The 461,373-nt window shown below is 38.1% G+C and carries 443 protein-coding genes, 41 tRNA genes, 4 rRNA genes, 2 pseudogenes, 3 riboswitches and 5 other annotated features (1 of these 498 cut by a window edge); of the genes and pseudogenes, 118 read left to right on the top strand and 372 right to left on the bottom strand.

The annotated features are described in order from the left end of the window. Positions 1-398: the end of a polysaccharide deacetylase family protein gene (locus JTI58_RS01070; protein WP_205444638.1), read on the top strand. It extends 454 nt beyond the left edge of the window; the window shows 398 of its 852 coding nt (coding positions 455-852); the start codon falls outside the window, past its left edge; its stop codon occupies positions 396-398. 83 nt (positions 399-481) lie between these two features. On the opposite strand, the gene yajC is transcribed toward JTI58_RS01070, so the two are convergent. The 7 genes from yajC to JTI58_RS25005 form a co-directional block, all read right to left on the bottom strand. Next, the gene (gene yajC / locus JTI58_RS01075) at positions 482-748 is read right to left on the bottom strand and encodes a preprotein translocase subunit YajC (RefSeq protein ID WP_205444640.1); all 267 of its coding nucleotides are present in this window, start codon (positions 746-748) and stop codon (positions 482-484) included. A gap of 258 nt (positions 749-1,006) precedes the next feature. After that, positions 1,007-2,152: a tRNA guanosine(34) transglycosylase Tgt gene (tgt, locus tag JTI58_RS01080; protein WP_036075815.1), complete on the bottom strand. Its 1,146-nt coding sequence runs from the start codon at positions 2,150-2,152 to the stop codon at positions 1,007-1,009. A gap of 57 nt (positions 2,153-2,209) precedes the next feature. Continuing rightward, complete coding sequence (queA, locus tag JTI58_RS01085) at positions 2,210-3,250, bottom strand: tRNA preQ1(34) S-adenosylmethionine ribosyltransferase-isomerase QueA (RefSeq protein WP_205444642.1); 1,041 nt, start codon at positions 3,248-3,250, stop codon at positions 2,210-2,212. Between the two features lie 17 nt (positions 3,251-3,267). After that, positions 3,268-4,272 carry a Holliday junction branch migration DNA helicase RuvB gene (gene ruvB, locus JTI58_RS01090; RefSeq protein ID WP_205444644.1) on the bottom strand — a complete coding sequence of 335 codons (1,005 nt, stop codon included), beginning with the start codon at positions 4,270-4,272 and terminating at the stop codon, positions 3,268-3,270. A gap of 18 nt (positions 4,273-4,290) precedes the next feature. After that, entirely contained in the window at positions 4,291-4,911 is a 621-nt protein-coding gene (gene ruvA / locus JTI58_RS01095; RefSeq protein WP_205444646.1) for a Holliday junction branch migration protein RuvA, read from the bottom strand. 112 nt (positions 4,912-5,023) lie between these two features. After that, positions 5,024-5,902 carry a phosphotransferase gene (locus JTI58_RS01100; protein WP_347709116.1) on the bottom strand — a complete coding sequence of 293 codons (879 nt, stop codon included), beginning with the start codon at positions 5,900-5,902 and terminating at the stop codon, positions 5,024-5,026. Further along, positions 5,892-6,935, bottom strand: a complete 1,044-nt coding sequence (locus JTI58_RS25005; RefSeq protein ID WP_205444648.1) for a LysM peptidoglycan-binding domain-containing protein — start codon at positions 6,933-6,935, stop codon at positions 5,892-5,894. Before JTI58_RS25005 ends, JTI58_RS01100 begins: the two co-directional genes overlap by 11 nt. Before the next feature lie 141 nt (positions 6,936-7,076). On the opposite strand from JTI58_RS25005, the gene JTI58_RS01110 reads away from it, so the two are divergent. Next, the gene (locus JTI58_RS01110; protein ID WP_205444650.1) at positions 7,077-7,610 is read left to right on the top strand and encodes a transcription repressor NadR; all 534 of its coding nucleotides are present in this window, start codon (positions 7,077-7,079) and stop codon (positions 7,608-7,610) included. A gap of 203 nt (positions 7,611-7,813) precedes the next feature. Here JTI58_RS01110 and JTI58_RS01115 read toward each other — a convergent pair whose 3' ends face one another. The 22 genes from JTI58_RS01115 to JTI58_RS01220 all read right to left on the bottom strand — a co-directional run bounded on the left by JTI58_RS01115 (position 7,814) and on the right by JTI58_RS01220 (position 26,865). After that, a complete protein-coding gene (locus tag JTI58_RS01115; protein ID WP_205444651.1) occupies positions 7,814-8,206 on the bottom strand; it encodes a thiol-disulfide oxidoreductase DCC family protein in 393 nt (130 codons plus the stop codon). A gap of 21 nt (positions 8,207-8,227) precedes the next feature. Beyond that, positions 8,228-9,106, bottom strand: coding sequence for a prephenate dehydratase (gene pheA / locus JTI58_RS01120; protein ID WP_205444653.1), 879 nt, complete (start codon positions 9,104-9,106; stop codon positions 8,228-8,230). A gap of 167 nt (positions 9,107-9,273) precedes the next feature. Further along, a complete protein-coding gene (locus tag JTI58_RS01125) occupies positions 9,274-9,729 on the bottom strand; it encodes an ACT domain-containing protein (protein ID WP_004226679.1) in 456 nt (151 codons plus the stop codon). A gap of 24 nt (positions 9,730-9,753) precedes the next feature. After that, a complete protein-coding gene (obgE, locus tag JTI58_RS01130; RefSeq protein WP_205444655.1) occupies positions 9,754-11,043 on the bottom strand; it encodes a GTPase ObgE in 1,290 nt (429 codons plus the stop codon). Positions 11,044-11,048: 5 nt separating this feature from the next. Then, positions 11,049-11,576 (bottom strand): Spo0B domain-containing protein, encoded by a 528-nt coding sequence (locus JTI58_RS01135; protein WP_205444656.1) that lies wholly within the window; start codon positions 11,574-11,576, stop codon positions 11,049-11,051. A gap of 179 nt (positions 11,577-11,755) precedes the next feature. Further along, on the bottom strand, positions 11,756-12,055 hold the full coding sequence (rpmA, locus tag JTI58_RS01140; protein WP_205444658.1) for a 50S ribosomal protein L27: 300 nt from the start codon (positions 12,053-12,055) through the stop codon (positions 11,756-11,758). Then, positions 12,052-12,408, bottom strand: coding sequence for a ribosomal-processing cysteine protease Prp (locus JTI58_RS01145; protein ID WP_205444660.1), 357 nt, complete (start codon positions 12,406-12,408; stop codon positions 12,052-12,054). Before JTI58_RS01145 ends, rpmA begins: the two co-directional genes overlap by 4 nt. Positions 12,409-12,424: 16 nt before the next feature. Next, on the bottom strand, positions 12,425-12,733 hold the full coding sequence (gene rplU / locus JTI58_RS01150; RefSeq protein ID WP_205444661.1) for a 50S ribosomal protein L21: 309 nt from the start codon (positions 12,731-12,733) through the stop codon (positions 12,425-12,427). 14 nt (positions 12,734-12,747) lie between these two features. Beyond that, positions 12,748-12,825: a sequence feature (ribosomal protein L21 leader region), on the bottom strand. 45 nt (positions 12,826-12,870) lie between these two features. After that, positions 12,871-13,482: a zinc metalloprotease gene (locus tag JTI58_RS01155; protein ID WP_205444663.1), complete on the bottom strand. Its 612-nt coding sequence runs from the start codon at positions 13,480-13,482 to the stop codon at positions 12,871-12,873. Beyond that, complete coding sequence (locus tag JTI58_RS01160) at positions 13,472-14,026, bottom strand: peptidoglycan DD-metalloendopeptidase family protein (protein WP_205444665.1); 555 nt, start codon at positions 14,024-14,026, stop codon at positions 13,472-13,474. Before JTI58_RS01160 ends, JTI58_RS01155 begins: the two co-directional genes overlap by 11 nt. 93 nt (positions 14,027-14,119) lie before the next feature. Next, positions 14,120-14,917: a septum site-determining protein MinD gene (minD, locus tag JTI58_RS01165; RefSeq protein ID WP_205444666.1), complete on the bottom strand. Its 798-nt coding sequence runs from the start codon at positions 14,915-14,917 to the stop codon at positions 14,120-14,122. Between the two features lies 1 nt (position 14,918). Beyond that, complete coding sequence (gene minC / locus JTI58_RS01170; protein WP_205444667.1) at positions 14,919-15,587, bottom strand: septum site-determining protein MinC; 669 nt, start codon at positions 15,585-15,587, stop codon at positions 14,919-14,921. A 27-nt stretch (positions 15,588-15,614) separates the two neighbouring features. Next, positions 15,615-16,139 carry a rod shape-determining protein MreD gene (gene mreD / locus JTI58_RS01175; protein ID WP_004226656.1) on the bottom strand — a complete coding sequence of 175 codons (525 nt, stop codon included), beginning with the start codon at positions 16,137-16,139 and terminating at the stop codon, positions 15,615-15,617. Beyond that, positions 16,139-17,053, bottom strand: coding sequence for a rod shape-determining protein MreC (gene mreC, locus JTI58_RS01180; RefSeq protein ID WP_205444669.1), 915 nt, complete (start codon positions 17,051-17,053; stop codon positions 16,139-16,141). Before mreC ends, mreD begins: the two co-directional genes overlap by 1 nt. A 13-nt stretch (positions 17,054-17,066) precedes the next feature. Next, a complete protein-coding gene (locus JTI58_RS01185; RefSeq protein WP_205444671.1) occupies positions 17,067-18,086 on the bottom strand; it encodes a rod shape-determining protein in 1,020 nt (339 codons plus the stop codon). 580 nt (positions 18,087-18,666) lie between these two features. Beyond that, positions 18,667-19,338 (bottom strand): RadC family protein, encoded by a 672-nt coding sequence (gene radC / locus JTI58_RS01190; RefSeq protein WP_205447022.1) that lies wholly within the window; start codon positions 19,336-19,338, stop codon positions 18,667-18,669. Between the two features lie 33 nt (positions 19,339-19,371). Beyond that, positions 19,372-19,965 carry a Maf family protein gene (locus JTI58_RS01195; protein ID WP_205444672.1) on the bottom strand — a complete coding sequence of 198 codons (594 nt, stop codon included), beginning with the start codon at positions 19,963-19,965 and terminating at the stop codon, positions 19,372-19,374. A 98-nt stretch (positions 19,966-20,063) separates the two neighbouring features. Next, positions 20,064-20,708, bottom strand: coding sequence for a hypothetical protein (locus JTI58_RS01200; protein ID WP_205444674.1), 645 nt, complete (start codon positions 20,706-20,708; stop codon positions 20,064-20,066). Between the two features lie 184 nt (positions 20,709-20,892). Further along, positions 20,893-22,143: a bifunctional folylpolyglutamate synthase/dihydrofolate synthase gene (locus JTI58_RS01205; RefSeq protein ID WP_205444675.1), complete on the bottom strand. Its 1,251-nt coding sequence runs from the start codon at positions 22,141-22,143 to the stop codon at positions 20,893-20,895. After that, a complete protein-coding gene (locus JTI58_RS01210) occupies positions 22,140-23,420 on the bottom strand; it encodes a bifunctional folylpolyglutamate synthase/dihydrofolate synthase (protein WP_205447024.1) in 1,281 nt (426 codons plus the stop codon). Before JTI58_RS01210 ends, JTI58_RS01205 begins: the two co-directional genes overlap by 4 nt. Positions 23,421-23,554: 134 nt before the next feature. Next, complete coding sequence (locus JTI58_RS01215; RefSeq protein ID WP_205444677.1) at positions 23,555-23,953, bottom strand: hypothetical protein; 399 nt, start codon at positions 23,951-23,953, stop codon at positions 23,555-23,557. Between the two features lie 266 nt (positions 23,954-24,219). After that, on the bottom strand, positions 24,220-26,865 hold the full coding sequence (locus JTI58_RS01220) for a valine--tRNA ligase (RefSeq protein ID WP_205444678.1): 2,646 nt from the start codon (positions 26,863-26,865) through the stop codon (positions 24,220-24,222). Between the two features lie 81 nt (positions 26,866-26,946). Next, positions 26,947-27,205 (bottom strand) — a binding site (T-box leader). Between the two features lie 102 nt (positions 27,206-27,307). Between JTI58_RS01220 and JTI58_RS01225 the strand changes: the two genes are divergently transcribed. Further along, positions 27,308-27,502, top strand: coding sequence for a hypothetical protein (locus JTI58_RS01225; RefSeq protein WP_036124009.1), 195 nt, complete (start codon positions 27,308-27,310; stop codon positions 27,500-27,502). On the opposite strand, the gene JTI58_RS01230 is transcribed toward JTI58_RS01225, so the two are convergent. The 17 genes from JTI58_RS01230 to JTI58_RS01310 all read right to left on the bottom strand — a co-directional run bounded on the left by JTI58_RS01230 (position 27,479) and on the right by JTI58_RS01310 (position 49,764). Beyond that, positions 27,479-28,153 (bottom strand): valyl-tRNA synthetase, encoded by a 675-nt coding sequence (locus tag JTI58_RS01230; protein ID WP_205444680.1) that lies wholly within the window; start codon positions 28,151-28,153, stop codon positions 27,479-27,481. The genes JTI58_RS01225 and JTI58_RS01230 overlap by 24 nt on opposite strands. A 171-nt stretch (positions 28,154-28,324) precedes the next feature. Next, the gene (locus tag JTI58_RS01235) at positions 28,325-28,771 is read right to left on the bottom strand and encodes an SRPBCC family protein (RefSeq protein WP_205444681.1); all 447 of its coding nucleotides are present in this window, start codon (positions 28,769-28,771) and stop codon (positions 28,325-28,327) included. Positions 28,772-29,016: 245 nt separating this feature from the next. Next, a complete protein-coding gene (gene hemL, locus JTI58_RS01240; protein ID WP_205444683.1) occupies positions 29,017-30,309 on the bottom strand; it encodes a glutamate-1-semialdehyde 2,1-aminomutase in 1,293 nt (430 codons plus the stop codon). Next, positions 30,310-31,290 (bottom strand): porphobilinogen synthase, encoded by a 981-nt coding sequence (gene hemB, locus JTI58_RS01245; protein WP_205444685.1) that lies wholly within the window; start codon positions 31,288-31,290, stop codon positions 30,310-30,312. Continuing rightward, positions 31,287-32,048: a uroporphyrinogen-III synthase gene (locus tag JTI58_RS01250; RefSeq protein WP_205444686.1), complete on the bottom strand. Its 762-nt coding sequence runs from the start codon at positions 32,046-32,048 to the stop codon at positions 31,287-31,289. Before JTI58_RS01250 ends, hemB begins: the two co-directional genes overlap by 4 nt. Beyond that, positions 32,038-32,970 (bottom strand): hydroxymethylbilane synthase, encoded by a 933-nt coding sequence (gene hemC / locus JTI58_RS01255; protein WP_205444687.1) that lies wholly within the window; start codon positions 32,968-32,970, stop codon positions 32,038-32,040. Before hemC ends, JTI58_RS01250 begins: the two co-directional genes overlap by 11 nt. A gap of 18 nt (positions 32,971-32,988) precedes the next feature. Then, entirely contained in the window at positions 32,989-33,816 is an 828-nt protein-coding gene (locus JTI58_RS01260) for a cytochrome C assembly family protein (RefSeq protein ID WP_205444689.1), read from the bottom strand. A gap of 183 nt (positions 33,817-33,999) precedes the next feature. Continuing rightward, a complete protein-coding gene (gene hemA, locus JTI58_RS01265; protein ID WP_205444690.1) occupies positions 34,000-35,364 on the bottom strand; it encodes a glutamyl-tRNA reductase in 1,365 nt (454 codons plus the stop codon). A gap of 199 nt (positions 35,365-35,563) precedes the next feature. Further along, positions 35,564-38,491 carry a vWA domain-containing protein gene (locus tag JTI58_RS01270; RefSeq protein WP_205444692.1) on the bottom strand — a complete coding sequence of 976 codons (2,928 nt, stop codon included), beginning with the start codon at positions 38,489-38,491 and terminating at the stop codon, positions 35,564-35,566. A gap of 18 nt (positions 38,492-38,509) precedes the next feature. Continuing rightward, positions 38,510-39,958 carry an S-layer homology domain-containing protein gene (locus JTI58_RS01275; protein ID WP_205444693.1) on the bottom strand — a complete coding sequence of 483 codons (1,449 nt, stop codon included), beginning with the start codon at positions 39,956-39,958 and terminating at the stop codon, positions 38,510-38,512. Positions 39,959-40,157: 199 nt separating this feature from the next. Then, complete coding sequence (locus JTI58_RS01280; RefSeq protein WP_205444695.1) at positions 40,158-41,819, bottom strand: hypothetical protein; 1,662 nt, start codon at positions 41,817-41,819, stop codon at positions 40,158-40,160. Between the two features lie 143 nt (positions 41,820-41,962). Continuing rightward, a complete protein-coding gene (locus JTI58_RS01285; RefSeq protein ID WP_081011007.1) occupies positions 41,963-42,136 on the bottom strand; it encodes a YjfB family protein in 174 nt (57 codons plus the stop codon). A gap of 137 nt (positions 42,137-42,273) precedes the next feature. Beyond that, a complete protein-coding gene (gene yihA, locus JTI58_RS01290; RefSeq protein WP_205444696.1) occupies positions 42,274-42,855 on the bottom strand; it encodes a ribosome biogenesis GTP-binding protein YihA/YsxC in 582 nt (193 codons plus the stop codon). A gap of 4 nt (positions 42,856-42,859) precedes the next feature. Then, positions 42,860-45,184, bottom strand: a complete 2,325-nt coding sequence (gene lon, locus JTI58_RS01295) for an endopeptidase La (protein ID WP_205447026.1) — start codon at positions 45,182-45,184, stop codon at positions 42,860-42,862. A gap of 231 nt (positions 45,185-45,415) precedes the next feature. Continuing rightward, positions 45,416-46,687 carry an ATP-dependent protease ATP-binding subunit ClpX gene (clpX, locus tag JTI58_RS01300; protein ID WP_205444698.1) on the bottom strand — a complete coding sequence of 424 codons (1,272 nt, stop codon included), beginning with the start codon at positions 46,685-46,687 and terminating at the stop codon, positions 45,416-45,418. A 684-nt stretch (positions 46,688-47,371) separates the two neighbouring features. Further along, positions 47,372-48,661: a trigger factor gene (tig, locus tag JTI58_RS01305; RefSeq protein ID WP_205444700.1), complete on the bottom strand. Its 1,290-nt coding sequence runs from the start codon at positions 48,659-48,661 to the stop codon at positions 47,372-47,374. Positions 48,662-48,780: 119 nt separating this feature from the next. Next, on the bottom strand, positions 48,781-49,764 hold the full coding sequence (locus JTI58_RS01310; protein WP_205444702.1) for a tetratricopeptide repeat protein: 984 nt from the start codon (positions 49,762-49,764) through the stop codon (positions 48,781-48,783). A gap of 213 nt (positions 49,765-49,977) precedes the next feature. On the opposite strand from JTI58_RS01310, the gene JTI58_RS01315 reads away from it, so the two are divergent. From JTI58_RS01315 to JTI58_RS01345, 7 genes are all read left to right on the top strand, one after another. Next, positions 49,978-50,442, top strand: coding sequence for a hypothetical protein (locus JTI58_RS01315; protein WP_205444703.1), 465 nt, complete (start codon positions 49,978-49,980; stop codon positions 50,440-50,442). An 811-nt stretch (positions 50,443-51,253) separates the two neighbouring features. Continuing rightward, complete coding sequence (locus JTI58_RS01320) at positions 51,254-52,096, top strand: DUF2785 domain-containing protein (RefSeq protein ID WP_205444704.1); 843 nt, start codon at positions 51,254-51,256, stop codon at positions 52,094-52,096. Positions 52,097-52,924: 828 nt separating this feature from the next. Beyond that, complete coding sequence (gene qoxA / locus JTI58_RS01325; protein WP_205444706.1) at positions 52,925-53,830, top strand: cytochrome aa3 quinol oxidase subunit II; 906 nt, start codon at positions 52,925-52,927, stop codon at positions 53,828-53,830. A 60-nt stretch (positions 53,831-53,890) separates the two neighbouring features. After that, positions 53,891-55,834: a cytochrome aa3 quinol oxidase subunit I gene (qoxB, locus tag JTI58_RS01330; protein WP_205444708.1), complete on the top strand. Its 1,944-nt coding sequence runs from the start codon at positions 53,891-53,893 to the stop codon at positions 55,832-55,834. A 1-nt stretch (position 55,835) separates the two neighbouring features. After that, positions 55,836-56,435, top strand: coding sequence for a cytochrome aa3 quinol oxidase subunit III (gene qoxC / locus JTI58_RS01335; RefSeq protein WP_004226587.1), 600 nt, complete (start codon positions 55,836-55,838; stop codon positions 56,433-56,435). After that, on the top strand, positions 56,435-56,719 hold the full coding sequence (qoxD, locus tag JTI58_RS01340; protein WP_205444710.1) for a cytochrome aa3 quinol oxidase subunit IV: 285 nt from the start codon (positions 56,435-56,437) through the stop codon (positions 56,717-56,719). The genes qoxC and qoxD overlap by 1 nt, the downstream gene beginning before the upstream one ends. Before the next feature lie 247 nt (positions 56,720-56,966). Then, positions 56,967-57,824: a DUF6612 family protein gene (locus JTI58_RS01345; protein WP_243456274.1), complete on the top strand. Its 858-nt coding sequence runs from the start codon at positions 56,967-56,969 to the stop codon at positions 57,822-57,824. Positions 57,825-58,406: 582 nt separating this feature from the next. Here the strand turns inward: JTI58_RS01345 and JTI58_RS01350 are convergent. From JTI58_RS01350 to JTI58_RS01380, 7 genes are all read right to left on the bottom strand, one after another. Next, a complete protein-coding gene (locus JTI58_RS01350) occupies positions 58,407-58,826 on the bottom strand; it encodes a universal stress protein (RefSeq protein WP_205444713.1) in 420 nt (139 codons plus the stop codon). A 50-nt stretch (positions 58,827-58,876) separates the two neighbouring features. Next, positions 58,877-59,953, bottom strand: a complete 1,077-nt coding sequence (locus tag JTI58_RS01355) for a PQQ-dependent sugar dehydrogenase (RefSeq protein WP_205444715.1) — start codon at positions 59,951-59,953, stop codon at positions 58,877-58,879. A 44-nt stretch (positions 59,954-59,997) separates the two neighbouring features. Then, positions 59,998-60,159: a hypothetical protein gene (locus tag JTI58_RS01360; RefSeq protein WP_205444717.1), complete on the bottom strand. Its 162-nt coding sequence runs from the start codon at positions 60,157-60,159 to the stop codon at positions 59,998-60,000. 151 nt (positions 60,160-60,310) lie between these two features. Further along, positions 60,311-60,727 (bottom strand): YugN family protein, encoded by a 417-nt coding sequence (locus JTI58_RS01365; protein WP_016991855.1) that lies wholly within the window; start codon positions 60,725-60,727, stop codon positions 60,311-60,313. Between the two features lie 137 nt (positions 60,728-60,864). Then, positions 60,865-61,818, bottom strand: coding sequence for an alpha/beta hydrolase (locus tag JTI58_RS01370; protein ID WP_205444719.1), 954 nt, complete (start codon positions 61,816-61,818; stop codon positions 60,865-60,867). A gap of 32 nt (positions 61,819-61,850) precedes the next feature. Then, positions 61,851-62,582: an SDR family NAD(P)-dependent oxidoreductase gene (locus JTI58_RS01375; RefSeq protein ID WP_205447028.1), complete on the bottom strand. Its 732-nt coding sequence runs from the start codon at positions 62,580-62,582 to the stop codon at positions 61,851-61,853. Between the two features lie 20 nt (positions 62,583-62,602). Next, positions 62,603-64,228: a flavin-containing monooxygenase gene (locus tag JTI58_RS01380; protein WP_205444720.1), complete on the bottom strand. Its 1,626-nt coding sequence runs from the start codon at positions 64,226-64,228 to the stop codon at positions 62,603-62,605. Positions 64,229-64,354: 126 nt separating this feature from the next. Here JTI58_RS01380 and JTI58_RS01385 point away from each other — a divergent pair, with 126 nt between their 5' ends. Next, complete coding sequence (locus JTI58_RS01385) at positions 64,355-65,050, top strand: response regulator transcription factor (RefSeq protein WP_205444722.1); 696 nt, start codon at positions 64,355-64,357, stop codon at positions 65,048-65,050. Positions 65,051-65,116: 66 nt separating this feature from the next. Here JTI58_RS01385 and JTI58_RS01390 read toward each other — a convergent pair whose 3' ends face one another. The 4 genes from JTI58_RS01390 to JTI58_RS01405 form a co-directional block, all read right to left on the bottom strand. Continuing rightward, complete coding sequence (locus JTI58_RS01390; RefSeq protein WP_205444723.1) at positions 65,117-65,578, bottom strand: SAM-dependent methyltransferase; 462 nt, start codon at positions 65,576-65,578, stop codon at positions 65,117-65,119. A gap of 91 nt (positions 65,579-65,669) precedes the next feature. Then, positions 65,670-66,860: a Ger(x)C family spore germination protein gene (locus JTI58_RS01395; RefSeq protein ID WP_205444725.1), complete on the bottom strand. Its 1,191-nt coding sequence runs from the start codon at positions 66,858-66,860 to the stop codon at positions 65,670-65,672. Then, a complete protein-coding gene (locus JTI58_RS01400) occupies positions 66,857-67,954 on the bottom strand; it encodes a spore germination protein (RefSeq protein ID WP_205444727.1) in 1,098 nt (365 codons plus the stop codon). Before JTI58_RS01400 ends, JTI58_RS01395 begins: the two co-directional genes overlap by 4 nt. Positions 67,955-67,975: 21 nt before the next feature. After that, positions 67,976-69,643, bottom strand: a complete 1,668-nt coding sequence (locus JTI58_RS01405) for a spore germination protein (protein WP_205444728.1) — start codon at positions 69,641-69,643, stop codon at positions 67,976-67,978. Positions 69,644-69,869: 226 nt separating this feature from the next. On the opposite strand from JTI58_RS01405, the gene JTI58_RS01410 reads away from it, so the two are divergent. Beyond that, positions 69,870-70,874: a nucleoid-associated protein gene (locus tag JTI58_RS01410; RefSeq protein WP_205444730.1), complete on the top strand. Its 1,005-nt coding sequence runs from the start codon at positions 69,870-69,872 to the stop codon at positions 70,872-70,874. Positions 70,875-71,104: 230 nt separating this feature from the next. Here the strand turns inward: JTI58_RS01410 and JTI58_RS01415 are convergent, their stop codons facing one another. After that, complete coding sequence (locus JTI58_RS01415; protein WP_205444731.1) at positions 71,105-73,126, bottom strand: helix-turn-helix domain-containing protein; 2,022 nt, start codon at positions 73,124-73,126, stop codon at positions 71,105-71,107. Positions 73,127-73,264: 138 nt separating this feature from the next. Here JTI58_RS01415 and JTI58_RS01420 point away from each other — a divergent pair, with 138 nt between their 5' ends. Both JTI58_RS01420 and JTI58_RS01425 read left to right on the top strand, forming a co-directional pair. Beyond that, the gene (locus tag JTI58_RS01420) at positions 73,265-74,503 is read left to right on the top strand and encodes an MFS transporter (RefSeq protein ID WP_205444733.1); all 1,239 of its coding nucleotides are present in this window, start codon (positions 73,265-73,267) and stop codon (positions 74,501-74,503) included. A 13-nt stretch (positions 74,504-74,516) separates the two neighbouring features. After that, positions 74,517-75,962 (top strand): M20 family metallopeptidase, encoded by a 1,446-nt coding sequence (locus JTI58_RS01425; RefSeq protein WP_205444734.1) that lies wholly within the window; start codon positions 74,517-74,519, stop codon positions 75,960-75,962. 624 nt (positions 75,963-76,586) lie between these two features. Here the strand turns inward: JTI58_RS01425 and JTI58_RS24770 are convergent. Then, positions 76,587-78,128, bottom strand: a complete 1,542-nt coding sequence (locus JTI58_RS24770) for a xanthine permease (RefSeq protein WP_243456276.1) — start codon at positions 78,126-78,128, stop codon at positions 76,587-76,589. A 384-nt stretch (positions 78,129-78,512) separates the two neighbouring features. Between JTI58_RS24770 and JTI58_RS01435 the strand changes: the two genes are divergently transcribed. Then, positions 78,513-79,640 (top strand): hypothetical protein, encoded by a 1,128-nt coding sequence (locus JTI58_RS01435; protein ID WP_205444735.1) that lies wholly within the window; start codon positions 78,513-78,515, stop codon positions 79,638-79,640. A 94-nt stretch (positions 79,641-79,734) separates the two neighbouring features. Here the strand turns inward: JTI58_RS01435 and JTI58_RS01440 are convergent, their stop codons facing one another. Then, a complete protein-coding gene (locus JTI58_RS01440) occupies positions 79,735-80,730 on the bottom strand; it encodes a DUF4179 domain-containing protein (protein WP_205444736.1) in 996 nt (331 codons plus the stop codon). Next, on the bottom strand, positions 80,731-81,261 hold the full coding sequence (locus JTI58_RS01445; RefSeq protein ID WP_205444737.1) for a sigma-70 family RNA polymerase sigma factor: 531 nt from the start codon (positions 81,259-81,261) through the stop codon (positions 80,731-80,733). Between the two features lie 468 nt (positions 81,262-81,729). Here JTI58_RS01445 and JTI58_RS25175 point away from each other — a divergent pair, with 468 nt between their 5' ends. Together JTI58_RS25175 and JTI58_RS01455 are read left to right on the top strand one after the other, a co-directional pair. Beyond that, positions 81,730-81,924: a YjcZ family sporulation protein gene (locus tag JTI58_RS25175; RefSeq protein ID WP_016995024.1), complete on the top strand. Its 195-nt coding sequence runs from the start codon at positions 81,730-81,732 to the stop codon at positions 81,922-81,924. Between the two features lie 342 nt (positions 81,925-82,266). Continuing rightward, entirely contained in the window at positions 82,267-82,455 is a 189-nt protein-coding gene (locus JTI58_RS01455) for a hypothetical protein (protein ID WP_205444738.1), read from the top strand. Between the two features lie 198 nt (positions 82,456-82,653). On the opposite strand, the gene JTI58_RS01460 is transcribed toward JTI58_RS01455, so the two are convergent. The 6 genes from JTI58_RS01460 to JTI58_RS01485 form a co-directional block, all read right to left on the bottom strand. Next, the gene (locus tag JTI58_RS01460) at positions 82,654-83,457 is read right to left on the bottom strand and encodes a fumarylacetoacetate hydrolase family protein (RefSeq protein WP_205444739.1); all 804 of its coding nucleotides are present in this window, start codon (positions 83,455-83,457) and stop codon (positions 82,654-82,656) included. A 60-nt stretch (positions 83,458-83,517) separates the two neighbouring features. Next, a complete protein-coding gene (gene aspA, locus JTI58_RS01465; protein ID WP_205444740.1) occupies positions 83,518-84,954 on the bottom strand; it encodes an aspartate ammonia-lyase in 1,437 nt (478 codons plus the stop codon). Between the two features lie 242 nt (positions 84,955-85,196). Beyond that, a complete protein-coding gene (locus JTI58_RS01470; RefSeq protein WP_205444741.1) occupies positions 85,197-85,910 on the bottom strand; it encodes a cysteate racemase in 714 nt (237 codons plus the stop codon). A 219-nt stretch (positions 85,911-86,129) separates the two neighbouring features. After that, complete coding sequence (locus JTI58_RS01475) at positions 86,130-87,209, bottom strand: YkvI family membrane protein (RefSeq protein ID WP_205444743.1); 1,080 nt, start codon at positions 87,207-87,209, stop codon at positions 86,130-86,132. A gap of 466 nt (positions 87,210-87,675) precedes the next feature. Then, entirely contained in the window at positions 87,676-88,551 is an 876-nt protein-coding gene (locus JTI58_RS01480) for a LysR family transcriptional regulator (RefSeq protein WP_205444744.1), read from the bottom strand. A gap of 95 nt (positions 88,552-88,646) precedes the next feature. Continuing rightward, the gene (locus JTI58_RS01485) at positions 88,647-89,624 is read right to left on the bottom strand and encodes a carbon-nitrogen hydrolase family protein (protein WP_205444746.1); all 978 of its coding nucleotides are present in this window, start codon (positions 89,622-89,624) and stop codon (positions 88,647-88,649) included. Positions 89,625-89,958: 334 nt separating this feature from the next. Between JTI58_RS01485 and JTI58_RS01490 the strand changes: the two genes are divergently transcribed. After that, entirely contained in the window at positions 89,959-90,870 is a 912-nt protein-coding gene (locus JTI58_RS01490; protein ID WP_205444748.1) for a LysR family transcriptional regulator, read from the top strand. A 761-nt stretch (positions 90,871-91,631) separates the two neighbouring features. Here JTI58_RS01490 and JTI58_RS01495 read toward each other — a convergent pair. From JTI58_RS01495 to JTI58_RS01505, 3 genes are all read right to left on the bottom strand, one after another. Further along, entirely contained in the window at positions 91,632-93,584 is a 1,953-nt protein-coding gene (locus JTI58_RS01495; RefSeq protein WP_205444749.1) for a lipoteichoic acid synthase, read from the bottom strand. 434 nt (positions 93,585-94,018) lie between these two features. Continuing rightward, on the bottom strand, positions 94,019-94,540 hold the full coding sequence (locus JTI58_RS01500) for a DinB family protein (RefSeq protein ID WP_205444750.1): 522 nt from the start codon (positions 94,538-94,540) through the stop codon (positions 94,019-94,021). Positions 94,541-94,687: 147 nt separating this feature from the next. Then, positions 94,688-94,909 (bottom strand): hypothetical protein, encoded by a 222-nt coding sequence (locus tag JTI58_RS01505; RefSeq protein WP_205444751.1) that lies wholly within the window; start codon positions 94,907-94,909, stop codon positions 94,688-94,690. A gap of 273 nt (positions 94,910-95,182) precedes the next feature. Between JTI58_RS01505 and JTI58_RS01510 the strand changes: the two genes are divergently transcribed. From JTI58_RS01510 to JTI58_RS25010, 6 genes and pseudogenes are all read left to right on the top strand, one after another. Further along, the gene (locus tag JTI58_RS01510; protein WP_205444752.1) at positions 95,183-95,362 is read left to right on the top strand and encodes a hypothetical protein; all 180 of its coding nucleotides are present in this window, start codon (positions 95,183-95,185) and stop codon (positions 95,360-95,362) included. Between the two features lie 333 nt (positions 95,363-95,695). Next, the gene (locus JTI58_RS01515) at positions 95,696-96,250 is read left to right on the top strand and encodes a hypothetical protein (RefSeq protein ID WP_205444753.1); all 555 of its coding nucleotides are present in this window, start codon (positions 95,696-95,698) and stop codon (positions 96,248-96,250) included. Positions 96,251-97,077: 827 nt separating this feature from the next. Continuing rightward, positions 97,078-97,269, top strand: a pseudogene (locus JTI58_RS01520) (tyrosine-type recombinase/integrase); the annotation flags it as partial. 507 nt (positions 97,270-97,776) lie between these two features. After that, the gene (locus JTI58_RS01525) at positions 97,777-98,289 is read left to right on the top strand and encodes a hypothetical protein (RefSeq protein ID WP_205444755.1); all 513 of its coding nucleotides are present in this window, start codon (positions 97,777-97,779) and stop codon (positions 98,287-98,289) included. A 101-nt stretch (positions 98,290-98,390) separates the two neighbouring features. Then, positions 98,391-98,912 (top strand): PH domain-containing protein, encoded by a 522-nt coding sequence (locus tag JTI58_RS01530; RefSeq protein WP_205447032.1) that lies wholly within the window; start codon positions 98,391-98,393, stop codon positions 98,910-98,912. 58 nt (positions 98,913-98,970) lie between these two features. Next, positions 98,971-99,096: a hypothetical protein gene (locus tag JTI58_RS25010; RefSeq protein ID WP_279381300.1), complete on the top strand. Its 126-nt coding sequence runs from the start codon at positions 98,971-98,973 to the stop codon at positions 99,094-99,096. 110 nt (positions 99,097-99,206) lie between these two features. On the opposite strand, the gene JTI58_RS01535 is transcribed toward JTI58_RS25010, so the two are convergent. The 41 genes from JTI58_RS01535 to JTI58_RS01735 form a co-directional block, all read right to left on the bottom strand. Next, the gene (locus JTI58_RS01535) at positions 99,207-99,938 is read right to left on the bottom strand and encodes an N-acetylmuramoyl-L-alanine amidase (RefSeq protein ID WP_205444756.1); all 732 of its coding nucleotides are present in this window, start codon (positions 99,936-99,938) and stop codon (positions 99,207-99,209) included. Further along, positions 99,938-100,204 carry a holin gene (locus tag JTI58_RS01540; protein ID WP_205444757.1) on the bottom strand — a complete coding sequence of 89 codons (267 nt, stop codon included), beginning with the start codon at positions 100,202-100,204 and terminating at the stop codon, positions 99,938-99,940. The genes JTI58_RS01535 and JTI58_RS01540 overlap by 1 nt, the downstream gene beginning before the upstream one ends. Continuing rightward, a complete protein-coding gene (locus JTI58_RS01545; RefSeq protein WP_173477982.1) occupies positions 100,204-100,503 on the bottom strand; it encodes a hypothetical protein in 300 nt (99 codons plus the stop codon). Before JTI58_RS01545 ends, JTI58_RS01540 begins: the two co-directional genes overlap by 1 nt. 135 nt (positions 100,504-100,638) lie before the next feature. Further along, a complete protein-coding gene (locus JTI58_RS01550; RefSeq protein WP_173477983.1) occupies positions 100,639-100,848 on the bottom strand; it encodes a hypothetical protein in 210 nt (69 codons plus the stop codon). A 198-nt stretch (positions 100,849-101,046) separates the two neighbouring features. Beyond that, entirely contained in the window at positions 101,047-101,322 is a 276-nt protein-coding gene (locus tag JTI58_RS25180; protein WP_431844406.1) for a hemoblobin-interacting domain-containing protein, read from the bottom strand. Between the two features lie 301 nt (positions 101,323-101,623). Further along, the gene (locus JTI58_RS01560) at positions 101,624-101,821 is read right to left on the bottom strand and encodes a hypothetical protein (protein WP_205444758.1); all 198 of its coding nucleotides are present in this window, start codon (positions 101,819-101,821) and stop codon (positions 101,624-101,626) included. Positions 101,822-101,900: 79 nt separating this feature from the next. Continuing rightward, entirely contained in the window at positions 101,901-102,044 is a 144-nt protein-coding gene (locus JTI58_RS01565; RefSeq protein ID WP_205444759.1) for a hypothetical protein, read from the bottom strand. Further along, positions 102,037-102,288, bottom strand: coding sequence for a hypothetical protein (locus JTI58_RS01570; protein ID WP_205444760.1), 252 nt, complete (start codon positions 102,286-102,288; stop codon positions 102,037-102,039). Before JTI58_RS01570 ends, JTI58_RS01565 begins: the two co-directional genes overlap by 8 nt. Further along, the gene (locus JTI58_RS01575) at positions 102,289-103,611 is read right to left on the bottom strand and encodes a PKD/REJ-like domain-containing protein (RefSeq protein WP_205444761.1); all 1,323 of its coding nucleotides are present in this window, start codon (positions 103,609-103,611) and stop codon (positions 102,289-102,291) included. Continuing rightward, the gene (locus JTI58_RS01580) at positions 103,612-104,253 is read right to left on the bottom strand and encodes a hypothetical protein (RefSeq protein WP_205444762.1); all 642 of its coding nucleotides are present in this window, start codon (positions 104,251-104,253) and stop codon (positions 103,612-103,614) included. Continuing rightward, positions 104,250-104,549 (bottom strand): hypothetical protein, encoded by a 300-nt coding sequence (locus JTI58_RS01585; protein WP_205444764.1) that lies wholly within the window; start codon positions 104,547-104,549, stop codon positions 104,250-104,252. The genes JTI58_RS01580 and JTI58_RS01585 overlap by 4 nt, the downstream gene beginning before the upstream one ends. Continuing rightward, positions 104,543-105,178: a putative phage tail protein gene (locus JTI58_RS01590; RefSeq protein ID WP_205444765.1), complete on the bottom strand. Its 636-nt coding sequence runs from the start codon at positions 105,176-105,178 to the stop codon at positions 104,543-104,545. The genes JTI58_RS01585 and JTI58_RS01590 overlap by 7 nt, the downstream gene beginning before the upstream one ends. Continuing rightward, positions 105,171-106,235 carry a baseplate J/gp47 family protein gene (locus tag JTI58_RS01595; protein WP_243456277.1) on the bottom strand — a complete coding sequence of 355 codons (1,065 nt, stop codon included), beginning with the start codon at positions 106,233-106,235 and terminating at the stop codon, positions 105,171-105,173. Before JTI58_RS01595 ends, JTI58_RS01590 begins: the two co-directional genes overlap by 8 nt. Next, a complete protein-coding gene (locus tag JTI58_RS01600; RefSeq protein ID WP_205444767.1) occupies positions 106,232-106,684 on the bottom strand; it encodes a DUF2634 domain-containing protein in 453 nt (150 codons plus the stop codon). The genes JTI58_RS01595 and JTI58_RS01600 overlap by 4 nt, the downstream gene beginning before the upstream one ends. Then, a complete protein-coding gene (locus tag JTI58_RS01605) occupies positions 106,674-107,099 on the bottom strand; it encodes a DUF2577 family protein (protein ID WP_205444768.1) in 426 nt (141 codons plus the stop codon). Before JTI58_RS01605 ends, JTI58_RS01600 begins: the two co-directional genes overlap by 11 nt. Beyond that, on the bottom strand, positions 107,099-108,043 hold the full coding sequence (locus JTI58_RS01610) for an XkdQ/YqbQ family protein (RefSeq protein WP_205444769.1): 945 nt from the start codon (positions 108,041-108,043) through the stop codon (positions 107,099-107,101). The genes JTI58_RS01605 and JTI58_RS01610 overlap by 1 nt, the downstream gene beginning before the upstream one ends. After that, positions 108,040-108,453 (bottom strand): hypothetical protein, encoded by a 414-nt coding sequence (locus JTI58_RS01615; protein ID WP_205444770.1) that lies wholly within the window; start codon positions 108,451-108,453, stop codon positions 108,040-108,042. Before JTI58_RS01615 ends, JTI58_RS01610 begins: the two co-directional genes overlap by 4 nt. A gap of 12 nt (positions 108,454-108,465) precedes the next feature. Further along, positions 108,466-110,490: a phage tail tape measure protein gene (locus JTI58_RS01620; RefSeq protein WP_205444771.1), complete on the bottom strand. Its 2,025-nt coding sequence runs from the start codon at positions 110,488-110,490 to the stop codon at positions 108,466-108,468. A gap of 188 nt (positions 110,491-110,678) precedes the next feature. Next, positions 110,679-111,080, bottom strand: a complete 402-nt coding sequence (locus JTI58_RS01625; protein ID WP_205444772.1) for a phage tail assembly chaperone — start codon at positions 111,078-111,080, stop codon at positions 110,679-110,681. Between the two features lie 25 nt (positions 111,081-111,105). Continuing rightward, entirely contained in the window at positions 111,106-111,540 is a 435-nt protein-coding gene (locus tag JTI58_RS01630; RefSeq protein WP_205444773.1) for a phage tail tube protein, read from the bottom strand. Positions 111,541-111,553: 13 nt separating this feature from the next. Next, entirely contained in the window at positions 111,554-112,624 is a 1,071-nt protein-coding gene (locus JTI58_RS01635; protein WP_243456279.1) for a phage tail sheath C-terminal domain-containing protein, read from the bottom strand. 5 nt (positions 112,625-112,629) lie between these two features. Next, positions 112,630-113,073 carry a phage tail terminator family protein gene (locus tag JTI58_RS01640; RefSeq protein WP_205444774.1) on the bottom strand — a complete coding sequence of 148 codons (444 nt, stop codon included), beginning with the start codon at positions 113,071-113,073 and terminating at the stop codon, positions 112,630-112,632. Beyond that, positions 113,070-113,498 carry an HK97 gp10 family phage protein gene (locus JTI58_RS01645; protein WP_205444775.1) on the bottom strand — a complete coding sequence of 143 codons (429 nt, stop codon included), beginning with the start codon at positions 113,496-113,498 and terminating at the stop codon, positions 113,070-113,072. Before JTI58_RS01645 ends, JTI58_RS01640 begins: the two co-directional genes overlap by 4 nt. Beyond that, the gene (locus tag JTI58_RS01650) at positions 113,495-113,821 is read right to left on the bottom strand and encodes a phage head closure protein (protein WP_205444777.1); all 327 of its coding nucleotides are present in this window, start codon (positions 113,819-113,821) and stop codon (positions 113,495-113,497) included. Before JTI58_RS01650 ends, JTI58_RS01645 begins: the two co-directional genes overlap by 4 nt. Then, positions 113,811-114,110 carry a head-tail connector protein gene (locus tag JTI58_RS01655; RefSeq protein WP_205444778.1) on the bottom strand — a complete coding sequence of 100 codons (300 nt, stop codon included), beginning with the start codon at positions 114,108-114,110 and terminating at the stop codon, positions 113,811-113,813. The genes JTI58_RS01650 and JTI58_RS01655 overlap by 11 nt, the downstream gene beginning before the upstream one ends. Further along, positions 114,100-114,393: a hypothetical protein gene (locus JTI58_RS01660; RefSeq protein WP_205444780.1), complete on the bottom strand. Its 294-nt coding sequence runs from the start codon at positions 114,391-114,393 to the stop codon at positions 114,100-114,102. Before JTI58_RS01660 ends, JTI58_RS01655 begins: the two co-directional genes overlap by 11 nt. Positions 114,394-114,437: 44 nt before the next feature. Further along, positions 114,438-115,601: a phage major capsid protein gene (locus JTI58_RS01665; RefSeq protein ID WP_205444782.1), complete on the bottom strand. Its 1,164-nt coding sequence runs from the start codon at positions 115,599-115,601 to the stop codon at positions 114,438-114,440. A 27-nt stretch (positions 115,602-115,628) separates the two neighbouring features. Next, on the bottom strand, positions 115,629-116,207 hold the full coding sequence (locus tag JTI58_RS01670) for an HK97 family phage prohead protease (protein WP_205444784.1): 579 nt from the start codon (positions 116,205-116,207) through the stop codon (positions 115,629-115,631). Then, a complete protein-coding gene (locus tag JTI58_RS01675) occupies positions 116,194-117,393 on the bottom strand; it encodes a phage portal protein (RefSeq protein ID WP_205444786.1) in 1,200 nt (399 codons plus the stop codon). Before JTI58_RS01675 ends, JTI58_RS01670 begins: the two co-directional genes overlap by 14 nt. Positions 117,394-117,412: 19 nt before the next feature. Beyond that, positions 117,413-119,092: a terminase large subunit gene (locus JTI58_RS01680; RefSeq protein WP_205444788.1), complete on the bottom strand. Its 1,680-nt coding sequence runs from the start codon at positions 119,090-119,092 to the stop codon at positions 117,413-117,415. A 2-nt stretch (positions 119,093-119,094) separates the two neighbouring features. Next, positions 119,095-119,505 (bottom strand): hypothetical protein, encoded by a 411-nt coding sequence (locus JTI58_RS01685; protein ID WP_205444789.1) that lies wholly within the window; start codon positions 119,503-119,505, stop codon positions 119,095-119,097. A gap of 99 nt (positions 119,506-119,604) precedes the next feature. Continuing rightward, on the bottom strand, positions 119,605-119,928 hold the full coding sequence (locus tag JTI58_RS01690) for an HNH endonuclease (protein ID WP_347709110.1): 324 nt from the start codon (positions 119,926-119,928) through the stop codon (positions 119,605-119,607). A gap of 165 nt (positions 119,929-120,093) precedes the next feature. Beyond that, positions 120,094-120,729: a hypothetical protein gene (locus tag JTI58_RS01695; protein WP_205444793.1), complete on the bottom strand. Its 636-nt coding sequence runs from the start codon at positions 120,727-120,729 to the stop codon at positions 120,094-120,096. A 244-nt stretch (positions 120,730-120,973) separates the two neighbouring features. Then, positions 120,974-121,513, bottom strand: a complete 540-nt coding sequence (locus JTI58_RS01700) for a tyrosine-type recombinase/integrase (protein WP_205444795.1) — start codon at positions 121,511-121,513, stop codon at positions 120,974-120,976. Between the two features lie 3 nt (positions 121,514-121,516). Next, positions 121,517-121,963, bottom strand: a complete 447-nt coding sequence (locus tag JTI58_RS01705) for an ArpU family phage packaging/lysis transcriptional regulator (RefSeq protein ID WP_243456280.1) — start codon at positions 121,961-121,963, stop codon at positions 121,517-121,519. A 38-nt stretch (positions 121,964-122,001) separates the two neighbouring features. Then, on the bottom strand, positions 122,002-122,178 hold the full coding sequence (locus JTI58_RS01710; RefSeq protein WP_205444798.1) for a hypothetical protein: 177 nt from the start codon (positions 122,176-122,178) through the stop codon (positions 122,002-122,004). A gap of 117 nt (positions 122,179-122,295) precedes the next feature. Next, on the bottom strand, positions 122,296-123,147 hold the full coding sequence (locus JTI58_RS01715; RefSeq protein WP_205444800.1) for an HNH endonuclease: 852 nt from the start codon (positions 123,145-123,147) through the stop codon (positions 122,296-122,298). Positions 123,148-123,455: 308 nt separating this feature from the next. Beyond that, a complete protein-coding gene (locus tag JTI58_RS01720; protein ID WP_205444802.1) occupies positions 123,456-123,635 on the bottom strand; it encodes a hypothetical protein in 180 nt (59 codons plus the stop codon). 80 nt (positions 123,636-123,715) lie between these two features. Next, entirely contained in the window at positions 123,716-123,964 is a 249-nt protein-coding gene (locus tag JTI58_RS01725) for a hypothetical protein (RefSeq protein ID WP_205444803.1), read from the bottom strand. Next, entirely contained in the window at positions 123,952-124,359 is a 408-nt protein-coding gene (locus tag JTI58_RS01730; RefSeq protein WP_205444805.1) for a hypothetical protein, read from the bottom strand. The genes JTI58_RS01725 and JTI58_RS01730 overlap by 13 nt, the downstream gene beginning before the upstream one ends. A gap of 16 nt (positions 124,360-124,375) precedes the next feature. Continuing rightward, positions 124,376-124,603, bottom strand: coding sequence for a hypothetical protein (locus JTI58_RS01735; protein ID WP_205444806.1), 228 nt, complete (start codon positions 124,601-124,603; stop codon positions 124,376-124,378). 105 nt (positions 124,604-124,708) lie between these two features. Here JTI58_RS01735 and JTI58_RS01740 point away from each other — a divergent pair, with 105 nt between their 5' ends. Continuing rightward, positions 124,709-125,443 (top strand): hypothetical protein, encoded by a 735-nt coding sequence (locus JTI58_RS01740; RefSeq protein ID WP_205444808.1) that lies wholly within the window; start codon positions 124,709-124,711, stop codon positions 125,441-125,443. Between the two features lie 55 nt (positions 125,444-125,498). Here the strand turns inward: JTI58_RS01740 and JTI58_RS01745 are convergent, their stop codons facing one another. From JTI58_RS01745 to JTI58_RS01770, 6 genes are all read right to left on the bottom strand, one after another. Further along, on the bottom strand, positions 125,499-126,581 hold the full coding sequence (locus JTI58_RS01745) for a phage replication protein O (protein WP_205444810.1): 1,083 nt from the start codon (positions 126,579-126,581) through the stop codon (positions 125,499-125,501). A gap of 12 nt (positions 126,582-126,593) precedes the next feature. Next, complete coding sequence (locus JTI58_RS01750) at positions 126,594-127,232, bottom strand: ORF6N domain-containing protein (protein WP_205444812.1); 639 nt, start codon at positions 127,230-127,232, stop codon at positions 126,594-126,596. 72 nt (positions 127,233-127,304) lie between these two features. Further along, positions 127,305-127,442 (bottom strand): hypothetical protein, encoded by a 138-nt coding sequence (locus JTI58_RS01755; RefSeq protein WP_205444814.1) that lies wholly within the window; start codon positions 127,440-127,442, stop codon positions 127,305-127,307. Between the two features lie 16 nt (positions 127,443-127,458). Further along, a complete protein-coding gene (locus JTI58_RS01760) occupies positions 127,459-127,740 on the bottom strand; it encodes a helix-turn-helix domain-containing protein (protein ID WP_205444815.1) in 282 nt (93 codons plus the stop codon). A 160-nt stretch (positions 127,741-127,900) separates the two neighbouring features. Further along, positions 127,901-128,224, bottom strand: coding sequence for a DUF771 domain-containing protein (locus tag JTI58_RS01765; protein ID WP_205444817.1), 324 nt, complete (start codon positions 128,222-128,224; stop codon positions 127,901-127,903). A gap of 12 nt (positions 128,225-128,236) precedes the next feature. Continuing rightward, on the bottom strand, positions 128,237-128,467 hold the full coding sequence (locus JTI58_RS01770) for a helix-turn-helix transcriptional regulator (protein ID WP_205444818.1): 231 nt from the start codon (positions 128,465-128,467) through the stop codon (positions 128,237-128,239). Positions 128,468-128,636: 169 nt separating this feature from the next. On the opposite strand from JTI58_RS01770, the gene JTI58_RS01775 reads away from it, so the two are divergent. From JTI58_RS01775 to JTI58_RS01795, 5 genes are all read left to right on the top strand, one after another. Continuing rightward, complete coding sequence (locus tag JTI58_RS01775; protein WP_243456281.1) at positions 128,637-128,996, top strand: helix-turn-helix domain-containing protein; 360 nt, start codon at positions 128,637-128,639, stop codon at positions 128,994-128,996. 143 nt (positions 128,997-129,139) lie between these two features. Then, positions 129,140-130,315 carry a three-Cys-motif partner protein TcmP gene (gene tcmP / locus JTI58_RS01780; RefSeq protein ID WP_205444820.1) on the top strand — a complete coding sequence of 392 codons (1,176 nt, stop codon included), beginning with the start codon at positions 129,140-129,142 and terminating at the stop codon, positions 130,313-130,315. Between the two features lie 46 nt (positions 130,316-130,361). Next, positions 130,362-131,096 (top strand): DUF5131 family protein, encoded by a 735-nt coding sequence (locus JTI58_RS01785; protein WP_205444822.1) that lies wholly within the window; start codon positions 130,362-130,364, stop codon positions 131,094-131,096. Between the two features lie 65 nt (positions 131,097-131,161). Next, on the top strand, positions 131,162-131,647 hold the full coding sequence (locus tag JTI58_RS01790) for an ImmA/IrrE family metallo-endopeptidase (protein ID WP_205444823.1): 486 nt from the start codon (positions 131,162-131,164) through the stop codon (positions 131,645-131,647). 32 nt (positions 131,648-131,679) lie between these two features. Continuing rightward, positions 131,680-132,858, top strand: a complete 1,179-nt coding sequence (locus JTI58_RS01795; protein WP_205444825.1) for a tyrosine-type recombinase/integrase — start codon at positions 131,680-131,682, stop codon at positions 132,856-132,858. Between the two features lie 138 nt (positions 132,859-132,996). On the opposite strand, the gene JTI58_RS01800 is transcribed toward JTI58_RS01795, so the two are convergent. Next, a tRNA-Arg gene (locus JTI58_RS01800) sits at positions 132,997-133,070 on the bottom strand. Between the two features lie 220 nt (positions 133,071-133,290). On the opposite strand from JTI58_RS01800, the gene JTI58_RS01805 reads away from it, so the two are divergent. Then, positions 133,291-134,037 carry an SDR family NAD(P)-dependent oxidoreductase gene (locus JTI58_RS01805; protein ID WP_205444827.1) on the top strand — a complete coding sequence of 249 codons (747 nt, stop codon included), beginning with the start codon at positions 133,291-133,293 and terminating at the stop codon, positions 134,035-134,037. 93 nt (positions 134,038-134,130) lie between these two features. Next, entirely contained in the window at positions 134,131-134,781 is a 651-nt protein-coding gene (locus JTI58_RS01810) for a hypothetical protein (RefSeq protein ID WP_205444828.1), read from the top strand. Here the strand turns inward: JTI58_RS01810 and JTI58_RS01815 are convergent. The 14 genes from JTI58_RS01815 to JTI58_RS01880 form a co-directional block, all read right to left on the bottom strand. Further along, positions 134,778-135,476 carry a YqjF family protein gene (locus JTI58_RS01815; RefSeq protein ID WP_205444830.1) on the bottom strand — a complete coding sequence of 233 codons (699 nt, stop codon included), beginning with the start codon at positions 135,474-135,476 and terminating at the stop codon, positions 134,778-134,780. The two genes, JTI58_RS01810 and JTI58_RS01815, sit on opposite strands and share 4 nt — an antisense overlap. A 59-nt stretch (positions 135,477-135,535) precedes the next feature. Continuing rightward, positions 135,536-135,697, bottom strand: a complete 162-nt coding sequence (locus JTI58_RS01820; RefSeq protein ID WP_205444831.1) for a DUF2639 domain-containing protein — start codon at positions 135,695-135,697, stop codon at positions 135,536-135,538. Positions 135,698-135,809: 112 nt separating this feature from the next. Further along, the gene (locus tag JTI58_RS01825) at positions 135,810-137,270 is read right to left on the bottom strand and encodes a protein adenylyltransferase SelO (protein ID WP_205444833.1); all 1,461 of its coding nucleotides are present in this window, start codon (positions 137,268-137,270) and stop codon (positions 135,810-135,812) included. 129 nt (positions 137,271-137,399) lie between these two features. Beyond that, positions 137,400-137,903 carry a metallophosphoesterase gene (locus JTI58_RS01830; protein WP_205444834.1) on the bottom strand — a complete coding sequence of 168 codons (504 nt, stop codon included), beginning with the start codon at positions 137,901-137,903 and terminating at the stop codon, positions 137,400-137,402. Between the two features lie 12 nt (positions 137,904-137,915). Beyond that, positions 137,916-138,509, bottom strand: a complete 594-nt coding sequence (locus tag JTI58_RS01835) for an XTP/dITP diphosphatase (protein WP_205444836.1) — start codon at positions 138,507-138,509, stop codon at positions 137,916-137,918. A gap of 1 nt (position 138,510) precedes the next feature. Further along, entirely contained in the window at positions 138,511-139,260 is a 750-nt protein-coding gene (rph, locus tag JTI58_RS01840; protein WP_205444838.1) for a ribonuclease PH, read from the bottom strand. A gap of 135 nt (positions 139,261-139,395) precedes the next feature. Next, positions 139,396-140,193 (bottom strand): glutamate racemase, encoded by a 798-nt coding sequence (gene racE, locus JTI58_RS01845; protein ID WP_205444840.1) that lies wholly within the window; start codon positions 140,191-140,193, stop codon positions 139,396-139,398. Positions 140,194-140,203: 10 nt separating this feature from the next. Further along, on the bottom strand, positions 140,204-140,656 hold the full coding sequence (locus tag JTI58_RS01850; protein WP_016991542.1) for a MarR family winged helix-turn-helix transcriptional regulator: 453 nt from the start codon (positions 140,654-140,656) through the stop codon (positions 140,204-140,206). A gap of 74 nt (positions 140,657-140,730) precedes the next feature. Beyond that, positions 140,731-140,952, bottom strand: a complete 222-nt coding sequence (locus tag JTI58_RS01855) for a helix-turn-helix domain-containing protein (RefSeq protein ID WP_004226437.1) — start codon at positions 140,950-140,952, stop codon at positions 140,731-140,733. 187 nt (positions 140,953-141,139) lie between these two features. Further along, positions 141,140-141,601, bottom strand: a complete 462-nt coding sequence (locus JTI58_RS01860) for an acyl-CoA thioesterase (protein WP_205444842.1) — start codon at positions 141,599-141,601, stop codon at positions 141,140-141,142. Between the two features lie 60 nt (positions 141,602-141,661). Next, a complete protein-coding gene (locus tag JTI58_RS24780; protein WP_243456283.1) occupies positions 141,662-141,913 on the bottom strand; it encodes a hypothetical protein in 252 nt (83 codons plus the stop codon). Positions 141,914-142,359: 446 nt separating this feature from the next. Continuing rightward, entirely contained in the window at positions 142,360-143,139 is a 780-nt protein-coding gene (gene sdhB / locus JTI58_RS01870; RefSeq protein ID WP_205444844.1) for a succinate dehydrogenase iron-sulfur subunit, read from the bottom strand. A gap of 5 nt (positions 143,140-143,144) precedes the next feature. Continuing rightward, the gene (gene sdhA, locus JTI58_RS01875) at positions 143,145-144,899 is read right to left on the bottom strand and encodes a succinate dehydrogenase flavoprotein subunit (protein WP_205444846.1); all 1,755 of its coding nucleotides are present in this window, start codon (positions 144,897-144,899) and stop codon (positions 143,145-143,147) included. A gap of 66 nt (positions 144,900-144,965) precedes the next feature. After that, positions 144,966-145,574: a succinate dehydrogenase cytochrome b558 subunit gene (locus tag JTI58_RS01880; RefSeq protein ID WP_141904737.1), complete on the bottom strand. Its 609-nt coding sequence runs from the start codon at positions 145,572-145,574 to the stop codon at positions 144,966-144,968. A gap of 272 nt (positions 145,575-145,846) precedes the next feature. Between JTI58_RS01880 and JTI58_RS01885 the strand changes: the two genes are divergently transcribed. Continuing rightward, on the top strand, positions 145,847-146,281 hold the full coding sequence (locus JTI58_RS01885) for a YslB family protein (protein WP_205444847.1): 435 nt from the start codon (positions 145,847-145,849) through the stop codon (positions 146,279-146,281). 93 nt (positions 146,282-146,374) lie between these two features. Here the strand turns inward: JTI58_RS01885 and JTI58_RS01890 are convergent, their stop codons facing one another. The 14 genes from JTI58_RS01890 to zapA form a co-directional block, all read right to left on the bottom strand. After that, positions 146,375-147,601 carry an aspartate kinase gene (locus tag JTI58_RS01890; protein ID WP_205444849.1) on the bottom strand — a complete coding sequence of 409 codons (1,227 nt, stop codon included), beginning with the start codon at positions 147,599-147,601 and terminating at the stop codon, positions 146,375-146,377. Between the two features lie 134 nt (positions 147,602-147,735). Further along, positions 147,736-147,914, bottom strand: a riboswitch (Lysine riboswitch). Between the two features lie 108 nt (positions 147,915-148,022). After that, on the bottom strand, positions 148,023-149,813 hold the full coding sequence (uvrC, locus tag JTI58_RS01895; protein WP_205444851.1) for an excinuclease ABC subunit UvrC: 1,791 nt from the start codon (positions 149,811-149,813) through the stop codon (positions 148,023-148,025). A gap of 123 nt (positions 149,814-149,936) precedes the next feature. Further along, positions 149,937-150,248 (bottom strand): thioredoxin, encoded by a 312-nt coding sequence (gene trxA / locus JTI58_RS01900; RefSeq protein ID WP_004226420.1) that lies wholly within the window; start codon positions 150,246-150,248, stop codon positions 149,937-149,939. A gap of 121 nt (positions 150,249-150,369) precedes the next feature. Further along, positions 150,370-151,686 carry an amino acid permease gene (locus JTI58_RS01905; protein ID WP_393949075.1) on the bottom strand — a complete coding sequence of 439 codons (1,317 nt, stop codon included), beginning with the start codon at positions 151,684-151,686 and terminating at the stop codon, positions 150,370-150,372. Between the two features lie 91 nt (positions 151,687-151,777). Continuing rightward, positions 151,778-152,010, bottom strand: a binding site (T-box leader). 138 nt (positions 152,011-152,148) lie between these two features. Beyond that, the gene (locus JTI58_RS01910; RefSeq protein ID WP_205444854.1) at positions 152,149-153,126 is read right to left on the bottom strand and encodes an electron transfer flavoprotein subunit alpha/FixB family protein; all 978 of its coding nucleotides are present in this window, start codon (positions 153,124-153,126) and stop codon (positions 152,149-152,151) included. A gap of 47 nt (positions 153,127-153,173) precedes the next feature. Further along, the gene (locus JTI58_RS01915; RefSeq protein WP_131521384.1) at positions 153,174-153,947 is read right to left on the bottom strand and encodes an electron transfer flavoprotein subunit beta/FixA family protein; all 774 of its coding nucleotides are present in this window, start codon (positions 153,945-153,947) and stop codon (positions 153,174-153,176) included. A gap of 114 nt (positions 153,948-154,061) precedes the next feature. Beyond that, on the bottom strand, positions 154,062-154,835 hold the full coding sequence (locus JTI58_RS01920; protein WP_205444856.1) for an enoyl-CoA hydratase: 774 nt from the start codon (positions 154,833-154,835) through the stop codon (positions 154,062-154,064). 14 nt (positions 154,836-154,849) lie between these two features. Next, positions 154,850-155,431 (bottom strand): fatty acid metabolism transcriptional regulator FadR, encoded by a 582-nt coding sequence (locus tag JTI58_RS01925; protein ID WP_016991551.1) that lies wholly within the window; start codon positions 155,429-155,431, stop codon positions 154,850-154,852. Positions 155,432-155,578: 147 nt separating this feature from the next. After that, positions 155,579-157,273 (bottom strand): AMP-binding protein, encoded by a 1,695-nt coding sequence (locus JTI58_RS01930; RefSeq protein WP_205444858.1) that lies wholly within the window; start codon positions 157,271-157,273, stop codon positions 155,579-155,581. A gap of 447 nt (positions 157,274-157,720) precedes the next feature. Continuing rightward, positions 157,721-158,134, bottom strand: coding sequence for a DUF350 domain-containing protein (locus tag JTI58_RS01935; protein WP_008179180.1), 414 nt, complete (start codon positions 158,132-158,134; stop codon positions 157,721-157,723). A gap of 22 nt (positions 158,135-158,156) precedes the next feature. Then, on the bottom strand, positions 158,157-160,523 hold the full coding sequence (locus JTI58_RS01940; protein WP_205444860.1) for an endonuclease MutS2: 2,367 nt from the start codon (positions 160,521-160,523) through the stop codon (positions 158,157-158,159). A gap of 18 nt (positions 160,524-160,541) precedes the next feature. Then, positions 160,542-162,251 (bottom strand): DNA polymerase/3'-5' exonuclease PolX, encoded by a 1,710-nt coding sequence (gene polX, locus JTI58_RS01945; protein ID WP_205444861.1) that lies wholly within the window; start codon positions 162,249-162,251, stop codon positions 160,542-160,544. Positions 162,252-162,309: 58 nt separating this feature from the next. Further along, entirely contained in the window at positions 162,310-162,849 is a 540-nt protein-coding gene (locus JTI58_RS01950; RefSeq protein ID WP_205444863.1) for a CvpA family protein, read from the bottom strand. Between the two features lie 5 nt (positions 162,850-162,854). Further along, entirely contained in the window at positions 162,855-163,115 is a 261-nt protein-coding gene (zapA, locus tag JTI58_RS01955; RefSeq protein WP_036128254.1) for a cell division protein ZapA, read from the bottom strand. Between the two features lie 135 nt (positions 163,116-163,250). Here zapA and rnhC point away from each other — a divergent pair, with 135 nt between their 5' ends. Further along, a complete protein-coding gene (gene rnhC / locus JTI58_RS01960; RefSeq protein ID WP_205444865.1) occupies positions 163,251-164,177 on the top strand; it encodes a ribonuclease HIII in 927 nt (308 codons plus the stop codon). Positions 164,178-164,582: 405 nt separating this feature from the next. Here rnhC and JTI58_RS01965 read toward each other — a convergent pair whose 3' ends face one another. From JTI58_RS01965 to JTI58_RS01985, 5 genes are all read right to left on the bottom strand, one after another. Then, positions 164,583-165,521, bottom strand: coding sequence for a nuclease-related domain-containing protein (locus JTI58_RS01965; protein ID WP_205444867.1), 939 nt, complete (start codon positions 165,519-165,521; stop codon positions 164,583-164,585). Positions 165,522-165,611: 90 nt separating this feature from the next. Further along, positions 165,612-166,139 (bottom strand): hypothetical protein, encoded by a 528-nt coding sequence (locus JTI58_RS01970; protein WP_205444869.1) that lies wholly within the window; start codon positions 166,137-166,139, stop codon positions 165,612-165,614. Positions 166,140-166,207: 68 nt separating this feature from the next. Continuing rightward, on the bottom strand, positions 166,208-168,625 hold the full coding sequence (pheT, locus tag JTI58_RS01975) for a phenylalanine--tRNA ligase subunit beta (RefSeq protein ID WP_205444871.1): 2,418 nt from the start codon (positions 168,623-168,625) through the stop codon (positions 166,208-166,210). 12 nt (positions 168,626-168,637) lie between these two features. After that, positions 168,638-169,675 carry a phenylalanine--tRNA ligase subunit alpha gene (pheS, locus tag JTI58_RS01980; protein ID WP_205444872.1) on the bottom strand — a complete coding sequence of 346 codons (1,038 nt, stop codon included), beginning with the start codon at positions 169,673-169,675 and terminating at the stop codon, positions 168,638-168,640. Positions 169,676-170,067: 392 nt separating this feature from the next. Next, complete coding sequence (locus JTI58_RS01985; RefSeq protein WP_205444875.1) at positions 170,068-170,832, bottom strand: TrmH family RNA methyltransferase; 765 nt, start codon at positions 170,830-170,832, stop codon at positions 170,068-170,070. 172 nt (positions 170,833-171,004) lie between these two features. Between JTI58_RS01985 and JTI58_RS01990 the strand changes: the two genes are divergently transcribed. Continuing rightward, positions 171,005-171,400, top strand: coding sequence for a (deoxy)nucleoside triphosphate pyrophosphohydrolase (locus JTI58_RS01990; protein ID WP_205444877.1), 396 nt, complete (start codon positions 171,005-171,007; stop codon positions 171,398-171,400). Positions 171,401-171,407: 7 nt separating this feature from the next. Here JTI58_RS01990 and JTI58_RS01995 read toward each other — a convergent pair whose 3' ends face one another. From JTI58_RS01995 to JTI58_RS02005, 3 genes are all read right to left on the bottom strand, one after another. Then, a complete protein-coding gene (locus JTI58_RS01995; protein ID WP_205444879.1) occupies positions 171,408-172,385 on the bottom strand; it encodes a sensor domain-containing diguanylate cyclase in 978 nt (325 codons plus the stop codon). A gap of 24 nt (positions 172,386-172,409) precedes the next feature. Further along, complete coding sequence (locus tag JTI58_RS02000; protein WP_205444881.1) at positions 172,410-173,201, bottom strand: alpha/beta fold hydrolase; 792 nt, start codon at positions 173,199-173,201, stop codon at positions 172,410-172,412. Positions 173,202-173,327: 126 nt separating this feature from the next. Then, positions 173,328-174,677 carry an FAD-binding oxidoreductase gene (locus JTI58_RS02005; RefSeq protein ID WP_205444883.1) on the bottom strand — a complete coding sequence of 450 codons (1,350 nt, stop codon included), beginning with the start codon at positions 174,675-174,677 and terminating at the stop codon, positions 173,328-173,330. A gap of 152 nt (positions 174,678-174,829) precedes the next feature. On the opposite strand from JTI58_RS02005, the gene JTI58_RS02010 reads away from it, so the two are divergent. The 3 genes from JTI58_RS02010 to JTI58_RS02020 all read left to right on the top strand — a co-directional run bounded on the left by JTI58_RS02010 (position 174,830) and on the right by JTI58_RS02020 (position 176,737). After that, positions 174,830-176,239 carry a glycoside hydrolase family 18 protein gene (locus JTI58_RS02010; RefSeq protein ID WP_205444884.1) on the top strand — a complete coding sequence of 470 codons (1,410 nt, stop codon included), beginning with the start codon at positions 174,830-174,832 and terminating at the stop codon, positions 176,237-176,239. A 130-nt stretch (positions 176,240-176,369) separates the two neighbouring features. Further along, on the top strand, positions 176,370-176,534 hold the full coding sequence (locus tag JTI58_RS02015) for a YfhD family protein (RefSeq protein ID WP_004226371.1): 165 nt from the start codon (positions 176,370-176,372) through the stop codon (positions 176,532-176,534). A gap of 11 nt (positions 176,535-176,545) precedes the next feature. After that, positions 176,546-176,737 carry an H-type small acid-soluble spore protein gene (locus JTI58_RS02020; protein ID WP_004226369.1) on the top strand — a complete coding sequence of 64 codons (192 nt, stop codon included), beginning with the start codon at positions 176,546-176,548 and terminating at the stop codon, positions 176,735-176,737. 44 nt (positions 176,738-176,781) lie between these two features. On the opposite strand, the gene JTI58_RS02025 is transcribed toward JTI58_RS02020, so the two are convergent. Both JTI58_RS02025 and JTI58_RS02030 read right to left on the bottom strand, forming a co-directional pair. Continuing rightward, the gene (locus JTI58_RS02025; RefSeq protein WP_243456285.1) at positions 176,782-178,914 is read right to left on the bottom strand and encodes a bifunctional diguanylate cyclase/phosphodiesterase; all 2,133 of its coding nucleotides are present in this window, start codon (positions 178,912-178,914) and stop codon (positions 176,782-176,784) included. Positions 178,915-179,112: 198 nt separating this feature from the next. Continuing rightward, positions 179,113-179,640 (bottom strand): RNA polymerase sigma factor, encoded by a 528-nt coding sequence (locus JTI58_RS02030; protein WP_205444886.1) that lies wholly within the window; start codon positions 179,638-179,640, stop codon positions 179,113-179,115. 236 nt (positions 179,641-179,876) lie between these two features. Here JTI58_RS02030 and sspI point away from each other — a divergent pair, with 236 nt between their 5' ends. Both sspI and JTI58_RS02040 read left to right on the top strand, forming a co-directional pair. Then, a complete protein-coding gene (gene sspI, locus JTI58_RS02035; RefSeq protein WP_004226361.1) occupies positions 179,877-180,086 on the top strand; it encodes a small acid-soluble spore protein SspI in 210 nt (69 codons plus the stop codon). A 78-nt stretch (positions 180,087-180,164) separates the two neighbouring features. Further along, on the top strand, positions 180,165-181,544 hold the full coding sequence (locus JTI58_RS02040) for an FAD-binding oxidoreductase (protein ID WP_205444887.1): 1,380 nt from the start codon (positions 180,165-180,167) through the stop codon (positions 181,542-181,544). A 382-nt stretch (positions 181,545-181,926) separates the two neighbouring features. On the opposite strand, the gene JTI58_RS02045 is transcribed toward JTI58_RS02040, so the two are convergent. From JTI58_RS02045 to JTI58_RS02120, 16 genes are all read right to left on the bottom strand, one after another. Next, a complete protein-coding gene (locus tag JTI58_RS02045) occupies positions 181,927-182,439 on the bottom strand; it encodes a GNAT family N-acetyltransferase (RefSeq protein WP_205444888.1) in 513 nt (170 codons plus the stop codon). A gap of 46 nt (positions 182,440-182,485) precedes the next feature. Continuing rightward, the gene (locus tag JTI58_RS02050; protein ID WP_205444890.1) at positions 182,486-183,193 is read right to left on the bottom strand and encodes an amino acid ABC transporter permease; all 708 of its coding nucleotides are present in this window, start codon (positions 183,191-183,193) and stop codon (positions 182,486-182,488) included. A 12-nt stretch (positions 183,194-183,205) separates the two neighbouring features. After that, positions 183,206-183,910, bottom strand: a complete 705-nt coding sequence (locus JTI58_RS02055; RefSeq protein ID WP_205444892.1) for an amino acid ABC transporter permease — start codon at positions 183,908-183,910, stop codon at positions 183,206-183,208. A 24-nt stretch (positions 183,911-183,934) separates the two neighbouring features. Beyond that, the gene (locus tag JTI58_RS02060) at positions 183,935-184,759 is read right to left on the bottom strand and encodes a transporter substrate-binding domain-containing protein (protein WP_205444893.1); all 825 of its coding nucleotides are present in this window, start codon (positions 184,757-184,759) and stop codon (positions 183,935-183,937) included. 46 nt (positions 184,760-184,805) lie between these two features. Next, positions 184,806-185,864 carry an LLM class flavin-dependent oxidoreductase gene (locus JTI58_RS02065; protein ID WP_205444895.1) on the bottom strand — a complete coding sequence of 353 codons (1,059 nt, stop codon included), beginning with the start codon at positions 185,862-185,864 and terminating at the stop codon, positions 184,806-184,808. Between the two features lie 11 nt (positions 185,865-185,875). Continuing rightward, positions 185,876-187,537, bottom strand: coding sequence for an ABC transporter substrate-binding protein (locus tag JTI58_RS02070; protein ID WP_243456287.1), 1,662 nt, complete (start codon positions 187,535-187,537; stop codon positions 185,876-185,878). Positions 187,538-187,574: 37 nt separating this feature from the next. Continuing rightward, positions 187,575-189,572, bottom strand: coding sequence for an ABC transporter ATP-binding protein (locus tag JTI58_RS02075; RefSeq protein ID WP_243456289.1), 1,998 nt, complete (start codon positions 189,570-189,572; stop codon positions 187,575-187,577). Between the two features lie 13 nt (positions 189,573-189,585). Further along, positions 189,586-190,473: an ABC transporter permease gene (locus JTI58_RS02080; RefSeq protein ID WP_205444897.1), complete on the bottom strand. Its 888-nt coding sequence runs from the start codon at positions 190,471-190,473 to the stop codon at positions 189,586-189,588. A 2-nt stretch (positions 190,474-190,475) separates the two neighbouring features. Continuing rightward, positions 190,476-191,414, bottom strand: coding sequence for an ABC transporter permease (locus JTI58_RS02085; RefSeq protein WP_205444898.1), 939 nt, complete (start codon positions 191,412-191,414; stop codon positions 190,476-190,478). A 27-nt stretch (positions 191,415-191,441) separates the two neighbouring features. Continuing rightward, entirely contained in the window at positions 191,442-191,717 is a 276-nt protein-coding gene (locus JTI58_RS02090; RefSeq protein ID WP_205444900.1) for a glutaredoxin family protein, read from the bottom strand. Between the two features lie 13 nt (positions 191,718-191,730). Then, positions 191,731-192,738, bottom strand: coding sequence for an LLM class flavin-dependent oxidoreductase (locus JTI58_RS02095; protein ID WP_205444901.1), 1,008 nt, complete (start codon positions 192,736-192,738; stop codon positions 191,731-191,733). Positions 192,739-192,783: 45 nt separating this feature from the next. Further along, positions 192,784-194,112 carry an LLM class flavin-dependent oxidoreductase gene (locus tag JTI58_RS02100; protein WP_205444903.1) on the bottom strand — a complete coding sequence of 443 codons (1,329 nt, stop codon included), beginning with the start codon at positions 194,110-194,112 and terminating at the stop codon, positions 192,784-192,786. A gap of 142 nt (positions 194,113-194,254) precedes the next feature. Continuing rightward, positions 194,255-195,151 carry a LysR family transcriptional regulator gene (locus JTI58_RS02105; protein ID WP_205444905.1) on the bottom strand — a complete coding sequence of 299 codons (897 nt, stop codon included), beginning with the start codon at positions 195,149-195,151 and terminating at the stop codon, positions 194,255-194,257. Positions 195,152-195,444: 293 nt separating this feature from the next. Further along, positions 195,445-196,410 (bottom strand): ornithine carbamoyltransferase, encoded by a 966-nt coding sequence (gene argF / locus JTI58_RS02110; RefSeq protein WP_205444906.1) that lies wholly within the window; start codon positions 196,408-196,410, stop codon positions 195,445-195,447. Between the two features lie 337 nt (positions 196,411-196,747). Continuing rightward, a complete protein-coding gene (locus tag JTI58_RS02115; protein WP_205444908.1) occupies positions 196,748-197,836 on the bottom strand; it encodes a M42 family metallopeptidase in 1,089 nt (362 codons plus the stop codon). A 94-nt stretch (positions 197,837-197,930) separates the two neighbouring features. After that, on the bottom strand, positions 197,931-198,416 hold the full coding sequence (locus tag JTI58_RS02120) for a dUTP diphosphatase (protein WP_205444910.1): 486 nt from the start codon (positions 198,414-198,416) through the stop codon (positions 197,931-197,933). Between the two features lie 105 nt (positions 198,417-198,521). Here JTI58_RS02120 and JTI58_RS02125 point away from each other — a divergent pair, with 105 nt between their 5' ends. Further along, the gene (locus tag JTI58_RS02125) at positions 198,522-198,917 is read left to right on the top strand and encodes a hypothetical protein (protein ID WP_004226335.1); all 396 of its coding nucleotides are present in this window, start codon (positions 198,522-198,524) and stop codon (positions 198,915-198,917) included. A 24-nt stretch (positions 198,918-198,941) separates the two neighbouring features. On the opposite strand, the gene JTI58_RS02130 is transcribed toward JTI58_RS02125, so the two are convergent. After that, positions 198,942-199,205 (bottom strand): DUF1294 domain-containing protein, encoded by a 264-nt coding sequence (locus tag JTI58_RS02130; protein ID WP_205444911.1) that lies wholly within the window; start codon positions 199,203-199,205, stop codon positions 198,942-198,944. A 444-nt stretch (positions 199,206-199,649) separates the two neighbouring features. Here JTI58_RS02130 and JTI58_RS02135 point away from each other — a divergent pair, with 444 nt between their 5' ends. Then, the gene (locus tag JTI58_RS02135) at positions 199,650-199,835 is read left to right on the top strand and encodes a hypothetical protein (protein WP_205444913.1); all 186 of its coding nucleotides are present in this window, start codon (positions 199,650-199,652) and stop codon (positions 199,833-199,835) included. Between the two features lie 19 nt (positions 199,836-199,854). Here JTI58_RS02135 and rplT read toward each other — a convergent pair whose 3' ends face one another. From rplT to citZ, 23 genes are all read right to left on the bottom strand, one after another. Next, positions 199,855-200,214, bottom strand: a complete 360-nt coding sequence (gene rplT, locus JTI58_RS02140; protein WP_205444915.1) for a 50S ribosomal protein L20 — start codon at positions 200,212-200,214, stop codon at positions 199,855-199,857. A 57-nt stretch (positions 200,215-200,271) separates the two neighbouring features. Continuing rightward, entirely contained in the window at positions 200,272-200,472 is a 201-nt protein-coding gene (gene rpmI / locus JTI58_RS02145; protein WP_004226312.1) for a 50S ribosomal protein L35, read from the bottom strand. Positions 200,473-200,503: 31 nt separating this feature from the next. Then, complete coding sequence (infC, locus tag JTI58_RS02150; RefSeq protein ID WP_012295602.1) at positions 200,504-201,007, bottom strand: translation initiation factor IF-3; 504 nt, start codon at positions 201,005-201,007, stop codon at positions 200,504-200,506. Positions 201,008-201,422: 415 nt separating this feature from the next. Then, positions 201,423-203,354 (bottom strand): threonine--tRNA ligase, encoded by a 1,932-nt coding sequence (thrS, locus tag JTI58_RS02155; protein WP_205444916.1) that lies wholly within the window; start codon positions 203,352-203,354, stop codon positions 201,423-201,425. 565 nt (positions 203,355-203,919) lie between these two features. Beyond that, a complete protein-coding gene (dnaI, locus tag JTI58_RS02160) occupies positions 203,920-204,849 on the bottom strand; it encodes a primosomal protein DnaI (RefSeq protein WP_279381326.1) in 930 nt (309 codons plus the stop codon). Between the two features lie 27 nt (positions 204,850-204,876). Then, the gene (locus JTI58_RS02165) at positions 204,877-206,241 is read right to left on the bottom strand and encodes a replication initiation and membrane attachment family protein (RefSeq protein ID WP_243456291.1); all 1,365 of its coding nucleotides are present in this window, start codon (positions 206,239-206,241) and stop codon (positions 204,877-204,879) included. A gap of 16 nt (positions 206,242-206,257) precedes the next feature. Further along, a complete protein-coding gene (nrdR, locus tag JTI58_RS02170) occupies positions 206,258-206,728 on the bottom strand; it encodes a transcriptional regulator NrdR (protein WP_205444920.1) in 471 nt (156 codons plus the stop codon). Positions 206,729-206,916: 188 nt separating this feature from the next. Further along, on the bottom strand, positions 206,917-207,939 hold the full coding sequence (locus tag JTI58_RS02175; RefSeq protein ID WP_205444921.1) for a glyceraldehyde-3-phosphate dehydrogenase: 1,023 nt from the start codon (positions 207,937-207,939) through the stop codon (positions 206,917-206,919). A 206-nt stretch (positions 207,940-208,145) separates the two neighbouring features. Next, complete coding sequence (gene coaE / locus JTI58_RS02180; protein WP_205444923.1) at positions 208,146-208,739, bottom strand: dephospho-CoA kinase; 594 nt, start codon at positions 208,737-208,739, stop codon at positions 208,146-208,148. Positions 208,740-208,752: 13 nt separating this feature from the next. Beyond that, entirely contained in the window at positions 208,753-209,625 is an 873-nt protein-coding gene (mutM, locus tag JTI58_RS02185; RefSeq protein WP_205444925.1) for a bifunctional DNA-formamidopyrimidine glycosylase/DNA-(apurinic or apyrimidinic site) lyase, read from the bottom strand. Positions 209,626-209,637: 12 nt separating this feature from the next. Continuing rightward, a complete protein-coding gene (gene polA, locus JTI58_RS02190) occupies positions 209,638-212,265 on the bottom strand; it encodes a DNA polymerase I (protein WP_205444927.1) in 2,628 nt (875 codons plus the stop codon). Positions 212,266-212,499: 234 nt separating this feature from the next. Further along, entirely contained in the window at positions 212,500-212,973 is a 474-nt protein-coding gene (locus JTI58_RS02195; protein ID WP_205444929.1) for a hypothetical protein, read from the bottom strand. A 195-nt stretch (positions 212,974-213,168) separates the two neighbouring features. Next, a complete protein-coding gene (locus JTI58_RS02200) occupies positions 213,169-213,585 on the bottom strand; it encodes a DNA polymerase I (protein WP_205444930.1) in 417 nt (138 codons plus the stop codon). Positions 213,586-213,771: 186 nt separating this feature from the next. Beyond that, positions 213,772-214,782 carry a protease modulator HflC gene (gene hflC, locus JTI58_RS02205; protein WP_205444932.1) on the bottom strand — a complete coding sequence of 337 codons (1,011 nt, stop codon included), beginning with the start codon at positions 214,780-214,782 and terminating at the stop codon, positions 213,772-213,774. Beyond that, entirely contained in the window at positions 214,782-215,744 is a 963-nt protein-coding gene (gene hflK, locus JTI58_RS02210; protein WP_205444934.1) for an FtsH protease activity modulator HflK, read from the bottom strand. The genes hflC and hflK overlap by 1 nt, the downstream gene beginning before the upstream one ends. 157 nt (positions 215,745-215,901) lie before the next feature. Then, a complete protein-coding gene (locus JTI58_RS02215) occupies positions 215,902-216,615 on the bottom strand; it encodes an LrgB family protein (RefSeq protein ID WP_205444935.1) in 714 nt (237 codons plus the stop codon). Then, the gene (locus JTI58_RS02220) at positions 216,612-216,980 is read right to left on the bottom strand and encodes a CidA/LrgA family holin-like protein (protein ID WP_205444937.1); all 369 of its coding nucleotides are present in this window, start codon (positions 216,978-216,980) and stop codon (positions 216,612-216,614) included. Before JTI58_RS02220 ends, JTI58_RS02215 begins: the two co-directional genes overlap by 4 nt. Before the next feature lie 358 nt (positions 216,981-217,338). Next, positions 217,339-218,874 (bottom strand): two-component system histidine kinase PnpS, encoded by a 1,536-nt coding sequence (gene pnpS, locus JTI58_RS02225; RefSeq protein WP_205444938.1) that lies wholly within the window; start codon positions 218,872-218,874, stop codon positions 217,339-217,341. Next, positions 218,871-219,587, bottom strand: a complete 717-nt coding sequence (locus JTI58_RS02230) for a response regulator transcription factor (protein WP_205444940.1) — start codon at positions 219,585-219,587, stop codon at positions 218,871-218,873. Before JTI58_RS02230 ends, pnpS begins: the two co-directional genes overlap by 4 nt. Before the next feature lie 52 nt (positions 219,588-219,639). After that, positions 219,640-220,080: a MaoC/PaaZ C-terminal domain-containing protein gene (locus JTI58_RS02235; RefSeq protein ID WP_004226245.1), complete on the bottom strand. Its 441-nt coding sequence runs from the start codon at positions 220,078-220,080 to the stop codon at positions 219,640-219,642. A gap of 159 nt (positions 220,081-220,239) precedes the next feature. Then, positions 220,240-221,178: a malate dehydrogenase gene (mdh, locus tag JTI58_RS02240; RefSeq protein WP_205444942.1), complete on the bottom strand. Its 939-nt coding sequence runs from the start codon at positions 221,176-221,178 to the stop codon at positions 220,240-220,242. A 179-nt stretch (positions 221,179-221,357) separates the two neighbouring features. Beyond that, a complete protein-coding gene (icd, locus tag JTI58_RS02245; protein WP_205444944.1) occupies positions 221,358-222,620 on the bottom strand; it encodes an NADP-dependent isocitrate dehydrogenase in 1,263 nt (420 codons plus the stop codon). Positions 222,621-222,699: 79 nt separating this feature from the next. After that, complete coding sequence (gene citZ / locus JTI58_RS02250; protein ID WP_004226238.1) at positions 222,700-223,815, bottom strand: citrate synthase; 1,116 nt, start codon at positions 223,813-223,815, stop codon at positions 222,700-222,702. A 250-nt stretch (positions 223,816-224,065) separates the two neighbouring features. On the opposite strand from citZ, the gene JTI58_RS02255 reads away from it, so the two are divergent. After that, entirely contained in the window at positions 224,066-225,031 is a 966-nt protein-coding gene (locus tag JTI58_RS02255; protein WP_205444945.1) for an AI-2E family transporter, read from the top strand. Here JTI58_RS02255 and JTI58_RS02260 read toward each other — a convergent pair. From JTI58_RS02260 to JTI58_RS02295, 8 genes are all read right to left on the bottom strand, one after another. Continuing rightward, a complete protein-coding gene (locus JTI58_RS02260) occupies positions 225,015-225,404 on the bottom strand; it encodes an FxsA family protein (protein WP_205444946.1) in 390 nt (129 codons plus the stop codon). The two genes, JTI58_RS02255 and JTI58_RS02260, sit on opposite strands and share 17 nt — an antisense overlap. A 202-nt stretch (positions 225,405-225,606) precedes the next feature. Then, a complete protein-coding gene (gene pyk, locus JTI58_RS02265; protein ID WP_205444948.1) occupies positions 225,607-227,367 on the bottom strand; it encodes a pyruvate kinase in 1,761 nt (586 codons plus the stop codon). A 26-nt stretch (positions 227,368-227,393) separates the two neighbouring features. After that, positions 227,394-228,353 (bottom strand): 6-phosphofructokinase, encoded by a 960-nt coding sequence (gene pfkA, locus JTI58_RS02270; protein WP_205444950.1) that lies wholly within the window; start codon positions 228,351-228,353, stop codon positions 227,394-227,396. A 324-nt stretch (positions 228,354-228,677) separates the two neighbouring features. Then, the gene (locus JTI58_RS02275; protein WP_205444952.1) at positions 228,678-229,634 is read right to left on the bottom strand and encodes an acetyl-CoA carboxylase carboxyltransferase subunit alpha; all 957 of its coding nucleotides are present in this window, start codon (positions 229,632-229,634) and stop codon (positions 228,678-228,680) included. Continuing rightward, a complete protein-coding gene (accD, locus tag JTI58_RS02280) occupies positions 229,627-230,484 on the bottom strand; it encodes an acetyl-CoA carboxylase, carboxyltransferase subunit beta (protein ID WP_205444953.1) in 858 nt (285 codons plus the stop codon). Before accD ends, JTI58_RS02275 begins: the two co-directional genes overlap by 8 nt. A gap of 24 nt (positions 230,485-230,508) precedes the next feature. Then, positions 230,509-231,150, bottom strand: a complete 642-nt coding sequence (locus JTI58_RS02285; RefSeq protein ID WP_205444955.1) for a FadR/GntR family transcriptional regulator — start codon at positions 231,148-231,150, stop codon at positions 230,509-230,511. A gap of 133 nt (positions 231,151-231,283) precedes the next feature. Beyond that, on the bottom strand, positions 231,284-234,367 hold the full coding sequence (dnaE, locus tag JTI58_RS02290) for a DNA polymerase III subunit alpha (protein WP_205444957.1): 3,084 nt from the start codon (positions 234,365-234,367) through the stop codon (positions 231,284-231,286). 22 nt (positions 234,368-234,389) lie between these two features. Beyond that, entirely contained in the window at positions 234,390-235,334 is a 945-nt protein-coding gene (locus JTI58_RS02295) for a DHH family phosphoesterase (protein ID WP_207794398.1), read from the bottom strand. Between the two features lie 90 nt (positions 235,335-235,424). On the opposite strand from JTI58_RS02295, the gene JTI58_RS02300 reads away from it, so the two are divergent. After that, positions 235,425-235,730 (top strand): YtpI family protein, encoded by a 306-nt coding sequence (locus JTI58_RS02300; protein ID WP_205444960.1) that lies wholly within the window; start codon positions 235,425-235,427, stop codon positions 235,728-235,730. Positions 235,731-235,785: 55 nt separating this feature from the next. Here JTI58_RS02300 and JTI58_RS02305 read toward each other — a convergent pair whose 3' ends face one another. Continuing rightward, complete coding sequence (locus tag JTI58_RS02305; protein ID WP_205444962.1) at positions 235,786-237,093, bottom strand: DRTGG domain-containing protein; 1,308 nt, start codon at positions 237,091-237,093, stop codon at positions 235,786-235,788. Between the two features lie 152 nt (positions 237,094-237,245). Further along, a complete protein-coding gene (locus tag JTI58_RS02310; RefSeq protein ID WP_205444963.1) occupies positions 237,246-237,929 on the bottom strand; it encodes a metal-dependent hydrolase in 684 nt (227 codons plus the stop codon). A gap of 232 nt (positions 237,930-238,161) precedes the next feature. Between JTI58_RS02310 and JTI58_RS02315 the strand changes: the two genes are divergently transcribed. Next, positions 238,162-239,250 carry a M24 family metallopeptidase gene (locus JTI58_RS02315; protein WP_205444965.1) on the top strand — a complete coding sequence of 363 codons (1,089 nt, stop codon included), beginning with the start codon at positions 238,162-238,164 and terminating at the stop codon, positions 239,248-239,250. 51 nt (positions 239,251-239,301) lie between these two features. Here the strand turns inward: JTI58_RS02315 and ald are convergent, their stop codons facing one another. After that, entirely contained in the window at positions 239,302-240,417 is a 1,116-nt protein-coding gene (gene ald, locus JTI58_RS02320; RefSeq protein WP_205444967.1) for an alanine dehydrogenase, read from the bottom strand. 422 nt (positions 240,418-240,839) lie between these two features. Here ald and JTI58_RS02325 point away from each other — a divergent pair, with 422 nt between their 5' ends. Further along, positions 240,840-241,289, top strand: coding sequence for a universal stress protein (locus tag JTI58_RS02325; protein ID WP_205444968.1), 450 nt, complete (start codon positions 240,840-240,842; stop codon positions 241,287-241,289). A 66-nt stretch (positions 241,290-241,355) separates the two neighbouring features. Here JTI58_RS02325 and JTI58_RS02330 read toward each other — a convergent pair whose 3' ends face one another. From JTI58_RS02330 to mbcS, 5 genes are all read right to left on the bottom strand, one after another. After that, positions 241,356-242,285: a class I SAM-dependent methyltransferase gene (locus JTI58_RS02330; protein WP_205444970.1), complete on the bottom strand. Its 930-nt coding sequence runs from the start codon at positions 242,283-242,285 to the stop codon at positions 241,356-241,358. An 89-nt stretch (positions 242,286-242,374) separates the two neighbouring features. Then, entirely contained in the window at positions 242,375-242,878 is a 504-nt protein-coding gene (gene tpx, locus JTI58_RS02335) for a thiol peroxidase (protein ID WP_004226187.1), read from the bottom strand. Positions 242,879-243,002: 124 nt separating this feature from the next. Continuing rightward, complete coding sequence (locus tag JTI58_RS02340) at positions 243,003-243,629, bottom strand: RDD family protein (protein ID WP_205444972.1); 627 nt, start codon at positions 243,627-243,629, stop codon at positions 243,003-243,005. A gap of 12 nt (positions 243,630-243,641) precedes the next feature. Beyond that, entirely contained in the window at positions 243,642-244,655 is a 1,014-nt protein-coding gene (gene sppA / locus JTI58_RS02345; RefSeq protein WP_205444973.1) for a signal peptide peptidase SppA, read from the bottom strand. Positions 244,656-244,854: 199 nt separating this feature from the next. Continuing rightward, the gene (gene mbcS, locus JTI58_RS02350) at positions 244,855-246,426 is read right to left on the bottom strand and encodes an acyl-CoA synthetase MbcS (RefSeq protein ID WP_205444975.1); all 1,572 of its coding nucleotides are present in this window, start codon (positions 246,424-246,426) and stop codon (positions 244,855-244,857) included. 190 nt (positions 246,427-246,616) lie between these two features. Continuing rightward, a riboswitch (TPP riboswitch) is annotated at positions 246,617-246,714 on the top strand. An 87-nt stretch (positions 246,715-246,801) separates the two neighbouring features. Here mbcS and thiM point away from each other — a divergent pair. Genes thiM through thiE form a run of 3 tightly spaced genes read left to right on the top strand, consistent with a single transcriptional unit; the run spans position 246,802 to position 249,015 of the window. Continuing rightward, positions 246,802-247,569: a hydroxyethylthiazole kinase gene (gene thiM, locus JTI58_RS02355; RefSeq protein WP_205444976.1), complete on the top strand. Its 768-nt coding sequence runs from the start codon at positions 246,802-246,804 to the stop codon at positions 247,567-247,569. Then, positions 247,557-248,381 (top strand): bifunctional hydroxymethylpyrimidine kinase/phosphomethylpyrimidine kinase, encoded by an 825-nt coding sequence (thiD, locus tag JTI58_RS02360; protein WP_205444978.1) that lies wholly within the window; start codon positions 247,557-247,559, stop codon positions 248,379-248,381. Before thiM ends, thiD begins: the two co-directional genes overlap by 13 nt. Beyond that, positions 248,371-249,015, top strand: coding sequence for a thiamine phosphate synthase (gene thiE, locus JTI58_RS02365; RefSeq protein WP_205444980.1), 645 nt, complete (start codon positions 248,371-248,373; stop codon positions 249,013-249,015). The genes thiD and thiE overlap by 11 nt, the downstream gene beginning before the upstream one ends. Positions 249,016-249,085: 70 nt before the next feature. Here thiE and JTI58_RS02370 read toward each other — a convergent pair whose 3' ends face one another. From JTI58_RS02370 to ezrA, 5 genes are all read right to left on the bottom strand, one after another. Further along, the gene (locus tag JTI58_RS02370; RefSeq protein WP_036118875.1) at positions 249,086-249,301 is read right to left on the bottom strand and encodes an alpha/beta-type small acid-soluble spore protein; all 216 of its coding nucleotides are present in this window, start codon (positions 249,299-249,301) and stop codon (positions 249,086-249,088) included. Between the two features lie 145 nt (positions 249,302-249,446). After that, the gene (thiI, locus tag JTI58_RS02375; RefSeq protein ID WP_205444982.1) at positions 249,447-250,658 is read right to left on the bottom strand and encodes a tRNA uracil 4-sulfurtransferase ThiI; all 1,212 of its coding nucleotides are present in this window, start codon (positions 250,656-250,658) and stop codon (positions 249,447-249,449) included. After that, positions 250,659-251,810, bottom strand: coding sequence for a cysteine desulfurase family protein (locus JTI58_RS02380; protein ID WP_205444984.1), 1,152 nt, complete (start codon positions 251,808-251,810; stop codon positions 250,659-250,661). Positions 251,811-251,916: 106 nt separating this feature from the next. Next, positions 251,917-252,384: a GNAT family N-acetyltransferase gene (locus JTI58_RS02385; protein WP_205444986.1), complete on the bottom strand. Its 468-nt coding sequence runs from the start codon at positions 252,382-252,384 to the stop codon at positions 251,917-251,919. A 90-nt stretch (positions 252,385-252,474) separates the two neighbouring features. Beyond that, positions 252,475-254,175, bottom strand: a complete 1,701-nt coding sequence (gene ezrA, locus JTI58_RS02390; RefSeq protein WP_205444988.1) for a septation ring formation regulator EzrA — start codon at positions 254,173-254,175, stop codon at positions 252,475-252,477. Positions 254,176-254,338: 163 nt separating this feature from the next. Here ezrA and hisJ point away from each other — a divergent pair, with 163 nt between their 5' ends. Together hisJ and JTI58_RS02400 are read left to right on the top strand one after the other, a co-directional pair. After that, positions 254,339-255,133 (top strand): histidinol-phosphatase HisJ, encoded by a 795-nt coding sequence (gene hisJ, locus JTI58_RS02395; protein WP_205444989.1) that lies wholly within the window; start codon positions 254,339-254,341, stop codon positions 255,131-255,133. 24 nt (positions 255,134-255,157) lie between these two features. Next, entirely contained in the window at positions 255,158-255,637 is a 480-nt protein-coding gene (locus tag JTI58_RS02400) for a GAF domain-containing protein (RefSeq protein WP_205444991.1), read from the top strand. A gap of 92 nt (positions 255,638-255,729) precedes the next feature. Here the strand turns inward: JTI58_RS02400 and JTI58_RS02405 are convergent, their stop codons facing one another. Further along, positions 255,730-257,508 (bottom strand): sensor domain-containing diguanylate cyclase, encoded by a 1,779-nt coding sequence (locus JTI58_RS02405; RefSeq protein ID WP_243456293.1) that lies wholly within the window; start codon positions 257,506-257,508, stop codon positions 255,730-255,732. Positions 257,509-258,082: 574 nt separating this feature from the next. Between JTI58_RS02405 and rpsD the strand changes: the two genes are divergently transcribed. Beyond that, on the top strand, positions 258,083-258,685 hold the full coding sequence (gene rpsD, locus JTI58_RS02410) for a 30S ribosomal protein S4 (protein ID WP_205444994.1): 603 nt from the start codon (positions 258,083-258,085) through the stop codon (positions 258,683-258,685). An 89-nt stretch (positions 258,686-258,774) separates the two neighbouring features. On the opposite strand, the gene JTI58_RS02415 is transcribed toward rpsD, so the two are convergent. Further along, positions 258,775-259,971, bottom strand: a complete 1,197-nt coding sequence (locus JTI58_RS02415) for an MFS transporter (RefSeq protein WP_205444995.1) — start codon at positions 259,969-259,971, stop codon at positions 258,775-258,777. Positions 259,972-260,062: 91 nt separating this feature from the next. Further along, positions 260,063-260,611 (bottom strand): MarR family winged helix-turn-helix transcriptional regulator, encoded by a 549-nt coding sequence (locus JTI58_RS02420; protein WP_205444997.1) that lies wholly within the window; start codon positions 260,609-260,611, stop codon positions 260,063-260,065. Positions 260,612-261,155: 544 nt separating this feature from the next. Between JTI58_RS02420 and JTI58_RS02425 the strand changes: the two genes are divergently transcribed. Both JTI58_RS02425 and JTI58_RS02430 read left to right on the top strand, forming a co-directional pair. Continuing rightward, entirely contained in the window at positions 261,156-262,361 is a 1,206-nt protein-coding gene (locus JTI58_RS02425) for an iron-containing alcohol dehydrogenase (protein ID WP_036078383.1), read from the top strand. 130 nt (positions 262,362-262,491) lie between these two features. Then, on the top strand, positions 262,492-263,295 hold the full coding sequence (locus tag JTI58_RS02430; protein WP_205444999.1) for a cobalamin-binding protein: 804 nt from the start codon (positions 262,492-262,494) through the stop codon (positions 263,293-263,295). Positions 263,296-263,346: 51 nt separating this feature from the next. Here the strand turns inward: JTI58_RS02430 and tyrS are convergent, their stop codons facing one another. Further along, positions 263,347-264,615, bottom strand: a complete 1,269-nt coding sequence (gene tyrS / locus JTI58_RS02435; protein ID WP_205445000.1) for a tyrosine--tRNA ligase — start codon at positions 264,613-264,615, stop codon at positions 263,347-263,349. Positions 264,616-264,699: 84 nt separating this feature from the next. After that, positions 264,700-264,908, bottom strand: a binding site (T-box leader). Positions 264,909-265,010: 102 nt separating this feature from the next. Between tyrS and JTI58_RS02440 the strand changes: the two genes are divergently transcribed. Together JTI58_RS02440 and JTI58_RS02445 are read left to right on the top strand one after the other, a co-directional pair. Further along, on the top strand, positions 265,011-268,058 hold the full coding sequence (locus tag JTI58_RS02440) for a transglycosylase domain-containing protein (RefSeq protein ID WP_205445002.1): 3,048 nt from the start codon (positions 265,011-265,013) through the stop codon (positions 268,056-268,058). A gap of 135 nt (positions 268,059-268,193) precedes the next feature. Further along, entirely contained in the window at positions 268,194-269,075 is an 882-nt protein-coding gene (locus JTI58_RS02445; RefSeq protein ID WP_205445003.1) for an NAD-dependent epimerase/dehydratase family protein, read from the top strand. Positions 269,076-269,185: 110 nt separating this feature from the next. On the opposite strand, the gene JTI58_RS02450 is transcribed toward JTI58_RS02445, so the two are convergent. The 5 genes from JTI58_RS02450 to acsA form a co-directional block, all read right to left on the bottom strand. Next, complete coding sequence (locus tag JTI58_RS02450) at positions 269,186-270,316, bottom strand: acetylornithine transaminase (RefSeq protein WP_205447050.1); 1,131 nt, start codon at positions 270,314-270,316, stop codon at positions 269,186-269,188. Between the two features lie 72 nt (positions 270,317-270,388). Continuing rightward, positions 270,389-271,174, bottom strand: coding sequence for an acetylglutamate kinase (gene argB / locus JTI58_RS02455; RefSeq protein ID WP_205445005.1), 786 nt, complete (start codon positions 271,172-271,174; stop codon positions 270,389-270,391). Beyond that, on the bottom strand, positions 271,137-272,369 hold the full coding sequence (gene argJ, locus JTI58_RS02460) for a bifunctional glutamate N-acetyltransferase/amino-acid acetyltransferase ArgJ (protein WP_205445007.1): 1,233 nt from the start codon (positions 272,367-272,369) through the stop codon (positions 271,137-271,139). Before argJ ends, argB begins: the two co-directional genes overlap by 38 nt. Positions 272,370-272,425: 56 nt before the next feature. Next, the gene (argC, locus tag JTI58_RS02465) at positions 272,426-273,460 is read right to left on the bottom strand and encodes an N-acetyl-gamma-glutamyl-phosphate reductase (protein ID WP_205445009.1); all 1,035 of its coding nucleotides are present in this window, start codon (positions 273,458-273,460) and stop codon (positions 272,426-272,428) included. A gap of 228 nt (positions 273,461-273,688) precedes the next feature. Next, complete coding sequence (acsA, locus tag JTI58_RS02470; protein ID WP_431844391.1) at positions 273,689-275,416, bottom strand: acetate--CoA ligase; 1,728 nt, start codon at positions 275,414-275,416, stop codon at positions 273,689-273,691. Between the two features lie 321 nt (positions 275,417-275,737). Here acsA and JTI58_RS02475 point away from each other — a divergent pair, with 321 nt between their 5' ends. The 3 genes from JTI58_RS02475 to JTI58_RS02485 are packed head-to-tail and all read left to right on the top strand — an operon-like array spanning position 275,738 to position 278,202. After that, the gene (locus JTI58_RS02475; protein ID WP_036078398.1) at positions 275,738-276,370 is read left to right on the top strand and encodes a GNAT family N-acetyltransferase; all 633 of its coding nucleotides are present in this window, start codon (positions 275,738-275,740) and stop codon (positions 276,368-276,370) included. Positions 276,371-276,394: 24 nt separating this feature from the next. Continuing rightward, complete coding sequence (locus JTI58_RS02480) at positions 276,395-277,042, top strand: acetoin utilization AcuB family protein (RefSeq protein WP_205445010.1); 648 nt, start codon at positions 276,395-276,397, stop codon at positions 277,040-277,042. Continuing rightward, positions 277,042-278,202 (top strand): acetoin utilization protein AcuC, encoded by a 1,161-nt coding sequence (locus JTI58_RS02485; protein ID WP_205445012.1) that lies wholly within the window; start codon positions 277,042-277,044, stop codon positions 278,200-278,202. The genes JTI58_RS02480 and JTI58_RS02485 overlap by 1 nt, the downstream gene beginning before the upstream one ends. A 195-nt stretch (positions 278,203-278,397) precedes the next feature. On the opposite strand, the gene ccpA is transcribed toward JTI58_RS02485, so the two are convergent. Further along, positions 278,398-279,402 carry a catabolite control protein A gene (gene ccpA / locus JTI58_RS02490; protein ID WP_205445014.1) on the bottom strand — a complete coding sequence of 335 codons (1,005 nt, stop codon included), beginning with the start codon at positions 279,400-279,402 and terminating at the stop codon, positions 278,398-278,400. Between the two features lie 174 nt (positions 279,403-279,576). Further along, positions 279,577-280,662 (bottom strand): bifunctional 3-deoxy-7-phosphoheptulonate synthase/chorismate mutase, encoded by a 1,086-nt coding sequence (locus JTI58_RS02495; RefSeq protein ID WP_004226108.1) that lies wholly within the window; start codon positions 280,660-280,662, stop codon positions 279,577-279,579. A 173-nt stretch (positions 280,663-280,835) separates the two neighbouring features. On the opposite strand from JTI58_RS02495, the gene pilM reads away from it, so the two are divergent. After that, the gene (gene pilM, locus JTI58_RS02500) at positions 280,836-282,989 is read left to right on the top strand and encodes a pilus assembly protein PilM (RefSeq protein WP_205445015.1); all 2,154 of its coding nucleotides are present in this window, start codon (positions 280,836-280,838) and stop codon (positions 282,987-282,989) included. Positions 282,990-283,041: 52 nt separating this feature from the next. On the opposite strand, the gene JTI58_RS02505 is transcribed toward pilM, so the two are convergent. From JTI58_RS02505 to JTI58_RS02545, 9 genes are all read right to left on the bottom strand, one after another. Beyond that, positions 283,042-283,542, bottom strand: a complete 501-nt coding sequence (locus JTI58_RS02505) for a YtxH domain-containing protein (protein ID WP_205445017.1) — start codon at positions 283,540-283,542, stop codon at positions 283,042-283,044. A 133-nt stretch (positions 283,543-283,675) separates the two neighbouring features. Then, positions 283,676-284,179 (bottom strand): DUF948 domain-containing protein, encoded by a 504-nt coding sequence (locus JTI58_RS02510; protein ID WP_004226103.1) that lies wholly within the window; start codon positions 284,177-284,179, stop codon positions 283,676-283,678. A 110-nt stretch (positions 284,180-284,289) separates the two neighbouring features. Continuing rightward, entirely contained in the window at positions 284,290-285,603 is a 1,314-nt protein-coding gene (gene murC, locus JTI58_RS02515) for a UDP-N-acetylmuramate--L-alanine ligase (RefSeq protein ID WP_205445019.1), read from the bottom strand. A 229-nt stretch (positions 285,604-285,832) separates the two neighbouring features. Continuing rightward, the gene (locus JTI58_RS02520; protein WP_205445020.1) at positions 285,833-289,042 is read right to left on the bottom strand and encodes a DNA translocase FtsK; all 3,210 of its coding nucleotides are present in this window, start codon (positions 289,040-289,042) and stop codon (positions 285,833-285,835) included. Between the two features lie 262 nt (positions 289,043-289,304). Next, positions 289,305-289,919, bottom strand: coding sequence for a YtpR family tRNA-binding protein (gene ytpR, locus JTI58_RS02525; protein ID WP_205445022.1), 615 nt, complete (start codon positions 289,917-289,919; stop codon positions 289,305-289,307). A 2-nt stretch (positions 289,920-289,921) separates the two neighbouring features. Next, a complete protein-coding gene (locus JTI58_RS02530; protein WP_205445023.1) occupies positions 289,922-290,740 on the bottom strand; it encodes a DUF1444 domain-containing protein in 819 nt (272 codons plus the stop codon). A gap of 70 nt (positions 290,741-290,810) precedes the next feature. After that, a complete protein-coding gene (locus tag JTI58_RS02535) occupies positions 290,811-291,329 on the bottom strand; it encodes a hypothetical protein (protein WP_205445025.1) in 519 nt (172 codons plus the stop codon). A gap of 94 nt (positions 291,330-291,423) precedes the next feature. After that, positions 291,424-291,945, bottom strand: coding sequence for a DUF84 family protein (locus JTI58_RS02540; RefSeq protein WP_205445026.1), 522 nt, complete (start codon positions 291,943-291,945; stop codon positions 291,424-291,426). A 59-nt stretch (positions 291,946-292,004) separates the two neighbouring features. Next, complete coding sequence (locus tag JTI58_RS02545) at positions 292,005-293,081, bottom strand: M42 family metallopeptidase (RefSeq protein ID WP_205445028.1); 1,077 nt, start codon at positions 293,079-293,081, stop codon at positions 292,005-292,007. A 165-nt stretch (positions 293,082-293,246) separates the two neighbouring features. On the opposite strand from JTI58_RS02545, the gene JTI58_RS02550 reads away from it, so the two are divergent. Continuing rightward, positions 293,247-293,561, top strand: a complete 315-nt coding sequence (locus tag JTI58_RS02550; RefSeq protein ID WP_205445030.1) for a hypothetical protein — start codon at positions 293,247-293,249, stop codon at positions 293,559-293,561. Between the two features lie 246 nt (positions 293,562-293,807). Here JTI58_RS02550 and JTI58_RS02555 read toward each other — a convergent pair whose 3' ends face one another. The 7 genes from JTI58_RS02555 to pepV form a co-directional block, all read right to left on the bottom strand. Next, positions 293,808-295,034: a carboxylate--amine ligase gene (locus tag JTI58_RS02555; RefSeq protein ID WP_205445032.1), complete on the bottom strand. Its 1,227-nt coding sequence runs from the start codon at positions 295,032-295,034 to the stop codon at positions 293,808-293,810. 127 nt (positions 295,035-295,161) lie between these two features. Next, positions 295,162-296,025: a YtnP family quorum-quenching lactonase gene (locus JTI58_RS02560; RefSeq protein WP_205445033.1), complete on the bottom strand. Its 864-nt coding sequence runs from the start codon at positions 296,023-296,025 to the stop codon at positions 295,162-295,164. An 11-nt stretch (positions 296,026-296,036) separates the two neighbouring features. Then, entirely contained in the window at positions 296,037-296,687 is a 651-nt protein-coding gene (gene trmB / locus JTI58_RS02565) for a tRNA (guanosine(46)-N7)-methyltransferase TrmB (RefSeq protein ID WP_205445035.1), read from the bottom strand. A 97-nt stretch (positions 296,688-296,784) separates the two neighbouring features. Beyond that, a complete protein-coding gene (locus JTI58_RS02570) occupies positions 296,785-297,714 on the bottom strand; it encodes a diacylglycerol/lipid kinase family protein (protein ID WP_205445036.1) in 930 nt (309 codons plus the stop codon). Between the two features lie 3 nt (positions 297,715-297,717). Beyond that, a complete protein-coding gene (locus JTI58_RS02575) occupies positions 297,718-298,722 on the bottom strand; it encodes an NERD domain-containing protein (protein ID WP_205445038.1) in 1,005 nt (334 codons plus the stop codon). A 223-nt stretch (positions 298,723-298,945) separates the two neighbouring features. Next, positions 298,946-299,800 (bottom strand): D-amino-acid transaminase, encoded by an 855-nt coding sequence (gene dat, locus JTI58_RS02580; protein WP_205445041.1) that lies wholly within the window; start codon positions 299,798-299,800, stop codon positions 298,946-298,948. A 27-nt stretch (positions 299,801-299,827) separates the two neighbouring features. Beyond that, a complete protein-coding gene (gene pepV, locus JTI58_RS02585) occupies positions 299,828-301,234 on the bottom strand; it encodes a dipeptidase PepV (RefSeq protein ID WP_205445043.1) in 1,407 nt (468 codons plus the stop codon). Between the two features lie 357 nt (positions 301,235-301,591). Here pepV and JTI58_RS02590 point away from each other — a divergent pair, with 357 nt between their 5' ends. Beyond that, on the top strand, positions 301,592-301,813 hold the full coding sequence (locus JTI58_RS02590; protein ID WP_004226074.1) for a DeoR family transcriptional regulator: 222 nt from the start codon (positions 301,592-301,594) through the stop codon (positions 301,811-301,813). Positions 301,814-302,296: 483 nt separating this feature from the next. Beyond that, positions 302,297-303,466 carry an MDR family MFS transporter gene (locus JTI58_RS02595; protein WP_205445045.1) on the top strand — a complete coding sequence of 390 codons (1,170 nt, stop codon included), beginning with the start codon at positions 302,297-302,299 and terminating at the stop codon, positions 303,464-303,466. A gap of 38 nt (positions 303,467-303,504) precedes the next feature. Here the strand turns inward: JTI58_RS02595 and JTI58_RS02600 are convergent, their stop codons facing one another. From JTI58_RS02600 to asnB, 4 genes are all read right to left on the bottom strand, one after another. Further along, positions 303,505-305,022 carry a GGDEF domain-containing protein gene (locus JTI58_RS02600; RefSeq protein ID WP_205445047.1) on the bottom strand — a complete coding sequence of 506 codons (1,518 nt, stop codon included), beginning with the start codon at positions 305,020-305,022 and terminating at the stop codon, positions 303,505-303,507. Positions 305,023-305,187: 165 nt separating this feature from the next. Then, on the bottom strand, positions 305,188-305,901 hold the full coding sequence (locus JTI58_RS02605) for a pseudouridine synthase (RefSeq protein WP_205445048.1): 714 nt from the start codon (positions 305,899-305,901) through the stop codon (positions 305,188-305,190). A gap of 10 nt (positions 305,902-305,911) precedes the next feature. Next, positions 305,912-307,525 carry a putative polysaccharide biosynthesis protein gene (locus tag JTI58_RS02610; RefSeq protein ID WP_205445050.1) on the bottom strand — a complete coding sequence of 538 codons (1,614 nt, stop codon included), beginning with the start codon at positions 307,523-307,525 and terminating at the stop codon, positions 305,912-305,914. 265 nt (positions 307,526-307,790) lie between these two features. Continuing rightward, positions 307,791-309,641 carry an asparagine synthase (glutamine-hydrolyzing) gene (gene asnB / locus JTI58_RS02615; protein WP_205445051.1) on the bottom strand — a complete coding sequence of 617 codons (1,851 nt, stop codon included), beginning with the start codon at positions 309,639-309,641 and terminating at the stop codon, positions 307,791-307,793. A 287-nt stretch (positions 309,642-309,928) separates the two neighbouring features. Here asnB and JTI58_RS02620 point away from each other — a divergent pair, with 287 nt between their 5' ends. Further along, entirely contained in the window at positions 309,929-311,179 is a 1,251-nt protein-coding gene (locus tag JTI58_RS02620) for a BaiN/RdsA family NAD(P)/FAD-dependent oxidoreductase (protein ID WP_205445053.1), read from the top strand. A 40-nt stretch (positions 311,180-311,219) separates the two neighbouring features. Here the strand turns inward: JTI58_RS02620 and JTI58_RS02625 are convergent, their stop codons facing one another. Both JTI58_RS02625 and JTI58_RS02630 read right to left on the bottom strand, forming a co-directional pair. After that, positions 311,220-311,912: an AIM24 family protein gene (locus JTI58_RS02625; RefSeq protein WP_205445055.1), complete on the bottom strand. Its 693-nt coding sequence runs from the start codon at positions 311,910-311,912 to the stop codon at positions 311,220-311,222. Positions 311,913-312,171: 259 nt separating this feature from the next. Further along, positions 312,172-313,440, bottom strand: a complete 1,269-nt coding sequence (locus JTI58_RS02630) for an L-lactate MFS transporter (RefSeq protein WP_004226054.1) — start codon at positions 313,438-313,440, stop codon at positions 312,172-312,174. A gap of 915 nt (positions 313,441-314,355) precedes the next feature. On the opposite strand from JTI58_RS02630, the gene JTI58_RS02635 reads away from it, so the two are divergent. From JTI58_RS02635 to JTI58_RS02665, 7 genes are all read left to right on the top strand, one after another. Beyond that, positions 314,356-315,843, top strand: coding sequence for an ATP-binding protein (locus tag JTI58_RS02635; RefSeq protein ID WP_205445056.1), 1,488 nt, complete (start codon positions 314,356-314,358; stop codon positions 315,841-315,843). Next, complete coding sequence (locus JTI58_RS02640) at positions 315,840-316,508, top strand: response regulator (protein ID WP_205445058.1); 669 nt, start codon at positions 315,840-315,842, stop codon at positions 316,506-316,508. Before JTI58_RS02635 ends, JTI58_RS02640 begins: the two co-directional genes overlap by 4 nt. A 280-nt stretch (positions 316,509-316,788) precedes the next feature. Further along, on the top strand, positions 316,789-317,823 hold the full coding sequence (locus tag JTI58_RS02645) for a DctP family TRAP transporter solute-binding subunit (RefSeq protein WP_205445060.1): 1,035 nt from the start codon (positions 316,789-316,791) through the stop codon (positions 317,821-317,823). A gap of 57 nt (positions 317,824-317,880) precedes the next feature. Continuing rightward, a complete protein-coding gene (locus JTI58_RS02650) occupies positions 317,881-318,927 on the top strand; it encodes a DctP family TRAP transporter solute-binding subunit (RefSeq protein WP_205445061.1) in 1,047 nt (348 codons plus the stop codon). Between the two features lie 254 nt (positions 318,928-319,181). After that, positions 319,182-319,679 carry a TRAP transporter small permease gene (locus JTI58_RS02655; RefSeq protein ID WP_205445063.1) on the top strand — a complete coding sequence of 166 codons (498 nt, stop codon included), beginning with the start codon at positions 319,182-319,184 and terminating at the stop codon, positions 319,677-319,679. After that, a complete protein-coding gene (locus JTI58_RS02660; protein WP_205447054.1) occupies positions 319,660-320,928 on the top strand; it encodes a TRAP transporter large permease in 1,269 nt (422 codons plus the stop codon). Before JTI58_RS02655 ends, JTI58_RS02660 begins: the two co-directional genes overlap by 20 nt. Positions 320,929-320,937: 9 nt before the next feature. Then, on the top strand, positions 320,938-322,149 hold the full coding sequence (locus tag JTI58_RS02665; RefSeq protein ID WP_205445065.1) for an MFS transporter: 1,212 nt from the start codon (positions 320,938-320,940) through the stop codon (positions 322,147-322,149). Positions 322,150-322,168: 19 nt separating this feature from the next. Here JTI58_RS02665 and JTI58_RS02670 read toward each other — a convergent pair whose 3' ends face one another. The 4 genes from JTI58_RS02670 to JTI58_RS02685 form a co-directional block, all read right to left on the bottom strand. Further along, positions 322,169-323,068 carry a DMT family transporter gene (locus JTI58_RS02670; RefSeq protein ID WP_205445067.1) on the bottom strand — a complete coding sequence of 300 codons (900 nt, stop codon included), beginning with the start codon at positions 323,066-323,068 and terminating at the stop codon, positions 322,169-322,171. 168 nt (positions 323,069-323,236) lie between these two features. Then, on the bottom strand, positions 323,237-324,448 hold the full coding sequence (locus JTI58_RS02675; RefSeq protein ID WP_205445069.1) for an amidohydrolase: 1,212 nt from the start codon (positions 324,446-324,448) through the stop codon (positions 323,237-323,239). Continuing rightward, positions 324,445-325,695, bottom strand: coding sequence for an amidohydrolase family protein (locus JTI58_RS02680; RefSeq protein WP_205445071.1), 1,251 nt, complete (start codon positions 325,693-325,695; stop codon positions 324,445-324,447). The genes JTI58_RS02675 and JTI58_RS02680 overlap by 4 nt, the downstream gene beginning before the upstream one ends. Positions 325,696-325,738: 43 nt before the next feature. Then, positions 325,739-327,298 (bottom strand): glutathione ABC transporter substrate-binding protein, encoded by a 1,560-nt coding sequence (locus JTI58_RS02685; RefSeq protein ID WP_205445072.1) that lies wholly within the window; start codon positions 327,296-327,298, stop codon positions 325,739-325,741. A 182-nt stretch (positions 327,299-327,480) separates the two neighbouring features. Here JTI58_RS02685 and JTI58_RS02690 point away from each other — a divergent pair, with 182 nt between their 5' ends. Genes JTI58_RS02690 through JTI58_RS02720 form a run of 7 tightly spaced genes read left to right on the top strand, consistent with a single transcriptional unit; the run spans position 327,481 to position 334,124 of the window. Next, entirely contained in the window at positions 327,481-328,383 is a 903-nt protein-coding gene (locus JTI58_RS02690; protein WP_205445074.1) for an ABC transporter permease, read from the top strand. 14 nt (positions 328,384-328,397) lie between these two features. Further along, the gene (locus tag JTI58_RS02695; protein ID WP_205445076.1) at positions 328,398-329,318 is read left to right on the top strand and encodes an ABC transporter permease; all 921 of its coding nucleotides are present in this window, start codon (positions 328,398-328,400) and stop codon (positions 329,316-329,318) included. 15 nt (positions 329,319-329,333) lie between these two features. Further along, entirely contained in the window at positions 329,334-330,347 is a 1,014-nt protein-coding gene (locus JTI58_RS02700) for an ABC transporter ATP-binding protein (RefSeq protein WP_205445077.1), read from the top strand. After that, on the top strand, positions 330,344-331,336 hold the full coding sequence (locus JTI58_RS02705) for an ABC transporter ATP-binding protein (protein ID WP_205445079.1): 993 nt from the start codon (positions 330,344-330,346) through the stop codon (positions 331,334-331,336). Before JTI58_RS02700 ends, JTI58_RS02705 begins: the two co-directional genes overlap by 4 nt. Before the next feature lie 37 nt (positions 331,337-331,373). Beyond that, positions 331,374-332,126 carry a sensor histidine kinase gene (locus tag JTI58_RS02710; protein ID WP_205445081.1) on the top strand — a complete coding sequence of 251 codons (753 nt, stop codon included), beginning with the start codon at positions 331,374-331,376 and terminating at the stop codon, positions 332,124-332,126. Between the two features lie 38 nt (positions 332,127-332,164). After that, on the top strand, positions 332,165-332,863 hold the full coding sequence (locus JTI58_RS02715) for a response regulator transcription factor (protein WP_205445083.1): 699 nt from the start codon (positions 332,165-332,167) through the stop codon (positions 332,861-332,863). A gap of 4 nt (positions 332,864-332,867) precedes the next feature. Continuing rightward, a complete protein-coding gene (locus JTI58_RS02720; protein ID WP_205445085.1) occupies positions 332,868-334,124 on the top strand; it encodes a permease in 1,257 nt (418 codons plus the stop codon). Between the two features lie 36 nt (positions 334,125-334,160). On the opposite strand, the gene JTI58_RS02725 is transcribed toward JTI58_RS02720, so the two are convergent. Then, a complete protein-coding gene (locus JTI58_RS02725) occupies positions 334,161-335,096 on the bottom strand; it encodes a DUF4181 domain-containing protein (RefSeq protein ID WP_205445087.1) in 936 nt (311 codons plus the stop codon). Then, a complete protein-coding gene (locus JTI58_RS02730; protein ID WP_205445088.1) occupies positions 335,083-335,604 on the bottom strand; it encodes a sigma-70 family RNA polymerase sigma factor in 522 nt (173 codons plus the stop codon). The genes JTI58_RS02725 and JTI58_RS02730 overlap by 14 nt, the downstream gene beginning before the upstream one ends. A 376-nt stretch (positions 335,605-335,980) precedes the next feature. Between JTI58_RS02730 and JTI58_RS02735 the strand changes: the two genes are divergently transcribed. After that, positions 335,981-337,162 carry a NupC/NupG family nucleoside CNT transporter gene (locus JTI58_RS02735; RefSeq protein WP_279381303.1) on the top strand — a complete coding sequence of 394 codons (1,182 nt, stop codon included), beginning with the start codon at positions 335,981-335,983 and terminating at the stop codon, positions 337,160-337,162. A gap of 145 nt (positions 337,163-337,307) precedes the next feature. On the opposite strand, the gene leuS is transcribed toward JTI58_RS02735, so the two are convergent. The 4 genes from leuS to JTI58_RS02755 form a co-directional block, all read right to left on the bottom strand. Beyond that, positions 337,308-339,725, bottom strand: a complete 2,418-nt coding sequence (gene leuS, locus JTI58_RS02740; protein WP_205445092.1) for a leucine--tRNA ligase — start codon at positions 339,723-339,725, stop codon at positions 337,308-337,310. Between the two features lie 86 nt (positions 339,726-339,811). Next, positions 339,812-340,022: a binding site (T-box leader), on the bottom strand. Between the two features lie 65 nt (positions 340,023-340,087). Then, on the bottom strand, positions 340,088-341,830 hold the full coding sequence (locus tag JTI58_RS02745) for a SulP family inorganic anion transporter (RefSeq protein WP_205445094.1): 1,743 nt from the start codon (positions 341,828-341,830) through the stop codon (positions 340,088-340,090). A gap of 56 nt (positions 341,831-341,886) precedes the next feature. Further along, complete coding sequence (locus JTI58_RS02750) at positions 341,887-342,234, bottom strand: ArsR/SmtB family transcription factor (RefSeq protein WP_205445095.1); 348 nt, start codon at positions 342,232-342,234, stop codon at positions 341,887-341,889. Between the two features lie 146 nt (positions 342,235-342,380). Continuing rightward, positions 342,381-343,559, bottom strand: coding sequence for an MDR family MFS transporter (locus JTI58_RS02755; protein ID WP_205445097.1), 1,179 nt, complete (start codon positions 343,557-343,559; stop codon positions 342,381-342,383). A 236-nt stretch (positions 343,560-343,795) separates the two neighbouring features. Here JTI58_RS02755 and JTI58_RS02760 point away from each other — a divergent pair, with 236 nt between their 5' ends. Next, entirely contained in the window at positions 343,796-344,752 is a 957-nt protein-coding gene (locus JTI58_RS02760) for a tRNA modification radical SAM protein MnmL/YtqA (protein ID WP_205445098.1), read from the top strand. Beyond that, positions 344,749-345,324 (top strand): tRNA 5-(aminomethyl)-2-thiouridylate-methyltransferase MnmM, encoded by a 576-nt coding sequence (locus JTI58_RS02765; RefSeq protein WP_205445101.1) that lies wholly within the window; start codon positions 344,749-344,751, stop codon positions 345,322-345,324. Before JTI58_RS02760 ends, JTI58_RS02765 begins: the two co-directional genes overlap by 4 nt. A 64-nt stretch (positions 345,325-345,388) precedes the next feature. Here the strand turns inward: JTI58_RS02765 and JTI58_RS02770 are convergent, their stop codons facing one another. Together JTI58_RS02770 and JTI58_RS02775 are read right to left on the bottom strand one after the other, a co-directional pair. Continuing rightward, entirely contained in the window at positions 345,389-346,897 is a 1,509-nt protein-coding gene (locus tag JTI58_RS02770; RefSeq protein WP_205445102.1) for an alanine/glycine:cation symporter family protein, read from the bottom strand. 126 nt (positions 346,898-347,023) lie between these two features. Continuing rightward, positions 347,024-347,830: an alpha/beta hydrolase gene (locus JTI58_RS02775; protein ID WP_205445104.1), complete on the bottom strand. Its 807-nt coding sequence runs from the start codon at positions 347,828-347,830 to the stop codon at positions 347,024-347,026. A 134-nt stretch (positions 347,831-347,964) separates the two neighbouring features. Between JTI58_RS02775 and JTI58_RS02780 the strand changes: the two genes are divergently transcribed. Then, entirely contained in the window at positions 347,965-348,477 is a 513-nt protein-coding gene (locus JTI58_RS02780; protein WP_205445105.1) for a gamma carbonic anhydrase, read from the top strand. 179 nt (positions 348,478-348,656) lie between these two features. On the opposite strand, the gene metK is transcribed toward JTI58_RS02780, so the two are convergent. After that, positions 348,657-349,853 (bottom strand): methionine adenosyltransferase, encoded by a 1,197-nt coding sequence (gene metK / locus JTI58_RS02785; protein ID WP_205445107.1) that lies wholly within the window; start codon positions 349,851-349,853, stop codon positions 348,657-348,659. 258 nt (positions 349,854-350,111) lie between these two features. Further along, positions 350,112-350,230, bottom strand: a riboswitch (SAM riboswitch). A gap of 389 nt (positions 350,231-350,619) precedes the next feature. Here metK and pckA point away from each other — a divergent pair. Continuing rightward, a complete protein-coding gene (gene pckA / locus JTI58_RS02790; RefSeq protein WP_205445109.1) occupies positions 350,620-352,206 on the top strand; it encodes a phosphoenolpyruvate carboxykinase (ATP) in 1,587 nt (528 codons plus the stop codon). Between the two features lie 66 nt (positions 352,207-352,272). Here pckA and JTI58_RS02795 read toward each other — a convergent pair whose 3' ends face one another. From JTI58_RS02795 to JTI58_RS02840, 10 genes are all read right to left on the bottom strand, one after another. Continuing rightward, positions 352,273-353,049: an alpha/beta hydrolase family protein gene (locus tag JTI58_RS02795; protein ID WP_205445111.1), complete on the bottom strand. Its 777-nt coding sequence runs from the start codon at positions 353,047-353,049 to the stop codon at positions 352,273-352,275. Then, positions 353,033-353,500: an NUDIX domain-containing protein gene (locus JTI58_RS02800; RefSeq protein ID WP_205447056.1), complete on the bottom strand. Its 468-nt coding sequence runs from the start codon at positions 353,498-353,500 to the stop codon at positions 353,033-353,035. Before JTI58_RS02800 ends, JTI58_RS02795 begins: the two co-directional genes overlap by 17 nt. Before the next feature lie 726 nt (positions 353,501-354,226). Continuing rightward, positions 354,227-355,150 carry an aminopeptidase gene (locus JTI58_RS02805; RefSeq protein ID WP_205445112.1) on the bottom strand — a complete coding sequence of 308 codons (924 nt, stop codon included), beginning with the start codon at positions 355,148-355,150 and terminating at the stop codon, positions 354,227-354,229. Between the two features lie 11 nt (positions 355,151-355,161). Next, positions 355,162-355,923 carry an IclR family transcriptional regulator gene (locus JTI58_RS02810; RefSeq protein WP_205445114.1) on the bottom strand — a complete coding sequence of 254 codons (762 nt, stop codon included), beginning with the start codon at positions 355,921-355,923 and terminating at the stop codon, positions 355,162-355,164. Positions 355,924-356,057: 134 nt separating this feature from the next. Further along, on the bottom strand, positions 356,058-357,326 hold the full coding sequence (locus JTI58_RS02815) for a M20 family metallopeptidase (protein WP_205445116.1): 1,269 nt from the start codon (positions 357,324-357,326) through the stop codon (positions 356,058-356,060). After that, complete coding sequence (locus JTI58_RS02820; RefSeq protein ID WP_205445117.1) at positions 357,319-358,272, bottom strand: DUF1177 domain-containing protein; 954 nt, start codon at positions 358,270-358,272, stop codon at positions 357,319-357,321. Before JTI58_RS02820 ends, JTI58_RS02815 begins: the two co-directional genes overlap by 8 nt. Positions 358,273-358,316: 44 nt before the next feature. Continuing rightward, the gene (locus JTI58_RS02825; protein WP_205445118.1) at positions 358,317-359,324 is read right to left on the bottom strand and encodes an ABC transporter ATP-binding protein; all 1,008 of its coding nucleotides are present in this window, start codon (positions 359,322-359,324) and stop codon (positions 358,317-358,319) included. Then, entirely contained in the window at positions 359,308-360,330 is a 1,023-nt protein-coding gene (locus tag JTI58_RS02830) for an ABC transporter ATP-binding protein (protein ID WP_205445120.1), read from the bottom strand. The genes JTI58_RS02825 and JTI58_RS02830 overlap by 17 nt, the downstream gene beginning before the upstream one ends. 17 nt (positions 360,331-360,347) lie before the next feature. Then, a complete protein-coding gene (locus JTI58_RS02835; RefSeq protein WP_205445122.1) occupies positions 360,348-361,214 on the bottom strand; it encodes an ABC transporter permease in 867 nt (288 codons plus the stop codon). 2 nt (positions 361,215-361,216) lie between these two features. Continuing rightward, entirely contained in the window at positions 361,217-362,179 is a 963-nt protein-coding gene (locus JTI58_RS02840) for an ABC transporter permease (RefSeq protein ID WP_205445124.1), read from the bottom strand. A gap of 219 nt (positions 362,180-362,398) precedes the next feature. Here JTI58_RS02840 and JTI58_RS02845 point away from each other — a divergent pair, with 219 nt between their 5' ends. The 4 genes from JTI58_RS02845 (at position 362,399) to JTI58_RS02860 (ending at position 366,950) form a co-directional block, all read left to right on the top strand. After that, complete coding sequence (locus JTI58_RS02845; RefSeq protein ID WP_205445125.1) at positions 362,399-364,000, top strand: ABC transporter substrate-binding protein; 1,602 nt, start codon at positions 362,399-362,401, stop codon at positions 363,998-364,000. 63 nt (positions 364,001-364,063) lie between these two features. After that, positions 364,064-365,134 carry an amidohydrolase family protein gene (locus JTI58_RS02850; protein WP_205445127.1) on the top strand — a complete coding sequence of 357 codons (1,071 nt, stop codon included), beginning with the start codon at positions 364,064-364,066 and terminating at the stop codon, positions 365,132-365,134. Beyond that, the gene (locus JTI58_RS02855; protein ID WP_205445128.1) at positions 365,131-366,273 is read left to right on the top strand and encodes an amidohydrolase; all 1,143 of its coding nucleotides are present in this window, start codon (positions 365,131-365,133) and stop codon (positions 366,271-366,273) included. Before JTI58_RS02850 ends, JTI58_RS02855 begins: the two co-directional genes overlap by 4 nt. Positions 366,274-366,278: 5 nt before the next feature. Further along, on the top strand, positions 366,279-366,950 hold the full coding sequence (locus tag JTI58_RS02860) for an AroM family protein (protein ID WP_205445130.1): 672 nt from the start codon (positions 366,279-366,281) through the stop codon (positions 366,948-366,950). A 46-nt stretch (positions 366,951-366,996) separates the two neighbouring features. On the opposite strand, the gene JTI58_RS02865 is transcribed toward JTI58_RS02860, so the two are convergent. Beyond that, on the bottom strand, positions 366,997-367,314 hold the full coding sequence (locus JTI58_RS02865; protein ID WP_016992524.1) for a hypothetical protein: 318 nt from the start codon (positions 367,312-367,314) through the stop codon (positions 366,997-366,999). A gap of 137 nt (positions 367,315-367,451) precedes the next feature. Between JTI58_RS02865 and ytzI the strand changes: the two genes are divergently transcribed. From ytzI to JTI58_RS02885, 4 genes are all read left to right on the top strand, one after another. Further along, a complete protein-coding gene (ytzI, locus tag JTI58_RS02870; RefSeq protein WP_205445131.1) occupies positions 367,452-367,598 on the top strand; it encodes a YtzI protein in 147 nt (48 codons plus the stop codon). Positions 367,599-367,628: 30 nt separating this feature from the next. Continuing rightward, positions 367,629-367,790 carry a hypothetical protein gene (locus tag JTI58_RS02875; RefSeq protein ID WP_205445133.1) on the top strand — a complete coding sequence of 54 codons (162 nt, stop codon included), beginning with the start codon at positions 367,629-367,631 and terminating at the stop codon, positions 367,788-367,790. After that, the gene (gene yidD / locus JTI58_RS02880) at positions 367,787-368,020 is read left to right on the top strand and encodes a membrane protein insertion efficiency factor YidD (protein ID WP_205445135.1); all 234 of its coding nucleotides are present in this window, start codon (positions 367,787-367,789) and stop codon (positions 368,018-368,020) included. Before JTI58_RS02875 ends, yidD begins: the two co-directional genes overlap by 4 nt. 109 nt (positions 368,021-368,129) lie before the next feature. Next, positions 368,130-369,188 carry a metal ABC transporter solute-binding protein, Zn/Mn family gene (locus JTI58_RS02885; protein ID WP_205445136.1) on the top strand — a complete coding sequence of 353 codons (1,059 nt, stop codon included), beginning with the start codon at positions 368,130-368,132 and terminating at the stop codon, positions 369,186-369,188. On the opposite strand, the gene JTI58_RS02890 is transcribed toward JTI58_RS02885, so the two are convergent. Together JTI58_RS02890 and JTI58_RS02895 are read right to left on the bottom strand one after the other, a co-directional pair. Then, positions 369,174-370,364 carry a transglutaminase domain-containing protein gene (locus tag JTI58_RS02890; RefSeq protein ID WP_205445138.1) on the bottom strand — a complete coding sequence of 397 codons (1,191 nt, stop codon included), beginning with the start codon at positions 370,362-370,364 and terminating at the stop codon, positions 369,174-369,176. The genes JTI58_RS02885 and JTI58_RS02890 overlap by 15 nt on opposite strands. Before the next feature lie 131 nt (positions 370,365-370,495). Next, positions 370,496-371,920: an o-succinylbenzoate--CoA ligase gene (locus tag JTI58_RS02895; RefSeq protein WP_205447062.1), complete on the bottom strand. Its 1,425-nt coding sequence runs from the start codon at positions 371,918-371,920 to the stop codon at positions 370,496-370,498. A gap of 368 nt (positions 371,921-372,288) precedes the next feature. Between JTI58_RS02895 and JTI58_RS02900 the strand changes: the two genes are divergently transcribed. Then, positions 372,289-373,455, top strand: coding sequence for an IS256 family transposase (locus tag JTI58_RS02900; RefSeq protein WP_066037801.1), 1,167 nt, complete (start codon positions 372,289-372,291; stop codon positions 373,453-373,455). A 534-nt stretch (positions 373,456-373,989) separates the two neighbouring features. Here the strand turns inward: JTI58_RS02900 and menB are convergent. The 4 genes from menB to JTI58_RS02920 form a co-directional block, all read right to left on the bottom strand. Next, positions 373,990-374,808, bottom strand: coding sequence for a 1,4-dihydroxy-2-naphthoyl-CoA synthase (gene menB / locus JTI58_RS02905; protein ID WP_205445140.1), 819 nt, complete (start codon positions 374,806-374,808; stop codon positions 373,990-373,992). Between the two features lie 64 nt (positions 374,809-374,872). Then, positions 374,873-375,682 (bottom strand): 2-succinyl-6-hydroxy-2,4-cyclohexadiene-1-carboxylate synthase, encoded by an 810-nt coding sequence (menH, locus tag JTI58_RS02910; RefSeq protein WP_205445142.1) that lies wholly within the window; start codon positions 375,680-375,682, stop codon positions 374,873-374,875. After that, the gene (menD, locus tag JTI58_RS02915) at positions 375,679-377,394 is read right to left on the bottom strand and encodes a 2-succinyl-5-enolpyruvyl-6-hydroxy-3-cyclohexene-1-carboxylic-acid synthase (protein WP_205445144.1); all 1,716 of its coding nucleotides are present in this window, start codon (positions 377,392-377,394) and stop codon (positions 375,679-375,681) included. The genes menH and menD overlap by 4 nt, the downstream gene beginning before the upstream one ends. Then, complete coding sequence (locus JTI58_RS02920; RefSeq protein ID WP_205445145.1) at positions 377,387-378,772, bottom strand: isochorismate synthase; 1,386 nt, start codon at positions 378,770-378,772, stop codon at positions 377,387-377,389. The genes menD and JTI58_RS02920 overlap by 8 nt, the downstream gene beginning before the upstream one ends. A 247-nt stretch (positions 378,773-379,019) precedes the next feature. Here JTI58_RS02920 and JTI58_RS02925 point away from each other — a divergent pair, with 247 nt between their 5' ends. Beyond that, positions 379,020-379,940, top strand: coding sequence for a 1,4-dihydroxy-2-naphthoate polyprenyltransferase (locus JTI58_RS02925; RefSeq protein ID WP_205445146.1), 921 nt, complete (start codon positions 379,020-379,022; stop codon positions 379,938-379,940). 13 nt (positions 379,941-379,953) lie between these two features. Here JTI58_RS02925 and JTI58_RS02930 read toward each other — a convergent pair whose 3' ends face one another. From JTI58_RS02930 to JTI58_RS02940, 3 genes are all read right to left on the bottom strand, one after another. Then, positions 379,954-380,880, bottom strand: coding sequence for a dipeptidase (locus JTI58_RS02930; RefSeq protein WP_205445148.1), 927 nt, complete (start codon positions 380,878-380,880; stop codon positions 379,954-379,956). A gap of 47 nt (positions 380,881-380,927) precedes the next feature. Then, a complete protein-coding gene (locus JTI58_RS02935; protein WP_205445149.1) occupies positions 380,928-381,377 on the bottom strand; it encodes a TraR/DksA C4-type zinc finger protein in 450 nt (149 codons plus the stop codon). A gap of 75 nt (positions 381,378-381,452) precedes the next feature. Beyond that, positions 381,453-382,214 carry a MerR family transcriptional regulator gene (locus JTI58_RS02940; protein WP_205445151.1) on the bottom strand — a complete coding sequence of 254 codons (762 nt, stop codon included), beginning with the start codon at positions 382,212-382,214 and terminating at the stop codon, positions 381,453-381,455. 177 nt (positions 382,215-382,391) lie between these two features. Between JTI58_RS02940 and JTI58_RS02945 the strand changes: the two genes are divergently transcribed. Continuing rightward, positions 382,392-383,711 carry a trypsin-like peptidase domain-containing protein gene (locus JTI58_RS02945; RefSeq protein ID WP_205445153.1) on the top strand — a complete coding sequence of 440 codons (1,320 nt, stop codon included), beginning with the start codon at positions 382,392-382,394 and terminating at the stop codon, positions 383,709-383,711. 45 nt (positions 383,712-383,756) lie between these two features. Here JTI58_RS02945 and JTI58_RS02950 read toward each other — a convergent pair whose 3' ends face one another. From JTI58_RS02950 to JTI58_RS03060, 23 genes are all read right to left on the bottom strand, one after another. Next, entirely contained in the window at positions 383,757-384,959 is a 1,203-nt protein-coding gene (locus JTI58_RS02950; RefSeq protein WP_205445154.1) for a diaminopropionate ammonia-lyase, read from the bottom strand. A gap of 269 nt (positions 384,960-385,228) precedes the next feature. Beyond that, a tRNA-Glu gene (locus JTI58_RS02955) sits at positions 385,229-385,300 on the bottom strand. Between the two features lie 2 nt (positions 385,301-385,302). Beyond that, a tRNA-Ser gene (locus JTI58_RS02960) sits at positions 385,303-385,393 on the bottom strand. Between the two features lie 10 nt (positions 385,394-385,403). Further along, positions 385,404-385,480 (bottom strand) — tRNA-Asn (locus tag JTI58_RS02965). Positions 385,481-385,484: 4 nt separating this feature from the next. Then, positions 385,485-385,561 (bottom strand) — tRNA-Ile (locus JTI58_RS02970). A 1-nt stretch (position 385,562) separates the two neighbouring features. Next, positions 385,563-385,636, bottom strand: a tRNA-Gly gene (locus JTI58_RS02975). 5 nt (positions 385,637-385,641) lie between these two features. Then, positions 385,642-385,717 (bottom strand) — tRNA-Phe (locus JTI58_RS02980). Between the two features lie 58 nt (positions 385,718-385,775). Next, a tRNA-Asp gene (locus JTI58_RS02985) sits at positions 385,776-385,851 on the bottom strand. 3 nt (positions 385,852-385,854) lie between these two features. After that, a tRNA-Met gene (locus tag JTI58_RS02990) sits at positions 385,855-385,929 on the bottom strand. A 53-nt stretch (positions 385,930-385,982) separates the two neighbouring features. Then, positions 385,983-386,075, bottom strand: a tRNA-Ser gene (locus tag JTI58_RS02995). Between the two features lie 15 nt (positions 386,076-386,090). Continuing rightward, positions 386,091-386,167: transfer RNA gene (locus tag JTI58_RS03000), tRNA-Ile, on the bottom strand. Between the two features lie 6 nt (positions 386,168-386,173). Further along, positions 386,174-386,247, bottom strand: a tRNA-Met gene (locus tag JTI58_RS03005). A gap of 28 nt (positions 386,248-386,275) precedes the next feature. Then, positions 386,276-386,351: transfer RNA gene (locus JTI58_RS03010), tRNA-Ala, on the bottom strand. Positions 386,352-386,367: 16 nt separating this feature from the next. Next, positions 386,368-386,444, bottom strand: a tRNA-Pro gene (locus JTI58_RS03015). A 9-nt stretch (positions 386,445-386,453) separates the two neighbouring features. Beyond that, positions 386,454-386,530: transfer RNA gene (locus tag JTI58_RS03020), tRNA-Arg, on the bottom strand. 8 nt (positions 386,531-386,538) lie between these two features. Further along, positions 386,539-386,627, bottom strand: a tRNA-Leu gene (locus JTI58_RS03025). Between the two features lie 5 nt (positions 386,628-386,632). Further along, positions 386,633-386,707, bottom strand: a tRNA-Gly gene (locus JTI58_RS03030). A 35-nt stretch (positions 386,708-386,742) separates the two neighbouring features. Continuing rightward, a tRNA-Leu gene (locus JTI58_RS03035) sits at positions 386,743-386,827 on the bottom strand. Positions 386,828-386,845: 18 nt separating this feature from the next. Continuing rightward, positions 386,846-386,921, bottom strand: a tRNA-Lys gene (locus tag JTI58_RS03040). Between the two features lie 7 nt (positions 386,922-386,928). Next, positions 386,929-387,004, bottom strand: a tRNA-Thr gene (locus JTI58_RS03045). A gap of 3 nt (positions 387,005-387,007) precedes the next feature. After that, positions 387,008-387,083, bottom strand: a tRNA-Val gene (locus JTI58_RS03050). Positions 387,084-387,093: 10 nt separating this feature from the next. Further along, a 5S ribosomal RNA gene (gene rrf / locus JTI58_RS03055) occupies positions 387,094-387,209 on the bottom strand. Between the two features lie 278 nt (positions 387,210-387,487). Then, entirely contained in the window at positions 387,488-388,558 is a 1,071-nt protein-coding gene (locus JTI58_RS03060) for a cysteine desulfurase family protein (protein WP_205447077.1), read from the bottom strand. A gap of 100 nt (positions 388,559-388,658) precedes the next feature. On the opposite strand from JTI58_RS03060, the gene nadB reads away from it, so the two are divergent. The 4 genes from nadB to JTI58_RS03080 all read left to right on the top strand — a co-directional run bounded on the left by nadB (position 388,659) and on the right by JTI58_RS03080 (position 392,753). After that, positions 388,659-390,245 carry an L-aspartate oxidase gene (gene nadB, locus JTI58_RS03065; protein ID WP_205445156.1) on the top strand — a complete coding sequence of 529 codons (1,587 nt, stop codon included), beginning with the start codon at positions 388,659-388,661 and terminating at the stop codon, positions 390,243-390,245. After that, positions 390,202-391,062 carry a carboxylating nicotinate-nucleotide diphosphorylase gene (gene nadC / locus JTI58_RS03070; protein ID WP_205445158.1) on the top strand — a complete coding sequence of 287 codons (861 nt, stop codon included), beginning with the start codon at positions 390,202-390,204 and terminating at the stop codon, positions 391,060-391,062. Before nadB ends, nadC begins: the two co-directional genes overlap by 44 nt. Continuing rightward, complete coding sequence (gene nadA, locus JTI58_RS03075; RefSeq protein WP_205445159.1) at positions 391,049-392,152, top strand: quinolinate synthase NadA; 1,104 nt, start codon at positions 391,049-391,051, stop codon at positions 392,150-392,152. The genes nadC and nadA overlap by 14 nt, the downstream gene beginning before the upstream one ends. Before the next feature lie 166 nt (positions 392,153-392,318). Continuing rightward, entirely contained in the window at positions 392,319-392,753 is a 435-nt protein-coding gene (locus JTI58_RS03080) for a VOC family protein (RefSeq protein ID WP_205445161.1), read from the top strand. 27 nt (positions 392,754-392,780) lie between these two features. Here JTI58_RS03080 and JTI58_RS03085 read toward each other — a convergent pair. The 24 genes from JTI58_RS03085 to JTI58_RS03200 all read right to left on the bottom strand — a co-directional run bounded on the left by JTI58_RS03085 (position 392,781) and on the right by JTI58_RS03200 (position 400,753). After that, positions 392,781-392,852 (bottom strand) — tRNA-Glu (locus JTI58_RS03085). Positions 392,853-392,854: 2 nt separating this feature from the next. Continuing rightward, positions 392,855-392,945 (bottom strand) — tRNA-Ser (locus tag JTI58_RS03090). 10 nt (positions 392,946-392,955) lie between these two features. Beyond that, positions 392,956-393,032: transfer RNA gene (locus JTI58_RS03095), tRNA-Asn, on the bottom strand. A gap of 4 nt (positions 393,033-393,036) precedes the next feature. Beyond that, a tRNA-Ile gene (locus JTI58_RS03100) sits at positions 393,037-393,113 on the bottom strand. Between the two features lies 1 nt (position 393,114). After that, positions 393,115-393,188: transfer RNA gene (locus tag JTI58_RS03105), tRNA-Gly, on the bottom strand. A 5-nt stretch (positions 393,189-393,193) separates the two neighbouring features. Beyond that, positions 393,194-393,269: transfer RNA gene (locus JTI58_RS03110), tRNA-Phe, on the bottom strand. Positions 393,270-393,327: 58 nt separating this feature from the next. Then, positions 393,328-393,403: transfer RNA gene (locus JTI58_RS03115), tRNA-Asp, on the bottom strand. Positions 393,404-393,406: 3 nt separating this feature from the next. After that, a tRNA-Met gene (locus tag JTI58_RS03120) sits at positions 393,407-393,481 on the bottom strand. Between the two features lie 53 nt (positions 393,482-393,534). Beyond that, positions 393,535-393,627 (bottom strand) — tRNA-Ser (locus tag JTI58_RS03125). A 15-nt stretch (positions 393,628-393,642) separates the two neighbouring features. Further along, positions 393,643-393,719, bottom strand: a tRNA-Ile gene (locus tag JTI58_RS03130). Between the two features lie 6 nt (positions 393,720-393,725). Continuing rightward, a tRNA-Met gene (locus JTI58_RS03135) sits at positions 393,726-393,799 on the bottom strand. Positions 393,800-393,827: 28 nt separating this feature from the next. Next, positions 393,828-393,903, bottom strand: a tRNA-Ala gene (locus JTI58_RS03140). 16 nt (positions 393,904-393,919) lie between these two features. After that, a tRNA-Pro gene (locus JTI58_RS03145) sits at positions 393,920-393,996 on the bottom strand. A gap of 9 nt (positions 393,997-394,005) precedes the next feature. Next, positions 394,006-394,082 (bottom strand) — tRNA-Arg (locus tag JTI58_RS03150). Positions 394,083-394,090: 8 nt separating this feature from the next. Then, positions 394,091-394,179 (bottom strand) — tRNA-Leu (locus JTI58_RS03155). A 5-nt stretch (positions 394,180-394,184) separates the two neighbouring features. Then, positions 394,185-394,259 (bottom strand) — tRNA-Gly (locus tag JTI58_RS03160). A 35-nt stretch (positions 394,260-394,294) separates the two neighbouring features. Next, positions 394,295-394,379, bottom strand: a tRNA-Leu gene (locus JTI58_RS03165). A gap of 18 nt (positions 394,380-394,397) precedes the next feature. After that, a tRNA-Lys gene (locus JTI58_RS03170) sits at positions 394,398-394,473 on the bottom strand. 7 nt (positions 394,474-394,480) lie between these two features. Beyond that, positions 394,481-394,556, bottom strand: a tRNA-Thr gene (locus JTI58_RS03175). Between the two features lie 3 nt (positions 394,557-394,559). Continuing rightward, positions 394,560-394,635 (bottom strand) — tRNA-Val (locus JTI58_RS03180). 10 nt (positions 394,636-394,645) lie between these two features. Further along, a 5S ribosomal RNA gene (gene rrf, locus JTI58_RS03185) occupies positions 394,646-394,761 on the bottom strand. A 160-nt stretch (positions 394,762-394,921) separates the two neighbouring features. Continuing rightward, positions 394,922-397,849, bottom strand: a 23S ribosomal RNA gene (locus JTI58_RS03190). A gap of 181 nt (positions 397,850-398,030) precedes the next feature. Further along, a 16S ribosomal RNA gene (locus tag JTI58_RS03195) occupies positions 398,031-399,582 on the bottom strand. The 16S, 23S and 5S rRNA genes sit together here with 20 tRNA genes alongside, the layout of an rRNA operon. 271 nt (positions 399,583-399,853) lie before the next feature. Further along, positions 399,854-400,753, bottom strand: coding sequence for a DMT family transporter (locus tag JTI58_RS03200; RefSeq protein ID WP_205445163.1), 900 nt, complete (start codon positions 400,751-400,753; stop codon positions 399,854-399,856). Positions 400,754-400,885: 132 nt separating this feature from the next. Here JTI58_RS03200 and JTI58_RS03205 point away from each other — a divergent pair, with 132 nt between their 5' ends. Both JTI58_RS03205 and JTI58_RS03210 read left to right on the top strand, forming a co-directional pair. Continuing rightward, positions 400,886-401,608 (top strand): MgtC/SapB family protein, encoded by a 723-nt coding sequence (locus tag JTI58_RS03205; protein ID WP_205445165.1) that lies wholly within the window; start codon positions 400,886-400,888, stop codon positions 401,606-401,608. Between the two features lie 14 nt (positions 401,609-401,622). Continuing rightward, complete coding sequence (locus JTI58_RS03210) at positions 401,623-402,606, top strand: cation diffusion facilitator family transporter (RefSeq protein ID WP_205445167.1); 984 nt, start codon at positions 401,623-401,625, stop codon at positions 402,604-402,606. Positions 402,607-402,659: 53 nt separating this feature from the next. On the opposite strand, the gene JTI58_RS03215 is transcribed toward JTI58_RS03210, so the two are convergent. From JTI58_RS03215 to pruA, 5 genes are all read right to left on the bottom strand, one after another. After that, positions 402,660-403,397 carry a hypothetical protein gene (locus tag JTI58_RS03215; protein WP_205445169.1) on the bottom strand — a complete coding sequence of 246 codons (738 nt, stop codon included), beginning with the start codon at positions 403,395-403,397 and terminating at the stop codon, positions 402,660-402,662. A gap of 357 nt (positions 403,398-403,754) precedes the next feature. Then, complete coding sequence (locus JTI58_RS03220; protein ID WP_205445171.1) at positions 403,755-404,918, bottom strand: iron-containing alcohol dehydrogenase; 1,164 nt, start codon at positions 404,916-404,918, stop codon at positions 403,755-403,757. A 370-nt stretch (positions 404,919-405,288) separates the two neighbouring features. Next, the gene (locus JTI58_RS03225; RefSeq protein ID WP_004233781.1) at positions 405,289-406,533 is read right to left on the bottom strand and encodes a Glu/Leu/Phe/Val family dehydrogenase; all 1,245 of its coding nucleotides are present in this window, start codon (positions 406,531-406,533) and stop codon (positions 405,289-405,291) included. 83 nt (positions 406,534-406,616) lie between these two features. Further along, entirely contained in the window at positions 406,617-407,810 is a 1,194-nt protein-coding gene (locus tag JTI58_RS03230; RefSeq protein WP_205445172.1) for an ornithine--oxo-acid transaminase, read from the bottom strand. Between the two features lie 250 nt (positions 407,811-408,060). Next, positions 408,061-409,605 carry an L-glutamate gamma-semialdehyde dehydrogenase gene (gene pruA, locus JTI58_RS03235; RefSeq protein ID WP_205441196.1) on the bottom strand — a complete coding sequence of 515 codons (1,545 nt, stop codon included), beginning with the start codon at positions 409,603-409,605 and terminating at the stop codon, positions 408,061-408,063. A 145-nt stretch (positions 409,606-409,750) separates the two neighbouring features. Here pruA and JTI58_RS03240 point away from each other — a divergent pair, with 145 nt between their 5' ends. After that, the gene (locus tag JTI58_RS03240; protein ID WP_205445174.1) at positions 409,751-411,058 is read left to right on the top strand and encodes an AAA-type ATPase lid domain-containing protein; all 1,308 of its coding nucleotides are present in this window, start codon (positions 409,751-409,753) and stop codon (positions 411,056-411,058) included. 43 nt (positions 411,059-411,101) lie between these two features. On the opposite strand, the gene yugI is transcribed toward JTI58_RS03240, so the two are convergent. From yugI to JTI58_RS03255, 3 genes are all read right to left on the bottom strand, one after another. Further along, positions 411,102-411,479, bottom strand: a complete 378-nt coding sequence (gene yugI, locus JTI58_RS03245; RefSeq protein WP_004228409.1) for a S1 domain-containing post-transcriptional regulator GSP13 — start codon at positions 411,477-411,479, stop codon at positions 411,102-411,104. Positions 411,480-411,563: 84 nt separating this feature from the next. After that, positions 411,564-413,201, bottom strand: coding sequence for a hypothetical protein (locus tag JTI58_RS03250; protein WP_205445175.1), 1,638 nt, complete (start codon positions 413,199-413,201; stop codon positions 411,564-411,566). Continuing rightward, positions 413,194-413,742 (bottom strand): RNA polymerase sigma factor, encoded by a 549-nt coding sequence (locus tag JTI58_RS03255; protein ID WP_205445177.1) that lies wholly within the window; start codon positions 413,740-413,742, stop codon positions 413,194-413,196. Before JTI58_RS03255 ends, JTI58_RS03250 begins: the two co-directional genes overlap by 8 nt. A 200-nt stretch (positions 413,743-413,942) precedes the next feature. On the opposite strand from JTI58_RS03255, the gene JTI58_RS03260 reads away from it, so the two are divergent. Continuing rightward, a complete protein-coding gene (locus JTI58_RS03260; protein WP_205445179.1) occupies positions 413,943-415,283 on the top strand; it encodes a sodium-dependent transporter in 1,341 nt (446 codons plus the stop codon). Between the two features lie 79 nt (positions 415,284-415,362). Here JTI58_RS03260 and JTI58_RS03265 read toward each other — a convergent pair whose 3' ends face one another. Next, complete coding sequence (locus JTI58_RS03265; protein WP_004228396.1) at positions 415,363-415,623, bottom strand: DUF1871 family protein; 261 nt, start codon at positions 415,621-415,623, stop codon at positions 415,363-415,365. 72 nt (positions 415,624-415,695) lie between these two features. Between JTI58_RS03265 and JTI58_RS03270 the strand changes: the two genes are divergently transcribed. Continuing rightward, positions 415,696-416,868 (top strand): MalY/PatB family protein, encoded by a 1,173-nt coding sequence (locus JTI58_RS03270; protein WP_205445180.1) that lies wholly within the window; start codon positions 415,696-415,698, stop codon positions 416,866-416,868. Positions 416,869-416,976: 108 nt separating this feature from the next. Beyond that, on the top strand, positions 416,977-418,401 hold the full coding sequence (locus JTI58_RS03275; protein WP_205445182.1) for a magnesium transporter CorA family protein: 1,425 nt from the start codon (positions 416,977-416,979) through the stop codon (positions 418,399-418,401). Positions 418,402-418,451: 50 nt separating this feature from the next. On the opposite strand, the gene JTI58_RS03280 is transcribed toward JTI58_RS03275, so the two are convergent. Both JTI58_RS03280 and JTI58_RS03285 read right to left on the bottom strand, forming a co-directional pair. Continuing rightward, positions 418,452-418,664: a hypothetical protein gene (locus tag JTI58_RS03280; RefSeq protein ID WP_205445184.1), complete on the bottom strand. Its 213-nt coding sequence runs from the start codon at positions 418,662-418,664 to the stop codon at positions 418,452-418,454. A gap of 22 nt (positions 418,665-418,686) precedes the next feature. Continuing rightward, positions 418,687-419,274, bottom strand: coding sequence for a peptidylprolyl isomerase (locus tag JTI58_RS03285; protein ID WP_205445186.1), 588 nt, complete (start codon positions 419,272-419,274; stop codon positions 418,687-418,689). Between the two features lie 237 nt (positions 419,275-419,511). On the opposite strand from JTI58_RS03285, the gene JTI58_RS03290 reads away from it, so the two are divergent. Then, positions 419,512-421,362, top strand: coding sequence for a transglycosylase domain-containing protein (locus JTI58_RS03290; protein WP_205445187.1), 1,851 nt, complete (start codon positions 419,512-419,514; stop codon positions 421,360-421,362). Between the two features lie 483 nt (positions 421,363-421,845). Here JTI58_RS03290 and JTI58_RS03295 read toward each other — a convergent pair whose 3' ends face one another. After that, positions 421,846-422,409 (bottom strand): DUF5366 family protein, encoded by a 564-nt coding sequence (locus JTI58_RS03295; RefSeq protein WP_205445189.1) that lies wholly within the window; start codon positions 422,407-422,409, stop codon positions 421,846-421,848. A 155-nt stretch (positions 422,410-422,564) separates the two neighbouring features. On the opposite strand from JTI58_RS03295, the gene JTI58_RS03300 reads away from it, so the two are divergent. Genes JTI58_RS03300 through mnhG form a run of 7 tightly spaced genes read left to right on the top strand, consistent with a single transcriptional unit; the run spans position 422,565 to position 428,323 of the window. After that, positions 422,565-424,979 (top strand): Na+/H+ antiporter subunit A, encoded by a 2,415-nt coding sequence (locus JTI58_RS03300; protein WP_205445190.1) that lies wholly within the window; start codon positions 422,565-422,567, stop codon positions 424,977-424,979. Further along, positions 424,966-425,388: a Na(+)/H(+) antiporter subunit B gene (locus tag JTI58_RS03305; RefSeq protein WP_205445192.1), complete on the top strand. Its 423-nt coding sequence runs from the start codon at positions 424,966-424,968 to the stop codon at positions 425,386-425,388. The genes JTI58_RS03300 and JTI58_RS03305 overlap by 14 nt, the downstream gene beginning before the upstream one ends. After that, a complete protein-coding gene (locus JTI58_RS03310; RefSeq protein WP_004228379.1) occupies positions 425,388-425,729 on the top strand; it encodes a Na(+)/H(+) antiporter subunit C in 342 nt (113 codons plus the stop codon). The genes JTI58_RS03305 and JTI58_RS03310 overlap by 1 nt, the downstream gene beginning before the upstream one ends. Continuing rightward, positions 425,722-427,209: a Na+/H+ antiporter subunit D gene (locus tag JTI58_RS03315; protein WP_279381304.1), complete on the top strand. Its 1,488-nt coding sequence runs from the start codon at positions 425,722-425,724 to the stop codon at positions 427,207-427,209. The genes JTI58_RS03310 and JTI58_RS03315 overlap by 8 nt, the downstream gene beginning before the upstream one ends. Before the next feature lie 4 nt (positions 427,210-427,213). Next, positions 427,214-427,693, top strand: a complete 480-nt coding sequence (locus JTI58_RS03320; protein ID WP_205445195.1) for a Na+/H+ antiporter subunit E — start codon at positions 427,214-427,216, stop codon at positions 427,691-427,693. Beyond that, complete coding sequence (locus JTI58_RS03325; RefSeq protein ID WP_004228375.1) at positions 427,690-427,971, top strand: Na(+)/H(+) antiporter subunit F1; 282 nt, start codon at positions 427,690-427,692, stop codon at positions 427,969-427,971. Before JTI58_RS03320 ends, JTI58_RS03325 begins: the two co-directional genes overlap by 4 nt. Continuing rightward, positions 427,955-428,323, top strand: coding sequence for a monovalent cation/H(+) antiporter subunit G (mnhG, locus tag JTI58_RS03330; protein ID WP_205445197.1), 369 nt, complete (start codon positions 427,955-427,957; stop codon positions 428,321-428,323). The genes JTI58_RS03325 and mnhG overlap by 17 nt, the downstream gene beginning before the upstream one ends. Positions 428,324-428,367: 44 nt before the next feature. On the opposite strand, the gene cysC is transcribed toward mnhG, so the two are convergent. The 4 genes from cysC to JTI58_RS03350 form a co-directional block, all read right to left on the bottom strand. After that, positions 428,368-428,961: an adenylyl-sulfate kinase gene (cysC, locus tag JTI58_RS03335; RefSeq protein WP_205445198.1), complete on the bottom strand. Its 594-nt coding sequence runs from the start codon at positions 428,959-428,961 to the stop codon at positions 428,368-428,370. Further along, complete coding sequence (gene sat / locus JTI58_RS03340; protein WP_205445200.1) at positions 428,958-430,097, bottom strand: sulfate adenylyltransferase; 1,140 nt, start codon at positions 430,095-430,097, stop codon at positions 428,958-428,960. Before sat ends, cysC begins: the two co-directional genes overlap by 4 nt. A 70-nt stretch (positions 430,098-430,167) precedes the next feature. Then, the gene (locus JTI58_RS03345) at positions 430,168-431,232 is read right to left on the bottom strand and encodes a sulfate permease (RefSeq protein ID WP_205445202.1); all 1,065 of its coding nucleotides are present in this window, start codon (positions 431,230-431,232) and stop codon (positions 430,168-430,170) included. 12 nt (positions 431,233-431,244) lie between these two features. Beyond that, positions 431,245-431,946, bottom strand: a complete 702-nt coding sequence (locus JTI58_RS03350) for a phosphoadenylyl-sulfate reductase (protein WP_205445203.1) — start codon at positions 431,944-431,946, stop codon at positions 431,245-431,247. 464 nt (positions 431,947-432,410) lie between these two features. Here JTI58_RS03350 and JTI58_RS03355 point away from each other — a divergent pair, with 464 nt between their 5' ends. From JTI58_RS03355 to JTI58_RS03370, 4 genes are read left to right on the top strand one after another with little or no spacing between them, the layout of a single operon-like run. Beyond that, entirely contained in the window at positions 432,411-433,463 is a 1,053-nt protein-coding gene (locus JTI58_RS03355) for a sulfate ABC transporter substrate-binding protein (RefSeq protein WP_205445206.1), read from the top strand. Positions 433,464-433,474: 11 nt separating this feature from the next. After that, entirely contained in the window at positions 433,475-434,308 is an 834-nt protein-coding gene (cysT, locus tag JTI58_RS03360; protein WP_205445207.1) for a sulfate ABC transporter permease subunit CysT, read from the top strand. A gap of 10 nt (positions 434,309-434,318) precedes the next feature. After that, positions 434,319-435,194, top strand: a complete 876-nt coding sequence (cysW, locus tag JTI58_RS03365; RefSeq protein ID WP_205445209.1) for a sulfate ABC transporter permease subunit CysW — start codon at positions 434,319-434,321, stop codon at positions 435,192-435,194. 15 nt (positions 435,195-435,209) lie between these two features. Next, positions 435,210-436,280 (top strand): sulfate/molybdate ABC transporter ATP-binding protein, encoded by a 1,071-nt coding sequence (locus JTI58_RS03370; RefSeq protein WP_205445210.1) that lies wholly within the window; start codon positions 435,210-435,212, stop codon positions 436,278-436,280. A gap of 44 nt (positions 436,281-436,324) precedes the next feature. On the opposite strand, the gene cysI is transcribed toward JTI58_RS03370, so the two are convergent. The 7 genes from cysI to JTI58_RS03405 all read right to left on the bottom strand — a co-directional run bounded on the left by cysI (position 436,325) and on the right by JTI58_RS03405 (position 443,902). After that, the gene (gene cysI, locus JTI58_RS03375; protein WP_205445212.1) at positions 436,325-438,040 is read right to left on the bottom strand and encodes an assimilatory sulfite reductase (NADPH) hemoprotein subunit; all 1,716 of its coding nucleotides are present in this window, start codon (positions 438,038-438,040) and stop codon (positions 436,325-436,327) included. Positions 438,041-438,173: 133 nt separating this feature from the next. After that, a complete protein-coding gene (locus JTI58_RS03380) occupies positions 438,174-439,967 on the bottom strand; it encodes an assimilatory sulfite reductase (NADPH) flavoprotein subunit (protein WP_205445214.1) in 1,794 nt (597 codons plus the stop codon). A gap of 43 nt (positions 439,968-440,010) precedes the next feature. Further along, a complete protein-coding gene (locus tag JTI58_RS25015; protein WP_205445216.1) occupies positions 440,011-440,160 on the bottom strand; it encodes a YezD family protein in 150 nt (49 codons plus the stop codon). After that, positions 440,160-440,900: a sirohydrochlorin chelatase gene (locus JTI58_RS03390; RefSeq protein WP_205445218.1), complete on the bottom strand. Its 741-nt coding sequence runs from the start codon at positions 440,898-440,900 to the stop codon at positions 440,160-440,162. The genes JTI58_RS25015 and JTI58_RS03390 overlap by 1 nt, the downstream gene beginning before the upstream one ends. A 12-nt stretch (positions 440,901-440,912) precedes the next feature. Continuing rightward, positions 440,913-441,686 carry a uroporphyrinogen-III C-methyltransferase gene (cobA, locus tag JTI58_RS03395; RefSeq protein ID WP_205445220.1) on the bottom strand — a complete coding sequence of 258 codons (774 nt, stop codon included), beginning with the start codon at positions 441,684-441,686 and terminating at the stop codon, positions 440,913-440,915. A gap of 368 nt (positions 441,687-442,054) precedes the next feature. Then, positions 442,055-442,258 carry a uroporphyrin-III methyltransferase gene (locus JTI58_RS03400; RefSeq protein ID WP_205445221.1) on the bottom strand — a complete coding sequence of 68 codons (204 nt, stop codon included), beginning with the start codon at positions 442,256-442,258 and terminating at the stop codon, positions 442,055-442,057. A 135-nt stretch (positions 442,259-442,393) separates the two neighbouring features. After that, positions 442,394-443,902: a leucyl aminopeptidase gene (locus JTI58_RS03405; protein ID WP_205445223.1), complete on the bottom strand. Its 1,509-nt coding sequence runs from the start codon at positions 443,900-443,902 to the stop codon at positions 442,394-442,396. A gap of 123 nt (positions 443,903-444,025) precedes the next feature. Here JTI58_RS03405 and JTI58_RS03410 point away from each other — a divergent pair, with 123 nt between their 5' ends. Continuing rightward, a complete protein-coding gene (locus tag JTI58_RS03410; RefSeq protein ID WP_205445225.1) occupies positions 444,026-444,508 on the top strand; it encodes a divergent PAP2 family protein in 483 nt (160 codons plus the stop codon). Positions 444,509-444,598: 90 nt separating this feature from the next. On the opposite strand, the gene JTI58_RS03415 is transcribed toward JTI58_RS03410, so the two are convergent. The 18 genes and pseudogenes from JTI58_RS03415 to JTI58_RS03500 all read right to left on the bottom strand — a co-directional run bounded on the left by JTI58_RS03415 (position 444,599) and on the right by JTI58_RS03500 (position 459,736). Beyond that, positions 444,599-444,928 (bottom strand): YuiB family protein, encoded by a 330-nt coding sequence (locus JTI58_RS03415; protein ID WP_004228336.1) that lies wholly within the window; start codon positions 444,926-444,928, stop codon positions 444,599-444,601. Between the two features lie 445 nt (positions 444,929-445,373). Next, positions 445,374-445,829 carry a LytS/YhcK type 5TM receptor domain-containing protein gene (locus tag JTI58_RS03420; protein ID WP_243456296.1) on the bottom strand — a complete coding sequence of 152 codons (456 nt, stop codon included), beginning with the start codon at positions 445,827-445,829 and terminating at the stop codon, positions 445,374-445,376. 24 nt (positions 445,830-445,853) lie between these two features. After that, complete coding sequence (locus JTI58_RS03425; RefSeq protein WP_205445226.1) at positions 445,854-446,351, bottom strand: NUDIX hydrolase; 498 nt, start codon at positions 446,349-446,351, stop codon at positions 445,854-445,856. Positions 446,352-446,677: 326 nt separating this feature from the next. After that, positions 446,678-446,773, bottom strand: a pseudogene (locus tag JTI58_RS03430) (iron-sulfur cluster assembly accessory protein); the annotation flags it as partial. A 152-nt stretch (positions 446,774-446,925) separates the two neighbouring features. Then, complete coding sequence (locus JTI58_RS03435) at positions 446,926-447,291, bottom strand: helix-turn-helix transcriptional regulator (protein WP_205445228.1); 366 nt, start codon at positions 447,289-447,291, stop codon at positions 446,926-446,928. Positions 447,292-448,094: 803 nt separating this feature from the next. Beyond that, the gene (locus JTI58_RS03440) at positions 448,095-448,622 is read right to left on the bottom strand and encodes a phBC6A51 family helix-turn-helix protein (RefSeq protein ID WP_036124879.1); all 528 of its coding nucleotides are present in this window, start codon (positions 448,620-448,622) and stop codon (positions 448,095-448,097) included. 24 nt (positions 448,623-448,646) lie between these two features. After that, complete coding sequence (locus JTI58_RS03445; RefSeq protein ID WP_205445230.1) at positions 448,647-450,458, bottom strand: hypothetical protein; 1,812 nt, start codon at positions 450,456-450,458, stop codon at positions 448,647-448,649. After that, the gene (locus tag JTI58_RS03450) at positions 450,458-450,733 is read right to left on the bottom strand and encodes a hypothetical protein (RefSeq protein ID WP_205445231.1); all 276 of its coding nucleotides are present in this window, start codon (positions 450,731-450,733) and stop codon (positions 450,458-450,460) included. The genes JTI58_RS03445 and JTI58_RS03450 overlap by 1 nt, the downstream gene beginning before the upstream one ends. Positions 450,734-450,788: 55 nt before the next feature. After that, the gene (locus tag JTI58_RS03455) at positions 450,789-451,067 is read right to left on the bottom strand and encodes a DUF2577 family protein (RefSeq protein WP_205445233.1); all 279 of its coding nucleotides are present in this window, start codon (positions 451,065-451,067) and stop codon (positions 450,789-450,791) included. A 49-nt stretch (positions 451,068-451,116) separates the two neighbouring features. After that, on the bottom strand, positions 451,117-453,444 hold the full coding sequence (locus JTI58_RS03460; RefSeq protein ID WP_205445234.1) for a phage tail protein: 2,328 nt from the start codon (positions 453,442-453,444) through the stop codon (positions 451,117-451,119). 1 nt (position 453,445) lies between these two features. Continuing rightward, positions 453,446-453,766, bottom strand: a complete 321-nt coding sequence (locus tag JTI58_RS03465) for a hypothetical protein (protein WP_205445236.1) — start codon at positions 453,764-453,766, stop codon at positions 453,446-453,448. Positions 453,767-453,830: 64 nt separating this feature from the next. Beyond that, positions 453,831-454,598 (bottom strand): hypothetical protein, encoded by a 768-nt coding sequence (locus tag JTI58_RS03470; protein WP_205445238.1) that lies wholly within the window; start codon positions 454,596-454,598, stop codon positions 453,831-453,833. A gap of 143 nt (positions 454,599-454,741) precedes the next feature. Next, positions 454,742-454,942 (bottom strand): helix-turn-helix domain-containing protein, encoded by a 201-nt coding sequence (locus JTI58_RS03475; protein WP_205445240.1) that lies wholly within the window; start codon positions 454,940-454,942, stop codon positions 454,742-454,744. Between the two features lie 56 nt (positions 454,943-454,998). After that, complete coding sequence (locus JTI58_RS03480) at positions 454,999-455,973, bottom strand: hypothetical protein (RefSeq protein WP_205445242.1); 975 nt, start codon at positions 455,971-455,973, stop codon at positions 454,999-455,001. 82 nt (positions 455,974-456,055) lie between these two features. After that, positions 456,056-457,471: a TOTE conflict system archaeo-eukaryotic primase domain-containing protein gene (locus JTI58_RS03485; RefSeq protein WP_205445243.1), complete on the bottom strand. Its 1,416-nt coding sequence runs from the start codon at positions 457,469-457,471 to the stop codon at positions 456,056-456,058. A 296-nt stretch (positions 457,472-457,767) separates the two neighbouring features. After that, a complete protein-coding gene (locus JTI58_RS03490; protein WP_016995461.1) occupies positions 457,768-458,910 on the bottom strand; it encodes a DUF3102 domain-containing protein in 1,143 nt (380 codons plus the stop codon). A gap of 179 nt (positions 458,911-459,089) precedes the next feature. After that, positions 459,090-459,320 (bottom strand): hypothetical protein, encoded by a 231-nt coding sequence (locus JTI58_RS03495; RefSeq protein ID WP_016995460.1) that lies wholly within the window; start codon positions 459,318-459,320, stop codon positions 459,090-459,092. Further along, entirely contained in the window at positions 459,317-459,736 is a 420-nt protein-coding gene (locus JTI58_RS03500) for a hypothetical protein (protein ID WP_016995459.1), read from the bottom strand. The genes JTI58_RS03495 and JTI58_RS03500 overlap by 4 nt, the downstream gene beginning before the upstream one ends. 169 nt (positions 459,737-459,905) lie before the next feature. Here JTI58_RS03500 and JTI58_RS03505 point away from each other — a divergent pair, with 169 nt between their 5' ends. Next, positions 459,906-460,268, top strand: coding sequence for a helix-turn-helix domain-containing protein (locus tag JTI58_RS03505; RefSeq protein ID WP_016995458.1), 363 nt, complete (start codon positions 459,906-459,908; stop codon positions 460,266-460,268). 152 nt (positions 460,269-460,420) lie between these two features. Here JTI58_RS03505 and JTI58_RS03510 read toward each other — a convergent pair whose 3' ends face one another. After that, positions 460,421-461,224, bottom strand: coding sequence for a ParB/RepB/Spo0J family partition protein (locus tag JTI58_RS03510; RefSeq protein ID WP_243456298.1), 804 nt, complete (start codon positions 461,222-461,224; stop codon positions 460,421-460,423). Between the last annotated feature and the right edge of the window lie 149 nt (positions 461,225-461,373).

The following is a 461,373-nucleotide window of genomic DNA, read 5'->3' on the forward strand; positions in this document are numbered from 1 at the left end:
CAATCCAGAGTCATACTTGGGATTTACATTATAAATTACCTTCAGAAAACGGTAAACTAAATGGCGCTGTATTCGGCCCTAGTTTTGTGAATGGGCAGCTAGAAAGTCAGGATGCCTATGAAGAAAGAGTTAGAAATGATTTTATTCGCTCAAGAAAAATAATTAAAGAAAAATTAGGTTATGAGCCAATTGCTATAAGCTATCCTTATGGGATTTATTCACTCTCCACCATAAAAATAGCCAAAGAAGCTGGGTTTAAGATGGCCTTTGTTATACAAAATAAACATGTGAAAAAGGGCGATGCCATATTTACGTTAAGCAGAATCACTATTAATGGCAATGATACTGGTGAAGCCTTCATTCATAAATTAAAAGCTACACCTGCAAAAAACATATAAGCAGCATAGACGGCACTAACCATCAGTTATATAAAAAAGACTTACAATATAGCTATTGCCTATTGTAAGCCTTTTCTTCTTTGTTACTGATTGTCATTGACAATTCGTCCAATTGCTTGACGGTCAAATTTTACTCGTACATTGTCAGCGATTTTTAATGTCACTGCTGAGTCTTCAATTGCATCAATAACACCGTGTAAACCACCGATTGTAATGACTTTATCTCCACGTTGCAAACTAGTTTGCATATTTTGTGTTTCCTGCTGTCTTTTTTTAGCAGGACGGATTAAGATAAACCACATTGCAACGAACATTAATAATATTGGTGCTAATCCTAGTAATTGATCCATAATAGCATCTTGCCCCCTTTCCAAATCTCACTTTTTTAGTATAGACTATTCCACCATTAAAAAGCGATGGACAAGCCAAAAAATTTTCTCATTTACTAATATTTTTTCTATGATTGACAATATTTTGCTAGAAATATTCACTTTTTACAAAGTTTTGAATGGTTTGCAAAACTATTGCTATTGATTATGGACATTAGGGGATGCCTAATGTCCTTTTTTCATTTGATTTAGCGCATGGAATGATCATATCCGTCTAGCTTAAAAGTTTTTTGCGTCTGGCCCATTAAAGCCGTATTTTTCAAAGAACTCTTCACGGAAATCACCAAGGCGGTCTTGACGAATTGCCTCACGTACTTGCTCCATCAATTTCAATAGGAAGTGTAGATTATGATAAGATGTTAAACGAATACCGAACGTTTCTTCCGTGCGAATAAGGTGACGAACATAGGCACGAGAATAATTTTTACATGTATAGCAATCACAGTTAGGATCAATTGGACCAAAGTCACGTGCATATTTTGCATTTTTCACCACTAGGCGTCCTTCAGATGTCATCAGTGTTCCATTACGTGCAATACGTGTTGGCAATACACAGTCAAACATATCAATCCCACGAATGGCCCCATCAATTAAAGAATCTGGTGAGCCAACACCCATTAAATAACGTGGTTTATTTTCAGGCATCATTGGCGTAGTAAATTCTAAAACGCGGTTCATCACATCTTTCGGTTCACCAACAGATAATCCGCCAATCGCATAGCCAGGGAAATCTAGTTCCACTAACGCTTCAGCTGAGCGGCGGCGTAAATCTTCGTACTCTCCGCCTTGAATAATCCCAAATAAACCTTGCTCCTCTGGACGCTGATGTGCTTCCTTACAGCGTTTTGCCCAACGAGTTGTACGATCGACTGATTGCAGCATATAGTCATGTGTTGCAGGATATGGTGGACATTCATCAAAGGCCATCATAATATCAGAGCCTAAATCATTTTGAATTTCCATCGCCTTTTCTGGGCTCAAAAATAGTTTATCGCCATTGAGGTGATTACGGAAATGAACGCCTTCCTCCTCAATTTTTCGGAATTGACTAAGTGAAAATACTTGGAAACCACCTGAATCCGTTAAAATTGGACGATCCCAGTTCATAAATTTATGAAGCCCGCCTGCTTCTTTAACAATATCATTACCTGGACGAAGCCATAAATGGTAAGTATTGGACAGGATGATGCCGGCATTCATCTCTTTTAATTCCTCTGGTGACATGGTCTTAACCGTTGCTTGTGTGCCAACAGGCATAAATGCTGGTGTTTCAAAGGAGCCATGCGGTGTATGCACGATGCCAAGGCGTGCTCCTGTTTGTTTACATGTATGAAGTAGTTCATATCGAATTGCTGGTTGTGTCATAAAATAAATAATCCTCTCTTATCTGAAGTAAAAACAGTACTCCGATTTTATCCACTATTATTTTTTTGGACGTATAAACATAGCATCGCCAAAACTAAAGAAGCGATATTTTTCCTCTACAGCTTGCTGATAAGCACTTAAAATAGTCTCTCGTGTGGCTAGCGTACTGACAAGCATGACCAGTGTTGATTTTGGTAAATGGAAGTTTGTGATTAACCCATCTACCACCGTAAAGTTGTAGCCTGGATAAATGAAAATAGACGTCCAACCTTGTTCTGCTCGCACTTCTCCCTCATATTTCGAACCAATTGTCTCCAATGTACGAGTAGAGGTTGTCCCAACAGCTATAACCTTGCCGCCGTTACGCTTTACTCGATTAATCGTATCTGCTGCTTGTTCGGTAACACTATAGAATTCCGCATGCATTTCATGGTTCTCAATCGAATCTACACTAACGGGACGGAAAGTGCCCAGACCTACATGTAGCGTAATAAAGACAACCTCTACTCCTTTAGCCTTCACTTGTGCTAATAGCTCCTCTGTAAAATGCAGTCCTGCTGTAGGTGCTGCAGCCGAGCCACGCTCTTTGGCATAAACGGTTTGATAACGATCTTTGTCCTCTAGTTTTTCACGAATATATGGAGGTAACGGCATTTCACCAAGTTGCTCTAATATTTCATAAAAGATGCCATCATAATGAAATTCAAATGTACGTCCACCATGTTCAAGCTCACCTGTACAAGTAGCTGTTAATAAACCGTCACCAAATGTGATGACTGTTCCTACCTTTACACGCTTTGCTGGTTTTACAAGTGTTTCCCACTCATCTGTACCAGCCAATTGCTTTAATAGTAATACTTCTATATGTGCTCCGGTTTCCTCCTTCACACCCATTAAGCGAGCAGGTAAAACTCTTGTATCATTTAGTACAAGACAGTCTCCAGCATGTAGCTCCTCTAAAACATGAGCAAAATGGTGGTGCTCCACTTTATTTGAGCCTGGTGTCACGACCATTAATCGACTCGCTGTACGATCGACTAATGGCGTTTGGGCAATAAGCTCCTCTGGTAATTCAAAATCAAAATCTTCTACACGCATGAAAATAACTTCCTTCTTTATGTTTGTTGGGGATACTCATATCCAAAATGTTCGTAGGCTAAATGTGTGGCCACTCTTCCTCTTGGTGTACGTTGAATAAGGCCAATTTGCATCAAATAAGGCTCGTATACATCTTCTATTGTAACTCGTTCTTCACCAATCGATGCAGCAAGTGTATCTAAGCCTACTGGACCTCCTTGGAACCGCTCAATCATGTTGGTTACAAGTTTATGGTCAATATGATCAAGCCCTCTAGGATCTACTTGTAACAGCTCTAACGCTTGCTGTGCAAGACCCTCCGTTATCATACCATCTCCAAGCACTTGTGCATAATCTCGCACTCGTTTCAATAAACGATTGGCAATTCGAGGTGTTCCACGTGAGCGTCTCGCCATTTCCGTTGCTGCTATTTGCTCAATTTCGACCTCAAACAAATGAGCACTTCGCACAACAATTTCAGCAAGTGATTGATCATCGTAATATTCTAAGCGTAGTAACACTCCAAAACGATCCCTTAAAGGAGCTGATAATGCACCAGCTCTTGTTGTTGCACCTACAAGGGTAAAGGGAGGTAATTCAAGTCGTACAGAACGTGCTTCAGGACCCTTCCCCACCACAATATCTAAACAGAAGTCTTCCATTGCTGGATATAAAACTTCTTCAATAGCACGGGGGAGTCGATGGATTTCATCTATAAATAAAACGTCCCCAGGCTCTAGTGAACTTAAAATAGCTGCCAAATCTCCAGGACGCTCAATGGCGGGTCCACTTGTCATGCGTACATTGACATTCATCTCATTCGCAATAACAGCAGCTAATGTTGTTTTACCAAGTCCCGGAGGTCCATATAACAACACATGATCTAAACTTTCTTGGCGAAGCTTTGCCGCTTCAATGAATATTTGTAAGTTTTCCTTTACTTTATGTTGCCCAATATACTGCGCTAATTTTTGAGGGCGTAAAGATAATTCAAACTGCTCATCATAGCTACCTGCTTCACTTGCCATCATACGTTCAGACATGCACCTTCCCTCCTTTCCTTATTTTAATTTTAGCAGTAGTTGCAATGCTTGTTTCATAAAGGCATCTGTCGTTTCCAGTTTGTCGTTATCCTCTAGCTGTGGTTTAATTTTTTCGAGCTCTTTTTCAGAATAACCAAGTGCCATTAAAGCAAGTAAGGCTTCTTCTAGTTCATGTTTATAAGGATTCACACCAAACAATGGTAACTCATCTTCTGCACTAGGTAACTCCAATGTATCTAATAATGAGCCTAGCTTACCCTTCAAGTCGAGGATCATTTGACGTGCTGTTTTTTTTCCGACTCCAGGGAACTTCACTAAAAATGTTTCGTCCTCCCGTTCGATTGCACTAATAACCTGTTGTGGATTGCCCGTAGCTAAAATAGCTAGTGCTCCCTTTGGCCCTATTCCCGACACTAAAATAAGCTTACGGAATAGCTCGCGCTGATCTAGATTAGGGAAACCATATAAAACGTGTGCATCTTCTCGTACATGCAAATGAACATATATCTGTTGTTCAAGGGCAGATGTTCGAAAAGCAAACGGATTGGGCGTATTGAGTTGCCAGCCAATCCCTTGTTGTTCTAGCACAATAAATTCAGGTGTAATACGAGTAATTTGTCCTTTTAAATAATCATACATCTATAATCCCTCACAATCATCGTCTTCGATTATAGCATATAGCGAACGAATGCTCGACAAAAAGTAGCGTCAAAAACGCCGTTCCCAGACAAAAATGACCGCCAAATGACGGTCATTTCTTGACAAATCTATCAATATCGTACCACAGTTTTGGCCAATAGGTGAGGGCTCGTTTTGTAAATGGCACTAAATAATCTAAAAATACTAGCTGTTGCTCTAGTGGTAAATCTATAGCAAAAAGCCATTCTCGTAATAACTCATTCGGATATTTCAAACGATGAAGCTTTCTTTTATCCAGTCGTTTCAGCTCAGGTAACTCTGCAAAAATCTTTCCAAGATCATAATCTACAGCAGGCAACACACGATGTAACCATAAAATATACTCGTCATCCGCTTCACCAAGGTGCGCTAAATCAAAATCAATTAATCGCAATTGTCCATCAGAGCACCATAAGAAATTATGATGGACTACATCCCCGTGTAATAGCGTAATCTCTTTTTCAGGTGCATCTTCTAATGCAATCAATTGTAATGATTTATCACTATAATGCAGTATTTGATCGATTTCTTCTTTCGTTAAAAATGTTCGAAGCTCATTTCTTCTACTTTTAAAACGCATATGACGCATTTGCCATTTTAAAAGCTGTGAGTAGGTATGCAAGCCTGGCACGCGCTGCCAAGCAATTTTTTTATGTGTGTCATGTAAAGCTATTAATAATCTAAGAGATTCCTTACGATCTTTTTTATGCGCAAAGTTAGCACCATGGCTTCCTTCTTGCCACATTTGAACAATTAACTGCTCATCATCGCTCTGAACTAATGGTAAGATCAAAGAAGGGTCCATACGTCCTAACTGGCGATGAATGGTTCTTACCTTCTCCGCAATTTCTACTTGCTTTGCACGTTTGACAAAATAATTTTTCGATTGATACTTATATTTCCAAATATTTGGCTTTACCTCTTCTACAATATACGCTTTTTCACCATCGATAAGGCGTCATCCCGCCTGGGAAATAGTGCGGTGACATCCATGGTCCTGCTGCTGATGGACACGGTGGTGGACAATGTGTCGGACATGGGGGTGGCGGACAATGACAAGAGTCCATTTGCCAATTAGGCATCATCATTGGTTGTGTATTACAGCCACAGGAATGACCCATGTTCATATCAGGCATCATCATTGGTTGTGTACCACAACCACAGGGCTGCCCCATATTCATATCAGGCATCATATCCATTTGTGGCTGCATCTGGTGATTTTGTGTATGGAAGAATGGTGAAGTGGACTCTAAAAAGTCTTCCATCCCACCCACTTTATGATCTGGCATGTCACAGGACATTGGCTGCTGTGGCATCGTATAATGCTCCACCTGCGGCTGCATTGGCATCGGCCACCACATTTGATGATAGATTGGCTGATGGCAACTTGAACAATGTGGCACGGCAGGCATTTGTGGCATGATATGCATTGGTGGATGTGGTGCTGGTTGTGGCATTGGCATTGGCTTCGGTTTAGCTACAGGTGGTGGTTGCGGTGTAGGTGCTGGCGGTGGCTGTATTTGCACAGGTGGTATTGTAACAGTTTGCTCCATTTGTGGCATCACCAATTGTTGGTGCCAATTCATTTCCACAGGCTGCGGTACCCACATCGGTTGTTGTGGCATCTGCATTGGCATTGGCATCGGTATTGGTATCGGAATCATTTGTGGTTCTGGCATTGGCATAGGAGCTGGTGGCGGCGATACAACCGGCGGTGGTGGCGGCATCGGTCGCTGTACCTCTTTTTTAGGACTTTCCTTCGGTGTCTCCTTATGCACTTGTGTTTCCTTTTTCGGCATTTCTTTATGCGAATCTCTATGCGGCTCTTTGTTTATTTTTTCAGGCAGTATAATTTCCATGCCTGGAACAATATAATCTGGGTTGGCAAGATGGACATTGAGCCGCTTCAAATCTTCAAACGAAATGCCGTACTCTTTCGCAATCTTCCACAATGTGTCTCCCTTTTGAACAATATGAATACGCAATTTTTTCCTCCCTTCCTCTCTACGTATCATATGTTTAATGTTTCATTTGGATACAAAAATTTCAGCAAGTTAGAAATGCTTCATGGTACACTAATTCATAAGGAATACGGATTCCTTTATTACGAGCAGGGGTGATCTCTTATGAAAAAAATGTTAGGCGAAGAACGCCGACTGCAACTATTAGCGCAATTAAAAAAAAATAAAGCACCTATAACTGGGACAGACCTAGCTAAGTTCGCCAATGTTTCTAGACAAGTAATCGTCAATGATATGACTTTATTAAAGGCAAGAAATGAGCCCATTATTGCAACTAGCCAAGGCTATCTTTATATGCATCAGGAACAATTACAGCAAACCGTTGAACGCACATTCCCTTGTTTGCACACATCAGAGCAAACAGAGGATGAATTAATGACGATTGTCGATTGTGGCGGAACCGTCAAAAATGTCATTGTCGAACATCCGATTTATGGTGAACTTACAGCTTCTATTATGGTTTCGAACCGCCATGAGGTGAAACAATTTATCGAACGTGTGAATGCAACACAGGCCAATTATTTATCCGCTCTCACTGGTGGCATCCATCTACATGTCATCACAGCACCCTCTGTTGAAGTTTTAGCCTTAATCGAGCAAGCTTTACAAAAAAAGGGCTACTTAGTGACAGATCAATGAATAGCAAAAGCACCGTCTGAAAAATGCTTTCATACGGTGCTTTCTGTTCTTATTGCGGGTATTATGTTGTTGAGCGCGGGTATTTCACTTCATTCCGCGAGTATCATGTCCTTAATCGCGGGTATTTCACTTCTCTTCGCGAGTATCATGTCCTTAATCGCGGATATTTCACTTCATTCCGCGAGTATCGCGCCCTCCCCTTTTCAGGAAAGAAATCTTTGCCGTTGAGCAGGTGTAGGCAATAAGCATTCACTTTTTTGCCCAAATAAACGATAGCGATGCTTTGCAAATAAGCGATATAATGCATTGCGTAAAAATGGTGGCACAAGGATAAAGGCATAGAAGCAAGGCCAAAGTCCATCGAATTTCCTGCATATATTTAATGCTGCCGTAGATTCCACAGATACTTTCCCTTGTTCAATGAGAATCACACTATCTATATTCTTTGGTATATTGTACTGAGCGAGAAGTGCCTGACCAATCTCACTTTGAAGCGAGGCAAATTGAAAATAGCCAGCTTGATCATGTTTGATGATAAATTGAACAGTGCTATCACAAAAATTACAGACACCATCAAATAAAATAATCCCACCCATCATCACTCCTCCTTCCAGCTACTATGCTTCGTCTGATGTTACATAAGTAAAGTAGGTACCCAGTGACTTTACCTTACAGCCTAGAGCAGCTAGTTCTTCCATTGCCCCACGCATCATCGGTTCCTTTTCATCTGCTAATACATCAATCATGAAGAAATAATCACCAAGTCCTGTCTTTAGTGGCCGAGATTCGATTTTACTTAAATTCAACTGACGCCATGCAAAAACAGAAAGCACCTGATGTAAAGCCCCTGAACGATCTGTCGGTAAGGTAATCATAAATGTTGTTTTTGCTTGCCCCTCTGATAGCTCTTGTGGCAATCGTTTATTTTGCTTAGACAGTACAAAGAAACGTGTATGATTGAAATGAAAATCATGGATATTCTGCTCGACTATTTCAAGACCATACTTTTCTGCTGCTGCTGCATTGCCGACTGCCGCTATACACTCTTGTGGATTTTCTGATACATATTTCGCTGCAGCTGCTGTAGAAGTTGTTTGATGTAATGGCGCATGACTGAAACGATAAAATAAATATTTATGACATTGAGCTAGTGCATGTGGATGGGAATAAACGCCTTCGATTGCCTGCCAATGATTTTTTTGCGCTTTATTGACCATTAAATGTTGCTGGATTTTCAGCAATAATTCACCCGTCACATAAAGTGTTGCCTCATGGAATAAGTAATCTAATGTTAATGGCACAGAACCCTCTAACGCATTTTCGAGTGGTACGACAGCTAAATCGACCTTTCCCTCTGCAACAGCCTCTATACATTCTGGAATCGTTGCACACGGTACAAGCCACTCATTTGGAAATATAGCCTTTGTTGCTAAGTATGTAAATGATGCTTCTGGTCCTAAGTAGGCAATTCGATTTTCCCATTGTTGCTTTGTCATTGCAAATACCTCCTTTATGGCACAATAAGGAGCAGTCCCTCATGATCAATCACTTTTGGGACAGCTCCTTACTTGAGCTTCTTTATCGCATTTTTACCCTATTGGGCTTATTCAACACGATGCTTGTCATTTTGTCAAAAATTAAAGGATTGAACACTACACTGTGATTATAATGCTCCAGAACTAATCACTTCCGCTGATTCCACAAAATCTAAACGCTTTAATTGCTGGATAAGATCATCAAGATCACAGGTCATGCTTGTTACATCTAAAGACAATGTAACATTCGCACGCCCCTGAATAGGGATTGTTTGATGAATCGTCAATACATTACAATGTGTAATTGTCACAGTTTCTAAAAGCTTGGCAAGTGTTCCTTTTCTGTCTTGAAGCTGTAAAAAGACTGTTAAAATGCGTTCCTGCACAATTGAATGAAAAGGAAAAACCGCATCACGATATTTGTAAAACGCACTTCGCGATAAATCCACCTGCTTTACCGCATCCCAAATGGAAGATACTGAACCACTTGATAGTAAGTGTTTCGCCTCCAAAGTTTTTTGCATTGCATCCGTTAAAACATCCTCACGAACTAAATAATATCGCTGATTCGCAACATTCTTCATACGCTTCCCCCTAAAACTCATGTCTTAATCGACAAATTCAAATTCAAACTCTTGTAGGCGTACTGTATCGCCATCCTGTGCTCCACGCTCACGCAGAGCCTCATCCACACCCATTGCACGCAATTGACGAGCAAAACGACGAATACCATCTTCACGGCTGAAGTCTGTCATTTTAAATAAACGCTCAATGGCATAACCACTAATAATAAATGTACCGTCATCTTCACGAGTGATTTCGAAATCTTCACCTTTTGCCTCATGCTTGTACATAACCGTTGCATCTGATTGTTCCTCTTCTTCATCATATAGCGGGAATTCAGGCGTTACTTCTAGTAGATCTGCAATGGCAAACAGTAGCTCTTTTAACCCTTGACGTGAAACAGCAGAAATTGGGAAGATTTGAACGTCTTCTCCTACCTTCTGACGGAATGCTGTTAAGTTCTCTTCTGCATCTGGCATATCCATTTTATTGGCTACGATAATTTGTGGACGTTCTGTTAAACGAAGATTATATTGTTTTAGCTCTTCATTGATTGTTAAATAATCTTCATATGGATCGCGGCCTTCCATTCCTGACATATCAATAACATGGACAATAACGCGTGTACGTTCAATATGTCGTAAAAATTGGTGGCCTAATCCTACCCCTTCATGTGCTCCCTCAATAAGCCCAGGTAAATCTGCCATTGCAAAGCTTCGATGATCATCCGTTTCAATCATGCCTAAGTTCGGTACAATTGTTGTAAAATGATATGCACCAATTTTTGGCTTAGCAGCAGAAACCACTGATAAAAGCGTTGATTTACCAACACTTGGGAAACCAACTAACCCTACATCTGCTAAAACTTTTAACTCTAATATAACATTTAAATCTTGTCCTGGCTCACCTTTTTCAGAAAGTTCTGGCGCTGGGTTGGCAGGTGTAGCAAAGCGAGAATTACCACGTCCACCTCGGCCTGCTTTCGCAATAACAGCTCTTTGCCCATGCTCGACTAAGTCAGCAATAACGGCATTTGTTTCTTCATTCATAACCACTGTACCTGGTGGAACTTTAACAATTAAATCTTCCGCATTTTTACCGTGCATGCCTTTACTCATACCATGCTCGCCACGCGGTGCTTTGAAATGGCGTTTATAGCGGAAATCCATTAACGTTCGTAAGCCTTCTTCTACTTCAAATACGACATTACCGCCATGTCCACCATCTCCACCAGCTGGACCACCATTTGGTACAAATTTTTCTCGACGAAAAGCAACCATGCCATCTCCGCCATCGCCACCTTTAACATAAATCTTTACGTGATCGACAAACATTTAATTCACTCCCTATTTGCACTCAAGACATATTGCCAGCGTGTAGTTGTCTGCTCAATTGTTTGAATGTCGAATTGTTTCAAACCTTTTTCGGTGAATGCATCAGCACTCCATAACCCATTTAGCGTGAATGTCACGGCAAATGTATGATCGTCAACACGTACATCAAGCGTTAGGATCTGCTCTGTAAATGGATCTAATGTATCATAAACATGCATAACTGTTTTGTTTAAATAATCTACAACTTCCTGATCAATCTCATTGGTCACAGGCTTTTTTATCTCACCATTTAGCTTCCACGCTAATGATGGATAACGCCATCCTGCTGTTTGTAGCCACTCAATTGTTTGGGGTAATTGTAGTCGATTGAGGATAGAAAACACTCGTAATTGTTCTGAATAATGTTGAATAAGTTTCTTCGATTCATCGATTCTACCTAAATCTAAATTCATGCGAATCAGTTGCAGTTGATTCACATAATCATGATTTGCAAAACGTAATACTTCACTAATGGTTAGTGATTGATTGTTCATCCCATTCACTCCAATAAAGTTATCCTTACTAGTATAACAAGTTTTGCTGTATTTTTCCCTTAATTCTTTAATCAATTATACCTTGGCGTCATTGCGTCTGAAATCTGCTTTGTTGAAATTTAGCCAAAAAAAGGACTGCAATAAATGCAGTCCTCCGCTTTATGTTATCTTATAAAAGATTAAGCTTCTTGTGTTTCTGGGTATACAGATACTTGTTTGCGATCGCGACCTAAACGTTCGAATTTAACAACGCCGTCAACTTTAGCAAATAGTGTATCGTCACCACCACGACCTACGTTTGTACCTGGGTAAATTTTTGTACCGCGTTGACGGTAAAGAATTGAACCACCAGTTACGAATTGGCCATCAGCACGTTTAGCACCAAGTCGTTTAGACTCAGAGTCACGTCCGTTTTTAGTAGAACCTACCCCTTTTTTCGATGCGAAAAGTTGAAGATCTAATGCTAATAATAATTTCATCGAGTTCCACCTCCTACTTGGTTGTAGTTGATTTGGATGTATTGTCCGTAATTTTGCACCATAGAATACACTTGGGCAGTCATTACTTGAACAATTAACTGTAGTTTTGCATCTACTTCAGGTTCTAAATCTGATGGTAGATTTACCTTGAGATAGCCTCCACCTTCAGCAGCTTGTTCGATTTCGGGTTGAATTTGTAATAATGCGTAAATAGCATTTACTGTACCAATGGCAATAGTTGATGCTCCTGCACATACTAAATCTTTACCAGATTCATCGTAACCAGCATGTCCTGAAAATTCGAATGCTGACACATGTCTATTTTCATCGTGATGAATCGTAACTTGTATCATTCGCTACACCTCACAATTAAGCGTTGATTGCTTCAACAACTAATTTTGTGTAAGGTTGACGGTGACCTTGTTTACGACGGTAGTTCTTTTTAGCTTTCATTTTGAAAACAACGATTTTTTTCGCACGGCCTTCTTTAACAACTTTAGCTGTTACAGTAGCGCCTTCTACGAATGGAGCGCCAACTTTAACGTTTTCGCCACCTACGAATAAAACTTTATCAAAAGTTACAACCTCGTCAGCTTCTACGCCTAATTTCTCAACATAGATTTCTTGACCAGCTTCTACTTTGACTTGTTTACCACCAGTTTCAATAATTGCGTACATTTTACTGCACCTCCTCTTAGACTCAGACTCGCCTGTGTTTTAAGGTGATCTTATCAGATACTTAAACCTTTACAGAGCGGTTGTAGTAGCACGGGTGCTACAAACAATAACATTAAAATATTACCACACGATTTTTTTTAAGTCAATCTATTCATAACATATTTTTCAAAAGCAACTCGATATTTTCGATAACGCCATTCTTTCAATACTTGCAACCAAATGAATAAATTTATGATGGCTAAAAAAATAGATTGTGGCAAGAACTTGAAAGTGACTAGTAATAGTGTTGAAGCAATGATGAAGGATAACCAATAGTATAGCTCAACCACTTGGGCTTTTGGGTATTTTAAAAATAGCCAGGCTAACAAAATCCTTCCACCATCTAACGGTATGATGGGTACAAGATTTACAGCCAATAACACGAATTGTACATTTATAAGTTTCATAGCGAGTAAATCAGGCATAAAAAAAGCGAGGCCAATCCCAGTAATGGTAGCGATTGGTCCTCCTAATGCAATCCATAGGAGTGACGAAGCTTGCACAACCGCTGGATTTTCAAATTGAATTTCTCCCCCATATGGTGTAATAACGCAGGATTTCACCTTCACTCCACACAATACTGCCGCAACTAAGTGACCAGCCTCATGCCATAGCAATGAAAATAAAATAATAGCGTAATATGCTAATTGGCCACTAAAAATCATGACAAATACAAGAGGGATACACAGAAGATGTAATTTAATTCTCATTGGTCTCCGTCGTTTCAAGCCATTGTACAATTTGCTCTAAATCATAATGAGCATCTCCCTTTTCAATGGACACATAAAGTTGACCCGCTTCTTTCATACCAATTAAATCATTTGCTTGAATAGATGTATAGGGTAGTTGGGCTAAACTATCTAACATACCATAGGATACCGTTGTACCATCCTCATAGCTGATCGTCATGGTCTTGCCTGTGTATTTTGTATGGCCAGTAAAAACGACTAATCCATTCTGCCCAGCATAGATGGGTAAGCCTACATCATACTGCAATAGATAGCCTTCTTTGAATACTTGGGCATTCGCAAATGTTAAAAGATCTGCTTGCCCTACATCACTAGAAACCATGATGGTCTCTTTTTCTTTTTCAAACCAACTTTGTCCGAGCTCACTTAAATACGTTAAATCAGCAGAGGTTGTCACAAGTTTTCGAACAGGTGTATCTACGACGCCTTGATCCTCTAAACGAATTACAAGCATAATCGCCGCCACAAGAAGTATCGTGACGAACCATTTCCATTTTTTAAACAAGCCCTCATCCTTTTTTCCTCACTATATGAGATTGCATGTCCAAACATGCACAAGAAAAAACCTTCTCGTACGATTGCACGAAAAGGTTTTAATTTATTTTGAAAAAAGGGCTTTAAGTTTTGAAAACATCCCTCTTTGCTCATCGTGAATAGCCATCAATGGCACAGACTCACCAAGGATACGACGTGCAATATTTCGATAGCCTAATGACGCTTTATTTGAAGGGTCCATCACAATTGGTTCACCTTTATTAGAAGATGAGATGACACCCTCACTGTCTATAATAATACCCAATAGATCAATCGATAAATGAGTTGTAATTTCGTTGACATCCAATGTGTCACCATTCTTCATCATATGTTGTCGAATACGATTAATGATGAGTTTAGGTGCTGTGATCTCTTCCTGCTCCAGTAAACCAATAATACGATCTGCATCACGAACAGCAGAAATTTCAGGTGTTGTGACAACAATCGCATGATCTGCACCAGCAACAGCATTACGATAGCCTTGCTCAATTCCAGCAGGGCAATCGATTAAAACATAATCATAGTCTCTTTTCAATTCCTCTACTAAGCTCTTCATTTGCTCAGGGGTAACAGCATTTTTATCTGTTGTTTGAGCAGCAGGTAATAAAAATAGTTTCTCATCTACGCGCTTATCCTTAATCAATGCTTGATGAATTTTACAGCGTCCTTCCACCACATCAACCAGGTCATAAATAATACGATTTTCCAGACCTAAAATCACATCTAAATTACGTAGGCCAATATCTGTATCCACTAAACATATTTTTTTACCTTGTAGAGCCAATGCAGTCCCAAGGTTAGCCGCTGTCGTTGTTTTACCGACACCGCCTTTACCTGAAGTTATGACGATCGCTTCTCCCACACTAGCTTCCTCCCTTAGACACATTTAACAATGGTCGAATATTTTTTAAGGCATGAATTTGATCGTACGTAATGCGTCCATCGTAGCCAATAAATGCACAAGTCATTTCTACTTGATTTAACGCTTTTACATGTTCATCTGACATTGCCTGCACTTGATCGGCAATCATGATATGTGTGGCTTCAAATCGAGATGCTGCAATGATTGCTTCTTTATTGCCTTGCACACCAGCATGTGCAATCCCTTTTAGTCTACCTAGGACATATACATTACCTCCAGCCTCAACACGACCGTTTGGATTCACATTTCCTATGATGGTAATGTCCCCTGATGAACGCAGAACTTGTCCTGACCTGACCACTCCTATATATGTATCTTGTTGACTTTCAAACATCTTCTGGTTGCTTTCGTGGACAGTCAGTACTTCACTTTGCACCTTCGATACAATAAGCTGCTCTGTTTCTTCTATAATTTTTATAAGTTCTTTTAATTGTTCTTCAGTACAGTATCGATAGCCTAAGTATAATTGTACATCAACTTTACCATCGATACCGCCCTCTAAAACCTTATTCTTTAATTCTTCCACTAGCTCACCATACGCACATTGGTCGTCTAGGCGTAGTACAAAACCGTCCTTCGTTCCCTTCATATTAACTAACTGTTTTTTCATGAATGCCTCACCTCACGTTGTTCTTTGTTAAGAAACCTCACGTGCTCTCTGTAAGACACGCGCATTAATTAGATACTTGAAGGCCCACCCAAGAATCATTAAAAATAAAGCATTGGCAATGATTGTTGGTAGTAGTCGTGAACGTAAGAAATCCGCTAAAGGAATTGCTGTAAAATCGATTAGGAAAAAGAATTGATAGAGAATAAATTCTAAAATAGCTACTAGCACAACTGAAATTGTGGTTGTTACAACTAAGTGCTGATGTATAACTTTCACGATAGACCCTGCTAAAAAACAAATAAGTGGATAAAGTACTGAATATAATCCAATAATATCAATGTAAAACACATCATACAAGACACCAAAAAAAAGTCCATACATTACCGCTCGTTGACGGCTGTAATAGATGGATATAAAAATTAGGTATAAGATTAAAAAACGCGGTACCAGAAAATAGACTTCCCCTTTAATTTCAATCGGGGAAAGCATGGCAAATTCTGGTTCCAACAGGAATAGTAATACCGCCACAGAGGGGATGAGAAATCGAACCATCACTCCGCCTCCTCTTCACTCGCCTCTTGCGGATTCGATAAATCCTCATTCGTTGCGTTGCCATCTGATCCATCAATACTTGTGGATGTTCGCTGTGCAATCACAACATGCTCTAAAATTGAAGAATCAGCAGATGGTTTGACATAAGCCATTTTTGTTAAACCAAAATCATCTGTACTAACCTCCGTAATTACTCCAATCGGCACTCCCTTAGGGAAAATACCACCAAGACCTGAAGAAACTACTTGCTCGCCTACTTTAACCTTCATGCTAGAATCGATTCGCTTCATAATGAGTTCATTACGTTCTTCATCAAAGCCCTCGATTAAACCGTATGCTTCTTTTTCTCCAAGCACCATCGCAGAAACACGATAGTTTGGATTATTTGTATATAAAAGCTCTACCTCAGATGTGAAAGGTGTAACTAGTGTAATTTTCCCCACTAAGCCTTTCGCCGTCATAACTGCCATGTTTTTTTTGACGCCATGAGAAGACCCTTTATCTAAAATGATTTTCTCTTCCCACTGGTCAGGATTTCTAGCAATCACTGTTGCTTGAATTGGATTAAACGCCTTTAAGCTCTCGGTTTTATCCAAAAGCTCTCGAAGCTTGTTATTCTCTGATTTTAAATCCGTAGCCTCAGCTTGTACAACTGCAAAATCTTCTAAGCGTGCTTTTAAACGTTTATTTTCTTCGTACGTGTTTAAGAGGGAGTCAATACTATTAAAAATACCATTAATATAATTCGCCGGCTTCGCAACAAGCGATTGTGCGACGCCGACAGTATCTTTAATAATTTGCTCTGGTAAAGTTGCATTCGTCCGATCACGTAATGAGAAGCTAATCAATGCCACAAGAAAAACCATGCCTACGAGCAGCAAAATTACTTTCTTATTGAAAAAAAAGTGTGGCATTGCCTAAACCTCCTTACCCTTTAACTTGTTGTTGACGAATTAAGTCGATATGATCTAAGGCCTTACCTGTACCTATTGCTACACAGTCTAAAGGATCTTCTGCGATAAATACTGGCATATTTGTTTCTTGGCTAATTACTTTGTCTAAATTTGTTAATAGGGCACCACCGCCAGTTAACACGATACCACGCTCCATTACGTCAGCAGATAATTCAGGAGGTGTTTGTTCTAATGTTTTTCGAACACCATCAATAATAGAGGCAACCGCTTCACGCAATGATTCAGAAATTTCCTGTGAAGAAATTTCGATTGTTTTCGGTAAACCTGTTAACAGGTCACGACCTCTAATATCCATTCGTTCTTCTGGTCCTTCTGCTAATGCCGTACCAATTTCCATTTTTACGGCTTCCGCTGTACGTTCACCAATTGTTAAATTATACGTTTTACGAATATACGAAATGATGGATTGATCCATAGCATCTCCACCAACACGTACCGATTCACTCGTTACAATACCACCTAAAGAAATAACGGCTACTTCTGTTGTACCCCCACCGATATCAACAACCATTGACCCAGTAGGATCCCATACAGGAAGATTTGAACCGATTGCTGCTGCAAATGGCTCTTCGATTGTGAACGCCTCTTTTGCACCCGCTTGTCGTGCAGCATCAATAACCGCACGTTGCTCCACTGATGTAATACCATAAGGCACACAAATCATGACATTTGGTTTTTTCCAGTTACCTCCGGAGTTTTTACATGCTTCTTTTAAATAATACTCGATCATTGCTGTTGTAATATCAAAGTCAGCAATAACGCCATCTTTCATAGGACGAATCGCTACGATTGAGCCAGGTGTACGACCAATCATATTTTTCGCATCATTACCAACGGCAACGATATCCCCTGTTTTTGTATTTTTTGCTACAACTGAAGGTTCACGTAAAACGATTCCCTTTCCTTTAATAAACACTAATGTATTCGCTGTGCCGAGGTCAATCCCGACATCTTTGCTTCCTAGTCCAAACAAATTGTGTACTCCCTTTCTATATAAGCCATACTTTCGTTGACATCCAATATATTTGACATCAATGTATAGGAATTTGAATTGTGTAAATACACAATTGACTCCTTTCAAAGTCCATAACACCTGTCAAAATTTTTTATCTTCATCAGCTGGTGATATACACCTTGAAAAAAATACACACTCATTCACCTCACCACCATTTTCGATGGGAGTCTTTCCTGAATAAAGATAAAATTCATACCGTTCATTATAACGGAAAAACGCAAGAATTTATAGTATCACATACTTCATCTCACAGAAAAGATACTATTTTAATTCCCTCTTAAACTAAAAATAGTACGTATAGATTAGCATATAATTTTTATTCCCATAAGACAATGTGTATCAGGCTACCAATTTTTGTGAAGATAATTGCATTTCTATGAATACATTAACGATATGTAAGAAAAAAGGTTCGCCAATATACCACAAAAAAATACAAAAATTTTATGACAGTATAATTAATAATGCCATGATAGACAAATGAATCTTCTATACAACAAAACAGATTCATCATAAAAAACTCTGCATATTGTATGCAGAGTTAAAAATACCCTTTTTCTTTTAAACTAATATATTGATGATCACCGATGATGACATGATCAATTAACTCAATCCCTATAATATAACCAGCTTCAACAATTCGCTTTGTTACTTCAATATCCTCTGTGCTCGGTGTTGGCACCCCACTCGGATGATTGTGAGCGCATATAATAGAAGCCGCAGATCTTTTGACAGCTTCTCGATAAATTTCCCTAGGATGAACGATGGAGGCGTTTAAACTGCCAATAAAAATCGTCTGCTTATGAATAATTTGATTTTTAATATTTAAAAAAAGAACAACAAAATGCTCCTGGTTAAGCGAAGTCATATCAGGCATTAAGTAAGTTGCTGCATCTTGTGGAGAACGTATCGTAAATTTCTCATCATTATGTTTTTGAGCCAGTCTTCTACCAAGTTCAATGGCAGCTATTAATTGAATGGCTTTTACCTCACCTATTCCTTTAATAGCCATCATTTCTTCAATGGTTGCGTGCTTCAGATGATGAAGTCGTTCAAAAACATTTAAAACCCTATTTGCGAGAACAAGCACAGATTCTTCCTTTGTGCCTGTCCTCAATAAAATCGCGAGTAGCTCTTGATTGGATAAACTTTCAGCCCCTTGTCGTAATAATCGTTCACGGGGGCGATCCTCTCTATTGACATCACGTATCATCAAAGTTGGTAAAGCGTCTTCAAGCAAAAATATTCACTCCTTCGCAAATTGGACTAACTGTAGATCTACCAATTGCGAAAACAAAGCTGCAAGTGGTAGACCTACAACATTGTTATAATCTCCTTCAATTCGTTTAACTAATAGTGTACCGATCGTTTGAATGCCATAACCGCCCGCTTTATCAAAAGGATCTCCTGAATCTACATAAGCTTCTATTAGTTCCTGCGATAAACGGTGGAAAACAACTTGGGTCTCTTCCACAAAGGTCGTTTCCTTTCCATTCGGTTCAATTATAGCGACGGCTGTCATCACACTATGTTTGTTATTTGACAAACGTAATAAGTGAGAAATAGCCTCCTCACGCGTTTTTGGTTTATGTAGTAGCTCTTGATTGTAAACTACGATTGTATCTGCACCAATAATCGTCGCATTCGTTGCTTTTTTGGCTACATCACGCGTCTTCAATAAAGCTACTCCTTTTACATAATCCTGCATTGTATGAGCTTGTACACTTGTTTCTTCCACTTCACTTGTTAAGACTTCAAATGGAAGTGCTAACATGTTAAGCAATTCCTTGCGCCTAGGGGAAGCAGAAGCAAGGACAAGCTTATGATTTGTTTTCAACATTATCTGACCATTCCTCCTTATCCTTATGATACAAAAGAATGGACAATTTGAAAATTTTCAAAAAAACAAGATAATGATGATTCCGCTAACATCTATAGTTAAAATTTCACCTGAAGACACGTATTTTTAGATTGATAATGGGCAAAAACATGCAAACGAATGATGTTAACATCGTTGGAAATAGTAGAGGCAGCTGCCCCAATAGACTGCCAATCTTCAGGGAGCGTTGAATCCTTGCCATTTTCCTTAAAATTTAATTTTGAGGCATTTTTATCTGCTAAAGCAGCTGGTATTTCTGCAAGAGTCGGTTCTTTACAGCTTTCACCGCTGACACTAAACGCCTTTTTAAAGGTAGCAGGGTCCTGTAAAAATTGTAGCTGGCTTTCTTCCGTCACCATGCTTGTCCATACGTAAAACTTGTCATCAACTTGAACAATCGCGCTCTCTTTTAAGGCAGGATACTCAGCAACAAATGAACTAGCGCTCTCATAGTTTGAATACACACCAGCTTGGCTAGCATAAAACATCGGTGCATTAGATGTATTGGTTGTCTCACCGGCAGTTGGAATCGTTTCTGTTTGTGATTGATTATTTGCCACTTCACTACCATTTTTATTTAAAGGTAACTGTGTACTGGCTTGTAAAACGCCCAAAAAAATCGCTACACCTAATAGACCAACAAATCCACCAATAATCATTGCTCGAAATATTTGTTTTTTCATCACATGACTTACAATTTTCATTCAACTATCACCTCATCCTTCCACCTATCTATGCACTAGTAACGTTGCCAACATAATATGATATAAGTATATGTAGATTCCGAAGTGTAAATGCGAATTTATTATTTTTTGATACGGAACTCATTACAATCTAAATTTGCTACCATAAAAAAACTAGGACTCGCTATCAAGAGTCCTAGTCTTTTCATTCTTTTAATCTATTACGAACCTCTGTTAATAAATATAACGAGCCTGATACAATTGTTCTTTGCTGTCTATGTGATTGCGCCTGTATAAAGGATGCATAATCAACTAAGGTTGTTTTTGATGTTGCATGAGAAAGCTTGAGCATTTGTTGAGCTGTCATTGCACGAGAATTATCAAAATCCACGAAATAAAAATCATCACTCACCTGCTCTAAAAGTCGAAGAATCTGCTGAACATCTTTATCTGCTAGTATGCCAATAACAAATGTTATCTGCTCATTTGGATACTCACTTTGAATCGTTTCTACTAATTTTTCGGCACTCGCAGGATTATGTGCGCCATCCAAAATAACGAAAGGCATTATTTCTTCAAAGCGTCCTAAAATAGAGGCATTTTGCACAGCTTGACGAATGGCAGTTTTATCCGTAGACACACCTAATACTGATGCCACTTCCAAAAATGCAGTAATGGCGAGTGCCATATTATTCGCCTGATGCGCTCCCTTCATAGAACGTGTTAGTTTTGCTATTTGAAACTGCTGTACGTCATTCGTATAGCTTTCTCCATCAGTTGCTTGCTCAATAGCAAAATGATGATTTAATGCCAATATAGCGGCATTTTTTTGAGTGGCTACGTCATCAACAACACGCTTTGCTTCATCTGGCAAATCACCCATAATGACTGGCCGTTGTTGTTTAATAATACCTGCTTTATGGCGTGCAATGCTTTCAAGCGTATCCCCTAAAAACTTTGTGTGTTCTAAAGCTATGCTTGGGATAATAGAGACAATGGGTGTGACCACATTTGTGCTATCCAGTAAGCCACCCATTCCCGCTTCAATCAGTGCAATATCCACTTGGCCATTCACAAAATGTAAGAATGCTGCCACCGTCAGTAATTCAAAATCTGTTAGTTTGCCACTAAGCCCAGCTTCACGCATCTGTTGAAACACTCGATCCATTTCAGCTTCTGTTATAGGTTGACCAGCTATTTGAATTTGATCATGAACATCGACGATACATGGTGACATAAATTTGCCCACGCGTAGGCCATGTTCTTGCGCAATTGCCTCTAGAAACGTTAAAGTAGAGCCTTTCCCGTTTGTACCAGCTAAGTGGACGACACGCAAAGTTTGCTCAGGATTACCTACTAATGATAAAGCCTCTTCAATTGCTGCAAGACCTGGTTTAATCACATCATCACTTTTGACCTGCCATTTCTCTTTATAATGATCAAAGTTTGGAATCATTGTCCTTCCTCCTGTAGCCACTGTCGAGCTTCTGCTATAAAGTATAAAGAGCCTGTAATGACAACAATATCCTCTTCATGGCGTTCTTGTAATACGGTTTGAAGACTTTTTAGCCATTCTTTATGATGCGTTTTATTCGCATGCGTCGACAACATCGCTAAGCTTTCAGCAGGCATTGCATTCGGTAGGTTTATTTCTGTAAAAGCGATGGAGGTGGCAACAGCATCCATTAGTTCTATACTGTTGGCATGATCCTTATCTGCTAATGCAGCATAAATAAAACGATATTTATTAGTTGGGTAGACGTTTTTTAGTGTTTGGATAAGAGCAGCTGTTCCCTCGGAATTATGAGCACCATCTAGCACAATACGATTTGGCCTTTGCTCGAAGCGACCTGCCCATTGCGCACATTGTAGACCTCGATAAATTGAATCATCCGTGATTGCAATTGCCCCCTTCTCCCGTAACGTTAGCATTGCCGTGATAGCCAGACTTGCATTATTCATTTGATGCGGGCCAGCCATTTTTAAGGGCACATCCCTCATCAAGACATGGTCCTTTTCATATGTAAAGTGCTGATTGTCAATGCTTTGCCAACTATTTGTCACCGTAAAATCCTGCCCCAAAACAAAGCATGATGCATGTCGTTCCTCTGCAGTGGCTTTAATGACAGCCAATGCTTCCTCATTGTTAACGCCTACAACAACCGGGATGCCTTCTTTGATGATGCCAGCTTTTTCAGCGGCAACCTTTGCGAAGGTATCACCTAAAAAGGCTGTATGCTCTAGCGAAATCGTTGTAATAATAGCTACAATCGGCGTTACGACATTTGTCGCATCCAAACGTCCTCCAAGCCCTGTCTCAATAAGCGCTATATCTACTCCTTCATGTGCAAAATATTGAAACATAATCAGTGTAACTACCTCAAAAAAGCTTGGAAAATCGCCATTGTAGTGCTCTTCTATAATTTTTGCAAGTTTATTGAAGTAGTAAAGAAATTGCTCATCCGAGATTTGGTGGCCGTTAATGGTCATCCGTTCATTGACTCGCTCTAAATGTGGGGACGTAAATGCCCCTACAGTGTAGCCTGCATGTTGTAGCATTTCTCTTAATGCGTTCACCGTAGAGCCTTTACCATTTGAGCCTGCTACATGGATTACTCGTAGTTTGTTGTGAGGTTCATCTAAATGTCCTAGTACTTCTCGCATAAGGACAAGTGGCGCACGTTTATGATCAACTGCTTTTAATGTAAAAATAAATTTTGTACATTCGTTCATTGTGTTAAACAAAATAAACACTCCCTCTTACTGCAATATCTTTATTTTAGTACAAGTAACGTTTAATAACATAGCAAAATGACAAAATACAAAAAACACGCAGCTAGCGACTGCGTGTTCGTACTAATATTAGATTAGTGTACCTTGTGAGCACCTAATAAAGCACCCATATTGTTTAAAATAGTTTTTGCATCACTATTTAATAACGGATGAACATCTGGACGTTGCACTAATTCAAAAGCGTTTTTTAACGTTCTTTTTAACATAGATATATCAAAGTCTGAGCAATACTCATTTATTTTTTGGATCGTTAATAAATCGGTCCTTGATAATTTAGCGCTATCCTGTTGAGGATTACTATTTGCTAATATGTGCTTAATAAGGACGCGACCACTTGTATTTAATAAACGATAATACTTTGCTTCTGATAATTTCAAGAGATTCGTTTCGATCAATACTCTCGCGCTTACAAAGTCTAATTCATCACATGCTTTGTTGACTTTTGTAATAATGGTTGCAATATTTCCTGACATTCTCAACACCTCCATTGACTCTTATTTTCTTTCATTAAAAAGACTGTCTATTTAAAAAAATATCCATTCACACAATCTTAGCTTTGGTCTTTCATGGCTAAATAATATGAAATTAGGTTTTGTTTCCTACTAGTGCAGTGCCAATTATCATCTATTAGACTAATTTATTTTAAATAATACTATATATTTTTTCCTAAAACAATGCATATCTTTAGATCCATAAAAAAAAGCAACGGATGACTTTTTCGCCACCCATTGCTTTATCTTTACATATTTTTCAATTCATCTAAACGTTTTAAAACAACCGCATGCTTGCTTTCGTAATCTGCTAATTTTTCACGTTCTGCATTGACTAACGCTTCCGGTGCTTTCGATACGAACTTCTCATTCGATAGCTTACCTGTAACAAGCTTCACTTCTTTTGCCCATTTTTCTAATTCTTTTTCAAGGCGAGCAATTTCTTCCTCTAGATTGATCAGTCCAACAAGAGGTAGGAAAACCTGTGCTCCTGTAACAACAGCCGTCATCGATTGACCTGGAGCCTCTAAACCTTCACCAATTGTTAAAATGTCAGGATTACAGAATTTTTCTAAATATGCTTGATTCTCTTCGAGTACAGCTGCTGTTGCCGCATCTTTCGCTGAAATAAACAACGGTACTTTTTTGCTCATTGGCGTATTTACTTCCGCACGAATATTACGTACTGAACGTATAATATCCATTAGGAGCTTCATATTATCTGCTTCATCTGCAAAATGAAGATCTGTGCGTACTGTTGGCCATGCTGCCACTGTAATAGATTCACCCTCGTGTGGTAAGTGCTGCCAGATTTCTTCTGTAATGAAAGGCATAAATGGATGTAATAGACGCATTGTTTGATCTAGTACGTAAGCTAAAATAGAACGAGTTGTCTTTTTAGCTGCTTCATCCTCTCCGTAAAGTGGTAATTTTGCCATTTCAATATACCAAGAACAGAAATCATCCCAAATGAAATTGTACAATTCACGACCCACTTCACCGAATTCATAACGCTCTGCAAGAGAAGTTACTCGTTCAATTGTTTCATTTAAGCGTGTTAAAATCCATTTGTCAGCAACTGATTTTTCACCAGTTAAGTCGATCTCATCATATGTCATACCATCCATATTCATAAGCGCAAAACGTGATGCATTCCAAATCTTATTGGAGAAGTTCCATACTGCTTCTACTTTTTCAGTTGTATAGCGTAAATCTTGACCAGGTGATGAACCAGTAGCTAAGAAGTAGCGTAATGAATCTGCACCGTATTGTTCAATAACATCCATTGGATCAACACCATTGCCAAGTGATTTACTCATTTTACGTCCTTCACCGTCACGTACTAAACCATGAATAAGCACATCTTTAAATGGACGTTGCTCTGTAAACTCAAGGCCTTGGAAAATCATGCGAGATACCCAGAAGAAAATAATATCATAACCTGTTACTAAAGTACTGGTTGGATAGTAACGTTTAAATTCTTCATTTGCTTCATCCGGCCAGCCCATTGTAGAAAATGGCCATAGTGCTGAAGAGAACCATGTATCTAGTACATCTTCATCTTGCGTCCAGTTTTCTGCATCAGCTGGTGCTTCTTTACCTACGTATATTTCGCCTGTTTCATTATGGTACCAAGCTGGGATTTGATGGCCCCACCATAATTGACGAGAAATACACCAATCACGAATATTCTCCATCCAGCGAGAATATGTGTTTTCAAAACGAGCAGGAACAAAGTTTACTTTCCCTTCTTCATCCTTTTGTAGCTCTAGGGAAGCGTCAGCAAGTGGTTGCATTTTAACGAACCATTGTGCTGAAAGGTATGGCTCAACAACAGCACCAGAACGTTCAGAGTGTCCTACTGAATGCATATGCTCTTCAATACGAATTAACACGCCTGCTTCTTGTAAATCAGCAACGATTTGCTTGCGGCATTCAAAGCGATCCATTCCTTTATATTTACCAGCAAGATCATTCATTGTGCCGTCTTCATTCATTACTAGAATACGCTCTAGATTATGACGATTACCAACTTCAAAGTCGTTCGGATCATGGGCTGGTGTCATTTTTACAACCCCAGTACCAAATTCCATATCAACATAGTCATCAGCAACAATCGGGATTTCGCGACCTACAATCGGTAAAATAACGGTTTTACCAATTAAATGCTGGTAACGCTCATCGTTCGGGTGAACAGCTACCCCAGAGTCACCAAGCATTGTTTCGGGACGTGTAGTAGCAACTTCTACATAGCCTGAGCCATCAGCTAATGGATATTTCATATGATAGAAGGCACCTTGCACATCCTGATAAATTACTTCAATATCAGACAATGCTGTTTTCGCCGCTGGGTCCCAGTTGATGATACGCTCACCACGGTAAATTAAACCTTTTTCATATAACTGAACAAAAACTGTTTTTACCGCATCTGAAAGGCCTTTATCTAGTGTGAAACGTTCACGCGTATAGTCTAATCCAAGACCAAGCTTTGCCCATTGATCACGAATATGTCCAGCATATTCTTCTTTCCATTCCCATGTTTTTTCAAGGAATTTTTCACGTCCTAAATCATAACGTGTAATATTATCCTCACGCAGCTTTGCTTCTACTTTTGCCTGTGTTGCAATACCCGCATGGTCCATACCAGGCAACCAAAGGGCATCATAGCCTTGCATGCGTTTCATACGGATGAGGATATCTTGTAATGTTGTATCCCAAGCATGACCAAGGTGTAATTTACCTGTTACGTTTGGTGGTGGAATAACGATTGAATAGGGCTTTTTCCCACTTTCAGGCTGTGCCTCGAAAAACTTCCCTTGTAACCACCATTCATAGCGACCAGCTTCAATGGACTGTGGGTCATATTTAGTTGGCATTGAAATGTTTTCTGTCATATTGACTCCTCCTATTGTTTGAAAACTGTTGGTAAAGAAATGCTGTTCATTTTTTTACCCAATAAAAAAACTCCTCTCGTCTAAAAGGACGAAGGAGTTTTAGTTCGCGGTACCACCTTTAATTCCAGCAGTGGTTAAGATAAATGTTAAATGACACATTTTCTCAGCCTTCCCTACTGGCTCTCAATTCGGTAACGGTGTTTAACCGGCTTTAACTACTATTAGTTCACTAAAGCTGCTCAAGGGCTACCTTCAATTCAGTACAAATAGAAACTTCTCAGCTACCGTTTCCTCTCTGAAAATGTAGACAAAATTTACTCTTCCCTATCATAGCATCTGTATTTGATTTTCCTTATTGTACCGCAGGATCGTGTCATTTTTCAAGTGATTTAGTCATCTTTTAGTAAGAGGAAAGTAAATAGAAAAGGAAGTGACAATTCAAATGCGTCGACGCAAGTATAACCCTTGGCTTTTACCACCTTGGCTACGTCAAGTTCGTTTTTATTGCAGAACCATTATCGTGCCGATTTGTGCTTTTCAGTTTATCCGTGTCATTATTGTGCCAACATCAGGTGATTTAGTCTTCTTATTACTCCTGCTACTTCTCTGCTATTTACTTTTGAAAGACATCATTTGAAACACGAACTTTAAGCGGTGTATATTCTTCTGTTAGATCCCAAATCATAGAAGGCACTTCATGCCAAGTACTGGATTCACGTACAACAATATGGCTTGAGGATTCTCTCAATACAGCTTTTTGGTCAACTGTTGTAGAGTTCTCTTGGCGTGAAGCTGCTGCTACTGCGGCAGGTTGTTTCACTTGAACACTTTCTTCGATTACTGCCATTGTTTCCTCTTGTTCGAAAGCATGGGTTGATAAGTGTGGATTGTCTAACATATTTCTTTCAACAACAGGTTCATATTCATTGAAAGCACTTGTGACTGTCCACTCAAGCTGACACATCTGATTTGCCAGACTAGGGCGAATATCCTTGACCATTAAATCTTTGACATCCGATTCTTTTGGTAAATCAACATGTAAAGGTACGGCATACTCAAAATAACCAGTATCTCCTTGGATATCAAGGGCATCAATTGTAATTAAATCTTCATTATCTGTAAATGCTTGCATATCTTGAAAATCAAAGCGAACGTGTGCGGTGATATGATAGATGCCCATAAGTCGAAGTGAATCCTCTAACTGCATTGCCTGCCACTGAGGCTTAATTTGTACAGCTGCTATTTCTGTTGGGCAGCCGTATCCAGGAAAACAAAATGTTTCGCGCATATTCCAAGTTTTGTGTTCGATAATAATCCCTCCCTCTGCATCATATGACGCTTGGAAGGATAGTATGCTAGGGTGTTTCAAGTTGAACAGAGTTAAAAATAGATACTACTAGAAAAATGGCATGCTAGAAGTAGTATTCTAGCATGCCACTTTCATGGATGTTCGTCTTAATTAAACATTTACTAATTTAATTTTATTAGCTACACGATCTGTTAGCATTTTCGTTGCCTTTGGTACGATCGGTTTAAAAATCGGATTTAAAACAGGGCCAGCTAACCCACCAGCAACGACTTCTAAAAATCCTGTCATTTTTGTATTTTCAGCATCGATGCTTTCTGCAAGGAAATAACCATTTCCTGTGAAATTATCAGAAAGACCCTTTAATTCGAATGTAACTTTTGAAGGTGCCAACCATTCTAAGATTGTAATTTCTACTTCTACTGTTTTTTTCAATACGCCAACATTGCCTTTAAAAGTCCAAGTGGAGTGTTTGTCATCAATCATTTCGTGTGCATTATAACCTGGGACAAGCTTTGCCCATTTTTCCATATCACTAACGAAATCCCATACATGTTCAATCCCTACGGGTACTTCGACCGTGTGTGTGCCTGTTGCCATATCAATTCACTACTTTCTTTTATGAATAGCTATATTATAAACGAAATCGCCCACAATTTGGCTATGCTGAAAGATGTAATTTTGACAAAAGCAGGTCCTTCATCCAGTATAGAAGATCTTGTTTACTAGTAAATATATGCTATTCCCCCTTTTTGTCCATACATTTCTCTAGCACTATAATGCTTTCTGCTTTATCCATCAAAAAAGAGCATGCTAGAAATAATTCTAGCATGCTCTATCAAATTTTATTGCGCTAATTGTGCAAATACTTTATCGAATGCAGCCACCGTTTTCGCAATATGCTCTTCCGTATGAGCTGTTGAGATGAATAATCCTTCGAATTGAGAAGGCGGTAAGAAAATACCTTCTTCTGCCATCAAACGGAAGTATTCAGCAAACAATTGTAAATCAGACGTTTTAGCAGAAGCAAAATCAATGACATCTTCATTTGTAAAGAAGAAGCCAATCATAGAACCTGCACGATTAACAGTGTGCGGGATATTATATTTGGATGCTGCTTCACGGAAACCAGCTTCTAGCTGATCACCTAATTTTTTAAAGTAGTCATATGTGCCATGATCTAAACGTGATAACGTTTCGTAACCAGCTGTCATCGCTAATGGATTCCCTGATAATGTACCTGCTTGATAAATTGGTCCAGCTGGTGCAACTTGCTCCATAATTTCCTTTTTCCCAGCAAAAGCACCTACAGGAAGACCGCCACCAATTACTTTTCCTAAAGTCGTCATATCAGGTGTTACCCCAAAATACCCTTGTGCACAGCCATAATCTACGCGGAAACCTGTCATCACTTCGTCAAAGATTAATAATGCACCATGCTCTGCAGTAAGCGTACGTAATCCTTCAAGGAAACCTGGCTGTGGTGGTACAACACCCATATTTCCTGCAACTGGCTCCACAATGACTGCTGCTAGCTCTGCACCAAACTTGTCGAAAATCACTTTTGCCCCTTCTAAATCATTGTAGGCAACTGTCAACGTATTGCGTGCGATATCTGCAGGTACACCAGGGCTATCAGGTAAGCCTAGTGTGGCAACACCTGAACCAGCTTTAATCAATAATGAATCACCATGACCATGATAAGAGCCTTCAAACTTTAAAATCTTATCACGCCCTGTAACACCGCGTGCTACACGTAATGCAGACATAGTAGCCTCTGTTCCCGAAGAGACAAAACGAATCATTTCCATACCTGGTAGACGATCTAATACTAATTGAGCTAAACGATTTTCTGTATAGCTTGGAGCACCAAAGGAAGAACCCTTGGCTGCTGTGTCTGCAATTGCTTTCACTACCTCTGGATGTGTATGTCCTAGAATGAGTGGACCCCAAGACAATACATAATCAATATATTCGTTACCATCGATGTCTTTAATGATCGCACCATGGCCAGATTCCATGAAAATCGGGTCCATATTCACTGATTTGAATGCACGTACTGGGCTACTAACACCACCCGGCATTAATTGAACAGCTTCAGCATAGGCTTGTTTTGATTTTTCGTAAGAACGTGTCATTTATTTCTCCTCCAACCAACGTGCAACATCTTTTGCATGATACGTAATAATTAAATCAGAGCCTGCTCGTTTCATGCCTAATAATGTTTCAAGCACAACTTTTTTCTCTTCAATCCATCCATTCATAGCAGCCGCTTTAATCATTGCATATTCACCTGAAACATTATACGCAACAAGCGGTAATGGATAGTTATTTTTCATGTCTCGAATAATATCTAAATAGCTTAAGGCCGGCTTTACGATTAAGAAATCTGCGCCTTCTTCGATATCTGACTCTGCCTCACGGAATGCCTCTAGACGGTTCGATGGATCCATTTGGTAGGATTTACGATCACCAAATTGTGGAGCGCCATCTGCAGCGTCACGGAATGGTCCATAGTAGCTAGATGCATATTTGACTGCATAGGACATAATCGGAATATGTTCAAAACCAGCTTCATCTAGACCAGCACGAATTGCAGCTACAAAGCCATCCATCATATTAGATGGAGCAATAATATCTGCGCCAGCTTTTGCCTGTGATATTGCCGTGCGGGCTAAAACATCTAATGAAGGATCATTCAAAATTTGATCGCCCTCAATTAAGCCACAATGTCCATGATCTGTAAATTCACATAGGCATGTATCTGCAATGACTAGTAGCTCAGGATGACGTGTTTTAATGAGTCGCGTCGCTTCTTGAACAATGCCGTGATCATGAAATGCACCTGTTCCAACCGCATCCTTTTCAGCTGGCAAGCCAAATAAAATAACTGCAGGAATGCCTAATGCTACAACCTCATCAACCTCTGCTTCCAGTTTATCCAATGAAAATTGAAAAACGCCAGGCATTGAATGTACTTCATTTTTTATATTTTCGCCTTCCATTACAAAAATAGGATAGATCAGGTCCTCTTTATGTAAGTATGTTTCTTTTACCATTGATCGCATCGTTGCATTGGTACGCAAACGACGATGTCTTTGAAATTGTAGTTTTGTCATGATTTGTCCCCTACTTTCATAATTTCTTCGATGACTGCTTGCATTGTATATACACTTGGCATAATATCCACAGTAGCACCGTATTGTTCAAGAGCTGCTTCCGTAATATGGCCGATGGCTGCAATGCGCGTTGCTTGCCACCCAACATGCGGCACTACATCCATTGCGTACACATCAACAGCTGAAGGACTTGCAAAAATCACCGTGACATCTTGATGTTGCTGGATGCAACTGACAATAGCCGCAGTTTGATCATGTCGTTCTATCGTTTCATAGACTGTCCATTCTTTTAATTCAAAGGGCAGCCCATCCTTCAGTGTACTTTTCGCCTTTTCTCCTCGAATAAACAGACATCTCGGATGATTACCTGCTACACTTGGAAATTCTTTGACGAAAATATCAGCACTAAATACGGAAGGCATAAAGCTCACTTGAAATCCTAACTTTTCTAATGCTGTCGTTGTTTTAGTCCCAATGGAAGCAATCTTCCCTTGGAAGTGCTTAGCATTCAATTGATGCCGAAGCATTTTACAAGCAAAAGCATCGACAGCATTTTGACTAGTAAAAATAATCCAATCATATTGATGGGCGCAATTCAATTGTTCAGCATCATTACTGTCTAATCGTTCGCACGTTTCAATTAATGGGGCTATGATTGCTTGTCCACCTAAAGCTGTTATGTTATCGACAATGGTTGTTGTCTTAGATGTACCTGTTAAAAGTATCGTTTTACCCTTTAAAGGTAAATTACTTGGCATCTTGCTCTGCCTTTACACGCTGAATTAAATCAAAAGCACCCTGTTCTGTTAAAATAGCAGCTAGCGCTTCTCCAATTTTTTGTGCATCTGTACCAACAACTGTTTCCTTATACATAACAGATGCATCTGGAGCAGCAACAAGGCCTGTTAATGTAATTTCTTCCCCATTAGAAGTGGCATACCCAGCGATTGGTACTTGACAACCACCATCCATTGCTGCTAAAAATGCACGTTCTGCATGCGCCTCTTGCCATGTTAATGAATCAGTGAGCTTTCCTAATTCGGCTAATAGCTCCGCATCATCTGCGCGACATTCAATGCCTAGAGAGCCTTGCGCTACAGCTGGCAAACATTGTTCTACAGGTAAAAACTCAGTGACTACATCATCGCTCCAACCAAGACGTTTCAAACCAGCCGCAGCCAAAATAATGGCATCATATTCTTCTGTTTCGAGCTTAGCTAAACGTGTATCAACATTTCCACGAATCCATTTAATTTCGATATCAGGACGTACTGTTAAAAGCTGTGCACTACGACGTAAAGAACTTGTCCCAACAACTGCTCCCGCAGGAAGGTCAGCAAATTTAACATGACCTTTCGAGATAAATGCATCACGTGCATCTTCACGTGGTGGAATACAACCAATCACTAACCCATCTGGCAATACAGCAGGCATATCTTTCATAGAATGAACAGCAAAATCAATTTCTTTATCGTATAGGGCTTGTTCAATTTCTTTCACGAACAATCCTTTTCCACCTACTTTTGAAAGCTGTACATCTAAAATTTGATCACCTTTTGTTACAATCTCTTTTACTTCAAATTCAAATGGTACACCAGCCGCTTTTAATTCATTAATGAACCAATTTGTTTGAGTTAGCGCTAGCTTACTTCTCCTAGAACCTACAATAATTTTTCTCAACAGTCTCCAACCTTTCTTCTAATACCATAAATGAAATCGCGACAAACTACTTCCTAGGAAGAAATTTACAACAACTAACAGATAGGCATAAATATGTACCCACGCATAAGTTGTACCTATCAGCTTGCTTTTGCGATTCACATATAGGATAAAACAATACAAAATTAAAATAATGAAAGACCCTATGATTTTCGCATCGAAAATCGAAAGACTCTCTAATGTTAATAGTGCCCATTCAAACCCTAATATTAAACTTATAAATAACATTGGTATCCCAATAAAAAATGAAATATTCATCCAGCTACTCGTCTGCTGTAAGGAAGGCAACCTTGTCCATAAGTGTGACCACTTTTTCTTTTTCAGCAAACGATATAGAACGAGGTACAAAATGGCAAACACAAATGTTAAAGTGAACGCTGCATAGGACAATATTGCAAATGATATATGAATAAAAAGCATTTCCGAAATTAATGTATCCCCGACAGCTCCTGTAGGACGCTTCGGCATGAATGTAAATATACTAGCGAATAAAAATCCTAGTATATTAATAATAAACACAGGTAAATCCACCTTTGCTATGCAATGAAGGAAAATGGATAACGTCACGAGTAACCAGGAATAAAAAAGAATTCCCTCAGACAAGGATAAAATCGGAAAACGCTTCGTCTCCACAAACGTTAAAATGATAATGGCACTTTGAATCACCCATACAAATGAAACAAGCCAAAAAGCAATACGCCTTGCTCGTACTTGCTTATAAAAATAATCAGTAAAGTAAAAAACTAGACTGATCGCATACAAGACGATCATCACTTCATACAACCTCGTCATGGTCAAATCAGCCAATAGACATCCCTTCTTTGTCGTGAAATTAATTAAGCTATTCTAGCATAGAAAACAAAAAAACGTTTTCGTATCTTAAGTTTACCATACAGATACGAAAACGCCTCGTGTAATATCAGTAGAAAATCCAATTGCGCATAATACTCATGTACAACCACATTTGTCTACGCAAGCGCAATAGATATTTTAGAAAGAGTACTTTGGCTCAGTAGAAGTCTGAGATACCTGTGAGCGTTCTTTGCGCTCAAGCTCTTGCTTTGTCATCTCATGAACTTCAACTTCCACAGCATCCTCTATACCAAAAATTTGTTGGAATAAACGTAACTGTTCATTTGCTTTTGGAGAATTAGCCATTTCCTTAGCTTGTAAGATTGGCTCTTTTAACAATTGATTGATAATAGATTTTGTATGTTTGCTTAAAATTTTACGTTCACGTTCCGTTAAATCTGGCATTTTATTTTCGATACTCATCATTGTCTCTTCTTGAATACGACTCGCTTTTTTACGTAATGCTGAAATGACTGGAACTACCCCAAGCGTTGCTACCCAGTCTTTAAATTGCACAACTTCTTTGCCAATCATATCGGTAATATCAGCAGCAGCACGTTCACGCTCTGCTAAATTCGCCTCGACAATACCTTGTAAATCATCGATATCATAGAGGAAAACATTTGGTAGGTCGCCAACTCGTGGATCAATATCACGAGGAACCGCAATATCTACCATAAATAATGGTTTTCCTTTACGTAAACGTTCCACAAATTGCATCAGCTCGTAATCAATAACATAATCTGTTGCACCTGTTGAAGTAATTAAAATATCCGCTTCTAACAATGAACATTGTAATTCCTTCATTGATTTAGCTTCACCATGGAATTTAGCCGCTAAGCTTTCTGCTTTTTCAAATGTACGGTTAATGACAGTAACTTTCCCTACGCCACTACCATAAAGGTTCTCAATCGCAAGTTCCCCCATTTTTCCTGCACCTAAAATAGCTACATGCTTGCGTTGTAATGAGCCAAAAATTTTCTTTGCTAATTCTACGGCAGCATAGGAAACGGATACCGCATTTTCACCGATCGCTGTTTCATTATGTGCACGCTTTGCAAATGTTACTGCTTGTTTAAATAGTTGATTGTATACCGTTCCTGTTGTGCCAATCTCTTGTCCACTTAAAAAGCTTTTTTTTACTTGCCCTAAAATTTGTGTTTCACCTAGAACCATTGAATCGATTCCAGCTGTCACTTTAAATAAATGTTCGATTGCCTCATCTTCTTCACGAATTGTTAAATACGAAGAAAATGTCTCCACAGGCAAATCAAACCAGTTGGCTAAAAATTGTTTCACAAAATGACGTCCAGTATGCAATTGATCCACAACAGCATATATTTCTGTACGATTACATGTCGAAACAATTACGTTCTCTAATATACTTTTTTGCTTTTGCAGCGCTTCCATTGCTTGTGGCAGTTCACTCTCAATGAATGATAACTTCTCACGTATTTCAACAGGCGCTGTTTTATAATTCAAGCCTACTACGATGGCATGCATGAATAACACCTCACACGTTCTAATTCACAAATCTCATTATAGCACAGTTCGACAATAGTTCATCATTAATTTGTGAACATGTCATGAAGAACTGCAATTCGTCATCTAGATTAGAATTATTATAAACTAAGTGTAACAAATTATACGTGTTGTTTCAAATTAAAAAAACTGCCCCACAATCGGAGGCAGTTTTCTCTCATTAATTTGTTATTGAGACAGTCTTTAATGCAATCATATTTCCATCTTTATCATATGCTATAAACTCAATCTCATCATTCACTTTAAAATCCTGCATAGTTTGGACGGTTTTCGTTAACATATAAACATGATCACTACGCTTTTGCAAATCAAATTGGACATCTCCACTGATCGAATTAAAACGTACATTCATCTTGGCAACATTTTGACAGTTACCATCGACTCGTGCGCTCATTGTAATATAGCCTTTTCGTAGAGAAACGCTCGTTTCTTCAAATAAATCTTCTGGATTGATACAGCTTGAAGCTGGCGTTTTACATAAAATTGTATCAATTAACTTCTGGAATACTTGATGCAATTGTAAATTATCAATTGCATGGAAATACGTTCCACCCGTTTCTGAAGATAGTTGCATTAAAGTGGCATCATTTACTTGTGATTTCTTGCCCATACTTACTGTGTATACTTTGACACCTTGCTTTTTCGCTTCATTTATAACTTTTGTCATTTTTGATTTACTTGTTTTACCATCAGATACAACGACAATCGCTTTGGATGTTTTCGAATCATTCGAGAATTTTGTTAAAGCAATATCAATGCCTGCAAAAATATCAGTTGCACCCTTCTCTTTTGATGCTTTATAAAGATCTTTTTTTAGCACATTTTCTGTTGTACCTTCTCCAAGCACCGTTGCTTTTGTATTCGTTTCAATGACTATGTTATTTTTAGCCTTTAATTGATTGATTAGTTCAATCATTTTCTTTCCACGATAATTTGTTGGATCAACGGCCTTCATGGAAGAGGAATAATCCACTACATAGGCAATTTCTGTTGCTAAAGAACAAGAATTTTTACTGAAGTATGGATTAGCAAAAATGTCTTTCGTTACTGTTTTATCTTTTAAACCCTTCAAGGATGTTGCGTAGCGTGGGTCTATTGGATTGACAAGTATTGCTTCCACTTTAGATTTTCCATAAATAATTGAATCAAAGTAGGCTACGGCAGTACCTGGATTCCCTGTATTATTCAATGGGTCTGAAGTGTTCGTAATGAATGAAGCTGTTTTTTCCACTCCATCATACTTAATTTTGACTGTCCCTTGATAATCCGTAATAGGCTCTCCACCTGGGCGCACTAAAGTCACCATCACTTTTGTATAACGATCTTTTCCTGATGGTCTTGATGCCGCATCGGCACTTTCCTTTAATGCCTCTACTCGTTTTTTATAGGCCTCTACTTGCCCAAGTAATTTACCGCCTTGATATTTTAATAATACTGTACGGTCATAGTTACTTAAGTTTGTGAAGATCGTATAAATCTTCATAACACTATCATAATGCTCTAATGTTAAATCCTTTTCGTCTGGCATCTCTTTCATAAGTTGAATAATAGCGCCGACTGGATTAATGTTTTCTACCTGTGAGGCAATATCATCATCAATGCCTTGAACGCGATAAATAGGACGACCATCGTCAGCAATCATATACATGATTTCCGTTATAGCTGTATTATCTTTAGTTGTAACAGAGTTTTGGAAACGCGTCTTTAAAAGTTCCTCAAATAAGTGAACAGAAATATCATAGTTTTCAAATTGTAGAATAGCATTTTCATAACCTAATGCTGGATATTTAGGATCAGATCCACCGTAACGTAAATAGATGTTTTGCACATTTCCTAAAACATCTGTTACATTTGTTTGCTGTCCAATACTAAATAGCTTTCTATCCCCATCAAAGTCAAAAGGAACTGGGCTATACACATCAATTAGGTTTTGCGTAAAGAACTCTGGGATATCTTCACTTTTTGGAAATTCAGGTATCACGCTGCCATTATCATCCGTATTTCCTGGGTCGTATACTTGGTAATCAATACGCAATTCAGGCTGTGGTGCGTAACGCACTTCTGCATTTAATTTCTCTCCAACAAGACACTTCATTGCTGGGTCTGTATTATTAATTAGCTCAAAAGTGATGGTATCACGTACCGATTTAGTTAATTTTGGTGCTACAACGATAGCGGACACAGTTGAACCATCCGATTGGACAATATCAACTGCTTCACCTGAAGTATCAACAATATTTCCGTAGGATGCCTTCACGCGGAATGAATAGGATTTATCATCTGCGATAGGATCACCATTACAAGCCTTTAAAGACACCGTAACAAGTGTTGTATCCACATTATTTGCAATTAAATCAGGTTTTTCCACCACAATACTTTGCAGTGCATTATTGACATTGTTCGGTCCAGTAAAATCATTTGAATTATCCTTCGGTTCTTCAAAATCAGCACTACTAGATCCCATAAAACCTGGAGGTAACGTAATGCTATCATTATCACGACCCGCTGGACTACGTTTTAATCCTTGTACTGCAAAAGTGCTATTTTGAACAGCACGATATAAGAATTCAGCAACATCACCACGTGTTAATTTTGTAGATGGATTGAAGCTAGCAAATGTCTTTTTGCCTGTAGAACTTGTAGATAAATCATTTGAATATAAATATTGCACTGCCTGTGGCTCATCTAAATCTAAGCCTTTAAAAGCAGCATAAATTTGGGCAAATTGGCCGCGCGTTACGGCTTTTGTTCGATTCGTATTCACATGTGTGCCGTTAAATGGTAAATAAAAATCGCTATAGAAATTATAAGCAACACTATCTACATAAGATAACGCATAGTTACGATCTAGCTTGGCAAACATCAGGACAAGCTCACGATCTTTCACTTGCTCATTCGGTAAAAAGTTACTTGCACTATTTAAGGACATCAGGTCATTATCGACCGCCCAGGAAATAGCTTTATAATTATTGCTATTTGTTGGAACATCTCTAATGGTTGTAGCTGCTTGAGTGACAGTGGGTGTCGCTGTCATCAGTAGGAGCATGAAGCACAGCATAGCAAGCAATGCCTTTTTTACATATGTCATTTTTGTTCCATCCTTTCTTTAGTTAAAGAACAATATGTCATCACGATAGTTTTGTTTTAAGTCATCTTCCAAATATTTCAAGAATCGTTCTAGAACGACTGACGCCTCCGCACGAGTTAACGGTTTATTTGGATTAAAGCGACCAGCAGAATCACCAATCATTAAGCCAAGTTCATTCGCTATATAGATGCCATCTCTCGCATAATTTGGAATCTGTTTATCATCTGTAAATCTAGTTAAGTAGCCAGGATCGGGTGCTCTATTTTCAAGTCCTAAGGCACGAACAAAAATTGTTGCGGCCTGTGCTCGAGTAATCGCATTATCTGGCTTAAAGTAGTCAGCTGATACACCTTTAATGATCCCTTTATTTAATGCTGATTCAATATAGCCGTAATCTTTGATAGAACGCTTCAAATCTTTAAAAACACTTGTAGTAGGTGTCTTTTTTGATTTCTTTTCTTCAAACACACGTAAGTCAACTGCTTTCCCAATAGCCGTCGTAAAATCAATACGTTTCATTGGCGTATTAGGAGAGAAGAAATTACTTGAATCCGAGTAAATACCTAGAGAATAAAGTTTTTCAATTGCTTCTTTCGCGTAATGGGTTGTTAAATCTCTGAATTTAGGAATAATGAGACGTTCAATTGTTGGCATGTACTCTGTATCTAAATCTAGCGTCCCTTTTTGCCCTGAAGATAAGTCGTATGTATATTCAGAAATAACATCCTTTTCACTAACGACTGCATATCCCCCTTCAAAACTCCCTAAACTACCGAGATTTTCCTCATAATTTAAGACACGTGATTTACTTGTAGATAAACGATTTTTCACATGGCTTGTCTTGCCATCACTATAAGAATAAACAGACTCTGTGATTTGAGTTTCAGTCGCACCCCAGAAGTTCTCATAGCCTGCATGTCGACTATCTGTTTCAATTGTAACTGTGTTTTGAACAGCATTTTTCCCTTTTCCTGTTTCAAAAGCATAGGTTTTCCTAGAAATAATATTTCCTGAGTAATAATCTGAGGCTGCACGATTATCAGTAACTGTTCCTTGTGAAAATTGATAATCAACTAATGAATACGTAATAGCACCAATTGTAATTTTTTCAGTGTATTTCTTTACTTCACCATTGGATGTTTTTTGACCAAGAACTGCATAATCCACTACATCTGATTCGTAGGCAATATTTCTTGTCAATGTAGCACCATTGCTTGCTGTTAACTTCATACTATACGTTTCAGTTAATTTACCTTTTGATTCTTTTTGTGCAATTTTAATATCTTTACTTGTCCCTTTAAAAATAACAGGTGTCCCTGACAGGAACACGGCTTCTTCATATGTATACTCGTTTTTTACAGCACCCGTTGTTTCTAATGAAGCGGCTGATGCATTGAACGGAATAGTAGTTCCAATCAAAAAAATAGCAAGAACGATGAACATAATTTTAAATAATTTTTTTTGCATTCACTTTTCCTCTCTTTCACTGTGCATGGCGTGCAGAATGAAGCTTGTTCTAATACTACTAAAAAATCTGCTCGTCTAGCGAAAGTATGCACAATATAGCTTATGCGAAGTAACCTTCCTCTTTTTTAGATAAGAAACATCGCTCTTTTGCAAATACTATTCGCATTAGACTCGCAGATTTTTTAGTAAAATATTTTTGCTAATCTACCAAAATAAAATGAGCTTTCACAAATCGATCTGATAATACTACTAATCGATCAGATGGCTGTAAGTCAGAAGCTTGAATCACCTTACCTGCTTTTATCAGTGTCGCTTGGTCAATATTCATATTAACCATCTCACCTGCTTCATACCAACGACCATTCTGCCATTGGCTAACACTCTTGACATTAATCACAGCAGGATACGTAGATTTCACAGACTGTAGCTTCCCTGCAAGCATTAGAGGCGCAACAGGTTTAGCATTGTCTAAAATATGAAGAGCTTGTACATGGCCTTCCTTCACATAGAAATATCCATAGTCGCCCTCAGATAAGTAAAGTTCAATATCAGGCATGACACTATAGGTTTTATTGCCATCATCTACCATCGCTTTTGTGGAATTACTAACCGACAATACCGTACGATCTGCTTTTTTGAATACATTTGACTCAATCTTCATAGCATCGTCAATTTCAATTACATATCCATCAGCTTGAGATAAGCGTCCATAATATAATTCATGGCCAGCTAGATTAGGTGACATGAAGCTATCACTTGTTACTTGTATTACTTGTGCATAATGATCGCGCGTAGCACCATCAGCTACGACAAAAGCAGTACCATATGCCATTAGACCAGTAGGTTCAATTAAACGTCCATTTCGAATTAAAATAGTTCCATTATGGAAGTACATGGTACCTGCTGTTTTCAGTTTCAGTAGTTGGTAATCTGTATCTACAGACAGCATGGGTTCGTAATATGTTCGTTCGTTATTTTTCAATACGACGATTTTCTCGATTACTTCCTTACCGAATTGTTTAACGGTCGCATAGTATGCTTCGCTGCCTATATAATTTTTCAGCTGACCTTTCTCGACTTTCGTATTCCCCACATATATTGGTACTTTAGATGTAAAAGGCATTGTTGAAAGATCATTTGTTGCTTGTGAGCCAAATTGCCAGTTAACAAAGGCATGTTGATTTTTCACGGTTAGCTTATTGGCATTCGGATTGACCGCTTGTATCTCACCTTTATATAAGTTTTCTACTAGTGTACCTGTTTCACTGATAGCTACCTTTGATAGGACTGAGGAGGTTTTATTTTTAAAACTTAATTTAACTCGATCCCCAACATATAATGCACTAATATCCGTTGCAGAAGAACCTTTTTGATAATTGGTTTCTTTGTTTAAATAATAAGTCGTTTCTGCACCAACATCTGGTTTGACCATAATAAATAATCCATTTGGATCAATACTCGTTACAACACCAGCCATCGTTTTACCGTTGCTACTTCCAGTTGATGGTACATTTGTTTCTGTTGGTGTATTAGAGGTACCGCGAAGTTCAACAACACTTCTGAGAGAAATTTCAGCCTCAACTTCCATTCCCATCTTAAAGCCCTCAATAGTCGTTGACGTATTATTAATATATAATCGCGTGTTTTTATTAATATTGAATGTCACTGTTCGTCCACGATCATTTTCCAATGTTATTTTACTAAGCTGCTTTTCTATCGTGCCATCTGGCTTTGTATATTCTGAAAATGTTACATCGACAAAGGTCCCAGTCACTAATTGGGCTGCTTTAGCAGTTTGGTTAAAGGAAAAACCTACTATCATCAGTAACACGATCATAAGTATGTATGAATATTTTTTCAAAAAACCTGCCTCCTTACTAATTATTAGTATATCGTATTATTGGTAGTTTTTCTTATTCGAAAAGTTACATTTTAGGCCTTTTTGAATTTATTTCTAATGAAAAAAGTTGAGGTAGCTTTTAACTTCAAGCTACCTTGCCTGCTTCATACTTGAATATCAATTGTATGTCCGGCTGTTGGATGTGGAGCATCTAACATTTCAACTAACTGTTCTGTATTTTGCTGTTGCATCTCCATTGCCTGTTTCGTAACAGCTAAAGATACATTTTGCATAAGTGTTGCTTGATTCATTGCCATCGATAAAGCTGCGATATCCATTTAGTCCACCTCCTATCTAATTTATCGGACAAATAGTTTCATCATCAAGTATTTTCCCTAATTTTCTGCACATCCCCCTATTGAAAATACAAAAACATCTATTGTCCTAACGCCTTAGACACAATAGATGTTTATTATTACATTTTATTTTCGATTGTTTTCCAAACTTCCTCAAAGCCAAGACCCGTTTCGGAAGAGAAGACAATAAGTGGATCACTTTTTTCCATCTCCAATGTCTCTTTGACAATTTTCTTATGTTTATCCCATTTACCTTTTGGAATCTTATCTGCCTTCGTCGCAATAACAATGCAAGGAATATTGTAATGCTTTAAAAAATCATACATCATGCGATCATCAGCTGTTGGAGGATGACGCAAATCAATAATTTGTACGACTGCTTTTAACTCCTGGCGCCCTGTAAAATAGCGCTCAATCATTTTTCCCCATGCCTCACGCTCAGATTTAGAAACCTTTGCATAGCCATAACCCGGAACATCCACAAAAAATAACTGCTCTTCAATTTTATAAAAGTTAAGGGTTTGTGTTTTACCAGGCTTAGATGAAATACGTGCTAAAGCTTTACGTCCGATCATTCGATTAATGAAGGAAGACTTCCCTACATTCGAACGACCAGCTAATGCAAATTCTGGCAGTCCATCTTCTGGATATTGGTCTGGTCGTACCGCACTAATGACCATTTCGACATTATGGACTTTCATTTTTCTAAAAACCTCCGTCCAGTGCATAGGCTAATACTTCATCAGCCGATGTCACTAGTTTAAATGTTAGTTGCTCGCGTACACTGTCAGGAATATCCTCTATATCACGTTCATTATCCTTTGGACAAATAATCGTCGTTAAGCCTGCACGGTGAGCACTTAGTGTTTTTTCTTTTAAGCCTCCGATAGGTAATACACGGCCACGTAAGGTAATTTCACCTGTCATACCTACTTCGCGGCGAATCGGGCGATGTAAAATAGCAGAAACGATAGCTGTTGCCATTGTAATACCAGCTGATGGCCCATCTTTAGGCACAGCACCCTCTGGCACATGGATATGAATATCATGTGTATCAAAAAATTCGGCATCCACATTGAGGTGCTCCATCTTCGTGCGAACATAGGATAATGCTGTTTGAGCAGATTCCTTCATTACTTCACCAAGCTTACCAGTGAGCTGTAACTTCCCTTTACCTGGTGTTAATGATACTTCGATTTGTAATGTATCTCCACCAACTGTTGTATATGCAAGTCCAGTTGCTACACCTACTTGATTTTCCTTTTCAGCCTGACCATAACGGAAACGATGTTTACCCAGTAAATCTTGTAACGATTTTGAGTTAACCGTTACTCGTTTTTTCTCACCAGATACTATTATTTTGGCGATTTTACGGCAAAGCGTAGCGATTTGTCGTTCTAAACCGCGAACTCCTGCTTCCCGTGTATAATAACGAATAATATCAATGACAGCTTCATCTTTAATTACTACTTGTGTTTTTTTCAAACCATGTTCTTTAAGCTGCTTTGGTATCAGATGATTTTTCGTAATTTGAGATTTTTCAATTTCAGTATAACCTGCAATAGAAATTACTTCCATACGATCTAATAATGGTCCAGGGATACTACTTAAGTCATTGGCAGTGGCAATAAATAACACATTTGATAAATCATATGGTTCCTCAATATAATGATCACTAAATGTATTGTTTTGTGCAGGATCTAAGACTTCAAGCATGGCTGCTGCAGGGTCACCTCTAAAATCATTAGACATTTTATCGATTTCATCTAATAAAAATACTGGATTAACGGTACCTGCTTTTTTCATTCCTTGAATAATACGTCCTGGCATTGCACCAACATACGTACGTCGATGACCACGAATTTCCGATTCATCCCGCACACCACCTAACGAAATACGAATAAACTTACGATCTAAGCTTTCCGCAATGGAGCGAGCTAATGATGTTTTACCTACTCCTGGAGGTCCTGCTAAGCATAAAATAGGTCCTCGCAGTGAATTTTTCAGCTGACGTACTGCTAAATATTCCAAAACACGTTCTTTGACTTTTTCTAATCCATCATGATCTCGGTTTAAAATATTTTCAGCATGCGCAATATTCATGCGATCCTCTGTAGCAGTTGTCCATGGTAATGAGATAAGCCAATCAATATAATTGCGAATAACACCGCTCTCTGCACTAGCTCCAGGTATTTTTTCATAGCGATCTAATTCTTTCAGTGCCGCTTCTTTTGTTGATTCAGGCATACCCGCTTCGTCGATACGCTTACGTAATTCCGCAACTTCTCCAGTTTTCCCTTCGCGATCGCCCAGCTCCGTTTGGATAGCTTTCATTTGCTCACGTAAATAATATTCTTTTTGCGTGCGTTCCATTGATTGCTTTACTTTGGAATTAATTTTCTTTTCTAGATCCAATACTTCCTGTTCATCATGCAAGCGAATAATTAAATGATCTAGTCGTTTTTTAACGCTAAGCATTTCCAATACTTCTTGCTTGTCAGCCATTTTAAATGGCAAATGAGAAGCAATAATATCTGCTAAACGGCCAGGCTCTTCAATATCTGTTACAGTATTGATCGTCTCAGTCGTAATTTTATTGGAGGATTTTGCATATTTTTCAAAATACGTCAACAATGTACGCATCAATGCTTGCGTTTCTACATCTTTTTCTGTTGACTCCTCTTTAATATCAATATCCACAACTGTATACTTCTCTAATGCACGATAGTTTTCCCACGTTGCACGAGCAACTCCTTCTACAAGGATACGTAACGTGCCGTTTGGTAATTTTAGCATTTGTTTGACATAAGCAATTGTACCAACTGAATACAAATCTTGCTCTTCAGGCTGTTCATCGTGCATTTCTTTTTGTGTCACCAATAAAATCATTTGGTCCTCTAACATTGCCTGCTCAAGCGCCGCTACAGAACGATTTCTACCCACATCAATATGTAACACCATCGATGGGAATACTAAAAGTCCACGCAAAGGCAATAATGGTACATTTGTTGTTTTTTGTATTGTCACCATGCGGGCATTCACCTCCGTCAAAATTTTCATGTTAACATCCCGCGCTACTAGTATGTGTTTAAAAAGTTGATTCACACTAGTTATTGAAGCGAGCCAAAAATTTCTTCAAGTTACAGCTGGCTTTTATGTAGGAATGAATAAAAAGCTGACTGTCGATATGTGCGAACATTGCACAATCGAAGTCAGCTAATTACTCTCTATCTCACAACGGTAGACAGCCACGTCTATTCATTATGCTGAAGTTTTAGTGTCGCTACCTTCATCGAGTTCAGTGCCATCTTCAAGAAGCAATTTCGGTTTTTCTTTATCCGTAATTGTTTTTGCTGTAATGATACATTTTTTTACGTCTTCACGTGAAGGCAATTCGTACATTACATCAAGCATTGTTGACTCAATAATTGAACGAAGACCACGCGCACCTGTTTTACGTTCAATCGCTTCCTTAGCAATTTCCACAAGAGCACCTTCATCAAATTCAAGCTCAACACCATCTAATTCAAGCATTTTTTGATATTGCTTGGCTAGTGCATTTTTCGGCTCTGTTAAAATTTGTACTAGTGCAGCTTCGTTTAATTGCTCCAGACTCGCAAGTACAGGTAATCGACCAATGAACTCTGGTATTAAACCAAATTTCAATAAATCCTCAGGAATCAGCTTGGACATGATAGAACCTTCATCTACATCTACTATATTCGGATCTGAACCGAATCCTATTACTTTTTCACCCTGACGTCGTTTAATGATGGTTTCAATGCCATCAAATGCACCACCCACAATGAAAAGAATATTAGTTGTATCGATTTGTAAAAATTCTTGATGAGGATGTTTTCGTCCTCCTTGCGGTGGAACGCTTGCAACTGTTCCTTCCAGAATCTTTAGGAGTGCCTGCTGAACACCTTCGCCAGAAACATCTCGTGTAATAGATGGATTCTCTGACTTACGTGCAACTTTGTCAATTTCATCAATATAGATAATCCCTTTTTCAGCGCGTTCGATATCGTAATCAGCTGATTGGATTAACTTTAATAAAATATTTTCAACGTCCTCACCAACATAACCTGCTTCAGTTAAGGAGGTAGCATCCGCAATTGCGAATGGAACATTTAAAATACGTGCTAACGTTTGAGCTAATAAAGTTTTACCGCTACCAGTTGGGCCGATTAACACAATGTTCGATTTTGCTAATTCAATATCATCAATTTTACTATTCGTATTGATACGTTTATAGTGATTGTAAACTGCGACTGCCAATGCCTTTTTAGCACGCTCTTGTCCAATTACATACTCATCTAGAATCGTTAAGATTTCTTTAGGTTTCGGAATATCTTGGAATTCAATTTCCTCCTCTACACCTAGTTCCTCTACAACGATCTCTGAACAAAGCTCGATACATTCATCACAAATATAAACACCCGGACCTGCAACTAATTTACGCACTTGTTCTTGTGGCTTTCCACAAAATGAGCATTTTAAATTGCCTTTTTCATCATTAAATTTGAACAATATGTTTCACCCCTATTCAAGCAACAATCTTACAAGATTATTGAACCTTTATCAAATAAATTGTCTGCATCATTTACGCCTCAGCATTTATGCATGTATAGATTATAACGTATCGTCATGTACTTTACTTCATTTGCCTTACGAAGCATGCTATCGAAACCTGCTTACTTCGCCACCTTATACTGCTATAAAGTTACATTTATTTACTTCCGACACACTACAAACTACTGATCTCTATTTATAAATCTACTACATTCATCAACCAAGGGTATATATCACTCAAAAAATAAGTTTTATTTATTATGACCTCTCTGAATGAAGTTAAGTTTAGCATCGTATCAATTTCGCCTTGACTCAAATAGCGTCTGGACATCAATCCAAATCCTTGACACCTGCCAGCAGGCTCTATCTTCATTCAGTCGTGGTTTAAACACACACTAAAAAGGTTAAAAAGGCATACAGTTCACCATCTATGTGAGATGGGCGTCATTTGTACCTGACGTTATGCTTTGGATACAAAAACATCTGCTGAATGAAGATAAAAACTAAAACAATACTATGTATAAGTGAAGTATAAAGTGAAATAAACGTTAAGGGGACTGATTTTTAAGAGTTTATGTGATAAAACAAGGCACGGATTCATGCCGTACCTTGTTTTTTTGGGCTATCTAATTACACAAAATCTTATTCAGTAATTTTAGCGTTTTCTACTAAAAATTCAACTGTTTTTTGGATTTTGATGTCGTTTTCAAGTACTGCTGTACCACCTAAAGCACTTGTGATTTGATCATTTGTCATGTTGAATTGAGCAGCCATTTTTTCTAATTCTGCTTCAATATCAGCTTCAGATGCTTCAATTTTTTCAGCTTCAGCAATCGCTTCAAGTGTTAATGAAACACGTACACGGCTTTCTGCTTCTTCTTTCATTTGACCACGTAGGTCTTCTTCTGATTGACCAGAGAATTGGTAGTAAAGGTCTAAGTTCATACCTTGCATTTGTAAACGTTGACCAAATTCTTGTAACATACGATCAGTTTCAGAGTTAATCATACCTGCTGGCACTTCAAACTCAGCATTTTCAGCAGCTTTCTCTACTAGTTCATCACGAAGAGCAGCATCTGATTCTGTTGCCTTTTGAGCTGCAGTTTGTTCTTTAATTTTAGCGCGTAAAGCTTCAACGCCTTCAACTTCTGGATCTAATTCTTTTGCGAATTCATCATTTAACTCAGGAAGAACTTTTGTTTTTACTTCTTTCACTGTTACTTTGAAAGTAGCTTCTTTACCAGCTAATTCAGCTGCATGGTATTCTTCTGGGAATGTCACAACAACATCTTTAGATTCGCCAGTTTTAACACCAACAAGTTGCTCTTCAAAACCTGGAATGAATGAACCTGAACCGATTTCTAGTGGATAGTCTTCGCCTTTTCCACCTTCAAAAGCTTCTTCACCTACGAAACCTTCGAAGTCGATCACAGCTGTATCACCTTCTACGATTGCTTCGTCTTCTTTGATTTCAAGTTCTGCTTTGCGAGCTAATTGATCTTGAATTTGAGCATCTACTTCTTCATCCGTTACTTCTACTGGCAGTTTAGATACTTCTAAACCTTTGTAGTCACCTAGCTTTGGTTCTGGTTTCACTGTTACTTGTGCAGTGAATGTGAAATCTTGGCCGTGTACAAAGTTTTCTGTACCAGCGATTTCTGGGTAATCAACTGGCATAATTCCAGCTTCATCAATTGCTTTTGCATAAGATTCAGGAACGATGATTTCTAATGCATCTTGGTATAGAGATTCGATACCAAAACGTTGTTCAAACATTTTACGAGGCATTTTACCTTTACGGAAACCTGGTACGTTAATTTGTTTTACAACTTTTTTGAACGCTTGGTCCATTGCTGCATCGATTTCTGCAGCAGGTACTTCGATTGTAAGAGTACCGATATTACCTTCTTGTTTTTCCCATTTTGCTGACATGTATAAATACCTCCAAAATAAATAATCAAGTTTAGATGTTAGACAATTCATTCGTAACTACGATTTTGACAACCATTTTAGTATAACATAGATGTGTATAGTTTCAACTTATTTCATACCTAATGTAGTTCTGTTAGCTTTTCTAACATTTGTAAAAAGTCGATGATTTCATAGTCCATTTCTTGTACATTTCCTAGCATGGCTAAGACAAAATCAATATAACTATAGGCAACATCATCTGCTTCGAACGGTTGCCATTCAAAAGGATACGTTACAATGGCATGCTTTGCCATTAAATATTGTACCATTTCCAACGTAGATGGGTCTTGTTCTAGCTTCATTTCCAATATATTTTTTATTTCTCCATACTGCGGTAACTGGTTAGGCAATACTAGCTCAGTCGGATTAACGGTTTTTGTTTGGTTGAATTTGGCTATTGTAACATCAATAGCTACTTCTTGTTCCACTAATAATATTAATGCTAAGCTCTGGACAAAAGGATGAACCGTTGAACATTCAATGATCGCTTTTAATGCCTCTTTTAATTGTCTTACATTTGTATCCATAAGACGATGTAAGCGAATGGATTGTTCATTTGGAGTAAGTGCACAAAATTTCTCAAGATCATACTCCTGTTCCTCTATTAAACGTTGTGCATTTTCTTTTTTTTCTAGATTCTTAGACACTTCACTATTCAAATTTTTTAATCGCTCAAATTTTTCAATTTGATCCTGAGGCAAAACATTTTCTTCAAGTAGGGTTGTAATTAATGACTCTACTTGATGATATTCTTTTAACTGCATGCATACGGTAATGTACAATTCCATGACTTCTACATAAAGTGTTGTACCCACCGAAAATAATTGCTCACAAACATTTTTTGCCTTGCTATAGTCCTTTAATTCATACAAAGCAAAAGCATAGGCACTAAGAGCAAACTCATCTCCAGCTTCGTATGCAAATGCCTTTTCAAAACTTGCCACCGCTTTTTCATACTGAAAATTTTCAGCAAACATATGCCCTTCACGTATTAAAGTTTGGACAGCGCCTGGAAAAACAACAATATTGTCATGTTTAATGACATGACGCTTTCTTTTTGTCATTTTTCTCACCTCATTATTCTAATTTTCATTTCTGTTATTTACTAAAAAAATCCACAAGTTTCTTGTTTTTAACAAAAAATCATTGCTTTTGCATTCATATTTTGTAATAAATTGTATTATAATTAGAATAGTCTAAAATTTATCACAATTCGCAGACGTTCCCCATTATTGTCTGCATCAAGAAAATCAAGTTCTTAACAAGGAGTGGAATCCATGCAATTACTTGATACAATTACAGAATTTGATCATTGTATCTCATCTGCATTCGAGGCATTATCGATTAAAGTCATTTCAATTTCTACAACGAACGGCCCTCTTCAAGATATGCCGATAGAATTTGAACTTTTAACACGCACCAAAATCGACGTCTACACACAAGAAGCCAGCACCTATATTTTAAGAATTCAAGGGTGTATTCCTGGTTCTATTGCACTTGGTCATCAAAACGAGTCTCTTTCCATTATTCCTCAAAAAGTAAACATTGAATGCAACTACAAGCTGTTACATGTTGATAAAAAAGATATGCAGCAAATTTTACAACATCCTGAACCAAATCGTCATTATTGTGAATGGCTCATTGATGCAATCAAAAACGCCAATATTCTTGTCGAGTTAAAGACAAATCAACACACGCTTACTGAATGGCCAATTGGCATCAAATCAGCAGTCATTATTTAGCTAGACAAAGACATACTTTAATAGGTATGTCTTTTCTTGTTGTTGAAAAAAGATGTTGTCAACGGCAGAGAAAGCAATTTTGCAAGGTGAGGGGTTGATTTCCGTTCCGCCAGCGTCCTTTCCAGAGGGCGTCCGATGAGCCGCTTCACTCACTTACGTTCGCTCCAGGGTCTCCTCTGTGACGCTAAATCCCCAAGGAGTGACGCTGGCTCCACTCCAATCAACCATGCTGCAAAAGTGTCTTTACTTTTTTTCATAGTAGCATAGCGATCAAATCGCCCATTAACTGTATTCTTAGAGGGGATAAACTCTTATTTTCAATGTGGAGAAGTGATGCGTGACAACACCTCTTCATAAAGAGCAGTGAGCACCTTCCCTTTATTTGAAAACCTTTGCTAAAAAGTCAGTGGGTTGAAGTGGAAGGCTACGTGACTCCAGTGGGATAGCGAGATAGGCGAAGCCCTGCACGGAGCGGTAGCGGAGGAAGCGATTCGGCGCTCACCCACAGGAAAGCAAGTAGTCTGCAACGGAAATCCATTTCTACCTTTCAATTGACAGTTTTGTTTTTCAACACTAAGCAAAGACATACTTAAATAGGTATGTCTTTTTTTATTCACATTTAAGTTTTACCATTTTATTGCGTTTCTATCATAACAACTTTCTATAGGTTCTGGAAATAATATTGTAAAAGTTATGTTTTAAAGAGAGCATTCTAACAGTTCTTATTTAATGGGGGTTTCAAATTTATCCTTTCGAAATGAAATGGCGCTATAATAATAGTACAAAAATGATGATGGAGGCTTTCTTAAACATGGATATTAAAGAAACATTACAATCTTTTTTTACAATGACACTGTCTGATCGCCAAGCATTTATGTTGCAGCATAGTGATTGGCTATTACAGGAGATGTTAGCGCATATTGGCTCAGTTGATGCTGAATTACGAGACCACCTCATTTATCGTACCTTTGTTGATTTACTAAGTGATAATTTATTGAACCCTCAACAACTTCAATATTTGTTTGAAACAGTTACGGGTGATGATTTTTTATATTTACATATTGGAGAAAAAGCAACAGATAGTGTCTTTACTCGTTCGTTTTCTGCATTACTTGTTGCAGGGCTTCTTGCAAAGGATGCTGAATTACTCGTTTTAAGTGATGATGACTTGCAACTATTCTTTAAAAAAATTGGCCGCTATTTGTTATTAGAGCAAGATACGAGAGGATTTGTTCAGGATAAAGGATGGGCACACAGTATTGCACATGGTGCAGATTTAGCTGCAACGACAATAAAACATCCAAAATTCGATTTACAGTATGCACCATCCATCTTACATGCATTAAAACTTGTCACTTGGAAAGAAACCGTCTTTGTTAATGACGAAGAGGAACGCTTAGTCAATATCGTGGATGCGCTATTACTTCAACATTACTCAGAGGAAGCACTGATCGAATTTGTTGAACAGGCTTTTGATAAATTTGAAATGCATTTAATGACACAAGGTTATAATGAGCTCTTCTTTAGTGGACGCACTTGTACGTTGAACTTTATGAAAACATTATATTTTTCTTTAAAAATGAATAATAAAGCTCCACAACTACAAAATATGATTTATGGTCAAGTAGCCAAATGGCTGAAGCTTGGTGATTGACAAGCAATCTTAAAAATGCTGATTAACTCCACTTAATTCTTCATAACATAATTTTTTTCTAAAATACTAGCAAACTAAGACAGCTCTTAGTTTGCTTTTTACTTTTCAGATAAAACAAACAAAGTAAAAATTTGGATTCCGAAGAAAATTGATTATTATATTAACATAATTAATAATCCGCACCATTTATTCCCTCTTCACTCATTCCTTTCATTGAAAATTCAACCTATTGTTTCCATAAAACGTCATTATGTGTACTCCTTTTTTTAATAAAAGGCAAATAAAAAATCCCATTACGTCTGATATGGCCATGATTTTATTACAAAACAGCGTCTAAAATGTGAAATGCCATTTTTCACAATATAAATTATTTACTTAGGTAAACATCAGGAATGCAGTATTTTCAACGTTTCCACAGTGTTTAATGATTAAAACCTATAAATACCAATACTAAAATAACGATTTTTGTTCAAAAAATGTTCAAATTCAACACCGCTATACTATCATTTTCATAACAAAATTATGTTTTTTCTTAAAAACAGGGCGTATAATCCAATGTGCAAACAACGAGAGATTGTGACAATCGTAGTTAAGCAAGTACGTATTTAAAACGATTGCGCAAGTCATTGATTTTGCTAACGCTTGCATCAGATCAGTCAACACTAGATTTTATGTTTCATATTGAACCATGCCATTGTAATTTCTTATGTTGTTGATTGATACGCCAAGATAAAAGAGGTGACCTCAGTATCTACTATTTGTAAATGTGACACTGACAAAAAAACACATGAATTTTATGAATAGCCGTTCTATAGAAAGGAGTCAAACATGAAGAAAAAATTAAGTTTAATGTTAGTAGCATTGAGTGCGCTTGCTCTTCTTGCTGGTTGTGAACCATTAACAGTGTTCAATCCAAAAGGACCTAATGCTGAAACATTATCAAACACAATTATCTTATCCATTATTACAATGGCCTTTATATTACTAGTCGTGTATGTGCTTTTAGCCTTTATGCTTACAAAGTATCGTGCATCAAAAGCATCTGCTGATTATGAGCCTCCTCATGAAGAAGGAAGCCATCTTCTTGAAATTACATGGACAGTAATTCCAATTATTATCGTAGCATTCTTAGCTGTTGTGACTGTAAGAACAACATCTACAGTAGAAGCTCAACCAGCAGGTTATGACGATAAGGAACCTTTAGTTATTTATGCATCATCATCAAACTGGAAATGGCACTTTAGTTATCCTGAAGAAGGTGTTGAAACAGTCAACTATGTAAACATTCCGGTGGATCGTCCAATCGAGTTCAAACTTTACTCTTTTGGTCCAATTACAAGTTTCTGGATTCCTCAATTAGCAGGTCAAAAGTATGCCATGAGTGATATGTTAACAACAATTCACCTTGCGGCAGATGAAGTTGGTTCATTTATGGGACGTAACTCTAACTTTAATGGACGTGGCTTTGCTGAAATGGAATTTGAAGCACAGTCTATGACGCAAGAAGACTTCGATAAATGGGTTACTGATGTAAAAGCAAAAGAAGCACCATTAACAGAAGAAAAATTTGATGAGCTTCTAGAGGCAGAACATGTTGGTCGCCAAAGCTTCTCATCTACACACTTAGACTTCAGTCCAGCTCCAATGGAACATGGTAAAAACATGAATATGGATGATATGGATCATGGGGATATGTCTGAGGAAGACATGAATAATGAACATTCTGGTCATTAATTTGAATTTAACTTTGAACGAATCGAGACTTAATTTTTAAATTTGAAAGGAGCGCATCCAATGAGTATGGAAGAATTATTCCATCCAATGCAAGAACCGATGATTTTAGCGGCAGCTATTAGTATCGTAGTTGGTGCAGTGGTTATCGTAGCTGGCCTTACTTATTTCAAAAAATGGGGCTATTTCTACAAAAACTGGCTATCAACTGTTGACCATAAAAAAATCGGGATTATGTATATCGCAGTAGCGTTATTAATGCTATTCCGCGGTGGTATCGATGCACTATTAATGCGTGCACAAACAGCCGTTCCAGATAACGGACTTCTTGATGCACAACACTATAATGAGATTTTCACAACACATGGTTTATTAATGATTCTATTTATGGCGATGCCATTTGTCATCGGGTTAATGAACATTGTCATTCCACTTCAAATCGGTGCACGTGACGTTGCTTTCCCACGTTTAAATGCTGTCAGCTTCTGGCTATTTGCAGCAGGTGCTGGTTTATTAAACTTATCATTCATTATCGGTGGTTCACCAGACGCTGGTTGGACAGCCTACTTCCCTCTTGCAAGTACGGAATTTAGTCCGACTGTAGGGAATAACTATTATTCTTTAGCACTTCAATTATCAGGTATTGGTACTTTAATGACAGGTGTTAACTTTATCACGACGATCATTAAAATGCGTGCCCCTGGTATGACATTAATGAAAATGCCAATGTTTTCTTGGTCTATTTTAATTACAAACATTATTATCGTATTCGCGTTCCCAGTATTAACTGTAGCGCTTGCACTTATGATGTTTGACCGTCAATTCGGCACAAAATTCTTTGCGATGCAAGACGGTGGTATGGATATGCTTTGGGCCAACCTATTCTGGGTTTGGGGACATCCTGAAGTTTATATCGTTATCCTACCTGCTTTCGGTATTTTCTCAGAAATCATTGCAACATTTGCACGTAAAAACTTATACGGTTACAAATCAATGGTGATGAGTATGGTGGTCATTTCCCTACTATCATTCGTAGTTTGGGCCCACCACTTCTATACAATGGGTCACGGTGTAATGGTTAACAGTGTTTTCTCTATTACAACAATGGCAATCGCAGTTCCTACTGGTGTTAAAATATTTAACTGGCTACTCACAATGAGACACGGGAAAATTCAATTTACAACACCGATGCTTTATGCACTTGGCTTTATTCCTATCTTCACCATTGGTGGGGTTACAGGGGTTATGCTCGCGATGGCAAGTGCCGACTACCAATATCATAATACGATGTTCTTAGTTGCCCACTTCCACTATGTATTAATTCCAGGTACAGTATTTGGTGTGCTTGCAGGTTACCACTACTGGTGGCCAAAAATGTTCGGTTTCCGTCTAAATGAAAAATTAGGGAAAGCTGGTTTCTGGTTCATTGCCATCAGCTTCAACGTAACATTCTTCCCACTATTCATTTTAGGTTTAGATGGTTATGCTCGTCGTATGTACACTTATTCTGAGTCTACTGGTTATGGTCCATTGAACATGTTATCGTTCGTCGGTGCGCTAGGACTTGCAGTCGGCTTTGCATTAATTGTCTATAACATTTACTACAGCTGGAAACATATGCCTCGCAATGAAAAGGCAGATGTTTGGGATGGTCGTACACTTGAGTGGGCTACTCATTCTCCAGTACCAGAATATAACTTTGCCGTAGTGCCTACTGTTACTCGCTTAGATGAGTTTTGGTTCGCCAAAAAAGAAGGTCGCGATATTACTGCAGGTCCAATCGAAAAAATTCACATGCCAAATAATACAGGCACACCATTCTGGATGAGTGGATTCTTCTTCCTTGCAGCATTCTTCGCTGTATTCAATCTATGGATTCCGGCCATCATCAGTATGCTTGGTGTATTTGGCTTCATGATCCATCGTTCATTCGAAAAAGATCATGGTCGTTACATTTCAGTTGAGGAAGTAATGGCAACTGAGAAAAGCTTGAGAGGTGATAAATAATATGAAAATCGATTCTTCACTTCCATTAGAATATAGTACAGAGGAAAACCGTCTAAAAATCTTTGGTTTTTGGATTTTCCTTGGCGCCGAAATCGTGTTATTTGCCACATTATTTACAGTGTATTTCACGCTTCATACACGTACAGGTAGTGGACCAAATGGTGCTGAAATTTTCGAATTAACTCCAGTTCTATGGGAAACATTCTTATTATTAACAAGTAGTTTCACAATTGGCCTTGGTGTTCATGCAATGCGTATCGGACGTAAAAAAGCGATGATGACTTTCTTTATCATCACTCTTTTACTAGGTCTTGGCTTCTTAGCTATTGAGATTGATGAATTTGTCACTTATGTACACGAAGGTGCGACGATTCAAACAAGCGCATTCTTATCGTCATTAATGACTCTACTTGGAACGCACGGTGCCCACGTAACATTTGGTTTCTTCTGGGGCGTAGCTATTTTAATCCAAGTAGCTAAACGTGGTTTAAATCCACAAACAGCGAACAAAGCGTTTATCTTCTCATTGTACTGGCATTTCCTAGACGTTGTTTGGATTTTCATCTTCAGCTTCGTCTACTTGAAAGGACTGATTAGCTGATGAAGGAATTATTCCCAAAACAACATGTGATGGGCTTCGGCTTTTCACTATTACTAACAATTATAGCTTTAGCAGTTGTTAAATTCGATATGTCTCTTAATATGGCATTTGGAATTTTACTAGTAACTGCCCTTGCACAAGCAACTGTACAATTAGTATTATTCATGCACATCGGTGAATCTGAAGATAAGAAAACGTTATATACAACGATTTTATACTCAGTATTCGTAGGTGTTGTGACAATCATCGGTACATTATTTGCTATGATCTGGGGTTATAATTGATCCATTACGCCTCGGTGTAAACAAAAAGCTGTCCCAACTTATTGTCTTTGTACGATAAGTTCGTGACAGCTTTTTTGTTTTATCCCTATTCATTTGATAATTTTCACGTTTACCACTAAAAGAAGTAGGGAAAATGTTGTTTTTTTAATAAAAAATTAGTTCTTTTCTAACAATTTATGAAACTTTTCCTTTTCTAGTGCGTATAGTAGTAGATAGTGTTTTTTACCAAGAATAGGAGATGAAAGTAATGAAGAAAATTTTTAAAGTATTAGCAGTCGGAACACTAGCGTTGACACTTGCCGCTTGTAATTCAAGTGCTACGCCTACGAAAGACACAACGAATAAAAGCAAACTCACTTTAGAACAAGTGTATGACAAAGCAGTGGATCGTCAGGCTGATATTAAAAGTGCAAGTGCAAAAATGGATATGACACAGGTGACAAAGGTTGGATCTGGTGAAGAGGCAATGGAGTTTTCGATCGACTCTAAAATGAAGATGGATATCATCGTTGACCCACTTGCTATGCATTTATCAGGGTCTATGTCGATGCCAGATATGATGAGTGAAGGCGAAGAAACAATGGACATGCCAATAGAAATGTATATGAAAAAAGATGCTGGCCTATTTATGAAAGATATGACGACAGACAGCTGGTTAAAGCTTCCTGATGAGAACTTTGATGCTATTTTAGATCAAACGGCGGCTTCTGCTGACGCGAAGGAACAGCTAGAACAACTGAAAAAATTCATTAATGACTTTACATTTGAACAAACGGATGATGAATATGTCCTTACATTAGATGCAAAAGGCGATAAATTCAAAGAGCTTATCGATTCTGAAATTAATAAGTCTATGCAAGATATGGGTCTAGAAGAAAACCCTCTGGATCAACTAACAATTGAAAAAATCAATTATGTGCTGCACATCGATAAAGAGACTTTCGATACGAACAAAATGGATATGAATTTTGATTTAAAAATGGCCGTAGAAGGTGACGAATTGTTAATGAATACAAAATCAGTCGTTACGTATACTGAATTTAATCATCTAAAAACAATCGATATTCCCCAAAGCATTATTGATAACGCTCAAACAATCGAATAATTAAAAACCTGCTTGTGCTAGTTAGCGCAAGCAGGTTCTTTTTGTTGAAAAAAGATGATGTCAACGGCAGAAAAAGCAACTTTGCAAGTGAGAGGTTGATTTCCGTTCCGTCAGCGTCCTTTCCAGGGGGCGTCCGATGAGCCGCTTCACTCACTAGCGTTCGCTCCAGGGTCTCCTCTGTGACACTCAATCCCCTAGGAGTGACGCTGGCTCTACTCCAATCAACCATTCTGCAAAGTGTTTAGAGGGGATAAGCTCTTATTTTCAATGTGAAGAAGTGATGCGTGACAACACCCCTCTATAAAGAGTAGTAAACACTTTCACTTTATTTGAAAACCTTTGCTAAAAAGTCAGTGGGTTGGAGTGGAAGGCTACTTGACTCCCGTGGGATAGCGAGACAGGCGAGCCCCTGCACGGAGCGGTAGCAGAGGAAGCGGCTCGGCGCTCGCCCACAGGAAAGCAAGTAGCCTGCAACGGAAATCCATTTCTACCTTTCAATTGACTGTTTTGTATTTCAACACTAAAAACCTGCATGTGCTAACTAGCGCATGCAGGTTCTTTTATTCTAAACTATTAAAAAAACTAACGAACAATTAACACATCACATAGCGCATGTCGTACGACTTTCTCTGCAACAGAGCCTAACATCATTTTCTCCATACGATTTAATCCTGTTGCACCACAAACAATTAAATCAACCTGAGGTAATTGTGTTAAAATACCTTTTGGTGAACCTGTTTCTACCGTTGATTCTACCGCTTTGACCCCTGTTTGTAATGCCTCTTTTTCTAGCTTTTCCATTTTAAGAATGTTTTCCTTCTTCAATTCCTCCGCATATTTTAAGTCATATGCTGAAACTGCTCCAAACGATTTCGTATCAATTACATTCACTAATTGCAAAATAGCATTGTATTCTCTTGCTAATTGACTCGCTCTGTCCAATGCTTTTAATGATTGTTCTGAGAAATCAATTGCTACTGCGATTTTAAGATAATTAGCCATGTTCGTCCTCCCCATTCATCATACCATTCCATGTTTTCTCAAATATTATATCACAATGGCGTTCGATATAGTTTATCGTCCTGCGGTTGCGGGTTTCCACGGCCATCTGTATTATTGCTAATAAAATAAAGAAATTTTTCATCCACAAAGACATCACGAATTCTACCAAATTCTGATAGTAGTTCATTGTGTTTGTTCTTATTTATATCAAATGCTAGGACTGCCGTACCTCTTAGTGCGGCGACATATAATTGATCATTTACAATGGCAATGCCTGATGGTGCCCATGTGGTAGAAGCATCGGATGTAAAGAGAGGTGCTATCATACCTTGCTCTTTCTCCGTTCCTTCAATCAGTGGCCAACCATAATTCTTCCCCTTCTCAATGATATTAATTTCATCATTTGCTGCATTGCCATGCTCACTGGCATACATCGTACCATCAGTAGACCATGTTAAACCTTGTGGATTTCGATGCCCATAGCTGTATACATAGGATTGAGGAAAAGGATTATCATTCGGTACGGAGCCATCCAAATTGATGCGCAAAATTTTCCCTTCTAAAGCATCCACATCCTGTGCTAAAGAAGGTTGTGTCGCATCTCCTATCGTTGCATACAGCTTCTCATCAGGACCTATTTTCAAACGTCCACCATGATGATATGTACCACTCTTTATTCGATCAATAATAATATCCTGTTCTAGCCATTTATTATCGCTTAACGTTAACGTAACAATTCGATTAAATTGTTCCTCTTCCTCAACATACGTATAATACGCATAGGCAATCTGACTGGTAGGAAAATTAGGGGCTAGTACAAACCCTAATAAACCAGCTTCTGGCGCGGATGAAAGCTCCTTTTTCAGGATAATCTGTTGCCTATCAACGGTTTCTTCTGCAATCTTTACAATACTTCCTGGCCTTTCTGCTAGATAAAAGACATCACCACTTTTTTGAATCGACCAAGGTGTCTGCAATTGATCTGCTATTATTTCAATAGAGGAATTCATTGAATCTATAGGGTGATTTTCCTCACTTTCTAACCTTTTATTGTTCTTATCCTTCGTTGATGTGCAAGCAACACAAAAAATCATCGTTAGCAGTAATAAAGGCATGTAACGTCCCATGATTAATCATCCTCTCATTTATGAAAAATAGAAAGAGACGCCACCTAGACGCCTCTCTTACTTTTTATACTTTCAAACAGGATTATTTCACCAAATGTTCTTGTTTTCTCTAGCATCTCTAGATAGGCCTCTTTACGATGGATGAGTCGTTCTTGGTGCAATTTCTGATAGGAATGCTGAAAATCATCTATAGCTATTTTGTCCATAAACTCACCTCATATAGTAGTACATGCTAACACCATTATAATGTTGGAAAATTCTTACGACAATTCTATTTGTATTTTTGATTACAAGTTCCCAAAATAACAAGGATAAAAGACTTATGATTTCTTCCAGCAGCTATTTAAATTTATCTAACTAGTGAATGAAAAATGGTAGTACTTTTTCTTCCACAGCTTGTTCACCTGCTTGAATCCATCTACTTTTATCATGAATGTATCCGTCTTTATCAAGCGGGGTTTGAAATTGGCTAGCACCAGTTGCATCTAGTAAGGAGCCCTCATCATAATCTAGACCAATATTTTCAACATGCTTAATGACAAATGGCTTTTGAAAACGAATTTGAGCATCTTCATTATCAAGCTCCCCTGATGTAACGATAAAAGGGACGCGTAAATAAATCGTTTCTCCTGCCTCTTTCCATAATACCGAGTCGAAGCTACCTTTATAATACTCCCAATTCCCGCCGATCGTGAAACCTCGATTGGCAATTTTATCTCGTAAATAGCCAAACCCTATCTCTTTTCCAACAATTTTTGAATCAAATTGTAACAATTTATATTCTCCTCCTTTCACTCGATAAAAGTTTAACCTAAAAGAGGATATTACAAACTAGCTATAAGATCATTTTGCTTAACAAAAAAAATCCCGAAACCTGAGGAATTTATGGTTTCGGGATTTTCGTAAGTTTTTTATAAAGGCACTGAAATATTTCGATGCAACACATATTTAGCGGCTTCTACATACTCAGTGACAGCTCTTTGACTGACTGTGGCTGTGGGCACAATACTCTCAAAGCCATGATAGCAGCCCGGGTATAAATGGAATTCAACATCTACTCCAGCCTGGCATAGCTTGGTTACATATTGTAAAGTCTCATCACGAAACGGATCAAGTTGACCAACACATGTATACGTAAATGGTAAACCTGATAAATCATCCGCTCTAGCTGCTGCGGCATATGGTGGCACATTATCGCTACCGTTTTCTCCATTCAAATACATTTCCCACCCCTTTTGATTGAGTGAGTGGTTCCAGATCATGTGGCCTGTGATTTCTAATGATGATGGTGTATTATTGCGATCATCAATCATTGGATAGAGCGGCATTTGGAAACTAAGCTTCGGATAATTCCGATCACGAGCAAGGAATGCAAGTGCAGCTGTGAGCCCCCCACCAGCACTAGCTCCAGCAATTCCTATACGGGAAGGATCAATCCCTAATTCGTCTGCATGATCCGCTACCCATTTTAACGCTGCATAACAATCTTCAAGTGGGGCTGGATAAGGATGCTCAGGTGCAAGTCGATAGTCTACAGATACAACAACACATTTCGCTTCATTGACAAAACGCTGACAAAGCACATCATCTCCCTCGGGAGCTCCTAAGACATAGCCCCCACCATGAATCCATAGCAGACCTGGGTAAATTTCATTTTGCTCTTTTGACTTATAGATACGAATACGAAGAGAATCGTTGTCATCAGGCCCTTGAATCACTTTATTTTCTACTGTGATATGCTCTTCTATTGGAGCTGGTACAGCAACGGCTGCCATTCCTTCTCTTGTAGCTTGTACATTATCCAAATCTAATGGGGGAAAAATTGCTAACGTTTCTTTTAGTTCTGAATTAATACGATGTTCCATTAAAATTCTTCCTCTCTTATTTAAAATGTTTTTTACGATGTTAAACCGCCATCAATTGGAACGACAGCGCCATTCACATAAGAAGCTTCTTGCGAAATTAAGAAAGCGATTACATTTGCGATTTCAGTAGGGTCTGCTAATCTTCGTAATGGTCCATTTTCTTCTGGACTCGATGCCAATCCCTTCGTCATGTTTGTCATCACGCCACCAGGACAAATTGCATTCACTCGAATACCTTTAGGTCCATATTCAATGGCTGCCGTTTTAGTTAACCCAATTACACCATGCTTACTTGCCGCATAGCCACCTAGATAAGGTTGTCCCTGTATACCAGCTGCTGAGGATGTATTCACAATGACACCTGATTGCTGTTGCTCCATTTCTTTTAACACATATTTTAAGCCTAAAAATGCCCCTTTAAGATTGACCGAGATCACTCTATCAAACGTCTCCTCTTCTAAATCTCCCAGTAGTGCTGGCGAGCTTAAAACGCCTGCATTATTAATAAAAGCATCAATCCTGCCAAATGTTTCTTTTGCAGCGTCCACATATTTTTTGACATCTTGGCTTTGTGAAACATCAGCTTGGACAAAAATTGCTTGTTGTTGATGTTCCTTCACAGCATGTAGTGTGTCTTGTCCACTTTTTTCGTCAAAATCCACTAAAACTAATGCTTTGCCCTTGGTTGCAAGCAATTTTGCAGTCTCTCTTCCTATACCACTTCCCGCACCTGTAATAATGACTACTTGTTGCTCCATATTGATATATGCTCCTCTCTCACAAACTATGATATAGATTTTAATTTCATTAACTTAAAGCCTTCATAATTGTTTTGAGCCACCTCATTACAATGTTTTGTGTAATAATCAAATCCTCCTAGATAAATTAAAAAACTTCGAGGTTTGCCCTCAATATTAGCTCCCGTATACCAAGAATCACCTTTGACGTAGAGTGTTGCATTAGCAACCTCTCGGCAATGTTTGCTCCAAGCTTCCTCTGCTTCTCTAGTTGGTTCCACAAGGTCAATGTCATGCTCACGCAAGTATTGTATGCACTCGGTAATCCATTCGACATGCTGCTCAATAGCTATTGGCATATTCACGAGGACAGAAGGGCTTTCTGGTCCCGTAATCATAAATAAATTAGGAAAACCTGCTGTTGTGAGTCCAAGATAGGTTTGAACCGCTGCCCCATCCTCCCATTTCTCCTTTAATGACACGCCATTCCTTCCTTGGATATCAATCTTAAATAAAGGTCCTGTCATGCCATCATAGCCTGTCGCAAAAATGATGATATCTAAATCAAAATGGTTATCCGCCGTTTGAATACCTTCTCCTGTTATTTTTTGAATGGGTGATTCTTTGACATCAACCAGTAAAACATTCTCTCTATTATAGGTTTCAAAATAATCGCTATCTAAAACCTGTCTTTTCGTGCCATACATATACTTTGGACATAATTTCTCTGCTACCACAGGGTCTTTCACAATCTGTCGTATTTTGGAGCGAATAAATTCTGCCGCTTTTTCATTGGATTGTTCATTCGTTAACAAGTCATGATAAGTAGCTGAGAAGGCAAAGCCACCCTGTGCCCATGCTTTCTCAAAAACCGCCTGTCTCCTATCATCCCGTTCTTCCATTGCAGATTGCTGATTTTGTGCAAAAGGTGTACCTGAAACAGAATTTCTCATGGAATGCTTTATCGCTTCGAAATTTTGCTTGGTTTCTTTGATAAAGTCCTCATCATATGCATGGTTTCGAGCGGGAATCGTATATTGCGGTGTGCGTTGAAACACCGTTAGCTGCTCTGCTTCTTTTGCAATGACAGGTATTGCTTGAATACCACTGGAGCCTGTCCCGATAATTCCCACACGCTTCCCCGTAAAATCAATCTTTTCATGTGTCCAATGCCCCGTGTGATACCATTTTCCGTTAAACTGTTGTAATCCTTGGATGTTCGGAACATTTGCAGCAGACAGACAGCCGATTCCTGTAATAAAATATTTTGTTAAAATGCACTGTCCATCGTTTAAATGAATTATCCATTTATGTCGTTCTTCATCAAAATGAGCCGCAGTGACTCTTGTGTCAAATTGAATATCTGTTCGCAATTGAAAGCGATCTGCTACGTAATTTAAATAGCGTAATATTTCCGCTTGTTCCGGAAATCTAGATGTCCAAGTCCATTCTTCATATAATTCCTTTGAAAACGTGTAGTTATAATAGATGCTTTCAATATCACATCTAGCACCAGGATAACGATTCCAATACCAAACACCACCTACACCATCTCCAGCCTCGTATACAATGGTCGAAAAGCCTTTACTCCTCAACTGATGTAGCATATACAGACCTGCAAACCCAGCACCTAGAACAACTGCATCCACCTCTTTAATTGTTTGACTACTCATCTGCCGCTCCCCCTCACACCAAAATAGGAAAATATGGATTTACTTAACTTAAATACTACAACTTACAGAAAATATTGAAAATTCCTTATTTTAAGCGTAGTATATACTTAAAAAAGGGGATAGGTCATGTCCAATCTTTATACCATTCAAAAACGTTTCGACACCGTACAAAGCTATGTCAACCATGAAGAGTTGTTGATACACATTTTGCAGGTATATTTAGATTCTTTTCCTATCAAGGATGCCTATTTATTAAGGTATTCTCCAATAGGCTTTGTCGCTGAAGGAATCATTTTCTTGAATGAATCGGGTGGTAGTCATATCGGTGAAATTCGTGAGGAGATTCGCAGCTTCCCTATTATTTATGCTGCTATTGAAGATAAGAAGGCTAAATTTTGTACAGGAATGGACTATTTAAAAAATATCAGTATTAAATATTCTATTCCCTCGCAAAATAATTCTTTTTTAATTGTTCCTATTTTTATAGGGCAATATGTTTTTGGTTATATTTGTAGTACTCAATTGGAAGAGGAAATCGATGTAAATGAAAAGCTATTAGATGATATGACGACCTTTGGACATATGATTGGACAGCTTATCATGCAAGCTAGAAATAGTAAAAAAGAGGGTTTTCTTAGCAAACGTGAGCTCGAGGTAATGAGACAGGTAGCGCAGGGAGATAGTACAAAGGAAATAGCAGATGTTATGAATTTAAGTGAATTAACCATTACACAATATGTAAAATCGGCTATCAAAAAATTGCGTGCCAAAAATCGTTCCCATGCCATTAGCATTCTTTATCAAGAGGGAATTATTCTATAAAAAATTTGGGGAGCATGCCACTCCCCTTTGTTAAAATCCACAATTGTCTTCGCTTTAGCAACTTTATTACTCCCAGTAGGCCCTCATTAAATCTATTGACCATGCTGGCTGTTTAACATCCTTTTTAGGTAAAAATTCTTTCATCACAGGCTTTATATCTAGTATAGGTGTGCCATCTATGGCGTCTAGCCCTTGAACGATTAATGCTCTAGGTTTGACCTCTAACAACGCAACGATTGTACTTCCTAATTTATTGGGTCTATTCTTACCCCTTTGCGCGAAAATGCCCACTTCGGGATAATCTTGATTATTTCTAGGATGTCTAGCCTCATATTGGATTTGATCGTCTGTAACTTTATCAAAATAAAAAATAATTTCTAGATGAGAAAAATCTTCTATTCCTTTTAAGGATGCCTCCTGGATATGAGCAGCAAGTTCTATGGTTGAAACAACCTCTCCCCAATGATCATCTTTTATCATTTGCCGATTGTTACGAACTGTAGCGATTGATCGAACGGTATATTGCATACCTTTTATCCCCCATCTTTTCGAATGTCTACTATACGGTCTTTAATGCCAGTATATACTAAATAGACAGAAAAAAAGATGATTAACGATGTTAATCACCTGATGTGCCATAATCCTTGATGGATACATTCACTTCACATGTAATCGGAACCTCACTAAATGTTTGATCCCATTCTTTTTTTATTTTTTGCCATACTCTCGGATAGTTGATTCTGAGTTTATTGCCAAACCCTGAAACATCTGTTTGAAATTCATGTTGCGTTTTTTCTAAAACTTTCATCACCAATCGCTCAATCTCTTTTTCAAATACTTTCTCTGCTTTTTTCAAAAATTGATTGTCAAATGCTTTATCTGATAGAACCCAATGTTCAGCAATTCTTCCCTCTGATTGAATTTTTATCGTAAAGGAGATTTGATCTCCTTTCACATGTGGAATAATTTTACTTTTAGTTGAAATAATTTCATATACAATGGGTGCACCTGACTCCTCATCAAACCCTTTGACTAGGCCACCTTTCGCATCCCCTGACATCCAAGCAATTCCTTCTATGTCACTCTCATTTACAAACCCTCGTAACTTTTTGGTTTTCCCTTCAATGATAGCAGCGCCTGCAAATTTTACTTCTCCATTTTCCGCTATCACATTTTGCAATAAAAAGCTGGAATCTGAATATAGCTTCCCTTCTAGCTTTGCAACGGTCATCGGTGGTAAAATCTTAGTCGTCCTTTCATGCCCCTCCATCATTTCTACTAATTGAAAGGCTGGAATTTTCGTTGGTTCATTCGTTTCAAGTGCCTGACTTGCCTGATTTTGAGCAATAAGGAGAAGGCCACTAGGTCGTATTTCTAATTCTCTTAGAAAAAAATCTAGTGTTTGTTGCAGGTTGACGGTGCTGGCTAATTCTTCTCCAATGATAATCACTTTGGAATGTTCAGCAAAGGAATGTTTATCAACCTTTAAAAGCATATTTCGTAAAGTTGGTAAAACCGCATCACCTGTCTCAGAAACATTTTTATACGCTTTTTCTGGCAATGCTCCCTCTCTTGTTCCAGAAACCGTTGTCTCTGACGTAACAAATTGATTGGTAATCGTTAACAGCTCCCTATTTGCATATCTAGCATCTTGTTGCTCCTCAGAAGATACATCACCCGTTTCTAAATCCAATGATGTACCTACAATGAGACCTAAATCCTCAATCTCTTTACTACTCCAGCATCCAGTAAGAAAGAAGGGTACAGTCATTACTAGAAGGTATTGGCTATATCGATGTTTTCGCTTCATGCTTTCTTTCCTTTCCATTTCGATATAAGGAGTAAAATGATAGGTACGGCACCAAATAAAATCAATGCAGCATGACCAATCTTATCGCCAAATGTAAAAAGATCATTAATATTTTTTGGCGTCATCGCAATAATGTAGATAATTGGCAACAATCCGTATAAGAAAGGATGCATACTTTTTTTAAAAAGTTGGGCTAATCCTAAAGCAGCTGCATAATAAGTAATCGTAAAGGTAGCAAATATTTGCATAATCCAAATTACAAGAAGAAACGACTCAAAGCGTTCAAAAATTAATCCTGGAATTTCAAAACTTCGCATCAATTCAATCGTTGGCCATGTCCTTGTCATAACCCCTTCAATGGAGAGAGCACCGATGACCATCACAACCGTGATGACATAAAAAAGCAGAGGAATGGTGATGCCCACCAGCACAACCTTTACAGCTTTTGATCTATCTGATGGGTACATAAATGCCACGAGGAGCAACATAATTTCAGGTCCTAAAAAGGCTAGTGTCGCTGTTTTGATCCCCTTTAACATCGGTACAACGCCCAAGCCTAATACTGGTCTAAGATTATCGATTTCAAAAATCCCTAAGCTTAAAAAGGCCACAAGTAAAAAAATAACAAAGGTAATAGGAAAAATGATTTCAAATAGACGAGCGATTGTATTGATACCACCACTTATTAAGTAAAGCCCAACCCATAAAAAAGGAAGAATAATGGCCCATGTAGGGGTACCCTCTAATAAGAAGAGGGAGGTTACTTCAGCCATTATGCGAACCTCAAATGCAGAAATGGTAAAAAAGTAGACTATTACACACGTACTTAAGAACCAGCCTAACCACTTCCCTAGGATGTCTTGATTATATTGATAAAATGTTTTATCAGGGTATTGTTGGCTTAGCTTGACAATGATTACCCCTGCAATCATCGCAACGATTCCGCCTAAAAATACACTAATCCAAACATCCGGGGTCTTTACTTTTTCTACAGAGGCACGAGGTAAGGTAAGAATTCCAGTGGCAAGAATATAGTTAATAATAATAACAACTGCTTGTGAGGTCGTTATTTTATCTTTCAAACTGCTGTTCATGACTGTTTTTCTCCTTTCCTCTTATTCCCCTTTGCGGACAGAATCTTTTGGCTTTAACAATCTAGGACGATGTTTCATCATCCTGAACGGCATACGAACCATAAAGTCTTTCCAATCACCTGCTCGATACGGAACAGTAGGACTTAGATACGATACACCGAAGCTCTTTAGCTTCACTAAATGACTGCAAAGGAATAAGAAAAACAGGATGATGCCATATAGTCCAAATAAAGCTGCAGAAAACATGGCGACAAAACGCAGCATTCGTAGCGTGATTCCAGCATTGTATTGAGGGATAGCAAAAGAAGAAATCGCTGTTAGTGCAACAACAATGACCATAATCGGACTAACAATTCCTGCCTGTACTGCTGCTTCTCCAATGACAAGCCCTCCCACAATCCCCATTGTCGGACCGATTGGCTTCGGCAAGCGAAGTCCCGCTTCTCTTAATATTTCAATGGCAACCTCCATAATGAGGGCTTCAATTAATGCTGGGAACGGTACTCCCTGCCTTGTCGCCATCATAGACAAGGCTAGTTTAGTGGGAATTAATCCCTGATGAAATGATACAAAAGCAATGTACAGAGATGGTCCAAATAAGGAGATACCGGCAGCAAAGTAGCGAAGCAAGCGAATAAGTGAGCTTGACAACCAACGTTCATAATAATCTTCTGGTGATTGCAGTAACATATTAAACGTGACTGGCACAATTAGCGCAAATGGCGTTCCATCTAATAAAATTGCCACTCGTCCCTCCAGTAAAGCGGCAACAACACGATCAGGACGCTCGGTACTCTGTACTTGCGTAAACGGACTAAGATAATTATCCTCAATTAATTGCTCAATATATCCTGATTCAGCTACATCATCCAAATGGATTGTTTCAATTCGTTTTCTCACCTCTTTGACGAGATTAGGCTCCACAATCTCATCTATATAGGCTATAACCAACTCTTTTTTTGTACGCTCGCCCACTTCCATCTCAATTATGGATAAATTTCGATTTTCTCCATGTTGTCTTAATAAAGAAGTGTTCACACTTAATTTTTCCGTGAAGCCCACTCTTGGTCCACGTACCAATGCCTCAGAAACGGGCTCTTCAAGATTTCGAGTCTTTCCATGTGCAGTACCAATAATAAATACATTCTGTATCCCATCCACAATTAATACAGTGGATCCCGTTAATACTTTCCCAACAGCTTTCATAACTTTCGTTTCCTCTAGCAGATCACTCACTGGTAGGATTTCATTTACAATCAATTGCTGTAGCTCATAACCTCTTATCAAAGTGGATCTTTCTGAAAGTCCATTCATTAATGATTTCAAAATATGTTTGTCAATCAACTCTTTATCGCATAAACCTTTAAGAAAAACGATGGCTGCACGATTATCCGTATTCCCAATTTGAAATTCTCTAAAATGGATATCCCAATTATGACCAAGCTCTTTCTTCATTTGTAAAAAATCTTCACTGTAATCACCTGTAAATTGCTCTAACTTTTTTTGAACAGGTATTTGTATTGTCTCACTTTGTTCACTATTTTCTTTCATATCAATTTTGCCATTGCTCTTATTAACAAATAAAAAAACATGAAACAATTTATAAATTAAATATGGAATAAAAAATGCTAAAAAGCCTTGTAAAAAAACTTGCCAATGCGGCATGTAGGAAATTACCTTTTCCCACATATTGATCACCCTCTTTAGTACACTTGTACAGAGTATATCTACATGTTTTTATCATTATCTAAGCAACCGTATTTTAAACTTCTAATCCTCAACATTCTTTCATAACAAGATACTAATATTTGCTGGACATAAAAAAATCCAGCCTCATATTGAGTACTGGTACTTATAAAAGCAATCTTTAGGTTATGGTATACTAGCTACTATGAAAAATTAGAAGGTGAAATTTATGCTAGAAGTCAGTGAAAGTAAATTAGCACAATATAGTCTGCATTTTTTGAGCGAGACGCTTATTTTAGGAGAAGAAGTTTTTACACAACCTGAAGTTATGTTAGAAGCAGCCTTTACGCAGCTTGCTTTTAATAAAATCGATATGGAACAGCAATATGAATTTTTCCATGAAAGCAATATTGCACTCAATGAAGTTTTTACGTATTCCAAAGCCATTTTCGAACAGGAAAGTAATTTCCTCGAACAATCACAAAATATAGCCAAGCACTTACATAGTGTGTCACAGCACCCAAACATCAAAAGCGGAGAACTGTTTATTGGCCTATTTGAAAATTGTTTACTATTGAATGAGGCTAAAAAGGTTATCGCCATTGTCAAAATTGATGAAAAAGAAATGTTTTTAGATGTAAAAAATGAACACAATCAAATGATTGTTAATGGCGTGGATGGCATTAACGTCAAGAAAATTAATAATATGGCTATTATTATTGATATGGGACCAGATCAATTTCCTGCCGTGTATATCAAAACAAAACGGAAAGAAGATATTGTTTATTGGCAAGAACGATTTTTAAAAATACAAGCAGCAGATGCGCATTATTATAAAACCAATTTAGCACTAACAGAATGCAAAAAAATTATTTTAAAGGAAGAAAATTATACAAGCACAGAAAAGCTTGGGCTTTTGAATAAAACACTGGATTACTTTAGAAATGAAGAGGAATTTCAGGTAAATCATTATATCGAAACCGTTTTTGAGCAAGCGGACACTACCCAAAAAGATGTCATTATTAACTCGGTCAAACCCTATGAGACGGTCATTTCTGATAGTGCTTTAGAAAAGGCTGAAAAGAAATACAAACGTAAAATTAAACTCGATTCCAATATTGAAATCCAAGTAAATATTCAGCATATCGACCAAATAGATGAATTAATTGAAGTAGGCTATGATGAGGCAACGAATCGCAAATTCTATAAAATCTATTTTCAGGATGAACAGTAGAAAAGGTACTTCCTATTTTTATCAACGAATTTAAAAATAAGTAAATGATTTCCGTTCCAGGCTATATGCTTGCCATTGACGCCTCGCTTTCGTACAGAGTAAAGCTTCTTGTGAGAAACTCATTAAGCTTCACAGGGAAGCACTTGGTCGGAACGGAAAACAACTTCTCTTTGCACAATCATCTTTTGCTTAAAACACTAAAATTCATCTATTACTTTATCCTCTTCTTGTTAAGGCACCATCCCCCTTAAATAACAGGCAAGCTGAAGCTTTAGGACATCTTCAGCATTTTGAAAAGAGATGGTTAGCTTTTCTTCGATTTTTCTCAAACGCTGATACAACGTATTGACATGAATGTGTAGTTGTTTAGCTGTCTCCCCTACAGAGCCGTTTTGCTTAATATATACCAGCAAAGTTTCTTCCAGCAGCTGATGTTTTGTTTTTTCATTGCGCAATGGTTGGAACACTTCATTCACAAAACTCAGTAGTTCCTCCTGTGTTTGATGAATAAAGAGTCGATTCACCCCAATCTCCTGATAATGCATGATGCCCCAGCGTTGACGGGTGATCAAAAACGACAGTGCTTTATCCGCTTCATGATAACTTTTCGCTATATGGTCCATGCCCAGATACAATGAACCGATTCCAATTTTCAACTTATTGCTTTTTACTTTTTCCCAGTTCGCTTGCAATTGCTTTACAAGTTGCAGCACTTCATTACCGATTCGTTTAAATTGACAAAGAATCGTTATTTTATGACCAAAGCCAAATACTATTGGTGCATGCTCTTGAAAATGTTTTTTAATTTCCCCAATTAATAGATGAACTTGCCTATCCATCACTTGACTATCCATACTCGATGATAATTGAATTAAAACGACAGCATAATAGGTATTTGACTCAAGTCCGAGCTCTTCACCCTTTTTCATAAGCTGTCCAGGATCCTTACACATTAAAAAATCATGAAATAGATTATGTGTTTTTTTATAAAACGCATCCACAATTGTTTGTTTCCGTATCATTTCTAGAGCAATAACGGAGCTAGCTTGCTCGATAATTAATTTATGAATCGATTCTAGCTCCTGTTCACTTACTTCGATAAGTAGAAAGCCAAGGATTTGACCTACACCAACAATCGGTTGAATATAGTAATCCACCCATTCATTCTCGATTTCAATTGTATAAAATGCTGGAGATTCTTTTAAATGAATGGAAGATCGTAATATGTCTACATCATCATTGTCTATCCAATGACGTGGACTTGCATAAATGGAGTCATCCATTAAATCTCTAATGACGAGTCGCAAATTCAGCATATGTCTTATTTCATTGACAATGACTTGCATACCAGCATTTTGCAAAGAAAGCTTCATAAAAGTATGGTGAATTTGATCTCGTTGCAGTAGTAATTCATTTTGAAGCTTCAAATGCTGAAACAGTTTTGAATTCGTCAATGCAATAGATACCTGATCAGAAAAACTTTCTAAAAGCTGTTTATCTTCTGTTGTTAGCAATGCATGTTCCCCATTTTGATAAATAATGACCACACATAGTGTTTGCTCCTCAACCACAATCGGAACAGCAATAACCGATTGTAAATGCTCAAACGTATAGGCATTTAATAAATGACGTAGATTCTCTTCTGTTACAGATGAAGAAGCTTTTAGCACGTCTGTATACGAAGTCAAAATCATGGACTGGTTTTCTTTAAAGGTCTTTCCAATAATCCCTTCTCCGACCTTCATGCGCATATTTTTAATGTCCTCACCAGGTCCCCCTGCCCATGCTTTTGGTACAAGTGCTGCTTCGCTTTCCTCATACATCCACAGTACCCCAAAATCTGCAGCCGGTATAACAGATAGCGCATTCTCTAAAATCGTGGTCAGTAGAATATGAATATCGTTTAAAACGGAAATTTCCCGTATACTTTCCATCATTTTCTCCCGAATAAATTGTTCTTTCTCCAGCATTAATTCTAAGTAATATGCATGAAGTACTGTTTCGATAATTTGTTGCTCCGTTGCTAATAGCACTCTATTAATCCGAATGACCAAACGTCCCCTTTCATGGAATTCGAAGAAATAATCATGAAAACCTGCCACTTTCTTGTCATAAGAAGGTGGCAGATGATTTTCTACCCCTTGAGAAAGCACCAGAGAAAAACGATCCTCATTAATATTTTTCCATACTTGAAATTGTGTTAACTTGCAAAAATCAAAGAGGAATTGTTGTAGTCTATCTACTATCGTCATGCTGAAATACCTCACTTTATATGGATAAACATCTACATTTATTAGATTTATTATATGAAAACACACATTGTTAGAAAAGTCTAAATTTTTTATACTTTGCAATATAAACAAATCCACTATTGCTAGGAGGAAAAAACAATGACAACAACTGCTAAAAATGCTAGATATCTTGTAATTGCTATGTTGTTTCTAGGGTGGTCATTAGGGAACTTTGATCGTTTCATTATTAACTTCGCCATTCTCGATATTTCAAAGGAATTACAATTGACTGAATCATTAACGGGCATTGTTTTAAGTAGCTTTTTTGCTGGTTATGCCTTAATGCAAATTCCAGGTGGCTGGTTAGCTGATCGATTTGGCTATCGAAAGGTGCTCATATCAACGATCTTAGTTTGGTCCATCTTCACTGTCTTAACGGGTGCTGCCTGGTCGTTTCTATCAATCATTGTAATTCGATTCCTATTCGGTGTAGGTGAAGGAAGCTATTTCCCAGCTGCCTCTAAGGGCATTGCCAATTGGTTCCCGGTTGATGAACGTAGTAAAGCCATGTCTATTATGTTAACATCTGGCTCAATTATGGGCGTTGTGGCACCGATTGTAGGAACATACCTAATGCTAGCACTTGGTTGGCGAGATATTTTCTACATTGTAGGCGCACTAGGTATTGTTGTTGCACTTAGTTTCTTCTTCTTAGTGAAGGAAAAAAATACACCTGCGACAGAGCAAGTAAAGGCACAAACTTCAAAAGCTCCATTAAGAGACGTCTTAAAGACACCAATGATTTGGAAGCTGTTTATTGCCTATTTCAGTATTTATGCAGTGAACTGGGGCTTAACATCTTGGATGCCAACGTATTTATCTAAAGTAAAAGGGTTAGAATTGACTGCTGTTGGTATCTATTCAGCTATTCCTCCATTTATTGGAATCTTCGCTATGCTTTGTAGCGGTTATGTGCTAGATAAAATGCCTCAAGGACGAGATAAGCTGGTCGCTGGCATTTTTGCCATTATTGCAGGTATAGGGCTATTATTCATGGCGAATGCACCAAGCATGCTCATATTTACGGTATGTCAAAGTGTCGTGACGGTCATGCTGTCCTTTAATATTATTTTAATAACATCTGTTCCACTGAAAATTTTACCAGAGGCAGTAGTAGGAACAGCAAATGGCTTTATTAATACAGGCGCTCAATTCGCAGGGGTACTTACACCAATGCTGATTGGTTTTTTAGTGGAAGCTTTTGGTGGTTCTTATAGTGCTGCATTCACAATGCTGATTGGCTTTACAATTGTGTGTGCTGTGTCATTATTTATGATCCGCCCGAATAAAAATACGGTTGTGTTGAATTCCCCTTCTATAAATGAAATCATCGACTAAGGAGTGATAGTTTATGAGTTTAACAGACAAAATTGCACACTATATTGATCAAAAAAGCGGGCTATATAAAAATGTAAGCGATCGCATTTGGGACTATGCGGAAACAAGATTTGATGAGGTTCGCTCAGCCGATTTATTATGTAAAACGTTAGAGAATGAAGGGTTTCAAGTCGAAAGAGGCGTTACAAATCTTGAAACAGGCTTCATTGCAACCTTTGGAAATGGAAAGCCAGTGATCGCTATACTTGGTGAATATGATGCACTTGCAGAGTTAAGTCAACAGGCAGGGAGCGCGAACTATGAGCCAATCATCCAAAATGGCAATGGTCATGGCTGTGGTCATAACCTATTAGGTGTCGGGGCACTTGCAGGAGCCATTGCTACAAAACAGTACTTGGAGGACCATAACTTAGCCGGAACTGTAAAATATTTTGGCTGCCCTGCCGAAGAAAGTGGCTACGGCAAATCCTTTTTGGCTAGAGATGGGTATTTTAAAGATGTAGATGTTGCCTTTTCTTGGCATCCTGGCACAGTCAATGCCATTATGCATGCTAGAGCCAATGCGGTTATTAACGCTACATTTAAATTTAAAGGACGCAGTTCACACGCTGCTGCCACCCCTCATTTAGGAAGAAGTGCATTAGACGCAGTAGAGTTAATGAATGTTGGAGTAAATTATTTACGAGAACATATCGTAGATGAAGCAAGAATCCACTATGCCGTGACCAATACAGGTGGACTTGCGCCAAATGTTGTACAAGCTGAGGCTGAAGTGACTTACTTGATTCGCGCACCAAAACCAAATCAAGTAAAAGACTTATATCAACGTGTCCTCAATTGTGCAAAGGGTGCTGCTTTAATGACCGAAACAACGGTAGAAGAGCAAATTGTGGGATCTTGCCATAATTTAATTCCTAACAAAACATTGGAGAAGGTTATGCATCAGCATATGGAGGACTTAGGTAGCGCTAAAATCACAGAAGATGATATTCATTTTGCTAAGGAAATCTATCATACACTCTCCGACGAAGAAAAGAATGTAGCAGCTTTACAGGTTGGTAAAGAAGCGGCGCAAATTCTCATTGACAAGCCTATTGTTGATTTTCTTGCCCCTCTTCCAGAAGAACCATTTTTCATGGGTGGCTCAACCGATGTGGCGGATGTCAGCTGGAATGTTCCAACTGCCCAATGCACGACAGCCACATGGGCATTCGGAACACCATTCCATACATGGCAGGCTGTCGCACAAGGAAAATCAGCCTATGCTCATGAGGCAACACTGCTTGCTGGCAAGGCGATTGCTTGTACAGCGATCTCAGCTCTGGAAAATCCGTCATTAATCGAAGACGCAAAGGCCGAGTTAGTGGAGCGTCTTGATGGTGAAACGTATGAAGCCCTAATTCCTCAAGACTTAGTGCCCCCTAAAGCAATTCAAGCAACAGCTGTTATCATGGCATAACTGCCAATAAGACTTTCTATTGTTTGATAGAAAGTCTTATTCATGTTGTTGAAAAAAGATAATGTCAACGGCAGAAAAAGCAACTTGGCAAGGTGAGGGGTTGATTTCCGTTCCGCCAGCATCCTTTCCAGGGGGCGTCCGATGAGCCGCTTCACTCACTTCCGTTCGCTCCAGGGTCTCCTCTGTGACGCTAAATCCCCTTGGAGTGACGCTGGCTCCACTCCAATCAACCATTCTGCAAAGTGTCTTTACTTTTTTCATAGTAGCGATCAAATCGCCCATTATCTGTATTCTTAGCGGGGATAAGCTCTTATTTTCAGTGTGGAGAAGGATGCGTGACAACACCCTTCCATAAAGAGTAGTGAGCACCTTCACTTTATTTGAAAACCTTTGCTAAAAAGTTAGTGGGTTGAAGTGGAAGGCTACTTGACTCCCGTGGGATAGCGAGACAGGCGAGCCCCTGCACGGAGCGGGAGCGGAGGAAGCGGCTCGGCGCTCGCCCACAGGAAAGCAAGTAGCCTGCAACGGAAATCCATTTCTACCTTTCAATTGACTGTTTTGTTTTTCAACACTAAGAATAAGACTTTCTATTGTTTGATAGAAAGTCTTATTTTTATAGGCACTCTATTCACTTAAATTTTGTGCAGGGTCTTTCCGATCAACAAAATATTTGTAAAGGAATAAGCCTGTAACCATTAAGTATGCATAGACAAACTGCATCAGTTCAGGTTGAGCAATTCCTACTGTAGGTGCATGAATAATTCCAAAGAAGGATAGTATTGCGGCAATAAAGGCAAATATTGCAGCACGTAATGGCTTACCTAATATAGCAAAAATGGTGATTGAGCCCCAAATTAAACTACTAAGTGGTGCACCATTACCTAAATGAATTAGTCCATTATAATAGACGCCTTTCCCTAGCAGTGTATCTATACCGACAGAAGCCGCTGATGTTCCTGCAGCTGAAAAAATATTATTAGCCATTGTTAAGGCCCAGTTGGCAATCCAAGGGAATAATGTAATGAAAATAACAGGTACTTCTAAACTTGGTGTTTCGCGGACTACTTGGTTCGCTGTCACAATTCCTACATAAACAAGAATTGGTACAATGGCTACCACTGGTATTATCGCTAGTAGTAATTCTCCAACTCCAAACAAGCAAATAATGAGCATTGTAAAGCCTGAGGCAATTGTATAACCGATGCCAGCTCCCATTGCCTTCCATCCAGCATGTCCAATGTAGACTGTAACAGGAAATGGATTTCCAGAAAAAGCGCCAATGCTTGAAGCCACGCCATTCACTAACATCACATTGCGCGTATTATAGGGGTCCCCTGCCGCATGAGCACTTTCGATGTTTTCTAAATCAAAAATATAGTTTGCTAAACCTAAAGGAATGGCAGATGCTAAATAGGGTAAAGCATAGGGAATTGCTTGGAATAACCCGACAATATGTACCTCTGGCGGATTAAAGCCTAAATTTGAAAGGGCTGCTGTAATTGCCTCAGGACTCTGTAAACCAAACACCCACGCAAGAGCAGTCCCAGAAGCAAGCAGTAAAAACCCTGTTGGAATTTTCTTAAAGATCGGTGATTTCCCAAACCAGTTGATAAAAATAATCACTAATACAACAAATGCCACAATAGGTGTTTCAAATGACTGTAGCATGGGGTTCATAGCTAGCAATAATAAACCTAGTCCCGATAAACAGGACAACAGCACTGTTCTAGGAATTAGTTTACGCAGTAAGTCTCCTAGAAACGACCCAACAACCAAAATCATTGCTTCAAAGAAACACCAAACTAAGCCAATTTGAATAGCAAGATTAGCATCTTCAGTTTCTCTAAAGACGGGAATCAATACTAAAAACGTAACTGTAAAAATAGATGGAGCACTCGGCCCAGATGGTAAAGCCGTGACATCGGTTCTCCCCGTTTTCTTAGCCAGCTGCTGCGCAAACCAAGTGTAGGCAATGCTCGCAAGGAAAATGGCCAGGCCAAATGCAGGGACAACCCTTCCATAAACAAGATCATCTGGAAAACCTACAACAAATAAAAGTAGTGAAGCCATCGTCAACAAATTCGTTAAATTGTTAGCTAATAAACCAAAATATCCTGCCCAATCGCCTCGTTTCCAAAGCATTTCTTTAAATGACACTTGATTCATGTTTATCTCCCCTTTACTCGTGTATTGAGTAATTCAAATAAACCTATTTCCACTTTTAGCAAAAAAGGATGAATGTGCACATCTAGTAAACGCATTGTACTTCTTCATTTCATAGAAAGCGCTTTCTTGTCACTATTGTAAATTTTTCATTATATACCGTCATTAGCTATATAAACCAAAATAAGTTCCCCTCTGTTGTGCATTATGTACTGTAAATAATGACTATTTTCAACGAAATCGGGTAATAAAAAATGAAATACATGTAATCTATACTTTCTCGGAAAACAATCTTTTTAAAAATTTTTAAAAAAATTAAAACTTTTTCAATTGGTAAAACGTCTAATAATTGGTAACAGAAGTTAACCTAAAGGAGAATTGATAAATATGAAAAAACCTGCTAAAAAAACATGGATATTGGCTTCAGCACTAACACTTGGGATGGCCGTATTAACACCGCTTCAAGCTGGTGCAACATCTGTTGATACAACCAATAATGTAACGATTCAAATAGAACAAAAAATAACAGGTACCATTAAATATTTTGATGGTAGTAGCATTACCCTTAAAGGAACAGATGGAAAAAACTACTTCATTGGTTTGTATAAGTTCTCTGATAAGCAAATTGAGCAATTAAAGCTAAGGGAGGGGCAGGAAATTTCAGTTGAGGGTAGTATTTTGAAAGATTACTCAGACTTCTTTACCTTTGAAGTATATAAAAAAAGCTTACCTAAAGAAGTCACAAAAGAAGAATTAGTCCAACTAGAAAAGCTCTTTTCTGACATAAAAAAGGCTGAAAAAGAAGAGAATTATGAGGAAATGGAACGAATCTATGAGGCGATGGATAACATCACAAGACCTTATGAATTAGCAAATTGGCAACCTGAGCCATTTGAAGAATTTATCAATGAAGCGGCATTCGCTGAAAAAAATATCGTTATCAAAGCGCAAGATAAAGAACAGCTAAAAACACTTTATAGTAACTGGATTAAGTATGTAAAAGAAAATAAAACGGATGAGGCATCAGAAAACATTGATAAAATTTTCACTATTCTTGAACCTTATTACCAAGAATTATATCCTCCATTAACTTTTGAAGAGTACATGGCAGATATGAACGTCGATTTAACAAAAGAGGAACTTGCAAAACTTAAAACCCTCTATGAAGAGGCACAAAAAGCTGAAAAAGATAAAGACGATGAGTTGGCCATGAAGAAATGGGATCAATTCTATGAAATACTTCGCCCACACTTTAAGCCTGTTCCCTTCGAGGAATATATGACAGATATCGAATTCAGCATTAGTAATGCGGATTACGCAAAATTAAAACAACACTATGAAGAAGCAGTTGCCCTTGAACAAAAGGGTGAAGATGAAAAAGCTGGCGAGCAATGGGAAGCCTTCTACAAAATTTTAGACCCTTACTACGAAGCTAATAGAGAAATTCTCATCTCAGCATCTAAATTAACATTTAACGGGCAAGATTTACTTCCAGAGCCAGAACAAACTAAATAAAATTTCAAGGGCCCTCCTATTGGTTTAGGAGTGGCCCTTTTTGAAGTGACAATTTTGTCATGTTATCCGTGAAATAGTCATGTTAATCGATGGTTTACCCTAGAGAAATATTAATACTGGGGAGCGGAACTAGCTCTTTCCGCTCTAATGTTTTTTCATCTATAATTCTTATAGTGGGTGTGATGACTAGCGTTCGAATAGAAGGATCAGGTATAAAAACCTCAATATAGCCCTTTACTCGCCCTGAATCGCTTTTGATGGTTGTTGTTCCTACATTTTCATATATATTTCCAAGATTATCTTGTATGTCCACCATTAAAAATTCTGTATCCCAATCTAGATTGCCCTCAAAATAAAGAGTGGTTATATATTTTCCCGCTGTTATTTGATTACATAATAACTGGTATTGTTCATTACCAAATGGTATATTTACTTTTTTCGAATAGGCTCCGGTTGGTGTAAGTTCTAGTTGAAAGTTCCATAATCCTTCCACAAGGGTCGTATTCTCGATACCCTTAAAATCTTTAGGACGCCATTGAACATTTATCGTTTCATCAATCACTTTGTCTGAAATTCTCGCCGTAAACATACCAATCCAAGTATCATCATTCTTTTTAATGATTTGATGACTACGTACGTCTAAGTTGTTTCCGTTGACTTCTAAATCACCACTCCAAAATAGCGGGGGTTCATTTATCGGTTCTTCGTGCTTCACTTCATAACTAACCGATACAATCGTTCCATCGAAAAAAGCCTCAGCTAATTCAATGGAAGTGCCGTTACTTTCGTCTATTTGATTAATGATTGTTGCATAATCACTAAATACTTGTAATTGAGGATTATCATTGCTTTTTAATAGCTGCTGTACAATCGGTAAACGATTAGCCACGGCTGGTAGCCAAATGACACTACTAGTAAAAATGAATGTCAACATGGCGACCACACTAACCCATTTCCATTTTTTAAGTGCATCCTTCTTGCTTGAAGTTGATCGTAAAACACTTTTTTCAATATTACTCTTTTCCCAATCAGATAATTCAACTGCTTCAATCTCTTCAACATCTAATTTGATAAAGTCCTTTTCGTTCATTTAGATACCTCCCAGCTCTTCTGTTAACTTTAACTTCCCTCGATATAAACGATTTTCAACCGCTGATTTAGTTAGACCAAATATCTCTGCGATTTCTCTGTTCGAATATCCTAAGTAGTATTTCAAAAGAAAAATTTCCTGATCGTTTTTATTTAAATTTAAAATACTGATAAATAGCTGCTCTTTTTGTACTCTTCGTTCTACGATGCTTTCTGGAAGGTCCTTGTTATTTGAAATTGATGGGAGTAACTCGACTGTTTTTGGTTTATTTTGAAGGCTTCGGTATGTATCAATCGCTTTATATTTTGCAATAACACCAATCCATTTTTTAAAATCAATCTCATCACCAGTAAATTGCATACTCTTTTGCCAAATGGTTAGAAATACATCGTTGATACATTCTTCAATAGCTGTATGGTTAGGCTGTAACACTTTTAACACAATGGCTTTAACATACCCTCCATATCTGTTAATCACTTCTCTTAAAGCTTGTTCATCCTTTTTTTGTAGCTGATTAATTAATGAATACACGAAGTTAGAAAACCTCCTTTCTTCTCTACAAGTAATAACGAGCAAATGAAAGAAAACTCTCACTTTATTTTTAATTAAAAATATAAATGATTCCTTTCCACAGCGCCATGTAGTTAAAAATAGAAACGGAATAACATGAATTTTACTGTTTTAAACCTGTTCCACCGTTATTCATAAAAAAATTATTATCAAATCCTAATAAAAGCTACTGACAATAACGATGAGTGGATTGGCAATGACGTTCCCATTTCTCAATGATAGGCTAAACAAGAAGGCCACAATCATGGATTACAACTAATCTTCATGCTGTAACAAGCATCGTTGAGTTTTATTCATATCAAGTGTTTAGTGATACTCCTCATTCGCTCATGATCCTTTTTAAAATTACCGAAATACGATTCATTAGACGAATACCCTTTTCCCTTTCAACGGCATTCATACAATAAACTGAAGAAAGGAGAGATCTTGATGGGATACTTTGGAAACATGGGTAATTTCAATTGTTGTTATGGAGGCTATGGTAATGACTATAGCGGAGGTTATAGCATGAGTTGTGGTATGGACTATGGCGGCAAGAATAATAGTTCAACATTCGTTTTAATCGTTGTACTATTCATACTTCTCATTATTGTAGGCGCAGCATTCGTGCAAAAAGAATATTAATATTTTTTGATAGTACGTGAAAAAACATGAAAAAGGGATAATCTTCATTATTGGCAGCTAACAATAATGTCGATACATCCACACATTCAATAGCAAAAAGGGTCACTCCCAGCCTAGTGACCCTTTTTAAACCTGTATACCCTTCATCTTGTTCAATTTTAAATTCTCCATCTACCACATCTTCGGTTTTACAAAACGCTAGTGAAAATATAATAACCCAACACTTTCACTTCAAATTACGCCCCATTTTCGCTTTTGCTCCATAAAGTTCTTAAAATGAAACCAACTAAAACGTTGAATCGTATATTTATCAGAACTATTTTTGAAAAGGAGTAAAGTACTATGAAGGAATGGTGGCAAGGAAGGAAAAACAAAAAGAGAAGTGTTAAGAAAAGGAATGATCAATACTCATTATTTGATTTATTTCTTGACGTACTTGGTTGGATACCAGAATTGCTTTTCCTCCCATTTAGAATCATTTATTGGTTGTTTAGAGGGATTGGAAGATTTATTGGAGAAGGTTTTAATTAAAAAACTGCTCAAAAGGATATCATTTAATTTTTTTGTACCAATACGATTGAGGCAAGGGCAAGTTTTGTTGAGCATTCTACAAAAAGATTCTCTTTCAAGAATTGATTGTAAAATTTATCTTATTATACAAAAGGGATAAAGTCATTTACTTGAGGCCCTGACCCTATCCCTATTTCACTTAGATCATTTAAAATACGATTAAATTACATAATTACTTAACTTACCTATATTCTCTACTTCAACAGATACAATGTCACCTGACTTCATTGGGCAACTCCCAGATGGCGATCCTGTAGCCAAAACATCTCCTGGTTCTAAAGTCATAACTTGTGAAATCCAGCTAACAAGATAAGGGATAGAGAATGACATCTGACTAGTATTCCCTTCTTGAACAACTTTGCCATTCAAGGTTGTAACAATTCGTAAATTCGTAGGATCAATACCTTTTACAATCCACGGACCTAATGGACCAAACGTGTCGAAACCTTTAGCACGTGTAAATTGAGGATCAGTTTTTGTAAGATCTCTCGCTGTTACATCGTTGAAAATGGTACAGCCAAAAATATAATCCATTGCTTCTTCTTCTTTTATATTCTTTCCACGTTTCCCAATAATGAGAGCCAATTCTCCTTCCATTTCAACCTGTTTAGTTAATTTACTGGATGGAAGAATAATTTCGCCCTCATTTGGTATCAATGAAGATGTTGGTTTTAAAAATAGAAATGGTTCCTTAAGAAAAGGCTTACCTCCAGTTTCTTTTGCATGTTCAGCATATGTCCAGCCAAAGTTAATGATTTTTGAGGGTATTACAGGTTCCAAAATTTTAACATCTTTATACTTAAATTTTAAACCATCAAATTTCAATTCATCATTTATTAATTCAGTAAAATTACTAGTCAATTGTAAAACTTCTCCCCCTTCAACAATTCCATAATATATTTGATCGTCAGGATTCAGATAGCGAACAATTTTCTGCATTTTTGGTTGTACTTGTTTTATCATATAAACCTACTCTTTCTATAGTTAATGCTACTTATAACTTTTTTAGTCTTACTTGATTATTCAATGCTTATTCATTAAAGAAGCCCCTGAAATTCCAGGTTTAGTCATCTCAAAAGGATTTAAAATTAATTCCATCTCCTCTTCAGTTAATACACCCCTTTTTAAGCATAGCTCCCGTACGGATTGTTCATTCAAAATTGCCTCTCTTGCAATATTTGCTGCTACTTCATATCCAATATGTGGGTTTACAGCTGTAATAATGCCTACACTTTTTTCAACGTACTCTTTTAACCGTGTTTCATTTGCTTCAATTCCTTTTAAACAATGTTCTGTAAAAACATGAAATGCATTATTCATTATACTGATTGACTGTAATAAATTAAATACTAGAATAGGCTCCATAACATTTAATTCAAGCTGACCCGCTTCTGAAGCTAGACAAATAGTATGATCATTCCCGATTACTTGAAAAGCTACTTGATTAATCATTTCAGGCATTACTGGATTAACCTTTCCAGGCATAATAGATGAGCCAGGTTGACGTGCAGGTAAGATAAGTTCAGCTAATCCTGTACGAGGACCAGACGCCATTAATCGGATATCATTCGCTATCTTAGACATATTAATCATACAAATTTTTAATGTAGCTGAAACCTCTGTATAAGCATCGGTATTCTGAGTAGCATCAACAAGATGATCTGCGCCCTGCAATGGTAACCCACTCATATGTGCAAGGTTACTTACAACATTTTCAATGTAATCAGGATCTGCATTTAATCCTGTTCCTACAGCAGTTGCTCCCATATTTACCTCATATAAATTTTGTCTTGATTGTTTAATTCGTTTAATATCTCGGTCTATTACTCGACTATATGCTTCAAACTCTTGACCAAGTCTGATAGGGACAGCATCTTGTAAATGGGTACGTCCCATTTTTATTATATGGTCAAACTTATTGGATTTTTGTTTAAATATACTATGCATACTGGTCATAGTTTTTAATAGTCGATTTAATAAATTAAGTGTTGCAATATGGATAGCAGTAGGAAATACATCATTTGTTGATTGCGACATATTTACATGACTATTTGGACTTAGCGTTCTATATGACCCTTTTTCATACTCAAGCAATTCCAATGCACGGTTAGCAATAATTTCGTTTATATTCATATTCATGGATGTGCCTGCTCCACCTTGGATAGGATCCACAATGAACTGCTCATGCCAATCCCCTTCTATGATTTCATCTGCAGCCTGAACAATTGCTTTGCCAAGTTTTTGATTTAAACGTTTCACGCTCATATTAGCAAGAGCTGCAGCCTTTTTCACTATTGCTAAAGCTTTAATAAGGTCTTCATGAACCCTATATCCTGTTATTGGGAAGTTCTCCACAGCACGTAATGTCTGTATTCCATAATAAGCGTGCTTAGGAATTTCTTTTGACCCTAAAAAGTCATTCTCAGTTCGTACAGCTCGTTTTTCTTTTGGGTTTATCATGATGGTTCCTCCTTATTTAAAAATCAACTAACTTCATTACGCGATACCCATTGATTAGATTAGTTAAAGTTCAGTTTAGATTATTATAATTTTCTTTTAATCTCTTGAACTATAGAAGAAACCTATCATGTTATAGAAGTATTAAATTGGAATTAAATATAAAAAGAAACACTAAACCAAATAATTTTTGTGTGTTTAGTGTCGTTTGAACATATAATTTATTTAGATAAATGGAATCAATACTAATATTTATTTTCAGAATGGGCTTTCTTTCTTAAACCAGATGCCTTATTAATTATGGACTTCGCTAAAATTTCTGTTGGATCAATAACACGAATGCTTTGGGTTGACTTCAGCACCAGAGGAATCTCTGTACAACCTGCTATTATAGCTTCTGCCCCTCTAGTGATTAAATTATTTGCTACTTTCGAAAGATATAAGAGACCTTTCTCTAAATCCCCTCCTTTTATAGCATATATTCCTTCCATCACATCTTTTTGCATTTTCATATGAGGTTCAAAGACTTCAACCTCATAAGTTTTGCAGCTATGTTGATATAGTTTAGTATTGATTGTTCCATCAGTAGCTAATAAACCTACTTTTTTAATACTATTGTCTTGTAAATAGCTAGCTGTCTCTAAAGGCATATGTAGAATCGGGATATTGACAGAGTCTTTTATTGATTGAAAGTAAAAGTGTGCTGTATTGCATGCAATGGCAAGAAAATCTGCTCCCGCACTTTCTAATCGTTGCGCTGATTGAATAATGAATGGGGTAGGGTCTGTACCGTTACCTAAAATGGCAGTTGTTCGATCAGGTATTTGAGAATAATTGTCCACGATAATATGAAGATGATCCTGATCCTTCTTTGCTGGTGTATAAAGAATAATTTTATTCATTAAATCTACAGTTGCTAATGGGCCCATTCCACCAATAATTCCAACTACTTTTTTCATTTTCTTCATCTCTTTTTCATATATTTTTAAAACTTTACTTTATTATAATTTTTAAGCTAGGTGTTGAATTATAAAAACATTCTATACACTAATAGAAACTATAAATGGATTATTATTAATGAAAGTGCTATCTATATGCTTCATAATTTATTTTCTAGTAAGAGATATGGCACAAAAAAACCAGGATTAACAAATAAATTGTTATTCCTGGAGTAATAATTATATAGCCTTATTTTCTATTGTTTGAATATGTGAATTTTGTTTTCCTCGAACCCAAGCAATGATAATGGCTGCTATTAACGTAAATCCTAAATATCCAGTAATAGGATATAGCGTTCCTACAAGCTTTGTAAAACCAACAAAGCTTGCAGCAAAACCTGCTAGTCCAATTATCGGAACAAACACTTTAAATTTAAGGCTAGAAGGTTTTACAATTCGAACGGAGAATCCATAAAGCATACCTACAGCCGTGTTAAAAATCATTGCCAAAAGAACAATAGTCATGCCCACACCAATTATAGGTGATATTTCATTTGCAAGATAAAGCATTGGAATATCCAAACTTCCAACATCATTAATTCTAGTGAACATACCAACGTTAATTAAAATCAGCATTAACCCTAGACCTAAGCCCCCCAGAATACCGCCAAACCCTGCAACTTTGTCGTCTTTTGTTGTCCCTCCCATAACAGCCAGCATAGCAACTCCGCTAGTAATATTGAATGATACATATAATAAACCAGATATAAACCAGTTCGATGTTGAAGATTTTTGCATTTGAGCTATTTTATCAAGCTCTGTAAAGCTTGTATCCATTGTAAACAAAGCATACGCAGCAATGATTAATACAAAAGCAATAAGTACAGGCGTAATACTGCCGATAATATTTATTACCTTTTCAACATTAAATAAGCAAGTCGTAATTGTTAATGCCACCATGAATAAACTTCCGACAGCACTCGGGATTCCAAATTGTTGTTGGAATGTAGATCCCGCTCCAGCGAACATAATGACAGCTACGCCGAATAAGAAAAAAGTAATAATTATGTCCACGGCTATTCCTAAGTATCTTCCACAAATACTATAGACAACCTCTTTATGAGAATGTGTTTGTAACCTACTTCCTATTTGTGTAATATTCATTCCTAAAAATGCGAATAGTAGTGTCGCCACTATTACTCCGAAAAAACTAAGCCATCCGAAACTAGTGAAAAATTGCAAAACTTCTAACCCGGAAGCAAATCCTGCACCAACAATTGTACCAATATACGCTCCTGCAATTTGAATACTCTTTCTCATAAAAAAACCTCCATTTTATTTTGAATATTAAGATAATTAAATCAAGAAAATTCTTCTGAAATAGTTATGATGTCCCCCTTTAAATATCTAAAAGCTTTGGACTTCTATCATCTGATAACACTTAAATTTCTAATTTCTAATCTAGTCACCTCCTTTAAAGTAAAAAGTAGGGCTCATACGGTATTGCAGCCCCTTTCATTTTTTTATTCAATAAGTTCAACAAAACGACATCAAAGAGCCTCTCGGTTTAAACATGTCATCTTCATTTGAACATTCAAATGAAGAGATAAAATCATGTATAATAATTGAATTTTTCTTAAAGTTTCATTCATTATAAAATCCCCTCAGCAAGTTGAGTTATAGAAGTAAGTTATATGGTTATAGAAGATATCAATCGGAATTATATGGAACAATGAAATGCACATCAGAACAATAAAAAAACACTAAACCAACAAATTTTGATGGTTTAGTGCTGTTCAAACATTTTATCCTTTAAGAAATCCATAAACACAGATTCAGCCTTACCTTTTAAATGAATAAAATCAATACTAATATTTGTTTTCACAGGTGGCGTCATTTCAACTTGAAAAAGCTCTTCATTTTCCAATTCCTTTTTTACACAATGCTCAGGTAGAAAGCAGATGCCTCCTCCTTGGAGTACAAGTTTTTTTGCAGTTTCCATATTATCTACTTCTAAATATATATTTGGATTTAGATTATTATTTAAGAATAGTCGATGTATGGCAAGCCATTCTATAGAACCATAATCAAAAAAAATAAGTGGTTGTTTACTAACATCTTCAACTGTTACACTTTCTTCTTTTAAAAATAGATGATTTTTAGGAACAAAAAGACGAATTGGATCATTATAAAGACGAATAGATTCTACTTGAGGATGATTTTCCGTTCGCACAATACCAAAATCCACCTCTTTATTTATGACCTTGTTTAAAATGTCTTTAGAATGTCCTGTTAAAATCTTAATTCGGACATTCTCAAATTTTGAAATAAAGGCAGGCAAGATATCTGGAAGAACATTATTCGAAATTGATAAAGCACTTCCAATTACTAAATCATAAGGGATATTTACTTGCTGTAAGCCGTACTTCGCCTCCTTATACGATTGGAGTATTTTTTGTGCGTGTAAAAGAAAGTATTCGCCTTTATCAGTTAAAGAAATTTTATTTCCATTTCGATGAAAAAGTTTTAAATTAATATCTCGTTCAAGAGACTGAATTCGTGCAGTTATAGATGGTTGAGTTAAATAAAGAGCTTCAGCTGCTTTATTGAAACTACCTAGCTGACATACGTAGATGAATGCCTCAATATTCTCTATATTCATTTGAATAACCTCTTATCTTCCTATATATATATAGAAAGGAGAAAACAATCTTCCTAGAATCATTGCCTTCTCCTTTTCAGCCCCATTATATTTTCTTATTTACTGTTCGAATAGCCTTTATTTTCCCATTCTACGTTTTCCTTTTTTTCCTCATTTACCATTAACTTAAATACATCAGGTCTTGCATAATGCCCAACCACATCAAAATCAAATTGACTGTAGGCTATATCGCGTAAATCAAGATCAGCAATTAAAATGTCTTCCTTGCCGAATACAGGTTCCTTCACATAATCCCCTAATGGACCAACAATCGCACTCCCGCCCATACACATTTCATCTGGAAAAGTTTCTAACTCGTCATAACAGGCTAAGTCTGTAGGGTACATATCTTTTGTGAAATATTGATTGCATGATAAAACAAAGCATCTTCCTTCCAAAGCAATATGACGAATCGATAGCTGCCATGTATCCTTTGCATCTGCTGTAGGGGCAATATATAATTGAACACCCTTTGCATACATCGCTGCTCGAGCTAATGGCATGTAATTTTCCCAACAAATTAAAGCGCCTATTTTGCCATAGGGTGTATCAAATACAGGAAGTGTGCTTCCATCGCCTTCTCCCCAGATTAATCGTTCGGCGCCAGTAGGTTTTAATTTTCTATGTTTCCCAAGTAAAGTCCCATCTGGTCCGAAAAATAATACGGTGCAAAATACGGTGCCTCCACTTGATTCATTATCTCTTTCAATTACTCCAATAATGAGATATACACCTGCATCCCGTGCAGCTTCTCCTAATCTATCCGTTGTTTCACTTGGAACTAGAATTGAATTTTCCCAATAACGTAGCCAGTCTTTTCGCCCTTCAGGAGCACGACTTCCTACTTTTGTGCCGAAAGAGAATCCCCTTGGATAACCAGGGATAAAAGCTTCCGGGAATACAACAATTTTCGCTCCCTTTTCACCTGCTTGCATAGTTAATGAGACTGCCTTCTCAGTCGATGCTTCACTATCCATAAATATAGATGCTGCTTGGATCACCGCTACTCGTACATTGTTCTCTTTTTTAGTCATTTTATTTTCCTCCCATTAATATAAGAATATTCAGTCTTTTAAATTTACTATTGAAATTATGCTCCTTATATCAACATAGTAAACTGTCAAACTCTATTTACTCCATATGCTTTTTCAAAGAAGTCCTATCTAAGAATGAGTGCTCTTTAATTTATCTTATCCTTTCTTAAAGTACTTTTTTGAATAACCTAAGTTGGTCTTATTCACTCTTATATAGAAAGCGACTCAGGTGTATACAATTGCATTTTAATTTTACATTTGCCCTACTATTTAGTAAAATACATAATCATCATACAAACTATTCTAAAAAAGAATATTAAGAGAGTGATAATACATGCAAATTCAACTAAAAGACTTAGATATTTTTGTGAAAGTAGCTGAACACAACAGCTTCACAAAAGCATCAGAGGTATTATTTATTGCGCAGCCCTCATTAAGTAAATCTGTTCAAAAATTAGAAAAAGAACTAAATGTAACCTTATTTGATAGATCCAATAGAAAATTACGTCTCACTGAGGTTGGAATGATTGTTTATGAGAAAAGTAAAGCTATCCTTTCAACTTTAGAAAGTATCTCTACTTCCATTGCTGATTTATCGGAATTAGTAACTGGAAATTTAAAAGTGGGTGTATCCCATATAGTTGGAACTTTATTCTTTCCCAAAGTAGCCCAAGTATATGTAAATAATTTCCCAGGAGTAACATTAGAGATATTTGAGGAAGGTGGACTCGTAATTGAAAAACATATCGAAAGGGGACTGGTGGATATAGGATTTGTCGTATTGACAAAGAAGAACGAACATTTAAAACATACTTCAATCTACAATGATGAATTTGTATTATGTGTTTCGTCTAAACATCCTTTATCAAATTTAAAGATTGTATCATTAGTCGATCTAATAGATGAAAATTTTATTTTCTTTTCTAAGAAATGGGCATTACATGAACTGGTTATCAATGCATGTAAGGATGTAGGCTTTATTCCTAAAGTTGCGTTTGAAAGTGAGCAATGGGATTTGATCATCGAATTAGTTTCTGCCCAGTTAGGGATTACACTAATTCCCAAAATCTTAGCTAGTAAATTGAATGATGTTGATATTGTATCCATCCCACTCACTAACCCTACGATTGAATGGAATATTGGAGTCGTTACTAATGGGAAATCATATCAAACCTTCGCGTTAAAAGCGTTTCTTAAAATTGTTAATCAAGTATACAATGATATAGATTCAAGTTTTGAAGATTAATTTAGATTTTATAACAGTATTTTAAGATGCTAGAGTGTTTGTCGATCAAACCCTCTTTTTATCTGAATGTGCCTAAAAGATAAAGAACCACTCTCTTAAATGAAAATGGTTCTTTCAACGCCTCATCGTACTTACTTTAAAAAAGCTTTTTCTCTAGTTTTCCGCTTCATAATTCTAGATGTATTCAACACAACTTTTGTATAAAAAGTATATATTAGTGGTTCATATTATTTACTAAGTCTTTATTATATGCAACCCACTTTTCCATTTCTCTCTCCACAGCTCGGTTTTGCCACTCAAACCAAATACCTATACATTCACTGCAGTGACTATCGACACCCTTTTTTTCATGCGTATCTTTACATGTAAACACAGTCCTTTTACGACAACTGTAACAGTAAATGACAATATCCTTATAAAATTCCATCACAATCAACTCCTACAATTTACACCTATTTCTTTCCTTTTTTCATATAAATTATTCTTTAAAAAGAAATAAGTAAAGATGAAGGGTACTCTAATGGTTATTCTTGCCTCTCCTTAATAAAAGCGATTCAACCCCTTACTATTAAAGGATTTGAATCGCTTTTGCAGTTAGTCCAACTTTTCAATTTGAACCTCGATATGTCCCGAGGAGGAATATAAATTCTCGATATTTTCTCAAAATAACGTTAAAAAAGCTATCCAAGGTAATGGTAAGATATCATATACACGCTGATATCTTACACATTTCCTTGAACTGCCAAAGTAAATTGCTTAAATTATTTAGATTCTACATTCTCATCATGAGAGTAATTATATTGAGAAGGATCAACTGGCGTATAACCTGTTGGCGTATAGAATCTCAATAAGTCACCATTTACGACTCTATCAGATAACGCCAATTTATGATCTACTTCATTTTTAATCGTTTTCGCTTCCTCTAATTGACTCTCGTCTAATGGTAAGCCTGTTTTATTATCATAAAATTTTTCATTAATTGAATAAATCGTAGGACTGACAAAATCGCCATTTCTAAATGGTACAACTTCATCATGCTCTTCTGATAATAAATCTGAACCAAATTGAACAAATTGTTGTGAATCAATCCCTAGTAAATGTAATAGCGTAGGGAGTAAGTCTGTTTGACCACCATAGCTATGGTTAGTACCACCTTGTATGCCTGGAACATGTATAAATAATGGTACACGTTGTAAATTAGCACTTTCATATGGTGTAATTTCTTTTCCAACGACTTGTTCCATCGCTTTATTATGATTATCGGAAATACCGTAATGGTCACCATAAAGAACAATCATCGAATGATCATATAAACCTGATTCTTTTAATTGTTGGAAGACCTGTTGGATTGCTTCGTCTGCATAACGAGCTGTTTGGAAATAATTATCAACGCTTGCATCTCCCGTATTAGCTTTATCAATTGTCACTAAGTCTTGATTCATTTTATATGGATAGTGATTCCCTACCGTAATTAATTTTGTATAAAAAGGTTGTGGTAAGGAGCTTAAAAGACTTTGAGATTGTTCAAAGAATGGTTTATCTAACAAACCATATTCAGCCATGTCCTCTGAAGTACCTGTGTTATAGTAACTAGCATCAAAGAATTTGTCGAATCCAAATGATTTATAAATCACATTTCTGTTCCAGAAGCTTCCGTTATTACCATGGAATACAGCCGATGTATAACCATAATCTTTTAAAATACTCGGTGCTGCCTGATACGTATTTTGTGCTTTTGTAATATAAGCAGATCCTTGTGGTAATCCAAATAAAGAGTTTTCAAGCATAAATTCTGCATCAGACGTTTTACCTTGACCTGTTTGATGGAAGAAATTATCAAAATACAATGTATTCTTATCTTTTGCTAATGAATTTAAAAATGGTGTTACTTCTTCACCGTTTAATTTATAGTCGATTAAAAAGTTTTGGAATGATTCTAAATGTAAATAGATAACGTTCATTCCCTTTGCTGCACCAAAATATTGCGTATTCGGTTTGGCATAGTTTGATTTTGTATAGTTAATGACTTCTGTAATATCATTGCTGTCCGCCAAAGCTCTCTGAGAAGAAGCTTTCATCGTTTCAACTGAATCATAAATCGTATAGTTATACATTCCTAGATATTTCACAATATAGTTTCTATCAAAACCACGTGTTAAAAGTTGAGGACGATTAGATTCAGCTAGTCCTAAATTAAGGACTGATATCGCTAATGCAAAGGCAATGATTGCCATTCCTTTTTTATAGCCAAAACGCTTCGTATCTTTTTGGATTTTTTTAGAGAATCGTAGATAAAACATAACAAATACATCCACAAAGAATAAGATATCATAAGGTTTTAGTAAAGAAAGAACACTGCCGCCTAAATCCCCAAAGTTCTGCGTTTGGGAAAGTGTAGGTAATGTAATGAAATCACTAAAGAATCGGTAATAAACAATATTGGCATATAAAACAATGGACATCAAAGTGTAAACTACAACGAGTGATGTGTATTTTCTTTTTCCTTTAAATATAAATGAAAATCCTAGAAATAGCATTGCTGAGCCTAGTGGATTTATTAGTAAAAGGAATTGTTGAATGATTCCTTCTACACCTAAGTCAAATTGTGATAATTGAGAGATGTATGTTTTAATCCATAACATTAATACTGCTACTATATAAATTCCTAAAAAGTTGTGTAATAGGTTACCTTTTTTATTTACTAGATTTTTCATTATTGCACCTACCTTTTACTGATTAAATTAAAATCTAGATGTATATGAACTTAAATGATAAGGTCTGTATTGCACTTTAATAAATGTTACGTTACAATAGCTTTTTTCGCGACCAATGTATAGTACTCCCCATTTAAACTTCTGTCAAGTTGTTAGCTATTCTTCATATAAATAATTCTAATTAACCTAAATATTGTCCAAAAAATACCCAGTAAACATTAGTTTTTAACTAAAATTTACTGGGTATTACAAGCCATAATAGAGGTGGTTTGTTCTTTAAATGTCTGTATGAAATCTGCCTCGTAATTTCTCTTATTTGGGCATCAAAAAATCTTCCATATCAAATGAATTGGAAGATATTCTGATACGCTATTCACTTTAGGCTAAAAACAATGGATTCTATGACATCGTTTTCTAGCATTTATACATTTCTTCTATTTAGATGTTTCTATATTTATTTGAGCACCTACTGAATCTTTCAATGATGAAGAAAGACCTCGTCTGATTAAATTTGCAGAAACAGGTGCTCTCCCCATTTCCCTCGCCCAAATTGATAGTTGTCCTATATGGTGAATTTCATGTGCAATGGTATGACGAATGACTTCACCCCATGTATGCGTCTCCATACTACCATTTGCTAATGGAATATGAAGTATACGCTCTTCCATACTGTCCTCCCATTGATTTACAAAGCTTTCGACATCTAAATGAAATGCGGCTTGCAATTTACGAACCTTTTCCAAGCTATTATATTCATCAAAGCTCTCCTGAAAGTCTGTTTTCCCTTGTAATAGACGAATCCAACTCCATTCAACATCAATGATATGGAAAAGTGTGTGTAATATACTGCCCATTCCTCCAGTTCGGTTTTGCAAAAGTTCTTCTTCAGTCAACTCTTCACACCAACGAAACCAATCTTCCCGAACTAGCCAATTATATTTAAAAAATATTTGCAAAAAGCACCTCCATAGTTGTTGAAAAATATTATAACTCACTATTTCTTCATATAAAGTGAGGATCCCTTCTTTGCTCTTTTCAGATAACCAAATAAGCACTGCAAGTAACACAGGTATAGCAACATTTCTGAGGTCAAAGTCTAGTAATTACCACTTCTGGTTACTCTTATGAATTTTTCTATAAACATAATCTGCGTTATCTAAGTTTTTCCAGCTACTAATAAAATTTAGTATTAGCATAAAAATTCCAAATAAAATAAATGCCACCATATATTTACCTATGAAAAATAAAACAAACGTTGCAACCAAAAGTAATAGCATTAAAATTATTACGAGGATTTGTAATTTCCCCTTTTTCTTCTCATCCATCTGTTCAACCTCCAATCAAAGCGCCGATACTTTTCTAAAATGTTTTCTTTGGTTTATTTTACCATAATATATGTAAGCGCTCCATAATTAACCTTATTGAATTCATTTTTTTCTAAATAATCAATTATTTAATATAACATCCCAACATCAGAAATTTCCTATCTGATTTACCTTACATAATCTTGGGGTGATCTGAAATTTTAAGGATAAAATAGAAATAAACAAGGGATATTTTATAGGATAAGTTAAATAATATCTTTAGGAGGTGTCGACATGAAACGAAATAATAAAAATACAGAATTTGCAACAGACGAGCCAACAAAACAAGCATTTGCTAGTGGAGCAGACCCAAAAAAACCTAATGGGCGCAAAGAATATACGGAAGCCCCACGCCCACAACGTGAAGAAGACCTTATAATTGATGAGAAAAAAGGTAAGTCCACTTCATTATAAGATAAGACAATTTAGCGTTTTAACTATTTTGACCACTCTATTATGGGTGGTCTTTTTAATTATCTCCTCATCATGTATCACCATACAAAAAATTGAGACCACCCATAAGGTCCTACACCCCTAAAGTTAGAGTCAGAAATCTACTTTAAGGGGGTAGGACCTAACAGAGTGGTCTTTCATCTATCTATTAAATCCATACTATTTTATTAGCTCATATCATCGTCAATATATATATTAAGGTAAAAAAAGAAATTTATGTTTTTTAACCTAATTTTAACCTTTTATTGGTAATCTATATTTGTTTCAATATTAAAATTACTAGGAGGAATTATTATGACAGTAGCTGTAAAAAATTTTAGTAGTATTATGAACCAAATGAGAGATGCTTATACGGGAGAACAAACCAAAGAATTTTCTTTAGCAGAGTTCATTGGACTTCAAGCTCCTTCATTATCAGACACACCTGATGAATTGCACAAACTAACACAAGAATATCAAGAGAATGTTAATCATTTTTATGTACAAGAAGAAATAGACTTAAAAGAAAATGTTAAGCAATTAGAAAATGATAAAAACCAAACAGCTTTTTTTGAAAATATGCGTAAGAAAAAAGATGAAGCTTTAAAAAAGTCTGAAGACATGATCAATAAATACTACGATTCATTGATAGATTTTGGTGAAGAGCATCCAGCAGCCCAAACACTAATCCTTACTCTTGCTGATAAAGTCGGTGCCTTTATACAAGATATGATGAATAAAGTTTTAAATGTTTTTGTTAAAGTTGTGGAAACTGTAAAAAATGCAATAAGTGCTGCTATTAATTTCATCTCCTCTACTTTTAATTCAATTGTTAATACTACGAAAAATTTCTTTTCTAGTTTATTTTAAAAACATTCTTAGCAGGACTGTCTATGCTATGTATCATAAAGTATCATTTCAGCAGTACCTATGGTTTTCTAATAAAAAAGTAGTTATTTATTAGATTGCTTCTCTAAAGATAAAACAGGTGTGAAGGTGCTCCTCAGCACTTCACACCTGTTTATTCATTTTAATTCTTAATTATGCAATTCTCTATATTCTAATTCTAGCACCTCTTTTTATCTCGATAGCTCTGTATGATAGAGGAACAATAAATGCTCACCAATAATAAACTCGGGATTTTCCTTAATCCCTGAACATATGATATTTCTGGCTGACTCAAGCTTTAATAAAGCTAAATCAATTTCTACTTTCCACTCCCCATACTTTTTTGTCTTAAAAAATCCTCTATTCGAAATTTTGATTGGAAGATGATTTGGGAACTCCATAAATATTTGAGCAACGAAAAAAGGGATTCAATGCCCCGGACCGAAGCCCTGACCTAATCCCTAATTTTTCTCAAACCTTTATCCCTAAAGGCTTGAGACCTGTTTTATTGAGTCCCAGTAGGACATACTACATTAATGATATACCAATGGCTTACAAATTGTATGTTTACCTTGCTTTTTTAGACTACCCATCCCAGAGTGGTCTTTAACTACCTACACTTGTTCATTAGTTATTAATCAACTTTCAAGTAATGTATAGAATTTTTCAAAATTTGATTCGTATTCAGGGAATTTAACTTTTGCAAATTTAAAAGCTGTCGAAGTAAGAATAGCTCTTGTAGAAAGCATATTAAAATTCCCTTTATTGTCTACCCCTGAAAATCGAATAGGTTGAAGAATCTTCTCTCCGTCCTTTTTTACGATTTAAGACATACTTCGGCCACCCTATTACTTCATGCTGGTGAACATCCTAAAGTTATTCAATCGAGATTAGGCCATTCTAATATCACAACGACAATGAATACTTATGGGCACCTTTTACAAGAAACAGATCAACGGGCTAGTTCTCATTTTGATAAACTTTTCGATGAAAAAAAGTGATTTGGGCACCAGCAGGAGATTTATACATCAATGTATAAAAATAAAAAACCCTACAACCGTTGTGGCTGTAAGGCTTTGCTTGACGTCCCAGGAGGAAGTATCTAATACTCCCAAAACGTTGATATGTCTGACTTTATATAAACTATTGTGTAGAAAATGTGTAGAAAATAATTGTTATATGCATTATTAGTTAATAAGGTAATTCACTCAAAATGATGCCCTCGGAGGGCATAGTAAAAGTGCATAATATCAACGTTTTATAGGGTTATTGTGTAGCATTTGTGTTGCGACAATTAATCCTTGTTTTTTTTGCACTTAAATTACTTCTCTTACTCTACTAGGAATCGCACTCTTTATCAATAGGAAATTATCCATTTTGAAATAACAGATAATTGGCTTAATAGAGTATATACTTATTAATAGAAACTAGATAAGTTGTATGTTTTTTATATGTACATTTCTCCCATAATTTCCTACAATAGAATTATTGAGGGAGGATTTTAAACTATGAAAAAATTTTTTTATGTTGGTGTTTTATCAGCACTTTTACTAACTGCATGTGGAGAAGAAACTGCTCCTAAAGAGAATACTTCAACTACTGCACAAACTGATACGAATACTAAACAAGCTGATACAAATACTGAGGTGTTTAATTGGCAGGAGGAAATCTCAAAATTAGCTTCAAATTCTGATACTGCTGCTGATAAGTTTTATGCACTTGAAAAAATGCTAATGGAATATACTGCAACTGATTCAGAAGTTAAAGAATTTTCAACGTATATTGTTGACGACTATAAATCTGGTAACTACCTAAGTGAAATCGATAATCATGAACGTATGTTAACAAATATTTTTAAATCTTATTATGTTGAGAAAGATAGTGAAGGAGCAATAAAAGACTTCGCTTTTGATTACCTCCAAAACATGAAATATACATATCGTGGTGTCGATACTGTAGATAGTGAAGCTGTAAAATCTAATGAAGAACAAATGAATGAAGCTCTTAAACAAATTCAATAATTATCTCAAGCTACTCAAATCAAAGGAGTAGCTTTTTATGTGTACTATTTACAGGATTTTCTATAATATAAGATTACAAATATCTGTAAGGGGTGCATGACATGGATACAATCGCAGAAACTATTAAATTTGCTGGCTTTGGCAAGAAGAAAGCAATGGCAAAACAAATTCAAATGTTTGATGATCGTTTAACAGATCAAGGTGAAACACTACTCGCTGTTTGTGCATCTGTTAAAGGTACAAAACAGCTTTATGTAACTGACAAACGTATTTTATTACATGAAATCAAAGGCATTGTTTCAAACGATGAAAGAAGCATTCCTTTAGCTTCAATTAGCAGTATTAACATTTCTAATAAGCTTGTTTACTCTACTATTGAAATTGTATCTACTGGAAACAAAGCAATCATTGACGATGTGCCAGCACATATAGCACTTGAAATTAAGAGTGGGATTGAAAATCTAAAGGCAATGGCAAAAACATCTTCTGCTCCTGCAGGTAAAGTGGAAAAGGATATGTATGATGTCGCTGACGAGATCCGTGAATTAAAGGAACTATTAGAGGACGAATTAATAACTCAGGAAGAATTTGATGCGAAGAAAAAGCAGTTACTAGGGATTTAACATGAGATTTATAATAGGTGCATTTGGATTGGTATTCATTATTTTTGGAAGTCTATTAATGAATATAACAGTTGAAGATGCAATGGCTAAAAATATAACTTTAAGGATAGTTGGCGGTATCGTAATGCTTATTGGTATTCTTACTTTGAATAGGGCAATAAACAAAGGTAGAAATAAAAAATGACCAGGTACTCATATGATATGCTCCCTATTAGGTAGACAGATTAAAAAATAAAATCTGTTTATCTAAGGGGAGCAGTTCAATTAATTGAGTTCCTGGGCATTTTAAATAGATTATTTTACCTCATACAACTTTGTGGTTTTACTTTCGTTGTTATATACGAGTTTAAGACCTAACAAACCAGCAATCTCACGGACTTGCACGTAAGTCCTATTGTCTTTAATAATGGCAGGAATGGTTTTGCAATCATTGAATATAACTTTAGCTTCTGTAGTCTGTGCCACTGGTACTCCCTCCTTTTTTATGGTGTATCCAATATGTGCAGCTAACACTGTTGCTACAGCTTGGCAAATAGGCTCAAAGTGTTGGTCCATTAATTCAATATCTTTTTTACTGTTAACAAACCCGAATTCAATAAGTATGGCAGGTTCATAAGTTCTTACAAGCACACCTAAATCTGTACGTTTTTTAGCTCCTCGGTTCTTCAATCCACTAACACTACAAATGGCATCTACTATTTCTTTTGCTATAGCTACTTGGTCATAATATAGCACCTCAGCTCCAATGGCTTGATCTGTTACAGATCCACTAGCATTAAGATGGCCAGATACGATAAATCCATTTCGATCTGCATTATGATGAGCAATTAAATTATTGATATTTTGAATTTGATTCTTCGAAATTTTATCTTCGTAATAAGTCGCTGGTACACCATTCGCAATACAAATGTCGTAAATTCGTTTGATAAATTTACGAGCATATTGTACTTCATCAATTAAACTATTGGCACCCGTACCATCCCCATAATGCCCTACGTGGAATTCTATTTTTTGTGGCCTTGTCATTACTGCTCACCTTCTTTTTTAGCAGCCTTGAGCAAATCGAACGTTCCTGAAGCTGTTAGACCAGCCACAAAGCCAGCCATCAACATGACGTATGCTGGATACTCTGATAACGGCCAACAAACTATCCCAATAAAAATACCAATCACTACCGACGTGATTGGCATGTATTGTGTATTAATTTTAAATGTCTTTTTCAGTACCTCTGAAACGGCTAATACGATAGCCACCATCACCATTGCAATCATAAAAATGTTTGTTAAATCCATTATTCATCATCCTTTTCATTGTTTTTATGTTTGAGCGAGTGTTTTTCGATACGGTCCACTCGACCTTCTAATACGTTCAGCGATCGGTTCATACCTTCTAGTGCGATTGCTGTTCTTTCTTGTGATTCATTTGACCGTTCTAGATGGTCCATTAATTTGTTTTCTCGTTCTTCTGCTCGGTTCATTAGATTATCATTTTTGCTTATTAAATAGCGAAATGCCCCAAACGCTATAATTAAACAAGCTATCGCCCATACTGCTTGGCTTGTAGCAATTTCATTTACTGCAGCTACATCCATTCCATCACCAATCCTTTGCCCTATTCAATTAAAATTAAAAAGCTATGAGAAGCATCGAGATTCAGTAACATGTACTGTTGCCCGTCTCGATTGTTCTCATAGCGCATAATAAAAAGCACCCTCAGTTGAGAGTGCTTATAATTCAGAAATTCCGGTAACTTTTATACTGTAATAACCATATTGTCTCTTTAATTCTTTAATAATTAAATCAATCAATACACGCTCTTCCAAAGTACCATCTTCTAAATCTTCATAAGAGTAATCATCAAAATACATTATTTCGAAACCTTTTTCTATCGGAGAATTTATAGTAGCATTATAAATAAATTTTACCGATATATTCATTATCATCATCTCCCTTTTAATTACCAAATTCTACAAATGGTATGATTTTCCTTCTAATGATGAAAATAAAAAGACAAAAAAGTTTTTACTTAAGTATGGTCAGTTACTGAACAATATGGGACAAATGTTTATCATTATAGTAAAAGCACCCTCAATAGAGAGTGCAATAAAACTAATTAATACTAAATTAACTCACCATTATAGGCCTGAAATAACCGTGACAATTGTATCTGGGTACCCTGTAGCTTTAATAGTTATTATCCAAGTTCCATCTTGAAGGAACCTACGATTTAGAAACTCAAGTTGTCCGTTGGTAAATTTAGCCTCATTTGTGTAATCAAAGACATTAGATCCATACATATTATGAGTAAACGTGAAGCTCGTAAATGCAGCTCTCCAAGCCAAATCATCATTAAAACTAAATACAAAAGGTGTAGACCTTACTACCTGGTGGATACTAGAACTAGAACCTATAGTTAATGGAACCGCGTTTACATTTACGTTGCTATTCTCGTCTTATACCTTCTCTATATATCGGTTTTATAACGAGCCTTCACCGTACAGGCGACTTTCATCGCATACGGCGATCCGTCAGCAGTAGATCTTCAAAATTTATTTCCCCAATTCTAGTATATTCTATCAACATTAAATTTAGGTTAAATATTTTAGACAAAATGTTAATGTACCATGAGAAGCATTGAGATTAAGTAACATTGCCCATCTTGATTGGTCTCATAGCGCATAATAAAAGCACCCTCAGTTGAGAGTGCTTAGTTTATTGTCTGTAATGCCAACCTTTACGGATTTCAATTTGTTTTTGAATTGCTCCTACTTCCCTTTGCATTCCTGCCGCAATATAAGGAGAAATTCTTTCCATTTCCTCTCGATCAGAAATTACCTTTGCAACATTTTCAAAAAATGCTTTTTCTTCTTCTGAATACGTCATTCCACTTCTTTCTGTACTAACAGACATGTTATCCTCCCCTTTCACCTACTCTTTCGACAAAATGAAAGGATTCCCTTCTAAAAATGACAATAAAAATAACGCTAAGCTATGCTTGCGTTTCTCCTTCGTCTAGCTTCTTATAAACAACTTCACGTAAATTAGATAGATTAGGTACCTCCTCGCGCTTGTCAGGATTCGTTTTAACAAAATTGCACCAAATTCCGACTAAGCCACTGTTTTCATTAAACATCATTTTCACCTCCAGGTAGCGACATTGCAATTAATGTGGAAAGTTCCATAATAGCATTTTCTTGTCCTTCAAGACGTTGTTCTTGCATTGCCATATAAGATGACATTTCCATCATGCTACCAAGCAATAATTTATTTTCTTGCTCTAAACGAACAGCCTTTTCCTCTGCTGTTTCTTCAATCCCGAATTTTTTTATTCCACCAATAGTTCCGTCTGGATTACGTACTTTGTACTCAAATGGCATTTAGTCCACCGCCCCCGAAATAAGATGAATTTTATGATTGAACGATAAATCTGTACGTGATGGTGTGATTTTCAGAATAATGTTTTGCTTCTCTTCTGAAACTGTGTGTTCGAAAGTATCTTCTACAGTGCCACTATTTGTCGGTGCAGTATTAACTGGTGTGAGGGTGATGTATTGTTCCTGTTCTCCTGTCAAAGTCATTGACAACTCGACTTTTACTACCAAATCTGCGTCACGCTCAATAAATAATAAAACACCCTTTGCTGATCCTTTTGGTGGCTCAATTTTATAACGGGCTACGGATTGCAAAATAGGTGTTTTCACTGTGTTTTTATTAAGTTTTATCGTCTTACTAGTCTTTGCACCATAATTATCAACTACCTCAACAATAATTGTATTTTCGCCAACAACTAGCTGAGAAAGCGATATTTCGAACTCCCATGCCCCTCCTGAACCATCATAGATATCTACCGCATTACCTGTATTGATTCTATAAGACACTTTTACATTAGCGTTCGCGTCCGGATCGCCTGAAGTTCCACTGATTGTAAATTTATCTGTATCTATAATTCCACTAGGTATGATGGTGTCCACTGAAAGTAATGGTGCTCGGTTAGGTACAACATAAAATGTACGCTCTACAGTGGTAGATTGTCCACCTTCGCTATCAACTGCCCAAACTTTAAGTGAATGGGCTACTCCATCAGCTAAAACTCCTGTAATAGCGACCTCTCCGTCAAATAACTTGCTGCCTTTAAATATTAGTTGCTTTGACAGCGGGATTTGCATCTGGCTTAAATTTGTCGCTAATACCCGTTTGGGATTATCATCAATTTGATAATAAGCTGTAACTGACTGGTTAGGGTCAGTATCGTTTGTAGTGCCAGTAATATTCAAACTGTCATTTTCGTAAAGAGTTAAGTTATTTGATGGTGTACTTAATAAAACTGTCGGCAAAGCGTTTATGAGCATAGCATATAAGTTTAATTCTGTAGACCAGTTTGTTCTAACAGCTTTAAATGTCCCATACGATTTTCCTTTATCGAGTATTACTTCATCACCTGGTTTAAGAGTCAAGTTATCGCCTTGATAGTTTATCCGATATCTTATTTCATTCGAAATACTACCATATGCTTCATTCACAAGTTTATAAAAATATTTTTTGAAATCTAAATTTGTGATGATTTCTGTGCCACCACCACCTGCACGATACTGTTTTACAAATGCATTATTGACATCATTGCCACTAACATCTATAACTTGGTTGTCAGCACTGTTATCAACAGTTTTTACATACATAGATTTGACTTTAGCCCAAGCCAATTAAACCACCTCCACTAACTGAACATCATAAGTCTGCCAATCACCGACACCCATTTCAGCGTTGGTAATATCAATATTTACATTACTGCGAGCCACTTTAGCGCCCTTTTTGAACCCAAATGCAAGAGCCTGTACAGTGATAGTCTTAGCACTCGTATCGATTGCTGTAATTAATACATCTTCATTATTTACATCATCAAAAATAGTGACTTGTGTGAATGGTATAAAACCATCAACACTAGCCACTTTTAAGGTAGTTGTCCCAGCCGTAATAGCCTCAATAATGTCTGTCAAAGCTTTGTCTAATTTGATTTTATTTGTGCTGCCATCTAAAGGATCAGCAAAGGTTCCTGAATTACCAGGTACACGTCCATCCAGCTCTAGTTGAATTTGTAAACGTCTAATTAACGTTTTTAATTCATCAATCCCTTTGTGAGCGTATAAAATTCCTTCATCCATGTAATTCAACAAGGACGCTTTAATGCGTGTACCATCTGATAATGTTTCATATTTTGTATGGCCAGTAAGAGGATCAATTTCAATTTCTCCATTACTATCACGCTTTGGAATCAATTTCCCATCCGAACCAACTTTAAAAATAATGTCTTTCCAACGAATTAAAGAATAACTGTCGTTTATCATAGATTAGTCACCCCTTTTAGATTTATTGCCCATTCAAACACAACTACCAATCCGTTAGGGTTTGGTGAAATCTGCGATTCATAATTATCTAATTCAATGCCCTGAGCATCTATTAATATTGCTTTTGTAACTGCACCATGGCCATCTAAATACACATAAGCTTTAATAGTGTCATTTACTACTTCTATTGAATGTATTTCCTTTTCTACAGCAAGACCGTCTATTGTAATGATCGCTTTGTGCATCATTTTCTTTAAAAATTCAATTGTTCGGTCAACCACTATACGATTTACCATAATCCCACCTCATTTGCATAAATAGCACCACATACAGGTAACGGCACTTCGCCACTATATTTCTTCGACTCAATTTCTACTGTTGAAGAATGTCCTTTACCTGGCAACCCTTCACAATAAACCGCACCGCATATTGGTAATGGCATAGCGTAGTTATAATGCACAGTAGACAACTCAATAACAAAAGACATCAAACGAGCTTCTAATTGCATAGGCAAATGAGCCGGCTTAATGTCTTCTACTATTTCATAAAACGTACTAATATTTTTTATTTCTTTACTGCCATCAGGACGAAAACTAAAAATGATACGGCCATCAAAAGCAACTTCTACCACTGTCTGTAATATAGAAGAAGCAATTGCTTCAAGTATCGCTCTATCGATTTTACTATCAGCTTGCCAACGTGCTTTAATTACTGCTCTGCGTTGCTCATAATCTGCATTAGCTGCAGGTATTATTTTTAGTTCTTTTTCATAGATGGCAAGGCCCCATGTAGCTGTATCAATAAACATTTGATTTCTTACATCGAGTAGTGTTTCATCGATCTTGTTAAATTGTTTTTGTTCTGCATCAATTATATTTTGAAAGACTTTACTTTTACGCAAGTACAACGGTAAATAACTAATCAATAGTTACACCACCTAAAATTGCAATTTCTTCATCTGTTACTGGAATATTAGAGGTAGATCCATTCACGATTAGATTTTCATAATCAATAATGCCCTCGCTTTCTAATATTTCGTATCCAATACGACCATAAGAAATAACGCCTTGTTCAAAGGCAATTTCTTTTAAGTATCTTGTGATGCTTTTGCCTACATTCTCGGATACCACCTCTTTAGTGTATCCCTGTGCCAAAGTAGCTGTGAATGAAATATCAATAGCTTTAGTTGTTGCGCTCACCACTGTACAAAATGCGCCCAGGGATGATTGTCCATCACCTAACCCTCTACCACCTGGATCGATGTGTTCCTGAACCATTTCTATTAATTCTTGTGTTGCTGGCTGCATATTCGCATCAACAATTATTACTTTCACTGTGTTAGGGCCATCCCAAAGAGGAAACACTCTCGCATCACCCACACCGACTACTTCCTTTGCCCAATTTCGATAATGATACTTGTTGTTTGACGTTGCAGGTGTAAGGATTCTTTCGTAATATCGCTTTAATAAATCCTCGTCTGATTCTGCATCATATCCATTTGTGAACGGCACATGATTTACAACTGAAACAATACCTGACAAAGTAACAGGTAGTAGCCTAATAGCCCCAACAGGAACATTCCCTGCTGATCCATCAAGATCACACTCTACTAATACAGTTGCTTTTCCTTCGTCATTAAGTATGACCGATTCAACAGCACTGTAGAAAATAGTGTCTGCCGCAACCTTGTCACCTACATTAATCATTGAAGCTTTTTGGCCGATCACTTCTACATATTCTGTTGCCTTTGTAGCCTGTTTTCGTTCTATGCCTGTGCGCTGATAAACGCGCATTTCTAGCTCGTCACCTTTTAAATTATCGATGTTAAGCTTTGCTTTTACTTCGTCTACTTCTGAATATACTTTTTCTAATTGAATAGCTGCGGGCTTCGTTGCATCAAATGGGAATGAACCCTCTGATTTTTGATACTCATTCGAAATAGCGTCCATCATTTCTTTATGAATCGTTTCAGTATTTTTCAATCAAATTCCACCTCCTGTTGCAACGTATCACCGTTTAATAAATTTACAGTAAAGGAAATAGTCAATGTAGAACCTTCTCTTAAAAACTCCATATCTGCCAGGCTTTCAATTTCAGGGTGTTGAAGTAATGCCTCATGAATTTCACGTTTTAATTCTGACTCTACAAAAGATTGCGGTAGGCTTCGGCCAACAATTAAGTCTTCGATTGTAATACCATATTGTAGTTCAGTTCCATTATCATAGACTTTAAAGCGAAACTTTTCCGTTCTTAGTATTTTCTCGATCCATACTTTGATTGCTTCTTTACCTGTGACCTCTACAAATTTTCCGTTTTGCATTACAAAGTCCCCTTTTTTGAAGTCATATAAAAAAGACTTACCGTAATAGGCAGCCTTTTCGTCTGATTCTATATTCGTTTGAATTTGTTCTTCTGTAATATCAGGAAACATCAAAAGTCACCGCCTTATCAATCACAATGTACTTTTGGTGATCTGCATTCGGGACGAGAATAACTAAGTCAGTTTTTTTAATAGTATCAGTCCACTTAATTTTTCCTTTTGCCTTTAGTGTCTGACTATCCACGTTCAGAGATTGAATACTATGGGAATGTAAGCTAACAACATTGGTTTCACCACAATTTTCATCTGTAAACTGGATCTCTCCCTCTATCTCAAATTCTCGTTCATAATCCTTTAAGATATGAGCAGCAAACACCAAATGTTCTTTATATAAAATCCTTTGGGCATCCAATTTAATCGCTATTTCAGGGAAATCCTCAACAACTTCTCCTACAATATAACCCTCATACGGTTGGTTGTCTCTTTCCTTAAACATCTTTGCAAACTCAACCATTTGCTCGTCCATTAACTCGCCACCTCCAATGACAGTTTCATCATGTGAATGCCTTTATTAGAGGTGTGATTCACCGTTTTAATGAAATAGCGTCCTATTAAGCCAGTTATAGGCTCATTAATAACTAATACACGACCTGCGCGAGCTTCGTCATTTCCAATCAGCTCTATTTCACCTGTTTCAACAATTTTGTTTAATTCTTTCAACATTTTACTGGCGATATTTTTAGCCTGGGCAACATCTTTTTTCCCTACTGTATGCACCTTTTGCATGACACCAAACTTTGACTTATTCTTGGCATCCTCGGCTTTCGCCAATACTTTTGTTACCTTTTCATCGTCTGAAACAACAAGAATAACATTTTTCATTTCAACAGCTGAACGTGATCTACTTGGATTTATGATTGCATCCATATTAAATTTAGCTGAAATGATTAAATCAGAACCTTTGACAATATGAAGCTCTGAACCTCGCATTTCCATTCTATATTTAATGCCTGTTTCTTTTTCGACTTGATCCAATATATCTTTAATGATGTCACTAACCACTTCACCTTTATAGATTTTAGAAATCTTTGTAGCGATTTTTGGTACTGAACATTTTACATTAAATTGACTTAGCAACTTCTTAATGGCTTCACCTGCAGGTATTTTATTGAATTGTATAATGGCCTCATTTTTGTTTAAATAAAAGCCATAATCAAACGCAATATAAGCGCGTGGTGATCTCCCTTTGATTTGTTCATCTAAGACAATCCCCTGCATGATTTCGCCCTTTTTCCCTTTTAAAACAACAATGTCACCTATGGAAACAGTTTGCTTTGGTAGGCCTTGCGTGTCCGTTGAAGCTGCAGAAAAATTTAATTCCATGCCAAGTGAATCAACATTGCTTGCCCAGGATAAACCGCCAACGAGATTAGATATGTTTTTACCATTAACAAATAACTCATGTGTCATTTATTAACCACCTCAATAAACTCTTTTAAATCTAATTTGTATTTAATATCTCCGACTCGATCAGGGCCGTATATGAAGTTTTCAATTATCATTAATTTATTTAACAGCTCTAAGCCTTTTTTTGTACTTACAACCATTCGTAAAGGCTTTCTTACTGTTTTATTACTCATAAAAAACTCAATTGCTTCTTTGCCTTGTACTTCACTTTTACGGAAAGGATATTTTTTCATAGGGAAAAATGAATCTATGGATAAGGTTGTTAATCCTCTTAGACCTGGGATTAGGATCTCTCCCCCTTGTATCGTTTCCATAGTTTCATGCTTTTGTGGATTATCCCACTCTAAATCAGGGGGGACAATTGGCAATTTCAAAATTTTCTTCCTGTCTTTTGTAGCAAAAACAATGTCCAAATTATCCCCTCCTTAAATATTGCTCAAATGTAGTTTTAGTAATGGAACAAGTTCATTTATCACTTCGGCTACTGTTACGCCTTTAGCATGAATATTTTCAATTACAATGCTTATTGCCCCTTTACCTACTGTTTCCGTATTGTTAGTTGTCGTTGTTGTTACAGTATTTGTTGTCACAGCTGGTTGTTGGCCCATCATTTGATCCACGTTGTCAATTGTTCCACCTGCTTGACGTATTCTCTCCGACTGACGCTGTGGAATAATCATTTCGCCTTTGTGAAGTTCGGCAATATATCCATCATAGGGAACACTATTTAAACCTGTTGCGTGAGAACCTGCAACAAAGTTTTTAACTGCGCCTATTCCTTTTCCTATTGCTCCACCAATTTTTGATACCCATTCAGGCGGTTTAAAACTAGTAATTGCATTTTTAAAATCAATGAATTTATCATAAAGACTCTTAAAAAAGCTTGTTACTGGCTGAATCTTTTGAGCTGCCCAATCATAAATGCCCCCGAATACTTCGGTGGTTTTAGCCCACAATTCTCCTGCCTTTGCCTTGACAGTATCCCAATTTCGATATAACAAGACACCTGCAGCAACTACAGCGGCAATTCCAACAACTACCCAAGTCAAAGGACTCGCAAGCATTGCTGTATTCATGGCCCATTGTCCAGCCGTTGCGAGGCCCATTGCGGTTTTAAATCCCTGGACCATAGTAGTAACTGTGGTAATAACCTTTAGTGTTCCCATTCCTGCGGCTACAACCCCTACAGCTGTACCAACGCCAATAAGAGTTTCTTTAATAGGCCCCCAATTTTCCCTAACTGTGTTACCAAATTCAAAGGCTTTTGATACAACGCCTTGAATCTTAGGCACCAATTCATCAGCTTTTTGAGCAACACCTTGTAAAAACTCCTGCGCCCCAGCTCCGTTTACAACATCAGCTATTCCGACTTGAAGTTCTCGCCAGGATGAAATTAACCTGTTTTTAAGACTTCCTTCCACTTTGGCAGAAGCTGATTCAGTTGCTCCTTCAAAATCCTTCATGGCATCTTTAGAACCAAGCATTGCGTACATAGCTCCTGCTTCAAGGTCTTCCCATTTAGTACCGAATAATGCAACGGCTAATTGGTTGGCCGTTACCTGGTCATCCATGCCCTTTAACTCGGCTGTTACTGCACTTGCAACCTCTGCTACCGATGTCTCGCCACGGTTAAAACTTTCCCATAAATCAAAGGTAGATTTACTCATAGCTGAGAATGTTTCATCTGTGGATTTTGAACCGTCCTTAACGCGTATTTGGAACTCTTTCATTACATCATTTACATAGTCTAAGTTGTAAACACCTGCTTTGGCACCACGTTCCATAATGCCGAAGTATTCCTCGGCACTATATCCCATGTTGCCAAACAGGGATGAATACTCTGCAACATTATCAAACATTTCATTACTAAAGTTAAGCCCTCTCTGCCCACCTGCAGTGAACAAATCGAACGCTTTATCTGCAGATATACCGAACGCTTCCATCATATTGTTAGTACCACGAGTGACTTCATTCACATCAGAATCAAAGGTTTTACCTAATAACATTGCTTTGGAAGTAACATTACTAAGTTCCCCATTATCGATGTTATGCATATTTTGTTTTACTCTCGCTAAAGCATTGGTTACTTCATCGATGTTTTCACCATACCCTTTGCCGAATACTTCTTTTGCAGCACTTCCGTACACTTCCATTTGCGAAGCTGTAGCACCTGTTTGGACCTCTAACATATCCAATGAGCTTCCCATGTCCAAGATAGTTTTCCCAACACTAGCCCCAAACCCTGCAATACCTGCAGCACCTAAAGCAGCCACGCCAGCTCCAACAGTTTTAAATATCCTTGTTGCACCTTGTCCAAAGCGTTGAATTTGATTTCCAACTCTTGTGATACCTCGTCCAAAGTCATCAGCCCTGTCACTTGCGCGTCTTAAATTACTAGAAAAATCCCTATCTCGTAATGTTAGAACTGCAGAAATCACGCGTTGCCCCATACTCCCACCTCCTTAGCAACAAAAAAGCTATGAGTTTGCTCCACCCATAGCTTTCATTTCTTCTAATTCTCTATCTAAACTAGCCATCATGATCAATTTTTCGTCATACCTTAAATTCAATAGGTAATCGATAGTAAAGCCCTTTTTCAAATAGTGATGAAGAAAATAAAAATCATCATCACTTTCAATTAGTTTTTTGCTGTTTTAACTGCTACTACGCCTTTCTTGAAACCTGCCATTTCCATTGCGAACTCTGCAAGTTGAGCAACCTCGCCAGGTTCAAAAATCTTATCAACGATTTCTAAAGGCTCTCGAACACCAAATTCAGCTTGAAGTGCTGTATCCTTCAAATTAGGTTCAACCATTGTGTTATACACCATGTAGGCATCTGCTGAATCGGCTGTATCTTCATCACGATTCATTTGGAAAGTTTCCATACACAGTGATTTTTCAGGTTTACGAATTAAAACCTCCGCATTCAAACGTGAAATGGTTACATCTTTTGTTTCCTGTTTGTCCACCGAATACTTTTCCTTTTCTTTTAAAATATCCGTTATTGTTAATCGTTTAGTTTCTTTTTTTGTAGTCATTTGTTTATTCCTCCGATTAGTTAAATTAACCTGCAATTTTATCCAAGAAATCATAATCAGCAAAATTGAATGGTAATTCTTCTTCCATTTTTGTTTTCTTTTCGAATTTCATTAAAGTCATGGAATTGAACGTTACCTCTGAAATGGATACACGCTCTGAACCATAAGCGTCAGGATCAGCAAGTTTACCGATAAGCTCAATGTCAGGAATAATACCTGTTTTTGCTGCTTCACCCATCAATTGCGCTCCACGTGAATACACTTTTTTGACTGTAATAGTTCCTTCACCATTCCAACCCATTAATTTTTTATGAGTGGCCAAATCCTCACACATATTTGAGTCTTCAAAATCAAAATTGACTGTAGCCTCAAAAGATTCTACGTCCATCCATTTTTCCTTGTTCACCCAAAGCGTACCGAATGTACCGTTAATCTGTTTATTCGCTTTTAATTTACTCATTTGTTACCCTCCCTCAAATGGCAATGTTGAATTTCAAATCTTCCATAGCATCTACTGGCTTTGCTGCGCCACCTAAAAACACATTACTGCTGAAAGACATCTCTTTTACTTTTTGATCGTCCCAATCTGTTGTATCAGTACCTATGCTTTCCCAGGCTAGACGTTGCGTTTCAACATCAACTTCCGCAAAGTTTTGAGCGTTAGGATCTAATATTTCCTCACTTGCTAAACCTTTAAAATATGCCCCGATAGATGTGATAAACAACACTTGATTATCATAGATATTCGGCACTTTACCGACATAATGATTCTCAAATGTGCTGAAAATATCATCGTGAATCATGTCCATGATTTCAGTAATTTTGATCTTTTTATAGTCCTCTTTCATATCACTTGTAATAGTGACAAGACTATTCACACCACGGCCAATTTTAATTTTTTCCCCATCGTTAATTAAAATGAGTTGGCCAGCATTAATGTCCTCATTTGGCGTTTCTGTTTCTGTGATACTATCAACCTCTGACAACACAAAATAAGTAGAGGATTGAGTAAATGGTAAACCTGCTAAGATTCCAGCAATTCGTGCTGTATACTCTGCAGTAGTGTAAATTCTTTCGCCTACTTTAATATTGCCAGTAGTAAAATTGATAACTCCCGATGAATCAGCTGCTTGGTTAGGTAATACAGCTTTAAAAGTTTTGTGATCGTTTGTACGTTTAGACTTAATCCAAGAAGCAATATCCTCCGCCTCTTGCGCTGTTACCTCGGGCATGGCTAAATAGTTGAAACGTCTACTTCCCGCTAGTTTAAGTATGTTTGGCAGAGTATCGCTTTCGGATTCGGTCATTCGAATAGCTATTACCTTAGACGGTGTGCCTAATAAAGTTTTTTTAATGTAATCAATATTCTTTTCAGACCAATCGCCAGGCTTTAAATCCTCAATGCTTTTGTAAACTTGAACATTACTAGAAAGAACATTGTTTGTTGTGTCGCGTAATATTAAAGTAACAATTCCTAAAGCGCTTCGCTTCATAGCTGTTACAGCCTTGCTTTTAAATGCAATGATAATTTCAGGTAATCCCACAATTATCAGCTCCTTTTCATTTTCAACTCTAATTCTTGCATCAATCCTGGATTATCAATTTCTCCATATCCTATTTCTCGTTTATCCTCAAACGAAATATCAAATTCAAACTGCAGCACACCATCAATTTCGATGAAATTAGGTTCGCCTATGTCCAAATGTCGATCTCCTACAGAAAATTTAAGATCAAATAAATTCCCTAACGCTTCTTGAACATCTAACAATTCAATCACGTTATCATTTTCATCTGTAGGAAAATAAAAAATGCGAACCGTGCAAGACTTTTCAACTTGTGTCAAATAGCCCTCACGCTTCACATTATCAAGTTCTACTTTAAATGATGGCCGTGTAAATCCTTTGCTTGCTGATTTACTAGAAACATCAATATCAATAAAGTTTGACTGTAATTTCTCATTAATTGCCGCCTTGATTTGCTTAAAAGTAATCATAATTTATTCTTCCTCAACAATTCATCTAACCATTTTACAGTTTCACTTTCTACATCTCCCGATGTCTCAAATTCTCGTATACCCTTGTCCATTGGTTTTTTACCTGGCACAAAATCACCTGTTTTATTGCCCTCATGGTCTACCATCCAGTGGCCATCCTCAACCAAATGCGCGTGAGGTGATGAATTATAAACACGCACAACAATCTCACCACGATAACCGATAAAGACTTTTCCCCGTTTCCATTTTTTATGGTACATACCTGTTTTTTTCTTCACCAGACTTCGGGCTTTTTTAGCTACTGTTGTTCTTGCCTTTGAACCAATTTTCCGCATCAATTTTGGTGCTTCTTTAGGTAATTTCTTGGTGGCAACATCATATAAATCCTGCTGAAATTGTGTTAAACCATTCATTTGAATGCTCACTTCAACACCTCCTGAACAAAGATCTCAAGTGTCTCATTGCGAAAATAGGGATTGAGAATATATTTAATTTCAAACTCATGCCCTTTATACGAGATAGGCATATCTTTTGTGATGTCTTTGCCAGCGTTGTATCGCACGATGATTTTATGCGTGACATTTGTTAAAATCGTGTCAGCAACTTGCTTTTGCAACGAACCTGTTTGCGGAATGATCGCTGCCCATATTTTTTTATCAGGTAGATATTCATAAACAGTTTCGTTCAATTCATTTTTTGTCTTTTGATTAGTGAGGATTTCAATTCGCTTATCAAGATCATAGTTCATTGCTATCCCCCTTAAAAGAACTTAATAATGAGAGTTTTATAAGCATTTTTTCAAATGCACTGGCGAAACGTTCTTTGTTGTCGTCATAACCGAAATGAGCCTTACAATACAAGATACAAGCTCGTCGAATTAAATCGTCTTCATCCACAACTTTCTCTGAACTTGCACCAACTTCGATGATTTCCCTTTTAGCTGCTGCAATCAAATCGTTTAATTCATCATCATGTTCGTCCTCGTCTAATCGCATTGCAAATTTCACTTTTTCTAATAGAGTAAGTTTATTCTCCATCACTCTCACTCGCTTTCTTCGTCTTCACAACGTCGATAGCTTTACGAAGAGTTTCCTCTTCCATTTTTGTATAGCCCTTAATCTTTAGAACTTTTGCTTCTGCAATTAGTGCTTCATCGACTTTTGCGTTCCCTTGTAGCAATTGTTTAGATACCAGCAAATAGCCTTTTTTTGTTAAGAAAGAAACACGTTCAACATCATCTGATGCGAACGTGTCTCCTATGTTGTAACCCTCGTTGTTTGTCTTGTCGATAAAGGCTCTAATTACATGATATTTTTTCACATCACAGCCTCCTTTGTAAGTTGACTTAATTAATCACTATCTTATTAAATAGCTTCTGCTTTTTTCACACGTAAGAAACCATTTTGAGCAACAACATTACCACCGATAAAGACTGACCCTCTGTGTGCAATCATTCCTTGCTTGAATTTGTAGTCAGTAGAACGTTTGATTTCTGTAGGTGAGAAAGTTGCAAGTTCATAATTTGAGAGTGGACCATAAGCCATTGCGTAAACACCTGCTACCGTTGCTGATGAAGAAATTGATGCACATGCGCTATTTATGATAAATGGTACACCATCAATTGTCCCTGTATTACCAGACGGTTTAACTTCATACACTTTTTTACCATCAGTAGTGCGGAGTGTTGCAAATGCTTTTAAATCATGTTTGTTGAGAATTAAAACTGCTGCATCTTCAACATCTTCATCTCCACCATAAGCATAAATAATGTTGTCTAAAGTGCTTGCATCAATTTTAGCAATTTCGATGTCTGTATCTGCGGAAATTGCTGATGCCGCTTCTGAAAAAATACCTACTAACCTTCCAGCTGCACCAGTACCGATTAATATTTCACGAGTGATTTTTCTTCGTAATGCTTTATTAATGCCTCCCGTAATTACATTGCTATAATTAGCTGCTGGAAGCTTCGTAACTTCTTCTGTTTCCTCACTGTACGCTGTGATTTTTGTTTTAGAGATAGTAGCGTAGTCAAACTCGCTCTCTGCTGTATTGTATTCTGCATTCTCTGAAGAGTAGTCACCTGTGCCATGTCCTTTTTCATAAGGGCGCTCATATGACTCTCCACCTTCTAATGGAACATGCGTTACACGATCAATTAATGATGAAGTTTGATTAAATGTACCTTTGATGTCTTTAGCTGTGTGCTTTGGTAACACTAAATCACCACTGGCAACAGTAATAGCTCGATTTTCTAATAAATCTAAACCACGCTTTTCAGCCTCATGTGTATCTTGGTTTTCATTTTCATCAATCGTATTATTGAAAGTATCAATAGTTCGGTTTTCAGGATTGCCGTTTACAATGTCAGTAGCTTGTTGTTGCAATTGCGAGCGACGTTCATGTGCTTCGATTTTTTCATTGATTTCACGAAGTTCTTTTTCTAAATCATCAAGATTAAGATCGCGTGTTTCATCAGCTAGCATTTCACGAATTTCAGCTTTTCGTTTTAACAATTCTTGTAAATTCATTTTAGTAAAACCTCTTTTCTCAAGTTTTTATAGTAATGTTTTAAGAAGCAATCGTTGACGACGATTACTTTGTTGTTTTGATTTAAAATGTTCTTTGTAAGGATCATGGGATCGCGCTTGTACTTCAGAATCTGGATAAGCTGGAAAAGCAACTGGTGAAACTTCTATTAATTTTGCTTTCGAAATAGTACGAATGATATTATCAATATCATTTTCATCCCATTCTTCTTTCTGCATTTGGAATGCAAAGGAGACACCTTCAACATCACCACGTCTGATAGTTTCATATGCGTCATTTCCTAGCGTTGTATTAGGTAATTCAAGTTCGAATCGTAACCCTATTTCATCTTCGTATAAGCGTAATGTGCCATTTTTAGTACGCCCTAATACTTTTGATGTGTCATGTGACCACAAGGCCAGTTGGTCATCAATTGTTAATGAATCTGTAAAAGAGCCTCGCTTGAATTGCTCTTTGAATCTTCTCCAGTAACCCATTGCGTGAGATTTCATTTCCCACTTGACCGCATAGCCACTAATAGTGCGTTTACCTTCACTTTCTTCACGTAAATCTATTTCATTCGTCGTTAAATTCCTAGTTTCCTTCATTATCGTTATCACCTCCCTCTGATTTAGTAGTGACTTGAACTGTATCTAGGCGACGAATAGGTTTGTCTCCTCCTTCAACTGGTGGTAAGTTGAGAATTCGACACCAATCATTAGGCGTAAGCGCTCCACGGTCAACCATCTGTACAAGTGCCAATTTGGTTGACATACTAGCATATTGAAGGGATGATGCTTCATAAATAATGCAGTCGCCACGGTTTCTCTCATAATCAAGAAATAGCTTTTCTGTTGTCTCATCTGCAAATTGCATGGCTACAGGTTCAATATTCATCTCATAATAAGCATTCCATTCGTCTTCATTATATTTTGCTTGGACAATGTTATCGTTGGTATTAAAAAATGAATACACGCGTTGTACGGTATTCATTGCTTGCTTATCGTCAGGTACGAAAGCCTTATTATCTACTTGTTTCAATTCGTACTTACCATCTGCACCAGCTGCACCACCTGAGTTTTGTACGGTAAGAAATTGATCATTAAACTTATCAACAGCAGCCTTCACATCTTCGTCACGCATCACTGTTGCGAATTTTAATATCCATCGAATGATTGCACTATTTTTTATAGCCTTAATAATCCCTTGATCACTTGTAGTGATAACTTCCATTAACGATGTTAACGCTGCTCCTGGTGGATCAGAAAAGAAATCATTATCATTAAAATCCCTACGCAAATGGATAATATCACTGTATGCTATCAGCTGTTGACTACCGTTAGGGAAATAGAACTTCAAAAAAATATCTCCATACATTCCTTCTTTAACTTCAATAGTGGATGATGGTAAAGGATAAATAGCAACAGGTAAAAGCGTTTCAATGTCTCTCTTTATATAAGCAAATGCATTGTTATTCAAATACAATTGTGTAGCCATTTTTTCTTGTAATACTTGCATAGTCATTAATGGATTAGGACGCTTCAATAGTCGTTTGATATGATTTTCAGGAAATACCTTCATCCCTCTTGAATTATCTCGAATGTGCCTTGGTATTAATTTTCCAATAGCAATGACTGCTGGACGAATAGCAGCACGAATAATATCCGATTTATATAAATTGCCATTCCATGCATAAAAACCTTCACCATTATCGACTATCATTTCAAAACGTGTAGTAGATGTTTCACTTTGCGAGATTGGTTTTTTGCCAAACATTTTCTCGAATAAGCCCATATTTTTTCTATCACCACCTCTAAATCATGTTTAAATAATCATTTTTACGATCTAAATACACCGTATAAGAGTTTAAAAGAGCAATCGTGCCATCAATGCGTTTACGTGTATCTCTCGACTTTACAGGTGCAATATTACCGTTTGAATCTACTTTAATTTCCGTATTAGCTAAACACATTTTCAGAAGTTGATTATTGTTGTAATTGATAATATGATTCGATAAATCTGCTTCAAGTTCTTTCATTGGTGTGGATAATGTGACAGCACCCTGACGAACCTTAATCATACTGTTCTTACCAAAATGTGATTCAAAGTCCTCAAGTGTAGCATCATCAACATGCCAAGAATCATAGCCTATCCAAGGAATATAAATATCAAAGTCTTCTCTCAATTCAACGAACCATTTTAAAATATCTTTCATGTCAATTTTGTATTGTCCGCTTGGTCGTAGAATACCCAGACGCTCAAATAGATCATATGGAATTTGATCTTCATTTGCTCTCTGCATAATGGACTGTTCAGGTAGCCAAAACATGCAAGCAAAATAAATTTCATCATCGTCTCTTCTCCTTAATAGCACACCAGCAGAAGTTAAATCTGTTGTTTCTGATTTATCAAAACCGCCAATTCCATAGTTAAAGTCCATTTTTTCAATTTCAAATGTCGCTGTGTTTTCAAGCTGCTCCCAACGAAGCCAAGCTGTTGATGCCGTTTGTTTTAAGTTGAAGTCTTTAACAAGTACTGTTGGTTTAAATGCTGCGTCAACTTTGGCCTTATCAACAAATTTACGAAGTTCTTCTGTTTTTTTGATGGTACCCAGTCCAGGGTTCGATTTGATCCAGCAACTTTCATCAAGCCATTCATCACGATGATCTAACTCATATATAAATGCAAGAAAATGAATATCTTTAATTTTTCCATCAAGTACATTACAGGCATATTCGTACTGCGAGTCGTAAATAGAATCACGAACAAATCCATTTGTTGAAATAGAACTAATAAGCCCCTGCTCACGTGAAGACATTGACTGTTTCATTACATCATAAATATTGCGGTCTTTAATCGCTGCCAATTCATCAACCGTAATAAAATGACCATTTAAACCATCTAAGCTATTAGAATCACTTGCCAATGCTTCAATATGTGAAAATGTCGCTTCAAAATACAAGTCTGTTTTGCGCTTCCTAATATATTTAGAAAGGTCTGGACTTTGAGCAACCATCTTATGACACTCTTTAAAACCCTTTTTTGCTTGATCAAGTTTTGTTGCAATAAAGTAAACCTCGGCTGACCCTTCACCATCACCAACAAGCATGTAAAGCGACAAAGCTGAGTTCTCAGTCGTTTTTCCATTTTTACGGCCACGAATATCCATGATTTCAGTAATCTGTCTCATCCGTGTTTCTTTATGGACAAATCCGAATGTTGCTTGTAACTTTGCTTTTTGGAATAGATCGAGTTTTAAAGGTTGCCCCATTTTTGTACCTTGCGCTTGTCGACAAAGATTCTCAATAAATTCAATGGGCTTGGTTGCTAACCGAATATCAAACTCGTATCCTTCTTCTGGATTTCCTAACCAGTTATAAATAATTTGGTACTGTTGTTTTAGACGCTTACAAGCATTGATTTCGCCTGACATAATTTTGTCATAGTATTCAATGATGTAATTTCTATGCGTTTCGACACTATAATTCTGCATAGCTATTTACTGTGCTTGGATAAAAATTTTTGCAGCCCATCCATTTCACCCGTGACTTTCAACTTTTGTTCAGGCTTAGGATACATATCAAGCAGTTGCTTATAGATACCTGTATAAGTCTTTGCAGCGTCTAAGTAATTTTGGAAATAAGGGCTTCGTCTATTAATGGAGTAATCACCTTGTTGCATTTCTTCAACTGATCCATTTAACTTTACGTGTTGACGAAGTTCTTGAATTTCTACAATTAAAAAAGCCAGTTCATCAATAAGGCGCAATGCAACCTCTTTTTGATGACCGACTAGATCAGCAAATATTTTTTTTAACTTAGTTGTTTCTTTTTTGATAGTTTTTTCTTTCAGAATAATTTCAGTTTCTTGTTCTGGAACGGCGGTTTTCGAAACTTGCCTTGTCATCGCAAAACCTCCTAGTTTTTTTGATAGGTGGGGGTTATATAAAATCTCAAACGGAGGAAATCTAAGGTTGGCATTCGGTCTAGTGATTCCCCCATGATATTATTTTGAAGGGGGGCTATTAAAAATCAGCTCGCCCTCTTCATTAAATGAAAATCCTGTACGCAAACTTTCTTTTGGTGTTCCAAATGTTTTTTTATTGTGACACTCTAAACAAAGATACTGTAAGTTATCATGATTCAATGTAATCATTGATTCATTGATATTATAGATATTTATTTCTTCTTTATGGTCCACGATGTAACCGGGATTGAACTGACAATGTTCACACAATCTATCTGGCACCATTTGAATGTAAGACTCTCTACACTTCCTCCATGCCTTGCTGTTATAAAACTTCTTGGCTGCTGCTGTATGTTCTCTCATCATTTGCCTCCACAATAAAAAGAGCCACACCATTATGGTGAAGCTCCTTATCATCCGTTTTCTGTATTTAGTTATCAATGTGCATAATAATAAATTAGCACCGTTAAAACAAAAATGAGTTCGCAATTCGTTCGTTTTTCGTTCGTAAAACGTTCGCTTCATTACTTAACCTTCAATGATACTCAAAATATCAGCTACATCTTCTTTAGAAAGTTCTTGAATTGAAGATATTTTATTTCCTAATCCATTTAAAGAAGTCCCTATTAAAATTCCTTTTTCTCTATCTACAACCCAAAATCTATCGTGCCAATCATCACTATATTTAACGATTAGTTGAGCTTCTATATGGTTTTGTATGCGCCCCTTCAGACTAGGAGTTACATTTTTTTTATCCGTAATAATTGTTATTTTCTTTGATTTTACTTCATCCAAGATATTCTTAATTAATTCGAAATACTTTTCAGCTTTTTCAGCTCCATTCGGTTGCTTGAAAAAATATGGGTCAATAATCAATAAATCTTCAATAGTTTCACCCGGTCTTTTTAAATATGAAATTATTTTTAAAGCCTTCTCATCTTCGGTGAGATTTTTCCATAGTATTTCTTCTGTTACATACTGTAATTGGCCACTTTTCATTCCATAATACATTTCACAGTAATCATCTAAACTATTAATAGCTAATGTATTCAAAGAAATTCCATAACGCTTTATTAACTGGTTATTTACCTCTAACATAATATCTCCAATTGGTGGACAGCCGTCTTTTATTTCTTTTTCATCCAATTCATAATAAAGTGACATATATTTTTCTACCTACTTTCTATATTTTTCTAACGCTAATATTTACCTAATTATAACACTGAATGTGTCATTTAACATGTATTGTCCTTTTCGCTTATTCTCTTCCAGCCCTTTGCCTACCTACATTTTCTCCTTGTCCCTTTACTCAATGTGACAAAACATAAAAATGGCCTGTTTATAAAAAAATAGGTACCTACACATAGAAAATAAATAAAAAAACTACACCAATATATTATCAGTGCAGTTACCAATCTATTTTACCTTGCTGCTTATCTAATTCTTCTTGTTCTATGCCTAAATAAATCATTGTTTCACGTTGATTTGTATGATTGAGAGCTGTCATAATCGTTGCTACATTATTGAATTTTTTATAATGCATATAGCCGTATGTTTTGCGTAATGTGTGCGTACCAATCTGTTCAAGCTCAAAGTCGTCCGCTAACTCACGCAATATTTCATAGGCTCTTTTTCTCGATATTGGTTGGTTGATTCCCTTGCGTGATTTGAACAAATATTCTTCATCCGATTTCCCATGAATATAGTCTCGCATTTCTCGCTTCAATTCTTTAGTCATCCTTACAGAACGATATTTCTTCGTCTTTTCCTCAAATAATCGAATATCCCAACCCTTAACATGTTTTACTTGCAGTTTCAAAATATCACTAATACGAAATCCACAATGTATCCCTGTCAGAAACATCAAATGATTCCTTTTGTTTGTATCACTTAAATATCGTTTTATTCTTGCTAACAATTCACGATCTCTTATAGGTTCCACTTTCATAAGCTAGCTCACCTCATTTCTATCCTGCTGATAAACTTCTATTTTTAAGGCAAATGCAAGGCGTAGAACAGCTTGCCATTTCTTTTTATAATACTTTGTCTTACCAATGCTTAAATCCATCCAAATATCAATATCATATTCAGTTTCTAGTTGGAGATATCGACGTACAATTATTTGCCTTTCATCCTCTTTCAATGACATTAAACCTTTATGCATCCAATTAAAATATTTCTCACGTGCAAGTTCAAATTCTACACGCTTAATTGCCGCATTTTCTGTTTTACTATTAAATTGGTCTGAATTGGCTGGTGCTAATGAATAACTTGCTGTTATTTTAGATAAATAATCGGCCGGAACAGTGAGCAAATACATACGATACTTTTCTATCTTTTCTTCAACTGCTTTTCGTGTTAATTTTTCATCTACAAGTTGTATGTGCCTTATTTTCAATCTTTTCGCTCCTTCCCAGTTACGGTTTGAATCTCTTATCATCTTATTTGTCTAAATGCACCCTTAACTCGTTTGTAAGTACTTCGACTAATTCCCATTAGCTCTTCAATTTCTCTTTGACTCATCTGTTTTTTAGGTTGGCGTCTTTTTGACGTTCTCCCTTTATCTTCTTTACTTACCTCGTTTTGTACCACCTCTATTTGTAACGTTTTCATCTCCTAAACTCCTTTCAATAAAATTAAAAGAGGCACCAACAAAACAGGCCATTCACCTGTCTGTTAGTGCCTCCGGTATTTTCCGTAAAGGCTGTTTTTTTAGTAATCTCATGCTCGTTAGATATTCCAGAAAGGAACATTAATCAAATTGGTTGATGTACTTCCTGCTTGTTTAGAAGCATTACAACTTTTACATAACAACTGAAAATTAGTTGAATCATTGGTTCCGTATAAATCTAACGGAACTATATGATCGATCTCTAAATCACTAGCAATATGATATTGTGATGTTACATCTTTTCTACACAAAACACACGTTCCTTTATCACGATAAAGTAATGCTTGTTTTAACCAAATGGGCCAGTATGTTGCTCTTTTAATTCGTTTCTTCTTCAAACTTATATATTCTGGTTTTTTTTCTATTATATAGTCTATGTCCTTTTCAATAAGGTTAGCAACCATTACGTTGAAATCATGCATAAATCTTCGATTATTAAACATTATTTGAAACGTCGCATGAACAATTGACTTTTTTACATTACCTGCATTCATAAGGAAGTGATCTTCCCATCCACTAATTATTTCCCAACACTTACAAGTTAAATCTGAACATTGTTCTTTTTTGTCGCATTTTTCACCAAAAATAGGTTCTTTCAGACTTGGAAGTAAACCAGTGTCAATTAAGTAATCCTTTATCATTTCAAAATACTCTTCACTGCTGTTTGTGAATTTAAAAATTTCTTTAATTTCATCTTCAACATGAAAACTAGTATCAATCCAATAATGTAATAATGTCCATTTACTTGGTTTGTTCAATGGTACTGTATTTAATATATCTTCTTTATTTTCCTCCCATACATCCGAGAAACTATAATCGTTATATTCATTATAGTAAAATATCTGCATCAATAAATTAGCTTGATATAAACCATGGTTATAGCTTAATGTTTCATGATCTATTTTTGACACTTTTATCACCAACGTTTTTCTCTAATTATACTTTAGTGAACCATTTTCTTAAAACCTATTTCCTCAAATTGTTCTGTTAGTGTTTTGATAAATTGACTATTTTTCTTCCATACTCAGTTACTCGAAAAAATTCTTCTTCACAGTCATTACATCTAACGAGAAAGTCTACTGCATAACCACATGTACCTGTATCTAATTTCTTTCCAATAGTATTGGCTAATACAATTTCCTTATGTTCACAGTCCATTTCATCACTCCTTATTTATTGAACAATATCTTTCAAACTTTCATTTTCTCAATTTCATCTTTCACTTTTTCAATGCCCCTACACGTCTACGCTTGCTTTCGCTCACTTCGAACACCTTGCCATGCTGCCACTGGATTGAATCTTGTCCATACTCTTTAGGCTCTAGAACCTCTACAATTGTCCCTTGTTGAACGATATAAACTCCGTCACCTAATGCCACTAAATTAACTGTATTGCTCATATAAGCCCCTCCCTGCTATAATTGCTATAGTGTATAAAGCAAGAAGGTTTAAATGTAGGGCTACGGCTGCAACCGTAGCTCTACGCTATCCACTCCAATTCACAAGCCTCACATGGAATAATTTCTTCACTGATTAGCACCATTATTGTATTTCCTCTAACTTCAATTACGGTACCTATTTTCCCGATTAGATGATCATAGTAATATTTCCGATAGTTATAGATTTCAAAGTTGGTAGATTCGTCAACTAACTTTAGCTTCACTTTGTCATGTGTTTGAAAATGATGTTTTTCTGTTAATGGACAATCAAAGATGGTTAACTGCTGCATGCCAAATCATTCTTAGACATTGGACCACGTTTCCCAGTTAGTCCCTGCCATACTTTCCATTCATTAAGCTCCTGATCTGTAATACCGTAGTGCTCTGCTATTTCAGAATTTTTTAGGCCCATTTCTTGTAAGTCCAAGTACCGATCTATTGTAAGAATCATTCCGTATTCAGTCATTGATTCTAATAAAATATCATCTTTTGTCTTCTTCAGTGACGCTTGATCGTTAGGAGACTTATTTAGATTTAAAAGGCATCTACCGATTTCATTAAACTTGATGAAGATGTCACACTTTTTACAGCTTTTTGCGTTACGGTCTTTTCGATTTACACATGTTACACAGTACTGATGATGCAATGCGTTTTGTTGCTTTAATAATCCCATCCTGTTATACATAAATTTTCCCTCTCTTTCATTTAGCTGCTTGTATGTTGGAAACCAGCCAATTCACGCCTATACCTTTAATACTTGGATGTTGAAACTTGTCCCATATCACATGAACATACAAGCCATCATTTTTAATTTCTTTTACCGTCCCCTTAATAGTAGGTGCTTCAAGTAATTGCACTCTATCCCCTGCTTTGTATATAGGTAGTTCATATAACTTGCCATTGATAAAAAATTGTTGTGTTCTTCCCATCACCATTCCCCTTTCTTCTTTGATCACGTAACATTTATTTTTTGAATTATCTCAGCTTTAATTATGTTAAAATTTAACTATAAATTTACGTAAAGGAGTTTTTAAATGGATACATTAATATCCAAATTTCTTGGAGAAATTAGTATAATAACATTATTTTCCTTAGTAGTTATTGCAATAAAAAATATAATTGATAATAAGAATTTATTAGAAATTGAAAAACTATTAATGACTGATTGGAAAAAATTCAAAATAGACTTTTCAAACTACGGCGTTTATACATTTTTCATATTATCTATTGGTAGTTTTTATATAGCTGTATACAATCCCAGTTCTATTAGCAATATTTCGCCTTCTATAACTACTACTATTATTGCTTTTGGTATAGTGTGGTTAATCGTTACATTCGCATTTATCTTGCTTTTTAACGCAATCATTTGGGTAGATAGAAAAGTATCATTACATAATGAATTTTTTATCCTTTTAGACGATAACGAAAAATGGAAAATACTCAAAATGAAAAATGAATCTTCCTTATTGGTGGAAAGAGATTCAAACTATAGAATTGTAGACAACTGGAATAATAAAAACATAACTTATGAACTGATATATCATTTCCCCCTAAAAAAAATATATGATTTATGGCCTATTACCAAATTAAGAATTATATTTCGTATACTCATCATTGGCTTTATTGTGGCTTTTATTTATAGCTTTACTTTAAATAATTTGATTTCGTTTCCGTTAGCATTCTTTAGTGTTTTTTTCATACTAATCCTCTTAATAATTTGGGTAAATTATAGAGAATATGTTAAATTTATAAGTCAAAATAATGAATAAAGTATTTTCCCCTTCGGTAGAGGGGGATTTTTTTTACTCTATACAGCAAATCAACTTACTGTGCATTTTTGTCTATCCTACCTAAAGTTTCAAGTATTTTTTGACGCTCTGCTTCAAAGTCAATTTCTTGACTGACTTCTACAGTTTCGGCTCTGTCCTCATTTCGCTTATGGAACCACTCTGGTACAACTTCAGTACGTCCTTGTCGATGTTTAATTGGCGAAGGTGATTTGGCTTTGTTTTCTTTTGCATTCTCTGCTTTGATTTGACGTATTAACGTTGTAGCCTTTTCGCGCAATTTTTTGGTTGAAAGAATATTTGATTTCCAGAATGAATTCGCTTGTGACCAATCAATAAGATATTCGATTTGTTCAGCTGTTCTATCATCCTGCTCCATCATTAAGCGAATACAATCAGCCCAGGTATTCATATTCGGTTGTTTAAAGCTTGGATCATCAATCAGTATTTTTTGATAGAGTCTATAAGCCAATTGATAATGCACAGAGGATTCGTCGTAAACTCGTTTGCGACTACTATTCTTTTTATTAGTAATCTCTGTATTTGTAATCTCTGTAGTAATCTTTGTATATGTCCCCACCTGTGGGGCACCACCTCTTACCCTAGAAGGTTGGACCCTCCCAACCTCCAAGTCACCACCCTCCATACTTTGAGGGGAATACCCTCCTACCTTCTGCGGTAATACCCCATTACCAGAACTAAAGGTGAATCTCTCTAAAAGAGGTACATTTAGGTCGATAAAAAGAACATTCGATAATCGAGTTCTATTAGCATTTATTGTCCTAAAATCACGCTTAATAATGCCCCTATTCTCTAGTCGATCCATTGCTTCTTTGACTTGTTTTTTACTAAAACTGAATTGCTCAGCAAAGCGATCATACGAAAGTTGTAATAAATCTGATTTAAACTTCTTTTTAATGTTGATGAGGCGTCCAGTTACCTCATCTTTCTCATAACTTGGACGATACCAATAAACAATTTCAGCAAGAATGATTATGGCGTTTAGATCAGGTTTGCCACTATCTAGGCGAAAATTTTCATACCACATATGTGGTATAACGTTACCTTCTAAGTGCATTTGTCCCATTAAATCGACTGTATTATTACCTGTTGTAAACATTATATGTTCCTCCTATGCTCCCCAGCTTGAAACGAAGTTCAACGCGTCTTGCAACTCATGTTGTCTAACATCACGATAAGAACCTACTTGATACCGTTCTTTGATTGCAGAATACAAAGCTCGGAATAATACACGTCTCGCTCCTGTTTGTTCAGCTAATTGATAAACTCGCTCATTCACGGCTTTTCGTAATCGAAGTTGTTCTCCTGAGTGTAATGTCACTTCACGCATTTGATTTTCCAAAGTTACCAACCTACTTTCTAAGTTTTGAAAATCAGCTAGACTAATTGCTAAAGTTTGAGATTGCTCCATTGGTGGTTTGTCCAACATTGTGTAATAGCTATCTATTAACGCTCGATAAGCATCCTTAGCCTGCTTACTTTTAGAAAATTGAGCATGTAGAAAAGCTCCCTTTTCGGTCCAAAGATAAAGAACTGAAACATACTTAAGGGTTGCGTCATTTTGACGCGCACCTTTAAAAGCTTTTAAATCTTCACCTGTTAGCGCAAAGTAATGAACACCAAGTTCAAACTGATCCTGATTTCGTTGAAAATTACGATTGATAGTCTTGCTATCCGTTTTAAACGATTCAGCTAATTGAGCACTTGTTAAAACACGTACACTGTCATGTACAATAATTTCTGGAAGCATAAGATGCATCCCCTTTCTTGCCGATTCACTAAATTTTTGATATAGTTTCAGTAATATATTTTTCTTAACCGCTTACTTGCATGCCAGTGCTTGTAAGCCTTTTTTATGCTGATTTTTAAGGGTAGCGTCATTTTGACGTGCGGCTCTGTATATAGCCATGTACCGCTCCATTGGTTTCAACGATTTCCAATGTTTTACGTTAATCCTCAATTAGATCTCCTCCTTGTTATAAAAAGAGCCACCATCCAAAACCGCCAACGATTGGTAGTAATGATTGAACAACGGTTGCTAAGTCAATTCCACTCATCATTTGTTGTATAAAGATATTGCCGACCTCCTGAGTATTCGTTTGTTTAAACCATTCGATAAATGTATAAATGTCGGGTGTTTTCCGTTCATTCTCATACTTAGAAATACAAGTTTGACTTCTATTCATTTGAGCAGCCAAATCTTCTTGTGACATACCACTGCCTATTCGACATGCCTGTAAAAGTGCTCCTAATTTCACTATCTCACCACCTTCTTATGCCAATCTGGAATACTCAATTAAGCTATCAACTGTTAAAATTGCTAATAAGAAGATAGAAATATTTACATATTGCCTCTCGTATTTTTCCTATTTCCTCTCGACTTAAAACTCACCTGTTTAGGGTAGCGTCAAAGGGACGTTACCCTCCCCAAATCAAATGGAAATTATCATCCAGAAACTTAGCCATTTTAGTCGCTTGGAAAGCCCAAGGAGAACCCTTTCCTTTTGGATAGTAAACAAATCCTCCATTACGAGCATCTAACTTCTGTTTAAAACGTGGTACATAAAGAATCTTTTCTTGTAACCAATCAGATTTCCGACCTGTTTGTGCCTCTAAATCTTTCATTGACCAAGACTTCCCAGTCAATTTGTTTCTTTGCAATTCCTCCAACTCGACTTTGCTGATTAATACTTTATCTTCTGGAATTTGAATCGTTAACTGGACATTTAATTGCTGTTGCAACTAAAACACCTCCTACTTTCTTCTCTTTAAAATAGATAGTGGTAACATTTCGTTGCATTCAGAATCAAAAAAAATTTCTTCAATGGTGCTTTCATAGTATTTAGCAATTTTTCTAGCTAACTCTAATGAAGGAGTTCGAGACCCTCCCTCTATTGCACTTAACATTTGTCTTGTGATTCCAATATCTTTAGCAACTGCCGTTACAGTTTTTTCACCTCGGAAAATAATTAACTTTTGTCTCAATTTTCACCTCTCCTTAGCAACATTTAGTTACCTTAAATCTAATATAAAGCAACGAAAAGTTGCTGTCAACACCTTAAGTAACATTTTGTTGCACATGGAAACTTGACGTTGCGCTATAATAGAATTAATTATATAAATACATAAAACATTTAATCGAAAGGGGATTACAATGTTATCGACTAGACTTAAAATGCTTAGAACCCAACATCGTAAGACCCAACAAGATATGGCTGATGTTTTGGGTATTTCTAGACAAGGTTATGCCAAATACGAAAACAATTTAGGAGAACCAGATAATTCAACACTTAGTAAATTAGCTGATTATTTTAATGTAAGTACTGATTACCTTCTTGGCCGATCAGATATTCCTACATTGACACAGGAAGAAAAAGAGGAAGCCGAATTCCAAGCATTTGCTAACAATCCAAAATTAAATGTATTTTATAAAGAGCTACCTGAATCTCAAGAAGAAGCTGTTGAACGCCTACGTGAGATATGGGAAATCATCAAACACGACTATAAAAAATAGGACATGCTGTAATAGCATGTCCTTAAAAATACTTTTATATGTAAATTTTATACATACATGGTTTATATATGATGGTAATATAGCGTAATTTCCTACCTCCGCAAAAAATTAAAAAAAAAATATTAAAATGAGGGTGAAATTTTATGACAAAACAGTTTTTTAACACTCTACAGAAACACAGTGATGCAAAAATCGAAATATTAAATAATTACTATATTCCATGGTTGAGAAAGATTAACTTAGGGATTCATAATCAAAACCGTTGTTTAGTAATAGACGGGTTTGCAGGTCCAGGAATTTATGAAGAAGATCAGGCTGAAGGATCACCAATCAAACTTATTAAAGGTGCAATAGAATTCTGTGAACAATGTTCAGAACGTGGTTGGGATTTACCTAACATCAATATTATCCTAATTGAAGGGGATATAGATAACTATTCCAAACTTCAAACAAATATTTCTTCTCTATATCCTACAAGAATTGATGATAATGGAGAAATTGACTTAATTGATTATCCTACCATAAATATCATTACTATTAATGATACATTCGCTAATGCATTGGGGAGTATATTAGATTCCATAGATAAGGGGCAGACATTAATCCCATCATTTTGTTTTGTCGATCCATTTGGTTTTAGTCACACTCCTTTTGAACTATTTCAAAGATATTTACAAAATGAGAAGGCTGAACTTCTTTTTAATTTTATGTTTGAAGAAATCAATAGATTTATTATGTCAGATAAAAACAAAAAACTAATTGAAACCTATCAAGAATTATTTGGCATCGAGGACATAAAGCAAATACGAAAAGAGATTGGTGTTTTAACAGGTGCAGAGAGAAAAAAAATTGTTATTGATTTTTATTCAAGATCCTTACTTGAAATGACAGAAGCAAGATATGTATTAGATTTCGAATTCAAAAAGAATGGAAGAACTAAAATGTTTTTAATATATGCGACAAAAAGCATTAAAGGTTTAGAAGTTATGAAAGATGTGATGTGGAAGGTAGACGGCACAGGGATGTTTTTATTCAGTGATCAGATATCTGCGAATCAGTTAGAATTCGAATTTATTAATATTATGGAAAAGGAAACTCATCAGACAAACTTAGCTACTTTATTAGCTATTGTATTCAAAAGAAAAAGAAAATCTATGGCGATGATTGAATCATATGTATTAGAGAATACTATCTATCCTTTGAGTAATTATTTAAAACCAGCATTAAAAATTTTAGAAAAAAACGGTATGATAGAAGTAGAAAGGTTTCCTAAAGCTAAAGCATTTACTTACACAAAGGTACGACATATTAATTTCTAGAACATATATTCCTTTAATGTTATACTACTAGTAAAGGAGGGATAATATGGCTGGTAATAGTAGCATCGAATGGACGGAAGCGACTTGGAACCCTGTCACTGGATGCAGTAAAGTATCACAAGGTTGTAAAAACTGCTACGCTGAACGAATGGCTAAACGATTAGTAGCTATGGGTAATCCCCGTTACAATAATGGTTTTAAAGTTACCCTACATGAAGATTTAATCACTTTACCTTATAAATGGGCGAAGCCCCGCAAAGTATTTGTAAACTCAATGTCTGATTTATTTCATGAAGATGTACCACTGGAGTTTATCCAAAAAGTATTCGATACAATGAATGATACTCCAAAACACACATATCAAATATTAACAAAACGTGCAGAACGCTTAAGTGAACTTGCTCCTCAATTGACATGGGGGCCTAATATTTGGATGGGTGTTAGTGTAGAAAATGAGAGTGTCTTAAATAGAATCGATTATCTCAGAACCGTCCCTGCAAAAGTTAGATTTTTATCATGTGAGCCACTTTTAGGACCACTAAATAATATGGACATAAATGATATTCACTGGGTAATTGTGGGTGGAGAATCTGGTCCGCGTTCAAGGCCAATGCTTGAGGAATGGGTTTGGGATATAAAATTAAACTGTGAAAAAAATAAAGTCGCCTTTTTCTTTAAACAATGGGGAGGCGTTCAAAAATTCAGGACTGGTAGATTATTAAAAGATCAGATTTTTGATGAATACCCCCAAACTGAATTATTAAACCCTACTACAAAATAGTAGGGTTTTATTATATAATAAAAAGAACATACGTTCTATTTAAAATTCATTGTGAGGATGTTTAAATGAAAAATTATACACACACTGAAAATTTTATTAAAAATTTATATAACCAAATAAGTATAACAATACCTTCACAACTTCAATTTCAAAATATAGCAATTTCGTTGGATATAAAAGTATTTTATTGGAACAAAACAAGCCAAGCACTTTTTGATGAAAACCATGTTTATATTTTTCTCAATGAACAACTAACATCCGTACAGCTTTGGCAAGATTTTTGCCATGAGTTAGGGCATGTTTTATTACATACTGGACAGCAAGAGCGCATGTCCAAATCTTGGATAAAATATCTAGAGAACAAAGCAAATAATTTTATGTATCATGCCTGTGTCCCCTCTTTCATGCTGGATGAAATGGATTCTAATGCGCTCACTATTGAGAATGTTCAACAACTATTCAATGTTGAATACGACTTTGCTGAAAAACGACTTACTCAATATTTTAATAAAAAAATGAATATGCCAAATAGGAATAGAACTTTTCTATGACCTTAATAACAATGTAATTGGGGGTGTCTATTATGGCGAGTATAACAAAGCGTGGAAAGACGTGGCAGTATTGTGTTAGTAGAATGGTCGATGGAAAGTATAAACCTATACGGAAAGGTGGTTTCAGTACCAAAAAGGAAGCAACAATTGCAGCAGCAGCTATTGAATCTAACATTGGGAAGAATGGCATCCCACTAATTCAACAAGATATTCCTTTCACTAAGTATTTTATGGATTGGGTAAAAACATATAAAACCGATATCTCTGACATTACGATGAGAGCCTATACAGCTACTTACAATAAAATGTTTGAGTACTTTGGTGAAATGCCCATACAGCAGATTACAAAACGTAATTATCAAGAGTTTATGAATGATTTAGGAACAAAATTTGCGAGGGATACAAATCGTAAGTTAAATGGATACGTCCGAACATGTTTGTTAGAAGCAATTGACGAAGGACTAATAAAGAATGATTTCACTCGCAATATTACTATTACTGGGGCATCTTCAAAAAAAGGGTCTGAAAAATTTTTAAACCTTACTGATACTGAAAGGCTCTTATTTTACTTAAAAGATCATGTTGAGAAAAACATAAATAACTTACAAAACGTTGATAATGGTATCGAGAATTTATTACTACTTCTCGCCTTAACTTCTGGTATGCGTTATGGTGAATTAGTTGGCCTCATCGAGACAGATTTTAACTTTAAGGAGAGTTTCATTCGTGTAGAACGGCAATGGAAATACAAAGAAGGCGGTGGCTTTGGTGACTTAAAAAATGAAAGCTCTGAGCGTACGATAACTATTGATACAGAGACTATGCTATTATTTAAGAAATTTTTTAAATATCGTACATCACATTCAGATAATCAACATCAACTAGTGTTCTTTGAAGACACATCCGATATTTTAGTTGTCACAAATGATCGATTAAATGATGTACTACGGGCAGCATTGAAACATCTTAAAATAACACCACTCATTACTGCTCATGGATTACGCCACACACATGCGAGTATTTTACTTTTCGAAGAAGTAAATTTGATTTATGTGTCTGAACGTCTAGGTCATTCAAGTATTGAAATTACTTCTTCTACATATGCCCATGTGCTAAAAGAATTGCGTGAACGTGATTCCAGAAAAACAGCAGATGTATTTAAAAAGATGATGTTAATGCCTTCCACTAATATAGAGCGTGTAGATGTGTAGAAAATGTGTAGAAAACTTTTATTTTTTATCTCTTTTTAACGACTTCTAAAAAATACTAAAAACACCTTAAATCCTTGATATTAAAGGATTTAAGGTGTTTTTCACACTGTAGTTTCTCTTTCTAAAACTACCTATTGACGTCCCAGGAGGGATTCGAACCCCCGACCGACGGCTTAGAAGGCCGTTGCTCTATCCTGCTGAGCTACTGAGACATGATGTCGTTTCTTATGTATTCCATAGGAAGGACAATACTTATTATATGTAATTTATAGCATAATGTCAACATTAATTTTACTATGTAGGCAAGGTTTGCCTCATATTTTTTATCATATGTTGCCTCAGCATTCATTATACCATTTCTTCACCCTCTTAACAGGACGAATAGCAAATATTTGCTACACTATTGGCGATAAAAAAGTAGGAGGTATGCGGATGTTTAAAGATGTAGTCGTTATTGTCACAGGTGGTGCACAAGGAATTGGTAAGGGCATTACGCTTGCATATGCACAACAAGGTGCAAAAGTGGTGATTGGTGATTTGAACGCAGGCTTAGGACAACAGTTAGCACAGGATATGCTTGCTCAGGGCTACTTTGCATTATTTGTGCCAACGGATGTGACAAAGGAACAGGATATCATTCATTTGATGCAGCGAGCTGTTGAGCAATATGGGACCATTCATATTTTAATTAATAATGCTGGGAAGTTTAAGCATCAATCTCCTTACGAGGTGACGTTTGATGAGTGGCATGATTTGTTGCAGACGAATTTAACGAGTACCTTTTTCTGTGCCAGAGAGGCTGCAAAAGTGATGCGACATAATGCTAAGGGTGGTTCAATTGTTTCGCTGGCCTCAACGCGAGCTGAAATGTCAGAGCCTCATACAGAAGCTTATGCGGCTACAAAGGGTGGGATTGTGGCGTTAACACATGCTTTAGCGCGATCTTTAGGACCAGATCAAATTACAGTGAATTGTATTTCACCTGGGTGGATTGAAACAGGTGATTACGAGGCACTACGGCCAATCGATCATGCGCAGCATTTGTCAGGAAGGGTGGGTCTGCCTGAAGATATTGCACAGGCTTGTCTCTATCTAACAAACCCGTTGAATAACTTTGTGACAGGTATTAATCTTACAGTCGATGGTGGCATGACGAAGAAAATGATTTATGAGGCGTAATTTTGTCGTCTCTTCTTTTCTTTCTTGTTCTTCATACTCCGAGATTCCTTAGAGTATGCTACTGTAGGAAAAAGAACAAGAAGGAGTGAAGCCTTGTACCCCTATGCAAATGGTTTTTCATTAAGCCAGCTGTATCACGCTCCCTATACGCACTATACAGCTCCGATTCGTCACTTTTTACAGTCTAATGATTACAGACGCTGTATTAGTAAAGGCGAAGCGGATTTTATGGCTATGAACCGCTTACTTTGGATGGAGCATGTGAATTGGACACGGATGACCATTATTAGCATTGTGTTTAATTTGCCCGATTTACCCTTTGTGCAGCAGCGTTTGCTACGAAATGCAACCGATTTAGGGAATTGTCTACGCCCCTTTTATGGTGACTCCGTGGCGGATCGTTATGCAGCTTTAATTAAAGAGCATCTGGTAATTGCGGCTCAATTAGTGACAGCTGCAGCAAAAGGAGACGCTACCACAGCGGAAGCAAAAGAGAAGGAATGGTATCGTAATGCAGATGATATTGCTTTCTTTTTGCATACAATCAATCCATACCTAAGTAAAGAGGCAGTACAAAAAATGTTTTATACGCATTTAGCTTTAACGAAAAATGAAGCTGTCACCATGATACAAAAAGATTATCAGGCAGATGTCGATGTATTTGATGAAATTGAAGCAGAGGCACTTGCGATGTCAGATATGATTGCCAGCGCCATCGTGATGCAATTTTGTTACCTCTTTTAGTGTAAAAATCTTGATGCATTTATGTCCATTTTACGCTCAACTGCTGGAGGAAAAACTCTCGCCACTTTGTTTTTGGCATAATGTGCACGAGGCTGCATGCCTTGGAAGCTCCCCTTCATAAAAGAGGCTAATGTATTGCTTTGAATCGTTACTGTCGCTCGCTTTAATTCCCATGGGGAGTGGTGAATATCAATGCGGAAAAGTGTATCCTTCCATTTCGCCCATGAATGATAACGCTCTACAATCCATTGGTCGAAATTAGTATTGGTCTTGTCTCCTATTGTACAAGTAACCCTCAATCTTTCATCACTTACTTTGTAATGGCTTGTATATGAATAGTGATCCCCTCTTTGTTTTACTAGGATATTGGAATGGCGATATGGCAAGCTCCCTATTGCCGTAATTTTTGATAGGAAATAATTCGTCACATCTAAATGAAAAAAATAGATGCCTTTCATGCCGTTATACTCCACATATGTTCGGACATTCAACTGTAAATAAGTGTTCATCCCAGGAAGAGGTGGTAGAAAGCGTAGCCGATGTCGATAAACTTTAAAAAGGACAGCGCTGATCCAAGCATTTTGCTCAAATAGATCGAGCTTCAGTTCTTGAGGTACATGTTTTTCGAGTTCTTGAGGGGCTATCGGCCAATGTAAAAATAAAACATCTTGCCATGTTTGAGTCATCATCCACATAGTAAAACTCCTTTCTAATCACTAGTTTTTCCTAGAAAGGAGTTATTCAAACAAACGGTCTATTGATCCTGCTCAGCAGACTCTATTTCGACATAACGATAATATAAATTTCGTAATTCAGATTCTTTATATAAGCCTAAATGATTTTTAAATTGAGGATGAACCATTATTCCATGAGCACGTAATACTTTGACAAACCAACCCTTTGAATACTTATGCACCGACCCTATTCTCCTTTATCTTTATTCATACATAGAATATGCGTTTGAGTACGGGAGAGTGCCTTTATACAAATAAATAAAAAACGAGAGAATAACTAGCTCTCGTTTTTACTTATGTGCCACAAAACGTACGATATGGTTGATTCGTCGGTTCAGGTAATGAAGCGTATTCTTGTTGCTCTTCCGTATGGGCGTAGGGCTGAGCAAGGATTTTTAGTAAGCTGTTCATCACGCTATAATCGCCTCGTTCAACAGCCGCTTCTAAAGCTTCTTCTACCCTGTGATTACGGGGAATAACAGCTGGATTATGTTGACGCATTAATTGCTGTGACATGTCTTTTGTTTGCTGCTGTCTCGCTAATCGAGCTTGCCATTTGTGATGCCAGTCTTTAAAAGCTGAGGCATTAAATAATGGGGAATCCTCCAATTGCTCAAACGTTAAGGCGATAAATGTATTGGTATAATCAGCTTGGTATTGCTGCATAAGCTGAAGAAGCTCTTCAACAAGCTTGATGTCTTCTTGCTCCTCATTAAAAATGCCAAGCTTTGCACGCATGCCTTCCAACCAATTTTCTACATATAATTTTGGATACTGTTGTAGGGTATCTTGTGCCAGTTGAATGGCTTTTTCTTGATCATCATCAATTAAAGGTAGTAAGGACTCAGCTAAGCGAGTTAAATTCCAGCCACCAATGTTGGGCTGATTTCCATAAGCATAACGTCCTTGGCGATCAATAGAGCTAAACACAGTCGCGGGATCATAGATGTCCATGAATGCACAAGGACCATAATCAATGGTTTCACCGCTAATGGTCATATTATCTGTGTTCATGACGCCATGAATAAAGCCCACTAACTGCCACTTGGCTATAAGGGACGCTTGTTTCTTCATGACTTCTTGTAGCAAATAAAGATAACGATTTTGACCGCCAATATTAGCTGGGTAATGTCGTTCTAATGCATAATCAGCTAAGAGCTGTAGCTCCTCATCTGTACCCCATTGCGCGGCATATTGAAAGGTCCCTACCCGCAAATGGCTACTTGCAACTCGTGTGACAATAGCGCCTGGTAGTTCCGTTTCTCGTATAATCATTTCACCTGTAGTTACTACTGCTAGACTGCGTGAAGTGGGAATACCTAACGCAAACATCGCTTCACTCATGATATACTCCCTTAGCATTGGACCTAATGCGGCTCGTCCATCCCCTCCACGAGAATAAGGTGTTCTACCTGATCCTTTTAGAGCAATGTCATATCGATCGTTTTGAGGTGTGATTTGTTCCCCATATAATAGAGCTCTACCATCACCTAGCATATTAAAATGACCAAATTGATGCCCTGCGTAGGCCTGTGCAATCGGTTCGCCACCTTCTGGGATTGTATTACCAGCTAAAACAGCTAAAGCTTCCTCACTCTTTAAAGCCTGAATGTCTAATCCGAGTGATGCTGCAACTGCTTCATTTAACAAGATCAATTTTGGTGAACGAACAGGATTTAACGATATGTCGGAATAAAAAATACTTGGTAGTTGAACGTAACTATTATCAAAATGCCAGCCAATTGTTTTTTCCATGTTTTCTCCTTTATTGCCTTTACGATTTATTTTTGCTATTTCAGCATTAATCATTCCTAGTCAATTTTACCACTATCAGCAGCCCAAATAAAAATCCGCATACTTTGATAGTCATGCGGATTTTCCCTATTATTGTCGGTCAAATGTATATGTAGCCATACATTGATTGTCATCTGTCATGCAATCGACTTTAAAAGATGTTGCATTGATTTCCACAACAGCAAAGCTTTTCTCTTTACGACCACGTGGTTTTAATAAGCTGCCCGGATTTAAAAATAAGATATCATCCATCATTTCGGCACCGAGAATATGAGAATGACCAAAACAAACGATTTGTGCACCTACTTCTTTTGCACGATAGGATAAGGATAAGATGGAATTTTTCACATTGAATAAATGACCGTGTGTCACAAAAATCTTTACATCATGGACAGTGAAAATTTCTTCTTCGGGGAAAGCTTTCTCACGATCACAGTTTCCACGTACTTTTTTCAATCCTTCTAATGCCGTATGTGAGTAGGGAAGTTCACTATCTCCACAATGAATCACAACAGCTATTTCAGGATAAAAGCCTTTAACCTTTTCGATGACATGGCTATCACCATGTGTATCGCTCATAACAAGTATTTTCATGGATATCACCTCTTATTTGATAAGATTCGGTAATTGCTCCTTTAACTTGCGGATGGCATTGCCACGGTGAGAAATAGAGCCTTTTTCCTCTGGTGAAAGCTCTGCCATCATACGATTTAAGCTTGGCACGAAAAAGATTGGATCATAGCCAAAGCCATTCGTTCCACGCTTTTCATGGGCAATGACACCTTCACATGTGCCAAATACCGTTGTTGTTGCAAAATCAGGTCCTGCAATTGCAATACAGCAGCAAAAACGTGCTGACCGCTTGTCATCTTCGACACCTTGTAAATTTTCTAACAGCTTGATCATGTTTGCTTCATCATCATGGTCACCAGCATAGCGAGCAGAATACACGCCTGGGTCTCCATTTAATGCATCTACTGCTAAGCCACTATCATCTGCAATAACAATGGTACCAATCTCCTTCGCTAATGCTTCTGCTTTTAAGATGGCATTTTCTTCGAATGTTGTTCCTGTTTCTTCTATTTCCATTTCTGGTGCCACTTCAAACATTGTCACGACTTCATAACCAAGTGGGCCAAATAATGCTTCAAAGTCTTTTGCTTTTCCTTTATTTTTTGTGGCGATGACTACTTGTTTCATACTATTGATTCCCTCCAACCTTGTTTGCCAGTTCACCAAGCGTTATTTTTTGAAGTTCAACTAATTGTTGTATGCCTTTTTCACCTAGTGCTAACAATTCATTTAGTTCTTGACGAGAAAAAGTGGCTTCCTCTCCAGTACCTTGTATTTCTACAAATCGTCCTGCGCCCGTCATTACAATGTTCATATCAACAGCTGCAGCCACATCTTCTACATAATTTAAATCGAGAATAGCACCTTGTTCTTCTACAATCCCAACACTTGTTGCTGCCAAAAAGTCTGTTACTGGGAATTTTTCGAATGGCTTTTCTTCAGCAAATTTAGCAATGGCTTGTGTCATGGCAACAAATGCTCCCGTAATGGATGCTGTACGAGTACCACCATCAGCTTGAATGACATCACAGTCAATCCATACAGTACGCTCGCCTAGTGCCTCTAAATCGACTACAGCACGTAATGCACGCCCAATTAAGCGCTGAATCTCCATTGTACGTCCATTGACTTTCCCACGAGAGGATTCACGTGGTGTACGTTGAGCGGTTGCACGTGGCAGCATGGAATATTCGGCTGTGATCCATCCTTTCCCTTGCCCACGTAAAAAGCCAGGTACCTTGTCTTCAATCGTTGCTGTGCAAATTACTTTTGTATTGCCTACTTGAATTAATACGGAGCCTTCTGGATGTAATAGATACTCGCTATCTATTTTCACAGGTCTTAGCCCATCTGCATTTCTACCATCAAATCTTGTCATATTTTTCGTTCCTCCTAAAAACTTTCGCGCCCTCATCTTATCATAATTTGTGCCATCAAAAAAGTACTCAATGGTGGCTTATGTACAATGCTGAAAACGGCAAAAATCAGCCTAGCCTGTTGCTAAGCTGATTTTTTATTTTAATGTGATACGTTTTATGTCGAGAGTACCTTGTTCTAACCAATTCTCAGCAATCGAACGGAAAATTGGAACAGAACCAGTTGCAAAAAATTTATGAGCAGGCACCGCATTTGCATTTGCTAAAGTGCCGTTATACGCTAACATTTCCTGAACATCCTTTGCTGTTTCCTCCGCAGAAGATAGTACATTCACATCTTCTCCGACAACAGCTTCAATTTGTTTTTGTAGAATAGGATAATGTGTACACCCTAAAATAACCGTATCAAATTGTCGATTTTTCAACGGCTTTAAGCCTTCAGCTATTAAATTATTTGCAAAGTCACCTTTATATTCGCCACTTTCTACAAGTGGCACGAATGTTGGACAAGCTAGTGGAATAATATGTGTTGACGTATTGAGTGACAACAAGGCTTCTTCATACGCCCCACTTTTAATCGTTCCTTCTGTTGCAAGCACAACGACTTCATGTCGCTTCGTTTTCTTTACAGCTGCACGTGCGCCAGCATTGATAACACCTAGTACCGGAAAAGGCATATTTCTTTGTAAACTTTCGAGTGCTACTGCAGTCGCTGTATTACAAGCTATAACGAGCATCTTAACATTCATTTTTTCGAGTGCTTTTGCCATTTGCCAAGTAAAATTCCGTACTTCCTGACGACTTCTTGGACCATACGGACACCTTGCTGTATCGCCAATATAATAAATCGTTTCGTTTGGCAATCGCTTCATGATTTCTTTTGCTACGGTTAAACCGCCTACTCCTGAGTCAATAACGCCTATCGGGGCATTCATACTTTCCGCCTCAATCCTGTTTCATGTGTACATGTAGTTTCTCTAAGTAGCTTGATAATTGCGCGACTTCTTGTTCATTAAAACCAACAAGCATCTCTTGCAAGTATTGCTGTCTTTTTTCAATAACTTCTTGAATAATACGTTCGCCTTTTTCGAGAAGATGAACGACAACGACACGGCGATCATTTTCATCACGCACACGCTTGACTAATTCATTTTTCTCCATTCGGTCCACTAAATCTGTTGTCGTGCTAAAAGCTAAATATAGACGGTTTGATAATTCGCCAATTGTAATATCACCAAGCTCTTCTAACCACTGTAATGCAACAAATTGTGGCGGCGTAATCGCATAATCGGAAACAATTTCTCTTCCCTTTTGCTTCACGATGGCCGCTATATAGCGTAATTCCTTTTCAACCGTTGCAACGGTTTCAGGTGAGTGCTTTGTTACTTCATCCGACATATAACTATTTCACTCCTAAAAATACGTTGAATAGTTCTATTTTGTCGTTTTTTTCACGAAATAGCAAGTGTCCATTAGTCTAATTTAAATTCTTCCAAGCGTAACAGCTCAATTAACGCCTGAGATCGATTCGTTACACCTAGCTTTTGAATTGTATTGGAAATGTGATTTCGCACTGTTTTTTCACTAATACCAAGCTGCTCTGCAATATCTCTCGTTGTTTTTTCAGCTAATAAAAGCGCAAATATTTCACGTTCTCGGTTTGTTAAAAGAGAACGATGATGAGAGCCATTCATTCAGTTACACCCTCCTCCCCCGCACGTATTGTAACTTATGTTAAGGGGCAGGAAGCGGTGACGGCTATTTGCATGATTATTCCATGTTTCCTTAAAAATTTCGAAAATTACATAGATACATTCGTAAATTTTACTTAAAATGTAATTCCTACTATTTTAATAAATTTACATATAGTTACATATTGAACTAGTGAGGTAGAATAGCCAACTGAATTAATTTCGTTTTTTCTTCCTCTGAGATCGGCACACTTTTACCTGTGCGAGGGTCCATTTGCACAATCGTTCCACGGCCAGTGAAACAAATTTCGTCCCTTTGATTTTTTGCTAGATAATGAATATCCATCGAAGAATTCCCAACTTGCGCGATTTTTGTATAAATGCGTAGAACATCATCAAAGAAAACCTGCTTTACATAATCACATTGTAAATCGGCTACTATTGGTATAGATTGTACATCATCCCCTGCAGAAGGCATTAAAATACCTAAATGTCGGAAATAATCAATTCTTGCTTGCTCAAAATATGTAAAGCTAATTGTATTGTTCATATGACCATACATGTCTGTTTCTGAAAATCGCACGCGTACCTCACTATAAAATGAAAAAGCCTTTTCCCACTCTTGAAAATTATCGATATAATTTGCCTTCATGATATACCATCCCCTGTCATGTAATTGCCCGTCTGATCATCAACCTAGTTATGATGACGGTTAACAAAATGAATACATGTTCATTATAAAAGAAAATGCTATATTATCATAGAAAAAACGCGAATAATCATCTTGTTGACTATTCATTTCTATAACTATAAAAAACTCCCTCACACTGAAGTGTAAGGGAGTTTCATGTTGTTGAAAAAAGATGATGTCAACGGCAGAAAAAGCAACTTTGCAAGGTGAGGGGTTGATTTCCGTTCCGCCAGCATCCTTTCCAGGGGGCGTCCGAGGAGCCGCTTCACTCACTTCCGTTCGCTCCAGGGTCTCCTCTGTGACGCTAAATCCCCTAGGAGTGACGCTGGCTCCACTCCAATCAACCATTCTGCAAAAGTGTCTTTACTTTTTTTCATAGTAGCATAGCGATCAAATCGCCCATTAACTGTATTCTTAGAGGGGATAGGCTCTTATTTTCAATGTGGAGAAGTGATGCGTGAGAACTTTATTTGAAAACCTTTGCTAAAAAGGTAACACTTTTGTGGATTGGAGTGGAAGGCTACTTGACTCCCGTGGGATAGCGAGACAGGCGAAGCCCTGCACGGAGCGGTAGCGGAGGAAGCGATTCGGCGCTCGCCCACAGGAAAGCAAGTAGCCTGCAACGGAAATCCATTTCTACCTTTCAATTGACAGTTTTGTTTTTCAACACTAAGAAACTCCCTCACACAAAGTGTAAGGGAGTTTAGCTTGTCCGTATATTAGTCTACGTAGTGGTCAGAACCGAAGAAGTTACGGAACATTTGCACTGAAGTAGCACGGTTTAATGAAGCGATTGATGTTGTTAAAGGAATCCCTTTTGGACATGCAGCAACACAGTTTTGAGAGTTACCACAGTTCGCAAGACCACCATCGCCCATAATCGCATTTAAACGTTCGTCTTTAATCATAGCACCAGTTGGGTGAGTGTTGAAAAGACGTACTTGTGATAATGGAGCTGGCCCGATGAATGAAGCTTTTTCAGATACGTTCGGACATGCTTCCATACATACACCACAAGTCATACATTTAGATAATTCATAAGCCCATTGACGTTTACCTTCTGGCATACGTGGACCTTCACCTAAATCATACGTACCATCGATTGGTACCCATGCTTTAACTTTTTTAAGCGCGTTGAACATACGTTCACGGTCAACTTGTAGGTCACGAATAACAGGGAATGTCTTCATTGGCTCCAATTTAATTGGTTCAGTCAATTGGTCAACAAGTGTTGAACATGATTGACGTGGACGGCCATTGATCACCATTGAACATGCACCACAAACTTCTTCTAAACAGTTCATATCCCATGATACTGGCGATGTGTTTTCACCATTTTCAGTAACAGGATTTTTTTGAATTTCCATTAAAATAGAAATTACGTTCATACCATGACGGTAAGGCACTTGGAATTTTTGCCAGTAGCTATCGCCGCCCTGTGTATCTTGACGTAAGACTTCTACTTTAACCATTCTTCCAGTATTAGCTGAGATTTGCATAACTTTTAGTCTCCTTTCGCAGAGTAGTCGCGTTTACGTGGTGGGATTAAAGAAACGTCGACTTCTTGGTACGTGATGATTGGATTACCAGTAGTTGGGTCAAACTTCGCCATTGTTGTTTTCAAGAATTGCTCGTCATCACGGTTAGGGAAATCAGGTTTATAGTGTGCACCACGAGATTCATTACGTAATAGTGCACCTTTTGTCATTACTTTTGCAAGCACTAACATATTTTTTAGCTGACGTGTAAAGTGCGCGCCTTGATTGCTCCATTTTTGCGTATCGTTGATGTTGATGTTGTTCCAGCGCTCAGTAAGCTCATCAAGTTTTTTCAATGTATCTTCAAGCTGATCATTGTAACGTACTACAGTCATTGTAGCAGTCATCATTTCACCAAGCTCTTTATGCAGTAAGTAAGCGTTTTCTGTGCCTTCCATTTTCATGATAGCATCCCATTTCGCTTGTTCCTCTGTTACACGAGCATCGTAAATCTCTTGTGGAAGATCTTCAGCATGCTTTTTAAGATGTTTTACATAATCTACTGCGTTTGGTCCTGCAACCATACCACCGTAAATAGCAGATAATAATGAGTTTGCACCAAGACGGTTTGCACCATGTTGAGAGTAATCACATTCACCTGCTGCAAATAGACCAGGAATTTCAGTCATTTGATTGTAGTCAACCCATAATCCACCCATTGAATAGTGAACTGCTGGGAAAATTTTCATTGGTAATTTACGTGGGTCATCCCCTACGAATTTTTCGTAGATTTCGATGATACCACCAAGTTTAACGTCCAATTCATGTGGATCTTTATGTGAAAGATCTAGGTATACCATGTTTTCGCCATTGATACCAAGTTTTTGGTTTACACAAACGTCGAAAATTTCACGTGTTGCAATATCACGTGGTACTAAGTTACCATAAGCTGGGTATTTCTCTTCTAAGAAGTACCAAGGTTTACCGTCTTTATAAGTCCAAATACGACCACCTTCACCACGAGCTGATTCTGACATTAGACGGTTTTTGTCATCTCCAGGAATCGCTGTTGGGTGAATTTGAATGAATTCACCATTCGCATATGAAGCACCTTGTTGATAAACGATAGAAGCAGCAGAACCTGTGTTAATAACAGAGTTTGTTGTTTTACCGAAGATAATACCAGGGCCACCAGTCGCCATAATAACAGCGTCTGCACGGAATGATTTAATTTCTTCTGTACGCATATCTTGCGCTACGATACCACGGCAAACGCCGTCTTCATCGATAATAACACCAAGGAATTCCCAGTGTTCATATTTATTTACTAAACCAGCTACTTCATGAGAACGAACTTGCTCATCTAGCGCATATAGTAATTGTTGACCAGTTGTTGCACCAGAGAAAGCTGTACGGTGCATTAAAGTACCACCAAAACGACGGAAATCTAAAAGTCCTTCTGGTGTACGGTTGAACATAACACCCATACGGTCCATTAAGTGGATAATGCCAGGTGCTGCGTCACACATACCTTTTACTGGTGGTTGGTTCGCTAAGAAGTCCCCACCATATACTGTATCATCAAAGTGAATCCATGGAGAATCCCCTTCACCTTTTGTATTTACCGCACCATTAATTCCGCCTTGCGCACAAACAGAGTGTGAGCGTTTTACAGGAACTAATGAGAATAAATCAACTTCAGTACCAACTTCAGCTGCTTTAATCGTTGCCATCAGACCGGCAAGACCACCGCCGACAACAATTATTTTGCTTTTCGCCATGATTATTTCTCACTCCTCTTAAAAAATTGCAATGATTGCATGTGCTCTATCGTAGCTTCTATTGAATTATACGAAAGCTAAAATAGCTGCCACACCAACTACACTTAGAATTACGAAAATAATGTTTGTTACGTAAGTAGCAATCTTTTGAGACTGAGGAGATTGTGTAATACCCCAGCTTACTAGGAATGCCCATAAACCGTTAGATAAGTGGAAAGTTGCTGATAAAATACCAACAATGTAGAATCCAAGCATGAATGGATTAGCAACGATATTCGCCATCATGTCGTAATCAACGTGTGTGCCAAGTGCTTTTTGAATACGAGTTTGGAAAATATGCCATGCGATGAATATCACTAAGAATACACCAGTAAAACGTTGTAAAGAGAACATCCAGTTACGGTACGTGCTGAAACGTCCTGTGTTTGGTGTAGCAGTGAATGCAATGTAGACACCATAGAATGCGTGGAACATTAATGGAATATAGATGACAATCCATTCAACTAGGATAAGGAATGGAATCTTTTCCATTACTGCGGTAGCATCGTTGTAACTTTCTGCCCCGCCTGTTGCTGTAAAGTTAATGAACAGGTGCATCGTTAAAAACAGACCTACTGGAATGATCCCAAGTAGAGAATGTAAGCGACGCCATAAAAACTCTCGATCTTTCGACAAGACTGTTACCCCCCTTAGTACTTAAAATAGCACAACAAAAGAAGTCATCATTTTGTAAATGATACTTCATTGACTGTGTATTTCATCATGGTACAATATTATGACATGTTTATTGTACTCTCAAGAGCTACGAGCGTCAAGGCAACTCGGAGTTTTTCATAGAGCTTATTAAAGAACTAATCTAGTACATGATGCGTCGTTTTTTCTCGAAAAATCTATCATTACTTTATTACCGTTAAATTTTAAGAAAATTCTAAGAAAGAAGGATAACAATGTTAAACACTCCATCTCCTACAATCTCATCATTTGGCTATGAGATCATTCGTGATCATATTCTATCTTCTATACTCGGTAAACATGAAGATGATGTCCTTTATTGGGCAGGTAAAGAGCTTGCTCGCAAGTTCCCATGTAAAAGTCAAGATGAACTTATCGCATTTTTCGCAGATGCCTGCTGGGGTACATTAGAGCTTATGAAGGAATCAAAGGATGGACGCATTTTCCAGTTGACAAACGACCCTGAAATTCTGCAAATTAAACAACGTAGCTTTAAACTTGAAGCAGGATTTATAGCAGAGCAAATTCAACTAGCTAAAGGCTACCTTACAGAATGCTATAATGAAAAGCGAGAAAAGCAACAATACGTCATGTTTACAGTCAAATGGGACGTCAAAGAACGTATTATGAATACCATTCCCTCAGAGTAATAAAAAGGATTGTCTCCCCCTAACGGGATGACAATCCTTCTTTTTTCTTCCTTTAATTTCGGACAATTACATAAAATGCTGTTTCTTCTATTATTATATGTAAAGTGCTTGCTCTAAATTAAACTCATCATGCAGTGCATTAGCTGCTTGGATCATATCATCCTGTGGTACAACAACAGAAACTTTTATTTCAGAAGTACTCACCATTTTCACAGGGATATTTTCACGACGCAACCGATCAAACATACGAGCAGCAACACCTGGATTAGAGGCCATGCCTGAACCAATAATGGAAACTTTCGCTAACCCTATTTCGAAGTCTGCAAAACTAAATCCGAGTGATAATTTACTATCTTCTAGAACACGTAATGCTTCTGCAAATTCCTCTTTTAAAATGGAAAACGAAACAGTTGGTTTCAGCCCATCAATAATGGCTTGAACAATAATATCTACATTAATGCGGTTCTCAGCAAGAATAGTAAATATATCTGCTAATGAAGCATTAGATAAAGCATCATACCCTACTGTTAAACGAATAATATCTGATTCAAAGGCCACGCCACGAACAACTAAGTTTTTTTCCATTTCCACTTCCTCCTTCAATAAAGTGCCTACTGACTCTACTAAACTTGAGCGTATGATAACAGGCATTTGAAATTTCTTTGCTAACTCCACCGCACGTGGATGTATGACATGAGATCCTAAATGAGATAATTCTAACATTTCATCATAGGAAATTTCCTGTAGCTTTTGGGCATGTGTCACATAACATGGATCTGCTGTATAAACACCGTCCACATTTGTATACATATCAGCTCGCTCCGCTTCCAATGCGATGGCAAGCGCTACAGCTGCCGTTTCAGCTCCACCTTTCCCAAGCATGGTGATATTGTGATCTTCGTCAACCCCTTGTTCCCCAGCAATGACTACAATTTGCCCCTGTGCAAAGTGTTCTTCGATTCGACTAACATCAATATAGTCGATACGCGCATGCTGATACATACCATCCGTATGAATACCTGCCTGCCATCCAGTCAGAGACACAGCCTCATAGCCTGCTTCCTGTAAGGCAATGGCAAATAAAGCACTAGATAATTGAGAGCCTGTAGACAAAACTGCATCTAATTCTCGTTTTGACGCATCGTCAGTTAGTTGATGTACCATCATTTTCATTTCTTTGGCAGTATGTCCCATTGCTGCAACAACTACCACTACATCAAATCCTCTGTCCTTTTCAGCAATCGCTTTCCGAGCTGCCTGTTGGATTTGTTCAGTAGAAGCTAATGCAGCTCCTCCAAACTTCATCACAATTTTAGCCATTTCTTTCATTCTCCCTTCCAGTCCATGTATTTCACCTAATTACAGGAGACAAAACCGTTTCTAGAAAAACTAAAAGGCAGCCTCCACATAACGTGAAAGCTGCCTATAACATGTACAATAATCGTAACTTGCGCATGTGTGATAGCTCTCCGAAACGTTTAGAATCGACAGTCTTACATTTCTTAAATGCAAAACCAGTACAGCAATGGAAACAACAACGCTGGACTTCGGCAAGCTCCCCTTTCACACAATATCTCTGGACTTGTCCATCCTCCATTGTGTTACTCTTGAATCTTGCACCTCTATCATCACCTTAAAGTGAATGTATTCAATTCATTAAGCCTTAGCGTAAATAAGCTAGTCACGCCAGTTAGCTCTCCATAACATTAAAAACAATGTTATTTATAACCATAGCACATGCCTATTCCTTTGACAATGATTCTTGCTGAAAATAGCTAAAAATTTGGCTTGCTAAATTAGCGGGCATCCCTGCCTCCTGTAAAGTTAGCTCGCTCGCCTCTCGAATTTTTTTGACTGATCCGAAATATTTAAGCAACTGTTGCTTACGTTTTGGTCCTACCCCTTCAATATGATCTAATACAGATTGAATGGCATGCTTCTCATGCTGTTGACGCAAGAAGGTAATAGCAAAGCGGTGGACTTCGTCTTGAATTCGTTGTAATAAATAGAAGCCATCACTTGTACGTTTTAAGGCAATCACCTCTGGCGGATCACCAAACAATAGCTGAGATGTATTATGCTTGTCATCCTTGGCTAAACCAGCAATCGGTATGACAAGACCAAGCTCATCTTCTAGTACTTCACGGGCTACTTCCATTTGCCCCTTACCACCATCAATTAACACTAAATCTGGTAATGGTAGACCTTCCTTTAAAACACGTATATATCGACGACGTATAACCTCCTGCATTGCACCGTAATCATCATGCTTGGCTGCTGTACGCGTTTTATATTTTCGGTATTCCTTTTTTGCAGGCTTCCCATCAATGAAAACAACCATGGCAGATACTGCATCCGTTCCATGCATATGACTATTATCAAAAGCCTCAATTCGTAAAGGTGCACTAATACCCATTGCTTCACCTAGTGCCTCACAAGCACCAATCGTACGTTCTTCCTGACGTTCTATTAGCTGGAATTTAGCTGCCACAGCAATTTCGGCATTTTTGGTTGCTAATTCAACCAGTTCCTTCTTTTGTCCTCTTTTTGGTGTAAGGACTTTGATCTCTAATAATTCCGTTAAGATGGCTGCATCAATGGCTTGTGGAATAAAAATTTCTTTTGGCTTAATATGCTCTGGCTTTTCATAAAAGCGCCCAACAAATGTTAAGAATTCTTCCTCTGCATCCTGATAGATCGGGAAAATCGAGACATCACGCTCAATCAGTTTACCTTGGCGCACAAAGAAAACCTGAACACACATCCACCCTTTTTCAACGGCATAGCCAAATACATCGCGATTTGTAGTATCACTTGATACTATTTTTTGTTTCTGCATGACCGTATCAATATGAGCAATTTGATCTCGGAATTCCTTCGCTCTTTCAAATTCTAGGTTTTCAGCGGCTGCAAGCATTTTAACTTCAAGCTCTTTTTTAACTGCCTCCACACCACCATTGAGAAACTTCGTCATATCCTCAATCATCTCTTGATAAACCTGACCATCAATTTCCTTAACACAAGGTGCTAAGCATTGCCCCATGTGATAGTACAAGCAAACCTTGGAGGGTAATTGTACACATTTGCGCAACGGATACAGTCGATCCAATAGTTTTTTCGTTTCGCTCGCTGCATAGGCATTCGGATAAGGACCAAAATATTTAGCCTTATCCTTTTTTACCTTCCGTGTCGTAATCAGACGAGGATGTTTTTCATTCGTAATTTTTAAATATGGATAGGTCTTATCATCCGTTAACATGACATTATATTTTGGATCATGTAACTTGATGAGATTCAGCTCTAAAATAAGTGCTTCAATATTAGATGATGTCACGATATACTCAAAATCTTCTATTTCACCTACAAGTCTTTGAGTTTTTCCTTCATGTGTTCCAGTAAAATAGGAGCGTACACGGTTTTTCAGAACTTTTGCTTTACCGACATAAATGATTGTCCCTTGTCGATCCTTCATCAAATAGCAGCCAGGCTGATCCGGTAAAATATCCAGTTTTCGCTTTATTAAATCGTTCATTACCTACCTGCCCCCCTAAGTAAAAATTCCCCTCAATGAATCCTATTAGTTATTTTTCTTTATTATATAACGAAAAAAAGCCGAACACATCTATTGATGGCTCGGCTTTGTGAACTTCATTCATTACGCATGTTTTGCGATAAATGCTTCTAAAGCTTCTTTCGGTTGGAAGCCTACAGTTTTGTCAACTAATTCTCCATCTTTAAATAATAGTAAAGACGGGATTGACATAATTTGATACTGAGCTGCAGTACCTTGGTTATTGTCAACGTCAACTTTTACAATTTTAGCCGCACTACCTGCAGCGTCCATTTCTTCAAGAACTGGCCCAATCATTTTACATGGTCCGCACCAAGCAGCCCAAAAGTCTACTAGTACTAACCCTTCTTTAATATCGTCCTGGAACGTAGCATCTGTTGCATGTACAATTGCCATTTGAAATCCTCCTTAAACTTACTATGATTGTAGTATAGCATGGATAAATTCACTTGAGCGAACAATCTGCCTACAATGTATTTTTTATGCAAAACTGTGTCGAAAAATTAAATGACAGCCATTAATTGACTTGATAACGACCTTTCAATACATAGGTTAACGTAATAAAAAGATAGATAGATAACGTAATACTTGTCACGATAATAGATGTGGTAAAAATAATGCCAATGAGAATCGCACTTAACGCCAGTATGGCTATCCAAGTGGTATAAGGGAACCATTTTACTTCATAGGCACTTGTATTCTCTGCTTGTTTTTTACGTGATTTTAAATGAGCAATCGCAATAATTAACCAAATAAATAGCACAGTATAACCAAGTGATCCCATTAAGAAATCAAAGGTTTTGCTTCCAGCATATAAAGATAAAATGACGCCTAAATACATCGCTAATGTACACATTAAAATGGAATATACCGGTACTTTTCGTTTCGATAAATGAGCAAAGACTTTAGGCACACGTCCGTCTACAGCCTGTGTATATAGTACACGTGATGAACCATAAAGTCCTGAATTCATCGATGAAATAATGGCCAGTAAAACAACAGCGTTCATAATATGGTCTGCCCCTGGAATACCAACCATTTTAAAAACCATGACAAATGGGCTTTCAGGAACCCCATTTACTTCATTCCAAGGAATCAAGCTTACGATAATAAAGAAAGGCAGTAAATAAAAAGTAACAATACGTACTAATGTACTGCGAACAGCTTTCGGTACTACTTTTTCAGGATTTTTCGTTTCAGCTAATGTAATCCCGATGATTTCTGTACCACCATAAGAGTAGATAACTACAAGCATAGCAGCAATTAATCCCTTTGATCCATTAGGGAAAAAACCACCATGCTCCGTTAAGTTAGCAAAACCAACAGCACTATGGTTTCCAAACGTAACAAGCAATAAAATAAGTCCTGCAATGATAAAGACAATAATAACGGTAATTTTGATTAATGCTAGCCAATATTCTGTTTCTGCAAAGATTTTTACGGATAATAAATTAATGGCTGTTACTAACACTGAAACAGATAGTGCGAGTATCCAAATTGGATATTCTGGTAACCAATATTGAATAAAAATAGCAGCAACGACAGACTCTGCTGCAATATTTAAAACCCACATTTTCCAGTAGATCCAATCCAGGAAATACGCAGGGTATTTGCCTAACACTGACTGCACTAAATCTCTAAAGGTTCTTGCTTCTTTATTACGAACGGCCATTTCTGCTAAGCCTTGCATGACAAATAATAAAATAATGCCACCTATTAAATAGGCAATCAACACAGATGGCCCTGCCATATCAATGGCTGCACTACTTCCTTTAAATAATCCCGCACCAATGGCACCACCTAACGCCATCATCGTGATATGACGCGAGGTCATTGTTCTTGTTAATTGTTGCTTGTTGTTTTCCACTTTCTTACCTCCTAAAAATCAAAAAAGCATATCGTCTCTTCCTTCATCATCAAATGAAAGAAGAGACGATATGCTATAAGCAAACCGCGGTACCACTCTAATTGGTTCTTGAGAACCCAGCTTAAAAACCTTGTAACGAAGGTTAACCGTCAAACAAATAGAATAATCTGATAATTCCATTTGTGTTACCACTCCTAGGCAAGTTCAAAGTCTTATTGGTCTGCGTTGCACCAACCCGCAGCTCTCTTTACCGAATAATGAACTTTTACTACTCCTAATCTTTGCGTTTCAAATCATTATTGTATCCATCACTATAATGTCTAACGTTAATTATGTCAATATTTTATTTTGCAATAATTTTCAAATAGTGCTGCTTGTAAAGAAAACCATATAAAAAAGCAGGAAGAGTTATCCCTTCCTGCATCTGCTTTACGCGTTCACTTTTAATGCTTTAAATTCTTCAATTAGAAGCGGAATGACTTCAAATAAATCTCCAACGATACCGTAATCCGCTACTTTGAAAATATTTGCTTCTGGATCTTTATTAATGGCAACAATGACTTTTGAATTGGACATTCCAGCTAAATGTTGAATTGCGCCCGAAATACCAGCTGCAATATAAAGATCTGGTGTTACGACCTTACCTGTTTGTCCGATTTGAAGCGAATAATCACAGTATTCAGCGTCACATGCACCACGTGATGCGCCAACTGCACCGCCTAGTAAATCTGCTAGCTCTTTTAATGGCTCGAAGCCTTCTTCTGACTTCACGCCACGACCACCAGCAACAACTACTTTCGCCTCTGAAAGATCTACACCTTCTGAAGATTTACGAACAACTTCTTTAATAATTGTACGAAGGTTTGTAATCTCTGCAGTGATTGCAGACACATCACCTGTTTTACCTTCTGCTTTTTCTAAAGGTGTAATGTTATTTGGACGAATAGAAGCTAAAACAACGCCTTCTTTCACTTTCACTTTTTCAAAAGCTTTACCAGAGTAAATTGGTCGGATGAATACTACATCATCGCCTGCACCTTCAATAGCAGTGACATCAGATACTAGACCTGCTTGCAATTTGCTTGCAATTTTTGGCGATAAATCTTTCCCATTTGCTGTATGACCGAAGACAATACCAGATGGTTGTTCTTGCTCGATAACAGCTAATAGTGCTTGACTATAGCCATCAGATGTATATTGTTTTAAATGTGGGTGTTCCACTGTTACTACACGATCAGCACCATATTCAAATAATGAACCTGTTAAACTTGCTACAGCATCCCCTAAAAGTACCCCAACAACTTCGCCACCATCAGCGATTTGTTTTGCAGCTGCAATTGCTTCGAAAGAAACATTACGTAAGCTTCCTTCACGAACTTCACTTAATACTAATACTTTTTTTGACATAGCATATTCCCTCCGTTACCCTTTAAGATTCGATTGACATCAAATAATTAAACTACTTTTGCTTCTGTGTGAAGTAGATTTACCAGTTCTTTTGCTTGTGCAGAAAGGTCGCCTTCTAAAATACGGCCTGCTGCTTTTTGAGCTGGTAAGAAGATGTCTACTGTTTCGATCTTCACTTCTACATCATCTTCATCGATATCTAAATCATCTAACTCAAGCTCTGCAAGCGGTTTCTTTTTCGCTTTCATAATACCTGGTAGAGATGGGTAACGTGGCTCATTTAAACCTTGCTGAGCTGTTACTAATAACGGTAAAGAAGTTTCAATTACCTCTGAATCTCCTTCGATATCGCGAACAATTTTCGCAGATGTTCCGTCAATTTCAAGTTTCGTAATCGTTGTTACATAATTCATATCCAATAAATCAGCAACACGTGGACCAACTTGCCCTGAACCACCATCAATCGCAACATTTCCTGTTAAAATTAAATCTGCATCTTTATCTTTTAAGTATTCAGCTAATAGATAAGCTGCTGCATTTTGGTCTAGCTCATCTAAATCATCTTCTGTATTAATAAGCACTGCTTCGTCAGCACCCATAGCAAGTGCTGTACGTAATTGCTTCTCTGCATCCTCGCCACCAATTGTCACTACTGTTACTTTACCACCAGCAGCATCGCGAACTTGGATTGCCTCTTCAATGGCATATTCATCGTAAGGGTTGATAATGAATTCTGCGCCGTCCTCTTGGATTTTGCCACCCGACACAACGATTTTTTCTTCTGTATCAAACGTACGTTTAATTAATGCAAAAATGTTCATATATCCATACCTCCTGGAACGTTTTATAATTCTAAGTAAACTTATAAATATTATATATTTTCAGTTTCGATAACGCCGATAACATACTTAACGTTGCTATCGACATTTGGAAAATTATTTGCCAGTAAACACAGGCTCACGCTTTTCAATGAATGCTTGAATTCCTTCTTTGGCATCTTCTGTAACAAATACTGTCCCAAAGGATTTCGCCTCTGCTTCAATGCCTTCATAGAATGATGCATGCTTTGCATATTGCAATGTTTGAATAGCCGCTTTTAAAGCGATTGGGCTTTTCTTAGCAATGCTCTTAGCAATTTTTAACGTTTCTTCTAGTAGTGTTTCGTCTGAGAATGAACGGTTCGCTAAGCCCCACTGAACAGCTTCGGTACCAGAGATCGGTTCACTTGTAAACATCATTTCAGCAGCCTTTGCTACACCAACATAGCGTGGTAAGCGCTGTGTACCGCCAAAACCAGGAATAAGGCCTAATTGTAATTCAGGTAAACCTAGTTTCGCAGATTCAGTGACAAATCGCATATGACAGCTCATTGCTAACTCAAGCCCTCCGCCTAATGCCGCACCATGGATGGCTGCAATTACAGGCTTAGAAAATGATTCAACACGCTCAAAAACCTGCTGCCCGTTGCTAGCTAGCTTTGTAAATTCCTCTCCTGATTCTACCCCAATAAATTCTTTAATATCTGCCCCTGCAGAGAAGAAACGGCCTTCACCATGAAGTACAAGGACTCTTACAGCATCATCGTGTTCTACAGCATCTAGCACAGCGTTAACTTCTGCAATAATACCGCGAGATAATGCATTTGCTGGTGGACGTGCAATTGTAATAATCGCTACTCCATCTTCTACTTTCCAACTTAGAAATTCCATTTCTCCACATCCTTTTAAGCTTTAATGCCGTTCAGGATTAATGCCTGAACCTTTGGAACCTGTTCCATCAAATCATATCGATAGTCATTCATAACCCACGACGTAATAGTTTCATCAATTGTGCCAAAAACCATTTGTCGTGCCAAGCGTACATCCATCGTCTGATTGAACTCACCTGTAAGCATACCCTCGATTAAAATTTGATCGAGTAGCTGTAAATACTCACGCAATACCGAATTAATTTTTAATCGTAAGTCTTTGTTTGACTGGCGAAGCTCTAATTGTGTGACAGTTGCTAGGTATCGATCTGTCGCTAGAACATTAAAATGATTTTCAATCATTCGTGAAAGTTTGTCTTTAGACGTACTCCCATTTTCTATTATATCTTGTAATGACTCTACAAAAACAGCCATTTTTTCATTAAAGACAGAAATTAATATATCTTCTTTATTTTTAAAATATAAATAGATTGTTCCATCGGCCACCCCTGCCTGTTTGGCGATTTTCGATACTTGCGCTTGGTGATACCCATTTTCCGCAATAACGATGACAGCTGCATCAATAATTTGTTTATATTTTGGCTTATCTCGTTTCACTTATATATCACCACCTAAAAAACATGCGCACGTCTATATGATTGATATGACGTGTGAACCTAAAAAAATATGAAAATATGAATGGTCATTCATTCATATTTTCATATTATATTTTACGGCATTGCTTGTCAATACTTTCACACGTATTTATTTCGCTTCTTTATTCGCTAATTTTGTTTTTTCTTCTTCAACTAAAGTACGACGCAAAATTTTCCCTACAGCTGTTTTTGGCAGCTCTTCTCTAAATTCATAATAACGCGGAACTTTAAAAGCCGCTAGATGCTGACGGCAATATTTATTTAATTCGTCCTCAGTAATCGAATATCCTTCTTTTAAAACAATATAAGCTTTTACTGTTTCACCACGATATGGATCAGGTATGCCTGCCACTACGCACTCTTGAATCTCTTCACGTTCATACAATACTTCTTCCACTTCACGAGGATAAATATTAAAGCCGCCTGCTATGATTAGATCCTTTTTACGATCTACTACATAGAAGAAGCCTTGCTCATCCATATAACCAAGATCACCTGTTAAAAACCAACCGTCGGCAAATGTCGCTGCTGTATCCTCTGGACGGTTCCAGTAGCCTTTCATCACTTGTGGTCCTTTAACAGCGATTTCACCAACCTCACCAATGGGTAGCACTTCCGTATCCCCTGTACGTAAAATAACCGCTTCTGTATTTGGCCAAGGTAAACCAATCGAGCCAATCACCCGCTTACCCCAAATTGGCGTAGCATGTGTTACAGGTGAGGTTTCAGTTAACCCATACCCTTCTACTAGCTTCCCGCCAGTAACGGCTTCAAACTTCTCTTGCACTTCAATCGGCAATGAAGCAGAACCACTGAGGCATGCCTTAATGGATGATAAATCATAATTCGCAATGTCTGGGTGATTTAAAAGGCCGATGTATAAGGTTGGTGCACCGGGGAACAGTGTTGGTTTTTGTTTATCAATCGTTTTTAATGCCGTTTCTGCATCAAATTTCGGTAAAAGCACCATTCTATTTTGAGTGAATACAGATAAAAGCATAACAGTTGTCATACCATAGACGTGGAAGAATGGCAGAATGCCCATAATGGTTTCTTCACCATGCACACATCTATACATCCATGCATCACACATTGTCGTATTGGCAATCAAATTTTTATGGGTCAACATAACCCCTTTTGGGAAGCCTGTTGTTCCACCCGTATATTGAAGCAATGCTAGGTCCTCTTCAAAATCAAATGGAATATTGTCAATCACCTTAATCGGTGCAGAGCGCATTATTTCTGAAAATAGGTGATTTTGACCGCTATGTTCAACCTTGACACTAAAGCCATACTGCTTCTTTTGAATAAATGGATAGACTAAATTTTTCGGGAATGGTAAATAGTCCTTAATAGCTGTTACAATGACATTTTCAAGTGACGTCTCTTTCATAATTTTCATGACTCTTGGATATAAAATATCCATTACAAGAATAACCTTTGCTCCTGAATCAGCCATTTGGTATTGAAGCTCTCGTTCAGTATAAAGTGGATTTGTTTGTACTACAACAGCACCTGCATACATGGCACCATAGTAAGCGATTACACTTTGTGGCGTGTTAGGCAGCATAATCGCTACTCGATCTCCTTTTTCCACACCTAGTGTTTGTAAATAGTTTGCGAACCTTAAAGCTGACTCATATAGCTCGGTGTACGTCAAATCCTTTCCCATAAAATGAATCGCTACTTTGGATGGATTCTTTTTATAGGCACGTGTCAAAAACTCTTGCACTGGAATTTCCTCAAACGTTAAAGACGATGGTACTTCTTCAGGATAATTTGCTAGCCATGGTTTTGCTGTCATACGTCCTCTCCCCTTTGTCCCAAACTTTGTCAATTCTTATATTTATTATAATGAAAAAGAAATACAGTTTCAAACAGAAAATAGAAAATAAATGCATTTTCGATTAATTATTATGCAATTCACAACATTAATATGATTGGTATTTATCGGGATTTGTTTGAGCAGACCTTATGAATACTCATTCATTCTTAAGTAACTTCCATACAAAAATGTTAGCTTATTTCTATATTATAAAAATATTTTTTCTACCCTTCAGTAGAGTGATATGGGAGAAAATTAATAGGTTTTAGTAGAAATTCACGCAGCTTAAGTAAACAAAAAAACGCATCCTCACAAAGAGAATACGTTTTTTGTTTAAACCGTTAACATATAATAGACACCTACTGCCAAAAATGCAATACAGACAACGATTAGTACTTTTGCTAATTTTTCCATGTCATGACACTCCTATGCAATACTTGCCCCAATTACAAACGAAAGACCGACTGAAATGGTAAAGGAAATGAAACCAACTGAGCGATTATCATTGGCAATCTCTTGATCAACGTTAAAACGAGGTGTCATAAATTCAAATAAAAAATAGGCTACAATCAATAATGTAAAGCCAAAAAGGCCCCAGCCGATCATTTCACTTAATGTGCTATGACGAGCAATGGAAAAGCGAAAGATATTACAAATCCCAAGTATTTTCCCACCTGTTGCAAGAGCCACAGCGACATTACCTTTTTTAATTTCTTCCCAATTTTTATATTTCGTAACGACTTCGAACAATGCCATCGAGACGACTAAACATAATACTACAACACTAAAATATCCTGCCGTTTCGATAATTGGATATCGCCAAAAGCCAGAATTCAGCATTTTTCTCCGTCCCCTTTATAGCTTATTTCAATTCAACAACTGTGACGCCTAAGCCCCCTTCACCGGCTTCACCAAAACGGAAGGATTTTACGCGCTTATGCTTTTTCAAATAGCTTTGAATACCTTGACGTAACGCCCCTGTACCAACGCCATGAATAATGGACACACGACCATAATTAGAGAGTAACGCATCATCAATATATTTCTCTGTTCTTAATATTGCATCCTCATAGCGTTCACCACGTAAATCTAATTCTAATTTCACATGACTATTTCGGTTTTTCACACCAGCTGTTCGTAATATAGGCTCTTTTTCAGGTTTAATATACTCCAAATCACTATCCGAGATTTTCATTTTTAAAATCCCCATTTGGACAACCCATTCTGTATTCGACACCTTTTCTAACAAAGTACCCCGTTGACCATAGCTTAACACCTTTACCTCGTCTCCGACAACTAAGTTTTGTGCGCGGACTTTGACTTGTGCCGCTTTTTTCAGCACTTTATTGTCTTCAAGTGGTGTTGCTTCTTCCAAGCGTTTACGTGCTTCAATCAATTCATGCTCCTTGACAACTTGATTAGCATTTTTACGCATTTCTCGAAGCTCTGCAATAATCGCTTCCGCTTCTCGTTTCGCTTCATCAACAATTTTACGTGCTTTTTCCTTCGCTTTCTTATCAAGCGCCTCTTTACGCTCCTCGTAGGCTTGCACTTTATCTTGAAGCTCTTGACGTAATGTCTCCGATTCTAACAGTAATGCATGCGAACGTTCTGCATCATCTTCGGATTGGCGACGTGTTTCTTCCAATGAGGCTATCATGGATTCAACCTCATGTCGGTCTGTCCCAGTAAAGCCTTTTGCACGATCAATAATGGATTCAGGTAAACCAAGACGACTGGAGATTTCGAATGCATTAGAGCGCCCAGGTACTCCGATAAGTAGACGGTAGGTTGGGCTCAAAGTTTCAATATCAAACTCGACACTGGCATTAGCAACACCTGGACGATTATAGCCATATGCTTTAAGTTCAGGATAGTGAGTTGTCGCCATTACACGAGCACCTCGTCCATGTACTTCATCTAAGATTGAGATAGCTAAGGCTGCCCCTTCCTGTGGATCAGTACCTGCGCCCAACTCATCAAAAAGAACAAGTGATTCATGATCAAATTTTTGTAGGATGTCTACAATATTGACCATATGAGATGAGAACGTAGAAAGTGACTGCTCAATTGATTGCTCATCACCAATATCAGCAAACAATTGCTCAAATACTGCAAGCTCTGAGCCATCTAATGCCGGCACTGGTAATCCAGCTTGCGCCATTAATGTACACAGGCCAACCGTTTTTAATGTCACGGTTTTACCACCTGTGTTAGGACCTGTAATGACAATGGCTGTTATCTCTTTGCCAAATTCAATATCATTCGGAATAGCTGAATCCATTGGTAGCAGTGGATGACGTGCACGTACTAGTCGGATATAGCCATCCTGATTCATTTTAGGCATTGTACATTTATTCGCTTGTCCATATTTACCCTTTGCTAAAATGACATCGATATCGCCTAAAACCTTCACTAAGTTAAATAAATCTGATGCTACTTCTTGCACCATTGCACTTAAAGCTAATAAAATACGCTCAATCTCCGCCTGCTCTTTCATTTTCAAGCGATGAATTTCATTATTCGCTTGGACGACAGAATCTGGCTCGATAAATAAGGTTTGACCAGAAGAAGATTGATCATGGACAATCCCACCATAATGGTGACGATATTCTTGCTTTACAGGAATGACAAAGCGGTCATTACGAATTGTCACAAGTGCATCAGAAAGCATTTTCGCAGCATTACTTCCACGAATTAGACTTTCCAGCTTAGAACGGACTTTCCCCTCTTCAGCACGCAAAGATTGGCGAATAGAGCGCAATGTTTGACTAGCAGAATCTAAGACAGCTCCATTATCATCAATACAGTTATTGATTTCATGTTGCAATCCTGTTAAGACAGGCATCGCTTCCTTTTTGGAGATGAAATGGGGAATTTCAATTACTTCATCGGCCTCTATATCTTCAATAAAATTGCGTAGAATTCTGCTTGCTCGAATCGTGCTCGAAATTTCCATTAGTTCTACTGCTGCTAGCATGCCTCCTATTTGAGCACGTCTGGCAGATGGGCGGACATCAAAAATCCCTCCCATGGGCACATTGCCCTTAACACGCAAAATGGATAATCCCTCATCCATTTCCTCTAATAATTGTACTACTTTATCAAAATCTGTTTGTGGCACAAGCTCCTCAATGACAGATTTACCAATGGAAGAAGTGCAATAGGAAGCCACTTGTTGCCTAACTTTATCGTATTCTAGTGTTTTCAATGCGCGTTCTGCAATCACTGAGAACACCTCCTCAACCTATTTATTTCGTCGTATGAACGCTTCAAACTGTTCACGCGTCCATGTATTCACAATCATATCTTTCGGTAACCATGCTCTATTTGCATAGCGAACCCCAATATCCATAAAACGTAAATGTGCAATATCATGAGCATCTGTGTTGATAGCTACTGGCACACCTGCAGCAAAAGCCATTTCTAAATGTTCTACACATAAATCGAGACGATACGGATTTGCATTTAACTCTAAAATTTTACCATATTCCTTCGCCCAGGCAATTAACTGTTTCATATCTGGATTATAGCCATCACGGTCTTCAATAATTCGACCAGTTGGATGGGCAATCATATGGACATAGGGATTTTGCATAGCTGTTAGTAAACGTGCCATAATTTTATCTTGTGATTGTGTGAAGCTAGAATGAATTGAAGCAATAACAAAATCTAGCTCTTTTAGCACCTGATCTTCGAAATCAAGGGAGCCGTCTGGTAAAATATCCATCTCTGTCCCTTTAAACAAATGAAATTCTGGATGTGCCGCATTAAACGCTTCAATTTCTACATGCTGCTTTTCTAAACGCTCTGGCGTTAAACCATTTGCAACTTTTAGGAATTGTGAATGGTCTGTAATAACACTATACTGGTAGCCTCGTGCTAGTAACGCCTCGCCCATTTCTGCAACAGAGTATGCACCATCCGACCATGTCGTATGCATATGCAAATCAGCCTTAATATCTTCTAGTCGAACTAAGTTTTGAATCGTGTTTGTTTTATCAAATTCCACTGTTCCTGTCCGTAAGCTTGGTGGAATCCAAGGTAGATCAAAGTGAGCGAAAAATGCTGCCTCATCTTGGAACGTCAAAACAGTACCATCTTCCTGTTCCACACCATATTCACTTATTTTTTCACCACGTGCTTTGGCAAGTTGTCGCATACGGACATTATGATCTTTGGAACCTGTAAAATGATGCAGGGCAGTTGCATATTCATTGTCCTTCACTAATCGGAAATCAACGCTAACTGGCTCTTCTAATTCTAAAATCACTGAAATTTTAGTATCTCCTGCTGCCACTACTTCTTGAATGGCCAAGCCCTTTAACAACTTTTCGCGTACTTGCTCAACTTCTTCTGTCACGACAATAAAATCAATATCTTTACTTGTTTCTAGCGCTCGACGGAAGCTGCCAGCCACTGAAAAACGTTCTACTTCCTTCATACTACCTAGAAGCGCCTCAATTTGTAAAACCACAGGCTCTAGCTGCCAAATTGGTAGACGTTCTGAACGATTTGCTAAATTGGCTAGTTCCTTTAAAATTTTTTCCTCAGTTTTTACTGCAAATCCTGCTAATTCACGTACTTTCCCTGCTTCACATGCTGCCTTCAAGCTTTCTGCTGAGTCAATGCCTAACTCTTGGTGAAGTTTCGCAATTTTTTTTCCTCCCAAGCCAGGCAATTTTAACAATGGCAGTAACCCTTTAGGTACAATTTCTTCTAACTCCTTTAACAAGCTCGATTCACCTGTTGCCATTAAGTCCTCTATAACAGCCGCAGTACCCTTGCCAATACCTTTGAGTTTTGTTACATCATCCATTTCGCTTAATGAACGCTCGTCCCCCTCAAGTGCTGCTGCAGCTTTTCGAAAGGCCGATACCTTGAATGGATTTTCTCCCTGTAATTCCATATATAAAGCAATTTTTTCGAGCGTGCGAATAATTGTTTTTTTATTCATTGGTAATTCCTCCTATCGTAAAAACACTTCCCTCAAGACAGAGAGAAGTGCACAGTTACTATTGCATATAAATATACCACCAGTTTTGGAACATCTTTGTAATAATCGGCGTATGCTCCAACATGAGACCACTTAACAATGACTTCGACATTAAATTTTGAATGACATCTACTGGTAATAAGGCGCACACGTATAGCAAAATAAACATAATTAAATAGTTTTCAATCATGCCAAGTAGCGCCCCAAGCCAACGATTTACTGTATTTAGCACAGGTAAATACGCAATAAAGTCAAATATCGATGCCACGATTTGCAACGTTATTTTTACTGCAAAGAAAATAACAGCAAAGGCAATCACCCGATAAAAGGTGCGGTCTAAATCTAGACTATCAATAACAACGCCAAGGCTGCCTGTATCAGTGACACCCGGATACGGAACCCAAAATACAAATTTTTGTGCTAATGGCTTATAATAAATATACGCAACAATTAGAGCTACTACAAAGCTGACAATATGCATCATTTGTACAATGAAACCTCGTTTTGCACCGACGCCAATTCCAGCTAACAGTACCACTAATATGATTAAATCTAACATTCTCTTCAACCCTTTAATTTTTTCAATTCTTCTTCTAATTGCTCCATTCGTTCTTTTAACAGTAAATAATCATGTACTGTATTTACTGCTGTCAGAACAGCAAGTTTTGTGCTATCAAGTGAGGGATTATGTACGCTCATCTCGCGCATCCGGTCATCAACAATCGAAGCAACAAGTCGCATATGGCCAATGGATTCTGAGCCGACCATTTTATATGTATGACCATATATTTCCACAGAAATTTTATTCTTTTCTTGTTTTTCCATAGTCGCACCCTCCTATAAATTCGATGCACACACGATTTTAGAGGCCTGTGAGCACCATCACACAAAAAAGCTATTTATTATCATACCATGAAAGGTATAAAATTGTGAACAATGAGGACAGAAAGGAACGATTAAATGGCAAATATTGTGCTTTCCATTTCAACAAATATTCAAAAAGAGGTGATGACTTACTATGCAACACATTTTATAGAGCGAAAGGCACCTGGTGTCATTTTTGCTGCAAAACTACCAGATACAGCCATAACTATGTATAAATCAGGAAAATTAATGTTCCAAGGGGGCGGTGCTGAACGCGAGGCGGCGCGTTGGGGAACTATTGAAAAAACAGCTACCCCGTCCGCCTCAGCTATCGGGGCAAAAGGTGATGTACTGCCTAACAATTTCGCAACCATGTCTGTCCTAGGCTCAGATGAAACAGGTACAGGTGATTTTTTTGGTCCTATCACAGTAGCAGCAGTATATGTGCCTACCTCCAAAATCGAACTCATCAATGAGCTTGGCGTAAAAGACTCAAAAATGCTAACAGATGATTATATGCGGAAGATTGCACCTGATTTACGTGCAGCCTGTGTCCATAGTGTCCTCGTCTTACGCAATGAGAAATATAACAGCTTACAAGCGAAAGGCTATTCCCAAGGTAAGATGAAAGCTATGATGCATAACAAGGCCCTACAAAACACGCTATCAAAAATGGCACCTGAAAAACCTGAATTTATTTTAATTGACCAGTTTGCCGAACGTGGTGTCTATTATAATTACTTAAAAAATGAACGTGAGCTTGTACAAGAAAACGTCTACTTTTCTACCAAAGCAGAACAACTACATGTAGCTGTGGCTACAGCATCTATTTTAGCTCGTGCTGCCTTTTTAAAGGAAATGGACCGTTTGAGTGACATCGCAGGGCTTACATTAATGAAGGGCGCTTCTAACAAGGTAGACATGCAAGCAGCTCGAATCTGGCGTAATCAAGGCGAAGAATTTCTACGCTCCATAACAAAATGGCATTTCGCCAACACCGATAAAGCACGGAAGATGAAATAAATTGTATTAATGGTGGCTTAAAATGGTGCGGTACTTTTGTGAGAGTTAAATAAGGTGAGGGTTTTTTAGGGTTCCTGAGAAGCGTGAGTGCTTCAGATACATTTTGGAGCGGTTTTCTATTTGGGGGGAGCGCTTCGTTACCTTTTTAGAGCGGTTTCCTACTTCGGGGGAGCGCTTTGTTACTAACTTTGAGCGGTTCCCTACTCGGGGTAAGCGCTTTGTTACCTTTTTTGAGCGGTTTCCTACACAGGATGAGCGCTTCGTTACCTTTTTTGAGCGGTTTCCTACACAGGATGAACGCTTTGTTACTAATTTAGAGCGGTTTCCTATTTGGGGTGAGCGCTTCAGGCACCTTTCAGAGCGGGTCTCCAATTAGATAAACCGCTTCTAGCATTTTTATTAACGTCATAAAAAAATTTGATAATCTCTTGATCTTATTAATCCCGTTTTCCGAGAACAATTAGCCATTAGCATTCTTTTTATCGTATGGCGATTGTTTAACTGTAAAAAACGCCGTGCTTGTGCGTTCGTAATATTTTTATTAATGAGCATTCCATAATCTTGTAGAGCAGATAAATGTGCCTTTTTACTAGAATAAAGACAGCTGGAACAGGTCCACTTCATCTTCAACCAATGCATCTGCCCAAATTCGCATTTTGGACAGATCACACCTGTTTGAATCGCATCAACCTCTATCCCATAGTAACGACAAAACGGGAAGCCCTCATACGGTTTGTTGTGTTGCACAAGTAATGCACTAATATATTGACAATCTATAGTTTTTGACTTCATTGGACGTTGTTGCAAAAAGCTCGTTAACTCTCTTGCCATTAACACTGGAAATAATCCATCCTCATAATTGATTCGAGCATTATTAAAAGGAAAAACAATGATACCGTTGATAGGTACTTCAATTTGGTGTTGCTTGAAAAAGTCCTTTAAATTATATACATATTCCTCAAGTTGGACTTCAGGATGATTAAATACGCGCTGTTCACCCGTATCAAGAGTCCGAATCATTTGACGTGGTCGGTTTTTTAATTCCACGTCCCCTCGAATATTCTTACTTTCAATAATTATTACCTCATATTGCGTTATCACCACAACATCTAATTGTAATGAGAATGGATGCTGAATAGTGATATTATGTAAAACTTGAAAATTCTTCGTAAAAGATAATTTCTCCAGTTGTTTCAAAATATATTTTTCACCATATTCTCCTGCTTCAGCCTGTAATAGCTCCCTTGCCATTTGATCATATAAAGGATGTTTTGCTGGGAGTCTTCTAACTAAAGCCCGCAAACCTAATGTCATTTTTGCTTCCTCATACGGTTTAATAAACATCTCAACACTCCTTTTTAAAAGACTATAGCAAGGAAAATTAACCATTCCTAGACTATTTGTGAAACTATTTATTTGATCAACTTTGCTGCTCTAAATATAGTTTTTTAATAATTTTTTGTGGATATCTTTCATTCTATATTGTTGTAGCTTCGATTCTTTTAGAATCACTATCTTTTGAGCGGGTTCCACACTTTTTTGATCACCTCTCACTTCCTTTTGAGCGGCTTCTTCACTTTTTAGATCACTTCTCACTTCCTTTTGAGCGGCTTCTTCACCTTTTGGATCACCTCTCACTTCCTTTTGAGCGGGTTCGACACTTTTTTGATCACCTCTCACTCTCTTTTGAGCGGGTTCCACACTTTTTTGATCACCTCTCACTTCCCTTTGAGCGGCTTCGACACTTTTTGGATCACTTCTCACTTCCTTTTGAGCGGGTTCCACACTTTTCGGATCACCTCTCACTCTCTTTTGAGCGAATTCCTCTCTTTTTGGATCACCTCTCACTTCCTTTTGAGCGGCTTCTTCACTTTTTAGATCACCTCTCACTCTCTTTTGAGCGGTTTCCACACTTTCGGGATCACCTCTCACTCTCTTTTGAGCAGACTCACCCTCTCTCAAATCACATTCACCTTCACATTCTCAAACAAAAAAAGACTGCCTCGTTAGACAGTCTTTTTTCACATCTATTAGCGTACTTCTGTACCTGCAATTGTAGCAATGGCTTTTAACACTTTGTTATGTGCGGCCACTACTTCTTCGTCCGTTAAAGTACGTTCTGGATCAAAGTATGTGAGAGAGAAGGCAACCGATTTTTTACCTGGTTCCATTTTCTCCCCTTCGTAAACATCGAATACGCGGATATCTTTTAATAATTTCACACCCGCTGCGTCAATAGCTTCCATTACTTCGCCAGCAGTAGTTGAACGGTCCATAATAAGGGCGATATCACGAGACATAGCTGGGAAGCGAGGCACTGGTGTGTAGGCAAGTGGTGCTTCTTGTGCCGTTGCATTTAACAGAGCCACTAAATTCATTTCCATTACATACGTGTCTTTTACACCCCATGCTTTTTGCTCTGCTGGGTGAAGTCCACCGATAATGCCGACTTGCTCGCCATCTAATAAAATGCTAGCCGTACGTCCTGGATGTAAGCCATCCACTTGTGATTTCACAAATGTCATGCGATTTTCTAAGCCAAGTTTGCCAATGACACCTTCGACAATACCTTTTAGCACAAAGAAATCTACGGCTTTTTTCTCGCCTTGCCAAGCATGGTCTAGCCATTTGCCAGTTAGTACTGCTGCCACATGCTCTTCCTCATACGGTTGCCCCTCGTCTGATTGACCAAGGAACACTGAACCAATTTCATATAAAGCCACGCCTTCAGCTTGACGTGCTACATTATACGCAGCTGCTTCGATTAAATGTGGAAGAAGGCTTTGACGTAAGGTAGAGCGCTCCTCACTCATCGGCATGAGTAAACGAGTTACTGGCTCTGCTTTCAAGGCAAAACGTTGTGACAATGCATCGGATGTTAATGAATATGTCACCGCTTGATATAAGCCAGCCCCTTCCATGTAATGACGAACTACACGGCGATTTGCTTGGTAAGGTGATAAATTACCTACTTGTGTTGCACCCTCTGGCAATGTCATTGGGATTTCATCATAACCATAAAGACGAGCAATTTCCTCGACGATATCCTCTTCAATTTTAATATCTTGGCGACGTGTTGGTGCATCAATAATTAATAAACCGTTTGCAGCCTCTACACCAAATTTTAGACGCTCTAAAATAGAAAGCATATCTTCTAATGCAATCTTCATACCTAAGCGCTCATTAATAAAATCTGGGGAAACGACTACTCGCGCTGGTGTTTTATCTAACTCATCTACTAAACATGTACCTTCTAACACTTCACCGCCAGCTAATTCAGCAAGTAAAGCTGCAGCACGTTCAGCTGCGGGTAAGACACGGTTCGGGTCTACCCCTTTTTCAAAACGAGCCGATGCATCTGAACGTAGGCCAAGATGACGAGATGTTTGACGCACTGTTAAACCATCAAAATAGGCTGATTCAATGACAACATTCGTTGTAGAATCTGTTACCTCAGAATTAGCACCACCCATTACACCAGCAATCGCTACTGGTTCTTTGCCATTCGTAATCACTAAATCTGAAGCTTTTAATGTGCGTTCTTGGTCATCCAATGTTGTAATTTTTTCACCTTCTGTTGCTTTACGAACAACGATTTCACCTGTTGCTAGGCTATCATAGTCAAAAGCATGCAGTGGTTGACCATATTCCATCAATACATAGTTGGTTACATCCACCACATTATTGTGTGGGCGTACACCCGCTGCCATTAGACGATTTTGGAGCCACATTGGGGACTCACCAATTTTTACGTTTTTCACCACTTTTGCTACATACATTGGATTTGCTTGTAGATCTTCTACGTGAAGCTTTAGGTAATCCTGTGCTTTTTCACTAGCAGTTTGATAGGAAATCTCTGGATATTTGATTTCCTCTGAAAGAATGGCACCTACTTCATAGGCTACACCAAGCATCGAAAGGGCATCTGAACGGTTTGGTGTTAGTCCTAATTCCAACACTGTATCACGTAAGCCTAAAATAGCCAGTGCATCTGAGCCTACCTCTGCATCTGCTGGTAGGACGAAGATGCCTTCTGAGTATGCCTTAGGAACAAGCTTCCCTTCGATTCCAAGCTCTTGTAAGGAACAAATCATCCCGTTCGATTCATGGCCACGAAGTTTTGCTTTTTTAATTTTAATGCCACCTGGTAAATGGGCGCCTGGACGAGCAACAATGACTTTTTGGCCAGCATCGACATTTGGTGCACCACAAATAATTTGTTGTGGCTCGGCTTCTCCAACATCAACTTGACAAATATTTAACTTATCAGCCTCTGGATGTTTTTCCTTAGACACAACGTAACCAACTACAACTTTATCCATAGCGTTAGCCCGATCGATGACTGCATCTACTTCAATTCCAGAGCGTGTAATTTTTTCTGCTAATAGCTCAGGTGCTAAGTCCTGTGTATTGATATAATCTTTTAACCATTCTAATGATACTAACATGTTTTATCCCCCTTACGCTTCTGTTCGCTCGAATTGTGATAAGAAGCGAGTGTCACTTGTATAGAAATGACGAATATCGTCAACACCATATTTCAACATCGCAATACGCTCTGCACCAATACCAAATGCAAAACCAGAAACTTTCTTCGGATCATAACCAGCCATTTCTAATACGTTTGGATGCACCATACCCGCTCCTAAAATCTCAATCCAGCCTGTGCTCTTACATACGTTACAGCCCGCACCACCACATTTGAAACAAGAAATATCCATTTCTACAGATGGCTCAGTGAATGGGAAGAAGCTCGGACGAAGTCGAATTTCGCGGTCTGCGCCAAACATTTTTTTCGCTAAAGTATCTAATGTCCCTTTTAAATCACTCATACGAATATTTTCGCCAATGACTAGACCTTCAATTTGCATAAATTGATGTGAGTGTGTTGCATCATCATTATCACGGCGGAATACTTTACCAGGACAAATAATGCGAATCGATTCACCTTTTTTGGCTTCCATTGTACGAGCCTGTACTGGTGAAGTATGCGTACGTAGCAATATTTCCTCGGAAATATAGAATGAATCTTGCATATCACGAGCTGGATGCCCTTTTGGTAAATTTAGTGCTTCAAAGTTATAGTAGTCCTTCTCAACCTCTGGGCCTTCAGCAATTTCATAGCCCATTCCGATAAATAAATCTTCTATTTCTTCAATGACACGCGTCAAAGGATGACGGTTCCCTACTTTAATTTCACGACCTGGTAATGTGACATCAATCGACTCACTTGCTAATTTTTCAGCAATGGCCGCTTCTTCTAAAACCGTTACCTTTGTTTCTAATACTGCTGTTACATTTTCACGAACATTATTCACTAAAGCTCCCATTTTTGGACGTTCTTCAGCTGATAATTTTCCCATCCCTTTTAGTAAATCCGTGATAGGTCCTTTTTTTCCTAAATATGCAACACGTACTTCATTCAATTCTTTTAAATTTGCAGCTGCTTCAATTTTAGCAAGTGCTTCTTGCTCTAATTGTTTTAATTGCTCTTCCATGTTAAAACCTCCTTAGAAAATAAATGCCTGCATTTTAGGCATAAAAAAACTCGCCCCTAAAAAAGGGACGAGGACATATTCGCGGTACCACCCTAGTTATCGCAAGGCAAGCGCCTTACAATCACTTCATTGACATAACGACTTGATAAAGCCGGCTCACCTTTACAGCATGACGCTGGTCCCGGTAGCTGCTCGCAGGTTGAATTCAAAACTGCATTGGTACGGCGTTGGCTCTCAATCTCTGGCCTACGCTCCCTGTTGTCCATTCACAATCTTTACTACTTCCCGGTCAAAGCATTTACTATTTAAACATACATTTTAGAATAGATTATACAATAATGAACTGTAGCAAATCAAGAGACAACTGCCTGTGTCCCACAAAGATCCGTCAATTACTTGGCAAAGCCATATAAAACAATCCCTGTTGCCACTGCGACGTTTAATGATTCAGCCTGTCCAAAAAGAGGAATAATCATATTTTGATCTGTCATTGCTAATATTTGAGGCTGAATGCCACTTCCTTCATTCCCCATAATAATCGCAAATGCACCTGTATGTTGAATGTCGCTATACGGCACTGCCTCCTCATCTAAAGCGGTGCCAAATACGGGTACACCTTGATCCTGTAGTAAATTTACCCATTCAGCTAAATCCCCACGGACTACCGGAATATGGAAATGCGAACCTTGGGCAGCACGTAGTGTTTTAGGATTATAAAGATCGGCACTGCCTTTTCCTAAAATTACAGCATCTAAACCTGCTGCATCTGCTGTACGAATCATTGTTCCAATGTTACCAGGATCTTGGACAGCATCAATTAATAACACTTTTCGCCAAGTGGTCATCACTTTATCTTCTAAAACTGGCTGTTTACATACAGCAAAAACACCTTGAGAAGTTTCTGTCTCAGCGAATTCCTTCGCTACCGCAGTCGATACTTCTACAATAGCTACATCATCAATTGGCCACAACATTGGTAAATCTATACCTTCACGTACAATAATTTGTAATACTTGCTCTTTATTTTTTAATGCTTCTTCAACAAGATGGAAGCCCTCTATAAGGAATTCACCTGAACGTTCACGCTCTTTTCTTGTCGTCGCTAATTTTTTCCAATATTTCACTAACGCATTTTGCGTAGATTCGATTCTCTTCATCGCTACCTCTTACCGCCTTTTTCCTATATATTGACCACTATTATACCTTAGGAAATGGCAAATTTCATAGCTAAGTGAGAAAACTGTTATTTTCTTTTGGTGGCAAGTGAGGAACCAATTAAACATGCTATAATCATACACATCTAATTAAAACAAGGAGAGAGGAAAATAGATGAAAAAAACGATACATGTAGTCGGAGCCATCATTGAAAATGAACAACATGAAATTTTCTGTGCTTTAAGAAATCCACAAATGGTACTAGCAAATTATTGGGAATTCCCTGGCGGTAAAATAGAGCAAGGTGAAACACCAGAACAGGCGCTTTATCGTGAAATCCTTGAGGAATTCAACTGTACGATTCAAGTAGGTGAGCTAGTTGAAATAACCCTCCATGAATACGAGCAATTTTTCGTTCACTTAGAAACATACAAAGCTTCTATTATAAAAGGTACACCCCAAATATTGGAACATGCTGAAGCAAGATGGGTTCCCCGCAGGCAATTGCTCGACCTTCCATTTGCTCCAGCAGATCTGCCTTCCATTCGAAAATTGTTAGTCGAAATGTAAAAGCTATTCACTTCATTTCATGAAAATGGGTAACTTGGTTTCGTCCATGCGCTTTCGATACATACAATGCTTCGTCTGCTTTTTTTATGAATGCCGTTTCTGTATCTTCTGACGTTACTGTGGCAATCCCCATACTGATCGTAATACAACCTGTTGGCCAATCATCCTGCTCCACGGTGTGTCTAATTTGTTCGCAGATTTCTTTTGCAACAGTTTTCTCGGTCGTGGGTAAGATGATGATAAACTCCTCACCGCCGTAACGAGCGACGGTGTCTTCTGTACGTACTTGTTGCTGTAATAGCTGCGCCAATTGAACAAGGACATCGTCTCCAACTTGATGACCGTATGTATCATTAACCTTTTTAAAATGATCGATATCTAAAATACATAACGAAAAAGGCTCTGCCGTCTCGTGAAAATAATTGAAATGTTGTTCAAGTTTTTCCTGGAAAAATCTTCTATTTTTCAAACCAGTCAGTTTATCTGTCATCGATAATTCTACTAAAGCAGCATTCATCTCTAATAATTTCGCCTGCTGTTGTTCTATTTCTACATGAATTTGCTCCAAATTAGCTAATGCTCGATCCTTTTCTTGGTAGGCAGCCTCCAGTAGTTTTTTGGCTGATCGTAATTCCTGTTCATAATCTATGCGCTTTTTCATCTTTACTAGAATACAATCAATTCGTTCTACCGTATCCTCTGTATACAATCTAGCATTCATTAAAAATGGAACTGACATCCCGTCCTTCTGTTTGAGATGAATAAATAATTCCTCTACTTGCCCCTCTAAATTAATCGTAGGATAAAAATAAGAGTGAAAAATCATCTTATTGGGCGTAGATAGAAGAATTTCTAGATGCTTCTGTAATAATTCCTCTTGTCCATAGCCGAGCCAATCTAGCAGGGTTTGATTGATTTCTGAAATAAGCCCTTCATGTGTGATGGAAAGAAAACCACATGGTGCGTTATTGAGTCGTTTGTCCATTGTTGACAATCCTTTCATTGTTCCCTACAAAAAATCTGTAATACACTGTATTGTTTCATTCGGGTGACTAATATGTGGATAATGTCCTTTCGCTTTCATTAATTGCAACGTGCTGTTTTTGAGATGCTGATGTAAATAATCTCCAACACCAATTGGCACAATACTATCTTCCGAGCATTGGATAATCAACGAAGGGACAGTTCCCTTTGATAAATCACTTCGATGATCAGATAAAAATGTTACCTCAGCAAATTCTTTTGCGATGATAGGGTCTGCTGCTATAAAGGTTTGTTTCAGTTCCTGTGTTAATGTTGGTTGTTCAGGATTACTCATTGCAATAGGCGCCATATAGCTAGCCCAACCTGCAAAGTTCATTTCCATCATATCTAATAACTCCGCAATATCACTTCGCTCAAATCCCCCTCGATAACCATCATCATTTAAATAACACGGAGAAGGACCAATCATAATCAACTTTTTAAAATAATTAGGATGCTGGATAGATGCGAGCAGTCCTATCATGGCACTAATGGAATGCCCTACAAAAATACTATTTTGTAATGATAGCGTTTCAATAATGTCCAATAAATCTTGTACATAGCCCTGTAATGTTTGATATTTTTCAGATGAATAGGCACCTATATCTGAGTTACCTGAGCCGACATAATCGAATAATATAATCTGATATTTGTCCATAAATGCAGGCGTAATGAAACGCCACATGTTTTGATCACAGCCAAATCCATGTGCAAAAATAATCGGTTGGTCTCCTTGTCCGAATACTTTTACATTATTACGAACAACAATATTTTCCATTCTAATTACTCCTTTTAGAAATATATGTAATAGGTTTATTGTGACCCCTTATACAGTAATTATCAAGCTAAAACATGAAAAACAAAAAGGAGCAGTAATGTCTCTGCACTCTGCTCAATACTCAGTCTACAGCCACTTTCTAATAGGTGGGATACTCTGTGGAAATTGAAAGACATTATACGGATCATATTTTGTTTTCACTTCTCGCAGCCTTCTAAAATTGCGAGCGTAATAGGCTGTCTGCCAGTCCTGAATAAATCGATCTGGAAAATTCACATAATCACCAGACGTATAAGGTGATAAAGCGCGTCGTAAGTTTTCTACCCACTTCATATTTTGTTCTTTCTCATTCGAATTTTCCCAGGAAGTATTATATTCTTGCGCTATTAACGCATTGCGATAGTAATAGGCTGTATGATTTTGAGCAATTTCACTGACCGCTCCTCTTAAAGATTGTTGCCAGATCGTTGTATTTGAATTAGGTGCATGAGCTAAAAATTCTTTCATTCGCTGAATCGCCTTATATGGAAACGGTCTCTCCAAAAATGACCCTGATCTTTTTCGAAGGGCAGGCTGGTTGCCGCTTGGTAAATCAAAAAATTCTACTGCCTTGATATATGGCACTTCTTTTATCCAAATACTTGTTGGCAAACCTGCCTTTCTAAGAGGGCGAAGCAACTTCTTTAATTCAGCTGCTGATCCTATGAACTCACCTTGTGCAACGATTTCACCTACTTCCTTTGTTTTTAACTCAATCTGTGAAGTCAGACGCTTATCTGTATAAGGAGCCCATTTTTGCCATGCATCAAAGGCCACTTCAAAATCATCCCATCCCCATGTAATGGAGAAGAGTGATACCTCATTAATCGCATGTAACTTGAATGTCAATGAAGTGACTATACCAAAATTGCCACCACCGCCGCCACGACTTGCCCAAAAAAGATCCTTATTGTGTTGCTTATTTGCTCTGATTACCTGAGCACCTTCATGTCCACTAGCGACCACCGTTTCGATTTCAATGAGATTGTCACAAGTTAAACCGAATGGACGTGATAACATCCCAATACCCCCACCAAGGGTCAACCCGACCACCCCAACACTACTTTCTGTGCCAGCAGGAATGGTGACACCATGTTCCCATAATGTACGATAGACTTTTCCCATATTGGCTCCAGCATCAATCCTAGCTGTCATTTCTGGAAGATTAATCGAAACCTTATTCATATCACTTACATCAATGACAAGACCCTTATTTACTAAAGAAAAATTTTCATAGCTATGACGACCACTTCGAATTCTAAAAGTCTCATTGTTTTCTCTGGCCCATTTTAATGCATTAACCACATCTTTCGTTTCTTGACAAAACACAATGACACTCGGATATTTGGGGTTATTTAAATTATTATTCGTTCTCGCTTGTTCATAATCCGAATCTTCAGGAGTCACGATTCTACCCGTGAGCTTTGCCTTTTTCAATATCAAGCCCCTTTCTCATAATGATACTTATCCTATGCAACTCATTTAAAAAGAATTTGAAGTTTCAACTATTTTATTGGACACACACTAAAATACTCATTTTCACAATTGAAACATATGATGCACTAATAATATTGTGTTGGAGGTGTTCTATGCTTATTCATGTAGTGAGTGCTGGCGAAACACTGTGGCAAATCGCCAATCGTTATGCTGTACCAGTTCAATCTATTAGTCAATTAAATGCATTAGCTACTCCCGATCAACTAGCCATCGGACAATCACTGGTTATCCCTTCTCCTTATACAATGTATACGGTTCAAAAGGGAGATACGTTATGGTCCATCGCACAGAAATTTAGCGTTCCCTTGCAATCTATCATATTAGAGAATCATCTAACTAATCCCGATCAATTAACACCAGGAACGAAATTAATTATTCCACCCATTGTTCATATCGTGCAGCCAGGAGAAACTTTATGGCAAATAGCACAGCGATATGGTACGACTATTCAAGCCATTGCTGTAGAAAATCAAATAAACAACCCCAATATGCTTTATGTGGGCGCTCAATTGATGATCCCAAGAGAATTACCGATGATTGAGGTCAATGCTTATTCCTACCAGCCTTCTGAAGAAGCTGTAGATTCCATTAATGCTGTTGGTCATCTACTCACTTATTTTAGTCCATTTGCTTATAAGATGAAGGAAGATGGTACATTACAGCCCATCAATGATGAAAACATGATAGCAGCAGCAAAAGCTAAACATATCATCCCTATGTTAACGCTCACTAATTTTACTTCTACAGAAGAAGGCTCTAATTTAGCACAAGTCGTCTTGTCCAATGCAGAGCTACGGAAAAAGGTCATGAATAATGTGTTACAGGTGATGCAAGATAAAGGGTACCAAGTATTAAATATTGATTTTGAAAATGTTTTGCCAGCTGATCGCGAAAATTACAATGCCTTTATTCAATTAGCTGTGGATACACTTCATCCAAAGGGCTATTTAGTGTCAACAGCGCTTGCACCTAAAACAAGTGCTTCACAAACTGGAACATTATATGAAGCGCATGATTACGAGGCACATGGGAGAATAGCTGATTTTGTGGTATTAATGACCTATGAATGGGGATATCGCCTTGGACCCCCACAAGCCATTTCCCCCATTAATGAAATGCGAAGAGTTGTGGAGTATGCTTTAACTGAAATACCAGCCGATAAAATTTTATTGGGTTTTGAGTTGTATGCGCGTGATTGGCTCTTACCTCATGTCAAAGGCCAAGAAGCCGAAACATTTAGTCCTCAGGAAGCTCTCAATCGAGCCATCAAATACGGGGCAACAATCCAATTTGATCCAACTGCACAATCTCCTTTTTATCGATATGTTGATGAGCAAGGAAGGAATCATGAGGTATGGTTTGAAGACGCGAGAAGTGCACAAGCGAAATTTGACCTGACTAAACAGTATAACCTGCGAGGCATTAGTTATTGGGCACTAGGATTCCCATTCCCTCAAAATTGGGTTTTATTAAACGATAATTTTTCTGTTAAAAAATCTTAATGCTCATTATTGTTCTCAAAAAACAAAGTGCTATGCGACTTTTCCATGTGAAGTGCTATCTGTGATGACGGGATAAGAAATTCATTTCAAAGCCATATTAAATGATATCAACAGGAAAGGAGCAACTCACATGGGAAGAGACAATAAACAAGGTCAAAGCAATAATAAAGGCTCGTTACCTCAAACGCCAAAAAACCAAAAGATTGCACCAAATAAGGTGAGTGAGGAATTTTCTCAAGAGTTTATGGAGCTAATTAATACAGTCACGCAAAATAAGAATAAGCAGAAAAAATAGGGGGGCTTCAGTTGGATTTTCAGCGAGCACAAGAAATTGTCGCCTCACCGTTAGAATTTGAAGTGAGCTATAATGGCGTTTCCATCTGGATTGATCAACTTCATGATGATGAAAAAACAGCGACCGTTCACCTACGCCGTTCATTAGAAGAGCGGTCTGAAGTAGCTATATCCGAGTTAAAGGAAGAATATCTCGTTCACTAAACAGCAAGAACCTGCTTATTCAATATCAATAAGCAGGTTTTTTTTTAAATAATATAATCGTCAATATATTGAAGCTGTGTTAACACTTCATCCACACGATGGTGTAAATCTTTATAGGTTTCCGTTATTTGCTGTGGAGAGACGGGCTTACTGAATAGATAACCTTGAATATAATCACAGCCGCCATCTATTAGAAATGATAATTGTTCTACTTCTTCAATGCCCTCTGCCACAACCTTCAAACGTAAATGTTTAGCCATTGAAATAATCATGGAAACAAGTGCTTCATCATTTGGATTATGTGGCACATTTCTCACAAAAGTTCGGTCAATTTTTAAGCAATCAATTGGGAATTCCTTTAAATAAGATAGAGAGGAATAGCCTGTTCCAAAATCATCTACAGCAATTTGAATACCTAATGCCTTTAACTCATGTAATAGCTGCGTCATTTGATCAATATTCATCGTCATACTTTCCGTAATTTCTAATTGTAAAAATTTCGGATCCAATTTGGTACGTTGTAAAATCTCTTGTACCATTTCTACTAAATCCTGCTGAAATAATTGTCCAAGTGATAAATTCACTGCCACTTTCATCGGAGGTAAGCCTTGTTTCTCCCATGTTTTTGCTTGTGTGCATGCGGTTTCTAATATCCACTTACCTAGCGGGATAATAAGGCCACATTCTTCAGCAATAGGAATAAAGACATCAGGTGGAACAAAGCCACGCGTTGGATGACGCCAGCGTACCAATGCTTCGACCGATTCAATTGTGCCTGTTTTTAAGTTTACCTGTGGTTGATAGTCTAAATAAAATTCATTATTGGCTAACGCATTATGTAAGTCTTGCTCTAACAAAATTCGATCTGCAATGCCTTTAGACATATAGGGCTTGTAAAAAAGAAATCTTTGAGGTATTTGTCTAGCCTCTTGCATCGCTAACTGTGCATGCATTAATAGCTCTTCACCCGTCCCTTTATCCTCATAGAGCGCAATCCCTATATTTAGATTGCCATTCAATGAAAATAATTGTACTTGTAAAGGATCTGTCATAGCACTTTTGAGATTTAAGCAAAATTGTAATAATTCTTCGATGGTCTTTACATGGTTAATATAAATAACAAATTGTTCCTCACGAAGTTTAGTGGCAAAATAATGAGGAGGTACGATCGCTTGTATACGCTCTGCTACAAGCTTCATCATTTTATTAGAGTTGCTTATCCCAATGGAAGAACGAATCGCCGCAAAGCGATCAATTTCTATGGCAATGATAGCCTTTTGTGCTTTATTATCATGTAAATTTTCTTTTAACGTCTTAAGTAATAAATGTTCATTTGGCAGCAGTGTAATGTCATCATGATAAGCTTGAAATCGAAGTTCCTGTTGAGATTGTTCAAGATCCTTTTTAATTTTCAACAGCTGCTGAAATGGTTTTTCCACAGATGTGTAATAAATCGCCTTTAAGAAAAAATAGAATGCTAAAAACTGATAGATCAATGCCGAGAAATCCCATATTGCATTTTGATCTTGACTAACAATAAAGAAGACATCGCTTACAATAAGAGAAATAGCGGCACTGATTAGCCACATAGAACGCTTCGGTAATTTTTTTACATATTTACTAACTATAACAATGGTTATAATTTGAAGAATAATAGCAAATAAGTGTACCATATTATCAATATAATCGAACCAATGTTTTGGCAATATATACGCTAGAAAAACAGTTCCTAGTACGAAAAGCACAGAACTACCATAAGTCAATATCCGATGATTCATGGTTAATCGCTTTTTAGGGTATAAAATAATTAGTAAAAATCCAATGGAAAGATACAAACGCATCAATATATGTAAGGGCTCGTCCAAAAAGCTCCATTCACTAGATTGGCTAAAGAATAAGCTGACTAATTCTAGTAAGGCAATAATGAAAAACATGTTTCCTATGTATAAAGTTTGATTGGATAATAAGTGTGAAAATACTAAATAGGATTGGATCGCAATTGCCATTGTAAAAACAATGATTAAAACTTGTATCACCAATTTTAAATCTTGATACATGCCACCCTGGAAAACACCATATATTTGATTGCTAAAGCTTAATAATGGTATGACAAGTAATAATGGTAATACCATGTACCAAATCTCTTTTTTCTCTATCTGATTAAACCATCTCTCCACTCCAAACCCTCCATACTACTATATAAACATTCACTAGGAAATTTTATCTATCTATATCGAATAATTAATTTTGAATTGTATATTTCTTTGACTTCTTACAAATCATAACACTTTTATCGGAATTTGTATGCATCCATGTGAAGTATGCTAATATTCATTTTATTTCAATATTAGCATACTTTTGATATTTTTAGTGCTTTATTCCACTATGAAAAGTTGATGTTTCAGCCTCTGGACGAGCCTAACCCTTCTTTTTTTGATAGCAGCAACAGATAGACCTAGCACATTGGCTATTTCTGGATCACTGTAATCTTCTGCATAATAAAGGAGTAATATTTTCCTTTCTATTTGCTTTAACTGGGACAACATGATTTCAAGGGAGCTAGGATTTTTTTGATTGTCCCTTTCCTCCAGCTCATTAAGAATATAATTGAGTGTTTCATCATCAACAACTGTCATTCTTTCTGTATAGTTTTTTTCCTTTGATAATTCATTTAAAATCTCTCCTTTTATCCAAGAATAAAGATAAGCGGAAAACTGTCCTTTAGCCGGATCTGCTTTTAGCCATGCCCTCCATACAGCAATAGAAGCAATATGACGATAGTAATCAAAATCCTTGTAAATATGAAGCTGTGTAAGAATGGTAGTAATCATTGGTTGCACAGCCTCTAAAATTTCTTCAAAAGATTGTGTCGATGAGAGATTCTGATCGTTTTGAATGGACATTCTACTCTTCCTATCGACTATGCACAGTCCAAAATTCCTAGGTGACATAATCTTAGACCGTTACGTTACTTGAAGCGAATAGTCATTTTCATCATTACATAGTGCATAATGAATAAAATGCTTGTCATATTTAGTCAAAATTTCCTTAGGTTATGGCAAAAATCATCTATTTTCTTTGGTATTTCATACATATTTAAACGATAGTTGGACAAATTACTACTAAGGAGGCGATATAGTTGAATTTCCAAATAAGAGACGCAATTACAGCCAATGTACATGGTCAATCTGCCGCAGAATTTAAAGATATTGTGGAAGATGCCATTAATCGTGGAGAAGAGCATTTACTGCCAGGGCTTGGGGTGTTTTTTGAAAAATGGTGGAAGCAATCCAGTCCATCTGAACAGGATGAATTTGTTCAAAAGCTAGAAAAAGTATTTGCTAACTGATTTTTAATGAACAGTGCATTCCATTTCCAATAAATGCGTGTTAAAGTTTTATTTATCAGAAAATTTGGAGGGATTGGAATGACTGTTGCAGTAGAATTACTTGTCAATCAACTCAAACAGGTTTTATTAGAAGAACAAGTGTCAACAAACGAAACGGTACGACAGCTACACGGGAAGGATGAATCTCATCATATGATGAGCTTACCTGATATCGTTGTCTTTCCCCGTTCCACAGCCGATGTCAGTGCGATCTTAAAAATTGCGCATGCACAACGTGTACCAGTTGTACCATTCGGTGTTGGCTCCAGCCTAGAAGGAAACGCGATTCCCATTGCACATGGTATTTCTATCGATTTCTCTGAGATGAATACTATTTTAGAAGTTCGACCTGACGACCTTCTTGTAAAAGTTCAGCCTGGCGTCACACGCTCTCAATTGAATAAGGAGTTAAAAAAACATGGTTTACAATTTACAGTAGATCCAGGTGCAGATGCAACACTAGGTGGCATGGCTGCGACGAATGCTAGTGGTACGACTGCTGTGCGTTACGGAGTTATGCGTGATCAAGTTCGTGATTTAGAGGTTGTCCTTGCAGACGGCTCTGTCATCCATACGGGCAATTTAGCCGCGAAGTCCTCTTCTGGTTATCATTTAAATGGCCTATTTGTCGGCTCAGAAGGAACACTTGGCTGCTTTACGGAGTTAACGTTAAAAGTTTATGGTATACCTGAATTTGTGACGGCGGGGCGAGCTGTTTTTGACACAGTTGGCGATGCTGTCAGTGCCGTTACCGCCTTATTACAGGCTGGTATTTCAATTGGTCGAGTAGAATTGGTCGATGAAGTCTCTATGAAGCAAGCCAATATCTATAACGATACTTCCTATAGCGAAAAACCAACATTATTTTTAGAATTCCACGGAAATGAAGCGGGTATGCACGCAGACATCGCATTTGCTACAGAAATATTTGAGGATTTTAGCTGTCTATCCGTCGAATTTGAACAAGACAACGCTGCTCGTAATAAGCTTTGGGAAGCACGTCATTCTTTGGCCTATGCCTATATTCATGCTTATCCTGGTAAGAAGCTTATGTCAACGGATGTCTGTGTACCAATCTCTGTGCTTGCTGAAACCATTTTATATGCCCGTGAACAGCTTGATCATGTTGGGCTAGCAGGCGGGCTTGTTGGCCATGTGGGCGACGGAAATTTCCATGCACTTTTAATGTTAAATCCAAATGATACCGAGGAGCAGGCAAAAGCGGATCGCTTCAATGAGCAGATCGTCCAATATGCTTTACTTCGAGGTGGCACTTGTACGGGCGAGCATGGTGTTGGCATTGGCAAAATGAAATACCAAGCCACTGAGCACGGTACCTCTTTAGCCGTTATGAAGAGTATAAAGACAGCACTTGATCCCCATAATATTATGAACCCAGGGAAAATTTTCACTATGTAATCTTGCAAAAAACACGATCTCGTCATGAAGACGAAATCGTGTTTTATTTATTAAAGATTGCTAGAACAATTGACACACTCTGTTACGTGGTATCATCGTCCTCTTCAACTTTTAGATTTTAATCATACTACAAAATATCCCCTAATCCTTCCCTTTGTCATCTTTCGCCATCATTAACATCTGATGCGCTAGATAAAACACATGGTTAGGGAAAAGGATACAAGTAATCTCACGCTCCCTTGCTCATCGTTTTTATTTTTGAAAATCCAAATGGGGGTTCTGGTTCATCTAAAATCAAAACTTCAGGCTCTGAAAAAGCGGTCTAGCAATACCGAGTCAATAATCCTTTAAATGAGGTATTTGTACGAAACTGAACTCTTTATTACAAATCATAACGGAAGCCTTTTACTAGCGTATCTCCTTTACGAAAATCCTTAGATTCATCACGTACAAAGCCTAATGATAAATAAAGGTTGATGGCAACCTGCATGATATCGCCCGAATGTAAATATAAAGCTTGATCTTGACGAGCGCGTGCGAAGGCAAAGCTTTCATGTAATAATTTTTTCGCAATGCCTAATCCCCTTCCCTGAGGGTGTACGCCAAGTAAACGTACAATGGTAGAATGTATAGTAAGCTCTGGCAAACCATAAGCCTTTTCAGAATCCGTAAATAGCTGAAGCCCTCCTAAAATCTCATTTCCCCGCTTTGCCACTAAAATTGTTTCTGCATCAGGATTGCCTACAGATGCACGAATAGCACTTAAATATGAAGCCCAATCTTCAGGGTTATTGTATTCTTTCTCATACTGTGAATAGCTCTCTACAAGAACCTCTAAATAACGTGCATGGTCTTCCTCTTTCAACTGTTCAATCACTATTTCCACTACTGTCATTGTTTATTCCCCTTTCTTTTTGTCAAACGAATTTACAGGCATTTCGTCAAATGCCTCCCTTATTATAGAAAGTTACTCTTTTTTCAAGGCGATGGGCGAGCCATTCAACAATGGCTGAAACACCCCAATAGATAAGACCGACGGCGATAAATGCCTCCAAAAATTTCAAATTTATAGAGGCTACAATATTTGCTACACCTGTTAATTCTTTCACTGAAAGAAAAAAAGCAAGCGATGTAGCATGTAAAAAGCCTATAAAAACATTGGTAAAATTAGGAATAGATTTACTAAATGCCTGAGGTAATATATAACGACGCATTGCCTGTGAAAATGTTAAACCAACTGCATATGCTGCCTCTAGCTGCCCCTTAGGTACACTTAAAATGCCTGATCGAATGATTTCGGAGGCATAGGCACCTGCGCTCAATGTCAAAGCAAGTAAAACAAAAAATAATATGGGGATAGAGCTTGATTGAATATTTAGCTTTAATGCTTTCGCAAGAACATCCACTATAATAGGTACTCCGAAATAAACGAGCATTATATGCATAATAATAGGTGTACCTCTAAAAAAAGACACATAAAAATTTAATAACGGTGCAAAAAATTTAGTTTGCTGAATTCGAACAAAGGCAACAATGACACCGATGAGAATACCCAGTAAGACAGGTGTAGCTGTCATAAATAAGGTTAACGGCAATACCTTACTAATTTCTTTAAAAGCTTCGAAAATAAATGCAAAATCTATGGTCATAACTCTTACCTCCTAGCTAGATACAGCTTCCTTCGGCATATAGCGATTAAGATAGCGCTCATTGCTCTTTAATACCTTTTCTAACAACAGCACAATGACATAATAGACAATAGAGAGTGCTAAATAGATTTCTAGCGCTCTTGTCGTGGAGGCAATAAGCGTCTCTCCTCTCCCGACCATATCCATGACCCCAATTGAAAATGCGAGCGAAGTGTCTTTTAAGGAGCTTATCATTGTGTTCGCTATATTTGGAAAGGCAACACGAAGAGCCTGAGGAAATATAATCCGTACAAACGCCTGCTTACCGTTTAAGCCAACTGAATATCCAGCCTCTATTTGCCCTCGGTCCACCGTTAAAATGGAGGCTCTAAAAATTTCTGCAAATGCAGCAGCATTACTTAAGGTGTAGGTGATAATGACAAAATACATGGCATCCATTCTGGTTACATCAATATGCACAATCCTTAATAATGCGGGTATACCATAAAACACTAGAAATAATTGTACCAATATCGGTGTGCCACGAATAAACGAAATATAGACTGTTATTATTTGCCTCAAAACGTTGATATGGAGCAGCTTCGGTATAGCGATAGCTATACCAAGCAGCATCCCAAAAAGAATAGAAAACACTAAAATTTCAAATGTTACTGGTAAATATTGAAGTAATATTGGAAGTACTTTTGCTATAAGCACGATGTCAAAGTCATTTGTCATACTTCCTTCATCCTCTCTGATTTTTTAAAAGTCTACCGTATAATCATCACCTAGCCACTTTTTACTTAGCTCACTAACAACGCCATCCTCTTTCAATTCACGAATAGCATCATCAAGGCGTTGTTGTAGGGTAACCTCATCTTTATTTAATAAGAAATATACTTTTGAATTTAATAATGCGTCTCCCACTACCTTTTGCTGTGCTTCATTGTTTTCGTTATAATACTTCACGGCAAAAGGCGTTGTAATAATAGCATCCACACGACCTGTCGCAAGTTGATTATTTACATCCACTGAACCTGATGAATAGACGAGATTAGCACCTAGATCGTGTTCCTTATTGTATTTCTCAATAAAGACTGCCGAATTACTTGTTGGAGAAACACTCACATTTTTTTCTTTTAAATCATCAATTGATTGGATATCATTATTTTTTGCATTAACGGTTACTTTTAATGGAAATACATTATAAGGCTCTTTATTAAATAGCAATTTCTCCTCGCGCTCACTATTGACTTCCATTTGATGGGCAATAAAATCAATTTTTCTTGTTTCTAAACTTAGTAATAAATTTGAGAATTCCATTGTCTTAAATTCAAACTCATATTCTGGTAGCTTCTCATCAATTGCGCGAACAAGCTCCACATCATAACCAGTTAAATTTCCCTTGTCATCTAAGAAGCAGATATTTGGAAATTGTGTACCTGTACCTACAATAATTTTTTGAACATCCTTTCCACTCTGTGCTGTATCATTTTTACTCGTATCTCCTTCAAGCTTTTCAGTGCCTGCACAAGCCGTTAGAAGCAACGTTAATAATAGCAAACTTAAAAATATAATTTTTTTCATATTATCCCTCACTTTTATCATTGTAAACTTAGTTGAATAGTAGTATTTATTGCAGTGTGAATGCTTTGTTTTGGTCCCAAATCGTGCTTGGTAGCTCTTTTTTGAGTACAGGCATGATTTCAGTTGCAAAACGCTCTAATTGTTCACTTTGCTCAGACAATTCAAGCCCTTCCACACTAAGCATCTGGACTTGATGCTTAAAAGCTTGATGATACTTGATGACTTTTTCAATAATTGCATCTGGACTACCAACTAATGCGGAGCCACGCTCAATATGGTCCTCTAGGTTTTTGAATGGCGAATTATTCACCTTGGAGGCTTCAGTGCTCATAAAACCTTCATAATAAGGTCGATACTTCTCAATCGCTTCCTCATTGGTATTAGCAATGTATAAACCTCTCGCACCCGCACCTACAACAGCCTGCTGTGGATCAAAACCATAATGATCTAAACGTCTACGATAATGGTCTATAAGGGCTTGATATTTTTCTAATTCATGAAAAGTATTGGAGGAAAAAATAGGGTCTCCGTTTTTTGCTGCTAGTTCAGTCGATAGCTCACTTGAAGCACTGCCATGCCAAATTCGTATCTGTTGCTGATAAGGTCGAGGCTCAGTCGTTACAGAATCAATTTTCGAACGAAACTTACCTTGCCAGCTTATATTTTCTTCGTTCCATAAGCGTTTTAAAAGCTCATATTTTTCAGCTAAGGCTGCCCATTGATCCTCATCTTTGACATCAAATAAAGGATAGTGTCTAGGGTCATTCCCTTTGCCAATAACGACATCTAATCGTCCTTTTGATAAGTGATCCAGCGTTGCATAATCCTCAGCAACTCGTATAGGATCAAGAACGCTCAACACAGTCACGGTTGTTAATAGTCGAATTTTTGAGGTTTTCATCGCTAGTGCACTTAATAACACAGTAGGAGATGAGGATAAAAATGGTGCACCGTGTCTTTCTCCTACGCCGTATCCATCAAACCCTAGATTTTCAGCTAGCACAGCCTGCTCAATTAAATGTGTAAAAACCTCCTGTGTTGTTAATATACGACCAGTTTTTATATTTGGTAGATTATTAATCAAATTACCAACAATAAATTTCATAATCCGTCTCCTTATTGTGTAAGATGAACGTCATAAAATAATGGATAACCAATAGAATCAAATGCTACATCTTGCACCTGAAGTGAAGTTGCTACTGTATAAGGAAAAACATATATAGGAATAATAGCTACTTCTTCAATAAGCTTATTTTGAATTTGTTTATATAAATTTTCTCGTGTTGCAGCATCCTGCTCAGTCGTTGCCGCCTCTAACCATTGATCTACCTCCGCGTTTTGATACCAAGCTAAATTAATGCCACCTTTATCAGTAGTTTGCTTGGAATGATAAAACAAGAGTAAATCATCAGGATCAATCGCTACACGGCTATTCCCACGTAAATCGTAGGCTGCAGCGTCTGCTAAGACTGATCTTGCCTCACTCGTTGTTTCTATGATGACATCAATACCGACAGCCTTTAATTGCTCTTTTACCATAATGCTAATATCTTGGCGTTTTTCACGATTAACAGCATCATTTAAAATACGCAATGTCAATTTATGGCCATCCTTTTCTCGGATACCATCCTTCCCCTTTTCCCAACCCAGCTCTTCAAATAATTGATTAGATTTTTTCACATCAAACCCATCTTTACCTTCTAAGCTGTCATCATAGCCAAAAGTTGTAGAAGTAAGTGCAGACCAGGCCCTTTTATATGTACCTAGGTACAGGGTGTTAACAATACTCTCAACATCAATTCCAGCCTTTAGTGCTTGGCGTGCTTTTACATCATTCCAAGGAGCCGTTGTATTATTAACAAAGAGTGTATATGGTAAGCCTCCTGTCTCTACCTCCCATAATTTTAACTGACCACTCTTTTCAATCGCTAAAATATCCTGTGGTGGCACCGTTTCTGCCGCCTGTAATTGATTGCTTTGTACACTTCCTACTCGAGTAGCCTCCTCTGGTACAATTTTAAACGTTAGTTTATCCAAATAGGCTGGACCATCGTGTTTAGCAAATGGATAAGCGCCGTTATACTCTTCAAACTTTGCTAAAACAATCCGATCATTTTCAACTTGCTCCACAAATTTAAATGGACCTGTTCCAATAGGATGTAAACCAAATTTATCTCCAGCCTTTTCAGCCGCTTCCTTCGACACAATCGATAAATTAGAATGGGCTAAGATCGTTAAAAATGTTGCAGAGGGTTGCTTTAAAATGAATTTAATCTTATGAGTATCTACAACCTCAACAGACTCAACATCTGACAGATAGGTAGCAGCTGTGAAGGCCTTTGTTTTGACATCAAAAATTCGCTCAATATTATACTTTACGGCAGCTGCATTAAAATCTGTGCCATCATGGAATTTAACCCCTTCACGTAATGAGAATGTGTACTCTTTTTTGTTATCTGATACAGACCACTCCGTAGCCAGCCATGGTTTTATCGTATTATCCTTCTCTTGATAGACCAATGATTCAAAAATACTTTTAATTACCCGTGTTGCTACTGCCATACCACTTGCATGAGGATCGAGTGTATCAGGTGCTGTTGATAAAGCGAACGTAAAATCGCCACCCGCTTGCACTGACTGCTCTTTATCCTTGTTTTCTGAACCATTTGTTTTATTCACACTCACTTCTGTTTTAGAGGTGCTTGATGAACAACCTGTTAGCGCTAATAGAATAACCATTACAGTAATAATCAGACTATATGGTTTCTTATTAAACATAGACATCTTCCTTTTTTTATAAGTCATTGATTTAATTCTAAGCATAATGACATTGAACACTATGGTTTGGCGCTATTTCTACAAAGGCTGGCTCCTCTCGACTACAATGTTCTGTCGCAAAAGGGCAACGTGTTCGAAATGCACAACCAGACGGTGGATTAGTTGGTGATGGAATTTCTCCGTCTAGTGAAATAGGCTCTGTAACATGGGAACGATTGATTTTAGGCATAGCTGCAATAAGGGCTTTTGTATAAGGATGTTTTGGATCTTGGAAAAGCTGCTCACTTGGTGCCATTTCGACGATTTTCCCTAAATACATTACCGCCACCCGATCCGCAACATGACGAACGATATTCAAATCGTGTCCAATAAATAAATAGGTGAGACCTAGCTTTTGCTGTAAATCCTTCAATAAATTAATAATTTGTGCTTGCACGGACACATCTAATGCAGATACTGCTTCATCTGCTAATATAAAACTAGGATTGATCGCAATAGCTCTAGCAATACCAATTCGTTGGCGTTGCCCTCCAGAAAACTCATGTGGATAACGAGAGCTCCACTCTGGTTTTAACCCCACTACTTGTAATAATTGCTGTATTCGATCTTCCATTTCATTAGCCGAAATTCCTTTAAGATGGGCTTTTAGCGGCTCTGCAATAATCTCCTTAATGGTCCATTTAGGGTCGATGGAACCATAAGGATCTTGAAAAATCATTTGCATATGTTTCCTTCTATCTCGCATAGCCGACTTTCTTAAATGCACGATGGATTGACCATTAAATAGAACATCTCCGGCAGTAGGTGTTTCTAGCTGTAATATCGTTCTGCCTAGAGTAGATTTTCCACTGCCAGATTCACCTACTAATCCCACTGTCTCACCTTTAAAAATTTGAAATGAAACGTTGTTCACTGCTTTTATTTTCTTGTTTGCTTGTTTAATTGGATAATATTTGTGTAAAGACTTTATCTCTAGCAATACTTCACGCTCTTGATTTTCCCTGTAGTCTACCTCATCCTCTATAACAGAATCGTTTTCGACGAGCCATTCCGGTTTCTGAATTAGCTCCTTTATATGCCAACAAGCACTTTCCCGTCCTTGAAAATTTCTTAGAGGAGGTCTCTCTTCTCTACATTTTTCAGTGGCGAATGCGCAGCGAGGATGAAAGCGACAGCCAGCTGGCATCTCAGCAAGATTTGGAATTGTACCTTCTATAGAGGGCAGTCTCTTTCGTTTGATATGTTGTTCATTTGGAATGGATTGTAATAAGCCCCTTGTATAAGGATGATAAGGCAGTGAAAATAACTGCTCTATTGATGCTTGCTCCACAATTTCTCCCGCGTACATAACAAAAATTCGATCAGCTAACTGCGATGCTACACTTAAATCATGTGTAATTAGTAAAATGGACGTGTGATATTCCTCTTTCAGCTCCTTAAGTAGTGCAATAATTTGTGCTTGAACGGTAACATCAAGCGCGGTAGTGGGTTCATCAGCAATAATCAAATCAGGATTACAACTTATAGCCATAGCGATCATGGCTCGTTGCAACATGCCTCCAGACAATTCGTGAGGATATTGTCCCATACGTACGATAGGATCTGATAATCCAACTCTTGTTAATAATTGAATCCCTCGTTCATGTGCTTGCTTTTTGGATAATTTTAAATGCCTTTGCATCATCTCCACCAATTGTTGTCCAATAGTAAACACTGGGTCAAAGGCGATAGAGGGCTCCTGAAAGATCATGGCAATCTTCTTACCTCGTATATTTAACAGCTCACGATTTGAAAGCTTGACAATATCTCTGTTGCCTAATGTAATTTTCCCATTCGTAATCACACCATTTTCATATTCAATTAAACGCATGATTGCTTTCGAGGTGACTGATTTACCACTCCCAGATTCGCCAACTAAACAAATTGATTCACTAGGTTTTATAGTGAAAAAAATAGTAGATACAGCGTTTAGAACAGCAGATTTAGACTTAAAATCTACTGTTAGCCCTTCCACTGTCAATAAATTATCCATCATAAACACCTCTTCCTTAAGACAAACGCTTTTTAGGATCTAACTTATCACGTAAACTATCCCCCAAAATATTGACGGCTAACACAAAGAGTGCGATTGCTAATCCTGGAAACGTTGAAATCCACCAACCGGCTGCTATATAGTTTCTGCCTTGTGATAATAAAAAACCCCAATCCGGAATTTCTGACACCACACCTAATCCTAAAAAGCTGAGACCCGCACCTGTTAAAATGGCCATTCCTAAACCGTTTGAAGCCATAACTAATAATGGTGAATAAGCATTCGGTAGGACATGCTTTAAGAAAATTACAGGATTACTAGTCCCTATCGATTTTGACGCTAGAATGTAAGGACGATTTTTTATACTTAATATTTGGCCTCTCATTACCCGAGCATACGTCGGAATAGCTGATACTGAGATGGCAATGACAAGATTGGTAAAGCTAGAACCTAATACAGCGGCAATAGCAAGCGCTAATAAAACACTTGGGATTGTTTGTATGATTTCAATCAGTCTCATTAAGATAATGTCAATAATGCCCTCGATATAGCCAGCTAAAGTTCCAATAAGAGCACCAATGAATCCACCTACAACAACAGCACTTATGCCAAGTAAAAGAGAAGTTTTACTTCCGTACACAACTAAACTAAATACATCCCTGCCAAAATAATCAGTCCCAAATAGATGCTTGAATGATGAAGGCTGTAAAATAGCAGTAGGAAACATCTTTGTAGGTGAATACATTGCTACCCAATGTGGGACTATGGCACAAATAATAAAAAAGGTAATGATGAGGATAGCAGTTGTTAACATCATCTTTTCTAGGTGAAAAATACTTTTACTAAGTCGCTTTAATTTAAGTTTTGAAACAGGTTTCGTTTTAATAGTTTCTAACTTTTGCATCCTTATCCTCCCTTTACTTGCCTACTTCGAATTCGAGGATCAATGATGGAATATGAAATATCAATACATAGATTAATCATTACATACACAATAGCAATAAAAAATACAACACCTTGTATGATTGGTAGATCCTTAGCTGTTATGGCATCTGCCACCATTCTTCCAAGCCCCTGTCTTGCAAATACTGTTTCGATGACCACCGTCCCACCTAAAAAATCACCCAGTAGCACGCCAATCATTGTCATTGCAGGTATTAATGCATTTTTAAGGGCATGACGGTATAAAACGATATGCTCTGTCAGTCCTTTTGCTCTAAGCGTCAGTATATAAGGTTCGTTCAAAACCTCTAGCATACTATTCCGAACTACTCTAACAATAAACCCTGCACCTAGAAGACCTAATGTAATAGCAGGCAAAATAACAGAACGCCAACCATCTGAGCCCATCGCAGGAAACCAGCCTAACGAAATGGAGAAAATTAAAATTAGTAAAATTCCCGACCAAAATGTAGGCATGGAAATCCCAAAGAGTCCAACTAAACGTGCAATATAATCAATTACCGTGTTGCGATGAACAGCGGCTAACACCCCAAGTGTAATACCTACAATGACGGCAATAAGTAGACTTGCAACTGTTAGAACAACAGTTGCAGGTAATTGTGTCCATATTTTTTCTATCACAAATTCACCATCAATGGCTGATTGCCCAAAATCACCATGCATTAAATCTACTAAATAATTAGAGAATTGTTTTGTAAATGGTAAATCCAAACCTAATTCTTTACGTAAATTTTCTGCTACCTCAGTGCTTGCAGCATTTTCAGCTAGTAATGTATCAACGATATCAGTGGGTAAAAAATAATTGATTGAAAAAACTGAAAAAAGGGCACCCAGTAGTACAAATAGTGCTACTAAGCCACGATTAACAATTAATTTTATCATTTATACACCCCATTTCTATAGTGCGTTTTACGACTGTATTTTTTCTCCAGCTAGTGCTGCCTTTAAATGCTCTAGACCAAGTTCTGTAACCGCTTGATAGATACCATCTTCGCTTGAACCAATTTCTACAACAGGTACATAACGAATTCCATATTTTGTATCTAGAATATCACGGAAAGCATCATTATGCGTTACATCCACTGTTTTATAAGGTATACCCTCTTCTTGTAAATACGTTTTTACCTCATTACAGTAACTACAGCCTTGTTTCGACCAAACGATTACATCTTTATTTAGTGTCATTACGTTTTCCTCCTCAGCTTACCGCTTCTTTTTGTTGTAAATGTACTGGACCCAATAACTCAAAAGATCGCTCACGTTCAAAATCCTTTAAGATAGGCGTATGCAAAATGAATTCGTCTACTTGGTATTGCTCATGGTAGTCATCTAAAATGGCTTTAATTTCTTCTGATGTACCGTATAAAATATCGGCCTCATACTGCTCCACCGTATATTCCTCTCCAGATTCCTGACCAAATTTCTCCGCTAGCTCTACTGATTGTAATGTCAGGCTTCTGCCACTTGCTAAATGCACCTTTGTAATTTTTTGATCTCCAATTAGCTCTTTCGCTTCCTCTTTGCTTGGAGCAGCAAGTGCAGCAATGGAAATCGCAAAATGACCATTTGGCTGGTGACTACGATAGGTTGTAGCCGCTTGTGCCAAAACATTATTATCACTATTAATGAATCGAGCAAAGACAAATGCAATGCCGAGTTTTCCTGCAAGAGCAGCACTTTCTGGGCTAGCACCAAGTAAAAATAATGTTGGCTTTTTCTTTGGAATCGGCGTTGCTTGTATGCCATATAATTCGTGCTCTTTTGGTATGGATTGCTCAATTAATTGCTGTAAAAATGTTAATCTTTCTTCAAAATCTTCTCCATTATTGAGCGTGCCATATTGGAGAGCCTTTGTAGAAAGGGGTAAGCCTCCAGGTGCTTTTCCAATCCCCAAATCTATTCGCCCTGGCTCCAAAGATGCTAGAACATGGAAATTTTCCGCTACTTTATAGGGGCTATAAAGCTGAAGCATAACCCCACCTGATCCAATGTTGATTGATTTTGTTTTAGCTAGTAAATAAGACACTAATACCTCAGGAGATGTGCCTGCTAATGAATCTGTATTATGATGCTCCGATACCCAAAATCGTGAATAGCCTAACTGCTCAGCTCGCTGTGCTAAGGCCACCGTTTTTTGTAATGTTTGTTCATTGGTTGCTCCTTCAATGATAGGGCTTTGATCTAATATGCCTAATGTATAACTCATACAATACCTCCTAATTTCTTTTATTCAAATAAATTTACTAGGTTTTTAGACAGATTGTTTGACATAGCGACTTTCTTTGAAGGGTAAACCTAAATTCCCGCGCAAAGTATCTGCCTCATAATCTTTACGATAAAGCCCTCTTGCTTGTAAAATTGGCACTACTTTATCAACAAAATCTTCAAGAGCACCAGGTACTGTCACACCAATGATAAAACCATCTGCTGCTTCCTTTTCAAACCATTCCTGTACAAGATCCGCTACTTGCTCAGCTGTCCCAAAAAATGCTGTTTTTGGTGTAGCCTCGCGTAAAGCAACTTGACGTAATGTAAGTCTCTCTTGCTTAGCATATCGTTTAATATAATCTGTTGTACTTCTAAAGCTGTTGGCCCCAATATCACCTAGTTCAGGAAACGGTGCATCCACATCATACTGAGTAAAATCATGATGGTCGAAGTAACGCCCAAGATACGCAAGAGCACGGTCTATGGAAACTAACTCGACGATTTCTTGATATTTCGCCTCTGCTTCCTCCACTGTATCGCCAATAATCGGCGAAATTCCTGGGAATATCTTCACTTCATCTGAGTTTCTTCCAAATGCCGCCACTTCTGTCTTTACTCTTGTGTAAAATTTTTGTGCCTCTTCAATGGATGCACCATGTGTAAAAATAGCATCTGCATCCTTGGCAGCCAATCGAATACCTGCATCAGACGACCCAGCCTGGAATATAACGGGCTGACCTTGCTTTGTTCGACCAATATTGAGTGGACCCTGGACTGAAAAATGTGGCCCTTTATGATGTAATGTGTGTAATTTTTCTGAATCAAAAAATTGATCATTGTCGACATCTGCAATAAACGCATCATCATCCCACGAGTCCCATAGGCCCTTGACAACCTCTAAATATTCTTCTGCAATTTGATAACGCTCTGCATGGCTAGGATGCTGATTGATTGTTTTATTGTAGTTCAAAGCAGTACTTTCTAATGGTGTGGTTACAACATTCCATCCTGCACGCCCAGCACTAATATGATCTAATGAAGCAAATTGTCGTGCTACTGTAAATGGTTCGCTATAGGAAGTTGAAACCGTGCCAACTAACCCAATGTTTTTCGTCGCTACAGCTAAAGCTGATAAAATCGTAATAGGCTCAAAACGATTTAAAAAATGAGGAATGGATTTTTCATTAATAAATAAACCATCCGCAATAAACGCTACATCAAATTTTCCCTGCTCTGCCTTCTGAGCTTGTTGAATATAGAAAGGTAAGCTTACACTTTGATTGCTCGCCACCTTTGGATGACGCCAACCTGAAATATTTCCCCCTACCCCATGAATAATTGCTCCAAATCGAATTTTATCCTGTCTAGCCATGTCAATTCCTCCTCAATCTTATTTTACTAAACATAGTGGTTAAGTATGTTTTGTTGGATTGAGAATGATATTACCGTTCCTTCAGACGATATGCAATAGGTACAGTAATAGAAAAATTTTTATGTTCGGATAAAATATTTTATCAATGCATTTCCCACATGCCTTCAAAGTGCCTAGCTGTTTCACAAATCGTCTGCCAAAAAGCTGACGGCAATGTGTCTTTTTCTTTATAGGTTAAAAATATATGTTGATTCATATCAAGCAAATGCTTGACGTCTATCTCCACAAATTCACCACTTTCCAGTTCCTTTTTGACGCAAAGATGTGGTAAAAAACTTAGATAGTCTTTTGTTCGAATGAATTCTTTAGCAACTTCTAAATGATCTGCTCGTACTTCAATATTGGCTGCCACACCCTCTACCTCGAACATTTTATGCACATAATTCCAATCAAACGCCCCACATTCAAAAAACACCATTTTCTGTTGGGCTAATTCTTTTGCTTGGATGAGTTCATGTAGTTGCAATGGGTGATCACGGTGTTTGACAAGTTTCACGGCATTGTTTAATAAAAGTTCGTTCTCAATGCCATCCCTATGCACATATTGAATAAACCCTAGATGAATTTGGTGGCTTTGCAGTTTTTCTAAAATCATTGTTGTGGAACCTGTGATTAGTTGAAAACGCAAATAAGGAAATTGCTCTTTCCACTTAGGCAATGCATAGGCTAAGAAATACTGGGCTGTCACCCCATTTGCCCCAATACATACCTCATCTGTCTCCTGCGTTTCTTCTAATTGCTTCTTTCCTTGCTGAAATGTTTGCACAATTTGTGTAGCAAATGGTAAAAAATCTTTCCCTTTCTCTGATACGCTCACACTTCGACCATCTCGGTAAAATAACTCAACCCCTAGCTCTCGTTCTAATGATTTGATACGTGCAGTTACAGTCGGTTGAGATAGAAACAAAGCATTGGCTGCTTTATGGGTACTTTTGTAATGGACAACATATAAAAATGCCTCGATATGATCTATATTCACGAGGAGTTCACCCCTTCATTACTTATTTATCCTATTATATAAATAATTCTTCATATTCTCTATAATTTATAGGAAAACTATGTTTTAATTTTTTGACAAAAAAAAGTAACCTAGCGTCTCCCAGGTTACTTTACTATGTAGCGATGTAGCCATCCATCTTGACAACAAACATCGCGCGTGGTGAACATCCCTCTGTCTGCCAACCACTTGTATGTTATTCACACGGGCACCCTCTGTTGCCCATGTAAACTCTATCTATCGTACTTCTCAACCCGAGAAGTATATGTCAGCTTTTATGCTAGGATCGATGCAAGAACCGCTTTCTGTGCATGAAGTCTGTTCTCAGCTTGCTCAAAGATGTAAGAATTAGGGCCATCAATAACAGATGTTGCCACTTCTTCCTCACGATGTGCCGGTAAGCAATGCAAGAACATATAATTCGGTTTTGCATAGGCAACTAGCTCATCATTAATTTGATAGCCAGCAAAGTCTTGTAAACGTTTTGCTGCTTCTTCCTCTTGTCCCATGGATGTCCAAACATCTGCATAGACCACATCTGCATTTAACACTGCTTCAACAGGATCATTTGTGATCATAATTGTACTGCCATTTGCTGCTGCAATCGCCTGTGCTTTGGCAATCACTTCTGCATCACATTCATAACCTTCAGGAGTGGCCACTGCGACGTTCATGCCAACGTGTGCTGAAGCGACTACAAGTGAGTGTGCTACATTATTGCCATCTCCTACATAGGCAATTTTAAGTCCTTTTAACATGCCTTTATTTTCTGCAATCGTTTCTAAATCAGCTAATGCCTGGCAAGGATGATAAATATCCGTTAATCCATTGATGACAGGAATTACTGCATGCTCTGCAAGCTCCTTGACCATCGCATGAGAATTTGCACGAATCATAATACCATCTAAATAGCCAGATAATACATGTGCAGTATCATAAATCGACTCACCACGACCAATTTGCAAATCACGCGCATGCATAAACATACCTTTTCCACCTAATTGATTCATGCCCACTTCAAATGAAATACGTGTACGAGTTGAATGTTTTTCAAAAATCATGCCAAGTGTCTTTCCTTCTAGTAATCTTGGACATTTCCCCTCTTTTGTAATCATTTTAAGCTGTGTTGCTAGTTCAATAAGTTCTTGAACCTCTTGACTTGTATAGTCTAGCAAAGTTAGTAGATCTTTTCCTTTTAAACTAGACACTAACTTTAACTGTACTTCTTCAAGTAATTTCATAGCCTTCGCTCCTTATATCGTTGCTGTTGAAATTAGTATATCATGCATAAATATAAAATCAACTGAATTTTTATAATTAATTTTAATTATTATTTATTTGTTATGAAATGTGACAAAAATTCGTCATACAGAATATTTATGCATAAATGTTCAATTTAGATCACGACTATTTTTTAGCGATAGTAAAGAAGGAACTAAAAATGTATGAATGGCACAATGTGTAAAGAATAGATTGCGGGCTGTGTGACTATTGGTATCAGAGGAAGAAATTTTGACACTAAAAACAATGAAAAGCCCCCTAACAAAATTAGTTAGAGGGCAAGTCCATTTCTTCTAATTATTCAAATGTAATTTTATTGACTGCATCACGGTCTAATTTTTTAATGACTTCAACCATTAATTTAACGGCGTTATCATAATCATCACGATGTAGGATACCTGCATGTGAATGGATATAGCGTGTCGCAATACCGATTGATAGTGCTGGTACGCCATTTGCTGTTACGTGGATGGAGCCAGCATCAGTACCGCCGCCAGCCATCGCTTCAAATTGATATGGGATATTGTGCTCATCTGCTACATCTAATACGAATTCACGTAAGCCACGGTGTGAAACCATAGATGCATCATATACAACAATTTGAGGGCCAGCCCCCATCTTACTCGTTGATTCTTTTGCTGTAACTCCTGGAGTATCTCCTGCTACACCAACATCCACTGCAAATCCAATATCCGGCTGGATTTTATGTGTTGTAGTTTTAGCACCACGAAGTCCAACTTCTTCTTGTACATTCCCTACGGAATAAAGAATATTAGGGTGCTTTTCATTTTGTAACGCTTTCATAACATCAATCGCAATTGCACAACCGATACGGTTATCCCAAGCTTTCGCTAATAGATACTTATCATTTTTCATAACATTAAACTCAAAGTATGGTGTTACCATATCGCCAGGACGTACGCCCCACTCAAGTACTTCATCTTTAGAAGCAGCACCAATGTCGATAAACATATCTTTAATGTCTACTACCTTATTACGTACATCAGCAGGTAAAATATGAGGTGGCTTTGAACCAATAACCCCAATCACTTCATCGCCCTTACGTGTAGTAATCGTTACACGCTGTGCAAGCATAACTTGGCTCCACCAGCCACCTACCGTTTGAAATTTGATAAAGCCTTTGTCATCGATTTGTGTAACCATGAAACCTACTTCATCTAAATGTCCTGCTACAACAATTTTAGGACCGTTTTCATCGCCAACCTTTTTAGCAATGACACTACCTAAGTTATCTGTTTCTACAGTATCTGCATATGGTGCAATGTATTTTTTCATGACCTCACGTGGTGCACGTTCATTACCTGCGATACCATTTGCGTCTGTTAAATCTTTAAACATTTGTAATGTTGGATCTAGTTGTGTCATCCTTTTGCCTCCTACTTCTTATATCTATTTTATTATACTTCGTTTACCGAAATATTCCTAGCTTAATCGTCTGAAAATTGGTGTATTTCTTAATTTAATAACCTGAGCGCTGACGATTATAATTTTCTTGGTTTTTTTCAAGATAAGCGCCAACCACATCCTCAAATGTAAAACCGAGATTATACGCTAGTACTCCGTAGTATTGCCAAATAGCTAAATAGCGCTCCTCTGTAGGTTCATGGATAAATGCTAAAATAACACTTTGTGTTTCTAAAAAGGTTGTCGTTAAATCTCTATTTTCTTCTACTACAGGCCACATTGCAATCGATGTATAGTCCTTTAATAAGCCAAGCGATAAGATAAAATGAATGGAATCCACATATTCCTCTAAAATGACTTCACGTGCTGATGGTCCCTTTGTACTCCAAAATTTAAAGCAACGCGTTTCATTGGCAAGCTCAGCTAGCTCCACTAGTAAGGCTAAGCCCTTTTCCTGAAACACATCTTGCTGAACATTTTGTGTTTGCTCGATAAAATCATCAAGCTCTTTTTGCATGGTAAACAATTGTTGTAAATTCATTTTTTTCTCCTAAATTTCTAAAAAATATTTTAAATAAAGTGAAACTATTTGACCTTCCTAATCGTATAGGAAAGAATAACCTTTCTTCAAGGGGGAAATTTAAACATGTTGCCGTTACTAATTCGACTTGCTGTAATAGCGCTTATTATCTATGTATTTTACAAAGCGATTCGTTATATAACCGATCCAAAACGCAAACTTGATGAAGCCTATGAAAAAGGCCAGTATTATTTCTATGATGACGTTAAAAATGTCCGAAAAAATTTCTTTATTTCCTATAAGGGTGCGCTTTTTGAAGGTGAAAAATACCTAGGCACAACAGAGGATGCATTTGAGGTTGTTACCATTTTCGTCGGTGCACGAGATGCTGCAACGTTGCAAGGCTTCAGCAAAAGCGACTTTGAATATTTGCAGCAAGAAATACTATTGAACTATCCAAGCGCCAAAATCAATTGGAAGCAGCCCATTGAACAGCTTATGCGAAACACATCCCCGTCATGAGGATGTGTTTTTAATTATTTTTATTTATGTCCACAGTTGTACAATGATAAAAATTTGAATGGCTGCGAGTAGTGGAAAACCAAATGCAAAACGATTGTGGCGTGTTTTGTGACGGAATAAATACATACCCAATACACCGCCAGCTGCTCCTCCTGCTATGGCTAGTGTAAATAACGTGCGCTCTGCTATACGCCATTCATGATTTTTTGCACGCGATTTATCCATTCCCATTAAAATGAGCAATACAATTGATACAATGCCCGTATAAGCTAATAATGCTTGTCCCATTCCTTACTCCTTTAAAAACGTGATACTATTAATCTAACACAAAAAAGACTGATAGAAAAATCCATCAGTCTTTTCTTAGTGTTGAAAAACAAAACTGTCAATTGAAAGGTAGAAATGGATTTCCGTTGCAGGCTACTTGCTTTCCTGTGGGCGAGCGCCGAATCGCTTCCTCCGCTACCGCTCCGTGCAGGGCTTCGCCTGTCTCGCTATCCCACGGGAGTCAAGCAGCCTTCCACTTCAACCCACTGACTTTTTAGCAAAGGTTTTCAAATAAAGGGAAGGTGTTCACGACTCTTTATGAAGAGGTGTTGTCACGCATCACTTCTCCACATTGAAAATAAGAGTTTATCCCCTCTAAACACTTTGCAGCATGGTTGATTGGAGTGGAGCCAGCGTCACTCCTAGGGGATTTAGCGTCACAGAGGAGACCCTGGAGCGAACGCAGTGAGTGAAGCGGCTCCTCGGACGCCCCCTGGAAAGGACGCTGGCGGAACGGAAATCAACCCCTCACCTTGCAAAGTTGCTTTTTCTGCCATTGACATCATCTTTTTTCAACAATATGAAAAGACTGATGGAAAAATCCATCAGTCTTTTTTTGCACTTGTCGCTATGCTTTCAGTGCAGAAATAATAGTTAATGTTGTCAACTATTATTTAGCTACTGCTTTTTTAGCAGCGTCTGCTAATTGAGTGAATGCTGCAGCATCAGTTACAGCAAGGTCAGCTAACATTTTACGGTTAACTTCGATACCAGCAACTTTTAGACCGTGCATTAAACGGCTGTAAGAAAGACCGTTCATACGAGCAGCTGCGTTGATACGAGTGATCCATAATTTACGGAAATCACGTTTTTTCTGACGACGGTCACGGTATGCATATGAACCTGACTTCATCACTGCTTGGTTAGCAACTTTGTATAATGTATGTTTTGAACCATAGTAACCTTTAGCTAATTTCAATACTTTTTTACGACGTTTGCGCGTCACTGTTCCGCCTTTTACGCGTGGCATATGAATTACCTCCTGCTTTTCATTAAAAAATGAATGTTAGTATTTTTTTGTAGTCAATTATTTCATGTAAACAAGTAAAGATTTGATGCGTTTGAAGTCACCAGATGAAACGATGTTCGCTTTACGTAGGTGACGTTTTTGTTTCGTAGATTTGTTTGCGAATAAGTGGCTTCCATAAGCACGGTCGTATTTTAATTTACCTGAACCCGTTTTTTTGAAACGTTTCGCAGCTCCACGGTGAGTTTTCATTTTTGGCATGTCGAATTCCTCCTAAACTGTTCGTCTAATATTATTTCTCGTTCTTTGGTTGAAGAACTAAGAACATGCTTCGGCCTTCCATCTTCGGTTTTTGTTCTACCGTTGATACTTCAGCACAAGCTTCAGCAAAACGATCTAACACACGTTGACCAATGTCTTTATGTGTAATCGCACGACCTTTGAAACGTAGGCTACATTTTACTTTATCGCCTTTTTCAAGGAATTTAATCGCATTACGTAACTTCGTTTGGAAATCATGCTCATCTATTGTTGGGCTCAAACGAACCTCTTTCATTACGATGACCTTTTGATTTTTACGAATTTCACGGTCTTTCTTTTGCTGTTCAAACTTAAATTTACCATAGTCCATGATACGAGCGACTGGCGGCTTGGCTTGAGGGGCCACAAGGACAAGATCCAAGTTTACACGAGCGGCGATTTCTAGCGCTTCATTACGTGTCTTTACACCAAGCTGGTCACCATTGTGATCGATTAATCGAAGTTCACGTGCGCGAATGCCTTCGTTTACATACATGTCTTTGCTAATAGTAATCCACCTCCAAGTAGTTGTCGCGAATACATGGTTTGGGCAAAGCCTTGCCCGGTTGAACGGTACATCCTCTCGTCATGTCCATAAAAAAAGGACGGACATTTTTGAAGATGTCCGCCCGCTATATGTGCATGCGCAAGTCTACGCAAAACAATTCAACGTGTCATACCTGTTCACAGCCTTTAAAGCGTTGTATCAGGTGAGAAGCGGGCAGCCTCTACTTCAACCACAAACTTTGTATTCATTAACCTTAATTATATTAGCATGTATATGATAAGCTGTCAAATATTTATTTTCTTATCACTGCTAACATAACCAAAATGAAAATATTCTATACAAATGCAAGATTTATTTTATACAGAAACCCTCACTTTGGCAAGCGAGAGTTTCTAGTTGAAGCTTATTTTGTAATTTCTGCTTTAATAGCTGCTAGGAAATCCTCAAAGCTAATTGTTTCGGAATCTTTTGAGCCATAACGTCGAACATTTACGCCATTTGCCTCTACTTCCTTATCTCCGATGACAAGCATATAAGGAATCTTTTTCATTTGTGCTTCACGGATTTTATAGCCTAATTTCTCTTCACGATCATCCATTTCCACACGTAAACCAGCTGCTGTAAGTTGCTCTTCAATTTGCTTTGCATAGTCGAAGTGAGCTTCATTTGATACCGGAATGACTTCTACTTGTACCGGTGCTAACCAAGTTGGGAATGCCCCTTTGTATTCTTCAATTAAAAAGGCAACAAAACGTTCCATTGTCGATACAACACCACGGTGAATAACAACTGGACGATGAGGTTTACCATCTTCCCCAACATAAGTTAGGTCAAAGCGTTCTGGTAATAGGAAGTCTAATTGAACTGTAGATAAAGTCTCTTCTTTACCAATTGCTGTTTTTACTTGAACGTCAAGTTTAGGACCATAGAATGCAGCCTCACCTTCCGCTTCAAAGTAGTCTAAGCCAAGCTCATCCATTGCTTCTTTTAGCATGCTTTGTGCTTTTTCCCACATGGCATCATCATCGAAGTATTTTTCAGTATCTGCAGGGTCGCGATAAGATAAACGGAATGAGTAATCATTTAAATCGAAATCTTTATAAACCTCTAAAATTAACTGTACCACTTTTTGGAATTCCGCTTTAATTTGGTCTGGGCGAACAAAAATATGCGCATCATTTAATGTCATCCCACGTACACGTTGTAAACCTGAAACCGCGCCTGACATTTCATAACGGTGCATTGTACCAAGCTCTGCAATACGCAATGGTAGGTTACGATATGAATGCATACTGTTTTTGTACACCATCATATGGTGAGGACAGTTCATTGGACGCATAATTAATGTCTCATTATCCATTTCCATTGGTGGGAAAATGGAATCTTGATAGTGATCCCAGTGACCAGAAGTTTGATAAAGCTCTTTTGAACCTAATACTGGTGTATAAACATGCTTATATCCAAGTGATAATTCTTTATCGACAATATAACGTTCAATGACACGACGAATTGTTGCACCATTTGGTAACCAAAGCGGTAACCCTTGACCTACCTTTTGAGAAGTTGTGAACAGGTCTAATTCTTTCCCAATTTTACGGTGATCGCGTTCTTTTGCTTCTTCTAGCATTTGTAGGTGGTGTTTTAATTCCTCTTTTTTGAAGAACGCTGTACCATAAATACGTTGTAGCATTTTGTTATCAGAGTTCCCTCTCCAGTAGGCACCTGCTAATGATAAAAGCTTGAATTCACGAAGTTTCCCTGTAGATGGTACGTGAATACCACGGCAAAGATCGAAAAACTCGCCTTGATAATAAATAGATACTTGCTCATCTGCAGGAATGGCTTCCAGTAATTCTAATTTATACTCATCGCCAATTTCTTCATAGAGTGCTTGTGCTTCTGCACGACTTACATTTTTGCGTTCCACCTCTAGGTTTTCAGCAATAATTTTTTTCATTTCTTTTTCAATTGCTGGTAGATCTTCGGCAGTAATTGGTGTTGGTGAGTCTATATCATAGTAGAAACCACCTTCAATCACTGGACCAATACCAAGCTTTACATCTGGGAATAAACGTTTAATAGCTTGTGCTGTTAAATGGGCAGTCGAGTGACGTAAAATTTCAAGTGCTTCCTCATCGTCTTGTGTAATGATCGCAATTGTTGCATCTTCTTCAATTGGTGTTTTTAAATCCACTAACACACCGTTAATTTTACCTGCATAAGCTTTTTTACGTAAGCCTGGGCTAATGGATAATGCTACGTCATCAGTTGATGTGCCTTTTGCAAATTCCTTTACGGCGCCATCTGGGAAAGTTAATTTAATCATTTCTGACATATTCTTTGCACTCCTTCGTTTTGGTTAAATACATAATGCTTGATGATTGGCTGGAGCCATTGTTTGCATGACTCGATGGCTTAGTTTGAGCGGAGTCATTACTTTTTTGAGCGATTCTTTACTCGATTGGAGCGGAATCTTCATTTTTCTGAGCGTTTTCTTACTCTCTAGGAGCGGGTTAACCACCTTCGTGAGCGACTTCCCTCCCTATATGAGCGGAGCCACCACTTTTCACAACAATTTCAACGAAATCTGAGAAAAATAAAAAAAGCTCCGTCCCTCACAAAAGGGACGAAGCGTATGCTCGTGGTTCCACCCTTCTTCCTTCCGACTTACATAAAGTCAGACGAAGCTCAAGGCTAGCTAACGGGCTAGGGACCGGCGAAAGATTATCCCTTTCGCTGCTCAGTAGGTAGTAAATGATGTGCTCACACTAGGAAGTTTTCAGCCGATGACTTCCCTCTCTATAAGCCGATACACAAAATTCATGTCCTCATCAATGCATATTGATATTAAGTATATGAGTCAGTATACGCTCGATTGTCGAAAAATGCAACTATCAATGTTACATCCGACGATTTTTGCCTTGCATTTCGATTGGCACGGTTAAGGCTTTAATTCGCTCCATAATTCGTCCCGCTTTAACTACCTCAATATCACCTTTTTGTGACTGCGCTAAATGATGCTCTAATTCATCATAATTAAAATTAGACGTAATAAAAGTTGGCAATTGCTCTGCCATACGATAATGGAAAATAGTCCCCAAAATCTCATCACGTGTCCAGGCAGTCATGGTTTCCGCTCCTAAATCATCTAGCATTAAGACAGGAGCCTTTTTAATATAATCTATCTTCTCATTCAATGTGTTATCGCCAATGGCATTTTTCATTTCTCGTAAAAACTCTGGAACGAAAACTACAACAGAGCGAATTTTAATAGACGCTAATTCATTGGCCAATGCACCAAGTACAAAGGACTTCCCTACACCAAATTTACCATATAGATAAAAACCTTTTGCAGGTAATTGACCTGTTTCTTTTGTCATTTTTACAAATTGAGCTGCTTTTTGTGCAATCGCCACACGGGATTCATCGTCAATACTTAAATCATGAATGGTTGCTTGTAGCACATCTTTTGGCATATGCATACTTGCAATCATATTCGCAACATCTCGACGTTCTTCTTCCCGTATCTTTTGCTCACAGCGCACATAGTCCATTTCAATAGAATTCCGAACTACCCTTAATGTCGGTAGGAACCCTTTTAAATAATTTGTACAATGTTCTGTATTATCACAGCCACAGCACTCAGTAGATTGACTAATAAATTCATGAAGCTTAGGTAAATTTCGCTCAACATTGTCATAGTTTAATTCATCTGCATGCTGTGCTAAAAATTCCTGCACATGCGGATGTTCTAAAATTTCACGTCGCATAGCTTCATAACGCTCTTTGAACGAGGGTACATTAATTGCTCGTTTTAATGGTCCATTTATAGGTTCGATTATTGCTCACCTTCTTTACTATTCGCTTTTTCCTAGCATCTCTAATATTTTTTGTCGCTCTTTTTCAAAATCTATAGTACTAGAGGTAGATTCCTCTTGTTTTTCATTCCGTTTATAAAACCATTCAGGCACTTTTTCTTCACGTTGATATCTTGAACGTCCCTTTGTTTGTTGATTCGTTTTATTGGTAGTTTGGGGCTTGTTTTTCCAAGCTGTATATTTATCATGCTCTTGGCGGGCAAGTTCCATTGCTTCCTTAGCCGTCTGGACATTTTTTCGTACCCAGTGATCAGCAATCGTTTCCACATATTTTTTAGGTAGCTTCATATCTGTCGTTAGCATGACATATTCTAACAACGCATTGACCACTCCAATTGGCATGCCATGCTGAACGATTAAATTTTCCGCAAGCTGGACAGATGTTTGCAATGGTTCTTTACCATTATTTATATCACGTAACACTTGGACAGGCGCCGTTGTTTCTAAATAGTGTTGGAGCTCCTGATCCTTAGTTTTTAGTCCAGCTTCTGCTGCTGGTAATGGTTCAGTAACGCGCGCAAGTTTGGGCGGCTCCTTAGACACTGTTAATTTATAAAAATCAGCAGCAGCCTTTCGTAAACGTTCCTGAGAAATCCCTAAATCATCATCTAAAGCAAGTATTACTACTTTTTGCATATCAAGGGCTGTTAAATGATATAAAAAGGCCAGCTTGGCTATAGCTTCACGCACTTCGAATGTCAACAAATTGGAAGGAACCAATTGCTCGGACAAACCTGCTTGCAATAAATCAAAATCAAATTGCTCCAAATAAAAAGGATATACTTTTTGTTGTTTATCCTTATGATTCGTATCTACTTGTAAATCTGATGGAATATTAGCATGTACGGGCTTAAAGACATCGATAAAAGCACGAGATACATCCTTAAACGCCGTGTCCTTTACAGGTGACATAAAGCGCTGACGTAAATTGCGATAAGCCTGCTCTCCAATTTTGCTAAACAAAAACATCGACAGCAGCGGGTCTTTCATAAAGCTATCTGCATCTAATGGGCGCTGTAGCTCATATAAAAAACTACGTTCACCAGCATCTTCTTTTTTCCATGTACGCAGCAAACCAATTGCTTCTAGCGCAATACGAGCCTCAAACACTTTACCAATGGGCAACCCTAGCACATTCATTAAATAATAATGTGTCATTTGCTGCTTTGGCATTTGCTCTGCTTCTGCCCATAATGTTAGATAGAGGCTAATTGGCTCTGATCCCGTTAATGGTTGATACAATAATGTAACTAATTGACGCTCCTGTGTAGAAAATGCATGAGGTAGACGAATGTCGAAAGGATCGCCAGGCTGCAATTCCTTATATAAATGAATCAACGTCATTCATCCTCTCTGTTTGCTATGATTTCTTCTCCGTTTGACGTTGAATAATGTCTTTGATTTCCTCAATAAAGACATTGATATCTTTAAACTGACGGTAGACCGATGCAAAACGCACATAAGCGACCTCATCGATTTTAGCTAAACGGTCCATGACCATTTCACCAACATCTTCTGAGCGTACTTCCGAATTTCCAATACGACGAAGATCTTTTTCAATTGACAGGACAAGCTCCTCCAGTACACCAAGTGCCACTGGACGTTTTTCACAAGCACGAATAAGCCCACGAAGTACCTTCTCACGGCTAAACTCTTCTCGTGAACCTTCCTTTTTCACAACGACTAATGGCGTCTCTTCAATTTTTTCAAACGTTGTAAAACGGAAGCCACATGACTCACATTCACGACGTCTACGAATTTCTTTATTATCATCTACTGGCCTCGAATCCACAACACGCGTTCCGTTAAACTGGCAAGATGGACATCTCATATAATTACTCTCCTGGTTTACAACAATTTAATATATCTATTATAACAAATTTCCTACATGTAAGAAAAGTGCATTCATGTTTGTGTGCTCATGATAAATCTAAAGCACCTAAAGTACAAGGAAAGTTTCTGCAAAAAAAAGAGCACATTGAAACCTTTTCGATTTCAATGTGCTCTCTATAAAGATTATTACGCGTTTACCGTTTCTAAAGCATTTGCCACTTTTTTCACAAGATCTACAACACGTGCAGAGTAGCCCCACTCGTTATCATACCAAGCAAGTACTTTTACTTTGCGGTTGCCTAAAACCATTGTAGAAAGTCCATCAACTGTTGAAGAATAAGTTGTTGTATTGTAATCAGCAGATACTAATGGTTCAACAGAGAAATTAAGAATACCCTTCATTGGACCTTCTGTTGCCGCTTTTACAAATGCTGCATTGACAGCATCAACTGTTACATCTGTATTTAAATCTACTACAAGGTCCACTAAAGATACGTTTGGTGTTGGAACGCGAAGTGCCATACCATGAATTTTACCTTCTAATTCAGGTAAAACTAATTTCAATGCTTTTGCAGCACCAGTAGATGTTGGAATAATAGATTGTGCGCATCCACGTGCACGACGTAAATCTTTATGTGGATTGTCTAAGTTCTTTTGATCATTTGTATAGGCATGAACTGTTGTCATTAAGCCATTGTCAATGCCAAATGTGTCATTCAATACTTTTGCTACTGGCGCTAGGCAGTTTGTTGTACAAGAAGCATTTGAAATAACATCATGTTTAGCAATATCAAGTTTATCATCATTAACACCTAAAACAATTGTTACGTCCTCGTTTTTACCAGGTGCTGTTAAGATTACTTTTTTCGCGCCAGCTTCTAAATGCATGGCTGCTTTATCACGTTCATTAAATTTTCCAGTAGCTTCAATAACGATATCTACACCCATTGTCGCCCAAGGTAATTTTAATGGATCACGTTCACTAATAATTTGAACACGTTTACCATTTACAACTAAAGCATCGCCTGCTGGTTCTACCGTACCTTCAAATGTTCCGTGATTTGTGTCATACTTAATCAAATGTGCTAACGTTTCTGCAGGATAGCTTGCGTTAATTGCAACGATGTTTAAATCTTGTTGTACGATAGCCTGGCGGAAAACCATACGTCCGATACGTCCGAAACCATTAATAGCAATTGATACTGTCATTTAAAATATCCTCCTGTGAGTACATACTCAGATTAATTAATTATATACTTTATGGTGATTAGTATAACACAATTTTAAAAAAGATGAACATTATATATTGAGAATATAAAAGTTCTTATTTTCTGAAAAATTATTCTTTATTATGGCGTTTCCCCATAAAAAAATGCGCAGCAAAGTTGGCTTGCTACGCATCGTAAAAGAACCAATTAAATAACACCCCAATAGCGCAGGATTTTTTTTAATTGTTCTTCTGTGTTTTCTATATTTTCATTATTATAAATGACCGCATGTGCACCCTTTTCTTTGACAGACATCGGCAGCTGTGAGTGCATACGTGCCAATGCATCCTCTTTTGTTAAATTATTTCGCTCCATTAAGCGTCGAAGCTGAACTTCTTCACTGACCGATACCACAATGATACGTTCCACAAAATGCTGCAGCTTACTTTCAAATAACAATGGAATGTCCATCACAACATGCTCATGTCCTGCCTCTAAATAGGCATCACGCTGACGTAACATTTCTTTTCTGATTGCTGGATGCATAATATCATTTAACGTTTTGCGTTTGGCAGGCTCATGAAAAATGATATCTCCAAGCATTGTTCGATTTAAATGGCCGTCCTCAAGCAAGATAGCTTGTCCGAAGCTTTCAGCTATGAGGGCTAATGTCTCCGTTCCAGGTTCTACGACATCTCGTGCTACAATATCCGCATCAACAATCGGTAATCCCAGTTCGCTCATCATTTTAGCTACTGTACTTTTTCCACTTGCAATACTTCCTGTAAGTCCGATAATCATTGCTAAATCCCCTTTAATGTTGACAATTTGGGCAATAAACCGAAGTACGCCCACCAATTGTCATTTGACTTGTTGCCGTTTCACATGCTGGACATATCTTTTTCCCATACATTTTTAGTCGATTCTGCATACTTCCGGCTTCCCCATTAATGTTTCGATAATCAGAAATAGTTGAACCACCCGCTTCAATACTTTGACGTAGGACAGCAACAATCTCCTCAAATAATGCCCGCTTTCGCTTTTCACTAATGCGATTCATTTGGCGTGCAGGGTGAATATTCTGAGCAAACAATGCCTCCGTTGCATAAATATTGCCACAGCCTGAAATGACTTGCCCATCCATAATCACTTCTTTTACTGCTTTATTTTCATACTTTGGTAGCTTAGATTTTGTTATAAAAAAGTCACAAGCATGCTCATCGAATGGCTCTGGTGCCATTTTTGTCAATGGCGCATGATCTTCAATTTTTGTCAGAAAACGAAGTTCACCAAAACGGCGAATATCTGAATAAATCAAATATCCTCCATCTGCCATTTCAAATGTTGCATGGATATGCTTTTGAAATTTCGCCTCATTAATTTCATCGGGTGAATTCACAACGAACCATGCACCTGTCATACCTAAGTGACTGACAAGGACATATGGAACATCATCCTTCAGCAAATGAAAGAAAATATATTTTGCTCGTCGTTCAATTTTGGTAATTGTCATCTGGGACATCGTTATTTCAAAAGTATCAGGCTCTGCTTGTTTGACAATACATTGTTTACCCTCACTAAAAGAGAAATGTACTCTTTCAGAAAGTTGAACCTGTTGAATGGTACGTCCTTCAACCTTTGGCTTCAATGCCTGGACGACACCTTCTACCTCTGGTAATTCAGGCATTTGAACCCCTCCTTATTTTGCCTCGTACCATGTTGAACCATGGTTAAAATCTACTTTTAGCGGTACTGAAAGCTCAATAGCATTTTCCATGACCTCTGGTACAATTTTTTCCAGCAATGCAATCTCTTCCTTAGGTGCTTCAAAGATTAACTCATCATGCACTTGAAGCAGTAGTTTGGCCTGCATCTTTTCTTTTTTCAATCGAGCATCCATATCAATCATTGCTTTTTTAATGATATCAGCAGCACTTCCTTGAATTGGCGTATTCATTGCTGTACGCTCTGCAAAGCTTCTTAAATTAAAGTTGGAGCTTGTAATGTCTGGTAAATAGCGACGTCTATTTAATATCGTTGTAACATAACCATTAAATTTCGCATTTTGAACAATGTCATCCATGTACTGTTTTACGCCAGGGAAACTTGCGAAATACTTTTCAATAAAATTGGCCGCTTCCTTACGCGTGATATCTAAGTTTTGTGAAAGGCCATAATCACTAATACCGTAGACAATGCCAAAGTTAACAGCTTTCGCTGCGCGACGCATATTACTATCCACCTCATCTTCCGATACATGGAATACATCCATAGCTGTACGTGTATGAACGTCCATTCCTTCTCGGAAAGCCTCAACAAGGTTTTTATCTTCTGACATATGTGCAAGTACTCGTAATTCAATTTGCGAATAGTCAGCAGAAAATAGTATCCAATCCTCTTTTGATGGTACAAAGGCTTGACGAATTTTGCGCCCCTCCTCTAAACGGATTGGGATGTTTTGCAAATTCGGGTCTGTAGAGCTCAAACGCCCTGTCGCAGTTAAAGCTTGCTGGAAGCGTGTATGCACCTTGCTATCTGATGCATGAATTTCCTTTAGTAATCCCTCAATATACGTGGATTGTAATTTTCCAAGCTGACGATACAACAGAATATGTTCAATGATTGCATGCTCTGACTGTAATTTTTCCAGTACATCTGCAGCAGTGGAATAGCCTGTTTTAGTCTTTTTAATTACAGGTAACCCTAGCTTATCGAATAAAATCACACCTAATTGTTTAGGTGAATTAATATTAAACGTTTCTCCAGCCTCCGCATAAATTTCTTGCTCAATCACCACAAGCTTGTCATTAAGCTCTTGCCCCATTTTCTCTAATGTAGCACGGTTAACTGTAATCCCTTCACTTTCCATTTCACTTAAAATTCCTGCCAATGGTAGCTCTAGGTTTTTATAAAGATCGAATTGTTCATTTTCCTTTAATAATGCTTCCAGCTTGGGCTGTAATGACCACACAGCAAAGGCTTTGCGACTTACATGCTGTGCAAGCTGATCCAAGTCAGGTATTGCACGCTTGGCACCTTTTCCATAAACCGCCTCATCTGATTGAACATCATAATAGCCTAATTCTCTTGCAAGTGTGGCGATATCGTCGCCACTTAATGCTGGATTATTTATATAAGAGGCAAGTAGCAAATCAAAGTCAACGCCAGCTAATTGAATCCCTGCTCGCTTCAATGATGCTTGAGCCGCCTTTGAATCGGACATATATTTTATTTTTGTGGCATCTTCTAACCAACGACGGAGAGTATCTGATTTTGCTGCACTTTCAAAAGGAATATATTGTGTCTTTGTTCCATCTGACAACGCAATCCCTAGCTGCTGACAAGTGTGATAATGCTCATTTTCCAGTTCAACATGCACAGCCATCACATCTTGTAAGTCCTCAGGTTGAATTTCCTGAACAAGGTCATAGTCGAAAGGTGCTTGCTCTTCTTCGTGCACTGTAAAGTCACTTTTATCAAGCAGTGATTTAAAGCCAAGCTCACGCCACACACTGATTAATTCATCTTCTTTTGGCCCATTATACGCAAGATCAGCGAGTGAAATCGTGATTGGGGCATCCGTATAAATCGTTGCCAGCTGCTTACTCATGATGGCCTGCTCTTCATTAGCTACCAGCTTTTCCTTCATTTTAGAAGCTTTCATTGTATCCATTGCTTCATAAAGTGCTTCAACGGAGCCATGCTCTTTTAATAATTTTACAGCCGTTTTTTCACCGACACCTGGTACACCAGGAATATTATCGGAGGAATCCCCCATCAAGCCTTTCATATCAATAATTTGGAGCGGCGTTAACCCGTATTTCTCTGCAATAAAGGCTGGTGTATTTTTCTCTATTTCCGTAATACCTTTTTTCGTTATATAAACGGTTACTTGCTCTGTCGCCAGCTGTGTTAAATCACGGTCTCCAGAAACGATGATGACATCCATATCCTGTGATGAAGCCTCTTTAGCAAGCGTTCCGATAATATCATCCGCTTCATATAATTCTTGTTCATATTGCTTGATACCATAAGCATCAATGAGCTTTCGTAAATAAGGAAATTGCTCTGATAATTCTGGTGGTGTCTTTTGACGTCCACCTTTATATTCTGTAAAGGTTTCATGGCGGAATGTTGTTTTCCCAGCATCAAAAGCAACCAATATTTTCGTTGGTTGTTCTTCCTCTAATATTCTTTGTAGCATTGTTGTAAAGCCGTATACAGCATTAGTATGAATGCCACTATCATTCGTTAACAATGGCAACGCAAAAAACGCGCGATACGCTAAACTATTACCGTCCAATAATAGTAATTTATCCTTGGTCATGATTTTATCCTCCTGCGTTGTCTTCTACTTCTACTTTATCATAACAATACATTTCAAGTAAAAAAAGCAGGCGTCCTTTCGCAAGGTTATCCGTTACTTTTCATATCCTATCCATCACTTTTACAGTGCTATCCGTCATTTTTAATGGTCTATCCGCCACTTTAGCATTCCTATCCATTCAAAAAAAGCCAATCGCACATAGCGATTGACTTTTTTAAAAATATTCTAACATCATTAACGCATATTACCTATAATAGATGAACGACTATCCTGCATTTTTTTGATAAAGTTCGTCATTGTATCAAAAGCTTCATTGCGTTTATTACTCAATCCTTGTAAACGTAGCATATCCATTTGCTGTGAATTACTTAAACCATCTATTTGACCTTTAACATCTTGGATTTCTCGATCAAGCGCTGAATGTGTGTCTTGATCTTCTACAGGTATAGCTGCTCTTTCCTGATGTAACCCTGCTAACTGTGTATTCAAATCAGCTAGCTGTTGATTTCGTTGTTGAACACCCTCTAGTTGATCTTTAAGTTGGTTTTCTAACAACTGTGCTCGTTGTGATTGAACTGCCTGTAATGCCGATTCTAGATCCATGCCTTGAATATCAATTGGCTGAATTTGGCCATTGGCAGAGGATTGCCCTGCCCCACTAAATAATAAACCTACTGCTAATGCGCTTCCAAATACTACTTTCTTCATCTTATTCCTCCTCATAGTAAAGTGCAATTTCATTTATCATAAATAATGAAGGTTAAAATTAGGTTAAAAAACAAATATTTATCTCCGCTATGTGAAGCCTAGCAACTTGTCCTTAGTGTAATTCCACTGTTTAATCAAAAAAAAAGACTTTCATTCAGAAAGAATAGCTTTTTGAATGAAAGTCCATATTAGATGTTATTGATTTGATGCACGATAAAAAATTTCTTCATATATGACAGTTAATATAAATGCATTCATAAAGGCAAACACGAGGAATAAAGGCATGCCACCTAATTGTGGGTGTGTTAACTCTTGATTAAATACCATCACTGTACTAATTTGTGCTAAAAAGAAAATTAAGCCAATTCCAACTTGCCAAATAGGACGCTTGACCTTTCGTTTTTCATACCAAAATAATTTCTTAAAAAGGTTTCTTACATCATCTGCAATAATGATACTGACTAAAAAGATACTAACAAAAAATACTGGTATATGATAAACACTCTTCGTCATCCATGAAAAATCGGATAGACGGAAGAAAAGCGTCAATAACGATGCTATACTACAAGCGATCCCTAAATTTTGGAGCCATTTGCTAATTTGTAATTTCAAAGCCCTTACCCCCAACTATTCTTTTTTAAACATTATCATTCTATCAAATTATCGTTGATTGGGGAATACAAACTTATAAATTTCTATTATTTTCATACTATAATAATCCGATTTAATGGATAGTTATAATTATATAGCAACAAAAAAAGTCATCTCTTTCACTACAGAGACGACTTAAATTTGCGTTTATTTTATATAACCAGACAAGATATTGGCATATGGTGAAGTAGATGGCAAAATAATAACCGTATCTTCTCCAACCGTTTTCTTATAAGATTCTAGCGTGCGGTATAAGGAATAAAATTCAGGATCTTGAGAGAATGATTTATTGTAAATCTTTGCAGCTTCTGCTTCTCCTTCAGCTTGAATAATAGCCGCTTCCTTATTAGCAGTAGCTAGCATTTCTTGTACTTGTTGGTCAGTTTGAGCTTCAATACGACGTTTCTGAGCATCCCCCTCAGACAGATAGAGCTGAGCAGTTGATTCACGTTCTGAAATCATCCGTGTAAATACGGATTGTTCATTCTCTGCTGGTAGGTCTGTACGACGAATACGTACGTCTACTACTTCTACTCCATATTTATCGTTTTGCAATAATTCATTTACTCGCGCTGTTACACGATCATTTAGGCTACCTCGTGAAGAGTCCTCATCATTAATAATTTCATCATATCTTAATTGTCCAAGCTCTGTTCGGATAACAGAGTAGATGAATTCTTCCATTCGGGACTCAGCTTTGCTCAGTGTTCCTGCATTAGAAATCAACGCTTTCGGATCTGTTATACGCCAAACAGCATAATTGTCAATAATTATACGTTTTTTGTCCTTTGTATTAATTTCTTCCTCTGAGATATTGTAGGTCATTTGATTTTTAGGTAGTCTCGTAACACTTTGTATAAATGGTATTTTCATTTTCAAACCGGGCTCTCGTTCAAATTTCACAACTTCCCCAAACTGTCGAACAACTGCGTATTCAGATTCTTTCACAATATAAACATTGGCAAATATAATGATGGCCGCTGCAAAAACTATTGTTAGCGTAACAGCAAGAGAAAGAAATTTTTTAGGATTCAGGGGTCCTTTTTTTGGCATTTCCACTACATTCTCCCCTGAACTACCTTCTGAAGGAGCAGTTTTCTTACCTTTACCGGATAAAAAATTGAGGAATTTATCTAGGTCCTTATTTTTTTTGTCCATTAGTTACCGCTCCCTTCTTTTTTCTCTGTTTGTGCCTGCTGAGGCTGTAATGCTTGTAATGGTAGGTACTTCATTGTACTGCCATCATCGTTCATAATATATATTTGCGCTTTTGGTAATACATTTTCAAGTGTCTCTAAAATTAAACGCTCACGTGTAATTTGTTGATTACCTTTATATTGCTCATACATTTTATTAAATACAGCGACATCACCTTGAGCTTGCTCAATACGGGCTGTTTTTGCACCTTGAGCCTTAGAAATAATGGCATCTTTTTCACCGTTAGCTTCACTTATGCGCTGATTTTTATACTTATCTGCCTCATTGGTTTTGGTATTCTTTGTTTCGCGTGCATCCGTTACAGCTGTGAATGCGGCACGAACTTCTTTGTTCGGTAATTCAACATCTTGTAACTTCACACCTAACACGCCAATCCCAATATCATATTTTTCTATTAATGAAACAAGTAGATCACGTGTTTTTGCTTCAATTTCTGCTTTACCGTCCGTTAATGCAGCATCAATTGTTGAGCTACCTATAATGGAACGAATCGCGCTCGATGTAGCGCTATGTAAAATCTCCTCTGGGCTCTGTGCGTTAAATAAAAATTTACGAGGGTCAGTAATTTTCCACTGTACTACAAGGTCTGTTAGTACAATATACTCATCACCTGTTATCATCTTTGTTTCAGCATCATAGGCTTCAAGCTCTCCTGCTTTATTTTGCTTATAGCCAAACTGTAAACTAAATGTTTCTTTTGACAAAATTTCGACCGATTGTACTGGCCAAGGTAATTTAAAGTGAAGACCTGGATTTGTCACCATATCATCGGCACGACCAAATGTAACAACAACAGCTTGTTCTGATTCATCTACCGTGTACCATGAAGTAAAAACTGTAATAAGTGCAATAATTCCAAATATTCCAAGTCCAACTAGCATTAGTGTCCTTTTCACACTCATGTCTGTTCCTCCCTTTTGCTTAGTACTATTGTTTACGGGAGACCTTTATAAAAAGTTTCAAAATATTTTTATATAATGATTGTAGAGGAGAGAATCATCTTTATTTTCCGCTTCACAAAAGCTTTTCTGAAGCAATACAAAAAAATCCTGTTACCTTTTATGGCAACAGGATATTGATAACCAGATGTTCAAATACAGGGAAAATGGTAGTGGATAATACAATGCTAATTAATGCAGCAACGATCATCGCTAGACTAGCAAATGTACCTTCTAGCTCTCCAAATTCAAATGCTTTAGATGCCCCCGTTCCATGGGCCCCCATACCAAGCATTAAGCCTCTAGAAGACGGTCTATGGAAACGACATACTTTAATAATAATGGGTGCTAACAAGCTCCCTAAAATACCAGTCGTCATAACAAAAACAGCTGTAAGCGTAGGAGAACCACCAATCATATTTGAAATATCCATCGCAATAGGTGTTGTTACGGAGCGTGGCACTAAACTATGCACCAACTCATCATTTAAGCCTACCACTAGAGCCATCATAAAGGATGACACAATAGCAACTGCAGAACCAACAGCAATGCTGATGAAAATTTCGAATGCGTGTTTTTTTAATAGATTGACATTTTTATAAATAGGAACCGCAAACGCAACAGTTGCTGGCCCTAGTAAATTTGTTAAGATATTGGCTCCTGAATTGTAGGATTTATAAGGTATACCTGTCAGCAGTAAAATGCCTATAATCACTAAAGGTGTAATCAGCATAGGTGTCAGCCATTCTTTTTTATATTTTTTATAAAACATTTTACAAATATAGAAAATAGCAATGGTCCCAAGTAAGCTGACAATGGCGATTAATAACGTCATACAGCATCACCCTTCTTTCGCTGCTCTAGCCATTGTGCTGTGTAGCCCGTTACAAACATTACGACAATCGCACTCACAACAATGACCAGCACAACCTTCATTCCTTGCACACCGAATAAGGCATGATAATCAATAACACCGATGGCAGATGGAATAAAGAATAGTAAGAGTTCACTTAATAGTACGGCTGCTCCTAACTCAATCCATTCAAGCTTGATTATATGAAACTGTAACAGTAAAAATAATAGGACGAGTCCTATTATGCTCCCTGGAATCGGCAAGTGAAGTAGGCGTGCAATAGTATTTCCGATAAATAATAGGATGTAAAGATAGCCGATTTGCACGATACTTTTGACGATTTTCATGGTCATCCTTCTCTCATTTTTTTCTCTGCCTCAACAGTCAGAAAAACAAGATTCAAATGAAAAGAAGGTTGATTCACTGACTGTAAAAGCGTTCGTCTAACAGACAATCGCTATAAGATGGTTGTTAAACTTTTATGCTACTATACTTTACACCTATTTACGTTCCCTGTAAAACAGAAAAAGAACCTAGTGTCTAAAAGAAAACACTAAATTCTTTCTGTGGCGAATATAAAGCAGTTAAAAATCCTCTAGTATATTAGATTTTTATGGTATCGTCTTAACAATCATATTGGGGGTTTCTAGTAATAAGTATAGTGCCCAAATATGAATGTAACATGTTGTTCATGTAAAGGATTTGTTAATTTTTCGGAATCGTGACAATCATTTTAGTTCCTATGCCGACCTCACTTTCTACTTGAATACGGCCATGATGAGCCTCTACTAAATGCTTCACAATCGCTAAGCCTAAGCCTGTTCCGCCAGAATTACGGCTTCTTGCTCGATCCACACGATAAAATCTTTCAAAAACGCGGGCGATTTCATGTTTTTCAATACCTATTCCTTGGTCCTCTATTTCGATGATGCCGTGTGTTTCATTTTCTTTTAATCGAATAGAAACAGTCGTGTTTTCAGGAGAATATGTAATCGCATTGGTAATTAAATTCGTCACGATTTGAATAATACGATTGGCATCCCCCATGACTTGGACATCTCGTTCGATATCCACCTGGAAGCTCATATTTTTTTCATCCAATCGCGGTGCTGTCAATTCTGCTCCACGAATTAAAACATCCTGTAAGCCCATCGGCATAATATTGACAGTAAAGCCATGCTGCTCTATCTTTGATAGCTCTAGTAAATCTTGAATCAACATTTGTAGTCGATTACTTTCTTTATAAATAATCTCTAAGAAAGAGATCAACATTTTTTCGTCTTTATAGGCCCCATCCAATAAAGTTTCAGAAAAGCCTTTAATAGAAGTAATAGGTGTTCGTAACTCGTGCGATACATTCGCAACAAAGTCTTTCCGAATTTGTTCTAATCGAACTAGTTCCGTTATGTCATGCATCACGATAACAACGCCTAGCCATCGTCCATGGTCTCCGATGACAGGTGCCCCATAAACTTCTTTATTATAAAGCTCCTGCTGTACTTCCATTTTAATTTGTTGTCGATAGGGCATTTCTGTCAGAAAGACATGATCGATAAATTGCTCTAATGATTTCGGTAAGCCTATTGTACGAAATACCTTTCCTTGCACATCATCAAGCTGCATCCCAAAGCGCTCTAGAAATACTCGATTCACAATGGAAATATTCCCCTCGCGACCAATCATCATAAGAGAGCTCCCCATATTTTCAATTAAGGTTTTCAGTCTTTCTTCCTCTACTTCACGTATCGTTGTAATATCCTGCAAATTGCGTGCCAAGATGTTTATGGAATGACTGAGTGGTATCATGCGTTCATGTTCATTTTCTTGGGCACGCGCACGATAGTTACCCTTTGCAAGCTCAAGAGCCGTTTCTGTCACATTATCAATCGGTGCCGTAAAATTACGTATCATATAGCGACTGATAATCGCTATTAAAATCAAAGTGATTGTGAAAAGAATAGCCAGTACTCCGTATAGTCGAGCGCGTACGTAGGTCAATAAGGATTCGTCTTGTTCCATAGCCTGGGCTGCATACAAGGCTTCCTGATCTTCCTGCGTTAAATCCATTTTGCGTTCATCGATTACTTGGTCCATTGAAGCTCGTACTTGCGTGGTTGCTTGCTCATTGTATTGCTCGATATAAACAGGAAAAAGCTGACCTATAACAATCATTAGGACAGCTAGTATCGTTCCAAGTAAAAGCATGAATGTCATGAATAAGCGATTGCTCATTGATTTCATGTCGTTTTCGGCTCCTCAAATTTATAACCAAGGCCTCTAATTGTTTTAATAAACATCGGCTTACGGCTATTTTCTTCAATTTTATCGCGAAGGTGGCTAATGTGTACATCCACAATTCGAGTATCGCCAGCAAAATCATATTTCCATACAGCACTTAATAGCTGATCACGTGTTAATACACGATTTTTATTTTCAAGTAAATAGATGAGTAACTCAAACTCTTTTGGTGTAAATTCCAGTGCCTCATCTTGTAAAAATACTTCAAATCGCTCTGGGAACACTCGCAATTGTCCAAACTCATACATTTTCTCCTGTGGCTCATCCTTATCATCTGCCACAACGTTTTGCGTGAAACGTCTTAATACAGCCTTGACACGCGCTAATACTTCACGTGGACTAAAAGGCTTAGTCATATAATCATCTGCACCCAGCTCAAGACCAAGAACTTTATCAAATTCGTCATCTTTTGCAGTTAACATAATAATTGGCGTATTCATACGTTGCTGTCGGATTTGTTTACAGACCTCCATACCATCTAGTTTTGGAAGCATCAAATCTAAAAGAATTAAATTTGGCTGTAAATCGATTGCTTTTTCAAGCCCTTCCTGACCATCAGCAGCCGTTTCAACTACATAGCCTGCCTGTTCTAAATTATATTTCAATAATGTTGCAATCGAAAATTCATCTTCAATTACTAAAATCGTTTTTGTCATATCTAATGCCTCCGTTAGTGATTTGAAACCCCCATTTCAAATCTCAAGACGTCTATAGCGCAAGTGGTGGCGTCACAAGCAACAAACCTTCAATTACAAGCTGCTTCTGCTCATTATATGAGTGTACAGACACCGTGATGGTATTGTCATATTTATTGATTGCTGTAACCTCTAATAGCGTATCGAACAGTTCATAATGATAGAGAGGTCCTAAATATTTTAAATGTTGCTCAATAATTCGTGCACCTGGTCCTGGAATATACTTTGACACAGCTGAAGTAATAATACCATTTAACATAATTGTCGGCACAATTGGTTTTTGAAAAGGTGTCATAGCTGCATAATCATGTTGAATATAAAGCGGATTACTATCGTTTGTAAGCCCTAAATACAGCAATAGATCCCGATCTTCAATTTTTTCAGTTATATGGATCTTCTCGCCAACTGTAATTTCATCGATTGTGAGACCAAGTTTACTATTTTTTTGAAGCAAAGATACGCCAACCCCTTTTCTATCATACTACATTCATAGTATCAATTTTATGCTAAAAGTACAATGAAAAGCAGAAGAACCTTACCTTTCTCAACACTTGAAACATAAAAAAAACGAGTAGGAACAACCCCTACTCGTTTTAAGATTCACACCGAAATTTTACACTAAAATTTTCATCACATTACGAACTGCTTCTGCCGATTGATCTAAAGCTGCTTTTTCTTTGTCCGTTAATTCTAGCTCAAAGATTTTTTCAATACCGTTTTCGCCAAGTAATGTAGGAACACCTAAGTATAAGTCATGATAGCCATATTCGCCTTCTAAATAAGCGATAGATGGCAAAATACGTTTTTGATCTTTTATAATGGCTTCAGCCATCTCTATCAGTGCCGCTGCTGGCGCATAATAAGCAGAGCCGTTACCAAGTAAATTGACAATTTCAGCTCCACCATTACGTGTACGGTCAACAATTTCTTCTAAACGTTCAGCAGAAATTAACGTTTCTAATGGAATACCACCTGCGAATGAATAACGTGTTAATGGTACCATTGTGTCACCGTGACCACCTAATACAAAACCAGTGATATCTTTTACTGAAATATTAAGTTCTTCTGCCACAAATGCGCAGAAACGAGCCGTATCAAGAACACCCGATTGACCAATGACACGGTTTTTAGGGAAGCCAGTTTCTTTGTACACTGTGTAAGTCATAGCATCAACTGGGTTTGTCAGTACAAGGATTGTAGCATTTGGTGAATGTGTAGCAATCTCTTTCGAAACTGTTTTCATGACACCCTGATTGATTTGAACGAGATCATCACGACTCATCCCTGGTTTACGTGCAACACCAGCGGTAATGATCACGACGTCAGAATTCGCCGTATCTGCATAATTGGAAGTACCTTGTACATAAGAGTCAAACCCTTGTATTGGTGCTGCTTCCCACATATCTAGCGCCTTACCTTTTGTTGGATTTTCCGCCTGTGGAATATCCACTAATACGACGTCACCAAGTTCTTTCTGAGCTGCTAAAAATGCTGCCGTAGCGCCTGTAAAACCGCCACCGATTACTGAGATTTTTTTACGTTTCAGAGACATTTGAATACGCTCCTTTAAAATTAGGTTATATATTTTAAAAGAGGGAGGAGACATACATCTCACTCCCTCATTTTAAACAAGTTTATCGTAAATATTAAATTAAAATTTACTGTCACCCTAATTATATCGGCAGAAAAAAGCATCCGCTTTAGTGATAAATTCTATTGTAGAATAGAAAATTATAGGTTTTTGATTAACTCAGTAGCGAATTCTGAACATTTCACTTCTGTAGCGCCGTCCATTAAACGTGCGAAGTCATAAGTAACAACTTTAGAAGAAATTGTTTTCTCAACAGATTGAGTGATCATGTCAGCAGCTTCTTGCCATCCTAAGTGTTCAAGCATTAATACACCTGAAAGTAATACTGAAGATGGGTTTACTTTATCTAAACCAGCATATTTTGGAGCTGTACCGTGAGTAGCTTCGAAGATCGCATGTCCAGTAACATAGTTAATGTTCGCGCCTGGAGCGATACCGATACCACCAACTTGTGCAGCAAGTGCATCAGAAATATAGTCACCATTTAAGTTCATTGTAGCTACTACATCGAACTCAGTTGGACGAGTTAAGATTTGTTGTAAGAAGATATCAGCGATAGAATCTTTCACTAAGATTTTACCTGCTGCTAAAGCATCAGCTTGTGCTTTGTTTGCTGCTTCTTCACCTTGTTCAGCTTTGATTGCATCGTATTGGTTCCAAGTGAAAGTTTGATCAGCAAATTCTTTTTCTGCTAATTCATAACCCCATTTTTTGAATCCACCTTCAGTGAATTTCATGATGTTACCTTTATGAACTAAAGTAACAGATGGGCGTTTATGTTTAATTGCATATTCAATAGCAGAACGTACTAAACGCTCAGTACCTTCTTTAGATACAGGTTTTACACCGATACCAGAAGTTTCTGGGAAACGGATTTGGTTTACACCAAATTCAGATTGTAGGAAGTTGATGATTTTTTGAGCTTGTTCTGAACCAGATTCGAATTCAATACCAGCGTAGATGTCTTCTGTGTTCTCACGGAAGATAACCATATCAACGTCTTCTGGGCGTTTAACTGGAGAAGGCACTCCATCAAAGTGACGTACTGGGCGTAAGCATACATATAAGTCAAGTTGTTGACGTAATGCTACGTTAAGAGAGCGGATACCACCACCGATTGGAGTAGTAAGAGGACCTTTGATTGCAATTAAGTATTCGTTAATTTTGTCTAAAGTTTCTTGTGGTAACCATTCACCAGTTTGGTTAAATGCTTTTTCACCAGCTAAAACTTCTAACCATTCAATTTTCTTTTCACCGTTGTAAGCTTTTTCTACAGCTGCGTCGATTACACGTGATGCTGCAGCCCAGATATCTGGACCAATTCCATCACCTTCGATGAAAGGAATTACTGGATTGTTTGGTACATTAAGTACGCCATTTTCAACTACAATTTTGTTTGACATTCTGTTGCCTCCTAAATTCATAATCATAGGACTGTGTTAGTGATAACACAGTCCCAAACATTCTAGCATATTTTCCAAATTAGCGCTCGCTGATTGGAACATATTTTTGCATGCCTGGTCCAACATACTCAGCACGTGGACGGATTAGGCGGTTGTTAGCATATTGCTCAAGGATGTGTGCCACCCAACCTGAAGTACGTGATACTGCGAAAATTGGTGTGAACAGGTCATGATCAATACCTAAAGAATCATACACTGACGCAGAGAAGAAATCTACGTTTGCAGGTAATTTCTTTTGTTCTACGATCATGTCATGGATTTTAACTGACATTTCATAAAGCTCTGGTTTACCAGTTAGTTCCGTTAATTTTTTAGACATTACACGTAAATGCGGAGCACGTGGGTCGCCTTTACGATATACGCGGTGACCGAAGCCCATGATTTTTTCTTTGTTGTCTAATTTATTTTGAATGTAAGATTCAACATTTTCAAGTGAGCCGATTTCAGTTAACATTTTCATAACTTGCTCATTTGCTCCACCGTGAAGTGGTCCTTTTAATGCACCGATTGCTGCAGTTACACCTGAATAAACATCTGATAATGTAGCTACACATACACGTGCTGTAAATGTAGATGCATTTAATTCATGGTCAGCATGTAATACTAATGCTTTGTCAAATGCTTCAATTTCAATAGCTTCTGGCTCTTCACCTTTTAGCATGTATAAGAAGTTTGCAGCATATCCTAGTTCTGGTTTTGGCGCAACTGGCTCTAAACCTTTACGAACACGTGCAAATGCAGTTACTACTGTCGCAATTTTAGCTTGTAGACGAATTGCTTTACGGTAGTTTGCTTCTGGATCCATAACATCCGCTTCTTCATCGAATACACCAAGTAAAGATACTGCAGTACGCAATGCAGCCATTGGATGTACAGTTGAAAGTGGGTATGTTTTAAATTGGTCGACAATCGCTTGCGGAATTGACATGTTGTCTGCCAATTGTTGTTTTAATTCAGCTAGCTCGTCCTCTTTTGGTAAACGAGTATGCCATAACAAGTAAATTACCTCTTCGAATGACGCATTTTCTGCTAAATCATCAATGTTGTAACCAACATATGTAAGTGTGTCATCGATAATTGAACTGATTTTAGATTCCGCTGCTACGATACCTTCTAAACCTTTAGTTGCTGACATAAATTATCGCTCCCTCATACTTATTTTTTTGTTGCAAATGCGTTTTTTATGTTGCATTTACGAATTTTGCTCATATGAACCATTAAGTAAATCGCTTACATTGCTATTATAATCATTTTTGACAGCTTTGTGAATGAAAATCCTCCAAATAAAGAAAAAGACGTCCGAACGACTATATAACTGTCCTAAAGAGATTTTTTTGTATATTTTGACATTAATTTATTAATTGGTTTGGGGTGAATTTGTAAAAATGAGGAATTTAAAGTATTTTTCATACGAAAGAACTACAAGTGTTTTGTTTTTTATCTTTTATTTAGTCATACTTTGGTTTGTATTACCTGTTTCACTTGCAATTTTTTTGTCATTTTCAACGTATCCTATCATAAATTTTTTACATAAATATTGTAGGATTGCGTATTGGATCGCAGCAATTGTTGTGGAAGTATTGATATTAACATGTATTTTTCTGTTAGTTGTCATAACGATAAACAGTATTATCGTTATCTTTCCAGAAATTCGAGAGACACTACAAAATTTCCCGCTTTTCAGTGAATATGAATCCATGTTTGTACAAGTATTAAAAGAAAAGTCACTGTCCATTTTCGATTCTATCATCATCTACACAGCAGATCTTTTCCAATTATTAATGAAGCATGTCATTGAGGTATTCATCTTTTTAGTCGCTTATTACTTTGCGCTTCTAGAAACTCGTAAATCACGCTATTGGTTCTTTCAATATGTGCCTAAAAAATATCGACAAGAGTGGCAATCTCATTTTGCAAAAATCATGCAGCTCTTTCATTACTTCTTATTTGTGGAGTTTCAATTATTTACGATTACCCTACTCATTCTTTGTGCAGGGTTTATGATTCTTCAATTTGAACAAGCCATCATTAAAGCATTTATTGTAGCATTTGCAGATGTACTACCGTTTTTCGGAATCGGCGTTTTTCTTGTGCCAATGAGCATTTATTTTTATTTCAATGGCAATACCTTTTTATGTGTAGCCATTTTACTACTATATTTATTTGTACAATTAACAAGGCAGCTAGCTGATTCGATGCTTTGGTCCAATACGCTTCAGCTACGCACGTTCCATACATTCTTTATCAGTGCTGCCTCTATTCTATTATTTGGCTTTTATGGTATCTTGCTGAGCCCTATCTTTTTATTTCTAGCCGTAAAACTCAAGGAAAACTCTATCTTTGAACGATAATGAATTGACCTTTTTTCATTTTTTTACGCATCCAGTAATAGACAATGGGTTGGAACATTTTTCGAGAAAATGGCATGAGTAGGAATAAACCTAGGACATCTGTTAAAAATCCAGGTAACGCTAAAAGCAAACCACCACCAAAAGTTAAGAAAGTATCCACTAATGCAGCTCCTGGCGCTTCTCCACGTGCCAATGTATTTTTTACATTTTGAACAGAATTCATACCTTTATTCTTCATGACATAAATCCCAATAATACTCGTAGCCATAATGAGCAATAAAGTACTTAAAACGCCAATATTTTGTCCAATGACTATTAATAACGCCAATTCGGCTAATGCGTAGACAATGAAACCAAGAAAAATTTTTCGCATATTTTTCTCCTTTCTACTTGAAAAGCTATACCTTTTATACGTTATTATAGCCCGTTTAGTTTCATAAAAAAATGAATACACCTATTCAAAGAGAAAGCAACTTCTGTTAGAGGAAGAATTAAATAGTTTCCAGAAAGAGTGTGTACAACCTTTATGAAAAAGCTCTAGTACAACAAACCGCACTAGAGCTTTTTGTTAATGATTAAAGAACACTTGCATGCCCCTTGTAAATAACACCTGTTTCAGCGTCCATTGTAATTTCTTGACCATGACGAATTAATGTAGTTGCTTCTTTTACGCCAACGATTACTGGAATACCTAGGCTTAGCCCTACAACTGCCGCGTGGCTAGTTAGCCCACCTTCTTCAGTAATCAGACCAATACAATTTTCTAAAGCTGGCATCATATCACGATCTGAACCAACTGTGACAATGATGCATCCATCTGTATCGTAGGCAAGTGCCTCAGCTGCATTTTTAGCAACCACTGTTTTACCAACAACGGATGCTTTTCCAATTCCTTGTCCACGAGCAAGTAAATCACCAATAATGTGTACTTTCATTAAGTTTGTTGTACCCGCTTCACCAACAGGCACCCCTGCTGTAATGACAACAGCGTCGCCATGAGTAACAAAACTATGCTTTAAGCTTTCATCTACAGCTAGCTCTAAAATCTCATCTGTTGTTGTCACGCGTTGACACACAATTGGGTATACGCCCCATACTAGTGTTAATGTATGAGCTGTATTTGTAGAGCCTGTTACGGCTACAATTGGCACTCCTGGTCGATATTTTGCAATCATTCTCGCTGTATTGCCACTTTCAGTTGGTGCTAATACGGCTTTCACCCCTAAATTGATAGAAGTATAAGCTACAGCTTGAGAAATGGCCTCTGTCATATTTGCTTCTTTCTCACGACTACGTGCAGAAACAATTGATCTATAATCTAATGAATTTTCAGTGCGTTGTGCAATTTTATTCATCGTTTGTACTGATTCTACTGGATAAAGACCTGCGGCAGTTTCTCCAGATAACATGATAGCATCTGTTCCATCAATAATTGCGTTGGCTACATCACTTGCTTCTGCACGTGTTGGTCGTGGGTTACGCTGCATGGAGTCTAACATTTGTGTTGCCGTAATTACTGGTTTACCAACTTGATTACATTTTAGAATTAATTTCTTTTGTACAAGTGGTACTTCTTCTGCTGGAATTTCAACACCAAGATCTCCACGAGCAACCATTAAACCGTCCGATACTAGGATGATTTCATCGATGTTATCGACACCCTCTTGGTTTTCGATTTTTGGGATAATGTGAATATGACTACCACCATTTTGTTCAAGCAATTCACGAATTTCAAGAACATCTTTTGCACGACGAACAAATGAAGCGGCAATAAAATCAACACCTTGTTCGATACCAAATAAAATATCTTGTGCGTCTTTTTCTGTGATACCTGGTAGTTGTACAGAAACACCTGGGACGTTAACTCCCTTTTTATTCTTTAGGACGCCAGCATTTTCAACAATTGTATGAATTAATCCTTTTTCCATATCTGTTGCTAATACACGTAGTTGAATAAGACCATCATCAAGTAAAATAATTGAATTTTGCTCAACGTCTTCAATTAAGCGCTCATACGTGACAGAGAAGCTCGTCTCAGTACCTTCTACTTCAGTCATTGAAATATCTATTACTTGACCTGCTGACAAATGAAGCTCGCCATTTTTCATGTTATGTGTACGAATTTCCGGACCCTTTGTATCAAGTAAAATTCCCACTGGTTTATTTAATTTTTGTGCCACTTCACGAATTAAATGAATACGTCCTGCATGTTCTTCATGAGATCCGTGTGAAAAATTCAAGCGGGCAACATTCATACCTGCTTCGATTAATTTTTCTAAAGTTTCTGGTGACTCACTTGCAGGTCCAATTGTACATACGATTTTAGTTTTTCTCATTTTTGCCCACTCCGTTTTATAACAAATTATATTGATAGTTCTTTCATTAGTGTATAAAGGCTTACATCTGCCTCGTGATTCTTTTCAAAAGCCTCTGGCATATCGTAATCAATGACTTGATGATTGCGAATACCTACTGCTCTACCAGCTTTGCCTTCCATTAGTAATTCAACTGCATGTGCGCCAAACTGACTTGCTAGTACACGATCTCGTGCTGTTGGTGAACCACCACGTTGAATATGACCTAATACTGAAACACGCGTTTCTTTTCCTGTTTTTTCTTTTAACAGCTTTGCCAGTTCATTTCCAGACATAACACCCTCTGCAACAATAATAATGCTATGCTTTTTACCACGTGCCGCACCACGATCTAAGCGTGCGACAATATCGTCTAAATTATAATCTTCTTCTGGAATTAAGACTGTTTCAGCACCGGCAGCAAGACCTGCCCATAAAGCGATATCTCCTGCATCCCGTCCCATGACCTCTACAATGAAAGAATTCTCATGAGATGTAGCAGTATCTCGGATTTTATCAATGGACTCTACGACTGTATTTAGGGCCGTATCAAAGCCGATTGTATATTCTGTTCCTGGAATATCATTGTCGATTGTTCCAGGAACACCTACAACAGGGAAGCCTTTTTTCACTAAATCCATCGCACCTCGATAAGACCCGTCACCACCAATGACAACAAGTCCTTCAATTCCAGCAGCGCGTAAATTTTCAATACCTCGTTGCTGGACAGCATCTTCTTTAAATTCTGGACATCTTGCTGAATTCAAATGCGTACCACCGCGTTGAATAATACCACCAACTGCACCTAAATCAAGTTCTTCCATATTACCTTTTACTAAGCCTTCATAACCATGCTTAATTCCGACAACATCGATTCCATGAAATGCTGCCTTACGAACTACCGCTCGAATAGCTGCGTTCATTCCAGGCGCATCTCCACCACTAGTTAATACAGCAATTTTTTTCATTGTCGAACCTCCTGCAGTTACTATTATTATTCACATTAACATGAAAAAACAAACTATGTAAGGGTTCTGAGGATACAAAAACATAACTTTTACATAAAAAATGAAAAGAATGCGCTTTCACACACTCTTTCCACCTTAAAACATCCTAAATCTAACATTTTTTCAAGAAGTCTGGCGTTTATTTCGCGCTATTTTCTTCTTTCATTTTTATAGCTTTTTAATATGTTAAGATACAAATTCTGTCTCTTAACGAGCAAATTTATAGCTTTAGATTTTTATACACTATTAAGGTAAAGAACATTCATCTGTTACGAACAAACAGAATTACGCTTCTGTATATTGTCCAATTTTTTTAAATTTTTCATAACGATCTTCAATTAATTGTTCTCCATTTAGAGAATTTAATGCATGAAGTGTGTCACTAATGCATTCTTTAATAGAAAGAGCCTGCTTCGCTACATTGCGATGTGCTCCACCAATAATTTCAGGAATAATGCCATCAATTACACCAAGCTCTTTTAAATCAGGTGCTGTAATACGCATTGCTTCCGCTGCCTGCTTTGCAAGACTACCATCACGCCATAAAATAGATGCTGCCCCTTCTGGAGAAATAACAGAATATGTTGAGTTCTCTAGCATAAAGACACGGTTTGCTACACCTAATGCTAGTGCACCACCGCTTCCTCCTTCACCAATAACGATACTAATTACGGGCACAGTTAAACCAGCCATTTCAACAAGATTTCTAGCGATTGCTTCACTTTGACCACGTTCTTCAGCAGCTTTCCCTGGGTATGCACCTTTTGTATCGATAAAACAAATAATTGGTCGTTTAAATTTTTCAGCTTGCTTCATCAAGCGTAGCGCTTTTCGATAGCCCTCTGGATGAGGCATACCAAAATTACGACGTATATTTTCCTTTGTAGACTTACCACGTTGATGTCCAATTATCGTTACTGGTTGCCCTTCAAAAATGCCAATCCCACCAAGAATGGCTGCATCATCACCAAATGTACGATCACCATGTAATTCAATAAAATCTTCACATATCGCTTCAATATATTGGAGTGTTGTAGGTCTTTCTGGATGTCTTGCTACTTGTACACGATCCCACGGCTTCATATTGGCATAAATCGATTGCTCTAATTGCGATAAACGTGTTTCAAGCTTTTCAATTTCACCTGACATATCTACTTCTGCTTCTGCAGCAATTGTTTTTAATTCATCAATTTTCTCTCGTAATTGTACGACTGGTTCTTCAAATGCTAAATTTTTAGACATGTTGCACGCCGCCTTTCGTATGCATTTTTACAAGTAATGAAACTTGTTTACGTAAATCCTTGCGATGGAAAATGGCATCAAGCTGACCATGCTCTAATAAAAATTCTGCTGTTTGGAAATCACTTGGCAATTTTTCTCGTACAGTTTCTTCAATTACACGACGACCTGCAAAGCCAATTAATGCCTGTGGCTCTGCAATATTTATATCACCAACAGAAGCAAAGCTTGCGGAAACCCCACCTGTTGTTGGATGCGTTAAAATAGAGATAAACAATAACCCTTGATCACTGTGACGTTTTAAAGCCACACTTGTTTTCGCCATTTGCATTAACGATAATACGCCCTCTTGCATACGGGCACCACCACTGGCAGTAAAGATAATAAATGGTACACCTAGTTCAGTTGCCTTTTCCACTGCTCGTGTAATTTTTTCTCCAACAACTGAGCCCATTGAACCCATACGGAAGTGAGAATCCATAATCGCTACGACAATTTCTTCTCCATCTAATGTACCGACACCTGTTAGAACAGCCTCGTTCAAGCCTGTTTTCTCTTGGTCTGCTGAAATTTTTTCAATATATGCTGGGAAATTCAGGGGATTACTAGTTTGTAAATGGTCATCCATTGATTCGAATGAGCCTTCATCTAAGAAATATTCCACACGCTCTTGTGCCGTCATTTTGAAATGATGACTACATTTTGAACATACTTTATGGTTTTTTTCTAATTCCTTTGTCAGTTGAATGTGACGACATTCAGGACATTTTGTCATTAACCCTTCCGGAAATGCCTTTTCTTGCCCATCCTCTTTCTTTTTTCGATTACCACTAAATAAGCTACGTATTGCCATGTTCGACTCCCCCTTTGTTGTTGTCTAAATGCTCTGTACAGTACTCATCCACTGCTCATAAGCTTTTAATGCTTCTTTTTCGTAACCAAGCTGCATCGATTTCAACATTGTTTGAATGATTATTTTTTCATCTTCTGTTGAGTTTCGATTTAAACGGTCGCCATCATAAGCTGCTAATTGAAACCAGATTTTTAATGAAAGACGATTACCTGTCGTAATTAATAATTCTCGCAAAATATCTCGACAATTAACCGTACCTTCTATTTCTAGTTTCACAAAAAAACTATCCCACACAGGTAGTGTGCGAAGAATCTCTGTACAACTTATTACGCGGATTGCTTCCATTTCATGAATTTGTCGCGTTAATTCGACATCTTTTTTCGATTTTTCATCTTCTAATATAAACATCGACAGTATTTCTACGAGCTGATGCTTATGTGTGGACGCAAGAAAAGTACCACCACCATGTCTCGTTTCAATAAGCCCTAGCAACTCTAAGCTTCGCAATGCCTCTCTCACAGAGGATCGCCCGACACCTAGACGCTCTGATAGAACTCGTTCTGAAGGCAGTTTTTCACCTGCTTGAATTTTTTCCAATTTAATGAGTTGACGTAGTTGTTGGACGATTTCTAAAAACACTTTCTTTTGTTCGGTTTTTTTATCCATACGACTAACTCCCCTTATCAAAAAAAGTGGTCTGACCACTTTTTAACGTTGTCTCTAGCTTACAAAATAACTGTTCAAAAGTAAAGAAAAAACTGCATAAAATTTAATGCAGTTTCTCAATTCTTGTTTCATTTTATATCTTTTTCGTCGTTTGCGCATGTTTTACTTTGATTTGTGGCTTGCCAAAACGTCTCTCCAAGACACCATCAATCAACAGCATTTCCTCCTCTAACAGCAGGTCTTGGACCAATTGAAAAGTTTGTGGGAAAAATGTAATTGAAACCGTTCCAAACTCATCCTGTAGCTGAACAAAAGCCATTTGCTCACCTTTTTTTGTACGAATTTTCTTCACTTCTTCAATCATACCAATCATTCTTATAGAGGTACCATCACGCTTCTGCTTTAACTCTCGGCAAGTACTATTGACATCCCCCCAGTATAGTCTTTCTTGTGCTACTGGATGTGTAGAAATATAAAAGCCCAAACTCTCTTTCTCATGCATCAATTTTTCCTTCTGGGACATTTCTTCTGCCTGCATATATTTGGGCTTACCAAAACTAAATGCCATAGCCGACGCCAAATCAATGTCTTCAGTTGGCCGTAAAAGCTCTGCGTGTTTCAAAGCTGCGTCTACTGTCATGATGAGGACTGCTCTGTCTTTTTCTAGATAATCAAGCGCCCCAGCATAAATTAATGATTCCATCACTTTTGGTTTAAAATGCTGCGCACTTAAGGCAACAGCCAGGTCAAATAGGTTATTTAATACCTCTGGATTTGTTTGACGGAGCCCATGCATTTTTTCTATCAAAGTATGGGGCACACCTTTGATTCCTGATAAGCTGTAGCGAATGCCTTCATTTTCTACAGTAAAATACTTGGTACTGTTTTTTAAAGAAGGTGGATAAAATGGGATGCCCTTATCTTTTGCCTCATGGACAAGTTGTTGAATCTTTTCTACATTTCCCGTTGCATTGGATAATAAAGCTGCATAAAAGCTTTGAGGGAAATGTGCCTTTAAATAGGCCATTTGATAGGAAATAACACTATAGGCCACAGCATGACTTTTAGGGAAACCATAATCCGCAAAGCGTACAATCAATTCATAGACTTCTTCTGCTACACGCTGATCAAAGCCTTGGCTTAACGCCCCATGAACAAAGGCAGTACGTTGTTCCTCTAAAACTTGACGATTTTTTTTACTCACTGCACGGCGAAGTAAATCTGCCTGTCCCATTGTAAAGCCTGCCAGTACTGATGCAATTTTTATAATTTGTTCTTGATAAACAATCACACCAAAGGTCTCTTGTAAAATAGGCTCTAGCACAGGATGTGGCATCGTCACCTTTTCTCTGCCAGCTTTCCGTTTTGCATAGACAGGAATAAAATCCATTGGTCCTGGACGATAAAGTGCGTTTACAGCTACAATATCTAAAAAGCTTGTAGGACTGATATCACGTAAAGCTTGCTTCATACCGTCTGATTCTAATTGAAAGATCCCCAGCGTGTCCCCTCTTTGTAAAAGCTGAAACGTCTTGTCATCATGCATCGGAATTCGTTCAAATTCTATCCAAGGACCCCCCGCTTTATAAATAGACCAACGTATTTGCTCTAAAATAGTAAGGTTGCGCAAGCCTAAGAAATCCATTTTAACGAGACCACACGCTTCAATATCTCCCATTGGCCATTGCGTACTATAAATACCATCATGCCCTTCTTCAATCGGTACAGTATTCACTAAAGGTGATGGAGCGATCACAATACCAGCTGCATGTGTAGAAGAATTTCTTGGTAGACCTTCTAATTTTAGCGCTACCTCGTACCAACGCAGATGGTTATCATTTTCTGCTAGCCAACCTTGAAAATCCTGTGACTCAGCCACAGCTCTTTGCAATGTCATTCCTGGCTTATTTGGAATCATCTTCGAAATTTTTTCTAACATCTCCGCATCAAAGCCAAAAACCCGCGCAACATCCCTTGCAACTGCTTTTGCAGACAATGTACCAAATGTAATAATTTGCGCTACATTTGCCTTGCCATATTTTTGGGCAACATACTGAATTACTTGATGTCTTTTACTATCAACAAAATCGATATCAATATCAGGTAAAGTGATTCTTTCTGGATTTAAAAAGCGTTCAAATAATAAACCATAGGCAAGTGGATCTACTTGTGTAATGGAAAGACTATACGCCACAAGTGAACCTGCTGAGGAACCACGTCCAGGTCCAGTCAAAATTCGATTTTCTTTCGCATAACGCATGAAATCCGCCACAACTAAAAAATAGTCAGCAAAGCCCATAGAGCAAATGATTTCAAGCTCATACTGTAGGCGTTCACGGTAGGCAACGGGTATTGCGATTTGCTTAAATCGCTCTTCTAATCCAGCAAATGCTTCTTTAACAAGCAAGCTTTCAGCCGTTTCACCTTCAGGTACAGGAAATTTAGGCATTTGCACAGGCATTTCAGGTATATCAGCTTTACAGCTAGCAAGCATTTTCATACTGGAATCAAGCCAATCTGGTCGATCAGCAAACCAATTTTGCCATTCATATGCTGTTGGGGCAAAATAGCCTTGTACATCAGCCGTTTGCATAGTATTTCCAAGCTTTTCCCCTGTATCAATTGCTCTTGCTACCTCATAAGCAAAATGATCTTCTGGACGCAAGAAATAACAGCTTTGAGACGCTACAAGCGGAATGGCATGTTCTTCACACCAGAAAACGAATTCATCTTCATGTTGAGTCTTTTCCCCTCCTGGTCTAGCAATTCCCATATAAAATTGATGACCAAATAGCTGAACCAATGCAGAAACCATTGCCTGCCAGTCATCTAAATCCGTTAAATCATTAGCAGAAAGTAGAGCTACACAGCCTGCTGAATACCCCTCAAGCCACTTCCATGGCAGCACCTCGTCTTGTCTAATGGATATCGCACTACTTATCTTTAATAAATGTTGATAGCCTTCCTGCGTCTGCGCATACAGTACGAGGGGAAGCGTTGTTTCATGCCACTGTACGTTAACCGAAAGCCCAATAACAGCATGAATATTTGCTTGCTGCAATGCTTTACAAAAAGGCAAAAGCCCGTACAATTTCGTATTAACGATTGCACAGGCTTGTGTCTTTTGTTCTTGTAAAAAAGGAATCAATTGCTCAAGCCGAATTGTGCTTTTCAATAAATCCGCGCTCGTATGCATCTTTGTATATACATGTGTCAAATGAATCCCTTCCTTTTCTCTGTTAATGATACGCTTTACAAATCTCTTGTAATCTTGAAATAACGAGGTCTGCTTCTTCCCACGAATAAGCAGTAGCTCCAGAAGCAAGCGGGTGTCCGCCTCCGTTAAATTCCTTCGCTAATGTATTGATAACGGGACCCTTTGAACGTAATCGTACACGGATCTGATCCCCTTCTTCAATGAACACAACCCATGAACATATACCTTTAACGCTGCCAAGGCAACCTACTAATAAAGAAGCCTCAGATGGCACAGTATCATGCTCTGCCAGTAATTCCTTTGTCAGCTTCACATAGGCAGCTCCATGCTCGTTCATTGTAAAGTTTTGATAAATATACCCTTGTAAATTAAGTAACTTTTGCTCCATTTCGTACATGCCATCAAATAGTTGATTTCGATCAAAATCATATGTAATCAGGTCAGCAGCAACTTTAAATGTTTTCGTTGTTGTACTTGGGAATTGGAATCTACCTGTATCGCCTACTATTCCTGCAAATAATAAGCGCGCAGCAGCATCTGAGAGTTTCCAGTTTGCTACTTCCTTGCCTTCTTCATATAATTCGTAGATCATTTCACTACAAGAGCTTGCTGTCGTGTCCACCCATAAAAGATCACCATAAGCATCATCATTTGGATGGTGATCAATTTTTATCACCATTTTGCCCTTTGTATAACGTTGATCGTCAACACGTTCTGTATTAGCCGTGTCTGTGACAATTACTAAAGCATTGTCATACACTTCATCCGCTATTTCATCCGGCTGTGCCATAAAAGATAAGGACGTATCATGTTCCCCTACAGCGAAAACCTTTTTCTCAGGATAATTGGCTAAAATAATCTCTTTTAAGCCTTGCTGTGAGCCGTAAGCATCAGGATCAGGACGTACATGACGGTGAATAATGATCGTTTCATTGGCCTCAATTGTGTCGATGATTTGTCTTTTCACAATAATTTCCCCCAAAATGATAGTAAGAACCGTTAGCATTTTTACATAATTATCGTTACAATAATGTCTAGTTATGCTAGGAGGTTTACTATGCTCAATTTAATATTTGTGTTTGCGATAATCATATCTTTTGTTTTTTATTTTTATTTTAAAACAAAACAGTTCCGTTCTCCATTACCTATTGCTAAAAACTGGTATAAAAGTAAAGCGAACATCGGCTTAGGTTCCTTAATTTTGTCCTTTGCTTTAAATCAAGCTTATTTATTCCCGGGCTTATTTACATTTATTATTGTAGCAATTCTTGTCGCGCTCGGCATCTTAGTTCTTTTAGAAAATATAAAAAAAGCACGCCATTATGGACAATTTGTTGAGGAAGAATTCCGCATTAATCAATAATATATGTAACAAAGGGATGACCAAGCAATTGCGCTAGGCCATCCCTTTTCAATACTTAACGTTCTAATAGTTGGAACATCATCATTGCCTTACCAACAAGTATTTGTTGATTATACACTTCAAAATCCATTTTCACAAACTTACGACTCATGTCTAAAATTCGAGGCTTAACAGTAAGCGTACTTTCCATTTGAACAGGCTTTATAAAGTAAATCGTCATATTCTCTGCCACTGCATCCCCACGTTTACGACGTTTTAATGCAAATGAACCGACCTCAGCTAGTAAAGTTGTAAAAGCACCGTATGAAATTGCCCCATATTGATTGGTCATTTGTGGTGTGACTTTAAACTCAACAATGAGTTCTTCATCACCTAGTACCTTCATTTCATTTTTCACTAAATCATCAATCGTTTCACCATGCTGCGGCTGCCTTTGTGCTAATTGCAATGCCTTCAGCACATCCTGACGGCTAATCACACCTTGCAGAATATTGTCATCATTAACAATTGGTAGAAGATCAATTCCTTCCCAAATCATTCGATGTCCAGCAGAAGCGACACTCATTTTCATGGAGCCAGCAATCGGATTTTTCGTCATCACTTTTTCGATAAGCTCGTTTTCTTCACGCCCAATAACGTCTTTGACGGTAATCATACCGACGAGTTTATTTTGGTGTGTGACCACAGGAAATGCACCATGTGTCGTACGTTCATTCAGCTTCTGGAAATGATAGATCGTTTCATCATTTTTTAACGCTGCTGTGTCAGTCATTGGGACATAAATGTCTTCAATAAATAAAATATCTTTTTTGATTAATTGGTCATAAATTGCCCGGTTAATCATTGTTGCGACCGTAAACGTATCGTAGCTTGTTGAAATGATTGGTAAATCTAATGAATCTGCAAGCAGCTTATTATCTTCCGTTGTATCAAAACCGCCAGTGATTAAAACAGCTGCACCCGCTCGAAGGGCATTTTCATGTGCTTTAATACGGTTACCAACAATCAATAAGCTACCTGCATCTGTGTAACGCATCATGTCCTCTAATTGCATAGCACCGATAACAAATTTTGTTAATGTTTTATGTAGACCTGATTTTCCACCTAAAACTTGGCCATCTACAATATTGACAATTTCTGCAAAAGTTAAGCGCTCAATATTTTCTTTCTTTTTTTTCTCAATACGAATTGTTCCAACACGTTCAATCGAACTTACTAAGCGACGATTTTCGGCCTCCTTTATTGCACGGTAAGCCGTCCCTTCACTCACTTGCATTTCCTTTGCAATTTGACGTACTGAAATTTTATCGCCCACGGGTAGTGATTCGATGTATTGTAAAATTTTCTCATGTTTTGTAGACAAAATATCACCTATTTCCTAAGCTTCAATTCTGCTCTTAGTGTACCATATTTTTTAAGAAAATATTTAATATAAAGTGATGAAATTGTTTAACTTTCCCCATCATTTCAACTACCAGCGTGGTGTCAATTCATATAGTACAGCATTACCATCGATTAGAAACAGTTTACTTTTTCTCCAGCTTTCAAAATTTGAACCTCTGTATTTTGCACTAGATCTGCAAAAATTTGTGGATCTTGCTCGATTGGTGGGAATGTATTGTAATGAATCGGTACGACAATTTTCGGCTTTAAAAACGAAACTGCGCAAGCTGCATCCTCAGGTCCCATTGTAAAATTATCACCAATAGGTAAAAATGCAATATCAATCGGATGTCGTTCACCAATTAGTTTCATATCACCAAATAGAGCTGTATCACCAGCATGATAAATCGTTAATCCCTCAACAAATAATAAAATTCCAGCTGGCATGCCCATATAAATTATTTCGTTATTATCTGTTACATAGGAAGATCCATGAAAGGCTTGTGTAAACTTTACTTTACCGAAGTCAAATTCCTTCGCACCACCTATATGCATTGGATGTGTTTTTACACCTTGCCAAGAAATCCAATTAGCCAGCTCATTTGGCGCAATAACTAACGCATCTTTTTTCTTCGCCAACTCTACTGTATCTCCAACATGATCATTATGCCCATGTGTAAGTAAAATAATATCTGGCGCTTCATTAGCTACTTTTAAGTCTGTTTGCCCATTGCCATTAATAAAAGGGTCAATTAATATCGTTTTTCCATTTGTTTGAATTTTGACAACTGAATGCCCATGATAACTTATTTCCATCTTAAAATCCTCCTCGATTAACAAAGTACAGTCCAACATTTTAATTCGCTACCCATGCGCTTTTTCCCTTTTTTTGATATGCTTGTACAGAGAATAATCGTCGTATTCTCTAACAGCCTTTTACCCTGTTAGAGCACAATTATTCAGTACTAGATAAGAATTCTCGCTACTTTTTAAGCAGCTGAAGCTTTCTTACGTAAAATTTTCCATGTAATAAAAGGAGGACATATTGATGTCAAAGGTTGAAGAAATCCAACGTTACTTGCAGCAAAATCACATCGATGCAGCATTCGTAACAACACCTGACAATGTTTTTTACGTTTCAGGCTTTAAAAGTAATCCACATGAAAGATTACTAGGAGTCATGATTTTTAAAGATGCGGAGCCTTTTCTAATTTGTCCACAAATGGAGATTCCAGATGCGAAGGCTGCTGGTTGGTCTTATGAAGTGATTGGCCATCAAGATACAGAAAATTCGATGGAAGTTCTTGCCCAGGCCATCGTAGCACGTCAAATCAATCCAGCTACATTTGCTATTGAAAAGGCACAGCTCATCGTTGAGCGTTTGGAAGCTTTACAGCAATCTTTCTCTCAAGCTAGCTTTGTGCGTCTTGATGAAAAGATTAATGCGATGCGCGTAATCAAAGATGAAAGTGAATTAGAAAAATTACGTAAAGCTGCAGAGTTAGCTGATTATGCAATTGAAATCGGTTGCAAGGAAATCGCTGAAGGTAAAACAGAAATGGAAATTCTAACAGCGATCGAAAGTGCCATTCAAGATAAAGGCTGTAAAATGTCCTTTGAAACAATGGTATTGAGTGGTCCAAAGACTGCCTCTCCTCATGGGAAGCCAGGTGCACGTAAAATTGAAAAGGGCGATATGGTACTATTTGATCTTGGTGTTATTTACGATGGCTATTGCTCAGATATTACACGTACTGTTGCTTTTGGTGAGCCAAGTGAAGCTCAAAAAGAAATTTATCATGCCGTTTTAGCTGCCAACACTAATGCTGTCGCAGCAGTGAAACCAGGTATTCGTGCGATGGATTTAGACAAAATTGCACGTGATACAATTACAGAGGCTGGTTATGGTGAATATTTCACGCACCGTCTTGGACATGGTCTTGGTATTTCTGTGCATGAATTCCCATCTGTTACAGGTGCTAATGAAATGACGATGGAAGAAGGTATGGTCTTTACGATTGAGCCTGGTATTTATAAATCAGATGTAACCGGCGTACGTATTGAGGATGATGTTGTTGTAACAAAAGATGGCGTTGAGGTATTAACAAAGTTCCCGAAAGAATTAATCGTTCTATAATGCAAAAAAGGAAGCAACTAGTGTGCTTCCTTTTTCTATGTCCTGCATGGTTTATTGAATTAACTCATCCACATTGACAAATGGTAGACCTTGTGAATCTGCCACTGCTTTATAAACAAGTTGTCCATCTAATGTATTCACACCTTTTTTCAGTGCTGCATTATCAAGGCAAGCTTGTTTGTAGCCTTTGTTTGCAATTTGAAGTGCATATGGAATAGTATTATTTGTTAAAGCAATTGTAGAAGTACGTGGCACCGCACCAGGCATATTTGCAACTGCGTAGTGTACTACACCATGCTTCACATATGTTGGATCGTCATGTGTTGTCACACGATCAGAAGAAGCAAAAATACCACCTTGGTCAATGGCAATATCGACTACAACAGAGCCAGCTTGCATGGACTGAATCATTTCTTCTGATACAAGTTTTGGAGCTTTTGCGCCTGGGATTAACACAGCACCAATGACTAAGTCTGAATTTTTCACTGATTCTGCAATATTATATGGATTAGACATTAATGTTTGAACATCACGCCCAAACATATCTTCTAATTGACGTAAACGTTCTGGGCTTAAATCGATAACTGTCACATCAGCACCCATACCAACAGCGATTTTTGCAGCATTTGTTCCTGCAATACCACCACCGATTACTGTGACTTTACCACGTTGTACGCCCGATACGCCACCTAGTAAAATACCTTTACCAGCATGGTTTCTTTCTAAAAACTGAGCACCAATTTGTGTAGCCATTTTACCAGCAACCTCACTCATTGGTGTTAACAAAGGTAGTGAACCATTTGCTAATTGTACTGTTTCGTAGGCAATTCCTACAACTTTTTTATTTAAAAGTGCCTGAGTTAATTCAACCTCTGGCGCTAAGTGTAAATACGTGAATAAAATTTGGCCTTCATAGAAGTAATCATACTCAGAAGCAACTGGTTCTTTTACCTTCATAATCATTTCTTGTGACCATGCTTCCTTAGCTGTTTGAACAATATGCGCACCAGCTGCAATGTAATCAGCATCCGTAAAGCTTGAACCTAGCCCCGCTCCTGTTTCAATGTACACTTCATGACCTGCATGTGTTAAAGTGACAACTCCTGCTGGTGTCATTGCTACACGATTTTCGTTGTTTTTAATTTCCTTTGGAATACCAATCTTCATTGTTTCCTATCCCCTTCCATAACGTAAGAAATAAGCATCATTTATGTAACTAAACTTGATGCACCCCTTGCCATTCCATATTACCAAACAATTGCAAAAAAAGCTTTAACTAATGCAAATACAGATAAAATTTATAAGATTTACAAAATAGCAAATATTCAAACGTTGTATAACATGATAAATTATTATATTTAGAAACTAAAAAGGAGACTAAATAGAAGTTAATGGAGCTCATTCATGAGCAGTTGCAAAGGCACAAAAAAACGTTTGCACACTGCAAATAGTGGGAATTAAGTAATTATATTTAATTAGCATTTCTTTATGAAATGCCTTCACATTTTCATAATTTTTCTTACGGAAAGTATTTCCTTTAGAAAATCATTTGGTATAATCAACATATACAAATCAGGGAGGTTTTTCAAATGGCTAATCATTATAAAAGCATTGTTGTTGCAGTAGACGGTTCAAAAGAAGCTGAATACGCGTTCCGTAAATCAATTGATGTTGCAAAACGAAACGAAGGTGCAGTATTAAATCTAGTAAATGTAATCGATACTCGTTCATTTGCTGCTATCGAAGCATATGACCGTTCCATCGCAGAACGTGCTCAAGCATTTTCTGAAGAACTATTAAATGGTTACAAAAAGCAAGCTGAAGATGAAGGTTTAGCGAATGTTAATCTTATCATCGAGTATGGCTCTCCAAAAAATATCATAACAAAAGAGCTTTCTAACATCGTAGACGCAGATTTAATCATTTGTGGTGCAACTGGTCTAAATGCAGTAGAACGCTTCCTAATCGGTTCTGTATCTGAAGCTATTGTACGTTCAGCTAAATGTGACGTACTAGTTATCCGTACACCAGAAAACTAATTTGTAATACATAAAAAGGTATCCTTGAATAGGATACCTTTTTACTTGTATTGACTTCATGAGCAATTACTTGCCCTCTTTCCACATCTTCACTTTTTCAAAGAATAGCGCAAGAGCTTGCTTATTCTGCATATTTGGCACTTTAGCTAATAGAACTTCTTTAGGCGCTTTCAATTCCTTCGATTGTTTTTGTAAAATCACAATGCTCTTCTCAAGTGTCTTATTGGCAAACATGGCATCAGGTAATTGAATAATCGCTTGAATCCACGCATGCTTTTGAACGTACTTGTGTAATTGCTTAGACTGCTCTGACTCAAAAAGATGAGATGGTGCAAGGAAAAATAAATAGCCGCCATCCTTTGTATAGTTCATTGATTGCTCGATGAATAAATGGTGGGCATAACTCATCCCCTCTGCTGGACATAATTCATAATCGAGCGCCACTTCTTCATTTGGATAATAACCTACAGGTAAATCACAAACAACGGCATCAACTGGATTGACCAATAAATCTTCTAAGGCATCTTGACGGTATAAAGAAATAGGCTGTTCTGTTAAATCAGCAGTAGCCGCAGCAAGGCGAATAAGTAGCTCATCAACCTCTACACCTGTTGCTTCCACTTTCCCATCTAATAAATTCATAACCGTTAATAATAAATTGCCCGTGCCTACTGCTGGGTCCATGATCGAGATCTTTTCATTTTCAAGACGCTCTGCAAAAATTTGCTCCACAAAGTAGCCCACTAACAACCCTAACGTATCAGGAGTCATTTGATGATTCGGCTGTGAGCCTTTGCGCATCCCTTTTAAAATAGCAATTTGAATAGCTTTACGAATATCCTCTTTTGTTGCACCTTTTTGAGAAAAATCAACTTCGCCATCAAGCCATGCCTCTAACCCATCTAATAATCCTTCTAGTAACGTTATATTGTGTTCTTTTTCGATTTTTTCGGCATGCTCATTTAGCAAACCAAATAACTTCTCGATATTTTCCATATCTAACTTCCTTTCACGCAGAAAAGAGCCGTGACAAACACTTGTCACAGCCCCTTTGTCTAGTATTATCTTAGCCTAAAAGCAGCTTATTATGCTAGTGCTTTGACAGCTGCAATGGCCGCTTCATAGTTTGGATGATCTGTAGCTTCAGGTACATATTCAACATATGTTACTTTATTGTTTGCATCCACAACGAATACTGCACGTGTCAGAAGACGTAATTCTTGAATGTACACACCATATGCTTCACCAAATGAAAGGTCGCGGTGATCTGATACAGTTTGAACTGCATCAATACCTGCTGCACCACACCAGCGCTTTTGAGCGAATGGAAGATCCACAGATACTGTATAAATAACTACATTGTCACCTAAATTAGCTGCTTCCTCATTGAATCGACGTGTTTGCGCATCACATACACCAGTATCTAATGATGGGACAACACTAAATAAACGAATTTTTCCTTCTGAATCATTTAATGTTACAGGTGATAGGTCATTCGCTAATACCGTAAAATCTGGAGCTTGATCGCCCACCTTTACTTCATTTCCTACTAGTGTCACTGGACCATTTTTAAATGTTACTTGTGCCATACAAACGCCTCCTAATCTTCATATGTACATAATATTACTAAATGAAGGGAATTAATTGCAACTATGATAGCTTACATACTTAGAAATAGATAAGACTGTCTCCTAATTTGAGACAGCCATTTGTTTATTGTTCATTTTTTTCCTCTAGCTTGGCTAGTTCTAGTTTTTCTTCATGTTCAGTAGTTTCTATAATCTCTTCTTGCTTTGGTAAAGTAGTTGGTGTTGAATCCTTTTCAATAAAGATTTTTTCGTGCACCACTGTTGTATCGGCAAAATAATCATGTAAACCTTGATTTTCTGGTAAAATCACTACCAAAATATACAGTGGCATAAAAATATTATTGATGATACGCCCAATCCAATCACGGAATAACACATCTGACCAAGTTAGCTGATCATGCTTTAATGAAATCACACGTAATCCAAATACCATTTTCCCTAATGTTTGCCCAAAGAACTTTGTCATCAACACAAAATAGCTATAGTAGAAGATTGCTGTAATAATAGAAATCGGCGCGTACCAAACAGAATCAGATAAGGACCAATCCATCAGATAAAAAATAGGATTAACGAGTATTCCACCTACAGCAGAAATAATGAATCCATCTAATAAAAATGCCCAAAATCGTACCCAAAAACCAGCAGTTTTTAATGCATAGTTTTTATGCTTTACTGATTCTCCTGATGTCTTCATAAGAAAGCCATTTTCCATAGAGGGTGAACCTTGCATAACAATTTCATTGTTTGTCATTGTGTTCCCCCCTTAGTATTCCCCGTATAGATACATCATTTTCGGTGCGCTATAGTCCGTCATGATTTTCATTAGCATTTTCTCTTCTGCAGATGGACCAAACATGGAGCCAATTTTCATACCAACGTATGATTGCCAGCCACCCATATCATATGAATACTCAAATAAAGCCGCATCTTCAAGTCCATAATCTTCACGAAGAGCTGCAATGGCCGCTTCTTCATCACCAATTTCATCAATTAACCCTGCTTCAAGCGCTTTAGTACCACCAAGAATACGACCATCTGCAACCTTCTTCACTTCTGCTTCAGACATATTACGTCCCTGTTCTACAATATCTACAAATTCTTCGTACGTTTCATTAATCATATCTTGCATCATTGCACGTTCCTCTGCTGTCACTTCACGCATTGGGCTTAGCATATCTTTATGCTCCCCCGATTTAAACGTCTCAAATTTAACACCAACTTTTTCAGCCAGCTCTTGATAGTTAATGGATTGCATGATGACACCAATAGAACCTGTTATTGTATCACGATGGGCAAATATTTTATCTGCAGGTGCCGAAATATAATAACCACCTGAAGCGGCCATAGAATCCATTGATACATAAATTGGAATTTGTCGTTCTTCTTTAATTTTCAGAAGCTTTTTATAGATTTCTGCTGATTCCTTCACACCACCACCTGGTGAATTGACGCTTAAAACAACACCCTGTATGGACTCATCATATAAAATATTATCCAATTGTTCTAAAAAAAATTGATGATCATAGGCAACTGGTTGCCACAATGTACTTGAGCCAATATCTTGAATCGCTCCATCTACCTTTAAATAAGCAATTCGCTTATCAAAATTTTCCCCTTCAATGACATTTTCATATACATCTAAATTATTACCTGCCATTAAACTATCAAAATTACCTAGGAAATCTGCTTTAAAGAGCGCAAAAATGGTGTTAATTCCTAATGAAAATAGTAAAAGAACACCTGCAACTACTAAAGCAACCCACCTTTTTACATTCATGTCTTTCCGCCTCCTTAACACGTAATACGTATGAATTACACATTTGTTTCATTTTTTTGCAATAATACTATGCAAAAAGCTTTATGCTATTTATTTCCTTATCCTACCTTACCTAAAAAAATTAAAAAAATCAAAGTCCATACCTTTGCATGAACTTTGATTTTCGACATTATTTCCTAGGAAATGATCATGATTGAAGTTATTTGATTTCTTGTTGTCGTAATTCGACACGTCTAATTTTCCCTGAAGATGTTTTCGGTAGCTCCTCTACAAATTCAATAGCACGTGGATATTTGTATGGAGCAGTCAGTGATTTCACATGACTTTGAAGTGTTTGAATAAGTGCTTCATCCCCTTTTTCATCGTTGCGCAGAACAATAAATGCCTTGACAATATTTCCACGGACTTTATCAGGACTCGCAACCACTGCAGCCTCTTTCACAGTCGGATGCTTCATTAGAGCATCCTCTACTTCAAAGGGTCCAATCGTATAGCCTGAGGAAATAATGACATCGTCGCCTCGGCCATCAAACCAAAAATAGCCATCTTCATCTTTATAGGCACGATCTCCTGTAATATACCAATCCCCACGAAATTGTAAATTTGTACGTTCAGGATCATTTAAATATTTTTTAAAGAGGGCTGGTGTTTCACGATGAACAGCAATATCGCCCACTTCTCCCACAGTAACTGGTTTGCCCAAATCATTAATAATCTCAACGGTGTTGCCAGGAGTAGGTTTCCCCATAGAGCCAACTCGCGCCTCCATCCCCACCATTGTTCCCACCAATAATGTATTTTCCGTTTGTCCGTAGCCATCTCGTACTTGTAATTTGAATGTTTCCAAGAAAACTTTAATGACCTCACTATTTAAAGGCTCACCAGCTGATACAGCTTGGCGAATTGCACTTAAATCATATTCATGTAAATTTTCAAGCGCTGCCATAAAACGATATTCTGTTGGTGTACAGCATAGTACATTGATTTTGAATTTTTCAAGCAATGCTAAATAAGTAGCTGCTTCAAATTTACCTTTGTAGACAAATGCGGTAGCACCACTACCCAAAGTAGCAAGAAACGGACTCCAAATCCATTTTTGCCATCCTGGTGCTGCAGTTGCCCAAACAATATCATTTTCATGTACACCCAGCCAATGTGGTGCTGTTGTTCGTAAATGTGCATAGCCCCAACTATGAGTATGAACCGCTGCTTTCGGATTTCCTGTTGTTCCGCTTGTATAGGCTAAAAATGCATTGTCAGTGCTTTTAGTCGGGATAGGATTTATGTAGGTTGTAGGTTGATTATGCATTTTTTCAAGTATGTTCTGCCAAGGTTCGTGTGCATTCCCTATGACAAATTGCAATATGCCTTGTAAATTCCCCACTTCATCAAATTGTTCAATATAAGGTTCAAATGCAATAACCGCTTTAGCATTGGCATGGTGAATACGATATTCAATATCTTTTGTTCTTAACATTTCTGAGCTTGGAATAATGGTTAAACCCGCTTTCAATGCAGCAATATACACAATATATGCTTCCACTGAACGTGGTACCATCACTAAAATGACATCACCTTTCTTTAAGCCTTGCTTGGTGAAAACATGTGCTGCTTGATTCGCTTTTTCCAATAAATGTGCATATGTAATAAATTGGACGTCTTGATTTTCTTCATAAATGATTAAAGCATTTTTTGTTGCATCCTGCGCATATTTTTCAATTTCCTCTGCTATGTTATACCATTTTGGTGCGACTAAATCTTGTCTTTTCATGGCAAATGCCCCCTTTTGCTATGACACATTATAAAACTCCTTTTTCATTATTTTCAATGGTTTACACTCAATTTCGTTAAAGTCATGACAACTATCATACTTTGCTATATGGCATCAGTCACGTTTTGTTTATAGGAAAACTAGTTATTGAATACATATGAAAAGTATGGTACATTTTGGTCAACTAAATACAAGATTGCAGGGGGACTCGCAAGAGTTGAGAAGGTAAAACCTGACCCTTTGAACCTGTTAGTTAATACTGACGTAGGGAGCAATAGACATCGTTTTTTACAGATGAAAGGCTCTTTTTCGTGCATTTTTACACAAAAAGAGCCTTTTTTGCATGCTTACGTCCATCCACAGAGGAGGACTACAATGATATTTCAAACAATTCGTCAAAAGCAACCACTCGTCCATTGCATCACCAATTATGTAGTGGCAAATTTTCAAGCAAATGGTTTATTAGCAATAGGTGCCTCACCGGTAATGGCTGATGACAGCCAAGAGGTAGAGGAAATGGTAGCGATTGCTCAAGCACTATTAATTAATATTGGAACGCTTAATGATCGTACAAAAAGCGCCATGCTATTAGCAGGTAAAAAAGCGAATGCACTTGGTATTCCTGTTATTTTAGATCCTGTTGGCGTTGGAGCCACAACTTATCGTAAGGAAACCGTCAAACATTTACTTGAGAACATACAATTTGCTGTGATTCGCTGTAATCTCGGCGAGCTTGCTGCAATAGCCGGTGTAGATTGGCAACAAAAGGGGGTCGATAGTGGTCATGGCTCCATCGCTATGGAAGCAGAAGCCACATTATTGGCTCAACGCTATCAATGCATAGTTATTGTAACGGGGGAACGTGATTTTATAACTGATGGTAAGCATAGCCAATGGATTGCTGGTGGTCATCCACAAATGACGGAAGTAACGGGTACAGGTTGTTTACTAAGCGCAATTTGCGGTGCTGCCTATCGTGTTGGACCTAACCCTTACCAGCAATTAACAGAAACACTTACTTACTATAAAAAAGCAGGTGTACTAGCATCAGCATTTACTGCAGATATCGGTGATTTTCAAATCGCCTTACTTAATGCTATACATCGTTTGTCAAAGGATGGTGAAGCTTCATGCATATTGTAACGACGATTGCTGGCTCAGATAGCGGAGGCGGTGCTGGTATACAGGCTGATTTAAAAACATTTCAGGAATTAAAAGTGTTTGGCACTTCTGTCATTACAGCATTAACTGCACAAAATACATTGGGTGTAACAGGTGTTTACCCAATTGACGTTTCCTTTATAAAAAAACAATTCGAGGCCTTAGTAGAAGATTTTTCAATAACTGCGATTAAAACAGGAATGCTTTATTCCTCAGCTATTATCAAAACAATCGCAAGCATGATCGGTGAGCTAAACATTCCACTGATTGTTGATCCAGTGATGATTGCAAAAGGTGGAGAAAGCCTATTGCAGCAAGAAGCTATCGATGCACTATGCTCAACTTTACTACCACTCGCTACGGTTGTTACGCCCAATATACCCGAAGCAGAGACACTTACAGGGAGAACTATTCATCATTTTGAAGATATGAAAGAAGTAGCTCAAAGCTTGTTACAACTTGGTGTACAATGTGTCATCATCAAAGGTGGACATTTAACAGATCCACTTTATGCCATTGATTATGTATTTTTCAAAAATGGACGATCTTTTTCGATGCAATCTCCTCGAATCCAAACAAAAAATACGCACGGTACTGGATGTACATTTTCAGCAGCACTTACTGCTTTTCTTGGACAAGGATTTGCTATGGAAGAAGCCATTATTGAAGCTAAAAAGTTTATCCAATTAGCAATTATGTATGATTTATCGATTGGAAATGGTCATGGACCCACAAATCATTTTGCTTATCAACAGCATAAAGAAGCCTGTGAGGTGATTATTCATGAAACGTGAGGATTTGCAGCTTTATTTTATTATGGGTACGAGCAATGTTCCTCATCATGAACAATCGATCTATATCCTAGAAAAGGCATTACAAGCAGGCATTACAATGTTTCAATTTCGCGAAAAAGGTCCTCATGTGTTAACTGGATTAGCCTATGAACAGTTTGCACGCCAATGTCAAAAACGATGTCATCAGTATAGTGTACCCTTTATCGTTAATGACGATGTCGAGCTAGCGATGCGACTCGGTGCTGATGGTGTTCATATCGGACAAGATGATTTACCTGTTGGAGTAGCACGGAAAAGAATTGGGAACATGATTCTTGGTGTTTCTGTCCATTCACAGGACGAATTGCAAACGGCTATTAACCATCAAGCTGATTATGTAGGGATTGGTCCAATCTTTGCAACATCTTCTAAAAGTGATGCACAACCACCTTGTGGCACATCTTTTTTACAGCAGGCTCGTTATCTTCATCCTGAATTACCGATTGTAGCAATCGGAGGAATTAATTGTACAAATGCACATGCTGTATTTCAAGCTGGTGCTGATGGTATTGCTGTGATTTCAGCTATCTGTCAAAGCGAAGATATTGAACATACAGTATCTACGTTTAAGTCTTTATGTCGTATAAATAAATGATCAATAAACAAACTAAAACCAGTGCCTTTTACGGTCACTGGTTTTAAGTTTATAAATGCTTAATCAGCATTTATTGGTTGTTTGGCATACCTTTTAATTGAGATTCTGCCATTTGTACAAGACGTTTAGTGATTTCACCACCAACGGAACCGTTGGCACGAGCTGAAGCTTCAGCTCCTAATTGAACACCAAATTCTTGTGCAATTTCGTATTTCATTTGATCAAGTGCTTGTTGTACACCAGGTACTGCAAGCTTGTTTGAACTGCGGTTGTTGTTTGAAGTCATGTCTCTCACCTCCTTGTGAATATAGAATGTGCGATATTAGATTTTTAATACAAAAATTTTAGAGGTAAATTGTACCTCTATTGGAATACCGTTAGTCACGCAAAAAAGCCGTCTCAAAATGGGCTTTGAGACGGCTTTTAAAACCTTATAATAGATCTGCAAATTTATCTTGTTGCTGTTCTTCTTTCTTAGGGAAAATATAGACCTCGCGATTTTTCACTGCTCGCTCAATCAATTCATCAAAATCAGAGAAGCTTTCATAATGCTCCACCTTTTCAAGCTTTGGTTTTGTTTTAGGACTTGCTGGTGTAAAAATCGTACAGCAATCTTCAAATGGCTGAATAGATGTTTCGTATGTGCCGATTTTCTCAGCCTTATCGATAATTTCTAATTTATCTGTTGAAATCAGCGGACGTAGAATAGGTGTATTTGTTACTGCATTAATTGCTGTTAAGCTTTCAAGCGTTTGACTCGCTACTTGTCCAAGGCTTTCACCCGTTACAATAGCAAGTGCACCAATTTCCTCACGCACCTGATCAGCAACCTTCAGCATCATTCGGCGTGTTGTTGTCATCGATACGTTAGAAGGTACTTTTTCTTTAATAAGAACTTGTATTTCAGTAAAAGGAATAACATGCAAACGAATACTAGCACCAAATTTCGTTAATTCATTAGCAAGCACTTTAACTTTTTCTAATGAATTTTGGCTTGTATAAGGTGGACTAAAGAAATGAATCGCTTCTAATCGCACACCACGCTTCATCATTAAATAACCTGCGACAGGGCTATCAATACCGCCTGATAGCATTAATAAAGACTTCCCATTAGATCCTACTGGCATTCCACCTGCACCAGGAATGACTTGTGCCATCATATAAGTTGCATCATGACGAACTTCTACACGTAGCTCAATATCAGGCTTTTTCACTTTGACAGATAAATTTTGAAATTGCGGTAAAACATAGCCACCAATCTCACGTTGGATGGCGTGAGATTCTAATGGAAATGTTTTATCAGTACGTTTTACTTCTACTTTAAATGTATGTTGCTCGTCTTTAAATGTCTCCATAATCGTGATAGCGAGCTTTTTCATACTTTCCATCTCTTTTTCACATGCAGCTACAGGGCTAAATGATTGAATACCAAAAATTTTAGGTAAACCTGTAATTAGCGTCTGCATTTGTGCTTCGTCCTCTATAGCAATAAACATACGATCACGTTCTGTACGAATATGCAGTTGACCTAAATCAGCAAAAGCATGTCGAATATTTTCACGTAAGCGGCGAATAAAATCCATTTTGTTGCGGCCTTTTGTAGAAAGCTCACCATATCGAATTAAAATTTCTTTCCAAATCATTTACTTATTTTCTCCTTTGAGTTCCAACATTACTTCTGCAAGTACTTGTTTAAACTTTTCTATATCTTCTATTGTGTTATGTGCGCCAAAGCTAATGCGAATCACACCTTTTTTATAATGCTCATCAAGGTGTAGTGCCTCGACTACATGGCTTGTTTTCGTTTGCTTGGATGAACATGCACTTGATGTTGACACAATGACACCGCGTTTTTGCATAGCATTAATAATAACTTCCCCTTTTAAATCACGAACACTAAATGACATAATATGCGCAGCTCCTTGTGGGGTCGATAAAACATGGACTGCTTCTCCATATCCGTCTAGCTGAGCTCGAATTTCATCATGCCATTGACGGTATTTATTTGCGCGTTCGTTCATTGTTTCAACGGCCAATCGAGCCGCTTTCGCTAAAGCAACAGCTTGCGGAACTGCCACAGTACCGCTGCGCATTCCAAATTCCTGACCACCACCAAGAGCAAAAGGCTGCCATCTCACGGGTTTACGGAATGCTAATACACCTGAGCCTTTAAAGCCATGAATTTTATGACCAGAGATAGAAATACAGTCTGGGCCTTCTTCTTTAAAGGATATAGCTAATTTCCCAAAGCTTTGAACAGCATCAACATGAAAGGCTGCACGACTCATTTCATGAATCATTTTTGCTGCTTCCTTTATAGGCTGAATCGTACCCATTTCATTATTCACATGCATGATGCTAACTAAAATGGTTTCTTTTCGTATTTTAGTACGAAGCTCATCGAGAGAAATCACACCATTTCGATCAACACGAAGATATTCAACATCATAGCCCTCTTTTTCAAGCTGTTTCATCGTTTCTAGCACTGAAGGATGTTCAATTTCAGTCGTTAAAATATGCTTTCCTATATGCGTATTACTACGTGCTATGCCAAAAATAGCTGCATTATTTGATTCTGTACCACCTGAAGTAAATAGCACATTTTTTGCCTCTGTCTGCAAAATATCTGCTACTTGCTCACGCGCACGCATTAATAAATCATTTGCTTCAACACCCATGGCATGGATGGAAGCAGGGTTGGCATAATACTGCTCATTGACAGCCATGAATGCTTGCATAACCTCATTTAAAGGCTTTGTTGTTGCACTATTATCTAAATAAATCGTATTAACCATAACTTTTCACACACTTTCAAAACGTTGATTTAACGGTATTTATCATAACGCAATCTTTGGCGATTGACCACTAACTTTAACGATTCTTTAAATTTTAATTGGTATCCTACATTTTTTTCAACATCGTGATAAATTCTGTGGGCGTACTAAATTCGATCGCTTTAACAAAACCTAATTTTTCATAAAGATGGATTGCTCGCTTATTAAATAGGGCGACTGTTAAGCGAAGTGGTAGATGATGCTCTTGTTGAACTGTTTGTACAATAAACGAAAAAAATGCCGTTCCTAATCCTTGACCTGTTAGATTTGGTTTCATACCAATTCCAATATCTACACAGCATTCTATATATGCACCAATATCCTGTCCCTTTGGCACTTGTGCTGCCAAACCTGTGCAATAATAGCCGATTAACTCCCCCTGATTATTAAAGATAGCAAAGTAGGGATGATCAAGCATTTCTTGTACATTTTCATCCGATAATTCATTATTGTAAAAATCGTAAGGTTCTGCATATTGCCATTGTAAAATTTCACTTGCAAACTGTTCATTCATTTTTTTTATCGACAGCTTCACACTGAATCACATCCTCATCTATGCAATAAATAGAAAGCTGTCTAAAAAGTAATCGCTATACTTTTTAGACAGCTCAAAATGTTATTCGAATTATTTTACTGTGAATTGTTCAGCAACCATTTCTTGAATACGCTTTAAAGCACCTGGCTCCATTTCTTCCACTGCTGTACCTGCTTCTTCTAAAGCCTTCGCATAACGGAATTGGTGGAAAGCCTCTTCTGCTTCTTTTAAACGTCCGTTCAATTTCGGGTTCGATGCACGGTGACGATTACCGTACTGAATAATGCGTTCAATGAGCATCACATTTTCTATTAATTCATGTGCTTTTACTTTAACATCCTCTACGCAAAGTGTTGCTGCATTTAGATTATTATGAACCGTTCCCATATTAAGCGGTACTTCTTGCAAGCTTTGCATGACAACATAGATGTGCTCTGCAGCCTCATCAAGACGTGCATCCATCTCCTCAGGAATCCCTGGAATATTTGCCTTGTTTAATAAACGATCGGTATCTTGTAATATTTTCTTTAAGTTTTCGACTTGAGCGCGTGCCTTATTTTCATCTATTCGAAGTTTCTTCATTGTATTCGATAGATGCCCTTGTTCTTCATGAATTCGTTCTAGCTCTTCACTAATTTCGATTAACTCTTCCTGTAAGCTAGAATAAGCCGATTTTTCTTCCTTAACTCGCATGGCTAATAAATCATAGCGACGTTGCAGTGCTTCCAATTGTTTTAAAGCGGCTTTTGGAATTTCAGCATCCTTTTCATTTAAATGGTAACTTTGTTGCACATACGTTGCCTCATCATTCACTAACTTTGTAGAAGAAATGACATTGGTGATAGAGCTTAATAAACGATCACAATTTTGATCTACATAATTTTTAGCAATAACCTCTTTTTCAAGTAAATCATAAAAACGATCGATTTCTTCATTAATCTCTGTCACACGAGGTTTAACAACTTTTAAATTAAGCTCTGCAAGGTCCAGCTTTAATGCATCAAATTCTTTTTCATATTTATTAAGTGCATCTTTCAATTCTAAATGCTGTAAATAGTAAGATTGGTCTTCCATTTCTCGCTGACCATTACGCAATTCCTGAACCGCACCTGGTAACTTAACTTGAATTTCCGTTAAAATAGTAGGAACATCATTAATATACTCGAATGTCTGCTGAGATTCTTGATTTAAGCTAATAACAATTTCTCGTGCTTGCAAATAATTGCCTTCATTTGTCAATACATCGAACTCTTCAAATTTTTGAACAAATGTCTCCAGCTTTTTCTCCAATGCAGGTAGTGCTACACCAAATGAATGCTGATGAGCCAGCAATGTCTTTCTTGCAGAGCGATAGTATTCTTTTAATTGTTCGATTTCAATTCGATTTTTTTCTTCGCTGCCAATTAATTCATTCAGTTCTTCTAAAATATTATTTTTATCTTGGTCGCATTTTTCAATGTAATCTTCAATTTCACGTTCTATTAAAGTTGCCCTTTTAAAACGAAGTCGATTAATTTGATCCTCAGCATCAAATAGAAGAGAATCGATTTTAGTCATATGTACATCGATGACTTCATCCCAAGTATTGCGCCATCGTTCAAACATTTCTTCCGTTTCACCGTTCATGTTTAAAGATTTTACTTTTGAAATTTCTTCATTTATAGGATTATGTTGTATTTGTAATTTTTCATTTTCAAGTTTTGCAATAATTGCAACATGTTTTCTTCGCATCATAAATCCTACTATGGCTAAAATTAATAGTAGGATAATCGGAATGATGATATACTCCATCGTAAGCCTCCTATTCTACAATAAACGAATTGGCTAGTTGTATTTATTATATACTATGTTTTCGCCTTTTGTACTAAAATTTAAGTGTTTTTCAGAAAACTGTATTTTCGCTATTGTGAAATATTTAAATAGCGTATCTATAGAGCTAAAGGAGTGGTAAATTATGAAACGTGATGGGCATATACATAGTCCTTTTTGTCCACATGGCACTACGGACTCATTCAACCAATATATTGAAAAAGCAATTTCTCATCATTTCAAAGATATAACATTTACAGAACACGCCCCATTGCCCAAAAGTTTTTTTGATCCAACCCCGCAACAAGATAGTGGCATGAACCCTGATGATCTCATGCCTTACATTAAAGAATTGCAACACCTGCAACAACGGTATGCACAGGATATTCGCATCCGTATCGGATTAGAGGTTGACTATATCCAAGGTTACGAACAAGAAACTCGTCAACTCCTTGATACATATGGACATTTTTTAGATGACGCTATTTTATCAGTTCATTTTTTAAAATGGCAAGATACCTTTGTATGTATCGACTTTTCTTCTGAATGCTTTATTGATTTTTCAAAAAAAGTTGGCTCTGTTGAACAGGTTTATGATTTATATTATGATACTGTCCTACAATCAATTAGAGCAGATCTTGGTCCATACAAACCAAAACGGATTGGGCACCCATCACTTATTCATAAATTCCAACTGGCGCACAACGAAAAAATCGATGATGCACGACGTATTAGAGAAGTATTGGACAGCATGAAATGTGCGGGCTATGAATTAGATTTAAATAGTGCTGGTTTAAGTAAACAATATTGTCAGGAGCCCTATCCACCTTTTGCCTTTATCCATTATAGTCAAGCTATTCAACTACCATATGTATTTGGTTCGGATGCACATAGCGCAGAGGATTTACATCAACACTATAATGTTATATTACCAATATAAATAATTTTTAAACGAGGTGCTTATATGTTTACACAAATTAATTACGAAGGATCCATTGCTGACCAATATCTAACATTATCAAAACAATTAGATGCACTACTCACTGGTGAAACCAATCAAATTGCCAATTTAAGTAATGCCTCTGCTCTATTAAATCAGTTTTTAACAAACATCAACTGGATTGGTTTTTATCTCTTACAGGATAATGAACTTGTGCTAGGGCCATTCCAGGGTCTTCCTGCCTGTGTTAGAATCCCTATTGGACGTGGTGTTTGTGGTACAGCTGTGGCAACGAGAGAAACAATTGTTGTAAAAGATGTACACGATTTTCCAGGGCATATTGCTTGTGATGCGGCCTCACAGTCTGAAATTGTTATACCGCTGCTGAAACAAGGTGAGATCATCGGTGTATTAGATATCGATAGTCCTATTGTGAATCGCTTTTCAGAGGAAGATCGCAATGGCTTAGAGGAATTTGTTAAAACACTACTCAATCATTTATAATAAAACAACAAAAATTACCCTGAAATGTTTTATATTGTCATTTCAGGGTAATTTATTTAAACAACTATTCATTATATTGTGCTTCATCAAACCTATAAATTTGTTTGATACGAACCGTTATGAGTACAAAAACGATTTTTCCCACTATTTTTTGCTTCATACAAGGCTGTATCAGCATGTAAAAACACAGATTGGAATGCTGGTCGATCTCGCTCATCCCATGTTATAAGCCCCGCAGAAATTGTAACTTGTGGATCTGTGGCACTTGGGATTACTTTCACAATGGTTGATGCTAATTCTAAAGCTTCTTTTTCATTGATATTAGGCACATAGACAGACATTTCTTCTCCACCCCATCTTGCGCAAATCCCACGACTTCCAATCGTCTCTTTTAATTGAACCGCAATCTGTACAAGAATTTTATCTCCAACTTGGTGACCGTACGTATCATTAATACGTTTAAAATTATCAATATCAATTAACAAAAACATACCAGATTGATCATATTCAAGTGATTTTTCTACAAACTGATCGAGGTAACTGCGAGCATATAGTTTCGTTAAATGATCCAAATCGACCATTTCCTGAAGCTGTGTTCGTAAAATTGAATTTGCAATGGCTAACGATGAGTGGTGAATTAAAGATTGCATTAATTTGAAACTATCGAACGAAAAGAAATATGGCTCTTTATGTAAGACAATACTAAAACCATTAATCTTTTCCTCCATAAGTATAGGAATCGCCATAATAGAACGATACTCAATTTGATTAGGAGTTAGACGGCTGAAATCGGCAACAAATAGTGGATCATTCGTTTGAGCAAAATGCTGTTCAACATGTTTTATATAACTTTGACCATTTTCTGAATGGAACAAGGAGGTACTTGCACCTGTTATTTCAAATGTATCGTGTTTTTTAAATGCGAAACAAACTTCCATTGGCTGAAAAGATTTCAGTAACTGCTTTTGTAGGAAAAGTAACATTTCATGAATGTCAATTCGCATATTTAAACGATGCGATGTTTCATTAATGAGTTGTAAGTCACTTACGAGGCGATGCGATTGATGATATAATTTTGCATTTTCAAGAGCATTTCCTGACGCTTGCGCCAGCATCCGTACAAAATCTTTTTCAGTTGTTGAAAAAAGATAAGTCGTGGGAGCACTTACTTGCAAGATGCCATAGATAGCTTGCCTGCCCTTAATAGGTGCATTTAACAACCGACAATTTAAATCGCTCGCTAACTCTGTCGTTAACTCTCCTGATACAAAGGCTTCAATTGTAGCAGGTCTTTCAGATAAATAATCAAAAAGCTTAATATCGATGGTCGTGTGTCGATCTTGATCATTCGATAATATCAGCTCCACATTAAATTCAGGGAAATTATCCCGTATATTTTTTAATACATTTTCTAAAATTAAATCAATATCCATTGTTGAATGAAATAAATCAGTCATGTTATATAGTTTTCTATATTGGTCTTCATTTATTTTGACATCTAAATTGTCTCTAATCATTTGAAGAACCTTTGAAAGTATTTCTATACACTCTTCACCGTACTCCGAGGTCATAAAGTCTGTCCAAGACTCTGTTGCCTCCACAAGTAATACACCAATGGGATTTTTGCCCTCTGCTTGGAAAAGCACCATATCTGTCATCATTGAATAGGCTTGTCTTGCTTTTAATATATAAGGAATTTTCACTACTTTTTGTTGATAAAAACTAGCTTCGATCATCAGCCATGACACAGCATTTAGCTTTGTTTCAATTGTTAATGAAGCCATCTCTTCAATAGGTATTAAAGAATTACCTTCAAAACTGAGAAAAGCAGCATTGTCAATTTTCAAGCGCTTCTTTAGAAACTGTTTCAATGAACAAAAATACCCATTAAAACTAGTTTGTTCTTCATAAGAACTCACCCAAAAGCTCAAAACATCAGATTTTATATATTTTAGCGTTTGTAAATGGTCTGTCATGAAATCACCTTTTCTATATAACGTCCAAATCAATTACTATTAACTTATAATATATTATACATAATTTGTGTCATTTTGACTATGTAATTATCCCTTACTTTTACAATTTACATTACACAGCGTATCATTAACTATTCCTATATCATTTAAAATAGATAGTGAGGAATTTCCTACTATGTTCTTTTACAAATTTTTAAAAGCAAATAATTGACGTCCTTATCCTAAGCAGTTACAATGGAGGTTGTGTAAAATAAACGCAGCAGTGGTATAAGCTTATGATTGTATTTTATTCCTCTATTTTCTGATATACAACTACTTGAGATCCTCAGTAATGAAAATTAGATGGTGTATTGCGTAACCTAACGGCTGCATAGGCGAAAGTACATGAAAATAAAATGCGTGTAAGAACGGGTACTACTGGTTTTTGTTTTACAACAAAAAAACCAAATTTAAAGGAGGAGACAACAATATGTCTCGTTATACAGGTCCATCTTGGAAATTATCACGTCGTCTTGGTATCTCACTAAGCGGTACAGGTAAAGAAATCGAAAAACGCCCTTACGCACCAGGTCAACACGGTCCAAACCAACGTAAAAAATTATCAGAATACGGTTTACAACTTCAAGAAAAACAAAAACTTCGTCATATGTATGGTATGAACGAACGTCAATTCCGTACACTATTTGACCGTGCTGGTAAAATGAAAGGTGTCCACGGTGAAAACTTCATGATCCTTCTTGAAACTCGCCTTGACAACTTAGTTTACCGTTTAGGTTTAGCTCGTACTCGTCGTGGTTCTCGTCAATTAGTTAACCATGGTCACATCTTAGTAGATGGCAAACGCGTTGATATCCCATCATACAGCGTAAAACCAGGTCAAACGATTTCTCTTCGTGAAAAATCTCAAAACCTTGCTGTAGTAGTGGAAGCTATCGAAGTAAACAACTTCGTACCTGACTACTTAACATTCGATGCTGACAAAAAAGAAGGTACATTCACTCGCCTTCCAGAGCGTTCTGAATTATCAGCTGAAATCAACGAATCATTCATCGTAGAGTACTACTCTCGTTAATGACGACAAAAGCCCTGAAATCCCTTGTATATCAAGGTTTCAGGGCTTTTTTTATTGTTTCATCATTTAATCCTGATTCCTATGAACAATCAATTCGAACCTACGTTTTTTCCGCTACTAATCATTAGTGCAGAAACTAATCCCGTACTAAGTGTTGTAGCAAGAAGAAGGAAGGCTACAGTAAAGCTACCAGATTGTATCAAATAAACAGATATGAACGGTGCAACACTTGTTCCAGCAAATAAAATGACTGTATACATCGAGACTGCAATCCCTCCCATATTCCAGCCTAACTGACTAACAAGTGTCACTAATGAAGGAACAGCAAGTGCAATCCCACTAACAAATAAAATACTAATGATCGTTAAACCAGCTATAGTTGAAATAAAGCTCATCAGGATTAGTTCGATAATCGATAGAGATAAGGCCATTTTCAGTACAAACAGCACATTAAAACGCTTTGCTAATTTCCCTGCAAATGGTGACATAACCATTCCTACTATCCCAAAGGCACGAATGTAAATGAGGTTCTGACTTTTCATACCAAAGGAATCACTCGTTAAATATGCACCTAAAATAATGTACATACTGACAAATGACATTAATAATACAAACGCAATGAGATAACTAAATATCAAATTTCTATTGGTGAAAATAATACCGATTCTCTTCAGAGGAGCCCATATATTTTTAGTTTCGTTCTGAATTATTCCCTTCGGTAAGATCCACACGACTAGCAAAGCAGTCATAACATACACTGCAGCAAGCACATAAAAGATGACGTGCCAATGACTATGTTCACTTACATATCCACTAAACACCTGCCCAACTATACCCGCTACAAGAAATCCCGTACTGATAAAACCAATTGTCCCAACTTTTCGATCATTTGGAAAAACCTCAAGGGTATAGGCAAGCGCTACTGGTGAAAATGTAGCTGCCGCGAGCCCTTGTAATCCTCTTAATAGAAGGATAAAAGAAAAATTATTAACTAAACCTAGAAGTAACGTTATCATGCTTAATGAAAAAAGCCCAAATACAATGACATTTTTACGTCCATATTTTTCTGATATCGCACCATAGAAAAAACACCCTAGTGCAAATCCAAGCGAAAAAACACTTGATGTAAAGCCCGCTTTAGTCAATGAAATATTAAAATAATCACTGAATACACTAATCAGCGGTATTGTTAAATAAAGACTCGACATCACTACCATACCTGTCCAGGATAAAATAGTTGTCATTAAAGCATAATTTGCGCGATTTTCTGAAATTACAATGTTCATTAAATAAATCACCCTTTTTAGTTCGATTAACTTATAGTTAGATAATCTAATTAAATGACTGAAAATTAAACTGTATCAATATAGCTACAGTTTAACGTTCCACCTTTAGTTTTCTTTGTATAGATTTTAATAATTTACTCACTAGCTTCTCAAATACTTGTCGTTCATCAGGTTCCAAATCGCTTACATTAGAAGCGCATGACGACCAATAAGTCGGTAAAACTTCAGCTATAAAAATACGACCTTCATCTGTTAAACTTACATAGATCTTCCTCCGATCTTCTTTACTATGATTCCGTACAACAAGATTTCTCTTTTCTAACCAATCAAGCATTGATGTTGCGGATGCTCTCGTAATGCCCAATCGTTTAGCTAAAGCAGACGGAGTTGCACGTCTCTCTCCATGTAGTGTCAGCAATAGTAATAAGTCTAATTTACTTTCAGTAATTCCAAAAGGAGCTAACTCATTGTCTATTACATCTAAAACATGATCACTTAACCATAACAATATTAATCCCAATTTCGCATCTTCTTGATTTGTATCACTGGCAGAAGACGTCTGAATTAGTTCAATATATGGCTCTACCCCTAATACTGGCAAATCATCTTCATTCGTGTACGTTTTCTTAATTTTTGTCATTGAATCACCTTTTAATTAGATTATCTAACTATCAACCATTCTAACTATAAATTTAATCGAAGGCAAGAACTTTTATTTCCACAAATTTCTTCAAAATAAAGCCACTACTTTTTTAGTGCAGACGCATTACCTTAATTATTATAACCTACAATAATTATCCCCGCATATTGTGACAATTTTATGTACTTTAAAATAGTAATTACATAGTTTCAAAATAACATAATCACTACCTTAATAATAAAAACAAAATATCAGTTATTTACTATTCAATAGATCATCAAAATAGAACTGTTTTCCAAAGAATATATTTTACTTTCATAGTAAAATATTTTTCAAACCTTATTAAATTAAATATTCTACTACAAAACAACATTTCACACCTTCTTTGACCCCTTAACTTTTTTGTAAAATAATAACATGAATAAAATTAACAATTTTAATAAAAATACGAGTTGAACTTTAACAAAAAATAGAATACGATGAATTGCGAAAGGTGGTTCACCATCATTCAAGCAATAATAATTTTTTAAAAGGGGTTGGAAATATGTCAGACGTTCTAAAGCAATTTGTTATGCCGAAAACAAACTTATTTGGACCTGGAGCAATTCAAGAAGTTGGTAAGCGCTTAAATGATTTAGAAGTGAAAAAGACATTAATCGTAACAGATGAGGGCCTACACAAATTAGGTCTCTCAGAACAAATTGCAAATATCATTACAGCTGCTGGAATTGATGTAGCAATTTTCCCTAAAGCAGAACCAAATCCAACAGATCAAAACATTGAAGATGGCATTGCAGTGTATCATGCTGAAAACTGCGATTCTATTGTTTCTCTTGGAGGAGGCAGCGCACACGATGCAGCAAAAGGTATCGGACTTATTGCTTCGAATGGTGGACGCATTCATGATTATGAAGGCGTTGATAAATCACAAAATCCACTTGTGCCATTAATTGCGATCAATACAACTGCGGGCACTGCAAGTGAAATGACTCGTTTCACCATTATTACAGATACAGCACGTAAAGTGAAAATGGCCATTGTTGATAAGCATGTAACACCATTACTGTCCATTAATGACCCTGAGCTTATGATTGGCTTACCTCCTGCTCTAACTGCGGCAACTGGTGTTGATGCATTAACACATGCCATCGAATCATTCGTTTCTACGAATGCCACACCAATTACAGATGCATGTGCTGAAAAAGTACTTCAACTGATTCCTGAATTTTTACCACGTGCCTATGCAAATGGAGCTGATATAGAAGCGCGTGAACAAATGGTATATGCTCAATTTTTAGCGGGAATGGCCTTTAATAATGCATCACTTGGCTATGTACATGCAATTGCTCATCAATTGGGCGGTTTCTATAATCTACCGCATGGCGTGTGCAATGCTATTTTATTGCCACATGTTTGCCGATTCAATGTAACAGCACGTACAGAGCGCTTTGCTCGTATCGCTGAATTATTAGGAGAAAATGTGGAAGGTTTAAGTAAGCGTGATGCCGCTGAAAAGGCTATTACAGCTATTGAGAAATTATCACAAGATTTAAATATTCCTAGTGGCTTCCGTGAATTAGGGGCAAAAGATGAGGATATTGAGATCCTAGCAAAAAATGCATTGTTAGATGTGTGTGCTGAGACGAACCCTCGTAAAGCAACACTAGAGGATATCAAACAAATCATTACAAACGCAATGGGACCTATTGTGAAAAAAGAAGAGTCACTCGAAGCAGTTGCCCTTTCTTAATCGAAGGTTTCCTATAAGTTTATGACAAAGGGTGGAGAAAACAAATGTTTTCTCCACCTTTTTTATACACACATTGTCTATCCTAGAAACTCTCGCTATACTTTTCTTAAAAAGAATAGGAGAAAACGATATGCGTTTAATTTCAATTTGTCCTAGCAATACAGAATTAGTCGCCTATTTAGGGCTGATAGACCAGCTCGTTGGCGTCGATGATTATTCGGATTGGCCAGCAACGGTTAAAGAGTTACCGCAGCTTGGGCCAGATTTATCGATTAATATGGATGCATTAGAGGCATTACAGCCTGATCTTGTCCTGGCTTCCTTGAGTGTACCCGGTATGGAAAGAAACATCGAGGCATTAAAAGAAAGAAATATTCCTCATATTATTTTTAACGCAAACTCATTAGAGGAAATTGCGCAGGATCTTATAACCCTCGGTAAGGCTTGTCAAGTGGAAGAACAAGCAAAGAACATTGCTGAAGAGTATATACATTCCATCGAAAAAATGCATTCCATTGCACAAACCATCCCGAAGAAACCTACCCTCTATTGGGAATGGTGGCCAAATCCTATTTTTACTCCTGGGAAAATAAATTGGCTAACGGAAATTAGTGCTCTTGCTGGTGGCATCAATCTATTTCAAGATGTAGAACTTGCCAGTGTTCAAACTGATTGGACAGATGTTGTTGAACGTAAGCCCGACTACATCATGATGGCTTGGGTTGGTGTAGCATTTGAGCGTATACAACCTGCTCATTTATTAAAACGTCCATATGCCAAAGAGCTACATGCCGTTCAATCGGAACAGCTTCATGTAATGGAAGAATGGCTGTATTGTCGCCCTTCTCCACGACTTATTGAAGGTGCTATAAAGCTTGCAAAAATACTGCATCCTAAAGAATATGAGCAATTAAAACCTCCGAATTTCTTATGATTAAAAAACCACATCCCCTCGTTTTTGGGAATGTGGTTTTGCTAATAGAAATTATACAAATTTCACCATATGATATTTTTTCTTACCTCGACGGACAATGCTGAATGCATCCTCTAAACGATCCTTCGCATCGAATACATAGTCTAAATCCGTCACTTTTTCACCATTTACACTAATTGCACCATTTGATACGTCCTCACGTGCTTGACGTTTTGAAGATGAAATGCCTGCTTCTACAAGAAGGTCAACAATGTTTTTGTCCTCTTTAGCCATTTCAATAGAAGGAACATCTTTAAAAGCATCCTTCATTTCTTCAGCTGAAAGTGCTTTTAGATCCCCTGAGAATAAAGCTGCTGTAATACGAATGGCTTGCTCTAATGCCTCTTGACCATGAATTAAACGAGTCATTTCTTCAGCTAGCGCTTTTTGTGCCTTACGTAAATGCGGCTCCTCCTCTACAGAGACTGCTAATGCTTCAATTTCTTCACGAGAAAGGAACGTGAAGATTTTTAAGTATTTAATGACATCTGCATCAGCAGCATTGATCCAGAATTGGTAGAACTCATATGGAGATGTTTTCTTACTATCTAGCCATACAGCACCACCTGCTGTTTTACCAAACTTTGTGCCATCTGCCTTTGTTACTAATGGAATCGTAATCCCAAAGGCTTTCGTTTCTTCCTCGTGTGTTTTACGAATAACCTCTAAACCTGTTGTAATATTACCCCATTGGTCAGAGCCACCTACTTGAATACGGCAATTGTAGTGATTGTATAAATGATTGTAATCAATACCTTGAATTAACGTATAGGCAAACTCTGTAAACGAGATTCCTGTGTCAAGACGAGAAGCAATCGTATCCTTTGCTAACATATAGTTCACGTTAATTAATTTCCCGTAATCACGTAAAAATTCAATTGTGTTTATATTACCAATCCAGTCACGATTGTTCACAAGCTGAGCACCATTGCCATCTTCCGCAAAATCAAAAATACGTTCTAATTGACTACGGATTCCTTGAACGTTTTTATCGATTTGCTCTACCGTTTGTAATTGACGCTCTTCTGAACGACCAGATGGATCACCGATCATCCCTGTCGCACCACCAACAAGTAAAATTGGACGGTGACCCGCTTTTTGGAAGCGACGAAGTGTTAACAATGGAACAATATGTCCAATATGCATGGAGTCAGCTGTTGGATCTACACCACAGTATAAAGATACTGATTGTTCATCTAATAGTTTTGCCATACCTTCCGCATCTGTTTGTTGGTAGAGCAAGCCACGCCATTCTAAATCTTGTAATAATTCGTTTGTCATGTTCATTCCTCCTAAAATGGTTGAAATTCGTTACGTGCATGGACATTTTTAAATAAAAAAAGTCCCTACACGCAAACAATTGCATGCAGGGACGTTAAGTTGCAAACTAACGCGGTACCACCCAGCTTGAAGATGTCATCCACCTTCCACTTCATTCAATCGCCTTTATCGCAGGCGCGCACGTCTAAGCTCCAAGCACGTAATTCGTCTCTACATTATGACCAGTTTTCACCAACCACCGGCTCTCTAAACAGGGAATATAGACACTACTGCAAACTCTTCATCACCAGAAAACTATAAACATAATTCTATACGATTCTTTTTCAAAGTCAATAACTATGTTCGTGCTAAAACAATATGTGCTATAATAGACAAGATTTTAGGAGGTCGATACATTGAAAGATTGGATTGAAAAAATCAATGCAAAGATCGATGAATTACTTGAACAAAAATGGATGAAGAAATTACGTATTTCAGGTAGTGTTACCTGGAACTTATTTTTACTATTTTTAGTCTTTGCATTGGTTGGTACTGTATTTGTCGGTTCAGTTGGAGCTGGTTATTTTGCTTCTCTTGTAAAAGAAGAACCGCTACGCTCAAAAGAAGAGCTACGCGATCAAATTTTTAGTTATGAAGAAACCAGTGAAATTTATTTTGCCAACGATATTTATATTGGGAAATTGCGGACAGATTTAGACCGACGTGAAACTTCGCTTAGCAATGTTGCACCAGAGGTTGTGAATGCTGTTCTGGCAACAGAAGATGAATATTTCCGAGAGCATAACGGAATTGTACCAAAAGCGGTTATTCGTGGGTTATTACAAGATGTCACAAATTCTGCTACGCAAACAGGTGGATCTACACTTACCCAGCAGCTTATTAAAAACCAAGTACTAACAAATGAAGTATCCTATGAACGTAAAGCTAAGGAAATTTTACTGGCGATGCGTTTAGAACATTTTATGACGAAGGAAGAAATATTAGAGGCTTATTTAAATATTATTCCGTATGGTCGTAACTCTTCAGGACGAAATATTGCAGGTGTTGAAACAGCTGCTGAAGGGATTTTTGGCGTAAAAGCAAAAGAATTGTCTCTTCCTCAAGCTGCGTACATAGCTGGTATTCCACAGGCACCATTTGCTTATACACCATTTACGAATACAGGTGAACTGAAAAGTGAAGAAGCTTTGAAACCAGGTATTGATCGTATGAAAACAGTACTTTATCGTATGAAAGAAGCTGGTTATATTGACGATGCGCAATATAATGAAGCGTTAAACTATGATATTGCTGCAGATTTCCGCGGACCAGAAATGCGTGCGGAGGATCGTTATCCATGGCTGACTTATGAGCTTGAAGCTCGTGCAAATGACATTATTGCTGAAAAACTAGCAAAAGATGATGGGATTGACCCAGAGCGCTTAAAGTCAGAAAAAAAATTAAAGGATAAATATACGATTTTAGCAGATCGTGATGTTCGTTCTAAGGGCTATCGCATTTACTCAACTATTAATAAAGATATGTATGATGCGATGCAAAAAGCAGCAAAGGACTTCCAGTATTATGGACATACGTATACTGGTAAAGGGAAAGACCCTGTTACTGGTGAAGAAATTGATATTGAGATGCCCGTACAGGTAGGTAGTATTTTAATAGAAAATACCACAGGTCGCATTTTAAGCTTTGTCGGTGGTCGAGACTTTAAAACAATTCAAGTAAACCACGCAACACAAGCTTACCGTTCTAACGGTTCTACAATGAAGCCATTACTTGTTTATGGTCCTGCTATAGAATATGGAGTTATTGGTGCAGGTAGCCCATTAGTTGACGTGAAATTCTCTATTGGTAAATGGAGTCCAAGCAACTATATTACAAGTGATGAGCGAGGACTTATTCCTGCACGTGAAGCATTAGCAGACTCTCAAAACATATCAGCGCTACGTTTATATAATGATATTATTAATAGACGCCCCGCTGATTTGTTAGTAAAAATGGGATTCACAAAATTACACCCAGATGACTTCACTAACCTAGCAACTGGTATTGGTGCTTTAAGTGAAGGGACTACTGTAGAAGAAAATACAAATGCCTTTGCTACTTTTGCAAATGGTGGTCAATTCATTGATGCCTATATGATTGATCGTATCGAAGACCAAGAAGGCAATATTATTTACAAACATGAGGTAGAACCTGTTCAAGTATTTAGCCCAGAAACATCCTATATCGTGACAGATATGTTACGTGATGTTCTTACTAAAGGTACAGGGACAATGGCACGAAATACCTTAAAATTCTCTTCTGATTTCGCTGCAAAAACAGGGACTTCTCAAGAGTATAAAGATGTTTGGCTAGTTGGTTATAACCCAAATGTATCTCTTGGTGTTTGGATGGGTTACGATCAACCTCGTACACTTTATGCATTTAACAACACCTACTTACAGCCAAGCGTTCGTGTGAATAAGCTTTGGGGTACGTTAATGAATGCCGTTTACGATGCGGACCCTCAGCTAATTGATCCACCAACAAGCTTTAAGGCGCCTAAAAATGTTGTGACTGCATCATTCTGTGGCATTTCCGGTATGGCCCCTTCTGCAGCTTGCGCTAGCGCAGGTCTTGTACGTTCCGATTTATTTAATGCGAAGGTATTTTTACCATCTCAACCTGATGATAGCTTAGCATCTTCAAGTGTTGTGACGATTAAAGGTAAAACTTATAATGCCCTGCCAAATACACCAGCAGAATTTGTCAAAGCAGGTGGTGCAGGCATTAATCAAGACTTTATTAAACGAATGTTAGGTAGACTTGGCGGTAACCCTGCTAGTCTGTTACCAAAGAATTCAACATTGTCGAATTCATCTGTATCAGCTGTTGATTTCCCAGCAGATGGCAGCCCACCAGCAGCTGTCTCAGCTTCAGTAAATGGCTCTACATTATCATGGTCAGAGTCATCGAATGATGTTGTTGGTTATCGTATCTACAACGTTACGAATGGCGGTAATACGCTTGTGACATCCGTACTAGAATCAACACAAAGCATTACGGTTGCTAGTGGACAAGCTTATGTAGTAGTCGCTGTAGATATTACAGGCTTATCATCACCTCAATCCAATGTTGTTTCTACTGGCGGTAGTGAAAATGAACCTGACCCAGAGGAAAACGACCAAGAACCAATACCACCTACAACGCCACCAACTAATGGGAATGGCAACGGGTCTGGTAATAATGGCAATGGCTCTGGTAGTAACGGCAATGGTTCCAATAACGGAAACGGGTCTGGTAATAACGGCAATGGCTCCAATAACGGTGATGGATCTGGTAACAACGGCAATGGCTCCAATAATGGAAATGGATCCGGAAGCAATGGCGAGGGCTCTGGTAACCCTGGAGATGGCTCAAACGGAGGAGAAAATACCACGCCTCCACCTGACACATCAAGGCGATAAGCCATTATGCCCTAGCAAAAAGCATTTGTATTAAATAATCAAATAACAGACTTACTACATATTACTTATGAATTGTAGTAAGTCTGTTTTTTTGTCATTATAAAGAAGACTACTATTTTGAAGGGGTGGAAATATATGAACGTATTGATTTTAGGGGGCACACGTTTTTTTGGAAAAAAGCTAGTGGATCTTTGTATTCAAAATGGACATCATGTAACGATTTTAACACGTGGTCAAAGTGGCAATCCCTTTGGTACAAATGTTACGCAGTTGGTAGTAAATCGTAATGATCGTGATGCTTTAGCACAGGCACTAGCCAATACAACATGGGACATTGTCTATGATAATATTTGCTATTCGCCCAACGAGGCACAAGCGATTTGCGAGATATTAAAAGGGAAAACGAAAAAGCTGGTCTTTACTTCTACTCTTTCAACCTATGAAGTAGATGGTAAGATGAAAAAGGAAGAAGACTTTGATCCATTCCAGTATCAAATTCGCATGGGACATCAAGAGGAATTTTCTTATGGAGAAGGAAAGCGACAAGCGGAGGCTGTCTTATTTAAAGAAGCTGCATTCCCAGTCGTTGCTGTACGTTTCCCCATTGTGATGGGCGAGGATGACTATACACGTCGTTTACATTTCCACGTTGAACGTATTTTACAGAATCAGCCGATTACTTTACCGAACATTGATGCAAAGATGAGTTATATTACAGATGAGGAAGCAGCTGAATTTTTATATTTTGCTGGCGTTACGCCTATTGAAGGACCATACAATGCTACCGCATCTGGTGCTATGTCTCTCAAAGACCTCATTGCTCTAATCGAAGAAGCGAGTGGTCAGCGTGCAAAAATTTCCCTTATTGGTGGCAATGAGGAATCACCATCGCCTTATGGGGTGCCTGCTGATTGGTATATGTCCAACGCAAAAGCAGAGAAGGCAGGTTTTACATTTAGCCAGCTTGAAGATTGGCTACCAAAATTAGTGACAACATTAGTAAAACAGCTACAATAGCTTTAACAACGCAAAGAATCTGCTAGATAATTAGCAGATTCTTTGTTCATCCATTATGCATCAGCGTTTTTGCCGCAGATGCTTCACTTGCATTGCTGAACTGAAGTCTATCACGGTAATATGCTCTTTAAAATAGCTACTGCTTTATCAATCTCTTCCTTTGTGACCGTTAATGGAGGTAAGAGACGAATAACAGTTGGCCCTGCCCCCACTAGCAAAAGACCGCTCTCTTCTGCTGCCGAGATATAAGGCGCTACTTCAGTGTCACCACACCCAATCCCTAACAGAAGACCCTGTCCTTGAACGGTATAGCTAGAAGGTAATTGAGCTTTTAGTTGTTCCACAAAATAGGCAGATACTTCTTGTACCTGCTGTAAAAAGGCTGGCTCAAATACATGACTCAACACGGCTTGTGCCACATTCATCGCAAGAGGATTTCCACCAAATGTTGTCCCATGTGTTCCTGGACTAAATGTAGCATGAAGCTCAGCAGTCCCTAACATTGCACCCACAGGGAATCCACCACCTAAGCCTTTTGCCAATGTCATGATATGTGGCTTTAATACAGTTTGTTCAAAGGCATAGCGCGTTCCTGTTCGTCCAATACCTGTTTGCACTTCATCAATAATTAGTAGTATCCCTTGCTCCTCACAGGCTTTTGCAATAGCTGTAGCAAATTCTGCTGAGACGCTATTAACGCCACCCTCTCCTTGAATCATCTCCAGCATAATGGCTGCCACAGAATCATCAATGGCTGCTTCAAGTGCAGCAACATCATTAAATGGTAAAATCGTAAACTTTTCCACGAGTGGTCCAAAGCCATTATGTACCTTGCCTTGACCTGTTGCAGACATAGCTCCAAATGTACGACCATGGAATGATTTTTCGAACGTAATCATATGATGTTTCCCTGTATGTTTTCGTGCTAATTTAATGGCCGCTTCATTAGCCTCAGCCCCACTATTGCAGAAAAAAGCATGAGCAAAGTGCGTATTAGCAATTAATTTTTCTGCTACCTTTTCCTGACCTGGTATATCAAAAAGATTTGAAATATGCCATAGCTTTTCACTTTGCTCTTGTAGCGCCTGTACAACGGCTGGATGGGCATGACCAAGACTCACCACAGCAATGCCACTTGTAAAATCTAAGTATTGCTTCCCTGTAGAATCTTCAACAATTGTCCCCTGACCTTTGACAATTTGTGCACGACGCTTGCCGTAGTTCTCGAATAAAACACTCATGTTATCATCTCCACTATCATTTAAAATAGTTTCTTTCAACAACTATACTTCTCAAGCTATCCTATTAGAACACTAGAAAGAATGAAGTTCACTTGAGGCTACAATCGTCGTCCCAATTAATGTTGCACCCACGATTTGTACGGAAGGGATTCCTGCCCGTAAACAGTCGATGGCTCCTTGTACTTTCGGAATCATCCCACCGTATATATGACCCTGTTCTGTCCATTGGTCAATGAGTGAAGGTGTAGCTATTGTTTGGTATTCATCCTGAATACGTATACCACTCACATCCGTCACGAGTAATAAGCTATCTGCTCCGACCGCTAACGCAATTTCACTTGCCACCGTGTCGCCATTAATATTAAGAGCCTGACCTGCTTCGGTAGCACCTACGCAGGCAATAACAGGTACAATTCCTACATCCATTAAAGCTTCTAATAAGGATGTATTGATGTTTGTTATCGCTCCGACAAAGCCATACATATCTTGATCCAAAAAGTCCGCAACCATCAGCTGACCATCAAAGCCATTTAATCCGATGGCTGCTATACCGGCGGTTGTTAATTCATGAACTAACGCAGGGTTCACTTGGCCTATTAAGGTCGACTGGACAACCTTAATAGCTGCCTCATTTGTGACGCGTATTCCATTTAACGTATGAGATTGTATGCCTTGAGCAGCTAGTTCACGATTAATGGCTGGCCCACCCCCATGGGTAATAATCAGCTCTACTCCACTCTCTTGTAATCTTTTAAAATTATTAAAGAAAGCCTCATTTAAACCTTCCAGTGTACTGCCCCCAAGTTTAATGACCATACGTTTACGAGCGGTATGATGCATTGATTTGGACATAGTCATACGTTAAGTCACATCCCCAAGCATGCCCCTGACCATCACCCACACCAAGAGACACATAGATTTTTACTTCATGCATTTTTAATATTTGTATTAACTCATCCTCAGAAAAAGGAATCGGCTCACCGTTTTCTACCATCGTAGCCCCACCAATTTGGATGGTAATTTTATCTGGATCAACTGTTGCGCCACTATATCCTACCGCTGCAATAATACGCCCCCAGTTAGCATCACAGCCGAAAACAGCAGTCTTTACAAGTGGTGAACCAACGACTGTTTTTGCAATTTTACGTGCTTCCTCGTCTGAAAATGCACCAACAACTTCCACTTCAATGAGCTTCGTTGCCCCTTCACCGTCTTTGGCAATCATTTTTGCTAAATCTTCCGCTACTGTTTGCAATGTGTAATAGAAGTTTTGCCAATCTGGATGCTCAGGTGTTAAAGAATCATTTCCTGCTAAGCCATTAGCCAATATCACCACCGTGTCATTTGTGGATGTATCCCCATCAACTGTAATCGCGTTAAATGTTAAATTAGTAATAGTCGATAAAGCTGCCTGCAACACATCAGATTCAATGTTGGCATCTGTTGTAATAAAGCCTAGCATTGTTGCCATATTTGGTTCGATCATACCTGAACCTTTTGCAACACCAGCGATAATAACTTCCTTGCCATCCACAGTTGTACTATAGCTCGTGTTTTTCATGACAGTATCTGTCGTTAAAATAGCCTGTGCAAAGTCAATAGCACTTTCTAAACTGTCCTTTGGCTCTAACAGTTGAATACCGTTCGCTACTGGCTCTAATTTCATCATTTCCCCAATAACGCCTGTTGAGCAAACTCCTACTAAATTTGAAGCAATCCCTAATTTTTCAGCAGCTAGCTCTTGCATCGTTTGGGCATCTTTTACACCTTGCTTACCTGTACAAGCATTGGCATTGCCAGAATTTACGATCATCGCTTGCATTTTCTTAGTTGTATAAACAACTTCCTTCGTGACTTTTAATGGTGCTGCTTGCACAGCGTTTGTTGTAAAAACACCTGCTACACTTGCTGGTACTTCACTTACTAAAAGGGCTAAATCCTTTTTCTTATGCTTTAAACCACAATGTAATCCTGCTGCTTTAAAGCCTTTTGGTGAAACGATATTTTTACTTGATAATTTTTTCATTACATTCGTTGAAGTGATTACTGTCATTCAAAATTCCTCCTTAGTTTAATAAATAAGAGAAGCATACAGTTTCCTGCATGCTGTTAAATAAAGAACGGCACGACATCTAGTCCTGTCGTTTGTGGCAAATCAAATTGCACATTCATATTTTGGATAGCTTGCCCTGCTGCCCCTTTGACGAGATTATCAATCACACTGACAATTGTGGCCCGATTTGTACGGGAATCTACTTTCACTAAAATATCGCAATAATTTGATCCTTTGACACGATTTGTCCCTAAACTTGATGCATCGGTCACAATCCGAACAAATGGATGATTTTCATAGGTTGCCTGTAAACAAGTGATCAATTGCGATTCTGTAATACCTGGCATTACAGGGGCATAAGATGTCGCCAAAATTCCCCGTGTCATGGGAACCAAATGCGTATTAAAAGTAATCGTTGTCTCTACTTGAGCAAACATGGAAAGTGCCTGTTCAATTTCTGGTATATGCTGATGTGTATTTACTTTATAGATTGAGAAATTCTCATTTGTCTCACTAAAATGGGTAGTTTGTGAAGGCTTATTGCCAGCTCCTGAAATGCCACTCTTTGCATCAATCACTAGAAAGCTAGGATCAATTAAGCGTTCTTTTACAAGTGGTAGTAAGGATAATAAGACCGCTGTCGGGTAACAACCTGGATTAGCAATGAGTGGTGCTTGACGTATAAGCTCTGCATTCCACTCTGTTAAACCATATACACTCTGTTGAACACTATGGAACGGTGCCGCTTTTTTGCCATACCAGGTTTCATAGCTTGCGAGATCTTTTAATCGAAAATCACCAGATAAATCGATTATTTTTGGTCCTTTCCCAACCAAAGGCGGTAAAAGCTCACTTGTTACCCCGGATGGTGTACTCGTAAAAACAACATCAAATTTTTCTAAAGTGTCATACGCTATCTTTTGTAACGGTGTATCAGCTATCCTAACAAGATGACCAAATTTCGAAGAAAAAAGAACACCCTCTTCTGAAGAAGTAAATAAATCAATCTGATCTACAGCTGGATGATTATGTAAAAACCGAATAAGCTCTAGTCCACCATATCCAGTTGCTCCAACAATACCTACTTTCACTGCACTCACCTCTGAAATAAGTTAAAAATAGTATACGTCTGCATATTTATTAAGTCAACTGAATTTTTATTTAATTACCTGTTTTTTTAAATAGACATTATTTCACCTTCACACCACTTGTAAATTCAGAAAAAAGAAGGCAAGAATCCCTTCGCTCATCGAATGAATCCCTGCCTTCTTTTTATGCACATGTTGTATAAATATCAATTGTTGTCTTAGTAGAGATGATTAATCTTCCATCGTTGATAAATCACCAGTCGGTAAATTTAATTCCCAAGCTTTCAATACGCGACGCATAATTTTACCACTACGTGTTTTTGGCAATTTATCTTTAAATTCAATTTCACGTGGTGCTGCATGTGCAGATAAACCTTTCTTAACAAAATCACGTATATCGTCAATTAATGCATCAGAAGGTTCAACACCTTCTCGTAAGGATACAAAGGCTTTAATGATTTCCCCTCGCACCGGATCTGGTTTCCCTATAACTCCTGCTTCAATTACATCTGGATGCTCAAGCAGTTTACTTTCCACTTCAAATGGCCCAACGCGCTCACCAGCCGTCATAATGACATCATCCACACGTCCTTGGAACCAGAAGTAACCTTCATCATCCATATAGGCTGAATCTCCAGATACATACCATTCTCCTTTTAGGAAATAAGATTCATAGCGCTCTGGATTGCCCCAAATTTGGCGCATCATGGCAGGCCAACCACGATGAATAGCAAGATTCCCCATTGTAAAAGGTGGCACCTCATTACCTGCATCATCTACAATTGTCGCATGAATACCAGGAAGTGGTTTCCCCATTGAACCTGGCTTAATATCCATCGAAGGATAATTACAAATCATATGGGCTCCTGTCTCTGTCATCCACCATGTATCATGTATACGATGTCCTAGTTCCTCTACTCCCCAGCGAATAACTTCTGGATTCAAAGGCTCACCAACAGATAGTACATGACGTAAAGACGTTAGATCATAGCTTTCAAGCAAACCACTTCCTGCACCCATCAGCATACGGAACGCAGTTGGTGCACTGTACCAAACTGTCACACTATAATCTTCAATAGCTTGATACCATGCTTGTGGTGAGAATCTTCCCCCAACAATTAGCATTGTTACACCGTTTAACCACGGGCCAAAGATGCCATAAGCTGTTCCTGTAACCCACCCAGGATCGGCTGTACACCAATAAATATCATCTTCGCGTAAATCAAGTACCCATTGTGTCGATTGATATTGCTGAACCATAGCATTATGGACATGCAATACCCCCTTTGGAGCACCAGTTGAACCTGAAGTATAGTGAAGAATCATACCATCTTCTCTGTCTACCCACTCTATTTCAAAATGAGCTGAAGCTTCTTTTAAATGTTTAGTAAAGTCTAGGATTTGAGCTGTTTCCTCAACATCCTCCCCTACTAAAAAGATATGCTCCAATTTAGGCAATTTAGCTAAAGGTACACGTTCAAGTAACGCTGGTGTCGTGACTAATACTTTTGCCTCACTATCAGCAAGTCGATCATACACAGCACCTTCCATAAAAGCTTCAAACAACGGTCCAACAATAACACCCATTTTCAACGCACCTAATAATGAAAAGTAAAGCTCAGGTGAACGTGGCATAAAAATAAATAAACGGTCACCCTTTTGCAAATTAGTAGCCGTTTTAAAAACGTTCGCTGCTTTGTTTGTTAACCTTTTCATTTCATTAAATGAGTATGCCTCTTTCCGTTTACCATCATTAAAATAAAGTGCCACCTTATTTTTACGATGTGTTTCTGTATGACGATCGATAGCCTCATACGCCATATTCACTAAACCTGTTTCGAACCAGCTAAATGCCTTTTCCGTATCTGCCCAATTATGAGACTCTGCCACTTCTTCATAATTCATTAAATGGTGTTGACCAGGTAAAGCCATTAACTTCTCCTTCATTTTCATCCCCATGAAAATACCCCTTTCTTCGCTTTTGTTTTTGACTAAATTTCAACAATCCCCCCTGTTGAAATTCAGAAAATATTTCAAAAGCAAAATTGATATGTAGCTATTGTTATATAACAGTTATCCATAGTAATAATGTTCAAATTCCCAACAGCACTACTTTTATCTGTTGAATAACAGAAGCAATATAATCTTATTTTACACGAATTCAGATAGATTGTCTCAATATTTTTATTTTTCCAAAAATACAGGTATATTTTGCAAAAATAAGCGTTTTTACGCAAGAAATCAGCTATAATGGAATTATTAAACTCAGGTGGTGTAATTATGGAACATAAAAAAACTTTTTTTTCTGTCACAAAGGAAACAAAGCATGGTACTGTGTATGTGGAAGGACCTGTGCCTCCAGAAAAATTAGCTACATATTCATTCCATGAAGGCCTGGTTGCCTTCAGACCTCCAAAACAACAGCAGCAGGCCATTATAGAAATTGCAGGACTTCCTGAAGGCCGAATTATTATTATTCGAAACGAAGATATTATCGTAGGCTATGTTACCTATCTTTATCCTGATCCACTTGAACGATGGGCAGAAGATCGTATCGATGACATGATTGAATTAGGCGCCATTGAAGTCATTCCAGACTACCGTGGAACTGGTGCTGGTAAGGCACTACTAGCCGTTTCATTTATGGGAGATGAAATGGAAGATTATCTTGTGATTACTACCGAGTACTATTGGCATTGGGATTTAAAAGGAACTGGTTTAAATGTTTGGGATTACCGCAAAATGATGGAGAAAATGATGAGCTCCGCTGGTTTCGAATATTTTGCCACGGATGATCCCGAAATTACATCACATCCAGCCAATTGCCTTATGGCGCGCGAAGGAAAACGTGTGCCTCCTGAGACAATGGAAAGATTTGATAGGCTTCGTTTTAGAAATCGTTTCATGTATTAAAACCAATACAAAGGGGATGCATATATGATTGTAGAAGAAATTATGAATGATGAGCCTTACACATTAGCTCCTACCAATACAGTGCATGAGGCTCTGAAGTTAATGCGTGAAAAAAAGGTTCGTCATTTACCAGTTGTAGATGACGAACGCCACGTTTTAGGTGTAATTACTGAACGAGATATTAAAGAGGTCTTGCCTTCATCTTTACAGGATGAACCAAACTCTCCTGTTTTTAATGCAAAAGTAGAGGAAATTATGGTGAAAGACCCTCTTATAGGTCATCCACTAGATTTTGTTGAAGAGGTAGCACTTACGTTTTATGAGTCAAAAGTAGGCTGTTTACCTATTGTCTCTGGCGGAAAATTGGTAGGCATTGTTACGACAACAGATTTACTCTATACCTATATAGAGCTGACTGGTGCTACAGAGCCTGGGTCCAAAATCGAAATTCGAGTATCAGATACACCGGGAGTTTTATTTGAAATCACGAAAATATTTCACCAACATCATGCCAATGTCCAAAGCGTCTTAGTTTATCCTGACTCTGAAAATACACAAAACAAAATTTTAAGTGTCCGAGTAAAAACACTAAATCCTTTAGCAATGATTGAAGATCTACGTAAAGAGGGCTTCGATGTCCTATGGCCTAATTTACCAGGTGTTTCGCTATAATGAAAAAGGCCGTATTCGTATACTCGCCGGAACAACTCGGATATAAATTTTCAGATACACACCCTTTCAATCATAAACGCTTAACGCTAACTATGGATTTACTAAAAAATATTAATGCTCTCGATGATGTAGATATTGTGCCAGCACGTGTTGCAACGGAAGAAGAATTGTTGCTTGCACATGATCCAAAATATATAGACATCGTGAAAAAAGCAGGACATGGTGAATTATCAGAAGCTCAATGTGAAAGTTATGGTATTGGCACTGAAGATACCCCCATTTTTGAAAATATGCATGAAGCAAGTGCACAGCTAGTTGGTGGAACTTTAACGGCTGTTGATTATGTAATGGAAGGGAAAGCCGAACACGCCCTTAACCTTGGCGGTGGACTCCATCATGGTTTCCGTGGTCGTGCGTCCGGTTTTTGTATTTACAACGATAGCACGGTTGCTATTCGTTACTTGCAGGAAAAGTACAATGCTCGTGTACTTTATGTAGATACAGATGCTCATCATGGAGACGGTGTCCAATGGAGCTTTTATGAGGATCCTAATGTTTGTACACTGTCCATTCATGAAACAGGTCGTTATCTATTCCCTGGAACAGGAAATATTACCGAGCGTGGTAATGGCCAAGGCTATGGAACCTCGTTTAATTTTCCAATGGATGCTTTTACAGAGGATGAAAGCTTTCTAGAAATCTATGAACAGTCCATGCGAGAGATTTTTGAATTTTTCAAGCCAGATGTAGTATTAACGCAAAATGGTGCAGATGCCCATTACTTTGATCCATTAACACATTTACATGGAACCATGAATATTTATCGCGAAATTCCTAAGCTAGCTCATCAATTAGCACATGAGTATTGTGATGGTAGATGGATTGCTGTTGGTGGCGGTGGCTATGATATTTGGCGAGTGGTGCCTCGTGCCTGGTCCATGTTATGGTTGGAAATGACTGAACAAGCGTTACCAACAGGACCACTCCCTCAAGCATGGCTTGATCGCTGGCAACCAGAAGCACCTGTTCCTTTTATTCCAACATGGGAGGACCCAATTCCTTTATATGAGCACATTCCTCGTAAAGCGGAAATAGAGGAAAAGAATGCTCAAATGTTAGCAAAGTCGCTACATATTATTCGGAATGAAAAACGAGATTAACCTCTTTGCCTCACGATATTCGTGGGGTTTTTTCTTTGAATCGGAGAGCTATCCACTGCTTTTGGTGGTATATTCATCCATTCTTGCGTTCTATCCAGCACTTTTGAACTGCTACCCTCTATTTCTGCTGTTCTTTCCATCAATCAATAAAAAAACACGCAAATCCTTCAGAAGCGATTTACGTGTTAGGAATCATTATTTACTTTTGACAGATTGTCGATGCTCAATACGGTGTGGTAAAATTACCGCCTCATCCTCGACTGCTTCCTTGCTCATTAACTTTGTCAGCAGGCGCATAGCAACAGCACCAATATCGTAAAGCGGTAGTGCGACACTTGTTAGCTGTGGGCGAACCATTCGCGCTAGCTTTGAGTTCTCAAAGCTGATAACTTCAATATCCTCTGGAACATTTTTGCCAGCGTCTTGTGCGCCATGAATTAAACCGATGGCCAACTCGTCACTACCTGCAAAATAAGCTGTTGGTGGCTGTTCAAGTGCAGATAAAATCTCCCAAGCCTCTAAGCCCATATCATAACTGGACTCTTCTGCGGCAATTAATGCTTCATCTATTGGTAAACCAGCATCCTGCAATGCTTTCTTATAGGCTGCTAGCTTGAATTTTCCGTTAATTGTATACGAAAGTGGGCCAGTAACGAAACCAATCCGTGTATGTCCATTTTGAATAAGTAAAGAAATTGCTTCATAAGCTGCCTGGAAATAATCGATATTCACAGTTGCAATTGTTTGGGATTCATCCACAGAGCCTGCAAGCACAATCGGTACTGGCGAATGATCCATCGTTTGCTGCATTTTTTCTGTGACCTCATCACTCATCATGACAATACCATCAACCTGTTTTCCAAGCATTGTATCCAGTAGCTGTAACTCTTTATCTTCATGTTGATCTGAGTTGGCTAAAATAATATTATAACGATACATTGTGGCAATATCCTCTACACCACGAGCCAGCTCCGCATAAACATTGTTTGCAATATCTGGGATAATCACGCCAACTGTTGTTGTTTTCTTACTTGCTAAACCTCGCGCTACTGCGTTTGGACGGTATTCTAATCGTTCAATTACTTCTAGTACTTTTTTTCGTGTTGCTGGTTTTACGTTTTGATTACCATTGACTACACGAGAGACCGTTGCCATGGAAACATTTGCTTCTCTTGCAACATCATAAATTGTAACAGTCATCGTACGTGCCTCCCTTTTTTCCTATTATAGCCTTATCATACGATAATTTTCATATTATTTTCAAGAAGAACTACGTAAAAACCAAGTACTAATAGTCCTATTCTAGACATTATTTTGTCACGATATAACAAACACCGCCTGCCGAAATAAGCAAGCGGTGTTCGCTGTTAACAATTACGCATGAATTTCATGATTTTTCATGAATTTTTGTAGTGTTTCATAGAATGCGTCAAATGTTGGGATATCCATTTGTTGTTGTGAGTCAGACAATGCAACAGATGGATCTGGATGTACTTCTGCCATGACGCCATCAGCACCGATTGCAATAGCTGCTTTCGCACATGGTAATAATAAATCACGACGCCCTGTTGAATGTGTAACATCTACGAATACTGGTAAATGCGTTTCTTGTTTTAAAACTGGTACGGCTGAAATATCTAATGTATTACGAGTTGCTTTTTCATAAGTACGAATACCACGTTCGCAAAGGATAATGTTTTCATTTCCTTTAGACATAATGTACTCTGCCGCATGAATAAACTCATCAATTGTTGCAGCTAAACCTCGTTTTAATAGGACAGGTTTATTTGTTGCACCTGCTGCTTTTAATAATTCAAAGTTTTGCATATTACGTGCACCGATTTGGATAACATCAATATAATCTAATGCTTCCTCTAAATGACCTGGTGTCACGATTTCAGTAATAACACCTAAACCATATTCCTCTGACACACGTTTTAAAATTTTCAGACCTTCTAACCCAAGACCTTGGAAGTCATATGGAGAAGTACGTGGTTTATAAGCACCACCACGAATTAACTTTTCACCTTTTGCTTTAATAGAAGCGGCAACAGCTGCTACCTGCTCATACGACTCAACCGCACAAGGACCGAATACGAAAGATGGTTTTCCTTGTCCAATTAATTCACCATTGATATTAATAATTGTATCTTCTGATTTCTTCTTACGAGATACAAGCAACTCTTTCTTCTTATCAGCTTCAAGTTGTTTTAAAGCTGTTTTAAAGATTTGCTTAAATATATAATCAACCGTCATTTGGTTTAATGGACCTTGATTGTGTTCTTTAATAAGATCAAGCATGTGTCTTTCACGCAGTGGATCATAGCGATTCACACCTTGTTTTTCTTTAATTTTACCGATTTCATCAACTACAGCTGCACGTTCGTTAATTAGACGAAGAATTTCTAAGTTTAAACCGTCTATTTGACTACGTAAGCTTTCTAAATCTTTTTGGCTCATGCTTTCTTGCTCCTCTCCTCATGACAGACACTTTCAGAACTCTGAAATGTATGTTACATTTTTAGATAATAGCATTATTATAATCAATGTTGTTCAGAATGTCACGCATTTTTAATTTAGCGCTTCAACTCGCTAAATTATTTTCAAGTATGACGCGAAAGGAAGCGATTACATTGAGTTCTAAACTATTCGCACTTGATATTGGCACACGCTCAGTGGTCGGGATTATTCTACAAGAAGAAAATGACCATTTTCATGTGGAAGATATTCTAGTAAAAGAGCATAAAGAACGTGCCATGGTAGATGGACAAATACATAATGTCATGTATGTGGCAGATTTAATTAATGAAATAAAACGTGAACTTGAAGAGAAACACGGGCCTCTCACAAAGGTAAGTGTTGCTGCAGCAGGTCGATCTTTGAAAACGGAACAGGCTAGTGTGACCATCAATATACGTAATCGACCAATTTTTACTGAAGAAGATATTAGTCGCTTGGAACTTCAGGCTGTGCAACAAGCACAGCAACAACTCTTGCAACAAAAAGAGGATGCAAAAATTAGCCACTATTATTGTGTAGGCTACTCAGTCCTCTATTATCGCTTGGATGGCGAGGAAATTGGCAGCCTCTTAGATCAACAGGGTGATGAAGCCCAAATCGAAGTGATTGCAACGTTTCTACCTCGGGTAGTGGTGGAATCACTGATTGCCGCTCTTAAACGGGCGGATTTAGAAATGGAAGCATTGACATTAGAGCCGATTGCTGCCATTAATGTGCTAATTCCTCCAACGATGCGTCGCTTAAACGTGGCACTTGTTGATATAGGAGCTGGGACATCGGATATTGCCATTACGGATAAAAGTACAGTTGTGGCTTATGGCATGGTACCAACAGCTGGCGATGAAATAACAGAAGCTTTAAGCGATCACTATTTGCTAGACTTCCCTGTAGCTGAAGAGGCAAAACGTCAACTACAAACAGCAGAGGAGATACTGATTCAAGATATACTAGGCTTTGACCAGTTCTATCCTAAGGAGGAAGTTTTTTTAGCGATTGAGCCTGCAGTGAAACAGTTGGCAAAGTCTATCGGAGAAGAAATTTTACGACTCAATAACCGAGTAGCACCCAAAGCCGTTATGCTCGTTGGTGGAGGTAGCTTAACACCAAATCTAACTACAGAACTTGGCCAAGTTCTGGATTTACCAGCAAATCGTATTGCTGTTCGAGGTATTGATGCTATTCAAAACTTAACAAAGGAAGAACATATCAAAGCCTCACCTGAATTAGTCACGCCAATCGGTATTGCCATTGCTGCTAAAAAAATGCCGATTCAATATATGAGTTTAACGGTCAATAATCAAGTGGTTCGCCTTTTTGAACTAAAAGAAATGACTGTGGCAGATGCTTTTTTAGCTGCCAATATTCGCGCAAAGCAATTATATGGAAAACCAGGTCATGGGCTTTCTATCAGTGTCAACGGACAGGATATTTTTATACCAGGTGGGCATGGCCAGCCAGCAGAAATATTTGTAAACGGGCAACAGGCATCAACAAAAAGCCTGATTAAAACTGGAGATGCCATTCAGCTAATAGAAGGGCTAGATGGGCAACAGGCAACGGCTACAGTAAGAGATCTTATAGATGAAGCCGCAATAAAGACGGTGACTATTCAAAATACCAAATATGTGATTGAGCCGAAAATTACTGTGAATACCTCTTCTGCATCTCTTGAAACGGTTTTAAACGATCGTGATATCGTCGTTTTTGACATAGCCGAAACAATCGAGGATGTCTTTAAAATCACAAATAATTGGCATTTATTAAAGCAATTTGAATCCTATACGATTCAAGTTGATGGACAACCTTTGTATTTACCAGAATTTTCATCACAGCTAATGATTAATGGAAAAGTAGCTAAACTGAGCTATGCTGTACAAAATGGAGATGTGATTAGCTTCCAACAACCATCTTTACCAACCGTACAACATATAGCAGACCAAATGAACCTTTTGCTAGAGGATAAAATCATCATTCATTTTCAACAAGAAGTTTTGGAACTAAGGAAAACAGCAAATGAAGCGATTGTCAATAAAATGGTTGTGTCACCACAGTCCACTGTACCAAATGGGGCGACTTTAGTATTTAAAGAAAAGGATCGCAGTCGTTGGATTTATCAAGATGTTTTCCGTTTCTCTAATTGGCAGCTACCAAGCGCCTTTAAGGGGAATTTTACGATTTTAAGAAATGGTCAGCCAGCAAGCTTTGATACAGAAATATTCGGTGGTGATCAATTAGAAATACTATTAGAAACTTCACCAATCATTTAAAAAAGGGATACGTTACAACTTTATCTTGTAACGTATCCCTTTATATTATGCACTAAGCACGAACTTCTTCATTTGTCTCTTCTTTTTGTTCTGTTTCTTCTGTCGTCTCTTCGGCTTTTGGTTCCTCACTTGGAAGAAAATCCTCTAGCGGTTCTTCCCCTTCAAAGGAAACCGTACCATCATCAAAAACAGTTGGTGCTTTTGCCGTTTTTAGTGTTTTTACTTTCTCCACTAATTGTGTAGATTGCTCTTGAATTTGTTTAGAAAGTTGCACTGTTTTATCTTTTGCAGTTGTCGAGAAGTCTGCACTCTTATCTTTTAACTGAACAGCTTGTACAGCCACATCACTCCTTAAATCTTTTCCTGATTTTGGAGCTAACAGTAGACCTGCAGCAGCACCTACGATTCCTCCAACTAATGCGCCAATCACAAAATCCTTCATGTTTACACGCTCCTCTTCATAAATCGAGTCTTGCGGATGATAAAGCTGAGGCAATGAACTTTCAAGCTGTTGTTCCTTTACTTCGTTAAAATTTGGCTTTTGAGTTGTCATGCAACAATTCCTCCCCATCTAATTATCAAATTTGTCTAGACTGGTTGTCCATCTACTTTCACAGATGCATCTTCAACTTATGTCTAAGACTTTATTTTTATTCAGTCAGCATGGAATACTCACTGAATAATCATCATTTTTTACGACCCCATTTTCTTTTTGGTGTTTCTTCTACTTGCACAGTCTCAAATGCATAGGCATCAGGTGATACCGATTCTTGCTCAATGATTTTGCGTTTTTTCCATTTATCTGCAATACCCATCGCAACATTACTCCATTGTACAACTTGTGCAATTTTTTCTTCGTTCTGTTCTACGCTTTTAGAAACAGAAGAAGTAATCTGCTGAACAGAATTATTTAAACCATTCACGGAGTCACCAATACCTTTAACAGCTTGAACAACTGAATTTAATTGTTCAGATTTATGTTGAATATCCTCTGCTAAGCTATTTGTTTTTGATAATAAAGACGTTGTTTCGCGTGTAATGCCTTCCATCTGGCCTTCAATCCCAGATAATGTCCCAGCTAAGCTGTTTAGAATGGACTTGAGTGAGAATAAAGTCATGCCCACGCTCACACATAAAATTAAAAAACCGATTGCAGCAATAATGGCTGCAATATACAAAATCACTTCCATAAGTTGACCTCCTGCTAGTAAATTGTCTTTACTATTACTTTCCCTAACTTCGACAAAAAAAAACGGAATTCCTGCTTAAATTTGAGAAAAAACAGCTTAACCCCTACGGACTAAGCTGTTTCATTGTTTTTAAGCACGTCTTCAAAAGCATCTTGGAACTTGTGAACATCACCAGCGCCCATAAATAGGAATACCGCGCCATTATGTTTTGTTAATATATCAATTCCTTCAGTGGTAATCACTGCACTGCCTTCAATAAGTGATGCTAAATCATGAATAGAAAGCGCACCTTGCGTTTCTCTCGCAGAGCCAAATATATCACATAAATAGGCTGTATCCGCAAGGCTCAAACTATCCGCAAAATCTTGTAAAAAAGCTTGTGTACGTGTAAATGTATGTGGTTGGAAAATTGCAACTAGCTCACGTTCAGGAAATTTTTGTCGTGCTGATTGAATTGTCGCACGAATTTCAGTTGGATGGTGTGCATAGTCATCTATTAAAACATTATCCCCTATATCGGTCTCAGTAAAACGTCTCTTTACACCTTTATACGTGTGTAAGCGATCCTGAATAATGTCTGGTGAAATGCCTTCATATTCACATAGCGTAATCACCGCCAATGTATTTAAAACAGCATGATCTCCAAATAACGGGATAAAGAAAGTGCTATAAAATTCATTACGTACAAAAACATCAAATTTTGTACCCTCAGTTGTTTTTTCTACATTACGAGCTTCAAAATCATTTTCAGCACCAAATCCATAATACACAACTGGCACTTTTGCTTGAATACGCTGAAGCTGTTCATCATCGCCACATGCTATAATTGCTTTTTTCACTTGTAATGCTAATGATTGAAAGGCAGAATATACGTCCTCTATATTAGCAAAGTAATCTGGATGATCAAAATCGATGTTCGTCATCACAGCATAATCAGGATTATAGGCTAAGAAGTGACGGCGGTATTCACATGCCTCCATGACAAAGAAATCCGAATTTTCATGACCTGCACCAGTACCATCACCAATTAAATAAGATGTTGGTTTATAACCACCTACCACATGTGCCATTAAGCCAGTCGTAGATGTTTTACCATGTGCACCTGTGATAGCAATGGATGTATAGTTGCCAATATATTCACCTAAAAATTTATGGTAACGAATGACTTCTACACCGATTTCTCGAGCACGTACTAATTCAGGATGATCGTCGGAAAACGCATTTCCTGCAATCACTGTCATACCTTCTTTAATATTATCTGCATTAAATGTAAAAATTGGAATATTACGTTCACGTAACGGTTGCTCCGTGAAGAAATATTTATCGACATCTGAGCCTTGTACTTGTTCACCAGCATCAAATAAGATTTGCGCTAGCGAACTCATGCCAGAACCTTTAATGCCTGTGAAATGAAAAACTGTCATTAATTAAACCCCCCGGGAATTTCAATATCCCATCTATCATCTATTAGGTGTATCGTATTATTTTACGAATGGTTAGGTATTAATACCTTCACAAGTGTTAAAAAATACGTACTATTCAACACATCTTGTCTATTATAGCACTTTTTATGCATAAGGATAGATGTGTAACTTTTCTAAAAAAACTAAATTCGACGTAAATTAGATAATCTAGACGAAAACAATGCAATTCTTATTCAAACATAGTAATTAAATCTTCTTCTGTAATGTAACTTTCACGCGGCTTACTTCCTCTCGCTTCCGAAACAAAACCATGTGATTCTAACATATCAATTAAACGAGCAGCACGATTATAGCCAATATGATACTTTCGTTGAATCAATGAAGTAGAAGCGCCCCCTTGCTCATAGACAAATCGGCAAACATCTTCAAACAAATCGTCCTGTTCTGCGGACACCTCTGTTTTCTTCAATAATTCCTCTTGATCGAAAATATAATCAGGCTCTCCTTGTTCACGAACATGCTCAATAATCGCTTCAATTTCATCGTCTGTAACAAATGTTCCCTGTAGGCGCACTGGCGCTGACATACCATTACCTAAATATAACATATCCCCTCGACCAAGTAACCTTTCTGCTCCCTGCCCATCTAAAATGGTACGGGAATCAATTTGAGAGGAAACAGCAAAGGCAATACGTGTAGGGATATTTGATTTGATTAACCCTGTAATAACATCCACAGAAGGTCTTTGCGTTGCAACAATTAAATGAATACCACATGCACGCGCCTTTTGGGCAATACGGCAAATAGCTTCCTCTACATCTGCTGGAGACATCATCATTAAATCAGCTAACTCATCAATGACAATTAAAATATAAGGCAACTTCAGACTATGTTCATTATTTTTATCCGCTATTGCGTTATAACGTGTAATATCACGTGCACCTGCATGTGCAAATAGTTGATAGCGACGCTCCATTTCCTCTACAGCCCATTTCAGTGCAGCCGTTGCAGCCTTTACATCGGTAATGACTGGACTAACTAAATGTGGAATATGGTTAAATGGCGCCAGCTCCACCATTTTAGGGTCGATCAGCATGAGTTTTAACTCGTGAGGTGCAGCTTTATATAATAAACTAACCAAAATAGAATTAATACAAACCGATTTACCCGAACCCGTTGCACCAGCAATTAAGCCATGAGGCATTTTTCGTAAATCTAACGTAACAGGCTTTCCAGTTAAATCAAGACCTAAAGCTGCCTCTAATGGCGAATCCGACTCAACGAAAGAGGCACTATTTGTTACCTCAGATAATCGAACAGCTCGAGATACTCGATTTGGAATCTCAATACCTATTGAGCTTTTCCCAGGAATTGGTGCCTGAATACGAATATCTTTTGCTGCTAAGGCAAGTTTTAAATCATCTGCTAAGTTTCGAATTTTACTAACCTTCGTACCATGACTCACCGTTATTTCAAATTGAGTAACAGCTGGGCCTTGCATAATCGATTCAATTTGCGCAGAAACTTGGAAATAAGATAATGCTTCGACTAATGTATCGCCCTGTTGCTCCATCCAATCCGTATCCTGTGTTTTTTCCTCTGGTGGCTCTAGGTATTCATCCGTTGGCTTTTGATAGACATGAACTGGCTTCGCAGGTATTACAGCTTCCATTTCTACTACTTGATCCTCAACCGATTCTACTGGAACAGCCTCTACAATTTCTGAAACTACTTCTATGTCGGGAGCTGGTACTGGTTCAAGATCTGGCTCTAGCTCAAGTTCTGGCTCTACCTCAAGTTCCGTATCTAGCTTAAGTTCTGGCTCTTGTTCCAGTTCCGAATCTAGTTCTGGTTCTGGTTCTGGTTCTGGCTCTAGCTCAGGTTCAGGCTCTAGCTCAATCGTTGCTGAAATTTCATCAGCGGTTGCTTTTTCGATTGCTATTCTTTCTTTCTTGGAGATACCTGACATTGATGTAACAGGGGCCATTGTAATCACAGCTACAGGCTCTTCAGCACTGTATTTTGAAGTGACCCTTTCTACATCATCTTTAATATCAAGTTGGACTGGAAAATCTGCTTGTGATTGAACATTCTCTGTCATAAGCAAATCAATGTCCTCTTCTGGCTTTGTTACGCAAGTTTCATTTGTTGTAATGCTGTCTAAGGAAGATGATTCTTCTGTCGTCACATCCACTAGCCTATTTTTCACTGCTTCAGGCTTGCTTTCTACACGGATAGGCTGCTGGGCCACCTTTAATTGCTGTTGAATTCTCCATCTTTCTTTATCTGTTTTTAACATGAGTACATTAAATGGAATTCGACTTTTTTCTTCCCTCGATGCAGTATCAGGAGATTGGTCATCCATTGACGGTTGAACGACTGTAACTTCTCCAATATGGATCGTAGAATTTTCGATTTGTACTTGTTCCACAATCATTTCCTTGACATGGATTTCAGATGAATCTGCAGAAAGTTGTTGAACAGTTTGATCTTGCACAACAGCTTCTTTCACTTGATCTTCAAAATCCATTGCAAAAGAAGACGTTTGAGGTACAGTTGCATTTGATGACAAATTATCCATTTCATCTTTATGCTCAACCAACACTTCGTCCTCAAAAATAATGGGTTCATTTACTGTCGATAGCTCTTTCGGTTGAATGATTTCATGATGCTCTGTAACAACCGTTTGGATTGTGCTAGCCGGCTCTTTTTCTTCTAGTATATTTTCATTTACCTCATTTGTTGTCGCTTCTTTTAAAGGCTTTGCAGCAGTTATCTTTTCAACTGCCTGTACATCAGTTTCTTGCTTCTCATGTTCTTCTTTTCTTTTATCTAATAATTCTTTGATTGGACTTGGTTTTGCAAAACCATAGACGGGTGAAGGCACATCTGTTGGCACAAAACGCTTACGATTCTCAGGTAAAATATTTTCAACTTTTTGTTCTTTCCGCTGACTCTTTTCTTTTGGTGCAGGTGTAGGGTTTATATTAGCAGTCTCATTTTGTGCATCTCGAAACACTAAGCTTGCTCTTGAACGATATTCCTGTTCTAAAGGCTGACTTTTCATCATTGTTTTTCTACCTGTTCGTTTAGAGCGGTTTGCTAATAAATCCCGAATCCCTGAAACCTCTACATCATAAACACTAGAGTCGACAATATGATGATTTAAATGCTTTGGTAACGATAAATCTCCAATTTGTCCATAATCATCCTCATCCATTTGGTCAAACATTTCTTTTGATGGCGTGTATGATGTCCCACCTTCATCATCGTCAATCAAAGGGAAACGGAAAGTCTTTTGCTTAGCCATTGGTGGTTCTTTATGTGTATGTAATTGCTCTGACTGTACTTCTCCATAGTCCTCATAATATTCTTCATACTCATAATCTTCGTCTTCTTTATTAATAAATTTACTAATTTGTTTTTTAAACCAGTTCACTTCGTTTCACTCATTTCTCTTACACTTCATTTATAGCATTGTCTAGTTTTCTATTATTCCATAGCTCAATGTCTACATGAAAAAGCATACCATAAAAACGGTCTTGAAACTTGCATTTAGAGGCTCATTCTAAACAAAAAAATCGTTATGCTACTAGCATATTAGTAACATAACGATTTAGGGCATTTCACCTTGATACAAGGAATAATATCATGATAAAACATTTAAATTTTAATAATTTCTTTTTTAAATAGAGGAATTTTTATTTAGTTGGTGCTTCAAAAGCACTACCAACAATAGCATCCTCTGGTAATACTAAAATTCCTTTTTCAGATGGTGCGTTAGGAATCGCTAATTCACGTGCTGAACAAAGCATGCCGTAAGAATCAACACCACGTAAATTTCCTTCTTTAATAAGCATTCCTGAAGGCATTACGGCACCAATTTTCGCAACAACTACCTTCTGACCTGCTTCTACATTCGGAGCACCACAAACAATTTGTAATGTCTCATCTCCTATATTCACTGAACAGATACTCAATTTATCAGCATTAGGATGCTTGTCCTTTGTCTCTACATAACCAACAACAAACTTTGGAGAAAAATCAACATCAAGATTGATACTAGCTCCATTTTTTTCGATTGCTGCTGTTAGCTGCGCTACTAATTCTGGTGTCACTTCCACTAAGCCTTTTGCTTCTGTTTGGATGTAACTGCTTGCATTAAATAAATTAAAGGCTTTAATTTCTCCTGTTTGAGCTTCCTTTAAAATAGCAATATCTCCAGCGCGTTCTACTACTGTTTTCACAATAGCCTCCGTTGCTAGTTGAACTAGTAAGACATCTCCTACATGCTCTTTGTTGTAAAATACGTTCATTGTTATTCTTGCTCCTTTTTCACTCTGTTTTTGGCTAAGATAAAGATCGGTTCTAGTTCCCCATCTTCATAAATAAAAGATAATGACGTAATCGGTACCGTACCGACAGCAAAGAAATGCATCGTCATCTGTGCTAATACATCATACCCTGTTTCATTGCGAATATCACCTATAATTAATACATCTTGATGTGGCACAGATAATGTCATATCACCTTCCACTAGTGCATGCATTTCTTTCAAAAAGCTATCATTTAAAATACGGCTAGCATCATAGCCATCATTCACATTGACAAAATAAAAAATATTACCTGCTACCTCATCTTTTTTATAAGCGGTTGGTAATTGCTTCACCGAAAAGCGTGCCATTTCTCTAATTTGCTCGACAGTTAATTGTAATGTTTCTAGCATGGATTCATCAATAAAGCGATAGGTTTTACCTAAATCGAGTGCATAAAATATACGTGTTTCAGCTGTATGCTCAGTTGTTATAAAGGCATGTCCTTCTTTCGATGCTTGGGGATAAGAAGTGGCACGAATAACTGGATAAATATGTGTAGTCGTTTGGAAACCCTGTTCTTTTTCTCGCTCCATCGCATTAAAGGTTTGCTCAATCGTGTATACGACTTCTTTAATCGCCGCCTCTTGCTTCTCATTATATTTTGCTAAGATTCCAGGCAAGGAAAGCTCCATCCCTTTTTCAATCGTCTTATGATTCAAACGTAATTTATCATGCTTTTTATCAAAATGAAATTCATATTTCTCTTCAGTTAATTGCTTTTTTAATAGCTCGACTAGTTGTTCGGACTTCATTTGTTTCATCTTTTTCACATCCTAACTTCAAAATGAAACGGCTCACATGTTTGTGAACCGTTCTGTTCAATCCTTCTATTTACTTCATCTTAACCGAATGAACGATTTTCGTCATCTCACGCAAATTATTTTCAATTTGTTTAGCCTTTGAAATGGTTGTCATCTTCACACCACCACTACTAACAATGAGCTCCATTTCATTTTCTTCGTCTGTTTTTAGAACCGCAGTGAAGCCAAAACGACCGTCCTTATCATAAGTTGACTCTTCGATAATTTTGTCAGCTTCATTTTCTTTTAAAAGACTATAATAAAGCTTACTGTCTTGTGCTTCACGATCATTGATAAAAAGAATATAGCTTTCTTTTCCTTTTGAAATCACAATATTATAAGCATCTGAACTGTCTTCAACTTTAAAGTTTGAAGGTAAGTATAATTTAATATCCCCAATTTCCACTGTATGTTCTTCTGGCTCTTCAGCAAAAACCGTCTCCGTTAATTGGAGGCCATTAGCAATTTGATCATCTATAGATTGATTGCAGCCAGAAAGGACAAGAAGTAAAAGCATTAGGCCAATAGCTCTTAGCCATGAAAACGACATGTCTCTCTTCCTTTCACTACGAACTTTTTTCTATTTTAAAAAAATTATTCATCAGATGCAACCTAACTATCCTGTTATTACTAATTCTATTTAACTATTTTTGTGAAATTGTGAACAAATATTGACCGATTAAAAGTGATACAATATGCTCAAACATCATCTGTCTACTCACTAAACCTTGCGTAAAAATACCTACAGCACCTGCACCTTGACGAATATCTCGGCGTTTTGTATATTGTTCCATAATAGGGCCAAGTTCTCCCCCAGTTCTTATTTCCCGGGCAATTTCTTTTGGTAGTATAATTTGTGCACCAGCAGCTGTAAATATTGTCCCGTCTGACACCGTTAAGGCACCCCAGTTACAAACATACATGTCACCATCGATTTCAGTTACGCCACCTTCTAAACCGAATGATAATTCTGCACCTGTTAAAATCAAAGCATTTTTAGCACGATTCATTGCCCCTAATCGGGTTTCTTCATTACTTATTGGTTGATCTGATACTTCAGAAGCAGCTTTCACATGAGTAAAGATAGAACCCTCAAAGTATTTTCGAGCAATTACTTCAACTGCTTCTGTTTTGGCTTTATTGGTTGTGCCAATTGCTATCTTCATCTAATCCCTACTTTCTTTCCATAGAAAAAGATGCCCCTAAAAGGCATCTTCCTAACTTCTTATACATTAGCGCGAATTGTCTCTAATGTCGAACGATCTGCTTTTTTCACTAATTCAACAATTAACGCTTTGGCAGCCGCATAATCATCAATGTGAATAATAGACGCTGAAGTATGAATATAACGTGAGCATACGCCGATAACTGCACTTGGAACACCATCATTCGCTGTATGCACTCGTCCAGCGTCTGTTCCACCTTGGGAGACAAAATACTGGTAAGGGATATGATTTGATTCGGCAGTATCTAAAATAAATTCCCGTATACCACGATGTGTAACCATTGTACGATCTAAAATACGGAGTAAAGTTCCTTTGCCAAGTTGTCCAAATTGACTTTTTTCTCCTGACATATCGTTGGCAGGAGAAGCATCTAACGCAAAGAATAAATCTGGTTTAATCATGTTTGCTGATACTTGTGCACCGCGCAAGCCAACTTCCTCCATTACATTTGCACCTGAATATAAATGCGAACCTAGTTTTTCGTGTTGTACTTCTTTCATTAATTCAATCGCTAGACCACAGCCATAGCGGTTATCCCAAGCCTTGGCCATAATTTTTTTCGGATTTGCCATTGGTGTGAATGGACAAATTGGTATGATGGATTGTCCAGGACGAACACCCATAGCCATTGCATCTTCTTTATTGTCAGCACCAACATCGATGAGCATATTTTTTATATCCATTGGCTTCGCACGTTCTGCATCTGTTAGTAAATGTGGTGGGATGGATGAAACAACACCAGGAATTGCACCATTTTTCGCATATACTTCTACACGCTGTGCAAGCATAACCTGGTTCCACCAGCCGCCCAATGTTTGAAAACGGATCATCCCATTATCTGTGATAGACGTAACCATAAATGCTACCTCATCCATATGACCAGCAACCAAAACTTTCGGTGCACCCGCAACATCACTGTGCTTCACACCAAAAATACCACCTAAATTATCTTGAACAATTTCATCCGAGTATTTTTCTAACTCAGAACGCATGAACGCACGTACAGCGTGTTCATTACCCGGAGCGCCTGGTAATTCTGTTAATGTTTTAAATAATTGTAATGTTTCCTCATTCATGATGACTCTCTCCCCACGAAGTAGAATATTCTTCCTTGCCTATTGTAACACAATTATTTCCGAATTCGAAATATTGATACATTTCCTAAATCCGCTAAATTGTGAACGTGCATTCACTCCATAGGCTATGCTAAAATAAGGGTATAGAAAAAGGAGGAAAAAAGTATGAAATTACGTGATTTTTTAATTGGTGTCGCAACTGGCTTAGCTGCCGCAGTCATTATTAAAGAAGCTAGTGAAAAAGTTTCTCCGTTCGTACCTGCAGGACAAGTACTTGAAAACATAAAAAGAGAATTTAAAAAGGATTCGCCGATTGATGGTTCTTGGATTTTTATGAAAACTGAAGATTTCTCAAATGGTATTATTACCATCCCAGTATATCGCGGGGGGATCTCGCGTATGCATGAAGGTGAGATGCAGACATTCGAATTTGCTGCCGATGCACGCTCTGGTGTTGTCGTGGAACTAATAGAAGTTTAATCATGTATAGACAATAGAAGCCATCTCATTTATTGGAGATGGCTTCTTATAATGTTTATTTTTGTGAAAGGTGAAAAGGGATTTCCGTTGCAGGCTACTTGCTTTCCTATGGGCAACCCCTGGAAAGGACACTGGCGGAACGGAAATCAACCTCTCGCCTTATGAAAAGGTCTTTTTCCGCTAGTGATACTATCTATTTCAACAACATAAGAAGCCATCTCACGAATTGGAGATGGCTTCTCTATGTTATTCGGATAAACCTTTATTATTAAAGTATTTTTTATACTTACGATAATAATTTAAGTTATTGAGCGTTAACTTCACCCAACGCTTCGCATTCATATCCTCATTATAATAAAGAGAATTTGTGTATTTGCCCTCACTAATTAATTTTTTCGCCTCTAGTTTGAGCTTTTCATTCGATGCATATTTGAATAATACACCTTTCGGAATAATCATCCATAAATGCTTGTCCTGCACATATGTGACTTCTTGCTCGATATTTAACATATGATCATCCGCAACATACTTCATTAAATTATGACCACTTGCCGTTACATAGTAGCTAGATCGACCATTACGTAAATTAATTTCAAATAGCTTATATTGCTTGTCCCGAATATCATATTTCATATCGAAATTCGCAAAGCCTGTATAGCCAATATCCTCTAGGAAGAATCGTACTTGATCCATTAATTCTTTATCATAGGTTGTCACGATGGCTGCGTAACTTCCGATCCCTTCAGGAGAATGTTCTTCTAAAATAGGATTACCTAGACACATCAGCTTCACTTTTCCATCTTTCCCTACATAGGCATTTAACACGCGCATATAGGAATCATCCCCAGGAATAAATTCTTGAATAATCATTGTATCCTGATAAGACGAGCTATAAATTGCTTTTAATATAGCCGTTTTTTCCGCTTCATCATGTGCAACAAAAACTTTTTTCTTCCCTGGAAATTTACATGCCCAATATTCTACAGAGTTTGAAGCCTTTAAAATAATAGGGTAAGCAAATGGTGGTGTAAAGTTTTCATAGTTGTCAGCTGTCACCGTTGTTGTACCTGGATATTTAAAATTATATTGATCACACATTTTATAGAAATTTTCTTTCAATAAAATTTCATCCATCAACGATTCATCGATATAAGGTACGGTAAAGTGCTCTTGTAACGCTGGCTTATTTTTGATGATCAGCTTGGCATAATCGTCCCCACATGCTAACAATAATAGTTTCTTATCAGCATATTTTTTTGCAACTTCTGCAAGAGCAGGTGCAAAAACATCCTGTTCATTTAAACGGTCTATTTCTTGAAATTGTAGGATATGGCTATCTTGTGTTGCTGTTAAATGAGAACGTCCTAAGACAAGTGGTTTAATACCATATGCTTCATAAAACGCACGTGCCATACCATATGCATTCATATCTGATCCTAGTAAAACTGGTAAAAATGGTTGTTCAGTTGGCATGTTTATTTCAACTCTCTTTTGTATTTTAGTTTCGTGTTAAGTGTATCATATTTTCTATCTTGTTCACGAACAAAAACGCGAGGCATTGACATTTTATGTGCCAAATACCTCGCCTTTGCTTGCTCTATTAAAATGTAATAACAGCTTGTCTACTACGCTCTAGTTTATCCACCATCTCTTTGCCTGATTCATCCCATCTAATCATACGGTAATAAGCATCGTGATAGAAAATAAAGCCATAGTTATTCGCTAGCGCTTCTTTCATCAGTCGCTCTTTTGCAAATACACTTGTCATTGGATAATCGTCATAGGCTAATACCCATAGTGGATTTTGGTGAGCATGGGTCGGCATAATATCTGCCATGTGCAATAACACTTCATCATTTTGCGTTAGCTTGATTACGGCATGTCCCTCACTATGACCACCCGTATGAATCATTTCGATTCCAGGTACTACTTCCAACGATCCTTCGTAAGTTTCAACTAAATGCTGTACGGGCTCCCAATTTTCTTTCCAATAGGTATTTTTAGAGCGAATATTTGGGTTACGCATTTCATCCCATTCAATTTTCGTTACAAAAATCTTAGCATTCGGGAAAGTTGGTACAAGTACATCCCCTTCCCATTGCGTTAAACCACCAGCATGATCAAAATGTAAATGCGTCATTAACACTACATCAATATCTGCTGTCGTTAAGCCTAACTCTTGTAAGCTATCTACTAACGAAGATTCTTCTGTTACACCAAAGTTTCGTAACTGCTTTTCATTTAATTTGTTAAAACCAACACCCGTATCAATGAGGTAGTTTTTGCCCTCATATTGAATGAGGATCGGTTCTGTTGGTAATTCAATTTGGTTTTTTTCATTGACTGGATATTTGCGAGACCAAAGTGGCTTTGGTACAACGCCAAACATCGCACCACCATCTAGGCACGTGACACCCCCGTTTAGCCATGATAATGACATATTGTGAAACTGTAACTGATCCATCCATACTCCCCCTACAATTTAGTGATAAATTGCGATTCTAAGCGATAAATCGGCTGCCCCTTCGCAGAAAACTTCTCTTCATATTCTGTCATCACATTATCCTCTGGCATATTTGCATGTAGGTCGAGAGATACATACTTTAATAACATCCCATATTCAGACACACTGATTAAAGAATACTCGAACAGACCACGGTTATCCGTTTTAAAATGGACTTCCCCATTATCCACTAAAATCGACTCATATAATTTCAAAAAATCCCCGTGCGTTAAACGTCTTTTTGCATGTCGTGTTTTTGGCCAAGGATCTGAGAAATTCAGGTATACTCGTGATACATCATTTTTGTCAAAGAATTTATATAAATCTGCGCCATTTACTTTTAGTAAACGTAAATTCGCTGGAGATTTTGCCTCTAGTACTTTTTCTAATGCACAAACAATCACACTATCATAAAGTTCAATTCCAATATAATTGATCGTTGGATTTTGCAAAGCCATACCTGTCACAAATTGCCCTTTTCCAGAGCCTACTTCAATATGGATAGGGTTGTCATTGCCAAAAACGGCCTGCCAATTTCCTTTAAAGTCTTCAGGATTTGGAATAATCACCTCTGGATGATCTGTAATCATTTCCTCTGCCCAAGGCTTATTTCTTAATCTCAATGTTGTTCCTCATTTCTTTCTTGTGAAATTATTGATTTTTTTATAGTATAACGTATTCCCTTATAATTCGCATGAAATTATTGCACAATGATATTTTTTATGAATCCTTGATAATAACCTGCCAAGCATTTTGTTGTATTGTACAGTGGATATTGGTCCCTTGATTGACAATGCCAATATAATTACCATCCGCATGGCAATCAACCTTATTTGCTGCGATAAGTTCAAAATCCTGTCCCTGTAAAAATGTAACTTCCTTAAATTTTGTATGCTTTTCAAAAAACACAGTGACAAATACAACTAATAATTTGATACGTGAAATCCCATGTACAATCGTTATATCCACTTGGCCATCATCTGCTTTTGCGGCAGGTGATATTTTCATGCCTCCCCCAAAATAAGGTTGATTACTCATTGCCACAAACCATGTCTGCTGAAATTGCCATTCCTGTTCTCCTGAGCGTATCGTTATGTCAAAACGTTCAAAGCGAAATAGCCCTCTAATAACAGCGACAGCATACGAAAGTTTTCCAAGTCCAATCTTATTGAGATAAAACTTAAGACGAGAAGTATTAATTGATTTTGTCACATAGGCATCGAAGCCTATGCCAGCATTATTGACAAATATTTCTTTTCGTCTATTCCCAAGCTGAACGATTCCTGCATCCATCCTCACATTGGCCAAGGTAGTCTTTACATAGTCCTCGATTTGCTGAGCATTGGAAAATGAGTGAAAATAGCGTGCAAAGTCATTACCTGAGCCAGCACGAACAACACCAATTATGATGTATTCATTATGTACAACGCCACTAGCCACTTCATGGATGGTGCCATCACCACCAACAACGACAAGTAACTTTTTATCTTGCTGCTGTTGTGCCCATTGTTGCGCGATTTCCTGTCCATGTCCTTCATATTCCGTAAAAGCCACTTGATAGGGAATCGTTAGTTGCTGTTGAAGTTGGAGCCAAACTTTTTTTCCTTTTCCATTTCCTGCTGCCTCATTGACGATAAATAGAATGTTCATACATCAGTCCTCTGTTGGCTGAGGAGCTTGCTGCCAAATATCTCGGTTAAAGGAAGTCGTTTGGACTGTATTTAAAATTGTCTGTGCAGCTCGGATTTGCATGTGCTTCATAGGAGAGGAAACTTTTCTTAAATGCTCTATCCATTCATGGTAATTTCGACGATCAACAAAGCGAACCCCAAATGGTGAACCAGGATAATCAAAATATCCATTGCGAGTTAGCACAACCTTACGGATAGGCATATCAATATCCTCTTGTTTAAATAACTGTGACAGTACCGATTCCATCCGACCTAAATTAATCGTTGGATTCAAGACTTTAGAATCCTTCGTCCCTACTTTTTTAATCCAGAAGCGATCACTGCCACCTACGTAAACAGCTTGATTGTCAGCCTCTAAGACCGTAATACAAATACACTCAGTTGGGGACATTAACACTACATCCAGCTCTATAGGAGCTTTTCTAATTTGTAGTATCGGATAATAAAACAATAGATAATTATCTGGTAATGTTTGCAATAACATACGAAGCAATGAGTCACGCATAAAACGAGGATCTACATATGATTTTTCTCGTAATGTTGAACTGGCCCATTTCATTTGAAAATGAAAAAATTGATCAATAAACATTCGTTTCAGCTCATGGATGGATTGTGGTGCATACACAATTTTAGGTTCAAATGTGAGCGTCGTTTCTTCTTCTGGAATGATATCCTCATCACTGACAAGCTCATTTGATATCTCTACTTCTTCAACATCCTCTGTTATTTCCTTTTGCCGTCCAGCAAACCATTTTTTTATGAAGGAAAATCGTTCTTTTTCCTCGTAAGCCTCCGCTTCTGCCTCATTGTCGACATGTTGCCACTCGCTAATATCTTCTCCCAATTCCCACTGTCGCTTAATGCGCTCCCATTGGTTTTTCTTTAGGCGCACAAACTGTGTTGGGTATCTCGCTAAATCAATTTGATAGCGTGAAATATAATCTTGTAATTTCACCAATTGTGCCATGTAAAGGTCACTCCATTCTTACTCACCATATCTATAGTTCTTTTTTTATCTTGATTGCTTTGGTAGAAAAGAGGCATTGTATTCAATACATCGACAATTATTCTACAAATTTCAATCTGTAAAATTATTCATTACTATCCTTTTTATTTTACATGACGACACCAAACATTACATCCATAAAAAAGAGAACTACCCTTATCGATAGTTCTCTTAAATGGTTCTTTTATTTTGTATTCAAAGAAAGTGGTAATTTCGCCTCAAAAGCTTGTTGCAATTTACGCGTCCATTCACCTGGCACTCCTGCACCAATTTGGTTACCATCCACATCAATAACAGGTGTAACTTCAGAAGATACAGATGATACAATGATTTCATCCATTGTTAATAAATCAGCTTTTGTCATTGGTTCTTCCACGACAGGTAAACTAATCTCCTCTGCACATTTCAAAATCACTTGACGAGTAATACCGTTTAAAATGAAGTTATTTGCTGGATGTGTATAAAGCTTACCGTCTTTAATCCCATAAACGTTTGCTGATGAGCATTCTGTTACGATATCCCCACGATGTAAAATTGCTTCATAGCAGCCCTTTTCAGCAGCCTCTTGTTTTGCTAATACTGCACCAAGTAAGTTTAACGATTTAATATCACAGCGTAACCAACGAATATCCTCTACAAACGTAGCCTTTACCCCTTTTTCAAAGTTCTCATATGCACGTTCACCCGCTTTTACATTACCTGTTAATACAGCTGGTACACTTGCATCTGGGAAAACGTGATTACGTGAATTGGCACCACGTGTGATTTGGAAATAAACATGCCCTGTATCTAGATTATTTTTTTCAATTAGCTCATGTAATAATTTGTGTAAAACGTCTTTCGTATAAGGAATAACAAGACGAATTTTTTCGGCGCTTGCATAGAAACGATCAATATGCTCTTGTGCTGTAAACATATTTCCGTTATAAACTTTGATTACTTCATAAATGCCATCACCAAATTGATAGCCTCTATCTTCTGGTGATACCGCAATGGATCCTTCTTCCACAATTTGATCATTCCATAATGAATATGCCATGTTTTGTTCATCCTTTTCGTCTTTGAGTTATTTTTTTCCTGCAAGTTCAACAATTGCTTCAGCATAAATTGCTGCTGCTTTCACGAGGTTTTCAACGACAACAAACTCATCCGCTCGATGCGCTACATCTGGCTCTCCTGGGAACAGCATGCCAAATGCCACGCCTTTTTTCATCACACGTGCGTACGTTCCACCACCAGTTGATAATAAAGGTGTTTCTGTATCTCCCGTTTGACGTCTATAGATAGCTGCTAATGTCTGAATAAATGGATCATCCTCGCTGACATAATGTGGTTTCGAGTCGTCTTGAATATCAAGAGAAAACCCTTTTTCTACCGTTAAGCGTTGTGCTGCCGTTATTTTTTCATCGAATGGATAGGAAACAGAATAGCGCATACTAATTACTAAACTGCCACCTTTATGAACATCATAGCTGACGATCCCTGGGTTTAATGTCGTTTGTCCTGACATTGCATCCTCAAACTGTAGGTCGAGCTGACTGCCATAATGATCCTGATAAAAAACATCTGCAATAAAGTCAACAAATTGTTTACTTGCTTCAGTCGTCAACTCTTGTTGTAAAAATGCTGCAAGATAAACAGCTGCATTGACACCTTTATCTGGTTCCATTGCATGGGCTGCTTTACCTTTGATAGTTATTATATAGCGAGAGTCCTCCATTAATAAAGAGCCTTCTAGCTGATTTTTGCTTAAAAATGTTTGAAAATTCTGTTCGAATGATACTGATACATGCTGAATCGTTGCTTTTGCAAAATCAGGTACCATATTTGGGCGCTTTCCTGCATTAAATAGTAGTAGTTGTTCTTTCGTTGCATCACCCACTTTATTTTGAGAGAACACAAGCTCTGCAATGCCTTTTTCTGCATTGATGAGCGGGAAATCCGCATCTGGTGCAAAACCAATTGTTGGCATTTCCTCCTGTTTAAAATAGTGGTCGACACAGCGGAATCCTGTTTCTTCGTCCGTACCAATAATCATTCGTACTCTTTTTTCTAATGGAATACCTGCATCTTTCACAAGCTTCATGGCCATCCATGCCGCAATCGTAGGTCCTTTATCGTCAATCGCACCACGTGCAAATAATTTACCATCTGCTACTGTGCCGCTGAATGGAGGGTATGTCCAATCCGCTTCCTCTCCAATTGGAACAACATCAACATGACATAAAATACCTAATAACTCTTCACCTGTACCCATTTCAATATGTCCAGCATAATTATCAACGTTTCTCGTGAGCAAGCCTTCATTCTGACCTTTTGCTAGTAACCATTCCAGTGCTTGAAGTGGACCCTCTCCAAAAGGTACTTCAGTAGTTGTTGTATCCTCATCGAGCACACTATTAATTTGCACAAGCTCCTGTAACTCTTGTATTAATTCATCTTGCCTTTCTTTTGCAGCTTGTAACCAATCCATACCATGTACCTCCTTCAAAGTATTAACATTATTCTACACCTTACAACATATATGACAATCAGCTTTCTGACAACTATTTTCAGTAACTTCTACTGTCACTACCATATATAGCATGTTTTTCACGTATTCCCACAAAATACAGTATAAAATTTATATGTCAATTGTAAATTTCTATTGCATTCACTAGAAAATCAAGTCGTTTTTCTATATAATAAAGTTATCAGAATAATTGTTCTGACTATAAAATTAGAAAAGGGGATGTCTAAGGCAGCTACTTATTAGCCTAAGTGCACTCCGCACATATTGTCGTCCGCTAGTCTTTGCCAAGAGAATTAAGATGAAGGAGTGGTTCATTTAATGAAACCAACTACTGATCGAATGCTTAATCGTATTAAAGACGTGTACATGTTTATTTTAGACAAAGGAACCGTGTCTACACAGGATTTAGTCGAAGAGTTTAGTATCACTCCTCGCACCGTTCAAAGAGATTTGAACGTGTTAGCCTTTAACGATTTGGTGACAAGTCCAAGTCGAGGCAGATGGACAACGACGAAGAAAAAAGTAAAATTGACGTCTTAGTTTTACGTCTTGTACGTAAAGCATTGTGTATGGAAAAAGAATGACCTTTCGTCGGGGTCATTCTTTTTTGTCGTTAGAAGATTATTAGATTTTTTCTCTATTTGGAAGAAGAGGCATATTTACTGCCTTCTTCAGCTCGCTAGCGTTCATCTATTTGTGCAATGTGATCATTTTCTTCTGTATTTCGCTCATCTATCTGCGCAAAGCGATCATACTCTTCTCTCTTCCGCTCATCTATCCGCGCAAAGCGATCATACTCTTCTCTCTTCCGCTCATCTATCTGGGCAAAGCGATCATACTCTTCTGTTCTTCAATCTGTGCCTCACTTCCGTAGCATAGAAACATAAATATTTGCGCCATTATCTTTACCGTTCACACTGAAAAAGGGTGCATTGTTCTCGTTCAAGATTATTTTGACTATTTACAGTTGCTTAACAATCCGTTAAACTCGAAACATTCTAAATGTTGAGAGGAGGATTTGATATGACATTGTCAAAGTTGTTTCATCCATTAGTATGGATCATTTTAGGTGGAACAATATTCACACGTATTGCAAGCTTTATGGCAATGCCCTTTTTAGCTATTTATTTACATAATGAAATTCAAGCCTCTCCATTACAAATTGGATTGACCATTGGTATTGCACCACTCATTTCCACAGTAGGTGGATTTTTTGGTGGCTATCTAACCGATCGTTTTGGTAGAAAAAGCGTTATTCTATTAACGATTATTGTTTGGAGTCTTGTGTTCTTTGGCTTTGCAACGGTTCATGTTGTTTGGCTTTTTGTCCTATTCAATGCTTTGAATGGGCTTTGTCGTTCATTTTTTGAACCTTCCACACAGGCATTAATGATTGATTTTACACCTGCTGAAAAACGAAAAAGACTATTTTCCTTACGTTATACGGCCATCAATATTGCAGCGGTTATTGGTCCTATTATTGGCGTGTATATCTCACAGCTATCCAGTCCAAGTATCCCTTTTATGCTGACAGGGATTATGTATATTATTTACGCTGTCTTTTTATTTTTTGTGTTAAATCGCTATCAAATGCAGCAACCCAAAGCTGTCACTCAAACAAAGATACTCAGTACATTCACGATTCTTTTGACAAATCGTGTGCTGCTTAGCTTTATTTTGGGAGCCATTTTAATCAATATCGGCTACTCGCAATTTGACTCAACGCTACCACAAATTATCGAATTAAAAATTGAGGAAGGTGCGAAACTTTATTCGTTATTAATCTCTCTCAATGCAGCGGCTGTGTTACTACTACAATTACCAATTAGTATAGTATCAGAGCGCTTTTCATCCACAGCAACATTATTAGTAGGCGTACTGTTCTTTGCTATTGGACTATTTATGTTTGGATTCTCCACTAATTATACGCTCTATATCATTGCCATGATTATTTTTACCATAGGTGAAATCTTTGCCTTCCCTACGATGAATGTCATGATTGATGAAATTGCGCCAGATACTCAAAAGGCAACCTACTTAGGTGCTGCGCAATTTAAAAATTTAGGTGGCTTTATTGGCCCCATAATAGGCGGTTGGCTATTGACTCATTATATGAATGCTATGTTTCCTGTCATCGCTGTTCTTGTTTTATGTAGTTGTATCTTTTATAGAACCAAAACAGCGGCTCATTAATAAACGCCCCATTGCTATCGATAGAATGGGGCGTTTTTTTAACTATTATATCCTTCGTCAGCAGCAACCTCTGCATAACTAGAGTATTGATCCTTACCAGCATTTTTCGATTGATAAAGCGCTTTATCGGCCCGTTCAAATAAGCTCATTTCTGTATCTTCATCATGGTTATAAATAGCTCCGCCCATGCTTACAGATAGTACAGACCATTTCTCGCTAGCATGGCCATCATATTCAACGGACCTTATTTGAGTCAAAATGGCCTCTGCCATGTGCTGCATCTGTTGCTCTGTTGTATCGTATAAAACAATGGCAAATTCATCCCCACCGAAGCGTACGACAAAACCACTTTGTTTCACAACATGCTTTAAAATTCTCGCTGTTTCTATCAGGATATGATCTCCTTCTACATGCCCAAATTGATCATTCACTTGTTTAAAGTTATCCAAATCGATTAACAATAAACCTGGCACATTCATTTTTCTTTTCCTTAATAAATTATCAATCTTTCTAATATAGGTAGCACGGTTATAGACACCAGTTAACGGATCGAAAGTAGCTAGCTGTATTGTTTTAGATAAAATTTTATTAATGACGAGCAGCATAATAAAGGATGTTAGTAAGGCGATGAACAGTAAGCTCCAAAATTGTTTCGTATTTTTTTGGAGTGCTTCCATTTTAGTGAAATTGATAAATTTCACATAGACAATTCTTTTTGAAGACTCCCCTCTCACTGTCTCTGCTTCATAAGGCAGAAAACGATGTGTTTCTAGATAACCATTGGCTAAAGCCTTTTGATACTCAACTGGCTCCATTGTTTTCTTTGCCAGCTCAAAGTATTTTTGGAACTGTTTGGATTGATCTTTTACAGTAATCTTCTTCAACGACGAATCATCAAAGAAAACTCCCCCTGCATTAATCGCTTGCACTTCTACTAAATCAGCATATTTACCAATCAAGTACTGTGCAGTTTTTTCAAAATTAAAGGTTTGAAAAACAGGATCATTCAGTAAGTCTAAACCTAACTCAAGCAGATATTTTTTATCCTCTGTTGCCAGATAGCCAAATTTCCGGTATTCTCCTGTCGATGTTGAAATATCGATTCCATCTGTAAAAAATTCGCCACTAGCTCGGCGTTCATCTAATAAAGCAGAAAAACGTTGACAGCAACGCGAGAAATCCAAGCCAATATCTTTGGCAAAAGTCGTGTAAACCACTGTATTGGATTGATCCACTATGTAAATATCCATACCATGTTTCTTTTTCATTTGCTGCAAATCCCAAGTAGCTACAGCAGGGTTTTCAAGATAATAGTTTTTTAACTGTCTAAGCTCCTGTTCCATTTTGTCTGAAATATTATTATCAAAATAAAAATGGGCATTATCGACAGTTTGCATATCTGTAAGAATATGGTTTTCAATTAAAACTTTATTCATACTCACTTGCTTTTCAATTTCCGCTATCAATATTTGTCGGTTCACATATGAAATAACAGCAACGAGTATGACTGCAAAAGCTATTAAAGATAGTAATAATTTAATACGCAGGTTCTTCATTTAATTGTCCTCTACTTATTTATACCATCGTCTTTTCGTAAACATTTAGAACATGATACGTTCTTTGACTATATCACAATAACTCATTTCATATTATACAGTTACTGTTATATTACTGTATATAAAAATCCCCGATGCTATGTGAGGCATCGAGGAATACTATGTTTAATGATTGTTTTGTAAACCGTTTAGCTCTTCTGTAGTTAGCTCGCGATATTCACCTAACGCTAGATTTTCATCTAATGTCAGGCTTCCCATAGAAATTCGCTTTAAATATGTTACACGTTTACCTACAGCCTCAAACATTCGCTTTACCTGATGAAACTTTCCTTCTTGAATCATTAGCTCTATTTCAGATTGCTGTGCAGACTTTAAAATCACAAGCTTTCCAGGCTTGGTAACATAGCCATCATCGAGTTCAACACCATTTGCGAATTTCTCGACATCTTCTTCTGTCACAACCCCTTCAATCTGTGCGTAATAAACTTTTGGCACATGTTTTTTGGGAGACAATAAATTGTGAGCCAATACACCATCATTTGTTAATAAAAGCAAGCCTTCTGTGTCTTTATCTAGTCGACCAACAGGAAACGGTTGAAAATGCTGCTGTAATGGCTCTAATAAATCAATAACTGTTTCATCTCTTAAATCCTCAGTGGCAGAAATAACACCAGGCGGTTTATTCATCATAAAATAAACAAATTCTGTATAAACAACGCGCTCTCCAAACACTGATACCATTTGCTGCTCTGGGTCTACGTGTAAAGCTGCGTCCTTGACATAAGCACCGTCTACTGTGACAGCTTTTTGCTTTAATAGCTGCTTCACTTCCTTACGAGAGCCGTACCCCATATTTGCTAGTAATTTATCTAAACGCATCGTTCCACTCCTATTTCAATCCCAGTTTACTCATCATACGGGTTAATCGTTCACCCAATAGCTTTTGTGCTAAACCTAGGCGTAATGATAAAAAGCCATAGACAGCCGCACCGACACCCGCACAAATAATTGAGAATAGTAATGCTGAGAATTTACTATCAACTGGACCCATTAGTAATTCCAATAATTTATGCACAATTAGCACGCTAATGGCCATTGCCATTGTCAATAAAGCAATTAGCATGACACGACGCACAACCATTTCTGATCGATAATTCAACGTTTTTCGTAACACAAGCATATTAATGATAATCGAAACACTATAACCAATAGCTGTTGCCACTATAGCACCATCTGCCTCTAACCAACGAATTAATGGAATATTTAATGCTAGCTTCACGAAAATCCCTGATAATAAGCTGAAAACAATCCACTTTTGAAAATCAATTCCTTGAAGTAAGGCTGCTGTAACTTGGAATAACGCAAATAAAATCGCAACAGGTGCATAATGCGCTAAAATGGTTGCCCCCATTTCACTTTCAGAATATAGCATAAAGTAAATTTCATTGGCTAATAGAGAAATACCAACCACAGCTGGCAATGTAATAAAGATTAAAATTTGATAGGTCTTATCCATTGCATGGCGTAGCGCTAAATACTCACCCTGTGTAAAATACTTTGTAATCGTTGGTACAAGCGCCATTGAGAATCCAGTCGCTAGCATAACGGGAATGATGACAACCTTATGTGTCATAAAGTTAATCATCGATAAATAAGTATCTGTTACTCCTGCTAAACCAATGGACGTCATTGCTCCATTAAACGTAAGCATATCGACTAATTGGAATAACGGATTGGCTACCCCTACAAACACCATTGGGATGGAATAGGTAATCACTTCTTTATAAATATTGGACATTGGTAGCTGTGTGGAAGTCACACTTTGACTACGTAATAGGTTAAATTCAGGCTGATATTTTTTCCAGTAATAGTAAAGAACACCTAATCCACCGATTGCCCCGATAAATGCAGCAAACACAGCAAAGGAGATGGCTGTCTCTGGTTTCCCTTTAAACACAATAACCACTAAGAACGATCCACCAAGTAATACAACAATTCGCACAATTTGTTCCACCAATTGTGAAACGGCGGTAGGTTCCATTTTGTCATAGCCTTGGAAGAAGCCACGCCATAAACTCATAAATGGTACAACGATTAAGGCAAAACTAACCCATCGTATTACTGAAGCAATCTGTTCAACTGTAAAGACCTGTTCCTCACTCTTAATAACTAGCCCTGCAATTGGCGTTGCAAGTAGAAAAAGGGCAATAAATGCTGCGAAACCTGTCACCATCATAATCAGAATGCCGGATTTCATCAGCTTGCGACCTGATTGATAATCCCCCATTGCATTGTATTTAGAGACAAATTTAGAGACGGCAATTGGCGCACCCGAAATGGCGATTGCCAACATAATTGAATAGGGAATATATGCATATTGGTAAAGCGCAATGTTCTTCTCGCCTACAATTGCATAAAACGGAAAAATATAAATTAATCCGAGTACCTTCGATAAAAACATCCCCATTGTTAATATCGCAGTACCTTTCATTAAATTGGACATCATACCCATCCATTCATTGTAAAATCAATATTATTATCGTAACACTTCAAAGGATACTTATAAAACTTTTTCGTTTTAACATAACATATATGCAAGCGCTATCACTCTAAGAGCAATAAAAGTAAACCATCTGTAATCTTAACATATTTATAGGAAATGAGACGCATAAATACATCAAAAAGTTCGTTCCAAAGAAAATCTGATGAAAAAAGACCTTAAAATAATCGGTGAGGAATGGCACATCCCCACCGATTCAAGTATTTCTTTATACCATGTCCACAAAGAACTTTTTATACCATACTAGGAATACATAAGCCGTCCAAATATAACGACCACGATTTGCTTTCCCTTCATAGTGCTCATCTAGATAACCAACTAATTGTTTTGTATCAAAGAATTCATTCGCAAAGTCAGTTGTAAACATTTCTTTTACCATGCTGTAATACTTTTCTTCACGTAACCAGTGACGAATCGGCACTGGGAATCCAAGTTTCGGACGCTTTGCCCATTCTTCTGGCAATTCCTGATGTGCAGCCTGACGTAGAACATATTTTGTATCGATATCATTTACACGGTATCTTGATGGAATCTCTTTCGCTAACTCCATTACTTCTTTATCTAAAAATGGAACACGTAATTCGATTGAGTGTGCCATACTCATTTTATCTGCCTTTAATAAAATATCACCAGGCATCCAAAGATTTAAATCTAGATACTGCATTTTTGTCACATCATCATCACCAGGTACTTCATCATAAATACGTTTTGTAATCGATTTTACAGATGGCGCATTTTTATAAGCTGGCTTCAAAACATTAATGGCATCTACTTCATCCCATACTACCGCTTCCCCAATAAAACGCTCTTCTACTGTTTGAGCACCTTTAATAAGGAAATTCGTGTATTGATTTTTCGGTAGGGCTTCTGCCATTCCACGTAATGTTTTACGTAGACCTAATGGTAATTTTTCGTATTTTTGCATTCTTCCTGAGTTTTGATACCAAGCATAGCCACCAAAAATTTCATCGGCACCTTCACCTGATAGGACAACCGTTACATCTTTTGAAGCAAGCTCGGATAGGAAGTAAAGTGGCACTGAAGATGGATTGGATTGTGGCTCATCCATATGCCATTGAATTTTAGGAAGAGCTTCAAAACACTCATCCGCAGTAATATATCTACGTTCATTTTGAATATTCAACGTATCTGATAAGTCTTTTGCAAGATTTGTTTCATTGAACATATCTTCATAGTCAGCAAACCCAACTGAGAAGGATTTATCTGGGCGTAATAAAGATGTAATATAACTAGAGTCAATACCACCCGATAAGAATGAACCCACTTTTACATCACTGATTTGATGAGCCTCTACCGATTCTTTAACAGTTGAACGAATTTCCTCGATATATTTTTCAATCGGCGCTTCTTTTGCATGGAATTTTTTATCCCAATATTGCACGATTTGCTTTTGTCCATTTTGAATCAGCATATAGTGAGCTGGTGGTAATTTAAAGACACCTTTAAAGAATGTTTCATCCATAGATGAATATTGGAATGTTAAATAGGGGCGTAGTGCCTGTTTATTTAACTCTTTAATAAATGAAGGGTGTGGTAAAAACGATTTAATCTCAGAGCCAAAAATAAATGTACCGTCTGTTGTATGCTCAGAGTAGTACAATGGTTTGATTCCAAAGCCATCGCGCGCAATGAATTGTAAATCATTCTTTTTATCCCAAATACAGAAAGCAAACATCCCACGCAGTTTCTTCACAAAATCTACGCCATATTCTACATAGCCATAAATAATGACTTCACTATCTGACTGCGTTTTAAACGTATGACCCTTTTCAATAAGATCTGCACGCAGCTCTTGGAAGTTAAAAATTTCACCATTAAATACAAGCACAATATTGCCATCTGCACTATACAATGGTTGATTCGCTACGTCAGATAAGTCAATAATACTTAATCGACGGAAACCTAACGTCACTTTATCGTCACTATGAATACCACCGCTATCTGGTCCACGGTGAATAATTGTATTCATCATATTTTCTATTGTTTGATGATGATCAATCACATTTGTTCCATTAATATAACCTATAAATCCGCACATTCTATTTTTCACCTCATAATTTAGTGCATAACCTTTACCATAATAGCACGAAAAGACATTCATTTCATGCCGACAATGCTAATAAAGGAAAACTTTCATTAATGCAATTGTATAACAAAGAATATTGTGTTTCATTCTACTAGAAATGCCTTTCATCCTGAAAGATGAGATAAAGAATTATAAAACACTTTTCTATTATTTTCAACGTCAAAGAAAGCCCCTCTCTATATAGACTTCATGTATAATAGGAAAGATTCCTAATTTGAACAGAAAGTGAGTTTCTAACTATGTATGATGTAATCGTGATTGGTGGTGGCCCATCTGGTTTAATGGCGGCGATTGCTGCTGGAGAGCGTAAAAAGAAAGTGTTATTGTTAGAAAAAGGCACAAAACTAGGCAAGAAATTGGCCATTTCTGGCGGAGGACGTTGTAATGTGACAAATCGTTTGCCTGTTGAAGAAATCGTGAAGCATATACCTGGTAATGGTCGTTTTCTCTATAGTCCTTTTACCGTTTATAATAATGAAGATATCATCGCATTTTTTGAAGGGCTTGGTGTCGCCCTAAAGGAAGAGGACCATGGCAGAATGTTCCCTGTATCCAATCGCGCCCAAGATGTGGTTGATGCGCTGATTAGACAGCTTCAACGTCTTCATATTGAAGTTCGTTTACACACAGCTGTTAGTAAGCTTCTAATGGACGAAGATAAAATTTTGGGTGTACGTCTTGCAGACGGCTCCGAAGTCCGTAGTCAAGCAGTCGTTGTAGCCGTTGGTGGCAAGGCAGTCCCACAAACTGGTTCAACAGGTGATGGCTATCCTTGGGCTGAGCGTGCCGGTCATACAATCACAACCTTATTCCCAACAGAAGTACCTGTTATTTCAAAAGAGGACTTTATTCAAGACCGTGAACTTCAAGGGCTAGCGTTACGTGATGTTGCTGTCTCTGTGCTAAATAAAAAAGGCAAGACACTCGTCACCCATCAAATGGATATGCTCTTTACCCATTTTGGTTTAAGCGGTCCTGCTATTTTGCGTTGTAGTCAATTCGTTGTGAAAGAATTAATGAAGACTGGCTATGAGCCTGTAACAATGCGTATTCAAACACTGGTTCATTATAATGAAGAAACATGTCTGCAATATTTAAATAAATTAATGAAGGAAGATCCGAAAAAGGCTGTGAAAAATGTTTGGAAAGGCATAGCCCCTGAACGATGGCTCTTGTTCTTATGTGAGCGAGCACAGATTGATGTTCAATTGACGGGTGCGGAATTATCCCAAGAGAAAATCCGTCAGCTTGCACGTTTATTAGTAAACTTCACATTAACAGTGAGCGGCACACAGTCACTTGACAAAGCATTTGTTACAGGTGGTGGTGTCTCTGTAAAAGAAATCGAGCCCAAAACAATGGCCTCAAAGAAAAAAGAGGGACTGTTCTTCTGTGGAGAAATTCTTGATATTCATGGCTATACAGGTGGCTATAACATCACTTCAGCCCTCGTAACGGGACGAATTGCAGGAATGCATGCTGCATTATAATAGAAGAAAAAGCGTGTCCGTGGAAAACGGACGCGCTTTTTTAGCTTTCACTAGCCATATAAACTTCTTCATATGGCTGGATAATAACGAAGCCCTCACCAGAAAACGCCATTTGGATGGATTCTCCACTGCCTCGACCGATAAATGTACGGAAGCTAATATCTGTTTTAAATTCAGGTGTTAAGTTGCCTGACCATGCGACAGTAGCATGTGGATCGGTATATACTGTTTCACCTGGTTTCACTAATAATGTCAATGGTTCAAAATGTGTAGTGATCGCAACTTTGCCTGTTCCTTGAAGTGTTACATTAAATAAACCACCTGACATGATGCCAGCCATTTTCCGCATTAAACGGATATCCCATTCGATGCTAGGCTCAAAGGCAAGTAAATCATTGCCGTTGACACAAATACTGTCGTTTTTCAAATCAAAAACCGTTACTTTTTTTCCTTGGTCCGCTAAATAGAGTCGGCCCTTTCCGCTAGCTTTCATTAATTGCGTACCTTCACCTGTTAAAGCCTTTTTAAACATTTTGCCAAGACCATGTTCCAACACGCGCTCACGTACAAATTTAATATCACCTGTATAGGAAATCATAGCACCCATTTTTGACCATACTTCACCGTTTAGATTAACCTCTAATACGCGTTCAGTTTCCAATTCAAAATAATCATTCTCATTATCATCCTGCTGTGTTTTATGAACAAATTCATCTAAAGAAAATTTCCCCATGATTGATCCCTCCCTAGTTACTTTATATACGTTAGTCTATGAGAAAAGATTCAAATTTTAATGGATTGTGCATTTCGTTACAAAATTTCTCTTTTAATTACGAAATCACTTTATTTCCAGTAATGTTATTGACATCAGACATGTGCTGTTATACATTAAACAAAGAAATCATAATTGTTATATAACAATCGCTTCAAAAAAATAACTATATAAGTGCCATGTACGAAATGACACCTATATAGTAAATTGAAAGTTCAAATTATTGAGTAGCGGAAACGTCTCCAACATTTTGCGCTGCTTTTAAAGCTGTTTGCTTACGTACATCTGCACGTAACGTTAAGGAAATAATTAACGAAGCTGCGATTAACCCAGCAAATACATAGAATACAGGAATATAGCTTCCATAAGCATTTTTGATTGCGCTTACTAACAATGGTCCGAAAACTCCACCCAATGACCACGTTGTTAATAAATAACCATGAATAACACCAAGTTGCTTTGTTCCAAATAAATCACTTGCAAAAGCAGGTAGATTTGAGAACCCACCACCATAGCAACTAACAACTAAGAAAATAAGTGCTTGGAAAATAATCACGTTAGTTGTATGTGGTAAAACGATAAATGTGATTAGCTGTGCTGTAAAGAAAATAACGAAAACGTTTGAACGACCTATATAATCAGACACAGCAGCCCAAATTAAACGGCCACCACCATTAAATAACCCCATAATTCCTACCATTGCTGCAGCACCTGCAACAGATAGACCGACAATTTCCTGTGCCATTGGTGAAGCAACAGAAATCATCATAATCCCTGCTGTTACATTGACTAAATGCATTGACCAAAGCATCCAGAAATGCTTTGTTTTAACAGCTTCTCGTGCTGACATAACAGCTAAATCTTTCTTCACTACATCCTTGCCATTATTGGCAGCTGCTTTCATATTAGCAGGCATATAACCTGGCTTAGGTGGTGCTATATATGAAGCCCCTAAAATCATTAACGTGAAGTAACTTGCCCCTAGAATAAAGTATGTTGTAGAAATGCCAACTGCCTCCATTAAGTTGGCTGCGACTGGTGCTGTAATAAGTGCACCCGATCCAAAACCAAGTACGGCCATACCTGTTGCTAGTCCACGACGGTCTGGGAACCATTTTACAAGTGTTGATACAGGTGCAATATAGCCAATCCCCATTCCTAATCCACTAAGAACACCATATGTTAACCAGTACATGACAACAGAATCCATTGAAATGGCTACACCAGCACCAGCTTGTCCTGCTCCAAATAAGACAGCTGCTACCATCGCCGATTTACGTGGTCCCATTTTTTCTACTAAACTACCAAATAATGCGGCTGAGAAACCAGCTAACCCCATCATAATGGTAAAGGCAATCGTTACCTTTGTTTCACTCCATCCCATTTCTGTGACAATCGGTAGCTTGTATACACTGTATGCATAGGCTCCACCGATTGAAAGGTGAATAGCGATTGCAGATAATGCAATTAACCATCTATTTTTATTCATAAATTCTCATTTCTCCCCTCTTTTGCTACCTGTGAAAATTCTATGAACGTCCATGTTAAACAATTTACCACTTAGAATTATTCAAATGCAAGATGTTTTTCTAAAAAATATTATTTCTCCAAAAAGTTTTTCTCTCTTTTCTTAATTAGCAAAAACAAACAACTCTTACAGCCTCTAAGCAAAATGAAGTTTTACATACTAATAAATCAACATATATTAGATTTTATTATTTTTCTACTCTACTTTATCGTTATATATTAATTATTTTAAAATAATTATTTTTGTGTATATTTTCACATACCATTGATGAATAAAATCTTAACTAGAATATTAATTCTATTATTTATCTATAGATAGAACTGTTTCTTGAGTTTGTTTACGCAAGAATTTTTAAGAGTGGAAGAGAAATTTGAAACTATTTTCAACAAGATTTTCACTTTTAGATGAATAAATAAAAAGTAGATTCCCACCTTCTATTTCCATATTTTTTATTTTATATAAAAAATTTATAATACAATCAATGTATATTTCAAATTATATATTGAAAGTTAAATATTTTTTATTATTCAAATATATATATTAGAGTTGAATTTTCTGGCATATATACCCTAAAACAACACTATAAACCATTCCTCATCTATTGTTTTGTTATACTACACAATTTAAAAAATAGTTTTCAATAAATCTTGTATTACAACAGTTTTGTTATTTATGGTAATTTAGTATAAACTAAGAATTTTTAGTATGTTATGCAGTAAAGCTACTTAATTTGTGGAACGAGGTGATGAATTTATAAAAGAAAGCTAATAGCTATCGCTCTTTTATATATCTATGAAAAATATATCTTTACGTCTAAAAATGTTTATTTTTTCATTTATTATTGTCCTTTTTTCTATAGCAACAAGTGGTGCTATCATGATCCATAACCTTTCCGGTGCATTTGAGAAAGAATTTGGAGCACGAGCTATTGCTATCGCGAGAACCGTTTCACAACTGACAGATGTACAAAATAATGTTGGGAAGCCGAATGGATTTGAGGTTATTCAACCCATTGCAGAGAGAATTCGTTTAACAACTGATGTTGATTATATCGTGATCATTGATATGAAAAAAATCCGCTATTCTCATCCTTCAGAGAGCAAACTCGGCACAGTTTTTGAGGGTGGAGACGAAATAGAAGCTTTTTCACAGCATGAATACATATCAAAGGCTCAAGGAGTGCTTGGCTATTCCATCCGTGCATTCGTTCCTATAATGAATGAAGAAGGAACACAACAAGTTGGTGTTATTACAGTTGGGTTACTCACCCCAAAATGGTACAACCTACTAGATGAATATCAATTTGATATATTGATTTCTCTTTTTTGGGGACTAGCTATTGGATTAGGTGGTTCAGTCTGGGTGGCTAACCACCTAAAGCGTCAAACATTTAACTTAGAGCCATACGAAATAGCTCGCTTAGTGGAAGAGCGATCTGGCATTATACAGGCAATGGATATCGGTATATTAGCAACTGACGAAAGCGGTAATGTATCATTTATTAACCGCCTCGCAAGGCAATATACTCATTTCTTTGAACAGAGAATTTCTCGCAAAGAATTATTTAATGGGACATGGCTTGCGGAAGACATTTTACAGCAGCATGAAATATATAGACCTTTACTTATACATGACCAGATGTATTTAGTACGAACCTTCCCTATTCGAATTTTAGATCAAAATGCCGGATACCTCATAATGTTAACTGATCGAAAAGAGGCAAATATGTTAGCTGAAGAACTTACAGGTATAAAAATGCTGGTGGATTCATTACGCGCTCAACAGCATGAATATATGAATCGTTTACATAGTATTGCGGGATTAATTCAACTAGATCGTAATGATGAAGCCCTGAGTCTTATTATCGATGAAATTACGGATGAAGAGGAAATTATACAAAATTTACATGATAAAATACTTGATTACTCGATCCAAGGTTTATTGCTTGGGAAGTATTCGAGAGCAAAAGAACTCGGCGTGGAACTGACCATTGATGATGATTCAAAGCTAGTCGATATAATGAGCGGTTTTTCTAGTGGGGATTTAGTTACTATTATAGGAAATTTGCTTGATAACGCTATGGAAGCATGCTTTGGGTGTATGTATAAAGATGTACGATTAACGTTAATTGGTGATAAACATTATCTGTATATAGAGGTACAGGACAGTGGCTTGGGAATAATAGGTATACCTCAACAAATTTTCGATTATGGTTTTACTACCAAACAAAAGGAAGGACATGGTATTGGCCTTGCGCTTGTTAAACAAATTGTAGAATCTAATAACGGAAATATACAGGTAGAATCAACGATTAATGTCGGTACAAACATTACTATTGAGGTAGGGGTGATAGAAGAACTATGAACAAACTTTCAGTTTTTATTGTAGAAGATGATCCAATGGTGCTTGAAATTAATAAAGGTTTTTTAAATAAAATGGTTGGGTTTCAGCTTATAGGCGAATCAGTCACTGGTCATGATGCTTACGAAAAAATTAAAGTGAAAAAACCAAATTTAATTTTACTAGACATGTTTTTACCAGATATGACTGGTATGGATTTATTTTTAAAACTACGTTCCGAAAGGATTCCTTCAGATATTATTCTGATAACTGCTGCTCGAGATGCACCAACTGTTCAAGAGGCTTTACGACTTGGTGCAAGCGATTATCTCATTAAGCCCTTTCGCTTCGAACGTTTTGAAAAAGCTTTACAGCAATATAAAAATACCTCTAAATTGTTTTCTAATTGCACAGCCTTAAATCAAGAGGATATTGATAGTTGGCTAGGTATACAGCAACATTCTAACGAATTACCTAAAGGCTTAAACAATTTAACAATGAAACAAATATTAGATTATTTAACAACTTATCAAGTAGCTATAACTTCAGAGCAGCTGGCGCAAAATGTTGGAATGGCAAGGGTCACAGTTCGAAAATACTTAGATTTTTTAGCAACTAAAGGAACCGTTAACATTGAACTACAATACGGAACAGTTGGACGACCAACGAAATATTATTCTATAAAATAGTTGAGCATAAATAGTTATTAAAATAAAATCTCATATAGAATCTGCTATTTTTCTTATTGTGCATAGCTTTATGATGCTTTACTATGCACATTTATAAAAGAAAAGTAAGCAGATTCTTTTTTCTCCAGCAATCATCTTGTATTATAACAATTTATCAGTATAACTAATTGTTATATACCATAAATACCAAAATGTTCATTAAAACCATAATATTGAATATTTATTCGTTTAAAATACAATAGAAAGCGTTCACATCTTATACAGTTAGGAGTGAATTTACATGTGGCGTAATCCTATAAAAGTACTTTTCTTAAACTTATGTTTTTTTACCATCTTAATAGGTTGTCAACAGCAAACCTATCCAACTGACAATGAGCAATTAAGTCATGAAGAGCAAATTGTCATTCGCTTTTCACATGTTGTTGGTGAAAACACACCTAAAGGAATGGCAGCAATTAAATTTGCGGAGCTTATTAAGGAACGAAGTAATGGTCATGTAGAGATTCAAGTTTTCCCGAATGGCGTACTGTACAAGGATGGTGAGGAGATGAATGCTCTTTTAAGAGGAGATATTCAGATGATTGCCCCTGCCGTTTCAAAAATTACTACGTTTGTACCTGAATGGTCTGTCATGGATTTACCTTATGCATTTAAAAATACAAAAGAAGTTCATACATATGTTGAAAGCGAAGTTGGACAATCATTAATGAAGAGATTAAATAAACACAATCTGATCTCGATGGGCGTATGGGATAGTGGCTTTAAACAGTTAAGCAATAGTATTCGTCCCATCCAAAACTTAACTGATCTACAAGGCTTACGTATGAGAATAATGCCAAGTGATATTTTAGCTGAGCAATTTTCCATTGCCGGTGCCTATCCTAGAAGAATTGATTTCAATACGGTCTTTCATCAACTACAAAAAGGCAATGTCGATGGGCAAGAAAATACGCTCACTAATATTACAAGCAAAAATCTACATTCGCTTCAAGATTACTTAACTATTAGTAATCATGGATATCTAGGCTATTTGTTATTAATGAATAATGAATTTTGGAATTCCCTCCCTAAAAATGTGCAGGAGCTTTTGATTGATACTCTTGAGGAAGTACAAATATGGGAGTGGCAACAAGCAGAGAATTTAAGTGCAGAAAGACTTCAGGAAATGGAAGCATGTCAATGCATACAAATTCATTATTTAACAAAGGAAGAAATAGAAGATTGGGAAAACGCCTTTAAACCTGTATACGACTATTATGCGGAAAATTATGGTTTTAAATATATTGAGGCACTTCCTAAAAATCAATTTCATTAACTAGGGTTTAAAAGGTTGTCCTTTTAACTATAAATATAAATTTTAGGGGGATATAGAATGAAAAAATGGCTTTTCATGTCATTCATGGCTTTGCTTTTACTAGTACTTGCAGCTTGTGGTGGCGACAAAAAAGAACCTGCTTCTGCTCCAGCAGCTGAAGGAGATGGTGGTTATACTAAAGAAAAACCTCTTATTATTAAGTTCTCTCATGTAACTTCTATAGATAGCGTTAAAGGTAAAGCAGCTGAGGCATTTGCAAAATTAGTTGATGAAAAAACAGAAGGTAAAGTGAAAGTTGAGGTTTATCCATCCTCACAACTATATGGAGATAATGATGAATTAGATGCCTTAGTATCAGGAAATGTGCATATGATTGCTCCTTCCGTAACGAAAATGGTAAAAATCGATCCTCGTTGGCAATATGTTGATATGCCATACCTTTTTGAAAATCAAGAGCATGCTCGTAAGTTCTTTAATTCAGATGTTGCAAAACTAATTCTAGAATCTGACCAATTAGCAGCTAACGATATCAAAGGTCTTGTATTCTGGGAAAATGGTTTTAAACACTTTTCCAATAACAAACACCCACTTGTGACAGTGGACGATTTTAAAGGACTAAAATTCAGAGCACAAGCAGGTAAAGTTTTAGAATCGCAGTTTAAAGCATTGAATGCTGGTTCTGCGACAATTGCATTTGGTGAAACGTACGCTGCATTACAACAAGGAACAGTAGACGGACAAGAAAACACATTTAATAACTTTGATACTCAAAAATATCAAGAAGTTCAAAAACACTTCTCTGTATCTGAACATGGTCGTCTAGACTATGCCATCTTTGTAAACAAAACATTCTGGGAAAAAATACCTTCAGAGCTATTAACAGCAGTAGAAGAATCATTAAATGAGGCAACAACGTTAGCTTGGGATTTAGCTGCGCAAGAAAACGAAAAATCATTCGAAAACATTAAAAACTCTGGCATCGAAGTCATTGAGCTAACTGATGCTGAAAAAGAAGCAATAAAAAAACAACTGGAACCAGTCTATGAAGAGTTTACTGATGTTATCACAGAAGAATTAATTAATGGTATTCGTGATTTAAAATAAAACAAGCTCTAAAAAAACTTATTATTCCAACAATTAAAGAATTAAAGTAATAGGAATCTATAACAAATTCTAGGGAATCTTTGTTAGGAAGTTGCCTAGTTGTCGATTATTTTCATCAATATCAATAAATTTTATTAGTAAATCGCTTACATGAACCTTATACAAACGGGTGCTAAGAAGCTCACTTCAAACTGCAACATTTACAGTGGGAATAAAAGCATCCGTTTTTAACTTTAAATAAAGGAGGCAAAAACATGACAGCCGTTTATAAAATATGGGGCTACTTAGAAGAAATTCTTGCTGGAATTTTTTTCGTAGCAGGTGTCGTGCTCATTTTCTATGGAGTTATTATGCGCTACATATTCAATGAACCACAAGCATGGGTAGAGGAATTAGCACGCTATTCTATAATTTGGGGTACATTTTTGGGGTTTGGCTTAGCTCTTCGCCACAATCAGCATATACAGGTGGATATACTATATGACAAATTAAAACCATCGAAAAAACGTCTATTAGATTTAGTAGCAACAGGTTTGAGCATCGCCTTTTGCCTAATTTACACTTATTATGGCTTTGTTTTAGTGGAAAATCGCTATACATCTGGTATGGTTTCACTTGATATCGGAATTCCAATGTGGATTGTATATTTAGTCTTACCTCTTTCAGGTATTTTATTTTTACTGAGATTCGTAGAACGATTAGTTAATATTCTACGAGGAAAGGATGAAGAATATGCTAATCCTCTTACTTAGTTTCTTTTTGCTATTATTTCTACGCGTACCTGTTGCTATTAGCTTAGCACTATCAACAATTCTAGTATTCTTCCAAATAGATTTTAATATGAATATGATTCCACAGCGCATTTTTACTGCATTAGATTCTTTCCCTATGATGGCCATCCCAGGATTCGTGCTGGCTGGCGTATTAATGGCGCGCGGTGGGATATCAAAATATTTAATTGAAGCTTTACGTGCATGGATTGGTCACCTGCCAGGTGGTCTTGCAGTTGTAACAATTGTTGCCTGTGCTATTTTTGCCGCTATTTCAGGCTCTTCACCTGCCACAGCAGCAGCAATAGGCTCTATTATGATCCCTGCAATGATTTCAGCAGGCTATAAAAAACGGTATTCGATGGGACTTGTTGCTGCAGGTGGTACATTAGGAATTTTAATTCCACCGAGTGTTCCATTAATTATTTATGGAATCACCTCGGAGCAATCAATTGGTGAGTTATTTATGGCTGGTGTTCTTCCTGGACTAGCTTTAACAGGAATATTAATTATTGCTGCCATCGTTTATGCAAAACGCAATGGTTTTAAAGGAGATCAACCTGCTTCCTGGGAAGAGCGTGGCCGTAAATCTTTAAAAGCCATTTGGGGTGCATTTTTACCTTTTTTAATTTTAGGAACAATCTATTCAGGAGTTGTAACACCAACTGAATCAGCAGTAATTGCTGTTTTCTATGGCCTTATCGTATCCTTGTTTATCTATCGTGAAATGAAGCTAAAAGATTTCCGCGACGTATTAGTAGAATCTATTAATATTACCGCTATGATTTTCTTAATCATAGGTGCTGCATCACTATTTGGGCTTTATTTAACAAATGCACAAGTACCACAGCAAGTGGGTGCATGGATTGCAGAAAGTGATTTAAATAAGTGGATTTTTATGATCATTGTCAATATTTTGTTCTTTATTATGGGTATGTTCTTAGAAGCCGTCTCCATTATTCTTATTACTTTACCAATTTTATTACCAATTCTTGCACACTTCGATATAAATTTAATACACTTTGCCATTATTATGACGATTAATATGGAATTAGGAATGATCACCCCACCAGTTGGATTAAATCTCTTTGTGGTAAGTGGTATTGCAAAAGAAAAACTTGGAGAAGTGGTAAAAGGCGTTATACCGTTTATCATTTTAATGATTATCTTCTTAGCACTTGTCGTGATAATCCCACAACTTTCTCTCTGGTTACCAGAGCAAATGAAATAAGGTTTAAAGATGGATATAAATACAAAGGGTTATTCAATAAGAGATCGTTCTTTTTGGACAATCGTCATAAGTTTGGGAGGGGCTTCTGTTTTCGTGTTTGCAGCAATGTATTCTGTCCAGCCCCTTCTTCCTTTCTTTACAAAGCAATTTCATATTTCTGTATCTGTTGCAAGTCTATCCGTTTCTTTGACTACTCTATCAGTAATAATTGGATTAGTCGTTCTAGGTTTTTTATCAGATCGATATGGAAGAGTATTATTCATTCACTTATCTATAGTTTTTACCGTCATCCCTTTTTTCTTTATGCCACTAACTGATTCTTTTTCTACTATTATTTTTTTGCGCTTTATTCAGGGCTTTGCTATTGCAGGAGTTCCTGCAGCAGCACTTGCCTATCTTAGCGAAGAAATTGACCAACAATCAATGGGCTTTGCCACTGCTTTGTATATTTCATGTAATGCACTAGGCGGAACAATTGGTAGGCTCATGATGGGGTATATCACTGAATATTTTTCCTGGAAAATGGCATTTGTTACATTAGCCTTAATGGGGTGCATCGTTATGGTAATGGTCTGGTGGATGCTACCTAAATCCCAAAATTTTTCGGTACAACAGCGTACGATTCAACAGGATTTACAAGGCTTTTTGTTCCATTTGAAAAATCCACAATTATTGATACTTTTTGGATTGGGAATTATTTTACAATTATCCTTTACAGGTGTTTGGTCATTTATTCCCTATTACTTAACAGCGCCTCCCTTTCTATTATCTTTAAAAAGCATTTCTTTTGTTTTTTTAGCCTATGGTTTAGGTATTATTGGTTCGCCTATTGCTAATGCACTTGCAGGAAAAGTTGGATTAAATATCATTCGTACATTTGGTGTTTGTTTATTAACAGTGGGGATACTTTTTACATTAAGTCAGTCACTTTTCATTATTATAATTGGACTTTGTCTAGCATGTTTAGGTTTTTTTACTGCTCATGCATTAACTTCCTCATTGGTAAGTCGGCTAGCTCTTTATCAAAAAGGAAGCGCCTCTAGTCTATATCTGGTCGCTTATTATCTCGGTGTGGCCTCTGGAAGCACAATATTAAGCCCAGTTTGGTCATTATTTCAGTGGCATGGCATCGTAATTATTACTGCCTTTCTTCCATTAATATACCTATTCATATTAAATTTTCTTCAGAAACAGCAAAAAAGAGATGTACTCGAAAAATGAACATCCCTTTTTTGCTAATTCATTGTTTTTTTACAAGTACAATTGCTTTAATTTCTTTATAATAAATACAGAGCAAAATTCCTACTAAAATTAATAAAGAGCCATATATTTGAACACTTGTAGGGAATTGTTTTAAAAATACCGCACTCAATAGCATAGCTATAGCCGGCTCAAAGTTTAACAACAGTGACGCATTCGTCGAGCCGATTTCCTTCATTTTTTGATTCCACATTAAATTACTTACCCCATGAATAATAATCGCTGATAAAATGAGCAAAAACCAGTAGGGCATTGCAACTTGCCAATTCGTCTGTGGCAAAATAGTAAAAGAAAATGGGACAAGCACTAGTAAACCAATTAAATTTGTATAAAACGTAATCGACTGGGCTGACATTTTCAAACTAAGATGATTGACAATAATGAGGAACAAAGCAAAGCTTAGCATTGTAATTAAGCTCAGCACCTCACCCTTACCGATGGAAATGGTGATAAGTGCTCCTTTTGTAATGATGAGACCAACACCAACAAATGAAATTATCGCACCTAACCAAAATATGCCGTTACGTGATTCATGATAAATCATTTTATTCAGTAGAGAAGTGACAATCGGTGCACAGGCTAATATTAAAGCCGCAGTAATAGGAGAAGTGTGCTGGAGACTAGCATAAAAGCTATAGTGATTAATGGAAACACCCAGTATTCCTGCAAGGACCAACAACAATAGCTCATTGCGCGTAAATGTTGTTCTGCTAATTGCTTTCCAACTAATCCCCCCTAAAAACAGAACTATGACAATCAATCTAAAGATGGCGACCGTTAAAGGGTTCCAATGTTCAATTAAAATAGAGCCAATAATGAAGTTACTGGCCCAAAAAAATACACAGCTAAATAAAATCATATAGATTGTAAGTTGCTTCATATTTTATCGCACCTGCATATAAAGAGACTTCTATATAAGTTATGGATCAACTAATAAAAATCTACTTCCCTTTCCTTTATTCATCTTTTCTATTAAAACATAAGTATAGCAAACTAGAAATTTTCTAGTTTGCTATGTTATCTAAATAAGGGGGATTTAGATTAATACTTAGTTGATAAACTTACCTTTAGACATAACCACTCGGTTAGATGGTTTACGCGCTATGACTTCAGCGCTTGATACTGCGTCAAAGAATACAAAACTTGCTTCATCTTTCACATTCGGCCAAACCTTCTGACCATTTGCATCCAATGGTGTAACACCATTTGTAATATATTTTAATGTTTGTCGAATCGAACGTTCATCAAGCTTGCGAGAAATGTCTGCAAAAGTAGTCGCTTTTTCTAAAATATCTCCTGAGCCATTGGGACTCCAGGAATCATAAAAGCCATCGCAACCAAAGTGGACATCCACGCCGTGCTCTGTCAGTAATTCAATCGGTGGAATTAATCGTCGCAAATCAAATGGCACAGTTGACATTATTTTTACTTGTTGTTGCGCTAAACGATCTGCAATTTTATGTTGTTCCATGACCGATACATCACCAAGTGAAAAGGCATGACTTATTGCCGTTCTACCCTGGTACTTGGCATCCTCCACGATATCTATCCATTTATCGATTGTATAATACCCAACGTGGCCACCATCATGTAGGTGAATATCGACATCTACATTAAATTCCTGTGCGATATCCATCACTTCATAAAGAGAAGGCTCAATCGAGTTATCAATGCCAGCTGGATCTAGGCCACCAATCATCGTCGCTCCATTGCGTAAAGCTTCACGCAATAATTTAGGGACATCATCTCTTAATAGGCCGTGCTGTGGAAAGGCAATCACTTCGGATGTCACGACATCTTTATAATCGCCCAATGCCGCTAGTACACCTTCTAAATTTTTTAATCCAATGTATGGATCGATATTAACATGTGTACGAATATGATTTGCACCATTCTTAAGGATTTTTTCAATCATTGCAGCTGCACGTTGTTTACCAGTTGTAGCAAGAACGGATAACTCTTGTGCTTCACGATCAAGTCGTTCCTTTAAATTCTTTACGGGAACACAAGCCTTCCACGGTAAAGATAAGTATGTTTTATCTAAATGATTATGCATTTCCTTAAAGGCAGGTAATAGCAGCTTTCCATTCATATCTGTAACTTCATTTGGTGAATCGATTGCCTGTGTTGCAGGTACAATTTGAGAAATAAAGCCATCTATAATTTCAAGGTGAAAAAGCTCCACTTTCGTACCAACTGTATCATTTTCCTTTAGATATTCTCCTGTTTCAAGTAGAACATTTGTAAGCCATTGCTTCATCTGAATTCTCCTTTCAACTCTCCTACATCCTGTTGGTGAATCATTTTGCCTTGTGAAATGACCGTAGTAATTGGGCATCTTCTTGCTATCACATGGGCAGTGCTCACGCCATCCACTAACAGCATATTGGCTTTATCACCAACTTGTGGCCAAACCCGTTCTCCAGCATCATTCAACGGCGTGATACCACCAGAAGCGTATTTCCAAGCCCGACTTAATGAATATTCATCAATAAAACGGAATCTCTCCGCCATCACATTTAATTTCATGATGGTATTACCCGTACCATATGGTGACCAATGATCTGTTAAACTATCATGCCCCACAGATACCTTTACACCATTGTTATAAAGATAAGGAATTGGTATCGTCGAACGGTTCAAATCTATTGGTACAGTTGTTGTTACATCCATTTGTACCTCAGCCATTGCTTGAACTAAATTTTCTAAGCGTGACTGTTCTAAATCAGCAAGTGCCATCGCATGGCTAATTGTGACTTGTCCTTCTTTTTTTGCCTGTTTCGTTAACGCTATCAGCTTATAAAATTCAAATTCACCTAGTGTGTTAGCAGTGTGAATATGAATATCTATCCCTGCATTATAGTCTTGAGCAATGCCCATTGTTGTTTGCAATGACTTTTCGATATTGCGATCTACAATGGATGGGTCAACGCCCCCAACAAGCGTTGCTCCCATTGCCATTGCCTCACGGATTAGTCCCTCTACATTGGAGCGTAATAAGCCATGCTGTGGAAAGGCCACAATATCATAGGTGATTTGATCTTGATATTTTTCTAAAACGTGTTTTGTAATTTCAATATGTTTTGTCCCAATTTGCGGGTCAACATTACAATGTGAACGAATATGTGTGTGTCCTTGTGAAATAAGCCACTTCACCATTTCCTCAGCTCGATAAGCAGCTGTCGGCAATTGCTTTGGTAGTAGCGTTCTTTCTTCTTCAATACGTGTTAAAATCCCTTTCGTAATGGGTCTTGGCGCCTGCCATTCTCCACCAAAATACGTTTTATCGATATGAATATGCATCTCTCGGAATGAAGGGACTAATAGTTGCTGTTGCGCATCTACTACTTCTACATCTCCATCAGCCACTATATTCTTATCCACTTGTTGAACATGCCCATCTTCGATTAGGACATCATAAATACCTGTACGAGTTGCAACAATGTGTTCATTTTCGCGCTCATATGCTTCTTCTAATCTCACATTTTTCAGCAATAGTTTACTCATAGTTTCCTCCCAATTGGTATTTTCCGTCTATCACCAAATTCGATTATTCTACAATTTCAACGCCACTAATCATCGTGTAGTTAGATGCATCTAACCAGAAACCTTTTACAGCATTGCTATAGACTGCTAAATGCTCATAGTTACGCACTGGGATATACACAGCTTCATCTAACTCGATTTGCATCGCTTTTTTGTAGATTTCATTACGTGCCTCTTGGTTTGCTTCAGAGCGTCCTTGCTCAATTAGTTTATCAACTTCTGGATTTGAATAGTAGAAATGGTTTCCTGGAGGTCCCATAGAAGCAGTGTGGAATAGATTAAATTGGTTATAATCAGCATCCCCAGTAGCATTACCCCAGCCACTAATAAATATTTGGTGCTGTTCTTTCGTGATTTCAGAAATAAATGCACCATATTCCATTACTTGAATTTCAACATCTAATCCGATTCCTTTTAATTGAGATTGAATCACCTCAGCCATATTGATACGCTCTTTACGGTCACTTGTCAGTAATTTAACTTTTGTTCCTTCTTTCACGCCAGCTTCTTTTAATAATTCTTTTGCCTTCACTACATCATAGTCATATGGTTTCGTTTCACTAGAATAACCAATAATTTTTGGACTCATTGCCGAATTCGCAAGTGTTCCTACATTATCATAAATACCGCTGATAATCGCTTCGCGGTCAACAGCATAGCTAATTGCTTGACGTACTTTTACATCTGATAATAGGGTATCTTTCACATTGAATCCGATAAATTCTACTGCAAGTCCTTCTGCACGGAATAAAGTCATCGTTGAAGAATTTTCAATACGATCAATCTCTGTTACAGGTACTTGTTCAGCAATATGCGCTTCTCCACTTTCAATCATTGCTAGACGCGTAGAATCCTCTGGTACAACTTTAAATGTTACTTTATCTACTTTCGGTACAGTTCCCCAATAATCTTTATTCGAATTTAATGTAATTTCTTGACCTGATTTCCAAGATTCAAATACAAATGGGCCTGTCCCTACTGGATGTGTTGCTAATTCGTCGGCCGCTTCAGCAATAGCTTTCGGACTCATCATACTACCTTCTTGACTTGCTAAAATAGATAGCAGCGGGGCATACGGTTCTTTTAATTTCAATGTAACAATATACGTATCATCTACTACTACTTCACTAATCATTGATAATTTATCACGCTGCGGTGAACCAGTTGCAGGATCTAAAATACGATCGAATGTAGCTTTAACAGCCTCTGCATTAAAATCTGCACCATCATGGAATTTAATACCTTCATTCAATGTAAATGTCCAAGTGACATCATCTTTTTGCTCCCATTCTTTTGCAAGTAGTGGAACAATTTTACGATCTCTATCAAAAGCAACAAGTGTTTCATATACCTTGCCATGAATAATATTCGCTGATGGAATATCTGTAATAAAATGAGGATCTAGGCTTGTCGCATCTGCTGCTCTTAGAACGACTAATTCTCCCCCTACACTTTTCGATCCCTCTTTGGAACCTTCCGTACTATTATTGCTAGCAGTAGAACATGCTTGCAGAATAAGTACTATCATTAGTGCCATGAATAAAAACAACTTCATTTTCTTCATCAACATTTCCTCCTTGTGTGATTTGTTCCTTACATTTCGAATTATAAAGAAATAAATTTCACTTGTTTTTTAAAATCTTTACGTGTTTTTTAAATTTTCTGACTAATAAGCCATAAAATATTTACATTCTTTACGCTTTTCACTAAATTGAAATCAAATCAAATAGAAAAGGAGTATTCGATATGAATAAAGTAACAACTACTATCGATCATTCTGTTTTAGTGAATGCACGCAAGGCATCTAGAAAAAAGAATCTTGTTTCTTTCCTAAACAAAATTAAGAAAAATAAAGCAGCTGTCGCAGGAGGCATCATCATTCTTCTATATATAATGATGTTTCTTATCGGGCCCATTTTAGCCCCTTATGATCCATACGACGTGCAGTTAGATCAAAAATTACAAGGACCCAGCTTAGATCATCTAATGGGAACAGATGACAAAGGGCGAGATATTTTAAGTCGAATTTTATATGGATCACGTTTATCAATTGGTGTTGGTATTTCAGCTGTTTTATTCGGTGGTACAATCGGCACTTTCTTAGGACTTATTGCTGGCTATTATGGCAAATGGGTTGATTCTATTATTAGTCGAATTTTAGATATCATGCTTGCCTTCCCAGGTATCTTGCTAGCTTTAGCTATTGTTAGTGCATTAGGGCCAAGCCTTATCAATGTCACAATTGCTGTTGGTTTTTTCTCTATTCCTATGTTTGCTCGTATTGTACGTGGCTCAACAATGGAAGTTAAAAAATTAGAATATATCGATGCTGTCAAAACACTTGGAGCAAATGATATGACAATTTTAATTAAGCATATTTTTCCAAACATTTTATCACCTATTATTGTACAAGCGTCTATGCGCTTAGCAACGGCTATTCTATCTGCAGCCGGTCTATCATTCTTAGGTTTAGGTGCTCAGCCACCATCTCCTGAATGGGGTGCCATGCTATCTAACGGACGTGATTTCCTATTTACCGCTCCTTATATGGCGCTATTCCCAGGTATTATGATTTCTATACTTGTATTAGGCTTTAACTTATTTGGTGATGGTTTACGCGATGCGCTAGATCCAAGAATGAAAAATTAAAGGAGAGAAGACATATGACATTATTTATCTTAAAACGACTAGCTCAAATTATTCCTGTGACACTTGGTGTAACGCTTGTTGTTTTTCTAATTATGCAGATGATTCCTGGGGACCCAGCGATCATTTTAGCAGGAGAAGGAGCTTCTCAAGAAACGGTTGCAGAATTACGTGAAAATTTAGGGCTCAATAAACCATTAGCCGTTCAATATACAGAGTATATTAAAAATCTTCTACAAGGAGATATGGGTCATTCATTAAAAAATAACCAACCTGTCTTTGGGGAAATTACGTCTCGTTTACCGATTACAATAGAGCTTGCCTTTTATAGTATTTTAATCACCATTGTTTTAGGGCTTATTGCTGGTATTATCTCCGCTATCCGTCCTTATTCGTTTATGGATGTAGGATTAATGGTTGTCGCTTTATTAGGGATCTCCCTTCCAAGTTTCTGGTTAGGTATTTTATTAATGTATGTATTCTCCGTACAGTTACATTGGCTTCCTGTAGCAGGTTGGGATAGTGCCAAGCATATTATTCTCCCTGCTGTCACACTTGGTGCTGGTGGAGCTGCCATCGTAGCACGTATGACTCGCTCTAGTATGTTAGAGGTTGTAAATCAAGACTATATTCGAACAGCGAAAGCAAAAGGCTTAAAAGGGTACATTATCATTTTAAAGCACGCATTACGCAATGCCTTGATTCCAGTTATTACAGTAGTAGGCTTACAATTTGGTAGTTTACTTGGTGGAACAGTTTTAGTTGAATCTGTTTTCGCTGTGAATGGATTAGGACGAATGATTGTAGATGCCATTCGGACACGTGATATACCTGTCGTTCAAGGTGGCGTGCTTGTTGCTTCATTAATATTTGTTTTCATTAATCTTTTTGTAGACATTTTGTACCGAATCTTTAATAAACGAATGGATTTAAACTAAGGAGGGGAAAATCGGATGAAACAAGAAACCGTGTTGGAAGTAAAAAATTTACAAACCTATTTTTATTCGAGTGAAGGTGTTGCCAAAGCTGTGGATGGGGTGTCCTTTACTCTTCAAAAAGGAGAAACACTAGGCATTGTTGGTGAATCTGGTTGTGGGAAATCAATGACTTCCCTGTCATTACTTCGTTTAGTACCATCTCCTCCTGGTAAAATCATCAATGGTGAAATTTTATTAAATAATACGGACATCCTGAAACTATCAGATGAAGAGCTACGTAAAATTCGAGGCAATAAAATATCAATGATTTTCCAAGAGCCTATGACAAGCTTAAATCCTGTATTATCCGTTGGAGAGCAAATTGCTGAATCCATTCGTTTGCACCAAGGCTTGTCACGGAAAGAAGCATGGCAAAAGGCTGTCGATATGATTCGCCTCGTTGGGATTCCTGCACCAGAAAAAAGAGCGAAGCAGGAGCCTTATCAGTTAAGTGGTGGGATGCGACAACGTATAATGATTGCCATGGCACTAGCGTGTACACCAGATGTGTTAATTGCTGACGAACCGACGACTGCATTAGATGTAACCATTCAAGCTCAAATTATTGATATTATTCAAAACCTGCAAAAACAATTAGGCATGAGCATTATCTTCATTACCCACGATCTTGGTGTTGTAGCAGAAATCTGCGATAAGATTGCTGTTATGTATGCGGGGCAGGTTGTAGAAGAAAGCTCAACAGAAAGTCTCTTTGAAAAACCGTTACACCCTTATACAAATGGATTAATTCAATCACTACCAAAGCTATATGAAGACCAAGAAGAATTATCTACTATTCATGGGACTGTCCCAAGTCCCTATAATTACCCGATTGGCTGCCGTTATGCAGAACGCTGCCCATTTGCTACAGATTTATGTCGTGAACAACAGCCTGAACTTCTGACTGTTGAGCAAGGAAAAAAGGTAAGATGCTGGATGTACAGTAATGAATGGCAAGGAGAAACACTTATGAAGGAGCTGACAATATGACAACTACGCAACACACTCAACCACTATTAGAAGTAAATGATTTAAAGCAGCATTTTTTCTTAAAAAAAGAAAAGCTCTTCGGTCCACAGCAAGTTGTAAAAGCTGTGGATGGTGTGTCTTTCGATATTATGCCTGGTGAGACACTCAGCATTGTTGGAGAATCTGGCTGTGGAAAATCAACGACAGGTCGTTCTATTTTAAGATTAGATGAGCCTACTGCTGGAGAGGTATTGTTATTTGGTAAAAATTTAGTGAATATGAACAAAAAAGAGCTTCGTGCTGCGCGCAAGGACATTCAAATAATTTTCCAAGATCCCTATGCGTCCCTTAACCCACGAAGAACGATTCGTAAAATGCTAACAGAAGCCATGTCTATTCAAAAAATTGTACCGCCTGAGCAACAAGAAGCACGCATGATTGAATTAATGTCCCTTGTTGGGTTACGTCCTGAGTATTTAGAGCGTTATCCACATGAATTTTCTGGTGGGCAGCGTCAGCGTATTGGCATTGCAAGAGCCCTTGCTGTTAATCCTAAAATTATTATTTGTGATGAGTCCGTTTCTGCCCTAGATGTTTCCATTCAAGCTCAAATACTCAATTTACTGAAGCAACTACAAAGAGATTTAGATTTAACCTTTTTATTTATCTCACACGATTTAAGTGTTGTTCGACATATTTCAGACCGTATTATGGTGATGTATCTCGGAAAGGTCGTAGAAATTGCTGATAAGCATTCCCTTTTCACACAGCCACATCATCCTTATACCAAAGCACTGTTTTCTTCTATACCAGTTATTGATAAGCAGCATCGTAAGGAGCGTATTATTTTAAAAGGTGACCTACCATCCCCTCTTAATCCTCCTACTGGCTGTAGCTTTCACACACGTTGCCCATTCGCAACAGATAAATGTAAAGCAGAAGTGCCAGCATTACGAGAAATCTCTTCAACCCATAAGGTAGCTTGCCATTTCGCAGAAAATTTAGTTTAATGTATCATACACTTATAAAATAAACGGAGAGGTCATGATGTTACAACTAGAAACCTTCAACATATATATTCTCCTATGTGTAATTGCTCCAATTATTGGAGCTTTTCTGCTTACTTTTATATTTATTTTCGAAAAACAAATCGATAGCCTTGAGGAGGAAAAAAGAAACTTAGAGCTTGAGCAGGATTTACAAAGAGCGAATATTCTCCAGCTAAATCAGCAAATACAGCCACATTTCTTTTTTAACGCATTAAATTCATTACTTAGCCTAGCCCGCATCAATCGAAAGGAAGATTTGGTTGCGGGCATTGAGGCTTTGGCAACATTCTTTAAATTTAAATACAATAATCATGAGGTTTTAATTGCGTTAAAGAACGAGGTACAATTTGTTGATAGTTATTTAAATATTCAACAGTTACGATTTGGACATCGTTTGACTGTAAATAAATATGTTGATGATGAGGCTCTATCTGTTCAAATACCTCCATTTATTCTGCAGACCATTATTGAAAATGCATATAAACATAGCTTTGAAAAACATATAGGACCTGCAGAGCTATCCATTACAATTAAAAAAATGGAGAATGTCTTATTAATAGAAATAAAAAATACACAACCATTAGAAAAAATAGAAATGACTACTGAGCAGGTAGTAGACGAATTGCAGCAAGGTTATGGTCTCGAAAATATTAGAAAACGACTTGAGCTTATTTATGGTCTCGAAAATATTTTATTCTCGATTCAAAACAATGAACAGCATTACACTGTTACCATCCATGTTCCCGCTTAGGCTTTCTATCAATTTGAATAAGAAAGGAGAATCTCACCATGAATATTTTAATCGCAGATGATGAGCCATTAGAGCTTGAGCAAATGATTTATTTATTAAAGCCACATTTTCCGAATTGGACATTCCATACTGCTCAAGATGCCTCACAGGCCCTGCAATTAGCTAAAAAGCACCGTATGACTATCGCCTTTTTGGATATTCAAATGCCTGGGAAAGATGGAATCACGTTGAGCAAGGAATTAAAAGTGCTTTATGAGGTAGATATCATTATGGTAACCGCTTATCAGACCTTTGAATATGCCCAACAAGCATTGCGGATTGGAGTAAAAGATTATCTTACAAAACCTGTCATTGCAAGTGAATTAGATGCGATTGTGGAGAAATATAAAGTATGGAGTTCTAACCATGATGCGATTCAAAGCGCGCTTTCCTATATCCATGAAAACTATCATGAAAAACTGAGTCTAAATATCATTGCTGAAAAAATTCATTTGAATCCAAGCTATTTAAGTCGTAAATTTTTGGAGGAGCAGTCTATCGGAATTAATGAGTATATTAATAATTATCGCCTAGAAATGGCCGTAAAAAAAATCAATGAAAATCTGGATGCAAGTATGTCTGCGATTGCTGAGAGCTGTGGTTTTAATAGCCAACACTATTTTAGTGTAGCGTTTAAGAAAAAATATAATCAATCACCGCGACAATATAAATCCTCTAAAATGAGTAAAGGGATTTGATTGTATGTTAAGGAAATTTTCATTGCTCGTACCATTTGCAAGTTTAAGCACAGCAGCAGGTGTCATTATTCTTTTAGCCAGATGGATTAATGGTAACTTATTATTGTCTTCTCCTTCAGCCCTTATTTCTTTTGGTTTTATGGCAGGCATTTGTTATACATTAGCAACAGCTATTTCGTTTATCGTACTCGGCTCATTGTTGAATAAGAGCGATTATACGCAACACCAGCATACCCAAAGTTTTTTGCTCTTTACCATACAGCGAAAATTATCTGGTATGAATTTAAAGGTTATACGGCTATTTTACCTGCTGACAGGTATTGAACTTTGGCTCATTCAATTAATAAGTATTAGTGTATTGTCTGAAATTATGTTAAATATCCCAGTACCCATTACCCTTTTCTTCTTTTTAATTGGCATGTTACTTCTTGATCGCATCATGTCTGTGAAAAGTATACTATGGCTGGAAATTTTATTTATTATTGCTCTTTTTTCGTTACTTATTTTTATCCCCATTTATTACTTTGTACAAAATGGAGCAAGCACCGTATATGAGGGGATTCGCTTATACCACCCTTATTTATTTTATTTTAAAAATAGCGAAATCCTGCTGTTCTATGTCATTATTCAACTAGCCGTTTTAGGACAAGTATTTTTTGATAAATCAACATGGTATTTAATTGCATTTATTAAGCCAAAAAAAGTACGACGTAGCCTGTTTTCCTCAGGTGTGATTTTAGCGTTATTAACACTATCATTTACTGCGATTTTAATGATTGCCTTATATAGCGGATCCTTTGGTCAGTTTCAAGTGCTGATTTTCACATTTTTATATGAAGTACAGCCTGGATTTCTTACATTTGCTTTTCTCGTCATTGTCCTATTAGCCATTATCACAACCTTGCTTGTAGACATGCGGGCAACGAAACGTTTTTTTGTAAAGAAAAGACCCTATTATTTCTATTTGATTGGCCTTATGGTGATTTTATTTACCTGCTTCTTATCTATAGATTTAACAATTTTAGGTGTTATTTATTCTTTTGCCTTCCTGCACATTACCTTGCTACCGTTTATGTTAATCCTTTTATTTACGAATCGCCGTATTCATAATCATAGTTGGCTTGTCATCCTGCTATCCATCATCATTGGAATTGGCGTAGGTATAAGTTTCAATGCGCTATACGGTTTAGCTGCCAGCTTTATGATCTCGAGTATTTATCAATTAATGCTTCAGACTGAAACTATAGAAAAAAATGCCTGAACTCGAGATTATTCGGGTTCAGGCTTATTCGTTTATTTAACTGCTATAATAAATGAATAGGATTAGGAATAGCACTCCGATAAAGGCTGAACTAATGGAAAGATAATGTCTTTTTTGCTCTCGACCGTAGTAATAGTCAATAAAAATAGAGCTGAAAAGGATAACAGCTAAATATCCTCCGATGATAACAGTAAATAAAATCCATCCTTTTAACATAAGTAGCGGAAGCATAATGATATTCAAAATTTTAATAGCCCAAACAGCACGTCGATGTCCTCTATTGACGTAGTCCTTTGGTATATTAAACTTTTTCCTCATTAGTTTATCGACAAGTAGTTGGCTAGCTAAGAGAATAACTAGCATAACGATTAAACCTGTCATACCAAATTTAGCCTCATCTTTGAGAGCAAGATCTAAATAAGCCTTTGCCAAATCTCTATTATCTACTTTATAAAATGAATGGTTGTCATAATCAACAATTCCGATATCCTCCTCGTTTATGAACATCTTCAGCTTAATAACCTGCCCTTTTTCAAATTCTACCCAGACATCACGTTGTAATCTAAAAAAAGTACGCTCATTCGTTTGTGTCACTGTAGCTTGCTGTAATAGTTGTTGTAACAGCGCTTTTTCTGAACTTTGCTCCATCACTTGTTGACCAATGACCCACCCAGGTCTTCCAGCCTTAAAAATTTCCTCATCCGAATTGAAAATCATTGTATATTTTTTTATGGTCTCCTGCTGTGCTAATTGAACAATTGAAGCATGTTTCGTTTGCTCCATCTGCCCTAACGGACCCATTTCTATTAACAATAGAAGCATGACAATCGTGCCTATGATGATCAATGGATAAGACCAGCGTCTTGTCTTTTTTGTTTGTCGCACTTGCCGTAAAATATCCTCCTGTAAGGACTTCGTAAATCGTGGTGCTTCGCCAAGCTCTTGATCCAACTTCTCTTTAAAAGCTGTCATCCACTAACACCTCCCACTCACTATTCGCTAATCGTTCCTGTAACATTTTCCTCGCCCGATGCAATCTGGTTTTAACCGTATTTTCTGCACATGGAAGAATATCTGCAATTTCCTTAACCTTCAATTCCTGATAATAATAAAGAATGACGACTTCTCTATAAGTAATAGGTAGCTCAAATAACGCTTTCGTTATGGTTGTCCGCTCATCCTGGGCTAGTAACATCGTTTCTGGTGTTTGTTTACTTCCACCAATATGTAATTTTTCCAACAGTAGATGACGTTTATTTTTCCAACTTCGCAGATAATCATGACTTTTATGTACCGTGATTTTAACTAAATAGGTCTTTAGGGATGCTCTTTGTTCAAAGCGATCCTGTTGCCGATAATAAGAAAAAAAGACATCCTGGACTATTTCTTCAGCTATCGCCCAGTCCTTTACATAAAGATAAGCCACTCGTAAGCAGTATTCTCCGTGTTCTTCCATAATGGCCGCTAAATGCTCACTCACCTAAACACCTCCTATTCACATTCACTCTATAGTCGTAACCCAATCTTAGTTGGTTTCAAAAAAATCCAAAAAGTTTCATTAACACGATGGTCATAAAATGAAAAAATCTTCACACAATAAAAGGGTATTTTATTTTGAATTATTCTGGCAACCATAAATATGGATAGTCACTACCAAAGATAGAACGAACATTTTTTACACTGAATTTATTCGTATGCCATGCCGCATACTTTTTTTCTATTATCTATTGAATAACTAGCGAAAAAACTGTTATAGTGAGATTGTTTGTCTGACGTCTGACTAATTAAGATCTTTAGCTGTTCTTCTGACATTGGAACATCAGGACAAAATATCAAAGATACTTATGGAGGAACTTATGAGATACTTAATATCCCTTTGTGGATTGTTACTTGTTTTTGCCTTAGCTTTATTAATGAGTAAAAACAAAAAAGAAATAAAATATAAATATATAGTGATTATGTTGATCATCCAATTTTTATTGGCAGCTTTACTACTCAATACAACGGTTGGTTATGTTCTAATCAAAGGAATCACCAAAGTATTTGATCACTTATTGTCTTATGCAAATGCGGGTATATCCTTTGTGTTTGGTGGCTTAGCAAATGAAGGAGAATCTCCCTTCTTTTTAGCTGTTTTATTACCAATCGTCTTTATATCCGTCCTGATTGGGATCTTGCAGCATTTCAAAATTCTTCCTTTCCTAATGAAATGGGTAGGATTATTTTTAAGCAAGGTAAGTGGCATGGGGAAATTGGAATCCTATAATGCTGTTGCTTCTGCTATGGTAGGCCAATCTGAAGTATTCATTACTGTAAAAAAACAATTAGATAAAATTGCACCACAACGTATGTATACACTATGTGCTTCAGCTATGTCGACTGTGTCGATGTCAGTTGTTGGAGCATATATGACGATGATTGAGCCAAAGTATGTCGTAACAGCCATTGTGTTAAACCTGTTTGGTGGTTTTATCATTGTTTCCATCATTAATCCCTATACTGTTGATGAAAAAGAAGATATCTTAACAATTGAAGATGAGCATAAGCAAGCGTTCTTTCAAATGATTGGTGAATATATTATGGATGGCTTCAAAGTAGCCATCATTGTTGGTGCTATGCTGATTGGTTTCGTAGCATTAATGGATTTAATCAATTCACTATTCGATATGATAATTGGTATATCGTTCCAAGAAATATTAGGCTATATCTTTGCACCAGTCGCTTTCCTAATGGGTATCCCATGGGCAGATGCTGTTGCTGCTGGAGGTATTATGGCAACCAAATTGGTGACAAACGAATTTGTTGCTATGATCAACCTTGGTGACGTTGCTGAGTCCATGAGTGAACGTACACTAGGCATTATTTCTGTATTCCTCGTATCCTTTGCCAACTTTTCATCAATTGGTATTATTTCAGGAGCTGTAAAAGGTTTGAATGAAAGGCAAGGCAATGTCGTTGCTCGGTTTGGTTTAAAATTATTGTACGGCGCTACACTTGTAAGTATCCTAACAGCTATTATTGTTGGATTGATTATTTAAATTGTATAAGGAACTATTATTTGAACTGCACTCAGATAGCTGGGTGTAGTTTTTTCCTCATTTATCGCTATAAGGTTACTCCAAATTAAAAAATGTACATCACTAAAATTGAATTTAGTAATGTACATTTTTAATTTATATTTCTTTATTTCACGACAATATTGACAAGTTTGCCTGGAATAACGATGATTTTCACTAAGTTCTTCCCTGCCATGTATTCTTGAACTTTTTCATCAGCAAGCGCTACTTTTTCGATATCCTCTTTTGACGCTTCTTTCGGTACAACAATTTTCGCACGTACTTTACCAGCCACTTGCACGGCAATTTCCACTTCATCATCTACAAGTTTCGTTTCATCATATGTTGGCCATTGCTCGTATGAAAGTGTTGATTTATGCCCTAATCGTTGCCATAGTTCTTCTGCAATATGCGGAGCGATTGGTGCTAGCATTTTAACAAAGCCTTCAGCATAAGCCGTTGGAATCACATCTGCTTTATAGCAATCATTGATAAAGACCATCATTTGTGAAATAGCTGTGTTAAAGCGGATGCCTTCATAATCCTCTGTCACTTTTTTCACTGTTTGGTGGTATGCTTTTTCAAGTGATTGATCGTTAGACACTTGGATTTTTGCTGACATTGCGCCATCTTCTTCATTGACAAATAGACGCCAGATACGGTCTAAGAAGCGGCGTGCTCCATCTAAACCATTTGTAGACCATGCAACAGATGCCTCAAGTGGTCCCATGAACATTTCATATAAACGTAATGTATCGGCACCATGTGACGAAATGATTTCATCTGGGTTGACGACATTGCCTTTCGATTTAGACATTTTCTCGTTACCTTCACCTAGAATCATTCCTTGGTTAAATAATTTTTGGAATGGCTCTTTCGTATGAACAACGCCTAAATCATACAGAACTTTATGCCAGAAGCGAGCGTAAAGTAAATGCAATACGGCATGCTCCGCGCCACCAATATAAATATCAACTGGTAACCATCGTTTTAGTAACGCTGGATCTGCAATGGCTTCTGTATTTGTAGGATCGATATAGCGTAAGAAGTACCAGCTAGAACCTGCCCACTGTGGCATTGTATTTGTTTCACGACGTCCTTTTTTGCCTGTTTCTGGATCGACAACATTCACCCATTCAGCAATATTAGCTAGCGGTGATTCACCAGTACCCGATGGACGAATATTATCTGTTTTTGGCAGCATTAATGGTAATTCTGATTCTGGAACTGGCGTAATCGTGCCATCTTCCCAATGAATCATTGGAATTGGTTCACCCCAATAACGCTGACGAGAGAATAACCAGTCACGTAGACGATAAGAAGTTTTCTTCTCTCCTACACCTTTTTCCTCTAACCATTCAATGGCTTTTGCAATGCCATCTGTTTTATTTAAGCCATTAAGGAATTCAGAGTTAATATGTTGACCATCACCTGTAAATGCTTCTTTACTAATGTCTCCACCTTCAAGTACAGGAACGATGTCTAAGCCAAATTCAGTCGCAAATTCATAGTCACGCTCGTCATGTGCTGGCACCGCCATAATAGCACCTGTACCATAAGACACTAACACATAGTCAGCAATCCAAATCGGCACTTTTTTACCGTTAATCGGATTCACTGCATAAGCACCTGTAAATACGCCAGTTTTTTCTTTCGCTAAATCTGTACGCTCTAGGTCAGATTTCATTTTAACTTTCTCTAAATAAGTCTCAACAGCTTGGCGTTGGTCAGCTGTTGTAATTTGTTCCACTAATTTATGCTCTGGTGCAAGCACACAGTATGTAGCACCAAATAATGTATCAGGGCGTGTTGTGAAAACGGTGAAGTTTTGATCTGAACCGTCAATGGTAAATGTCACTTCTGCCCCTTCTGAACGGCCAATCCAATTGCGCTGCATATCTTTAATAGACTCAGGCCAATCAACTTCTTCTAGGTCATCGATTAAACGATCAGCATAGGCTGTAATTTTAAGCATCCATTGCTTCATTGGTCGGCGTTCTACTGGATGACCACCACGCTCTGATTTCCCATCAATCACTTCTTCGTTAGCTAATACCGTGCCAAGTGCTGGACACCAGTTAACAGCCACTTCATCCACATAAGCTAAACCTTTCTTATAAAGCTGGATAAAAATCCATTGTGTCCATTTATAATACTCTGGATCAGTCGTGTTAATTTCACGATCCCAATCATAGCTGAAGCCTAGCTCTTGAATTTGACGTTTAAATGTCGCAATATTTTTAGCTGTAAATTCAGCTGGATCATTCCCTGTATCAAGTGCATATTGCTCAGCTGGTAAACCGAAAGCATCCCAGCCCATTGGATGTAGTACATTGTAGCCTTGCATACGTTTAAAGCGCGATAGAATATCAGTTGCCGTATACCCTTCTGGATGGCCTACATGGAGTCCTGCGCCAGACGGATATGGGAACATATCTAATGCGTAAAATTTAGGCTTCTCTATTTCATTTTCAGTTTTGAATGTTTTGTTATCAGCCCAATATTGCTGCCACTTTTTTTCAATTTGTTCATGATTAAAACTCATTCTTTTTCCTCCTTCGATTGATCATGCTGCTCTCCATCATAATTGACAAAATATTTAAAAAACAAAAAAACTCGCCCCATTCTTAAAGAAGGGACGAGAGAATTTGTACTCCCGCGGTACCACCCAGATTAGTGATTACACTCGGCTCAAGCTTCCTTAACGCGGAAGAAACGACACACGCTGTTTCACGCGGGCAGACTCAGAAGGCGAGTTCAACTTGCTTTCTTACTAGCTCCCACCAACCGCTAGCTCTCTAAAAAGAACCACAAATCTACTATTCCTCATCACAGTCTTTACATGATATTGCATTTATTCTAATGGAAAGTATTGAAAAGCACAAGCCTTTGTTTACAGCTTACCCATTACTGAACAATTAATTCCTTTTTTTCCTTAGGCTTTGATAAATCCTTGCATTCATGAAATGCAAAATGCTGACATCCGATACATTGATTTGCGTTCAAATAATTGAAAGCCTTTGTAATCGCTTCTCCAGTATGTTGATAAAAATGTTGCGCACCTATTTTATCGTAAAGACCATTGTGCTGAAGAGCATCCTTTAAATCACCTTGCACACCCGTTACCAAAACAGTACCGCCCTGTGCTTTATAGTTTTCAATGATATTGCTAAAATATGCCTCTCCAGTAGAATCCATAAAGGGCACTTTCCCCATTCGTAATATCAAAACTCTTGGTTGCTGATGCAAAGTACTTTCAATTGTTTGTTCAAACATTTGTGCAGCACCAAAGAACAACGGCCCTTCAATTGTGTACATACTAATTTGCGGGCAATCATGCTGCTGATGCACAACATGTGGCTGTACCTTCTCACTTTTATTCGAATGGTCTGGAAGTACCTTCGTGACAACAAGCTTTTCACTCATGCGTTTCGCAAATAATAGCACAGCCAGCACAAGCCCCACTTCAACTGCTAATGTGAGACTAGTGAATACCGTTAATAAAAAGGTAATCAATAACACCAGTGAATCGCCTGATTTTAATTTTACGATATGTGCAAAATGATGTCGTTCACTCATATTCCAAGCTACGACCATCAAAACCGGAGCCATACTTGCTAACGGAATATGAGATGCATACGGAGCTAATAACAATAATGTGATTAAAACAAACACACCATGTATGATACCCGACATAGGAGATACTGCCCCTGTTTTTATATTGGTCGCTGTGCGTGCGATGGCCCCTGTTGCTGGAATACCACCGAACAAAGGCGTCACAATATTAGCAATCCCCTGACCAATTAGCTCACGATTACTGTTATGCTTACTATTTGTCATCCCATCCGCAACAACTGCAGATAATAGAGACTCAATGCCACCTAGCATCGCAATGACAAATGCTGGACCAATAAGTTGTTGTAATCGTTCAAGCGTGATGTTCGGTAAGGCAAAATGAGGTAATGTATTAGGAATTTGACCATAAGCTGTTGCAATGGTAGCAACTTGTCCTGAAAAGAAGAAAGTTGCCACAAGTGTAGAGACAACGATACCCGCTAATGCACCAGGAACCTTTGGAAAAAATTTTGGTGTGATCAATATTGTCACCAAGCATAGGACGGCAGTAAGAATACTATACATATTTGTCGTACCAAGCTGCTTCATGATTTCCTGAATATTGGCGATAAAATACTCGTGCCTTTTAACATTTGATAGTCCTAAAAAGTTGGCAATTTGACCTGTAAAAATAATCACAGCTATACCTGCTGTAAAGCCAACTGTTACAGGACGTGGAATAAATTTAATTAAAGTCCCTAGCTTAAAAAAGCCCATGACACAAAGCATAATCCCTGCCATTAAACCCGCAAGCAATAAATCTTCATAGCCATAAGTAAGAACAATGCCCAATAGAATTGGCACAAACGCCCCAGTTGGCCCACCTATTTGATATTTGGATCCACCAAAAAGAGAAATAAGAATACCTGCAATACATGCCGTATAGATCCCATATTCAGGTTTCACACCCGATGCGATGGCAAAGGACATGGCAAGTGGAATAGCAACGATTCCGACAATAATTCCTGACAATAAATCCTTCTTTACATGATGAACTGAATACCCTTCAAAGCGTCCTGTAAACAGTGACTTCATAGATAAATCTTCCCTTCGAAATAATAAGCAAAGCCCAATTTTTCATCATCATTGATTTACTTATTCTCTTCGTCACCTTCATTACTTGTCATTTCCTCTAATCTCGAAATGGTATGAACCAAATGGTTATTAAAAATATCCTTTGCCACCCCAAGTAATGCACCAATCATTGGGTCACTTAAAGAATAATAAACTTTTTTTCCTTCCTTCACGCCATAAACGATATTTTTGGCACGTAATACACTTAATTGCTGAGAAACTGCGGAACCCTCCTTCTCTAAGCAATCTTGAATCTCATTGACACTTTTATGACCATCCACAAGGAGTTCAAGTATTCTGATGCGTAACGGATGTGCTAATGCTTTAAAAAAATCCGCCTTAAACTGTTGTAAGCCCTCTTCCATAAAAACCCCTCCACATAACTACATATTCAAATATTTGAATATGTATGATTGTAATCCTGTCACAAGAATTTTTCAATATCTACTATTAAAAAAAGAGCAAAACCAAGTGCTTAACACTCGTCTTTGCTCTTTTCATTGCGACACGATTAATCTGTTACTATTTTGTTCTTCTTTAAAGGGTAATCGTAAGTTAGACATGGAATAATTGCCAATAGTACAATGACCACTAATGTTAAAACAAGAGGAATCATGCCAAATTGATCCACCATAATACCGCCAAATAGTGGACCAATCATCCGTCCTCCAGTGGCAGCACTATTGATAATGCCTTGATAGAACCCTTGTCGACCCCTTGGTGCCAGTTGATTAGCAATCGTTGGTAATGCCGGGGTATAAAACATTTCGCCAAATGTTAAGACAAGCATCGCTACTCCAAACATTTTAAAGTCACTCGCAAAGGCAATAATGCCGAAGGAAAAAGCAATCAGCGTTACGCCAAATACTAACTGACGCTTTAAATTGTTTTCCCAACGCTTTACGAGCGGTGCAATGAGTGGTTGCCCAATGACAATCAGCAGGCCATTTATTGTCCAGAGTAGGCTATATTGTTTTAATCCTAATCCTAAATCTTGTGTATAAGATGAAATGGTTGCACTCCATTGAGAATACGCTAGCCAGCATAAAACGGAGGATGCACTAATTATTAACAAAGCATAGAAAGGTGCCTTGTTTACGATTCGTTTACTTTCGCTCAAGACATTTTTAGGTGCAATGCTGCCTGCCTCCAAACGCTTAAATGTAAATAAGGCAATAAAAAAGAATAAAATATACATGCCTAAATTAACTTTAAACACATAGTCAAATTGATAATCTGCCACTATACCTGCAAGTGCTGGCCCTACTGCAACACCGACATTTTGTGCTAAATAGATAGTATTAAAAGCTTTACGTCCACCTTCTGGCCAAGCAGCTCCAGCCAAGGCAAACATTCCTGGGAAAACAATGCCCCCACTAAAGCCTAGTATCGTTAAAAACCACACATAATGTGGCCAGCCATGCCAAATTGTTAAGCCAACTAATGAAGCAATCGTTAACAGGATGCCAAGCATAATAGCTTTATAGCCACCAATTCTATCAAATAAGTAGCCACCTAATAGATTGCCTAGTACTCCAGCAGCAGAATTCAGCATTAAGACAAAACCAGCCATTGCTAAAGATTTGCCTAAATAATCATGCATATAAATGGCATTCAAAGGCCATAAAAAAGAGTTGCCTGTTGTGTTCACAAGCATACCGATAATTAAAAACCAAACACGTTTTGGCATAGGATGACCTCCATTATTTCGCTTCTCTAAATAGTTAGTGTATGCTGAAATACTTAAAAGCACAAGGAAAATAATTTTACCTTTTTTACAAGACTTCCATCCTATTTTCAATCGTATTTAGTTACCCCCTGCTTTTGTTCCTTCCCATTTTTCTTCATCCAAATCATGATAATACCCTTCCCCCATGACGGAACGAAAAGCACATGATAGAATAGAGCGTTAGAGGAGTGAAATAAATGACAGAGATGAATTTTCCTTTTCCTTCAGAGGGGAAAAGATACTATACATGGAATCGCTATTTACGTAATCAATTTGGTCATAAAGTATTTAAAGTGGCATTAGACGCAGGCTTTGATTGCCCTAACCGTGATGGTACAGTCGCTTTTGGTGGCTGTACATTTTGTAGTGCTGCAGGTTCTGGTGATTTTGCTGGCAATAAGGTAGATCCAATCGATGTTCAATTTGCTGAAATCCGAGACAAGATGCATCAGAAATGGAAGGATGGCCAATACATGGCTTACTTCCAAGCTTACACAAATACACATGCTCCATTGCCGGTTTTAAAAGAAAAATTTGAAGCTGCTTTAGCGCAAGAAGGTGTTGTAGGTCTTTCTATTGCTACCCGTCCGGACTGTTTACCTGATGATGTTGTGGAATATTTAGCAGAGTTAAATGAGCGAACGTATTTATGGATTGAGCTTGGTCTTCAAACGGTGCATGAGAAAACGGCCAATCTTATTAATCGCGCCCATGATTATGCAACCTATGTAGAAGGCGTTGAAAAATTGCGTAAGCATGGCATTCGTGTTTGCTCACATATCATTAATGGTTTGCCTCTTGAAGACTATGACATGATGATGGAAACGGCACGAGCAGTCGCACAATTAGATGTCCAAGGCATTAAAATTCACTTACTTCATCTATTAAAAGGGACGCCCATGGTGAAACAATATGAAAAAGGTATGCTAGAATTTTTAGATCAAGATGTGTATACAAAACTAGTAGCAGATCAATTAGAAATTTTGCCACCAGAGATGGTCATTCATCGTATTACGGGTGATGGACCGATTGATTTAATGATTGGACCGATGTGGAGTGTCAATAAATGGGAAGTTTTGAATGGCATTGACGCTGAGCTTGAACGACGTGGTAGTTGGCAAGGGAAGTTTTATAAGGCTGAGGTTACGAAATGAAACTACAACGCGTTTTACAATATGCCCAGCAGCTACTAACGGATAGTATAGAAGAAGGCGATACGGTTGTTGATGCGACTGCAGGAAACGGTCATGACACGTTGTTTCTAGCACAACTTGTTGGGGATGAAGGACAAGTGTATGCCTTTGACGTCCAAAAAGAGGCGGTTGATGCGACACTCCTTCGACTTTTAGATCATGGTTTAGAACACCGCGCACTCGTTTTAAATAAAGGTCATGAAGAAGTCACACAGTTTGTACACAAGCCAGTAACTGCGGCTATTTTTAATCTTGGCTATTTACCTGGAAGCAACCATGATATTATTACAAGACCTAATACAACAATCCAAGCGATTGAAAATTTATTGAAGCTCTTGAAAGTGGGCGGTTTAATTGTTCTTATTATTTATCATGGTCATCCAGGTGGAAAAGAAGAACGTGATAAGGTCATTGAATATGTAAGTCAACTTCCACAAAAATATGTCCATGTCTTAAAATATGCATTTCTTAATCAACAAAATGATCCACCATTCGTCATTGCATTAGAGAAAATGAAAGAATATCCTATTTAATGATGACATGCTAAAAGGCGATCAACTAGTTTCATAGAAACTAGTTGATCGCCTTGCTCTTTATCTACTTGTTATTTCGTTTTTCATTATAGTCAACCCAGAAATCTGCACCTTTAATTCCTAGTTTACGAGGATCAAAGACTGGATCTTTTCCTTCTTTTTTCTGTTTCTCGTAATCTTTTAATGCGACAATAGCTGGTTTCATAATAATTAAAATAGCTATAACGTTAATCCAAACCATCAGACCAAGGCCTACATCACCCATTGCCCATGCTAGACCAGACGTACGGATTGTACCATAGAAGGCCGCAACTAAAATGGCAATTTTGGCAATCCAGATGAATACCTTTTCTGTGCTACCACTAAATAAGTAAGCAACATTTGTTTCTGCAATATAGTAGTAAGCCATAATTGTTGTAAAGGCAAAAAAGAATAACGCTATGGCTACAAACGGAGCGCCAAAACCAGGTAATGATGAGTCAACTGCATATTGTGTATACGCAGCTCCTGCTTCAATACTTTTCGCAAAAGTCATTTGCTCATCGCCTGCTAATCCACCACTATTGAATTCTCCAACATGAATAAATGGATCTGCGCCTTCAGCTGCCTTTTCATCTTGTACATTGTACATACCCGTAAATAAAATCATAAATGCGGTAGCAGAACAAATTAATAATGTATCAATATACACAGATGCTGCTTGAACAATTCCTTGCTTAGCAGGATGCGATACTTCCGCAGCTGCCGCAGGGTGGGCCCCAGTTCCTTGACCAGCTTCATTGGAGTAAATTCCACGTTTAACACCCCAAGCAATCGCTGAACCAATAATCCCGCCAAAAATTTCTTGAGCACCAAATGCACTAGAAAAAATTAATCCGATAACTGTTGGTACTTGTGAAATATTCATAAAAATAATGACTATTGCCATAATGATATAAGCTAATGCCATAAATGGTACAATAATTTGAGCAGCGTTTGCAATTGATTTAATACCACCAATGATAATAGCACCTAGTAACACAACAATTATAAGTCCTGTGATCCATGTATCCAAACCGAAAGCGTTTTCAACAGCACCTGCGATGGCATTTGACTGCACACCAGGCATCAAAATTAACATTGCAATTAAAGCAGCTACAGCAAAAATAACTGCAAACCATTTTTGACCCATTCCTTTTTCTATGTAAAAGGCCGGTCCACCACGATATTCTGTATCTTTCTCTTCTTTATAGATTTGAGCTAATGTTGACTCTACATACGAGGTAGCCGCACCAATGAAAGCGATTGCCCACATCCAAAAGACAGCACCAGGTCCTCCCATTCCAATTGCTGTCGCAGTACCAGCAATATTACCTGTACCTACACGTCCTGATAATGCGATAGACATTGCTTGGAAAGAGGATATTCCCTTTTCCGATTTCTCCCCTTTAAACATTAAAACAAACATATCTTTAATGTGCCTTACCTGTAGGAACCTTGTGATAATTGAGAAAAATAACCCAATCAATAAGATACCATAAATAAACCATGGTCCCCATAAAATACCATTCAACTTCTCCACAATTACATCCATTTTACCCCTCCAATTTAAAATACCTTACTTTAGATCATTATAGTATTACACTTTTCAGAAAATTACAATATTATTTTTGAGTAACAATATTTAAGTAAGTAACCTAGTAAATGGAAGGGTATAAACCTATTTAATTATATAACCAATTCTTCGAAGAGCATTATTAATAAAATCACGTATATACATAAAAATCTCTTCACGCTCTCCCTCATGAAATAAATTATGATAACAATTTTCCCATTCTTTAAACTGAAATTCCGTAAATTCTTGTTGATGTAGCCAGTTTCGAGTTTGGCGTGTGTCCGTAATTTTATCTTTCTCAGCCGTCATAATGAGCATAGGCATATTTGGCATTTCACCTTTAGGCAGCATCACTAAATTTTTCATCATCTGCTGAAGCTCTCGATACCATTTCACAGAAACAACAGACATGAGCGGTACATCATCTTTCATTTCTTCTCTACCTTCAACATTACGCGTTAACTTTTCTAAAGTAATGTCATGTGTCAATTTGACATTAGCTGTTAATGCACTTAAACTCGTTAAAGCATTTGTTAATTTACCTGGTAATAGCTTTAGTTGCAACCAAGGTGATGTTAAAATAATACCCGCACATTCATATTGCCTCTTTTGCATTGTATGGAGAATTAATGTTGCGCCTAGCCCATGCCCTATTACAAAAGTTGGCAAATTATATGAAAAAGCATTCTCAATTAGGTTTCTTGTATATTTATTGTACAATTTGAAGTCCTCATCATGGACACGGGCAAACCTTGCATCCACCCCATGATTCGGTAAATCTCCCATGACTATGTGGAAGCCTTCCAATCTTAATTTTTCTATCAGCCATGCGTACCAACGGTGATTTTCATAAGCACCATGAAGAATAGCAATCACAGCTTTTGCTTGTCCATCAGCTTCCCATTTCCACATTTACATAGTCCTCCTAAAAAATAATTACACTTTAATTATAGCGAAATAAATAGCACATTTTAATTTTATATTTCCATAAAGTTGCGTATTTGATACGATAATACTACATTATAGAAAGAAAAGAGGCGATTTTCATGATTTATCCATTTAAAGATAAAATGCCAAAGATCGATCCGTCTGTTTTCATTGCTGATTACGCAACTGTTACGGGCGACGTAACAATTGGTGCCGAAACCACTATTTGGTTTAATACGGTTATTCGTGGTGATGTTTCCCCAACGATTATTGGTAAACGTGTCAGTATCCAGGATCTTTGCTGCTTACACCAAAGCCCAAAATATCCACTCATTATTGAAGATGAGGTAACAGTTGGACACCAAGTCACTTTACATAGTTGTACAATTCGCAAAAATGCCTTAATTGGTATGGGTTCCATTATTTTAGACGGAGCTGAGATTGGAGAAGGTGCATTTATTGGAGCAGGAAGCCTAGTACCTCCTGGTAAAGTCATTCCTCCGAATAGTTTAGCATTAGGTCGTCCAGCAAAAGTTGTCCGTGAATTAAATGCAGAAGATAAAGAGGATATGGAACGCATCGTACGAGAATACGCAGAAAAAGGTCAATACTATAAATCGCTTCAGAAATAACTAACATACACAAAAAATCAATACTAACGAAAAAATCCCTCGCGTTTCCGTGTAACGAATTTGTTCACGAATCCTAGCGAGGCATTTTTTGTAAAAAAACAAAAGGGGCAATGTTGCCCCTTTTCTTATTAATACATTAGAATAATTTTCTAACGACTTCATTACTTTAGTTCAATAGTTTATAAACGTGCTTTTTCTCGTAGTGCATCTGCTTTATCAATTTGTTCCCATGGTACATTTAAATCTGTACGACCAAAATGTCCATACGCAGCCGTTTGTTTATAAATTGGACGACGTAAATCAAGCATTTTAATGATACCTGCTGGGCGTAAATCGAATAGCTCGCGTACCCATTCTACGATCTCACTTTCTTTCGCTTTACCTGTACCAAATGTATCTACCGCAATAGAAACAGGTTGAGCTACGCCAATTGCATAGGCAAGTTGTACTTCAGCACGTTCTGCTAAGCCCGCTGCTACGATATTTTTCGCTACATAACGTGCCGCATATGCAGCTGAACGGTCTACCTTTGTTGCATCCTTACCAGAGAATGCACCACCACCGTGACGTGCATAACCACCGTATGTATCAACAATGATTTTACGTCCTGTTAAACCAGCATCTCCTTTTGGCCCACCGATTACGAAACGGCCAGTTGGGTTGATGAAGTATTTCGTGTTAGCATCTAATAATTCACTTGGCACGACTGGAGCAATAACAAATTCTTTTAAATCCGCTTGAATTTGTTCGAGTGTTGCTTCTTCATCATGCTGTGTTGAAATAACAATTGTATCCACGCGAACGGGTACATTATTGTCATCATATTCAATCGTTACTTGCGTTTTCCCATCAGGACGTAAATAGGCAAGTTCACCTGATTTACGTACTTCTGTTAAACGGCGTGCTAATTTGTGTGCTAAGCTAATTGGTAATGGCATTAGCTCTGGTGTTTCATTACATGCATAGCCAAACATTAAGCCTTGGTCACCAGCACCTATTGCTTCAATATCCGCATCTGTCATAGAGCCTTCACGTGCCTCTAATGCTTGATCAACACCTTGTGCAATATCAGGTGATTGTTCACCAATCGCCACAAGCACCGCTAAGTTTTCAGCATCAAAGCCATATTTACCTCGTGTGTAGCCTATTTCTGCCACAGTGTCACGAACAATACCTTTAATATCTACGTAAGTAGAGGTAGTAATTTCTCCTGCTACTAATACTAACCCTGTTGTTACAGTTGTTTCACACGCTACACGTGCATTTGGATCTTCTGCTAAAATAGCATCTAAAATGGCATCCGAGATTTGGTCACAAATCTTATCTGGATGTCCTTCTGTTACACTCTCTGATGTAAACAGTCGACGGTTTGTCATTTGGTTTTCCTCCTAAATACTCTTACAATAAGTAGTTGTGTATGAATACGGTACTCATTACCCATGTCAAGTCCGCTCCTAAGGATTGAACTCTCAAGCCGTTACTGCTGCTTTTAACACGAGGATTTCGAAAGATCCGTCATTATAATAAGGAAAGAACTACATATACTTACCTTTACATTGATTTTTAACAATAAAAAAATCCTTTTCTCACGTTACTTTACATGAGGAAAGGAATAATGACTGCGTAACCTTTCACTCTTATCGTTCAAGGGATGTTCCCTTGCATCAGGTTGGCACCAACGCATGTCGTGAAATAGTTCATGCAGGTTGCCGGGTTTCACAGGGCCTGACCCTCCACCAGCTCGGGATAAGAGTATCCGTTCAATCTCATGTTACTGAAAAGGTCGAACGTTGTCAAATATTTTCTTATGTATTACTGTATAAAAAGGAAAGAACAGATTAAACAAAAACTTTTCATACTTGGATGATGATGTAAATAGAAGCAAATTAATCCCTACAACATACCTAGCTACTTGTGGTAACATATGTGTGGCTCAATTTTCGCGCCTAATTACTGTAGGATTGATGGTATTCTACTCGAAAAACATTATTTTTTGTCAGTTTATTGAAAAGTGATAAAAACTCTAAAATAATTTCTTAATTAGTATAGATTATTTAAGCAATTGTGTTATACTATTTTTGAAATTAAGAAAAAATCCCTCTAAATCAAGGGAATACTATAAAAAAGGATGGTATTTAATCGATGAATTCAGTAGAAATTGCAAACGAACTGAAGGAATTATTAAACGGCGGTAACATTAATGTTCAACTTTCAGTACCACAATTAGCAGAAAAAGCTACCTCTCGTGGTGAAGCAATGTTAACAGTAGATGGCGCAGTTCGTGCAGAAACTGGCAAATACACTGGTCGTTCACCTAAAGATAAATATACGGTAGAAGAAGAAAGCACAAAAGATCAAATTGACTGGGGTAAAGTCAACCAACCAATCTCCTCTGAAGTGTTCGATAACCTATACGTAAAAGTAATAAAATATTTAAAAGAACGTGACGAGTTATTCGTATTCAAAGGCTTTGCAGGTGCTGACAAAGATTCACAATTAAGCATTCAAGTCATTAATGAATACGCTTGGCACAATCTTTTTGCTCATCAATTATTTATCCGTCCAACAGCAGATGAATTAGCTTCTCATGTTGCCGACTTCACTGTCATCTCAGCTCCTAACTTTAAAGCAGATCCTGCGGTTGATGGTACTGCTTCTGAAACATTCATCATCGTATCACTTGAAAAGAAAATTATCTTAATTGGTGGTACTGAATATGCTGGTGAAATGAAAAAATCTATCTTCGGTATCATGAACTACTTATTACCACAACAAGGTATTCTTTCAATGCACTGCTCAGCAAACGTTGGTGAAGCTGGCGATGTGGCATTATTCTTCGGTCTATCTGGTACTGGTAAAACGACATTATCAGCTGATCCAGATCGTAAGCTAATCGGTGACGATGAACACGGTTGGTCTGCTAATGGTGTGTTCAACATTGAGGGTGGTTGCTATGCAAAAACAATCAACCTTTCTGCTGAAAAAGAACCAGAAATCTACAATGCAATCCGCTTCGGCTCTGTTTTAGAAAACGTAGCTGTTGATCCAGAAACTCGTATTTGTGACTATGATGATGGTTCACTAACAGAAAATACACGTGTAGCTTATCCAATCCAATACATCGAAAATATTGTTGATCCTTCTGTTGCAGGTCATCCAAAAACAATCATCTTCCTAACAGCTGATGCATTTGGCGTGTTACCTCCAATCAGTAAATTAACAAAAGAGCAAGCAATGTATCACTTCCTAAGTGGTTTCACTTCTAAACTTGCTGGAACTGAACGTGGTGTTACTGAGCCAGAACCAGTATTCTCTACTTGCTTCGGTTCACCATTCCTTCCACTTCCTGCAACAGTATACGCAGAAATGTTAGGACAAAAAATTGACGAGCACGGCGCACAAGTATTCCTAGTGAACACTGGTTGGACTGGTGGCGAATATGGTACAGGTAGCCGTATGAAACTTTCTTACACACGTACAATGGTACGTGCAGCAATCGATGGTAAATTAGCAGGTGTTGAAACGACACAAGATGCTGTGTTTGGTTTACACATTCCAACAGCGGTTGAAGGTGTACCTTCAGAAGTGTTAAACCCTCGTGAAGCTTGGGCAGATAAAGCTGCATATGATGCAAAAGCTGCTGAGCTTGCAGGCTTATTCAACGAAAACTTCAAGAAATTCTCAAACGTTTCTGAAGCCATCACTACACTTGGTGGCCCATTAAAATAACGACTAAATAAAAAACAAAGGGAACAAATTATTCGTTCCCTTTGTCTTTTTGTTTTCTTCTATGCTTTATTGTTGTTTCATCCACTTGCAAAGAGCACGAACAGTTTCACGATTTTTTGCTGGTGGATATTGATGTGCGTAGTTAAGATCATACCACGTTTCGAATGATTTATTTGCATCCTCTAAAAAAAATGCCAACTGTCTGGCATGTTCTATATCCACATTTTCATCACGATAGCCATGAATGATCAGTACAGGGGCTGTTATCTGCTCTATCTCAAATAGTGGCGTTCGCGCATCATACGCTTCTGGGACACGATTCGGTGTTCCTCCAATAATGCGCTTCATCATCCTTCGCATATCTGTGCGTTCCCAATAAGTGGCCGTTGCATCCGAAACACCTGCCCATGTCACAACAGAAGTAATATCTTTTCTTAAAATGGCTGTCCAAAGAGCCATAATTCCCCCACGAGAAAAGCCAAAAACATGGATATTGTCATTACAGTATTGCTTGAGTACATCTACGGCATAGACAGCATCATAACGATCTGCCCCTGCAAACTCGTCTCGACCCTCTCCACCACGATTTCCACGATAGTATGGGGCAAAGACGATAAAGCCCTGCGCCGCAAATTGGGCAATACGAGAGGGTCTTACCATTCCAATGCTTTGCATGCCACCTCTTAAATATAAAAAGCCATCATATGTACCTTCTGTCTTTGGTTCCGCTAATAATCCTTTTATACGTAAGCCCTGTGATAGATAGGTTATTTCTGTTAGTCGTATGGCTGGATTGGGTGAGGGATAGGCACGTTTTTCCACAATTTCACCATTGTATGTCACGGTCTTTCAACTCCTCCAGCATTTTCTTCATCCCCTCATCCTTCATATGAAAACTCAAGTTAGGATGCTGGGTAAATTCTTCATCTGTTAACCAAAGCATGCCTGACGTTTCTAAATCAAATTCTATGTCCTCTTGCACTAAAAATTGTGCAGTGAAAACGGTTTTACAAAAAACGATTTCATCATGCACTGCATACTCTGCGAACCATTGAAGATTTTTCACATGAACACCCGTTTCTTCAAAAACTTCTCGAATCGCCGCCTCCTCTAATGTTTCGCCCTCTTCTAATTTCCCCCCTGGTACTTCTACACCACGTCGTTTATGAACCGTACATAACCATTTATTTTCATGCTTTAAAAGGACAAGGACGTGTTTAGGTTCTACTTTAAATTCGCCTCTTGTAAAACTCAAATCTACTTGTAGGCCATGTAAATCTGTAAATGTTAACATCTCTTCAACCTCACGTTCTTTCTTGTTGCAAAACAAAAGTTACTCTCTTCTTCATTACTTCTATATTTATGGACAGAATTTAATCATCATTCCTATTCCTATCTATAATAACTATAGTGTAATTCTACAAAGACAAGCAACTCTAAACTACAGTCTGGTAAAGCATGTAAAAAGGCAACTTTGCAAGGTGAGGGGTTGATTTCCGTTCCGCCAGCGTCCTTTCCAGGGGGCGTCCGATGAGCCGCTTCACTCACTTCCGTTCGCTCCAGGGTCTCATCTGTGACGCTAAATCCCCTAGGAGTAACGCTAGCTCCACTCCAATCAACCATTCTGCAAAGTGTCTTTTCCTTATCTTTCATACTAGCCGTAGTGAACAAAATAACCCATTATTTGTATGATTAGAGAATCGATAGGCTCTTATTTTCAATGTGGAGAAGTGATACGTGACAACAACTCTTCATAAAAAGTAGTGAACACCTTCCCTTTATTTGAAAACCTTTGCTAAAAAGGTAACACTTTTGTGGGTTGGAGTGGAGGGCTACTTGACTCCCGTAGGATAGCAAGACAGGCAAAACTCTAAACGGAACGGTAGCGGAGGAAGCGATTCGGCGCTCACCCACAGGAAAGCAAGTAGCCTGCAACGGAAATTCATTTCTACCTTTCAATTGACTGTTTTGTTTTTCAACAACATAGAAAAGCGTGCTTCCTAGGAAGACACGCTTTTCTTTAAATTACTTGCTGACCGTCAAAGTAGACGATAGGGCTTTTCACAACACAGTCGATATGAACATCTGACGCATTTGCTCCACCGAATGGCGCATTACTGCCAAAAGCAATATGGATTGTCCCATATACCTTCTCATCCTCTAGTACATTGCCACATAGGATGGCACTTTTATTGGCTCCGATGCCAAATTCTGCAATGATTCTACCATTTCCTTCACCAAGTAAGGCCAGTAGATGTGGACCATCAGGACCAACTGCTTCTTCTAAACGACCATTCTTAATTTTTAATAATAATGGCTCCTTTAAGACACCGATATTAGCAATAGAACCATCTACTAAAATCTCTCCATTTGCAGATGTTTCAATTGGCGCAATATATGATTCTCCTGAAGGAATATTCCCGTACTCACCAGGTTGACGAATAACACCTGTGGAGCGAATTCCTAAACGGCCTTCTACACTAAATGTCAGCTCATGGCCATCCTTGACAATGCGAATATCTTTTGCCGTATCAAGTAAAAGGACATATTTTTCTACCATGGCTTCAATCTCCTGTGCATCTGCATGAAGGGCACCTTGCTCCAGCATCTCCAATGTCACACCTGGCATTGTCGCTACACGTCCGCCCTTTTCACAGGCATATTTACGAGCCATTGTATGTGTTAAGGAGTGGGAGGTAATACAAAGTGTAACATCCGCATTCGCCATAAGCTCAGAAACTGCATGGATGGGCTCCTGTCCAGATTTGTCTAACAAGGGCATCACCATGAGCATTGTATTTGCTGTAATTGACAGTCCAGCTTCATAAAAGATTTTTGCGATGTCTTGTTTATGACTATCTGTCAAAATTAATAGTGACTCTGATGATTGAACATTTAAATTGCCTTTTAAAACATTTAGTGCAATGTCATGTAAATGCTGCATAATAGGACTCCTTAATTAAAATTCAAATGATATCTACGAATAATTCCTTCTATTTCATTTCTAGCTTCTGTCAGAGGTCCCAAAAACTCTGGAACACGTTGCTCTGTAAAACGATAGATTGGTCCAGAAACGGTAATAGATGCTACGACCTGTTCCTCACTATTGAATATAGGCATAGCTAGCGCCAATACATCAACAGAATACTCACTATTACTAAGGGCATAGCCGCATGATCGAATTTTTTCTAGCTCTGCCCGTATTTCTGTAGCATCTGTCATCGTATTATTCGTATAAGCTGTTAACGGTTCATCTATGACCTTTGCAATTTGCTCTTCATTTAAAAAAGCAAGCATCGAACGATAAGATGCTCCTACATAAAGTGGCGATCTACTTCCTCTTGAAACTGTAAATTTCACCTTATTTACAGGTTCTGCTTTTAGTAATGTTAACGCTTCCAGTCCATTCAGTACGGTAAAAATGGCTGTTTCGCCAGTGACATCCTTTAATTTATCAAGAACTGGCATACATAGCTGATCTATGTTTAATGAATCATACATATTCATACCTATTTCCCATAATGCTATACCAAGTGAATATTTTTTCGTTATAGGATCTTTTGTAATAAACCCATTATTTTCGAAGGTTTCAAGAATGCGATATAAATTTGTATGATTCATATTCATCGCCAGTGCTAACTCTCGTCCACCCCATGTTGGCTTTTCCTTTGTAAACATTTTTAAAACCGCAATTGATAAATTTAATGTCTTTAGCATATCTCTCATCCTTCTGATCTATTTATCTGTACAAACGGCTGCAAATCTCTCTCTTAAGGGGGAAATAATCGACAGATTTAGCAGCCGTCAGCACCTGATATCACTTTATCAAAAGTAAGAGAGTAGCTAATCTCTTACTTTTGATATAGGAAATCAACAGCAGCAGTTATATAAACTTTTGCACAGCGTACGATATCCTCAACACGCACTTTTTCATTATAACCATGAATACTTGGTAAATAAGCTGGGCCGTATTGCAATACAGGAATATCGTATTGTCTGAAATGACGAGCATCACTGCTTGCCCATTGCATGACACCATATGCCTCTTGCCCTGTGACGTACGAAATATTTTCCACTATCGATTGGCACACAGGATTTTCAGCAGGCGTATAATTGGCTACACTTTTGAAGCCAAAACGTTGGATCGAATAATCGATAGCCAAACCATCTAGTTTATTTGTCAAGATTTCTGTTACCTCTTCTTGTGTAATACCAAATGGTAAGCGACAATCGACTTGAACCTTACAGTAATCTGGGATTACGTTGGACTTCGTACCTCCCTCAATTGTACCAATATTTACAGTAATTTTCTCTAAAACTTCTTGATATTTCAAGCGATCTTTCTCCACTTCACGCATGTATTTTTTTGATACCTCGATAAGTGGCTGTACCTCTTCTGGAATCGTAATTTCTACATCCCATAGTGTACGAATCTCTTGAATAGCTCGAATAGCATCGACAATGGCATTTCGTCCAGCCAAAGGTGATAGACTTCCATGTCCAGGTTCCCCACGCACTTCTAATTCAAACCAGTAGGAGCCCTTTTGTCCAATTGTTGGATTTAAAGGTGAAGATGGCTCAGCGATTAAACAACCATCTCCCTGCACATAGCCGCGCTCTAACAGCCAAGGAACACCAAACTCGCCGCCCGTTTCTTCATCTGGTACAATCGCCAAAGTTAATTTCCCTGGTAGTTCAATGTTCAGTTTCTTTAATAGCTTTGTTGCAAAAATAATACCCGCTAAACCGGCTTTCATATCACTTGCTCCACGGCCAAGCATCCAGCCATCCTTCACTTCTCCTGAAAACGGATCAAAATCCCATTTTGATAAATCACCGACAGGAACAACATCTGTATGACCACAATAAACGAGTTCCTTTCCTTCACCATTCCCAATGGAAGCTACTAAATTAAACATTTTATCTGCAGCTTCATATTTTTGATAAGTAATGCCAACATCATTTAAATAGTTTTCGATAAAAGCTGTTATTTCAGTCGTATCCCCCGGAGGATTGACACTAGGAATTTGAATAAGTTTCGAGCAAAACGCTATCAATTCATCTTGATGATTTTCAACTGCATCTACTAATTGAGCTTTAAGTGCTTGTAAATCATTCATGTGTGTGTACCTCGTTTCCTTTCGTTTGTAAGTGACTCATGCTACCATATAAGCCTTTCATATGTGTAAATTGTGTTTCATCAAAGAAAGAGCATTTATTAGCACCATAAGTTTTTGCTACCTCTAATACAAATCGCACAACATTTTCTACATCCGTGACATGCGTTGCACCTGTTGCACAGCCTGCCACAACAGATTCAGTTGTAATCGCTACACCTACAACAGGGCTAGATGTTGCAACAGCCGGTTGTAAAATACTATTGATATGGAATAAACCATTACCATATGGTGTAATGTCTTGCATCGTAATCGGTAGAACAACTGGAGAAATGCCAGCTGATTGTGTATACACTTGCAATAAATCATCACTAATTTTTAATATGTAACCTTCTTTGACTGTTGGCGTAATAGCAAATCCTTTATGGTTACATACTTGATTGCCTTTTGTTGTATCAATGGATAGAATAGCATCCATTGTATCTTCTACTTCATTTTCGTTCATGACACTAATATCCACTGGAGAGTTCATAAATGGCACTGGCTCATGTGGTAAGGTTGGAGCTGTTGGACAAATATGTGTGGAGAAAATAACGTCACCCTCTAATTGATCACCCTTTAAGGCCATATCAATAGCTTTTGCTGCCCCTGCCAAACATGCCAGTGCGCCATCTCCATCTGATACAAAGCCTGTCATTTCAGGACGCGCCCCAATACCACCTAAGCGTCCAATAATTCCTAATGTAGGTGCATTCCCGCCTGAGGATTTGCCGTTCTTTCCTTTCACGAGGACGCGAACAAAATCAGTTGAGCCGCTTTCGCCTTGAATAGTTTTTACCTTGACATCTGCTGTGGAATCAATATTGTGTAAATATTCTTTAATCGTGGCTCCGTTTACATAAATACTATCCATTACCTCGTATAATTCAATAACATGCTTCAATGACATAATCAGTCCGCTCCTTTTTCTGCTTCAATAAAATTTACATTTCGTTAAATCGATGATACTTCTTGCTGTATTGACGTAAATAAATGACATGATACTTGATGTGTAGCTGTTACTGTATCAAGTGTCGGTTGAACGTCTGCACATTTTTCTGTAGCGAAACGACAACGCTTATGGAATGCACAGCCACTAGGAGGATTTACTGGGCTTGGAACATCGCCAGATAAAATAATGCGTTCCTTTTTATCAAAAGGATTTTCCTTAGGAATGGCTGATAACAAGGCTTGTGTATAGGGATGTTGAGGGTTTTCATATATTTCCTTGTATGTGCCAATTTCCACTATTTTCCCTAAATACATGACGGCAATCCGATCACACATGTAGTTCACGACATTTAAATCATGTGAAATAAAAATATAGGTTAAGCCGAATTCTTTCTGTAAATCTTTTAATAGATTGATCACCTGTGCCTGTACAGAGACATCTAATGCTGAAACAGGTTCATCACATACAACAATATCTGGATTGAGTGCAAGGGCCCGAGCAATATTAATGCGTTGTCTTTGTCCACCAGAAAACTCATGTGGATGGCGCTTTGCATGGTATGCACTTAATCCAACTGTTTCAAGTAATTCAATAACACGCTTTTTACGTGATGCATCATCACCAATACCATGGATAACTAGTGGCTCAGCAATAAGGTATTCAATCGTTTTCCGAGGATCGAGTGATGCATAAGGATTTTGGAAAACCATTTGTATGGATTTTCGAGCAACGCGGATATCTTTTGTATTTAAGCTTGCTAAATCTGTCCCCTTAAATTCAACCATTCCCTCTGTTGGTGAGATTAGCTGGTTGATTAAACGAGCAACCGTCGATTTACCACAACCCGATTCGCCCACAATCCCCAGTGTCTCCCCTTTATATAATTCAAAACTTACACCATCTACCGCTTTCACAAATTGTGTTGATTTTTTAAAAGGAATTGAACTTTTAATGGGAAAGTGCTTTTTTAAATTACTTACCTTTAAGACAAGTTCATTGTGCTGTTGCATTAAAAATTCCCTCCTTCCTTGCGACAATTCGATCTTTTGCTTGTAAATGACAGGCTACAAAATGGTTGTCCTGTACTTCCACTAAATCAGGCACCGTACTACGACAAATATCTGTTGCTAAAGGGCAGCGTGCTGAGAAGTGACAACCACTATGTGGCATCGTTAAATCTGGCGGGCTACCTGGAATGGCTGGCAACCTTTGTTGCTCTTGTGTCCCCATTGTAATTTGAGACTCTAATAATCCCCACGTATAGGGATGTAACGGTTTTTCATAGAGCTGTCTTGTTGTAGTAGACTCTACTGTACGACCTGCATACATAACATTTACTTTGTCACATAGTTCCCAAACCACACCTAAATCGTGCGTAATCATAATGATGGCTGTATCGTGTTCTTGTTGTAACTTTTTCATTAAATCAAGAATTTGAGCTTGTACAGTGACATCCAGTGCAGTTGTTGGCTCATCGGCAATGAGTAGTTTCGGGTTACAAGCAAGGGCAATAGCAATCATGACACGCTGACGCATTCCTCCTGAAAATTCGTGAGGATACATTTTTAATCGTTTCTCTGGCTCAGGAATACCAACCATTTTTAACATATCAACGGCTTTGATAGCTGCATCTTTCTTCGATATTGTTTCATGTGCTTGAATGACTTCAATAATTTGATTGCCCACCGTTAATACAGGATTCAAACTTGTAATTGGATCTTGGAAAATCATTGATATGTCATTGCCTCGCACATTGCGCATTTCCTTTTCAGAAATTCCTATTAAATCGCGGCCATTAAATAGAATTTTTCCATTCGTTATTTTTCCTGGCGGAGATGGAATTAAACGCATGAGAGCAGTGGCTGTCACACTTTTTCCTGATCCTGACTCTCCCACAATACCTAGTGTTTCCTTCTTATTTAATTGTAAATTTACTCCATTAACAGCTTTCATTGTAGAGCCGCCACTTTTAAATTCTACTGTTAAGTTTTCTACATCTAGTAAACGTTCAGTCATGACTCCACCCCCTTCCATTAAACTTTCATTTTCGGATCTAATGCATCGCGCAATCCATCCCCTAAAAGGTTAATCCCAAGAACTGTTAATAAAATACAGATACCTGAAAATGTCGCCATTTGGGGATTTAATACTAAAAAGTCTTTACCATCTTTTAAAATACTGCCCCATGAAGCTGTCGGTGGTTGAACGCCTAATCCTAAAAAGCTAAGGGCAGCCTCTGAAATAATTGCGCCAGCTGTACTCATCGTTCCATAGACAATTAAAGGAGCTAAACAGTTCGGTAATATATGGCTAAAAATGATTCTCGTATGTGTAGCACCTAAAGAATGCGTCACTTCAACGAATTCTTCCTCTTTTACACTTAAAACCTGTCCACGAACAAGTCGTGCGAAACCTGGAATATTAGCAATACCAATCGCAACAATAACGTTGACAAGTCCTTGCCCTAAAACCGTCATTAACGTAATAGCTAGTAAAATAAATGGAAATGCGAAAAGACCATCCATTGTGCGCATGATGATCGAATCAATGCGACCACCAAAATACCCTGCTACTAAACCTAACAGTGTGCCAAACACAGCACCAAATAGCACCGCTGCAATCCCAACAATCATCGATATGCGTGTACCATAAACTAAACGACTAAACAAATCACGGCCATAGTTATCTGTTCCTAGCAAATGTCCTTCTGTATTCATTGGTAAAAATGATTTACCGACAATCATTTCATTCGGTGGATGGGTAGCAATCAATGGGGCAAAAATAGCAACAATACCCATTAAGGTGACAATGATTAACCCAATTGTCGCTAATTTATTTTTTAGCAACTTGCGCAATAACGTATTTCTTTTTCTCGTTTCATTGACGATTGCTTGAGTCATTGTTATTTTTTCCCTCCATCCGATTCTAAATTGACCTTAGGATTGACCACTTTATAAAGCACATCAACTACTAAATTAACAAGCACAAAGATAAACGCAATGAAAATAACAGTACCTTGTACGACTACAAAGTCACGTTTATCAATGGCATCTACAATTAATCGACCCATACCAGGCCAACTAAAAATCGTTTCTGTTAATACCGCCCCGCCCAGTAAATTAGAAATTTGCATTCCTAGCACCGTTAAAATCGGTGTTAAGGCATTTTTAAATGCGTGTTTACCAATCACTAAATATTCTTTAATACCTTTAGAACGAGCTGTTTTAATATAATCTTGTGAAATAACCTCTAACATACTTGAACGGGTAATCCGTGCAAATGTCGCCATTGGAATTGTTGCTAAAGCAAATGCTGGTAAAATTAAATGCTTCAAATAGGTCCATAGGCCATCGCTGATATTCCCCATCCCAGTCGCAGGAAACCAACCAAGGTTAACACTAAAGAATAAAACAAGCATGATGCCCAACCAGAAAATTGGCATGGATACACCAACTAATGACACAAGCATAACAACATAATCAATCATTGTATTTTGCTTTCTCGCTGCAAATATTCCTGCTGGAATGCCAATCACGACTGCTATTAACAACGCTGCCAATGCCAGTATCACTGTGTTAGGGAACCTTTCGAGAATAAGCCCGATGACAGACTCACTATAAGAATAGGAATATCCTAAATTTAACTGTGCTAGATCTCCTACATATGAAATAAATTGCGAAGGCATGGATTTATTTAATCCTAGCTCTTCTCTTAAATTCTCTACATCTTCTACACTGGCTTGTGGTCCAAGCATGACTGAAGCCGGGTCACCAGGAATCATTCGCGTAATAATAAAGACGATAATTCCTACTACTAGCAGTGTGGGGATGAGGTTAACTAACCTTTTTAAAATAAATGAGCCCATCTTAGCAAGACCTCCTTTTCATTATTAGAATCAGTGGTTCATATTGTGAATAACCACATACTACACCACTTAATAATTGTTTGTAAATATATTTTTTTCTGAATCTTTGTAATTTTTTATTTACTTTCTGTTTACAAGTGTGCTAATTTTATTCTCGAACCTACCATTTTTGAATCAACGGTTCATATTGTGAAACAAAAACTAAGGAGGCTAGTGCATATGAAGAAATTAAACGTAAGAAAGTCTTTACTACTTCTCTTGTTAACTTTACTAATTGGTGTTTTAGCTGCTTGTGGTGGGAACAATGAAAAAAGTACTTCAACAGATGAAAAAGACGGAGAAGCTACTTCAGGCGGCACATTAAATGTCGGTCTGTCAGCCAATGCCAAAACATTTGACCCTATCAAATACACGGGGGTTTATGAATCACAGGTAATGCGTCAAATGGGTGATACGTTAGTTGTTTATAACAAAGATCTATCCGATATCATCCCTTCATTAGCAACAGAATGGAATGTTTCAGAGGATATGTTAGTTTACACGTTCAAATTACGCGAAGGTGTAAAATTCCAAAAAGGTCAATATCAAGATGGCCGTGAAATGACAGCTGAAGATGTGAAATACTCTTTAGAACGCTCTGCCAAAGAATCCGCTATGAATCGTTTAAGTGGTGTGACAGAGGTGAAAGTGCTATCTGATTATGAAGTAGAGGTTCACTTAGCCACACCGAATGCTGCCCTACTTGCTATGCTAACGGATGCAGGGAATATCATTATTCCAAAAGAAGAGATTGAAGGCTGGGGCGATAATTTTTCTGAACACTTTATTGGTACAGGTCCATTCCAATTAACAGAGTGGAAAAAAGATCAAGAGGTAAAATTAGTTCGTCACGAAAATTATTGGGGTGATAAGCCGAATATCGATAACTTAACAATGAAGTTTATCTCCGATCAAAATATGATGACGAATGCATTACGTTCTGGAGATATTGATATCGCCATGGATGTCAAAGGCCAAAACCGTGAAATCATCAACCAAGATAGCAACCTTGAGCTTTTAACAAATCCAGGTCTATCCATTGTTTACCTTGATCTTAATAACAAAGTAGGTCCGACTGCTGACAAACGCGTTCGTGAAGCTATTTATATGGCAACAAATGTAGAGGAAATCATTTCTGGCGTTAACCAATGGGGTGGCGGTGATGTTTCATACTTACCATTACCACCTGGTTCATGGGGGTATGATAAATCGTTAGTTGATTTAGTACCAAAATATAATCCAGAAGAAGCAAAAAAATTACTAGCTGATGCAGGCTATCCTGATGGCTTCAAGACAGACATTTTCGTATCAGAAGCACGTGTTCCTTACGCAACGATTTTCCAAAGTCAGTTAAAGAAAAACTTAAACATTGATGTGGAAATTAAAGTGCTTGAATGGGGTACTTACAGTGATACTGTCGCAAAGGGTAATGCGCCAATGAATATTGGTGGCTGGACTTGGTATCCAGATCCATATTTCTTCCTTTATCAGTTATTCCATACAAATCAAATTGGTGCGTTAGGAAATGGTAAAGGTTACAGCAACCCAGAAGTGGATAAATTATTAGAGCGTGCCGTATCTGAAACAGTGGTGCAAGAAGAGCGTGCAAAATTATACCAAGAAGCATTAAAGCTGATTTTAGCTGATATGCCACGTATTGAATTAGAGGCGACACAAACGGTTGCAGGTGTAAACAAAAAAGTACAGGGCTTTGAGGTTTCTGCTGATAACTCCGTACAAATTGTACATCCGAATGGTACAAACGTATCCATTACTAAATAATTGAACTGGAAAAGTGGAGATGATCGTCTCCGCTTTTCTCTTCATAAGGAGAGATCTGATCCAATGACTCGATATATAAATGGACTTGTTTTTAATTCCGAGACTCGTAGCTTTACTAAACAATCGTTTCAAGTACAAGGGCAATACTTTGAATCCGCTACTAGCCTAGCCGAAACAGAATTGGATTTAGATGGCTACTATATTACACCTGGCTTTATCGATAGCTGTTCACAAATCGGTTTAGCCGAAATAGGAATTCGTTGGGAGGGTGATGATAGCTATGAATTTGATTCACATCTGCAATATTCTGTAGTTGATGGTATTTATCCATTTGATACTGCATTTCAAAAAGCCATATCTCATGGGGTGACAGCCTCTCATATTGTTCCCTCTCCTAAAAGCTTGATCGGTGCAAAAACGGCTATTATTCATCATACACATACAACCGTTGATGAAATGGTCCTTTCAAAAGATGTGGCCTATTCCTTCTCTATTGGACATCAGGCAAAAAGTACATTTTTCGCTGAAAAGAAAAAACCACTCACTCGCATGGGCATCGCCAAAATTTTAAGAGAAACATTACAACAAATTCAGCAGCAAGAACCGTCGATTAAAAAAATCGTTATTCGAGCACACAAAGCCGTTGATCTTGAATTCATTAGCCGCCTTCAACAAGAATTTGCTTCGATTTTCGATTTTCATATTATCCATGGCACTGAAGTTCCGCTCCTTCAGGAGACATCCTTCAATACAATTATTGCTGGTCCAACATTTCGATATATCGAGCATAATGAGATGATGGCGCTATCACCAAAACTGTATCACCAGCTGTCCAAACACAATATTCCATTTGTTTTTTGTACAGATCATCCCGTTAGTAGCACCTCTCATCTAACGTTAGAAGGTTGTTTAGCTGTAAGAGAAGGTATGACACGTCAGGATGTGCTATATGCTCTAACAACAGGAGCTGCAAATTTCCTTGGTATCGCCCACAAAACAGGCGCTATATGTGATGGTCTTTTTGCTGATTTTGTGATTTGGGATAAGCATCCATTAGATTTAGATGCACAGGTTGTCGCAACCTATATTAAAGGAACAAAAGTTTATGCACGGGAAGAAGGGTTTACACAATGATTATTTATCATCATGCAAAGTTTCTTACAGTCAATGAACAAAACGATACTTGTGAGCAGTTATGGATCGAAGATGGGCGTATTGTCTATATTGGTCCAGCGAAAGAAATCCCCCCACAAGCAGAGCTAGTTGATCTACAGGGAGCTTATGTCACACCAGGGTTAATTGATATTCATGCCCATGTTGGAACGTGGGCTGAAGTTACTGAAGACATTAATGATGCCAATGAATATAGCGAACCCTTTACACCTCTTATGCACGCTTTAGATAGTGTAGATATCCGACACTTTTCCTTTCAACATGCGTTAGAAGGTGGCGTAACCACTGTACAAACCGGACCAGGTAGTGCCAATGTCATTGGTGGCATTTGGAGTATTCTTAAAACAGCAGGACCTACCCTTGCCTCTCGTGTTTTAGTAGAGCGGAGCGGTTTAAAGGGCGCCCTAGGGGAAAATCCAAAAAACGTCTTTGGCAATCAGTATAAACGCAAGCCAATGACTCGCATGGCCATTGCACAGCTTTTACGGGATGGTTTCCAACGTGCCAGTCAACTCAATGAACAACAACGAGCAGAACAAATTAAACAAAATGCAGAGTTACGCCCATTTATTGAGGTACTTCGAGGCGACATGCCCCTTCGCCTTCACTGTCATAGAGCAGATGACATTATGACAGCTATTAGAATTGCCAAAGAATTTAATGTGCAGCTTCATTTAGAGCATTGTACAGAAGGCTATCTCATTGTCGATGCAGTTAAAAATAGTGGGTTTCATGCAACGCTTGGCCCTTATATGTTAACACCATCTAAATATGAAACGCGTCATTCTACTCCAGCAATTGCAGCCATTTTTAAAGAGCATAATATTCCGTTCGCCATCATGACAGATCATCCATTCGTACCAATTCAATACTTAAAATATTGTGCCACAGAAGCGATTCGTTATGGTTTAGATGAAGACACAGCCCTCAAAAGTATTACGATCAACGCAGCTAAACTCGTACAGCTAGATCATCGCATTGGTAGTCTTGAGGAAGGCAAAGATGCTGATTTTGTTGTTTGGTCACATCCTATTTTTGAAACAGAAGCAAAGGTTTTACAAACTTATGTAAATGGACAAAAATATTACGAAGCGGAGTGAGCACAATGCAACATTCGAAAATTGCCGTTGTAACAATTGGTCAGGCACCACGCAAAGATATGGCAGAGGATATACAGCAATTAAGAGAAGCAGGTTTACATGTTCATGAATTCGGTGTACTGGATTCACTTTCCTTAGAGGAAATTACTACCCTTTCTCCTTCTCGTGAAGATACTGATGTGTTAGTGACACTTCTTACCAATGGTCAACAAGTAAAGCTCAGTAAACAAAAGCTTATGCCCTATATTCAGAGATGCATTGATGATCTACATGAATTCACTTGGATACTACTTATGTGTACAGGAGATTTTACGAATAAATTATCCTATAAAAATCTTTTACTGCCTGATCGTATGATGACGAATTTAGTGAAAGGGTTACATACAGAATTAGCCATTGGTTTAATAGGTCCCGAACCAGAGCAACAACGAACAGTTGCAGAGAAATGGAAAAAAGCACAGTTCGATGTAACTTTTTCAGCTAGCTCCCCATACCACTTTGATCAGCAACATTTATTGGCAAATGCACAACAATTAGAAGATCGAGGAGCGGATTTGCTTATCCTTGATTGCATGGGCTATTCCACAACGATGAAAAACATGATTAAAGATCAACTCACTATCCCCATCATCGTCCCTCGAGAGGCGGTTTTTACAATTTTAAAAGCCATTTGTTAATAGAAGAAAAGGTCACTTCTGAATCAGTGACCTTTTCCCTTATTCGCTATACACGTTTATTAAAATAAGGAAGCTGCTCAACGAATGCCTTCGTATCATCATCCCCATATTCATGAACAAGTGCATAGATTTTCATTAATCTTTTATCTATTTCATCATTTTCCCTATCTAGGTGATACTGTATATACGGTAACTGTGCACGCCATGCATTCGAAATTTCCAACAGCTGCATTTGCTGAAAGATCCTCTCAAATACATCTAATGCTTGTCGATCTACATTCAGTTCAAAATTCCATGGTCCTGCATATGGATTTGTATAATAAGTTCTATTGGCAAGTGAAAAATATACGCGCTGACGATCCATCTTTACGATTCACTCCTTTTTCCATAGTATGGAGTGATAGGTGGTGTTTTATTCGCTTTTATGTCAAACTTCCTTCACAATTAATAGGACCAGATAATTTATAATAGGTATGATGAATAAAGAACGGAGTGAATACTATGAGTTTAACTACGCTCTTAATAGTCGCAGTTATCATCGTTATCTTTATCACCCTTGCGACGATTATCAGTGTCAACCGTGCCTATGCCTTTAAACATACTGTTGATGAAAAACCGAAGCAAAGCTATCATCAAGAGGAGAATTAATTATCATTACTTGAATTTGGAGTGAAAGCAATGGGCGTACCTTTACCAATTATCATTATGATTGCCATGATGATGCTAATGTTTGGCGTTTCCGTTATTATCATTATGAAGAAAAAAAATAATATCTTTAGACAAACAATTGATCCAAAGCCTGAACAAATCACAGCTCAGCAAAAGGAAGAGCAGCGATGAAATACCCCTTTATTTGGCTCATTCGGTTTTATAGAAAATTCATTTCACCTATGACGCCACCGACTTGTCGTTTTCATCCTACCTGTTCTTCTTATGGGCTCGAAGCTTTTCAAAAGCATGGTGCATTCAAAGGCTTCCTTTTAACGATTACACGTATATCCAAATGCCATCCATTTCATCCTGGTGGCTTTGATCCTGTGCCTGAAAAATGGCCTTCGAAAAAGAATTAATTTTCGGAGGGCATTTTTTTCTTGTACTTTTTTAAGTTGTGCGTTATCATAATAACTGTTCTAAAAAACAAATCGTAATGATTACTATTTAAGAGAGGTATCTTATTATATGAAAAAAATGTATTTAGTATTGCTAGTCGCAGTTCTTGCTTTATTTACTGCCGCCTGTGGAGGTGGAGACAAATCGTCCACAGCCCAAAAGACTGAGGAAAAAGATAAGTTAAGCATTTATACAACGGTTTATCCGTTGAGCTATTTTGCACAGCGCATTGGTGGCGATTATGTTGAAGTATCTTCTATTTACCCAGCTGGTGCAAATGAACATACCTTCGAACCAACACAAAAAGATATGATGAAATTAGCAGATGCTGATATCTTTTTCTATATTGGATTAGGACTTGAAGGCTTTGTAGAAAACGCTAAAAAAACATTAGCGAACGAAGATGTTACAATGGTGGCAACTGCTGATGAAGTTTCGGATGAAAAATTAGCTGTCAGCACAGGGCATGTGCATGCGGAAGATGAAGAACATGAAGCAGACACACATGACGAGCATGGGCACGGTGCCACAGAGGAAGAGCATGAGCATGAGCACGAACATGAAGGTGAAGAACATGGACATGACGAGCATGAGCATGGCGATATCGATCCACATGTTTGGTTATCTCCTACAATTAGTCAAGATTTAGCACTGGCTATTAAAAACACATTAGTTGAAAAAATGCCGGCGCAGGAGGCAACTTTTAACACAAATTATGATGCATTAGTAAAAGAGTTACAGGGTTTAGATCAAGATTTTAAAGCAATGACTGACAAAGCACAAAATAAAACATTCTTTGTATCACATGCTGCATTTGGCTATATTGCAGGTCAATACGGCTTAACTCAAGTGCCGATTGCTGGCTTGAATTCACAAAATGAGCCATCCCAAAAGGAATTAACAAAGATTGTAGACAAAGCAAATGAATTGCATATTCACTATATTTTATTTGAACAAAACGTCTCTTCAAAATTAGCAGAGGTTATTCAAAAAGAAGTAGGTGCAGAATCTCTTGTCTTGCATAATTTAAGTGTATTAACAGCTGATGATGAAAAAAATGAGGAAACTTATTTCACATTAATGCAAAAAAATATTCAAACTTTAGAAAAAGCTTTAAGCGATCAATAATATGAGTAAGGAGGTGCCCCGCAATGGATGGGACACCTCCTTTATTATGACGTATTTTTCTTGTGGCATTCGTTTCTCCGCTCGATAAAAAGACGCTAGCCACTTTGTTGTTTTTTGCTTAGTCATATGCTTAGCTTTTGCCTGAATTGCAACATAAGCCGTTATACTACTTTCTACTAGCATCGGTGCCCATTCAGTAAAGTCAAACTGAACTAAAGTGTCTTGCTTATTGTTTTTTTGTGTAACAAGCTTCATCGGCTGTTCCACTAATTGTTGTACTGCTAACCTATTTTCTCCAATAATTGATAATCCCATATTTTGATTGAAACGATGTTGTATTGGCATTGCTAAACTTTGTCTTTTCGTTTCTTCCTGCAATTCCGTATATTTCTCGCTTGTTGCAGCAGGGAAGCTTGCATAGTCCCAGGTATGATCTTGTGCTAATTGGCGATCCGACACTAAAAAATATTGATAGCGAACTTCCCCTTTCCGATCAGGCAAAGGGTCATCCCATGTCACATCAATATGATACCAAGCATGATCAAGCTTCACTAATACCCAGGCATGTAGCTGTTCTCCTACTTTTCCAGGTACATATTGTACCTCAAAGCCCAGCATTTCTAACATTCGATATAGCACTAAAGCATATGCCTGGCAGACGCCCTTATTCTCCGTTAATAATGTATAAGGAGAATATTGACTTCCTTCTGTTTCCTTGGAGTATTCAGCAGATAAGACAATAAAATCATGTGCAGCCTGTAGTTTTTCTACGTCACTTAATCCATGCATAGGCGCAATAATATTCGCCAAGGTTTGCTCTACAAATACCGCCTCCGTTTGTGATAGATGGTACGTAAATGCAAATGCAATGACAATATTATTGCTATACCCTTCGTACTTCCATTGGAAACTTGAAATATTAGTATAAATATAAGAGTTTTCAATCGCATTTTTAGTAATTTCCGTTAGTTCATCTTTTATCTCGGCTATATCACCAGTATAACGAATCGAGAATTCGGACGATAGTTGCATAACTTCTTTATTAATGAGAGATTGTAGTGTTTCAATTGTATGAGCTGTTGCTACATCTTCTTTTTCATAGTTTGCAAATACTTGCACATGACTCATTTGTAGAACAAATAATATAATGACAACATTATATATATATTTCCTCATATGAGTCATTCTCCTTTACTAAATAGTTTATGCCTCTCTTTTTTTATTATGTTAATAAATGATTAATTTCATGCTAAAAGTTCAAATAAAAAAGAAGCCTTCCTTTTAAGAAGACTTCTTTCTCAAGATTTTTATTGTAATAATTTTCGTCTCAGCAATTTATCCGCGCCATTGCGTGGAAGACTGTCTGTGACAATCATTTCTTTAGGTACTTTATATTTAGCAAGTTTCTGTATACAAAAGGCTTGTAGTTGCTCAACAGATACCTGCTCATTTAACACGATAAATGCAATAGGTACCTGTCCCCATTGCTCATCAGGCATACCACATACACCCGCTTCTTTGATTGCTGGATGTGTGAGTAGCACATTTTCTATTTCTGCAGGATAAATATTTTCTCCCCCTGAAATAATTAAATCTGCCCTTCGATCAATGACAAATAAGTAACCTTCCTCATCTAAATAACCAATATCGCCAGTATGAAGCCAGCCAGCCATCGTTGCATTTTTTTGTGCAAAACGTCCAATATAGCCAGGTGTGACATGTGGGCCACGAATACAAATTTCCCCTTCGCCTTTAGCATTTGGCTCAGCAATCTTTATTTGATTATAAAATAAAGGCTTTCCAGCAGAACCAATTTTCCGCATAGCGTCTTCACTTGCCAATGTGGCTGTTTGTGAGGAGGTTTCTGTCATCCCATATGTTTGTGCGACAGCTAAATTTAACGCATGCGCTCTCGCTAAGTAATCCACGGGTACAGGCCCACCTCCAGCTAGCATCAGCTTAAAATGAGGTGAAGCTTTCGCATTGCATTGCTCTAGTGTATGTAGAATACGTTCCAAGGTCACCGCTACAACAGACATATGGGTAACATCCCCATCCATAATATTTTGCGCGATAGCTTCCACATCAAATTGATTATATAAAACGACTTGATTGCCATATAGCAGCGACCGCACTAATATGGAAAATCCACTAATATGAAATAAAGGTACAGCACATAACCAAACATCCTGAGCCTGCAGCCCAATATTTAAAACGGAGGCAGTCGCACTAGCCTGATGATTTCCAACCGTTTGGCGAACTCCTTTTGGAAAGCCCGTTGTACCCGAAGTATACATAATCGTTGTTGTTTGATGAAGAGGCCATTCCTTGACAATCTCTAGTGCACCCTCTGCCCCCTCTTCAATCGCTGAAAATAAATGATAGGCTGTTTCAGATGGCAGCTTTTCTACATCCTCATCTGCAATCAACACTGCCACAGCCTCTGAATCCTCTAGCTGATAAGCCAGCTCTTCCTGTGATAGTCTGCGATTAAGCATCACCATCTCACATTGCAAATGCATGCAGGCATACATCATGATCACAAGCTCAGGCTTACTTGGCCCCATGATAGCAATTCGATCACCCTGTTGAATACCGAGTGCCACTAATTGTCGAGCACGTTTTAACGATTCATCATTTAATTCTTGAAAAGTCCAGCTTCGCTTTTTAAAAGTCAGTGCCTTGCGTAATGGTGTTAAATAAGCTCGTTGTAAAATCCAATTAGGATACATCTTTGTCACTCCAATCACCCTACATCTTAACGCTTTCCTGTCTAGTTTGTCTATTAATCCACGGGGTATCTACCACTTTAGTGTGTCTATCTATCACCCTTATTACAAGTCACTCTATCCTTCACATTTTACGTGCTATCCCCTACTTTGAGCATTTTATCCACCTCTTAGCTGCTTCTAACCGCTACTTTTAGCTTTTTAACCACCTCTTAGCTGCTTCTATCCGCTACTTTTAGCTTTCTATCCAACACTCTTATTACAACCCGATTAAGTCCATATAATTGTGTAAAAAGAAAAGGGGTCATTTTCTCTCCTCTTGGTTAGAATGTTTTCAACCACGAACACATTTTAAGAGAGGTAGATTAAAAATGACCCAGTTACAGTTTAACCTAGACATGGATCTTTTAAAAGATTCCGTTATGAATTCCACTATTGATGCTGTTGTAAAGTCAGCTATTATTTTAGTCTTAAATGAATTTATGGAAAAAGAAAGAGATGCCTTCCTTCATGCATCTGCCTATGAACGTTCTAATGAGCGTCGTGATTACCGTAATGGGTACTATGAACGTGAACTGACTATGAGTATTGGTAAGATAAAACTAAAAGTTCCTAGAACGCGTCATGGTGAATTTTCTCCTACTGTTTTTGACAAGTATGCACGTTGTGATCAGGCATTTGTTCTTTCTATGCTGGAGATGGTTATTAATGGCGTCTCTACACGAAAAGTCACACATATTGTAGAACAACTTTGCGGCGAATCCGTTTCTAAATCTTTTGTTTCTTCACTCACACAGAAACTGGATCCGATCGTGAACGAATGGGCAAATCGTCCATTAAACACCATGTATTATCCTTTTGTTTTTGTAGATGCCATGTACATAAAAGTACGTGAACATCAACGTGTCGTATCAAAAGCTGTTTATATCGCTACGGCCATTACGGAAGAAAATAAACGCGAAATTATCGGTTTAAGTGTGGATCATGTTGAAAGTTTTGATAGTTGGAGCTCTTTTTTTAAACAACTCAAATCACGTGGACTTCAATCACCTCAACTAGTGATTTCAGATGCTCATCAAGGGCTTCAAAAAGCGATACAGCGTGAATTTATCGGCACTGCTTGGCAAAGATGTAATGTGCATTTTAAACGAAATATTATCGAGAAGCTTCCTAAAAAAGACTCCGTCGATATCCGAATGATGATGAAGCGCATTTTTGAAGCCGTAACCCTTGAAGATATTCGAAAGTTTAAGGATGAATTAATGGACCAATTTGGAAATAATCCAAAGTACGAAAAAGCTCTTACTATCTTAGATGAAGGTTTCGAAGATACCATCCAATACATGAATTATCCAGCAGATATACGCTGTCATATTCGAAGTACAAATTCACTTGAACGATTAAATCAAGAAGTGCGTAGAAGAGAAAAGGTCATACGAATCTTTCCAAATACGCAGTCTGCCTTTCGATTGGTAGGTGCTATTTTAATGCAGTATCAAGAAACGATTTACTCAAAGAAAAAAGGTTTAACCAAATAGAACAAGTATTTTTCAACGTATCTTCCATTCATGGAGTATTCCACAAGCAGTAAAGGCTATCAAAGTGAAAAGAGCCTTTGACAGCCTTTACTGCCTGTGGAGATATAAACCCATGGAAGTTACGGGCAAAAAAATGGTAGTGTTGTTAAATGGATAAACAAAATTTGGCTACACCAATCAAGAGCTATGAATAAACGCTAGGTTGAAAACTTCTGTATAGAATTTTACACAATAATTAGGACTTGACTTACAACCCTACTCTATCCTTCACATTTCAGATGCTATCCGCTACTTTGAGCTTTTTAACCACCTCTTAGCTGCTTCTAACCACCACTTTTAACTTTCTATCCAACACTCTTATTACAACCCCACTCTATCCTTCACACTTCAGATGCTATCCGCTACTTTTAGCTTTTTAACCACTGCTTAGCCGCTTCTATCCGCAACTTTAAGCTTTCTATCCACCAATCCTCCTCATTCATATACAAAAAGCTCGTATCTCCAAAAAGATACGAGCTTTACACCCTTTACTAATCAAGGGAATCTTGGGAATTGACCGAAATCTGGTTGACGTTTTTCTTTGAATGCGTCGCGACCTTCTTTTGCTTCATCAGTTGTGTAGTAAAGAAGTGTAGCGTCACCAGCCATTTGTTGAAGACCTGCTAAACCGTCTGTATCTGCATTCATCGCTGCTTTTAAGAAGCGTAGTGCAGTTGGTGACATTTGAAGCATTTCTTCACACCATTGAACTGTTTCATCTTCCAATTGCGCATAAGGCACAACTGTATTGACTAAGCCCATATCAAGTGCTTGTTGTGCATCGTATTGACGGCAAAGGTACCAAATTTCGCGTGCCTTTTTATGACCAATAATACGAGCAAGATAGCCTGAGCCATAGCCAGCATCGAATGAACCTACTTTTGGTCCAGTTTGTCCAAAGCGAGCATTGTCCGCAGCAATTGTTAAGTCACAGACAACATGTAAAACATGTCCTCCACCAATTGCATAACCTGCAACCATTGCCACTACAGGTTTTGGAATCACACGGATTAAACGTTGTAAATCAAGAACGTTTAGACGTGGGATTTCATCATCCCCTACGTAGCCACCGTGACCGCGAACTTTTTGGTCTCCGCCTGAGCAGAAAGCATGTTCACCTTCACCAGTTAGAATAATAACACCGATATTTTTATCATCGCGTGCACGTGAGAATGCGTCAATCATTTCCATAACCGTTTTTGGGCGGAATGCATTACGCACTTCTGGACGGTTAATCGTAATTTTTGCGATACCGTTATAGAACTCATACTTAATGTCTTCATAAGTATGTAGTGTAGTCCATTGACGTGTCATTGAATTGCCTCCTATAGCATTAAATTCGTCTCGTTTCTAGCGAGGCGCTAACGTAATCGTTATATTACGTTAAATACTCCTCTACTATTGTAGCAAACTCAGCGGGATTTTCCACATGAATTGCATGTCCTGCGTCATTTACTGTTAAATGCTTAACAGTATTTAAGAACGCTTTCATTTCTAGTGCAATTTTACAAAATTTCTCATCCAATGCTCCAGTAATTAACAGGACAGGTATTTCTAGTTGCGCCAGTCTATCCCAGTTTGAAGGTTGAACTCCTGTCCCAATACCTCTCAAGCTTCCTGCGAGTCCCTCTTCTTTCTGTGAAAGCCTTTCGACTCGAATGACTTCTCTTACACTTTTAGATAGACGTTGCTGTGAAGCAAAAAGCGATATGTTTTCCCATGCATTGACAAATGACCATATACCATTTGTCATTATTTTTTGTGCCAGTGCTTCATCTCGCTTACAACGTTCATTTTGCTCTTCGATTGTTCGTAAGCCAGGAGAAGCACTTTCTAAAATGAGCTGATGAATGCGACCTGGATACGTAATGGCATAGGATAAAGCGATTCTTCCACCCATCGAATAGCCTAACAGCGTAAATTTCTCTAAATTGAGTTGGCAAAATAGTTCTTCTAAATCCTGCAATTGCTCCTCCATAGAAAAACGCTGTACGTGCTGTGGAATAGCTGTTTGACCATGCCCAATTAAATCAATGGCAATAACACGAACATGAGGAAGAGCTTGTGCTAGACTATGCCATGTTGCCGTACTACCTGTAAATCCATGCAACGCAACGAGCGTGTGTTCACCATTTTCATTCCATATGTCAACATGGGTTTCAAGCCCCCGAATCATCCATTTTGTCATGCTTTTAACTCCGCATTAATTCGATTCCAAAGTCCTCGATGCGCATTCACATTCTCGGTTCTATCTGTAAATATTTCAACCAATCGTAAAGAACGTTTCTTATTTGTTGAAAATTTCTCGGAAAGCTCGTCAATTGATTCCACACGTACATAGTCCATATCATACATATGGGCAATATCACGGAATTCAAGGGCTGTTGGTGTGCCAAATAAATCCTCATAATGATCTTCAACAGTTGACTGTGGTAAGTAAGAAAAAATACCTCCACCATCATTATTCATCACAATAATCGTTAAGTTACATTCCTGATATCTGGAAGCAATCAGTCCATTGACATCATGTAAAAAGGCTAGATCACCAATCAGTAAAAAACTTTCTCGATTATTTCCTTGACTGAAACCGATAGCTGTTGATACTACCCCATCGATTCCGTTCGTGCCTCGATTGGCAAAAACACGTAGATCTTTCGGTGTAGCCAATAAAAATGTATCGATATCACGTACTGGCATACTACTGCTAACGAAAATATCACTACCGTCAGGAATCATTTTGAGTAAACGACTGACTATGGCCCCTTCATCTTTTTCTACCTCTGAGTATTGCTCAATATGCATAGTAGCAAGCTGATTCGCTTTTTGCCATTCAGCTAAGTAGGTTTCCTCAATAGCTGTTTCAGTGGTAGCTAATTCTGTCAGCCACTGATCGATATTCGCATGAATAAAATGCGTAGATACGCCCGTAGCATCTCTAAACATAGGGTCTTCATCAATAATCACATAGGCATTGGGCTGTGTTTTTGTTATAAATTGCATAATAAATTTCGAAACAGGCTGTGCTCCTATTCGGATTACTGTATCTGGTTGCACCAGTGCCTTGAAGTCATCACTCTTCATAATGGCATCATAGGTTGTCACGATATATGGTAAACAATCCTCTGGTACGGATGTACGCATATTCGATAAACTTTCCACAATGACAGGCCACTTCAGCTGACGCATAAATTGCCAAACAATGGATAAATCTGTACCAAGAGCTAACTCACCAATAATCATAAAGCCTCTTTTAGTTGATTGTAGAATAGAGGAAAGTTCCTGCTGATCAGTAGTCGTAGGGGTTAATTGTCCCATACTGCTGTGCTTAAACGTCACTGCTGGTAGATCCTGCTGTAAATCAATTAATAAAGGCTCACGGAAAGGTACATTGATATGTACTGGTCCAAAAGGTGCACTCGTTGCAATGGCTACCGCACGAGCAAGATGACGCTCAATAAAAGGCAATGTTGGTTCAGCACCATCTGCTAAGGGAAAATCAACACTCCATTTCACATGTGAACCATATAAATTAGGCTGATTGATAGCCTGTGGAGCGCCTACCTCACGTAATTCATGTGGGCGATCAGCTGTTATGATAATCAATGGTACACGTGCATAGCTTGCCTCCACAATCGCAGGAAAATAGTTTGCTGCCGCAGTACCAGATGTACATAAGAGAACTACTGGTTTAGCAGTTGCCTTAGCCAGCCCTAGCGCAAAGAACGCAGCTGAGCGTTCATCTACCTGCCGATACATTTTTACCTGTTTAGTGGAAGCAACCGCATAAGCAAGCGGTGTTGAACGTGAGCCTGGGCTGACGACAACATTTTCTACACCAGCCTGCACTAGCGATGCGACCATTTTATAAACATAATCTGTTAGTATTTTTCGTTCACTCATGCAATTGTCCCCCTAGCGCACGAAGCATTGGACGGAATTTGACTAATGTTTCTTCATATTCAGATTGTGGTTCTGAATCTGCGACGATCCCACCGCCCGCATATAAATAAGCTTTATCACTTAGTAAGGCAGCTGAACGTATGGCAACTGCAAATTCACCGTTACCCTCTGCATCTAGCCAGCCTATTGGCGCAGCATACAGCCCTCGATTCATCGGCTCATATTTGCGAATGGCCGCCATTGCTTCTGTGCGCGGTACACCACCTAAAGCGGGTGTTGGATGTAATGATTTAGTCAGTTGTAGGATTGTTGCGTCCTGATTTAACTGACCTTCTACAGGTGTATATAAATGTTGAATATCCCGTATTTTTAATAAGCGTGGTCTATCTGGCACCGTCATGTCCATGCAATTTTTACGGAATGTATCCGCAATCATATCGACAACATACTGGTGTTCTCCGCCATTTTTAGGATCATTTAATAAACTTTGCCCATAAGCCTCATCTTCCTCTGCTGTTTTACCTCGTTTAATCGAGCCAGCAATACAAGAAGAAAATGCACGACCCTCTTCTACTTTCACAAGACGTTCGGGTGATGCTCCAAAAAACAATAAATTTCTATGCTCTAAGCCGAATAAATAGCTTTCTGGTTGCTCATGAATAATTTGGGAAAGCACTTGTGGTGCAGATATATGCTCTTTAAATTGCAAAGCAAGCGAGCGTGCAATGACCACTTTATCTGCCTTTTTCTCCTTAATTAATGCCGTCACTTGATCAATTGAGGCTAGATAAGGTTCCTTATATGGCTCAAAATAACTTGTGATTTCAGGTTTTGTATACGTTTTCACTTCTTTAACCTGAGCCGCATGAATTAAATGATCTCGCTCTTTTCTTAGAGCTTCGAACTGCCCCTCAGCCTGCTGATCTTGTGTCAAAAGATGAATACTCACGTATGCTTTATCATCACGTATCACAAGCTGAAACGTTGCTAATGCAAAATAAGCCTCTGGAAAATCCGTCCATTCCCCATCCACATTATTTTGAGGATCAAATGTAAAGCCACCAAACAAAATAGGTTGTAGCTCTCTTTGACCTTTTAGACAGTTTTTCGTTAATTTTTTCCATTCCGCTTCTACAGCATCAAAGCGGTCATCTTTAGCGTTGTTTTGAATGGTATGAGCATGTCCTAGTCCAACTAATGTCATTGTTTTTTCTCTATTTTGCCAATAAAATCGTTCACCTTTATAACATTCTTCGCCTGCTGCATAGAACGCCAGTGCAGAAAGGCGACTTACTTCAATTGTTTCCATATAAAAATGAAGGCTTTGGCCCAAAGAGTCCACTTCTACTTCTGTGGCTTGGTACCACTTCTGTTGCATGAAAATTACCTCCGTTGTTGCAATGTACATAATGAATGATGGTTAAAACACATCATATTTTGGTTGGCAACACAGTTATTCGTACTGTTGCTAACCGCTCTTTTTTTATTTTCAGATCATAAATGCATGTTCTATTGTATCACTTTTTTTCATTAAACAGTATGTAATAAGCTGTGAACCTACCCATTTTCTCAATCTTCGTTTAAAATAAGAAGAGTCGACAACATTTGAAGGAGAGAAAGACCTTATGACCAAAGTCATTGAAGCTGATAGGGGTTTTAAAGTTTGGTGGCATTTAACACGCCCACATACTTTAACCGCTTCATTTGTTCCAGTATTCCTAGGAACAGCTATTGCCTTATCAATTGATAAAGAAACAATTGATTTTGGACTATTTTTTGCTATGCTTATTGCAAGTATGCTTATCCAAGCAGCAACGAATATGTTCAATGAATATTATGATTACAAATTAGGATTAGATAACGAGCATTCTGTTGGGATTGGCGGTACGATTGTCCGTCATGGTGTACAGCCAAAAACAATTATGATGATTGCATTAAGCTTTTATGCTATTGCCATGCTTCTTGGCATTTACATATGTGCCTCAACGTCTTGGTGGTTAGCAGCTGTCGGACTTGTTTGTATGCTTATTGGCTTCTTATATACAGGTGGACCGTACCCAATCGCCTATTCTCCATTTGGTGAAATTGTCTCTGGCGCAGTAATGGGTATGGGCATTGTATTAATTGCCTTTTATATTCAAACGCTTACAGTAACACTGGATGCTGTGTTGCTTTCTGTACCAAGCATGATTTTAGTCGGTGCCATTATGCTATCGAACAATATTCGTGATATTGTTGGTGATACAGAGGGCGGACGAAAGACCTTGGCTATTTTGGTAGGACGTGATAATGCGATTTCCGTGTTATCAGGCTTTTTTATCGTCTCCTATTTATGGGTGATCGCTCTTGTAGCAGTTGATGGTATTACATTTTGGGCATTAATCATCTTCCTAAGTATTCCAAAACCATTACGTGCCATTCAAATTTTCCGAGACAAAAAAGAAGCCAAAGAGGTAATGCCTGCGATGAAATATACAGCGCAAACAAATACATTCTTCGGCTTCCTATTAGGAATCGGTTTATTATTTCATTATTTCTTTTATTAAAGATGCAGCAGCCTTAAAGGGTTGCTGTTTTTTTTACATAGCGTCGGAAATTTAGACTTGCAATACCATACACTTCTTCATCTGAAAAACGTGTGCGTAATGCCTCTAGTAAATTTTGCGCTTCTCCTGCATGTGCTAAGCCACTAACAGTCCTATCAATTCCATCAAAATCGGAGCCTAATCCTATATGCTCTACACCTACTAGTTTCGCTAAATGCTCCACATGCCCCACTAAATGGTCTAGTGTTGCATCTTTTCCAATAAAGAGTGGGAAATAAACAACATGGATATGTCCTCCATGCTCTACAAGTGCCTTTGCCTGCGCATCTGTTAAATTGCGTGGATGGTCACATAGTGCACGTGCATTACTATGGCTTGCAATAATATGCTTCGCTAACGGCAAGACATCCCAAAAGCTTTGCTCATTTAGATGGGAGACATCAATAATCATATCGCGCTCATTTAATAATTGTATAACTTCTTTACCAAATGGCTTTAATCCAAGGGTTGCATCCTGTTCAGCGCCATGAGCTACAGCATTTTCTTCATTCCACGTTAAACCTACTAATTTCACGCCCGCATCCAGTACAGCTGTTAGCTTCGTTAAATCTTCGCCAATGGCACTACAGCCCTCTAAGCTTAAAACAGCTCCTATTTCATGTGGAGCTAATTGGTCTAACTGTGCCCAATCTGTAATATGCACCATGCCCTCTGTTTGTAAAACATGAGTATGGAATACTTCGATTTGACGCATGACCTCAAGAAATTGCAAATTTTGCGGGATTTTTGGGTCAATAAAGATGGCGAACACTTGAGTCTCTACTTGCCCTAATTGCAATCTTTTTTGATTGGCATGTATACGCACATCCTCAGCAAAATTCGCCGTTTCAAGAGTAGTTAATTTTAAAAGTGCATCACAGTGTAAATCAATGATCTTCATATCCTCACCTCTACAGTTATTATACTGCTTTCGTGAGGAAAAACTTACTAAATTTTATCTTGTGGTGTATCAGAAGAGCCAAATTCCTCAAGCTCAATGAAATCATCTGATTTTGGTGTTGAGGATAGCACATCTTCTTCCACTGGTCGTAAATTTTCTTCTTTCTGCTCTGCATGCTCCACGCAGGTCAGAGCTTTAGGCATAGCCTCTAAGCGTCCTAATGGAATCTCTTCACCGCAGACAACACATTTACCGTATTTTCCGTCTGCCATTGCTTGAAGGGCCTTTTTAATTTCCTCCACAGTGTCTTCACGATGCTCATCCATAGCCATTTCTGTCAATTGATCCGTTAAATCACTGGCATTATCAGCGGGGTGATTATCATAATTAGATAGCTCTGTCGCTTGAGGACGCTCAGATTCCTCAAGTCGCTGTTCTATTTCTTGTAATTCTTGCTCTAGTTGTCTTTTTAATTGTTGCATTACTTGTTGATCCACAAAAATCTCCTCCTCATGCTTTCATTTTTTCCTAATTTACGATTTCTAAAACATGTCAGCATAAGGAAGACCTATTTATTTACTTGTATAAGCTATAATGGCGTCATGTAAAAATTGCGCTGCTCCTGTTGCCCCTCGCTCATCATAATAAGCCGTAAAACGTTCATCAGCTATATACATTTGTGCCAGCCCAGCATGTGCCACTTTGGAATATTCTTTCCACGTAAAACTCAGCCAACGTTTATGCAACTCTGCTACTTCCATCGCAATGTCACTTGTAGTATCTCCAAGCTCCATTGCTTCGGCTAAACGCTCAAACATTTGCTGCTCTAACTGTTGCATCGCCTGATATTGTTGCTCTGTCATATTCATAAGCTTAGCATTGGATGCATCCACTGTTTCATCCCCATATTTCTCACGTATTTCTTGGCCGTACTGCTTTTCGTTATCCTCGATTAACTTTTCTTTAAAACCTTTAAATTTCTCTTCATTTGACATTGGTTGTTCCTCCTCAATGGATTGTATTGTTTTTTCTACTGTCTGTAAGATTGTTTCCAACTGTTTCTTGCGTTGAAGCAAAGCATCTCTATGTGTTTTAAGCGCCTCGGCATGCTGAAAATTAGGTGCCTGAATAATAGCCTGAATCGTCACTAACTTCATATCTAATGCGCGGTAAAATAAAATCTGCTGCAACATATCGACCTCCCATTGGCCATAAAATCGATAGCCCGCCTCATTGGTTCTTGCTGGTTTCAGCAACCCAATTTCATCGTAATAGCGCAATGTTCTTGTACTAATACCTGACAACTGAGCAAGCTCCTGAATGGTATATTCCATGTAATCACCTCCATTAATGCTACTGTAAGCTTTGACGCAACGTTAAGGTCAAGAGCAAAATGAAAAAAATTTTTCATTCCATATACACCCTTCAAATTAATATAATTCCATAAATACCTATAAAGCTATATTTTCAAGCCGATATGAATAGTAAATATTTCACAGGGGTGTGATAAGGTGAAGTGTCCTAATTGTCAGCATGAAAATCTTATAGACAGTAAATTTTGCTCGGATTGTGGTAATAAGCTCATAAATCCATCATTTCCAAAACAAGGTATCCCAACATGGGCAATTATCGTACTTTCAATCTGTTTTATTGCAATAGGCGGTCTAGGTTATGCATATTGGGATTTTTTTAATGATAAAAAGAGCTATACCACCGCTTACTCGGAAATTAACGATAATCAAAAGATAAATGCACAACAAGTTTCTTCAGAAGAACTCACCAAAAAACAAGAAGCTCATGCACAGCAGGTTGATCGTGTCACCCTTATAAAGGAAATACAACAAAAAGTCTTCACTGTCCTAACTAACAATAGTCAAGGCTCTGGCTTCCTATATAAAAAGGGTGGATATGTTATTACAAATGCTCATGTTATCCAAGGTGAAGTTGATGTAATGATTCGTAATGCAAATGGTCAAGAATTTCCAGGTACTGTTATCGGTATATCTGATCGCTATGATATTGCTTTAATAAAGGTGCCTAACTACCAAGACACAGAGCCATTAGGCATGGAGACTGTAGAATCACCTATAGGTCTAGAAGTCATTGCATTTGGTAGTCCACAAGGTTTTGAAAATTCGGCTTCTATTGGCTATATAACAGGTAATAAACGTGATATGAAACTTGAAAATTTTATTTATAAGCAAATTTATCAGGTAGATGCACAAATTGATAAAGGTAGCAGCGGTGGCCCATTAGTTGATGTTAATACAGGCAAAGTAATTGGAATTAACTCACTACTTTATACAACTGATACAAGTACTAACTTTGCCTTTTCCATTCCTCTTTATAGTATGCTTGATCAATTTGATGGATGGATTGCTAAACCACTTTCTGCAAATGAGGTTCGGGCTATTGCGAATGTTTATGAAGGTAGTCAACAGTCTACCATTGAAACAAAACCCACCAACGAAACAGACGCCTTACTAGCAGGTCAATTCGTGCAAGCATTCCGTCTCTATTATGAAATGGCACTCAATGATGGTGATTTTTATTGGATAGCTGATATGCTTTCACCTGGCAGTACAGCATATCAAGAATTGGAGAAATACATTAATGAGATTGCCTATCAGGGTCATTACTTCTATTTTACAAACAATGACGTGCTAGATGTACAATACTCAAATGGTCAATATTATGTTGACATGAACGAAACTTTTGATTTTTATGATACACAAGGTAATTACCAATTCTATGATCGCTATAAAACTTATACAGTTATTACGGATGATTATGGTGCTTATAAAATTGCCAACATTAAGATACATCAATAAAACCTTTTACAAAGTAAAATAGCAAGCTAGTTCATCACTAGTTTGCTATTGGTTCGCATATTTCCCATGCCATACTATTTGTCGATAGTTCTCTTTATCTGTGTCACCCTCTGTATTAATAAACAGCACCCTCGCATGTTCATTTAGGTGTAAGGCATTTTTTAATTCCTTATATTGTTCATTTGTCATTATTTCATAAAAGCAACCAAATGGCGCCGCTCCTGATTCACCAGCTATAATGCGAGTGTCTGTGTCTAATGGATTGCCAAGAACGCGCATACCTGTAGCTGCTATTTCTTCCTCGCAGGAGATACTTATTTTTGTAGAGGCTTTTAAGATTTGCCAAGCCTGTGGATTCGGTTCACCGCAAGCAAGCCCTGCCATAATCGTTTGCATCTCCCCGCCAACAGAGACAAATTGATCCGTATTTTTTTTAAAGCTTTCATAATAGCAATTAGCGACATGAGGCTCAACCAATACAAAAGTAACTTCCTGCTCATAGTATTGCTGTAAAAACGCCACTACCGCTCCTGCAAAGGATCCTACACCTGCTTGCAAAAATACATGTGTCGGGGCTAGCTGTATCTGTTCAACAATCTCCTGCACAATAGTTGTGTAACCTTGCATAATCCATAATGGAATTTCTTCATAGCCATCCCACATTGTATCCTGAACCAGTACCCAGCCATTTTCTTGTGCAAGCTGTGAGGTATAACGAACAGTATCGTCATAATTCATTGTCGTAATTTCAGCAAAAGCCCCTTCACTTTTAATATGCTGCAAACGCTCAGCCGCGCTGCCAGCTGGCATATATATTCGCGCTTGAAAACCCAGTTCTCTAGCTGCCCATGCAACACCACGACCATGATTACCATCTGTCGTTGAAATAAATGTTAAATCGCCTACTTTTGCTTTTACTTCCGGAGATTTTAACTGTTCAAACGATAGCTCCTTTATATTCCTCCCAAGCTTATTGGCAATATATTGCGCAATTGCATAAATACCGCCTAATACTTTAAAGGCATTTAAACCAAATCGATAAGATTCATCTTTAACAATGATTTTTTCTACACCCATATATGAAGCAAGTGCCTCAAGATGATGGAGAGGTGTCTGCTCAAATCGCTCATATGTACGCTGAAATTGACCAACCTTCTTTACTTGTTCCAGTGTAAAATATGATAGTAATGGTGAGCCATGGTTTGTGTTGTCTAGCTGATTGTGCACCCACTTTAATTTTTCCTTCATACCTATCTCCCCCTTTACTAATAGCTTAGTCGATCTAGCTTTAAAATACAAAATTTATTACCAAAATTAAACAGGGGTAGTCAGAGCAAGCAAATATATCAGTTATACACTGGTTTTGGACCTACAAACACCGAGAATTCCAATCTAAACCTCCAGAAAAACAATAAACCCTTACAGGATCTAATTTCTGTAAAGGTTTATTATTATCTAGCTATTTTTAAGTAAATTAAAAAGTGCAGTAGATGTAAATTCATCTACTGCACTTAGTATGACCCGTACGGGATTCGAACCCGTGTTACCGCCGTGAAAGGGCGGTGTCTTAACCACTTGACCAACGGGCCCATGGCGGAGAAGGAGGGATTTGAACCCTCGCGCCGGTTACCCGACCTACACCCTTAGCAGGGGCGCCTCTTCAGCCTCTTGAGTACTTCCCCAAAATAAAAATGGCTCCGAAGGCAGGACTCGAACCTGCGACAACCTGATTAACAGTCAGGTGCTACTACCAACTGAGCTACTTCGGAATAATGGTGGGCCTAAATGGACTCGAACCATCGACCTCACGCTTATCAGGCGTGCGCTCTAACCAGCTGAGCTATAGGCCCTTGGAGCGGGTGATGGGAATCGAACCCACGACATCAGCTTGGAAGGCTGAGGTTTTACCATTAAACTACACCCGCATAAATGGTGGGTCAGGACGGAATCGAACCGCCGACACTTAGAGCTTCAATCTAATGCTCTACCAACTGAGCTACTGACCCATTTCGTCCATGCTAAGCTTGCTCACTCTTTTGCTTCTCATGACTTTTATTTTAAAAATGGCGGTCCCGACCGGGATCGAACCGGCGATCTCCTGCGTGACAGGCAGGCATGTTAACCGCTACACCACGGGACCTTTTGGTTGCGGGGGCCGGATTTGAACCAACGACCTTCGGGTTATGAGCCCGACGAGCTACCACTGCTCCACCCCGCGATAATTTTATGCTGTTTCGAGTTTTTAAAGCACCATTTATAAAAATTTAAAACTGGAGGAGGTAGAGGGATTCGAACCCCCGCGCGGTGTTACCCGCCTGTCGGTTTTCAAGACCGATCCCTTCAGCCAGACTTGGGTATACCTCCGTTACAATATATAAATGGTGGACCTTGCAGGACTCGAACCTGCGACCGGACGGTTATGAGCCGTCTGCTCTAACCAACTGAGCTAAAGGTCCTTAAGATGGCGGCAGAGGGGATCGAACCCCCGACCTTACGGGTATGAACCGTACGCTCTAGCCAGCTGAGCTACGCCGCCAGGATCTTTATACTGGTTAATTTACTTATGGTGGAGCCTAGCGGGATCGAACCGCTGACCTCCTGCGTGCAAGGCAGGCGCTCTCCCAGCTGAGCTAAGGCCCCATAAATTTTTAGGAAATGGTCGGGAAGACAGGATTCGAACCTGCGACCCCTTGGTCCCAAACCAAGTGCTCTACCAAGCTGAGCTACTTCCCGTTGTTCTTTTGGCGCGCCCGACAGGAGTCGAACCCATAACCTTCTGATCCGTAGTCAGACGCTCTATCCAATTGAGCTACGGGCGCATTTAAGATGGTGCCGAGGACCGGAATCGAACCGGTACGGTAGTCACCTACCGCAGGATTTTAAGTCCTGTGCGTCTGCCAGTTCCGCCACCCCGGCACATTTGGAGCGGAAGACGAGGTTCGAACTCGCGACCCCCACCTTGGCAAGGTGGTGTTCTACCACTGAACTACTTCCGCATGTGCATAAGTTTTTTATCTGGCAATGAAAATAATGGTGCGGGTGAAGGGAGTCGAACCCCCACGCCTTGCGGCGCTAGATCCTAAGTCTAGTGCGTCTGCCAATTCCGCCACACCCGCTTATTATTATTTCAAAAATGGTGAGCCATGAAGGACTCGAACCTTCGACCCTCTGATTAAAAGTCAGATGCTCTACCAACTGAGCTAATGGCTCGAAAAAATGGTGCCGGCTATAGGAATCGAACCCACGACCTACTGATTACAAGTCAGTTGCTCTACCTGCTGAGCTAAACCGGCATATGGTGGAGGATGACGGGCTCGAACCGCCGACCCTCTGCTTGTAAGGCAGATGCTCTCCCAGCTGAGCTAATCCTCCTGGGTACTATGCCTAGCGACGTCCTACTCTCACAGGGGGAAGCCCCCAACTACCATCGGCGCTAAAGAGCTTAACTTCCGTGTTCGGTATGGGAACGGGTGTGACCTCTTTGCCATCATCACTAGACTTTGTTATGTATCTCGTTTTGAAGTTGTTTACCTGTCCTTCAAGACAAGAATTATTGTATAACGTTTTCTAACATTATGCAATACTTTTTTATAAAAAAAAGAAATTATTACGTTTTGAAGATATTTTTGTTAAGTAAGAGAAATTATTGCCCTGCAAAATATTATAGCAATTGTTGTTTCAAAAGAAAACAATTATTTTATTTTGTATATTTTCTTAACTTATAATCTATTTGAAAACAAGTGAAGAACATAGAAAATCCTTCACTCGTCTTTTCATTAAATATTTGAAAGCTCTATTTTTAATTTTACAATATCATCAAAAGTGGTAGAAGGACCAAAAGATATTCTAAAAAATTGGCGTGCCGCTTCTAAAGAGAAACCCATTGATAAAATGGCCTTTGTTCCAGATTCACTATGAATATCACATGCGCTACCCGTAGAGATACAAATTCCTGCCTCATTTAACTTTAAAAGAACATATTGCCCCTCTACTTTCTCCATCATTACCCCACAAATATTAGGTAGTTGCTGTTTACACTCAACAAGTTGACATGTTTCAGATAAATCATTTTTGAAAAAATTTCTTAAAGTCTCGTAATGTTGCAATTCATATTGATAGTTTTCAATTGCTGCCGCAAAGGCCACAATTGCAGGAGTATCTAATGTTCCCCCTCTTAGCCCTCTCTCATGTGTTACACCTGGTGTTAATGCAGGTACACGAATTGCGGGGTTCAGATATACAGCACCACACCCCTTTGGTCCACCTATTTTATGAGCTGAGATGGTAATCGCATCTGCTCCTTTTGGTATAGGTAGTTTGCCAAATGATTGCACACAATCAACATGACAGAAAATATTTGACTTTCTTGCCATCTCTACGATTTTCTCCACAGGCTGGATAGAACCAATTTCAGAATTGACATGTTGAATGGTAATCAAAGCTGTATCTTCACGAATTGTTTGTTGCAATTGGACCAGATCAACGCAACCATCCTTCTGCAATGGTAATTTCGTTACAACAAAGCCCTTTTTCTCAAGTGTATTCAAAGCTGCATGCACAGACGTATGTTCGGCTTGAGATGAAATAATGTGTTTTCCTTTTTTAGAGGCTAGCGCTAATGACAAGATGGCTATGAGGTTTCCTTCTGTTCCGCTCCCTGTAAAAATTACACCATCACTATTTACGCCTAGAGCATGGGCTACAACATTTCTTGACTGCTGGACAAAATAAAGGGCTTGTCCCCCTAGATCATGCAGACTTGCACTGTTTCCATAATAACGTTGTGCAACCTCTACATATGCCTCAAGAGAATTCCTCGTCATAGGTGACGTTGCAGCATAATCCATATAAATCATTGTCTTCTTCCTCTCTAGTTCATCAGGTCTTGTTTTCTTTTTTATTTTATGTAAAGATAGGTGTCAAGACAACTGTAAAGAAGGTATAACTATGGATGTAAAGACAGACGTCCTTATCATTGGTAGTGGTATTGCTGCACTTCAGGCTGCTTTACTGCTTGAAAAACATTTTCAAATACAAATTGTTACAAAATCATCTATATATATGAGTAGCTCTTATCGTGCACAAGGTGGCATTGCTGCTGTTACAAGTGAGGAAGATCATATTCAACACCACATTGCTGATACATTGAAAGCTGGAGAGTATCATCATGAGAAAAGACATGTTGAAACACTTATAAAAAACGGCACTGCAATTATGCAGAAATATCTAAAGAATGGTCTCCCGGTTGATCGGCAGGTTGACGGAAAACCTGCTCTAGGACTTGAGGGAGCACATAGTCACCATCGTATTCTACATGCAGGTGGTGATCGTACAGGTCAGGTTTTCATAGATTACTTGCTTCATCAACTTTCACCAAAAACGAAGATAAATTGCTATGAAATGGCTTATGAGCTTTTACGTAATACAGATGGTGACTGTGTGGGAGTACTCACTAAAGAAGAAAAAGGTACAAAACGCTATTGGGCTCATCATGTGATTTTAGCGACAGGCGGTGCAGGTGCCCTCTATTCAAGTACATCTAACTTTCCAACCAATACAGGCGATGGGATCGCATTAGCATTTCGAGCAGGTGCTGCCATCAGTGATATGGAATTTATGCAATTTCACCCAAGTCTGCTTTGGTGCAAAAATGAAGCAAAGGGATTAGTTTCTGAAGCTGTCCGGGGAGCTGGCGGTATCTTTGTCAATGCACAACGTCAGCCGATTATGACGGGCTTGCATGCCCAACTTGACTTAGCTCCAAGACATATTACGGCACTAGCACTATTTACAAAACGTGCTGCAGGTGAAGAAACGTTCATTGATATTGCAAACATTCAAGACTTTGAAGCAAAATTTCCAACAATTGCTCAGCTTTGTCATGACAATCAAGTTCATTTACAAGATGGCCTAATCCCCGTGGCTCCAGGAAGTCATTTCTTAATGGGTGGTGTTATTGCTGATGACAAAGGAAGAACTACTATACCAAACTTATATGCAGTTGGTGAGGTTGCCTGTACAGGTGTACATGGTGCGAATCGTTTAGCAAGTAACTCACTATTAGAAGGTATTACATTTGGTCAAAAAATGGCGCAATTCATTATTCAAAAAGGGTGTCATCAAAAAAACTTTTTACTTGAAAACCAACAATGTACTGATATGATGCCACCTTTATTTAGCAAACCGCAATTACAGCAGCACATGATGCAGTTCTTAGGTATTGTCAGAAATATTGATGATTTGCAGCGTTTTGCTCAGCAATTACCTTCCATGCAATCTCTTCTTCACGTTAATTTAGAAGGGCTAGACCAAGCTAAGTTGGAATTATTTATGATGCATGTAGTCGCCACATTAATGGCACATGCAGCCATTACACGAACGGAAACACGTGGTGCCCACATTCGTACGGATAAATCCGAAATGGATGCACAATGGGCAAGCCGATGGATTATTTTTTCGCAAGGACAAATGAAAGTGAGGAACTCATTGTATGAATATCATCAAACTCGAGGAAATGCTCAAGCAATTTTTTAATGAGGATTTAGGAGATGGGGATTTATCGAGTGAATTTATCTTTTCAGCCGAACAGCAGGGGTCTTTTTCCTTTTATGCTAAAGAAAACGGAATTTTTTGTGGAGCTCTCATTATTGAGCATGGCTTTCTCCTACTCGATCGATCAATCGAAGTTAATCTTCATAAAAAAGATGGAGAGATGGTTCAGTCAGGTGATGTGCTCGCTGTGATTAAAGGTCCCTTACAAAAGTTATTAATAGGTGAGCGTGTCATTTTAAATCTTATTCAACGTATGTCTGCTATTGCAACGGCGACCCATCTTGCAGTTCAAGAAACCGTAGGTACGCATGCAAAAATATGCGATACCCGTAAAACAATACCTGGACTGCGTATGCTGGATAAATATGCTGTTCGAATCGGTGGTGCTTTTAATCATCGTAATGGTCTGTATGATGCAATCATGCTAAAGGATAATCATATTGCCTTTGCTGGTAGCATAACAAATGCAGTTCAGGCCGCTAGAGCGAAAGTCGGTCATACCGTAAAAATTGAAGTTGAAATTGAAACAAAAGAACAGCTAGAAGAAGCTATCAACGCTGGAGCAGATATTATTATGTTTGATAACCGTAGTCCAGAAGAGATACGTGCATGGCTTCCCACTGTCCCTCCTTCTATTGCAACTGAAGCATCTGGGGGCATCACACTTGAAAATTTAAAGGCATATGCCCAATCGGGTATTCAGTGGATTTCACTTGGCTCCTTAACACATTCAGTTAAAGCTTTTGACATTAGTGCACTCGTTCAAATGAAAGGAGATCATTCCCTTGTCCATCACTAGTTTATTACAACAAACGACACTACTTCCTGAGCATTATCGGGCACTATCCGTAAAGGAAATGGAATCTCGTATTTTATCAATAAAGAAAAAATTAGGTCCTAAATTATTTATTCCTGGGCACCATTATCAAAAAGATGAGGTCATTCAATTTGCTGATGCAACTGGGGATTCTTTACAGTTAGCTCAATTATCCGCAGCAAATAAGGAAGCTGAACACATCGTATTTTGCGGCGTGCATTTTATGGCAGAGACTGCTGATATGCTGACAACAAAACAACAATATGTCTATTTGCCAGATATGCGTGCTGGTTGTTCAATGGCTGATATGGCAGACATTTATCAAACTGAACAAGCATGGCCGATTCTTCAAGAACTCTTTGGTGATACGATTATCCCTCTAACCTATGTCAATTCAACTGCAGCTATTAAAGCCTTTACTGGAAGACATGGTGGTGCTTGTGTCACTTCATCGAATGCTAAGGAGCTTGTTCAATGGGCATTTACACAAAAACAGCGTATCTTCTTTTTACCTGACCAACATTTAGGAAGAAATACTGCCTATGACTTAGGTATTCCTCTTGAAAATATGGCTGTTTGGAATCCTCATAAGAACATGCTCGAAACAACAGAGTCCCTTGAAAATATTCAGGTTATTCTTTGGAAGGGTCACTGCTCTGTGCACGAAGGTTTCACAGTTCAACATACAGAGATTATTCGCAAAGCACACCCAACTATGAGAATTATTGTTCACCCTGAGTGCAGTCGTGAAGTTGTAGCAGCAGCTGATGATGCAGGCTCCACAAAATACATTATTGACACAATCAATCGCGCTCCGAGCGGATCTTCATGGGCCATTGGAACAGAAATGAACTTAGTCAATCGCATTATTAAGCAGCATCCAGATAAACATATTGTCTCTTTAAATGAAAACTTTTGTCCTTGCTTAACAATGAATCGTATTGACCTGCCGCATTTGTTATGGAGCCTCGAAAGTATTGAGCAGGGGCAACCTCATAACCGTATACAAGTAGATGAACATACTACTGCTGAAGCACTTAGCTCACTTGAAAGAATGCTAGCTAGAGGATAAATAGATAGGCTTTATCAACAGAAAGGTTGTATAAATAACCTTTCTGTTTTTTATGGTGATATAACATCTGCTTTAAATAATTTAAATGTCTGCCATTTTTGCCCACAATGCTAAAATTGACATGACTTAAGGCGCTATGATACTGTCGATTTGGAGGTGATACTAAATGGCTTTTCAATCGAAAAATATCTTTATCAATTTACCAGTGAAAGATCTAAACAAATCTATCAACTTTTTTAAGGAATTAGGTTTTGAGTTCAATCAACAATTCAGTGATGAAACAACGGCCTCAATGATTATTAGTGAAAATATCTTTGTATTAATAATGGTGGAAGAACGATTTAAAGGGTTTAGTAAGAAAGAAGTTACAGATACTACTACTTCTGCAGAAGCAATCTTATGCCTTTCTGCCGAAAATCGAGAACAAGTAGATCAATTAGTGAATAAGGCACTTGCCTCTGGTGGTAAACCTTATAGTGAACCACAAGATCACGGATTTATGTATGGTTGGGGTTTTCAAGATGTAGACGGGCATATCTGGGAAGTAGTTTATATGGACGAAAATGCATTGAATCTATCTATGAATATAAAAAAACAGTAGATGCAGTTGCATCTACTGTTTTTAGTATGACCCGTACGGGATTCGAACCCGTGTTACCGCCGTGAAAGGGCGGTGTCTTAACCACTTGACCAACGGGCCCATGGCGGAGAAGGAGGGATTTGAACCCTCGCGCCGGTTACCCGACCTACACCCTTAGCAGGGGCGCCTCTTCAGCCTCTTGAGTACTTCCCCAAAATAAAAATGGCTCCGAAGGCAGGACTCGAACCTGCGACAACCTGATTAACAGTCAGGTGCTACTACCAACTGAGCTACTTCGGAATAATGGTGGGCCTAAATGGACTCGAACCATCGACCTCACGCTTATCAGGCGTGCGCTCTAACCAGCTGAGCTATAGGCCCTTGGAGCGGGTGATGGGAATCGAACCCACGACATCAGCTTGGAAGGCTGAGGTTTTACCATTAAACTACACCCGCATAAATGGTGGGTCAGGACGGAATCGAACCGCCGACACTTAGAGCTTCAATCTAATGCTCTACCAACTGAGCTACTGACCCATTTCGTCCATGCTAAGCTTGCTCACTCTTTTGCTTCTCATGACTTTTATTTTAAAAATGGCGGTCCCGACCGGGATCGAACCGGCGATCTCCTGCGTGACAGGCAGGCATGTTAACCGCTACACCACGGGACCTTTTGGTTGCGGGGGCCGGATTTGAACCAACGACCTTCGGGTTATGAGCCCGACGAGCTACCACTGCTCCACCCCGCGATAATTTTATGCTGTTTCGAGTTTTTAAAGCACCATTTATAAAAATTTAAAACTGGAGGAGGTAGAGGGATTCGAACCCCCGCGCGGTGTTACCCGCCTGTCGGTTTTCAAGACCGATCCCTTCAGCCAGACTTGGGTATACCTCCGTTACAATATATAAATGGTGGACCTTGCAGGACTCGAACCTGCGACCGGACGGTTATGAGCCGTCTGCTCTAACCAACTGAGCTAAAGGTCCTTAAGATGGCGGCAGAGGGGATCGAACCCCCGACCTTACGGGTATGAACCGTACGCTCTAGCCAGCTGAGCTACGCCGCCAGGATCTTTATACTGGTTAATTTACTTATGGTGGAGCCTAGCGGGATCGAACCGCTGACCTCCTGCGTGCAAGGCAGGCGCTCTCCCAGCTGAGCTAAGGCCCCATAAATTTTTAGGAAATGGTCGGGAAGACAGGATTCGAACCTGCGACCCCTTGGTCCCAAACCAAGTGCTCTACCAAGCTGAGCTACTTCCCGTTGTTCTTTTGGCGCGCCCGACAGGAGTCGAACCCATAACCTTCTGATCCGTAGTCAGACGCTCTATCCAATTGAGCTACGGGCGCATTTAAGATGGTGCCGAGGACCGGAATCGAACCGGTACGGTAGTCACCTACCGCAGGATTTTAAGTCCTGTGCGTCTGCCAGTTCCGCCACCCCGGCACATTTGGAGCGGAAGACGAGGTTCGAACTCGCGACCCCCACCTTGGCAAGGTGGTGTTCTACCACTGAACTACTTCCGCATGTGCATAAGTTTTTTATCTGGCAATGAAAATAATGGTGCGGGTGAAGGGAGTCGAACCCCCACGCCTTGCGGCGCTAGATCCTAAGTCTAGTGCGTCTGCCAATTCCGCCACACCCGCTTATTATTATTTCAAAAATGGTGAGCCATGAAGGACTCGAACCTTCGACCCTCTGATTAAAAGTCAGATGCTCTACCAACTGAGCTAATGGCTCGAAAAAATGGTGCCGGCTATAGGAATCGAACCCACGACCTACTGATTACAAGTCAGTTGCTCTACCTGCTGAGCTAAACCGGCATATGGTGGAGGATGACGGGCTCGAACCGCCGACCCTCTGCTTGTAAGGCAGATGCTCTCCCAGCTGAGCTAATCCTCCTGGGTACTATGCCTAGCGACGTCCTACTCTCACAGGGGGAAGCCCCCAACTACCATCGGCGCTAAAGAGCTTAACTTCCGTGTTCGGTATGGGAACGGGTGTGACCTCTTTGCCATCATCACTAGACTTGCACATGGATGTGCTGGCTTCTGCGTTGCAACACGGATGTTGCGTTCTTAGCAGAAGTTCCTTTTAAAAGCTTCAAAATACATAGTATCTTAAAAACTTGTTGAAAGTGTTGTTCTTTCAAAACTGGATAAACGATACATTGAATGGTTCAAACGTTTTGGTTAAGTCCTCGATCGATTAGTATTCGTCAGCTCCATGTGTCACCACACTTCCACCTCGAACCTATCTACCTCATCGTCTTTGAGGGATCTTACTTACTTGCGTAATGGGAAATCTCATCTTGAGGGGGGCTTCATGCTTAGATGCTTTCAGCACTTATCCCGTCCACACATAGCTACCCAGCGATGCCTTTGGCAAGACAACTGGTACACCAGCGGTGTGTCCATCCCGGTCCTCTCGTACTAAGGACAGCTCCTCTCAAATTTCCTACGCCCACGACGGATAGGGACCGAACTGTCTCACGACGTTCTGAACCCAGCTCGCGTACCGCTTTAATGGGCGAACAGCCCAACCCTTGGGACCGACTACAGCCCCAGGATGCGATGAGCCGACATCGAGGTGCCAAACCTCCCCGTCGATGTGGACTCTTGGGGGAGATAAGCCTGTTATCCCCGGGGTAGCTTTTATCCGTTGAGCGATGGCCCTTCCATGCGGAACCACCGGATCACTAAGCCCGTCTTTCGACCCTGCTCGACTTGTAGGTCTCGCAGTCAAGCTCCCTTGTGCCTTTACACTCTACGAATGATTTCCAACCATTCTGAGGGAACCTTTGGGCGCCTCCGTTACCTTTTAGGAGGCGACCGCCCCAGTCAAACTGTCCGCCTGACACTGTCTCCTGCCCCGCTAAGGGGCATGGGTTAGAATTTCAATACAACCAGGGTAGTATCCCACCGACGCCTCCTTCGAAGCTGGCGCTCCGAGATCTCTGGCTCCTACCTATCCTGTACAAGTTGTACCAAAATTCAATATCAGGCTACAGTAAAGCTCCACGGGGTCTTTCCGTCCTGTCGCGGGTAACCTGCATCTTCACAGGTACTATAATTTCACCGAGTCTCTCGTTGAGACAGTGCCCAGATCGTTACGCCTTTCGTGCGGGTCGGAACTTACCCGACAAGGAATTTCGCTACCTTAGGACCGTTATAGTTACGGCCGCCGTTTACTGGGGCTTCAATTCGCAGCTTCGCTTGCGCTAACCACTCCTCTTAACCTTCCAGCACCGGGCAGGCGTCAGCCCCTATACGTCACCTTACGGTTTTGCAGAGACCTGTGTTTTTGCTAAACAGTCGCCTGGGCCTATTCACTGCGGCTCTCATGCGCTTGCACGCTCAAGAGCACCCCTTCTCCCGAAGTTACGGGGTCATTTTGCCGAGTTCCTTAACGAGAGTTCTCTCGCACACCTTAGGATTCTCTCCTCGACTACCTGTGTCGGTTTGCGGTACGGGCACCTCTCACCTCGATAGAGGCTTTTCTTGGCAGTGTGAAATCAGGAACTTCGTCCATACGGACTCGCCATCACAGCTCAACGTTACAGTGTGCGGATTTGCCTACACACACGCCTTACTGCTTGGACGCGCATATCCAACAGCGCGCTTACCCTATCCTACTGCGTCCCCCCATTTCTCAAACGGTGAGGAGGTGGTACAGGAATATCAACCTGTTGTCCATCGCCTACGCCTATCGGCCTCGGCTTAGGTCCCGACTAACCCTGAGCGGACGAGCCTTCCTCAGGAAACCTTAGTCATACGGTGGACGGGATTCTCACCCGTCTTTCGCTACTCATACCGGCATTCTCACTTCTAAGCGCTCCACCAGTCCTTCCGGTCTGACTTCAACGCACTTAGAACGCTCTCCTACCACTGACATCGTAGATGTCAATCCACAGCTTCGGTGAATCGTTTAGCCCCGATACATTTTCGGCGCAGCGTCACTCGACCAGTGAGCTATTACGCACTCTTTAAATGATGGCTGCTTCTAAGCCAACATCCTGGTTGTCTGTGCAACGCCACATCCTTTTCCACTTAACGATTACTTTGGGACCTTAGCTGGTGGTCTGGGCTGTTTCCCTTTTGACTACGGATCTTATCACTCGCAGTCTGACTCCCGTGTATAAATATCTGGCATTCGGAGTTTGTCTGAATTCGGTAAACCGGGATGGCCCCCTAGTCCAAACAGTGCTCTACCTCCAGTATTCTCATCACGAGGCTAGCCCTAAAGCTATTTCGGAGAGAACCAGCTATCTCCAAGTTCGATTGGAATTTCTCCGCTACCCACACCTCATCCCCGCACTTTTCAACGTGCGTGGGTTCGGGCCTCCAGTAAGTGTTACCTCACCTTCACCCTGGACATGGGTAGATCACCTGGTTTCGGGTCTACGACCACGTACTATTTCGCCCTATTCAGACTCGCTTTCGCTGCGGCTCCGCCTTCTAAAGCTTAACCTTGCACGTAATCGTAACTCGCCGGTTCATTCTACAAAAGGCACGCTATCACCCATTAACGGGCTCTAACTACTTGTAGGCACACGGTTTCAGGATCTCTTTCACTCCCCTTCCGGGGTGCTTTTCACCTTTCCCTCACGGTACTGGTTCACTATCGGTCACTAGGTAGTATTTAGCCTTGGGAGATGGTCCTCCCGGATTCCGACGGAATTTCACGTGTTCCGCCGTACTCAGGATCCACTCAGGAGGGAACGAACTTTCGACTACAGGGCTTTTACCTGCTCTGGCGGACCTTTCCAAGTCGCTTCATCTAACTCGCTCTTTTGTAACTCCGTATTGAGTGTCCTACAACCCCAAGAGGCAAGCCTCTTGGTTTGGGCTCTTCCCGTTTCGCTCGCCGCTACTCAGGGAATCGATTTTTCTTTCTCTTCCTCCAGGTACTTAGATGTTTCAGTTCCCTGGGTCTGCCTTCAAGACGCTATGTATTCACGTCAAGATACTACGCGATTAAACGTAGTGGGTTCCCCCATTCGGAAATCTCCGGATCAAAGCTCACTTACAGCTCCCCGAAGCATATCGGTGTTAGTGCCGTCCTTCTTCGGCTCCTAGTGCCAAGGCATTCGCCGTGCGCCCTTAATAACTTAACCAAGTTATTAAGCCTATAAAAAAACTTAAAAAATAAATGTGTTTGTTACAATTTCAATGTCGTTTTATCCAGTTTTCAAAGAACAAGTTTTGAAGTGTTTCATTCAGAAGAATGAACCTTCAAAACTGAACGCAAAACGTAATCTTACAAACCCAAGGTTTGTATTCCGAAATAATCCTTAGAAAGGAGGTGATCCAGCCGCACCTTCCGATACGGCTACCTTGTTACGACTTCACCCCAATCATCTATCCCACCTTCGGCGGCTGGCTCCAAAAGGTTACCTCACCGACTTCGGGTGTTACAAACTCTCGTGGTGTGACGGGCGGTGTGTACAAGGCCCGGGAACGTATTCACCGCGGCATGCTGATCCGCGATTACTAGCGATTCCGGCTTCATGTAGGCGAGTTGCAGCCTACAATCCGAACTGAGAACGACTTTATCGGATTAGCTCCCTCTCGCGAGTTGGCAACCGTTTGTATCGTCCATTGTAGCACGTGTGTAGCCCAGGTCATAAGGGGCATGATGATTTGACGTCATCCCCACCTTCCTCCGGTTTGTCACCGGCAGTCACCTTAGAGTGCCCAACTAAATGATGGCAACTAAGATCAAGGGTTGCGCTCGTTGCGGGACTTAACCCAACATCTCACGACACGAGCTGACGACAACCATGCACCACCTGTCACCGTTGCCCCCGAAGGGGAAACCATATCTCTACAGTGGTCAACGGGATGTCAAGACCTGGTAAGGTTCTTCGCGTTGCTTCGAATTAAACCACATGCTCCACCGCTTGTGCGGGCCCCCGTCAATTCCTTTGAGTTTCAGTCTTGCGACCGTACTCCCCAGGCGGAGTGCTTAATGCGTTAGCTGCAGCACTAAGGGGCGGAAACCCCCTAACACTTAGCACTCATCGTTTACGGCGTGGACTACCAGGGTATCTAATCCTGTTTGCTCCCCACGCTTTCGCGCCTCAGTGTCAGTTACAGACCAGATAGTCGCCTTCGCCACTGGTGTTCCTCCAAATCTCTACGCATTTCACCGCTACACTTGGAATTCCACTATCCTCTTCTGCACTCAAGTCTCCCAGTTTCCAATGACCCTCCACGGTTGAGCCGTGGGCTTTCACATCAGACTTAAGAAACCACCTGCGCGCGCTTTACGCCCAATAATTCCGGACAACGCTTGCCACCTACGTATTACCGCGGCTGCTGGCACGTAGTTAGCCGTGGCTTTCTAATAAGGTACCGTCAAGGTACAGCCAGTTACTACTGTACTTGTTCTTCCCTTACAACAGAGTTTTACGAACCGAAATCCTTCTTCACTCACGCGGCGTTGCTCCATCAGGCTTTCGCCCATTGTGGAAGATTCCCTACTGCTGCCTCCCGTAGGAGTCTGGGCCGTGTCTCAGTCCCAGTGTGGCCGATCACCCTCTCAGGTCGGCTACGCATCGTCGCCTTGGTGAGCCGTTACCTCACCAACTAGCTAATGCGCCGCGGGCCCATCCTATAGCGACAGCCGAAACCGTCTTTCAGTGTTTCACTATGAGGTGAAACAAATTATTCGGTATTAGCCCCGGTTTCCCGGAGTTATCCCAAACTATAGGGTAGGTTGCCCACGTGTTACTCACCCGTCCGCCGCTAACGTCGAAGGAGCAAGCTCCTTCTCTGTTCGCTCGACTTGCATGTATTAGGCACGCCGCCAGCGTTCGTCCTGAGCCAGGATCAAACTCTCCATAAAAGAAATTTGATTAGCTCAAATTGTTTTGCTGGCATCAATTTTGATGTCCAAAATTTTTGTTTCTTTCACTCGCCGAAGCTAGCTACTTAAAACTTTATTGATTACGTTTTGCTTGTTCAGTTTTCAAGGTTCATTTTTTCAAGTCGTTTTCAGCGACTTTATTATCATATCTCATTCATAACAAGAAGTCAACAACTTTTTTAAAACTTTCTTTTCAAGCGTTCCTTCTTGTTAAGGACAAGTAATAATATATAATATAGCATTTTAAAAATCAAGCATTTTTCGTAAAAAAATTAAAAATCTTTTTAATATCTATTACAAACAATAGAATTCCTGCTAATACAATCAATCCACCGATGATTTGTGTCATGATTAAATACTCTTTAAATATCAACAAGGCTAAAAGAGCGGCTCCTACAGGCTCGAATAATATAGCAATTGAAACAACATTCGTACTAACATATTTAATAGACCAATTAAACAAAGTATGACCAAGTAAGTTTGGTATTAATGCTAATAAAATAAACCATAACCAATCCATCGAAGAGTATGGACCAAAAGATTCCCCTTTAACCAATACATATATAAATAAAGTAATGGTACTCACAACATATACAACCATTGTATAGGTCACTAAAGATAATCTCTTTCGTACATCCTGTCCTAATAGAAAATATGCTGTCGCTAGGGCACAAGCAATGAGTGCTAGTATATCTCCATAAAAGGCTGTTCCACTTACTTTAAAATCACCCCAACTAATTAAAACACTTCCTATTATGGCAATTGATCCTGCAACGATTGTTTTCATCGTTATTTTCTCTTTAAAGAAAAAGTATGTTCCCACAAATGCAAACAAGGGTTGTAGTGTTACTAAAACTGTAGAACTTGCTACTGAAGTATAGTTAAGTGATTCAAACCATAATATAAAATGAAATGCTAAAAAAATCCCCGCAACTGAAGAAAATAGCCAATCACGTCTATTTAAAGTAGTTAACTCCTTTGTATATCCTCTCAAAAACAATGGTGCCATTATTAAAACAGAAAATAACATGCGATAAAATGCGATAATGCCCGCTTCCGCCGATGCTAGTTTCACAAAAATAGCTGACATAGATACTGAAATTACACCAATAACTATCGGGATGTATGGATGAATTTTAGGCTGCTCCATAAAACCCCACCTCCCTGAAAAAATACTTATATGTCCTCACTTCATGTTGTACAATACAAAAAAGTGATGCACATATAATAATGACAGTTTGCATATCTCTTAGCAATACGAAATATCAATGGAGGGTTGTGTATGGAAACATTATTGGAAAATATGATTACATATGAAGTTGGCATAAAATTAGTTATTGCAGCCACATTAAGTTTAGTAATCGGTATCGAAAGGGAATTAAAGAAAAAACCAGTGGGATTAAAAACAAGTTTAGTTATTGCTACTTTCAGCTGCTTATTAACGATCATCTCCATTGAGACAGCCTACTCAACCCCTGCTAGAGAAGATATCAATATTACGATGGACCCTCTTCGTTTAGCTGCACAAATTGTTAGCGGAATTGGCTTTCTTGGTGCAGGAGTCATTCTAAGACGCGGTAATGACAGCATTACGGGTTTAACAACTGCTGCCATGATCTGGGGAGCCGCTGGTATCGGGATTGCAGTTGGTGCGGGATTTTACATGGATGCAACATTAGCTGTTGTGATCATTGTTTTTGGTATTGAAGTACTCTCGCCTTTCCTTATGAAAATCGGGCCAAAGCGAATTCGTATGCGAGAAATTTTATTAAAAGTTCAAATTGATGATGACAATCATACAGAATCGTTTCTATTATTTTTAAAGGACAACAACATTATCATCGAAAACATACGCATCAAAGATGTACCTTTAAAAAATGATAGTGTTTTACATGAATTAGATTTACGTCTATCCTTAATTGTCTCTGATAATTTGTTGTCATTTTATCGTTCATTACGAGCACTATCTTATATAGAAAAAATCGAAATGGAAATTTTAAACTAGTTGGAGGATTTTTTATGGCAGAACTATTAAAACTACTAAAAGACGGCAATAAACCCTCTCTAATGGCTGCATGTGTAAATGCCTTTTTAGGGATTATTAAAGGGATCGCCTTTTTCTTTACAGGTAATGTTGCCATGTTTGCAGAAATGATGCACTCTCTAGGGGATGCAGCTAACCAATTATTTGTGTATATAGGCTCAGCTCTTTCTAAAAAGGCACCTACAAAACAATTTCCCAGTGGCTTTGGCCGTATTGTCAACTTAGTATGTCTCTTTGCTGTTATTATTGTAGCTATACTTTCTTATGAAACAATAAAAGAAGGTTGGCATCATTTTATTCATCCTGCTGGTGAGTCTAGTGGGATACTGATTGCCCTAGGAGTACTATTCATAGGGATTGTTTTAGAAGGAACCGTGCTAGCTAAAGCGGCTGCAGAAGTACTACATGAAGCAGGTCAAGAAAAGGCAGGTATCGCAGCGATTCCAAAAGCATTCTCTTATTTAAATCGAGCAAAACCGGCAACAAAATTAGTTTTTATGGAAGATTTAGTTGCTACTGCGGGTAACTTCTTAGCCTTTGCAGCTATTTTAATTGCTTATTTTACAGGTTGGGGTCGAATAGAAGGACTAGTTTCGATGATAATCGGAGCCATGATGTTTTATGTAGTTGGTAAGGTGTTCCTCGATAATGCACGTGGCGTCATTGGTGAAACGGATGAGGAAATGTTAAACCATATCGCTCACCTTGTAATGGATGATCCGAACATAAAAGATATTATGCGTCTTGAAGTGGTTAAAGAAGGGGAGTTTTTACATGTAGAACTAGTAGCTGAAGCTGATCCCCTTTTATCGCTAGCTTTTTTAGACGATGTTCGCGATCATTTAACAGAAGTCATCTTAAGCCAAAAAGGGGTATCGAAAGTAGCTATATTATTCGACGAAGATGATGGTAAAACAAGCTGGATACATGTTGGTGAAAAGCCAAATAACTCCATTTAATACTTTATAAAGACAAATAGCCAATTGCCGTATTTCAGGCAGTTGGCTATTTATTATACTAGTTTTAAATAATCTCGTCCGTCATTAATTTTTACTTCATTTAGATAATTAGGAATATCCTCATAACCTACAAAGACATGGTTTGTAATCATGAACGTAAGTAATTTGTTACAAGCAATCGTTTTTCTTTTACCATTCTGTTGAATAACGATTTTTGAAAATTGTAGAGAAGCTTGACGGTTGGCTAACGCATATTCTTCGGCATTTAGAATGTTTCTGCCATCCACATGACAACCCAACACGAAATTTCCTGCAAAAGAATCCTTTAATACATTCGGATGCATGGATTGATAATGTACTTCAGCAATTGAATCTTCTATATTCATGAATTGATGGGCTACCAAATAATGTTTTAAAGCACCTTTTAAATCAATTGCAATAGCTGTATCTGCTAAAATCGTTCGATAATAAACAGGAACAATTTCAGCACCCCCCAAATACGGCTTAACTTCTACAACAATTTCTCCAGAAGGACGAACAAATAATTGTACAATTGCTTTATTTACACCATCCGAAAAAATAATATTCGTTTGCCCAAAACGTAAGCTTTTAAAAAATATACTTTGATCTACAATGTATCCAGTGATTATTTTATCATTTTCAATTTGCAATGATTTCGCTTCAATTCCCAATACTTCTACACAATTCTGCATTTTATATACATGCTGCTGAAATGGCATTTCTACACAACTTAATGTAACAATACGGTCCTCTAGCAATTGTTTCAACATTTGATCCCTCTCCTCTTTGTTTAATATTGTAATTATTTTAATAAAGGTGACTGAACAACTTCTGAACATCGACATATCAGTTGAGTGATTACGACAAAAAACTGTTCGTTTCTATCATTCAAAAATCGCCTTATAGTAAAACAATCGACAATATAGGTTGAATGACTCAATAAAAAACGTGACTTTTCTCACTTAAAACAAAGAAAAATATATTTTTAACCCTTTTATTATCTATCTATTTTATTATATTGCAGGACTAAAGAAACTTCTACGACAAAATTCAACATTTATCGTTAATTTTTCTTAACCTTGCAATAAAAAAGTATGAGGCTATCAACATAGCCTCATACTTTATGTTTAAAGAGAATTTTGTAAAATAGTTCTTACATCTTGCTCTTGCAATTTATTAAAGTTTCCAAAAGGTCCATTTTGCATAGCATGATCAACAATCTGTTGGAATTTCGAATCATCAATATCGTAATCAGCTAAACGATTAGGCGCTCCTAATGATGTCCAAAATGCAGATAAACAATCAATTCCCTCGTAAGCAACCTCTTCAACTGTCTTACCAGTTGCATCGACTCCAAATACACGTGTTGCTATACCTGCAAAACGCGCAGGATTTACTGGTACACTTAGACGCATCCAATGTGGTTGAAGAATCGCTAAACCACCCGCATGTGGAATATCATATACAGCCGATACAGCATGTTCAATATTATGGGATGCCCAATCCCCGCGAGAACCAATGGATAAGAATCCATTTAAACCAATTGTCCCTGCTAATAGAATGGTTTCACGTAACTGCGTATTTTCTAGGTCCTCTACTAATTTTGGAGCTGTCGTAATAACCGTTCGCAATACACCTTCACACATTTCGTCTGTAATTGGGGTATTCGTTGTGTTATGGAAATATTGCTCAAATACATGTGACATCATATCAACAATTCCATAGACAGTGTGGTTTTTAGGTACAGTCACTGTATATGCTGGATTTAGTATTGAAAATTTTGGGAAGGCTGCTGGGCTACCCCAACTTAGTTTTTCTTCTGTAGCAGCATTTGTAATCACCGATCCAGCATTCATTTCAGAGCCTGTAGCAGCAAGTGTTAACACTGTTCCTAGTGGTAAGGCCTGTTCTACTAACACTTTACGTGTCACGACATCCCAAGCATCGCCATCATATTTTGCACCAGCAACGATTAATTTAGAACAATCGATTACTGAACCACCACCAACAGCCAGAACTAAGTCAATTCCTTCTGTTTTACATAGTTCAATACCACGTCTAGCTGTTTCTACTCGTGGATTTGGCTCTACACCGCTTAATTCAAAAATCGTTTTATCCGCCTGTTGTAATTTCTCTATAACAGCATTGTATACACCATTCGCTTTAATGCTTCCGCCACCATATACAACTAAAACCTTGTTCCCAAATTGCTCTAATTCTTTCGGTAATTTTTCCAGTGCGTCCTCACCAAAATGCAGTTTCACTGGGTTAAAAAAAGTAAATGGATCCATCTAATTCGCCCCTTTCTAGTTGGATTTTCTCATAATTGCGCTAGAGAAAGCAAAGATTAAACGCTGCAACACTTTGCTATTTCTAAAGGTTTTATCAAACTGTTCAGATTTTGTTCAGGCAATAGTTGTATAGTACTATTTAATACATAAAATAAAAGGAAATTTTGCACATGCTTATTATTATAATTGCTGCTGTAACCATTATTTTGGGCTTTTTTCTGCTAAGATTTTTTAAAATCCAAAAAATAAGGAAAGAAAAAAAGATGCTATTAGAACAGCGCCTAGACCACCTTATTCAATCGAATAAAAATGAAAAAAATGAGTCATCCCATTAATTTAGGAATGACTCATTATCTTATCTTTTGATTACTTAAACCCATCCACGGAAGCGTGAAGCTTCTGCAGTACGGCGAACACCTACCATGTAAGCCGCTAAGCGCATATTGATGTTACGTGTTGTAGCTGTTGTATAAACATTGTCAAATGCTTCAACCATTTTTTTGTATAGACGTTCTTCCACTTCTTCTTCTGTCCAATAATAACCTTGGTTATTTTGTACCCATTCGAAGTAAGAAACTGTCACACCACCAGCAGAGGCTAATACGTCTGGTACAAGTAAAATGCCACGCTCTGTTAAGATTTTAGTTGCTTCAGCAGTTGTAGGACCGTTTGCTGCTTCTACTACGATATTTGCTTTAACATTGTGTGCATTGTCAGCTGTAATTTGATTTTCAATAGCAGCTGGCACTAAAATGTCACAATCAAGCTCTAATAATTCTTTGTTTGAAATTGTGTTTTCAAATAAAGTAGTTACTGTTCCGAAGCTATCACGACGATCTAATAAATAGTCGATATCTAAACCTTCAGGATCATGAAGGGCACCATAAGCATCTGAAATACCGATTACTTTTGCACCTAAGTCATGCATGAATTTCGCAAGGAAGCTACCTGCGTTACCAAATCCTTGAATAACAACACGAGCACCTTTAATATCAATACCACGTTTTTTAGCTGCTTCTTCGATTACGATTGTAACACCTTGTGCAGTCGCACGGTCACGACCTTGAGAACCACCAAGTACTAGTGGCTTCCCAGTGATGAAGCCTGGGGAGTTGAATTCATCCATGCGGCTGTATTCATCCATCATCCATGCCATAATTTGTGCATTTGTAAATACGTCTGGCGCAGGAATATCTTTTGTTGGCCCCACGATTTGACTTACTGCACGTACATAACCACGGCTTAAGCGTTCAATTTCGCCCATAGACATTTGACGAGGATCACAAATGACACCGCCTTTACCACCACCGTATGGTAGATCGACAATACCACATTTCAATGTCATCCACATTGAAAGCGCTTTAACTTCCTCCTCAGACACTTGCGGGTGGAAACGAACCCCACCTTTAGTTGGTCCTACAGCATCATTATGTTGTGCGCGGTAACCTGTAAATACTTTCGTTGTACCATCATCCATTTTCACTGGAATGCGTACTTGTAGCATGCGAAGCGGTTCCTTTAGTAATTCATACATTGCTTCATCATAGCCAAGTTTATTTAGAGCATCTTGAATGACATCTTGAGTTGATGTGAAAAGATTTAAGTTTTCAGACATTATTAAATCGCCTCTTTGTTTTTTTTAATGATAGTTATCGGCATCATTGTAACATACTTCCGAATTAAATTGTGAACATTTTGTTAAAGTTTAAATACTTTTTCAATTTGTTCAATTGACCAATCTAAATCCTCTTGAGAAATAACAAGTGGTGGGGCAAAACGAATTACTGTATCATGTGTTTCTTTACATAATAGACCTAATTCTTTAAGTTTTTCACAGTATGGACGAGCTGCTTCTGTTAGCTCCATACCGATAAATAAACCGCGACCACGTACATCCTTAATAACAGGGTTGTTAATTTCTTTTAATTTACCTTTGAAGTATTCACCAAGTTCGTGTGAACGCTCTGCTAATTTTTCATCTAATAAAACTTTAATAGATGCAATTGAAACTGCACAAGCTAAAGGATTACCTCCGAAAGTTGAACCATGTGAACCTGGGTTGAATACACCTAAAATGCTACGGTTTGCAGCCACACAAGAAATTGGGAATACGCCGCCACCTAGTGCTTTACCTAAGATATACATATCTGGTTCTACTTCTTCCCAATCACAAGCAAACATTTTACCTGTACGTGCTAAACCAGCTTGAATTTCGTCAGCAATAAATAGTACATTGTTTTCACGGCAAAGTTCACGAGCTGCTTTTAAGAAGCCTTCTGTTGGAATTACGATACCAGCTTCGCCTTGAATTGGTTCAATTAAAAATGCAGCAGTGTTTGGTGTAATAGCAGCTTTTAAAGCTTCAAGATTACCGTAATCTACTAATTTAACGTTTGGTAGCATTGGACCAAAACCACGACGGTATTCTTCATCAGAAGATAAAGATACAGCTAGCATTGTACGACCATGGAAGTTACCATTACATGCAATAACTTCAGCCTTACCCTCTTCTACGCCTTTTACATCATATGCCCAACGGCGAGCTGCTTTAAACGCAGTTTCTACTGCTTCAGCACCAGTATTCATTGGTAATACCATTTCTTTATTTGTTAATTTCCCTACTAGCTCATACCATTCTCCAAGGTTTTCACTGTAGAAAGCACGTGAAGTTAATGTTACTTTATCAGCTTGCTCTTTTAAAGCAGCGATAATTTTTGGGTGACGGTGTCCTTGGTTAACAGCTGAATAAGCTGATAACATATCTAAATATTTGTTGCCTTCTGGATCTTTAACCCAAGCACCCTCAGCCTCTGAAATAACGATTGGCAGTGGATGATAGTTTGCTGCACCAAAATTTTGTGTTTGTTCAATAACTTGTTGAGTTTTTGTCATATCCTATTCTCTCCTTACTAAATCATGATGAAAAACTTTTAATAGAAAGGGACTATGTATCACTATAAGTAGAATGATTAAGAATTTAACAACAATTCAAACGATAAATTTGCTAACTTCTCCAAGGTAAACTACGTCATGGATGTCTACGGTTTTAGCCAGTGTAGCGTTACCTAGAGAAGTGTCACAAATTCATTCAAAATGCCTCAATTTCTACTTACTTTGAATAGCCCTCACGTCAATATGAAAATTAAAGCATTTCTGATGTTGTTTTTGCTTGCATATGCAGTTGTAGGTAGTCTGGGCCACCTGCTTTTGAATCTGTACCTGACATGTTGAAGCCACCGAATGGTTGGTAACCAACGATTGCACCTGTACAGCCACGGTTGAAGTAAAGGTTTCCTACATGGAATTCTTCACGCGCTTTTTCTAGGTTCACACGGTTAGTTGTGATAACAGCGCCTGTTAAACCGTATTCTGTATCGTTTGCAATTTCAATCGCGTGGTCGAAATCTTTTGCTTTTGCAATCGCTACGACTGGTCCGAAGATTTCTTCTTTCATAATACGAGCAGAAGGCTCTACGTCCGCGAATACAGTTGGTTGTACGAAGTAACCGACTGTATCATCCGCTGTACCACCAGCTACTAGGCGACCTTCGCCTTTACCGATTTCGATGTATTCCGTAATTTTATTGAATGCTGCTTGGTCGATTACTGTTGCCATGAAATTGCTGAAATCTGTTGGATCTCCCACTGTTAGAGCGTTTGTTAACTCTTCTACACGGTTCACCACTTGGTCATATACATCTTCTACGATAACAGCACGAGAACATGCTGAACATTTTTGACCAGAGAAGCCAAATGCTGATTTCACGATTGATTGTGCAGCTAATTCTAAATCTGCTTCTTTATCGACTACGATTGTATCTTTACCGCCCATTTCAGCGATAACGCGTTTAATCCAAATTTGACCGTCATTTAACACAGATGCACGTTGGTTGATACGTAAGCCGACATCACGTGAACCTGTGAAGCTGATGAAGCGTGTTTTTGGATGATCAACTAAGTAGTCACCTACTTCAGCACCAGAACCTGGTACGAAGTTCACTGCACCTGCTGGAAGGCCTGCTTCTTCTAATACTTCGATAAATTTATACGCCACAACTGGAGTTGTTGAAGCTGGTTTTAATAAAACTGTGTTCCCTGTTACTAAAGCAGCTACTGTTGTACCAGCCATAATTGCAAATGGGAAATTCCAAGGTGAGATGACGATACCAATTCCTAGTGGAATATAGTCATAACGGTTGTATTCACCTGGACGGCTTTCTACTGGTTGACCGTTTTTAATGCGTAGCATTTGGCGACCATAATATTCCAAGAAGTCGATTGCTTCTGCTGTATCTGCATCTGCCTCTGCCCATGGTTTCCCAGCTTCTTTTGTTAATAAAGCAGAGAATTCATGTTTACGACGACGAATAATCGCTGCTGCTTTGAATAAAACGTCCGCACGAATCGCTGGATCAACTTTTTTCCAAGTTTTAAATGTTTCATCTGCCGCTTGCATTGCTTTTTCAGCTAAATCTTTGCTTGCTTTCGAAACGCGACCAATGACTTCTGTTTTCTTTGCAGGATTGTACGAAACAATTTTATCTTCCGTTGTAATGCGCTCGCCACCGATAATTAGTGGGTAGTCTTGACCTAAATAACCTTCAACTTTATTTAAAGCCTCTACATAAGCATTGTAGTTTGCCTCTTGTGAAAAATCTGTGAATGGTTCGTGTTTGTATGGAATCATACTTAATCCTCCCTTGTGAAATGTATTTGGGTATGCAAAAAACATTGACGCAAAATATCTTTGCGTATAAAATATTCTTACACTTATTATAATGCAAAATTTCGTTGCATATTTCAAGTAAAAAATTTTTGAGGTGCACATTTTTATGAAAAATTCTGAACCTTTACTACCTTTTTATGAGTTTATTGCAACAAATGTATCCGTTGGTATTCATGCAGTAGACCTCTCTGGCAAAACGATTATTTATAATACAAAAATGAAAGAAATTGAAGGATTTCATTTTGATGAACTTGCAGATCGTTCCATTATTGAAATGTTTTCCTTCCGACAACACGAAAGTACTTTAATGCGTGTTTTACAAACAGGAAAAAAAGAAATTAATGTTAAACAATCCTACTGGAATAAAAATGGCCATGAAATTACAACAATCAATGATACTTTTCCACTTTTTGTTGAAGGTAAACTAATTGGCGCAATGGAATTTGCACGTGATATTACCTCACTGGAAAAGCTTGTTTATCAACCCCTTCGTCGTTACGATGAACCATTAACATTTGATATGATTAAAGCTGATTCTGAATCAATGAAGCAGGTTATCGAAAACGCTAAAAAAGCAGCCGCTGTAAAATTACCAGTATTATTAATTGGCGAATCTGGCACAGGGAAAGATTTAGTAGCTGAAGGAATTCACCACGCAGCTTCCCCCGATCCTGACGCCTTTGTGACACTCGTTAGTCGCCGTTCAGCTCAATCGGTGCTTGATAAATTACAACAGCTATTAGAAGAAGATAAAGATTATACCTTTTTCTTTGAACGTATCGATTTTTTAAGCTTAGACATTCAAGAGCAGCTTTTAGATATACTGCATTCGCTTCCACAGTCCAAATATATGCTAATTGGAAGTGTGGGCAGTGACCCTATTACATTGATTGCCGAAAAAAAGCTGTCTAAATCTCTTTATTATTTTTTTGCAACAATGGCTATTACCATTCCCAATTTAACGGATCGAAAAGAAGATATTCTTCCATTTGTCGATGATTATTTTAGTCGACATCGAGAACGCTTTGCCTCCCAAGTCACTGAACTTGCACCAGATGTACAGGAATTATTTTTACAATATGATTGGCCAGGCAATTTAAAGGAACTGGAGCTACTACTGGATGAGATTGTTTCATTTATGACTACGGAGTCCACTGTTACTTCAGATTTATTACCTTTACATTTCCGCTTCAAAGTGCAGCAGCAAGATACAAACAATCGTGAACCCGAATTTTTTATGTTCCATCAAAATCACAATGTCATGCCACTCGATGCCTATTTGCGTGAAGCCGAATCATATTATGTGCAAAATGTCTTAAATTTATATGAGGGCAATATTACAAAGGCAGCGAATGCACTTGGTATGAGCAGACAAAACCTACAATATCGAATCCGCAAAATAAAAAAACAATAGCAAAAAAACGAGGATACCTTCATTCGAAAGCATCCTCGTTTTTTTATTGACCAGATTGTTCAATCCAGTCCTGTAATTTATCTTTTAAGGAATTAAAACCATTCGCATCCGATTCATCTACACGGTCCTGCAATGATTTTCGTGGTGGTGCATCTTTTTTTCTTACTGTTGCTGGGCGATCCTGTAGCGCTCTCATCGATAAACTAATTTTTTCGGCCTCTTCATCGATTTCAAGAATCTTGACTTCTACTTCTTGCCCAACCGCTAAAAATTCACTAACGTCCTTCACAAAGCCGTATGTTATTTCCGAAATATGCACAAGGCCTTGCGTATTGTCATCTAGCGCAACAAATGCACCATATGGTTGAATACCTGTAACTTTTCCGGTCAACACGTCTCCTAATTCATATTTTTTTACCATAACCTTTGCCCACTTTCTTTTTGTTTGCTACGTATATATCGCTTAAATTATAACATACGTGTAAATACGGGGCAAAAAATCTCCTTACTCGGAAATGGCTGTAATGATGTAACGTTTTTCATCTATTCCTGTAGTTACTGTACCTAACTGGAAGGTTAAATGCTGACCAATCATCTGAACTGATTCTGGCTTAACACCTGCTTTAATGGTTGTTTGAGAGGCATCTATGGCATAAAGAACTGTAAAATGTTCCATACCATCAAATTGAACCACTTTATTTAAATCTACATCTTGAGACAATAACCGTTTAGCTGTTTCTTGATCTCCTTTTCCTTGTGCATATAAGAATAGACTTACAACGTTCATTGGATTTAATGAATCTAGGATCATATCATCTTTGCTTGACGTATACGCATTGTATAAACCTTCCGTTTGGATAATCCACCGGTAATCAATTCGTAAGCTTGTCGAACCATCTTCTGATTCCATATAGACATCGTTACGTAAATATGAAAGCGCCATCCCAATATCCTGCGTTGTAAGTTTTTCCCTTATTTTGAATGTTCCTTTTCCCTTAAATTCTTCGAGGATAAATTGTGCAGTCAAGCGCATCGAGTCTCCATACTTCCCATTTACCGTATCATTTAATAGCTTTATATGTTCGGGGGAGTATCTATTTTTGTCATCTGTACCTTTTAAAAGTACGAGCCACGTATTTTCAAACTCTTTCTTTAAATTGTGTAATTGGAAATCAAGTCCTGATGATGATAAGTCTTTTACTAATGTTCTTTCATATAATTTTAAAATACGAGCAGATTCTTCTACAGAAAATCGTAAGTCCTCACCATTGAATAAAGAGCCCATAGCCAAATATTTAAACAAGCCCAAGATATCAGGATGAAGATGGTCAATAGAGACTGGTGCATCTTTCATAAATAGAGGATTTGTTTTAAAACTATAGGTATTCCCATCATGTGACAACTCGAAATATTGTTTTTTGGTCGTTGCAATCAATTCATTTAGTTCTTTAGGATAATCTTTCTTTGCTTGTGAAAGTACCGTATTAAACTGAGAAAGTTCATTTGTATAATATTTCAAAACATCTTTCGTTGCGTAGTAATATATGCTAAAGAAATATCTAGATTCGGCAAATGACATCGGTTTTTCATACGTTTCAATTTGCTCTATCAGTTCTCGAGGTGTTTGCAAACAGTCTAATATTTCTTGCTCTAATTGTGTTAAATATTTTGGATCATCAGCCATTCTATTTAAAACTGTTTTTTTATTTTTAGCTTTATCATTGTATATATTATCAGCAGATACAACAAATGTTAGTTTCTTAAAATCTTCCTCAGGTATATTGAGCTCAAGGCGTGTTTTTTCACGTTTTTCATGATACTTCTTTTGAAATCTAGAAAACCAATCTTCATAGTTGCTTTCTATTTTTTCTTCATCTGAATGAACGAGTGCTGAAGGATGGAACATATAAGACGAAATTAGAATACCTACCAAAAGCACACTGGCAATACTTGCGATCCATACAGCCGATTTTTGCCATCTTGCAGAAGGCTTTCGAACCGTATTCATACTTTCTAGAGACTCCCTTACATTATCCTCAGCTTCAATTTGCTGAAGAACACGTTGTGGATCAAGCTTCGGTTCCATTCGTTCATAGGATTTTTTCAGTAGTGCCATACGTTGATCAAATTGCTTATCATCCATTTTCAACACTCCCATCTTGCATTAATGCTGCCTTTAGCTTTTCCTTCGCACGTAATAATCGCACTTTCACCGTCGATAGTGAAATATTTAAGACTTCAGCGATTTCTTCGTATTTTAATTCGTGGAAATAATACAACACGAGAGGATAACGGTATTTTTCATCAAGGGCCTGAATGGCACTGTGTAGATGCCTGTCCTCTTCGAACAAAAGAACATTCTCTTCTGCAGATGAATAGGTCTTTTGCTGCTGGGCATGTAGCTTGTCCTCTTTTGCCTGCTGTCGCTGTTCCTTACGATAATAATCACGAGTAGCATTTAATGTGATTTTATAGAGCCACGTTGTAAATCGATCCTGTTTAAATTGATGTAAAAAGCGATACAGTTTGACAAATACCTCCTGCGAAACATCAGCTAAATCATTCGTATGTACACCACATTGAAAGGCAAACTTTTCAACGGTTCGTTGATGATTGCGGATAAGCTCGATATAGGCCTCTTTATCTCCTTGCTGTGCCCTTGCTATTAATTCAACCTCCATCATGGCTATCCCCCCTTTTTGTTAATGGAACGATGCAATCTGCCTAATTGTTACATAAATTAGATGTCTTTCCTTATATGTCATCATTCTATATTTTTACTCCATCAAATGTCTTCCGATCTATCATCAATTTTCTGATATTTGCTTGTGTTATGAGAATATTGAGGTAAAATAAAACTTTAGTATAAGGAGGATTTATTTTCGTGTCATCGAGGGATCAATTTACAACTAAAATTGGGTTTATTTTAGCTGCCGCAGGAAGTGCTATAGGGCTGGGAGCCATTTGGAAATTTCCCTATATGGCAGGTACGAATGGCGGTAGTGTCTTTATTTTATTATTTATTTTATGTACATTTTTTATTGGTTTACCAGTGCTCATTGCTGAGTTCATGATTGGTCGTAGAGGTCAAAAAGATGCTGTCACTTCCTTTAAGGAACAAGCGCCAGGGAAGCCATGGTATTTGATTGGCTGGGGCGGTATGGTGATCGCAGGCCTTATCTTATCCTTCTACAGCGTTGTCGGTGGATGGATTTTAAGCTACTTGGGTCGTGCCCTTACATTTAAGCTAACGAATGCTGGCTCTGACATCAACTACGCCGATTTATTTAGCAAGATTATTTCAAGTCCATTTGAAGCCGCTCTTGTACAGGGACTATTTATGTTATTAACAGTAGTCATTGTGTCAGCAGGTATTAAGGGTGGTATTGAAAAAGCCAGCACATGGATGATGCCTCTCCTCTTTATATTCTTTATTGTCCTAGTTATCCGCTCTTTAACTTTAGACGGGGCCATGGAAGGCGTTAAATTTATGTTTGTACCTGATTGGTCCTATTTTAATGCTGAAACATTTTTAATGGCTTTAGGACAAGCTTACTTCTCATTAAGTGTAGGTATTGCCGTTATGATTACATATGCTTCCTATTTGTCTAAAAAAGAGAAGATTGGTAACTCTGCGATAAATGTAGCATCCATGAATATTATTATTTCTTTACTGGCGGGCCTTGTTATTTTCCCAGCAGTATTTGCACTTGGCTATACACCCGATCAAGGGCCTGGCTTAGTATTCATTATTTTGCCAGCTGTATTCGAACAGTTACCTCTTGGGGGCTTATTCTTAACAATCTTCTTCATTCTGTTACTTTTTGCTACAGTGACTTCTTCCATTTCCATGTTAGAAATTGTCGTGGCTATCGCCATTGGTGATAAATCAGAAAAACGTAGAAAGATTGCTTGGATTGGTGGAATCATTATTTTCATCGTTGGTATTCCAAGTGCCCTTTCATTTGGTATATTATCCGATGTAAAAATATTAGATCGCTCTATTTTTGACTTTGTTGATTTTATGACCAATAGCATCGGTATGCCGATAGGAGCTTTGTTGATTTCAATTTTTGCAGGTTATTATTATACAAAGGATATTTCACGTAAGGAATTAGCTGCATCTAGCTTCCTGTTTAATATTTGGTACATTTTAATTCGCTACGTCTCCCCACTCGCCATTTTGGTCATTTTCATTCAGGGGATTTTACCTTTATTTAAATAAGTATTAACCTCAATCACTCCATTAAAAAAGAGGTTGTCCATTGACAACCCCTTTTTTTATAAGGAATATGCAAAATATTTTAAATAATACATTTCGCTTCAAATTTAATGGCAATTAGTTTGTAAGAAATGGCTACACAATCTTCAAACGGTATCCATTGCTCAAACGAATGCTCATATGTTTCTTGAATAACTTTTGCAAGTGTCGATGGATCATCAATCCCTTGCAAGGCTGCTACTACATCTGCTGTTTCTGTATCATAATGGTCTGGACCTAAGTGGAATGGATCCCACTCCTCTAGCAGATGGACAGCTGCTTGATTCATCTTAATATTTTCCAAAATACTCACCTATTATCCTTTGATCATACTCGTATGATACCATAGTAAAAAAAAAAGAAAAGAGTGATTTGCTTGTCTATTTTTGATCAAACTATCAAACGTCGATGTACAAACTCTGTAAAATGGGACGCAATGGAAAAGGTTTATGGCCTAAACGATGCGGCAGATATCTTGCCAATGTGGGTAGCTGATATGGATTTTGCTGCACCTACAGCTGTTTCAAAGGCTTTACAACAACATGCTGAACAAACTATTTTTGGCTATAGTTTTATGAGCGAAGAAGCGATCCAGTCCATTGTAGACTGGCAAAGTACTCGCCATGACTGGCACATTGAGAAAGAAGCCATCCTATTCTGTAATGGCGTGGTCGCTGCATTAGCTAACAGCATTGTAGCACTAACTAACCCTGGTGACAAAGTACTCATTTCACCACCAGTTTATCCGCCATTCTTTAACATACCAAAAAGTAATGGTCGTGAAGTTGTAAGCTGCCCATTAGTTGAAGAAGATGGAATGTTTGTCTATGATTTTGAAGCCTTCGAGCAGGCTTTAGCACAAGATGTGAAAGCCTACATATTCTGTAACCCTCATAATCCAGGAGGCTATGTATGGGATGAAGCTACTTTAAAGGAAATTGTACGACTTTGTGCTAAATACGATGTCATCATTATTTCTGATGAAATCCATGCTGATTTAATGATCAATGGGGATAAGCATATACCTTTAGCTAAAGTTGCAGGGGATGAAATCAATCGCATTGTTACGTGTATGGCTCCTACTAAAACATTTAACTTAGCAGGCATTCAAGTATCATATATGATTGTAACAGATAAGAAAAAACGCCTGCAGCTAGAGGCCATCAATATGGCGAGTGGACAAGGCTCATTAAATACATTTGCTTCTGTTGCCCTTCATGCTGCTTATACAGAAGGAGCTCCTTGGTTAGATGAATTACTTCCTTATATTTCTGCTAACATGGATTATGTGAAAGCTGAATTAGAGCAGATTCCAGGCATTCGTGTTACGATTCCTCAATCCACTTATTTAATCTGGATTGATTACCGAGAGCTAGCGCTTGAAGAGAAGGATATCATGAATCGCTTACTAGAAATCGGCAAGCTGGCACTAGAACCAGGGACAAAATACGGAGAAGAAGGTCGTGGCTTCCTACGAATGAATTTGGCTTGTTCATTTGATACTGTGAAAGATGGAGTCGAGCGTTTTAAAAAGGTCTTTGCAGAATAAAAATGGTTGAAAGGTTATCTCTACTTTTGGAGATAGCCTTTTTATGTTTAAAATCATAATTTTGTGGAAAAGTTTCTTATCAGTTGGATTTTAAAAGAGGTGTTTTACATGGACATCGTTCCATTAACGATTAAACGTGCCTATATGACATTCCTATTTCCTTTCGCCTATTCCACAAAAAATCGTCAAAAAATTGGTGATGTACTACTAAAGGAAGGTTTTTCTTTTTTCACCTTGAAAAACACATCTCTTGAAGACGCCTTTTACAGTGACATGACGATTATACATGAGGAGCTTGCTCAATTTTTCTATCCTTTTCTGGAGGATAAATTATTTCCAAACGAAATGAATAGCCCTGACTTTATTCGTTTTTCGAAAGCATTTTATACACAAGGTTCCTTACATCTTCAAGAAAGTCAAATCAATTATAATTACGAAGTAATGAGTATCGATGTGACATTATGTCCTTTTGGGAATGGCATTATAACAGTAAGAACAAATATTACAGATCAATCACATGATCTAAGTGATATATTAAATTTTGTTCATTATTTTAGAGTATTAGAGGCTAAGCTACGAGAGGAGAAAGGTGCCAGTCATCATTTTTCATTTGGTCATTGTTCTTCTACAAGTGAATTATTATTTAAGTATTTTATACCTTATTTACAGCCTTTTCTATTACATCAACAAGACCACAGCTACGAAGGCTTACCGTTCTTTGAAGATGAGCGAATGTTTGCCTCAGCTTATTTCATTGCTAAGGAAGAGGCTAAACTATTACCTGAGCATTTATTTCGATTAGGGCAAGTTGATGGTAGGACACCAGATGGCAAGCCCTTTATTTCTAGCACGAATCCTCACTATATCTCTAATTATGTACAAGAGCACGCCCATACACGCTGGGCACCTAATAGTTATATTATCACCTCGTCACAGGCACAGATGACAATTACAAATAGGCCGTTTGACAAATGTACTCATAGTATTCAAGAATTTATGGGTACGCACTATTACAACTTGTTCATTCATTATTTTTATAAAATGATGCTCTTAAAGCTTTCCTATGAGTATAGTGAAATAAAGTGGGGCAAAGATAAGCAGGTTATCAATGAACTAATCGAGCTGATTACAAAGTTCTCTGCACGCTATTATTTTGAAGAAGTCATTGTAAGAACAGAAGGCAGAGAAATTTCTCAAATGCTGCGAAAGTATTTCCGTATAAATGAACATTATCTGGAAACTAAAGCAACATTGGATAGTTTGTATCGTATACAAGAAGACCAATCTGATAATCGAAGTAATAATTTACTGTTTATTTTAACAGTTTTTACTGTTGTATCCGGTATTTACGGTATGAACTTAGTCATTGAAGGTTGGAAAGATAGCAGTGATTTCGATAGCATCGGTAGTTATACACTCTTTGAATGGGTAGCCTTTATTACTGCATTGAGTGGGATTGGCTTGTCACTCGTACTGGTTTGTTTCACTGTCCTCAAAACACTGCAAAATAGTATTCGCCGCTTTAAAAAATAATACAATAAAAGAATCTGCTCGCCCTCCGTGGCAAGCAGATTCCTTTTTTTTTAGATATTCTGTTGATTGTTTGTGTTTTTCTTATCCGCTAGAATACGTGCTTCAATTTCTTTTGATTTCAATTCTTGTTTCTTAGAAATTTTTCTGAAAAGCGTAAACACGATAATACATAAAATCAGCATAATTAAAAATTCAAATGCTGCTGGAATATAACCTGATTTGTCTTCTGGGAAATATAAAAATTGATACATAAAGTTTTGCATGTTCTACACGTCCTTATAAGTATTATTCAAAGACTGTAATTGACTCAATTTTCACATCTTCTAATGGTTTGTCACGGAAATCTTTTTCCACATCCGCAATTTTATCCACAATGTCCATACCTTCTACAACATGACCGAATACTGTGTGTTTATGGTCTAACCAAGGTGTACCACCATTTTGAGCATAAGCTTCGATGATCTCTTCTGGGAAGCCTGCCCCTTGTAATTGACGAAGCATATCACTTGGAAGGTGCTTCATTTGTACAATAAAGAATTGAGAACCATTTGTATTTGGACCTGCATTTGCCATTGAAAGCGCTCCACGTAGGTTAAATAATTGATCTGAGAACTCATCTTCAAAGGAATTACCCCAAATTGATTCTCCGCCCATACCAGTACCAGTTGGGTCGCCACCCTGAATCATGAAGTCTTGAATAACACGGTGGAAAACAATGCCGTTATAGTAGCCTGATTTAGCATGCCCTAAAAAGTTCTCAACCGTTTTTGGTGCGTGCTCAGGGAATAATTTAATTTTGACAGCACCTAATGTTGTGTTCATTTCTACAAGCACTTCGCCTGCTTGTACGTCTGTTGTTAATTGTGGAAACATGGAAGTCTCTCCTTTAATGATAAATTTCAGTTTCAATGAAAAAGATGCCCGTGCATCCTTTCTGACCTCATTTTAGTCTAACATACTTCTTATTGGTTTTCTCCCTCAAAGTATTGACGATTTTTGCACTTTTACTATTCATTTTTAAAACGAAGTAAATAGGTCCGAGCGAGTATTTGGAATCAATCCAAAATATGTTATTCTGATGAAGGATTTATAGAAAGAGTGGAGGCACACATGAAAAAGGCTTTTGGTTTTTTTATTATCGTTTTATCCCTCCCTGCTTTATGGTGGATTAGCACAAACATTAAAACAGAAATCAATATAGCACAAGCACATGAGGAGCAAATGACAAATGCTATACATTTACCTGAGGTAGAAGCCCAGCTACCTGTTACCCTTATTGATCGAAATGGGCAAACATTTAGTGAGGAATATGTCGAATGGCGGCAGCCACTAAGTTTACAAGAAATTCCACAAATTGCCCAGGAAATATTCATCACAAGTGAGGATGCTGATTTTTATGAGCATATCGGCTTTGATTTAAGTGCGATTATTCGTGCGGTTGTAGCTAATTCAAATAGTAACACCACCTCTCAAGGTGGTAGTACCATCACACAACAGCTTGTTCGAATGCGTTATTTATCTGAGGAAAAAACATATGAACGGAAATTGACAGAGCTTTTTTATGCATATGAATTAGAAAAAGAATTTGATAAAGATGCCATTTTAACAATGTACCTGAATGAATCCTATTTTAGCAATCAAGTTTATGGCATTGGCGGAGCAGCCACTTATTATTTTCAAAAGCCACTCCAAGAATTATCTATTGCTGAAATAGCTTTCATTGCTGCTATCCCAAATAACCCCTCCCTTTACAATCCTTTAAAAAATTTTGATCAAACTAAAGCGAGGCAGGAACGATTGTTAGATACCCTTGCAGCAAATGGGGCGATTACAGAGGAAGAGGCAAAAAAAAATAAAGCTACTCCCATTACATTAAATGTGAAAGATAAAATTCAAAGTTATCCAATGTATAGCACTTATGTTCTTCAAGAGCTAAAATGGCTAGTTGCAGAAAAAGAAGGTTATGCGGATCGACTAAGCATTACAGTTAATGAGGAAGAGAAGAAAAACATTAAAGTACAATTAGATAATCGACTTCATACATTATTTCAAAATGGACTCATCATTCAAACGACGCTTGATCCAACTAAACAGCAGCATGATGAGGAAAAAATGTCAGCTATTCTTGAGGCTAGCCCATTGCAAGCAGCAGGTGCGGTCATTGAAAACCAATCAAGAGAAATAGTCAGTCTGTATGCAGGAAAGAACTATGAAAAATTTGATTTTCATCGTGCATTCCAAGGAACACGTCAGCCAGGGTCTGCCTTTAAGCCAATGGCAGTCTATGCACCATTTTTCGAAACGACATCCCATACACCTGATTCGATTGTCAATGGTGGTCGTTATTGTGTGGGCTCCTTTTGCCCCCAAAACTATGGAGGCTATACGTATGGTGATGTTTCTATTCGTACTGCTTTTCGACACAGCTATAATACATCTGCACTGCGTCTCTTTCAAACAGTTGGCGTTGAAACAGCCTTTGACTACCTTAATCGCTTTCACTTCCGCTCCATTGTAGAGAAAGATCATAACTATGCCGCATCATTAGGAGGATTAACCTATGGTGTGACAGCATTAGAACTAGCAGATGCTTATACAAGCTTTATTGATGGCTCTTATGTTCTTGCACATAGTATACGAAAAGTTACAGCTTTAGATGGAACAGAGCTTTATAGTTGGGATACACAGCGTGATCAGATCTGGTCTCCTAAAACAGTAAAATACATGCGTGAACTCCTTGCAGATGTTGTAGCAAACGGTACGGGTCAAGGTGTCTATAGTAACAGCAGCTACGTCGGTGCAAAAACAGGGACAACGAATGACTATCGAGACTACTGGCTTGCGGGGCTCAATGATGATTATACTGCCGCTGTTTGGCTAGGATATGATAAACCTCAATCGATGCAGCAATTAGAGGAATACAAAATCCACCATCAATTATTTAATATTTTGCTTGAGTAGTGAAATAACCAAAAGGTAGTAGTCGCTGAGACTACTACCTTTTCATAGTGTTGAAAAACAAAACCATCTATACAATTTTTGTGAAAGGTGAAAATGGATTTCCGTTACAGGCTACTTGCTTTCCTGTGGGCGGGCGCCGAGCCGCTTCCTCCGCTACCGCTCCACTCCTCCCCACAAATTTAGAAAAGGTTTTCAAATAAAGTGAAGATGTTCACTACTCATTTTTTGGAGAGGTGATGTCACGAATCACTTCTCCACATTTTTCACTACTGTTAGTATGAAAGAAAAGGAAAAGACACTTTTGCAAAATGGTTAATTGGAGTGGAGACAGCGTCACAGATGGGACCCTGGAACCAACGTTAGTGAGTGAAGCGGCTCAGCTGACGCCCTCTGGAAAGGACGCTGGTGGAACGGAAATCAACCTCTCGCCTTTCAAACTTGCTTTTTCTGCCGTTGTTGACATCACCTTTTTAATAGTATGTATTAATTTGCAAATGGCAAACTTGCCAAAATACCATTGTATAGTTTCAACACAACATAAATAACAAGCGTTAAAAGAATCATCCACATAAATAGCTCAAAGATTAATAGACCAATTGTGCCGCCCATTGATATAAAATGACTCATTTTATAAATCAGATAAATAAAGTAGGCAAATATCGTTATCACAAAGATACCAATTAAAACATAAATAAATTGGATGGCAAATGCGGAACACATGGCACCTACAAATAAGATTATATAGCCGCCACGAGCCTGACTTACAGTGGCTCCTTCGTTATCCTTTGAAAAAAACAGCATTCCTACTTCATGAATGGTTTCCCCTACAAGTTTAAGAGCCGAAAATAACATAAAAAAAACAATGGCAAAAACAATGAGTAAAAATACACGTAATTCAAAATCAGATAAAAACTCTCGCATACCTGAATACACACCGATGGCTTGAAAAATCTGTAATGATTTACCAACAGCATACATACCAAATGTCAAACTAAACAATAAAATTGTAATTAATGGTAGATAACCATAGATATATGGGTTCCTCATAAAAAATTTTTTTCCTCTATTTTTATTGATAACTTCCTATTTATAATATAACGAAAATTCTCTAACGACCGCAAGCTAAATCCCAATAGTACATATGCATCCTCAATTAAAGTACGTTATAATTGGGATACTTACCTGCATAAAGGAGGGTTTTTTTGTTACAAGTACTTTATATTTTTATTCCAATGCTTGTTGCAATATTAGTGCCATTATTATATAAACGCATGAAAAATATTCACACAGGTTGGTTTGTTCTTGCTGTACCTGCTACGCTTGCGATTATTTATGCAACATATATTGCTCAAGTGGCTAAGGGGGAAGTATTTACTGCAGAGCTCCCTTGGATTCCATCGCTTGATATTTCCATCATCTCATATTTAGATGGACTCAGCTTATTATTCTCATTACTCATTACTGGAATTGGCTCGTTAGTTGTGCTTTACTCCATTTTTTACTTAGATAAACATAAAGAAAAATTACATAACTTTTATGTTTACTTACTGTTATTTATGTCAGCCATGCTGGGAGTAGTACAGTCAGATCATTTAATTACACTCTATTTCTTTTGGGAGCTAACGTCCATATCATCATTTTTACTCATCGGCTATTGGTATAATCGGGATGCCTCACGCTTCGGTGCATTAAAGTCTATGATGATTACAGTTGGCGGCGGCTTAATGATGCTAGGTGGCTTTGTTCTGCTTTATTTAATGGGAGGGACCTACTCCATTCGAGAATTGATTGTCATGGCACCTAATTTAGTAGATCAACCTTTATTCACTTGGTCACTTATCCTAATACTCTTGGGCGCATTTACAAAATCCGCGCAATTCCCATTTTACATTTGGTTACCAGATGCCATGGAAGCGCCAACACCAGTAAGTGCATACCTTCACTCGGCAACAATGGTCAAAGCAGGTATCTATTTAGTTGCACGATTTACGCCGATATTTGCAGCCTCTGAGCTTTGGGTGTGGCTTGTAACAGGTGTAGGTATCTTAACTTTATTCTGGGGTTCCTTCTTTGCAGTGAAGCAAACAGATTTAAAAGGTATCCTAGCATTCTCTACAGTCAGTCAGCTTGGTCTTATTATGTCACTACTCGGCGCAAGCGCTGTTGCTTTTCATACAAATGGCTCAGTCGATACCATTAAATTTGCTGCATTTGCTGCCATTTTCCACCTTATCAATCATGCTACATTTAAAGGCAGTCTTTTCATGATTGCAGGCATTGTTGATCATGAAACAGGAACTCGAGATATTCGTAAACTTGGCGGATTAATGAGTATCATGCCAATTAGTTTTACTGTGGCTGCAATAGGAAGCTTATCCATGGCTGGTCTTCCACCATTTAATGGCTTCTTAAGTAAAGAGATGTTTTTAACAGCCATGCTTGCCCTTCAAAAGTTTGAATTTTTCGGCTTTGAAACATGGGGTGCACTCTTCCCTATTGTTGCTTGGATTGCTAGTATTTTCACCTTTATCTATAGCTTTTATTTTGTTTTCCGAACATTTAATGGAAATTACAAACCTGAGCAGTTACCTCATAAACCACATGAGGCACCGATTGGTATGCTAATTTCTCCAATACTTTTAGCGGCTTTAGTTGTGACAATCTTCTTTATCCCTAACTTTATTGGCAATACCTTTGTAAAACCAGCTGTCCAAGCGATTCAGCCATTTTTGTATGATACACCTCAAGCTGTTGATATTCATGTATCTGCTTGGCATGGTAAAATCACTCCTGAGCTACTGATGACTATTGGAATTATCATTGTTGGGGTATTGTTATTTGTCGCCTTACCAAAATGGCAAGGGATGTATCAGCGATTCCCGCAAGCTTTAACATTAAACAATGCCTATGACAAAATCATGCAGGGTTTAGACGTTGGCTTAAATCGTTTATCTCGACGCTATATGACAGGCTCTATGCGTCACTATTTACTCTATATGTTTAGTGGAATTACTGTAATTGTTATCGGCTCTCTTTTCATGAAAGATGCTTTTAGTATTTCATTCCAAGGAGCCTCACCAATAAATCTATACGAAATAATCTTGATCGTCGTTTTACTAATTGGTACTGCCATCACCATTTTGGCCAAGTCACGTTTAACGGCCATTATTGGGCTTGGTACTGTAGGCTATACTGTAGCCTTATTCTTTGTCATTTTTAACGCACCTGATCTAGCGCTGACACAGCTCGTTATTGAAACGATTTCAGTAGCACTATTTTTATTAGCATTTTACCATCTACCTAAGCTTGGTAAGCGCGAGGAGCGAATGAGATTCCAGTTAAATCGTGCCGTTGTTTCGATTGCAGTTGGTGTGATGGTAACACTTGTTGCCCTATCAGCTCATTCCCAAAAACTAATTCCCTCTATTGCTAAGTACTACGAGGAAACCGTTTATTCATTAGCTGGTGGCGGAAATATTGTAAATGTAATTTTAGTAGACTATCGTGGTTTCGATACATTATTTGAAATTACAGTACTCGGCATTGCCGGCATGGCCATCTTAGCTATGATTAAGTTACGTATGAATAGAAAGGGGAACACTCATGAAAACAAATGATGTGGTCATACAATTTACAGCTAAAATTGTATTTTTCATTATTTTCTTCTTCTCCATTCATATTTTTTTAGCTGGTCACTATACGCCTGGTGGAGGCTTTGTTGGGGGTCTGTTAACATCAAGTGCACTTGTTCTTTTAGTGTTAGCCTATGATATCAATACAGTCCGTCATATTCTACCTATTAATTACACGTATTTAACAGCCATTGGCTTACTATTAGCCCTTGCTACTGCGGCATACCCAATGTTTGTGGGCAAACCGTTTTTCACACATTTCTTTGATTATTTCGATTTACCGCTTCTAGGCAAACAGTCATTACACACGGCTATGCTTTTTGATAGCGGTGTCTATTTGGTTGTTGTCGGTGTTACGATGACCATTATTCAAACGATTGGGGAGGATGAATAATGGAAATAATTATGGCCTTTGTGATCGGCTTTCTCTTTATGGCAGCGGTCTATTTAATCTTATCGAAAAGTTTATTGCGCATTATTATTGGAACAGGTCTGTTAAGTCATGGTGCTCATCTACTGATCTTAACGATGGGTGGTCTTGGTGGCGAAGCTCCACCTGTCTTAAACGAAGGAGCCAAAACGTTTGCTGATCCCTTACCCCAAGCACTTATTTTAACTGCGATTGTTATAAGCTTTGGGGTAACAGCATTCTTCCTTGTACTTGCCTATCGTTCCTATCAGGAGCTTAACACGGATGATATTAGCTTAATGAGAGGAAGTGATGAGGATGAATAACTTCCTACTACTACCGATTATCATTCCATTTTTCTTCGGTATGATTTTAATGTTTGGACAAAAAAATCTAACCTATCAACGATCATTTTCATTACTTGGAATTGGACTAGGCCTCTTTTCTGCCCTTTCACTTCTTTTAAAAGTGAAACATGATGGTATTCAAAAGGTCACATTTGGAAACTGGCCCGTTCCTTACGGTATTACAATGGTATCTGATATGGTATCTGCATTGCTCGTTACAACAACATTGCTGATTGCGCTATTTGTTGTTTGGTATGGCTTTGGTTCCATTACGAAGGAGCGTGAACGCTTCTTTTATTACCCTGGTATTATGTTTATTTTAACTGGGGTCAATGGAGCCTTTACAACAGGCGATATTTTTAACTTATTTGTTTTCTTCGAAGTATTGTTAATGGCTTCCTATCTACTTATCGTTTTAGGTGGTGAGAAGGGGCAACTGAAAGGGTCTATTAAATATATTTTAATTAATGTTATTTCTTCGGCCTTATTTGTTATTACCGTTGCCTATTTATATTCTGTTGTAGGGACATTAAACATGGCCGATATTGCGGTGAAAATTGCTGAGATTAATCAACCAGGAATTATTACTGTTATTGCCGTACTATTTTTAATGGTATTTGGACTAAAAGCGGCCATTTTCCCATTATATTTTTGGCTTCCTACTTCGTACGCGGCAGCGCCTATTCCTGTCTTAGCATTATTTGGCGCTCTGCTCACAAAGGTTGGGGTATATGCCATTACACGTACCTATACACTATTTTTTGTACATGATTTATTCTATACGCATAACTTACTAATGGCATTAGCTATTGCAACAATTGTAGCTGGATGCATTGGAGCACTCGCTTATTTTGATGTAAAACTCATTATTATCTATAACATTGTCATTGCGGTTGGTGTCATTTTATTTGGTGTCTCTCAAATGAATGAGACTTCATTAAAAGGTGCTATGTTTTATTTAATTCACGATATGCTGATAAAGGCCGCGCTCTTTATGCTAATCGGCATTGTCATCTATATTACGGGTACATCGGATTTGCGTAAGATGGGTGGACTCATGAAAAAATACCCTGCACTTGGTTGGTGTTATTTAATAGCAGCTTTTGGCTTAGCTGGAATTCCACCACTTAGCGGATTTGTTGGAAAGCTGTTAATTGTACAGGGGGGCTTTGAGGCTGGAAGTATGTGGAGTAGTATTTTCATTTTAGCATCTTCACTGCTTGTCCTATTGTCCGTGATCCGTATTTTCCTCTATGCCTTTTGGGGTGAGGAAAAAGAAACACAAGGTACAGTCGACAAATCTATCTATAAGATGCTGTTTATGCCGACTGCCTTGTTAGTACTTATTACTGTAGCCTATGGTGTGGGTTCCGAATGGATTACGCCATTTATGGATGATGCAGCAAAACTATTAAATGATCCATCTATCTATATAGATGCTGTAATGAAGGAGGATTAGCACTATGGCATTTCAAATGATTTTAAATTTTGTACTTGCCTTCGTCTGGATGTTCCTTTCCTCTAATTACACAGCAACTGGTTTTATCATTGGATTCATTATGGGAATATTTTTACTTATTCTCATGCGGAGGTTTTTCAAGTCTCGTCTTTATGTCTATCGATTATGGGCCCTTCTAAAATTAACGTTGTTGTTCTTTAAAGAGTTAATTTTAGCAAATGTTCAAGTGTTAAAAGTAGTGTTAAAGCCTAAGCTGGACATGCAACCTGCCTTTTTTGCTTATCCAACTGTTTTAACGCAAGACTGGGAAATCACGTTATTATCGAGTCTAATTACGTTAACACCAGGAACAGTCGTAGTGCATGTATCGGATGATGCGAAAACACTATATGTACATGCAATTGATATTAGCGATGTGGATGAAGCCATTGCTTCCATTCGAGATTCATTTGAAAAAGCAATTTTGGAGGTGAGTAAATCATGACAACATTTATTATTGCTGTAATCGTAGTGATTTGCTTATCGATGATAGCGGTCATTTATCGAATGGTAAAAGGTCCTTCCGCTTCTGACCGTGTTGTAGCTTTGGATTCACTTGGTGTTTCACTCATTTCCCTCATCGGACTATTTTCGATTTTAGTGGAAACAAGCTTCTTTCTTGAAATCATTTTATTGCTAGCAATCTTATCGTTTATCGGCACGATGGCTTTCTCTAAATTCATAGAGAAAGGAGATATCATTAAACGTGATAATTCTCGCTAATAGTTTAGTTATCTTTTTCATTACTGTTGGAGTACTCTTTATTGTCGTGACAGCCATTGGACTTGTCCGCTTACCTGATTTGTATACACGTGCCCATGCTGCTTCAAAAAGTGCAACTCTTGGCGTCATGTGTGTGCTAATCGGTGTATTCTTTCACTTTTGGCTAATTGAAGATCATTTCAACCCTCGTATTTTATTAGGGATATTATTCCTCTTCATCACTGGTCCTGTTGGAGGACACATTATGACGCGTTCTTCCTATATAGCTGGTGTTAAGCCATGGAAAGGAACAGTACGTGATGAATTAGGTCCTGAAATTGACAGAATGAAAAAGGAACAAGGTGTAAAATAAACAGTAAAAATCTGCCCGATTAATAATATCGAGCAGATTTTTTATTAAATATATCCTTTGTCAGTTAAAATATGCGTCAGCTGTTCCACACATTCTTCAATAGAATGCTGTTCTGTATCCAAAATAACTTCTGGGTTGATTGGTTCTTCGTATGGAGCACTAATCCCTGTGAAATTAGTAATTTCTGCATTCCTTGCTTTTTTATACAAACCTTTTGGATCTCTTTTTTCACATGTTTCTACTGAACACTTGACATAGACCTCTAAAAATTCGCCATCCTCTACAAGCTCACGGACTACCTGACGATCTTCCCGATAAGGCGAAATAAAAGCTGTTAGCACAATTTGACCGCTTTCTATAAATAGCTTAGAAACTTCACCTATTCGACGAATATTTTCTTTGCGCCCTGCCTCATCGAATCCTAAGTCACTATTCAAGCCATGGCGCACATTATCACCATCTAATACGAAGGCTTGATTGCTCCTTTCAAATAATCGACGGGCAAAGGCATTGGCCACGGATGATTTCCCTGAAGCCGATAAACCCGTAAACCATAAAATAAAGCTTTGATGTTTATTTTTTGAACGGCGTTCCTCTTTTGTAATGGAAGCTTCATGCCAAACAATGTTTGAACTCATTTCACTACCTCCTTACTCATACCTTTAATTAAAATGTCTACGACTTCTTTACGACTGAATGTACTTGGTGGTACTTCGCCATTTCGTAGCATCTCTCGTACCTTCGTTCCTGATAGAATGACATGAGCAGAGCTATCATGTGGACACGTTTTTGTCGTAGCCATGCCTTCACATTGCTGACAATAAAAGCTATGCTCAAATTTTAGTGGGACAATTCCTAATTCATCTTCAGTAAACTGTTCAAAAATCTTTTGTGCATCGTATGTGCCGTAATAATCACCAACCCCTGCATGATCACGGCCTACAATAAAATGGGTACAACCATAATTTTTTCTAACAAGGGCATGAAAAATAGCTTCCTTTGGTCCTGCATACCGCATTGCGGCTGGGAAAATACCTAATTGTACACGGCTTTCAGGATAATAGTTCTGCAATAAAACCTCATAGCTCTCCATACGTATAGCGGCTGATACATCATCTGACTTTGTTTCACCGACAAGTGGATTTAAAAATAACCCATCAATTGTTTCAAGTGCTGCCTTTTGAATATATTCATGCGCTCTATGGACTGGATTACGTGTTTGGAAGCCGACAATGGTTTTCCATCCCTTGTCAGCAAATAATTGGCGCGTTTCCACTGGGTCAAATGAATACGCAGGGAACTTTTGTGCAAGACGTTTAATTAATGTAATTTTTCCTCCAACATAAATGGCAGGACGATCAAAGAGCTTTTGAACGCCCGGATGTGCTAAATCCTCTGTCCCATATACAAGCAAAGCCTCTTTTCGTTTATTCGGTTCATAAATATCGGCTACTTCAATAACGCCATAAACTTCATTATCATAAACTAATTTCACCTCGTCACCAGGCTGTAAAGTGGCCGCTTTCTCTTTTGTAACAGGTAATGTAATCGGAATACTCCATACTATACCTGAAGCTAAACGACTTTGCTCCACGACCGACTCATAGTCTGCTTGTGTTAAAAAGCCTTCGATTGGGCTATAGCCCCCTACAGCGATTAGCTCTAAATCACTCAACGAAATCGCATCCAGCTCAATTTCCTTGTGAATAGTTGTGATCTCTTTTTCTGGATAAAATGCCTGCACAAGTAGCCCACCATGTGGTTGTAAACTCATTAAAATCTCCTCCTAATTCTGGTTAAATACTAAGTTTTATAGTTAAAATATAGTGATGATACGATTCAATTTAAATGCCTTCCCCTTCATCATAGATAGATTGCTCTTCTTCACGCATCATGCGCATCAGGCTAATGACCCCTAGCGTCCCTATGATAATACTGCCATTCAAAATAATGACATAAAGGTCTTTTTCTAAAAATAACTGCACTAAAAAATAAGAAATGACTAATGAAAAGATGGGTGATACAACCCAAATACGTATAATTTTTTTCACAATATGCTGATGGAAAATTTGCTTACCGTTTTTCGCCATCCCCATCCCGATGATGGAAGAAGAAGTTACTTGTGTTAATGGTACTGGAAGCCCAAAAATTGAGCTTACGCCAACAAGCAGTGCGCCTGTACTTGAAATGAGAATGCCTTCTGCCTTTTGAAAGCGCACAATTTTCTTACCGTTTGTTTCAAGCACTCGTTTACCAAGTAACATAGCACCTATTGCAACAAATGCACCGCCAAGCACAATGCCCGTTGTCACATCCATCATTCCTGCTCCTACCAGCGGTCCAACTGCATTGGCAACATTATTCATTCCCGCTGAAAATGCTTCGAAAAATCCAGCTAATACGAGAAGAACAGTTAAAATCGGACGATCTTTAAGCAGTCCTCTGTTTTGTAATTTATATAATAGCTTTCCACATACAAGAGCAATGACAAAGGCAACAAGCGGTACAATCACCCAAAATGATATGATGACGAGCAGCGAATTGACGAATAATACTTTATAAGCAATTCCTACACCAACGACAGCACCCACTGTTACTTCACTCGTTGATAAGGGGATGCCTAAAAGATTGGCGAAAAATAACGAACTTGTCGCAGAAATTAAGATAATGATGACAACCTTTACCGTAATATATTCCTGAGGCATAATGCCTGAGCTAATCGTTTTGACTACTTCTCCTCCGCCTAATACAGCTCCACTGTAGACGCCTATCGCACATAATAGCAATGCTTGCCACGCTTTTTTGATGGCACCTGCACCATAGGCAACACTCATTGAGGCGGCAGCTCCGCTTGCCCCGATGTTCATTGCAAAAAATAAACTAATAGCTATTGCAAAATATTCAAGCATGGCAGAACTCCTTTATTCATGTAACCCGCACTCGGTTTTACCAGAACCTTGCCACCTACCTGAACGTAAATCCTCCATCGTAAATGCCGGTTTCGTACAATGCTCACAGCCGATACTTGGATAGCCTTGATCATGTAACGGATTATATGGCAGACTGTGCTTTGAAACATAGCGCCAAATATCCTTCCAAGTCCAATGAATCAAAGGACAAACTTTAATCGATTTAAATTTATCGTCACGATTTAGAAAGTTTGTCTGTTGACGTGTTGGTGATTGCTCACGACGTAAGCCTGATATCCAAGCCTTTTTACCTGACAAGGCTTCGTGCAAAGGCTTTATCTTACGAATATCACAGCACTTATTTGGGTTAGATTTCCATAGTTCGTCACCATGTTGTGTAGCTTGTTGCTCTAGTGTAAGGGCTGGCTTTTTCATGACAATGTTGAGTTGTGGATATTTTTCTTTGACTTTATTAATGGTTTCATAGGTTTCTTTAAAATGTACATCTGTATCTAAAAAAACAATCGTAGCGTTAGGCTTTACCTTTGAAATGAGATCAATTAAGACAATGCCCTCAATACCAAAGCTACATGCATAGACGATTTCATCTCCATATTGTTGATAGCTCCACTGTAAAACCTCTAGTGCAGCCTTATACAAATCATCGACCTGAAAATCAATGATCGGTTCTTGCCAATTTTCGTAAGTTAACATCGAATCCCCCTCATAGCAAAAAGGCGTTCTAACACAAGACACAGGAAAACAGGTCTTTGTTAAAACGCCTCTAGTTTGACTAGCCAGCTCTTTATATAATGATTGTTCACTAGTAGTTGCTACCTCGTACCACAATCATTCTTCTTATTACCAAATATATACTAGTGTACACCAAGCAGTCAACTAGGTTTTTTGAATATCTTTTTCATACACCCACTTTTTTCGGTTCTTTGTTGCATATGATGAGTGGTATCTAGGGACACCCTTATTAATTTTCGAAATAAATAATCTTTTTCTTAATTCCTTGTTGACTAATAGGAAATATATGTTTAACGTATTATTAAAGCTTTGACCTAAATAAAAAAGCGCTGATCAGAGGATCTGAAGGCCATCTACCCATGTTGTCATTTCATTGTGGGTGATGGCTTTTTGCATTCTTTAGACAGAAAAGGGGCGAATTAATTATGAAAAAAAGGAGCTATGTTCTCCAATCATTGGCATTACTAACTATTCTAACGCTTAGTTTAACTGGCTGTGGAAGTGCCAGCTCGGATGAAAAAGGAAGTGGTCAAGAAGACAAAAAGTCTGTAGAGCTACTAAATGTCTCCTATGACCCAACACGCGAACTTTACGATGAGTTCAACAAAGATTTTATAAAGAACTGGAAGGATGAAACCGGCCAAGATGTCACAATTAATCAATCACATGGTGGATCCGGCAAACAAGGACGTGCAGTTATTGATGGTCTTGAAGCCGACGTTGTAACCCTCGCACTCGCTTACGATATTGATGAAATTGCTCAAACACGCGAGCTGTTGAATAAAGATTGGCAAACTGAGTTTGATAATAATTCCACTCCCTATACATCGACAATTGTTTTTTTAGTACGCAAAGGGAATCCAAAAAACATACAAGATTGGGATGATCTGATTCAAGACGACGTGTCTGTCATTACGCCTAATCCCAAAACATCTGGTGGTGCACGTTGGAACTATTTAGCTGCTTGGGCATATGCCGGAAAGTTATATAACAATGATGAAACAAAAATAAAAGAATTTATGAAATCACTTTATAGCAATGTCGAAGTACTTGACTCTGGCGCTCGTGGGGCAACAACAACATTCGTAGAACGCAAAATTGGAGATGTCTTAATTGCGTGGGAGAATGAAGCATACCTCTCTCTCAATGAATTAGGTAAGGATGAGTTTGAAATCATCACGCCTTCATTAAGCATTTTAGCAGAGCCACCCGTTGCCGTTGTAGACAAAATCGTAGATAAAAAAGGGACACGTGAAGTCGCTGAAGCTTACTTACAGCATTTATATAGTGATATTGGGCAAGAAATTGCGGCGAAAAATTATTATCGACCACGTAATGAAACGATTTTAGAAAAATATAAAGAGCAATTCCCTCAGCTTGAACTTGTTTCCATTGATGATTTCGGCGGCTGGGCAGAAGCACAAGCAACCCATTTTAAAGATGGTGGTACCTTCGATGATATATACGTACCACAATAAGGAGCGTTTTGATGAGTAGTTTAATCATTCCTAAAAAATCGCGTCGAATTATTCCAGGCTTTCATTTATCTCTTGGGTATACGATGCTATACGTTAGTTTACTAGTGTTACTACCACTTTCGATGATTTTCATTCATACCATGTCCTTAAGCTGGTCAGCATTTATCGATATCATTACAGATCCTCGTGCTGTTGCTTCCTATAAAGTGAGCTTCAGCACTGCGCTGATCGCAGGCTTACTAAATGTGATTTTCGGTACGATTATTGCATGGGTACTCGTTCGCTATCAATTTCCCTTTAAACGAATCATTGATGGGCTTGTAGACTTACCCTTTGCATTACCTACTGCTGTCGCTGGTATTGCTTTAACATCTCTCTATGCGCCAAATGGTTGGATCGGTCAATTTTTTGATTTTAAAATTGCCTTTACACCTCTTGGCATCATTATTGCTTTAACCTTTATCGGGCTACCCTTTGTTGTACGTACGGTCCAGCCTGTCTTACAAAATATTAGTGCTGAGGTCGAAGAAGCTTCGGCAAGCCTTGGTGCTAATCGTTTACAAACCTTTCGTAAAGTCATCTTACCAGAGCTAGTACCAGCTATTTTAACTGGCTTTTCCTTGGCCTTTGCTCGTGCTTTAGGTGAATATGGCTCCGTTGTTTTTATTGCAGGAAATATGCCGATGAAAACGGAAATTACCCCATTAATTATTATGACAAAGCTTGAGCAATATGATTATGCGGGGGCAACAGCGATAGCTGTTGTCATGCTTGTGACATCCTTTATCTTGTTGTTCACTATTAACTTGATACAATGGCTAGCCAATCGTCGGTTTGTACATTAGGAGGTACTATATGGAACAATCAACTTTTATTCAGCAGGCTAGTACAGAAAAAAATAAAGCAGCCACACAGTCTGCTGCCCTACAGGAGCCTCGTATTATTCGCTATACGTTAATATTTATTGCTTTAGCTTTTTTAGCTTTCTTTATCGTACTACCTTTAGTATCTATTTTTATTACAGCCTTTCAAAAAGGAGTCGACGTTTACTTTGCTGCGATTACACATCCAGATGCATTAGCTGCTATTAAGCTTACATTAATCGTCGTAGCTATTACTGTACCACTCAATGCGATCTTTGGCGTAATGGCTGCATGGGCACTCACAAAGTTTAATTTTAAAGGGAAAAATCTATTACTTACCATGGTAGATTTACCTTTTGCCGTTTCCCCTGTTATCGCAGGTTTAGTGTTTATTTTATTGTTTGGCTCACAGGGACTGTTTGGTGAGTGGTTGTTTGCACATGATATTAAAATTGTTTTTGCACTTCCTGGCATTGTCCTTGCCACAATTTTCGTCACATTGCCCTTTGTTGCACGTGAATTAATACCGCTGATGCAGACCCAAGGCACATCTGAGGAGGAAGCGTCCATTTCATTAGGGGCAAGTGGCTTTAAAACTTTTTGGTATGTCACGTTACCCAATATTAAATGGGGATTGTTCTATGGTTTGATTTTATGTAATGCACGAGCCATCGGAGAATTCGGAGCCGTCTCTGTTGTATCCGGCCATATTCGTGGCATGACTAATACGATGCCGCTTCATATTGAAATTCTCTACAATGAGTATCAATTTGCAGCAGCCTTTGCAGTTGCTTCCTTAATGAGCGTTATGGCCATCTTTACATTAATTGTGAAGGACATTATTGCTTGGAAATCAAAATCTAGTTAAAAGGAGATGGTCTCAATGAGTATACAAATTCAAAACGTATCCAAAAAATATGGTTCCTTTCAGGCACTAGAGGATATATCCATACATATTCAGTCTGGGGAGCTAGTAGCACTGCTTGGCCCTTCTGGATCAGGAAAAACCTCTTTGTTACGTGTGATTGCTGGGCTTGAAACAAGTGATGTCGGCAACATTTTATTTGATGGGCAATCCATAACAGATCGACACCCAAAGGAACGCAATGTGGGCTTTGTCTTTCAACATTATGCGCTTTTTCGTCATATGACGGTCTTTGACAATGTAGCTTATGGGCTGAAGGTCCGCCCTCGAAAAAGCAGACCTTCAAAACAAGAAATCAAAGATAAAGTGATGGAGTTATTGCGACTTGTGAAACTTGAAAATTTCTCTGATCGGTATCCAACGCAGCTTTCAGGTGGACAACGACAACGTGTAGCACTGGCAAGAGCGCTTGCCGTAGAGCCAAAGGTACTGTTACTAGATGAACCATTTGGAGCTCTGGATGCAAAAGTACGTAAGGAGTTACGTCGCTGGCTCCGAAAGTTGCACGATGAATTTCATATTACAAGTATTTTTGTCACTCATGACCAGGAGGAAGCTCTCGATGTTGCAGATCGCATTGTCGTTATGAACAATGGCAAAATCGAGCAAATTGGCAGTCCAGACGAGGTCTATACAAATCCAAAAAGTCCATTTGTCTATGACTTCTTGGGCAATGTCAATCTATTTAAGGGTCGCTTACATAATGGTAAGCTCATGCATGGCGAAGTTGCACTTGATGTACCTGATGCCCTAACACATTCAGATGACAATGCGATAGGCTATGTACGTCCTCATGATATTCAGATTGAGAAAACAAGTATTTCAGGTACAGTTCCTGTTAAAATCAGCCATATTCATTTGCTAGGACCTATCGTCCAAATTGAGCTACGCCGTGAGGATCTTGATGAATTTTTAGAGGCTGAGTTATCAAAAGAACAATATCATCTTCTTCAACTGAAAGTGGGCGACCAAGTATTTGTAAAGCCGAAACAATTAAAGGTGTTTATTCCTGAAGATTATTCTATATAAAAAAACCATGTAGCAAAGAAAAATTTGCTACATGGTTTTTATTTTTAATGAAATTCTCTTCCATCATAAACAGCTGTGACATACCCTGCACGAATGACAAAGTCTCCAAAATGCTCGCCCTCTAAACGTTCCTTTGAAAAATGCAAAAGAATTGGTCGTAGCTCTGCTAAAATTTCCTCTTCACCAATATTTTCACGATAGATTTTATTTAAGCGATTGCCTGTAAAACTTGCACCAAGGTACATATTGTATTTCCCTGGCCCTTTGCCAATAAAGCCGATTTCACCCATTGCTGCACGTGAACAGCCATTTGGACAACCAGACATACGAATAACAATTTCTGTTTCATTTAAGCCAGCCTCATCAATAATGGTATCAATTTTTGTTATAAGAGAGGGTAAATAGCGTTCTGCTTCTGCCATGGCTAAGCCACATGTCGGTAACGAGACACAGGCAATGGAATTACGACGTAAAGCAGAGTAATGCGCACCGTCTGTTAGTTTGTATTGTTCAATAAGTGTATTAATTTTTTTCTTTTTCTGAGGTGTTACATTGCTAATCATTAAGTTTTGGTTCGGTGTTAAACGAAAATCGCCCGTATGCACCTTGGCTATTTCACGTAATCCTGTTAACAACTGATAATCTTCAAAATCTTTTAAACGACCATTTTGAATAAATAACGTATAATGCCAATGACCATCTGCCCCTTTAATCCAGCCAAATTCATCACCAGTACGCTCAAATGTATAGGGACGAGCATGCTGAATTTCCCAGCCTAGACGACGCGTTAATTCTTCTTGGAACCATTCAAGTCCTCTCGCATCGATTGTGTATTTAAATCGTGCATTTTTACGGACAGAGCGATTCCCATAATCACGTTGGATCGTAATTATTTTTTCTGCAGTTTCCAGTAATTTATCTGGCGTTATAAAGCCAATTTCACGAGCAAGCTGTGGATAGGTTTCATGATCACCATGCGTCATGCCCATGCCTCCACCAACCGCTACATTAAAGCCAATAAGCTGATTATCTTCAACGATGGCAATCAGTCCAATATCTTGCGAAAAAACATCCACATCATTACTCGGTGGAATCGCAATCCCAATTTTAAATTTACGTGGCAAATATTGAGCTCCGTAAATCGGTTCAATTTCTACATCCTGACTATCTACTACCTTTTCTCCATCCAACCACAATTCATGATAAGCGCGTGTTCGTGGCAGTAAATGCTCACTTAGTTTAGCAGACCAATTATAAACCTCTTCATGTAATGCAGATTGATTGGGATTGACATTACACATCACATTACGGTTTACATCCCCACAGGCCGCAAGAGAATCCAATAGCACATCATTGATTTCCTGCATATATTTTTTGACATTCCATTTTAAAATGCCATGTACTTGAAATGCTTGACGTGTTGTTAATTTTAAAGAGCCATTGCCATACTTTCTAGCCATTTCATCCATCACAAGCCATTGTGATGGTGTGGCTGCTCCACCTGGTGTTCGTACACGCACCATAAATTGATAAGCTGGTTCTAGCTTTTGTCGCTGACGTTCATTACGAAGATCTCGATCATCCTGTAAGTAACTACCATGGAATTTCATTAAGCGATTATCATCCTCTGGAATACCAGAGCTTAATGGATTATTCATGGTACGTTCGAGCGTTCCACGTAGGTAATTACTTTCGGTCTTAATACGCTCTACATCACTTGGTTTCCCAGGCTGTGGAGGTAAAACTATTTTCTCTGTCATTCTTTATCGCTCCTTTAATCCATTACATCTCAGTTTATGGCGCATATCTGAGGCTGCGCTTGCTAGCAAAGATATAAGCTCCTGAATAGGAAAGGTTTTCTACCACTTCTATGGGAATTTGTGCTGAATTCAGTTAATAAACGTCACGTTGGTAGCGTTTTTGCTGTTTTAATTCATTCACATAGGCTTTTGCTTCCTCTGTTGTTTTCTGCCCTTGCTGCTCAATGATTCGATGAATAGTTGCATCCACATCAGATGCCATTGATTTTTCATCACCACATACATAAATGACTGCCCCCTGCTCTAGCCATTCATAAAAACTTGCCGCATTTTCTAGCAATTTATGTTGAACATAGACTTTTTTGTCAGTGTCACGTGAAAAGGCTACATGCATGTGACTTAACGTGCCATCAGCAAGCCAACGTTGCCAATCCGTTTGATAGAGGAAATCCGTAACAAAATGCTGATCACCAAAGATGAGCCATGCTTTCCCCTCAATTCCTAACTCTTCTCGCTCCTCTAGAAAAGCTCGATATGGTGCAACACCTGTGCCTGCACCAATCATAATAATTGGTGTTTCATTATTCTCTGGCAACCTGAAATTCGGGTTTTTATGAACATAGATTGGTAATGTATCACCAATTTGAATGCGTTCTGCCACACTTCCAGAGCAAACACCAAGACGTTGTCTACCAGCTGTCTCATAGCTTACCTTACCAATCGTTAAATGAACCTCTTCGCTATTGGCCTTTTGGCTACTAGCAATAGAATAAAGTCGCGCTGGAATTTTACGTAGCAACTCTACAAACTGCTGTGCACTCCAAGTAAATGGTGTAAACGCCTCTACTAGATCCAGTAAGTCTCTTCCTTTTGCATAGTCCTTCCATGCATTTGGTTCTTCAAATAGCTTAGAAAATTCTTTATGCTCTGTATAAGCAGCAATTTTCTCGAGTAACGGCTTAGATAACACCGTAATTTCTAATTTTTTCTGTAGTGCATCTTTTATCGATATTGTTTCATCAAAAACAGTCACTTCTGTCTCTGAATCGAATTGAAGTGCTGTCAGCAATGCATTGACTAATTGCTCATCGTTCTCGGGCAGAATACCAATGCTATCTCCAGGTTCAAATTGGAAATTAGCTCCCTCAATAGATAATTCAAGATGACGCGTCTCTTTGTTTGAGCCACGACCATTTAGGTTCATATTTTCAAGTACTTCAGCGTAAAATGGATTTTTTCTTGAATATGTAGATGCTTCAAGTACTTGCGCGCCTTCATTCTGAGCTGAAGTAGACGTTCCTGAAGTTGTCTGCTGAAGAAATTCCTGTTGAACCGCAGAAAACCACTGTGCAGCTGCGTCATCATAATCCACATCACAATCAATTCGGGGAGCCATTCTTGTTGCCCCTAATTTTGCAAATTGCTCATCGAAGTCCTTACCTGTCTTACAGAAAAATTCATAGGAGCTATCCCCTAAGGCAAGGACTGAATACTGTAGGTGCTCTAGTTTAGGCGCACGTTTGCTATGCAAAAATTCATAGAATTGAATCGCTTGATCTGGTGGATCTCCCTCTCCATGTGTACTCACAATAAGTAATAGATTGTTAATCTTTTTTAAATTACTTGCTTTAAATTTCCCTAATGATGAGACAGTTACATCTACCTGTTGTGCTTTTAAAGCTGCTGCATATTTTTCAGCTAACCCTTGACTATTGCCTGTTTGGGAACCATATAAAATTGTTATTGTTTTTGTAACAGGTTGGGCTGCTGGTGGTGCCTGTTCAACAATTGCTTCAAGTGTTGCTTGTGGTGCACTTAAATAGCCGTTTAGCCAAATTTTTTGTTCAATGGTTAATTTAGGGAGAAGCTCGTTTAATAACTTCACCTGCTCTTCATTAAATGGACTGTTTATTACTTGCAATTTCAATCTTTGCCACCTCACGAATCATCATCATTTCATATTATTAAAATTATCGAAGCCTTATTTTTTCCTTTTTTTCAATCTGAACCACGTAAGAATTTTGAACAATCAATGTAATTGATCCGTGGCTCACAGTATTTAACATTTGGCGGACATTATCTAATGCTAGATTTACATTTTCAGTCCTTTTATCTACCATTACGAAACACCTTCCTCTTTAAAATGTAGTAATTTATCAATACGTTCCACTAACACTGTTTTTACATTGGCGTCATAGCCTAAGCTTTCACATAACATGATGTTTTGGCTATCAAAGCCTTGTAATCGCTTGGCAATACTTTGTCTTAAAATGCCTGTAAATAATAAATAAGGGACAATAAAAACTTGCTGTTGCTTTCCTTTATCTTGCTGTAGCCAGTCTTCAAAGGTTGGTCCCATTCCATATAAGAAGCATGTATCAACTGCTTTATAGTGATATTTAGCACGTAGCCTTTTGGCGATTTTCGCCAAATCCCTCTTGACGGCTGGATCACTACTCCCACGTCCGATGAGTAAAACACTTGCATTGCTGTTAGGTTGCTGTTTTTCTATTATTCTAGCTTGTAACGTGTCAATTAATCGTTCATGTATGCCAAGGGGCTCCCCATATGTAAACTTTACATAGGGATATTGTTTTTGAGCTTTAGCCATTTCTTTTGGAATATCTTGCTTTGCGTGTTGAGCAGCTAGTAGTAGAATAGGCATCACGGCAATCGCTGTTGCCCCTTTTTGAATACAGCTAGCAATGCCTTCTGCAATAGTCGGTGTTGCAAGCTCCAAAAAGCATATTTCCTGAATGGCTACATCCACTTCTTGTTGAACACCTTGAAGAAAGGTTACGGCTTGCTCTACCCCTTCCTTAACACGACTGCCATGTGCAATATATAAAATAGCCTGCATGATTCCACAACCTTATCCCGTTATTTGGATTGGCTGCGCTGGGCTTTGCTCAAACCACTGAATGGTTTCTCTTAGGGTCACAACCTTCCCTACTAATATGATGCTAGGGTTTTGAATATTTTCTGTACGCACGATTTCCTCAATTGTAGCTAAAGTACCCGTAACAGTTCTTTGCTTAGTAGAAACTGTTCCCCAATGAATAACAGCCACAGGCGTTTGCTCATCACGACCATATTTGAGTAATTGTTGACGGATATACGGTAGATTACCAACCCCCATATAAATGGCAATCGTATCAATCCCTTTTGCAAGACTTTCCCAACGTATAGCATCTTCTTTCCCGTCCTGCATATGCCCAGTAACCATAGCAAAGCTTGAGCCTAAGTCACGATGTGTGACAGGAATACCTGCATATGCTGGGGCTGCTATACCTGACGTAATACCAGGTACAATTTCAAAGGGAATTTGATGCTTCGCTAACACATCTGCTTCCTCTGCCCCTCTTCCAAAAACAAATGGGTCTCCTCCTTTTAATCTTGTGACGACATATCCTTGCTGAGCATAATCAACAAGTGTTTGGTTAATTTGCTCCTGAATCATGGCATGTTGCTGTGGCAACTTCCCGCAAAAGATTAATTTAGTGTCTTTCTTGGCATAGGCTAATAGCTCTTTATTAATGAGTCTGTCATATAAAATGACGTCCGCACATTCAATACAACGTAATCCTTTGATCGTAATGAGGTCAACATCTCCAGGACCTGCACCGACGATATAAACTTTCCCCATTCTATTTCACTCCTTCTATCAATTACGCCTCATTGTTATGGCTTCCAGATTTTTTCGATTTTGCTCGAAAAGGCCCTCCCTATAGAAGCGAGATACTTCTATACCCGACGCTTTGCTTTCAGTACAAAAAACATTTACTAAATGAAGATAAAGAAAAAAGGCCAATATTATCCTTAGGCACAAAAATGCCTATGAACAATAAAAGCCTCTAGTTTGCTAGTCAGCCACATATTTAATTCTTAGTAATATAATAAGAATAATAAATAATTTAGTATATTCTGTCAACACCCAATTTGCCACTTCGTAAGACACAATAAAAAACCAGCTGCCGATTTCAAGACCGACAACTGGTTGATCAGTTTATGTGCTTACCATGGTCTACGATAGCGCGGACCTGGTCTAAAATTTGGACCCGGTGGATATGGTCGATAGTTTGGATAATATGGATTGTAAGGATATTGATTAAATTGAGAGCCCAGGAAACTGCCTAAAAACCCACCAAAAAACGGTGCGCCAAATGGCCAAATAAAGCCGCCAAATCCTCCGCCTGGATAACCTCCGAAATTGCGCATATGCTACCTCCCCTTTTTACTCTATCGTATGTAGGAAGATACATCTATCATATGTAGAATGCCTATTCTATCGGGATTAGTGCATAAATCACAAAAAATCAGCGAGAATAGACTCTCGCTGATTGACAAGCTTTATTATTTTTCTTCCCCTAAACGTTGGACAAAATTCGCAAGCGTACGTACCATAACTCCTGTACCACCTTTAGGTCCTAAATCATGAACAGCTACTGCATCAGATGTGCCAGCAATATCTAGGTGAATCCACGGTGTATCACCAACGAATTCGCCTACAAAGCCTCCGCCGAAAATCATATGTCCATCACGACCTGGAGAGTTATTTAAATCAGCTACATCTGATTTACGAATTCGTTTTTTATCATTCTCTGTTAAAGGCATACGCCAAACAAATTCATCTGTCTCTTTTGCGGCTTCCATAAATGCTTCAAAAAATGCATCATCATTTGCAAGAGCACCTGTTTTATCCATACCTAGCGCAGTAATAACGCCTCCAGTTAAAGTCGCAACATCGATCAGTGATGTAGCCCCTTGCTGTTTAGCATATGTAGTTGCATCTGCCAGAACTAAACGCCCTTCTGCATCCGTATTTAATACTTCTACCGTTTTCCCACTGTACGTCGTAATCACATCATCTGGTTTAAACGCTGTATCAGACACCATATTATCTGTAGAACCGATAACGGCTACAACATTTTTATTTGGACGTAATTCACCGATAATTTTCATCGCACCAAGCACAGCAGCAGCGCCACCCATATCACCCTTCATACCAACCATGGAATCCTTTGGTTTTAAAGAATAGCCGCCTGTATCATACGTTACACCCTTACCAACAAGGCCAATCGGATCTTCAAAATCTTCAGTCGCTTTATATTTTAAGGTAATTAATCGTGGTTCTTCATAAGAGCCTTGGTTAACACTTAAAATACCACCCATACCTAGTTCCTCTAATTGGGCTTTATCTAAAATTTCTACTTCTAAATCATATTCCACAGCTAGAGATTGTGCATAATTAGCTAAATCCGTTGCTGTTAGTAGATTTGGCGGTAAATTAATTAAGCTACGAGCTTCATTGACAGCATCTGCATAAATTACACCTACTTCAAAGCTTGCCACCACTTCATCTAAATCCTCTGCTGTTGTCACAAGATGAACCGCATCAATACGTTTATCTACCTCGTTCGAAGTAGTTTTGTAATGTGGAACAGCATAATAGCCAAGGCCAATTCCTTCACCTGCTAAAAATGCTACATCTGCTGTTGAAATTGACTCTGTTGTAAATGATTCAACCCAAATGGAATACTCTTTCACTTTTAAAGATCTTAATTCTTTCCCTACTAAACCAAATGCTGCGCGAATATCACCTTCTGTTAGGTTTTTACGCTCATCCAAGCCTACAAATACAATACGTTTGAGGTTGGCATGGTCTTTCACAAATGGTAATTTTGTTAGTTTCTTTAATTCCGTTGAGACGTCCCCACCACTAATCCAAGTATCAATGGCCTCACCGTAAAATGATGAAAAGCTTGCCCAGTCCTGCATTTGTTCACGATGTTTTGTGACTCCCACCACTAATAGTTCAGTAGAAATCGTTTCAAATGTTTTTGCTTCTTTTACAATATGCATGTAAATTCCTCCATTCCATATACTATTATAACGAAGTTTCTGAAAAGCGCGTAATATTTGCCTATATCTTCTTTTAGAAAATAATGAATGTTATAATAAAAGCAATTATTTGCGAAGGTTGTGATGAAATTGAGTTTACTCCAAAATACCCCATTACTAATTGCCCTCTTTGCGGTTCTCTTTGCGCAGTTTGTTAAAATCCCCATCCATTTTTTAATGACCAGACAAGTAAAATGGGGCCTTTTTACCTCAACGGGCGGAATGCCTAGTTCTCACTCCGCTTCTGTCACTGGACTGGCAACCTCTATTGCGTATGAGACGGGTTTGGAATCCCCCATTTTTGCGGTAGCCGCTATGTTTTCCATTATCGTTATGTACGATGCCAGTGGTGTTCGTTACCAGGCAGGGCAGCATGCAGCGATATTAAATCAACTGCGTAAGGATTTCCAAACAGTGCTCCATGATTTAAAAAAATGGCCACAGATGGATGGGCAAGAGAAAATGGAGGAATTAAAAACATTATTAGGCCATAAACGAAGTGAGGTATTTTTTGGGGCTCTCACAGGTATTTTTATCGCCATCATAACCTACGAGTTTTTCATCTAACAGACATAAACACATCCTCTAGAGGGAGGTTGTGTTTTTTTGTATAAAAAAAGTATTCTTCCTTCAATTGAAAGAAGAATACTAAGCACGTTAGAACATTCGATATCCACTTTTTCGTAAATAAATCATGACGATACCCGCCACAATAGAGCCCGCAAAGCCACCTGATAAAATAGCAATATCTACAAACTGAAGTGCCTGTAATTTATCGATTAATGCTGGGAAGGCAGAGCCTGGCTTAAAAATATAATCTAAGAAGCTTACTTCATCTACAATAAAGATGACAACAATTGGATACACAATTGCCATTAACCATGTCATACGTAACAGCATATTTAACAAGAATCCGATACCAAAGAACATGACGAAAAATAACAATATAGAAATGATTAACTGTACTAATGAAACTGGACCATCCATGTATGTATAACCTCCGTTTTCCTCTCATTAGTTTACATGATTACGACACCGCTTTCAATGAACATATCCTTGTTTTCGCTTGTTCGTCATATTTCGGAAAATCATTAATCGATCATCTGCAATTGATCTTTAAATTTAGGGGTATTTGCTTTCTTCGCGGGTATTCACTTCTCCTTCGCGGATATCCTCCCTCCTTCCGCGAGTATTCGCTTCTCTTTCGCGGGTATTCTCCCTCCTTCCGCGGGTATTCGCTTCTCCTTCGCGGGTATTCTCTATTTTCAAGTTAAATAAATGCTTTTTTCATCAAAAAAACTATTGAAGACAAGTGCTTATCTTCAATAGTTTCTACTATTTTATGAGGTTGATTGAGCTAATAAAAACTTCGGTGATCTCCAAAGCTGTGCCCATTTTTTAAATGCTATCAGTACAATTAATAAGCCAAGCATTAGCATGAAAAAGTTTGACGTATTTTGAAGCGTTTACTTAAACCACCTGTAATAAAGCCCGCAAGAATCGTTGAAACACCACAGGCTATTGCTGTAAAACCGCCGAGTGTGATGCGATGAATACCTGCAATAATACCTACACACACACCAACAAGTGGTCCGCCAAAAATCCCTGCTATGGCCACACCGATTAACCTTGTATTGGCAATCGCCTCTTCTGCATTAATCGTACTATGTATCATCTGATTTAAAGGATGGATGGTCCCACTTTCAATTTTAATCCCTGTATAGCTGCTGATAATACATAGGCTACTAAAAATAATGATGAGCCATATTTTCTCTTTCATTCCTTGCTCCTGAAACAGCTTTTCTCGAAAGAGTCGCCATCTTGACATTAAAAAGGCAAACACAATGATCAGCCCAACTCGCTCTAACATAAATAAAAATAGCTCCATCAAAGATCACCTCCTAAAGTCATATCATTTTTTAAAGAATAAACGATAAGAGGTATAGCCAAAAATATCACCTGGATTAATCCCTTCTATCGCTTCTAATTGATGTCTTTCAAATTGATTGGATGCCATTTCCTTTAACATCACTGATGTTGATTCATCTTGGGCTAGCTCCTGAGGATACAACCATTTGGCTTCTAAAATTTCTTTTTCTTGAATACATACCTGCTGCTGCTCATCTAGCATACGACAATAAAAAATGGCCATATTATCACTGATGTCATCACGGATGACACCTGTTCTAAATCCAATTAAGCCCGAGACTCTACAATCGATGCCTGTTTCTTCTTTGATTTCACGAATGACCGCCTCATCCACCGTTTCACCCGCATTAACAAATCCTGCTGGCAATGACCAACGCCCCTTCAAGCCGCTGTAAGCCTTTTTCACAACCAACCATTGCCCAAGCTCATTAACCGTAACACCTGATACGCCTAACCATATTTTCCCTCGATCTTTTTTCATAACCCTCACCTCTATCTACCTATTATACCCGCTTGCTTTCACTGGAATGAAGCATTTATTCAGAATTTTACAGCTAATCGACAGTGAAAATGCTTCTTTCATTCAACCTCAATGAAAGAAGCATTTGTAGACTGTCTGCAATTTCATCAAATACTGTTATAAAAAGTTGTTGGGAGTTCCATTAAAGTAGATGAATTTTAAAATAGTTGCTATCAAACAGGAAAATAAAAAGAAAAAAGCTCCTTTCATTCATCATGTTTTGCAACATCATCAATCAAAGAAGCCTATTATTGTTAGCCCATTATTCGAATGGAATTTATTTAATTTTATTCACAAACCTCAGGCGTTCCTTCACGTTTTGCTGTTTTGAATGAAGTACCGCAGCCACATGATGCAATGGCGTTTGGATTATCGATGGTGAATTGAACGGTATACTAACCGGAAGCATGAACGCCTACTGTACGTACTTTTTATCGATATTTGAATACGACGTATTTTGCAATACCTACGTATTGTTAAAACGATAGATTACTTTCTTACATTATATATGTAGACGTACTAGAATCGCAAGTAACTATTTAATAGACCTGGCTGTTAACGTTGAAAGTAACGCATGTTGCTGCTTTATCACTTCATCTTTATGAGCGATTTCACTTTCTAACATCGCACAATTTTCACAACCCGCATCTTGAACGTCTATATCGTAAAACTTCTTTATAGCCTTTTTAACTGCGTCTCTCATAAAAACGGTACCTGATACTCTATGTTTAGCATACGTCATAGCATCGACTTCCAATTCATTAAATAGAACACTATTTCCCATAGGTTGCGAGAATGTACCGAGAAAATATTGAAACGTTTCTCTGTACCTAGCAATAGTCGATATACTTACACCCAACATCTTCGCTAATTCTGTCTGATTAATTAATTTTTCATCCATAGATTGTGCCCCCTTTCTTCCGAAACACGCGCGCGATATGGTCGGTAATTACTCGTTAACAATTCGAACTATACACCACCTAATTAAAATACGCAACCCTCGTAAACCCGCGTCACTACTGCGTTAATTACGTTTTCTGTAATTTATAACGTTTAAGGTTATTTCCTATTAATTGGATTGCGTCAGTTTTACGTCAGACGATTCCACACGCACAACTACCCGTTCCAACAATTCTCGATGTGTCTGACAGCGCTGAATATAGCAGATTACATTGACTACCGTCTTTAAAAATGAAATTTATTTTGTGTGTGTCATAGAGAGGCGGGATATGATTGACGGCCGTTGGGAAGTTTCTTTATTCATTTAACGCAACTTCGACGCAATGTATATCGATAGAATATTTATTCATTACAGCTTCCCAAAATTATAATTATGTAAACTAGAATAACATATAAAACATTGGTAAATCAACGTTTCTCTACTTATCCGAAAGTAACGTTTATGCATTATTTTATACACAACGTTCAAAGCAGTATCTACACATGGTTACGTTATGTAACTGTAACAGTCCGATTGATTACAAATGCATAAAAGACAACGTTCATTCACATTGTTTTGACCCCCGATTTTAGAACGCTTCGTCCGCCCGAACCCTCTGCCTGATGTATTCGGATATGTACGCAATCATATCGCTATGACCACCGATTTAATACCGAATATCCGCACTAGTCCGATACTTACACACAATAAAAGACCGAGCATACAAGCGATCTATTGCGCTCATACACTCGGTCATGGTCTTTCTATTCGTTTATATCTTCTTCCTCTACCTTAGCGATAATACGAGCGATGTCATCATCTGTAACTCGCGCTTGTATCATCGGTTGTTGACTGCTAACTTCAAGCTTCGACGACTTACTATAAACGCCAGCCATTTCGAGTAACATTTCGATAGCTCTGATTGACGGCGTTCCCGTAATACTGCCGTCTGCTAACTGTTGCAAACGTGTGATTGCCATTGGAATAGCAGAGCCGGCGCTCATCTGTACACTATCCCTTACATAGCGTTGAAATTCCGGCATAGCTCGATAGCGAATAAGCGTATCCTCGTCTATTCCCAATTCAGCGGCGATTTGCTTATAAGGCTTGCGCTTGCTGCCTCGTTTCTTAAATGTCATATCGTTAATCATAACTGCTTGTGCTGCTTTGATTTGATGTGGCTTTAAGTCGTAGTTTTCAGCGTCCGGTAAAGTCGGTTGCATGAAAGCCTCACTCTCCAACACCTCTGCAGGCTCATATTGTTCCTCGATTACTTTGATTTCGTTTGCCATATCGTTATTTCCTCCCGTTTCTTATTAAAATCCTCGTCCAATCATGCGGCCAGTACGGTCGCGAGTTGTTGTCGGAGTTATCGGACCATACATCCAGTCTGGTTTCGGTATAATCCTAGCTTCTCTTTTTTTAGCGCTTGAAAACGCCATTTCTATTGCATCAAGTAAATCCACTGTAACTGCGTTTGGATAGTCTTGTAATTCTCGATACACTTCTTTATGATCGCGATTAAGAATCAAGGAATGGTTGGCAAGTGGCACTTCTAGCGATTCAATACGACTTGCCTTCGACTTAGTACCATGCGTTTTAATCGTACTCAAACGTGTATGATAAATTGAGTTATGACGCATCGAATCGGCTAATTGTTCAGCGTAAGCTCTATATGCTCCAATCCCTTCAACCACGCATTTATCCGGTTTATATTCGACCATTCGCGGCAAGATTTCCATGATAAACACGGACGGTACTTGTCGACTTGCATAGACATCGATTACGAATACAAGACCACTTTCCCTATGACGTCCTAGCGTCACATATGCGTTAAGTGCTGATCGATTATTCCCCGCAAGCGCTGGATCCCAACATGAGACCTTATCCATATCGCGTAAGTAATAATACTTGTCGTTGTATTCGATTGCGTCCAGGTGATATTGTCCATCGAAAACTCTGCGCCCGTAAGCATATTCCTCCGGACTGAAATGTTGCTCATCGCTTGCGAAGGATTGATTCATATACTCCGAAGCGAATGCTCGACTACCAATGGACGCCTTAACATGCATTAACTCGCGATATGTCCAACGGTTAGACCATGCTAACTCAATGCCCGACTCGAGTTCATCTCGATTTTTCTCGTAAAACTCGTCTAACTCATCGTCTGTCGCTTCGCCTGTGTACATATGCAAATAATCTGACCAGAGATGCGGATTATCTGGTTCATTGATGACTGCAGCATGGAAAAGCTTCCTATATTCACGGCGATCAAGTAAATTCGATAATAAGCCGGATGCTGTAATTTTTGTTCCTACGAATACAATTACTCCATCTGCTGATGGTAACGGCTCGACAACTGAGTTCCACCAGTGAATAAGTTTCTGGCGTTGTTCTTCCGTAGCTTCATTGTTTAATGAGGAAATATCATCCGCCAAAAGAAGCGTCGGGCGAATCCCGTTGAACGTTTTACCCCTCAACGATTTCCCCGCCGATGATGCCTCTACTAATTGCTTTTTAGTAGTGATGAAAGTGTCCTCGTTATCGCGTTCGTTCTTATTTGACTGTTTGTAAAGCAGCTCCCCGAAGTCCTCACGTAAACGCTCGTTGTACTTCAATTGGTTAGCAATGGACGCGACTAACCGTTTAGCTAGCGTATCTGTTTCTGAAATGATTAAGATATAATCACCTTGACCGTTAGTGTTATAACAAAGACTGTGCAGAGCCTTTATCGTTGAGATTACAGAACTTTTAGCATGCCCCCTCGGCGAAGCGATAACAAAGCGATTGTTCTTACGTTTAGTGATCTCGTCGCATATATCGTAAAAATCACGGTGAATGGCTGCCATTTCATCGATGGATTCATGTGGCTGATGCTCTGAATAATGCCGAATAATATTACCGGCCTCATTGTTTGGATTGCGTTCATCCGAAAAGTATTGATACGCAAAGTGCGCTACATCATACTCACCTTTAATAATCGATTCCAGACGCTCACTTTCGCGATCCATCGCTACGAGTTGCGATTGTTCCTGGCTTGTTAATCCGCCTTTGCCTGCTTTCTTAGCCAACGCATAGACAGCGCGTCGTAGCTGTGTTAAACGTGCTTTACGTTCGCTCATATTCATTAGTTAGTACCTCCTGCAATCAATAAATCAGCGACCTCATCGCGAGCATCAGCTGCAACACGAAGATGTTCTGCGTCACCTGTTACATGGAACATAATCGCTGATGAGACTAAATTGCGTGCTGTAGTCGTTTCTGGCGTTTCTGCCATCTGATTTAGTGCCATTAAATCCTCTTGTAAGGCCGCAATCGCTTCTCCGTCTACGAAGCCTAATGCCGTTGTAAAGGCAGCTAAAATCGTATGTTGTTGAATAGTCTTTAAGTTAGTTTTCTCCATGCTAATCCCCCTTAGAAATATAAAAAGACAAGCGCCAATGCGCCTGCCTTCTTCGTCATTCATCCGATAACGATAATACATATAGTTGTTGCTGATGTTCTGCTTCGAAAACTAACACACGAACGCCTACTTTCAGCTTATTCTCGTATTCAATAGTCGCGACTTGACCGTTTATCCTCACCGTTTCAGTGTAAGGCAATAATTGCGGATTGCACACGAGAAAAGGATCAGGCGTATCAATTGTGTCACCGTCCAGGAGAATACTAATTGGATTCTCACTCGTAACGGTTGCTATCTTTAGAGTACCGCCAAGATTATATCCCACGGCCTGCATTATCCCAACCAACCGCGTACCACCACTACCTTCTATAGGAACCTTTGGTTTAATAAGCAACTTGCATCGCCTGCTTTTCTATTAATTTTGCTAACCCTAACGCAATCTTGTCGATGTCTGCATTTTCTCGAACTTCCATCTTTTCAACATTAAACGTAGGAGTAATGTTAACAACGCTAGGTGTACTTTTCTCACTACTAGGGACATTTGTTGTGCTGTACGATTTGTAGGTTGCCTTATTTACCACGCCTCGCTCTACCTGTTCGTACTTTATATGATCAAAACTCGAACCCGATGTTCTTCCACTTAAAAGCGAGCGATATTGATCCGCCTCTTGCGCCGTTAATACCATTTCATTGCGATGTAATAGCGCCCGGTAATTATTCGATGGTACTCTTGCCAGTCCATGATAATGTGAGCCATCCGGTTTACCACCGTTCCCCGGTATCAACTTCTTGGCCCAACTAACGGCGCCAGAACCGATTTTACCGATCCAATCGGGCATTTTGATATTGCCTAAAATCGACGCAAACTCTTTAAGATAGCCTGCTGCTGTGCTAATCCAGTTACCCACAGTCTGGAATACTGGAGTCAATGCTTTTACGATTTCCGTAGCTGCTCCGAACGCTTGCGTAAATGCGCCCGCCAGAAATGCTACAAATGGTCCAACGATTGTGTCCCATCCCAAACGTAATACCTGGAATACTACGCCAAGCACCGCACCAAACAACTTGAGAATTGGTCCAGTTACTCCCCAGAACATCTGAAACGCCGCTGTAATGAACTGAATCGCTGGAGCAAGTACGTTATTCCACGCTAGAACAGCAATATCAGCGATAATCTTTAAATTCGTCCATAATCCGTTTAAGATTGGCTTCACAATGCCCCATAACGATTGAAGTACCGGCACTACAACGTTGTATATCGAGGTAAATACTGATGAAAACTGTTCCTTCATCGTTGCAACTCGCGTCATAATGGCGTTGATTTGATCCGATGAAAACAAAGCCTTTAGCACGCCTCTAACTCCGCCTACCTTAAATAAATCGAATAATGCACGTACTTTCGTTTTGATTCCGTCCACTACCGAGTTAATCTGATTCGCTATATCTGGAGGAAATAGCGCACTAATTAAGCCGCCTGCCCCTCCTGTTTTAAAAGCACTCCATAACGTTTTAACCTTGCCGACAATGCTGTCAATGATTCCTCTAAACGTTTCACTATTGTCGTAAAGAGCCTTAAATCCAACGGCTGCAGCTGATATCCCCATTGCTATTAGCGCTATTGGATTCGAAAGAGCCGCGATTGTACCCACGACCGCAAGAGCGCCAACAAACGTTGCGAATGCGCCAGCAGCATAAGCGATTGGTTTGCGCCATCTTACGAATAAATCGTAAAGACCGATTGCTTTGTCGGTTACTTTGCCGAGCAGTCCGCCTAATTTATCGGATAGTGATTTCACGTCAATTTTAGTATCGATTGCGTCATTAATACGTTGTAGGAAGGCCCCTAACTTTGTATTCGATTCAGCACCCATATCACGGAAAAACGTACCTAGGCGTTCCTTTAAGGAATTAAATCTGCCCAAGGTTGTAGAACCCATAGCCTCAACTGTATTTTGAGTGATATTCATTTTATTTAAAGCCTTATCTATCCCCGCAAGTTGCTCCTCGAATGAGCCACCTTTAACATCATTCAAGATGTTTTTATCGAGGTTAAATACCTCACGTAAAGAAATCGTATCACCAGATGATAGCTCGCGAAGGCCACGAACGGCATCATCGATTGATTTCGTTGGATCACTGGCAACAAGACGCTCAACAAGCTTCCACGCGGTTCCAAGTTGTTTCATGTCTTTAGTTAGCGTAAGAAGTCCCTTTGACCCTGCGAACATGTCGCCTGAGTTAAGCAACGGTGAATCGATTGCCATTTTATCGACCATCTTCATGTATTGCTTCGTTGCATTATCGTCCTGGAATGCGGCTTGTATAATCGCCTTTGACTGTTCGAACTTAGCAGCCTCGCCAATCGTTGCATTCAGTAATTTTGCCGCCCCATTTGCACCGATGTAAGCGCCAGCCAGACCTATTAATGCGCTCTGCATACCGCCAAGTGAAGCGCTAAGTCCGTTAGTTCCAACACGGAGACTATTGACTCTTGTCGCAAACAGTCCAGTAGACGTATTAGCATGGTTAGTCTCAGCAACGAATCGTCCCAGTGAATCGTGAAGTCGTCCGTTAGCATCTCGGTAATGGTTCATGCCTTGCGCCGCTGTATGGCTCGTTTGTGTCATGCGGTTCATCATCTGCGTTATACGGCGTAGACGAGAAGTTCCCTGATCGCGAACCCGGAATACTGCGGTTAGATTTACGGCCATATCAGACGCCCCCAATACGCTCGGAGACTTTTATGATCTCCGCAAAAACATCGTCACTTTGTCTAAGAGCCTGTTTTCTAAATTTCTCTTTATTTGTCCTTAAATATTTAACTACTAATTCAATGGATTCTTTAACATCGCTCGATAGCTTAGTTAGTTCAGGATCAACAACTCCATTAAGTTGGAATTTTAATGATTCAAGTTCTCGCACCCTATCTTTGTGACCACCATTTGCTCTGAAAAAGTTAGGCGGCAACGAGTTCATTGCGAGTAAGCTTGCGTCTTTTATGATTGCTAGTTGTTGTTCGGCCGTTAATTCCATCCCTTGTGTCCTCCTCGTTGTTTTTATGGAAATAAGAAAAGACGGAACTAAGTCCGCCCAATTGTTATTCAATTACATTTGTTCCCTCCATGCCTGCAAAAGTTTGTACTGTGCCGTCGAGAATACCAATGGCCTTTTCTGGTGAATTAATGTGATTTGCGATAGAGCCAATATACGTTTTAATCGTGTTATGTTGAGGCGTACCCTCACGGAACAATTTGATATTCTCACCATCGCTAAAGTACGCTAGGATATCGTTAGCCTTTGCAACTTCCGGAGTAGTAGCCTTTTCCTCGACGCGAGAATAAACGCGTGTTAGTGCTTGTTTATGTTTTGGACTGTCATCGATAGTAGTTACTGCCTGGATAAACGTCGGGAACACTTTTTGAAGTTCCGAAGCGTAGTAAGGTTCATCACCATATTTCGATTGGAAAGCGTCAATTGCTTTGATAGCTGTATCTGCGTTTGTATTAAGCATGATAGACGTCTGCAAGGCAGCGAGTTCTTGTTCAAACAACTTAACGTCAACTGCATTGGACGGAGGTTTAATAGCTTCCGTTTTCATCTTTTTAGCAAGTGCTGTAGCTTCTGTAGCAACCTTCGCATATGTGGCTTTTTCTTTTGCTACGAGCTCGAATACTTCGCGTGCAGCTTCTCGCTCTAACTCCTCTATTTTGGCTTTTTGACCATGAGCTGTAAGGTGTTTGTCTGCTCTAATTTTTGATATTTCCTCAGCCATTCCTTGCTTTAGTTGAGTAGCAATCGTTGTACCGAATTTCGATTTAATTTCGTAACCTTTGTCAAATAACTCGTTTAATTTTTGGATTGTCATAATGTTAAATATCCCCTTTATTTGTTAGTTTTTTTATTTAGTTGTGCAATGGTGAGATCAACAATAATTAATCACCATCACAAAACGCTTTACTTTCAATATCTATTGTGTTAATATGATATTATGGTTAATTATGTTTAATTTTAAAATTTATCAGCAAAAATAGAAGAAGTTTCGTCAGATTGTATTTTTTGAATGATCTTTGCACGCGTTAACAAACTCATCGTACGCGCGCCACTCTCGATATTAGATATCGTGCTGCAACCTACACCTACCAACTCCGCAAACTCCTTTTGTGTCATAACTAAAGTCTCGCGCAATTTCTTTAACTGTTCGCCCGTCATATCGTTTTCCTCCTTTTAATATCGTTTGCACACATAATACTCAAAATAAATACGGGCTATCGCCCCTTATACCAGTTAAGGGGATTTTTCGACGTATATTCGACCTTTCCGGTAGAAATATTTACGGTTAAAAACGGCTTAAACTCATGCTGCTCTAACGGTTTAGGACGTCGATTCCCTTTAATTGGCGAGGTCACAATCCCTTCGGCATACCTACCTTCAATCGCATCTATCGACTTTGCAACTTCGCGCAGTCGGACTTCATCCCCGATATGCTCCGATGTCTGTTCTACATAGAAATATACCGGCAAATACGAGCCGTGTTGCAAGAAGCGTTTAGTAGCATCATGGTCTGCCTTACGACAAGTATCACAGCAATATCGACTATCAACCCTTTTCGGATCATCCCCGCGAATGTTATCGCCTTCAATCGGAAACATATTTAAGCAGTATTTATAGCGACAACCACGGAATTTCTTACGTTCCGCTCGATAATACTCCCAATCTAAACGGTCAGTGTACGTAACTAAGGCTGAATTACCAAAAATGAGCAAACGCATCAAATACGTAGCGATTGAATACCACTCCATGACCGATCGAATATCGTTATATAAATCTGGCAACGTAAAGTCAGAGCGTTCTACGTATGAGCGATCAGTGACCGGAGGAGACGTGCGAGCCTTTTCTTGCTCAGCACTTTCCGATTCCTTCACTCTCTGCAACGCCTCATATTCTAACGAACCCTTTGGCGCACGCTTTAAATACACATCATCAACATTCGCAAATCGTTCTAGGATAGACGGCTTTTTCGACTTCGGAAAATCTTTACTATATAACGGTTTATGTCGCGCTTTCAGAATCTTATGTGTGAATACAGAATCAGGATATACATTTCCATACGTTATCGGAATACCGTCGGCTTCTGCGATTTCAATTAGTGCGCGACCAACTGGGCGAGATTTTGGTGTGATTGCTTCCATTATTCCATTCACTTTAGTTGTTACAGCCATTTCAGTAGTTTTAGTAGTCATACAAACTCCCCTTTTTGTAGTTTTAGTAGTTTCACAATATCCCTTTTCGGTACAAATAACTAATATATAACTATTACCGTAGTTAACGAGCCCAACGATTACCTAGCTCCTTGCGTGATATGACTCTACGTAACTCTTTAATATCTAATAGCTGGTACGTAACATCGACTAAAGACTGATTCGGCAAAACATCCACACTTTCATCGTCAGCTTGCGGTTTATCAATTAAAATTCGATAGCGATTCGGTTTATAAAACGCATGTCCCATTTGACTACTTTTCGCTCTATCAATCTCGCCTTTGCGTGCATATTCGATAAATCCAACCTCGACTAGCCTTTTTACAGCCGATTGTATCGTTTCATGCGATTTCGTTTCTATCATCCTCATAGCGGTTCTAGTAGTTAAATAGAAAGTCTTGCCGTACCTTTTGGACGTAATCAGCATCGCATAAGCCAATTGTTTCTGTCGGAACGTACCAACGCCCAAAACTGCGAGTATCTCCGACTTATAGACTTTTACAGCCATATCATCGTTACCCAACTTGTAGCCACGTTCGAACGCCAATTTCACGATCCGTTCCGTTTCCTTCTGCCAATACTCCGCTGTACTGCCTTCACTGAAATATTCGTTAGGCGTAGCGAGTAAAATCGACATAATCAAATCAATCGCTTCGGCTTCTCCATACCCTTGCGAATTACAAAACGCAGCAAGTAGGACCGTCGTTTCATGGCGTGTATTACTGAATAGTAGCTGTCCGGCTTTTAGTATGCCGATAACCTTCGACTGAGCCTTTTCATGACTGACAGCCGTCACATCAACGTTAGTACGCTCAACAACTTCTCTAAATTCGGCCTCTTGTTCAGGCGTCAATTCAATCAGTGCGTCAAGTATGAGCGCATGATCCATCGGCTCAACATCGTTTAAATAATCGAATGATTCGATAGGCTCTAGCGTTTCGCGATCAACGAACCAACAACGCGCGCCAGTCTTTTGATTTATTCCGAGAGGTAGCTTTACAGCTTGCGTATATGTCGGACGATATTCAACCTTTTCGCTCGGCAAATCTGCAGTCTTAATTACTTGTCTGTAGAAAGACTTTGCATCATCGGACGAAATCGGCACATCAAAGAACAAATCGACATGATAGCCTTTATTTCCGCTGAATGAAACGTGAATATCTGCTGACGGTATATTGAAATCACTCTCTAATACGTAAATCAGTTTCAATGTAGACCATCGCGCTAATGCCTGGTCGTCAGCGTAGTCTACATCGAAAGTTATAAATTTGTTAACACTGTTACCATTAAATACACCGTAAGTATTCACGCCTTTTAAATGGCGCTCTATTAAACTATCAGTCAAAGTCCACACACTTGGATTCTTATAACCGTCTAATGTGATGTAGTTCTGCTGAGTCTGGATGATGTAACGCTTACGCGCACTAATGTAAAGCTCACTAATTTTCGCAATTGTGTCGTTCAGTTCCTGTCGTTTCAATCCTCATCGCCCCTTTTGTGATATTTCTGCTAATGACTGGTTAAAATGTTCGTTTACCTCAAAAATGAATACAACGTTGCCCGGACGTGCCGTTGACGTATCGACATCGATCATCTTACAACCCCTCGCAAGCAAGTCACGCGCAACTCTCATAGATAAAATACATTTCGTTAACATAGTAAGCCCCCTTATAAGTGTCCCTTTTCGGTACAAATAACTAATATATAACTAGGAATGAAGTTAAGCAGCTAATCATTGTGCTAGGTTGGTAGTGATGCCGGATTCCAAGCTGCGTGTCATGCTGTTTTACCTTCTGCGTAACTGTCATAAGCGTCTTTTACTATTCCGAATAGATAAGGACTGCCGCCAACATCCGGATGCAATACCTTCATTAAATGGCGATATTGTTTCTTCATCACGTCAGCATTAGCATCGTCGCCAACACCTAATATTTGCTTTACGTCAGTAACTTGTGGTCGATGTGAACTGAATGATTGACTGTTACCCTTACTGCTACTACCATTACGGCCACTCCAACTTTGCTTTCCGAATAGCTTTTCAGCATAAACTTCATCTATATTTGTACCTCTTGCTGCATACTCTTTGTCTAACTCAATGACACGCTCTTCAAATTTAATCAGAGTATCAAACAACGCTCGTATGTCATCCTTTCCAGCTTTCATGTTAAGAGTTTCATACATTTCCTGTAACGTTTCATCAACTGATCTATACTTGGAATAATCAAACGCAACACAGTCAATCAATCGCACACATTTACGAATATCTTCGTGTGAGAAATTAGCGTCAACAAGCAAAGCAATTATGCCTCTAGTCTCAATAAGCCTACTATTTTCAGACTCATACTCACACATAAGCTCCTGCGTTTCCTTTGAAAATCCTCCAATTTCGATTGCCGTTCCTACATCAATCTCACCACTTTCAAACATCTCGGTATAAAACGGAATAAGATTCATTAAGGAAGATACTGACTTACCTATCTTAGTTCCAACGCTTTCTCTCGGAGGCTTGACTACCTTTTCACGTGGCACAGTTTGCTTAGAATCAGCTCCATTAACATCCTTAACCTTCTCACGGATCTTTCGGACACTTTGGTCTTTCACTTCATTAAGAAACTCCGAACGGTCGACGTCGACCGGTAACGGCAACAATTCTACTAGTTTGCTAAACGAAACTTCTTTTGCAGTCGGTATATCACGGAACTGCTCATAAACCTGAATGTACCGTCTAGCTGTGCGAGCGTTGTACCCGACAGATTCGATCCACTCAGTCCACTTACCGTCTGAAATATCCGATGTTCTAACTTCATATAAAATCCTCCCTATCTCCAGCGCCACTTCATTTTCGATTTGTTGTAAATCACGCAACTCTTGATACTTACTCGTCAGTAAAACCTCGTTATATACCTTTGCTACCGACATAATATCGCTCCCTTTGCTGATTATTTGCTGTATATCTCATGCCGAATGATCGACGGAATTGCCTCCTACTACATATTCCCTGTAAACATGTCCTTTTTGGAACGAATTGATAACTACCATTTCTACTTATCTAATATAGAAAGATTCCCTGGTTCGTACACTTCTACGAAAATAAACTTTTATAAATTTTTCATCCTATATATAAACAAAACTACTGCGATCGAGAATACTGTCGTTCCGTAATACCACTTTCTAAGTTCTCCTTCTTCTCCATTCGGTCCAAAGAAGAACGCATCAAACTTTTTTGAGGAACTACCTACTATTGAAACAGCTTCCGTTAATAACCGTAGGTATGCTTTTGTGTACGATTTTGCAGTCACAGGAACTTGTCCTGTTACCTTCTGTTTCATACAACCACCTCCAACAAATAATGCTCCATTTCATTTATAATTAATGCATTGTAGAAATCATTTCTTACAACATAAGTAGATTCGTTTAAATAAAATGTCTTATTCTCACTTCCACCTAGAGTGAGTACAGTTTGCCAAGAATTATTTTCAGCCTTTGCCGTAAGTATCTGAGCTTCTCTGTCCCCAACTAATCGAGCAACAAACTCTTTGCACTTTCGGCTATATTTATCGATCATTTCTTTAACATAGCAAGGAACTGCTTTCTTTGTACGAACGTGTTTCCCTTTAGCATTGCGTCGAGTTACCCATATTTCTTGTGAATACGTACCAGTTTTTCTGATCAGCACTACACGATATTCAATGCCCCATAAACCATTTTCAGATAACCAGTGACCTTCTTTTAAGATTTTGAACATTTTACCAACCTCCTGATATCCTTTTATACGTTTAAGAGTATAATTGTTAGAAAAAAATATGCGTCTTTTCATACGCCTAAGAGTATAATAACTTTTAAAATATTGCGTGTCAACATTTTATTCGCATAAACGTATAAAAGTATGATAAACTTTAATTGAGGTGATAAAAGTGAGTGATTATTTCACAGGTGAAGAAGCATTAAAAGCCTTATATGCGCAAGATGATAATGATGAGCTAGAATATGATCCGGTTCATATTATTTTTCATTTAAAGGCCCGTATGAAAGAACGTGGATTAACTCAACAGCAGCTTGCTGATATAAGTGGAGTTCGACAAGCTACTATTAGTCAGTTATGTCGAGGCAATATCGAGCGGCTACACATACCAACTCTAGAAAAAATTGCCGCAGCGATGAATATAACTGATATAACGCAGCTATTATCATTTTTACCGGAAAGTGAAATCATGTCCGGTGGCAATCCTTATGATATTGTTTTCGCAAACGATAAAGAAAAAGCGCAAGCCGACTAATTGGCTGCGCTCTTGTTTTCTTCATCCTTGTTATTTACTTTCTTTTTTCTTCTTCCTTTTCTTTTTCGGCATTGTTGGAAATCCGTACTTTTCGGACATCCTAGCTACCCCTTCAACTAATGCTTTAAGTTGTTCCTCCGTAGGCAATACAATCACACTCCATTTAAAGTCATATAAAACTTCATATGTAATCGAACACCTAAATATGCACTTGTTGTTCCGAGTTTACCTGTTGAGACTAAGCGTTGGAGTTGCGGGATTAGCTCGTTTAGTTTTAGTAGACGCTCTGTAACACGTTTAGACTCGCCTATGAATTCGGAGACATCCACCGTTGTTTTCAATCCGCCATTTTGGCGACTTGCCCGGTCCCCCCCATGATTAATGCCCCAATACTCTTTAAGAAATTGTGCTATCCTCGCCTTTTTAATGTTGTCTTGCTCCGCAATACCTCGTCGCTCAACGTTCTCTGCAATAAGAAGATATTCGGCTTCCCATTCATCTACGTCGATAATTTCGACTGGTACTTCCGTTAATCCTAAGTCCTTTGCGATACGCAGTCGTTGGTGTCCGCTAATAACCGTAAATGCTGGCGTACACTTAATTGCGTCACGAATTCCGTTTGCTTCCAATTCCTCTTGGCGTTCTTCCTCTGTTGTTGGCGGATTTTCATCAAGTTTCATTTGCGTGTGTGCTTTACCTATTGAGTAAGAACCGTCGAATACTTTTTCGTATAAGTCCGGGCGCTTGTCCTTTACTGCAAGTAAGTAGTATATGTTCGTTTTTCCTACCCCTGACTTTTTAGCGATTATTTCTGCAACCTCTCCGGTAAGCCCCTCCATTTCTGAAGTACCTTCTATACCACCCTTACCGCCTTCTGCCATTCGTGCCTTCGCCTTCTGCTTTTCTTCCTCGTAATAAAGATTAATTACGATGCAAGCGCGTTGTCCTTTCGTCAATGTATCTCGCAATAGTTTAGTAGCCGTTATATATGACGCTATTTCATTTTCGGGAATATATTATTTACGCTCTATGTATTTATTTTGATATTTTAATAGTTTTACGCTTGACAACCGAACCCGATTTTTCAACAGAATGGCTGATGAAA

The organism is Lysinibacillus fusiformis, from assembly GCF_016925635.1.
GTDB lineage: Bacteria > Bacillota > Bacilli > Bacillales_A > Planococcaceae > Lysinibacillus > Lysinibacillus fusiformis_F.

Bases quoted from the DNA above. Each gene is read 5' to 3' on its own strand.
- JTI58_RS02605 (WP_205445048.1), bottom strand. From the start codon at position 305,901: ATGCGTTTAGATAAATTACTAGCAAATATGGGGTACGGCTCTCGTAAG.
- JTI58_RS01585 (WP_205444764.1), bottom strand. From the start codon at position 104,549: ATGGTAAATCGTATAGTGGTTGACCGAACAATTGAATTTTTAAAGAAA.
- accD (WP_205444953.1), bottom strand. From the start codon at position 230,484: ATGGCAATACGTAGCTTATTTAGTGGTAATCGAAAAAAGAAAGAGGAT.
- JTI58_RS01225 (WP_036124009.1), top strand. From the start codon at position 27,308: ATGCGTCGACGCAAGTATAACCCTTGGCTTTTACCACCTTGGCTACGT.
- pckA (WP_205445109.1), top strand. From the start codon at position 350,620: ATGAATTCAGTAGAAATTGCAAACGAACTGAAGGAATTATTAAACGGC.
- metK (WP_205445107.1), bottom strand. From the start codon at position 349,853: ATGACAAACCGTCGACTGTTTACATCAGAGAGTGTAACAGAAGGACAT.
- JTI58_RS01680 (WP_205444788.1), bottom strand. From the start codon at position 119,092: ATGCAGAATTATAGTGTCGAAACGCATAGAAATTACATCATTGAATAC.
- JTI58_RS01155 (WP_205444663.1), bottom strand. From the start codon at position 13,482: ATGAGAATTAAATTACATCTTCTGTGTATCCCTCTTGTATTTGTCATG.
- JTI58_RS02555 (WP_205445032.1), bottom strand. From the start codon at position 295,034: ATGCCAACTGAACAACCATTTTTACCAGTTTTACTAGGATCAGATATG.
- JTI58_RS02315 (WP_205444965.1), top strand. From the start codon at position 238,162: ATGTCAAAGGTTGAAGAAATCCAACGTTACTTGCAGCAAAATCACATC.
- JTI58_RS02050 (WP_205444890.1), bottom strand. From the start codon at position 183,193: ATGACCATAGATTTTGCATTTATTTTCGAAGCTTTTAAAGAAATTAGT.
- JTI58_RS02510 (WP_004226103.1), bottom strand. From the start codon at position 284,179: ATGGAAGTGATTTTGTATATTGCAGCCATTATTGCTGCAATCGGTTTT.
- JTI58_RS02770 (WP_205445102.1), bottom strand. From the start codon at position 346,897: ATGGATGTAATTGTGGAGAAGTTGAATGGTATTTTATGGGGACCATGG.
- JTI58_RS01665 (WP_205444782.1), bottom strand. From the start codon at position 115,601: ATGAATTTACAAGAATTGTTAAAACGAAAAGCTGAAATTCGTGAAATG.
- cysT (WP_205445207.1), top strand. From the start codon at position 433,475: ATGAGTAGTTTAATCATTCCTAAAAAATCGCGTCGAATTATTCCAGGC.
- polX (WP_205444861.1), bottom strand. From the start codon at position 162,251: ATGAATAAAAAAACAATTATTCGCACGCTCGAAAAAATTGCTTTATAT.
- JTI58_RS03255 (WP_205445177.1), bottom strand. From the start codon at position 413,742: ATGATGGAGGTTGAATTAATAGCAAGGGCACAGCAAGGAGATAAAGAG.
- JTI58_RS03210 (WP_205445167.1), top strand. From the start codon at position 401,623: ATGGCAGAACTATTAAAACTACTAAAAGACGGCAATAAACCCTCTCTA.
- nrdR (WP_205444920.1), bottom strand. From the start codon at position 206,728: ATGAGATGTCCATCTTGCCAGTTTAACGGAACGCGTGTTGTGGATTCG.
- JTI58_RS02660 (WP_205447054.1), top strand. From the start codon at position 319,660: ATGCTAATCCTCTTACTTAGTTTCTTTTTGCTATTATTTCTACGCGTA.
- cysW (WP_205445209.1), top strand. From the start codon at position 434,319: ATGGAACAATCAACTTTTATTCAGCAGGCTAGTACAGAAAAAAATAAA.
- JTI58_RS01670 (WP_205444784.1), bottom strand. From the start codon at position 116,207: ATGAAGGAAACTAGGAATTTAACGACGAATGAAATAGATTTACGTGAA.
- JTI58_RS02560 (WP_205445033.1), bottom strand. From the start codon at position 296,025: ATGGATCAGTTACAGTTTCACAATATGTCATTATCATGGCTAAACGGG.
- JTI58_RS02705 (WP_205445079.1), top strand. From the start codon at position 330,344: ATGACAACTACGCAACACACTCAACCACTATTAGAAGTAAATGATTTA.
- sdhA (WP_205444846.1), bottom strand. From the start codon at position 144,899: ATGGCGAAAAGCAAAATAATTGTTGTCGGCGGTGGTCTTGCCGGTCTG.
- JTI58_RS03480 (WP_205445242.1), bottom strand. From the start codon at position 455,973: ATGACTACTAAAACTACTGAAATGGCTGTAACAACTAAAGTGAATGGA.
- JTI58_RS01345 (WP_243456274.1), top strand. From the start codon at position 56,967: ATGAAGAAAATTTTTAAAGTATTAGCAGTCGGAACACTAGCGTTGACA.
- JTI58_RS02485 (WP_205445012.1), top strand. From the start codon at position 277,042: ATGAAAAAGGCCGTATTCGTATACTCGCCGGAACAACTCGGATATAAA.
- JTI58_RS02030 (WP_205444886.1), bottom strand. From the start codon at position 179,640: ATGTCCATTCAAAACGATCAGAATCTCTCATCGACACAATCTTTTGAA.
- yugI (WP_004228409.1), bottom strand. From the start codon at position 411,479: ATGGTAAAAAAATATGAATTAGGAGACGTGTTGACCGGAAAAGTTACA.
- JTI58_RS02820 (WP_205445117.1), bottom strand. From the start codon at position 358,272: ATGTCATTGAAGCATGTTATTGAATTATACGAGGTAATGGATAGTATT.
- JTI58_RS25175 (WP_016995024.1), top strand. From the start codon at position 81,730: ATGGGATACTTTGGAAACATGGGTAATTTCAATTGTTGTTATGGAGGC.
- ccpA (WP_205445014.1), bottom strand. From the start codon at position 279,402: ATGACTGTTACAATTTATGATGTTGCAAGAGAAGCAAATGTTTCCATG.
- JTI58_RS01420 (WP_205444733.1), top strand. From the start codon at position 73,265: ATGACAACAACTGCTAAAAATGCTAGATATCTTGTAATTGCTATGTTG.
- JTI58_RS02810 (WP_205445114.1), bottom strand. From the start codon at position 355,923: ATGCTAAAGACATTAAATTTATCAATTGCGGTTTTAAAAATGTTTACA.
- JTI58_RS03280 (WP_205445184.1), bottom strand. From the start codon at position 418,664: ATGCAAAACTTTATGTATCAATTTTTATATTTCCCAGAAGACAAATCA.
- hflK (WP_205444934.1), bottom strand. From the start codon at position 215,744: ATGAGTGTGAAAAGGACACTAATGCTAGTTGGACTTGGAATATTTGGA.
- JTI58_RS02100 (WP_205444903.1), bottom strand. From the start codon at position 194,112: ATGGCTAGACAGGATAAAATTCGATTTGGAGCAATTATTCATGGGGTA.
- JTI58_RS02575 (WP_205445038.1), bottom strand. From the start codon at position 298,722: ATGGCACAATTGGTGAAATTACAAGATTATATTTCACGCTATCAAATT.
- JTI58_RS02255 (WP_205444945.1), top strand. From the start codon at position 224,066: ATGAGGAATTTAAAGTATTTTTCATACGAAAGAACTACAAGTGTTTTG.
- JTI58_RS01930 (WP_205444858.1), bottom strand. From the start codon at position 157,273: ATGACAGCAAAACCATGGCTAGCAAATTATCCTGAAGAAGTACCATCG.
- JTI58_RS02090 (WP_205444900.1), bottom strand. From the start codon at position 191,717: ATGACACTAAATAAAGATGTAATCGTTTGGTCGAAACAAGGCTGTAGT.
- argF (WP_205444906.1), bottom strand. From the start codon at position 196,410: ATGAAATTACTTGAAGAAGTACAGTTAAAGTTAGTGTCTAGTTTAAAA.
- JTI58_RS02015 (WP_004226371.1), top strand. From the start codon at position 176,370: ATGGGAAGAGACAATAAACAAGGTCAAAGCAATAATAAAGGCTCGTTA.
- JTI58_RS02060 (WP_205444893.1), bottom strand. From the start codon at position 184,759: ATGAAAAAAATTATATTTTTAAGTTTGCTATTATTAACGTTGCTTCTA.
- JTI58_RS03250 (WP_205445175.1), bottom strand. From the start codon at position 413,201: ATGGATGATAAGCAATTTGATCAACGTATGGCACTACTGAAAAAATCC.
- JTI58_RS01115 (WP_205444651.1), bottom strand. From the start codon at position 8,206: ATGGGTGGGATTATTTTATTTGATGGTGTCTGTAATTTTTGTGATAGC.
- JTI58_RS01475 (WP_205444743.1), bottom strand. From the start codon at position 87,209: ATGAGAAAGAGTATTCAAATTGCAGGAGCGTATATTGGTACAATTGTT.
- JTI58_RS01440 (WP_205444736.1), bottom strand. From the start codon at position 80,730: ATGAACGAAAAGGACTTTATCAAATTAGATGTTGAAGAGATTGAAGCA.
- JTI58_RS01395 (WP_205444725.1), bottom strand. From the start codon at position 66,860: ATGAAGCGAAAACATCGATATAGCCAATACCTTCTAGTAATGACTGTA.
- pheS (WP_205444872.1), bottom strand. From the start codon at position 169,675: ATGGAAGAGCAATTAAAACAATTAGAGCAAGAAGCACTTGCTAAAATT.
- JTI58_RS02340 (WP_205444972.1), bottom strand. From the start codon at position 243,629: ATGACAAACAATGAAATTGTTATGCAAGGTTCACCCTCTATGGAAAAT.
- JTI58_RS01530 (WP_205447032.1), top strand. From the start codon at position 98,391: ATGGATACAATCGCAGAAACTATTAAATTTGCTGGCTTTGGCAAGAAG.
- mdh (WP_205444942.1), bottom strand. From the start codon at position 221,178: ATGTCTCTGAAACGTAAAAAAATCTCAGTAATCGGTGGCGGTTTTACA.
- JTI58_RS01490 (WP_205444748.1), top strand. From the start codon at position 89,959: ATGCAAATTCAACTAAAAGACTTAGATATTTTTGTGAAAGTAGCTGAA.
- JTI58_RS01400 (WP_205444727.1), bottom strand. From the start codon at position 67,954: ATGAACAGCAGTTTGAAAGATAAAATAACGACCTCACAAGCAGTTGTT.
- nadC (WP_205445158.1), top strand. From the start codon at position 390,202: ATGAATATCATCAAACTCGAGGAAATGCTCAAGCAATTTTTTAATGAG.
- ezrA (WP_205444988.1), bottom strand. From the start codon at position 254,175: ATGGAGTATATCATCATTCCGATTATCCTACTATTAATTTTAGCCATA.
- JTI58_RS02285 (WP_205444955.1), bottom strand. From the start codon at position 231,150: ATGGATAAAAAAACCGAACAAAAGAAAGTGTTTTTAGAAATCGTCCAA.
- JTI58_RS01425 (WP_205444734.1), top strand. From the start codon at position 74,517: ATGAGTTTAACAGACAAAATTGCACACTATATTGATCAAAAAAGCGGG.
- JTI58_RS02480 (WP_205445010.1), top strand. From the start codon at position 276,395: ATGATTGTAGAAGAAATTATGAATGATGAGCCTTACACATTAGCTCCT.
- JTI58_RS01650 (WP_205444777.1), bottom strand. From the start codon at position 113,821: ATGAACTATGATCTTGATAAGCGAATTGAAATCCTCACTAATCAAAAG.
- JTI58_RS02875 (WP_205445133.1), top strand. From the start codon at position 367,629: ATGGGCGTACCTTTACCAATTATCATTATGATTGCCATGATGATGCTA.
- asnB (WP_205445051.1), bottom strand. From the start codon at position 309,641: ATGTGCGGATTTATAGGTTATATTAATGGAACAAATGTGATTGATCAT.
- pheA (WP_205444653.1), bottom strand. From the start codon at position 9,106: ATGACAAAGCAACAATGGGAAAATCGAATTGCCTACTTAGGACCAGAA.
- JTI58_RS03490 (WP_016995461.1), bottom strand. From the start codon at position 458,910: ATGTCGGTAGCAAAGGTATATAACGAGGTTTTACTGACGAGTAAGTAT.
- ald (WP_205444967.1), bottom strand. From the start codon at position 240,417: ATGAAGATTGGTATTCCAAAGGAAATTAAAAACAACGAAAATCGTGTA.
- JTI58_RS25015 (WP_205445216.1), bottom strand. From the start codon at position 440,160: ATGGTAGATAAAAGGACTGAAAATGTAAATCTAGCATTAGATAATGTC.
- JTI58_RS01605 (WP_205444768.1), bottom strand. From the start codon at position 107,099: ATGGACGAGCAAATGGTTGAGTTTGCAAAGATGTTTAAGGAAAGAGAC.
- JTI58_RS03495 (WP_016995460.1), bottom strand. From the start codon at position 459,320: ATGAAACAGAAGGTAACAGGACAAGTTCCTGTGACTGCAAAATCGTAC.
- JTI58_RS03475 (WP_205445240.1), bottom strand. From the start codon at position 454,942: ATGACGGGCGAACAGTTAAAGAAATTGCGCGAGACTTTAGTTATGACA.
- JTI58_RS03435 (WP_205445228.1), bottom strand. From the start codon at position 447,291: ATGGATGAAAAATTAATTAATCAGACAGAATTAGCGAAGATGTTGGGT.
- JTI58_RS03410 (WP_205445225.1), top strand. From the start codon at position 444,026: ATGAAATTGAGTTTACTCCAAAATACCCCATTACTAATTGCCCTCTTT.
- JTI58_RS02940 (WP_205445151.1), bottom strand. From the start codon at position 382,214: ATGGAATATACCATTCAGGAGCTTGCTCAGTTGTCAGGTATTAGTACA.
- yidD (WP_205445135.1), top strand. From the start codon at position 367,787: ATGAAATACCCCTTTATTTGGCTCATTCGGTTTTATAGAAAATTCATT.
- JTI58_RS01985 (WP_205444875.1), bottom strand. From the start codon at position 170,832: ATGAAGAGAATCGAATCTACGCAAAATGCGTTAGTGAAATATTGGAAA.
- JTI58_RS01200 (WP_205444674.1), bottom strand. From the start codon at position 20,708: ATGAAAATTGTAAGTCATGTGATGAAAAAACAAATATTTCGAGCAATG.
- JTI58_RS02065 (WP_205444895.1), bottom strand. From the start codon at position 185,864: ATGAAATTTATTGTTGGTAATTTGATTAATAATCTACCAAATATAAAA.
- JTI58_RS01620 (WP_205444771.1), bottom strand. From the start codon at position 110,490: ATGGGGCAACGCGTGATTTCTGCAGTTCTAACATTACGAGATAGGGAT.
- sdhB (WP_205444844.1), bottom strand. From the start codon at position 143,139: ATGCAAATCTCAGCTAATACTGGAAGAATGGTTAAAGTAGAAGTCTTA.
- pepV (WP_205445043.1), bottom strand. From the start codon at position 301,234: ATGGATTGGTTACAAGCTGCAAAAGAAAGGCAAGATGAATTAATACAA.
- JTI58_RS02715 (WP_205445083.1), top strand. From the start codon at position 332,165: ATGAATATTTTAATCGCAGATGATGAGCCATTAGAGCTTGAGCAAATG.
- JTI58_RS01535 (WP_205444756.1), bottom strand. From the start codon at position 99,938: ATGACAAGGCCACAAAAAATAGAATTCCACGTAGGGCATTATGGGGAT.
- tig (WP_205444700.1), bottom strand. From the start codon at position 48,661: ATGTCAGCAAAATGGGAAAAACAAGAAGGTAATATCGGTACTCTTACA.
- polA (WP_205444927.1), bottom strand. From the start codon at position 212,265: ATGACCAAGGATAAATTACTATTATTGGACGGTAATAGTTTAGCGTAT.
- JTI58_RS01205 (WP_205444675.1), bottom strand. From the start codon at position 22,143: ATGATTCCAAACTTTGATCATTATAAAGAGAAATGGCAGGTCAAAAGT.
- JTI58_RS02920 (WP_205445145.1), bottom strand. From the start codon at position 378,772: ATGCAACAGAAGTGGTACCAAGCCACAGAAGTAGAAGTGGACTCTTTG.
- JTI58_RS01360 (WP_205444717.1), bottom strand. From the start codon at position 60,159: ATGGACAAAATAGCTATAGATGATTTTCAGCATTCCTATCAGAAATTG.
- JTI58_RS02710 (WP_205445081.1), top strand. From the start codon at position 331,374: ATGTTACAACTAGAAACCTTCAACATATATATTCTCCTATGTGTAATT.
- JTI58_RS03370 (WP_205445210.1), top strand. From the start codon at position 435,210: ATGAGTATACAAATTCAAAACGTATCCAAAAAATATGGTTCCTTTCAG.
- JTI58_RS01285 (WP_081011007.1), bottom strand. From the start codon at position 42,136: ATGGATATCGCAGCTTTATCGATGGCAATGAATCAAGCAACACTTATG.
- JTI58_RS02670 (WP_205445067.1), bottom strand. From the start codon at position 323,068: ATGAAGCAACTTACAATCTATATGATTTTATTTAGCTGTGTATTTTTT.
- JTI58_RS01730 (WP_205444805.1), bottom strand. From the start codon at position 124,359: ATGTATAACAGGATGGGATTATTAAAGCAACAAAACGCATTGCATCAT.
- JTI58_RS01825 (WP_205444833.1), bottom strand. From the start codon at position 137,270: ATGGAAAAAACAATTGGCTGGCATTTTGATAATAGTTACGTTCAACTA.
- thiD (WP_205444978.1), top strand. From the start codon at position 247,557: ATGCATATTGTAACGACGATTGCTGGCTCAGATAGCGGAGGCGGTGCT.
- JTI58_RS01625 (WP_205444772.1), bottom strand. From the start codon at position 111,080: ATGACTACAAAAAAAGAAACTAAACGATTAACAATAACGGATATTTTA.
- JTI58_RS01565 (WP_205444759.1), bottom strand. From the start codon at position 102,044: ATGTTTAATGAAAACAGTGGCTTAGTCGGAATTTGGTGCAATTTTGTT.
- JTI58_RS03500 (WP_016995459.1), bottom strand. From the start codon at position 459,736: ATGTTCAAAATCTTAAAAGAAGGTCACTGGTTATCTGAAAATGGTTTA.
- JTI58_RS01850 (WP_016991542.1), bottom strand. From the start codon at position 140,656: ATGTCGGATGAAGTAACAAAGCACTCACCTGAAACCGTTGCAACGGTT.
- mbcS (WP_205444975.1), bottom strand. From the start codon at position 246,426: ATGAAAAGACAAGATTTAGTCGCACCAAAATGGTATAACATAGCAGAG.
- JTI58_RS03445 (WP_205445230.1), bottom strand. From the start codon at position 450,458: ATGAATATGAGCGAACGTAAAGCACGTTTAACACAGCTACGACGCGCT.
- JTI58_RS03275 (WP_205445182.1), top strand. From the start codon at position 416,977: ATGGACATCGTTCCATTAACGATTAAACGTGCCTATATGACATTCCTA.
- JTI58_RS01950 (WP_205444863.1), bottom strand. From the start codon at position 162,849: ATGTTAGATTTAATCATATTAGTGGTACTGTTAGCTGGAATTGGCGTC.
- JTI58_RS01315 (WP_205444703.1), top strand. From the start codon at position 49,978: ATGCAATTACTTGATACAATTACAGAATTTGATCATTGTATCTCATCT.
- JTI58_RS01385 (WP_205444722.1), top strand. From the start codon at position 64,355: ATGTCCAATCTTTATACCATTCAAAAACGTTTCGACACCGTACAAAGC.
- JTI58_RS03455 (WP_205445233.1), bottom strand. From the start codon at position 451,067: ATGCAGGCCGTGGGATATAATCTTGGCGGTACTCTAAAGATAGCAACC.
- JTI58_RS03215 (WP_205445169.1), bottom strand. From the start codon at position 403,397: ATGTTGAAACAATTGCTAGAGGACCGTATTGTTACATTAAGTTGTGTA.
- sppA (WP_205444973.1), bottom strand. From the start codon at position 244,655: ATGAATGTAAAAAGGTGGGTTGCTTTAGTAGTTGCAGGTGTTCTTTTA.
- JTI58_RS02120 (WP_205444910.1), bottom strand. From the start codon at position 198,416: ATGAATTTACAACAATTGTTTACCATGCAAAAAGAGCTTGATGATTTT.
- obgE (WP_205444655.1), bottom strand. From the start codon at position 11,043: ATGTTTGTCGATCACGTAAAGATTTATGTTAAAGGTGGCGATGGCGGA.
- thiM (WP_205444976.1), top strand. From the start codon at position 246,802: ATGATATTTCAAACAATTCGTCAAAAGCAACCACTCGTCCATTGCATC.
- JTI58_RS01250 (WP_205444686.1), bottom strand. From the start codon at position 32,048: ATGCCAAGTAATTTACCTTTAAAGGGTAAAACGATACTTTTAACAGGT.
- JTI58_RS02765 (WP_205445101.1), top strand. From the start codon at position 344,749: ATGAAACTACAACGCGTTTTACAATATGCCCAGCAGCTACTAACGGAT.
- JTI58_RS01740 (WP_205444808.1), top strand. From the start codon at position 124,709: ATGGATACATTAATATCCAAATTTCTTGGAGAAATTAGTATAATAACA.
- JTI58_RS02805 (WP_205445112.1), bottom strand. From the start codon at position 355,150: ATGCAGCATTTACATGACATTGCACTAAATGTTTTAAAAGGCAATTTA.
- JTI58_RS03240 (WP_205445174.1), top strand. From the start codon at position 409,751: ATGAAAAATTCTGAACCTTTACTACCTTTTTATGAGTTTATTGCAACA.
- aspA (WP_205444740.1), bottom strand. From the start codon at position 84,954: ATGATAAACCCAAAAGAAAAACGAGCTGTACGAACTGAGAATGACTTT.
- hisJ (WP_205444989.1), top strand. From the start codon at position 254,339: ATGAAACGTGATGGGCATATACATAGTCCTTTTTGTCCACATGGCACT.
- JTI58_RS01230 (WP_205444680.1), bottom strand. From the start codon at position 28,153: ATGCGCGAAACATTTTGTTTTCCTGGATACGGCTGCCCAACAGAAATA.
- JTI58_RS03200 (WP_205445163.1), bottom strand. From the start codon at position 400,753: ATGGAGCAGCCTAAAATTCATCCATACATCCCGATAGTTATTGGTGTA.
- JTI58_RS01220 (WP_205444678.1), bottom strand. From the start codon at position 26,865: ATGACAGAAAACATTTCAATGCCAACTAAATATGACCCACAGTCCATT.
- JTI58_RS01415 (WP_205444731.1), bottom strand. From the start codon at position 73,126: ATGACGATAGTAGATAGACTACAACAATTCCTCTTTGATTTTTGCAAG.
- JTI58_RS02720 (WP_205445085.1), top strand. From the start codon at position 332,868: ATGTTAAGGAAATTTTCATTGCTCGTACCATTTGCAAGTTTAAGCACA.
- JTI58_RS02505 (WP_205445017.1), bottom strand. From the start codon at position 283,542: ATGACAACTCAAAAGCCAAATTTTAACGAAGTAAAGGAACAACAGCTT.
- JTI58_RS02760 (WP_205445098.1), top strand. From the start codon at position 343,796: ATGACAGAGATGAATTTTCCTTTTCCTTCAGAGGGGAAAAGATACTAT.
- JTI58_RS02380 (WP_205444984.1), bottom strand. From the start codon at position 251,810: ATGGTTAATACGATTTATTTAGATAATAGTGCAACAACAAAGCCTTTA.
- qoxB (WP_205444708.1), top strand. From the start codon at position 53,891: ATGAGTATGGAAGAATTATTCCATCCAATGCAAGAACCGATGATTTTA.
- JTI58_RS02695 (WP_205445076.1), top strand. From the start codon at position 328,398: ATGACATTATTTATCTTAAAACGACTAGCTCAAATTATTCCTGTGACA.
- JTI58_RS01735 (WP_205444806.1), bottom strand. From the start codon at position 124,603: ATGGGAAGAACACAACAATTTTTTATCAATGGCAAGTTATATGAACTA.
- menH (WP_205445142.1), bottom strand. From the start codon at position 375,682: ATGACAAAATGGATGATTCGGGGGCTTGAAACCCATGTTGACATATGG.
- hemA (WP_205444690.1), bottom strand. From the start codon at position 35,364: ATGCATGCCATCGTAGTAGGCTTGAATTATAAAACAGCGCCTGTTGAA.
- JTI58_RS01920 (WP_205444856.1), bottom strand. From the start codon at position 154,835: ATGGAATTTCTAAGTTGGAAAGTAGAAGATGGAGTAGCGATTATTACA.
- JTI58_RS02215 (WP_205444935.1), bottom strand. From the start codon at position 216,615: ATGACGTTATTAATCGCCATTGTCAGCTTACTTGGGACCATTGCTATT.
- JTI58_RS01145 (WP_205444660.1), bottom strand. From the start codon at position 12,408: ATGATACAAGTTACGATTCATCACGATGAAAATAGACATGTGTCAGCA.
- JTI58_RS03325 (WP_004228375.1), top strand. From the start codon at position 427,690: ATGACAACATTTATTATTGCTGTAATCGTAGTGATTTGCTTATCGATG.
- rplT (WP_205444915.1), bottom strand. From the start codon at position 200,214: ATGCCACGCGTAAAAGGCGGAACAGTGACGCGCAAACGTCGTAAAAAA.
- JTI58_RS01390 (WP_205444723.1), bottom strand. From the start codon at position 65,578: ATGCAATATACCGTTCGATCAATCGCTACAGTTCGTAACAATCGGCAA.
- JTI58_RS01480 (WP_205444744.1), bottom strand. From the start codon at position 88,551: ATGAATATAGAGAATATTGAGGCATTCATCTACGTATGTCAGCTAGGT.
- JTI58_RS02300 (WP_205444960.1), top strand. From the start codon at position 235,425: ATGCTCAATTTAATATTTGTGTTTGCGATAATCATATCTTTTGTTTTT.
- JTI58_RS01700 (WP_205444795.1), bottom strand. From the start codon at position 121,513: ATGAAAGTGGAACCTATAAGAGATCGTGAATTGTTAGCAAGAATAAAA.
- JTI58_RS03295 (WP_205445189.1), bottom strand. From the start codon at position 422,409: ATGAGGAACCCATATATCTATGGTTATCTACCATTAATTACAATTTTA.
- JTI58_RS03060 (WP_205447077.1), bottom strand. From the start codon at position 388,558: ATGGATTATGCTGCAACGTCACCTATGACGAGGAATTCTCTTGAGGCA.
- JTI58_RS02620 (WP_205445053.1), top strand. From the start codon at position 309,929: ATGTATGATGTAATCGTGATTGGTGGTGGCCCATCTGGTTTAATGGCG.
- JTI58_RS01275 (WP_205444693.1), bottom strand. From the start codon at position 39,958: ATGCAAAAAAAATTATTTAAAATTATGTTCATCGTTCTTGCTATTTTT.
- JTI58_RS01685 (WP_205444789.1), bottom strand. From the start codon at position 119,505: ATGACAAGGCAAGTTTCGAAAACCGCCGTTCCAGAACAAGAAACTGAA.
- JTI58_RS02220 (WP_205444937.1), bottom strand. From the start codon at position 216,980: ATGAAAATCGTCAAAAGTATCGTGCAAATCGGCTATCTTTACATCCTA.
- JTI58_RS02865 (WP_016992524.1), bottom strand. From the start codon at position 367,314: ATGGATCGTCAGCGCGTATATTTTTCACTTGCCAATAGAACTTATTAT.
- JTI58_RS01210 (WP_205447024.1), bottom strand. From the start codon at position 23,420: ATGAACGAATGTACAAAATTTATTTTTACATTAAAAGCAGTTGATCAT.
- JTI58_RS01125 (WP_004226679.1), bottom strand. From the start codon at position 9,729: ATGAAGAATGTTGCGAATCAGCGATATTATTTAGTTCGTGAGGATGTT.
- JTI58_RS01745 (WP_205444810.1), bottom strand. From the start codon at position 126,581: ATGTTTACAACAGGTAATAATACAGTCGATTTAATGGGACAAATGCAC.
- JTI58_RS01905 (WP_393949075.1), bottom strand. From the start codon at position 151,686: ATGACCTCGCGTCATATCACGATGATGGCGTTAGGTGGTGCCATTGGT.
- JTI58_RS02550 (WP_205445030.1), top strand. From the start codon at position 293,247: ATGAAATTACGTGATTTTTTAATTGGTGTCGCAACTGGCTTAGCTGCC.
- JTI58_RS01570 (WP_205444760.1), bottom strand. From the start codon at position 102,288: ATGCCATTTGAGTACAAAGTACGTAATCCAGACGGAACTATTGGTGGA.
- queA (WP_205444642.1), bottom strand. From the start codon at position 3,250: ATGCGTGTAGAAGATTTTGATTTTGAATTACCAGAGGAGCTTATTGCC.
- yajC (WP_205444640.1), bottom strand. From the start codon at position 748: ATGGATCAATTACTAGGATTAGCACCAATATTATTAATGTTCGTTGCA.
- uvrC (WP_205444851.1), bottom strand. From the start codon at position 149,813: ATGAACGATTTAATAAAGCGAAAACTGGATATTTTACCGGATCAGCCT.
- JTI58_RS01410 (WP_205444730.1), top strand. From the start codon at position 69,870: ATGCTAGAAGTCAGTGAAAGTAAATTAGCACAATATAGTCTGCATTTT.
- JTI58_RS02430 (WP_205444999.1), top strand. From the start codon at position 262,492: ATGCGTTTAATTTCAATTTGTCCTAGCAATACAGAATTAGTCGCCTAT.
- JTI58_RS01270 (WP_205444692.1), bottom strand. From the start codon at position 38,491: ATGACATATGTAAAAAAGGCATTGCTTGCTATGCTGTGCTTCATGCTC.
- JTI58_RS01580 (WP_205444762.1), bottom strand. From the start codon at position 104,253: ATGATAAACGACAGTTATTCTTTAATTCGTTGGAAAGACATTATTTTT.
- JTI58_RS02055 (WP_205444892.1), bottom strand. From the start codon at position 183,910: ATGACAAATGACTTTGACATCGTGCTTATAGCAAAAGTACTTCCAATA.
- cobA (WP_205445220.1), bottom strand. From the start codon at position 441,686: ATGGGGAAAGTTTATATCGTCGGTGCAGGTCCTGGAGATGTTGACCTC.
- thiE (WP_205444980.1), top strand. From the start codon at position 248,371: ATGAAACGTGAGGATTTGCAGCTTTATTTTATTATGGGTACGAGCAAT.
- JTI58_RS01405 (WP_205444728.1), bottom strand. From the start codon at position 69,643: ATGTGGGAAAAGGTAATTTCCTACATGCCGCATTGGCAAGTTTTTTTA.
- JTI58_RS02425 (WP_036078383.1), top strand. From the start codon at position 261,156: ATGTCAGACGTTCTAAAGCAATTTGTTATGCCGAAAACAAACTTATTT.
- hflC (WP_205444932.1), bottom strand. From the start codon at position 214,782: ATGGACAAAAAAAATAAGGACCTAGATAAATTCCTCAATTTTTTATCC.
- JTI58_RS01725 (WP_205444803.1), bottom strand. From the start codon at position 123,964: ATGCAGCAGTTAACCATCTTTGATTGTCCATTAACAGAAAAACATCAT.
- pruA (WP_205441196.1), bottom strand. From the start codon at position 409,605: ATGATTCCATACAAACACGAACCATTCACAGATTTTTCACAAGAGGCA.
- JTI58_RS02835 (WP_205445122.1), bottom strand. From the start codon at position 361,214: ATGACTCAAGCAATCGTCAATGAAACGAGAAAAAGAAATACGTTATTG.
- JTI58_RS02755 (WP_205445097.1), bottom strand. From the start codon at position 343,559: ATGCCAAAACGTGTTTGGTTTTTAATTATCGGTATGCTTGTGAACACA.
- JTI58_RS01235 (WP_205444681.1), bottom strand. From the start codon at position 28,771: ATGGCAACAGGCACACACACGGTCGAAGTACCCGTAGGGATTGAACAT.
- JTI58_RS02045 (WP_205444888.1), bottom strand. From the start codon at position 182,439: ATGACAGTAGTGGAAATAGTGATTGAACAGTTGAAAGAGGAAGACCAT.
- JTI58_RS02325 (WP_205444968.1), top strand. From the start codon at position 240,840: ATGGCTAATCATTATAAAAGCATTGTTGTTGCAGTAGACGGTTCAAAA.
- JTI58_RS02690 (WP_205445074.1), top strand. From the start codon at position 327,481: ATGAATAAAGTAACAACTACTATCGATCATTCTGTTTTAGTGAATGCA.
- JTI58_RS02570 (WP_205445036.1), bottom strand. From the start codon at position 297,714: ATGAACATTCTATTTATCGTCAATGAGGCAGCAGGAAATGGAAAAGGA.
- JTI58_RS02640 (WP_205445058.1), top strand. From the start codon at position 315,840: ATGAACAAACTTTCAGTTTTTATTGTAGAAGATGATCCAATGGTGCTT.
- JTI58_RS01310 (WP_205444702.1), bottom strand. From the start codon at position 49,764: ATGACAAAAAGAAAGCGTCATGTCATTAAACATGACAATATTGTTGTT.
- JTI58_RS01505 (WP_205444751.1), bottom strand. From the start codon at position 94,909: ATGGATGAGAAGAAAAAGGGGAAATTACAAATCCTCGTAATAATTTTA.
- JTI58_RS01600 (WP_205444767.1), bottom strand. From the start codon at position 106,684: ATGTTTCCTGATATTACAGAAGAACAAATTCAAACGAATATAGAATCA.
- JTI58_RS01750 (WP_205444812.1), bottom strand. From the start codon at position 127,232: ATGCTTCCAGAAATTATTGTACATGACAGTGTACGTGTTTTAACAAGT.
- citZ (WP_004226238.1), bottom strand. From the start codon at position 223,815: ATGTCAGCAACTAAAGGTTTAGAAGGTATCGTAGCAGCGGAATCTAAA.
- JTI58_RS01630 (WP_205444773.1), bottom strand. From the start codon at position 111,540: ATGAGTAAATTAAAAGCGAATAAACAGATTAACGGTACATTCGGTACG.
- JTI58_RS02420 (WP_205444997.1), bottom strand. From the start codon at position 260,611: ATGACAAAAATTAAGAAAACGTACACGAATGAAGATGATTTGCCAGTA.
- racE (WP_205444840.1), bottom strand. From the start codon at position 140,193: ATGAATGCCCCGATAGGCGTTATTGACTCAGGAGTAGGCGGTTTAACC.
- JTI58_RS03460 (WP_205445234.1), bottom strand. From the start codon at position 453,444: ATGGCCGTAAATCTAACCGCAGTATTCCGGGTTCGCGATCAGGGAACT.
- JTI58_RS02630 (WP_004226054.1), bottom strand. From the start codon at position 313,440: ATGAATAAAAATAGATGGTTAATTGCATTATCTGCAATCGCTATTCAC.
- pfkA (WP_205444950.1), bottom strand. From the start codon at position 228,353: ATGAAAAAAATTGCTGTATTAACTAGTGGTGGAGATGCGCCTGGAATG.
- coaE (WP_205444923.1), bottom strand. From the start codon at position 208,739: ATGATTATCGGACTTACAGGAAGTATTGCAAGTGGAAAAAGTACAGTA.
- JTI58_RS02635 (WP_205445056.1), top strand. From the start codon at position 314,356: ATGATCCATAACCTTTCCGGTGCATTTGAGAAAGAATTTGGAGCACGA.
- JTI58_RS02475 (WP_036078398.1), top strand. From the start codon at position 275,738: ATGGAACATAAAAAAACTTTTTTTTCTGTCACAAAGGAAACAAAGCAT.
- JTI58_RS02450 (WP_205447050.1), bottom strand. From the start codon at position 270,316: ATGAGTGTTTTATTCGAGAACTACGGCAAGCGTCGTGCACAAATTGTC.
- JTI58_RS03285 (WP_205445186.1), bottom strand. From the start codon at position 419,274: ATGTTTCCACAATTAACAACAGACGTACAAGCAGGCGAAGTGCTTGTA.
- JTI58_RS01640 (WP_205444774.1), bottom strand. From the start codon at position 113,073: ATGATTACTTTTAAGCAAATCAAGGCGGCAATTAATGAGAAATTACAG.
- JTI58_RS03470 (WP_205445238.1), bottom strand. From the start codon at position 454,598: ATGACAATCCAAAAATTAAACGAGTTATTTGACAAAGGTTACGAAATT.
- JTI58_RS02175 (WP_205444921.1), bottom strand. From the start codon at position 207,939: ATGACAGTATCAATTGCTATTAATGGTTTCGGACGTATCGGACGTATG.
- JTI58_RS03305 (WP_205445192.1), top strand. From the start codon at position 424,966: ATGAAAACAAATGATGTGGTCATACAATTTACAGCTAAAATTGTATTT.
- JTI58_RS02195 (WP_205444929.1), bottom strand. From the start codon at position 212,973: ATGAAGAAAGTAGTATTTGGAAGCGCATTAGCAGTAGGTTTATTATTT.
- JTI58_RS01855 (WP_004226437.1), bottom strand. From the start codon at position 140,952: ATGAATGGCTCTCATCATCGTTCTCTTTTAACAAACCGAGAACGTGAA.
- JTI58_RS02855 (WP_205445128.1), top strand. From the start codon at position 365,131: ATGATTATTTATCATCATGCAAAGTTTCTTACAGTCAATGAACAAAAC.
- JTI58_RS01910 (WP_205444854.1), bottom strand. From the start codon at position 153,126: ATGTCAAAAAAAGTATTAGTATTAAGTGAAGTTCGTGAAGGAAGCTTA.
- JTI58_RS02775 (WP_205445104.1), bottom strand. From the start codon at position 347,830: ATGTGGAAATGGGAAGCTGATGGACAAGCAAAAGCTGTGATTGCTATT.
- JTI58_RS01675 (WP_205444786.1), bottom strand. From the start codon at position 117,393: ATGGGCTTATTCGAGAAAATGTTTGGCAAAAAACCAATCTCGCAAAGT.
- JTI58_RS02830 (WP_205445120.1), bottom strand. From the start codon at position 360,330: ATGACTGAACGTTTACTAGATGTAGAAAACTTAACAGTAGAATTTAAA.
- JTI58_RS01935 (WP_008179180.1), bottom strand. From the start codon at position 158,134: ATGCTGAATTCTGGCTTTTGGCGATATCCAATTATCGAAACGGCAGGA.
- JTI58_RS01560 (WP_205444758.1), bottom strand. From the start codon at position 101,821: ATGTCTGTTAGTACAGAAAGAAGTGGAATGACGTATTCAGAAGAAGAA.
- zapA (WP_036128254.1), bottom strand. From the start codon at position 163,115: ATGGAAAAACAAGAAAAGAATAAAATTTCTGTGGAAATATATGGTCAT.
- tpx (WP_004226187.1), bottom strand. From the start codon at position 242,878: ATGGCACAAGTAACATTTAAAAATGGTCCAGTGACACTAGTAGGAAAT.
- JTI58_RS02535 (WP_205445025.1), bottom strand. From the start codon at position 291,329: ATGTCGTTTTCATGGCTAAGAGCTATTGGCCTAATGCTTTTACTTCTT.
- JTI58_RS03355 (WP_205445206.1), top strand. From the start codon at position 432,411: ATGAAAAAAAGGAGCTATGTTCTCCAATCATTGGCATTACTAACTATT.
- JTI58_RS01525 (WP_205444755.1), top strand. From the start codon at position 97,777: ATGAAAAAATTTTTTTATGTTGGTGTTTTATCAGCACTTTTACTAACT.
- JTI58_RS01805 (WP_205444827.1), top strand. From the start codon at position 133,291: ATGTTTAAAGATGTAGTCGTTATTGTCACAGGTGGTGCACAAGGAATT.
- JTI58_RS02310 (WP_205444963.1), bottom strand. From the start codon at position 237,929: ATGGAAATAAGTTATCATGGGCATTCAGTTGTCAAAATTCAAACAAAT.
- JTI58_RS01195 (WP_205444672.1), bottom strand. From the start codon at position 19,965: ATGTTGAAAACAAATCATAAGCTTGTCCTTGCTTCTGCTTCCCCTAGG.
- JTI58_RS01110 (WP_205444650.1), top strand. From the start codon at position 7,077: ATGAAAAAAATGTTAGGCGAAGAACGCCGACTGCAACTATTAGCGCAA.
- JTI58_RS01485 (WP_205444746.1), bottom strand. From the start codon at position 89,624: ATGACTAAAAAAGAGAACAATGTACGAGTAGCGGTGATCCAAGCAGCA.
- JTI58_RS01380 (WP_205444720.1), bottom strand. From the start codon at position 64,228: ATGAGTAGTCAAACAATTAAAGAGGTGGATGCAGTTGTTCTAGGTGCT.
- JTI58_RS02815 (WP_205445116.1), bottom strand. From the start codon at position 357,326: ATGAATGATTTACAAGCACTTAAAGCTCAATTAGTAGATGCAGTTGAA.
- JTI58_RS02445 (WP_205445003.1), top strand. From the start codon at position 268,194: ATGAACGTATTGATTTTAGGGGGCACACGTTTTTTTGGAAAAAAGCTA.
- JTI58_RS01540 (WP_205444757.1), bottom strand. From the start codon at position 100,204: ATGGATTTAACAAACATTTTTATGATTGCAATGGTGATGGTGGCTATC.
- JTI58_RS01470 (WP_205444741.1), bottom strand. From the start codon at position 85,910: ATGAAAAAAGTAGTTGGAATTATTGGTGGAATGGGCCCATTAGCAACT.
- mreD (WP_004226656.1), bottom strand. From the start codon at position 16,139: ATGGTTCGATTTCTCATCCCCTCTGTGGCGGTATTACTATTCCTGTTG.
- JTI58_RS02095 (WP_205444901.1), bottom strand. From the start codon at position 192,738: ATGAGTTATACATTAGGCATATTAGATCAAAGCCCTATCATTGAAGGA.
- pheT (WP_205444871.1), bottom strand. From the start codon at position 168,625: ATGTTAGTATCATTAGAATGGTTAAAAGATTATATCAATACACAGGAC.
- JTI58_RS03080 (WP_205445161.1), top strand. From the start codon at position 392,319: ATGGCTTTTCAATCGAAAAATATCTTTATCAATTTACCAGTGAAAGAT.
- hemB (WP_205444685.1), bottom strand. From the start codon at position 31,290: ATGACAAAACTACAATTTCAAAGACATCGTCGTTTGCGTACCAATGCA.
- JTI58_RS02130 (WP_205444911.1), bottom strand. From the start codon at position 199,205: ATGGGACAAGCATTATTAGCTTATACGGGCATTGTATCAATTGTATTG.
- JTI58_RS02895 (WP_205447062.1), bottom strand. From the start codon at position 371,920: ATGTATCCTAATTGGATTTTACAACGAGCTTATTTAACACCATTACGC.
- JTI58_RS25010 (WP_279381300.1), top strand. From the start codon at position 98,971: ATGAATATAACAGTTGAAGATGCAATGGCTAAAAATATAACTTTAAGG.
- JTI58_RS01695 (WP_205444793.1), bottom strand. From the start codon at position 120,729: ATGTCACTTTATTATGAATTGGATGAAAAAGAAATAAAAGACGGCTGT.
- JTI58_RS02925 (WP_205445146.1), top strand. From the start codon at position 379,020: ATGACCAAAGTCATTGAAGCTGATAGGGGTTTTAAAGTTTGGTGGCAT.
- pnpS (WP_205444938.1), bottom strand. From the start codon at position 218,874: ATGAAATCAATGAGCAATCGCTTATTCATGACATTCATGCTTTTACTT.
- JTI58_RS02900 (WP_066037801.1), top strand. From the start codon at position 372,289: ATGACCCAGTTACAGTTTAACCTAGACATGGATCTTTTAAAAGATTCC.
- JTI58_RS01710 (WP_205444798.1), bottom strand. From the start codon at position 122,178: ATGAAAACGTTACAAATAGAGGTGGTACAAAACGAGGTAAGTAAAGAA.
- JTI58_RS01610 (WP_205444769.1), bottom strand. From the start codon at position 108,043: ATGACACATGAGTTATTTGTTAATGGTAAAAACATATCTAATCTCGTT.
- pyk (WP_205444948.1), bottom strand. From the start codon at position 227,367: ATGAGAAAAACTAAAATCGTATGTACAATTGGACCTGCAAGTGAGTCA.
- tcmP (WP_205444820.1), top strand. From the start codon at position 129,140: ATGACAAAACAGTTTTTTAACACTCTACAGAAACACAGTGATGCAAAA.
- JTI58_RS03345 (WP_205445202.1), bottom strand. From the start codon at position 431,232: ATGCTTGAATATTTTGCAATAGCTATTAGTTTATTTTTTGCAATGAAC.
- JTI58_RS03350 (WP_205445203.1), bottom strand. From the start codon at position 431,946: ATGTTAACTTACGAAAATTGGCAAGAACCGATCATTGATTTTCAGGTC.
- JTI58_RS02590 (WP_004226074.1), top strand. From the start codon at position 301,592: ATGAAACCAACTACTGATCGAATGCTTAATCGTATTAAAGACGTGTAC.
- JTI58_RS02750 (WP_205445095.1), bottom strand. From the start codon at position 342,234: ATGGAAGAGGGCTTACAACAGTTTAAGGCGGATTTTTTTAAAGCATTA.
- JTI58_RS02930 (WP_205445148.1), bottom strand. From the start codon at position 380,880: ATGAAGATCATTGATTTACACTGTGATGCACTTTTAAAATTAACTACT.
- JTI58_RS02680 (WP_205445071.1), bottom strand. From the start codon at position 325,695: ATGAGTAAACTATTGCTGAAAAATGTGAGATTAGAAGAAGCATATGAG.
- JTI58_RS03315 (WP_279381304.1), top strand. From the start codon at position 425,722: ATGAATAACTTCCTACTACTACCGATTATCATTCCATTTTTCTTCGGT.
- JTI58_RS01370 (WP_205444719.1), bottom strand. From the start codon at position 61,818: ATGGAACATCGTATTAATTCAGAACTAAAAGAAACGTTAGCAATTTTT.
- JTI58_RS02530 (WP_205445023.1), bottom strand. From the start codon at position 290,740: ATGAAACAAATGAAGTCCGAACAACTAGTCGAGCTATTAAAAAAGCAA.
- JTI58_RS02400 (WP_205444991.1), top strand. From the start codon at position 255,158: ATGTTTACACAAATTAATTACGAAGGATCCATTGCTGACCAATATCTA.
- trxA (WP_004226420.1), bottom strand. From the start codon at position 150,248: ATGGCAATTGTACATGCAACAGATGCTACGTTCCAGGACGATATTAAA.
- JTI58_RS01835 (WP_205444836.1), bottom strand. From the start codon at position 138,509: ATGAAACAAGTAGTCATCGCCACAAAAAATAAAGGAAAAGCAAAAGAC.
- JTI58_RS01135 (WP_205444656.1), bottom strand. From the start codon at position 11,576: ATGAACAATCAATCACTAACCATTAGTGAAGTATTACGTTTTGCAAAT.
- mutM (WP_205444925.1), bottom strand. From the start codon at position 209,625: ATGCCTGAATTACCAGAGGTAGAAGGTGTCGTCCAGGCATTGAAGCCA.
- JTI58_RS03290 (WP_205445187.1), top strand. From the start codon at position 419,512: ATGAAAAAGGCTTTTGGTTTTTTTATTATCGTTTTATCCCTCCCTGCT.
- JTI58_RS01885 (WP_205444847.1), top strand. From the start codon at position 145,847: ATGTTAAACACTCCATCTCCTACAATCTCATCATTTGGCTATGAGATC.
- JTI58_RS01965 (WP_205444867.1), bottom strand. From the start codon at position 165,521: ATGTTTATTAAACCGTATGAGGAAGCAAAAATGACATTAGGTTTGCGG.
- qoxC (WP_004226587.1), top strand. From the start codon at position 55,836: ATGAAAATCGATTCTTCACTTCCATTAGAATATAGTACAGAGGAAAAC.
- JTI58_RS01350 (WP_205444713.1), bottom strand. From the start codon at position 58,826: ATGGCTAATTATCTTAAAATCGCAGTAGCAATTGATTTCTCAGAACAA.
- JTI58_RS03440 (WP_036124879.1), bottom strand. From the start codon at position 448,622: ATGGCAAACGAAATCAAAGTAATCGAGGAACAATATGAGCCTGCAGAG.
- thiI (WP_205444982.1), bottom strand. From the start codon at position 250,658: ATGATTTGGAAAGAAATTTTAATTCGATATGGTGAGCTTTCTACAAAA.
- hemL (WP_205444683.1), bottom strand. From the start codon at position 30,309: ATGACACGTTCTTACGAAAAATCAAAACAAGCCTATGCTGAAGCTGTT.
- JTI58_RS03400 (WP_205445221.1), bottom strand. From the start codon at position 442,258: ATGCGCAATTTCGGAGGTTATCCAGGCGGAGGATTTGGCGGCTTTATT.
- JTI58_RS02890 (WP_205445138.1), bottom strand. From the start codon at position 370,364: ATGAGGAAATATATATATAATGTTGTCATTATATTATTTGTTCTACAA.
- argJ (WP_205445007.1), bottom strand. From the start codon at position 272,369: ATGACAGTAATCACTTCAACGAATGTAATGAAAAAATTATCAAGTAAA.
- yihA (WP_205444696.1), bottom strand. From the start codon at position 42,855: ATGAAAGTCCATAATGTCGAAATGGTCATTAGTGCGGTACGACCAGAC.
- JTI58_RS02825 (WP_205445118.1), bottom strand. From the start codon at position 359,324: ATGCAACAGCACAATGAACTTGTCTTAAAGGTAAGTAATTTAAAAAAG.
- JTI58_RS03230 (WP_205445172.1), bottom strand. From the start codon at position 407,810: ATGACAAAAACTCAACAAGTTATTGAACAAACACAAAATTTTGGTGCA.
- JTI58_RS03405 (WP_205445223.1), bottom strand. From the start codon at position 443,902: ATGCATATTGTAAAAGAAGCAAAAACATTTGAAACGATTTCTACTGAA.
- cysI (WP_205445212.1), bottom strand. From the start codon at position 438,040: ATGACAGAGAAAATAGTTTTACCTCCACAGCCTGGGAAACCAAGTGAT.
- mreC (WP_205444669.1), bottom strand. From the start codon at position 17,053: ATGCCACACTTTTTTTTCAATAAGAAAGTAATTTTGCTGCTCGTAGGC.
- JTI58_RS01320 (WP_205444704.1), top strand. From the start codon at position 51,254: ATGGATATTAAAGAAACATTACAATCTTTTTTTACAATGACACTGTCT.
- JTI58_RS02845 (WP_205445125.1), top strand. From the start codon at position 362,399: ATGAAGAAATTAAACGTAAGAAAGTCTTTACTACTTCTCTTGTTAACT.
- JTI58_RS03450 (WP_205445231.1), bottom strand. From the start codon at position 450,733: ATGGAGAAAACTAACTTAAAGACTATTCAACAACATACGATTTTAGCT.
- JTI58_RS02000 (WP_205444881.1), bottom strand. From the start codon at position 173,201: ATGGAAAATATTGTTGTTCGTAATAATGTAAAAGTATTCGGACAAGGA.
- rph (WP_205444838.1), bottom strand. From the start codon at position 139,260: ATGACAAGATTTGATGGTAGAAATGCAGATGGGCTAAGACCTGTGAAA.
- JTI58_RS02370 (WP_036118875.1), bottom strand. From the start codon at position 249,301: ATGACTTCAAACAACAACCGCAGTTCAAACAAGCTTGCAGTACCTGGT.
- qoxA (WP_205444706.1), top strand. From the start codon at position 52,925: ATGAAGAAAAAATTAAGTTTAATGTTAGTAGCATTGAGTGCGCTTGCT.
- JTI58_RS02085 (WP_205444898.1), bottom strand. From the start codon at position 191,414: ATGATAAAATTAATTGTTAATCGTGGCTTAGTAGCACTATTTGTACTA.
- JTI58_RS01510 (WP_205444752.1), top strand. From the start codon at position 95,183: ATGAAACGAAATAATAAAAATACAGAATTTGCAACAGACGAGCCAACA.
- JTI58_RS02010 (WP_205444884.1), top strand. From the start codon at position 174,830: ATGCTTATTCATGTAGTGAGTGCTGGCGAAACACTGTGGCAAATCGCC.
- rplU (WP_205444661.1), bottom strand. From the start codon at position 12,733: ATGTACGCAATTATTGAAACTGGTGGTAAACAAGTCAAAGTAGAAGCT.
- JTI58_RS02950 (WP_205445154.1), bottom strand. From the start codon at position 384,959: ATGAAGGAAAAATTAAAGTGGGTGCACAATCAGCTAGACAACACAAAC.
- JTI58_RS02780 (WP_205445105.1), top strand. From the start codon at position 347,965: ATGATTTATCCATTTAAAGATAAAATGCCAAAGATCGATCCGTCTGTT.
- menB (WP_205445140.1), bottom strand. From the start codon at position 374,808: ATGACACGTCAATGGACTACACTACATACTTATGAAGACATTAAGTAT.
- JTI58_RS02800 (WP_205447056.1), bottom strand. From the start codon at position 353,500: ATGTTAACATTTACAGATTTACATGGCCTACAAGTAGATTTGAGTTTT.
- radC (WP_205447022.1), bottom strand. From the start codon at position 19,338: ATGATACGTGATGTCAATAGAGAGGATCGCCCCCGTGAACGATTATTA.
- rnhC (WP_205444865.1), top strand. From the start codon at position 163,251: ATGGCAAATATTGTGCTTTCCATTTCAACAAATATTCAAAAAGAGGTG.
- acsA (WP_431844391.1), bottom strand. From the start codon at position 275,416: ATGGGGATGAAAATGAAGGAGAAGTTAATGGCTTTACCTGGTCAACAC.
- minC (WP_205444667.1), bottom strand. From the start codon at position 15,587: ATGAAAAAACAGTTAGTTAATATGAAGGGAACGAAGGACGGTTTTGTA.
- JTI58_RS02115 (WP_205444908.1), bottom strand. From the start codon at position 197,836: ATGACACAACTAGATCCAACATTACAAATGTTTAAAGATTTAACAGAC.
- JTI58_RS01550 (WP_173477983.1), bottom strand. From the start codon at position 100,848: ATGAATATATCGGTAAAATTTATTTATAATGCTACTATAAATTCTCCG.
- JTI58_RS02230 (WP_205444940.1), bottom strand. From the start codon at position 219,587: ATGACAAAAACGATTTTAGTAATTGAAGATGAATTTTCGATTGCAACA.
- JTI58_RS02850 (WP_205445127.1), top strand. From the start codon at position 364,064: ATGACTCGATATATAAATGGACTTGTTTTTAATTCCGAGACTCGTAGC.
- JTI58_RS03310 (WP_004228379.1), top strand. From the start codon at position 425,388: ATGGAAATAATTATGGCCTTTGTGATCGGCTTTCTCTTTATGGCAGCG.
- JTI58_RS01995 (WP_205444879.1), bottom strand. From the start codon at position 172,385: ATGGACAAACGACTCAATAACGCACCATGTGGTTTTCTTTCCATCACA.
- rpmI (WP_004226312.1), bottom strand. From the start codon at position 200,472: ATGCCAAAAATGAAAACTCACCGTGGAGCTGCGAAACGTTTCAAAAAA.
- JTI58_RS02040 (WP_205444887.1), top strand. From the start codon at position 180,165: ATGACTGTTGCAGTAGAATTACTTGTCAATCAACTCAAACAGGTTTTA.
- JTI58_RS02860 (WP_205445130.1), top strand. From the start codon at position 366,279: ATGCAACATTCGAAAATTGCCGTTGTAACAATTGGTCAGGCACCACGC.
- JTI58_RS03415 (WP_004228336.1), bottom strand. From the start codon at position 444,928: ATGGATGGTCCAGTTTCATTAGTACAGTTAATCATTTCTATATTGTTA.
- JTI58_RS01785 (WP_205444822.1), top strand. From the start codon at position 130,362: ATGGCTGGTAATAGTAGCATCGAATGGACGGAAGCGACTTGGAACCCT.
- icd (WP_205444944.1), bottom strand. From the start codon at position 222,620: ATGTCAAACAAAATTGTAGTTGAAAATGGCGTACTTAATGTACCAAAC.
- JTI58_RS01435 (WP_205444735.1), top strand. From the start codon at position 78,513: ATGAAAAAACCTGCTAAAAAAACATGGATATTGGCTTCAGCACTAACA.
- JTI58_RS01355 (WP_205444715.1), bottom strand. From the start codon at position 59,953: ATGGGACGTTACATGCCTTTATTACTGCTAACGATGATTTTTTGTGTT.
- JTI58_RS01690 (WP_347709110.1), bottom strand. From the start codon at position 119,928: ATGAGAGAACATACAGCAGCAGCCAAGAAGTTTTATAACAGCAAGGCA.
- argB (WP_205445005.1), bottom strand. From the start codon at position 271,174: ATGACTATGTCCAAATCAATGCATCATACCGCTCGTAAACGTATGGTC.
- JTI58_RS01545 (WP_173477982.1), bottom strand. From the start codon at position 100,503: ATGGATGTAGCTGCAGTAAATGAAATTGCTACAAGCCAAGCAGTATGG.
- JTI58_RS02725 (WP_205445087.1), bottom strand. From the start codon at position 335,096: ATGACAGCTTTTAAAGAGAAGTTGGATCAAGAGCTTGGCGAAGCACCA.
- sat (WP_205445200.1), bottom strand. From the start codon at position 430,097: ATGAGTTTACAACCACATGGTGGGCTACTTGTGCAGGCATTTTATCCA.
- JTI58_RS01215 (WP_205444677.1), bottom strand. From the start codon at position 23,953: ATGTCAGGAAATATTGCAACCATTATTACAAAAGTCAACAAAGCATGT.
- tgt (WP_036075815.1), bottom strand. From the start codon at position 2,152: ATGACACAACCAGCAATTCGATATGAACTACTTCATACATGTAAACAA.
- rpsD (WP_205444994.1), top strand. From the start codon at position 258,083: ATGTCTCGTTATACAGGTCCATCTTGGAAATTATCACGTCGTCTTGGT.
- JTI58_RS03420 (WP_243456296.1), bottom strand. From the start codon at position 445,829: ATGGAGCTATTTTTATTTATGTTAGAGCGAGTTGGGCTGATCATTGTG.
- JTI58_RS01830 (WP_205444834.1), bottom strand. From the start codon at position 137,903: ATGAAAATACTTGTTATGAGCGATACACATGGTGATAGCCATGTCATC.
- JTI58_RS02330 (WP_205444970.1), bottom strand. From the start codon at position 242,285: ATGGAAAATATCGAGAAGTTATTTGGTTTGCTAAATGAGCATGCCGAA.
- JTI58_RS02070 (WP_243456287.1), bottom strand. From the start codon at position 187,537: ATGTTTAATAAGAAACCATATAGTCTGATTATTACTGTAATGGTTATT.
- ytpR (WP_205445022.1), bottom strand. From the start codon at position 289,919: ATGAACGTATTTTACAACAAAGAGCATGTAGGAGATGTCTTACTAGTT.
- JTI58_RS02650 (WP_205445061.1), top strand. From the start codon at position 317,881: ATGAAAAAATGGCTTTTCATGTCATTCATGGCTTTGCTTTTACTAGTA.
- menD (WP_205445144.1), bottom strand. From the start codon at position 377,394: ATGAGTGAACGAAAAATACTAACAGATTATGTTTATAAAATGGTCGCA.
- JTI58_RS01795 (WP_205444825.1), top strand. From the start codon at position 131,680: ATGGCGAGTATAACAAAGCGTGGAAAGACGTGGCAGTATTGTGTTAGT.
- cysC (WP_205445198.1), bottom strand. From the start codon at position 428,961: ATGAGTTCAAACATTGTTTGGCATGAAGCTTCCATTACAAAAGAGGAA.
- JTI58_RS02600 (WP_205445047.1), bottom strand. From the start codon at position 305,022: ATGAAGAACCTGCGTATTAAATTATTACTATCTTTAATAGCTTTTGCA.
- lon (WP_205447026.1), bottom strand. From the start codon at position 45,184: ATGGTGACAATACAAAAAACAACAAATGTACCATTATTGCCTTTGCGT.
- JTI58_RS01720 (WP_205444802.1), bottom strand. From the start codon at position 123,635: ATGAGCAATACAGTTAATTTAGTGGCATTAGGTGACGGAGTTTATATC.
- JTI58_RS03390 (WP_205445218.1), bottom strand. From the start codon at position 440,900: ATGCAGGCTATTTTATATATTGCACATGGCAGTCGTGTTAAGGAAGGG.
- JTI58_RS02545 (WP_205445028.1), bottom strand. From the start codon at position 293,081: ATGAATGAGGAAACATTACAATTATTTAAAACATTAACAGAATTACCA.
- JTI58_RS02075 (WP_243456289.1), bottom strand. From the start codon at position 189,572: ATGATGGATAATTTATTGACAGTGGAAGGGCTAACAGTAGATTTTAAG.
- qoxD (WP_205444710.1), top strand. From the start codon at position 56,435: ATGAAGGAATTATTCCCAAAACAACATGTGATGGGCTTCGGCTTTTCA.
- JTI58_RS02125 (WP_004226335.1), top strand. From the start codon at position 198,522: ATGTTGCCGTTACTAATTCGACTTGCTGTAATAGCGCTTATTATCTAT.
- JTI58_RS01495 (WP_205444749.1), bottom strand. From the start codon at position 93,584: ATGAAAAATCTAGTAAATAAAAAAGGTAACCTATTACACAACTTTTTA.
- JTI58_RS02700 (WP_205445077.1), top strand. From the start codon at position 329,334: ATGAAACAAGAAACCGTGTTGGAAGTAAAAAATTTACAAACCTATTTT.
- JTI58_RS01890 (WP_205444849.1), bottom strand. From the start codon at position 147,601: ATGGCTAAAATTGTGATGAAGTTTGGAGGAGCTGCATTAGCTTCTACT.
- JTI58_RS24770 (WP_243456276.1), bottom strand. From the start codon at position 78,128: ATGAATCAAGTGTCATTTAAAGAAATGCTTTGGAAACGAGGCGATTGG.
- JTI58_RS02595 (WP_205445045.1), top strand. From the start codon at position 302,297: ATGACATTGTCAAAGTTGTTTCATCCATTAGTATGGATCATTTTAGGT.
- JTI58_RS02665 (WP_205445065.1), top strand. From the start codon at position 320,938: ATGGATATAAATACAAAGGGTTATTCAATAAGAGATCGTTCTTTTTGG.
- ytzI (WP_205445131.1), top strand. From the start codon at position 367,452: ATGAGTTTAACTACGCTCTTAATAGTCGCAGTTATCATCGTTATCTTT.
- JTI58_RS02840 (WP_205445124.1), bottom strand. From the start codon at position 362,179: ATGGGCTCATTTATTTTAAAAAGGTTAGTTAACCTCATCCCCACACTG.
- JTI58_RS02260 (WP_205444946.1), bottom strand. From the start codon at position 225,404: ATGCGAAAAATTTTTCTTGGTTTCATTGTCTACGCATTAGCCGAATTG.
- JTI58_RS02415 (WP_205444995.1), bottom strand. From the start codon at position 259,971: ATGAACATTGTAATTTCAGAAAATCGCGCAAATTATGCTTTAATGACA.
- JTI58_RS02610 (WP_205445050.1), bottom strand. From the start codon at position 307,525: ATGTCCAATTTAATGAAAGGTACTGCGATATTAACAATGGGGATGTTT.
- JTI58_RS03425 (WP_205445226.1), bottom strand. From the start codon at position 446,351: ATGAAAAAAGATCGAGGGAAAATATGGTTAGGCGTATCAGGTGTTACG.
- JTI58_RS02745 (WP_205445094.1), bottom strand. From the start codon at position 341,830: ATGAAGTCACTGTTTACAGGACGCTTTGAAGGGTATTCAGTTCATCAT.
- JTI58_RS01515 (WP_205444753.1), top strand. From the start codon at position 95,696: ATGACAGTAGCTGTAAAAAATTTTAGTAGTATTATGAACCAAATGAGA.
- JTI58_RS01460 (WP_205444739.1), bottom strand. From the start codon at position 83,457: ATGATAAAACAAGTACAACCAAAAATGCAGAAAATTGTTCGCTATCTG.
- JTI58_RS01455 (WP_205444738.1), top strand. From the start codon at position 82,267: ATGAAGGAATGGTGGCAAGGAAGGAAAAACAAAAAGAGAAGTGTTAAG.
- JTI58_RS02655 (WP_205445063.1), top strand. From the start codon at position 319,182: ATGACAGCCGTTTATAAAATATGGGGCTACTTAGAAGAAATTCTTGCT.
- infC (WP_012295602.1), bottom strand. From the start codon at position 201,007: ATGTATGTAAACGAAGGCATTCGCGCACGTGAACTTCGATTAATCGAT.
- JTI58_RS02885 (WP_205445136.1), top strand. From the start codon at position 368,130: ATGAAAAAAATGTATTTAGTATTGCTAGTCGCAGTTCTTGCTTTATTT.
- JTI58_RS01990 (WP_205444877.1), top strand. From the start codon at position 171,005: ATGAAAAAAACGATACATGTAGTCGGAGCCATCATTGAAAATGAACAA.
- JTI58_RS01655 (WP_205444778.1), bottom strand. From the start codon at position 114,110: ATGGAGAATAAACTTACTCTATTAGAAAAAGTGAAATTTGCAATGCGA.
- JTI58_RS02495 (WP_004226108.1), bottom strand. From the start codon at position 280,662: ATGAGCCAAAAAGATTTAGAAAGCTTACGTAGTCAAATAGACGGTTTA.
- leuS (WP_205445092.1), bottom strand. From the start codon at position 339,725: ATGAGTTTTAATCATGAACAAATTGAAAAAAAGTGGCAGCAATATTGG.
- JTI58_RS02540 (WP_205445026.1), bottom strand. From the start codon at position 291,945: ATGAAGATAGCAATTGGCACAACCAATAAAGCCAAAACAGAAGCAGTT.
- JTI58_RS01860 (WP_205444842.1), bottom strand. From the start codon at position 141,601: ATGAAGGCAAATTATATCGATAATTTTCAAGAGTGGGAAAAGGCTTTT.
- dat (WP_205445041.1), bottom strand. From the start codon at position 299,800: ATGGCATATTCATTATGGAATGATCAAATTGTGGAAGAAGGATCCATT.
- JTI58_RS01775 (WP_243456281.1), top strand. From the start codon at position 128,637: ATGTTATCGACTAGACTTAAAATGCTTAGAACCCAACATCGTAAGACC.
- rpmA (WP_205444658.1), bottom strand. From the start codon at position 12,055: ATGAAATTATTATTAGCATTAGATCTTCAACTTTTCGCATCGAAAAAA.
- nadB (WP_205445156.1), top strand. From the start codon at position 388,659: ATGGATGTAAAGACAGACGTCCTTATCATTGGTAGTGGTATTGCTGCA.
- JTI58_RS02625 (WP_205445055.1), bottom strand. From the start codon at position 311,912: ATGGGGAAATTTTCTTTAGATGAATTTGTTCATAAAACACAGCAGGAT.
- JTI58_RS02165 (WP_243456291.1), bottom strand. From the start codon at position 206,241: ATGACGTTGATTCATTTATATAAGGAATTGCAGCCTGGCGATCCTTTC.
- JTI58_RS03220 (WP_205445171.1), bottom strand. From the start codon at position 404,918: ATGGATCCATTTACTTTTTTTAACCCAGTGAAACTGCATTTTGGTGAG.
- murC (WP_205445019.1), bottom strand. From the start codon at position 285,603: ATGACAGTTTTTCATTTCACAGGCATTAAAGGTTCTGGCATGAGTTCG.
- JTI58_RS03465 (WP_205445236.1), bottom strand. From the start codon at position 453,766: ATGGAATTAACGGCCGAACAACAACTAGCAATCATAAAAGACGCAAGC.
- JTI58_RS03205 (WP_205445165.1), top strand. From the start codon at position 400,886: ATGGAAACATTATTGGAAAATATGATTACATATGAAGTTGGCATAAAA.
- JTI58_RS02275 (WP_205444952.1), bottom strand. From the start codon at position 229,634: ATGTCTAAAAATTTAGCATTTGAAGAACCAGTCGTACAATTACGAGAG.
- ruvA (WP_205444646.1), bottom strand. From the start codon at position 4,911: ATGTATGATTATTTAAAAGGACAAATTACTCGTATTACACCTGAATTT.
- JTI58_RS03225 (WP_004233781.1), bottom strand. From the start codon at position 406,533: ATGTCTGAAAACTTAAATCTTTTCACATCAACTCAAGATGTCATTCAA.
- JTI58_RS01815 (WP_205444830.1), bottom strand. From the start codon at position 135,476: ATGTGGATGATGACTCAAACATGGCAAGATGTTTTATTTTTACATTGG.
- JTI58_RS02685 (WP_205445072.1), bottom strand. From the start codon at position 327,298: ATGAAGAAAATGAAGTTGTTTTTATTCATGGCACTAATGATAGTACTT.
- ruvB (WP_205444644.1), bottom strand. From the start codon at position 4,272: ATGTCTGAACGTATGATGGCAAGTGAAGCAGGTAGCTATGATGAGCAG.
- JTI58_RS03320 (WP_205445195.1), top strand. From the start codon at position 427,214: ATGGCATTTCAAATGATTTTAAATTTTGTACTTGCCTTCGTCTGGATG.
- JTI58_RS02735 (WP_279381303.1), top strand. From the start codon at position 335,981: ATGAGATACTTAATATCCCTTTGTGGATTGTTACTTGTTTTTGCCTTA.
- JTI58_RS01790 (WP_205444823.1), top strand. From the start codon at position 131,162: ATGAAAAATTATACACACACTGAAAATTTTATTAAAAATTTATATAAC.
- JTI58_RS02645 (WP_205445060.1), top strand. From the start codon at position 316,789: ATGTGGCGTAATCCTATAAAAGTACTTTTCTTAAACTTATGTTTTTTT.
- JTI58_RS02675 (WP_205445069.1), bottom strand. From the start codon at position 324,448: ATGAAGCAATGGCTTACAAATGTTCTACTTGAAACAGGAGAATATCTA.
- thrS (WP_205444916.1), bottom strand. From the start codon at position 203,354: ATGTCAGAAATGATTAAATTAACTTTCCCAGATGGCGCCGTAAAGGAA.
- JTI58_RS02080 (WP_205444897.1), bottom strand. From the start codon at position 190,473: ATGCAAAAGTTAGAAACTATTAAAACGAAACCTGTTTCAAAACTTAAA.
- JTI58_RS01915 (WP_131521384.1), bottom strand. From the start codon at position 153,947: ATGAACATTTTTGCATTAATTAAACGTACGTTTGATACAGAAGAAAAA.
- tyrS (WP_205445000.1), bottom strand. From the start codon at position 264,615: ATGACAAACGAATTATTACAAGATTTAGAATGGCGTGGCTTGCTCTAC.